This is a genomic window from Bacillus sp. MT(2024), assembly GCF_036362845.1.
Taxonomy (GTDB): domain Bacteria; phylum Bacillota; class Bacilli; order Bacillales; family Bacillaceae; genus Bacillus; species Bacillus velezensis.
In genome coordinates this window covers 1,954,865-2,416,237 of the sequence record NZ_CP143632.1, presented here as the reverse complement: position 1 = coordinate 2,416,237, position 461,373 = coordinate 1,954,865, and the positions used below count along the sequence as shown (strand labels likewise).

The following is a 461,373-nucleotide window of genomic DNA, read 5'->3' as shown; positions in this document are numbered from 1 at the left end:
ACGACGTCTTTGAAAGGATTTGTGAAAGATACGGCGTATGACAAAATCAGAACCGCCGATGCCGCCGGAAAATGGAAAGATGCTTTTAAAGGTGTCAGAGTTCCGCTTTTGTCAGATGTGCTGCGTTTTGCGGAACGTGCTGATTTTCTGATAAACATTGAGCTGAAAAACAGTGTATTCCGTTACGAAGGAATGGAAGAAGAAGTGATTAAAAAAGTCAGATATTACGGACTGGAAAAGCGCGTTATTTTTTCTTCATTTAATCATGAGAGTCTCGCGGTTTGCCACGCCCTGGCGCCTGAAATTGAACGGGCGGTGCTGACAATGGATGTGCTGTACCGGCCTGAACGGTATCTTGCCGCCATTCCCGCTTCGGGTTATCATCCGAAGCTCGGTACGCCTGCGGTCAGCGCTGAAGTGATCACACATCTTGCAAAACACCAAGCGGCGCTCCGTCCGTTCACTGTCAATCGTCCTGAGGATATGAAGCAGATGATGAAAGCGGGGATAGACGCAATTTTTACCGATTATCCAAAGCTGGCTGTTTCTATAAAAGAAGAATGCCGCAGCTGAGAAGACTGTTCAGACAGTCTTCTTTTTTTATGGGCGGGAAAAAGGCGGTGCACTCATAACTCGGTCAGCCGGTTCATATATTGTAACAGGGCGTTTTCTGTAAGCGTTATCTTTTATCTTATTGAAAGTGAGGCAAAATTGTGGGAAAAACGGTTATCGTCAGTGCGGCAAGAACGCCGTTCGGAAAATTCGGCGGTGCATTAAAAGAGGTAAAGGCAGCCGAGCTTGGCGGCATTGCCATAAAAGAAGCAATGAAGCGCGCCGCTATCAGTGAAAGCGAAGCGGAAGGAGCGGTGATAGGAATGGTCGTCCAGGCGGGTGCCGGGCAGATTCCGGCACGGCAGGCTGCAAGATATGCCGGGCTTCCATGGTCTGTTCCGGCTGAAACCATTAATAAGGTCTGTGCATCAGGGCTCAGGGCCGTTACTATCTGTGATCAAATGATCCGGGCGAAAGATGCGGACGTGCTGATTGCAGGCGGAATGGAAAGCATGAGCAACATTCCGTACGCCATTCCGGCCGGCCGCTGGGGTGTGAGGATGGGGGACGGGGTTTTTCAGGATTTAATGGTTCATGACGGGCTCACCTGTGCGTTCGACCAGGTGCATATGGCTGTCCACGGAAGCACTGCGGCCAAAAAGTACGGCATTTCCCGGGATGAACAGGATCATTACGCTCTTTTGAGCCAGAAACGCGCGGCTGAGGCGGCTGAGGCGGGCAAATTGCGTGAAGAAATTGTCCCCGTCACCTGGATCGGCAAAAAGGGCAAACAGCATATCGTTGAAGCGGATGAGGGGCTGCGTCCTGATACAAGCCTTGAGCAGCTCGCAGCGCTCAAGCCAATTTTTACAGCCGACGGAACGGTTACAGCCGGAAATGCTCCCGGTGTAAATGACGGGGCCGGAGCATTTGTGCTGATGTCAGAGGAAAAAGCAGCAAAGCAGCATGTCAGGCCGCTCGCAGCAATACTTGGCTTTGCGTCAGTCGGACTGGAAGCGTCCGAGCTGGCAAGCGCGCCGGGAGAGGCCATCAGCCGGCTCTTGAAAAAAACAGGACTGTCCGTTGACGATATTGATTTGTTTGAAGTAAATGAAGCATTTGCGTCCGTCGTGCTCGTGAGTGAAAAAATAGCCGGGTTCAGCCGGGAGAAAGTGAATGTAAACGGAGGGGCAATCGCGTTCGGCCACCCGATCGGCGCAAGCGGAGCGAGAATCATCATGAGTTTAATATACGAATTAAAGCGTCGCGGAGGAGGTTTAGGCATAGCGGCTATATGCAGCGGAGCGGCTCAAGGAGATGCCGTCCTGCTGGAGGTGTACTGATCAAAGGAGGGAGCGCCGGATGAAGATGAAAACAATCATGGTCGCAGGTGCCGGTCAGATGGGAGCAGGCATCGCTCAGACGGCTGCAGAAGCCGGGTTTGCCGTCAAGTTATACGATTGGGAGCCGGAAACGGTAACAAAAGGTCTTCACCGCATAAAGACAAACCTGGAGAAAGATCAGGCAAAAGGACGGAAGTCACAGCAGGAGACAGATGCCGTTTTCAGCCGTATTTCCCCGGCAGAGCTCACAGAAGCGGGAGATGCTGATTTTATCATTGAAGCCATTGCCGAAAACAAAAAAGCAAAAGCGGAATTGTTTGACACACTTGATAAAATCTGTCCCCCTCATGCCGTATTGGCAAGCAATACGTCTTCTCTTCCCATTACGGAGCTTGCCGCGGCCACAAAAAGGCCTGAAAAAGTAATCGGCATGCATTTTATGAATCCGGTTCCTGTCATGGAGCTTGTCGAAGTCATCAGAGGACTCGCCACATCGGAAGAAACGGCGGAAACAGTAAAGAAGCTTGCCGTCCGGATGAATAAAACCCCTGTCGAAGTCAATGACTTCCCGGGCTTTATATCTAATCGCATATTAATGCCGATGATTAACGAAGCCGTTTATTGCCTTTACGAAGGAGCAGCTTCAAAGGAAGCGATTGATGAGGTGATGAAGCTCGGCATGCGTCATCCGATGGGTCCTTTAACATTAGCTGACTTCATCGGGCTGGATACGTGCCTTTCCATTATGGAGGTTCTCTACGCGGGGCTCGGAGATCCGAAATACCGCCCATGCCCTCTGCTCAGAAAATATGTCAGCGCCGGCTGGCTCGGCAAAAAAAGCGGGCGCGGTTTTTATGAGTACGGCAGATGATGTAAAGATCATGAGGGGAGACGGCAGCCATGCATTTTACAGAAGAGCACATCATGATGAGAAAAATGGTGCGTGATTTTGCCCGCAAGGAAATCGCGCCGGTGGTTGAGCTCATGGAATCAACAGATGAATTTCCGGAGCGGCTGATTAAAAAAATGGGCGAAGCGGGATTGATGGGCATTCCCGTCCCGGAAGCTTACGGCGGGGCGGGTGCTGATACAACATCTTACATTTTAGCGATTCATGAAATATCAAAAGTCAGCGCGGCCGTCGGCGTCATTTTGTCCGTCCACACATCGGTAGGCACAATCCCGATTTTGCATTTCGGGACAGAAGCCCAAAAACAAACGTATATTCCGAAGCTGGCAGCGGGCGAATATATTGGGGCTTTTGCGCTTACTGAGCCTCAATCCGGATCTGATGCGGGAAGTCTGAAAACAACAGCCGTGCGACGAGGCGGTTCATATATTCTGAACGGTTCAAAAATCTTTATTACAAACGGCGGAGCGGCAGATCTGTATCTGACATTCGCCATAACCGATCCGGGTAAAGGGAGAAAGGGAATTTCAGCGTTTATCGTTGAAAAAAACACACCCGGTTTTTCTGTCGGAAAAAAAGAAAAAAAGCTCGGATTGTTAGGTTCCAATACTGTCGAATTGCAGTTTGACCAAGCGGAAATTCCGATTGAAAACCGGCTCGGCGAAGAGGGCGAGGGTTTTTCAATCGCCATGAAAAACCTTGACGTCGGACGGATCGGCATAGCGGCTCAGGCGCTCGGGATTATCGAAGCGGCGCTCGGCTGCTCGGTGGAGTACGCCAAAACCCGCAGCCAGTTCGGCAGACCCATCGCTTCGAATCAGGCCGTTTCATTTAAATTATCTGACATGGCAACGAATGCGGAAGCTGCCAAATTATTGGTCTATCATGCGGCTGACCTGTATCAGCGAGGGCTTCCGTGCGGAAAAGAAGCATCTATGGCGAAGCAATTCGCGTCCGATGCGGCGATGAAAGCGGCGGTGGAGGCTGTGCAGATTCACGGCGGCTACGGCTATATGAAAGAGTATCCCGCGGAGCGTTTATTTCGGGATGCGAAAGTCACGCAAATCTATGAAGGAACCAATGAGATTCAAAGGCTGATTATTTCTAAGTATCTTCTTCAATAAAAAGTGTGCAAAGGAGCGAAACCATGGAATCTTATTCTCCCGGTTTAGATGGCGTCATTGCGGTGGAAACGGGGATTTCTTTCCTGGATACACAGCAGGGCAGTATTTTAATCAAAGGCCACGATCTGATTGAGCTTTCTAAAACGGCCGGCTATATGGACATTGTTCATCTCTTATTGGAAGACAGACTTCCTGATGCGAAAGAGAAGAAGGCGCTTGAAGAAGACGTTCGGCGCGGCGGACACCTTCCCGAGGAAATCTTGCGTATATGCCGTCTGCTGCCCGAACGTACTCACCCGATGGACGGACTGAGGACAGGTTTGTCCGCGCTTGGAGGCTTTGATAAGGATATTGATAACCGCACCTCTTCTGTAAATCGGCACCGTGTCCGCGGGCTGATAGGCAAAATGCCCAATCTGACCGTCAACAGCTATCGAGTCATCAACGGACTGGAGCCTTTAGCGCCTGTCGGAACCTTATCGTATAGCGCAAACTTTTTATATATGATTACCGGAAAAACGCCGTCCTCCTTGGAAGAAGAAATATTCGACCGGTCGCTTCTTTTATACAGTGAGCATGAATTGCCGAACTCAACGTTTACGGCCCGTGTCATTGCTTCGACGCAATCGGATATTTACGGCGCTCTGACCGGAGCCGTCGCCTCGCTTAAGGGAAACCTTCACGGCGGAGCGAACGAAGCGGTTATGTACATGCTTGAGGAAGCGAAGGATACAGACGGGTTTACACAATTATTAACTCAAAAACTCGCAAACAAAGAAAAAATCATGGGCTTCGGCCACCGTGTCTACATGAAAAAAATGGACCCGAGGGCGCTCATGATGAAAGAAGCATTGAAAAAACTGTCTGATCTTTCAGGTGATTTCCGTCTTTATCATATGTGTGAAGCCGGAGAAACCGTCATGCGGGAGAAAAAAGGCCTTTATCCGAACTTAGATTACTACGCAGCGCCGGTCTATTACATGCTCGGCATCCCGATCCCGCTGTATACGCCTATATTTTTCAGCGCACGGACGGTCGGACTGTGCGCTCATGTCATTGAACAGCACAGCCGAAACCGGCTTTTCCGCCCGCGTGTCCGCTATACCGGAGCGCGCCTGTAAACAGATGAGAAAGGAAGATGAAAACATGACAGAACCCCGCCGAATGGACGCTGTAATCGAAGAGATTTCTGACTACGTGCTCCATCAGGAGATTGACAGTTCAGAAGCTTTCACTACGGCAGGACATGTGCTTCTTGATACGATAGGCTGCGGAATTTTGGCGCTCAGCTATCCCGAATGTACAAAGCTGCTCGGCCCGATTGTCCCGGGAACCTCCGTGCCCAACGGCAGCAGAGTCCCGGGCACGCCTTTTGTTTTAGACCCGGTCACAGCTGCCTTTAATATCGGCTGTATCAACAGGTGGCTCGATTATAATGATACGTGGCTTGCGGCCGAATGGGGGCATCCGTCTGACAATCTCGGAGGCATATTGGCTTGTGCGGATTATATATCCAGAGTGCGGATTTCAGAAGGGAAAGAACCGCTTACCGTGCGTGATGTGCTTTGCGCAATGATCAAAGCGCACGAAATTCAAGGAATTCTCGCTTTGGAAAACAGCTTAAACAGAGTCGGGCTTGACCATGTGCTGTTTGTGAAAGTGGCGACTGCGGCTGTTTGCGCACAAATGCTGGGCGGCTCAAGAGAGGAAATCAATAACGCCGTATCTCACGCTTGGATTGATAATTCAAGCCTCAGAACGTATCGTCATGCGCCGAACACCGGATCACGCAAATCATGGGCGGCCGGCGACGCGACGAGCAGAGGGGTATATTTGGCCCTTATGGCGCAAAAAGGTGAGATGGGGTACCCGACGGCTCTGACCGCATCTGGGTGGGGATTTCAAGACGTATTATTTAACCGGAAGGAAATGAAGCTTGCCCGCCCGCTTGGGTCCTATGTGATGGAGAATGTTCTGTTTAAAGTATCCTACCCGGCTGAATTCCACGCCCAGACAGCGGCGGAATGCGCGGTCCGGCTTCATCCGGAGGTGAAAGACCGCATCGAAGACATTGACAGGATCACGATTATGACCCATGAGTCGGCAATCCGGATTATCGATAAAAAAGGGCCGCTTCACAATCCGGCTGACCGGGATCACTGCCTCCAGTATATTACGGCAATCGGGCTGCTTTTCGGAGATATCACGGCGGATCATTATGAAGAGGAAACGGCGTCTGACCCGCGAATTGATACATTGCGGAGCAAAATGGAGGTGACGGAACACAAAGCGTACTCAATAGATTACTTAGACCCGAATAAGCGATCCATCTCAAATGCCGTACAGGTGCATTTTACAGACGGCACGGCTACGGGACGGATTGAATGTGAATATCCGCTCGGGCACCGATTCCGCAGAAAAGAAGCCGTTCCGAAGATTCTTGCCAAGTTTTCAGCAAACATCAGCACTCATTTTTCATTGAAGCAGCAGCGGAAAATCGAAGAGGCCTGTAAAGATAGCGGCCGAATGCAGAAGCTCAGCGTTAGTGAATTTATGGACTTATTTCTCATATAAAATAGGAGGGTGACAAACATGACGTGGATCGTCAGCAAGCAGTCGTCTCAAGAGGAGCTTGCAGAGCGGTTCCGTACGCTGATGGCAGCGCCGGATCTATTGCAGATTCCCGGCGCTCACGATGCGATGGCCGCTCTTATTGCCAAGAAAACAGGTTTTTCGGCTCTTTATTTATCAGGCGCGGCTTACACGGCGAGCAGAGGGCTGCCCGATTTAGGGATCATCACGTCGGCGGAAATGGCTGAACGGGTTAAAGATCTGGTCCGCTCGTCTGATCTGCCCGTCCTCGTCGATATTGACACGGGTTTCGGAGGCGTGCTGAATGCCGCCCGGACGGCGAAAGAAATGTATGAAGCGCGCGCGGCCGCCGTCCAAATGGAGGATCAGCGCCTGCCGAAAAAATGCGGACATCTGAATGGGAAGCAGCTCGTGCCGATTGAAGAAATGGCGCAAAAAATCCAAGCGGTCAAGCGGGCCGCGCCGACTCTTCTTGTTGTTGCGAGAACAGACGCCAGACAGCAGGAAGGGCTGGAGGGGGCACTAAAAAGGGCGTCCGCTTATATAAAAGCGGGTGCTGACGCTGTTTTTCCGGAAGCGCTCCAATCCGAAAGTGAATTCAGAGCGTTTTCCAAACAAATCAGTGTGCCGATTCTCGCAAATATGACTGAATTCGGACAAACGCCGTATTACAGTGCTGATGAATTTTCCGATATGGGCTGTCAGATGGTCATTTACCCGGTCACGTCACTCAGAACGGCGGCCAAGGCTTTTGAACGTATTTTCCGCCTTCTGAAAGAAGAAGGCTCTCAAAAAGAGGGGCTTTCGGATATGCAGACGAGAAAAGAATTATATGAAACGATCGCTTACGATGACTATGAAGAACTGGATCAATCCATTGCCAAAACGATACTGCCGGACGACTGAAAAAGCCCTTTTTTTGCAAGGGCTTTTTTTACAGCTTTTTTTTCCTGAACCGCGGGCTGACTTGATTGCGTTTCCGATCTCTGTACAGAATAAACCCGGCCAGAACATAAAGGCCGAACAAAAAAAACGCCAATCCGGCCCCCCCCTGAAGAAAAAGGGACGGAAACGGGGAAAACGCATGCCCGAATAATGCATCTCTCATCAGCTTAATGCCGAGCGCCGCGACAGCGCCGGGGAGGACCAGAATCAAAAGCGCAACAAGCCGGCTCATATTCAGAAAACCCCTTTACGATATGATTTCCTTTATTGTCCAATCGAAAAAATATTTTGTCAAGAGATCAAAACGTGGTAACATAGGGGTTGTGCAAATTATTGCAACGGGAAATACAGGTGTGCAAATTTTTTCATATAAAGGGGTATCGGGATGCAGAAGGTGCTGATTATAGGTGCTGGTAAAGGAGGCACGGCGCTCCTACAGATTTTGATGAAAACAAAACTGATCCGGATTATTGCGGTGGTTGATCAAGATCCGGAGGCGCAAGGGCTGCAAGAAGCCCGGAGATATGGAATTGCAACCTCATCAGATTGGAAACCCTACATAACTGAAGATATAGATATTATCATCCATACAACAGGCGATAAAGCGGTCATGGATGAGCTGCTCCATGAGAAAAAAGAACAAACCATCGTCATGCCGGGAAAATTGGCGTACATGGTGTTTCAGCTGATGGAGGAAAAACAGCAGCTTATCCAAATGCTGAAGTCGCAGACGTATAAGCATGACCGGATTTTCAATTCAACGCACGACGGCATGATTTTTATAGACGTCAACGAAACGATCATTTTATTTAATCAGATGGCAGAAAAAATGGTCGGCCGAAAACGGGAGGATGTCATCGGCCGCCAAATTAAAGATGTAGTGCCGAACACAAAGCTGCCGCGGATTCTGGAAACGAGAGAGCCGGAATATAACCAGAAGCAGCTTCTCGGAAAGCACCTGCAGATTGTCACGACAAGACTGCCGATCATTGATGAAGGCGGAAAACTTCTCGGCGCGTTATGCGTGTTTAAAGACATCACCGACGCAGTTGAACTGGCGGAAGAGGTCACGAACTTAAAACAAATCCGCACCATGCTTGAAGCGATTATTCAATCGTCAGACGAGGCCATTTCCGTCGTTGATGAAAACGGCATCGGAATGTTAATCAACAAAGCGTATACAAAAATGACCGGGCTGTCAGAAAGCGAAGTCATCGGAAAACCCGCTTCCACCGATATCTCAGAAGGGGAAAGCATGCACCTGAAAGTATTGGGGACAAGGCGGCCCGTGCGGGGTGTGAGGATGAAGGTCGGCCCCAATAAAAAGGATGTCATCGTAAATGTTGCCCCCGTTATTGTGGACGGTATTTTAAAAGGCAGCGTCGGCGTCATCCACGACGTGTCAGAAATTAAAACGCTGACTGCTGAGCTGAATCGGGCGCGCCAGATCATCCGCACGCTTGAAGCGAAATACACGTTTGATGACATTATCGGCACGAGTGAACAAATGCTGGTCGCCCTTGAACAGGCGAAGCTCGGGGCGAAAACGCCGGCGACGATTCTGCTGCGGGGAGAATCCGGCACAGGGAAAGAACTTTTCGCCCACGCCATCCATAATGAAAGCGACCGAAAATACAATAAATTCATCCGGGTCAATTGTGCGGCCCTGTCTGAATCCCTGCTTGAATCCGAGCTTTTCGGCTATGAGGAAGGCGCGTTTACGGGCGCGAGGCGCGGGGGCAAAAAAGGACTTTTTGAGGAAGCGAATAACGGCAGCATTTTCTTAGATGAAATCGGAGAGCTGACCCAAAGCACCCAGGCAAAGCTGCTCAGAGTTCTGCAGGAAAAAGAAATTATCAGAGTCGGCGGCGCTAAAGCGATTTCTGTCAATGTCAGAATTATCGCAGCGACAAACGTCAACATCGAAAAGGCCATGGCGGAAGGCGCGTTCCGTGAAGACCTGTATTACCGGATTAACCGCTATCCGATCTCAATCCCGCCGCTTCGGCAGCGCAAAGAAGATATTGAAGCGCTGAGCATTCGGCTCATTGAAAAAATCAATCAGGATTACGGCCGCAATGTAAAGGGGCTCACGCCGAACGCGCTGCGAGCTTTATCAGCCTACAGCTGGCCGGGAAACGTACGGGAGCTTGAAAATGTTCTCGGACGGGCAATGATATTTTTAGAGCCGCACATGGAACGGATCGAACAGCAGCATCTGCCTGTTTTCGAATCAGAGCTGAATGAAAAAAACGGCACCCAAAGTGATTTTCCGGATATAGAAGGGGAAAAGCTGTCTCAGGCTGTTGAAAAATTTGAAGCGCACGTCATTCAAAAAACGCTTGAAAAGCATAAATTCAACCGAACCAAAACGGCGAAAGCGCTTGGTGTCAGCATTCGGAATCTGTACTACAAAATGGACAAGTACGGCCTTGCAAATGACGGCATGCAATAAGTTGCAGAGAAAGCGCAAACAGCTGCATGTGTTCTTGAAAAAAGCCGGAATAAACCCTTTCGAATATTTGGCACGGAACTTGCATTGTTAAAAGCGGATTCGCACAAGAAAGGTGGTACAAAATGAAGCTGAAAGACCTAGTTGAAAAAGCCGCGGCAAAAAACGCAAAAACCATTGCAGTGGCCCACGCAGCAGATAAAGAAGTGATCCAGGCCGTCAAAATGGCGGCAGAACACTTGTCGGCACGATTTTTACTGACGGGTGACAGCGGAAAGCTGAAAGAGCTTCTGGCAAATGAGCCGAAGTTCAATGCTGACATCATCCACGCCGATTCACCCGAAGAATCTGCGGCAAAAGCAGTGCGCGCAGTGCGTGAACAAGAGGCGGACGTTTTAATGAAAGGGAATCTCCCGAGCTCAACTCTTCTGAAATCGGTTTTAAACCGCCAGGAAGGGCTTCGTTCAAAAAGGGTGTTATCACATGTAGCCGTTTTTGAGGTGCCGGACTATGACCGGCTGATGTATGTGACTGATTCAGCGCTGAACATTGCCCCGTCTCTTGAAGAGCTCGGGCATATTCTGCAAAATGCGGTTCATGTCGCACATTCTGTAGGGAACCCTATGCCGAAAGCCGCAGTCCTTGCCGCTATTGAAACGGTTAATCCGAAAATGGAGGCGACGCTGAACGCGGCTGCGATCGTCCAGATGTGCAATAGAGGACAGATTACCGGCTGCATTGCGGACGGACCGCTTGCTTTGGATAATGCCGTATCCCAAGCGGCTGCGCTGCAAAAAGGGATTTCCGGAAGCGTAGCGGGCCAGGCGGATATTCTCTTGGTTCCTTCAATCGAGGCCGGAAATATGCTTTATAAGTCAATGATTTATTTTGCGAAAGCAAATGTTGCTGCCGTCATCGCCGGTGCAAAAGCGCCGATCGCATTAACGAGCAGAGCGGATACCGCAGAAAATAAACTGTATTCAATTGCGCTTGCGATTTGCGCATCACAAGAACAGTAGGAGGAACGAACCTATGGAAATTTTCAAATATATGGAGACTTACGATTACGAACAATTGGTATTCTGCCAAGATGAACAATCCGGATTAAAAGCGATCATCGCGATTCATGATACGACGCTCGGCCCTGCACTCGGCGGAACAAGAATGTGGACATATGACAGTGAAGAAGCGGCGATTGAAGATGCACTGAGACTCGCAAAAGGCATGACTTATAAAAATGCGGCTGCCGGTTTAAACTTAGGCGGCGGGAAAACCGTTATTATCGGAGACCCGCGCAAAGATAAAAATGAAGAAATGTTCCGCGCGTTCGGCCGCTACATCCAAGGCTTAAACGGAAGGTATATTACGGCGGAAGACGTCGGCACCACCGTTGAAGATATGGACATTATTCATGATGAAACAGACTATGTAACCGGAATTTCTCCGGCATTCGGTTCATCAGGAAATCCGTCCCCGGTTACGGCGTACGGCGTCTACAAAGGGATGAAAGCCGCAGCGAAAGCGGCGTTTGGCACTGATTCACTGGAAGGTAAAACAATTGCCGTGCAAGGCGTGGGAAATGTGGCTTACAATCTATGCCGCCACCTTCACGAAGAAGGCGCTTCTTTAATCGTAACGGATATCAATAAAGAATCTGTTAAACGTGCCGTTGAGGACTTCGGCGCCCGCGCAGTTGATCCCGGCGACATTTACTCACAGGCGTGCGATATTTATGCCCCATGTGCTCTCGGCGCCGTCATTAACGATGACACGATTAAACAGCTGAAGGCGAAAGTCATTGCGGGAGCGGCCAATAACCAGCTGAAAGAAACACGTCACGGCGATACCATTCATGAAATGGGAATCGTGTACGCTCCGGATTATGTCATCAATGCAGGCGGCGTCATCAATGTGGCCGATGAGCTTTACGGCTACAATGCTGAGCGGGCTTTGAAAAAAGTTGAAGGCATCTATGCAAACATTGAGCGGGTGCTCGATATTTCCGCGCGTGACGGCATTCCGACATACTTAGCGGCCGACCGTCTGGCTGAGGAACGAATTGAACGCATGCGCCGTTCAAGAAGCCAGTTTCTGCAAAACGGCCAAAGTATATTAAGCAGACGATAGGAATTTGATCTGGAGGTATGAAAATGTTCGAAAAGGAAAAACGCATTCTCATTCTGAATCCAGGCTCAACATCAACGAAAATCGGTGTCTTTCACAATGAACGCTGTATCTTTGAAAAGACGCTGCGACATCCCGAAGAAGAGCTGAAAACATTTAACGGCATTATCGACCAGTACGAATTTCGAAAAATAAGCATTCTTGAGTCTTTGCACGAACAGGGCATCAACATTTCAAAGTTTGATGCCGTTTGTGCCAGGGGCGGCCTGCTCAGACCGATTGAGGGCGGCACATATGAAGTGAATGACGCCATGATCACTGATTTGAAAAACGGCTACAACGGCCAGCATGCTTCTAATCTGGGCGGAATTATTGCCAGGGAAATAGCTGACGGACTAAATATCCCCGCGTATATCGTCGATCCGGTCGTGGTGGATGAGATGACTCCGCTCGCTAAAGTATCAGGGATGCCTGAAATCAAGCGGAAAAGCATTTTTCATGCTTTGAACCAAAAAGCTGTTGCCCGTCAGGCGGCGGCGTCCCTCGGCAAACGGTATGAACAGATGAAGATGATCGTCACTCATATGGGCGGCGGCATCACAGTCGGTGTCCATGATTGCGGACGGGTGACGGATGTCAACAACGGGCTTCACGGAGAAGGGCCCTTCAGCCCGGAGCGCGCGGGAACCGTTCCTGCGGGTGATTTGGTGGAGATGTGTTTTTCCGGCAAGTATTCAAAAGCCGATATGATGAAAAAACTTGTCGGCACGGGCGGACTCTCCGGCTACCTGGGGACAACGGACGCGGTGAAGGTGGAAAAACGCATTCAGGCCGGAGATGAGCATGCGAGGCTCATTTATGACGCCATGGCTTATCAAGTAGCAAAAGAAATCGGGGCGGCAAGCGCCGTATTAAAAGGAAAAGTAGACATTATCGTCCTGACGGGCGGATTGGCGTACGGGAAAAGTTTCGTATCCGCCATCAGATCGTACATAGATTGGATTTCGGATGTACTGGTGTACCCGGGAGAAAATGAACTGCAATCTCTCGCGCAAGGCGCGCTTCGGGTTTTAGCCGGTGAGGAGCAGTCAAAGCAATATCAGATCGGCGAAGGAGTGAAAACAAATGGCGACTGAATATGATGTGGTCATTCTGGGCGGCGGGACGGGCGGTTATGTAGCCGCCATCAGAGCGGCCCAGCTCGGCTTAAAAACGGCCGTTGTAGAAAAAGAAAAGCTCGGCGGAACATGCCTGCATAAAGGATGTATCCCGAGTAAAGCGCTGTTAAGAAGCGCGGAAGTGTACCGAACCGCAAAGGAAGCGGCAGCATTCGGCATTGAAACGGAAGGTGTCTCCCTCCGTTTTGACAGCGTGCAAAAACGAAAGCAGGGAATCGTTGACCGTCTGGCCGGCGGTGTCGCCCACCTGATGAAAAAGGGGAAGATTGATGTATTCAACGGGTACGGACGTATGCTCGGCCCTTCCATCTTCTCACCTCTTCCCGGTACGGTTTCTGTCGAATACGCAAATGGTGAAGAAAACGACATGCTGATACCGAAACAATTGATTATCGCAACCGGTTCAAGGCCGAAAATGCTGCCGGGTTTAGAAGCAGACGGTACATATATTCTGACATCAGATGAAGCGCTTGAGCTTGAACGTCTGCCCCAATCCATGATGATCGTCGGCGGCGGTGTCATCGGAATTGAATGGGCATCCATGCTGAACGATTTCGGCGTCAATATCACTGTGATTGAATATGCGGACCGCATTTTGCCGACTGAAGACCGTGATATTTCAAGCGAGATGGAAAAACTGTTAACGAAAAAAGGAATTAAGATCGTAACGGGTGCGAAAGTGCTTCCGGATACATTGGAAAAAGCGGACGGCGTTTCAATTGCCGCTGAAAAGAATGGAAAAAAAGAAACGTATCACGCGGAACAAATGCTTGTTTCCATCGGCCGCCAGCCGAACATTGAAGGGATCGGCCTTGAAAACACGGATATTGAAGCGGAAAACGGTTCTATCATCGTGAACGAAGCCGGGCAGACGAAGGAATCGCACATTTATGCGATCGGTGATGTTGTCGGCGGTCTTCAGCTTGCACATGTGGCCTCCCGTGAAGGCATCATTGCCGTTGAGCATATGGCGGGTCTTAATCCGGCTCCGCTTGATGCAGCTCTTGTGCCGAAATGCATTTATTCAAATCCGGAAGCGGCGAGTGTCGGTCTGACAGAAGAGGAAGCAACCCGAAAAGGACATGAACTGAAGATCGGGAAGTTTCCGTTCATGGCAATCGGAAAGGCTCTTGTATACGGAGAAAGCGATGGCTTTGTGAAAATCGTCGCCGATCGGAATACAGATGATATTCTCGGTATTCATATGATCGGCCCGCACGTCACCGATATGATCTCTGAAGCGGGGCTTGCCAAGGTGCTCGACGCGACTCCTTGGGAAATCGGCCAGTCCATACATCCGCATCCGTCGCTTTCAGAAGCGATTGGAGAAGCTGCGTTAGCCGCAGACGGAAACGCGATTCATTTTTAAAAGGAAAGAAGGAGGGGTTTGAATGACTACAAACCGCCATCAAGCATTAGGGCTCTCTGACGAAGAAGCCGTTGAAATGTATAGAACCATGCTGTTAGCCAGAAAAATCGACGAAAGAATGTGGCTCTTAAACCGCTCGGGCAAAATTCCGTTCGTTGTTTCATGTCAAGGACAGGAAGCGGCTCAAGTAGGCGCGGCCTATGCTTTAAACCGTGATACCGACTATGTGCTTCCTTACTACAGAGATATGGGAGTTGTGCTTGCATTCGGTATGACTGCAAAGGACTTGATGATGTCCGGTTTTGCGAAAGCGGCTGACCCGAACTCAGGCGGAAGGCAGATGCCGGGCCACTTCGGGCAAAAGGAAAACAGAATCGTAACGGGCTCATCCCCTGTGACAACGCAGGTGCCTCATGCAGTCGGAATCGCGCTTGCGGGACGCATGGATAAAAAGGATATCGTCTCTTTCGTTACCTTTGGAGAAGGATCTTCCAACCAGGGGGATTTTCACGAAGGGGCAAACTTTGCCGCCGTGTATAAATTGCCGGTCATTTTCATGTGTGAAAACAATAAGTATGCTATTTCTGTTCCGTATGACAAACAGGTGGCGTGCGAAAATATTTCCGACCGGGCGGCAGGCTACGGCATGCCGGGAGTCACAGTTGACGGAAACGACCTGCTGGAAGTTTACCGGGCCGTGAAAGAAGCGCGCGAACGGGCATCTAAAGGCGAAGGTCCTACATTAATAGAAACGGTTTCCTACCGGTTGACGCCCCATTCCAGTGATGACGACGACAGCAGCTACAGAGAACGCGAAGAAGTAGAAGAAGCAAAGAAACAGGATCCGCTTCTTTTATACAAAGCATACTTGCAAGAAGCCGGGCTTCTAGGTGAAGAAGAAGAAAAGACCATGCTGGATGACATCATGGCTATCGTAAACGAAGCGACAGACGAAGCGGAGAAAGCGCCATACGCATCTCCTGAATCAACGCTTGATCACGTTTATGCGAAGTAGGGAGGAATACTTATGTCTGTAATGTCTTATATTGACAGTATTAATGCAGCAATGAAAGAAGAAATGGAAAGAGATCCGCGCGTATTTGTCCTCGGGGAAGATGTCGGGAGAAAAGGCGGCGTGTTTAAAGCCACGGCGGGTCTCTATGAACAGTTCGGAGAAGAGCGGGTGATGGATACGCCGCTTGCGGAATCAGCGATTGCCGGTGTCGGGATCGGCGCCGCGATGTACGGCATGCGCCCGATTGCCGAGATGCAGTTTGCCGATTTCATTCTGCCTGCGGTCAACCAAATCATTTCAGAAGCGGCCAAAATACGCTACCGTTCAAACAATGATTGGAGCTGTCCGATGGTCATCAGAGCGCCTTACGGCGGCGGCGTGCACGGCGCGTTGTATCATTCCCAATCTGTGGAGGCCATTTTTGCCAACCAGCCGGGTCTTAAAATTGTCATGCCTTCAACTCCTTATGACGCAAAAGGGCTGTTGAAAGCCGCAGTCCGTGACGAAGATCCGGTGCTGTTTTTCGAACATAAGAGGGCGTACCGTCTGATTAAAGGCGAAGTCCCTGCGGATGATTACGTCCTTCCGATCGGAAAGGCGGATGTAAAACGCGAAGGCAGCGACATTACTGTCATTACGTACGGATTATGCGTCCATTTCGCTCTGCAGGCTGCCGAGCGTCTTGAAAAAGACGGAATTTCCGCGCACGTATTAGATTTGCGTACGGTTTATCCGTTAGATAAAGAAGCCATCATTGAAGCTGCGTCTAAAACCGGAAAAGTATTGCTGATCACAGAAGATACGAAAGAAGGCGGTATTATGAGCGAGGTCGCCGCCATTATTTCTGAAAACTGCTTATTTGATTTAGACGCGCCGATCAAGCGGCTTGCAGGTCCTGATGTTCCGGCAATGCCTTATGCGCCGACAATGGAAAAATACTTCATGATGAATCCTGACAAAGCGGAAGCCGCGATGAGAGAATTAGCGGAGTTTTAAAGACGTAAGGAGGTTTTTGACATGGCGATTGAACAAATGGCTATGCCTCAGCTCGGAGAGAGCGTGACGGAAGGGACGATCAGTAAGTGGCTGGTATCCCCCGGTGATCAAGTGAATAAATATGACCCCATTGCGGAGGTCATGACGGATAAAGTGAATGCGGAGGTGCCGTCTTCTTTTACCGGTACGATTACAGAACTTGTAGGAGAAGAAGGCCAGACTCTTACAGTCGGCGAGATCATCTGCAAAATTGAAACGGAAGAAACGGAAACCGAAGAGGCGCCGAAGCGGGAAGAAGAGCAGAATACCCCTTCAGACACCGATGCAAACCGTCAAGGTAAAAATCAGTCAAATAAAGCGCGTTATTCACCGGCCGTGCTCAGATTAGCAGGAGAACACGGCATTCAGCTTGAAGAAGTTGAAGGAACGGGTGCAGGCGGAAGAATTACGCGAAAAGACATTCAAAAGATCATTGATTCGGGAATGCAGCAGAAGTCGGAAGCACCGGCGCCGGCTGCCGTTCAAACAACGCAACAAGCGCCGAAACAACAGCAAAAACAAGCGCCGGCACCAGCTCTGTCAGCCGGTGATATTGAAATTCCGGTTACAGGCGTCAGAAAAGCCATCGCCGCCAATATGCATAAAAGCAAAACAGAAATTCCGCACGCCTGGACGATGATGGAAGTCGACGTCACGAACATGACGGCGTACAGAAACAGCATAAAAGACTCATTTAAACAGAAAGAAGGCTTCAATTTAACATTTTTCGCTTTCTTTGTAAAAGCGGCGGCGCAGGCTCTCAAAGAGTTCCCGCAGATGAACAGCATGTGGGCGGGAGACAAAATCGTCCAAAAGAAAGACATCAACATCTCCATTGCCGTTGCCACGGAAGATTCGCTGTTTGTTCCGGTTATTAAGCATGCTGATGAAAAAACGATTAAAGGCATAGCCAGAGAAATAACGGACCTTGCGAAAAAAGTGAGAAACGGAAAACTTACCGCGGAAGATATGCAGGGCGGCACATTTACCGTCAATAACACGGGATCTTTCGGCTCAGTTCAATCTATGGGCATTATCAACCATCCGCAGGCGGCCATTCTTCAGGTAGAATCAATCGTCAAACGTCCGGTTGTCATGAATAACGGGATGATCGCAGTGCGTGATATGGTTAATCTTTGCCTGTCTTTAGATCACAGAGTGCTTGACGGGCTCGTATGCGGCCGATTCCTCGGACGCGTCAAAGAGATCTTAGAAAACATTGATGAACATACTTCCGTCTATTAAAAAAACTCCTTTTGCCCGGGCGGCAAAAGGAGCTTTTTTATTTTCATTGTGAGTCCTCGGGAACAAGCATAGTGAGATGATGTTTTTTCACTTCGATCGTACAAGGTGTTGTTCCGTATACCTCGCCATCTGTATCCGCGTCCATTTCACGTCCGGTTTCGATTTCAATCCTCGAGGCCTGAATATAGGACAGCTCCCCTTTGAAATCATCAAATGAACCCTGCTCCATCGTCATCAGCTCCCGCAACGCGGCAAGGCTTGTGTTGCGGCAGATTAACACATCGGCTAAGCCGTCCCGGAGGCTGGCATCAGGCAGGGGAACTCGGTTTGTCCCGATATAATGCCCGTTCATCACAAGCACCATTACGGCTTCGTCTTCTTTCACCTCGCCGTCAATCGTCAATTTGACAGGAAACGGGTTCGCGCTTGTCATCGTCCGCAAGGCGCTCGTGAAGTAGCTGATTTTACCGAGCCATGCTTTTTCAGTTTCATTGATATGGCTTGATGCTTCGGTGATCAATCCGATGCCCCAGAAGTTCAGAAAATAGCCGTCATCCGTTTTACAGACGTCAATCATCCGTTTATGTCCGGCCGCGAGCGCTTCAGCGGCCTTTTGAAGGTTTTGCGGGATGCCGAGCGCCCGTGAGAAATCGTTGCACGTTCCTCCCGGCAAAATGCCGACAGCGGGCCTGTGATCAAGTTTGCTGATGCTGTTGATGCATTGATGCACAGTGCCGTCTCCGCCTAAAATATATAAATGGTCAACTGAACTGTCGAGATTTTCACAATACTGACGGGCATCATCCTGATGTTTGGTCGGTTTAATCAAAAGTTCGTCAGCTGACTGGGCCAAAATGGGGACGACCGTGCCGAGCGTTTTATCAATCTGTTTTTGACCGGCGTTTCCGTTATAAATTAATACTGCTTTCCGTTGGCTCATACGACTGCTCCTTTATTTCAGACAATCTCTTTAACAAGTTTCCCGTTTTTAAAAGGTCATAAACTTACATCGGGTACATAAAAGGGACAAAAAACAATTGGATATGAGCGGTGTCATTTGCCGATAGGGAGGTTCCTTGCTATCATAAGAAGAGATGATCAAAAAGGAGAGGTCCCAGTTGAATATGGATTTTAATTTATTTATGAATGATGTCGTGCGTCAAGCCCGCCAGGAAATCACGGCCGCCGGGTATACAGAGCTGAAAACCGCTGAGGAAGTGGACGAAGCGCTTTCGAAAAAAGGAACGACACTCGTTATGGTCAACTCTGTGTGCGGATGCGCAGGCGGTATTGCACGGCCTGCCGCGTACCATTCCGTACATTACGATAAACGCCCGGATCAGCTTGTGACGGTATTTGCCGGACAGGATAAAGAAGCGACAGCCAAAGCGAGAGAATACTTTGAAGGCTATCCGCCGTCCTCTCCGTCATTTGCCATTTTAAAAGACGGGAAAATCATGAAAATGGTGGAACGCCATGAAATTGAAGGCCATGAGCCGATGGCCGTTGTCACAAAACTGCAGGAAGCATTTGAAGAATATTGTGAAGAAGTATAAGTGAAAGAAAAACCCCGGAGCCGAGCGCTTGCGGGGTTTTTTATATGGAAACTGTATAAATATAAATATTTATACACCGGCGTTCAGCTGTCACTAATCGGAAAAACAATGACTATAATAAACAGAGAAAGGAAAATATATTTTTCAAAAATAGTATTGCATCACAATTAAAAAGTGTTTAAAATACAAGTTAACGAATAAATATTCAAATTTAAGAGATCAGTAGATATGGGGGAAATGAATCATGAAGAAATGGCTGTTGGTATTAGCTGCCGCATGTATCACCTTTGCGCTGTCCGCCTGCGGATCAGGCAATTCAGGCTCAGAGGGCGGAAAGAACAAGCTGATTATGGGTACATCGGCTGACTATAAACCATTTGAATATAAAGACGGCGATCAGATCACCGGGTTTGACGTTGATCTGGCAAAAGCTCTGGGCAAAAAGACCGGCTATGACGTTGAGGTGCAGGACATGGACTTCAACAGCCTGATTACAGCCTTAAAGTCCAAGCAGGTAGATATGATTTTATCTGGAATGACACCTACGCCGGAACGGAAAAAGCAAGTTGATTTTTCTGATATTTATTATACTGCTAACAATATGATCGTTACGAAAAAGGGAAGCAGCATTAAATCCCTGAATGATCTGAAAGGCAAAACCGTCGGTGTTCAGCTCGGCTCCATTCAAGAGGAAAAAGGCAAGAAGCTCGCTTCGAAATACGGTTTTCAGCTCGAAGACCGCAACCGGATCTCAGACTTAACGGAAGAGATCAAATCCGGGCGTTTTGATGCCGCGATTATCGAAGACATCGTAGCACAAGGCTATTTCAGTTCAAATAACGATCTGCAGGGCTTTGCGTCAGCAGATGCGAAATCAGACGAATCGGGCTCCGCGATTGCGTTCCGCAAAGACAGTGATCTGACAGCGAAGTTTAACAAAGCGCTGAAAGAAATGGAGAAAAACGGAGAAATCGAAAAACTGAAGAAAAAATGGTTCACCAACGAGAAATAAAAGAAAGCTCAACTTTTCGTTGAGCTTTTTATCTTGAATAAAGACAAAGGAGATCACACGTATGAATTTGGATTTCTCAGCGACAATCCCCCAAATTCCTTTTATATTGGAAGGCCTTGCGGTCACATTAAAAATTGTGCTCGTTTCAGCGGTCATCGGTCTTGTATTAGGAATCGTGCTCAGCTTATTTAAAATCAGCATGATCAGTCCGCTGAAATGGATTGCGGATTTTTATACTTCGATATTCCGCGGCACGCCGCTCGTGCTGCAGCTGATGATCATCTATTTCGGAATGCCGCAGCTTCTCGGCTTTCAGATCGATCAATTTTGGGCGGCGGTCACCGCATTATCGCTCAATTCAGCCGCTTACGTCTCTGAAATTATCAGAGCGGGAATCAACGCAATTGACAAAGGACAAAAAGAGGCTGCCGTCGCTCTCGGCGTGCCGTACGGAAAAATGATGAAAGATCTGCTGCTGCCGCAGGCGTTTAAAAACATTTCTCCGGCTATTATTAACGAATTAATCACCTTGACGAAAGAATCGGCGATCGTCACGGTAATCGGTCTCGGAGACATTATGAGACGGGCCTACCAGTCCGGCGCCGCAACATACAACTATTTAGAACCTCTTATTGTGGCGGGCTTAATCTATTACGTGCTCGTTTTGATCTTAGCATTCATCGGAAAAGGCGTAGAAAGGAAGCTGAAAGCCAATGATTAAGGTCGATAACCTGTCAAAATCATTCGGGAAACATGAAGTACTGAAAAACATTTCAACACAGATCGAAGAAGGGGAAGTCGTCGCTGTCATCGGCCCTTCCGGTTCCGGCAAATCAACGTTTCTGCGCTGCTTAAATCTGCTGGAAACCCCGAGCGGCGGAACGATTGCCATTAAAGAAAACGAAATCACCGCAGCTAAAACGAATAAACTGAAAGTGCGGGAAAATATCGGCATGGTATTTCAGCATTTTCATCTGTTTCCTCATAAAACGGTGCTTGAAAATATCACATACGCGCCGGTCAGCGTGAAGAAAGAGTCTAAAAAGGAGGCGGAGGAAAAGGCGTGCGCTCTCCTTGAAAAAGTCGGACTGCTTGACAAACGGAACGACTATCCGAACCGTTTGTCAGGCGGACAGAAGCAGCGGGTCGCCATCGCGCGGGCGCTTGCCATGAATCCTGACATCATGCTGTTTGATGAACCGACCTCGGCTCTTGACCCGGAAATGGTCAAAGAAGTTCTTGAGGTGATGAAAGAGCTCGCGCAGACGGGCATGACAATGGTGATCGTCACGCACGAAATGGGATTTGCCAAAGAAGTCGCAGACCGCGTATTATTTATGGATGAAGGGACGATCGTGGAAGACGGTCAGCCGGAAGAATTTTTTCTTTCTCCGAAGTCAAAAAGAGCACAGGACTTTTTAGAAAAAATATTATAAAATATAACTGTAAGAAAAGAAGAAGAATGCTCTTCTTCTTTTTTTTGAGAAAGAAACAAACAGAATGGAGCAAGCAATGTTTAAAATCGGTTACCGGACACTAAAGACCGCACTTGGAACGGCGCTGGCCATTTATTTAGCCCAGCTGTTGCATCTGCAAAACTTCGCATCCGCAGGAATCATCACCATATTGTGCATCCAAATTACGCAAAAGCGGTCGCTTCAGGCCTCGTGGGCCCGATTTGCCGCCTGTTTATTGGCGATCGTCTTTTCATATGTCTTTTTCGGACTGATCGGCTATTACCCGTTTGCGATCGGAATATTGCTGGTGCTGTTCATTCCGACTACAGTCGTTTTAAAAATAAATGAAGGGATCGTCACCAGCTCAGTAATCATTCTTCATTTATATATGTCCGGCGGCATTACGATGGCGTTTATCTGGAATGAGTTCCAGCTGATCACCGTAGGTATCGGCGTCGCGCTGTTAATGAATCTGTATATGCCGAGCCTCGACAGAAAACTCGCAGCGTACAGGAAAAAAATCGAGGACAACTTTTCCGTCATCTTCGCCGAAATCGAACGGTATTTGTTAACTGGTGAGCAAGATTGGACGGGGAAGGAAATACCGGAGACGCATCAGATGATTCAAGAGGCGAAAAACCTCGCCTATCGGGACGTGCAGAATCATATTTTGCGCCATGAAAATCTCTACTATCATTATTTTAAGATGAGACAGAAACAATTTGAAATCATTGAACGGCTGCTGCCGAAGATTACCTCTATTTCAATAACGGTGGAGCAGGGAAAAATAATCGCCCATTTCATCCATGAATTAAGGGAAGCCATTCATCCCGGCAATACCGCTCATAAATTTTTAAAAAGACTTGCAGAAATGAGAACGGAATTTGAAGAAATGCCGCTCCCGGCAACGCGCGAGGAGTTTGAAGCGCGGGCGGCTTTGTTCCACCTCCTCGGTGAGATGGAACAATATCTCGTGATTAAAAGTTATTTCAAAGGCATCAAGCTGTAAAAAAACATATGGATCAATCGCATGAGTCCTCCTTTCATTGGTCATTCTAATGAAAAAAGGAGGGGAGCCCATGCGATTTTTTTTATTGTCAGCCGCCCTGCTGCTGTCTCCGCTTTGGCCGCTTGGCGCGAACCCTTTGCCGGGTGACCCTTATATTATCGTCAATAAAGCCACAAACGCGCTTGCTGTTGTGAAGGATAACCGAATAGAAGGCATTTATCAGGTAGCGACGGGAAAAACGGATGATTTGACGCCTGAAGGAGAATTTACGGTAACGGTCAAAGCCGTCAATCCGTATTACCGGAAGAAAAATGTAGAGGGAGGCGCGCCGGAAAACCCGCTCGGCGTCCGCTGGATCGGTTTTGATGCGAAAGGCACCGACGGCAGAATATACGGCATTCACGGAACAAACAGAGAAGAGCTGATCGGGGGGTTTGTATCAAACGGCTGCATCCGTATGAAAAACCGGGATGTCATCCGTATTTTCCGGATTATCCCTCCCGGAACGAAAGTATTGATTACAAAAGAAAACCGCTCATTCGAGGACATTGCAATAGAGCGGAAAGCCCTCATAAAAAAGCAGGAAACCCCCTTGCAATGAGGCGCCTGCTTTTTTACCGCAAATACATCATAATGCCTGAGAGGAGGGTTGAAAGTATAAATACGCCCAAAATGACGATGACGGCGCTTTTCATAAATTTTTGAGACATTGTTTCACTCCTTAAGATTACTGTCTACCATTTTAACGTGTTTTGCTTGTATGAACAAGCCATATCCTATGGCGGAAAGCAGGTGGCCGCGCTATGAAAAAACTTGATCATGTCGGCATTGCCGTCAGCTCTATTGAAGCCGCGAGAGGATTTTACGAACGGATGCTCGGGCTTACGTATATGGGAGACGAGCTGGTAAACGGCCAAAATGTGAGAGTTGCTTTTTTAGAAGCGGGAGGCACAAAGCTTGAGCTGATTGAGCCGCTGTCGGACGCGTCTCCCGTCAGCTCTTTTTTACAGAAAAGAGGCGAAGGGCTGCATCATTTGGCATTCCGCTGCGCCGATATGAAGGAAACGATCAAGGAGCTTGAATCATGCCGCATGACTTTGATCCATCATGAACCGCAAAACGGAGCGGGCGGGAAGAAGATCGCATTTCTCTCTCCAAAAGAGGCAAACGGCGTCCTGATTGAGCTTTGTGAAACAATTGAAAAAGGAGAAACTCAAGATGAGCATGAGTGATCATATCAGACACTTAAACGAAAGACGCTCCTTTTTAACAAACGGCGGCGGAGCGGAAAAAAATAAAAAACAGCACAAAAAAGGCAAGCTGACGGCAAGAGAAAGAATTGACTATCTATTGGACGAAGACAGTTTTTCAGAGCTGCAGCCGTTTGCCAAAAGCCGCACGCCCGGGTGCCAGAATGCTCCGGGAGACGGCGTTGTTACCGGATACGGCACAATTGACGGACGGCCCGTGTATTTGTTTGCCCATGACTTTACCGTACTCGGCGGGACGCTCGGCGAGACACATGCGGAAAAAATCGCGGCGGTAATGGATCTGGCGGCGAAAAACAAAACCCCGATCATCGGGCTGAACGACTCAGGTGGTGCGAGAATTCAAGAGGGTGTGGTATCATTAAATGGATACGGTCATATCTTTAGGCGCAACGTCCTTTACTCGGGAGTGATTCCGCAAATTTCTGTCATCCTTGGGCCGTGTGCCGGCGGTGCTGTTTATTCACCCGCTTTGACTGATTTTGTGATTATGGCGGAACATACGTCGCACATGTTTATTACAGGCCCGAAAGTCATTGAACAGGTGACGGGTGAACAGATTGACGCGGAAAGTTTAGGCGGTGCGGGAATACATAATGTGATAAGCGGAAATGCCCACTATTCTGCACGAACGGAAAAAGAGGCACTTTCCGCTGTGAAAACCCTGCTTTCTTATCTCCCGCACGGCGGACAGACGGCATTACCCGTTAAAAAGGAAGACGCCAGACCGTTATTAAACACCCTCGTTCCCGCGGACAGTTCGAAACCTTACGATGTGTTACAGGTAATAAAAGAGCTGGCGGATGACGGAACGTTTTTTGACATTCAGCCGTATTTTGCCAAAAACATTGCTGTCGGTTTTCTGAAACTCGGACGGCGTACAGTCGGTGTTGTCGCAAACCAGCCGAAACACTTGGCGGGGAGCCTCACGATTGATGCCGCTGACAAAGCGTCGAGATTCATCCGTTTTTGCGACGCGTTTCATATTCCGCTATTGACGATCGCTGATGTTCCGGGATTTCTTCCGGGCCTTCAGCAGGAACATGCGGGAATCATCCGTCACGGAGCAAAATTGCTGTATGCTTTTGCCGAAGCGGCGGTGCCGAAAGTGACGCTCATCATCAGAAAAGCTTACGGAGGCGCCTATGTCGCCATGAATTCGAAAGGGCTCGGGGCAGATCTTGTATTCGCCTGGCCCAATGCGGAAATCGCCGTGATGGGAGCGGAAGGCGCGGCGTCGATTTTATACAGCAGAGACATACAGGCTTCTGGCGACCCGGAAAAAACGAAGCGCGAAAAAAAAGCCATATACGAAAAGGAAAACGCCGGTCCGTATAAAGCGGCGGCCTGCGGAATGGTGGATGATATCATCCGGCCGGAAGACTCGAGGAAAAAATTGATTCAGGCATTTGACATGCTTGCGCATAAGGAAGAGGAAAGACCGAAAAAAAAGCACGGTAATATACCGCTTTAAACGGAGGGAACTGAAAATGGTAAACGAAAAACGTCTGCTTGAAGAATTTCTTGAACTCGTTCAAATTGATTCAGAGACAAAACATGAAGCGGAAATCAGCAAGGTGCTCAAACAAAAATTCACTGATTTAGGATTGAGCGTAAAAGAAGATGATACAAAAGAAGTGACGGGGCATGGAGCCGGCAACTTAATCTGTACGTTAAAGGGCACAAAAGATGCGGATACGATTTATTTCACATCGCACATGGACACGGTTGTTCCGGGCAAAGGCGTTAAGCCGATTGTGGAAGACGGCTATGTAAAATCCGACGGCACGACGATTCTCGGCGCTGATGATAAGACGGGTCTTGCCGCAATGTTTGAAGCCATTAAAGTGCTGAAAGAACAAAACATCGAGCACGGCACCATTGAATTCATTATCACGGCCGGAGAAGAATCGGGATTAGTCGGGGCAAAAGCAATGGATCGTTCAGACATTACCGCGAAATACGGTTTTGCGCTTGATTCAGACGGAAAAGTCGGCAACATTATTGTAGCCGCGCCGACACAAGCGAAAGTGAGAGCAACCATTTTCGGGAAAACGGCTCATGCGGGAGTGGAACCGGAAAAAGGCATCTCCGCGATTACCATCGCATCAAAAGCAATCTCTAAAATGCCGCTCGGCCGTATTGATAAAGAAACAACGGCTAATATCGGACGTTTCGAAGGCGGCACGCAAACCAATATCGTCTGCGACCAGGTTGATATTCTGGCTGAAGCGCGTTCATTAGTGCCTGAAAAAATGGAAGCGCAAGTGCAGAAAATGAAAGAAGCTTTCGAATCTGCTGCAGCTGAGATGGGAGGCCGCGCGGAAGTGGACATCGCGGTCATGTATCCGGGTTTCAAATATCAGGACGGCGATCAGGTTGTGGAAGTCGCGAAAAAAGCGGCGGCAAAAATCGGCCGTCCGAGCGAACTTCAGACAAGCGGCGGCGGAAGTGACGCAAACGTCATTGCCGGCCACGGCATTCCGACAGTCAACCTGTCAGTAGGCTATGAACAAATCCATACGAAAAATGAAAAAATGCCGATTGAAGAGCTCGTCAAAACGGCGGAAATGGTCGTTGCCATTATCGAAACAGCGGCCAACTAAAAACGAAGCACCCAGTTGATTGGGTGCTTTTTTCATTCTTCATGATAAGATAATTGGCGTAAAGCTTTGCAGATACAAGAAAAAAACCCTGCCGGATACGTTCCGGCAGGGTTTCAGTATTATGATTTGGCAGGCTCCGCCTGAGCCGCAGCCTGTTTCTTTTTATGATGCGTCTGCTGTAAAAGTACGTTCTGCACTGTCAAAAACAGTCCGCTTGTAAACCAGTAAAGCGGCAGCGCAGCCGGTACGTTAAGCGAAAAAACGGTCATCATGACAGGGAAAATAAAGACCATGATTTTTGCTGACTGCATCGCGGCCGGATTTTGAGCAGCCGGTGAATATTTCTCGTTTAATTTTTGGGAAATATAAGCCTGTAAGAAATACATGGCCCCCGCGCACAGTGATACAAGAATATCAGAATGCCCTAAGCTGAACCACAGAAATGAGTGTGAAGCAATTTCCGGCGTTGAGCGGATGGCGTAATAAAAACCGATCAAAATCGGGAATTGCACCAGCATCGGAAGACATCCCATTGCCATCGGATTCAGATTGTGCTCACGGTAAAGCTTCATCATTTCCATTTGCAGTTCTTTTTGTTTTTCCGCATCTTTCGTTTGTTTTATTTTAGCCTGGATGCTGTCGACCTGCGGTTTGATCACAGCCATTTTTTCCTGGAACGCCCGCTGTTTCTTAAATTGGTTCACAAACAAAGGCAATACAACGATCCGGACGATAATCGTCACCAGAATAATCGACAGTCCGTACTCACCGTGGAACAGGCCCGCCACCCCTTTTAAAAGTGCCGAAAACGGCTCGATCAGGTAATCGTGGAAAAAACCGATATTCCCGAGGCCTCCCGTCTGAGTCTGAGATGTCGCGGCAAAAGCCGAGCGGCCTGTGCACAGTACGATAAAAAACAATCCGAATGCAATCCATTTTTGATATGTTTTAGACAATTATGTCTCCTCCTTTTTATCTTCACTTGCCGTTATAAAAGGAGGAAGCTGACATCTTCATCATCATTCGCCGGTGAATTCATGCGGATGACTTTACGTATCCAAGTTGTAATGCGATGATATATAATAATAAGAAAGTCTGTTCGGTTCAGCTGAACGACTGCTTGATGTTCATCTATTCGTTTCGTTCTCCAATGCTCGCCTGCGCGGCGCTCACGCAAAAGAAAAGCGATGCCGATCGCGGTCAGAGCGGGAAGAATAATTGTGAAAAAATCGACTAAAAATAAAAAGTCATTCATTGACTCAAGAATCATTTTATCACATCCATTCAGCTCTTATTTTACTACATATATATAAGGTTGTCTATGTAAGGAAAGGAGGCGCCGGGAGTGGCCGGAAAAGGGAGAATTATATTTCATATCGATATGAACAGTTTTTATGCCTCTGTAGAAATGGCGTATGATCCGTCTTTAAGAGGAAAACCCATCGCCGTTGCCGGAAACGTGAAGGAACGGAAAGGAATCATCGTCACCTGCAGCTACGAAGCGAGAGCGCGGGGCGTAAAGACCACCATGCCGGTGTGGCGGGCAAAACGCCTCTGTCCGGAACTCATCGTCGTGCCTCCGAATTTTGACCGCTACCGGAGTTCGTCAAAAGAAATGTTCAGCATTCTGAGAGAGTATACGGATTTAGTCGAGCCTGTTTCTATTGATGAAGGATACATGGATATTACGGACACACCGCACAGACACAGGGCGTATGAGACAGCCGCAGACATTCAGGCGAGATTGCAAAAAGAGCTTTTGCTTCCGTCAAGCATCGGCATCGCCCCGAATAAATTTCTCGCTAAAATGGCGTCTGACATGAAAAAACCGCTCGGCATCACCATTTTAAGAAAAAGAGAGCTGCCGGACGTCTTATGGCCTCTTCCGATAGAAGAGATGCACGGTATAGGAACGAAAACTGCGGAAAAAATAAAAACGCTCGGCATCAAAACGATCGGTGATTTGGCAAAAGGAGATGAACATGCGCTGAAAACGCTTCTCGGCATAAACGGCCCGAGGCTGAAGGATAAAGCGAACGGCATCCATCCTGCAGAAGTCAATCCCGAGCGGATTTATGAATTTAAAAGCGTCGGCAACTCATCCACCCTGTCGCATGATTCGGCTGACTGGGATGAATTAACGGGCGTGTTTGACCGGCTCGCGCTGTCTGTGAGCGAACGGCTCCAGCGTAAGGAGGTCATGGCCTGCCGGCTGTTCATCATGATTCGGTATGCGGATTGGAAAACGGTCACAAGAAGCATGACCCTCAGCAATCCGGCTGATCAGAAAAAAGACATCATGGAAGCGGCGATGGAACTGTTTGACAAGCACTGGAACCAAAATCCGGTAAGGCTTCTCGGCATCACCGGGACGGAACTGGTTGAAAAACAGCAGGCGTATAAACAGCTTGATCTGTTTTCATTCAAGGAGGACGCAAAGGATGAGCCGATTTTTCAGATGATGAACGAGCTGAATGAAAAGTACGGCCAAAACCTGATCAGAAAAGGCGCCGTTATAAAAAAAGAAGAAAGCAAAACAAGGGGAACGAGCTTTAACAGAGACTTTTTTCAGGATGAAAAGAAAAGGTGAATAACTTGAAAAAAGGGGTTATGTATGATAATTTCTTTAGTATAAATATCATTTTATTTTAATTTAAATTTTAAAATGGTTAAACGTTTGAAGAAGGGACGTTAGAATATGTCAAAACAACAAATCGGAGTTATCGGTCTTGCGGTAATGGGTAAAAATCTGGCTCTTAACATCGAAAGCCGGGGATTTTCTGTGTCTGTATACAACAGATCAAGCAGCAAAACGGAAGAGTTTTTAGAAGAGGCAAAAGGCAAAAATGTTGTCGGCACATACAGCATTGAGGAGTTTGTCCAGTCTCTTGAAACACCCCGTAAAATTTTATTAATGGTTAAAGCGGGAACTGCAACGGATGCGACGATTCAATCTCTTCTTCCTCATCTGGAAAAAGACGATATTTTGATTGACGGCGGAAATACATACTATAAAGATACACAGCGCCGGAACAAAGAGCTTGCCGAAAGCGGCATTCACTTTATCGGAACGGGTGTATCAGGCGGTGAAGAGGGAGCGCTGAAAGGGCCTTCTATTATGCCGGGCGGCCAAAAGGAAGCGCACGAACTCGTAAAACCGATTTTAGAAGCCATTTCTGCTAAAGTGGACGGAGAAGCTTGTACGACATACATCGGCCCGGACGGAGCGGGGCACTATGTAAAAATGGTGCACAATGGTATCGAATACGGTGACATGCAGCTGATCTCTGAGTCATATTTCATTCTGAAACAGGTGCTCGGATTGTCTGCCGAAGAGCTTCACGAAGTATTCGCTGAGTGGAACAAAGGAGAGCTTGACAGCTATCTGATTGAAATCACGGCTGATATTTTCACTAAAAAAGATGAAGAAACGGGCAAACCGCTTGTTGACGTCATCCTTGATAAAGCTGGCCAAAAAGGAACGGGTAAATGGACAAGCCAAAGCGCTCTTGACTTAGGCGTGCCGCTTCCGATTATCACTGAATCTGTTTTTGCGCGTTTCATTTCCGCAATGAAAGAAGAGCGTGTGAAAGCAAGCGGCCTTCTGTCCGGACCAGACGTTAAGCCGGTCACTGAAAATAAAGAAGAGCTGATTGAAGCGGTCAGAAAAGCGCTCTTCATGAGTAAAATCTGTTCTTACGCACAAGGCTTCGCCCAAATGAAAGCCGCGTCTGAAGAATATAACTGGGATCTGAAATACGGTGAAATCGCGATGATCTTCCGCGGCGGCTGTATCATCCGCGCGGCGTTCCTGCAAAAGATCAAAGACGCATATGACCGTGAACCGGAGCTTGACAACCTGCTGTTAGACAGCTACTTCAAAAACATTGCAGAAAGCTACCAAGGCGCCCTTCGCCAAGTGATTTCACTTGCCGTAGCCCAAGGCGTGCCGGTACCTTCGTTCTCAAGCGCACTTGCGTATTACGACAGCTACCGTACGGCAGTGCTTCCTGCAAACTTGATTCAAGCGCAGCGTGATTACTTCGGCGCGCATACGTATGAACGCACAGATAAAGAAGGCATTTTCCATACTGAATGGATGAAGTAATGAAGAAGCCCCCGCATTGATTGCGGGGGCTTTTCCTGATATTAAAAACCGCGGGCCGTCATGAACGGCGCCGCGGTTTTTTAATTTTTTCTTATATATTCCACCAGTGGAGGCCGTCTTTTTCAAGAAGATCGTCCGAAGCTTTCGGTCCCATTGACCCGGCTTCATAATTCGGAGAAAGGGTTTTGTCGGCTGCCCACGTTTCGGAAATCGCATCGACGAAATTCCAGGAAAGCGCCACTTCGTCCCAATGGGCAAAGTTTGTCGCATCACCGAGCAGACAGTCATGGATTAATTTTTCATAGGCTTCCGGTGTGTTCATTTCATCACTGCAGTTGCTGCAGTAATCCAGCTTAATCGGCTGAGCATGAGCGGCTCCGCCTAATTTTTTAGCGTTCAGATATAGTGTGATGCCTTCATCCGGCTGAATATGGATGACAAGCAGGTTCGGATTTACATTCGTTTCATTGCCGTAATAAAGGTTCATCGGAATGTCTTTAAATTGAACGACGATTTTCGTTGATTTTTCTTTCATCCGTTTCCCTGTGCGGATATAAAACGGAACGCCGGCCCAGCGGAAGTTATCGATTAACAGCTTTCCGGACACGAATGTTTCCGTATTGGAATCCGGTGCTACATTTTGTTCATCTGTATAGCTCGGTACAGCGTTTCCGTCAATCTTTCCCGCTTGGTATTGTCCGCGGACGAAGAAGTCACTCACTTCGTTTGGAGCGACAGGGCGGAGAGCTCTCAGCACCTTCACTTTTTCGCTGCGGATTTCTTCCGTGTTCAGTTTAATCGGCGGTTCCATCGCCAAGAGAGCGACCATTTGTAAAATATGGTTTTGAACCATATCACGGAGTGCGCCTGATTTTTCATAATATCTCGCACGGTCTTCAACGCCGAGATCTTCACTTGACGTAATCTGGATGTTTGAGATGTAGCGGTTATTCCACAGCGGCTCAAACAGCGCATTCGCAAACCGGATGACTTCGATATTTTGAACCATTTGTTTGCCTAAGTAATGGTCGATCCGGTAAATTTGATCTTCCGTGAAAGCTTCGCGTATTTCTTTGTTAAGCTCTTTCGCACTCGGCAGATCATGGCCGAACGGTTTTTCAATGACGAGACGGGACCAGCCATTTGTCGCTGTGACACCTTCGTTTTTAAGTGATTTTGCGATCGTGCCGAAAAACTCAGGAGCCATCGCCAAGTAAAACATTCTGTTGTTCGGGATTTCATATGTATGTTCAAGCTGATCCAGCAGGACATTCAGCTCCTGATAGGAACCCGGATTCGTTACATCAAACGGATGGTAATAAAAATGAGATGTGAAATCGTCTATGTCTTTTTGCCCGGCAGAAGAAACAGACGTTTTAACCGTTTCCCGGAGGTCCTCGTTTGACCAAGGTCTTCTTCCAACACCTACAACTGCAAACTCTTCACCAATTTGACCATTTTTATATAAACGGTGAATGGATGGGTAAAGTTTTCGTTTTGCCAAATCCCCTGTGGCACCAAATATTACAATTACTGCTTTTGGTTTGTCGTTTGTTTTCACTTAGAGTACCTCACTTTATCTGAAGCATGGTTTAAAACCCCGCATATTTCCTTCATTTTAAATCTAAAATTCGTTGAAAGCAAACATTTCAGCCTGTTTTTTGCGGTTTGCGGAAAAAAATTAATCAGGCCGGAGAAGGCCCGGGTGAATTCACATTTTCAGTCTGATCCTGTATCCTTAGTAGTACAAAGATCTAGGAGGAAGCATTGTGGAATTATTATTTTTAGGGACGGGGGCCGGCATGCCGGCAAAGACGAGAAACGTAATGTCCGTCGCGCTGAAGCTTCTTGAAGAAAGGCGTTCCGTATGGCTGTTTGATTGCGGAGAAGCCACTCAGCATCAGATATTACATACAACAATCAAACCGAGGAAAATTGAAAAGATTTTCATCACCCACCTTCACGGCGACCATGTTTACGGTCTTCCGGGTCTGTTGGGGAGCCGTTCATTTCAGGGCGGTGAAGAAGAGCTGACGATTTACGGGCCAAAAGGCATTAAAGCCTTTATCGAAACAAGCCTGAACGTGACGGCGACTCATCTGACGTATCCTCTTACCGTACATGAAATCGAAGAGGGGACGGTTTTTGAAGATGAGCAATTCATTGTTACCGCAGCATCCGTCATTCACGGTGTGGAAGCGTTCGGCTACCGGGTTCAGGAAAAAGATATTCCCGGCGCATTGCAGGCCGGCAGATTGAAAGAAATGAATATCCCGCCCGGACCCGTCTATCAGAAACTCAAAAAAGGCGAAACGGTCACACTTGACGATGGCAGAATCATTAACGGGCAGGATTTTCTGGAATCCCCGAAAAAAGGGAGAATCGTCGCTTTTTCCGGGGATACGAGGGCATCAGAGCGGGTAACGGAGCTTGCGCGCAATGCGGATGTGCTTGTTCATGAAGCGACGTTTGCCAAGGAAGATGCAAAGCTCGCACATAATTATTATCACGCGACGACAGAACAGGCTGCGCAAACGGCAAAAAAAGCAGGCGCCAAACAGCTGATCTTAACTCATATCAGCGCAAGGTATCAGGGTGAATCGCCGATAGAGCGTCTCGAACATGAGGCGAAAGCGGTATTTGAGAACAGTAAGATCGCATTTGACTTCATGGAGGTCACTGTGGAGCGGTCTTAAAAAATAGACGCTTGACATTTTTTTCTGATGAGATATAATAAAACGTAATAATTACGATTTATATAAGGGGTGAAAATGATGCGTGTGAATGTTACATTGGCCTGTACAGAGACAGGGGACAGAAATTATATCACGACGAAGAACAAACGGACGAATCCGGACCGGTTAGAAATGAAAAAGTATTCACCCCGGTTGAAAAAGTATACTTTGCATCGTGAGACAAAATAGATCACGATAACAAAAGCCATTGTGCCGTTGCACAATGGCTTTTGTTTTATCAGTTTACCGCCTGATAGGCAGGAGCATTCATTTGCTGGCGCACCGCGCACCAAACATCATAAATGGCAAGGTGGACGATGTGCGGTTCATCGTGGTGAATGGCATGAGAACTGTTTTTGGCCTGAATCCATCCGCTTTGATAAGAGACATCAAGCATGCTTCTGTGCAGTTTCACCCATTGTTCATGAGCGTGCTTTAAGCGCTCATCCCGCTCTCCCGATGATAAAATCAACAGCGGCATATCGCCGAAATGAATCTGCTGATGCTTGATCTGCCTAAGGCTCGTTAAAAATTCCGCGTGTGATCCTTCCAATTTGAACTGTTTCAAATAGGCGGCCTTCATTTCTTCAGGAAGAAGCGGAAACACTTTCGTCTCCTGATCCTCAGAAACCGGATCAAGCAGCACCATCCCGAGAATATCCCGGCGGTTCCGGCTCGCCCAAAGTCTGCTGATAATCGTGCCGTATGAATGCGAGACGACAAGGTAAGGAGGCTTGACGCCGGCCTTCAGAAGAAGAGCGTTTAATTCCTGTACCATATGGTCCGCCGTCCTCTTGTTTCGGCTTCGTCCGCTTTTGCCGATTCCGGCTCTGTCATATGTGAAAACCCCAAATTCTTCATCTATGTCAGCGAGTAATGATGTCCATGTTTCAGAAGAAGTGCCGTAGCCGGCTTCAAAGACGATCGTCACTTCGCCGGCGCCTTTACGGTGTTTCGTATAAAACGGACACCCGTCAATCAGATATGTCCTTTCCATCCATGCTGCTTTCATTGGAGTCATCTCCTCTAATTGGTTCTATAGGGAAGACGGAGAAGCTTCGGCAATCGTTTCTCGAAAAATAAAAAAAGAGACAGCCGGATCGAAAAACTCCGGCTGTCTCTTCATCACCATGCTCTGTCGTATTGGACCGGTGACGGTATTTCAGTATTCAGCTGCTTCGCTGCACTCCTTGCAAAGTGCGGATCGCGCAGAAGTTCTCTCGCGACAAAAATAAGGTCAGCGCGGTTGTTTTGCAGAATTTCTTCCGCCATTGTTCCCGTCGTTATCAAACCGACGGCGCCTGTTGCAATTTCGGCCTGTTCACGGATTTTCTCCGCGAAGCTCACTTGGTAGCCGGGGAAGACGTTAATATCAGCTTGAACGAGTGCGCCTGAGCTGCAATCAATGAGGTCGACTCCCTGTTCTTTCATCCACTTCGCAAAACCGATATGATCCGCAATGTCCAGCCCTTTGTCTGTATAATCCGATGCAGAAATACGGACAAATAACGGGCCGTCCCAGACTTCCTTGACGGCTTCAATGGTCTCGCCTAAGAAGCGGTAGCGATTTTCATGTGAGCCTCCGTATTCGTCTGTACGGTGATTGGACAGAGGGGACAAAAATTCGTGCATTAAGTAGCCGTGTGCGGCATGAAGTTCAATAATGTCAAAGCCGGCTTCTTTCGCGCGCGCCGCTGCCTGTTTGAATTCCTGAATGGTTTCTTTAATTTGTTCTGTCGTCATTTCAGCCGGTGTTTTGGACTGCTCATCGAACGGAATAGCTGACGGAGCGTAAATGTCTCCCTCAAGCTCAGCTTTACGTCCGGCGTGCGCAAGCTGAATGCCGATTTTAGATCCTTGCGCTTTCACTTGTTCCGTCAGTTTGGCAAAACCTTCGATATGATCATCGCTCCAAATGCCCAAATCCTGATCGGAAATGCGCCCCTGAGGATTAACGGCTGTCGCTTCCACGATAATCAGGCCGACCTGTCCGATTGCACGCGATATGTAGTGCGCCATATGAAAAGGCTGCAGTTTTCCGTCCTTCTCATGTGAGGAATACATGCACATCGGTGCCATAACAATACGGTTTTTGATCGTTACATCTTTAACGCTCCATGGTGTGAATAATTTTCTCGCCATTTATTTCGCCTCCCGGAATGTTTTTAGACATTGATTATAACAACTCATGATCATTCAGTCATATAAACTGCTCACAACTGAACAGATCGTTCTTATTGTTCTGGACGGGCATTTTTTTATACACAGCGTGGCCGTATCTTCATAACAGGCATTTACAGCCGATCATATAGCAAATATAGATGAGAAACGCACCGATGACTGCGTGGCCTCCTTTGAACCAGTTTGTCAGGATGAAAATACTGCTGATGAAGATCACTGCGCCGAAGGCACCGAATATTCCGTTTTTTTGAGCGGCTCTGAAATCGTCGGGGCTCATATTTTTCAGCTGCAAGTGAATATTCAATAACGTCATGATCGGCAGCAGGGTGATAACGCCTGATAAAAATAAGTATTTCGACTTGCTTAAATACGCGGCGGCCACCATAACGGTGCCGCCGATAAAAAATTGAATGAGAAAACTCATGCTGAAACGCTCACCTTCTGTTTGTTATCAAGTATAATGATGGAGACATTGCCATTTTATTTTTGATTGATGTATAAGTAAACTAAATATAACTAATGCATTGGATAATAAAGAATGATATCTGGGAGATGAAGCCGGTTGGATTTAAAGAAGCATTTAGCCTTTATTAAAACGGTAGAAAGCGGCAGCCTGACCCAAGCCGCTGCCATATTGAATTACACACAGCCGAACATCAGCCAAATGATCAGTAAATTAGAGGAAGAGTACGGTTTTCCGCTTTTGATCAGACAGCGGCATGGAGTGAGGCCCACCGCAAATGGGTTGAAAGTGTTACATATTATGAAGGAAATTCAAAAAAACTATGAAAAACTGTCTCAAACCGTTGATAATATTAATGGGTTAGAAAGAGGGGAAGTCCGGCTCGGCACTGTTACGAGCGTGGCGGTAAAATGGCTGCCGAAAATTTTGAGGGAATTTAATGAGCTGTATCCTTCTATTAAGGTGCATTTGTTTGAAGGAAATTCTACTGAGCTGGAACAATGGCTGAAAGATGACCGGATTGATGCGGCGATCGGGACATCCCACAGCGAGAAGTGGCATTTTTACCCGTTGGCCGAGGACCCGATTGTAGCGGTGATGAGCCCGCAGCATGAATTGGCGCAATGTGAAACGGTTCCGTTACATGTCATGGAGTCCGTCAAATGTATCGTGCCTTATCCGGAGACACATTTTGATGTGCTGAAAGTGCTGAAGGAAGAAAAGATCACACCGCGGGTCGCTTATCAAATCAGAGGGGATGAAGCGATTATTGCAATGGTGCGGAACAATCTGGGGATCAGCATCTTGCCGCAGCTTTTGGTGAATGATTGTGATGTGCTCATCAAACGGTTCGACCGGTATGTCTCCAGGCAGCTCGGCATTTTGACAGCTCATGCAAGGGAGACGCAGACACCTTCTGTCCAGAAACTGATTCAATGCATACAAGAATGGGTTGCGGTCCATCAGGCTTCTGTCTGAAGAAGCCTGATATGCGTTTAAGCCGGTTCAGGATAATAGACCAGCATAAAATATGTCACCGGTTCATCCGAGGAATGAAAATAACTGTGCGGCACCGCCCGAAGTCAGCACATGGTTTTCGTCATGAAGCTAAACCGTCAATTCACCGCTCTTGATTAAAATGGATTCTTCCCCTAAATGTGATTGTCTCATAGGCGCAGCCCGGCTTCAGGTTAACTATGCCTTGAAAACAAAAAGTCTGACCGTGACGGTGGTGAGCGGGGTTATTTTGATGTCGGGCTTTCGTCTGTTTATATAAAAAGGGCATCAACGGCACATGCTGTTGATGCTTTTTTTGAAATGCTAGGGCTTGGAGAGCACTTCAATTCCGACGTTGACCATTTTGTCCAGTCCCATAAAAGACAGGCAGATTTTGGCGCGTCTTTTTCTTTTATCGATCTTTTTAATAATGCCTTCCATTCCTTTAAGAGGCCCTGAGGCAACGGTTACTTTTGAATTTTCAATATAGACTTTTGAATAATCTACAGTGTCTCCTTCTCCGATCAGCCTGATAATAGGGAGGATTTCCTCATCCTTAATTGTCGTGAAATAGGTTTTGCGCTCTTTGGAATAATATGCGCCGTTATTCACGATTCTGCATGAAATGGGGAGTTCTTTGATTTTATGAAATGTCCGCTCTGTCATCTTTGTTTTAAACAGAACATATCCCGGAAACATCTTTTTGAGTGCCTCGTATTTGATTCCGGCTTTTCGTTCTGTGACTTTTTTCTTGGGTATGATTGAGTAGAGAGCCTGCTCATCAAACTGCAGACGCAGAAATTTTTGAACTGCTTCTTCTTTTCCCGACTCTACAAAAAGTGCGTACCATTTCATGACTGGATCCTCCTTAGAATAATAAGAAATTATTATACAAAGAAAGTATTTAATGGATAGTATTTAAAGTGATTAAAAAATTTTCTAATTCGTCTTTTTTTTACATAATATATGAAAATGAAAAATAAGTATAGACCCAATTGACAGAGAGGTGATGAATTTTCTTTGACATGAAAAGGGTTCAGGGAATTATCTGACATTTATCCCGAAACAATTATGCCGACTGTCCACCGAACATAAAACTGTGGAATAAATGTCAGAAAATAACGAAATAAAGCCTTGACATTATTATCTATAAATTGATATTATTCTCTTTAAATAGCAACTATTTGTTAAATTTATTAAATTAAAGTAAAGCACCTATTAAATTTCAATCGCTGTTTCGGCACGTTGAAGAGGAAATAGGGATTATAAAAATGATTGCAGTGTATATATCTACATATACATGATAAGGGAGAAGTGTGCCGTCATGGCTGTTTTCGGGCATATTGGCACTGCAGCTTGTCATGCGAAACATTCTGTAAACAAGCAAGATGTCTTTATATAAATTATGTTAGAAAAGGAAAACACAATGCGTTTGCGATTTTTAAACCTGTGCTGAATCGCAAACGCGTTTGTGTTTTTATTTTTATGGCGGTGTTTACACCAGTCAATATATGAAATGAGCGAGACGTTTTTGCATTGAGAACCACATGTGATATTCAAATTGACGATGCGGAAAGGATGAGGATAAGATGCTTACGTTTGTGTTCCCGGGGCAGGGTTCTCAATTTAAAGGAATGGGAGCCGGGCTGTTTGATGAATTTCAAGATCTGACACGTCAGGCTGATGACATATTAGGCTACTCTATAGAAGAATTGTGTCTGGAGGATCCGAATCATCAGCTGGGGAAAACGCAATTTACCCAGCCGGCGTTATATACGGTAAGTGCACTCAGTTATTTAAAGAAGATTAAAGAGTCCGGCAGAGAGCCCGATTACGCCGCAGGGCACAGTTTAGGAGAATATAATGCGTTATTTGCGGCCGGCTGCTTTGATTTTAAGACCGGTTTGCAGCTTGTGAAAAAAAGAGGGGAGCTCATGAGCAAGGCAGCTCCCGGAGGCATGGCGGCGGTTTTGGGGTTTACGGCTGAACAAGTAAAAGAGGTTCTATCCGATTATCATCTGACCGGCATTGATATCGCTAACCACAATTCACCTTCGCAAATTGTGATCGCCGGAACGAAACAAGACATTGAAAAAGCGGGCCCCGTCTTTGAAAAAGCCGGCGTGAGAATGTATCTTCCTTTAAATGTGAGCGGCGCCTTCCATTCCCGCTATATGAAAGATGCTGAAAAAGAGTTCGCGGATTATTTAGAAGAAACGGCGTTTATGCCTCTTCGTTTTCCGGTGATTTCAAATCTTCATGCCGCACCTTATAAGAATGATGAAATCAAAACAAATCTGACTTTGCAAATGACCAATCAGGTAAAGTGGACGGACACGATACGCCGTCTGATAGGACTTGAAAATAATGAAATTGCAGAAGTCGGGCCCGGGGAAGTGCTGACAAAACTGACGCGGCAGATTAAAAAAGATGCCGTCCCATTACCTATGCCGAAAGAAGAGTCTGATACTGCTGATGTTAAAGCATCGGCAGCTCATTCACAAAAAACGGCGGGAATGAGATTAGGGAACGAAGATTTTAAAAAAGATTATAACATCCAATATGCTTACATGACGGGCTCCATGTACAGGGGAATTGCTTCGGAACAGATGGTCATTAAAGCGGCAAAAGCGGGAATGCTGGGCTTTTTCGGAACGGGCGGATTGAGTATCGAACGGATCGGGCAGGCCATCGGAACCATCCGGTCTGCACTGCGGCAAGGGGAAACATTCGGATTGAATCTTCTTCATCATATGATGTCACCTGACAAGGAAGTCAGAATGATAGATTTATATTTGAAAAACGGCATTCATCTTATTGAAGCATCGGCATTTATGGGCATAACCCCGGCTCTCGTGATATACAGGGCAAAGGGATTAAGCAGGAATCATGACGGGTCGGTGTCAGTTCAAAACAGAATCATCGCGAAAGTATCCCGGCCTGAAGTCGCTGAGGCCTTTCTGAATCCGGCTCCGGCTCATGTGCTGGAAAGACTTGTGTCTGACAATCGGCTGACAGCCGGGGAAGCGGCGCTTGCAAAAGAAATTCCGATGGCTGATGACATTTGCGTTGAAGCGGATTCAGGAGGGCATACCGACCAAGGGATTCCGTATACATTAATGCCTGCCATGATCAGACTCAGAGACCGCATGATGGAGAAGCACGGGTATGCGAAAAAAGTAAGAATCGGCGCAGCGGGCGGCATCGGCACTCCGGAAGCGGCTGCTGCCGCGTTTCTGCTCGGCGCCGAATTTATCGGAACCGGTTCTATTAATCAATGCACGGTCGAAGCCGGGACAAGTGATTCAGTGAAAGATCTGCTTCAGGAAGCGAACGTGCAGGATACGTCATACGCTCCCGCGGGAGATATGTTTGAAGCGGGGGCAAGGGTGCAGGTGCTGAAAAAAGGCCTGTTTTTCCCGGCAAGAGCCAATAAACTCTTTGACTTGTACAGACAATACAATTCTTTAGATGAAATAGATGAAAAAACGAAAACATTAATTGAAGATAAGTATTTCCAGCGCAGTTTTGAGGAAGTGTATGAGCAGTTGAAACGTGATAAATCTCCTGAACAGATCGCCAAAGCCGAACAGAATCCGAAACACAAAATGGCGATGGTATTTAAATGGTATTTTTCCCATACGACGAGACTCGCTCTGGAAGGAAAAAGCGAAAGTAAAATAGATTACCAAATTCATTGCGGCCCTGCACTCGGGGCGTTTAATCAATGGGTGAAAGGAACCCCGCTTGAAAATTGGAGAAACAGGCATGTCGACTTGATCGGCAAACAGCTCATGGAAGAAACAGCCGGCCTTCTTGCGCAAAGGCTGGTATCGATTACAGGCTGAGTATGACCAGACATTACATTTTTTCTGCGGAGGACTACCATGCTGATTGAAAATCATGAATTAACGATGAGCCATGTCGGGTTAGGGAATTTGAATGAGTACGCGCTGCTGCTGTTATTCGGCAACGCACACAGTCACCATTTAACGGACGGAACGGGATTCCGGCCTGATCAGATGGCCGATCACCAAGGGCTGATTTTGTATCCGGCTTATTTTATGACACATCTCAAAGTTCCTTCAGATAAGCCTCTTGATCAGTACCGATTATGGGACGAGGTTTCCGTCGGAGTCGATATCTCCCGGTTTGGAGAAACCATATTAGAATCTGATTATTTGTTCGGGCCGAAAGGAGCGGTCAGCTCTGATAAAAGCGAGTGGGACCGCGGACGGTTTCCTTCTATGAAAGCCAATAGTTTAATTGTCGTCGACGTCACGCAAACAGAAGGTTCGACCCGCAAAGTCTCAGCGCCGAAGGCTGAATGCATTGCGGAACTTTCTAAGCTAGCCAAGCCGCCTTACGCGCTGATGCGGTCAAAGAAAATCAGAACGGACGCTTTCGGTATGAAGCCGGGCAACCTCAAAACAGCGGACCCCGTTTCATATCGGGTTCCTGTTGATCAGGATGCTGCGCCGGGGCATGCCATGGTGTTTGCGAAATTCAGCAAGATAATGGATGCGGCGGAATTTGAATGGATGACGCGCCGGTCGAAGCCGGGTTTTCCGGTTTCAATCGCGCGGCATTTATTTTTGCTTGAAAGAGAGACGTATTATTACGGAAATTGTTTTGCAGATGAAGAGCTTGATATTTATATGACGGGACACATTGAAGAATGCGATCCCGACTTTCACGGTGAGTCCCTCGGTATGATCTCAGTGGCGAAAATCAGCTATCAGATTGAAGTCTATATGAAAAGAAATCATACATTGCTGGCCATTTCCAAGGTGGATAAGCTGCTGGCGGTGCCGACCTCTTCACAAGATCATATTCCGGATTATAAACGGGTCATCAGAAGTTTATAAAATAAAGAATGGAGCTGAAAGCAAATGGAACAAACCAAGGAAATGAAGCAGATCATCGCTCAAATCATTCAGGATATTCAAGAACAGCAGTCGTATCGGGCCGTCGAAGCGGGAGATGATGTGAGAGTCATAGAGGATCTGGGCTTCTCATCACTGGATATCGCTCAATTAGTCGCACAGATGGAGATGGAAACCGGAGTAGATCCTTTTTCCCAAGGAGAAACGATTTCCAGCATTACAACCGTCGGCAGCATTTGTGATATTTATCAAAAATATATGGACAGTGCTCAATCATGAAAACAGAAAGCAGGGGAGATATCAGCTGGGTGACTGATAAGCTTCGGGAAACGCAGGACAGTGAGTTTCTCATTTTTAAAGGGCAGACTTTTACGTATGATGATTTGCTGACACGGATCAGCTTTTTTCAGAAAGAACTTGAACAAAACGGAATACGTAAAGGAGAATGTGTGGCGCTTATCGGGGATTATTCCCCGAACGCCATTTTTTTGCTGATGGCGCTTTTGTTAAACCGAAATATCGTTGTCCCTCTCAGCAATGAATCAAGGGAAAAGCATCTCGATATGTTTGAAGACGCGAAAGTGAATCAAATCATTGAAATAAATGAAAATGACAGCTGGACGCTTCGTGAAGGTTCTGAAAGCGCCTCTCACCCTCTGCTTGATGACCTGCGAGAGAGAGGGGAGTCAGGCATTATTATTTTCACATCGGGAACCTCCGGCAAAAGCAAAGCATCCGTGTTAAGCGCCGGCCGGCTGCTTGAAAAATACAAAACGGCGAAGAGAAAACCGCTGCGTACGCTCATTTTTCTGAAATTGGATCATATAGGCGGCATTAATACGCTGTTTGCGATTCTGTTTAACGGGGGAACGATCGTCACATCAGACAGCAGAACGCCGGAGTCCGTTTATCAGGCGGTCGACAAACATGCTGTCCAAGTGCTCCCCGCCACCCCGACCTTTTTAAACATGCTGCTGATGTCCAAGGCGGATGCCGGCTATAACCTGTCTTCACTCCAGCTGATCACTTACGGCACAGAACCGATGCCCCAATCAACGCTGCGCGGCATTCACCGGCTGTTTCCGGATGTACGGCTGAAACAAACATACGGATTAACTGAATTGGGTATATTCTCAACGAAATCAAAAGACAGCCAATCCACTTGGATGAAAGTAGGCGGTGCCGGAACAGAGACCAAAATTACCGGAGGCACGCTTTGGGTCCGTTCTGAGTCGGCGATGCTCGGCTATTTAAACGCACCGTCACCTTTCGATGAAGACGGCTGGTACGACACCGGTGACCAGGTGGAAACAGACGGCGAATATATAAGAATTCTCGGAAGAAAGAGTGAAATCATTAATGTGGGAGGAGAGAAAGTGTTTCCGGCAGAGGTGGAAAGCGTCTTTCTGGAGATACCGAATGTCCGGGATGTTCTCATAACGGGCCGAAAAAATCCGATTACGGGCGAGATTGTTGCGGCAGAGGCCGTGCTTGAAAAAGAGGAAGATATCAAATCTTTCAGAAAGCGGGCCGTAGCTCATTGCAGACAGAAGCTGCAGCCATATCAGATACCGCAGATCATCTCTGTTACAGATCGGAAACTGTCTAATGACCGATTTAAAAAAATAAGAAACGTGTAAAACAGGAGGCAAATATGAATAACGGAAAAGTAGCGGTCGTCAGCGGAGGTAGCCGGGGGCTCGGAAAAGCGATTGTACAGGCGCTTTTGGATGAGAATTACAAAGTAGCCGCTTTCAGCCGCAGTGAATCTGATTTTATTAACACATTGAGAGAGAGTGAAAAGTACCGTGACCGCTTTTATTGGGAAGCGGCGGATGCGGCGGATGATGCCGCCATGAAACAGTTTGTTCTTCAAGTATACCGCAAGTTTTCCAGAATAGACGGCTTGGTCAATAACGCCGGTTTGAACCTTGATCAGCTGCTGCCCCTGACCAATGATGAAGACATTGATCGCATCCTCAATCTGAATATCGGTTCAGTCATCAAGCTGACCCGAAACGTTTCCCGGGTCATGCTGAAACAAAATTCCGGATCAATCGTTAACATAAGCTCCATTATCGGTTCAAGAGGATTTAAAGGCACTTCAGTCTACAGCGCATCCAAAGCGGCTCTTGACGGCTTGACGCGAAGCCTGGCCAGGGAGCTCGGGTCTAAAGGAATCCGTGTCAATTCACTTGCCCCCGGTTTTGTGGACACCGATATGACGAAAAATATGCCGGAAAAACAAAAATCGCAGATTATCAGAAGGACGCCGATGGGGCGTTTAGGCGAAACAGACGATATGACCGGACTCGTTCGTTTCCTGCTTTCTCCTGAATCGTCCTTTATGACCGGACAGACAATGGCGATAGACGGCGGATTAACTTGTTAAAGCACAGAAAAATTCTTTTGTACAAGGGATGGTATCCTCATGAAATGTATTAACGAATTTTTAAGAACGGTAATAGCGGAAAAGCTGGGTGCCGAGGTGACCGAAGCAGAAGATAAAACCGCTTTTTTTACTCTTGGCGTGACGTCTCTCATCAGTGAAGAAATCATGACCATATTGCATAAAGAATTTACCGGCCTTTCTGAAACGCTGCTGTTTGAATATCCGAACATTGAGAAATTGAGTGAGTTTTTAAGTACGCAGAAACGAAATCCCGAAAGCGTTCTTGAATTCAAAGAAACGGAGCCTGATACGGGAAGCCGGCAGGAAGAAGTGCTTCCTGTACAGGCGGCTGAAAAGGTGCCCGAACCGGGAACGGACAGGAGTTCTGATATTGCGGTTATCGGAATGAGCGGGATGTTTCCGAAAGCGGAAAACCAGCATGATTTTTGGGACAATTTAATGGAAAATAAAGATTGTGTCTCCGAAATCCCTGAGGACAGATGGGACAGCTCTTATTACTCGGAAGAGAAAACGGCAGAATACGCGTCATACAGTAAATGGGGAGGTTTTATTGATCGTCCGGATCGATTTGACCCGCTGTTTTTTTCTGTTTCCCCGTGGGAAGCTGATTTAATGGACCCTCAGCAAAAACTGTATGTCACGTGCTGCTGGGAAGCGATGGAGGATGCCGGTTACGGGAACCCGGCGGCGAGGCCGACGGATCAAATCGGTGTATTCGCCGGAGTGACCTGGAATGAATATTCATTAATTGCACACGAAGAAGGTTTCCTCAAAGATCAGTATAAAGGCCCCGGCTCCTTATATTGGGGCATTCCGAACCGGGTTTCTTATTTCCTTGATCTCCATGGACCGAGTATCGCTGTTGATACGGCGTGTTCTTCATCGCTTGTCGCCGTCCATCAGGCTTGTCAGGCCATTATGTCGGGCGACTGTGAAATGGCGCTGGCCGGAGGCGTCAACCTCAGCTTACATCCGCAAAAATACATGTTTTTAAGCCAATCGCATTTTCTGTCTTCTGAAGGAAAATGCCGCAGTTTCGGTGAAGGCGGAGACGGTTACGTGCCCGGTGAAGGCGCGGGAGCCGTTTTGTTAAAACCATTGAAAAAAGCGATTGCGGACAACGACCACATCTACGGTGTCATTAAGGGGTCCGCCACTAACCACGGCGGCAAAACGACCGGGTATACGGTGCCGAATCCGGAAGCGCACCGGGACCTGATTTTATCCGCTATAAACAGAGCCGCGGTAAGTCCGGCGGATATCAGCTACATTGAAGCTCACGGTACCGGCACGGCACTCGGCGATCCGATTGAGATACGCGGTCTGTCTATGGCATTTGAGAAACAGGCCGATGAGAAAAATGACTGCGGAATCGGCTCGGTGAAATCCAATATCGGACATTTGGAAGCGGCTGCAGGGATCGCCGGTTTAATCAAGGTGCTTTTAAGCATGAAACATGAAACGCTTCCCGCCAGTCTGCACGCCGAGGAACTGAACCGCAAGATTTCTTTTTCTGATTCGCCATTTTATGTCGTTCGAAACAACCGTCCGTGGCCGGCTGAAGGAGATAAACCGAGAATCGCCGCAATCAGTTCGTTCGGCGCAGGAGGCTCTAATGCCCATCTGATCGTAGGTGCTTATCAGCCAAAACGGCAAGCGGACGGGAATACTGAGCAACAACCGCATGCCGTCGTACTAAGCGCACATTCCGAACAGCAGCTGAAAGAATATGCCGGGAAATTGAGCTCCTTTCTTGCCCGATTGGAAAACTCGCCTTCTGCCGGCGGATACAGCCTGGAAAATATCGCTGCCACCCTATTGTCAGGCAGAGAGCCTTTCTCCTACCGGCTTGCTGTCATTGCGTCATCTCTTTCTGAGCTGAAACAGCGATTGGACGGCTTTGTCAGCGGCCACAGTGACGGCAGACATATTTACTTCGGAAAAGCGTCACCCGGGCGGCCGGACGTTTCAGGCCAATCCGTTTCAGATCCTGAAAAATTTGCCGCGCTGTGGGTCAAAGGCCTTCAAGGTTTCAAAAAGCCGGAGACGCCGTATCAGAAAGTTCCGCTTCCTACGTATCCGTTTTTAAAGGAAACGTCCTGGCTGACCGATCAAAAAAAGCGGTATACGAAAAAGCCCCAATCTATCAAAAGGCGTGAAGCGCTGCATCCGCTGCTTGATGAGAATGTTTCATCCGCCCGGAAAGGGACGTTTCAAAAGATATTTTCCAAGGATGAATATTTCTTTAAAGATCATTTAGTGAACGAAAAATATGTGCTCCCCGGAGTCTGTCATCTGGAAATGGCGGCATACGGCGCGGCATTGTGGGGAGAACGTCCGGCCGTCTCTCTCCAAAATGTGTGGTACATGGAGCCGATTGTGACAGGGACAGACCCAAGATCCGTCATGATAGAGTTTGAAGCGGAAAAAGAGCGTATAAGCTATGTCATTAAGGAAAAAGGAGCGACCGGCACTCTCTTTTCGCAAGGAGAAGTGATTTGTAAAGAAAAAGGAGCGCCTTTTGAGGCCCAGGTCTTTCAGCTCCCGGCGTTATTTTCGCAGAGAACGGAGCCGAAAGACATCTATCACTCGTTCTCTGCGGCGGGAATCGTGCAAAAGGACAGTTTTCAGGTCATCCGCGAATTTTCTTATACAGAAAGGAAAGCACTGGCCAAATTAACGCTCCCGTCACACTTGGAAGCCGATTTTAAACAGTACATCCTGCACCCGTCCTTAATGGATGGCGCTGTTCAAACTGCAATGGCGCATGTGCTGCAATTTCAAAAAGAGCCTGCGCTTATCGTACCGTTTTCCTTCGGAGAAATACAGCTGCTTAAACCGTTAGCGAAAACCGTATTTGTGCATGCGGAGGTAAAAGCCGCCTCCGTTCACCAATTTGATTTGCATATTTGTGATGAGCGCGGCGTGCTGCTGGCGGCAGTGAAAGATTTTATCATAAAAGAGGTGCAGGAAAGCGCCGGGTTTAACCAAAAAGCCGGCGTCACGCCGAAGAAAAGCCGTGAAAAGGAATTGCTTATGACACCGGTTTGGAACACCGTCACCATTCCGGAAACCGGCATGTCTTTCATGCGTGAAGAAAAAATAATCGTCATCGGGGGCGGGCCGGATTTTCAGCAGGCTTTGAAAGAGATGTATTCCGATGTCCGTTTTCCGGACATCACTTCTTTGGACAGCGCGGAACAAATGGCTGAAACACTGAAAGCGCAAGGCTCTTTTCAACACATGATATGGGCGGCGCCGGATCATCCCATTCCATCCGTTTATGATGCGGATACGGCCGACGGACAGGAGCACGGGGTCATGCAGCTTTTCCGGCTGGTAAAAGCGCTTCTGCTTCTGAATTTTGACACGGAACAACTATCATTGACAATCTGCACGTTTCAAGCACAGCCGATTCATGAACATGATGAGGTCAATCCGAGTCATGCAAGCATACACGGATTAGCGGGGTCGCTCGCAAAAGAATACAGCAATTGGAGCATCCGGCTTCTTGATTTGGAATCTCAAAGGGGAGACCGGCATCTTCCCGATGTTTTTTCTTTACCGGCGGACCCCGAGGGAAATCCGTGGGTCTTTCGTGCAGGTCAGTGGCACCGCCAGCAATTGGCCGTCTGCCGGCCTCATGCAGGTGAGCCTTCATTATACCGGCACGGCGGGGTTTATGTGATTATCGGCGGAGCAGGCGGAATAGGAGAAGTATGGACTGAATATATGATTCAGACCTATCAGGCGAAAATTGTCTGGATCGGGAGACGGAAAAAAGATACACAGATTGAAAGAAAGCTGAAAAGACTTGCGGCTTTAGGCCCCGCACCGCAATATTTCAGTGCGGATGCTGCGGATTATGATTCTCTCAAGCGGGCGTATGACACCATTGTGAAGGAATATGGAAAGGTGTGCGGAATCATTCATTCCGCCATCGTGTTATCAGACCGGAGTTTTGCCAATATGGAAGAGGACCAGTTCCGCGCTTCACTTTCTGCAAAAACTGATGTCAGCTTGCAGATTGCCAGGGTAGCTGAAGGGGAATCGCTGGATTTCTTGCTGTTTTTCTCTTCGATGATGTCGTTTCAAAAAGCGCCGGGACAGAGCAATTATGCCGCCGGGTGCACGTTTAAAGACGCTTTTGCTAAGCGGATCTCACAAAAAGCGCCGTATGCCGTAAAAGTTGTCAATTGGGGCTTTTGGGGAAGTGTCGGCGTTGTCGCTTCAGAGCAATACCGGAAACGGATGGAGCGGGACGGAATCGCTTCTATTGAGGCGCCCGAAGCGATGAAAACGCTGGAAGCCCTGCTTTCCGGACCTTATGACCAGCTGGCGCTGATCAAAACGACAGATCCGGTTTTTATGAAAGATGATCTGAAAGAACAAGTAACGGTTTATCCGGAAAAGATTCCTTCCGCACTCGGACAATTAGCGGTTAACATCACGCAGAATGACGAAGCTGAGCGGGTAAAAGCATCAAATGTCATGAGCTGCATGAGAGAGATGGAGTCCCTCATTGAAAAAATACTTGTATCAACCCTTTATGAGATGGGCGCAAGGCTTGATGAGACTTTGCCGTTATTTCAATCGGCTGCCGGCATAACGGAACAATACAGCAGATGGCTGAAAGAGAGCTTTGTCTTCCTGACTGAATTAGCGCTTGCTCCGGAAAAAACGGATTTAGGGGAGGCGTGGGAGGAATGGGAGCGGAAAAAAGAGACTTGGCTGCGCCAGAAAGACATGAGGGCGCATGTCAGATTGGCAGAAGAGACATTGCGTGTGCTTCCAGACATTTTAACCGGTAAGCTTCCGGCAACGGAAGTGATGTTCCCAGACTCCTCTTTCCGTCTTGTGGAAGGTATTTACCGCAATAATATCATTTCTGATTTTTTCAATGACAAGCTTGCTGACACATTGATTGCAGTTCTGCGGGAACGTCTGGAAAAAGACCCGCAGGCGAAAATCCGCATTTTAGAAATCGGAGCCGGAACGGGCGGGACGAGCGCCGCGGTCATGAGAAAATTGAAACCGTATGAAGCGCATATTGCCGAATATTGTTTCACGGATATTTCTAAAGCATTTCTTTTACATGCAGAAGACATATTCGGTCCGGAATATCCTTATGTCACTTATAAAATATTCAACGCTGAGCAGCCGGTATCAACAGAAGTGCCGGACATCGGCACGTATGACGCAGTGATCGCGACCAATGTGCTTCATGCGACAAAAAATATCCGCTCTACGCTGCGCCATGCGAAAGCAATGCTGCAAAAAAACGGCCAGCTGTTTATAAATGAGATCAACAGCCGCACCATATTCAACCATGTGACGTTCGGCCTTCTTGAAGGCTGGTGGCTGTATGAGGATCATGATTTACGGATTCCGGGCTGTCCGGGGGTTGAGCCGGCCGGCTGGGCGGAAGCGCTTTCACTTGAAGGGTTCGTCCATCCTCTGTTTCCGGCTGAAGCCGCACACGACTTAGGCCAGCAGATTATAGCGGCTGAAAGTGACGGAACGGTCAGGCTTGCCCTCCCGCAGGCGTCAGAAGAAAAACCGGAGCGCCGTCCGTATGACGCAGATGGTATTTCGGATGATACATTGCATTTCAGCTTGAGAGAAAAAAGCGTTGAACTGATGAAGAAGGTAATCGGTGAAGCGCTTAAAGTGCCGGCGCATCGTCTTTTATCCCATGAACCTTTAACCGCATACGGATTGGATTCCATACTGGTCGTCAGACTGACCAACGCGTTAAAAGACGTCTTCGGTTCTGTCAGCAGCACTTTGTTTTTTGAATATCAAACCATTGATGAGCTTGCTGATTACTTTCTGTCTTCCCGTAAAGAAGCGCTCGAGCGGCAATTCGGGAATGGACGGGCTCATTCCGAAAACGCCGGACGGATGCAGGCTCCCGCAGAAAGCGCCGCGCCGATTCCAAACGTAAGAGAACGGGGCATCACATATCTGACGGAATTAATAGGAAAAACGCTGAAAATTCCGAGCGGGAGAATGGATCCGTCGGTTTCCTTAACCGCATACGGTTTGGATTCTATTCTGGTCGTCAGGCTCACAAATGCTTTTCGTAACGTGTTTGACCAAATGACCAGCACCCTCTTTTTTGAATATCAGACGATAGAAGAAATCGCGGATTACCTGCTTCTTTCTCAGCGGGGAGCATTTATGAAAGCGATGGGTGTGCGTGAGGAGCAGCTGTCTGATCACACAGATAACCTGAATGTAATTCCTCAAAACAAGGAAGAAAGCAGGACAAACGGAGATCCCTATACCCAGGATATCGCTGTCATCGGTCTGTCAGGCCGGTATCCGGGCGCCGATCACGTTGATGAGCTGTGGGAAAATGTAAAAGCCGGCAGGCATTCTATTACAGAAGTGCCGAAAGATCGCTGGGACTGGAAAACGTTTTATAACGAGGAACGCGGAAAATGGGGGTCCATTTATTCAAAATGGGGCGGTTTCCTCGATGACATTGATAAATTTGATCCGCTGTTTTTCCGTATATCTCCCGCGGAAGCTGAAAGGATGGACCCACAGGAAAGGTTGTTTCTGCAGACTGCTTATTCAAGCATTGAAGATGCGGGGTACACCCCGGCCACGCTATGTGACAGCCGGAAAATCGGAGTCTTTGTCGGTGTGATGAACAGCAATTACCCGACAGTTCCCAGCGACTGGTCTATCGCAAACAGAGTATCGTTTTTGTTCAATTTTCAAGGGCCGAGTATGGCTGTGGATACAGCCTGCTCTTCTTCTTTAACAGCTGTCCATCTCGCTGCAGAAAGCCTGCGGAGCGGAATGAGTGAAACAGCGATTGCCGGCGGAGTCAATCTTATCGTTGATCCGGCTCACTATGAGCGGCTGTCCGCTTTTTCAATGCTGTCTCCCGGTGATAAATGCAAATCTTTCGGAGACAGGGCGGACGGTTTTGTTGACGGTGAAGGAGTAGGGGCGATTGTGTTAAAGCCGCTTGCTCAAGCGGAGAAAGACGGCGATCATATTTACGGCGTTATCAAAGGAAGCATGCTGAACGCAGCAGGCAGGACAAACGCTTATATGGTGCCGAATCCGAAAGCGCAGTTTGATCTGATCGCAGAGACATTGAAACGGACAGACATTCACCCGAGAACGGTCAGTTACTTGGAAGCCCACGGAACGGGCACTGCGCTCGGTGATCCGATTGAAATCGACGGGTTAACGAAAGCTTTTCGCCTGACAACAGAAGACCGGCAGTTTTGTTCCATCGGTTCAATTAAATCAAATATCGGACATTTAGAAAGCGCTGCCGGGATTGCGGGAATCACCAAACTGCTTCTCCAATTGAAACATAAGAGGATTGCCCCTTCATTGCATGCGGCGGAATTGAATCCGAATATTGAGTTTGAGCACACTCCGTTTTTCGTACAGCAAAAAGAAACGGAATGGAAACGACCTGTCTTGAATATCACGGGTGAAATGAAGGAATATCCGAGAATTGCCGGTATTTCCTCGTTTGGAGCAGGAGGTTCAAACGCGCATGTCATCATTCAGGAATATGTGCCGTCTGACAGCCTGAAACCAAGGGAAAACGCGTCTGTTTCTCCGCAAAAACCGGCTGTTATTATTTTATCAGCGCGAAATGAGCAGCAATTGAAAGAGCGCGCCCGCCAGCTTCTGGATGATGTCATAAGAAAAAAACGTTCTGACGGGGATTTGGCCAAAATCGCTTACACGCTTCAGGCGGGAAGAGAACCGATGGCTGAGCGGCTTGCATTTACGGCCGAGTCGATAGAAGAACTGAAAATGAAGCTTATGAGTTTCTCAAACGATCATATCGAACATGCTCATATCTGGCGGGGCAGGACAGCCAAACATCATTCATTGGCGGCTTCGCTCACTTCTGATGAAGATATGGCGCTTACCATAAATGCCTGGCTGAAAAAAGGGAAATACGGAAAGCTGCTTGACCTTTGGGTTAAAGGACTTGACGTCGATTGGTCAGCTCTTTATCAGCGCAACCCGGGCCGCATCAGTCTCCCGGCTTATCCTTTTGCCAAAGACCGATATTGGGTCACAAAAGCTGATGTGTCACTTGACAAAACAGGCTCAGCGCAAAGTGAGAAAGCAGCCAGACTTCACCCGCTGCTCCACGCGAATACATCGATCTTTACCGCCCAGCGCTTTACTTCTGTTTTTTCAGGGCGTGAACCGTTTTTTGCCGATCACATCGTCAATGGAAAACCGGTGCTTCCGGGCGCGGCTGCTTTAGAAATGGCCCGGGCCGCCGTTACGCTTGCCGCTGAGGACTTGCCGGGCGGGAAAGCGGGTGTCCGGCTCAAACAGATCGTTTGGCTTCGCCCGGTGACGGCGCTTTCTGAAGGCGTGACGCTTCATGTAAAGCTTCAGCCGGAAGAAAACGGAGACATCGCTTTTGAAGCGTATGCCGAAGGGGAAGAGCCGCTTGTCTTTTTCCAGGGAAAGGCCGTGCTCGAAGAGACGGAGCGTGCTCCGGTACTCGATGTGGAGGCGGTTCAGGCGCGCTGCGGCGGCCGGCGCATGTCAAAGGCTGAGTGCTATGAAGCATTCGACAGTCTCGGCATCACCTACGGACCGTCTCATCAGGCGATTGACGCCGTCTATGCAGGAAGCGGAGAAGTGCTCGCGAAGCTCACTCTTCCGCCGTCCGCCCGCGAAGAAAAGGAGCCGTTCATCCTGCATCCGAGCATGCTGGACGCCGCCCTTCAGGCTTCTATCGGTCTCGTGCTCTCAGACGGTTCCGCGTCCGGACGGCCGTTTCTGCCGTTTGCCCTCCGGGATATGCAGGTGTTTTCTGCGTGCCGGGAGACGATGTGGGCGGTGCTTTCCTCAGCGGACGGCGCCTATCATATTGAGCTGTGTGATGAAAACGGCGAGGTATGTGTCCGATTGACGGGGCTCACGGCCCGTTTTCTGGAAGAGGAAACGGAGGCAAAACCGCTCTTGCTTCAGCCAAAGTGGCAGGAATCACCACCGGGTGAAGGCGGCGGACAAGAAGAGTCTTTCAGATACGTGACGCTGTATGGCGGAATGAACGCTGAGGACATAAGCGGCGCCGTATGTGCGGCTGACGGGGAAGGTCTGATTGAAGACCGTTATGACGCCTGCGCGGCGGAGCTGTCAGCGATCGTCAAGCGTCTTATCAAAGAAAAACAGAAGGAAAAAACGCTGATCCAGCTTCTTGTCCCCGACAGGGGGGAAGACAATGTATTGGCGGGGCTGGCCGCTTTTCTGAAAACGGCTCACCTTGAACATCCGAAGCTGTACGGCCAAGTCATTCAAGCCGATCCGGACGAGTCAGCAACATCGCTTCTTGCCAAGCTGAAAGAAAACCGGGCGCACCCTGAACAAGCGGAAATCCGTTATGAAGCCGGCAAACGTTTCGTCAGAAACTGGCGTCACCTGCCTGCGACTCAAAGCGGCACCATTCCGTGGAAAGACGAAGGGGTCTACCTCCTCACCGGGGGAGCGGGCGGCATCGGCCTGATTTTCGCTGAAGAAATAGCCTCCCGCGTCAAAAATGCCATCCTCGTATTAACGGGGAGGGCGGAAGCGCTTGATGAAGAGCGCTCCGCCCGCTTACGGCGCTTGGAAGCGTCGGGTGCCCGCGTACTGTATAAACCGGTTGATGTGACAGACAGGGCGGCGGTCATCGCCCTCGTCCGCGGCATACAGGAGGAGCACGGAACACTCGACGGGATCATTCACGGCGCAGGCGTGATCGCCGACAATTACATTCTGAACCAGACAGAAAACGAACGGAAGACCGTCATGGCGCCGAAAGTGAAAGGGCTTATCAATCTTGATGAAGCAGCGAAAGATATGCGGCTGGACTTTTTCATTCTGTTTTCTTCCTTGGCGGGAGGCATGGGAAATCCGGGGCAGGCCGGTTATGCGGCAGCCAACGCATTTATGGACGTATATGCAGCCCGCCGAAACCGTCTCGTGCGGGACAACAAGCGGAGCGGGCAGACCCTGTCCGTCAACTGGCCGCTTTGGGAAGAAGGCGGTATGCGCGTGGACAAAGAGACCGAACGGCTGATGTACGAACAGACCGGAATGAAAGCCATGCGATCGGCTTCAGGCATCCAGGCGCTGTACGCCGCTTTTGCCTCCGGAGAACACCAGGTCATGGTGGCAGAAGGCGACGAGAAACGGATTCGAAAAAACCTGATGCCTGAAGCGTCAGAACCGTCCCATAGCATTCATGTGTCAAGGAAGACGCACGTCCATCTGCCAAATAAAGTACAAGCGGAACTCAAACATATGATATCAGGCATTCTGAAGGTGAAAGAAGAAGAAATAGATGCTGAATCAGAGATGAGAGATTATGGCTTTGATTCGGTTTCATTCACGCAGTTTGCAAATGAACTAAATAAAATGTATGGGCTTGAACTGACGCCGGCCGTGTTTTTTGAATACCCAACAGTCTTTAGTTTTGCCCAATACTTGCTGACGGAACATCCGGATACATTCGGCTCACAGGAAGAAACAGAAACGGAGAAACCGGTTGAGCATAAAAAAATGAAGACGGAGCCATTCTCGATTCCGTCCCGCCTTCCTAAAACAAAAACCGCAGCTGCACCTGAAGAGCCCGTGGCGATAATCGGAATCAGCTGTGCATTTCCAATGGCTGAAAATCCGGAAATGTTTTGGGAGAATTTAGCCGGAGAAAAGGACTGCATTTCTGAAATACCGCCGGGGCGCTGGGACTGGAGACAGTATTACGGAGACCCGCAGAAAGATAAAAATGCGAGCAATGTAAAGTGGGGCGGCTTCATTGATGAAACCGCTCAATTTGATCCATTATTTTTCGGTATTTCTCCGCATGAAGCCGAAATGATGGATCCTCAGCAAAGACTTTTAATGATGCATGTATGGAAAGCGATTGAAGATGCCGGCTGCTCTGCCAAAAGCCTGTCAGGTACAAATACAGGCATTTTTGCAGGCACGGCAAACAGCGGTTACGCCCAGGAAGCTTCAAAGTTCCATATAGAGATTGAGGGTTCTTCCGCCGCCGGGACGGTTCCGTCAATCGGTCCGAACCGCATGAGCTATTTTCTGAATATACATGGGCCGAGCGAACCGATTGAAACCGCCTGTTCAAGCTCATTGGTCGCTGTCCACCGTGCGGTCAGGGCAATTCAGGCCGGAGACTGCGGCATCGCGATTGCAGGAGGCGTCAATGCTATTGTGTCGCCGGATATGCATATCAGCTTTAATAAAGCAGGAATGCTCAGTGAAGATGGGCGCTGCAAAACATTTTCCGATCAAGCGGACGGCTATGTCAGAGCTGAAGGTGCCGGCATGATTGTTTTGAAAACATTATCCGATGCGGAACGTGACGGCGACCGTATTTATGCCGTTATCCGCGGAACGGCGGAAAATCATGGCGGAAGGGCGGCTTCCCTTACATCGCCGAATCCGAAAGCGCAGACAGAAGTCATGATAAAAGCGTATCAGCAAGCGAACATCGACCCCCGTACAGTGAGTTATATTGAAGCCCACGGCACGGGAACGGCGCTCGGAGATCCGATAGAAATCAACGGACTCAAAGCGGCTTTTGCAGCGCTTTATCAGAAAGCCGGAGTAACGGCACCCGATCAGCCTCATTGCGGCCTCGGTTCCGTCAAAACGAATATCGGCCACACAGAGCTTGCCGCCGGCATGGCCGGGCTTTTAAAAATTATTTTGCAGATGCAGCACAAAACGCTCGTTAAAAGTCTGCATTGTGAAACCGTTAATCCGTATATCAGCCTCGACGGCAGCCCGTTTTATTTCGTCCGCGACACTCAGCCGTGGAAAGCGGCGACTGATGATAGCGGAAATGAACTGCCGCGGAGAGCGGGTGTCAGCTCGTTCGGATTTGGCGGTGTCAATGCTCATGTCGTGCTCGAAGAATATGTTTCTCCTGTTGAAGAGAAACAATGGACGGCCGGTGAACTTCAGCCGTCCTTATTCATTCTCTCGGCAAAGACGGCGGAACAGCTGAAGGAACGTGCGGAACAGCTGCGCAGATATTTGGAAAAGTCACATTCAGCTGACGGAGCTCTTGCGGATATCGCTTATACGCTTCAGCTTGGCCGGGATGAAATGGAAGAGCGCCTTGCCGTCATTGCTGAAACAAAAGAAGAGCTTACGAACGCGCTGAATGATTTCCTCAGCGGCAAGGAGACGGGGCAGAATTTCTTTACAGGCCGGAACAAAGCGATGAAACAGCTGTTTACAGAGATGACGGACAACGCAGAAATGAGCGGGGCCGTAGATCAATGGATTGAAGCAGGAAAGTATGCAATGCTTGCAAAATTATGGGTGCAAGGCTTGCATGTCGATTGGAATAAATTGTATTCGGACGAAAGACCGAAAAAAGTCAGCCTGCCCGTCTATCCTTTTGCGAAAACACATTGCTGGATACCGCACAGTGCGCAGCATATAAGGCACCGGGAGACTTACGAGACTGATACGTCCCCGCTTGAGACTTATGAGCGCCTGCTTGATGAATTGGAGAAAAACGAAATAAGCATAGAAGCCGCTGTAAAAAGAACGATCTGTTTTTACAGGGATTAGCGTAATGGAGGAAACCATATGAAAGAGTTTCTGCACCGGGTTTTTTCTGACGTCAAAAATAAAAAAATGACAAAACAGGATGCGATCGGCATTTTGCGCGATTATGATATGCGGATGGGACTTCGCCAAGCGGCTTCCCTTCATCCGCTTGCTCAGCAGCATATTTCTGATGAAAGGGGACAGGGATTCTCGGCAGCTTTCAGCGGCCGGGAATTTTTTCTCGCTGATGTTTCTTTACAGCATAAAAAGCTTATGCCCGGAGAACTTCTTTTGGAAATGGCGAGAGCTGCGGCTGTTTTGACAGTAAAGGAGACTGCGGCTGTCCGGCTGACGCATATCGTGTGGTCAAAGCCCATTTTGACTGAGGCTGAGCCGTTCCATATCGAGATCAGGCTGATACCCGCAGAGGGTGAAGCCAAAAGGTTTGAGATTTATAATCCATTTTCTGCTGATTCCAGTCATTATGATGTGTACAGCCAAGGGACGATTCAGCCAGTTGATGCTGTGCCCGGCATGCTGGATATCAGCCGCTTGAAGGAAAACAGCGGTTCCCTGATGGATAAGCAGCAAATTGAAGCCATCACTCAGAACGATACCGTTCAATACAGTGAGCACATGAAAGGAATTGAGCGTATTTACGCCTCAGCAGGACGGATGCTGGCAGACATAACAATTCCATTGACAGACCAAAAAGAATCCGCCCGATTCGGCCTCCCACCCTGTGTGATGCAAAGTGTGACAGAGGCATGCGCGCTGCTTGGCGGCAAAGAATATAAAACGCTCGCCCCGGTTTCATTGGACGAGCTTTTGTTTTATGAATCTTGTCCTGACAAGGTATGGGCCGAGATACAAGAGAAGGCGGGGAGCTTTTATATTGATTTATGTGACGAAGAAGGAAAAATATGGGCTTCTCTGTCGGGGTTGAAGCTGCAGCCTGTCATCAAGACGGGCGCTTCCGGAAAAACCAATGCCGAACACCGCAGTGAACGTTTGTATGAACAAACGCTTCTTCAGCTCAAAACGCTTTTTGGCCTGACTGCAAAAATTGCTGTTTCCAACATAGATACTGAAGAGCCGCTGGAAACCTACGGAATAAACTCAGTCACTGTGACGAAATTAAACCGCGAATTGTCTCTGCTTTTCGGTGACCTTTCCAAAACGGTTTTTTACGAATATAAGACACTGGGCTCCCTGGCAGCTCACTTTGTCACGGATTATCCGAATGAATGCCGAAAATGGACAAATGATGATGAGCACCGTTCAGGCATATCAGAACAGGTTTTGGCAAATGAAGATTTTCCGGTGCTTCCGTCGTTTATCAAGCGAAAGAAACGGCCTGCTTTTTCCAATGAGAAACAGACAAAAGAAGGGATTGCGATTATCGGCGTCAGCGGACGTTATCCGCAAGCTGAAACACTTGAAGAGTACTGGGATAACTTAGCGGCCGGAAAAGACTGTGTGACCGAAATTCCCGAAGAGCGCTGGGAAAAGGACAAGTACTACAACCCTGATCCCGAAGCGGCCGTGAAAGCAGGGAAAAGTTACAGTAAGCGGGGCGGGTTTCTGAAAGATGCCGCTTTCTTTGATCCGCTGTTTTTTCAAATTTCACCCCGTGATGCTTTGAATATGGACCCGCAGGAGCGTCTCTTTATTGAAATGTGCTGGCAGGTGCTGGAGGATGCCGGTTATACGAAGGAACAGCTTGAGAATCTGTATAACGGCCGGGTCGGCGTTTTTGCTGGCATTACGAAAAACGGGTACGGAATGTACTGGAAAAACGGCGGCACCCTGCAGCCGAAAACGTCGTTCAGTTCAGCGGCCAACAGAGTTTCCTATTTTCTTAATCTGAAAGGGCCGAGCATGCCGGTCGACACGATGTGCTCGTCTTCGCTGACTGCAATTCATGAAGCGTGTGAAAACATCCTTCGCGGCGAATGTGACATGGCGATTGCCGGCGGTGTGAATGTGTATACGCATCCTTCGGCTTATGCGGAGCTCAGCGCCTATCGAATGCTTTCAAAAGACGGAACGTGCAAAAGTTTCGGTGAAGGCGGGGACGGATTTGTTCCCGGGGAAGGCGTCGGGGCCGTGCTGTTAAAGCCGCTGTCAAAAGCGATGGCTGATAAGGACCATATTTACGGGGTGATTCGCGGCACTCATATCAATCACGGCGGCAGAACAAACGGGTATACAGTGCCGAGTCCGAGCGCCCAGGCTGACGTGATTTCCGGCGCGCTTGAAAAATCAGGAATACATCCGCGGATGATCAGCTGTATTGAAGCCCACGGCACGGGCACTGAACTCGGAGATCCGATCGAAATTGACGGTTTGACCCGCGCATTTCAAACGAAAACGTCAGATAAAGGCTTTTGCGCCATCAGCTCAGTTAAATCCAATATCGGGCATTTGGAAGCCGCGGCAGGCATTGCCGGTGTAACAAAACTGCTGCTCCAGTTTCAAAAACGAAAGCTGGCCCCTTCATTACATTGCCGAAATTTGAATCCGAATATTGCATTTGACCGGACGCCGTTTGCGGTGCAGCGTGAATTGGCAGACTGGAAACGGCCGGTCATTGAGGAAAACGGAGCGCAGAAAGAGATTCCGAGAATCGCGGGAATCTCTTCTTTTGGCGCGGGCGGGGCAAATGCCCACATATTGATAGAAGAATATATTGAACCTGATAGGGAGATTTCTGAGCCATTCACAGATGAAGATCCCGCAGTCATTTTATTATCCGCCAAACAGGAGGCCAGCCTGAAGCAGCGGGCGCAGCAGCTTCTTCAAGCGGTCAGAAAAAATGACGTCACAGACCGCAGCCTCCGGGATGCGGCTTACACCCTTCAAACCGGAAGAGAAGCGATGGAAGAACGTGCGGCGTTTATCGTGACGTCGACAGAGCAGTTAGCGGAAAAACTGCAGCGTTTTATTGACGGCGGAACAGACGGCTGCTTCAGGGGAAAAAGCAAACAGTATAAAGATATTCTAGCCGTTTTTAAGGATGAAGATATGCAGGAAGCCGTCCGTAAATGGATGAAAAGAAAAAAATTCGCAAAGCTTCTGGAACTTTGGGTAAAAGGGCTGAAGATTGATTGGTCAGAGCTTTATAACGGCAGCCTGCCGCATCGCGTCAGCCTTCCCGGTTATCCATTTATAAAGGATCGTTATTGGCCGGACGATGCAGCGCCGGACAATGTTCGTGATGCTGAAACACATTCTGAAACATTTCGTGAATTCCGCTTTTTACAGAAAAGCTGGGCAGAAAGCAGCCGTGTTCCGGCTAAGGAAGTGCGGGGCGTCATCGGAATAGCCGCTGATCACCAGACAGGAAATTTGGCCGTTGAGCTGTCCCGTTATTTCCCCGAGTCTGAAATCATTGACGCTGCATCACCGGAAATATCCGGGGACGCGGCCCGGTTTGGCGGTCTGATTGATGTGACGGGGTGCGGGACGGAAATCAAGCATGATGACGGCTGGATTCATCGTCTGCAGTGTCTCATTGACAACAGAAACCGCGGCCGAAAGCTTCAGCTGCTTTGTGTGACAAAGGGGCTTGAACCTTTTGCAAATGAAACGATAAATCTTTCAGGTGCAAAAAAGGCCGGATTGTACCGGATGCTCCAAAGTGAGTATAAGGATATCCGCTCGCGGCATATGGATGCAGAACGGACTGCTGAAGATTCCGAGCTGGCAAACCAGATCGCAGAGGAGTTTTTTCGCGATTCTGCAGACATCGAAGTGTGTTACCGAAACGATGTGCGCTATCACGCGCGGTTAAAGGAAACAAACAGCTTAGCTGAAAAAGAATTTTCATTTCCGAAAGACCATGTGCTCTGGATCACCGGAGGGACCCGGGGACTCGGATATTTATTCGCCCGGCATTTTGCCGAACGTTACGGAGTCACGAAACTCGTGCTTACCGGAAAAGAAACAATGCCTCCGAAAGCGGAGTGGGATGATCATATCAAACGGAATTCCCCGTTTTCCGATAAAGTGAGAAGAATCAGAGAGCTCGAACAAAAAGGTGTCCGGACGGAAGTGCTGACTGTATCTTCCGGTCCTGAATATGAGCAGGCCGTCAGCCGGGTGAAAGAGAAGATGGGGCCGATAGGAGGCGTGATACACGCAGCGGGAGCCGTAGATCTCGATCATCCAGCCTTTATCCGCAAAACGAGAGAACAGATGATGCCCGTGCTTGAACCTAAAACAGACGGACTGGACCTTTTGTATCAAGCGCTGCACAAGGAGCCTCTCCGATTTTTTGCGCTGTTTTCTTCAGTGTCCGGCGTGATGCCGGAATTAGGAGCGGGACAAAGCGATTATGCCATGGCTAACGCCTATATGGATTATTTTGCGGCCGCAAAAGGTTTTCCGGTGCTGAGCATCCAATGGCCGAGCTGGAAAGAAACGGGTATGGGCGAATCAAAAAGCCGGGCCTATCTGAAAAGCGGTTTAAAGAGCATCACTGACAGAGAAGGGCTGAGTCTGTTTGATGCCGTTATGGCAGGCGATTGCGGATCTGTTATTATGCCGGCCGTCATTCACCCGGAAAAATGGGAGCCTGACCGTCTGATGCTTTCAACCGGTCTTACCGAAACAAAGCAGCATGTACAGGGTGAGACAGAAAGCGTAGAGGAGTGGCTGACGAGCATTTGCTGCCGGGAATTAAGACTGGAGCCGTCAAGATTTGAATCTGATACACCGTTTCAAGATTACGGAGCCGATTCCATCATGCTTGCCCAAGTGTCCAGAGCGATCGGAAAGAGGATCAAAGCTGACCTTGACCCGGCGGTGCTGTATGAATACCCTACGGTTGCTGCGCTGGCGGGATGGCTTGAAACAGCATATCCGGAAATCAAAGATGCCGTTTCAAAACCGGTTCAGCCTGTAATCCCGGACGTTCCCAAACAAACAGCAGCCGCTGTCATTCAGCCTTCTGGCGCTGCAGCGGCGCAAGACATCGCTGTTGTCGGAATGTCCTGCCGTTTTCCGGGAGCTGAATCAATTGAAGCTTATTGGAAGCTGCTGTCTGAAGGAACGTCGGCCATTCAAAGGGTGCCGAAAGAGCGCTGGAAAACGGAGAAGGCGGATTATGCGGGCCTTTTAAAAAATGTAACGCATTTTGACCCGGAGTTTTTCCTTATTCCCGAAGAAGACATCAAGGCAATGGATATCCAGTCCTTTCTTATATTAGAAGAGGCGCTTCATCTGTTCAGAGACAGCGGTTACTCTTTACAAGAAATGAAAGGCAGGTCAGCCGGTGTCTATTTAGGAGGACGCGGCGGCAGTATGCCTGACGAAAACCGTCTGAAGCATGCAAAAAATCCGATAGTCGCCGCCGGCCCGAATTACTTGGCGGCCAATCTTTCTCAGTTCTTTGATTTGAAGGGGCCGAGTCTCGTTTTGGATACGGCCTGTTCTTCAGCGCTTGTCGGTATGAATATGGCGATACAGGCGCTTTCTTGCGGTGAAATCGACTCAGCGGTGGTTGGGGGAGTCAGTCTGCTGGAATCCGGTCAAACCCACCGGATGTTCGAACTTCGCAATCTGTTAAGCGAAGAGCCTGCGTTTCATATTTTTGACCGCCGCACCGGAGGCATCGTATTGGGAGAAGGCGTCGGAATGGTGTATTTAAAAACAGCGGCCCAGGCTGTAAAAGACGGGGACCGGATTCATGCGGTCATTAAAGGCATTTCCGTAAACAATGACGGCAGAACCGCGGGGCCTGCCACACCGAATATACAGGCGCAGAAAGAAGTGATGGCCAAGGCGCTTGCCAAAAGCGGCAGAAAAGCGGAGGATATCAGCTACATTGAAGCAAACGGTTCAGGCTCTGAAGTAACCGACCTTTTGGAACTGAGGGCGATTGAAGCGGTGTACCGTATGCAAAACAGCGCGCCTTGCGAATTGGGGTCGATGAAGCCGAATATCGGACACCCGTTATGCGCTGAAGGGATTGCCGGATTCATTAAAACAGTGCTTATGCTTTCGCGCCGAATGCGTGTGCCTTTCCTTTCGGGCAAAGAGCCGATGACGCATTACGATCTGTCCGCCTCGCCGTTTTATTTTTCGCACGTTCTGCGTGAATGGACGGATTCACCGCGGATTGCCGCCGTCAGCAGCTTCGCTGACGGAGGGACGAATGCCCATGTCATAGTGGAAGCCTGGGAGCAAGAGGCGTACACCCCGGTTAGAAAGCCTTTGCCGAGACAGGAATTAAAACGCCGGCCCATCCGTCCGGACAAAGCTGAAAACCTGCATGAAAACGCACATAAGTCCCGCCCGAATACGTTTTGGAAACAAATGAAGACTTACTGATTGCGCTGAAAATTGAACGTCGATATGGAGGAAGTTCATATGCAAGAGCAGCTTCTTATTAACAATCAGCATCCCGTTCTGAAACATCATAAAGCCTATGGAAAGGAACTGCTGCCGGGTCTGGCTTATATTGACCTGATCTATCAGACTTTCAGAGAAAACGGTTTTTTTCATGCCGGCCTTGAACTCAGGCACTTATCGATTTTTCACCCTTTAGCTCCTGAACAGGGAGAAACAATCCTGCTTTCTGTTGACTGTACAGAGAACGGTGAAGGGCAATGGAAGGTAGAGGTGAAAGGGCAAAAACAAGGTGACGAAGCAGCAGAGACAAAGATATATGCCGCGGCGCAAATGCATTCCGTCAAGCCCGCCGGCTTCCAAGAGAGCGTCCGGATGGATGCCGTAAAACAAACGGCGGCAGAAATACCGCTTGAGGACATTTACGCGGAATGCAGGGATCAAGAACTGGTTCATTCAGGAATGATGAAAGGCTGCGGAAGCGTCTACCAGACTGAAAAAGAGATTTATATTGATCTGTCGGTGCAAAAGGATCAGCTGGAACATGCAGGAGAGGCGATGTTTCATCCCGCATTGATAGATGCGAGCAGCATCGGCTCCAATGTATATCTCGCTCCTTTGACGAGGGAGGAGGGGCAATTATTTCTGCCGCTGTTTTATGAATCGTTTTATTGCGCCGAATTGCTGCAGACGACATGTATCACCAAGATAAAAAAAGAATCCGTCACCCGTAAGAAAGATCTCGTTTACGTGACAATGGAGTTTTTCAATGAGGAAGGCAGAAAAGTCGGCGAACTGAAAAACTTCGCCAATAAACGGGTGAGGGACCCGGAACTGATCAATCAGAAACGGCAAAAGAAAGAACTTGACGGGCGGAATGCCGTCCCGGCTCCGCAAGCGGAACCGGCGCCTTCCGCTGGCCTTACTGAACAGTGCATCTTTTATTTAAAAGAATTGCTTGCCGCCCGATTGAACAAACCTGTGAAAGAGATCGACCCGGATATCGGCTACTATGAAATGGGGCTGGATTCTCCGGGGCTGTTGGACATGGTAAAGGAAATTGAACGAAAAATCGGAACGCAGCTTCTGCCGACGCTGTTATTTGAATACACGACAATCACGGAATTGGCGGGGTATTTGTGCGAACATTACGGAGCCGGCTTCGGCCATGCTCAAAGCGGGCATTCAAATGCTGAACCTTTGCACAGGGAAAAAAAGAGGACGACCCAAATCCGTGTGAAAAAATCGGCGTCAGCCGGAACGCAGAATGGAGATATTGCGATTGTCGGGATGGCGGGACGGTACCCCGGCGCCAAAAATCTTCGTGAATTCTGGACAAATTTAAAAAATGGAGAAAACAGCGTAACGGAAGTGCCTCGTTCCCGCTGGGATACGAGGAAATATGAGCATTTGCGATCGCCGTCCGGCAAGCCGATTTCCAAATGGGGCGGTTTTATAGACGATCCGGATTGTTTTGATGCGAAATTTTTCCGGATTTCTCCGCGGGAGGCAGAAGCTAAAGATCCGCAAGAACGATTGTTTTTAGAAACATGCTGGGAAACGATTGAGGATGCGGGCTACACCCCGGAAACAATCGTTCAGCCGAAAGGGCCGAATAAGAGAATGAACGTCGGTGTGTTTGCCGGGGTGATGCATATGGATTATTCTCTCGCCGGCGCTGAAGCTGCGGCCAAAGGGCTGGTCTTTCCTTATCCCTTGAGCTATGCGCCGATCGCAAACCGGGTTTCATATTTCTGCAATTTTCACGGGCCGAGCATGGCGGTTGACACGGTGTGTTCGTCATCTCTGACGGCCGTCCATATGGCGGCGGAAAGTCTGAGACGGGGTGAATGTGAAGCAGCTCTTGCCGGAGGCGTCAATTTATCATTGCACCCGACAAAATATATCACATACGGCTTGATGGATATGCATTCGAGTGACGGGCTGTGCCGAACGTTCGGCGAAGGCGGCACAGGCTATGTCTCAGCTGACGGCATCGGGGCCGTGCTGCTGAAGCCGCTTCACAAAGCCGAAGAAGATAAGGATCATATTTATGCGGTGATAAAAGGCAGCGCCGTCAATCACGTGGGAACCGTCAGCGGGATTACCGTGCCGAGCCCCGTGGCGCAGGGGGATATGATAGCTGAATGTCTTGAAAAGACGGGGATCGATCCCCGGACGATTTCTTATGTGGAAGCGCATGGAACCGGAACTTCTTTAGGAGATCCGATTGAAATACAAGGTCTTGTTAAAGCTTACCGCACGTTTACGGAGGATCGGCAATTTTGTGCGATCGGTTCCGTTAAATCGAATATCGGACATGCGGAATCAGCCGCCGGGATCAGCGGGCTTCATAAAACTGTTTTGCAGCTGTTTCACAAAACGCTTGTCCCTTCTTTGCACTCAGAGACGATTAATCCGTATCTCCGTTTAGAGGACTCGCCATTTTACGTGCAACAAAAAACCGAGTCATGGAAAAAGCCGGCGTATACAGAGAACGGCAGTGAACATTCCTGTCCGAGACGCGCAGGCATCAGTTCATTCGGGGCGACGGGTTCAAACGTTCATCTCATTTTAGAAGAGTACAGGCCCAAAAACCCCGGCATTACGGAGAATCAAGAGAGACCGTATATCGTGCCTCTGTCAGCGAAAAATCCGGAGCGGCTGAAGGAATACGCTGCCCGCCTGCTGATGTTTCTCAAAGACAAAGCGCTTGAAGGAAGCGGGCCGCTTCATGACAAAACAGATACAATGCAAAATCAGCTGGAAAATGCGCTGCGCGGTGCTCTGGCCGAAGTTCTGCATGTAGAGGCCGGCTCGGTAGATGGTGAACAGGATTGGAAGGAATTCGGCTTGGATGTCATGCAGCTGACACAGTTTTCTGAGCGGCTGACGGATCAATACGGGCTGGCAATAGACATGACTGATCTCATACAGCATACTTCCGTCCGGACTTTAGCAGAATGTCTGACAAACGATGAGAAACATAAGAATCTTCTTTCCGGTCTTTTCGGTCAGTCCGGCTTAGAGAAGCAGCCTGAAGAACCTTTTTCCCTGCGGTCACTGGCATATACGCTGCAAACGGGACGGCTGGCAATGGAAGAACGGCTTGTTTTTTTAGTGAACGATCAAGCGGACCTGATCAGGAAATTAACCGAATTTACAGAACGAAAACGGCAGATTGACGGCTGCTTTCAAGGGCGGTCTGATAGCGGAACGGAAATCAGGGGTTTCCTGAATGATGATCAGGATACGGAGGAGCTGATCCGAAAATGGACGGACAGCGGCACTTACAAAAAACTGGCGGAGCTGTGGTCAAAAGGATTTGAGATAGACTGGACGCGGCTGTATCAGGAGGAGAAGCCGCGCCGGATGAGTCTGCCGACGTATCCGTTTGCAAAGGACCGCTATTGGATACCGGAGCCCGATCATCCCGTCACTTCCGTAAATACAGAAAGCAGGCTTCACCCGCTGCTTCACCGCAATACTTCAGATTTGTTAGAACAAAAATTCAGCACGATACTGAACGGAGATGAATTCTTCTTAGCCGATCATATCGTCCGAAACAAGCGTGTTCTCCCCGGGGCGGCTTATCTTGAAATGGCGAGAGCCGCGGCTGAACTGGCTGCCGCGCCGTTAGCCGCTGAATACACGGCTAAAACCGGCATTTCGCTGCGGTATATCAGCTGGATACGCCAGGCCGTTCATAAAAAAGAGCCGCTGCGTATGACGACAGGTCTTTCCTTAGAGGATAACGGCAATGTTTCATTTCAAGTGTACAGCAATGAAAACGATTCAGACATTTATTGTGAAGGCAGTGCTGTGATTGAGCCGCTGTCTGAGGCGCCGGTTTTGCATATTGAACAGCTGAAAGCGCGATGCCGCAAAAAAGTGCTGTCAAAGGAAGACTGCTATGCGGCATTTGCAAAGGCGGAAATTGTATACGGACCTTCACATCAAGGAATTGATCACATTTATTGCGGGGAAAAAGAAGCCTTGGCTAGATTGGTGCTCCCTGCTTCCGTTTGTGATGAGGCCGAACAGTTTGTGCTCCATCCGAGTCTGATAGATTCCGCTTTTCAGGCGGCCATCGGCGTTATGAATGAAGATAAAGCGGGTTATCCGGAGCAGCCGTTAATGCCTTTTGAATTGCATGAACTGACCGTTTTTCATCCGTGCAGTCCAAACATGTGGGCGGCCGTATTTGTGACGCATGAAACACCGGCCGTGCGAAGAATGGACATTGATATATGTGATGAACGCGGCAATGTGTGTGTAAGAATAAAAGGATTTTCTGCCCGGATGGCCGAAAGTGCGCCGGCTGAAACGGATGACAAGCAATACGATCTGCCGGGTAACCTTACCGGAGCCGTCAAACTGATGCAGGTATGGGACGCGGAACCGATAGACAACCAAACCGGCTTCCCCATTTCTGAAGCAAAAGCTGTCATCATAGGCGGTACAGACGGGCAGGCGGACGCGGTTTTACGATTGTTTCCTAAAGCTGTGCGATTTGATAGCAGCCAAAGTGCTTCCGTTGAAGTGATATCCGATCGGCTCCGCCGTGTCGGTGAGATTCAGCATATGATCTGGTTTGCCCCTCAGCCGGCTGATTCTTACATCCATGATCAAAAAAGCGGGGTGCTGCAAATTTTCAGAGCGGCCAAAGCTCTTATCGGTCTCGGGTATGGAAAAGAGCAGCTCGGGATGACGGTGATTACGCACCAAGCACAGCCTATCACCCAATATGATGAGGTGCGTCCCGCTCATTCCAGTGTGCACGGTTTCGTCGGGTCTCTCGCAAAAGAACATCCGAGCTGGCACATCCGTCTGGTCGATCTTGAAGACGGGGGGGATTTCCCCGCAGAAGACATATTCAGCCTGCCCCGCGACCGTACGGGTAAAGCATGGGTGCGCAGACATCAGGAATGGCACCGGCCTCAATTGCTTCCGGTCCAAAGCGGGCCGTCTGAAAGTGTTCCTTACCGATATGGAGGCGTATATGTCATCATCGGCGGTGCGGGAGGCATCGGCGAGGTTTGGACAGATTATATGGTGAAGACGTATAAAGCCCGAGTCGTCTGGATCGGGAGGCGGCCGCTGGACAGCCGGATACGCCAAAAAATAGACCGGTACCGGCCATCAGGCCCCGCTCCCGAATATATAGCCGCAGATGCTTCTGATCTTCCATCGCTTCAGCGCGCCTATGAACAGATTAAAAACACATACGGCACCATCAGCGGCGTCGTTCATTCAGCGATGGTATTTGCGAATGAAAGCGTAAAAGATATGGAAGAATCACAGTTTCACGCCGGCCTTGCGGCGAAAGTGGATATTTCCGTCAACATTGCCGAAGTATTTGCGAAAGAGTCTTTGGACTTTATTCTCTTTTTCTCTTCGGTTATTTCATATATTAAGAATCCGAATCAAAGTCATTATGCGGCGGGGTGCGCATTTAAAGACGCATTTGCCCATGAGCTTTCCGGGCGGCTGTCATGCCCGGTCAAAGTGATGAACTGGGGGTATTGGGAGCGGGCTGACAATCACATTTCTGAAGAGTTTGACAGACTGAGTGCAATCGGTCTCGGACTGATCAGCCGGGCGGAAGGGATGCAGGCGCTGGAAACTCTGCTGACGCAGCCGATCTCCCGCATGGGGCTGATGAAGCTGACCAAGCCGATTCCGATCGAGGGAATGAACCCTCATGAATTTGTGACTATCTGATTGCCTGTCAAAATGACGGAGCAAATTTAATTTTCTTAGGAGGATAAGGTTTTGGGTAAGGGAGACAAACAAAAAGACCGTACACAGTTATCCTTAAGAACAGAAATAAGCAATCAAATGAAAGAATTGAATCGGCTTTTGCTGCAAGTGCTGCGGGTGACGCTGCGTTCAATGGGTCTGACCGGCGAAGCGCCGGCAGCTTCCTGTCTGCCTTTATATGAGCGCTGGCTGGAAGAAAGCATACGTCTTTTAGACAGCGATTTTAAAAGCGGTGAAACGGCCGCGGTGTGGGAAGAGTGGCATAAGAAGAAAAACGAATGGCTGAAAGATCCGGATATGAAAGCGCAGGCTCTGCTGGCGGATACCGTCATTCAAGCTTTGCCTGACATTTTAACAGGCAAAATAAAAGCCACTGACGTGATGTTTCCCGATTCTTCAATGGAGCTTGTTGAAGGAATCTATAAGCATAACATTCTCGCTGATTATTACAACGATGTGCTGGCAAATGAAGCGTGTATTTATGTGGAAAATGTAATTAAAAACAATCCTGAGGCAAACATCCGTCTGCTGGAGATCGGAGCGGGCACCGGCGGAACGAGCAGCACACTGTTTAAAAAGCTCCGCCCCTATCAAAACCATATTCAGGAATACTGTTATACCGACTTGTCAAAAGCTTTTTTAATGCATGCCGAAAAGGAATACGGCGCGGACAATCCGTATTTGACGTATCAGCTGTTTAATGTGGAGAAGCCTGCGGCGGGCCAGGGATTACATCTGAAAACCTACGATATCGCCATCGCCGCAAACGTGCTGCATGCTACCAAAAATATCCGGAAAACCTTACGGACCGCAAAAGCCGTATTGAAAAAAGACGGTTTGCTGCTCGTTAATGAACTGGGCGGGCATACGCCGTTTACACATGTTACATTCGGCTTATTAGAGGGCTGGTGGCTGTACGAAGATGAGGTGCTGCGGATTCCGGGGTGCCCCGGTCTTTATCCGGAAACATGGAAATCCGTTTTAATGGCTGAAGGCTTTCATTCCATTCAATTTCCGGCTGAAAACGAACGTCTGCACACCCAGCAGATTATCACAGCGAAAAGCAACGGAGTCATCAGGCAGAGCAGGGAAGCTTACACCGCGCAAAAGCGCCAATCAAACGTACCGCGAACATCCTCTGATCGTCAGCTCCCCATCAAACAAGCGGGAGAGGGGCTTTCGGAAAAGACAGCGGCTTTTCTGATAAGGGCTGCGGCAAAAGTATTAAAAATGCCGGCAGAAGAGATAAACCCGCTGGCTCCTCTGGATGAATACGGCATTGACTCTATTCTGATCGTTCAGCTGACGAATGAGCTGCGGGATCTCGTCCCTGATATCAGCAGCACGCTGTTTTTTGAATACCGGACGATAGAAGAGCTTGCCGCATACTTGGCTGAAACGAAGGAGCGCGAACTGCATGCGCGATTTTCAGAAGAACTCCCTCATACTGAAGCGGTATCATCCGGCTCTTTGCTTGAAAAAAGCACAGAGTATCTGAAACAGATCGTCAGCGTCATCTTAAAGATGCCGATTGAGGACGTTCAAGCCCATACGCCCCTTGAAGAATACGGAATCGATTCCATCTTAATCGTACAGCTGACCAACCGCGTGCGGGAAGACGTCCCTGATATCAGCAGCACATTGTTCTTCGAGTATCCGACAATCGGCGGATTAGCGGAATATCTCGTCAGCTCAAGACAGGAAGATATGGCTGGGATTTTCAAGACAAATAAAGAAGCCGAAAAGGTGCCGCACACTCTACAGAAAAAGCAAAGCCGCAAAAAAAGCGCCGGATTGACGAAGCGCCAAGCGGCATCTTTTTCTGAAAAAGCGCCGCCCGCTTCCGAACCGCCCTCAAAACACCTTGAAGTGGCCATTGTCGGTCTTGCCGGGAAGTATCCCGGAGCTGAAAATGTTAATGAGTTCTGGGAACGGTTAAAGACCGGTGAACACGGAATCACCGAAATTCCGAAAGACCGCTGGGATTGGCGGGACTACTATGATGAGACAAAAGGTAAGGAAGGCCGGATGTATACAAAGTGGGGCGGCTTTTTAACAGATATTGATAAATTTGATCCGCTGTTTTTTAAAATCTCCCCGAAAGAAGCGGAGCGCATGGACCCGCAGGAGAGACTGTTTCTGGAAACCGCTTATGCGGCCCTTGAGGATGCCGGATATACCCCTGATTCACTATGCGCCGGTAAAAAGGTTGGTGTCTTTGCAGGTGTCATGAACGGCAACTATCCGACAGGGGCCCACTACCACTTTATCCCGAACCGCGTATCCTATGTGTTTGATTTTCACGGTCCGAGCATCGCGGTCGATACCGCATGCTCCTCATCCTTAACCGCCATTCATCTCGCCGCAGAAAGCATCAGAACAGGTGCATCTGAATGCGCGATTGCCGGCGGCGTAAACCTGATTACAGATCCGGTTCATTATATCGGACTTTCTTCTATGAGAATGCTGTCGCCGTCAAACGCGTGCAAAGCGTTCGGTGATAAGGCTGACGGGTTTGTTGACGGAGAGGGCGTCGGCTGTATCGTGTTAAAGCCGTTGAAGAAGGCTGTTGAAGATCATGATCATATATACGGTGTCATTAAAGGAAGCGCTCTGAATGCCGGCGGCAAAACGAACGGGTTCACCGTTCCGAACCCGAATGCACAAGGGGAAGTGATCGCAGACGCGATGGAGAGGGCAGGGATTGATCCGAGAGCAATCAGCTATCTGGAAGCCCACGGCACCGGCACTTCCTTGGGAGACCCGATTGAAATCGCGGGGTTAACCAAGGCTTTCCGCCGCTATACGGATGCAAAGCAATTTTGTTCCATCGGTTCTGTTAAATCCAATATCGGACACCTGGAAAGTGCGGCGGGCATTGCTGCGGTCACCAAAATTCTTCTTCAGATGAAACACGGATATCTGGTGCCGTCGCTGCATTCAAAGCAGCTGAACCCGGAAATTGATTTTGAAACTTCTCCTTTTATCGTGCAGCAGGAAACGGCGGAATGGAGACGGCCGGTCATAGAAACTGAAGGAGTAACACGGGAATATCCGAGAATCGCGGGTACATCTTCTTTCGGAGCGGGCGGGGCAAATGCCCACCTGCTTATAGAAGAGTATGAACCGGCTGAAATGACTTCGGCGGACTCCGGCCGTCCGGCGCTTTTTGTTTTATCGGCAAAGGATAAAGACCGCTTGCGAGAGCAGGCTCTGTTGCTGTCGGATGCCGCCGGAAACGGAACAATTACAGATGCAAATCTGCTTGACGCGGCATTTACCCTTCAAGTCGGCAGAGTCCCGATGGAAGAACGGCTGGCGATGACAGCGGACTCTGTTTCTGAATTGGAACAGAAGCTGACTGCTTTTCTGAATAATGCCGGTTCCGTAAGCGGGGTGTTTACGGGCCGGAGTGATAGTGCTGTCACAGAAACGGAAGGCACAGTCAGTGATTGGATGGAAAAACGTCAATTTGGCAGTCTTTTGAATGCCTGGGTCCACGGGACGCCCGTCGATTGGGCATCTTTATATAAAGGCGCGCTGCCGCATCGTATCAGTCTGCCGTCTTATCCATTTGCAAAAGAAAGCTACTGGATGAAGCGGGAAGAACCAAAAACAGGAACAACTGAATATGTGCATCCTTTCCTGCATGAAAATACGTCAACCTTGGCGGAGCAAAGCTATCATACATCTTTTACAGGCCGGGAACACGTTTTTCAGGATGTGAGAGGGGAGCGGGTTCTGTCGGCAGCCGTTTATTTAGAAATGGCGCTTGCGGCTTATCATCATGCGACAGACAGCTCTGAAGAAAAAGAGATATGGATCCGAACGGCGGCATGGACTGATCCGATTACCGGCGGACATCACGGTGCGGGCGTCAATCTCTCCCTTCTGTCTGAAGACGAGGAAGGCATCCATTATGAAATATACAGTGATGAAGAGAAGTTGCATCATTATGGAATCATCGGTCAAGGGAACATACAGCCGTCCCGCATGCTTGATATTGCCTCCTTACAAAAAGACTGCCGCCCGCTGTCATTCGATTATGAAACAATAGGCACATCAGGTGTAACGATCATCAGTAAGGAGTTCCGCACCATTGAAAAGCTTTATGCGGGAGAAAATGCGATTTGGGCGAAGCTTGCTCTTACAGATGAAAGCGGCCGTAATCCGGGATATCATCTACCGCCGGAATTTCTGGACGCAGCTTTTCATGTCCTGGCAAAAACGGAGCCGTCAGTCCATATCGTGCCTGAAGCGGTTGAAGAACTGCGCGTCATGCGTCCGTGCTCATCCGGCATGTGGATGTATATGAATAAAAAGAATCAAACCGGCTGTGACATTCAATTTTGTGACGAAACCGGCATTGTATGCGCAGAAATCAAAGGGGTGAGAATGAGACAGCCGTCTCAGCAGGATCACGGGCAAGAGGAACACTCCGAGATGATGATATTTGAAGAAAGGTGGACGCAGCAGCCTCTGAAGAAATCCATTCATGAAGAGCTGAAAACGGTCATCTGTTTTCTTACGGGAGAAGCTGCCAGAAAACATGCTTATCGGTCTTTACAATCCCTTTATCCGGGAGCCGGCGTGTTTTTTATTTCACAGGGTGAGGAAACTCAAAAGCTTTCAAACACGCATTATCAAATTAAAATCACTGACGGACAAGCATATCAAGAAACGTTTCGGCATATTGAAACGGCTGCAGGCAAGGCGGATGCCGTTTTGTATGGATGGCCGCTTGAAGATGAAAAGGCCGTGAAAGACTATTCCATTCTGTATCATGTGATTCGCGCAGCGGCTTCTTTGCGTTCTAAACCGAGGCGAATCCTTCTTTCCGCTCAGTGCGGGACCGATACCGATATCAGTTACGCCGAGTCATGGATCGGGCTGGAACGGTCGCTGAAACTGATCCTGCCGGAGACGGATACGGCCGCGGTTTATTTTGGACAAAAAGGGCCGTTTGAAAAGCTGATCCGTAACGTATGTGAAGAGCTTCACAGCGAGTCGTTCCGCAGTGTCATGTACAGTGGGGAAATCCGTCACGTCATGGAAATGAAGCAGACGGATATTGCCCATGTCGAGAAGCGTGTGATAAAAAGCGGAAAAACGTACTTGATTACCGGCGGATGCGGAGGTTTAGGCTTATTATTCGCCGGATATTTTGCTGAAAAAGGACCGGTTACGCTCATTTTGACGGGGAGATCAGCGGCAGGCGGCCCGGTGATGAACAAGATAAAGAGATTGGAAGAATCAGGCGCCAAGGTGTTTTACGTGCAGGCGGATGCCGCAGATCAGGCTCAGATGGAGAAAGGTTTGCAAGAAGCGAAAGAGAAAGGATGCGGGCCGATTCACGGTGTCATTCACGCTGCAGGTCTTCAAGGCACTGAAAGCATTCTGGAGAAAGATCTGCAAACCTTTCAGCAAGTCTTATCGCCAAAAGCGGACGGCACAGCGGTGTTAGATCAGGTTCTGTCACGGGAGCCGCTTGACTTCTTCTGTTGTTTCTCTTCTTCTTCAGCGATTTTAGGAGACTTCGGTTCTTGTGACTACGCAATGGGGAACCGCTTCCAAATGGCTTTTGTCCGTCACCGGGATAAACTTGTGAGCCTCGGACTCAGAAGCGGCAAGTCACTTGCAATCAATTGGCCGCTTTGGAAAGAAGGGGGGATGCATGTCGGCACGGCGGAAAGCACCGATATGTATTTAAAATCAAGCGGACAGCGTTATTTATATACAAAGGAAGGACTCGAAGCTTTTGAAACATTGTTGGTCCAGCCGTCCAGCCAGTATCTCGTCCTGGCCGGTTTTCCGTCGAGGGCCAAACGCTTCCTGCAGATAGATCAAGGCAAACGGCCGAATTCGGGTTCTGTAAACAGGAACGTCCCGTTTTCAGGAAGGCGGAGTGAAATGAAAGGCTTTACACTGGAAGAATGCGTAAGCTGGGATGTGAAGGAACTGGCGGCGGGGCTTTTGAAAATAGACAAGAACAGACTGACGGACGCTGACAATCTGGCTGATTTCGGCTTTGATTCTATCAGTTTGGCGGAATTCGCCTCTTCTTTGTCCGCTCACTACGGAATTGAAGTGACACCGGCCCTGTTTTTCGGGCATTCTACACTGGAGAAGGTCGTCCGCTATTTTCTGACGGAACACAAGTCCGTCATGGAGCATGTCTATGAAGAAAAGAAACCTGAATCCGCAGATCAATCTGTCTCTGAAAAGGCAGGAACGGAAAAGAGAAAGAAGCAGAGGGGAAGAAATAAGCTGAACGCCGGAACCGAGGGCAGTCAGGCAGCTGATTCCATTGCCATTATCGGCATGAGCGGCCGATTTCCTCAGGCGCGCACGGCGGACGAGCTGTGGGACATTTTGTTTCAGGAAAAGGACGTTGTCGCACCGGTCGCAAAAAAAGGCTTCACAAGTTCAAAATGGAAACTCGGCGCTGTACCGGGGGCGGACGAATTCGACCCTTTATTTTTTGAAATATCGCCGAGGGAAGCTGAAACGATGGATCCGAAGCAGCGGCTTCTTCTTCAGGAAGCGTGGAGGGCCCTTGAGGACGCCGGCTACGGCGCCAGTCACATCAGGCAGCAGACGATCGGTATGTTTGTGGGTGCGGAAGAAGGAGATTATCACCTTTTAACACAGGACAAAGGCAATGTCACGTCTCATCATAACGGTATTTTGGCGGCGCGGCTGGCTTATCACTTGAATTTATCAGGTCCTGTGATGGCGATAAATACAGCATGTTCTTCGGGGCTCGTTTCTGTCCATCAGGCGGTATTAAGCCTGCAGAATAAAGAGTGCACAACAGCTGTTGCGGCCGGGGTGAATATCATGAATACCCCGGACTTTTTTGAAACGATAGATAAAGCCGGAATGCTGTCGGAAAACGGGAAATGCTTCGCGTTTGATAAAAGGGCTGACGGCATGGTTCCCGGGGAAGCTGCCGCGGCGGTTGTTCTGAAGCCGCTGAGAGAGGCGGAAGAAGATGGTGATCCGATTTACGGGGTGATTCGGGCGAGCGGCATCAATTATGATGGGAAAACAAACGGAATTACCGCTCCGAGCGGCGTCGCGCAGACCCGGCTGCTTACTTCCGTTTATGACCGGGGCCGTATCAACCCTGAAGATATCGAATATATCGTCACACACGGCACGGGGACAAAACTCGGTGATCCGGTGGAAATTAACGCGCTTTATGACGCATTTTCTGCCTATACAAACGAAGAAGCATTTTGCGCGCTCACATCAATTAAAACCAATATCGGCCACACGTTTGCCGCGTCAGGCATTGTCAGTTTGATCAGTCTTTTACAGGCATTCTCCCGTGAAATGATTCCCGCCAGTCTGCATTGCAGCGGGGAAAACCGCTATATCAACTGGGAGAAGAGTCCTTTTTATGTGAATAAAACGGGTAAACAGTGGCCTTCTCTGCCGGGTAAAAACCGAATGGGGGCAGTCAGCGCATTCGGGATGAGCGGAACAAACGCCCATGTCGTTATGGAAAGCTATAAGCGCAGCGCTTCACCTCATCCGGATGCCCCTGCTTATTTACTGACTTTATCAGCAAAAACAAAGGAGGCCCTTCAGGAAAAAATCGAAGATATGATCACTTGGGCGGAAAATGGCGGACTGAAAGAAAATGATCTAGCCCAGCTCAGCTATACATTGCTAAAAGGACGGCATCACTTTAACCATCGCGCCGCCATCGTGGTTCAAGATGCTGATGACGCAGTGTATGTATGGAAGCAGGCAAAGCTTAATGAACATCATCCTTATGTGTTTTCGGGAAAAGTACCGCAGCACTTTGCAGGCCGACAGCATATTCAGGAGCACATAATAGAAGTGCTCGGCAAGTGCAGCGCCTCATATTCTGACCATAGAAAATATCAGGAACTGTTATGCGTGCTGGCAGATTTTTATTGTCAAGGTTATGAAATCGAAGGGGACTTGCTTTATGGCGGACCTTTGCCGCGAATCGGCAATCTGCCGGGCTACCCGTTTGCCAGGCAGACGTATTGGGCGTCCGATTGTCTTCAGGGAGAGCTTGAAAGCCGGAATTCAGCTGAACGTGAAAAGCTTCACCCGCTGATCCATGCGAATACGTCGACCTTTACCGCCCAGCGCTTTACTTCTGTTTTTTCGGGGCATGAACCGTTTTTTGCTGATCATATCGTCAATGGAAAACCGGTGCTTCCGGGCGCGGCTGCTTTAGAAATGGCCCGGGCCGCCGTTACGCTTGCCGCTGAAGACTTGCCGGGCGGGAAAGCGGGTGTCCGGCTCAAACAGATCGTTTGGCTCCGTCCGGTGACGGTGCTTTCTGAGGGAGTGACGCTTCATGTAAAGCTTCAGCCGGAAGAAAACGGAGACATCGCTTTTGAAGCGTATGCCGAAGGGGAAGAGCCGCTTGTCTTTTTCCAGGGAAAGGCCGTGCTCGAAGAGACGGAGCGTGCTCCGGTACTCGATGTGGAGGCGGTTCAGGCGCGCTGCGGCGGCCGGCGCATGTCAAAGGCTGAGTGCTATGAAGCATTCGACAGTCTCGGCATCACCTACGGACCGTCTCATCAGGCGCTTGACGCCGTCTACGCCGGAAGCGGAGAAGTGCTCGCGAAGCTCACTCTTCCGCCGTCCGCCCGCGAAGAAAAGGAGCCGTTCATCCTGCATCCGAGCATGCTGGACGCCGCCCTTCAGGCTTCTATCGGTCTCGTGCTCTCAGACGGTTCCGCGTCCGGACGGCCGTTTCTGCCGTTTGCCCTCCGGGATATGCAGGTGTTTTCTGCGTGCCGGGAGACGATGTGGGCGATGCTTTCCTCAGCGGACGGCGCCTATCATATTGAGCTGTGTGATGAAAACGGCGAGGTATGTGTCCGATTGACGGGGCTCACCGCCCGTTTTCTGGAGGAGGAAACGGAGGGAAAACCGCTCTTGCTTCAGCCAAAGTGGCAGGAATCACCGCCGGATGAAGGCGGCGGACAAGAAGAGTCTTTCAGATACGTAACGCTGTATGGCGGAATGAACGCTGAAGACATAAGCGGCGCCGTATGTGCGGCTGACGGCGAAGATCCGATTGAAGACCGTTATGACGCCTGCACGGCGGAGCTGTCAGCGATCGTCAAGCGTCTTATCAAAGAAAAACAGAAGGAAAAAACGCTGATCCAGCTTCTTGTCCCCGACAGGGGGGAAGACAATGTATTGGCGGGGCTGGCCGCTTTTCTGAAAACGGCTCACCTTGAACATCCGAAGCTGTACGGCCAAGTCATCCAAGCCGATCCGGACGAGTCAGCATCAGCGCTTCTTGCCAAGCTGAAAGAAAACCGGGCGCATCCTGAACAAGCGGAAATCCGTTATGAAGGCGGCAAACGTTTCGTCAGAAACTGGCGTCACCTGCCGGCCTCTCAAAGCGGCGCCGTTCCGTGGAAAGACGAAGGGGTTTACCTCCTTACCGGGGGAGCGGGCGGCATCGGGCTGATTTTCGCTGAAGAAATAGCCTCCCGCGTCAAAAATGCCGTCCTCGTATTAACGGGGAGGGCGGAAGCGCTAGATGAAGAGCGCTCCGCCCGCTTACGGCGCTTGGAAGCGACGGGTGCCCGCGTACTGTATCAACCGGTTGATGTGACAGACAGGGCCGCGGTCATCGCCCTCGTCCGCGGCATACAGGAGGAGCACGGAACACTCGACGGGATCATTCACGGCGCCGGCGTGATCGCCGACAATTACATTCTGAACCAGACAGAAAACGAACGGAAGACTGTCATGGCGCCGAAAGTGAAAGGGCTTATCAATCTTGATGAAGCAGCGAAAGATGTGCGGCTGGACTTTTTCATCCTGTTTTCTTCCTTGGCGGGAGGCATGGGAAATCCGGGGCAGGCCGGTTATGCGGCAGCCAACGCATTTATGGATGTTTATGCAGCCCGCCGAAATCGTCTCGTGCGGGACAACAATCGGAGCGGGCAGACTCTGTCCGTCAACTGGCCGCTTTGGGAAGAAGGCGGTATGCGTGTGGACAAAGAGACAGAACGGCTGATGTATGAACAGACCGGAATGAAAGCCATGCGATCGGCATCAGGCATCCAGGCGCTTTATGCCGCTTTTGCCTCCGGAGCACACCAGGTCATGGTGGCAGAAGGCGACGAGAAACGGATTCGCAGCCATATTTTCGATCTGGGCGAAGAACAAAGCGCCGCCGGACAAGCTCCGGCAGAGACAGATGCAACAGATCTGAAAGATCGGGTTCAAGAGAAACTAAAGAGGCATGTATCAGATCTTTTAAAGGTAAGCATGAAAGATATTGAGGCTGACAGCGAACTGACGGAATACGGATTTGATTCGATCATCTTCACTGAATTTACAAATCTATTAAATCGGTCTTATCAGCTTGAGCTCAGCCCGACTATCTTCTTTGAATTTCCGACATTGCGCAAACTGAGCGGCCATTTGATATCTGAATGGAAAGAAGCATTCAGCGGCTTAGAAAGAGAGCGTTTAAAAACCGCTCCAAAAGCCGGAATAAGAAAAGCTGAAGCTCCGGCGGCCGTTCATGTCAAGTGGGAAACGCCCGTATCCGTAAAAGGAAAATCAGAAGAAAAAACCGAACCGATAGCCATTATCGGAATCAGCGGTATTTTTCCGCAAGCGAAAGACATAGATGAATTCTGGACACGTTTATCAAAAGGAGAGCATTGCATCACAGAAATTCCCCGGGATCGCTGGGATTGGCGCGAATATGACGGCGATCCGGCAGCGGCTGCAAATAAAACGTCAATTAAATGGGGCGGTTTTATAGATGGAATCGCCGGGTTTGACCCGCTGTTTTTCGGGATATCTCCGAAAGAAGCTGAAATGATGGATCCTCAGCAGCGCCTATTAATGATGTATGTGTGGAAAGCCATTGAAGACGCGGGGTACTCAGCAAAACGGATTGCCGGAACAAAAACCGGCATTTTCACCGGCACATTGGGAAGCGGATATCAAACCTTAATCAATAAGGCGGGTCTTCCTGTCGAGGGGTATACGATGACCGGAATCGTGCCGTCCGTCGGGCCGAACCGGATGAGTTATTTTCTTGATATCCACGGGCCGAGCGAGCCGGTAGAAACCGCTTGTTCAAGCTCTTTAGTCGCCATTCACCGCGCGGTAAAAGCCATTGAAACGGGAGATTGTGATATGGCGGTCGCAGGGGGCGTCAACACGATCGTCACGCCTGAAGGCCATATCGGTTTTCAAAAAGCAGGCATGCTCAGTGAAGACGGACGCTGCAAAACATTTTCTGATCAGGCTGACGGTTATGTCAGAGGAGAGGGTGCCGGCATGATTGTCTTGAAAAAGCTTTCAGAGGCTGAGCATGACAGGGATCACATCTACGGCCTCATCCGCGGTACAGCGGAAAATCACGGCGGACGCTCAGCGTCACTTACCGCGCCGAACCCGCAGGCTCAGACGGATGTGCTGAAAAGCGCTTATCAAAAAGCCGGTATTCACCCGTCAACGATCACTTATATAGAAGCGCACGGAACAGGTACGGCGCTCGGAGATCCGATTGAAATCAATGCATTGAAAAAAGCTTTCCAAACAGACGGGGCTCCGGGCGGATATTGCGGGATAGGCTCAGTGAAGACAAATATCGGACATTTGGAGCTCGCAGCAGGTATTGCGGGCGTTATCAAAGTATTGATGCAGCTGAAACATCGGACGCTCGCCAAAAGTCTGCATTGCGAGAACATCAATCCCCATATCAAATTGAAGGACAGCCCGTTTTACATTGTGACAGAAACAAAGGAGTGGGAAGCGCTGCGTGATGAAAACGGCCGGGTCCTTCCCCGCCGGGCGGGTGTAAGCTCATTCGGTTTCGGAGGTGTCAATGCGCATATCGTTATTGAAGAATACATGGACAAAAGTGAGACGGAACAGCCGGAAACCCGTGAGAAAGCGTCATCTCTTTTTGTTTTGTCGGCTAAAAATGAAGAGCGGCTGAAAGAAAGAGCGCGTCTCCTTCGGGATTTTATCCAAAACGGATCAACCCGCCATATCGATCTTGCAGATGTTGCATACACACTGCAGACCGGACGGGACGCAATGGAAGCGAGGCTGGGAATCATTGCAGGCTCCGCAGAGGAACTGACTGAAAAACTGAACGCGTTTCTGACGGAAAAAAACAGCGAAGATATCATCAGCGGGCGCAAAAAACGCGAGAATAACACGATCTCCATGTTCTCAGAAGATGAAGACGCTGCTGACCTCGTCAGCGCCTGGATTGAGAAAAAGAAATACAATAAAGTGTTGCGGCTCTGGGCAAACGGATTTGACACAGATTGGGAGCAGCTGTATACGGACAGTAAGCCGCGCCGCATCAGCCTGCCCTCCTATCCGTTCAGAGCCGACCGCTATTGGGTGCCGAAACGGGAGCAGCTGCCGCTTTCGAATCAAAAAACAGTAGTATTGCAGAAAACATGGGAGCCTTGCGAGGCAGTGTCTTCATCCGAGCCATTCAGCAAAATAGCGCTCATCGTTTCCGAGGATACAAAAGACCTTGCCGCCGAGGTGAAAAAACAGCTGAATGATGCTGACATTGTGCAGGAAAATCAGCTCATCTCTTTCTTACAGGATCCGAATGCGGCCATCTATTCCGGGTTTATTGACTTCACCGGCTGCGGCTCCCGGCAAAAGCGGCAGGACATCAGCTGGGTGGCATCGCTGCAGCAGCTGATTGAATACGGCCGCGGAAAAGAAAACATGAAAATGCTTTATCTTACAAAAGGCCTTGAATCCTTCAAAAATAAGGCGGCCGCTATGCATGGTATCGAGAAAGCGGGGCTTTATCGCATGCTGCGGCATGAATACAGCCATATTCTCACCTGTCACGCCGATATTGATCCTGAAGAGCCGCTGGAGCAGACAGCCGCTTTTATTAAACAAGAAATTGAATCAGACTTAACGGAGTCTGCTGTTTGCTACAGGGACGGCATGCGCTTCAGCTATGTTCTTCGGCAGACTGATCAGATTGAACCAGAAGCCGTGCAAACAGACCGGACTGTGTTTCCAAAAGACGCCGTTCTGATGATAACCGGAGGAACGCGCGGACTCGGCGCTTTATGCGCCAAGCATTTCGTTTCCGCATACGGTGTGAAGAAACTGCTTCTGACAGGCAGAAAGGAGCTGCCGCCGAAAACCGAGTGGGATCTTGAGCAAACAGACCCTGTCATTTCGGAAAAAATACAGTTAATCCGGCAACTGGAATCACAGGGCGTAAAAGTGTGCGTCTCAGCAGTTGATCTGACGGATAAGCAGGCCGTCGGACGGCTTATAAAAGAGGTAACCACAACGCTCGGACCTGTCGGAGGCATTTTGCATTGCGCGGGAATTGCGGACCGTGAAAACCCTGCTTTTCTCCGCAAATCCAAAGACAGTATCGCGCGGGTGCTCGCACCGAAAGCAGACGGCCTTCACAGTCTGTATGAGAGTGTAAAGGATGATGCGCCGGCATTTTTCGTCCTGTTTTCATCTGTCTCGGCAGCCGTCCCGATTCTTGCGGCGGGTCAGAGCGATTATGCGATGGCAAATTCTTATATGGACTATTTTGCAGAAAACAATGAGAGCGGCATCATGAGCATACAATGGCCGGCATGGGATGAGACGGGCATGAGCAGGGATACAAAAAGCGGGGTGTATCAGCAAACGGGATTGCTGCGGCACTCTGACGCGGAAGGTCTCAAGATGCTTGATTACATTTTAAGAGAAAGACCCGGAACCGTCGTGCTGCCGGCACAAGTGAAACATGATTGGGACATCAAAGCGCTTGAAAACGCCAAGCCAGCCGCCCATAAAGGAATGAGAACAGCTTCCAAACCTCCTGAAACAAAAAAACGGGTCCATAACCGGATTGATATTAAATCTTGGCTGAAGACGCTTTTGGCAAAAGAGCTGAGTATCGATGAAACGCATATGGATATCGATGTGCCTTTTCAGGAATACGGAATGGATTCTATCTTTCTGGCGCAAGTGCTGACAAAGATCGATCAAAAACTGCCGTCCGTTTCAATTGATCCGACTGTCCTTCTGGAACACCCTACCATAGAACAGCTCGCGGATTATTTAGCCGCACATTGTCTGGAAGCTTTTTCGGCAGATGCAGCGGTTCCCGCGGAGAAGATCCCTTTGCAGAAGACGCCGAAACAGAGCAAAAAAACGGCAGATAAGCCCGGGAAACGGGGAAAGGTTGCGATCATCGGCATGGCCTGTCATTTTCCGAAAGCGGGGGATATAAAAGAATTTTGGAAGAATCTCCGCAGCGGAACGGATGCGGTCACTGAAGTTCCGCCGGACAGATGGAACGCCGGGGAACACTATCAGCCGGGTGAATATCAAGAAGGAAAAAGCATCAGTAAATGGGGCGGTTTTATTCACGATATTGATCAATTTGACCCGGAGTATTTTAATATTTCAGAAACGCTGGCACCGATGATAGACCCGCTGCAAAGGCAGTGGCTCGAAGTGAGTGCGGAAGCTTTGGCCGATGCCGGTTATCAAAAAGAGGATCTCTGGGGCCGCCGTATCGGCGTTTTTGCCGGTGCAAGGGCAGGTGCGTTTCATCAGAAATTTCAATATTTGCAAAAAGACGCGATTATTGGTGCGGGGCAAAATTTTATTACCGCACATATGGCGCACATTTATAACTTTACAGGGCCCAACCTGGTCGTGGATACGGCCTGCTCCAGTTCGCTTACGGCAATTCATTTGGCCGTGCAGGCTATTCAAAATGGAGAAGCGGAGGCGGCCTTTGCGGGCGGGGTTGACATTTTGCTTGATGAAAAACCTTTTCTCACAATGAGCGCGGCGAGAATCTTATCGCCAAATGGCCGTTCAAAATCTTTCGATGCCGATGCGGACGGAACAGGAATCGGAGAGGGCTGCGGTGTGCTGATGCTGAAGCCGCTCGAAAAAGCGATAGAAGACGAAGATAAAATATACGGCGTTATTGACGGCTCTGCGATAAATAATGACGGCAGCACAATGGGGGTGACGACGCCGAATCCCCGGGCGCAGCAGGACTTGATTGAGCAGGCGGTTCAATCAGCGGAAATCGAGCCGGACACCATGACATACGTAGAGATGCACGGAACCGGTACTTTGATCGGCGACCCGATTGAATTAAAAGGATTAACCAATGTCTTGTCTGCTTATTCCGATGAAAAGCAATTTTGCGGTGTAGGGAGCGTCAAAAGCAATATCGGCCACTTGCTGAGTGCGGCGGGCGCGGCGGGAATCATCAAAGTTTTGCTGGCGATTGCCAATGAAGAACTCCCGCCGACTTTGCATTGCCATAAACCGAACCCCCGCTTTCAATTTCATGATTCGCCGCTTTATCCTGTGCTTGAGCTGAAGCGGTGGGACGGAAAAAAAGAGATACTCAGGGCCGGCGTCAGCGCGTTCGGTTTGGGCGGGAATAACGCCCATATCATTGTCAGCAACGAAGGAATTCCGAGAGAACGAAAAGCGACCATGGAACCGAAAGGCGGCCAGACAGTATACCGAAAACAGCGGTATTGGCCTGAAAAAGCACAGTTGTCCGAAGCGGAAGAAAATGAGGCGGGCACAGAAGCAATGTTTGAAATAAGCGAGGTGTGATAGATTGGCAGTTGCCACCGATCAAGTCAAAACGTTCCTGCAGAAAATCAGCCATTCGAATTATATCGTCCGGGATCATCGCGTTCATCAAATCCGCGTCCTCCCGGGCGTGACTTTAATAGATATGCTGTATCGGCTCGCCGCCGGGTATCTCGGTGAAAGGCCTATAGAATTAAGACAGATTATTTTTAAGCAGCCTGTTGTAACATCTGAAGAGTTTGATAAACACCTGTATGTCACCTTTACGCCGGCGAGTGACAGCTGGAAAGTTGAGATCACAAGCGAAAAAGCAAAAAACGGCACACCGCTTGGCGGAAAACGGGATGAGAATATGGAATGTCAGCTTTATTTGCAAAAAGACACGCCCCGGGCAAAAGAACTGAATATTGAAGCATTCATGAAAAACGCAAGCCGAAAATGGGACATGCATGACATTTACGGAATTGCAAGAAGAAGCCATATTGAGCATGGCGAGTTTATGAAAAATGAAGGGGCTGTTTATCAGCTTCAGGATAAAGAAGAATTAATGGAGCTCACTCTGAGTGATTTGGCTGAAGGATTCCGGGAGAAATTTAAGGCGCATCCGGCTTTTTTAGATGCGTCCACCCTTGCCGGCTCTTCCTTTGCATTGTCGGCCCAAAAGCAGAATGACACACCTTATATTCCTTTTATGATCAATCGTTTTTGCATACATCAGCCGTTTCCGAAAACGATTTACACTTATTCTGCGAAAAACAGCCGCACTGAAAGCGGCGCATCAGATAGCGAACCTGATTTTTATTCGGCCGATTTCACGATTTACGACAGGGCAGGGAACGTATTGGCCGAATGTGAGAAACTGACAGTAAAAAGGGTCAGACAAGCGAATATGATTACCCATCTGATAGACAAAGAGAAGCCGCCTCAGCAGAACAGAAGCGGCCGTGGAGAGCCCGAAAGTCCTGTGGCCGCAGAAGACGTGTCTGAACAGCAAACGCCGGAACAAAACATGGTGACTTACATAAAGTCGGAAATCGCCAGGCTGATCAATCGTCCGGCACAGGCTATTGATGTGCGGAAAGGCTTTTATGATATGGGGCTTGACTCGGCGCATTTGCTGAAGCTTGTAAAGATATTAGAGCAGACTTTTCAGCAGCAGTTTTATCCGACACTGCTTTTTGAATATTCATCTGTCCGCCGCCTTGCGGATTACCTTATCAATGAAGCGGGCTGTGTGCTGAAAGATTCGGCCGAAGAACGGCATACATCAGACGCTGACACTGCTGATGAGGTTCTGTTTTTTGAACCCGCCTGGAAAGATCATCCGCTGGAAACGGCGGTGCAGAACGGGCAAAAACACACCCGTCATCTCATTATCGCTGCCGATGCAGGAGCCCGTCTCACCGGTGAACTCGGCACATATTGCCCGGAAGCGGAAGTGATAGAACTGAAAAGGGAGCATGAGGTTGCAGATGAGCAGTTTGAAGCAGATGCCGAGCGCATATTTCGTATGCTCAAACGGGAACTGACAGACCATCCGAAAGAACATACATTGATTCAGCTTGTATGCGCCGTTGAGAATGGAGCGGCATTGTCTTCCGCTCTCGGGGCTATGCTGAAAACGGCCCATCTGGAAAATCCGGCTCTTCGCACTCAGGTGATCACCTTCTGTGACAAGAATGAGAGATTGCCAAGTGAGACGGCCGCAATCATTAGAACAGAAGCAGACTGCTCTCATGCAGGCTGCACAGACATTCGGTATAAAGACAATATGCGGCAGATCAGATTGTTCGAACGTATTGAGAAACCGGACGGACAGACACAGTCTCCTTGGAAACAAAACGGCGTATATGTCATTACAGGAGGCCTCGGCGGTCTTGGATTTCTGCTTGCCCGTCACCTTGCAGAAAAAGAAAAGGTGAAGCTCGCACTCATCGGCCGTTCGCCGGAACAGTCTGAGAAGATCAGCAGACTGAAAGCATTGGGAGCAGAAGTTCTTTATGTTCAAGCGGACATCGGCAGCAAAGCCGAAACAGAGCGGGCATTTGCTCAGATTACAGAAACTTTCGGCCGGCTGACGGGCATTTTTCATTGCGCCGGTGTTTTAAAAGATCAATTTATCATCCAAAAAGACAGTTCTGACTTGAAGCGGGTGTTCCTGCCGAAAATCAGCGGCCTGATTCATGCGGACGAAGCTTCACGGCATGAACCGCTTGAATTTTTCGCCGCATTTTCCTCATTCTCGGCGTTGACCGGAAATGCGGGCCAGACAGATTATGCCGCAGCGAACGCTTTTATGGATGAATATATGAAATATCGCGATTGCAAAGCGGAAAAAGGCGAACGGACCGGGGCTTCTATGACGATCAACTGGCCGCTTTGGGAAGATGGCGGCATGCAGGTTGACAGTTTGATGAAAGAGATCATGAATGATGCAACCGGCACCAGCCCGCTTCCGGCCGGGGAAGGGATGGCTTCACTAGAATATATGCTGCGTCTCGGCAAGCTGCAATCCGTTATTTTATACGGGAAGGAGCCCGCTGTAACTGAAAGCATGGCCCGATTGGTTCCGATGGCAGACAAGAACCGCTCTTCATTATCCCATGCAGCTGTCAAGAGAAGAAGCCGAAAACAAGAGAGACATACAGAAGAGCACGATATTGCCGTAATCGGATTGGCGGGAAGATATCCGCAGGCGGGAAGCATCGATGAATTTTACCAAAATCTGCGCTCAGGTAAAGACTGTATCACAACAATGCCGAAAGACAGATGGAAAGGTTATCCTTTCTCATATGAAGCAGATCAGTTCTACCGTTACGGAGGATTTTTAGATCGCATAGACAGCTTTGATCCGCTGTTTTTCAATCTGACTCCGCGCCAGGCTGAAATGATGGACCCGCAGGCGCGGCTGTTTTTAGAGACGGCTTGGGAAGCTTGTGAAGATGCCGGTTTTTATCAGGACAGAACGGCGCGCGGGCCATCTTCACAAAAAAGAAAACGCGTCGGGGTATTCGCAGGTGTGTTTTGGAGCCATTATGAGCTGTTCGGCGCTGAAATCACACAGCGGGGCACACTGCTGTCTATGGGCGTGACGCCTGCCTCTGTTCCGAATATCGTGTCTCACTGCCTGAACTTTACAGGGCCGTCAATGGCTGTTGATACGATGTGCTCTTCTTCGCTCACATCCATACATTTGGCATGTGAAAGCATTAAAAGGGGGGAGTGCGAATTCGCCATTGCCGGCGGTGTTAATGCGGTCACACATCCGCATAAATATGCGTTTTTGGCGAATGCCGGATTTCTGTCTTCAGAAGGCGTCTGCAAAAGCTTCGCCGACGGCGGTGACGGCTATGTGCCGGGAGAAGGCGTCGGCGCCGTGTTGCTGACAACCGTTCAAGAAGCGGAAAAGATGGGCTGTCCGATATATGGCGTCATAAAAGGCTCCGCTTTAAACCATGTCGGAAAAACATCCGGTTTGACCGTGCCTGATCCGGCATCACAGGCGGAAGTCATTACAGATTCCTTTCAGAGTGCCGGCATTGATCCGGAGACATTGAGTTATATTGAAGCTCACGGAACGGGTACGTCTCTGGGTGATCCGATTGAAATTGAAGGGCTGAGCCGCGCTTTCCGCAAATGGACAAACAAGAAGCGGTTTTGCGCCATCGGCTCTGCCAAATCAAATATCGGCCATTTAGAAGGAGCCGCCGGAATCGCCGGATTAACAAAGGTGCTTTTGCAGCTGAAGCATGGAGAAATCTTTCCGTCATTGCACGCGGACACGCTGAATCCCCATATTCCATTTCCGGATACGCCGTTTTATGTGGCGGACCGGCTGGAAGAATGGGAACGGCCGTCACATTCTGACCAGCCGAGAAGAGCGGGTTTAAGTTCTTTTGGCGCCAGCGGGAGCAATGCCCATTTTGTCATAGAAGAATATCTGCCGCCGCAGGCTGAAAAGAAATCGGTGAATATACGGGAAGACGAGCCGGTTCTGTTTCTGCTTTCGGCAAAAAATGAAGAACGGCTATTGGAATATGTCAAACGGTATGCCCGCTTTTTACGGGAAAAAGAAGTCAACCTTAAAGACCTGGCCTACACGCTTCAAGCTGGCAGAGAAGCGATGCCTGAACGGCTGGCATTGATCGTTACATCCGTTTGCGGCCTGCAAGCGAAACTGAAGGATGTACTTGAACGAAAAACGGAAATTGAAGGGTGTTTCCGCGGACGTGCTCAAGATGATATTTCAACAAGTGGAATGGCCGAACTTTTGAAAAACAAGCAATATTCCAGATTGCTCACTGAGTGGGCAAAAGGAGCCGCCGTTGACTGGAACCAGTTATACGAAGGAGAGAAGCCGAAACGGGTCAGCCTTCCTGTATATCCGTTCGCGAAGGAGCGGTATTGGGTGCCTGTGCCTGCGGATATCCGGAAACAGACAGACGAACCGGCGGAAAACCAAAAGATCATTCTTCAAAAAGACTGGAAGCAGCAAGATCCGGCGGAGTCTGAAGCCTTATCAGGAACAGTAATGATACTTGCAACTGATAAGACGAGCCGATTGGCCGATGCTCTATTTAAAGGAAACGGCCATATTGAAACGATCTGCATCATCCATCAGGCAAAAGACGGCGCCGATTATTACGCTGCCGCATCGGGGCGAAACCTTTACGGCAGAGTGCGGGAGTCTCTTCAAAACAAACAGATACTCGGGGTCGTCGACATAACCGCATATGATGCGGAATATGAACGGCGGGAAGAGATAGAACACGGAAAGCTTGCCTTTTTACAGCAGGCTCTTGAATCATTCCATCATAGCGGCGCTGTGTTCAGCCAAGTGACGCACCGCCTCCAGCCTTTCAAGGAAAGTAAACCTCTGATGCAAGGGGCGAAAACGGCGGGGCTGTACCGGATGCTGGGCGCTGAGTATGCCAACATTCATTCTTTTACGATAGATAGCGATTGTGCGATTGAGCATACAGAAGAATTAAGCAGACAGATTGAGACTGAATTTTTACAGCCGCGGGCCAAAAGCGGCAGTGAATGCTGCTACAGGCTGAATCGCCGTTATGTGCCGTTTCTGAAGCAGGGTACGAATGTGTCTGCGGCGCCTGAGCTTTCCTATTCGTCTGATGATGTGCTGTTAATAACGGGCGGATCGCGCGGGATCGGCGCAATTGCGGCGGATCATGCCGTTTCACGCGGATGCAGGAAACTGGTCATCATGGGGCGGGAGCCGCTTCCCGATTCCTCAGAGTGGGCAGACATGAAAAAGGACGGCATTCTCCCGGAAAAAGCCGAGCGGATGCAGAGGTTAGCCGAGCGGGGCGCGGAGATCTGTTATTACAGCGTTTCTCTTACGGATCAAAAGGGGCTCCGGAACATGACGGACAGCATCCGCGGCACGATGGGACCGATTACCGGCGTTTTTCATTGCGCAGGTGCAATGGGAGAACACCCCGCTTTTTATAACAAAACCGAAACTGAAATCGAAAGCGTTTGCACGCCGAAAGTAACTGGGCTTTGCGGTCTCTATGAAGCCGTTCAGAATGAGCCGCTGTCGTTTTTTATTTTGTTCTCATCCGTTTCGGGTCTGATTCCTTCGCTTGCTGCGGGGCAAAGTGACTACGCGATGGCTAATTCATTTATGGACTCTTTTGCAAATCATCAGGCAGGTAAAGGAAACGTGTTTGTTAAAGCCGTTCAATGGCCCGTCTGGAAAGAAACCGGCATGGCTGAAGGCCTGCCGGAAACACCTGCTTATCAAAAATCAGGACTTTCCAGGCTGTCTGCCGAAGACGGACTGAAGTTTTTAGATTACATCATATTAAACGGACAAAGCTGCGGAATTCCGTGTGTTCCCGAAGACAGTAAGGCTGATTTTGGTGATCTTCTGAAGGTGAAGAAAACTGAAGCGCCCATGAAAAAAAGCACTGCCGGTGACCAAAAGGTGAAGGATATGATTCGTCAATGGGTGCGCACCGTTTTCAGCGAAGAACTGAAAATGACGGATGAGCAGATAAAAGATGATATGCCGTTTGATGAATACGGGATTGACTCAATACTCTTTGCGGAATTGGTTCAATCATTGCAAAAACGGATCAGCATAAAGTTAACACCGTCCTTAATGCTTCAATATCAAACGATTACAGAAATGGTTGACTATTTCGCAGCGCATCATGAAACCGATTTTGTGACAAAAGAAAATGGTTTCGTTCAAGACATGGACGTCCAGCCTGATGTAACCGCCGCCGCTGAAGAGAGAACATCCATGAAGCCGAAAGCGGATACCGAAGACGATATTGCCGTCGTCGGCATGTCCTGCCGTTTTCCGGGGGCGGGCGGAACGGATGCTTTTTGGGAGCTGCTGATGAAAGGGAACACCGCCATCCGGCCTGTCCCCGCATCGCGCTGGCATGCAACAGCACATGCAAAGGATTATGCGGGGTGGATTGATGATATCGACATGTTTGATGCGGGCTTTTTCGGCATCTCTGAAAAAGACGCGGCAATTATGGACCCGCAGGCGCGGATCATATTAGAAGAAGCGGTTCATTCCGTTTATGATGCCGGGTACGGACAAAAGGATTTGTCGGGCCGGAAAGTCGGCGTATACATCGGCGGCAGGGCGCAGCCTTCAGCCGGTATGGAACATATCCTGCAGGCGCCTAATCCGATTTTGGGGGCGGGGCAAAACTATTTGGCGGCCAACATTTCACGATTTTTTAATGTCACAGGGCCGAGCCTTGTCGTGGATACAGCATGTTCCTCAGGGCTGATCGGGCTGTCCTTTGCAAAAGACGCCCTTTTGGCCGGAAGGATTGACGCGGCCTTAGTCGGTTCGGTGAGTCTGCTCTTATCTCCATCCGCGCACCGGTTATTCGGAGCGCGCCATATTTTAAATGAGAACGGTGTGTTTCATATATTCGACCGTGAATCAGCGGGAGAAGTGCTCGGAGAAGGAGCGGGGGCGGTTTTTATCAAGCGATTGAGCGATGCGGTGCGGGACGGAGACCGTATTTACGGCGTCATAAAAGCCGTCTCGGTAAACAATGACGGCCGGACGCTCGGTCCCGGTTCACCGAATATAAGGGCGCAGAGAGACGTCATTCAAACTGCGCTTAATATGGCGGAAAAGTCGCCCGAAGACATCGGATATATAGAAGTGAACGGAGGCGGTTCCCCAATCGTTGATTCGGTGGAAATCAAGGCGCTCTCAGATGTCTATCAGCTGAACCGGAAAACGCTTCTGCCCTGCCGGATCGGATCAGTGAAACCGAATGTAGGGCATTTGCTTCTGTCTTCAGGTCTTGCGGGCTTCATCCGATGTGTGCTGAGCGTCTATCATAAGCGGATTCCGCCTTTCTTATCAGCGCGTGAGCCATTTGAACATTATGACTTTGAAGCGTCGCGTATTCATTTTAATCGTGAACCCGTTGATTGGCATTCAGAGAAGAAACCCCGCGTCGCAGCTCAGAGTTCATTTCCTGACGGCGGGACAAATGCTCATATCCTCGTTGAAGAATACAGAGGTGAAAGGCAGCGGGAATATCACCGGGCGCCCCAGCCGCCGGAATTCAGAAAAAAACACTACCCGCTTTTGGGCGGCTGGAACAGCACGGAAAGTGAACCGGAAAAAACAAGTAATGAAAAAACGGACATTGCGGATCTTTTAAAGAAATATGAGAAAAAAGCAGAGACAAGCACTGCACCTGCAGACTCGTTTTGGCAGGTGACAACGTGACGTTTTTAAAAGGGGACTAACCATGAAAAAAACAGTGAATCTGCGCCTGACGGCAGAACATCCCATTATGAAAAACCATCTTGTTCACGGAGAATCTGTCATGCCCGGTCTGGCCTATATTGATATGCTGTATCAGCTGGCAAAGCAAAGCCTTGATCTTTCATTCCGTTCCATCTGTCTGAAACGGGTGACCATTTATCATCCTTTATCAGTGAAGCGGTCAGAGCGGCTTGATGTGAGTGTCATATTCAGTAAAGAAAAGGAGTTCTGGACTGCCTCGATTTGCGGGGCGGATTCCGGGACGGTTTTCTTATCAGCGGAGATGCATGAAGAAGTCTTCTCATCAGACAGGCGTCTTGACGCAGGGGAGAAAAAACAACAAGCCGCACTTCCATCAGTCTCCTTGCATACGGTTTACGAAGACGCGAGAAGCCGCGGACTGTCGCATGACGGGCTGATGAAGCCGGAGGGAGAGATCTATGCTTATGAAGAGGAATGTTTCCTTGATATTCGGCAGTCTGATTCATGCCGGGAAAATCTCCCCGGCGCGCTCTTTCACCCCGCGCTGATGGACGGTGCCGCTATGGCCTCCGGCGTATTGCAGACAGCTGCAGGCGCCGAGTTATTTTTACCGATTTATTATGAGTCGTTTATTGCCGCTGAGACCGTTACGGAGCGCTGTTACGCGGTGATTTCGAAAAAGTCCGGCACGCCTTCTGAAATGGTGAAAATGGATATTGACTTTTACAACCCCAGCGGCGTGCATATTGCTTCACTGCTCGGCCTGACAGCCAAAAAGGTGCGGACGGACCGGCAGCTGATACCAGGCGTTCAGCAGATGGAGGAAACCTTATACCGCATTTTCTCGACATACGTAGGCCGTCCTGTCACAAGAAATGATGCGCACACCGTGTTTTTTGAATTAGGTCTTGAATCGTCACAGCTTCTGGCCATTATTAAAGACATCGAAGGGGCGTTTGATCTGTGTCTGAATCCGACTCTTTTATTTGAGTGCAGCAGCATATCCGAACTGCTTGAAGACATAAAAACAAAAGGAACAGATGAATCTTCCGGCCTTGTCGCGGATGCAGCACCGGTCTCTGAAACGCAATCAGGCAGTCAGACATTTACTTTCTATGAACATGAAGCATTCCTTCAGGATCATCTGGTTTTCGGCAAACCGGCACTGATGGGTGTAGTGTATCCGTGTCTGGTGCTTGAAGCATCCGGAGCATCTCGTTCCGGCACGTATCCCGCCGAGCTGAAAGATATCCGCTTTACGGGCGGGCCCGTCACGCTGGAGCCGGGAGAGGCCGCACAGATTGACATTTCATTTGCGGCAGAAAAGAGTGCCGAACGCTTTACCGCAAGCTGGACTGTCTCCGGTAAAGAAAGCCGAAAGACATGTGCCGAAGGAGAAATAAGCAGATATACAGAGGCACCCATAAAAAAATCATATGACGTTGAACAAATAAAGTCGCATGCACAAAAGGTGGGGCCGGATGTCATTTCCCGTCTGTACGATTCGGTTGCCGACTTCACGATAGGCCCGATGCTGAAAACGGTAACGGCGGGATACAAAATGAGTGAGAGTTCCTTTTTATTGCAGCTGGACTTATCAGGAAAAAAAGAAAAAGGCGATCTGCATCACTTTGCATTTGACCCGCTTATATTGAATTCATGTTATATGTCGCTCGGTGAAGAAGAATTGCAGCTGAAAAAGCGGATTCACGTCCCGCTCATGATTGAGAGGCTGACGCTTTACGGACCTGTCATGTCTGATACCGTCTATGTGGTGAATACAATCAAACATAAAAAAGACGGGTTTCTCTCATTTGATGCCGCAATCCTCAGTCATACCGGGGAACAGCTGGCGGAATTGAAAAATGCGTCTGTGAAAGAAGTGCTTCAGCCAAATCGGCTTGAAAATGCGTCTTTTGCCCCGTCCGGGAATCAAAGCCGTCAGGAAACGAAAGGAAAACCGCTGGATATTGCCGTTGTCGGGATTTCCGGCAAGTATCCGCAGGCCGATGATATCGATGCGTTTTGGGATAATCTCAAACAAGGCAAGGATTGTATTACCGAAATTCCGAAAGACCGCTGGAAATGGGAACATTACTTTTCCGAGGACCGGACGGCGCCGGGAGCGATCTACAGCAAATGGGGCGGATTCATTGACGGGATCGCCGATTTTGATCCTGAGTTTTTTAAGATTTCCCCCCGGGAAGCGGAACACCTTGATCCCCAGGAGCGGCTGTTTTTAATGCATGCTTGGATGGCCATGGAGGATGCGGGATATACGAGGACATCACCTGAACTGGGCCGTCAGGTAGGCGTGTATGCCGGTGTCATGTATCAGGAATACCCGCTATTCGCGGCTGAAGCGGGAGTGAAAGGACGGCATATCGGGCTCCCCGGCGGGATTTCATCCATTGCTAACCGTGTCTCCTATTTTTGTGACTTTCAAGGGCCGAGCATTTCGGTCGATACGATGTGTTCGGGTTCGCTGACTTCATTGTACATGGCGTGCCGGGATCTGCGGGATCATCGGATTCGCGCGGCGCTTGCCGGCGGAGTGAATCTCACCGTTCATCCTAACAAGTACTTCATGCTGAGCCAGGGGCAGTTCATCTCATCTAAAGGACACTGCGGGAGTTTCGGCGCCGGGGGTGACGGCTATATTCCGGCAGAAGGGGTCGGGGTGCTGCTTCTTAAACGTTTAGAAGACGCCGTACAAGACGGAGATCGGATTTACGGCGTCATTAAAGGAGCTGCCATTAATCACGGCGGGAGAGCGAGCGGTTACACCGTACCGAACCCCAAGGCGCAAAGCGAAGTCATTTCTCAAGCTTTACAGGAAGCGGGGGTATCTCCGGGCCGGATCAGCTATGTGGAAGCGCACGGGACAGGGACGAAATTAGGCGATCCGATTGAAATCCGGGCTTTAACCGAGGCATTCGGTGATGTTTCTGAAACATGTCTTGTCGGGTCTGTCAAATCAAATATCGGACATGGGGAATCGGCAGCAGGCATCGCCGCTGTCACAAAAGTGCTGCTGCAGATGAAGCACAAACAAATCGCTCCATCTTTGCATGCGGATGTTTTAAATCCGAATATCCAATTTGACGAAGGTCCGTTTTCCGTCTGCCGGGAATTAACAGATTGGAAACGGATTGCAGCAGACGGAGAAGAACAGCCGCTCAGGGCGGGAATCAGCAGCTTTGGTGCGGGCGGTTCTAACGCGCATATCATTATTGAAGAATATGAGGCTCCTGTCAAACAAGCAATCAGCGGCCAAGAGCCGGCTGTCATTCTGCTGTCTGCAAAAAATGGAGAGCGTCTGACAGAATATGCGGAGCGCCTTCTTGCTTTTCTTCAAAAGAAGCATATTGATAAGCCGGACTTATTTGATGTCGCGTACACTTTACAAGCGGGGCGGGAAGCGATGGATGAGCGGCTGGCTTTCATTGCGGACTCCCTTAAGGAGCTGGAGGACAAGCTCAGATCGTACTTGGAAAATGAAAACGCACCGCATCTTTACAGGGGGCGGGCGAAGCGAAACCATGAGACAGTGGCTGTGTTTGAATCTGATGAAGATCTGCAGGAAGCCATGGTCAAATGGCTGAAAAAGAGAAAGTACGGTCATTTGCTGAAAATGTGGGTGCAGGGAGTCGATGTGGACTGGAACTTGTTATATTCGGGACAAAAACCCCGGAGAATCAGTCTTCCCGCCTATCCGTTTGCAAAGGTCAGATGCTGGATTCAAGATGAAGCCGAGGCGGTTTCAAAAAGGGATGACGGCAAAATGGTGATCCATCCGCTCCTTCATGAAAACACATCCGATCTTTGGGAGCTGAAATTCACCTCTGTTTTTACCGGACGGGAATTCTTTTTCACTGATCACACAGTCAATGGACAGAAGGTGCTCCCGGGAGCCGCCGTGATCGAAATGGCCAGAGCGGCCGTTGAGCGTGCCGCATACGCTGTGCCGGACGGACGTAAAGGAATGTATTTGAAAGATCTCATATGGATGAGGCCTGTCGTTCATAAAGGGACGGATGTAGAAGTCCATATCAGCCTTATCCTTAAGGAAAATGAAGACATTGAATTTACGATTTACAGCCTATCGGAAGAACCTGGGGGAGAACGGATTTTATACAGTAAAGGCACCGCGGTATCAGGAGAGATAGCAGCGGTTCCGTCTGTTCATTTAGAGGGCTGGCTGTCCGGCTGCAGCCAATCGGTTATGACGTCTGATGAGGTTTATCAGGCTTTCCGGCATGCGGGTATGATATACGGGCCGAGCCATCAAGGCATTGATCAGCTGATGATCGGAGAGAGGGGGGCTGCAGCCCGGCTGTCGCTGCCGGAAACGGCAGACAGTACCGCCGATCAGTTTGTCATCCATCCGAGCCTTCTGGATGCCGCGTTTCAGGCGTCACTGGGGGCCGGTTCAGATACTGCCGGAGACACTCCGATGCTGCCGTTTTCCCTGCGGCAGGCAGAAATATTTCAGCCGACTCAGAAAACGATGTGGGCGCTTGTCCGCAAACAGAGCGATCGGTCAGATAACGGAGCGCTGACGCTGGATATTGATTTATGTGATGAAAACGGCGCTGTTTGTATGAGATTGACGGGCTTCTCCTGCCGGGCTGTCCGGCAGACAAACCAAACCGAAAGCAAACGGCAGGAAGTTCAGACGGCGATGCTTGCCCCTGTTTGGGACAAAACTTTCTTTTCCCTGGAAGAAAATCGAGCGGTTGATCAGGAACAATTGCTGATCATCGGAAAGCCGGGAAATACCATAAAGGCCGCGGCAAAAATGTGGCCCCGCGCCCATCTGGCGGAGACGCCGGATCATTCAAGCGAGCAAACATTACGTGAATTGACAGCCGGTTATCAAGATATCCGCCATTTCTTATGGATTGCGCCGGATCGTTTCGCACCCGCATCCGCCAGTCAGGAAATGCTTGATGAGCAGGAGAATGGGGTGATTCAATGTTTCCGTTTCATCAAAGCGCTGCTGTCACTCGGGTATGGAAACCGAAACATCAGCTTTACGGCGGTCACCCGGCAGACACAGTCCGTGTATCCGGGTGATCTCCCGCAGCCTGAGCATGCAGGCGTACACGGTTTGATCGGTTCATTGGCAAAAGAATATCCGAACTGGGACATCAGGCTGATTGATGCAGAAGAAGGCAGTGATTCGTCTGAGATGAAAAACATCTGGCGCCTTCCTCCAGATCCGGACGGAAATGCTGCCGCGTACCGTAACGGAGCTTGGCACAAGCAAAAAACAGTCCGGGTGCTGACAAGTTCCGCTCCGCGTATGTCGTACAGAGAAGGCGGCGTTTATGCTGTCATCGGCGGAGCGGGCGGCATCGGAGAAGCATGGAGCAAATACATGATCACCCGTTACAAAGCACGGATGATATGGATCGGCAGGCGGCCGAAGGATCAGGAGATTCAGAGCAAAATAGACAGGCTGGCCCTATCAGGCCCCGCGCCGCATTATATACAGGCTGATGCTCAAGATGCCGCAGCGCTTAAAGCGGCCGTCCGTTCCGTAAGAGAGCGATACGGCAATATAACGGGAGTCATCCATTCCGCGATAACGCTTGCCGACAAAAGTATGGCGAATATGGATGAAGCTTCTTTCAGAAACGCTTTTTCAGCTAAGGTGAATACGAGCGTCCGAATGATCGAAGCTTTTAAGGGAGAACCGCTTGATTTTGTGCTGTTTTTCTCATCCGTTAATTCTTTCACAAAAAATGCCGGGCAAAGCAACTATGCGGCAGGGTGTACATTTCAAGACGCCTTTGCCCGCCATATCGCTTCCTTGCTTGATTGTGAAGTGAAAGTCATGAATTGGGGATATTGGGGCAGTCTGGGCGTTGTATCAGACCCGTCTTACAGAAAACGGATGGAGGCGTCAGGGATCGGTTCTATTGAACCCGATGAAGCAATGGAGGCGCTGGAAGTCTTACTATCAGAACCGTTCAGCCAAGCGGCATTCATCAAAGCTGCTCCGCACGGCTTAGCCGCACTGACGGATCAAGATGCAATATCGGTTGTATCCGGCCCGGAGCCTTCATTTATGGAAAGCGTCAAGCGGCAAAATCCGGATCGGAATGAACGGCTTGAGACTTTAAAACGAGAAATGGAGTTGCGCATATGAACAGCCTTCTTTGCAAACTGCTCTTTTATCAATTACAGTCAATCGGGTTTTTCAGCGAGCCTGTCACCACACCTGCAGCATCCATGCGGAGCGCCGGCGTGATCGGCACATACGGCAGATGGCTGGAAGAAAGCCTGAATCTATTAAAAGAAAACGGATATATCGCGTATGACGGATACACGATCACTCTTCTCGCGGATCAGCGCCCGGACGGCCGCACAGTCTGGAATGAGTGGAATGCCCATAAACGCCTGCTTCCCAAGGGGGAGCTTGCGCAAGCTGAATTGGCCGAGGCGACGATAAAAGCGATGCCTTCAATTTTAAAAGGAGAACGTCCGGCTACGGATATCGTATTTCCCGATTCATCAATGCGGCTCGTTGAAGGTGTTTATAAGCATAATCCCGTTGCGGATTATTTTAATGAAGTGTTAGCAGATTCCGCGGCCGCTTACCTGAAAGCCTACCTTACAGAACATCCCGATGCCCGTATCAGGCTGATAGAAGTAGGGGCCGGGACGGGCGGAACGAGCGCCATGCTGTTTACAAAACTGAAACCATTTGCAAAACAGATTGCGGAATATTGTTATACGGATGTTTCTAAAGCTTTTTTAATGCATGCCGAACAGGAATACGGACCTGATGTGCCGTATTTGACAACAGCCTTGTTTAATGCAGAGGAGCCTTGCGAATCACAAAATATCAAAACGGGTGTTTACGATATTGTCATCGCCGCCAATGTGCTTCACGCCACAAAAAATATCGGTTTGACGCTGCGCCGTCTGAAAGCGCTCCTGAAATACAACGGGATGATTTTGATAAACGAAATCAGCGATCGTTCTGTTTTTACCCATTTAACCTTCGGGCTGCTTGACGGCTGGTGGTCCTATGAGGATGCTGAGCTTCGGATTCCGGGAAGTCCCGGCCTATATCCAAAATCGTGGGAGCGTGTGCTGCATTCGGAAGGATACAGAGCGGTTTGTTTCCCTGCTGAAACGGCTCATGATTTAGGTCAGCAGATTATCGCAGCTGAGAGTGACGGACTCGTCCGGATGCAAGGGATCAGAGACGGCAGAAAGCCATACGCCGCCCCGGCCGAAGTTTTCCGAAAGCCCGCACAGCCTGTTTCCCGCAGCCGCGCGCCAGAGGAGCATCAAGCTGTTAAGGCTGATGGGGAATCGGTCGCTTCCCATGTCCGCTCTGTCATCAAAACAAGTATTGCCGATGTATTAAAAATGAAAGAAGAGGATATTCAGGAAGAACTGAATTTCTCTGAATACGGTATTGATTCCATTTTGGCCGTCAATGTGATTAACGAGATTAATAAGCGATTGAATCTTACACTGCAGACAACGATTTTATTTGATTACTATCATGTGAAACTGCTGACCGGTTATATCTCGGCAGAATATGAAACCATCATAGCCTCATCTCTGGAGACCGAAAGAGCGAAAATCCGCCCGGTGCTTCAGGAAGAATGGCCTAATGAAAAACCTTTGAAGACGGAAAGAAAGGAAAACGGTTATCAGAAACCGAAACAAGAACGTATGCCGCTTTCTTTCGCAAAGTCCGATGACTCGGGAATGTTCCGGGTTGTGATTGACCGTCCGGGCGGCATTGAAGATCTGATGATTGCCCGGAGTGAAGTGCCCGAGACAAAAGATGACGAAGTTCAAATAGCCGTCCGCGCCTTTTCTTTAAACTTCGGAGACTTGCTTTGTGTCAGAGGGCTGTATCCGACGATGCCGCCTTATCCGTTCACTCCGGGATTCGAAGCAAGCGGCGTCGTGATCAAGACGGGGAGGCATGTAACATCCGTCATTCCGGGTGATGAAGTGATTGTCGGCATGGGAGAGGAATTTGGCTCTCAGGCGAATCTCATCACATGTAAAGAACATCAAGTCTATCATAAACCGGCCCGGCTGACCTTTGAAGAAGCATGCGCTCTTCCTACCGTGGCGGTGACAATGATAGACGCCTTCCGGAAAGCCGGACTTAAAAAAGGCGAAAAAATATTAATTCAGACCGCGACGGGAGGAACGGGGCTGATCGCGGTGCAAATGGCCCGGCATATCGGCGCGGAAATATATGCAACGGCCGGATCACAGAAAAAAATTGAGTATCTGCATTCGCTCGGGATCCACAATACCATTTGCTATTTGGAAGAAGATTTTGAAACGGAAATCATGCGAATGACCGGCGGCCGTGGGGTGGATGTTGTCATTAATACCCTGGCCGGTGATGCCATGCAAAAAGGAATGAATTGCCTGGCGCCGGGCGGAAGATATATCGAAATTGCCATGACTGCGCTGAAATCCGCTAAATCAGTCGACTTGTCCGTCCTTCATAACAATCAATCGTTTCACAGCGTGGATTTGCGGAAGCTGTCTCTTCAAAATCCGGATCAGGTCAAGGACTATCAATTGGAACTGCAGCGGTTGGCGGAAGAGGGAGTCATTCAGCCTGTCATCTCAAAAATCTTTTCCTTTGAAGACATAAAAGAAGCGTATCACTGTCTGGATGACCGCGGAAATATCGGGAAAATCGTCATCAGCGTTTCTGAGCCGTATCAAATGACGTACCGCCCCGAACAAAAGGATCCGGCCGAAACGGTAAAATCAGCAGCTGTGTTACCTGAAAAAGAACCGATCGCGATTATCGGGATGAGCGGGCGGTTTGCTGAATCGGAGAATGTCCATGAGTTTTGGGAAAACTTAGCCGCCGGACGGGATCTGATTAAAAAAGCAGACAGATGGGATGTCTCTGACAGTCAATGCCAGTATGGCAGTTTTATAGAGGGCATTGAATGTTTTGATCCCGTTTTCTTTCATATATCGGGACGTGAAGCAACCTATATGGACCCGCAGCAGAGGCTGTTTCTGGAAGAATCATGGAAAGCGCTTGAAGATGCGGGATATGCGGGAGACTCGGTAAGAGGCCGGGAATGCGGCGTGTATGCCGGCTCCTGCGGCGGAGATTACCAGGCCATTTTTAAACAGCAGGGGCCCGCGCAGGCTTTTTGGGGCAATCACAATTCCGTTACTCCGGCAAGGATCGCCTATCACCTTAATTTACAAGGGCCGGCGATCACTGTTGATACAGCATGTTCCAGTTCGCTGACAGCCATTCATTTGGCATGTCAGGGGCTCTGGACGAAAGAAACCGAAATGGCGGTGGCGGGCGGGGTTTTCATTCAATCCACTCCCGCTTTTTATCAGTCGTCAAATAAGGCGAATATGCTGTCACCGACCGGGCGCTGCCATACGTTTGATCAAAGCGCGGACGGCTTCGTGCCGGGTGAAGGCGTGGGAGCGGTGGTGCTGAAACGTCTTAGCGACGCCGTCAGTGACGGAGATCATGTGTACGGCGTCATAAAAGGCTCTGCAATGAATCAGGACGGCGCTACAAACGGAATAACCGCTCCAAGCGCGCTTTCTCAAGAACGATTGGAACGGCATGTCTATGATACTTTTCACATTAATCCGGAAACCATTCAAATGGTGGAAGCTCACGGAACGGGCACTGCACTGGGCGACCCGATCGAATTCAGCGCCTTAACGCGCGCTTTCCGCCGCTATACGGATAAAAAAGGATATTGCGCCATCGGCTCTGTGAAAACCAATCTCGGACATGCCGCTGCGGCCGCGGGGATGGCCGGGCTGTTTAAAATCCTGCTGTCGCTGAAGCATCGGCAGATTCCGGCTTCCCTGCATTTTCATCAAGCCAATCAGCATATTCAATTTGCGGACAGCCCGTTTTTTGTGAATGAAAAGCTGATACCGTGGGAACGGAATTCGGATGCACCGCGCAGAGCCGCGATCAGTTCATTCGGATTCAGCGGAACAAATGCCCATCTTGTTATTGAAGAGGCGCCGCAAACCGTGCGCCGGTCACCGGCAAAACCGGCCTGCCTCATTCCTTTATCTGCGCGGACGGAGCGTCAGCTGGAAATTCAGGCAGAACGCCTGCTGGATTCACTCAGCAAGAACAAAGACAGCGATCTGGGAAATATAAGTTATACGCTCCTGCTCGGCAGAAAGCATCTGCATCACCGGTTTGCCTGTATCGTAAGCAGTGCGGACGAACTGAAGCGGGTATTATCGGAGTGGCTTGTAAAAAGAGAGCTTCCGGGTGTGTTTGTGTCCAATTTGAAGGACCAGAAGCCGGCAGACGAAGCCGGAATGAAAACATTCGGAATGGAATGCATTGAACAGTGCTGCTCGGCGGCTTCACCCGCACAGTACAGAGAAAGCCTGGCACATATCGCTGACCTTTTTTGCAGAGGATATGATCTTCCTTTCACACGGCTTTTTGACGGAGGGCAATATTATAAAACGCCGCTTCCTGCCTATCCGTTTTTAAAAGAAAGGTATTGGGCGGCTGATGTAAACAGTTCTTTACCAGGCCAAGCCATGAAAAAGTCTGAAACGCAAACCGTTCCCCCGTCTTCGCCGCAGCCTGAACATGAAGGTCTGATTTCTCTGAGTCCTTTAACTGAGATCGAAATGACAGCGTTTGAACCGGAGACATTGCAAAAACCGATCGTCTTACAGCCTTTGGATTGTACTGTTCCTGTCCAGCAGCCGGAAAACGCCGTTTCCGAAGACAATAGAACATTGCTTGAAGAATTGAGGATAAGCCTGGCAGATATTTTATTTTTGTCGCCGGAAGATATTGATGCTGATGAGCCTTTCATCGACATGGGGCTTGACTCCATTATCGGGGTTGAATGGATACAAACAGTAAATAAAACGTACCACATTGGGATTACTGCCAATAAGGTGTATGAACACCCGACGCTTGAGGAGCTTGCGGAATATATAGCGGGGCAAATAAAGAAACCCGAGTATGCTGAAGCGGAGGAAACAGCGGTACGTCCGCAAATCCCGGAAGCAGAAACTCCCCTTGCCGGCATCTCTGACGGCACTTTGCGCAAAGAGCTTAAAGAAAGTCTTGCGGACATCCTGTTTCTGAAGCCGGAAGATATTGATGAGCATGAGGCATTCATTGACATGGGGCTGGATTCTATTATCGGTGTGGAATGGGTTCAGTCTATTAATAAAACGTATCAAGCGTCTATTACGGCAAATCTGGTCTATGAATATCCGACAATCGCAAAATTAGCCGGGTATCTGACCGGTTCTGTCCAAAAAGACACTGAGGAAGTACATGAGGAACATACGAAACAAAACGATATATCAGAAGAGACAGATGATCAAGAACCGCCCGAACTGATCTGTCTTAACCCGGGGGGAAAGGGAAGACCGATTTTCTGGTTTCATTCCGCGCTGGGGGCAGTGGAGCTGTACCAGCCTGTTGCCGAACGGACCGGGCGTCCTTTTTACGGAATTCAGGCAAGAGGATGGATGACAGACCGGGAACCGATCCGCGGCATTAAAAACATGGCGGAATATTACGTTAAGCTCATACGTACCGTGCAGCCCCGGGGTCCTTACGATGTAGGCGGCTATTCATTAGGGGGCATGCTCGCTTATGAAGTCACCCGGCAATTGCAGCTGGCTGGAGAAACCGTTGAGTCAATCGTTATGCTCGACTCCTTTGACTCGGCGGGTGCGCGGGAAATAAACATTCCTGATGAATTATTTGATAAAAATATGATGCTGCAGACGGTGAACATGGCTTTATTTGCACCAATCTATCAACATCCGGAACGCATTTCTGAAACCTTGATTCATCGTGATGAACTAGATGCCGATCTTCATGAAGACATATTTTTAGAGCAATTAATAGCAAAAGCCAAACAGCGGGGGTTAACGAAGACGGACGCGTTGGTGAAAAATCTGATCTGGCAGAATATAAACGTTCAGGACGCTTACGAAATCACTGATTACGAACTCCTGCCGCTTCCTGATCCGAACGGGGTGACATGCTATTATTTCCGAAATAAAAACGGTATTTTCTTGGGTGAGCTTGATCCGTATTTTACGATCAGGGCCGATATTTTATCCGCTGATTTCGTCAACTACTGGAGCCAGTGGCAAGAGCATATGACAAACATCGCCATCATGGATGTGGCGGTATCCAACCATATGACGTTATTGGCTGAAGACAGCGCAGCCGAAACGATTTCTGAATTTTGCGGCGTTTTATATTCGGCAGACGGAATGACAGAACACAGCTTTCTGAAACTGCAGGTAAAGATACTGAACGTGCATGGTGAGATGCTGAAGCAGCCCGCCAAAATAAGACCGTAAATTCACATATCCGCCCGCCGGGTTTACTCGTAAGCTTTGGCGGGTCATTTCAAATCTTGGACACATCTTGGAGGAATGAAAATGACCAGTTTAACAAAAATCAGACAGCAGCAGCCGTACAAATGGTACCAAACGATGAGAGAAACCTCTCCCGTTCATTACAATGAAAAGGAAGATTGCTGGGAAATCTTCACCTATGATGAAGTGAAGCGGGTGATTTCTGACTACAGTCATTTTTCTTCCGATCATAAATACTTAAGTGCGGACAAGCAGGAAAAAATGATCCGGCATATTAACAAAGACAGCCTTTTGAAAATGGACCCGCCTGAACACACCGTCTTCAGAAAATTGGTCAATCAGCCGTTCATGCCGAAATCGGTTGAGTCTCTTGCACCGCGTATAGCCGCTATCGCTGATGACCTGCTTCAGGCCGTCCGTTCAAAAGGCAGGATGGACATTATTGAAGATTACGCATTTCCGCTTCCGATTATCGTGATCGCAGAGCTTTTAGGATTTCCTCCGAAAGACAGGGATATCTTTAAAAGCTGGGTCGACCAAAGCCAGAATGTAAAAGATGAAAAGAAAATGAATGAAGTGCAAAAGCAGATGATCGGATACTTCATGCAGTTTATTTTACAGCGGAGAAAACAGCCGCAAAATGATTTAATCAGCCATTTAATTTCAGCTGATTTAGACGGAGAGCCGCTGTCAGACAAGCAATTAATCGGTTTTTGCGGCTTGTTGATCGTCGCGGGGCACGTAACGACGGAAAATGTGATCGGAAATTCATTTCTCAGTCTCAAGGAGTTTCCGCATATTCTGCCCCGGCTGCTTGAAAATAAGGCGCTCCTTCCTGACTTTATTGAGGAAGTCATCCGCCTCAGACCTTCCATTCAGCGGGTAACCCGCTACACCGCGGTTGAGAGCGAGATTGGCGGAAAAACGATTCCGGCCGGAGAAAAAGTGTATGCGTGGATTGGATCGGCGAACAGAGATGAAAAGAAGTTTGAAAATGCCGATCAGATTGACTTGGGACGAAAGCCGAATCAGCATCTGTCATTCGGTCAGGGCAGCCATTATTGCTTAGGAGCGCCGCTGGCCCGGCTTGAAGCGAAAATCGCGCTTTCCCACTTTTTTGAACAGATGCCCGCATGGCGTTTTACTGAGGATCAAGAGCCGAATCTGGTTCCGAGCCCTGTATTTCACGGCGTTGACCGGCTGCTTGTTGAGTTTTGAACGAAAAAATAAAAGAGGCTTCACGGGAAGCCTCTTTACTCTGGGGGCTTGGAGAAATGAATGTAGGAATCGAAGCAATGAACGTGTTTGGCGGAACCGCGTATGTAGACGTCATGGAGCTTGCGGAACATCGGAACCTGGATAAAAAAAGGTTTGAGAACCTGCTGATGAAAGAAAAAGTGGTGGCGCTTCCGTTTGAAGATCCGATTACGTTCGCCGTAAATGCCGCAAAACCGATTATCGATTCTCTTTCAGAAGAGGAACGGAATCAGATTGAAATGGTGATCACCTGTACGGAATCCGGGATTGATTTTGGCAAATCCATCAGTACATATGTCCATGATTATTTGCAGCTGAAGCGGAATTGCCGGTTATTTGAGGTGAAACAGGCTTGCTATTCTTTAACGGCCGGGTTCCAAATGGGCGTGAATTTCATCTTGTCGCAAACATCGCCGGGAGCGAAAGCGCTCATCATCGGAACGGATATTTCCCGCTTTTTAGTGGCTGAAGGCGGTGACGCGTTGACGGAGGAATGGTCCTATGCCGAACCGAGTGCGGGGGCGGGGGCTGTCGCGCTTTTAGTCAGCAGCACCCCTCATGTCTTTTTGCTTGATCAAGGTGCAAGCGGGTATTACGGGTATGAAGTCATGGATACCTGCCGCCCGATTCCGGATAGTGAAGCGGGGGATGCTGATCTGTCGCTCATGTCTTATTTGGATTGCTGTGAAAATTCATTTCAGGAATACCGAAAGCGTGTGAGCGGGGCGGATTATAAGAATACATTTCAATACCTTTCTTTTCATACTCCGTTTGGCGGAATGGTAAAAGGAGCGCATCGGACGATGATGAGAAAATTGGCAAAGGCTAAGCCGCAGGACATTGAAGCGGATTTTCAGCAACGCGTGCTGCCTGGGATTCAATACTGTCAGCGCGTCGGCAACATCATGGGGGCCACCGTATTTTTATCTCTTGCCAGCACGATTGATAACGGCTCTTTTGAAACGCCGAAACGCGTCGGCTGTTTTTCATACGGTTCGGGCTGCTGCTCTGAATTTTACAGCGGTGTCGTTATGCCGCAAAGCCGTGCGCGGCAGAATCAATTTCAGATCAGCCGGCATTTGGATGAACGCGTCCGTTTATCGATGGCTGATTATGACCGGCTGCTCCAAGACAGCGGCATCGTAAAATTCGGCACAAGAAATGCCGCGCCCGCAGCAGACATCCCGAATGCGCATCAAGGAAAAACGCGATTAGTGCTGACTGAAATAAAAGAGTTTCACAGAAAGTATGAATGGACGACCTAGTATAAGAGCCGGAAAGGCTTGAGTATTTTTAAAGAAACGGAGAATAAACATGAATCCAATGATTGATGTACAGGAAACAGAACCGGGCATTGTGCAGGTCACAATGCAGGATACGGCCGGGAAAAACGGGCTGTCAGAAGAGTTTGTAAGAGAGCTGCACCGGGTATTCCAAGACATCAATGCCCATCCGTCCTATAAAACCGTTCTTCTGACGGGTTACGGAAATTATTTCTGCACGGGAGGAACGCAGGAGGGGCTTTTGACCATTCAGAGCGGAAAGCTCCAATTTACAGATTTAAAGCTTCACAGTCTTTTATTGGATTGCAGGATCCCTGTGATTTCCGTCATGCAGGGGCATGCGATCGGAGCCGGCTTTACGATCGGTCTGAGCTCGGATTTCGTGATTTTAAGCAGAGAGAGTTTTTATTCTTGTAATTATATGAAGTACGGATTTACACCAGGAATGGGCGCGACGTATATTGTGCCTGAAAAACTGGGAATTGTCCTCGGGGAAGAAATGCTGTTTACGGCCGCGAACTTCAGCGGCGCCGCTCTGGAAAAACGGGGTGTTCCGTTTGAAGTGCTGCCGAAAAAAGACGCCCTTCAAAGAGGCCGCGAATTGGCCCGGCTGCTGGCGGATAAACCGAGAGCCTCATTGGTTGCGCTGAAAACCAATGTGACCGCACGGATCAAAAGAGAGCTGACAAAAGCGGTTGAGGAAGAGGTAAACATGCACGAAGCCACATTCCATCTTCCTGAAGTAAAAGAGAGAATCAGCCGCTTATACGGCAGTTAAACAGAATGAAAAAGCATGGGATGCCCCATGCTTTATGACTGGTCCGTCTTTTGCAGAACGGAGCCTGCGAATTGTTCTTTAATTTCGGCGCTCCGGGCTGCGGTTTCTGCGATGCAGTGCATGATGGCTTCTTCAAAGCGGCGCTCGTCTAATGCGCGAAGGCCTGCTTCAGTCGTGCCGCCCGGGCTTGTGATTTCCTTACGCAGGCGTTCAGGCCGTTTGCTGCTTGTTCTGAGCATTTCCGTCGCCCCGGCCATGGTTTGTAAAATCAGCTCTTTTGCCGTTTCTTCCGGCAGGCCGGCTTGAAGGGCGGCCTTTTCCATCGCTTCCACATACCGGTACACATAGGCGGGACCGCTTCCGGCAATGGCTGTGACGGCATCAAGGTGTTTTTCTTCAAAGCGCGTCGCTTCTCCGATTGTTTCCAGAAGCTCTTTTGCCGTCCGGATTTCAGCTTCACTCGCCTCGGAGCTTGCGGAAAAACCGGTCGCCGATTGCTGAATGGCCGCGGATGTATTCGGCATCGCCCGGATGATGGTGAGCTTTCTGCCGAAATATTGCTGAATCGTGTGAATCGTCAGCCCTGCGATAACAGAAATCACAAGCTGATCTTTCACATATTCGCGAATGTTCTCAATGCTTTCTGCCGCATCTTTCGGTTTAAAGGCGAGAACGATAATGTCGGTATTGCTGAAAAACTCTTTTTTATCCCGGCACGGTTTCACTCCGTACGTTTTTTGGAGCTCTTCAAGCCGGCTGTCATTTGACCGGTTTGTCATATATATATGTCCGGGGGCTGTCATTCCGCTTTGCAGCAGTCCGTTCACCATTGCTTCCGCCATTGATCCGGCCCCGATAAAACCGATTTTCTTCATATAAATCCTCCTTCTTCTAAAACACAAAAAAACCTTCCCGTCAAAAAGGACGAAAAGGTTTCGCGGTACCACCTTACATTAGCACGAATCAGCCGTGCTCAGCTCAAATCCCGTAACGAGGGGATACGTTTAGGTTTTCCTAACCGCTCTGAGGGCAGGTTCTGTAAACAAGAGGGCCGCAATGTCTTTCAGCCGGGGACATTGCTCTCTGCTGCCGTTGTTTATATACTAGTTCCTCGTCATCGCGTTCCGTGTTTTCTAGTTTGTTGTTCATTATGCTATGCGAAAGAGCGGGATGTCAATCTTTTTTTCCGATATGCGGCAATAATGACACAGTGAAAAGAAAACGCTAAAATATGATTATTCAGGAATGAAAAGAACGAAGGAGCGTAAACATGGCAGCGAGAAAGATCATTCCGATACGTGTGCCGACTCCGTTTGCAGTCGGCGACGTTATCGTTTATTTAATAAAAGATGAAGCCTTAACCCTTATTGATTGCGGACCGAATACAAAGGAAGCGGCTGAATCGCTCTCATTTCAGCTTAAGGAACACGGCGTTTCTGCGGCGGATATAGAACAGGTGGTGCTCACTCATCATCACGCAGATCATTCAGGTCTGCTGCACCTTTTTTCCGATGATACGGAAGTGATCGGGCATCCGCTGAATGACAGGTACATTACTCAGGATCAGTCGTATATCGCCCGGCAGGAGGACTTTTTTCTGTCGCTTATGACTGAAATGGGCGTTCCCCTGACGCCTGAAGACATACATAAAACAGTTAAGCTGTCATACTTATTTTCAGCAAACCGTCCGTTAACGAAAACAGTGGGAGAAGGCGGAAAAATCGACGGGCTTAACGGCTGGACGGTGCTCGAAATCCCGGGTCATGCCGCTTCTCACATTGCGCTCTACCATGAAAAAAGCGGTGAAATGTTCAGCGGCGATCTGCTTTTGTCCAACAGCTCCACCAATCCGATTCTGGAAGCTCCGGAAAAGGGGGGCGTGCGCGCGGCCCCGATGCTCGACTACTTGAACTCAATGAAGCGGCTGTATGACGTAAACCCGTCCTTTTTATATCCGGGACACGGCGATCTGCTGACAGACGTAAAGCCTGCTTTTGACAGGCGGCTTGAAAAACAGAGAAATCGGTCGGAATATGTGCTGCGCCTGTTGTCAGAGGAAACGCTGACGGCTTTCCAGGTATGCCGGCGGCTGTTTCCGGCTGTGTACGAAAATGAATTATTTTTAACGATGTCAGAAACGATCGGCCATCTTGACGTACTGGCTGCAAAAGGGAAGGCCGAATCCTTTCAGTCGGGAAGCACTCTGATGTTTAAAGCTGTGAAGGGGTGAAGGAAATGGGCAGATTAACGGATAAGCGGATTTGGATCACCGGAGCATCCGGCGGACTCGGAGAACGGCTTGCATATTCCTGTGCGGCAGAAGGGGCTCATGTTTTTTTATCCGCCAGGCGGGAGGACCGCTTGCAGGAAGTGAAAAAAACGATTACCGCGCGCGGCGGACAGTGTGATGTCATTCCGTTTGACGTCCGGCATGCAGAAGAGGCTGAAAACGTAAGGCGTTTGATCGGTCATGTTGACGTATTAATCAACAACGCCGGCTTCGGCATTTTTGAAACGGCCGCTGATTCATCTTTGGAGGATATGAAGGCAATGTTTGAAGTCAACGTCTTCGGATTAATCGCCTGTACGAAGGCCTGTCTTCCGGTGATGCTTCATGCGAAAAGCGGCCATATTATCAATATCGCCTCACAGGCCGGCAAATTGGCGACGCCGAAATCAAGCCTTTATTCCGCAACGAAACACGCCGTTTTAGGGTATTCCAATGCGCTGCGGCTTGAACTGGCCGGTACGGGTGTAGCTGTGACAACGGTTAATCCCGGTCCGATCAAAACAGACTTCTTTACAATTGCAGATAAAGAGGGCGGTTATGTGAAAAGCGTCGGCAGATGGATGCTTGATGCCGACCATGTGGCAGAGCGTATTACATCCGTGATTCTGACGGATAAACGGGAAATGAATCTTCCGCGATGGATGAGCCTCGGGACGAAGCTGTATCAGCTTTTCCCTTCGTTTACAGAAAAACTGGCCGGCCGCGCATTAAAGAAAAAGTAACAAGGGGGAGAAAGGAATGTCCGACCGGGATATACACAAGGCATTGATGGCAGAGCCTTTAGTCAGGCAAATGGCGGAGGCGCGTGAAGTATTTTGGATCAACCCGCATAAAACCGATGATCCAGTAAAGAATGGCGCTGAATGGAAAAAGGAGATTGCCGAAGCGGAAGAAAGGCTGCGCCGGTTTGCGCCTTATATCGCGTCGGCTTTTCCGGAGACGGAAGCGGCGGGAGGCCTCATTGAGTCTCCGCTTGTCTTCATCAATGAAATGAAAAAGCGTCTGGAACAAAGCGCTGCTCAGGCTTTCCCCGGGCGTCTGCTTTTGAAATGCGACGACGAACTTCCGATTTCCGGTTCCATTAAAGCGCGCGGCGGGATTTACGAAGTGCTGAAGCATGCCGAAGACCTCGCGGTAAAAGCGGGAATGCTCTCAACAGACGATGATTACAGCATATTGACTGAAGAACGGTTTACCGCTTTTTTCTCAAAATACTCTATAGCCGTCGGTTCTACGGGCAATTTAGGTCTGAGTATCGGCATAATCGGCGCGAAGCTCGGCTTTTGTGTGACCGTTCATATGTCCAGTGACGCAAAGCAGTGGAAAAAGGAGCTGCTCCGGGAAAAGGGGGTTCGCGTCATCGAATATGAAGCAGACTACAGTCTGGCTGTCAAAGAGGGGCGCATGCAGGCGAAGCAGGACCCTTATTGTTATTTTATTGATGATGAGCATTCCCGGGATCTGTTTTTGGGGTATGCCGTTGCGGGAAGCCGTGTGAAAAAGCAGCTCGATCAAATGAACATAAAGCCTGGTGCAGATGAACCGCTTTTCGTTTATTTGCCGTGCGGGGTCGGAGGAGGCCCGGGCGGCGTCGCGCTTGCGCTAAAGCTGATCTATGGCGGGTATGTCCATATTTTTTTCGGTGAGCCGACGCATTCACCGTGTATGCTGTTAGGACTGTTTTCCGGCTTGCATGACGGAATCAGCGTGCAGGATATCGGCCTTGATAATCAAACAGCCGCCGACGGACTTGCGGTAGGAAGGCCGTCCGGACTGGCCGGCCCTCTGATGGAGCCTATACTCAGCGGCTGTTATACCGCTGAGGACGGCACGCTTTTTTCGCTGCTTTATCAATTAAGAGCGGCCGAGAATAAGAGCCTTGAACCCTCTGCACTTGCCGGTATGGCCGGAGCCGTCAAGTTCGTTCAGACCGAAGCCGGTAACCGTTATATAAAAGAGCGGGGGCTTGAGATGGAAAATGCCGTGCACCTTGTGTGGAGCACCGGCGGAAGCATGGTTCCCAAGGAGGAAATGGAAGAGTACAGCCGGATCGGTTCCTCATTTGTGAAAAAAATGGGCAGACAGTGAGGCGGTTTTCCGTTACAATCTTTGTAAGCGTTTGTTTTTTAATCGGAAAGCCATACAGAGAGATTGGTGTGAATTGTGAAAAGTAAAGAATTGAACTTACATACATTGTATACGCAGCACAGCCGCGAGTCGTGGGCCGGATTCGGCGGCCATCTTTCCATTGCCGTTTCAGAGGAAGAAGCCAAGGCCGTAGAGGGGCTGAATGACTACCTGTCGGTGGAAGAAGTAGAAACGATTTACATTCCGCTTGTGCGCCTGCTCCATCTTCATGTCACGTCTGCCGCAAGACGGAATCAGCATGTCAACGTGTTTCTGAAACATCCGCATTCAGCGAAAATCCCGTTTATCATCGGAATCGCGGGCAGCGTCGCCGTCGGCAAAAGCACGACGGCGAGAATTTTGCAAAAGCTTCTTTCCCGTCTGCCGGACAGGCCGAAGGTGAGCCTGGTGACAACCGACGGTTTCTTGTATCCGACGGCGGAATTAAAAAGGAAAAACCTTCTGTCCAGAAAGGGATTCCCGGAAAGTTACGATGTGAAAGCGCTGCTTGAGTTTCTGAACGATATAAAGTCAGGGAAAGAGAGAGTGGAGGCGCCGGTATACTCCCATCTTACCTATGACAGGGAAGAGGGCGCCGTCGAGGTTGTCGAAGGTGCGGATATCGTTATTATCGAAGGAATCAATGTCCTGCAGTCGCCGACCTTAGAGGACGACAGGGAAGATCCGCGGATTTTTGTATCGGATTTCTTTGATTTTTCGATCTATGTGGATGCCGAAGAAAGCCGGATTTTCACGTGGTATTTGGAGCGTTTCCGCCTCTTAAGAGAAACCGCTTTTCAGGATCCGGCTTCTTATTTTCATAAATTTAAGGATTTGTCTGATGCAGAAGCGGATACCATGGCCGCCTCCATTTGGGAGAGCGTCAACCGTCCGAATCTGTATGAAAATATCCTGCCGACAAAATTCAGATCGGATTTGATTTTGAGAAAAGGTGACGGCCATAAAGTTGAAGAGGTGCTGGTAAGGCGGGTGTGATATGAGGAGGAAGCGAATATTATGATGCATCATATTGAATTGTATGTATCTGACTTGAAAGCCTCCGCCCGGTTTTGGGGATGGTTTTTAGGTGAGCTCGGTTATAGGGAGTTTCAAAATTGGGACTCCGGCATCAGCTGGAAAAACGCAGGATTTTATGTTGTGCTTGTACAGACAGAGGAGCGTTTTTTAACACCGGAGTACCACAGATGCCGGGTCGGGCTGAACCATCTGGCTTTTCATGCTGCATCAAGAGAGCAGGTTGACGAGATGACGGAAAAGCTGCTTGCCAGAGGATGCCCCGTGCTTTACAGGGACCGCCATCCATATGCAGGCGGAAGCACGCATTACGCCGTATACACGGAGGACCCGGATCGGATAAAGGTGGAGCTGGCTGCGCCTGCCTCTGAATGAACTATAACTTCTCGTTTTTTTCTTCGCGCAGCGCGTCGAGTTTCTTTTCGATTCTGTCCAATTGTATGCGGCGCTTGTTCAAGCTTCTGAATACATATATCACGGCAAACAGGAAAACCGCGGCTGCGGCGAATGAAATCAATTGAAAAATGACATCACCGATGTTCATCTTTTTACCTCCGTGTGCGGCGGGCGCTTCTCTGAGCCCGCCATTTTTCATTTTAGTGTCTCTCTAGCCTTGTTTTTTTCTGAGTATGAACAGTCTCTGCATGTGGCTTATGACCACTTTTGCGGCCGCATATCCCGGAATGGCCAGCAGCATCCCGGCAATTCCTGAGAATTTGCCGGCGGCAAGCAGAAGAAAAATAATGGTCAGCGGGTGAATGTCCAGCTTCCGTCCCATAATTTGCGGGGAAATCAGCTGGCTTTCAAGCTGCTGGACAATGACGACGACCGTAATCACCAGCACCGCCTCGGTCGGTGAATCGAACAATCCGACAATGACTCCGGGAAATGTGCCGATCCAAGGCCCGATAAACGGAATCAGGTTTGTCACCATGGCGAACGCGCCCAGAACGAGCGGATAATCGAGCCCGATGATAAAATAGCCGATTGTGACGAGAACGCCGACACAGAAACTGACGAGCAGCTGTCCTTGTATGTATGAACTGAGAGCTTCATCCATGTCCCGAAGGATTTGTTTTCCTTCTTTTTGATGTTTTTCCGGAAGAAGCCGCAGCAGTCGCCGGGGGGCTTTATTTCCTTCTTTTAACATGTAATACAGCGCAAACGGAATAATGGCGGCGGTGATGGCGGCATTGGCAGCCGTATCGGCCAGGCTGCTGAGAGAATCAGCGATTGAACCGGAATAATTTGCGGCTTTGTCCGCTAATTTTTTAAAGGAATCCCCATGCTGAAGCTGGGAAAACCATTTGCTGTCCTGAAGATGCCCGATCCAATTTTCAGCTTTTGCGGAAAGCTCCGGAATATGATCTGTGAAGGCTGTAAACTGTTTTTGAACGGCAGGGCCCGCCGTATAAAGGAAGAGGACAAAAAGGCCGGCTGTTCCCGCATAAATCGTTAAAATCGCGATTCCTTCGGGCAGCTTTAATTTCGCATGCAGCAGTCTGACGAGCGGGCGGCACAAATAGTAGAGGACGCCCGATAATACAATAGGCGGAAACAAGGTTTTAACCGTAATCACAACAGGCTGGAACAAAAAGTCTATTAATGTTCCGAGATAAATGATGAGAAATAACAGAAGAACGGCATAGCCGATCCTGAAATAAGGCCCGATAGGCATATCCTGCACCACGCAATCTTTAAGGGTTTACTCTCGGACGTTTCCCTTATCGCCCGGTGCATAAACGTCCGTGTCAGGAAAACTGCCCCTGATTGGTGACGTAATCGTAGATAATATCTTCTACATGGGCATGGAGATCCTCATCGGGTTCTTCATTCCTTCTTTCTTCTAAAGCTTTTTTTAAACTCTGTTTTTCATAGGGGCTCAGCGGATCTGTCGACACATTCCGTCCATACTGTCGGAGGGCTTGTCCCAGCATTTTTTCTATAAATTGATCCATCATATATTCTCCTATTCTTGTCATTCATCTTTATTCTACTAAATATCATGTGATCCTCCCACTCTTCTATCATATTTTCTGTCAGGCCGGGGTAGGATTTTTATTCCAATTCAGCTGAGAGAATACGATGAAACGGCAGCGTTAACGCATCTTCATCGTTTAGGATTTTTAAACGCTTTTCGTCATGCATCACTTGTTTTACCCATCCCCAAAAGCGGCGGGGACCGTGTGCTGAAGCGTAGGTGACCGAGATGGCCCTATCTTCTTCAATCGACGCCGCAATGATGCGGTTCATGTCGTTCAGTTGCTCTTCGCTCAGTTCCGGAGGCCGGAATTCCCTTTCTTTTCGTTTTTTTGCAAGCAGCTGCTCCCGATGTTCGGGCAGCATCATCCGGCTTGATTCCCACATGACATTATACCCGGGTGTTAATTTGTTCGGATTCATGTATATCACCTCAAATTATTTGTAGTGCCCGCCGATTTTTTCAGCCCGGTGAAAGGCTTGGCCGGCCTCTGTCAGTGAAGCGGCATGGAGGAGCGACGCAGGGCCGTACCGCTCATGAATATCATCCAATACTTTGCCGAGACTGATCTTTTTTTCCTGAGCATCGAACAGGCTCAGCTGAACATAATCACAAGGCTCCAGCTGGGAAAGGGAGACGCCGGCGCTGCGGACGGGCTCACCGTTCCAATGCTCTTTGAAGAGCTTGACCGCCGCTTTAAAAATATCCATTCCGAAATTAGTCGGAGAGATCAGCTTTCTCTGTCTGTGAAAACCTGAAGGGAATTCAAAATCAGCGCCTCTGATGCTGACCGAAACCGTATGGCCGATGTATTGTTTGAAACGGGCGCGGCGGGCCACCTCTTCGCTTAACTCCAGCAGCACGACTTTAATATCCTCAAAGCGGCTGTAGTCTCTCGGGAGGGTCATGTTATGGCCGATCGCTTTTTGCCGGCTGTGCGTGTTGACGGTGACCGGAGAGGGATCGATGCCGCGGGCTGTCCGCTGAAGCAATTCGCCGTTAATGCCCCAGCGTTTTTTCAGCAATTCGGCGGGGTGCCCGGCAAGCCCGCCGATTGTGCTGATGCCCATCCGTCTTAAATGATGCTCCATCCGTTTTCCGATGCCGAATAATTTTCCGACCGGCAGCGGCCACAGATCCTGCCTGATATTTGACATATCCAATCTGTGAATGCCGGATGCGTTTTTTTTGGCAAAATGGTCGCAAGCCATTTTCGCGAGCGCCTTATTCGGCCCGATGCCGACACGGGCATAAATTCCGAATTCACGCATAATCGCTTGCTGAATGCTTTTGGCAATTGTAAAAGGATCACCGAACAGCCGCCTGCTTCCGGTCACGTCGAGAAACTGCTCATCGATGGAGTAGGGTTCTACAAGATCGGTATACCGTTCAAACAGTTCGGTAATCATGACGGATACATCAATATACCGCTGCATCCTCGGACGGACAATAACGGCATCGGGACATTTGGCCTGCGCTTCCCACAGCCGTTCGGCATTTTTTACGCCGTATCGTTTGGCGAGCGGACAAGCCGCAAGCACGACGCCGCTGCGTCTTTCGGGATCTCCCGAGACAATCACGGGCCGGCTTTTGAAATGAGGCGCTTCCGCTTTTTCCACAGACGCATAAAACGATTGCATATCAACAAGAAGAATATCAGCCATAAAAAAACCTCCGGGAACGTTTGTTCTGTTTTTCATTGTACCCGAACAATGATCACGTTTATACTGGTAAATCATTCCCCGGCTGGAAGACGTGCTGATTCGTTTGCTTGAAAAGAAATCATTTACAATTGCAAACAACCCACATATAATTTTTTATATTCCAATGAGAAGAGCTGACATTCATTTTGCCGGACGAAAAGGAGAGTCAATCGATAATGGATATTCGAACAATTACCTCTGAAGACTATGAAATGGTTACGTCTGTTTTGAATGAATGGTGGGGCGGCAGGCAGATGAAAGACAAACTGCCGCGCTTGTTTTTTGAACATTTTCAGGACACAAGCTTTATCACGTACGGGCCGGAGGGAATGACCGGTTTTTTAATCGGTTTTCAGTCACAATCAGACCCTGAGACAGCCTACATTCATTTTTCGGGTGTGCATCCGGATTTCAGAAAAATGCAAATTGGAAAACAGCTCTACGATCGATTTATGGAGACGGTGAAAAAAAGGGGCTGCACAAAAGTCAATTGCGTGACGGCGCCTGTCAATAAAGTATCAATCGCTTATCATACAAAATTGGGCTTTGAAGTTGAAAAAGGAACCAAAACCGTAAACGGAATCCCTGTTTTTGCGAATTATGACGGTCCGGGAGAAGACCGGATTCTGTTTGTGAAATATATGTAGAGGGGGATGTATATGGGTTTTTTAGCTGACACGCCCAAACCGCCCTATTATGCGGTCATTTTTTCATCAATAAAGGGAAAATATGATGAGGAATATGAGCATACGGCAGAGCGCATGATGAATTTGGCAGGCGGACAGCCGGGCTTTTTAGGCGCGGAAAGCGTTCGGGAGGAAAACGGCTGCGGCATCACGGTTTCCTACTGGGACAGCCTGGAAGCGATTAAAAGGTGGAAAGACCATACTGACCACCGGGCGGCAAAACAAAAAGGAAAAAGCGCCTGGTATGAAGCGTACGCGGTCCGCATTACGAAGACGGAGTCACAGCGGATGTTTGCGTCAAAAGGGGCGGAAGATTGATTACATTTTTACGGCATACACAAGAACAGACGGCGCGGGAAATTGCGGCGGTTCAACGCTGCTCTTATCAAAAAGAAGCCGAGCTGATCGGCTTTTTCGGCATTCCAGCCCTGCATGAAACACCCGATGACATACAGCGGTCACGGGAGACGTTTGCCGGTTTCAAGGAAAAAGATCGGCTTGCAGGCGTCATTTCGTATGAAAAAAAGGGATATGACCTTGTCATATGCAGGCTGACGGTGCACCCGTCCGGCTTTCGGAAAGGAATCGGACAGGCGCTTATTCAATTTGTGATAGATCAAAACCGGGACGCCCAAAAAATAGAGGCGGCTACCGCCAGTCAAAACGTTCCGGCAGTCTCTCTCTATTTAAAAACCGGGTTCATAGAAGCCGGACAGACAGAGACGCCGGAAGGGCTGACCCTCTCGTTTTTTCATCTTTATCCGAAGAGGAAAGCGGAAGTTGTTCCGTACAAGCCGGAATGGAAAGAGATGTTTGAAAGAGAGAAGGCGGACTTGATCCGAATCTTCGGCCCCGCTCTTCATTCTGTCAGCCATATCGGCAGCACCTCCATCCCGGGAATGGCCGCAAAACCCGTCATTGATATACTGGCGGAGGTCAAAGATATTTTGGACGCTGACCGATTCAGTCCGCAGCTGGAAGCACTCGGCTATGAGGCGAAAGGGGAAAACGGGATAGAGGGCCGGCGTTTCTTTCAAAAAGGCGGCAGCAAGCGCACACACCACGTCCACATATACGAAACAGGCCATCCGGATGTGAAGCGTCATCTGCTGTTCCGGGATTACCTCACTGCAAAGCCTGAAAAAGCGGCTCAATACATGGAACTGAAACGGCGGCTCGCTAAGGCATACCCGTACGATATGGCAAAGTATAGTGAAGGGAAAAATGACTGGATCAAGGCGGCTGAACAAGAGGCAAAGGACTGGGAGAGCGGGCTTCTGTAAAGAAAGCAGAAACAATGCATACAGCGGCTCCGGTATGCTACAATGGCGAAAATGAAAAACGGAGGATCATCTATGCAAATACATGTGACGGATGCGGCGAAACACACACTTCAGCAGGCGATGGACGCCAACCCGGGGAAAAAAGCGCAGCTCCGCTATGACGCAGAAGGCTGCGGGTGCGCGGTGAGCGGCGTGCCGACCATCTGGCTGGCGGACGAATTAACGGGACAATGCGAGGCCATTGAAACCAACGGACTTCCGCTTTACATCCAGACCTCACAAAAAGTGTTTTTTGACGAGGAAATGACAATCGATTACAATGAAAAGGCAAAAACGCTCGTCTTAAAAAGCCCGGCAGAGATGCTGAGCCCGAGAATGAGCATATTAGTAAAGCAGGGAGAAACGGAAAGTGAATCAAAAGCTGAAAGCCATTAAACAGACGGCACAGCATAAAACGTGGGTATCCTTTCTGAACAACAACCACCCGTACAGTCTGCTGCACTGGTCCATCGGAGGCGCTGAATCCGTTCAGAAGGATGTCTGGCTGCTTCAGGATGAGATGACCTTCAAAGCGCAGGAGTTTACGACAATCGACCTCGCCATTGACTGGATCGGAGAAAATATGGACGGGATTACCGACGTTTTATGACGGGAAAGCGAAAGAACCAGCATACGTTCTTTCGCTTTTTTACGTTTGCGTCATGGTATCTAAAAAGGTTTGAACGGCTTTGCGGTAGCTCTCCGGATTTTTGGTGTACGACATGGCATGCCCGCCCGATTCGGCCAGATAGAGCATCTTCGGGCCGCGTTTTCTGCGGTGCAGCAATTCGGAAGAAGCGGGAGGTATATAATCATCTTCCTTACTGTGAATAAACAGCACGGGCTGCCGGATTCGGCTGATAACCGATAAAGGCGATACATCACGGATACGGTATCCTTCTCTCATCCGCAAAAAGAAATCAGCCAAAGGCAGAAGCGGCCACGGAGGCAGCCGGAACTCTCGCTTCAGTCTGTAGGCGAGCTGATCGCGAAAGCTTGCGAACGGACAGTCCGCAATATAAAAATCAGCGCCGTTTTCATCCTGATGCCCGCCCGCGTATAATAAGGCCGTCACCGCTCCCATCGATTCCCCGTGGATGCCGATTTGACCGCCGTCTCCCGTTTTGTGTCTCACCCAATTCACGGCTTCTTCCAAATCATCTTTTTCAAAATAGCCGTAGCTCGTCGTTCTGCCGCCGCTTTTTCCGTGCCCGCGGTGGTCATATACGAGCACATTCCAGCCTAAATCTAAAAATAAATCCATGTATTTCAATGAATTGAACGAATTTACGGTAACGCCGTGACAAATAATCATGGTGTTTGCCGTATGATGCGGGGCGACGTAAAAGCCTTTGATCTCATACCCGTGGCGTGACAGGATGACGGCCTCTTCTTTTTCCATGGCCTGAAAGGAATCAAATCTATCATGCCCGTCGGCCGTTTCTTTTTTCATGATATCTTCATCCGTCTTTTTCTTCATAAACATAATCAGATTCGTAAAAGCGAATCCGGCAGCCAAAAAGACTGCGCAAGCCGAACCGAACACCGCCAGCCATTTTTTCACACAGGCACCCTCCTTTCATATGAAAAATCCTTCCTCCGGCTTTTCAGGACCGTGAACGTTGCCGGCCTCCGGCGCTCCGTGGTACACTTGCTTCACCATATTCAGATACGGGGGGCGTAATGATGAAAAAGCAGCTGCCTAAAGAAAAACACAGCTTAAAAGACGATCTGGGGGAAGATCTGAAGGCCAGGCTTTTGCAAATGAAAAGTGAGCTGAAGGAAGAAGACGAGAAAAAACAGGCGCAGCAAAAAGCGGAACAAATCAGAAAACGAAAAGAAAAAGAAAAAAATAAAAGCTTTGAAGAGCTGCTGAATGAAAGCAGTCTCGATTGGCACAAATATAAATAAACCGGCATCTGACAAGGTGCCGGTTTTATTGTTTAAGAACGATGGGCTTCGTATACGTCCCGTTTTGTATGGTATTGCAGAGCTTTGATTTCCTGGCTGCTTAAACGACGGGCCTCTGCAGCCGAACAGTTTTCTCTCAGCTGCTCAAGTGAGCTGGCTCCGGTGATGACAGAAGCGACGGCCGGCTGTGACAGTAAGTATTGAAGGGAAAGCTCCGTCATGCTCAAGTCAGGTGCGGCAGCGCTGATCGCTTTTTTAGTTTCTTCCAGTTCCGCAAAAGAATATGTTAAATAGCCGTTCTCTTTTACGCTTGCGGCTGCTTGATCAAGCGGTTTTTCCGTAAGAAGCCCTTTAGCGACAGGCCCTCTGGCGACGACGCTGATTCTGTTCTCCTCTAAAAGGGGAAGCCACTCCTCAGGACGCCGGTCCAGCAGGCTGTATTGCATCATAACGCTTGAGATATTTGATTTTTTTACATATTCTTTAATGACATTCGGACGAATCGAGGAAATGCCGTAATACCGGATGACACCTTCCTGTTTTAAGTCCTCAAACGCTTCGATCGTTTTGTCAATATGATCTTCCATCGTGCCGCCATGCAGCTGATAAAGGTCGATATAGTCCGTTTTCAGCCGGCGCAGACTGTTTTTGACCGCTTCTTTTATGTATCCTTTGGAGGCGTCCCAATGCCAGCCGTCTTTATCATCATTCCAGCGGTTTCCGGCTTTCGTGGCTAAAATGATGTCGTGCCTGCGGTTTTTGACGGCCTCCCCGACAATTTCCTCATTTCTGCCGAAATCATAAAGATCAGCGGTATCTAAATAATTGATTCCAAGCTCGATCGCTTCATCCAAAATAGACAGCGCTTCAGCTTTATCTGTGCCCAGCGACATACAGCCGAGCCCGATTTCGCTTATTTCTAAATCAGAATGTCCCAGTGTGCGTTTTCTCATCGTTTCGCTCCTTTTTATAGTCTTTTATTGACCGTAATATAAAGGCGCGAAGTTTTCAACTGTTAAGGCCCGGTGATCCAATCTCCGACATAGCGGAATGTCCGCCCGTATTCTTTCAGTTTAGCCCGCACTTCCCACGCCTTTCCGACCAATACGATACTTTTATCCTTCCGATACACCTTCAATCGAAAAGCACCTCCCTCTCATGCATGTATGATAAAATATATGAGGCATAATAGAGAGACAGAACGGGAGATGACATGATGAAACATTTAGAAGAAAAAACACTTGCGAAAAAAAAGCTGTATGACGGGAAAGTCATAGATCTTTACTTAGAGGATGTAGAGCTCCCGAACGGAAAAACAAGCAAGCGGGAAATCGTCAAACATCCGGGAGCGGTGGCCGTACTTGCGGTGACCGAGGAAGGAAAAATCATTTTGGTGAACCAGTTCAGAAAGCCGCTGGAACGGACAATCGTTGAAATTCCGGCCGGTAAGCTTGAAAAGGGAGAAGAGCCGGAACATACGGCGTTAAGAGAGCTCGAGGAAGAAACGGGATATACGGCGGAAACCTTGACGAAAATCACCGCTTTTTATACATCACCCGGGTTTGCTGATGAAATCGTGCATCTCTTTCTTGCGGAAGGGCTTTCGCCGCTGGAAGAAAAGCGCGAACTGGATGAGGATGAATTTGTCGAAGTCATGCAGGTCACGCTTGAAGAGGCCGTGAAGCTGATTGAATCCCGCAGGGTGTATGACGCAAAAACGGCGTACGCGATTCAGTATCTCCAGCTGAAAGAAGCGCTGAAGGAAAAATGATGAAAACCATCTATGCCGATCTGCATATTCATATCGGCCGCACCTATACGGGAAAACCGGTCAAAATCACCGGGGCCAAAACGTTGACGCTGCATCGGATTTTAGAAGAGGCCAGTGAGGGGAAGGGAATTGAACTATTGGGCATCATCGACTGCCATTCCCCGGAAGTCATAGAAGAAATCGAGCGCGGAATTGATGAAGGCAGATACCGTGAGCTGAAAGAAGGCGGCATCCGGTATCGGAATACGACGCTTCTATTGGGCAGTGAGCTTGAAATCTATGATCACACATGCCGCGGGCCGATTCACGTTCTCGTCTTTATGCCGTCTCTTGCCGAAATGAAGATGTTTTCTGAGTGGCTCGCAAAAAGGCTTAAAAATATCCATCTCAGTTCCCAGCGTATTTATGAAACCGGTTTGAATCTTCAAAGGAAAACAAAGGAATTGGGCGGGCTGTTTATTCCCGCCCATATGTTCACCCCGCATAAAAGCCTGTACGGAAAAGGGGTCATATCTTCTTTGACAGAAGTTTTCGACCCGGCGCTCATTGACGCGGCGGAACTCGGGTTAAGCTGTGACACCGACATGGCTTCGCGGGTAACGGAACTTGATCCGTATACATTTTTAACAAATTCTGATGCGCATTCCTTAGGAAAAATCGGCAGAGAATATAATGAAATGCTTCTTAAAGAAGCGAATTTCACGGAATTTTCGCTGGCTTTAAAAGGGAAGGACGGAAGAAAAATCACGGCGAATTACGGGCTGAACCCGAAGCTCGGGAAGTATTACCGGACGGCTTGCGACCGCTGCGGCGGCCCAGTGGAAAAAGGAGCTTCCGCCTGTCCGGAGTGCGGGGGGAAAACAATGACAAAAGGGGTCAGTGAACGGCTGGAGGAACTGAGCGGGCCGAAAAAAAGCCGCGTGCCGCGGCCGCCGTATATTCATCAAATCCCGCTGCAGTTCATTCCGGGGGTCGGGCCGAAAACGTTAGACAAACTGAAGCGGGCTTTCGGGACGGAGATGGCGATTCTTCATCAGGCGCAAGAAGAGGAATTGGCGCGTGTCGTCCAGCCTAAAATAGCGGCTGTCATTCATAAAGCGCGCACCGGGCAGCTCGTCCTTGAGGCCGGGGGCGGAGGGACGTACGGCAGAATCAAGCCGTAAAAGCCGGATTTTAGCGGAGCTCCTCCTGCACCTTCTTTTTCGTGCGGACAAACGCAATCAATTCGATGATTTCATCCTGATTCAGCGGCTGTCCGTCAACGGTCAGTGTGCCGCGGCCTTGTGCGGCGTTTGTTAATTCGATGGTCTGGGTAAACGGCTCCGCCTTTTTTTCAGTGCGCCCCAGTAAATCGTCGCACGTCGTGTCAAACAGATCGGCAAGCGTGCCCAGCGCCTCGAATGACGGACGCCGGTATCCTGATTCATACCCGGCGTACGTGCTTTTGGCGATGCCGAGACGGTCAGCCGTATATTGAAGAGACCAATTTTTCTTTTTTCTCAGTTCAGTTAAACGATCTAAATTCATATTCAAAACCGCTCCTTTTCACTTGAGCAAATTATATCATATCGATATGCAAAAGTGTACGCGAATTGAATAATAATCACTTGATTAATTTCAATCGTCTGTCTATAATTTGATTAAAAGTATGCGAAAAGCGAATGCTTAACACATCTTGAGAAATGGATGAAGAGGTGCAGGGTATGAAAAAATTATTGCTGTTAACAACCGGAGGAACAATCGCCTCAGTCGAAGGAGAAAACGGGCTTGCACCCGGGGTGAAAGCAGACGAATTGTTAACCTACGTATCAAAACTTGATAACGATTACACGATGGAAACCCATTCGTTAATGAACATCGACAGCACAAATATGCAGCCTGAATACTGGGCCGAAATCGCAAATGCTGTCAAAGAAAAATATGACGCATATGACGGGTTCGTCATTACGCACGGGACAGACACAATGGCGTATACATCAGCGGCACTGTCTTATATGCTTCAGCATGCTGATAAACCGATCGTCATTACGGGTTCGCAAATTCCGATTACATTTCAAAAAACCGATGCCAAAAAAAATATCACGGACGCGATCCGCTTCGCATGTGAAGGGGTGGGCGGCGTATACGTCGTATTTGACGGCAGAGTCATTCAAGGCACACGCGCCATTAAATTAAGAACGAAAAGCTATGATGCATTTGAGAGCATTAACTATCCGTATATCGCGTTTATTACCGAAAACGGAATTGAATACAACAAACAAGTGCACATGCCAAAAGACGATGCCTTTACGGTCAATACCTCACTTTGCACGGACGTGTGCCTGCTCAAGCTCCACCCGGGGCTGAAACCGGAAATGTTTGACGCATTAAAGGGCATGTACAAAGGGATCGTCATTGAAAGCTACGGCAGCGGCGGCGTGCCGTTTGAAGGAAGAGACATTCTCGCCAAAGTCAATGAAATGATTGAAAGCGGCATTGTCGTCGTCATTACGACACAATGTCTTGAAGAAGGAGAGGACATGAGCGTCTATGAAGTCGGCCGAAGAGTCAATCAAGATCTCATTATCCGCTCCAGAAATATGAACACGGAAGCCATCGTGCCGAAATTAATGTGGGCGCTCGGCCAGTCTCACAACTTGGCTGAAGTCAAAAACATTATGGAGACACCGATCGCAGACGACGTTGTACTGTAAAAACATGACTACCACAAAGAGAAAGTAGGGTTTTAGCATGACAAACGCGCAAAAAGAATATCGTCAGGAAAAAGATTTCCTCGGAGAAAAACAAATTGAAGCTGATGTGTATTACGGAATACAAACGCTGCGCGCGAAAGAAAACTTTCCGATTACCGGATACCGCATCCACGAAGAAATGATTAATGCGCTCGCCATCGTCAAAAAAGCGGCGGCGCTTGCCAATATGGATGTAAAACGGCTGTATGAAGGAATCGGAAATGCGATTGTCCAGGCCGCAGATGAAATTCTCGAGGGGAAATGGCATGACCAATTCATCGTCGATCCGATCCAAGGGGGAGCCGGAACGTCCATGAACATGAATGCCAACGAAGTAATCGGCAACAGGGCCCTTGAAATCATGGGCCATAAAAAAGGTGAATACATTCACCTCAGCCCGAACACACACGTCAACATGTCACAATCGACGAACGACGTGTTCCCGACGGCAATCCATATTTCCACCTTAAAACTTTTGGATAAGCTCCTTGATACGATGGCGCATATGCTGAGTGTCTTTAAGGATAAAGCGAAACAATTTGATTCTGTCATTAAAATGGGGCGCACACACCTTCAGGACGCTGTGCCGATCCGTCTCGGACAGGAATTTGAAGCATACAGCCGCGTGCTCGAGCGTGACATAAAGCGAATTAAACAATCCCGCCAGCATCTGTATGAAGTCAACATGGGGGCAACGGCCGTAGGTACGGGACTTAACGCCGATCCGCGCTACATAGAACAGGTTGTAAAGCACCTGGCTGACATCAGCGGACTGCCGCTTGTCGGCGCCGGCCATTTGGTTGACGCCACACAAAACACTGATGCGTATACGGAAGTTTCAGCCGCGTTGAAAGTATGCATGATGAACATGTCTAAAATCGCCAACGATCTGCGCTTAATGGCTTCAGGTCCGCGCGCGGGACTTGCGGAAATTTCACTGCCCGCCCGTCAGCCGGGATCATCCATTATGCCAGGGAAAGTCAACCCTGTAATGGCAGAGCTGATCAACCAAATCGCCTTCCAGGTCATCGGGAATGACAATACGATCTGCCTCGCTTCAGAAGCGGGCCAGCTGGAGCTTAACGTAATGGAGCCGGTACTCGTATTTAACCTGCTTCAATCCATCAGCATCATGAATAACGGGTTCCGTTCATTTACCGATCATTGTCTGGCGGGAATTGAAGCCAACGAAAAACGTCTGAAGCAATACGTGGAAAAGAGCGTCGGCGTCATTACAGCGGTCAATCCGCACCTCGGGTATGAAGCGGCTGCGCGAATTGCCCGTGAAGCCATCATGACGGGGCAATCTGTAAGAGATCTCTGCCTTCAAAATGATGTCCTGACAGAAGAAGAATTGGATATCATTTTGAATCCGTATGAAATGACAAAACCGGGGATTGCCGGAAAAGATCTATTAGAAAAATAAATTTTAAAGCAACAACAGCCGCCTTTTCACGTTTTTCAGTGAATAGGCGGTTGCCATACAAAGGGATGAGGCAGTATAGTATAATTTGTTATATCATTTGATGAAAGCGTTTTAGCTTTTTTCTTCTAGGGGGATTTTCTTGTGAAAGAGGTCAGATTGCCAAATTTATTGGAAATTATTATCTTATTATTCGGGTTTTTAGCACTTGTCTTATCGTTCACAGTGTTTTTAGACCTGCCGATCCAGCTAGCTCTATTAATATCCTGGTTTTTCGCTATTATTCTCGGAGTCAGGCTGGGATATTCATATAAAGACTTGCAGGATTCGATTGTCACCGGGATATCAAACGGTCTTGAAGCGGTGTTGATTCTTGTTTCGGTCGGTGCGCTCATCGGGACATGGATTGCCGGCGGCGTTGTGCCGACGTTAATTTATTATGGTTTAGAGTTTATTAATCCTCATATTTTCCTTCTGGCTACACTGGTTATCTGTTCCGTTATGTCCGTTGCGACCGGAACGTCGTGGGGAACCGTGGGAACCGCGGGGATCGCCATGATTGCCATCGGAGAGGGAATGGGTATACCGCTTCCGATCGTAGCGGGAGCCGTTTTGTCCGGCGCTTACTTCGGAGACAAGCTTTCACCGCTGTCTGACAGTACGGTGCTTGCCTCCACGCTTTCTAAGGTGGATGTGCTGTCGCACGTCAGAGCGATGATGTATCTGTCAATTCCGTCCTATATTATTACGGCCATTCTATTTACCGTAACGGGATTTATATACGGCGGAAAAAATATTGATCTCGACAAAGTGGAATTTTTAAAGTCTTCATTGCAGAAAACGTTTGATATTCATATATGGATGCTCATTCCGGCTGTTGTCGTCGTTGTCCTTCTGATTTTGAAAAAGCCGTCTATGCCCGTTATCGTCATCGGTGCTTTGCTTGGCGCAATCTGGGCTTCCGTCTTTCAGGGAATGAATTTTGCCAGTGCCATCGCGACTGCTTATAATGGTTTTTCTATTAAAACGGACGTCGAATTTTTAAACGGCCTGTTAAACCGCGGAGGCATTACCGGTATGCTGGATACGTTAGTCGTTATCCTGTTCGGTCTCGGTTTTGGAGGAATTCTTGAGAAGCTCGGCGTATTAAAAGTGATTGTCTCAACTTTTGAGAAAAAGCTGACCACACCGGGAAATGTGACGCTTTCGACATTGATCGTCGCCCTTTTAGGAAACATTTTCGGCTGTGCGATGTACGTGTCATTGATCCTGACGCCGAAAATCATGGAGAACAGTTATGATAAACTGAAACTTGACAGAAGAGTTTTATCCCGGAACGCAGAGGTGGGCGGAACGCTTACTTCAGGGATGGTGCCGTGGTCTGATAACGGCATCTATATGGCCGGCATTCTCGGCGTATCCACATTTTCATATCTGCCGTTCATGTGGCTCAGTTTTGTATCTATCGGACTGGCAATATTGTACGGATACACGGGGAAATTCATTTGGTACACGAAAGAAAAATCCTTGCAATCTCAAAAATTGGGTTAGGAGGTTCATTTCATGATTACAAAGCATATGATTCGGACGTTAATGATTGAAACGCCGACTGTTCCCGGAAATCTCGGAAAAGTGGCAACCGCCATCGGAGTGATGGGCGGAGATATCGGGGAAGTAGAAACCGTTAAAGTCGGCCCGAACTACACAATGCGCAACATCACGGTGCAGGCCGAAAATGAAGAGCAGCTGCAGGAAATCATTCAAGCCATTGAAGCTCTCGGTGAAGGCATCCGGCTTCATACAGTCTCAGATGAAGTGCTCTCTGCTCATGAAGGCGGCAAAATTCAAATGAAAAGCAAAATGCCGATCCGGACATTGGCTGAGCTTGGCCGTGTTTATACGCCGGGCGTCGCCGATGTGTGCCGACTGATTGAAAACGAGCCTGAAAAAGCGTCCATCTATACGACAATCAGCAATTCTGTCGCCATTGTCACCGACGGCACGGCGATTCTCGGCCTCGGCAATATCGGTTCTGTCGCGGGAATGCCTGTAATGGAAGGGAAAGCCGCGCTTTTTGACCAGCTGGCGGGTATCAGCGGAATTCCGATTTTGCTTGATACCTCTGATCCGCAAGAAATTATTCGCACGGTAAAACATATTTCTCCGGGGTTCAGCGGAATTCTGCTTGAAGATATCGGTTCGCCTCACTGCTTTGACATTGAAGACCGCCTGAAAGAAGAACTGGATATTCCGGTTATGCACGATGACCAGCACGGCACGGCGGTCGTCACGCTCGCCGCCGCCATTTCCGCTTGTAAAAGCGCCGGTCTTGATTTAAAAGAAGCGAAGGTCGGTCAGATCGGTCTAGGCGCGGCAGGCGTCGCCATCTGCCGCATGTTTATGGCATACGGAGTCAAAGCGGTCTGCGGAACGGACAAGTCTGAAGACGCAATGAACCGCCTCGCTCAGTACGGAGGTCAGCCGCTTGGAAGCATCAAAGATTTAATGGACACGTGTGACATTGTGATCAGCACCACCGGAGTTCCGGGTCTCATTAAAAAAGAGGATGTCAGAAAAGGACATGTCATTCTGGCCCTATCTAATCCGAAGCCGGAGATTGAACCGGAAGAGGCATTACAAGCCGGAGCCGCTTATGCAGCCGACGGCCGCTCGGTCAATAATGTTCTCGGCTTCCCGGGGATTTTCCGCGGCGCGCTGAACGCCAAAAGCAAGAAAATCGACCATGAAATGCTTGTGGCGGCCGCAGAAGCCATCGCCTCTTGCACAAAACACGGCGATCTCGTGCCTCAGCCTTTGGATGCGGACGTGCATCAGGCCGTATCAGCAGCCGTAGAACGGGCCGCGGCAGGAAAATAAACAACTCTTACAGTACCGGACATGTGCCGGTGCTGTTTTTTTATCATGAATAGGAAGCGGAATTCTTAGGCAGGCTAACAGATAGCAAAAGACGGAATAAAGAGGTGTCAATGTGGATTATTTTCCGCTGATCCATACAAATATTTGGGATGCTGTGATCGGCGTGCCGGTCGTCTTATGCGTTACACAGCTGATCAAAGTGTTCTGCCGGGTTCCGGGCATATTCGTTCCCACGATTGCCCTTGCTGCCGGAAATGTTGTGTCTATCGTTTTCGGTCACCATGAACACGTGTATGCGGGGATTTTTATGGGATTTTTTTACGGATACGCCGCCATGGGGAGCTATTCATCTGCCAAAACGTCTCTGCGCGCTTACCGGTCGAAACATGAGCCGTATTCATGAACACATCGGGATTTTTTTGTTATGATAAAGAAAAGGAAAAAAAAGGAGCGATTGGCACATGGCGAAGAGTAAAACGAAAAAAATGCGGGAGCATCTCAGAAGAAACGGGATGCGTGACGCAGTCTTGTCAAGGGGGACGGCGCCGTCTTTCAGCACCCATGAAAGAGTGACGAAAACCAAAAAAGACAGGCTTGAAAGAATAAAGCATAAAAAAAGGAACCCCTATGATCACCGGAGTGATGACGGGGGTTCTTTTTTTATGCCCGAATCTCGCGCCTTTCTATGATTTCTCTGTCATGTTTTCTCTTTTCTTTCATACAATCTACTAAATCAAGTCAATAGATTAGCGGGAGGAAAGCGGTATGAGAAAACAATCGTACAAAGAACTGTTTTTTCGCCATGTAAAGGATCATCTGTCACTTTATATATTTGTGTTCGTCTTGTTTTTGATGGGAGTCATTTTCGGGGCGATCATCGTCAACAGCATGACCATCACGCAGAAAGAAGATTTGTATTACTATTTAAGCAAGTTTTTCGGACAGCTGTCTGACGGAAAACATGCCGGCGCTTCAGAAATGTTTTGGCAGGCCGTCTTTCATGATGTAAAATATTTGGGGCTGATGTGGATTCTTGGTATTTCCGTGATCGGTCTTCCGGTTATTTTCATTATGGTGTTTTTAAAAGGAATCGTCGTCGGCTTCACGGTTGGTTTTTTAGTGAATCAAATGGGGATGAACGGGTTTTTCCTGTCATTTATTTCGGTTCTGCCGCAAAACATCGTTCTCATTCCGGCATATCTTATCATGGGGACATGCTCCATCGCTTTTTCACTGAAACTGATCCGGCAGCTGTTTGTCAAACGCAGCCTTCATGACGCGCCGATCCAATGGTTCGGACGTTACGCCTTCGTACTGATTCTCATCGTTTTCTTCTCGGTCATCGCTTCGCTGCTCGAAGCGTACGTGTCTCCGCTGTTTATGGAAAAGCTGTCTTCACGCATATTTTAGAATGATTATCACAAAATAATACTTTTATTTATCAGTTTATAATAATTATAGTTGGAACTCTGCGCGTATTTTGTTATAATGAGTCATGGAATGCGGCGTAGGAGGGAAAGACATGGAAAACCGTATTGATCGAATTAAAAAGCAGCTGCACTCGTCAAGTTACAAGCTTACGCCACAGCGGGAAGCAACGGTAAGAGTGCTGCTTGAAAACGAAGAAGACCATTTAAGCGCAGAAGATGTATACCTCCTCGTAAAAGAGAAATCTCCTGAAATTGGTCTCGCTACAGTATATCGTACATTAGAATTATTAACAGAATTAAAAGTCGTTGATAAAATTAACTTCGGGGACGGCGTATCCCGCTACGACCTTCGCAAAGAAGGCGCGGCTCACTTTCATCACCATTTGGTCTGCATGGAGTGCGGAGCCGTCGATGAAATTGAAGAAGATCTGCTTGAAGACGTTGAAGAAGTGATTGAACGTGATTGGAAATTTAAAATTAAAGATCATAGATTGACTTTTCACGGAATCTGCCACCGCTGCCGCGGGGATGAAACAGAGTAAAAGCCTATGAACCTTTTCTGCCAGGAAAGGGTTTTTTGCTGTTTTTATGTATAAAAGCCTTTGAAATTGGCATAAGGTGTACTAACAGCCGCCAAAGAAAGGGTCGATCGAAAGATGGGCAGATTCCTGAAAACAGCCGCGGATACGATCAAAGTGTTTATTCTGTTCACAGGTTTTACCGCGCTGTTCTATTATGCTATGATATGGGTGAATTCAGAGTATGAAAACTATCATCGGTACGATAAACCGGAAGGCTCCGCCGTCAAAGTGGCCAAAACGGAACATGAGGAGAAAGACGGCTGGTTCGGCCGATTGATCTTTTTTTACCAAAACGGGGAGTAGATCAAGAGTGAAGGATCAAATTAAGGATTTCATCCATTATGTGAGGGTTGAAAGAGGGCTGTCCCAAAATACGATGATGTCCTATGAGCGTGATCTGAAAAGTTATTCTCTCTTCTTAACTGAAACCCTTCAGATCACTTCATGGAATGATGTGACCCGTCTTCATATTATTCAATATTTAAAGCATATAAAGGACTCCGGGAAATCCGGCAAGACGTCTGCCAGGCATTTGGCGTCGATCCGGTCTTTTCATCAATTTCTGTTAAGGGAAAAAGCCGCGGATAAAGATCCTTCGGTACATATTGAAACACAAAAAACAGAGCGGACGCTTCCGAAAGTATTGGCGCTTCACGAAGTTGAGCGGTTATTGGACACGCCTAAGCTTGACAGCCCGTTCGGTCTCAGGGATAAAGCCATGCTTGAACTGCTGTACGCAACCGGCATCCGGGTCAGCGAGATGATCGAGCTGAAATTATCCGACGTCCATTTGACGATGGGATTCGTCCGCTGCTTCGGAAAAGGGCGGAAAGAGCGGATTGTGCCGATTGGTGAAGCCGCTTCCCATGCGATAGAAGCATACATTGAAAAAGCCAGAGGGAAATTATTAAAGAAAAACGTAACCGAAGCGCTTTTTCTGAATCATCACGGCAGGCAGATCAGCCGTCAGGGGTTCTGGAAAAACCTGAAAAAAATCGCCCTTGAAGCGGGGATTAAAAAAGAGCTGACACCGCATACGCTCCGGCACTCTTTTGCAACGCACCTGCTTGAAAACGGCGCGGATCTGCGCGCCGTGCAGGAGATGCTCGGACATGCCGATATTTCCACGACGCAAATTTATACGCATGTGACGAAAACAAGGCTGAAGGACGTGTACAAACAGTATCATCCGCGCGCTTAGGAGCCGCTGCCGGAGGGGCCGCGGCTTTTTTTGCCGGATTGGCGGAATACAGAGAAGGTTCTAATTATTTGAATCGGCATTGTCAACAAGAATGTAAACGGTTTATACTTGAGTTGTCTGACCTCTGTAAGCTACAATGGACAGATGGAAGAAAAGGAGGCTTTTATGATGTCTGAATACAAATATAACCGGGTATTTTTGATCGTAATGGATTCTGTCGGAATCGGTGAAGCGCCGGACGCTGCCGATTTTAATGATATAGGCGCAAATACGCTCGGACACATCGCAGAGCACATGAACGGCTTACATATGCCCCATATGGCGCAGCTCGGTCTCGGACTGATCGGAGACATTAAGGGCGTGGAAAAAACGGAGCACCCTCTTGCGTACTACGGAAAAATGCAGGAGGCGTCAAACGGGAAAGATACGATGACGGGGCACTGGGAGATTATGGGCCTCTACATTGAAAAACCGTTTAAAGTGTTCCCGGAAGGATTTCCGGATGAACTTCTTCGGGAACTTGAGCGGCGTTCAGGACGGAAAATCATCGGAAATAAGCCGGCTTCAGGCACGGCGATTCTGGACGAGCTCGGAAAAGAACATATGGAAACGGGTGCGCTGATCGTTTATACATCAGCAGATTCCGTGCTGCAGATTGCGGCTCACGAAGATGTCGTTCCGCTGGAAGAGCTGTACAGCATCTGTGAAACGGCCAGAGAACTGACGCTTGATCCGAAGTACATGGTCGGCCGGATTATCGCAAGACCGTTCGTCGGAGAACCGGGCAGCTTCAAACGCACGCCGAACCGTCATGATTATGCGCTCAAACCGTTCGGCCGCACGGTAATGAACGGAATGAAAGACAGCGGATTAGACGTCATTTCCATCGGCAAAATTTCTGATATTTATGACGGAGAAGGCATTACATCTTCCCGCCGCACGGTATCTAATATGGATGGCATGGACAAAGTGATTGAAACGCTCGGTGAAGAGTTTACGGGCCTGAGCTTTGCCAACCTCGTTGATTTTGACGCGCTGTACGGACACCGCCGCGATCCGGAAGGGTACGGAAAAGCGCTCGAGGAATTCGACGCGAGGCTTCCGGAAGTGTTTGAAAAAATGAAAGAAGACGATCTGCTGATCATCACTGCGGATCACGGCAATGATCCTGTCCATCACGGCACGGATCACACGCGGGAGTATGTGCCGCTTCTTGTTTACAGCAAAAAGCACAAACACACTGAACAGCTGCCGCTTGCGGATACATTTGCCGATATCGGCGCAACCATTGCGGATAATTTCAAAACGGAAAAGCCGGAATACGGAAAAAGCTTTTTATCAAGATTACAGTAGGGGGACTTTTTTTGAAACAAAAGATCGAACGTGCTGCTGCATTTATTAAAGAACACGTGAAAGAAACACCAAAGATCGGTCTGATTTTAGGGTCAGGGCTCGGCGTATTGGCCGATGAAATTGAAGGAGCTGTCAAGCTTACATATGAAACGATCCCTGATTTTCCGGTCTCAACGGTAGAAGGCCATGCCGGCCAGCTTGTGATGGGAACGCTTGAAGGCGTGCAGGTCATCGCGATGCAGGGCCGCTTTCATTACTATGAAGGCTACTCAATGGATCAGGTCACATTCCCAGTCCGCGTGATGAAAGCGCTCGGCGTTGAATCTCTCGTCGTGACGAATGCAGCCGGCGGTATCAACACTGAATTCCGCGCCGGCGATCTGATGATTATTACAGACCATATCAACTTTACAGGCACCAACCCGTTAATCGGGCCGAACGAAGCTGAATTCGGAGCGAGATTCCCGGACATGTCAGAAGCCTATGACAAAGAGCTGTCAAGCTTGGCTGAAAAAACGGCCGATGAGCTGGGCATTCCTGTTCAAAAAGGTGTGTATACAGCTGTTACGGGGCCGTCTTACGAAACGCCTGCTGAGGTTCGGTTTTTAAGAACGATGGGGTCTGACGCTGTCGGCATGTCGACCGTGCCGGAAGTCATCGTCGCCAACCACGCGGGGATGCGCGTGCTCGGCATCTCATGCATTTCCAACGCGGCGGCAGGTATTCTTGACCAGCCGTTATCCCATGAAGAAGTAATGGAAATGACGGAAAAAGTAAAAGGCGGCTTTTTGAAGCTTGTCAAAGCCGTAGTCGCACGATCTCAAAAATAAGTCAGCATAAGTCAGCTGTTTCTTCGGAAGCAGCTGTTTTTTTGTGCCCTCAACACGAAACATTTTCCAGATGAGGCGTATAAAACCACCGGATTTGGAAAAAATAAAAAGGATTATGAAATGGAGGGCTTTGGAGATGAAACGTCTTATATCCACTTTGTTGATTGGCATTTTATTAACGGCATCAGCACCGTCCGCTTTTGCAAAGCCGGACGGAAAACATACATCGGAGCTCGCTCATGAAGCCAAAAGCGCCGTGCTGATTGAACGCGATACGGGAAGCATTCTTTATAACAAGAACAGCCGGGAGCGTCTGGCGCCGGCAAGCATGACAAAAATCATGACCATGCTTTTAATCATGGAAGCGCTTGACAAAGGGAAAATAAAGATGAGCGATAAAGTCAGGACGAGTGAACACGCCGCGTCTATGGGCGGATCACAGATTTTCCTTGAACCCGGAGAAGAAATGACGGTAAAAGAAATGCTCAAAGGAATTGCGATAGCTTCCGGAAATGACGCATCTGTCGCAATGGCGGAGTATATCGCCGGTTCAGAAGAGGATTTCGTCAGCCGGATGAACAAAAAAGCAAAAGAATTGGGATTGAAAGATACCTCCTTCAAAAACCCGACGGGACTGCCTGAAAAAGACCATTACAGCTCTGCTTATGACATGGCGAAAATGGCGAAGGAATTATTAAAGTACGATAAAATCACTCAATTTACGGGAACGTATGAGGATTATTTAAGAGAAAATACAGACAAAAAGTTCTGGCTCGTCAATACAAACCGGCTGATCAAATTTTACCCGGGTGTAGACGGCGTGAAGACGGGCTTTACAGGCGAAGCGAAGTATTGTTTAACCGCTACCGCTAAAAAAGGAAATATGAGGGTCATCGCTGTCGTTTTCGGAGCCAGCACCCCGAAAGAAAGAAATGCCCAAGTGACCAAAATGCTTGATTACGCCTTCAGCCAGTTCAAAACACACCCGCTGTACAAACGGAATCAAATCGTCGGAACGGTAAAAGTGAAAAAAGGAAAACAGAAACTGATCAAGCTGACCACATCTGAGCCGATCTCTCTTCTGGCCAAAAAGGGAGAGAACATGGACAAAGTAAAAAAAGAAGTGAAAATCAACGGCAATGTAACGGCTCCGGTTAAAAAAGGAGAGGTGCTCGGCAGCCTCGTTCTGAAAAAAGACGGAAAGGTGCTCGTTGAAAGCCCGGTCACGGCAAAAGACGACATGGAAAAAGCGGGTTTTCTCACTTTTCTGAAGCGGACGATGGGAGATTGGACAAAATTTAAATAATCGTGGCGAACGGGCACTAGTTTTGTCATAGTGAAGGAATTGCTTTCCCAAAAATCGAAACACTCATTATCCGATCATATCAAGGAGGAATGAGCATGAGCCTTGGAATTGACTTTCATGTCAAAGAATCCGTGCTTTGTATTCGATTAACAGGTGAACTCGACCATCATACGGCAGAATCATTAAAACAAAGGGTTACTGAATCGCTGGAGGCTGACGGCATCCGTCACATTGTGCTGAACCTTGAAGATCTTACCTTCATGGACAGCTCCGGCCTCGGCGTGATTTTAGGGCGTTATAAACAAATTAAACAGCTCGGCGGAGAAATGGTCGTGTGCGCGATTTCGCCCGCGGTGAGACGCCTGTTTGACATGTCCGGCCTGTTTAAAATCATCAGGTTCGAACAATCGGAACAAAAAGCGCTTTTAACGTTGGGGGTGGCATCATGAAAAACGAGATGCATCTTGAATTTTCAGCCCTCAGTCAGAACGAATCGTTTGCGCGCGTAACAGTTGCTTCTTTTATCGCGCAGCTCGACCCGACGATGGATGAGCTGACGGAAATCAAGACCGTCGTATCAGAAGCGGTAACAAACGCAATCATCCACGGCTATGAAGAAAACTGCGACGGAAAGGTGTACATCTCCGTTACGCTGGAGGATCATGTCGTCTATTTGACCATACGTGACGAAGGCCTCGGGATCACGGATCTTGAGGAAGCGCGCCAGCCGCTCTTTACGACAAAACCCGAGCTTGAGCGCTCCGGTATGGGCTTTACCATTATGGAAAACTTCATGGATGATGTCACGATTGATTCTTCGCCGGAGATGGGAACGACGATACGCTTAACAAAACACCTATCAAAAAGCAAAGCGCTTTGTAATTAAGGAGATTTGTTATGGATGTGGAGGTTAAGAAAAACAGCAAAAACGCGCAGCTCAAGGACCATGAAGTCAAAGAATTAATCAAAAAGAGCCAAGAGGGCGACCAGCAGGCAAGAGACCTCCTCATAGAAAAAAACATGCGTCTTGTGTGGTCCGTCGTTCAAAGGTTTTTAAACAGAGGCTATGAGCCGGACGATCTGTTTCAGATCGGCTGTATCGGATTATTAAAATCCGTTGATAAATTCGATTTGTCCTATGATGTCCGTTTTTCAACTTATGCCGTGCCGATGATTATCGGAGAAATCCAGCGCTTCATCCGCGATGACGGAACCGTCAAAGTATCAAGATCTTTAAAAGAGCTCGGCAATAAAATACGCCGGGCGAAAGATGAACTGTCAAAAACATACGGAAGAGTGCCGACCGTCCAGGAAATTGCGGATCATTTAGAAATTGATGCGGAGGATGTGGTGCTTGCGCAGGAAGCGGTGCGGGCGCCTTCATCCATTCATGAGACCGTGTATGAAAATGACGGAGACCCGATCACCCTGCTTGATCAGATCGCTGATCATTCAGAAGAGAAGTGGTTTGACAAAATCGCCCTCAAGGAAGCGATCAGTGATTTGGAAGAACGGGAAAAACTCATTGTCTATCTGAGATATTATAAAGATCAGACACAGTCGGAAGTAGCCGAACGGCTCGGGATTTCCCAAGTTCAGGTATCGAGGCTGGAGAAAAAAATATTAAAGCAGATTAAAGTGCAGATGGATCATACGGAAAGCTGACCTTTTACGGGCCGGCTTTTTTTATTTGTGCATCGGTGGTAATTTATGGTCTTTTGCCGCTGATGAATGAGAACAAAAGTGAACCACATACTACATATATAACCACCCGAAAGATGGTGATGCAAGTGGAAAGACGAATATTTCTCAGACTTCGCCACCGCGTGAAGGCTCATACCGGAGATATCATCACAGTCGGCGACGCCGCGCAGATTGCGGGACAGCAAAAGCTGAAAAAAAAACTGTCGGCACTGCCGCTGTATAAGGTCACGAAAAAAGACAAAAATATCGTCGTGCTGGACATCATAAAAGTGCTGAAAACCATTCATACCGCTTTTCCCGCGCTTGATGTACAGACCGTCGGCGGCGCTGAAACGATAGTGGAAATCCATTACCAGAAAAAGCAGCTGTCAGCCGTTTTATTCGTCGGTGTCTGGCTCCTGCTTTTTATCGGTTCATGTCTTGCCATTATGAATTTTCATGAAGATGTCAGTATGAGAGAAGTTCATATCGCCTTATATGAAATCATAACGGGCGAACGGAATGAATACCCGTATCTGCTTCAGATTCCATACAGCATCGGCCTCGGTCTCGGAATGATCGTCTTTTTTAATCACATCTTCAAAAAACGCCTGAATGAAGAGCCAAGCCCGCTGGAAGTCGAAATGTTTAATTATCAGCTTGATCTCGATCATTATGTTGCAATGCACGAAAATGAAGAGACGATGAAAGATCTGCATGATCGTTAGCATTCTTTTCGTTATATTTGTCGGGCTTGGCGGAGGGCTGACCGTGGGCGCGGGCTTTGTGGCTTTTTTAACCGTTATGGGAATCGTCCCCCGCCTTATGCAGCTGACAAAGACAATGCGCTTTGTACAGGCCTACGAAGGAGCTGTTATTTCAGGAGCTGTGTTCGGCGGCTGGGAAACCTTAAATATGAATCATTTTTTTTTATCTGAATGGCTGGCCGTTCCGGTCGGGCTTTTGGCCGGCATGTTTATCGGCATGCTGGCCGCAGCGCTTACAGAAGTGCTGAATGTGCTTCCCATTCTTGCCAAACGGATCGGCTTCGGCAGCAAAATCATCATATTGCTGATGGCCATTGTGTTCGGCAAAATAGCCGGCTCTTTATTTCATTGGCTGTATTTTATCCATCATTCATAAGGAGGAACCGACGTGACAAACTTAAAAGAAAATTACAAAACAAAAGTGAAAGACTATCAGCCGAAACCGCCATATGTTTGGAATTGCGTCAAAGCCTTTCTGATCGGCGGTTTGATCTGTCTGATCGGGCAGGCTCTTCAAGACTTTTACATCCACTTTTTTAATTTTAATGAAAAAACAGCGGGCAACCCGACGGCCGCCACTCTTATTTTAATTTCCGCTCTTTTGACCGGATTCGGCATTTATGACAGACTCGGGCAGTTTGCCGGAGCGGGTTCAGCCGTGCCGGTGACGGGTTTTGCAAACAGTATGACAAGCGCGGCTCTGGAACACAGAAGTGAAGGACTCGTGCTCGGAGTAGCGACAAACATGTTTAAATTGGCGGGAAACGTCATTGTATTCGGCGTCGTGGCAGCCTATATCGTAGGCCTGATACGGTTTGCTTGTGAAAAACTGTTTTCGTAGGAGGAGAAAAAATGAAATTAACCGGAAAGCAAACCTGGGTGTTTGAAAACCCGTTATTTGTAAATGCGGCGGGGACGGCAGCCGGACCGAAAGAAAAAGACGGCCCGCTCGGTTCGCTGTTTGATAAGACATACGATGAAATGCATTGCAATCAGAAAAACTGGGAAATGGCGGAACGTCAGTTAATGGAAGATGCCATCAACTCAGCTTTGCAAAAACAGAATTTGAAAAAGAGCGATATTGATTTGTTACTCGCGGGGGATCTTTTAAATCAAAATGTGACCGCCAACTACGTCGCCAGACATCTGAAAATTCCGTTCCTCTGTCTGTTCGGCGCCTGTTCGACATCAATGGAAACGATTGCCGTCGCATCCGCGCTCATTGACGGCGGTTTTGCGAACCGGGCGATCGCAGCCACGAGCAGCCATAACGCGACGGCAGAACGGCAATTCCGTAATCCGACGGAGTATGGCGGGCAAAAACCGGATACCGCCACTTCGACGGTCACGGGGGGCGGGGCGGTCATCATCAGCCAAAACCCTTCTGATATCAAGATTACAAGCGCAACAGTGGGAAAAGTAAGCGACCTCGGAATAACAGATCCGTTCGATATGGGATCCGCCATGGCGCCAGCTGCCGCCGACACAATCAAACAGCACCTGCAGGACTTAAACCGCACGGCGGATGATTATGATCTGATTTTAACGGGAGACCTTTCAGGCGTCGGCTCGCCGATCGTGAAAGATTTGCTCAAAGAAGAAGGCTATCCCGTCGGAACGAAACACGATGACTGCGGTCTTCTCATCTATACGCCGGACCAGCAGGTGTTTGCGGGCGGAAGCGGCTGCGCCTGCTCCGCGCTTGTTACGTACACACATATTTTTAATCAATTAAAAGCAGGGGCTCTGAACAGGGTGCTCGTTGTCGCGACAGGTGCGCTTTTAAGTCCGACAATGATCCAGCAGAAGGAAACCATTCCGACCATCGCGCACGGTGTGGTATTTGAGCGGGCGGGAGGTGCATCATAAATGGAATATCTGTTGGCTTTTGTTTGCGGGGGAATCATATGCATTATCGGTCAGCTGCTGCTTGACATTTTTAAACTGACACCCGCCCATGTGATGACAACTTTTGTCGTCATCGGCGCCTTGTTGGATGGGTTCGGAATATATGACAAATTTATCGAATTTGCAGGTGCGGGCGCGACGGTTCCCATCGTCAGCTTCGGTCACAGCTTATTGCACGGCGCCATGCATCAAGCTCACGAGCATGGATTTATCGGGATCGCCATGGGGATTTTTGAACTTACTTCCGCCGGTATATCTTCAGCGATTTTATTCGCATTTCTTGTAGCCATTATTTTTAAACCGAAAGGATAATGCCTGATGACGAAACGGAAGGTCATTCTTGTGACAGACGGGGACGTATACGCCGCCAAAACAATTGAATATGCCGCGGAAAAAGCAGGCGGACGGTGTATTTCCCAATCAAAGGGCAATCCGTCAACCAGAAGCGGCCCCGAACTTGTTCAGCTGATTAAAGCCGCGCCGAATGACCCGGTGTTTGTCATGTTTGACGATTCAGGCCTGCAAGGGGAAGGGCCGGGCGAAACGGCGCTGAAATATGTCGCCTCACATCAGGACATTGAAGTGCTGGGGGTGATTGCGGTCGCTTCTAAGACCCATCAGGCTGAATGGACGAAAGTCGATGTCTCCATTGACCGTGATGGAGAAGTGACGGAGTATGGCGTCGATAAAACCGGAATGAGAGAAATGGACGAGCACAGAATGAACGGAGATACGGTGTATTGTCTGGATAAATTGGACGTTCCCCTCATTGTGGGCATCGGCGACATAGGAAAGATGGGGAGAAAAGATGACATATCCAAAGGCTCGCCGATTACGATGAAGGCGGTCGAATTCATTTTAGAAAGGAGCGAAAGCCATGCCGGAAAAACCGGAAAATATGATCAAGGTATACCGGGATCCTAGAAAAAATGAACAATTTTTTAAAGACCGCGTCGGTATGGGAACGAGCTATGATGTCGGCGTCCGCAAAGTTCGAGTATTAGACCGGGAAGTCCAGATTTACTTTGTCAACGGATTAACCGATACTTTGTTTATCATTCATTTAATGGAACAGCTCGTCGACGTTAATAATTATGATGAGAATGCGGATGAAGCGATTGACGTTGTTGAAAACAGGCTTGTCAATCAGCAGGTTCAAAAAGTCAAAACGCTCGACGAAGCAACAGATCAAGTGCTTTCCGGACTTGTGGCCGTTATCGTTGAAGACGCGGGCTTCGCCTTTATCGTTGACGTCAGAAGTTACCCCGGACGCACACCGGAAGAACCGGATACGGAAAAGGTCGTCCGCGGGGCAAGAGACGGTTTTATCGAAAATATCGTTATTAATACAGCATTGATCAGAAGACGAATCAGGGACGAAAGGCTCCGCGTCAAAATTACGAAAGTCGGCGAGCGCTCTAAGACCGATCTTGCCATTGTGTATATAGAAGACATCGCAGATCCGGACCTTGTCAGCATCGTCGAAAACGAAGTGAATGCGATTGACATTGACGGATTGACGATGTCTGATAAAACGGTGGAAGAATTCATCGTCAAACAGGGCTACAACCCGTTTCCGATGGTCAGATACACGGAGCGGCCGGATGTGGCCGCCAATCACATTTTGGAAGGGCACGTCATCATTGTCGTTGATACGTCACCGAGCGTGATCATAACGCCGACAACGATTTTTCACCATGTTCAGCATGCGGAAGAATACAGGCAGGCGCCTTCAGTGGGAACATTTTTAAGATGGATCAGGTTCTTCGGTATTATCGCTTCAACGGTTCTGCTTCCGATCTGGTTCCTCTTTGTTCTTGAACCGTCTCTTCTGCCTGAAAGATTGGATTTTATCGGTTTAAATAAAAATACGCATATCCCGATCATTCTGCAAATCTTTTTGGCCGATTTGGGGATTGAGTTTCTCAGGATGGCCGCGATCCATACGCCGACCGCTTTATCCACCGCCATGGGTCTGATTGCGGCGGTGCTGATCGGTCAAATCGCCATAGCGGTGGGGCTGTTTTCAGCAGAAGTGATTCTGTACGTATCGATCGCCGCCATCGGATCATTTACCACGCCGAGCTATGAGCTCAGCCTCGCCAATAAAATGATACGCCTCATCTTAATGGTGCTCGTGGCCATTTTCCAAGTGAAAGGCTTTGTGATAGGCTTTACATTGCTGCTGATCATAATGGCGAATATCCGCTCGTTTCATACGCCGTATTTATGGCCGTTTTTACCGTTTAACGGCAAGGCGCTGTGGCAGGTGCTCGTCCGGACGACAGTGCCGGGAGCGAAAGTCAGACCGAGCATTGTTCACCCGAAAGACCGTCAAAGACAGCCAAGCGGTTCATAATCGCATTGAAACCGACAGAAGATTATGATATTGTATGTCTTAACTTATACGGGACTTGTATAAGGACAGCTCAAAAGAAGCTGTCCTTTTCACCCATAGGCGGATCAGAAAGAGGGAATGAGCATTGTTCTTACATGGCACAAGCAGACAAAACAAACTAGGTCATTTGGAAATCGGAGGTGTGGACGCGCTGTATTTAGCGGAGCATTACGGCACGCCTCTTTATGTTTACGATGTGGCTTTAATACGTGAGCGCGCTAAAAGCTTTAAACAGGCATTCATTGACGCGGATTTAAAGGCGCAGGTCGCGTACGCGAGCAAGGCGTTTTCTTCCGTTGCGATGATACAGCTCGCTGAGCAGGAGGGGCTCTCATTGGACGTTGTATCCGGCGGAGAGCTGTTCACGGCGGTTGCGGCTGGTTTTCCGGCTGACAGGATTCATTTTCACGGCAACAACAAAAGCAAAGAAGAGTTGAAAATGGCGCTCGATCATCAAATCGGCTGCATCGTCGTTGATAATTTTTATGAAATATCCTTACTCGCGGAACTGTGCCGCAAATCAGGGCGCACAATGGATGTGCTTCTCCGGATCACTCCGGGGGTAGAGGCCCATACGCATGATTATATTACAACGGGGCAGGAAGATTCCAAATTCGGTTTTGATCTGCATAACGGGCAAATAGAAAAGGCGATTGAACAAGTATTGCAGTCAGACCATATCCGCCTTCTCGGCGTTCACTGCCACATCGGATCGCAAATTTTTGATACGGCGGGCTTTGTGCTGGCCGCAGAAAAAATCTTCGCAAAACTGAATGAATGGAGAGAATCATTCGGCTTTGTCTCTGAAGTGCTGAATTTAGGGGGCGGCTTCGGCATCCGCTACACGGAAGAGGATGAACCCCTTCATCCCGCCGTTTATGTGGAAAAAATTATCGAAGCGGTAAAAGAAAACGCAGCGCGGCACGCTTTTGACATTCCGGAGATCTGGATTGAACCGGGACGCTCGCTCGTCGGAGACGCCGGAACGACGCTTTATACCATCGGTTCGCAAAAAGAAGTGCCCGGCACCCGTAAATATGCAGCGGTTGACGGGGGCATGAGCGATAATATCCGTCCTGCGCTGTATCAGGCGAAATATGAAGCCGTATCGGCAAACAGAATCGGAGAACATCACGACAAAACGGTATCCATCGCGGGTAAGTGCTGTGAAAGCGGGGATATGCTCATTTGGGATATAGACCTTCCGGAAGTGAAAGAAGGCGATCTTCTCGCCGTTTTCTGCACGGGAGCGTACGGATACAGCATGGCTAACAACTACAACCGCATTCCGCGTCCCGCCGTCGTTTTTGTGGAAGACGGCGAAGCGCATCTTGTCATTAGAAGAGAAACTTATGAAGACATTGTAAAACTGGATCTGCCGTTTAAGACGGGGGTCAAACAATAAATAAAAAAGAGACCGGAACAATGGCGTCCGGTCTCTTTTTGCGTTCAGCTGTCAGAACTTGATCCGCTGTCTCCTGTAAATACAGACACGATCGCATTCCAAATCGAAGCGAAGAAATCAATAACTTTTTGAACAAAGCTTTTGCCTTCATCGGATTGAATGAACTTCGTGATTTTGTCTTTTGCCTTATCGAGCTGGCTGCCGACTTGGCCCCAATCAATCTTTGCATTTTTCATTTTATTAAACAATGAAACGAGCTGGTCTTTTTGAGCGTCAGTCAGTGTAATATTAAGGTTTGAAGCCGCATCATCGACCTTTTTCTCGATTCCTTCTTTTGTATCGGGCACACCGTTTTTCGCGAAATCATCTTTAATGTTTGCGATAAGCGCGGAGGCGTTTTTATCCCCGATTTTATCCCCGAGATTTGAAGTGGTGACAAGCTCTTGGTTGGCGACCTGTTTTACATCTTCTGAAATTGCTTTGTCTGATGAGACTTCATATGCCTTGATGATTCCCGTTAATGCTGCGGTGCCTGATACCTCAAACGGCGCCGTCACGTATACTTTCGCATCTTTCACTCCTGCTGTCATCAGGGCGTTTAAGTACATTTCATCCGTAATGGAATCGATATTATGGGTCTTAACGTCAAGCCCGGACCCTTTCTTTGCCACCGTAATGGATGACGAAGAGATGGCTCTTGTGCCGATTTGGGCGTTCGATATATATTTTCCCAGATATTCATGTTCTTCTTTATTTGTGACCGTCACTTTTGTCGCGTTATCAGGGACATTTAATTCGTCAAGCACTTTCTGACGGTTTTCGTTTGACAGATCCGCCCCCAGTGTGACGATGACATCTCCGACTGCGGCATCGGCCAGGCTGATTTTCGGTATTGTGCACAATACAACGGCCGCCGCCAGCAATCCAATCCACATTTTTTTCAAAGCGGTTAACCTCCTTCTTTTCACAAATGCCGTTTTGAAGCGGTTTGTGAGGACCTGCGTGAAGCAGTTCCGATACATAGACGGCTGTGAAGCTGTTCTGGTTTCATTTTCTTTCTGCGGAAGCGGGGAGATTCGTTTTCCGGCTGAAGGTGTGGTATAATAGCCGCGAAAAGAAGAGCAGAGGCCTCTTCCTTCAAAAGAATATCAAAAAGAAAGCCGGCTTACAATTGAAATTCATATTGAAGAAGGCTTTGACAAAAAACAATACGGAAGTAGGAATGAGAATGAAAACTGGTTACATCGAAATGGAAAACGGCAGCAGAATCGAATTTGAACTTTATCCGAATGAAGCGCCTAATACAGTCGCTAACTTTGAAAATTTGGCGAATACGGGCTTTTATGACGGCGTTATTTTCCACCGCGTGATTCCGGGCTTTGTCAGCCAAGGCGGAGATCCGACTGGGACAGGCATGGGCGGAAGCGGAAAAACGATCAAATGTGAAACAGAAGGCAATCCGCATAAACACGAAGCCGGTTCTTTATCAATGGCGCATGCCGGTAAAGACACGGGTTCAAGCCAATTCTTCATCGTACATGAGCCGCAGCCGCATTTAAACGGCGTTCATACTGTATTCGGAAAAGTGACAAGCGGTTTAGAGCATGCGAAAAACATGTCTAACGGAGACAAAATGAAAGAAATCCGTGTAGAAGGATAATGACAGAAAACCCGCCTTTTTCAGGCGGGTTTTTTATGTACATGAAAATTCTCATGTGTAAATCATGAAAAAATACATATATGAACATCGGTGATCATTCTGGTATAGTGAAAAAGACCGATTACAACAATGAAAAGAGGTAGAAACGTTGGTTCAATTGGCAACCGTTTTATTTGTCATTATCATTCTCGCACTTATGATTTGGTTCAGGGTGAAAAAGGGAAACAGGCCGATTAAAGGCGGCGGCTTCGGCATCATTCTCCCGCTTTTGATTATCGCCGTCATTTTCACATTCAGTATCAGCCAGCTCATGAATATCCCGGGAAAGCCGTTTCATTTTCCCGCTCTTTGGGAGCTCGCCATCGCCGGACTGTTAGGCGCGGTATTCGGTGTCATCATGCTGTCGCAAACCGCCTATGAAATCCGGGAAGACGGCTTTGTCTACTCCAAGCGGAATAAAAACTTTAAATATGTCATTATCGCGATTATTGCGATCCGTATCGCGCTCAGCCAATATTTCAAAAACATTGACGCGGCGGAATTCGCCGTTTTAACGATGGAGCTTGCTTTTGTGTATTTATGTATTTGGCGGATCGGAAGCTTCGTGAAATACCGTAAAATCAGCAGATCCGGCTTATAAAATGAAAAAAATGGATGGGGTGCGGGGCTTATTTGCCCTCTGTGCAGGGATTCATGGTAAAATAAAAACGACCATGGCTAATGGGAGGAAATCACTTGAAATCAGAAAAAGAAAAAACTTCTAAAAAAAGCGCCGTACTTGATTGGGCGAAAGCCATTATCATCGCTGTCGTTCTGGCACTGCTCATCCGAAACTTTTTATTTGCCCCTTATCTCGTTGATGGAAGATCAATGGATCCGACGCTGCATGACCGCGAGAGAATCTTTGTCAATATGACGGTCAAATACATAAGCGACTTCAAACGCGGCCAGATCGTCGTGCTGAACGGAGAAAATGAGCACTATGTCAAACGGATTATCGGACTTCCCGGCGACACGGTGCAAATGAAAAACGATCAGCTGTATATCAACGGCAAAAAAGTGTCCGAACCGTATTTAGCGGCAAACAAGAACAAGGCGAAGCAAGACGGCTATGACCGGCTGACAGAAGACTTCGGCCCGGTGAAAGTGCCGGACGACAAATATTTCGTCATGGGTGATAACCGCAGAGAATCTATGGACAGCCGCAACGGCCTCGGTCTTTTTACGAAAAAACAAATAGCGGGCACATCAAAATTCGTCTTCTTCCCGTTTAACGAAATTCGCAAGACGAAATAAACCGTACAGGCAGTTTTCTTCATGAGAAAACTGCTTTTTTTATATAAATTTATCTCTCCACCCTCAAAAACAGAACATAAATTCGTATATCTATTTAATAGATAGAAAGTTTTACAGATACATGAAACATCTTCCCTTTATGAAACGTTATATGAATAACTCACGCAGGGAAGAACGGTTTTCTATTCATGAAAAAAAGGAATATGACATAGTAATGAATAGATTGATACGGGCTGGAGGTAGAAAAATGGGAAGAATTAAAACAAAAGCAGCCATTTTACTTGTACTGCTGCTGTTATTAGCGGGCGGTTATATGGTCATAAACGATATTGAACTGAAAGACGTGCCGACTGCAATCGGACAAACCCTGTCCCAGGAAAAAGAAGAATATACAGTCAAAACATATAAAATTACGAAAATCGAAGGAACTGAGTATCACGGTACGGCAGCGAACGGCACAAAAATTATTTTTAACGGCGACAAGCTGAAACAGGATCTCTCCGATGTGAAAAAAGGTGATAAGATTAAAGCGTACTTCAGCAAATCAAACCGGATTGACGGCTTATTGAAGGTCGTCAAAGTGAACGAATAAATAAAGACGCCTTTTATGGGAAAAGGGCGCTTTTTATTTTTCTGAATAATGAGGTGCAAATTCATTGCGCCTGCCGCAAAGGATGTTATAATAGCGGATAAGGACAAAAAAATATTGATTGTATCCTTCGGGGCTGGGTGAAAATCCCGACCGGCGGTAATAAGGCGCTTTGCGCTTTACAGCCCGTGACCCGTATGCATCTGTATACGGTGGATTCAGTGAAAAGCTGAAGCCGACAGTGAAAGTCTGGATGGGAGAAGGATGAGAGAAGCTATGCAAAAAATAAACTTGCTGTATAGTCTTATTTCCTATGGATTAAAACTGGCAAAGCCCCGAACTGTGTAAACATTCGGGGCTTTTTTGACGCCAAATTGCGTGGAAGAAGGGAGGGATAACGATGGATGAATATTATATGAATACGGCAATAGAACTTGCCAGACGCGGTGAAGGACAGACACAGTCCAATCCTCTTGTCGGCGCTGTCGTCGTCAAAAACGGACAGATCGTCGGAATGGGCGCCCATTTGCAATACGGAGAAGCGCATGCCGAGGTTCACGCGATTAATATGGCCGGCAGACACGCAAAAGGCGCCGATTTGTATGTGACGCTGGAGCCTTGCAGCCATTACGGAAAAACACCGCCATGCGCCGAACTGATAATAAAGTCGGGGATAAAAAGGGTGTTCATTGCTGTGAAAGATCCGAATCCGCTTGTAGCCGGAAAAGGCATCGGAATGCTGGCAGCAGCGGGCATCGAAGTGAAAACCGGACTTCTCAGGCAGCAGGCAGAAGAGCTGAATAAAATGTTTCTTCACTTCATGCGGACCGGACTTCCGTATGTCACCTTGAAAGCGGCCGCGAGCCTTGACGGGAAAACAGCGACTGAAACAGGTGACAGCAAATGGATTACATCAGAGGCGGCAAGGCTTGATGCCCAGCAATACAGGAAATCGCATCAAAGCATTCTTGTCGGAGCAGGCACAGTCAAAGCCGATAATCCGAGCCTGACCTGCAGGCTTCCTGATGCGGTGAAGCAGCCGGTCAGAGTGATTCTCGATACAAAGCTGACCATTCCTGAAACGGCAAATGTGCTCACTGACGGCGCTGCGCCGACATGGATATTTACGGCCAAAGGTGCAGACGTGCAAAAGAAAGACCGGCTGACCGCACTCGGAATAAAAGTTTTTCCGCTGGAAACAGACCGCATTCACATCCCTGAGGTGCTCAGTATTCTCGCTGAAAACGGCATAATGTCCGTTTATGTGGAAGGCGGAGCATCCGTACACGGAAGTTTTGTCAAGGAAGGCTGTTTCCAAGAGCTTCATTTCTATTTCGCCCCTAAATTAATCGGAGGAACGCTTGCTCCCAGCTTGATCTCCGGTGAAGGTTTTCAATCAATGAAAGATGTCCCCCATTTACAATTCACACAAATCACCCAAATCGGGCCGGATATAAAACTGACGGCCATACCTAAAGATGGAAAGGATGGTGACGATGTTTACAGGAATCGTTGAAGAAACAGGCACGATCCAAGCAATCAAAAAGACAGGCCTTTCCATGGCATTAACCATCGCCGCTTCAAAAGTGACAAGTGATGTGAAGCTTGGCGACAGCATTGCGGTAAACGGCATCTGCCTGACCGTAACCGGATTTTCTGACAATCAATTTACGGTTGATGTCATGCCGGAAACAGTGAAAGCCACTTCGCTGAACGGCTTGTCAAAAGGCAGTAAAGTAAACCTGGAAAGAGCGATGTCCGCCAACGGACGGTTCGGCGGCCACTTTGTATCAGGGCATGTGGACGGAACGGCGGAAATTACGCGGATCGAGAAAAAAAGCAACGCGGTCTATTACGATTTAAAACTTTCGCCGGAATTGACAAAAACGCTCGTATTGAAAGGTTCAATTACGGTAGACGGCGTGAGCCTGACGATTTTCGGTCTATCAGACGAAAGCGTGACGGTATCCATCATTCCGCATACCATCTCAGAAACGATTTTTCAGACGAAAACAGTCGGATCAACCGTAAATATTGAGTGTGACATGATCGGCAAATACTTATACCGCTTTTTGCACAAAACAGAACAAACGAAAAGCAATCAAACTATCACGGAAGCCTTTTTAAGCGAGAACGGCTTTTAGAAAGGAAGATCGATATGTTTCATCCGATAGAAGAGGCGTTAGAGGCGCTGAAAAAAGGTGAAGTCATCATTGTTGTCGATGATGAAGACAGAGAAAACGAAGGAGATTTCGTAGCGCTGGCTGAGCATGCCACGCCTGAAGTGGTGAATTTTATGGCGACCCATGGGAGAGGCCTGATCTGCACGCCGCTGTCTGAAGACATCGCCGGCCGGCTGGATCTTCACCCGATGGTCGATCATAATACGGACTCACATGAGACCGCCTTTACGGTCAGTATTGACCACAGGCTGACAAAAACGGGCATCAGCGCTCAAGAACGTTCTTTTACCATTCAGGCGCTGTTGAACGAGGAATCTGTGTCTGACGATTTTCAGCGTCCGGGCCACATTTTCCCCTTAATCGCAAAAAAAGGAGGCGTCCTGAAGCGGGCGGGCCATACGGAAGCAGCCGTTGACCTTGCAAAAGCCTGCGGATCTCAGGGAGCGGGCGTCATTTGTGAAATTATGAATGAAGACGGCACAATGGCCAGAGTGCCGGAGTTAGCCGAAATCGCCGAACGCCACCAGCTGAAAATGATTACGATAAAAGACTTAATAGAGTACCGTTACAACATTACGACACTTGTGAACAGAGAAGTTGATATTACGCTGCCGACTGACTTCGGCACGTTTAGAGTTTACGGATATACAAACGAGGTTGACGGAAAAGAACATCTCGCCTTTGTCATGGGGGATGTCCCGTTTAACAGCGAACCCGTTCTTGTCAGAGTGCACTCAGAATGCCTGACGGGCGATGTGTTTGCATCCCATCGCTGTGATTGCGGACCTCAGCTTCATGCCGCGCTTGCGCAAATTGCTGAAGAAGGCCGCGGCGTTCTATTGTATTTGCGCCAGGAAGGCAGAGGAATCGGTTTAATCAATAAGCTGAAGGCGTACCGATTGCAGGAACAAGGGTACGACACGGTTGAAGCGAACGAAGCGCTCGGCTTTCTGCCTGATCTGCGCAACTACGGCATCGGCGCCCAGATTCTCCGCGACTTAGGGGTTCAGCATATGAAACTTTTAACCAATAACCCCCGGAAAATCGCCGGCCTCGAAGGATACGGTCTCAGCATTTCAGAACGGGTGCCGCTTCAAATGGAAGCGAGTGAGCATAACAAACAGTATTTACAGACCAAAATGAAAAAACTTGGACATCTGCTCCATTTCTAAAAACAAATCTCACAAAAAAGGATGGATAACATATGAATATCATACAAGGAAACCTAGTAGGAACAGGACTTAAAATCGGAATCGTCGTCGGCAGATTTAATGAATTTATAACGAGCAAGCTGTTAAGCGGAGCGGAAGACACGCTGCTTCGCCACGGTGTAGAATCAAACGACATTGACGTCGCTTGGGTGCCGGGAGCGTTTGAAATCCCGTTTGCGGCAAAGAAAATGGCGGAAACGAAAAAATACGATGCCGTCATTACGCTCGGCACGGTTATCAGAGGAGCGACAACGCATTACGACTATGTCTGCAATGAAGCGGCAAAAGGCATCGCCCAGGCGGGAACGGCGACGGGCGTCCCGGTTATCTTCGGCATCGTGACGACTGAAACCATTGAGCAGGCCATCGAACGAGCCGGAACAAAAGCCGGAAATAAGGGAGCGGATTGCGCAGTATCTGCCATTGAAATGGCAAATTTAAACCGCTCATTTGAATAATTTGTTGAAAAGCGTTTAAAACCGCGGCGAAAATGATATAATGTGAGAAAACGGATCGCCTTATGTATCCGTTTGATAGGACATGAATGGACATTTTGGATATAGAGGGGTTTTTATGTTAATTCGTTATAAAAAATCGTTTGAAAAGATTGCGATGGGTCTTCTGTCATTTATGCCGAATGAAAAAGATCTCAAGCAGCTTCAGCAGACAATAAAGGACTATGAAACGGATACTGGCCGCCAGCTCTTTCTTTGGAAAGAGGATGAAGATATCGTCGGAGCGATCGGAGTCGAAAAAAAGGACTCAGAGGTTGAAATCCGGCATATCAGCGTGAATCCTTCTCACCGCCATCAAGGAATCGGAAAGCAAATGATGGACGCCTTAAAACGTCTGTTCAAAACGGAGGCACTCGTTCCGAATGAATTAACGCAAAGCTTTTTTGAACGCTGTCAACATCAAAAAGATCAGGATATCTCATATAATAACTGACAAATGCTCCCGGAATCTTCACGGTTTCGGGAGCTGTTTTGATATAGAAAAAGCAGGGCTGACCGTCAGCCTCTGCTTTTTTTTCTTCTCTCCATTTCCCGTTCGCGTTCCTTAATGACATCCGTCCTGTCCCGCAGGCGGTGTTTATGAATAAGAAAGGTATCTGATACGCCGTCTTGCCCCCATGTATAACCCTTTTGGCGGCATTCGGCAAGACATGCTTCTTTCAGGGCTTCATCTGTAATCGGAAGCATAACACTTCTGTAAGGCAGGCCCGCTTCTATATCGTCTGACAGCGTTTCTATCAGCTCAATCAGCTTCGGATGGCTGAGCCCGAGAGAACAGACCGCCTGCTTTTCAGACCGCAGAATACGTAAGCTGTTGGCAATCAGCCGTTTCGCCCCGGCTTCATTTCCCCTGCGCTGGTGATACAGAGCGACGGCAAGCTGAATCAGGCCGACCCAATGAATGCTCCGCTTTTCAGCCGGGCTTTCTTTCCAATGTTCCTCTAACAGTTCATGACACTCAAAATAATCTCTTGATGCGTGAAATTCGGCCAAAAAGCCGATATAAGCTTTAGGATACAAGCCGCTTCCTCCTTTTATGCTAAAACCAGTGTACCACAGCGCTATGAAAAGGAAAAAAGAGCGGCTTGGTGTCTGAAGCCTGAGGAACTAGCAGATGTAAGATGCCCCTACGACAACGAGCAAAATAAACAGAACGACAATTAATGCAAAACCTCCGCCGAAACAAGCTCCGCTCATGTGAAATCAGCCTCCCTTTGTTTCAAGTTTACACGGCTATCATATGTGCATCCGCCTTTAAAGGTATAGGCGTATATCTTCTTTTTCAGTATTTTCTAAATAACGGAGGACGTGTATAAAAGTATTGGACGAGAGCATTTCGGTGGATTATACTAAAGGGTAGCCAGTTTTTCCGGCAATGAGAGTGATACTGAAAATGGTGAGATAATGGTAGAATATCAAGTGAAAATTGATACGTTTGAAGGCCCATTGGACCTGCTGCTTCATCTGATTAACCGTCTTGAAATCGACATATATGACATACCCGTGGCAACCATTACTGAACAATATTTATTATATGTACATACAATGCAAGAGCTTGAACTTGATGTCGCCAGTGAATATCTGGTCATGGCGGCGACGCTTCTCAGCATTAAAAGCAGAATGCTGCTTCCGAAACAAGAGGAAGAGCTGTTTGAAGACGAAATGCTTGAAGAAGAAGACCCTCGGGACGAGCTGATTGAAAAGCTGATTGAGTATAGAAAGTATAAAACCGCTGCGAAGGATTTAAAAGAGCGGGAAGAAGAAAGACAAAAGTCATTTACAAAGCCGCCGAGTGATTTAAGTGAGTATGCAAAAGAAATCAAACAGACCGAGCAGAAACTGTCGGTGACCGTTTATGACATGATCGGCGCGTTTCAAAAGGTGCTTCAGCGTAAAAAAATCACGCGGCCGAAAGAAACGACCATTACAAGACAGGAAATACCGATTGAAGACAGAATGAAAGAAATCGTAAAAAGTTTAAAAACGGCGGGGAGAAGAATAAACTTCACGGAGCTTTTTCCTTCTCGGCAAAGGGACCATCTCGTCGTGACGTTTTTAGCAGTCCTGGAACTGATGAAAAATCAGCAGATTATCATTGAACAGGAAGAAAACTTTTCAGATATATACATTACGGGGAGTGAATCCATTCATGGCGTTTGATATCGTGAATTGGAAAGCGATTGTGGAAGCCCTGCTGTATGCGGCGGGTGATGAAGGACTGACCAAAAAGCAATTGGTGACGGTGCTTGAAATAGAAGAAGCGGAACTGGCCGGAATCATGGAAGAAGTGGCCGCTCAGTACAAGGAAGACGACAGAGGCATCGAGCTTACCGAATATGCGGATACGTATATGCTTGGAACGAAAAAAGAATTCGTGCCTTATTTGAAAAAACTAATCGAAGTGCCGTCAAAAGGGCTGTCACAGGCTTCTTTGGAAGTGCTGGCGATCGTTTCGTACAAGCAGCCGATCACACGGGCGGAAATTGAAGATATCCGGGGCGTGAAGTCTGAGCGGATTCTGCACAGCCTCGTGTCAAAAGCGCTGCTGTGTGAGGTGGGCCGCGCCGACGGTCCCGGCCGGGCGATTTTATACGGCACGACACCGGTATTTCTTGAACAATTCGGCTTAAAGACATTGGAGGAGCTCCCGCCGCTTCCTGAAAATGCGGAGGAAGACGTTCTCCAGGAGGAAGCCGATTTATTCTTTGAAAACTTCAACCAAACTTTTGAGGATATTAAATAATAATCGTTTTTCATCATACGATAGTAGGGAAAGGCCATTGATGAATGACGCAAATGACGACGTACAAGAGAGGAAGGAAACGGACGGAAATGGGAAATTCGATTGTGAGGGCCCATACTGAAGAAACTGGTGAATTTTTAGCCGAGGTTGTCACGATGGTCAGCAGCTATTTAAATCATACAACATTGCCGGAGATGCGGGCTCAAGGAGAGGCGGATGAGGCATACTGCCGCGACGTGCTCAGTGTGCTGAGGAGGATGACCGTCTTTTGCGAAGGCGCCCAGGAAGCCTGCCGGCGGCTCTTAATGCAGGAGCCGTTTCATGAGGTGAGAGCGGAAAAAACGCTGTATAAAGTGTATCATCAGTGCGTGGAAGAGTTTTTCATGCCGAAAAAGGATACATGGTACGAAAACAGCCGCGCCGCTTATACAGGCCAAAGCGCGATTGAATTCTACCAGCAAGTGCCGGATTCGCTGCGGAGCCTTCTGCTTTCGCTCAGCAGTGAATTTCTGCGGATGCGGGAAGAATTGGCGCAATATGAAGCATCAGGCTCAAATATGGCATCAGTCAGATAAAAACTCTTCCTTTTGGGAGAGTTTTTTTATGTGAAAGTGATGCAATTGGTATTCATAAGTCATGGACAGGCGCATAAACTTGTACAAACCCACAACAAGGACGTGAGCATTCATGCGCTTTCTCAAAAAAGCTGCCGTATTTCTTTTGACTTTTGTTATTCTTTTTTCCATTACAGACGGCAATACGGCACATGCCCAAATACATGTCAGCGCAAAAAGCGCGATTATTATCGACGGAGCATCTGGCAGGGTGTTATTCGCCAAGGATGAACATCATAAGCGGCGGATTGCAAGCATTACGAAAATCATGACGGCGGTGCTGGCGATTGAATCAGGGAAGATGGAAGAGACCGTGACGGTTTCCCCGAATGCCGTAAAAACGGAAGGCTCAGCCATTTATCTTCAGCCGGGACAAAAAGTAAAGCTGAAAGATCTCGTTTACGGGCTTATGCTGAGATCAGGAAATGACGCCGCTGCGGCAATAGCGGAATATGTCGGCGGAAGCCTTGACGGTTTTGTATTTATGATGAACAAAAAAGCCGAGCAAATCGGGATGGAAAATACAAAATTTCAAAATCCGCACGGGCTGGACGACCATGAAAATTTATATTCAACGGCGTATGACATGGCGCTTTTGACTAAATACGCGATGAAAATCAAGGAATACCGGACCGTTTCAGGCACAAAAGTGTATAAGGCGGAAACGATGGACCGGGTATGGAAAAATAAAAACAAGCTTCTGACTGGGCTCTACCGTTACAGCACAGGCGGAAAAACGGGTTACACAAAAATCGCGAAACGGACGCTCGTTTCGACGGCTTCAAAAGACGGAACGGATCTCATCGCGGTCACCATAAATGATCCGGATGACTGGGATGACCATATGAATATGTTTAATTATGTCTTTGAGCACTATAAAACCTATGTCGTCGCTAAAAAAGGCGGCATCCCGAAGCTGAAAAAGACGTTTTACGGAAAACACGCTTTTATTGCCCGGGATGTCAAATATTTATTAAAAGAGGATGAAATCGACGATGTAAAAATCCGCACAACCTTAATAAAACCGAAAAAAGCCTGGAAAAAGGACGCCTCTCTCATTCCTGATGTCGTCGGCCGGATGACTGTTATGCATGATGGGAAAGTGATCGCCAAGATTCCCGTCTATTATGAAAACGAGCGCCATAAAAAACCGAAAAAGCATTTCATTGAGACGTTTACGAGCCTGTTTATGAGCGCGGCGGGCGGTTCGTCATGGTCAATTTAATCTGGGTATGTCTGACGGTAATCGGACTTGTCTTTGCGATGTTTAACGGTACCTTGCAGGATGTGAATGAAGCTGTTTTTAAAGGAGCGAAAGAAGCGGTTACGATCTCGTTCGGATTAATGAGCGTCCTCGTCTTCTGGCTCGGCCTGATGAAAATAGCCGAGCAGTCCGGCCTTTTGGATATATTCAGCAGAATGTGCCGCCCGTTTATCTCTAAGCTGTTTCCCGATATTCCCCCTGATCATCCGGCGATGGGATACATCTTATCAAATCTCATGGCAAACTTTTTCGGACTGGGAAATGCGGCGACACCGCTCGGTATTAAAGCCATGGAGCAGATGAAAAAGCTGAATGGAGGTAAGTCTGAGGCCAGCCGTTCCATGATTACCTTTTTGGCGGTAAATACTTCGAGTATTACATTGATACCGACAACCGTCATTGCCGTGCGCATGGCTTATTCGGCGAAATCACCGACCGATATCGTCGGGCCGACCATCTTAGCGACTTTAATTTCGGGGATCGGCGCGATTTTCATTGACCGCTACTTCTGGTACCGCCGCAAAAGAAAAGGGAGGTAAGCGAATGGAAATGGTGAATTGGCTGTCTTTAGCCATGATTCCGATTATTATCGCCGGTATATTGATATACGGCACGATCAAAAAAGTGCCGACGTATGAATCATTCGTTGAAGGCGGAAAAGAAGGAATTGAGATTGCGTTTTCCATCATTCCGTATTTGGTCGGGATGCTGGTGGCGATTACCGTATTCCGGGCCTCAGGCGCGCTGGATTTTGTCATGGGGCTGTGCAAGCCTTTCTTTACAGCGCTCGGCATTCCCGCAGAAGTCGTGCCGCTTGCTCTGATCCGCCCGATTTCGGGGACGGCGGCGCTCGGCATGACGACAGATCTGATCGCCGTGTACGGGCCTGATTCATTTATCGGCAGACTGGCCTCGGTCATGCAGGGATCGACTGACACGACGCTGTATGTCCTGACGGTGTATTTCGGGGCGGTCGGCATCAAAAAAATGGGGGATGCTTTAAAGGTTGGTCTTCTTGCTGATCTGATCGGGGTGGTTGCATCAATCATCATAGTTACGTTATTATTTGGAAGCGCCTGAAATCAGGCGCTTTTTATATATCAGAATAACTCTCCTTGAAAAAGCTTGTTTGTTCAAGGGGAAAAAAGTAAGATTATACTTGAGGTGAACGACATGGAAAGACTGCAAAAAGTTATTGCTCATGCCGGCGTGGCATCACGCAGAAAGGCAGAAGAGCTGATAAAAGAAGGAAAAGTAAAGGTGAATGGAAAAGTAATAACAGAGCTCGGCGTAAAAGTGACCGGTTCTGATCAGATTGAAGTAAACGGATTAAAGGTGGAGCGGGAAGAACCCGTGTACTTTCTGCTTTATAAACCGAGAGGAGTGATCTCAGCAGCTGATGACGACAAAGGGCGGAAAGTGGTGACCGACTTTTTCAAAGAAGTGCCGCAGCGCATTTATCCGATCGGCAGGCTTGATTATGATACGAGCGGACTTTTATTGCTGACAAATGACGGCGAGTTTGCCAACAAACTCATGCATCCGAAATACGAAATTGATAAGACATACGTCGCCAAAGTGAAGGGGATTCCTTCCAAGGAACTTCTGAGAAAGCTTGAGCGCGGCATTCAGCTTGAAGAAGGCAAGACAGCGCCGGCCAGAGCGAAAATGCTTTCCCTGGACAAAAGAAAGCAGACGAGCATTATTCAGCTGACGATTCATGAAGGCCGAAACAGACAGGTCCGCCGCATGTTTGAGGCGATCGGTCATGACGTGCTGAAACTCAAACGTGAAGAATACGCATTTTTAGATTTAAGAGGTCTGCGCACAGGAGACGCAAGAGAATTGACGCCGCATGAGGTGAAAAGGCTGCGGGCTTTAGCTGAACACGGTAAAAACGCTTTCTAATTTTCACATAACCTTCAAAAATTACAAAACGTGTAGATGATATAATTGAATGGATTTGCAGACAGGGGAGGGGAGCAGTGTACAATGAACAAAAAACGGCGGCGTTTATTCATTCGGACCGGCATCCTTCTCATCTTACTCTGCGCGCTCGGATATACCATCTATAATGCCGTTTACACAAACGGAGAGCGTATATCTGAGGGGTCCAAAGCCCCGAATTTCGCGCTGAAAGATACAGAGGGCAGACTCATAGAACTGAGTCAGTTAAAAGGGAAAGGTGTTTTTCTGAATTTCTGGGGAACGTGGTGTGAGCCGTGCAAGCAGGAATTTCCCTACATGGAGAATCAATACAAGCATTTTAAAGACCTCGGTGTCGAGGTGGTTGCGGTAAATGTCGGCGAATCAAAAATTGCAGTACATAATTTTATGAAAACATACGGCGTCAATTTCCCGGTTGCGCTCGATACTGACCGGCAAGTGCTGGACGCGTACGGCGTATCACCTATTCCGACGACATTTTTGATCAATCCCGACGGAAAAGTCGTGAAAGTGGTGACCGGCACGATGACAGAACGCATGGTTCATGACTATATGAATTTAATTAAGCCGGAGGCGTCTTCATGAAAAAGGTCAAATGTGAATGCGGGCACGTGAATCCAGCCGGGACGGTTTTGTGCGAGTCGTGCGGGAAGCCGCTTGATGAACAAAAATCACCGCTTGCCGATATGCGGTACGACGGCAGCGCAAGGCGTTCGCAAACATATAACAAAACAATCGTAGATAAGGTATGGAACTTCTTTTCTTCCGTAAAAGTCGGAATATGGCTGATCGTCATTACTCTGGCGGCGTCTGCTTTCGGCACGGTTTTTCCGCAGGAAGCTTATCTGCCGCCGGGTGCCCAGCCGGATACATATTATGAACAGCAGTACGGCATAATCGGCCAACTGTATTATTTGCTGGGGTTTCATCACCTGTACGGCTCATGGTGGTATATGCTCCTGATCGCATCCATTGGCATATCACTGGTCATCTGCAGCCTGGATCGGGTGATTCCTTTGTACAGGGCGCTGAAAAATCAAGGAGTACGGCGGAATCCGGTCTTTTTGAAGAGGCAGCGTCTATACAGCCGGACAGAAACCGAGCTGAGCGGGGATGCGGCTGATGGCCTCAGAACACGATTGAAAAAAAAGCATTATAGAGTGCGAGAACAAGAGGGAAGCATCCTGGCGGAAAAAGGCCGTTTTTCAAGGTGGGGGCCCTACGTTAATCATATCGGCCTGATCATTTTTCTGATCGGAGCCATGCTGAGATTTGTACCCGGTATGTATGTCGATGAAACGCTCTGGGTCCGTGAAGGCGAAACCGCCCAGATCCCCGGTACTGACGGCAAATATTACTTAAAAAACAACCGGTTCACGATGCAGACATATAACAAAGACACTGAGAAAAAAGTATTCGCCGACGCCATTGACAGAGCCGGAAACGGCAAAGTCGCCAAATCCTTCACTACGGACGCGGTTCTGTACAAGAGGGAAGGCGACATTGTATTCGGTGAAAAGCCGAAGCTTAAAAGAGTCAAAGAAAACAATATCCGCGTCAATGAACCGCTGCGCTTTGACTCCTATTCTGTGTATCAGGTGGACTATAAAGAAAACCAGCTCGATCAGATGGTATTTCAGCTGATCGACCAAAAAACAAAACAGTCATTCGGCAAACTGAAGATCAATCTTCTTGATCCCGACACGGACTACGATCTTGGTAACGGTTACAAAGTGCAGATCGCCAGTTATCTTCCTGATTTTTATTTTAACAAAGACGGAGAACCGAGCACGAAGACGAAGGTTCCTAACAATCCGGCTTTTGTCTTTAAAATCACGGCTCCCGACAAGCCGAAAGGGGAGAAAAGTTTTGTTGCGATTCAGCAGACTGTTGAAGGTTCCGAAAGTAACAAGTACAAATTAAAATTCGACCATGTGGAAACGAAAAACATTACAGGACTCACCGTCAGAAAAGACTTAACCTTATGGGTGCTTGCCGTCGGCGGCGCGATCTTTATGATCGGCGTCATTCAAGGGATGTACTGGCAGCACAGAAGGATCTGGATCAAAACAGGTGATCATGAAGTGCTTGTGGCGGGACATACGAACAAAAACTGGTTCGGTCTGAAAAAGGATATCGAATTTGTTCTTAGCGGGACCGGGATTCAAGAGCCGGCCGATCAAAAAGAATTGGCCAAAAATCAGGCCTAGTGAAAAAGGAGTGGTGTCATGGCGGAGCTGAGCGCAAATTTTCTTTATGCTGCCTTTTTGATTTATTTAATTGCCGTCCCGGTTTTCGGCGGCGCCATCCGGGGAACAAAAGGTGCGAAGGACGGTAAGGGCCGCTGGTCGGCTATCGGAATCACGTTAACCATTTTCGGATTTCTTTGTCATCTCGGCTACTTCATTGCGAGATGGTCGGCAAGCGGACATGCGCCTGTCAGCAATATGTTTGAATTTACGACGTCATTCGGCATGATGCTTGTTCTCGCTTTTATTATTATTTACTTTATTTACAGACTGCCTTCATTAGGCATGTTCACATTGTCTATCGCGCTTTTGCTTATCGCATATGCAAGCATGTTTCCGACAGACATCACGCCGCTTATTCCGTCACTGCAGAGCAATTGGCTGTACATTCACGTCACGACTGCGGCGCTCGGGCAGGCGATTCTTGCGATCAGTTTTGTAGCCGGCGTCATTTTCCTGTTAAAACATGTCGACCAATCCAGACCGGGCAAAAAAACGTTTTGGCTTGAAGTCATCATGTTTATACTCGTGACGACCGTGGCATTTATCGCCGTCACGTCGGCATTCCGGCTGGCGGATTACAAAGCAGAATTTAATTGGGTGGATAAAAAAGAGGCTAAAAGCGTGATGATATATGATATGCCTGCGCTTGTCGGTCCGCATGACGGAGAACTGCTTACGGAAGGCGCAATGAAGCCGCTTATTGAGCTTCCGGCCATTTTTTCGGGCAGAAAGGTCAATACGGTGATCTGGTCGTTTGGCGCAGGTCTCGTTTTATACGGGGCGCTCAGGCTGATATTCAGAAAGAGAATCAGCGCTCTTATAAGCCCGCTCGTCAAAAATGTGAATCTGGACTTGGTCGATGAAGTCGGCTACCGCGCTGTTTCCATCGGTTTTCCGGTATTCACACTCGGCGCGCTTGTGTTTGCGATGATTTGGGCGCAGCTTGCATGGACGCGTTTTTGGGGCTGGGACCCGAAGGAAGTATGGGCGCTGATCACCTTTTTATTTTACGCAGCGTATTTGCACTTGCGGCTGTCAAGAGGCTGGCATGGCGAAAAGTCCGCGTGGCTTGCCGTCATCGGCTTCGCCATTATTATGTTTAACTTAATTTTTGTGAATCTTGTGCTTGCCGGACTTCATTCGTACGCATAGATGCAAAAAGCCGATACAGTTCTCAAGCTGCCGCACAGTTTGTTAAAATGAAAGTAACAGAAGGAAAGCAGGGGGAAAACGATGGATCAAACAAATGAAACTAAAATATTAGTAGTAGATGATGAAGCCAGAATTCGACGCCTTTTAAGAATGTACCTTGAACGGGAAAACTATGTGATTGAAGAAGCGGAAAACGGAGACGAGGCCATTAAAATGGGGCTGGCATCAGATTATGATCTGGTGCTCTTGGATTTAATGATGCCGGGAACGGACGGAATAGAAGTATGCCGGCAGCTCAGAGAAAAAAAAGCGACCCCGATTATCATGCTGACGGCAAAAGGGGAAGAAGCCAACCGCGTCCAGGGATTTGAAGCGGGTACGGACGATTATATCGTCAAGCCTTTCAGCCCGAGAGAAGTGGTGCTTCGGGTAAAGGCGCTTTTAAGAAGGGCTTCCCAAACATCTTATCTGACAGCCAATACCCCGACAAAAAATGTGCTCGTCTTCTCGCATCTATCCATTGATCACGATGCTCACAGGGTGACTGCGGACGGCACGGAGGTGAGCCTGACGCCGAAGGAATATGAACTGCTGTACTTCCTGGCGAAAACACCGGACAAAGTGTACGACAGGGAAAAGCTTTTAAAAGAAGTGTGGCAGTATGAATTTTTCGGAGACCTCAGAACGGTGGACACTCATGTCAAACGGCTCCGTGAAAAATTAAACAAAGTGTCTCCGGGAGCGGCAAAAAAAATCGTCACCGTCTGGGGAGTCGGATACAAATTTGAGGTAGGCGCTGAATGAAGTTTTGGAAAAGCGTAGTAGGAAAGCTTTGGTTTACCATTCTTTCACTCGTGTTAATTGTTTTATTTATTTTAACGGTGCTGCTTCTGGAATTTATAGAAAATTACCACGTTGAAGAAGCGGAAAAAGATTTAACGCAGCTTGCCGATAAAATCGCGGTCATAATAGAAAATCATGAAGACCAGCCGCTTGCCAGATCCATCACGTGGGAACTGGCGGACAATTTAACGAGCATCGCGATCATTCAGGATGATAAGCATGTCTGGTATTCGCCCAATGACGATAATCATTTATCCTCTATTACATTAGAGCAGATTAAACATGACCGGGATCTGCACAAGGCGCTGACAGACCGCAATAAAGTAAGCAAACGCGCGGTCCCCAAAAATGCCGGTTCGGATAACGAACGGCTGATCGTCGGAGTGCCCTATGAAAAAGACGGCAAAAAAGGCATGGTCTTTTTATCCCAATCGCTGCTTGCCGTCAAAGATACGACGAAACATACGACACGGTATATTTTTCTTGCGGCGGGCATTGCCATCGTCTTGACAACGTTTTTCGCGTTCTTTTTATCCAGCAGGGTGACATATCCCCTTCGGAAAATGCGGGAAGGCGCCCAAGACTTGGCGAAAGGAAAGTTTGATACAAAAATTCCGATTCTGACTCAAGATGAAATCGGGGAACTGGCCATTGCCTTTAATCAGATGGGACGGCAGCTCAATTTCCATATTAACGCGCTGAATCAGGAAAAAGAACAGCTGTCCAATATTTTAAGCAGTATGGCAGACGGGGTCATCACCATTAATATCGACGGCACCATTTTGGTGACCAACCCGCCGGCCGAACGTTTTCTGCAGGCATGGTATTATGAGCAGAACATGAACATTAAAGAAGGAGACAACCTTCCCCCTGAAGCAAAAGAGCTGTTTCAAAATGCAGTGAACACGGAAAAAGAGCAAATGATTGAAATGACGCTTCAAGGAAGGTCATGGGTTTTATTGATGTCGCCTCTTTATGCGGAATCACACGTCCGCGGCGCCGTGGCCGTGCTCCGTGATATGACCGAAGAGCGCAGGCTGGATAAATTGCGTGAAGACTTCATTGCCAATGTCAGCCATGAGCTCAGAACCCCGATTTCTATGCTGCAGGGATACAGTGAAGCGATAGTGGACGACATTGCAAGCACCGAAGAGGAGAAAAAAGAAATCGCGCAGATCATTTATGATGAATCTCTTCGCATGGGCCGGCTCGTCAATGATTTACTGGATTTGGCCAGAATGGAATCCGGACATACGGGTCTGCGCTATGAAACGGTAAACCTGCATGAATTTCTGGAGAAGATCTCCCGCAAATTTTCCGGTGTAGCGAAGGAAAAAGGCGTTTCGCTCACAGAGGACATCTCGGTGTCTCAGCCGGAGTGTGTCTTTGACGAAGACAAAATGGAACAGGTGTTTACCAACCTTATAGATAATGCGCTGCGCCATACGGAGTCAGGCGGAAACGTTCATATCGCGGCTCATACCGTAAAAGACGGACTGAAAATCGATATCAAAGATTCCGGCTCGGGAATACCGGAAGAGGATCTGCCTTTTATTTTTGAACGTTTTTATAAAGCGGACAAAGCAAGAACAAGAGGCAGGGCGGGGACCGGACTCGGGCTCGCCATCGTAAAAAATATCGTGGAAGCCCACGGCGGCTCAATTGCGGTTCACAGCAGCATCGACAAAGGGACGACGTTTACATTTTATATTCCGACAAAAGCGCAGGATGACGTCTGAAATTGACGAACAATCTTGTTCCATACGAAACACCCGCAGAACATGCGGGTGTTTTTTGTTTTTTTCTCCTTTAAAAATTTAAGAATATGTTAATATAAATTCCCTTCCAAATTCCAGTTTCTCGTAATATAGTTGTAATGTAACTTTTCAACGCATTTTTACGACAAAAAAGTGAACGGAGGGGTTTCCCATGGAAGAAACCTTTCAGATATTATACGATGCATACCATCAAGATTTATATCAATTTTTATTTTATATGGTAAAAGATAAGTCGCAGGCTGAAGATTTGACGCAGGAAGTGTATATCCGCGTCTTGAATTCCTATCATACATTTGAAGGAAGAAGCAGTGAAAAAACATGGCTGTTGTCCATCGCACGCCATGTGGCGATTGACTGGTTCCGCAAGCAGCAGACGATCAGACAGCGTATTATGGGTACGTTTGATTGGGATACACAAGATGTCAGAGATCAGCATTTGCTTCCGGACGAACTCGCCGTACAGCATGAAAATGTCCGGGAAATTTATACCGCGCTTGATCATTGCACCATTGATCAAAGAGCTGTTATTATCTTGAGATTTATTCAGGGATATTCCATTCAGGAAACAGCCGCCGCTCTCCGCTTCTCGGAAAGCAAAGTCAAAACGACCCAACACAGAGGGCTCAAAATACTTCGGAAACAGATGGAGCTTTTGAGGGAGGAGCTAATGGATGATGAAGTCATATTGGAACGAAGAAAGAGTAGAGGAGTTGTTAAGACAACTTCCGGCGGTTAGAGATCATCGTTCACCCGAGGCCATTTACCGGAATATTGAAACGGGTAAACCGTACAGGAAAAAACCGGCCCGAAGCTGGATCGGCCCCGCCGCAGCCGGCATCTGCGCATTGTGCATCGCTCTGATTATTTCTCCTCACCTGATGACAAACAAATCTGCCGGTGATCTTACAGCTGACAGCGGTCAAGCTGAAAAAGCCAGTCAGTCAGCTGCTGTCAAGCCGGATCAGAAGACGTTTGTCGTTTCTAACGAAAACAAAAACAATTACATTACTTTGGCGTTTGCCGATTCAGATACATCCGCCGTCATTCCGGTCAGTTTTGAAAAAAAGAAGCCTGACGAATCGGTTTTAGAGGCATTATCTGATGCAGAAAACTTAGAAGTGCCCGAATCTTTCCTCTCTGTGCCGAACCTTTTGGACGGTGTGCAGGTAACGGCGGATAAGAAGGATTTGCTTGTGCAGGTAAACGGACGTCTTTCTATCGAATCAGCTGCCGATTCTGATTTATTGAAAAAGATGCTGAAAGAGACTTTGACATGGAGTCCTTACGAGCGGATTAAATTGAAAAAGGTTCAAAACGGAGCCGGACAGGATTTTTATAAATCTTACGGCATTTCCGCTGAGATGTCCGTACATAAACAGACAAACCGGGCGTATTTTTCTTACAGCGACAGTCTGGGACAAGAGTATCTCATCCCGTCTGAACAAACCTATTATTCAGTATATCAGGCTATTGACGGGATGAAGACAACAGACGGAGGCTCACAGACCGCGAGCATTATAGAAGCAGATGCGATTGCATCGGTATCGGAAAGGGAAGACGGCGAGCAGCTGCGGATCCAATTGTCCGAAAAACATAAAGTTGAAGATTCGCTGGAAGGCATTTTAATGATCGAAGGGCTTTTGTTAACCGCGAAGGAATTCGGTTATTCTGAGGTGCTGTTCACACATGCGCACGCAAAGAAAATCGGTAATTATGATGTGACAAAACCGATTGCTGTGCCTGCCGCGCCTAATCCGCTTCCGACCCATTAAACGTAAAAAAACCCAAAACATATGAATGTTTTGGGTTTTCTGTTGGTTACGGAAGGTCAATCAGTTTAACGGAAACAATATCCTGAACCGAAGTCAGCTCATTGACGACTTTATCATCTAAATGTTTATCAAAAGAAAGCATCATAATGGCTTCTCCGCCTTTTTCTTTACGGCCCACCTGCATGGTAGCGATATTGATATCGTTATCGCCGAGGATGCGTCCGACGCGTCCGATTACACCAGTCGTATCCTGGTGCTGGATATAAACGAGGTGGCCGGCAGGATTTAAGTCAATATTAAAGCCGTTCAGTTCAACGATTCGTTCACCGAAGTGAGGGATATACGTAGCCGTTAACGTAAATGTGCTCCGGTCTCCGGTTACTTTTACGCTGATGCAGTTATCATATCCTGATTCATTGGAGGAAATCTTCTCGCTGAAGCTGATACCGCGTTCTTTTGCTACACCGCCGGCGTTTACTTCATTAACCGTTGAGTCTACACGCGGTTTTAAGAAACCGGACAGCAGGCTTTTTGTAATAAATGATGTTTCAAGTTTGGCGATGGTGCCTTCATATTGAATCGCAACATCTTTGACGGGTTCCTTCATACATTGTGACACGAGGCTTCCGATTTTATCGGCAATTTGGTGATAAGGCTGGATTTTTTTGAATTCATCTTTTGTCATCGCAGGCAGGTTGATCGCTGACATGACAGGCAGACCTTTTGCAAACTGCAGCACTTCTTCAGAAACCTGTGCCGCGACATTCAGCTGTGCTTCTTTCGTTGAAGCGCCTAAGTGAGGTGTGGCGATCACCAGCGGATGGTCGGGAAGCTTTGATTCAACTGGCGGTTCCACTTCAAACACGTCAAGGGCAGCGCCCGCGACATGGCCGCTTTCCAGCGCTTCCAAAAGCGCCGATTCATCAATAATGCCGCCTCTTGCGCAGTTGATAAGACGGACGCCTTTTTTCGTTTTGGCAATGGTTTCTCTGTTAAGCAATCCTTTTGTTTCCTTTGTTAAAGGCGTGTGGACGGTAATGATATCCGCGCTTTCAAGCACTTCTTCGAATGTCCGGCTGTTTACGCCGATTTTGCCGGCTCTCTCTTCGGTTAAGAAAGGATCGAATACATGAACCGTCATACCGAACGCTCTGGCGCGCTGGGCAATCTCGCTTCCGATCCGGCCCAGACCGACAATGCCTAAAGTCTTTCCGTAGAGCTCCGCCCCGACAAATGCCGTCCGGTTCCATTCTCTTGATTTTACTGAGATATTGGCTTGCGGGATGTGTCTCATTAATGAAGAAATCATCGCGAATGTGTGCTCTGCCGTTGAAATGGTATTTCCATTCGGCGCGTTTATCACGATAACTCCATGTTTTGTGGCCTCATCAATGTCGATGTTGTCTACGCCGACACCGGCTCTGCCGACGATTTTTAAAGAAGTCATCTTTTTAAACAATTCTTCGGTTACTTTTGTGGCACTGCGGACTAACAGGGCATCAAAGGTATGTAATTCATCTTCTGCATCCGCGACGTTTTTTTGAACAATTTCTATAAAGTCTGATTCCATCAGCGGCTTTAAGCCGTCATTGCTCATCTTATCTGAGACCAAAACTCGAAACATTGTTAGATTTCCTCCTAGTTTAGCTGACTAAATATCTGATAATTTATCATATTCTTAATAGAGTGTCAATGTGTATTGACGCAGTAAAGGAGAAAAGGAAGCCGATAATTCAGTTAAAATGGGCTTCATCAATATTTTATATAAAATTGAGCAGTTCTCTATACAATTACAATTTGATCATATATAATGTGAATAAATTCATAAGATCAATCTTCGGGGCAGGGTGAAATTCCCTACCGGCGGTGATGAGCATCACGCTCTAAGCCCGCGAGCTGCTTCGGCGGCAGGATCCGGTGAGATTCCGGAGCCGACAGTATAGTCTGGATGGGAGAAGATGGAGGTTCAGCAGACGTTTTGATGCTTATATCAAACGTTTCTTTGCCAAGCCTTAGTAAGCTCCCGCTTTTTAACAAAAGCGGTTTTTTTATTGGGGCGCAAAAGAACCTTTCCACTTTTCGAGAGATTTGATCGAAAAGGAGAGAGCATTGTGAAAGTAAAAAAATTAGTTGTCATCAGTATGCTTAGCAGTATTGCGTTTGTGCTTATGCTGTTAAATTTCCCGTTTCCGGGGCTGCCGGATTACTTGAAAATTGATTTCAGTGACGTTCCTGCAATTATCGCCATTTTGGTTTACGGGCCTGCGGCGGGGATTGCGGTTGAAGCGATTAAAAATATTCTGCAGTATATCATTCAAGGAAGCATGGCCGGCGTGCCTGTCGGGCAGGCAGCCAATTTTATCGCGGGAACGCTGTTTATTCTGCCGACGGCGTTTATGTTTAAAAAGCTCAATTCTGCAAAAGGGCTTGCAGTGAGCCTGCTGGCCGGAACCGCGGCGATGACCGTGCTGATGAGTATTTTGAACTATATTCTTATCCTGCCCGCGTATACTTGGTTTTTACATTCACCGGCATTGTCAAACAGCCAGTTGAAAACGGCGGTTGTCGCAGGAATTCTGCCGTTTAACATTGTAAAAGGCATTATCATCACCATCGTCTTTACGTTCATCTTTACGAAGCTGAAACCTTGGATTGAACAAAAACGCAGCATCCAAACACAATAAAGGCTTAAAGCGTCCGCTCTGTGAAGAACAGCCGGACGCTTTTTTTGTTTGTGGTGATCGGCAAAAAAATAAGACTCCGGCCGATAACAGCCGGAGTCTTATTCAGGACGAAAAAGCTCCTCTCACTGGGAGGGCTTTTTTATTCGTATTTCAGCGGGTCGCCTTCGAACGGTTCATCCGCAACTTTGATTGAATCAGTAGGGCATCCTTCAAATGCGTCAATCATATCTTCTTCCAGAACTTCCGGAACTTCGACGACACCTTTATTTTCGTCAAGCGTAACGAACGCAATGCCTTCATCATCATAATCATAAATGTCTGGTGCCGCAGCTCCGCAGGCGCCGCATGCAATACACGTATCTTTATCTACAATTGTGTACTTTGCCATGAATAAAACCTCCCAGATTGTTCGTGTTGGAACAAATGGTTTACCTTATATATTTTTAAATATAACACCTATTCCTCTTACTTATTGTAATGATGTTAGTGTCAAATTTCAACAGAAAAATGATTGAGAATGCTTATCACATAAGGGATTCTCTTTAGCACTTCCCCCTAAAAGATGACTTTAAACGTCAAATTTATATGAAAATCTGTTAAAATAAAAAGAACCAAAAAACGAAACTTGTCACAAAAGAAATGTAGGTGTGTTTAGATTGGCGATAAACTACTTTGATACCGTGGTTCTCGACTGTCTGGACAAAATAGACGGCGAACGGACTCCGAGTGCTGTGTTTCATTTATTAAAAGGAAAAAAGTCGTCTCAAACCATTCAGGATGCCGGCTTATTTCAGATCGCTAAATATTTCGGCATGGCTTCACAGTGTGAACGCGGCGATATTGCTGCTTCTTTGCATAAACTCACCGAGAACTCATACATTACAGCCGGAAAAGAAGAGGGAACGTGGAAAGTGACTGCGCGCGGCGTTCAAAGGCTTGAACTGGCGTTTGCCGAGCGGCCTTGGCCGAAGCACTGCCACGGCGCGAATTATCAAACGCCTGCCGTCACTCTGTGGAGGCGGCTTTCCCTGCTCATTCAAGTCCTGTCAAACAAAGAGCATCAATGCAGTCAATATATCCCGGTTACCAACGATGTGCAGACGCTGAGATGGGTCAAACGGTTCATGCGGAAAAACAGAGATGCTAAAGAGCTTTCCATCCAAATGCATGACGCGCTGTTTCAGCTTCTGCAAGGCGTAAGTGAACGGCAGGCGCTTATTTTTGTCTATTCTTTAACTTCATTCAACAGAATCGGCAAAACGAATAAGCAGCTCGCTCTCCAGCTGAACGAAGATGAATGGTATGTGTCCGTCCAGTTTTGGGGAGCGGTACATTATGTTATTCAATCGCTTCCGCAATGTGCATATCCCGCTCTGCGCGATCTGTTGTCCGATCTGCAGGCGGAAAGCGCGCTGACACAGTCTGCCAGAAAAACCTTTGAGCTGTTGGAAAAAGGGTTTCCGATTGAACGGATCGCCGCGGTCAGAAATTTAAAAACCGCCACAATCGAAGACCATATCGTAGAAATATCATTGCATCAGCCTGCATTTTTTATAGAACAGTATCTTTCTGAAGAGGAACAGCGTATGATAACGGCATTTGCAAAACAGCATCAAACAAATAAAATTAAACGGATTCGCGAAGGAATGCAGATGCGCTTCAGCTATTTCCAGATCAGGCTGGCGCTGGCAAAGACGGTGAATCAGCATGACTGAGCTGCATAAAGCTTTATCCAGGTATTTTGGTTTGCATTCCTTTAAAAAAGGGCAGGAAGAGATTATGACTAGCGTGCTCCAAAAAAAGGATACGATCGCCATGCTTCCGACCGGCGGAGGGAAATCATTATGCTATCAGCTCCCGGGTTACATGATGGACGGGCTGGTGCTGATTATTTCACCGCTTCTTTCATTAATGGAAGATCAGGTGCAGCAGCTGAAAGCAAAAGGAGAAAAGCGGGTTGCGGCATTAAACAGCATGCTGAATTCCGCAGAGCGGCATTTTATTCTCAGCAACATCAGCCGGTATAAATTTCTCTATATGTCTCCTGAAGCCCTTTCTTCACCTTATGTACTGAACCGTTTGAAAAACGTTCCGGTCAGTTTATTTGTTATTGATGAAGCTCATTGCATATCGGAATGGGGACATGATTTCAGGCCTGATTATTCGAAGCTCGGGCCTTTCAGACAGGCACTCGGAAAGCCGCCTGTATTGGCGCTGACTGCAACAGCGACAAAAGAAACGCTCAGAGACGTGACGGATGTGCTCGGACTTGAGCATGCGGTGCGTCATCTTTATTCAGTCAACCGGCCGAATATTCTCCTGGCGGCAGAACATTTGGCTGATAATGCCGAAAAAATAAGCAGGCTCACGGAGCTTGCCGAAAAGCTTGAAGGCCCCGGTATCATATATTGTCCGACCAGAAAATGGGCGGAAGAGCTTGCGGCTGAGCTGAATGAAAAAACGGGAAAGCGGACGGATTATTATCACGGCGGTATGGATACAGGGGACAGAATCTTGATCCAGCAGCAATTTATCCATAACCAGCTTGATTGCATCTGCTGTACCAATGCGTTCGGCATGGGTGTGGATAAGTCAGATATCCGCTTTGTCATTCACTTTTATCCTCCCCAAACGGCTGAGGCCTTTATGCAGGAAATCGGCAGAGCGGGACGCGACGGCAGCCCGAGTGTCAGTATTTTGCTGAGGGCGCCCGGCGATACCGAGCTTCAGCAGCAGATTATTCAGACAGAAAGCCTGTCTGATTATGATCTGGAAGGCATTTTGGCCGTCATACGGGATGCCGGTACGGATGATGAGCGAAAGCTTCGGGACGTTCTGATCAATAAAGGCGTCCAGGAAACACAGGCGCGAACGGCCGTCCACCTGTATCTGCAAGGAAAAACCACAAAAGAGCAGCTGCAGGAAGAACTGACATACCGCGTGGAAAAGAAGCTGCGTAAAATGAACCGTTTTTCGGCGTTATTAGAGCGGAAAGAATGTATAAGAAAAGCGCTGCTGTCTTATTTTGATGAATCGTATGAGCCTGAAGGCCAAACCGGACAATGCTGCAGCAGCTGCGGACTTGATCTGGCTCCGTACGAGCAAAAAGGAGAACGGAAAAACATGGAACGGTTTGAAGATTGGAAGCTGGAATTAGGCCGGATTTTCGGTTCAGAGTCTGCGGGTGAGTTCAGCTGAGACGGCAAAGCGAATTGATCCAGCAGCTCTCAGACCGGGAGATTGTGATACAGCTGTATGCCACCCAATTGCTCATATTGGCGGTTTCAGCTGTTATCGGCTTTTTCTTTTTCACCGACATTCACGATTTTTTAAAGCTGTGGCATATACGTGACGATAATATCATATGGTACGGTGTAACTCTTGCCGTCCTTGTCATTTTTGCCGATCTGGCGGTGATGAAGTGGTGTCCTTCGCATTTATATGATGACGGCGGCATTAATGTATTGCTTTTTAAGAACAGGCCGGTTCTGCACATTTTGTTTTTGACGCTTCTCATTTCGTTCAGCGAAGAGATTTTGTTCAGAGGCGTTCTGCAGACACATATCGGCTTATGGGCCGCCAGCTTCATTTTTACCGTGCTTCATTTCAGATACTTGGCGAAGTGGCTTCTGTTTATGATGGTTGCGGGCATCAGTCTTTTGCTGGGGCTTATCTATGAATGGACCGGCAATTTATTCGTTCCGGTTACAGCGCATTTTATTATTGATGCGGTATTTGCCTGTCAGATCCGTTTTCAATATGTTAGGAGGGGTTTGCATGACGGAAATGTCAAGAGTTGAAAGAAGAAAAGCTCAGCTGCGTGCCGAGCAGCAGGTTGCCGCGGCCGCGGATGAACAAATTGAATATCTTGAAGACAGCCTCCCGACAAGACAATCTGTAAAAGAGGAGCGTAAAAAAAAGGAAGAGCAGGTGAAGGAAAAAACCAAAACAAAAACGCCGCTGTTCACTTTTCTGACCGTCCTGTTCATTATCGTAACAATCGGTGTCTTTTTCGGTCTTCTTTATATGACGAACAGCAGCAGATTTGACCCGAAGGACTATGAAGATGTCTTCATTGACCACAGTGAAAGCGCGCCTGCCGTTATTCCGAAAGGCGCTCAGAAAGAAACGTCAGAAACCGCTCTTTTAGAACAACCGAAAAAAAAGTCTGACGACAAAGATAAGAAAGAAGCGGCTGCATCTGAAAAAACAAAAGAAAAACCAAGTGAAAAAACACCTGAAAAAACGGAAACGTCCTCAGAAAAACAAGTAAAGCCGACAGACACCGAATACGCGGAGACAAAACAGCAGTCTCCGCCGGCTGTCCGTGAAAAAGCGGCTCCGGCTGCCGCAAGTGATCAAGCCGGGACTGTCCCGAAAAAAGTGCGGACCGTACAGCATACTGTACAGCCGAAAGAAACGCTTTACCGCATTTCAATGAAATATTATAAAAGCCGGGCGGGCGAAGAAAAAATCCGCAGCTACAACGGATTAAACGGAAACGACGTGTACACCGGCCAGGTTCTGAACATTCCGCTGTCTGATTAAAATAAATGCATGTTTTCACCGCGTTTTTCATATAGTGTACCAATGAAAACGGACAAGGTGTGAAGCGCATGGATTCTTTATGGAAGCAATTAGACCGATTTGCTGACGGACCGACGAAACAAATGCTTCAGGCGCTGGTGAAACGGAAATTAAAATACGAAAATTATGCCGCACAGTGCCGAAGATGGCAGTGGGCGTCCCTCGTTTGTTTTTCCCTGATGTGCATACTGCTGATGTTTAAAAGCTTTAACGCCCCCCAAGCCTCTCCGCAGCTGATCCTGCAGGAAATATTAGGCCATACGGTTTATTTGTGCTGGATTATGGCTTCCGCTTTTGCGTATTGCACTTCTTATTATTTTAAAAAAAAGGAAGAAAAAGCTGAGGGTGAATTTCATAAACTGAGATGTGAAATTATCCAAAAAAGCACGGATTTATGGCCCCAGCCTGAAAAATGGAGGGCGAGAGAATCTGTTTTTCACTTGATGAAACATCGGTATGATATCAATCTTTATTTTGAAAGCAAATAAAATGAGGCGTTTTCCGGAAAGGATAGAAACGTCTTTTTTTGTTTGTCCGTCTAATGTAAGACAATGACAGAATGGAGAGTGCGTTTATGAAGCTAACAGCGGGAATTCTCGGCTCATTGGCGGGAGCGGCTGCGGTTATGGCGGCCGTCATGTACAAAACGGCAAACGGCAGCCATCTGAAAACACATACATTTACGCTTGATAAAATGAAAGGGATGAAGCCGCTCACCATCTTCTTTATATCTGACGTGCACCGCCGTTTAATTGATGAAAAGCTTCTCCGCGAAGCGGCAGTTTATAAGCCGGATGCCGTTTTGCTCGGCGGTGATTTGGCGGAGGGCGGAGTTCCTTACGCCAGAATTGAAGAAAACATCAAACGTCTGACGGCTCTCGCGCCTGTTATTTATGTGTGGGGAAATAATGATTACGAGGTCAGCCAGCAAAAATTGCTCTCACTTTTACGGGTTTACAAAGTGATTCCGCTGAGAAATGAATCGGTTCAGTTTGCTTATAAAGGGGAAACCGTTACGATCTGCGGGGTGGATGATATCAGGATGATGATGGATGATTACGAATCTGCAATCAGATATACGGATGCTGACAAAGTAAACCTCCTGCTTTGCCATAATCCTGACATCCATGAGCAGATGAGGGAGTCAGACGGGATTGACGCTGTGTTCAGCGGCCATACGCATGGCGGCCAAATCCGTTTCGGCCGGTTCGGGCCGTATGAATTGGGCGGGACGGGAACGGTAAAAAAAGCGCATTACCTGATCAGCAACGGCTACGGAACGACAAAAGTTCCGCTGAGGCTCGGGGCGAAGCCGGAGACGCATATGATTACGCTGTGCGGACCGGATGAGCCGTTTTCCTGAAACAAACCCGGCCGCGGTGATAAAAAACGGCATTCTGCTTGTCTTCCCGCTGTACACGGTGTAAACTGATAACAAATTAAGAACCTATGACTCATTTATTCATATACTGTGTTATATGATTTGTGTGCAAGAAGAGGCAGGAGGGAACATTATGCGGCTTGAGCGTCTGAACTATAATAAGATTAAAATCTTTTTAACCCTCGACGATCTGACTGATCGGGGACTGACAAAAGAAGACCTCTGGAAGGACTCGTTTAAAGTCCACCAGTTATTTAAAGATATGATGAATGAAGCAAATACAGAGCTCGGCTTTGAAGCGAATGGTCCGATCGCGGTGGAAGTATATTCTCTTCAGGCACAAGGTATGGTTGTGATTGTAACGAAAAATCATGACGCGGACGCAGAAGATGACGAATATGACGATGATTATATCGAGATGCAGGTCAAACTTGACGAAAGCCCGGATATTATTTATCAGTTCCATTCGTTTGAAGATATCATTCAGCTTGCCGGAAGCCTTCACCGAATCGGGATTACCGGCGGCACCGTCTACCACTATGAGAACCAATACTATGTAAGCCTTGAAGACCTCGGCTCCCGTTCCGCCGAAGGTGTCATCGCGGTGCTGGCTGAATACGGACACCCGGCGACGATTACGATTTACAGGCTCCATGAGTACGGAAAACTCATCATGGACGGCAATGCTGTGGAGACCATCCAGAAACATTTTTCATAAAAAAGATTTGAAGCGGCAGCTGTTTTCAGCGGCCGTCTTTTTTTAAGCGAAATAATGGAAAAATCATTGTCTTTCTTCTATGCACGGAGATATTGAAGGTGTATACTAGTCACTGAAAGGGAGCATGAGAGAAACAGAAGATTTTAGGAGGTTAACTCAAATGGCAGCCGATCGATTCACCGGTCATAATGAAGAAGACAAACATGATGTATTAAAATCAACCCAAACCGTAATACATAAAGCTCTGGAAAAATTGGGGTATCCAGAAGAAGTGTATGAACTGCTGAAAGAGCCGCTCAGATTATTAACGGTTAAAATTCCTGTTCGGATGGATGACGGGTCTGTGAAAATATTTACAGGCTATCGTGCGCAGCACAATGATTCCGTAGGTCCGACAAAAGGCGGCATTCGTTTTCACCCGAATGTAACTGAAAAAGAGGTGAAAGCACTTTCCATCTGGATGAGTTTAAAATGCGGAATTATTGATCTTCCTTATGGCGGTGGTAAAGGCGGAATTGTTTGTGATCCGAGAAATATGTCATTCAGAGAGCTTGAAAGGCTGAGCAGGGGATATGTAAGAGCAATCAGTCAGATTGTCGGACCGACTAAAGACGTCCCGGCACCTGACGTATTTACAAACTCACAGATTATGGCTTGGATGATGGATGAATATTCAAGAATTGATGAATTTAACTCACCCGGCTTTATTACGGGAAAACCGCTTGTACTCGGCGGATCCCACGGCAGGGAATCAGCGACGGCAAAAGGCGTCACCATCTGCATAAAAGAAGCGGCCAAGAAAAAAGGTCTCGATATTCAGAACGCGCGCGTCGTCGTACAAGGTTTCGGAAATGCGGGCAGCTATCTGGCTAAGTTTATGCATGACGCCGGCGCGAAAGTTGTCGGAATTTCTGACGCGTACGGAGGCCTTTACGATCCGGACGGTCTTGATATTGATTATCTGCTTGACCGCAGAGACAGCTTCGGAACGGTGACGAAGCTTTTCAATGACACCATTACGAATCAGGATCTGCTTGAGCTGGACTGTGATATACTTGTCCCGGCGGCGATCGAAAACCAAATTACAGAAGAAAACGCTGACCGCATCAAAGCGAAAATTGTGGTAGAAGCGGCAAACGGACCGACGACACTGGAAGGAACGAAAATCCTGACAGATAAAGGAACGCTGCTGGTTCCCGATGTTCTGGCGAGCGCCGGCGGTGTAACGGTTTCTTATTTCGAATGGGTTCAAAACAACCAGGGCTTCTACTGGAGTGAAGAAGAAGTCGAGGAAAAACTGGAAAATATGATGATAAAATCGTTTAATAATATTTATGAAATGTCCCAAAACCGCCGGATTGACATGAGGCTTGCGGCTTACATGGTCGGCGTGCGGAAAATGGCTGAGGCTTCGCGTTTCAGAGGCTGGATATAAACCAATCGTTTGCATAAACAAAAAAAATCTCCTATGATAATATAGGAGATTTTTTATATGAGTGGAAACTTATGATGGAAATGCCAATCGCAGGAGTTGAAGGACATGACAGAAGAAAAAGCAATTATAATAGGCGGAGGTCCTTGCGGATTATCGGCGGCTATACATCTGAAGCAAATTGGCGTGAACGCGCTTGTGATCGAAAAAGGGAATGTCGTAAACAGCATTTATAACTATCCGACCCACCAAACTTTTTTCAGTTCAAGTGAAAAATTGGAGATCGGCGATGTTGCCTTTATTACGGAAAACAGAAAACCGGTCCGAATACAGGCTCTCTCTTATTACAGAGAGGTTGTCAGAAGAAAAGAGCTGCGCGTAAACGCCTTTGAAACGGTGGAGCGCGTAACGAAACAGGAAGACGGCCGTTTTCTTGTAGAAACGTCAAAAGACCGCTACCTCACTCCGTTTTGTATCATTGCGACAGGATATTATGATCATCCGAATTATATGAACATACCGGGTGAAGGGCTTCCTAAGGTATTTCATTACTTTAAAGAAGGCCATCCTTATTTTGATAAAGATGTTGCTGTGATCGGCGGGAAAAACTCAAGTGTGGACGCGGCTTTGGAACTCGTGAAGTCCGGTGCGCGCGTCACGGTGCTCTACAGAGGACATGAGTACTCCCCGAGCATCAAGCCGTGGATTCTGCCTGAGTTTGAGGCCCTTGTCAGAAACGGCACAATCCGAATGGAATTCGGCGCTTGTCTTGAAGAAGTGACGGAAGATGAAATCATTTTCCGCTCCGGCCGAAATGAGACGGTCCGGCTGAAAAACGATTTTGTATTTGCCATGACGGGATACCATCCCGATCACGGTTTCCTCGAAAAAATCGGTGTGCGGATTGATGCGGAATCAGGCCGGCCGTTTTTCCGGGAAGAAACGATGGAAACAAATGTTGACGGTGTTTTTATCGCCGGAGTCATTGCGGCTGGAAATAACGCCAATGAAATTTTTATCGAGAACGGCCGTTTTCACGGCGGCTTGATCGCAAATGAAATATCAAAACGGCTGGGTGCAGAGAGCATATGATCATTCATATGCTCTTTTTTAAAAAAATTGAAAGATGTAAAAATATAAACAACATGGTACCATAGATATAGGAATATAAAGGAAAGAGGTTGCCTGATGTTTGCAATCATCTCTGCAGGAATTGCTCCCGGCATTGCGCTGTTAAGCTATTTTTATTTAAAAGATCAGTATGACAATGAACCCGCACATATGGTGCTGAGGTCTTTTTTTCTCGGGGTTGTCCTTGTGTTTCCGACCATGTTTATCCAATATGTTCTTGAAAAAGAGCATGTGGGGGGAGGAAGCTTTTTCGTTTCGTTTTTGTCTTCGGGATTTTTGGAAGAATCGGTGAAATGGTTCGTTCTGATGATCAGTGTGTACCCGCATGCTCATTTTGATGAGCATTATGACGGAATCGTTTACGGGGCCAGTGTGTCTTTAGGCTTTGCCACGCTTGAAAATATTCTGTATTTATTCGGCCACGGCGTTGAGCATGCTTTTATAAGGGCGCTTCTGCCGGTCTCCTGCCATGCGCTGATCGGAGTGATTATGGGATTTTATCTCGGAAAAGCCCGCTTTTCGCAGAAAAAAGCCCGTGTCAAATGGCTTGTGATTTCGCTGGCCGTGCCTTCATGTCTGCACGGTTCGTACGATTTTATTCTTACCGCCCTCAATCATTGGGTATATTATATGCTGCCGTTTATGCTGTTTTTATGGTGGTTCGGGCTGCGAAAGGCAAAAAAAGCACGCTCCGTCAATATGATCCAAGTGTGAAGAAACCGCGCATCGCGTGCGGTTTCTTTTTTTATGCCTTGATGAGGGATAAGAAGGAAACGGTGTATAAAAATATCCGCGTGACAGACAATACGGGTACACTTTAAATTTTGCAGTAGGAGGCTTGAAGAGATGAAGTGCAAAGGAGCCTTTATGGCATGTCTCATTCTATTTTCTTTCGCCGCCGCTTTCTTCGATCATCATGAAACGGTTCATGCGTTTTCAAATCAAGTGATTCAAAGAGGCGCGACGGGTGATGATGTTATAGAATTGCAGGCCCGTCTTCAATATAACGGATTTTATAACGGGAAAATCGATGGTGTTTACGGCTGGACCACATACTGGGCCGTGAGAAATTTTCAGGAGAAATTCGGCATGAAGCCGGTTGACGGCCTCGTCGGGGCGAAAACCAAACAGGTGCTGATTTCAAAATCAAAATATTACCGTGAATATGTAATGGAGCAGATCCAAAAAGGGAATACGTTCACTCATTATGGCAACGTCCCATTGGAAAACCAAACAAAACCGAGAGCCGGAGCGCAGAAGCCGGCGGGAACGAATAAGCCTGCTCAAAAGCCGCAAAACAATACAGGCGGTCAGTCAAATCAAAAGCAAAATACGACAGCGGCTAATATGCCTGGCGGTTTCTCAAACAACGACATCAATCTTCTGGCGCAGGCTGTGTACGGGGAAGCGCGCGGTGAGCCGTTTGAAGGACAGGTTGCCATTGCCGCGGTTATTTTAAACCGTATTAAAAGCCCGTTATTTCCGAATACGGTGGCCGGCGTCATTTTCGAACCGCTCGCGTTTACCGCCGTTGCCGACGGCCAAATATACATGCAGCCGAATGAAAGAGCAAAAGAAGCGGTTCTTGATGCGATTAACGGATGGGACCCTTCTGAAAACGCGCTTTATTATTTCAATCCTGATACGGCGACAAGCAAATGGATTTGGGGACGTCCGCAGATTAAAAGAATCGGAAAGCACATTTTCTGTGAGTAAAAGTACGCAAAATGAGGTGTTAACATGATTAGAGGAATCATTATCGCTGTTCTCGGTGTCGCGATCGCCGCAACCGGATACTGGGGATATAAAGAGCATCAGGAAAAAGATGCGGTCCTTCTGCACGCGGAAAATAATTATCAGAGGGCTTTTCATGAACTGACGTACCATGTTGATCAGCTTCACGACAAAATCGGGACGACGCTTGCGATGAACAGTAAAAAATCTCTGTCTCCGGCGCTCATTGATGTATGGAGAATTACATCTGAAGCGCATAACAATGTGAGCCAGCTGCCCCTGACTCTCATGCCTTTTAATAAGACGGAGGAGTTTTTATCCAATATAGGAGATTTCAGCTATAAAACATCCGTCCGGGATTTAGACCAAAAACCGCTTGATAAGAAAGAATATACAACACTGAACAGCCTGTACAAACAGGCGGAGAACATTCAAAACCAGCTTCGCAGCGTTCAGCATCTCGTCATGAGCAAAAATTTACGGTGGATGGATGTTGAAATGGCGCTCGCCTCTGACAAAAAACAAAGCGATAATACGATCGTCGACAGCTTTAAAACAGTCGAAAAAAATGTAGGCGCTTTTTCTGAAGGCAGCATCAGCCCCACATTTACGGGAGCAAATACAGAACGAAAAGGTTTTACGCATCTGAAAGGAAAACAAATTACGGAAAAAGAAGCGGTAAAAATCGCACAACGGTTTGCGCCTGATCATAATTATTCCATTAAAGTGGTCAAAAGCGGCCGGAAGACGAATCGGGATGTATACAGTATCCGCATGAATGACGCGGATCACAAATCTTTTATCTATATGGATATTACCCAAAAAGGGGGACATCCTGTCTATTTGATTCAAAAACGGGCCGTGAAGAAACAAAAGATCAGCCTCAATGAAGCATCTAACCGGGCTGTCGTGTTTTTAAAGAAAAACGGATATGAAACAAAAGGCCTCGAAATTGATGAAAGCGCGCAATATAATAACATCGGCGTCTTTTCTTTTATTCCCGTGGAGAAAAACGTCCGCATTTATCCGGAAGCCATCCGAATGAAAGTGGCGCTGGATGATGGTGAAGTCGTCGGTTTTTCCGCGCGTGATTACCTGGCGGCGCACCGCACGAGAACGATTCCGGCTCCCGCTTTGTCAGCTGATGAAGCGAAAGCGAAGCTGAATAAAAATGTTGAAGTGCGGGAGACCCGGCAGGCGCTGATCATGAATGAACTCGGTCAGGAAGTGCTTTGCTACGAAATGCTCGGGACGATCGGGAAAGACACGTATCAAATGTTCATTAATGCGGACGATGGAAAAGAGGAAAAAATAGAAAAATTAAAAAGTGCAGAGCCTATATATAAAGACCTGTAAAAATAAAGGAGGAAAGGACTAAAAGTCTTTTCCTTTTTTTCATTACATGCTTTAATAAAAGCATAAATAATGAAAGAGTGAAGGCCATGATAGCTGTCGGAGATTATATTTGGATTGAATACATAGAGAACAATGAGCCCAAAAAAGCGAGGAGTAAAGCAGTAAGCGTTGAAAACGGCGAACTCCACATCTCATATCCCGTCGATCTGGATTCGGGACGGACGGTCTTTTTGCATAAAGGATTGGAAATAACAGCGGAATTTATGGGGAATGGCCAAGTACCGTATCAATTTAAAAGCATAATCAAAGGAAAGAAAAAAGAACCCATCCCGATGATCGGATTGGACATCCCCCCTCAGGAGGAAATGAAGCGGATTCAAAGACGCCGATACGTCCGTGCAGACGCAGTATTGGATGTATCCGTCAAAATGGAAGCGAAAAAAACCGCTTTCCAAACGGTTTCCTCTAATATCAGCGCCGGCGGAATCGCTGTTGTGATGCCTGAGCATATTTCCGCGGAACCAGGTGAAAAGCTGTATGTCTCATTTTCTCTTCCCGGCAAGGAAAATGAGGCGGATATAACGGCCGAGGCTCTTACCCAGCGGATTTTTTATGATGAAAAGGCGGATAAACAAAAAATGACGCTTGAATTTACAGAAATCGGCCCCGCAGCGCAGCAGCTTTTACTCCAATATTGTATGCGCGCGCAGCTGCAGCAGAGAAGAAACAGTCTGTCGGAATAAACAGCAGCGCACTTTTCCATACTAATCCTAATGGAGGTGCGCGTGTATGAAAACATTTGAACGTCTGCTGGTCAAATTGGTCTGCATTCAGCTTATAATTTTGGGCGCGGTGCAGTTTTTGCTTCATTATCAGCCTATTGAACCTTATATTTCGAAAGCTGTGAAATATGAGGGAGTTGATAAAATGGAGAAAAAAGAATGGATTGAAACGGTAAAGCGGTAAATCAGCTCAATTTTTTCGCCCCTTTTCCGGCAGTTCATGATACAATCCATAGAGGAGTAAAGAGCAAGGAGAGAGATTATGGACAAGAAATTATCAATTGCGATCGACGGGCCGGCCGCTGCCGGAAAAAGCACCGTTGCTAAAATAGTGGCTGAGAAAAAATCATATGTGTACATTGATACAGGGGCGATGTATCGTGCCATTACATATACGGCGCTCAAGCAGAATGCCGATTTAACCGATGAAGCCGCGCTTACAGAGCTTTTGAAGCGTACGGAAATTGAGCTTGTATCCGCTCTGGAAGGACAAATCGTTCTCGTAAACGGAGAAGATGTGACAGAAGAAATCCGAAAAGACGAAGTCAGCAACCAAGTATCCATCGCCGCCAAGCATAAAGGCGTCAGAGAAGAAATGGTCAAAAGACAGCAGCAGCTCGGACAAAAAGGCGGTGTCGTCATGGACGGCCGCGATATCGGTACTCACGTGCTGCCTGATGCCGAAGTGAAAATTTTTCTGCTCGCGTCCGTAGAGGAAAGAGCGAAGCGCCGATATGAAGAGAATAAGAAAAAAGGATATGACGTGAATTACGAGACGCTCATTGAAGAAATTTCCAGACGCGACAAACTCGATTCAGAGAGGGAAGTTTCCCCGCTGCGCAAAGCGGAAGACGCGATTGAAATCGATACGACGTCACTCAGCATTGCCGAAGTCGCAGGAAAAATTCTGGAGATCGTCGAACAGAAATCACGTTAACTTCGGGCGGAGCGCTTCTTAATTTTTTTCAAAAGACAAGATGTTATTGCTTGACAAACCAGTCCTTTTATTAGAAGTTAATACTAATAAAACTTTTTATTGATCATTCAAAATCTTTTTTGGATGATTCTTTAATACATATTCGGCTGAAAAGCGGACATTCACATGTTCAGCTTTCAAACCGTATTAATTAAGCTGTGTAGGTTTGGACCAAGGAGGTTATTCAAATGACAGAGGAAATGAATCAAATTGATGTTCAAGTGCCAGAGGTTGGAGATGTAGTAAAAGGGATTGTGACAAAGGTAGAGGACAAGCATGTAGATGTCGAAATTGTCAATGTCAAACAGTCCGGAATCATTCCAATCAGTGAATTATCAAGTCTTCATGTAGAGAAAGCATCGGATGTCGTAAAAGTTGACGACGAGCTTGACCTGAAAGTAACAAAAGTGGAAGACGATGCTTTGATTTTATCTAAACGTGCCGTTGATGCTGACCGCGCTTGGGAAGACCTTGAAAAAAAATTCGACACAAAAGAAGTGTTTGAAGCTGAAGTGAAAGATGTGGTGAAAGGCGGTCTCGTCGTTGATATCGGCGTTCGCGGCTTCATTCCCGCATCACTTGTCGAAGCTCATTTCGTCGAGGATTTCACTGACTATAAAGGGAAAACCCTCTCTCTTATCGTCGTTGAACTCGATCGTGATAAAAACCGGGTGATTCTGTCACACCGGGCTGTAGTGGAAAAAGAACAGACAGCCAAAAAGCATGATTTTCTCCAAACGCTTGAAGTTGGAAGCGTGCTTGAAGGAAAAGTGCAGCGTCTGACTGATTTCGGCGCATTTGTCGACATCGGCGGAATTGACGGGCTTGTTCATATTTCGCAGCTGTCTCATTCACACGTCGAAAAACCGTCTGACGTGGTGGAAGAAGGTCAGGACGTAAAAGTGAAAGTGCTGTCCGTAGACCGCGATAACGAGCGTATTTCTTTATCTATTAAAGAAACGCTGCCGGGACCTTGGAGCCAGATCGGCGAAAAGGTAAAACAGGGAGATGTGCTTGAAGGAAAAGTGCAGCGCCTTGTAAGCTTCGGCGCCTTCGTTGAAATTCTTCCGGGCGTGGAAGGACTTGTGCACATTTCGCAAATTTCCAATAAACATATCGGAACGCCGCATGAAGTGCTTGAAGAAGGACAGACTGTTAAAGTGAAAGTGCTTGACGTGAACGAAAGCGAAGAGCGCATTTCCTTAAGCATGCGTGAGCTTGAAGAAGCGCCGAAAGCCGATCAGGAGGACTTCCGTCAATACCAGGCGAAAGAAGAGCCGAGCACCGGCTTCCAGCTTGGCGATTTAATCGGAGACAAGCTAAATAAATTAAAATAAATTGGTGATAAAACGTGACACGAGCAGAACGAAAAAGAGAACATATAAATCATGCGCTGTCTACCGGCCAAAACCGGGAAACGGGGCTTGATGATATTACGTTTGTTCATGTCAGCCTACCGAACCTAGCATTGGAAAAAGTGGATACATCAACGAAAATCGGCGGACTCACAAGCAGTTCGCCGATTTTTATCAATGCGATGACAGGCGGCGGCGGACAGCTTACATACGAAATTAACAGATCGCTGGCAAGAGCCGCGCGCAAAGCCGGCATGCCGCTGGCTGTCGGTTCACAAATGTCGGCTTTAAAAGATCCCTCCGAACGGTATTCTTACGAGATCGTCAGAAAAGAGAATCCGGACGGGCTGATATTTGCCAATTTAGGCAGCGAGGCGGATGCCGAGCAGGCAAAAAGGGCAATTGATATGATTCAAGCGGATGCCCTTCAGATTCATTTAAATGTGATTCAGGAGATCGTCATGCCGGAGGGAGACAGAAGCTTTACCGGCGCTCTCGGCCGTATTGAGCGGATTGCGGCGGAAGCGGGAGTTCCCGTTTTTGTCAAAGAAGTCGGCTTCGGAATGAGCAGGGAGTCGGCACGGCAGTTATTTGATGCCGGTGCGGCAGCAGTTGATGCCGGCGGATACGGCGGTACAAATTTCTCTAAGATTGAAAATATGCGCAGAGAGAAGGCGCTTCAATTTTTTAATACATGGGGAATTTCCACTGCCGCAAGCTTAGCGGAAATCCACTCGCTCTCCGCTGATCAATCAATTATCGCATCCGGCGGGCTGCAAAGTGCCCTGGATGTCGCCAAATCGATTGCCCTCGGCGCTTCTGGCGCGGGAATGGCAGGCACTTTCCTGAAAGCTCTCACCTCCAAAGGAGAAGAGGGGCTGTTTGACGAGATGACGGCGCTTTTACAAGAGCTGAAAATGATTATGACCGCCCTCGGATGCCAATCGGTTGCCCAATTGCAAAAGGCGCCTTTGGTCATAAAAGGTGACACACATCACTGGCTTTCTGAACGGGGAATTGACACGTCCCGTTTCAGCAGACGTTAAAAGGCATGCGAACACGCATGCCTTTTTCTGTTTTTTACGATTTTCTTTTTCGGAATTCACCGTTTTGTTCAAGGCTTGTCGCTCCTTTATGGTGAATCGAATCATCGCGATCAGATTCCACCCGGCGGGAGGCTTTCAGTTTTTTCTCCTGTCTGTCTTTTCCCATCCTTATCCGCTCCTTTCAGGCATAATTGGTTTAAAAAATGCGTTCCCGCTCCATACTGGTCAGAGGAGGAGCGATTATGGAACCGTTTTATTATTACTGGTCAATGTGGTTTTTATGGATACTTGCGACTTTTATTTTTGCCAAAACAAAAAGCCGGTTTTACGTATCAGTCTTTATTTTGACTAATATGATGGCAAGCATACATCAGATAACGGCTTATTTTACGCTGAACGCGGCATATGTCATGTTTTTTGCTGCGGCATTTGTATATGCGGGAAGCCTCGGCATGCATAAACGGCTCCGTCATATTGTGATTCATCTGACGGCGTCTGCGGCATACGGCTTTATTTTTCTTTTTGCATTATATGACCCTGTTTGGTTTATCATAAAACCTGAATGGGCGGCGGTTATACTGCTTACCGTTATTACGCTTTCTGTTGAGGGGCGGTTCCCTGAGAGGCTTTGTCTTTTTGTTCTCGGCATGTGCCAGGGGGAGTTATTGTATGCTGCGGTCATCCGCAACATTGCGGGTGCAGCAGCCGTCGGTGATTATAAATGGCTTTCAGGCTGTTCGGCGGGAGTGATTCTTCTCGTCGGGCTGACTACATATGAACAGCTTGCGGCGCGCATCAGCCAAAAAAGCAAAAAGCAGGGCAAAGGAGCGACAAAAATGTCTTGAAAACAGACGGAGACTGTTACATGAATGCGAAACATTTTGAAGAATACATTGTGATCTCAGTGAAAACTGATATAATAAATGAGTTAAGCCCTTCTGTTTGAAGGGTTCTTTTCATAGCGAAGATGATTTTTAATAACCGGTTGAACAATTTTTTGTGAAAATGTAAGCGGCTGGATTGAAAGGAAGGGTACTATGGGTAAACCTGTCGTAGCCATTGTCGGAAGACCGAATGTGGGAAAATCCACAATCTTTAACCGGATTGCGGGTGAAAGAATTTCAATAGTAGAAGATACCCCCGGAGTGACGCGGGACCGGATATACAGTTCGGCGGAATGGCTGAATTATGATTTTAACCTGATTGATACGGGCGGAATTGATATCGGAGACGAACCGTTTCTGACACAGATCCGCCAGCAGGCTGAAATCGCCATGGACGAGGCTGATGTGATCATCTTTATGGTGAACGGCCGCGAAGGTGTGACGTCTGCGGATGAAGAAGTGGCAAAAATACTGTACCGGACGAAAAAACCGGTCGTATTAGCCGTTAATAAATTAGATAATACCGAAATGAGAGCGAACATCTATGACTTTTATGCGCTCGGCTTTGGAGAACCGTATCCGATTTCGGGCACACACGGTTTAGGATTGGGAGATTTGCTCGATGCTTGTGCCGAGCATTTTAAAAACATTCCGGAGACGAAGTACAGTGATGATGTCGTTCAATTCTGCCTGATCGGCCGCCCGAATGTCGGAAAATCATCCCTTGTCAATGCGATGCTCGGCGAAGAGCGGGTTATCGTGAGCAACGTAGCCGGAACGACTAGAGACGCTGTAGATACGGCGTTCACTTACAATCAGCAGGAATTCGTAATCGTTGACACGGCGGGAATGAGAAAAAAGGGTAAAGTATATGAAACAACAGAAAAATACAGTGTGCTGCGGGCGTTAAAAGCCATTGACCGCTCAGACGTCGTCGGCGTTGTGCTGAATGCAGAAGAAGGCATCCTGGAGCAGGACAAGCGGATCGCCGGATACGCCCATGAAGCCGGGAAAGCCGTCGTCATTATCGTAAACAAATGGGATGCCGTTGATAAGGACGAGCGCACGATGAAAGAATTTGAACAGAATATTCGGGAGCATTTCCAATTTCTCGATTATGCGCCGGTGCTGTTTATGTCGGCACTGACGACAAAGCGGATTCATACACTCATGCCTGCGATTATTAAAGCGAGTGAAAACCACTCTCTCCGCGTGCAGACAAATGTCTTAAATGATGTCATCATGGATGCGGTCGCCATGAATCCGACTCCGACGCACAACGGCTCCCGTCTGAAAATTTATTATGCGACTCAAGTCGCTGTTAAGCCGCCGAGCTTCGTTGTTTTTGTCAACGATCCGGAACTGATGCATTTTTCTTATGAACGCTTTTTAGAAAACCGAATCCGGGACGCTTTCGGATTTGAAGGTACGCCAATTAAAATATTTGCAAGAGCAAGAAAATAAAAAGGTGTGATACAGAGATGAAAAAAGTGGCAATGCTTGGAGCGGGAAGCTGGGGCACTGCACTTTCTTTAGTGCTGGCTGATAACGGACACCAAGTCATGATGTGGGGACACCGTGCCGAATTGATCGATCAAATCAACGAACTGCATGAAAACAAAGATTACCTGCCGGGGGTGGAGCTATCAAGTTCTATCATCGGGACAGCCGATTTAAGCGAGGCTTTAAAAGGAGCTGACTTCATCATTGTGGCAGTTCCGACAAAAGCCATTCGGGAAGTGCTGAAAAAGGCTCTGCCGTACATCCCGAAACAATCGATTTTTGTTCATGTCAGCAAGGGAATTGAGCCGGATTCGCTTCTCCGCATTTCAGAATTAATGGAAGAGGAGCTGCCTGAGGAGTACAGAAAAGACATCGTCGTGCTTTCAGGGCCGAGCCACGCTGAGGAAGTCGGATTAAGACACCCGACGACTGTTACATCATCTTCAAAAAATATCAAGGCTGCAGAAGCGGTTCAGGATTTATTCATGAACCAGCATTTCCGCGTCTATACAAATCCGGATATGATCGGTGTTGAAATAGGGGGAGCGTTAAAGAATATCATTGCTCTTGCAGCGGGGATTACAGATGGATTGGGATACGGAGATAATGCAAAAGCGGCCTTAATCACCCGAGGTCTTGCTGAAATCGCCAGACTCGGCACAAAGATGGGCGGAAATCCGCTCACCTTTTCCGGCCTGACCGGCGTAGGCGATTTAATCGTGACGTGTACAAGCGTTCATTCCCGAAACTGGCGCGCCGGCAACCTGCTCGGCAAAGGATACAAGCTGGAAGCTGTCCTGGATAAGATGGGGATGGTTGTTGAAGGCGTGCGGACGACGAAAGCTGCGTATCAGCTGTCTCAAAAATATCAGGTGAAAATGCCGATCACAGAAGCGCTTCACCAAGTATTATTTAACGGGCAGAAGGTAGAAACGGCCGTAGAATCCTTAATGGCCAGAGTGAAAACCCATGAGATGGAAGACTTGGTCAACACATTCGAAAACCGGGTGAAGTGACAATAACATGCCGTCAGCATATTCTGAAGTGACGAAAGTCCAAAACGCAGAACTCTCCGGCTGAAATCGCTTAAAACATTTGCTGATTTAGGCAGAAGAGGATGCAGACGTACGCATCTAAGCATACTATAGCATCGAAGTCCAAGAGAGTGTATCTCAGACGTACAGGTGAATATAGTCAACTTGACTGAAGCAAAGTCCCCCTCTTTGCTTCAGTTTTTTTGTTTTTTCAATAGATGGAAAACCTGTTGATCTTTTCAACATTTGTATATTAAAATGAAATATAACGCTTACAATGATGGGACGGGGGGCACGAACGTGAGTGTGGCATTGATGAAAATGTGGTTTGCGCTTGGTGCTATGGGATTAATGTTTGTTGCGGTCGCCTCTATTTATGTCAGCAGGTACAAAGTGAAAAACAAACTGATAAAAGCAGCGGTTTCTTCACTCGCTTATGCCTGCATGGTCATCTCGGGATTGATCGTGTTAATGGTCGTTTTCAGCGGGCCTGTCAATGAATAAAGCAAAAAGGGGGCGCGGAATGCATAAGTTAAAAATGGCCGTCATAACGGCAATGGCGGTGCTTCTGCTGTCCGGCTGTCTGTACCCTGAAGCGAAAAAAACTGAAAATAAAGTATCTTACAAACATCAGCTTCAGCAGGTGCAAGCGGCAGTGGATGAATTTAAAAAGGTGAACGGCGGACTTCTGCCGATTCAGACAAAAGATATGAAAACACCGCTCTATCAAAAATATCCGATAGATTTTAAGCGGCTCGCGCCCAGATACATAGAGGAGCCGCCGGCCTCAGCTTATGAAAGCGGAGGAATGTACCAATACGTGCTTGTCGATGTGGAAAATAAGCCGACCGTCAAGCTGGTCGATCTCCAAATGGCGGAAGCAATCCGCGACATGAAGCTGCGTGTCAAAATGTATCAGGAAAAGCATACATATCCTCCCTATGAGGACGCCGTTTCAAAAGGGCTGTTCACTTTAAATGAAAAAAAGCTCGGCATGAAAGACTCTCCTTCAGTCAAAAGTCCGGTTTCAGGCACGTCTCTGCCGCTTTTAATCGGCGCTGACGGAGAAATCTATGCCGACTATCGCGTCGATCTCGCCCGCTGCCTGAAGGAAAACAAAAAGAAAATCAAACCGGGCGCGGAAATTCAGGATATTTTATGGAAAGAGACTCCTTTCGTCCCGGCCTTTTCAGTCACATACACCGTAAATGAAAAACAGGAACCCGTTTTTTTAGAAAGTCAAACGAAACAGGAATGAACCTTTTTCCCGCGCATACAAATAGGGAGAAAGGTTTTTTTGATTTTGATAGAAAAGACTGCCTGAAAATTTTCTAAAGATGTCATATTGAAATAGGACAACGTCATACACATATAGTGTCCTGTATTTGATTGGAGAATGGTGAATGAAAAATGATAAGGATAGGAAGTCCGGGAGGGGATCACTTGGAAAAGGTCGATATTTTCAAGGATATCGCTGAACGAACAGGAGGCGATATATACTTAGGAGTCGTTGGCGCTGTCCGTACAGGGAAATCTACATTCATTAAAAAATTTATGGAGCTTGTGGTGCTCCCGAATATCAGCAATGAGGCCGACCGAGCGCGGGCGCAGGATGAGCTTCCGCAAAGCGCAGCAGGAAAAACGATAATGACCACAGAACCAAAATTTGTCCCGAATCAAGCCATGTCCGTTCATGTCGCGGAAGGGCTTGATGTCAACATCCGTCTTGTGGATTGTGTAGGATATACGGTTCCCGGGGCGAAGGGATATGAGGATGAAAACGGTCCGAGAATGATCAATACACCTTGGTACGAAGAACCGATTCCCTTTCATGAGGCTGCGGAAATCGGTACGAGAAAAGTCATCCAGGAACACTCCACAATCGGGGTCGTCATTACGACAGACGGCTCAATCGGCGATATTGCGCGGGGCGATTACGTGGAAGCGGAAGAAAGAGTCATCGACGAGCTGAAGGAAGTCGGCAAACCGTTTATTATGGTCATCAACTCGGTAAAACCGTACCACCCGGAAACAGAAGCGCTCAGAGCTGAATTAAGCGCGAAATATGATATTCCTGTCCTCGCCATGAGTGTTGAAAGCATGCGGGAAACAGATGTGTTAAGCGTCCTCAGAGAAGCGCTTTACGAGTTCCCTGTGCTGGAAGTCAATGTCAACCTTCCGAGCTGGGTCATGGTGCTGAAAGAAAATCATTGGCTCAGAGAGAGCTACCAGGAATCAGTGAAAGAAACCGTAAAAGATATTAAACGCCTGCGCGATGTCGACCGGGTTGTCGGCCACTTCAGTGAATTTGAATTTATTGAAAGCGCCGGATTGGCCGGAATTGAACTTGGCCAGGGTGTGGCAGAAATTGATTTGTATGCGCCGGATCATTTATATGACCAGATTTTAAAAGAAGTGGTCGGCGTTGAAATCCGCGGGAAAGACCACCTGCTTGAATTAATGCAGGACTTCGCCCACGCGAAAAAAGAATATGATCAGGTATCAGATGCGCTGAAAATGGTGAAACAGACCGGCTACGGCATTGCCGCCCCGGCCTTAACCGATATGAGCCTTGATGAACCGGAAATTATCAGGCAGGGATCAAGGTTCGGAGTAAGGCTGAAAGCGGTCGCTCCGTCCATTCATATGATCAAAGTGGATGTGGAAAGTGAATTCGCACCGATCATCGGGACAGAAAAACAAAGTGAAGAGCTTGTCCGCTACTTAATGCAGGACTTTGAAGATGATCCGCTTTCTATCTGGAATTCCGATATTTTCGGCAGATCATTGAGCTCTATCGTAAGAGAAGGAATCTCCGCAAAACTGTCACTCATGCCGGAAAATGCGAGATACAAACTGAAAGAAACGCTTGAGAGAATTATTAACGAAGGCTCAGGCGGCCTGATCGCCATTATTTTGTAAGCTGAAGGACCTCTTCCTGAAACGGGGGGTCTTTTTTTATTCTTTTTAGATACTGGAAATCAATCAAGGATTAGGAGGAAAAAAGCAAAAAAAGGAATATTTGTTCGGTAAAACACGTGAAAACCTTGACGAGCAAGGGATTGAGGCTTTAAAATGCTTGATATGGCTTTTTATATGTGTTACTCTACATACAGAAAATCTTCACTTTGTTGGACAAACATTCCTCAAAGTGTCTGTTTTCTTATGAAAAGCCGTTTACTTGTCTGTTCTTCCCTGCTTTGATTTTTTATCAGACAGGTTTAGAATCAGGCTGAACTGTGAAGAAATGATAATAAACTGCTGATTTGATACCCTTTTGGGAGGAGGTGAAAGGCATGAACAAGACAGAACTAATCAATGCGGTTGCTGAAGCAAGCGAATTGTCTAAAAAAGACGCTACAAAAGCAGTTGATTCTGTTTTTGATACGATTTTAGATGCACTTAAAAACGGTGATAAAATCCAACTGATCGGTTTCGGTAACTTTGAGGTGCGCGAGCGTTCTGCACGTAAAGGACGTAACCCGCAAACAGGTGAAGAAATCGAAATCCCTGCAAGCAAAGTACCTGCTTTCAAACCAGGTAAAGCTCTTAAAGACGCTGTTGCAGGAAAATAATTGTGAATATAGATCGTGTATGCATCTGATACATACACTTTGTTTCTTCACAGAAAAGCCCCTTGATAAAGGGGCTTTTCATATTTAAGCAGCCCCGGTCACCGGGCAGGACTTTCGTTTTGCTTTTGGCGCGGCAAATGTGCTAGAATCGAAATTAAATGTATTCAATGGTGGAGGACACAGACAATGAAAGAAGTTAATAAAGAACAGATTGAACAGGCGGTTCGCCAGATTTTAGAGGCGATTGGAGAAGATCCGGACCGGGAAGGGCTTTTAGATACGCCGAAACGCGTGGCAAAAATGTACGCGGAAGTATTCTCGGGATTAAATGAAGACCCGAAAGAACACTTTAAAACCGTTTTCGGAGAAGACCATGAGGAGCTTGTTCTTGTAAAAGATATCGCGTTTCATTCCATGTGTGAACATCACCTTGTTCCTTTTTACGGAAAAGCGCATATTGCCTACATTCCGCGCGGCGGCAAAGTGACGGGCCTGAGTAAATTGGCGCGGGCGGTGGAAGCCGTCTCAAAACGCCCGCAGCTGCAGGAGCGCATTACTTCAACGATTGCAGAAAGCATCGTAGAGACCTTAGATCCCCACGGCGTCATGGTTGTCGTCGAAGCTGAGCATATGTGCATGACGATGAGGGGCGTAAGAAAGCCGGGCGCAAAAACAGTGACTTCCGCTGTAAGAGGTATTTTTAAAGATGACGCAGCGGCGCGTTCCGAAGTGTTAGAACATATTAAACGTGCGGATTAATAATGATAGAGGGTGCAGATATGAATTCAAAGCATTCAAGTGATTTTGTCGTCATTAAAGCGGTTGAGGACGGCGTGAACGTCATCGGTTTAACGAGAGGAACGGATACGAAATTTCACCATTCCGAAAAACTGGACAAAGGCGAAGTGATTATCGCTCAGTTTACTGAGCATACCTCTGCCATCAAAGTGAGAGGCAACGCCCTCATCCAGACCGCTTACGGAGAAATGAACAGCGAAAAAAAATAAGCCGGCTGTTTCCCGCTTTTGCCAAATGCCCGCAAACGGCGGGAGAATACAGCCAATTTCTTTTTTTTATGCTATAATGATACCTGCGTATAATAATGACGAGTAAATCTCATACATATTAGAATAAATGTGAATTTGGGGACAAGGGTGATATTTTTGCAAGACATCTACGGAACTTTAGCGAATCTAAATACGAAATTAAAACAAAAGCTGTCTCATCCTTATTTAGCGAAACATATTTCCGCGCCTAAAATCGATGAGGATAAGCTTCTTCTTTTTCACGCTTTGTTTGAAGAGGCGGACATTAAGAACAACGACAGAGAAAATTACATAGTAACTGCGATGCTTGTCCAAAGCGCCCTTGATACCCACGATGAAGTGACAACAGCCAGAGCGTTAAAGCGAGACGAAAATAAAAACCGGCAGCTCACCGTGCTTGCCGGCGACTATTTCAGCGGACTGTATTATTCGCTTTTATCTGAAATGAAGGATATCTATATGATTCGGACGCTCGCTACGGCAATTAAAGAAATCAATGAGCATAAAATCCGTCTGTACGATCGGTCTGTCAATGACTTGAATCAATTGATCGAAAGCATGGCGATTGTGGAAGCGGCCCTGTTTCACAGAGTGTCAGACCACTTTAATCTTCCGCGCTGGAAAGAGCTGGCGAGTGATTTTTTTGTATATAAGCGGCTGATGAACGGCAATGCTATATTTCTCGATGTCATCGGCAATATTGTAAAGTCAGGGAAATCAAAGGCTGACATAATGGAAGATAGCTTCCGAAAGGCAAAGCAAAGCATTGAAACGCTGCTGCCGCTCAATTCACCAATCCAAAACCTAATGCTGAACCGGCTTAAGGCGATCAGCCAGGACAAAACATATCATCAGAAAGTGGAAGAAGGGTAATCAACATGCAGGAGTCAAAAGAACAGCGCGTACACGGCGTGTTTGAAAAAATCTATAAAAATTATGACCAAATGAACTCTGTTATCAGTTTTCAGCAGCATAAAAAATGGCGCGATAAAACGATGCAGATCATGAATGTAAAAGAAGGCGCAAAAGCGCTTGATGTCTGCTGCGGAACGGCTGACTGGACGATTGCCCTCGCAGAAGCAGCCGGAAAAAGCGGCGAAATCAAAGGACTGGATTTCAGCAAAAATATGCTGAGCATCGGCGAGAAAAAAGTGAAAGAGGGCGGTTACAGCCAAATTGAGCTTTTGCACGGAAATGCGATGGAGCTTCCTTTCGCTGATGATTCTTTTGATTTTGTCACCATCGGCTTCGGGCTGCGGAACGTTCCCGACTATCTGACCGTGCTGAAAGAAATGCGGCGGGTCGTCAAACCGGGCGGGCAGGTCGTATGTCTGGAAACATCCCAGCCGGAAATGTTCGGATTCAGACAGGCATATTTTCTATATTTTAAATACATCATGCCTTTCTTCGGAAAAATGTTTGCGAAGAGCTATAAAGAATATTCTTGGCTTCAAGAATCGGCAAGAGAATTTCCCGGTATGAAAGAACTTGCGCGTCTGTTTGAAGAAGCGGGCCTGACGAATGTCAAATACCATTCGTTTACCGGCGGAGTGGCCGCTACGCATATCGGTTGGAAATGATGAATATACAGATGTTTGGGTGAATGATATGAAATTTAAAATGGCCTATTCTTTTTTAAATGACGATATTGATGTGATCGAAAGGGAGCTTGAGCAAACGGTGCGGTCAGACTATCCCTTGCTGAGTGAAGCCGGGCTCCATCTGCTCCAGGCGGGAGGCAAGCGGATCCGCCCTGTTTTCGTATTGCTTTCCGGCATGTTCGGCGACTATGACATTAATAAAATAAAATATGTTGCGGTGACGCTGGAAATGATTCATATGGCGTCCCTCGTGCATGACGACGTCATTGATGACGCCGAGCTGCGGAGGGGAAAGCCGACCATCAAAGCCAAGTGGGACAACCGTATCGCCATGTATACCGGTGATTATATGCTTGCGGGCTCACTTGAGATGATGACGAGATTGGATGAGCCGAAAGCCCACCGGATCCTGTCCAAAACCATCGTAGAAGTATGCCTCGGAGAAATTGAACAGATCAGAGATAAATACAATATGGAACAAAACCTCAGAACCTATTTGCGCCGCATCAAACGGAAAACGGCTCTTCTCATTGCCGTCAGCTGCCAGCTCGGCGCCATCGCTTCGGGAGCTGATGAGAAGATTCACAAAGCATTATATTGGTTCGGCTATTACGTGGGCATGTCCTACCAGATTATTGACGACATTCTTGATTTCACTTCAACGGAAGAGGAACTGGGAAAACCGGTCGGAGGGGATCTGCTGCAAGGAAATGTCACTCTGCCCGTTTTGTACGCGCTCCGTCAGCCTGAATTGAAAAATCAGCTGAAATTAATTAACAGTGAAACAACACAGGAGCAGCTCGCCCCCATTATTGAAAATATTAAACGCACAGACGCGATTGAAAAATCAATGGCCGTCAGTGACAGGTACTTAAAAAAAGCGTTTGAAAAACTGAATACACTGCCGAGAGGACGGGCGCGCTCATCATTGGCCGCCATCGCCAAATATATCGGCAAACGGAAATTTTAAATTCCTTTTACGAACAAGATGTGAACATTCTCCGCCCTGGATTGATTAATTGTCAGAAAGATGTTACGATTTCGGTGTGCAACTTGAAAGCCTATACATAATGATGGGGTGGAGAATCTTATGGAAAAAACTTTTATCATGGTAAAACCGGACGGCGTACAGCGCCAGCTGATCGGAGAGATTTTATCCAGATTTGAGCGTAAGGGCTTACAATTGGCAGGAGCCAAGCTAATGCAAGTTTCAGAACAGATGGCTGAAAACCATTATGCTGAACATAAAGGGAAGCCGTTTTTCGGCGAGCTTGTGGAATTCATTACATCAGGACCCGTATTTGCAATGGTATGGGAAGGGGAAAATGTAGTAGAGATCACAAGACAGCTGATCGGAAAAACGAACCCGAAAGATGCACTGCCGGGCACGATCCGCGGTGACTACGGCATGTTTGTCGGCAAAAATATCATTCACGGTTCAGACTCCTTAGAAAGCGCTGAGCGGGAAATTGACATTTTCTTCAAACAGGAAGAGCTTGTACCGTATCAAAAATTAATGGCCGACTGGGTGTACTAAGCCGTCAGCCTTTCTTTTTCTCTTGTTATGAAAAGGTTTACATATTTTAAAAAAGACAGAGGCTGCGCTGCCCTGTCTTTTCATTTCTCACAAATCAGCCTGCGGGCTGATTTTTTTATTGAAATCGTACAAATTAGAAAGAAAACAGGCTATACTAGGACAAAAGACAGCGAGATTGGGAGAGAAGCAATGGAGCCTTACGAAATTTTTATCACCAAGTGGAAACAAATAACCGGCGTTGATTTATCTTTATACAAAGAAGCACAGATGAAAAGGCGGCTGACGTCCCTTTATGAAAAAAAGGGATTCAAAGATTTTCAGGAATTTGCCGCCGCTTTGGAGAAAGACAAGCTTTTATTAAATGAAACATTGGACAGGATGACGATCAATGTTTCTGAATTTTACCGAAATTATAAACGGTGGGAAGTTCTTGAAACCTCAATTCTTCCGTTAATAAAGCATAACAAACCGTTAAAAATATGGAGTGCGGCCTGTTCAACGGGGGAGGAACCCTATACTTTGGCCATGATTCTCAATCAGCAGACGGGGCTGGCCGGATTTGATATATTGGCGACAGATATTGATGAAAAGGCGCTTGGCAAAGCCAAGCGGGGCATCTATCAGGAACGCTCGCTGCAAGAGGTGCCGGCTTCCGTGAAAAGCCGTTATTTCACCAAGCGGGCTGACAACAGTTATCAAGTAAAACAAGAGATTCAAAAAAACATCCGGTTTAAGCGGCACAACCTGCTCGCCGACAGCTATGAACAGGATTTTGATCTGATCGTCTGCCGCAACGTCTTTATTTATTTTACTGAAAAAGCAAAAGAAGAACTGTATGTGAAAATGGCGGGCAGTCTGAAAAAGAACGGAATTCTGTTTGTCGGAAGCACAGAGCAGATTTTCAGCCCGGAAAAATTCGGCCTTGAGAGCACTGATACATTTTTTTATCAAAAAAGATAGAAGACATTTAATGAAAACTTGTGGTATAGTTTTACTTAAAAGCGTTAATGCGATGAAGGGAGAAGAAAGAAATGAGATACTTAACAGCCGGAGAATCACACGGTCCGCAGCTGACGACAATTATAGAAGGTGTGCCTGCGGGGCTTTATATAACTGAAGAAGATATTAATTTTGAGCTTGCCAGACGTCAAAAAGGGCACGGCCGCGGACGCCGTATGCAGATTGAAACGGACAGAGCGAAGATCACAAGCGGCGTGCGGCATGCCCGGACACTCGGTTCACCCATCGCGCTCGTTGTAGAAAATAAAGATTGGACTCACTGGACAAAAATCATGGGCGCCGCACCGATTACAGAAGAAGAAGAAAGTGAAATGAAACGCCAGATTTCAAGACCGAGACCGGGACACGCAGATTTGAACGGTGCTATTAAGTATAATCACCGCGATATGAGAAATGTGTTAGAACGATCTTCCGCGCGTGAGACAACGGTTCGCGTGGCTGCCGGAGCCGTCGCTAAAAAGATTTTAGCGGAGCTTGGCATTAAAGTCGCCGGACATGTCCTGCAAATCGGCAGCGTAAAAGCAGAGAAAACCGATTACACATCCATTGAGGATCTCAAACGGGTAACGGAAGAATCACCGGTCAGATGCTACGATGAAGAAGCAGGCCGTCAAATGATGGCAGCCATTGATGAAGCGAAGGCAAACGGTGACTCGATCGGCGGAATCGTTGAAGTGATCGTCGAAGGTATGCCGGTCGGTGTCGGAAGCTATGTCCACTATGACCGTAAGCTGGACAGCAAGCTCGCTGCTGCCGTTCTGTCGATTAACGCGTTTAAAGGCGTAGAGTTCGGCATCGGTTTTGAAGCGGCCGGCAAAAACGGCAGTGAAGTTCATGATGAAATCGTATGGGATGAAGAGAAAGGCTATACACGCGCCACAAACAGGCTCGGAGGATTAGAAGGCGGTATGACGACGGGAATGCCGATTGTCGTCCGCGGCGTTATGAAACCGATCCCTACTTTGTATAAGCCGCTGAAAAGCGTCGACATTGAAACGAAAGAACCGTTTACAGCGAGCATTGAACGTTCAGACAGCTGTGCGGTTCCGGCAGCAAGCGTAGTGGCTGAAGCAGCAGTGGCCTGGGAAATCGCAAATGCCGTCGTAGAACAATTCGGGCTTGACCAGATCGACCGCATTAAAGAAAATGTTGAAAACATGAAAAAACTATCGAGGGAATTCTGATGAAAGAGCTTGAGGTTCGGACAGCTTCCTCCGCATATCCCGTGTATATCGGTGAAGGCATAAGGAAACAGGCCGCTTCCCTTTTGTCTTCACTGAACAGGCCGCTGACAAAGATCCTTCTCGTCATCGATGCTGAAGTTGACCGGCTTTACGGCGATGAGATGTTCCGGCTTTTAAGCGAAACATGGCTCGTGAAAAAAGTAATCGTTCCAAGCGGAGAAGAAGCGAAGTCTCTAAAAGAGTATGAACGGATTCAAACGGAAGCGATCGCTTTCCATATGGACCGCTCCTCATGTATGATCGCCTTCGGAGGCGGCGTGACGGGTGATTTGGCCGGCTTTTGCGCAGCAACATTTATGCGAGGAATTGATTTCATTCAAATGCCGACGACACTGCTTGCCCATGACAGCGCGGTCGGCGGCAAGGTGGCCGTCAACCATAAACTCGGAAAGAACTTAATCGGCGCGTTTTATCAGCCGAAAGCGGTGATTTACGATACGGAGCTTCTGAAAACCCTGCCGGAACAAGAGCTGAGATCGGGCATGGCTGAAGTGATCAAACACGCGTTTATCGCCGATCATGCTTTTTTAGAAAAACTTCTCACGTTTGACACGTTGCAAGGACTGACAAGCGCTGAGCTGAATGAAATGATTTATAAAGGAATTTCAATCAAATCGGCCGTCGTGCGTGAGGACGAAAAGGAAGAGGGGATAAGAGCTTTTCTGAATTTCGGCCATACGCTCGGCCATGCCGTTGAGGCGGAATACGGCTACGGCCGGATTACACATGGAGATGCGGTCGCCCTCGGCATGCAGTTTGCCCTTTACGTGAGTGAACAGGTTGCGGGTTGCAAGATGAACAGGAAAGAACTCACACAATGGCTGATTGGGCTCGGCTACCCGGGAAGCATCAGACAAGATATTGAAACGACGGTTCTCTCCGCCCGGATGATGAATGATAAAAAAACACGCGGAGGCATGACACAGTTCATCGTGTTAAAGGAATTAGGCGAAGCGCGGGACTGCATGCTTTCAAAAGATGAGCTCGAAAATTTGCTGAACAAATGGCGAATGGAGGAAACAGCATGATGATACGCGGCATTCGCGGAGCAACAACGGTGGAACAAGACACCGAACAAGAAATTTTAGAAAAAACACAGCAGCTGCTTGAAAAAATCATTGAACAAAATGGATGCAAGCCGGAAGACGTTGTGCAGATCCTGTTATCCGCCACGCCTGATATCCATTCCGTATTTCCGGCAAAAGCGGTCCGCCGCCTTTCCGGGTGGCAGTACGTCCCGGTGACGTGCATGCAGGAAATGGATGTCACCGGCGCTCTGCAAAAGTGTATCCGTGTCCTGATGACGGTTCAGACGGATACGCCTCAGGATGAAATCAAGCATGTCTATTTAGAAAAAGCCGTTGTGTTAAGGCCGGATTTATCATTGACAAAAAATACTGACATGTAATACGATAAACAAAGCTTAGAAATACACAAGAGTGTGTATAGAGCTGGTAAGTAAGATATTGAACAGTTGAGTTTAGAATAGGGTAGCAGAGAATGAGTTTAGCTGAGCTGAGATAAACACGTTTTTATTCTGCCCAAAAGAAGCCTTTCTTTTGGGTTTATTTCTTATACGCAAGACTCCTCTCACTCTTCATCTCATTCTCCTTACCGTAAGGAGGAGAATCATGAATTTACAATCGGATGTTTCTTTATTTTTAAAGGACAGTCTGACACACCGCACCATTCCAATCGCAGAGACTTTTACGGTCGACACGATCACACCCATTCAGATGGTTGAAAAACTGGACAGAAACATTACGTATCTTTTAGAAAGCAAGGATGAGTCGTCAAGCTGGTCGAGATACTCTTTTATCGGCCTTGATCCTTTTATCACGATTAAGGAGAGTCATAACACATTCACTGCCGCTGATCCAAACGGGCATACGCTGTTTGAAGCCGGAGAATTAAAAGCCGTGCTTGATTGGATGAATGAAAGCTTCCGCATTAAAACACCCGAGCTTGATATCCCGTTTTCGGGAGGGGCCGTCGGTTATCTGAGCTATGACATGATTCCTTTGATTGAGCCTTCCGTGCCGAGCCACGCGAAAGAAACAGATTTCGAAAAATGCATGCTGTTTGTCTGCCGGAAAATCATCGCGTACGATCACGAAACGAAACAAGTGCATTTCATTCAATATGCGGCGCTTAACGGCCGGGAGACGGAGGAAGAAAAGCGGGCCGTTTTTAAAGAAAATTGCGCGGAGCTTCGTAAGCTTATCGGTATTTTGACAGAACCGAAAGATATGAAAGAGCCGTTTTTTTCTAAAGAAACATTTGAAACGCCAAGTTTTGCCGATGTGACATCCAATTATACGAAAGAAGAGTTTATGGCCGGCGTCGATAAACTGAAAGAATATATAAAAGCCGGAGACATTTTTCAAGGGGTGCTTTCGCAAAAGTTTGACATTCCGGTATCCAGACATTCATTTGAGCTGTACAGGGTGCTCCGCATCATCAATCCTTCACCTTATATGTACTATATCAAACTGCCTGACAGAGACATTGTCGGGAGTTCGCCTGAACGTCTGATCCGCGTGCATGACAGGCACTTGGAAATTCATCCGATTGCCGGAACGAGAAGAAGGGGCGCCGGAAAAGAAGAGGACGAACGCCTGAAAAAAGAGCTGATGAATGACGAAAAAGAGAAAGCTGAACATTATATGCTCGTCGATCTTGCGCGCAATGACATCGGCAGAGTTGCGGAGTACGGTTCCGTAGCCGTTCCGGAATTCACAAAGGTCGTTTCTTTTTCACATGTGATGCACATCATCTCTGTTGTAACCGGCCGTTTAAAACAGGGCGTCCATCCGGTTGATGCGCTGATGTCGGCATTCCCGGCAGGAACACTCTCGGGCGCTCCGAAAATCCGCGCGATGCAGCTTTTAAATGAATTAGAACCGACTTCCAGAGAAACCTACGGCGGATGTATTGCTTATATCGGATTTGACGGGTCAATTGATTCGTGTATCACCATCCGCACCATGAGTATCAAAAACGGTACGGCGTCGGTGCAGGCGGGCGCGGGAATAGTCGCTGATTCGGTCCCGGAAGCCGAATATGAAGAGAGCTGCAACAAAGCGGGGGCGCTTTTAAAAACGATTCAAATCGCAGAAGACATCTTTTCTGGCGGGGAGGAGAAGACGGATGAACAAATTTCTGCAATCGTGCGTTAATGGCCGCACGCTGAAAACCGGAGAAGCCGAAAAGCTGATGGAGATGATGATGAACGGGGACATGTCGCAGTCTGAGATCGGCGGGATTTTATCGGTATTAGCCCACCGGGGTGAAACGGCGGAGGAGCTTGCCGGATTTGTAAAAGTGATGCGGGCGCGGGCACAGACGGCGGGTGGCTTGGCGGATGTCGTTGATACGTGCGGAACAGGCGGCGACGGGATTTCTACGTTTAACATATCCACGGCAGCGGCGATTACAGCTTCTGCCGCCGGAGCTAAAGTTGCCAAGCACGGAAATCGCTCCGTTTCGTCTAAAAGCGGCAGCGCGGATGTGCTGGAAAAGCTGGGGGTTTCCATTCAAGCCACTCCAGAAAGCGTCAAACGCAGCATTGAAATGAAACAAATGGGTTTTTTGTTTGCGCCGCTGTTTCATTCGTCAATGAAGCACGTCGCCGCCGCAAGAAAAGAGCTTGGCTTCCGAACCGTATTTAATCTGCTGGGCCCGCTCAGCAACCCGCTGCAGGTGAAGCGGCAGGTGATCGGCGTCTATTCATTTGATAAAGCGCGCCTGATGGCAAGCGCTTTGGAACAATTTGATGTCAGACACGTCATGCTTGTGTCGGCGCGTGACGGATTAGATGAACTGTCCATCACAGCACCGACCGATATCATTGAACTGAAAAACGGTGAACGTCTGGAATATTCCGTTTCACCTGAACAATTCGGTTTTGCAGAAGGTTCATTGAAGGATATTCAAGTGAATTCATCGGAAGAAAGCGCGCTCCTCATTCAGAATATTTTTGCAAATAAAGCTCCGTTATCCGCTCTGCATATTACCGCCTTAAATGCGGGCGCGGCCATTTATACGGCAGGTCTTGCAAACGATCTGAAAGAAGGAACGAAAACCGCCTTAGAAGCGATTCAAAACGGAGATGCCAAAAAGCAGCTCGAACGTCTGAAACAGAAAGAGGAAGAAATGTATGCTTGACCAAATCATTCAGCAGAAAAAAGAAGAAATCAAATCCATCTTGCTGCCGGAAACCTGTCAAATTGAACGGAGATCCTTTAAAGAAGCGCTCCTGAACCCGAACCGTTTTATCGGGCTGATTGCCGAAGTGAAAAAAGCTTCGCCGTCTAAAGGATTGATTAAAGAGCATTTTGTTCCGGAAACGATTGCGGCGGATTATGAAGCGGCTAAAGCCGACGCCCTTTCGGTTCTCACGGATACCCGTTTTTTTCAGGGGAGAAATCAATTTCTGACAGATGTTAAACAAACCGTGTCTCTTCCCGTGCTGAGAAAAGATTTTATTATTGATTCCCTTCAGGTGGAGGAATCGTTCAGGATCGGCGCCGATGCCATTTTGCTGATCGGGGAAGCGCTGGAACCTTCAGAGCTTTATGAGCTTTATCTGGAAGCCCGCGAGAAGGGCATGGACGTTCTCGTTGAAGTCCATGGTGAAACTGTGCTTGAACGGATTTTACAAGTGTTTCAGCCGGACATTCTCGGCATAAACAACCGGGACTTAAAAACGTTCCGTACTTCTGTTTCGCAAACGGAAAAAATAGCGCAGCTTGTGCCGGACGGCTGCCTGCTGGTCAGCGAAAGCGGCATCGGTTCTTTGGCTGACCTGCAATTCGTCAACAAGCACGGGGCGCAGGCTGTATTGGTCGGAGAATCCTTAATGAGAGAGGATTCGCAGCAAAAGGCGATCCGCGGACTGTTCGGGGAGTGACGATATGAAAAAGCCTGAGTTAAAGTACTGCGGAATACGATCGAAGCGTGATTATGAACTTGCGGCAGCTTCAGAAGCGGATTATCTGGGATTTATTTTTGCCCCAAGCAAACGGAGAGTAACGCCGGATGAGGTCCGGAAATGGAAAGAGCAGGTCCGGACAGACAAGAAACATGTCGGAGTATTTGTAAATGAAACGATAGAAAACATCGGGCAAATCGCCTCTGATCTGGCACTTGACGTCATCCAGCTTCACGGTGATGAATCGCCTGAGGATGCCCTCCGTCTCCGTCCGCTTGTGAGCTCGGAAATATGGAAAGCGCTCCATCACGGGGAAGGGACGCTCCGTCAGATGGCTCAATTTGCACCTGCTGTCGACGGCTATGTCATTGATTCTTCAGTGACAGGAATGAGAGGTGGGACGGGAATCGCGTTTTCATGGGCCCGTGTCCCCTTGTACCGAAAGCAGGCTCAAAATGCAAGCAAGCGCTGTTTTATTGCGGGCGGTGTTAATCCTGAGACGATTACCGGCTTACTGAGATCGCGTCCGTGCGGTATAGATCTTGCCAGCGGAATTGAAAAAAACGGACACAAGGATCAAACACTGATCCGGCTTTTAGAAGAAAGGATGAACCACTATGTATCCATATCCAAATGAAATCGGAAGATACGGCGAATTCGGCGGCAAATTTGTCCCTGAAACATTGATGCGGCCCCTTGAGGAAATCGAAACGGCTTTCACAGAATTAAAGAATGATCCCGTTTTTCATGCCGAATATAAAAAACTATTGTTTGATTACTCCGGAAGACCGACTGCATTAACGTTCGCAGACAGGGTGTCAGAGTATTTGGGAGGGGCGAAAATCTATCTGAAAAGAGAAGATTTAAACCATACCGGCTCTCATAAAATTAACAACGCGTTAGGCCAGATTCTGCTTGCTAAAAAGATGGGCAAAACGAAAATCATCGCCGAAACCGGTGCGGGACAGCACGGTGTGGCTGCCGCGACAGCCGCCGCAAAATTCGGTTTTAAATGTACGGTTTTTATGGGTGAAGAAGACGTTGCGCGCCAGTCGCTGAACGTATTCCGGATGAAACTGCTCGGCGCGGAAGTGGTGCCGGTCACAAGCGGCAACGGCACGCTGAAAGATGCGACGAATGAGGCAATCAGGTATTGGGTCCAGCATTGTGAAGATCATTTCTATCTTATCGGTTCTGTAGTGGGTCCGCACCCGTATCCGTATATCGTTCGCGAATTTCAGAAAATCATCGGCGAGGAAGCGAAAGAACAGCTCCGCCGAGTTGAAGGAACGCTCCCGGATAAGGTTGTTGCATGTGTCGGCGGCGGAAGCAATGCGATGGGCATATTTCAGGCCTTTTTAGAAGAAGACATTGAGCTGATCGGCGCCGAGGCGGCCGGAAAAGGAATTGATACGCCGCTGCATGCGGCAACGATCGCAAAAGGGACGCTCGGGGTGATTCACGGATCAATGACCTATTTAATACAAGATAAATACGGGCAGATTATCGAACCGTATTCCATTTCAGCAGGCCTTGATTACCCGGGGATCGGCCCTGAGCACGCCTATCTGCACAAAAGCGGCCGTGTAACGTACGAAAGCGTGACAGACGATGAAGCGATTGCCGCGTTACGTCTGCTTTCTGAAACAGAAGGTATTCTTCCGGCTATTGAATCTGCCCACGCCCTGGCAAAAGCGTTCGAAATGGCAAAGGACATGGATAAAGACAAAATCATTCTCGTCAGTTTGTCGGGAAGAGGAGATAAAGACGTTCATACGCTGATGAATGTTTTGGAAAACGGGGTGGAGACACATGTTTAATCTGCGAGATTCTGAAAAATTGTTTATCCCTTTTATCACAGCGGGCGATCCGCTTCCTGACATTTCTGTTGAACTGGCAATATCATTACAGAATGCAGGCGCTTCTGCCCTTGAAATCGGCGTTCCTTACACAGATCCGCTTGCGGACGGACCCGTCATACAACGGGCTTCAAAACGGGCTCTGGAAAACGGAATGAATATCGTAAAAGCCATTGAACTTGGCGGCAAAATGAAAAAAAACGGCGTTCATATTCCAATTATCCTCTTTACGTATTATAATCCTGTGTTACAATTAGAAAAAGAATACTTTTTCGCTTTACTGCGGGAAAACGACATAGACGGCTTGCTTGTACCCGACCTTCCATTAGAGGAAAGCGCCCTTTTGCAAATGACATGCAAAAAGGAGAACATCGCTTATATCTCACTGGTTGCGCCGACAAGTGAAGACCGTTTGAAAATAATTACTGAACAGGCCTGCGGCTTTGTGTATTGTGTATCCTCTTTAGGAGTGACGGGCGTACGCAGCGAATTCGATCCTTCTGTATACTCTTTCATCCGTAAGGTGAAAGAATTCAGCTCTGTTCCGGTGGCGGTCGGTTTTGGCATTTCAAACCGCAAACAGGTTGACGGGATGAATGAAATATCTGACGGTGTCGTTGTCGGCAGCGCGCTTGTCAAAAAAGTTGAAGAGCTTAAAACAAAGCTTGTGAACCCCGGCACAAGAGCTGATGCGCTTCTTGAATTTGAAGAATACGCAAAGACGTTCGGACGACTGTACAGTGTAAAATGAGGTGACTGGATTTGCAGATTAAAGAACAGCTGCGGCAGCTGAAACCGTATCAGCCGGGCAAACCAATAGAAGAAGTGAAAATGGAATACGGGCTTGAAAAAGTAGTAAAACTCGCTTCTAACGAAAATCCGTTCGGCTGTTCACAGGCCGCAAAAGATGCGCTGCATCGGGAGATTGAGCAGCTTGCGCTGTATCCCGACGGTTACAGTGCCGCTTTGAGAACGCGGCTCAGTGAGCATCTGCAGGTCAGTGAATCTTCGATCATTTTCGGCAACGGCTCTGATGAGCTAGTGCAGATTATCTGCCGTTCTTTATTAAATGATCAGGCAAACACGATTACCGCCGCCCCGACTTTCCCGCAATACAGACACAATGCGGTGATTGAAGGCGCTGAGGTGCGCGAGGTGCCGCTCCGCAGTGACGGCGCTCATGATTTGGACCGGATGCTGGAAGCAATTGACGGCGAGACGAAAGTCATATGGGTATGCAACCCCAATAATCCGACGGGGACATATACTTCTGAGCAAGAGCTAATTGCCTTTTTAAACAGAGTTCCCGAGCATATACTCGTTGTCCTTGATGAAGCGTACTACGAGTATGTTACGGCGGAAGATTACCCAGAAAGCATTCCGCTTTTAAAGCAATATCCGAATGTCATGATCCTCCGCACCTTCTCTAAAGCGTACGGACTTGCCGCGCTGCGCGTCGGATACGGCATTGCGGACGAAGCGCTGATCCGCCAGATTGAACCGGCGAGAGAGCCGTTCAATACGAGCAGAATCGGTCAGGCTTCGGCACTGGCAGCGCTTGACGACCAGACATTTATCCAGGAATGCGTCGAGAAAAATAAAGCCGGCCTTAAGCAGTATTATGATTTTGCGGAAACTCACGGATTAACTTGTTATCCTTCACAAACCAACTTTGTGCTCATTGATTTTAACCGTCCGGCGGATGAACTGTTCCAAGCCCTGTTGGAAAAAGGATATATCGTCCGCTCAGGACAGGCGCTCGGATTTCCGACAGCGTTAAGGATTACGGTCGGTACGAAAGAGCAGAATGAGGAAATTCTCACAATTTTAGCTGAAATATTATAAGAGGTGATCAAGCATCACCTCTTTGCTCTATTAAAATAGATGAAAAAGGAAATGAGTGAAATGAAGGATACTATATTGCTTGCGGGGATCGGGCTGATCGGCGGATCGATCGCATTGGCCATCAAAAAGGAGCATCCGCATAAACGGATTATCGGTGTGGATATTTCGGAAGAACAGCTCACTGCCGCGCTGAAGCTCGGAATTATTGACGAGCGGGCCGGCTCATTGACGGAAGGGGCGCAGCAAGCGTCTGTTGTCATTATCGCCACGCCTGTCGCCCAAACGCTGAAAATGCTCGATATGCTGGCCGCATCAGACATCACCCATGAACTCCTGATTACGGATGTGGGCAGCACGAAACAGAAAGTCGTCAGCTACGCCGACAAAGTGCTTCCGGCTCACTATCAATTTGTCGGCGGCCATCCGATGGCGGGATCTCATAAATCCGGGGCCGCTGCGGCGAAAGAATTTTTATTCGAAAATGCGTTTTACATTTTAACACCCGGAAAATCAACTTCTAAAGAGTCAGTAACGCATCTGAAGGAACTCTTGAAAGCGGCAAACGCCCACTTTGTGGAGATGACTCCCGAGGAGCATGACGGCGTAACGAGCGTTATCAGCCATTTCCCTCATATCGTTGCTGCAAGCCTCGTCCATCAGGCTCATCATTCTGAAGAAGATTATCCGTTTTTGAAGCGTTTCGCAGCCGGCGGTTTTCGGGACATCACCAGAATCGCCTCAAGCAGTCCGGCGATGTGGAGAGACATACTTCTTCATAACAAAGATAAACTGCTTGACCGCTTCAAAGAATGGAAACGGGAGATTGACACGATCGAATCTTATGTAGAAAATGAAGATGCGGACAGCCTGTTCGGATATTTTAAAAAAGCGAAAGATTATCGCGACGGCCTGCCGCTCCGTCAAAAAGGAGCGATCCCGTCCTTTTATGACCTTTATGTCGATGTTCCCGATCATCCGGGGGTCATTTCGGAAATTACGGCGATACTGGCAGAAGAAAAAATCAGTATCACCAACATCCGCATTATCGAAACAAGAGAAGATATTAACGGAATTCTCAGAATCAGTTTCCAGACTGATGATGACCGGAAGCGCGCGGAAACCTGCATTCAATCCCGCGCCAAATATGACACATTTTACGCTGACTGAGGTGGAAAACATTGAAAAGAGAAAAAGTGACGTCTTTAAACGGTGAAATTCATATTCCGGGGGATAAATCCATCTCCCACCGTTCTGTTATGTTCGGAGCGCTTGCGGAAGGAACGACAACGGTAAAAAACTTTTTGCCCGGAGCCGATTGTCTGAGCACCATTGCCTGCTTCAGAAAAATGGGTGTCTCCATTGAACAAAACGGAAGTGATGTAACGATATACGGAAAGGGCATTGACGCACTTTGTGAGCCTGACAGCCTTCTTGATGTCGGAAATTCCGGCACGACCATCCGCCTGATGCTCGGCATTTTAGCCGGACGCCCATTTCACAGTACGGTAGCGGGTGACGAAAGTATTGCAAAGCGCCCGATGAAGAGGGTGACGGAGCCTTTAAAACAGATGGGAGCCGCGATTGACGGAAGAGCGGACGGAGGGTTTACGCCTTTATCCGTAAGAGGCGGACAATTGAAAGGCATAGATTACGTCTCCCCTGTTGCAAGCGCGCAGATCAAATCTGCCGTGCTGCTTGCCGGATTGCAGGCTGAAGGGACGACGACCGTCACTGAGCCTCATAAATCAAGAGACCATACGGAACGGATGCTGAACGCTTTTGGCGCCGAGCTTGCGGAAACGGAGACGAGCGCTTCCGTAACGGGCGGTCAGAAGCTTCGGGGAGCCGATATTTTCGTGCCCGGCGATATTTCTTCAGCGGCCTTTTTCCTCGCGGCAGGCGCTGTCGTTCCCGGAAGCCGGATTGTGCTGAAAAACGTCGGCCTGAACCCGACACGCACGGGAATGATTGATGTCTTAAAGCAAATGGGGGCTTTACTTGAAGTGATTCCTTCAGAAGCGGACAGCGCGGAGCCTTACGGAGACTTGGTTATTGAAACCTCAGCTCTGAAAGCGGCAGAAATCGGCGGAGAAATCATTCCCCGTTTAATTGACGAGATCCCGATTATCGCCCTTTTGGCAACGCAGGCTGAAGGCACAACTGTCATTAAAGACGCTGCGGAGCTGAAGGTGAAGGAAACGAACCGGATCGACACCGTCGTATCAGAGCTCCGGAAAATCGGCGCAGACATTGAACCGACTGAAGACGGCATGAAAATACACGGCAAAAAAACGCTTGCGGGCGGAGCCGATGTGTCAAGCCACGGCGACCACCGCATCGGCATGATGCTCGGTATCGCTTCATGCCTGACAGAAGAGCCGATCGACATCCGTGATACAGAGGCGATCCATGTCTCATATCCGACATTTTTTGAGCATTTAGATCAATTAGCCAAAAAAGCCTGAAGACTGTTCTTCGGGCTTTTTTCTTCATGTGTCATAAAATCTTGGGCTTTGACATAGCTTGTCTTAAACAGAAAAATAACAGAAAGGGGGAATGCGTTTTCGTTACAGAAACAGCCGGAACAAATTGCGCTGTTTGCGTATAAAGATGCCGTCCCCTTTTTTGCCGTTTTCCTCTTAACCATTTTCTGATAAACTATAATGCCGGGTGAAGCATCTTATTTGCGGGCAGGCCCTGTCTGAATTATGATAAGAATAACCCGAATAAAAACCCTTTTCATTTGGTTGATGAGGTATAGGAAAAGAAAGGACCGGTCTGATTTGAATACATTGATTCAAGAAGCCATAAAATTAGTTGAAGCAGGTGAAACCGAAAAGGGACTCAAAGCGCTTTCAAAAGCTGAAACAGAGCTTCATGACGAAGACAAAGCCATTGCAGCCCAGCTCTACTATGAATGGGGAAACGCCGAAAAAGCGTTAGCGCTGATCAGTGATCTGCATGACCTTTATCCGGATGAGTCTGAGCTGACGAATTTTTACGCCGAATTGTTAATAGATATTGATGAAGAAGAAAAAGCTCTTGAGGTGCTGGAGACGATTTCTCCGGAAGATCCGTCTTACGCGGAAAGCCTTCTTTTAATGGCTGATCTGTATCAGATGCAGGGCTTATTTGAAGTAAGTGAGCAAAAGCTGTTACAGGCGAAAGCGATGTTACAAGATGAACCAGTTATTGATTTCGCTCTGGGGGAATTATACTTCACTCAGGGATCATACGCAAAAGCCGTTCCTTACTATGAAGAGACGGCAAAAGAACGGCACGAAATCGGCGGCGTAAATGTTCATCAGAGGCTGGCTGAGTCATTGAGCGCGGCGGGTGAATTTGAGGAAGCGATTTCATGGTATGAAAAAGCGGCGGCAGAACATACAGAACCGAATACGATTTTCGGGTACGGGTTCACAGCCTATCAGGCGGGAATGGTCAAAACAGCCATCAAGCAGCTGTCTGATTTAAAAGGGCTTGATCCTTCCTATTCATCGCTTTATATGCCGCTTGCAAAAAGCTACGAGGCAGAAGGCATGTATGAAGATGCATTAAAAACCGCTAAAGAAGGTATTACTTACGATGAATACAATAAAGAGCTTTTTCTCTATGCGGCGAAAATGGCGTTAAAGCTCGGCAGCGAAGAGGAAGGCAAAAAGCTTCTTCAGGAAGCGCTGGCGCTCGATCCGGGTTACGTGGAAGCGCTCCATACGCTTTTAGCCGTCTATCATAAAGAAGAAAGCTTTGAAGAGATTATTGATCTGATTCAGGAGGTCCGCGGCTACGGGGAAGAAGATCCGAAATACAATTGGTATTTGGCGGGGGCCTATACAGGCTTGGAGCAATACGCTGAAGCGAAAAAAAGCTTCGAAGCTGCGTATCTCCATTATCAGGATGATCGGGATTTCTTATATGAATACGCTCACTTCTTATTGGAAGAGGGTCTCCAGAAAGAAGCGCTGCCGCTTTTAAAACAAGTGCTTTCAATGGATGGAACAAACGAAGAGCTTGAAGAAACAATCTTACGGATAGAGGATGAATTTTTAAGATAAGCAGGATTTTGGACCATGCTTGCTGAATGTATAAGTGATGTCAGATTATACGATCGATAGAGGAGGGAATTACATGCAGACCCCTGTTTCTGTCAATGAAAAAAAGGATTTTATCCGTTGGTTTTTAAATCATTATCAGCTTAAACGCCGGGAGTGCGTCTGGATTTTAAATTATTTAATGAGTCATGATTCATTAATGGAAAAAGTCCATTTTGTAGAACAAGCCGAATTTTGCCCGAGAGGCATTATCATGTCTACTCATTGCGTTGATGAGGTGCCGTTTAGGTTTTACAAAGAAAATGTCATGACTACGGACGCGGAAAAATCTTTTCACGACATCCGGTTAAATAAACAGCAGGATTTATTTATCCAGCTGAATTTCCGTTCGGCCTACAGCTCACCGGAATATGCCGCTGTTCTTGAATCAAATCCGCATCTGCCGAAAGACCTGTTTGAAAATAAACAGGATCAGGGGATGGCTGAAAAAATATTAGAACATGCCATTTCCACTTTCCAGCGGGAAAAGCTGCTTAAAGATATCGACGAGGCGCTGGACCGCCACGACAAAGAAACATTTGAAAAGCTTTCCCGCCAATTGAATCAGCTCACATAAATGACAGCCTTGCAGAATATGCAAGGCTTGTTGCGTAAAGAGGAGGAACGAGACATGAGATGGAGGGCCGCTGATGCCGATTCCTATTTACAATCTGCGGATTACATTGATACCGCTGTCATTCCATTAATTTCCATAACGTCTTCAGGAGGCTTAAAAGAGGCCGTTGAACAGGGGGAAAGCACCCAATTGCTTTCTGAAGAGCTTGAGCGCCAATTGAAGGGACGGGTATATTTATTCCCCTCTTATACATATGTTGATATAGACCAATCACAAATCGCCCTGCTTCAAAAACTCAAAGAAGAGGTGATGACCAACTTCCGGCACGCCTTGTTCCTGACGGCAGACGAAAAATGGAAGGATTCTGAAATAGGGTCTGATGTCATATACATACCTGCCGTTCCGTTTGAACATATGAAAGACTCTTTAAAGAGAAAAATTGCGGATGACAAGTGCGGAGAAATTTTGAACGTTTTGTTACAGAAGTGGAACAATTCTTAAAAACTCCAGGTATCCTGCAAAACACCCGTTTTGCCTCTGTTGACCTTGCTGAAAGATTCATATATTATGAGGGTGTCAAATCTCAGAATTATTTTCTATTTTAGTTAATTTTTGGTCAATCTTTAGGGGGGGAAGAGATGGGCGGAAAACAAGATATATCAAGAAGACAATTTTTAAACTATGCGCTCACCGGCGTGGGGGGATTTATGGCCGCCAGTGCGCTTATGCCTATGGTCCGTTTTGCGCTGGATCCGGTATTAAAACCGACGGGAGATCAAAAAATGGTGCAGGTTGTCAGTGTGGATGAGCTGACGAAGGAGCCGAAGCGGTTTGACTTTAAAATTCATCAAGTCGACGCCTGGTACGAATCGGAAGAATCCAGATCAGCCTGGGTTTACAAGCATGGGGATGAAATTATAGCGCTTTCTCCGATCTGCAAGCATTTGGGCTGCACCGTAAACTGGAACAATGATCCTAAAAATCCGAACAAATTCTTTTGTCCCTGCCATTACGGTCTGTATGAAAAAGACGGCACGAACGTTCCGGGCACGCCGCCGCTCGCGCCTCTTGACCGTTATGAGCAAAAAGTAAAGGACGGCTTTTTGTATCTTGGAAAAGCAAAGCCTAGGGGGGAAGGGTGACATGCTGAATAAAATTTATGACTGGGTGGATGAACGTCTCGATATTACGCCGATGTGGCGGGATATCGCCGACCATGAAGTGCCGGAACATGTAAATCCCGCTCACCATTTCTCGGCTTTTGTCTATTGTTTCGGCGGTTTGACGTTTTTTGTAACCGTTATCCAAGTGCTCTCCGGGATGTTTTTAACGATGTATTATGTGCCGGATATAAAAAACGCGTGGGAATCTGTGTATTATTTGCAGAATGAAGTCGCTTTCGGGCAGATTGTAAGGGGTATGCACCATTGGGGCGCAAGTTTAGTCATCGTGATGATGTTTTTACATACGCTGCGGGTTTTCTTTCAGGGAGCTTATAAAAAGCCTCGGGAATTGAACTGGATCGTCGGTGTTCTGATCTTTTTTGTGATGCTCGGTCTCGGTTTTACAGGGTATCTGCTTCCGTGGGATATGAAGGCGCTGTTTGCGACAAAGGTAGGTCTTCAGATTGCGGAGGCGACGCCATTGATCGGAGCGCAGGTGAAAACTCTTCTTGCCGGCCACCACGATATTGTCGGCGCTCAAACGCTGACGAGATTTTTTGCGATTCACGTATTTTTTCTCCCTGCCGCTTTGTTTGCGCTCATGGGCGCCCACTTTGTCATGATCCGCAAGCAGGGAATTTCAGGACCGCTTTAATACAAATCTGATATAAAAGGGAGGGGATGACATGCACCGGGGGAAAGGAATGAAGTTTGTAGGAGATTCAAGGATACCGGCTGAAAAAAAACCGAATATACCGAAAGACTATTCAGAGTATCCTGGAAAGACAGAGGCGTTTTGGCCGAACTTCCTGCTGAAAGAATGGATGGTCGGAGCCGTTTTCCTCGTCGGATTTCTCGTTTTAACGATTGTGCACGAGCCGCCTTTGGAACGGGTGGCGGACCCGACGGATACAGGGTATATTCCGCTGCCGGATTGGTATTTTCTATTTTTATACCAGCTTTTAAAATATGAATATGCCGCAGGGAGCTACACCGTTATCGGGGCGATGATTATACCGGGGCTTGCCTTCGGGTCGCTGCTTTTGGCTCCGTTTCTCGACAGGGGGTCTGAAAGAAGGCCGTGGAAGCGTCCGGTTGCCGTCGGGATGATGCTTTTGGCGCTTTGCGCTACGGTCTTTTTAACGTGGCAGTCAGTCGCGACACATGACTGGGCGAAGGCGGAGGAGCAAGGGAAAATTAAAAAAGAAGCCGCCATTGATACTGAATCAGACGGTTATAAGGTATTTAAAGAACAAGGCTGTATTTCCTGTCACGGGGATAATCTTCAAGGGGGAGGCGCCGGTCCGTCCCTGGTCGATAACGGGCTGAGCCCGGAAGAAATTAAAAAAATCGCCGTCAAAGGGAAAGGGCAGATGCCAGCCGGTATTTTTAAAGGGAATGACAAACAGCTTGATCAGCTGGCGAAGTTCATTTCTGAAACGACAGCGAAATAACGTATTGTGAAGTAGACAACAGCAGGATATACTTTTATGAAAAGAGCTGACCGGATGTCAGCTTTTTTTGCATGATACATACTTTTTACGGACTGAGAGTTGATGGTATGAGGTGGATTTCTTATCTTTTAGGGTTGCGCGGCATGCTTCTGCTTGTTCTTGCCGTTAATTTTATCGGTACGGTGTACGGCTATTATTGGTATGTGCCGCAGCTTTTGGACACGCCGTTCCGATTTCTGATATTTGTGCCTGACAGCCCGACGGCGACGTTTTTCTTCCTGTTTGTGCTTCTGGCATTTCTCATGGGAAGAAACGCGCCGCTGTTTGAAGCGCTGGCTCTTGTAACCCTTGTAAAATACGGGCTGTGGGCGGTCGGAATGAATGTCTTTGTGCTGGTCAAAATGGGGCAGATGCCTTGGGAAGGGTACATGCTGATTGCTTCACATTTTGCCATGGCCGTTCAAGGCGTTTTATACAGCCCGTATTTTCGGTTCCGGTTATGGCATCTTGCCGCTGCCGCTGTTTGGACGCTTCATAATGACGTCATTGATTATCTTTTCGGCATGATGCCCCGCTACTCAATGCTCAATGACTATATGCAAGAGATCGGCTATGCTACATTCTGGCTGAGCATATTTTCACTCGGCCTTGCATACTATTTGGTGATTTCTAAAAGACGGATAAAGCTTGACTTACACTGATAGAATCTTGGTCTAACCTTGTCCCGCTCCTCATATTCTGTAAAGAGAAGGAGTGGGAGGGACCTCTATGAAACGAAAGCTGACGATCTGTCTTTTACTTGCTCTTATGTGTTTCATCACAACTGCCAAAGCTGAAGATGAGGGCGGTCTCAAGGAACTGAACGACCTTTCGGATACCGTTTTCCAAATGACGCGGCATTCGCAGTATGATGAGGCTCTGCAAGTGCTTGGCTACTTTAAGAAAAAAATGACACACGTAAACTCACTGAGCGGCGCCGAAGTCAGGCAGGTGACTCTGGGTTTCAATGATTTAGTGCGCGTCCTGAAACAGGCAGACGCCTCAGATACCGAAAAAATCCGGGCAGCCGCCCAGTTCAGGTTGGTAATGGATGCGATGGAAGACCACTCCGATCCGCTGTGGGGTTCGCTTGAACGACCGATTATGGCGACATTCAGCGCCTTAAAAGAAGATGTCAGCAGAAACGGAAGTGGAAATTTCAATGAAAAGTGGAATGAATTTATATCATTATATGATTTAATTTATCCCAGCCTGACAATGGATGTGTCGGCCGGCCAGCTTGATACGGTGGCGAAACATATCGAGGTGATTGAGCAGGAAGGGTTTCAGCAGATGACAAAAGGAACAAAGCTTGAGCGTCTGACGCTCCTGCAGCAGGATTTAAAGCGGGTTTTTGACAAGGTGGAGCGGGATGACGCTGACCCTTCGCTGCTCTGGGTCATTCTGACAACAGGCGGTATCATTATTACTGCGCTGACATATGTCGGCTACCGAAAATACAGAGCGGAAAAAAAGAAAGAGAAAAAGCGTGAGTATCCTAAGTCTAAATAAACACAAATTGCTGTAAAGGAGCTAAGCCAGTGAAAAAACTCATCCAGCAATTGGCTTCAAAACACCTCCCGCAGCCGATCAGAGGCAGAAAAGGGGCGACTGACGAAGGACCGCGAAACCTCGCGCGTGACTTCCAGAATCCTGACATGCTCGTTCCGCCTTCAACGGATTCAGGAACGGTTCAAAACTTGAAATTCTCATTTTCTGATACGCATATGAGGCTTGAAGACGGCGGATGGTCCAGAGAGGTGACGGTCAGGGAACTGCCGGTATCCAAAAACATCGCGGCGGTGAACATGAGACTGAAACCGGGAGCTGTGCGGGAGCTTCATTGGCATAAAGAAGCCGAATGGGGATATGTGATTAACGGAGGAGTACGTTTAACTGCGGTCGATCAAAATGGGCGGAATTTTATTGATAACGTAAGTGAAGGGGACCTGTGGTATTTTCCTTCCGGCATTCCTCATTCCATTCAAGGATTAGAGCAGGGAAGTGAGTTTTTGCTCGTCTTTGATGACGGCTCTTTTTCAGAAAACAGCACCTTTTCAGTAACGGACTGGTTTGCCCATACCCCGCGCAGCGTGCTGGAGGCGAACTTCGGTGTTCCGGGTTATGAGCTGGCTTACATTCACAAGAAAGAGCGTTACATGTTCCAGCTGGAACCGCCTCCCCCTATTGAGCGGGCAGCAGTTTCTTCCCCGGAAGGCCCCGTTTTGGAGCCGTTCAGCTACAAGCTTTCCCGGCAGGAGCCTCTTGTTACCGGCGGGGGAAGAGTAAAGATTGTCGATTCAAAAACGTTTAAGGTGTCAAAAACGATTGCCGCAGCTCTTGTGGAGGTCGAACCCGGAGGCATGAGAGAATTGCATTGGCATCCCAATACGGACGAGTGGCAGTATTATCTTTCAGGAGAAGCGAAAATGACGGTGTTTGCGGCGGAGGGAAGAGCGCGGACATTTAACTATCAAGCGGGTGACGTAGGATATGTTCCTTTTGCAATGGGACATTATGTTCAGAATACCGGTGACACCGTGCTTCGCTTTCTGGAAATCTTCAAAAGCGACCGTTTCGAAGACGTCTCCTTAAATCAATGGCTGGCACTGACGCCGCAGCGCTTCGTCGAGCAGACGCTCAATGTCAGTCCGGCATTCGCCCGCCGATTGAAAAAGAAAAAATCACCGGTTGTCAAATGGAAAGACGAACAGTAAAGGCGGCAAAAGCCGCCTTTTTATTATCGTCTGATCGGATTTTTATTTTCATCAAGCGTAAATCCTTCGCCGAGCACATCATGGACGTCGCTTACTGCAACAAAGGCGTGCGGGTCAACGGAAGTGATGACGCTTTTCAAAAGCACAATTTCGTTTTTCGGAACGACGCAGTAAAGAACGTCCCTGTCTTCTTTTGTATATGATCCCTGTCCTTTTAAAACGGTGACGCCGCGCTCCATCTCTTCAATGATTTTTTGCTGGATCAAATCGTTTTTCGAAGAAATAATCGTTGCCCCTTTTGCGGCATAGCCGCCTTCCTGTATAAAATCAATCAATCTCGCAGCGACAAAAACGGCTACAAGCGTGTACATCGCTTCCTTGTAAGAAAGATACGTAAACAAAGAAAGCAGAATGACACAGGCGTCAAAGGCAAACATCGTCCGGCCCATCGGGATTCCGAAAAATTTGTTGATCAGCCTGGCGATGATATCGACCCCGCCCGTCGTGCCGCCGTATTTAAAAATAATGCCGAGACCCGCGCCGATAAAAACACCGGCGAACAAGGCGGCCAGCGCTAAATCATGCGACAGCGGCATATGAATTTCGTAGCGCTGAAAAACACTCAGAAAAACGGAAAGAGAGACGGTGCCGATCAGGGTATAGACAAACATCGTCCGGCCGAGCATACGCCAGCCGATGAAAAAGATAGGAATGTTTAATACCAGGTTGGAAATAGAAGGGCTGATGTGGAATAACGCATATAAAAGCAGCGTAATGCCGGTAAATCCGCCTTCCGCCAAATTGTTCTGCATATTAAAGTGAACCAGTCCGAATGAAAAAACAGCGGCGCCGATTAAAATAAAGCAAATGTTTTTGATTCTGATTTCTCCAAGCATTGCATCAAACCCCTTTTCCTTCCATAAGATTGCGTAAATATTATAGTGGATACAAAAGAAAACAGCAAACTGCCGTTTTTAACATTTGTCAAATGTACTTGAATTAGCTAACATGGAAGAGATGACAGGAGGTATTCGCACAGTGAGTGACAAAACGATGAAAGACTTACAAGCTGAGGTCGATGAATATATCGGCCAATTCAAAGAAGGCTATTTCAGCCCGCTTGCCATGATGGCCCGTCTCACGGAAGAACTGGGCGAACTTGCAAGAGAAGTCAACCATTATTATGGGGAAAAGCCGAAGAAAACGACGGAAAATGAGAAAAGCATGGAAGAGGAAATGGGCGATGTGCTGTTCGTTCTGATCTGCCTCGCCAACTCCCTTGATATTTCATTGGAGGAAGCTCATAACCGCGTCATGCATAAATTTAATACACGTGATAAAGACCGCTGGACTAGAAAAGAAGAAGGAAAGTAGGAGAAACCATGTCAAATGAAACCATTAAAGTCGTCATTGCCGGACCGAGAGGCAGAATGGGCCAGGAGGCCGTAAAACTTGCCGTCCGCACGCCTCATTTTGAGCTTGTCGGCGCCATTGACCATACATACGATCAGCAAACATTGCGGGAAGTGATGTCAGCTGATTCAGACGCTCTTATTTATACGGATATCCGCGCATGTTTCCAAGAAACAAAACCGGATGTACTGATCGATTTGACAACGCCTGAAATCGGCAAAAAACATACGAAAGCCGCTCTTGAACACGGCGTCCGCCCCGTTGTGGGAACGACCGGATTTTCTGAAGCGGATTTAGAGGAGCTTCAAGCTTTGACTGAAGAAAAAGGAATCGGCGCTATCATCGCTCCGAATTTTGCATTGGGCGCGGTGCTGATGATGAAGTTCTCACAAATGGCCGCCAACTATTTTGAAGATGTAGAAATCATTGAGCTTCATCATGATCAAAAGCTGGATGCCCCGAGCGGAACGGCGCTGAAAACAGCGGAAATGATTTCAAGCGTCCGTACAGAAAAGCAGCAGGGCCATCCTGATGAAAAAGAAATTCTGCCGGGCGCCCGCGGTGCTGAATTAAACGGCATCCGCCTTCACAGCGTGCGTCTGCCGGGCCTTATCGCCCATCAGGAAGTCATGTTCGGCATGGACGGCCAGACACTGAAACTGCGCCATGACTCCTATAACCGGGCTTCCTTTATGTCAGGAGTGAAGCTGTCAGTGGAGCAAGTGATGAAAATCGACCAGCTTGTATACGGACTCGAAAATATTATCGACTGAATCGGCAAGGGGGAGAACATCAAATGAAAATTGCTTTGATTGCTCACGATAAAAAAAAGCAGGATATGGTTCAGTTTACGACCGCATATAAAGATATATTGAGCCATCATGAGTTATACGCGACGGGTACGACAGGCTTAAAAATCCAGGAAGCGACCGGATTGTCCGTTGAACGTTTTCAATCCGGCCCGCTCGGCGGAGATCAGCAAATCGGCGCATTGATTGCGGCAAATGCCCTGGATCTCGTCATTTTTCTGCGCGATCCGTTAACTGCGCAGCCTCACGAACCGGATGTCTCGGCGCTGATCCGGCTGTGTGACGTATACGCGATCCCGCTCGCCACAAATATGGGAACAGCTGAAATACTCGTCCGGACGCTGGACGGCGGGGCATTTGATTTCCGCAATCTTGTGCGCGGAGGAGAGCCGAATGTCTGAACACGTTGATATCCTGGCGTTCGGCGCCCATAGTGATGATGTCGAGATCGGTATGGGCGGCACGATCGCAAAATTTACGGCTCAAGGGAAAACCGCGGTGATATGCGATTTGACCGAGGCCGAACTATCATCTAACGGAACGGTAGGGATAAGAAAAGAAGAAGCGGCAGAGGCGGCACGAATTCTCGGCGTAAAAGAGAGAATCCAGCTTACGCTTCCCGACCGCGGGCTTTTGAAAAGTGAGGACGGCATCCGCCGGATTGTCAGTGTCATCAGAGCCTGCCGGCCGAAAACCGTTTTCATGCCTTATCCGAAAGACCGCCATCCTGACCACGGCAATGCGGCGGCTTTGGTCGAAGAGGCGGTGTTCTCGGCGGGAATTCATAAATACAGAGATCATCAGGAACTGCCGGCTCATAAGGCTCAGCGCGTATACTATTATATGATCAACGGGTTTCACCGTCCGGACTTTGTAATCGACATAACGGAAACCATCGATCTGAAAAAAGAAAGCCTGCACGCCTATCAAAGCCAGTTTATTCCTACGGCGCAGTCAGTGAACACACCGCTGACCAACGGTTATATCGAAATGGTGGAAGCGCGGGAAAGACTGTATGGCAAAGAAGCCGGGACGGGGTATGCTGAAGGCTTCTTTTCAAAACAGCTTCCCGTTTTGAATGATGATGTTTTTGGGGGCGGACAATGAGACCATTAAAAATAGGGATTACATGCTACCCGAGTGTCGGAGGCTCGGGTATTATTGCGACGGAACTCGGCAAGCTGCTTGCGGAAAAAGGGCACCAGGTTCATTTCATCACATCAAGCATCCCGTTCAGATTAAATACATATCATCCGAATATTCATTTTCATGAGGTGGAAGTCAACCAATACGCGGTATTTAAATATCCGCCTTATGACCTTACGCTGGCGAGCAAAATCGCCGAGGTGGCCGCGAGGGAAAATCTTGATATCATTCACGCGCATTATGCGCTGCCGCATGCGGTATGCGCTTATCTCGCCAAGCAGATGCTCAAGCGTGACATCGGCATCGTGACGACGCTTCACGGTACGGACATCACCGTTTTAGGATATGATCCGTCATTAAAAGATTTAATCCGTTTTGCCATCGAAGCGTCCGACAGAGTGACGGCGGTATCAACCGCGCTTGCCGGAGAAACATATGACTTAATTAAGCCGGATAAAAAAATTGAGACCATCTACAACTTTATTGATGAACGTGTTTATCTTAAGAAAAATACAGAGAGTATAAAAGAGAAACATGGTATTTTGCCGGATGAAAAGGTCGTCATCCATGTTTCGAACTTCAGAAAAGTAAAACGTGTTAAAGATGTCATCCGCGTTTTCCGTAATATCGCAGCCAACACAAAGGCGAAGCTCCTGCTTGTCGGTGACGGACCGGAAAAGTGCGTCGCTTGGCAGCTTGTCGAAAAATACGGACTGCAGGATCAAGTGCTGCTCCTCGGAAATCAGGACAGGGTGGAAGAGCTGTATTCCATCAGCGATCTTAAGCTCCTTCTGTCTGAAAAAGAAAGTTTCGGACTCGTCCTCCTTGAGGCGATGGCCTGCGGCGTGCCGTGTATCGGAACAAATATCGGCGGCATCCCCGAAGTGATTAAAGATCAAGTAAGCGGTTTTCTGGTGGAAGTCGGCGATATTCAGGCGGCATCTGAAAAGGCGCTTGCTGTTTTAGAAGATAAACAGCTCAGCAAACGATTGACTGATCATGCGCTGAAAATGGTGGAGACCGCCTTTTCTTCGCAAAGAATCGTCAGTCAGTATGAACGGATTTATGACGAATTGGCAGGACCGGAGTGATCTTATGGAACAGGAATTTGTCAAAGCCCTCCCCATCCTTCATCATCTGATGAAGGCGGGCCATCAGGCGTACTTTGTCGGGGGAGCCGTCAGAGACAGCTATATGAAACGAAAAATAGGTGATGTGGACATCGCAACCAGCGCTTTGCCGAATGAGGTGGAGCGCCTCTTTAAGCGGACTGTCGATGTAGGAAAAGAGCACGGCACCGTCATCGTCCTGTGGGAAGATGAAACCTATGAAGTCACCACTTTTCGTGCCGAATCAGAATATAAGGACTACCGGCGCCCTGAAGCTGTGCGGTTCATTACTTCTTTATCAGAAGACTTAAAGCGGAGAGACTTAACGATTAATGCGATGGCGATGTCTGCCGAAGGAGAGCTGCTTGATTATTTCGGAGGCGCACATGATATCGGACAAAAGCTGATCCGTACGGTAGGTAACCCTGAAGACCGTTTTCGGGAAGACGCTCTGCGGATGATGAGAGCCGTCCGCTTTATGAGTCAGCTCGGCTTTCTGTTAGAAAAAGATACAAGAGAGGCCGTCATAAAAGACAGGGAGCTTATGGCACATGTATCAGTAGAACGAAAGACCGTCGAGTTTGAAAAGCTGATGCAGGGCGCTTTCTCACAAGAAGCGATTCAAACGATGGTGCAGACAGGTCTGATACAAGAGCTGCCCGGCCTTTCCGGTTATGAGCAGCAAATGCTTGAAGCAAGCGGCTTTCCGTTTTCTTCTTTAGATGCACGCGAAGAACGCTGGGCAGCGCTGTTATTGTTTCTCGGTCTTTGTCCGAAAAGTGCCGAGGCGTTTTTAAAACAATGGAAACTGCCGGGAAAAGTCATAAAAAAAGCGGTGCAGATCATAAGCGTTTATCCGGCGCAGCTGGAAGCAGAAGCGATGTACCGGGCGGGAGAGGTTCTGTTTTCAGCCGTTAAAATCGGGATGCTGAAACAGCATAAGACGATTGATGAACAAAAGCTGAAAGAGGTTCAGAGCCTGTATGAGCAGCTGCCGATCAAAAGCCTTCGAGACCTCGACATTTCAGGAGCTGATCTGATGGAGCTCAGAAACCGCCGCGCGGGTAAATGGGTGGCCGAAGAACTTCGCCGGATTGAAGAAGCGGTATTGGCAGGGAAGCTTCCTAACCGAAAACATGACATAAAGGAGTGGCTCGCATCATGGGATCAACATTAAGAACCCGATTAATTGATTTATTTTCTGAGGCGGGTGACGGCTTTATCTCCGGGCAGAAAATAAGTGACGCGCTCGGCTGCTCGAGAACCGCCGTTTGGAAACATATAGAGGAGCTCCGCAAAGAGGGGTATGAGGTTGAGGCGGTCAGACGAAAAGGGTACAGGCTCATTAAAAAACCGGGGAAACTCAGTGAATCCGAAATCCGTTTCGGACTGAAAACAGAAGTTTTGGGCAAACAGCTTCATTACCGGGACGTCCTGCCGTCCACCCAAAAAACCGCTCATGAACTTGCCAATGACGGCGCGCCGGAAGGGACCCTCGTAGTCGCCGATAAACAAACGGCAGGCAGAGGAAGAATGGCCAGAGTATGGCATTCACAGGAGGGAAACGGGATTTGGATGAGCCTCATTCTGAGACCCGACGTTCCTTTGCAAAAAACGCCGCAGCTCACCCTGTTATCCGCCGTTGCGGTCGTACAGGCCATCGAGGCTTTTACAGGTGTACAGGCCGCCATTAAATGGCCGAATGATTTAATGGTTCACGGCAAAAAAGCCGTCGGGATTTTAACTGAGCTGCAGGCGGAAGAAGACCGTGTCCGTTCGGTTATTCTCGGGATCGGCATCAACGTGAACCAGCAGGAAATCGATTTTCCCGGCGAGCTTCAGGACATTGCGACGAGCCTGAGCATGGAAGCCGGCGAAAAAATTGACAGAGCGGGTCTGATACAAGAGATTCTGCTGACTTTTGAAAAACGCTATCAGGATTACTTGAACCACGGCTTTACACCGATCAAGCTGCTATGGGAAAGCTATGCGGTCGGACTGGGGAACGAGCTCAGAGCGAGAACGCTGCAAGGAACGTTTTACGGGAAAGCGCTCGGAATTGATGATGAGGGAGTTCTTCTTTTGGAAACGAGAGACGGTATAAAGAAGATCTATTCTGCCGATATTGAGCTCAATTAATCTTAGTTGGTACAAGCCTCGTGAATTTGGTATACTTCCTATGGGCAGTATCATAATGAACTGCACCTGATCAGCAGAACAGAGATTACGAAAAGTCTGCCTTGATCCAAAAAAGGACTGGGACAGAGGGATGACATTCGCCGAACGTTAAACAAGTGGGAATCCTTCTTATTTTACAGAAGGCTTTTTTGCTTGCGAAGAATTGGCGGCTCATCTCCTCACCGTTTAGAGGAGGAGAAACAGAATGAAAACAAAACTGGATTTCATGAAAATGAAGGAAAACGGAGAGCCGATCGTGATGCTGACCGCTTACGATTATCCGCAGGCAAAGCTTGCGGAACAGGCGGGAGTCGACATGATTTTAGTCGGGGATTCGCTCGGAATGGTCGTGCTCGGACTCGATTCAACCGTCGGCGTAACGGTCAGTGATATGATTCACCATACAAAAGCGGTAAAACGCGGTGCGAAAAATACGTTTATCGTAACTGACATGCCGTTTATGTCTTACCACCTTTCAAAAGAGGATACATTGAAAAACGCCGCGGCCATTATTCAGGAAAGCGGCGCGGACGCGTTAAAGCTGGAAGGCGGAGACGGCGTTTTCGAATCCATCCGCGCGCTGACTCTCGGCGGAATTCCCGTCGTCAGCCATTTAGGCCTCACACCGCAGTCTGTCGGCGTATTAGGCGGATATAAAGTGCAGGGAAAAGATGAGCAAAGCGCGAAAAAGCTCATTGAAGACAGCATCAAATGCGAGCAGGCGGGAGCGATGATGCTCGTGCTTGAATGTGTGCCTGCTGAACTGACTGCTAAAATAATAGAAGAAGTATCCATTCCCGTCATCGGAATCGGAGCCGGTTCAAAAGCGGACGGCCAAGTCCTTGTCTATCATGACGTCGTCGGCCACGGCGTGGACAGAACACCGAAGTTCGTGAAGCAATACGCCAAAATCGACGGCACGATTGAGTCGGCCCTCAGCGATTATGTCCGTGATGTGAAAGAACGGGTTTTCCCGGAAGAAAAGCATTCCTTTCAGATAAACCAAACTGTGCTGCAAGGCTTGTACGGAGGAAAGTAAGCGATGAAACAACTGACAGAAACTCAACAGCTGAAAGAATTAATTGCACAATACCGCTCAGAAGGCCGGACGATCGGATTCGTCCCGACAATGGGTTTTCTTCATGAAGGACACCTGACGCTGGTTGAAAAAGCAAACAAAGAAAACGATATTGTCGTGATGAGCATCTTTGTCAATCCGACTCAATTCGGACCGGGCGAGGATTACGAAGCATATCCGCGAGATTTAAAGCGCGATGCCCGGCTTGCAGAACAGGCGGGAGCAGATGTTTTGTTTACGCCGTCTCCAAGTGACATGTATAAAGGCGAGCAAAATGTTGCCGTGCAAGTGAAAAGGAGAACTGACGTGTTGTGCGGTGCCTCCCGCGTCGGCCATTTTGACGGAGTGGCCACTGTGCTGACGAAGTTTTTCAATCTCGTTAAACCGACCCGCGCCTACTTCGGCCTGAAAGATGCCCAGCAGGCAGCGGTTGTGGACGGATTGATTGAGGATTTCTTTATGGATATCGAATTGGTTGCAGTGGACACGGTCAGAGAAGAAGACGGACTTGCCAAAAGCTCTCGCAACGTCTATCTGACTGAGCAGGAACGCAAAGAAGCGCCGATGATCTATAAAGCATTGCAGCAAGGTGCTGAACTGGTCAGAGACGGTGAAAGAAATCCGGAAACCGTTATAAAAACCGTCACCGATATCATCGAAAACACAAGCGGCGTCATTGATTATGCCGAACTGTACGCTTATCCGGAGCTGACTCCGCTTAAAACATTAAACGGCAAGGTCATTCTGGCCTGCGCCGTCCAATTTTCTAAAGCAAGACTGATTGATAATATCATTATTGATATTGATGAATGGGAGAGATCATAATATGTACCGCACTATGATGGCCGGAAAACTGCACCGCGCTACCGTGACGGAAGCCAATTTAAACTATGTCGGCAGCATAACGATTGATGAAGATCTTTTAGATGCCGTCGGAATGCTCGCTAATGAAAAAGTTCAGATTGTGAATAATAATAACGGGGCGAGACTTGAAACGTATATTATTCCCGGTAAGCGGGGGAGCGGCGTCATCTGTTTAAACGGAGCTGCCGCCCGTCTCGTCCAAGAAGGAGATAAAGTCATTATTATTTCTTATCAAATGATGTCTGATCAGGAAGCAAAAAGCCATCAGCCGAAGGTGGCCGTTCTGGATGATCAGAATAAAATCGAGCAGATGCTGGGTCAGGAACCGGCACACACGATTTTGTAAAAGAGCCCCCTTCATGGGGGTTTTCTTTTAAGATTTAGGGGCAAAAGCTGTTTTTCCGCTCCATTTCTCAACAAAACGTGTTACACTTTTCTCGTATGCAAGAATTGAGGTGTCCATTTTAATGAACAAACAACGGTTCGTTGTCATAGATGTCGAAACAACAGGAAATTCGCCGAAAAAGGGCGATAAAATCATTCAAATCGCAGCGGTTGTCATTGAAAATGGACAAATAACTGAGCGGTTTTCAAAATATATCAATCCGAATCAGGCCATCCCGCCGTTTATTGAACAGCTGACCGGAATTTCGTCCGGAATGGTTGAAAATGAACTGCCGTTTGAAGCGGTCGCAGAGGAGATTTTTCATCTGCTTGACGGCGCGTATTTTGTTGCCCACAATATTCATTTCGACCTCGGATTTGTCCGGCATGAACTGAGCGAAGCGGGCTATGAGCTGCCGGATTGTGAAGTGCTTGATACGGTTGAGCTTTCGCGTATTGTTTTCCCGGGGTTTGAAGGATATAAGCTCGGTGAGTTGTGCGCAGAGCTGAATATTGTTCATGACCGCCCTCACCGCGCAGACAGCGATGCGGAGGTTACGGGTCTGGTCTTTTTAGACATTTTACATAAACTGAAACATTTGCCTTTACCGACGTTAAAGCAGCTTAGAAGGCTTTCACAGCATTTTATCAGCGATTTGACGCTGCTTTTGGATTCTTTTATACATGAAAGCAGGCCGGCGGAAGAAAAGAGCTGCATTCCATACGCCTCTTTTTCAATTAAAGAGCCCGATCACATTCCGGTTTCCCGTCCGGTGAATGCGGCCATTGACCTTGAAAAGTGGAACGAAGAAAAAGAACAGATCTTGTCCGGCATCATCCCCCGCTATGAAAAGAGGAAAGGGCAGCTTTCGATGATGGATGAAGTGCTTGGCGCCTTCCGCAATCGGGAGCATGCGCTGATTGAAGCGGCGCCCGGCATCGGAAAAACGATCGGTTATCTCGTTCCGGCTGTTTTATTTGCCAAAGCGGAACAAACTCCCGTCATTATCAGCACATACTCTACTCTTTTGCAGCAGCAGATCATGTCTAAAGATCTTCCGCTTTTGGAGCGTATGTTTCCTTGGCCGGTCAAAGCCGCTATTTTAAAAGGGAAATCACATTATCTGTGCCTGCCTAAGTTTGAACATATTCTGCATGAGGAAGATGACAACTATGATGCCGTTTTGACGAAAGCGCAGCTTCTCGTCTGGCTGACGGAGACTGAAACGGGCGACGCCGCTGAACTGAATCTTCCATCAGGCGGCAGATTGCTGTGGGAGCGCATGGCTTACGATGAGAATTCTTTTATGAAAAAAGGGAAGGACTCGGCTGCCGGGTTTTATGAACGGGCTAAAGAAAAAGCGCAGGCCGCAGATCTGATTATCACAAACCATGCTTTGCTGTTTTCAGATCAAAGCAGTGAAACGAAAAAACTGCCTGCAAGCGGAACGGTCATCATTGATGAAGCGCATCATTTCGAACGCGCCGCCAGCGAGCACCTGGGGAAGAGAGCTTCATACATCGGACTGCACACAAAGCTCAGCCGAATCGGGACCTTAAAGGAACACGGACTGTTAAAGCGGATGAGAAAACTGTTTTATACGTATGAACTGCCGGCGGAAAGTTTTTTTGACGCCGATGAGTGGATGAAACATATTCAATCGGAAAGCGACGCATTTTTCAGTTCAGTGCATTCTTTTGTCAAACGAAGAAAACCTAAAGACGATCTGAACCGTCTCGTCTATAGTCTCAATCATAAAAGCCAGGATAAAGGGTTTCACATGATAACGGACGGAGCGGAGCGGCTTTGTGCGATGCTGGATCAGCTGCTTGACATGTTTTCCGTACAGGAGAAACTGTTACATCAAAAGCTTGATCAGATGAAAAGCGGAGCGGCTTTTTTAGCGGGCGAATATGTAAAGTGTATCAGGGGGCTGAAAGAATATCGCGATACGTTCAGCAGGCTGCTGTTTGAAAATGATGAGAAAGAAGCCGTTTGGGTTGAAATTGATGCGAAGGGCGCAAAAAATGCCGTCAGCATCTATGCGCAGCCTTTGGAGCCCGGTGAAATGCTGGCAGACCAGTTTTTCGCCCGCAAAAAAAGCGTTGTGCTCACATCAGCGACCTTAATGGTGGAGCAGTCTTTTCAATTTATGATTGAAAGGCTCGGACTTGCGGATTTTTATCCGCGCACCAAAAGCATCCCGTCTCCTTTTTCTTACGATGATCAGATGAATGTCATCATTCCGAAAGAGATGAAATCCGTTAAATATGACGGGGAGCGGGAAGTCATTGAGCATATTGCCAAGTATGCAGAAATCATGTCAAAGGGAAAACAGCCGAAGATCCTTGTCCTGTTTACCTCTCATGATATGCTGAAAAAAGTGTATCAGGAACTGAAACTTAGTATGGAGATCTCAGGCATTCAGCTTCTCGCCCAAGGTATTTCAGGCGGGAGTCCCGGTAAATTAATGAAAACCTTTAAAACGGCAAGCCGGGCGATTTTGCTCGGGACGAATCATTTCTGGGAAGGCGTTGATTTTCCGGGGGATGAATTGTCAACCGTCATGATCGCAAGACTTCCTTTCAGGGCGCCTGATAATCCGCTTCACGCCGCAAAATGCGAATTTGCCAAGAAGCAGGGGAAAAATCCGTTTCAGACGATTTCCCTGCCTGAGGCCGTGTTAACGTTCAGACAGGGGATCGGGCGCCTGCTCCGTACGGCGGGAGACAAGGGAACGATCGTTCTTTTAGATCAGCGTGTAAAGACGGCGGGATACGGACGGCTGTTTCTTGAAGCGCTCCCGACTTCATCCCTTTTGGAGCTGACGGATGCCGAGCTCGGGGCTTATGTCAGCCAAACGGAATAAAAGCCGCATAAACGCGGCTTTCGTGGTGTGGGATGAGGAATTGTTTTTATAGTAAAAGCGGGTTCATGCCGCCTTGTGATTTTATTATGCCGCGGGCGCATCCCGTTATGACTAACAAAATTTGTTCGACCGATGGAGGGTATAAAAATGGAAAGCAAAATTGAAATTCTGTCAACGATTAATGTGGAGCATTCAGATGATTTATATAAAATCGTCGATACATTAAACCGGACTTTGAAACGGGACAACCTGATGTTCGGCCTTGCGCTCGACGAAGAAAATCAAAATGAAGCGGTCTTCACCATTTATCGCACATAGGTGAAAAAGATGAGAAAAAAAGCATTAATATTTACAGCCGTATTTGGTATTATTTTTTTAGCAGTTCTTTTATTTTCGGCCAGCATTTTTAAATCTGCAATGGCTCAAAAAGAAGAAGGCCACGAAACAGCTGCCGCAGCCGCTAAAGAAAAAACGAATCTGACAGATGCTGAGAAAGTGGAGACCTTTGTCGGCAAACAGAAATATTATGTTGTTACCGGAACGGATAAACATGGAAAAGATATGTATGTATGGGTTCCGGCCGACAAAAAAGCAAAAATTCTCTCGAAAAAAGCCAGTGACGGCATTTCAAGCGGCAAGGCTGCCAAGATCGTTCGGGACGAAGGGCTTGTTTCCAAGCTGAATGGCGTTCACCCGGCGAGAGAAAACAATGTTCCGTTATGGGAAGTGACCTATATCAACAAAAGCGGACAGTATAGCTTTAGCTATGTGGACTTTACAAGCGGCAAGATTCTCAAAAACATTACACCGTGAGACGTATTAGGGGGAGTTCAAGTTGAAATTGGCAAAAAGAGTATCCGCATTAACACCGTCTGCAACACTTGCAATTACCGCAAAAGCGAAAGAGCTGAAAGCGGAAGGCCATGATGTCATCGGCCTCGGAGCAGGAGAACCGGATTTTAATACGCCTCAGCACATTATAGATGCCGCGGTGCGTTCCATGAATGAAGGCCATACGAAATATACGCCTTCAGGCGGTCTGCCGGCCTTGAAAGACAGTATCGCAAAAAAATTCAAAAACGATCAGGGGATTGAATATAAGCCGTCAGAAATCATTGTCTGCACCGGAGCGAAACACGCTCTGTATACATTATTTCAGGTCATTCTCGATGAAGGGGACGAAGTGATTATACCGACTCCTTACTGGGTCAGCTATCCTGAGCAGGTGAAACTGGCAGGGGGGCGTCCCGTCTATGCAGAAGGGCTGGAATCCAATCAGTTTAAAATTTCACCGGAGCAGCTGAAGCAGGCTATCACCGAGAAAACAAAAGCGCTCATTATCAATTCACCGAGCAACCCGACAGGTGTTATGTATACGAAGGAAGAGCTTGCGGAACTAGGAAAAGTGTGTCTGGAGCATGGCATTCTGATCGTTTCTGACGAGATTTATGAGAAGCTTACATACGGAGGAAAAAAACACGTCTCAATCGCACAGCTTTCAGATGAATTGAAAGAGCAGACGATCATCATTAACGGTGTTTCGAAATCTCACAGCATGACGGGCTGGAGGATCGGCTATGCAGCGGGTTCGGAGACGATTATTAAAGCGATGACGAGCCTTGCGAGCCACAGCACCTCAAATCCGACGTCCATCGCTCAATACGGCGCCATTGCGGCCTATAACGGGCCGGCTGAGCCGCTGGAAGAGATGAGACAGGCATTTGAGCACAGACTGAATACCATTTACGCTCAGCTTAGTGAGATTCCCGGATTCACCTGTGTCAAACCTGAAGGAGCGTTTTACTTGTTCCCTAACGCCAAAGCGGCCGCAGAAAACTGCGGATTCAAAGATGTCGATGAATACGTCAAGGCGCTTCTGGAAGAAGAAAAAGTCGCCATCGTGCCGGGCTCGGGTTTCGGTTCACCGGACAACGTCCGCTTATCTTACGCAACGTCACTCGATCTTTTAGAAGAAGCGGTCAAGAGAATCCGCCGCTTTACGGAAAAACACAGCTGATTCTGAAAAAGCGGCTTTTAAAGCCGCTTTTCACTTGCATTGACCCCGTTAGAGTAGAACGGGTATAATAAAGTGATGAAAAAAGAGATTCAGGCAGATTCCTGAATGTCTTTCTTGTTCTGGAGGGAAAGAGTTTGAAAACAACAATCAACCAAGTGTATAAACACACAGGCGAGGAAGTAACGATTGGAGCTTGGGTCGCTAATAAACGCTCAAGCGGTAAAATCGCATTTTTACAGCTGAGAGACGGTACCGGCTTCATTCAGGGAGTTGTCGTCAAAGCTGAAGTAGAAGAAGACATCTTCCAAATTGCGAAATCAGTGACGCAGGAAACGTCACTTTATGTAAAAGGAATTGTGAAAGAGGACGAGCGTTCACCGCTTGGCTATGAGCTTGCTGTTACATCCATTGAAGTCATTCACGAAGCGACTGATTATCCGATTACGCCTAAAGAGCACGGTACGGAATTCTTAATGGATCACAGACATTTATGGCTCCGTTCGAAACGCCAGCATGCAATTATGAAAATCCGCAACGAAATCATCCGTGCGACTTATGAATTTTTCAACAAAGAAGGCTTCGTGAAAGTTGATCCGCCGATTTTGACGGGAAGCGCTCCCGAAGGCACGACTGAGCTGTTCGCGACGAAATATTTTGATGAAGACGCCTTCTTGTCTCAAAGCGGCCAGCTGTATATGGAAGCAGCTGCAATGGCGCTCGGAAAAGTATTCTCTTTCGGACCGACGTTCAGAGCGGAAAAATCGAAAACGAAACGCCATCTCATCGAATTCTGGATGATTGAGCCTGAAATGGCATTTGTTGAATTTGAAGAAAACCTTGAAGTTCAGGAGAATTATGTTGCATACATCGTACAAAGTGTGCTGGAACATTGTAAGATCGAGCTGAACACATTAGGAAGAGACACATCGAAGCTTGAACAAATCAAAGCGCCATTCCCGCGCATTACGTACGATAAAGCGATCGAATTCCTGAAAGAAAAAGGCTTTGACGATATTGAGTGGGGAGATGACTTCGGTGCGCCGCATGAAACAGCGATCGCAGAAAGCTATGACAAACCGGTGTTTATCACTCATTACCCGACGTCATTAAAACCGTTCTATATGCAGCCTGCCAAAGATCGTGACGATGTCGTGTTATGTGCCGACTTAATCGCTCCGGAAGGCTACGGGGAAATCATCGGCGGTTCAGAACGCGTTCATGATATGGATTTATTGGAAGAAAGATTAAAAGAACACGGTCTGGATTCAGATGCTTACAAATGGTATGCTGAACTCAGACAATACGGTTCTGTTCCGCACTCCGGCTTCGGCCTCGGACTTGAGCGGACAGTGGCTTGGATCAGCGGAGCGCCTCACGTGCGTGAAACGATTCCGTTCCCGAGACTTCTGAACCGTCTGTATCCGTAATAGTTATGAAAAACGAAGTCTCCTGCAAGGGAGACTTTTTCTAAGTAAAGGGGAAAGCTCCCGGAGATAACCTTTTACAGTAAGAGGTGTAAGGATGAAAAAACAGCAATTTATAGATATGCAGGAACTCGGCATTTCAAGCATTCCCAACCTGCTGCTGACACATTACCGGCAGCTCGGGCTGAATGAAACCGAATTGATCCTGCTTTTGAAGATTAAAATGCATTTGGAAAAGGGCTCTTATTTTCCGACGCCGTTTGAACTTCAATCAGGCATGTCCATCTCTGCTGAAGAATGTACAAGCTGCCTGAGAATGTTTATTCAAAAAGGTTTTCTGTTTATTGAAGAATGTGAAGACCATAACGGCATAAAGTTTGAAAAATATTCTCTGCAGCCGTTATGGGCGAAGCTGTATGATTACATGCAGCATTCTCAAAATGAAACGCAGGAAAGAACGTCAGAAAGAGAACAAAAAAGCCTGTATACCATCTTTGAAGAAGAGTTCGGAAGACCGCTGTCGCCGCTTGAATGCGAGACGCTGGCCATATGGCAGGATCAGGATCAGCATGATGCGATTATGATTAAACACGCCTTAAAAGAAGCCGTTTTATCGGGGAAACTCAGTTTTCGCTATATTGACCGGATTTTATTTGAATGGAAAAAGAACGGCTTCAAAACGGTTGAGCAGGCGAAGGCGCACAGCCAAAAATTCCGGCGTGTTCAAACGAAACAAAATGATCCGCAAAAAGAGTATACGAGGCAGGTGCCTTTTTACAATTGGCTGGAACAATAACATGAGAAGGGGAGAAACGTGTTAAATTTAAAGCAGATTGAATATTGTCTTGAAAAAATCGGCGATATGTTTCCGCACGCAGAATGTGAACTTGTCCATTCAAATCCTTTCGAATTGGTTGTGGCAGTCGCATTATCCGCGCAATGTACGGACGCTCTCGTCAACAGAGTGACAAAAACGCTATTTCAAAAATATAAACGGCCCGAAGATTATCTTGCCGTATCGCTGGAAGAACTCCAGCAGGATATTAAATCAATCGGTCTGTACCGTAATAAAGCCAAAAATATTCAAAAGCTGAGCAAAATGATCATCGAAGAGTACGGCGGAGAAGTGCCGAAAGACCGGGATGAGCTTGTGAAGCTGCCGGGTGTCGGACGGAAAACGGCAAATGTGGTCGTGTCTGTTGCTTTCGGCGTACCTGCGATCGCAGTGGACACTCATGTGGAGCGGGTCTCTAAACGGCTCGGCATCTGCCGCTGGAAGGACTCTGTTTTGGAAGTAGAGAAAACATTAATGAAAAAAGTGCCGAAAGAGGATTGGTCTGTTACGCATCACAGGTTAATATTTTTCGGCCGGTATCATTGTAAAGCGCAATCTCCCCGCTGTGCGGAATGTCCTTTGCTTCCGCTATGCAGAGAAGGGCAGAAGCGTGACAAAAAAGGGCTGGTGAAACGGTGACGGCGATTGACATTCTGGCAGACTATGAAACATACCTGCGCAGCCTTACGGACTTGGAAAGCTTCGAGATCAAAGCGGCGCTGCGCCGCCATCCGCTGTATATGGATTTCAGCGGTCAGCCAACAGTGCAGCCATGGAGGGAAAGGGGCGAATATGTCCCGTTTCTGTTTCAGATTTGGAATGAAACGAAAGAAACGCTGCTTCCCGTTTTTCAAACAAGAAAATCGAGATGTGATCAAAATGACATGCTGAAGGGAATTGCCTGTCTGATTGCCGCTTTTCATTGGACGGCAGGGGAGCGGGTCACATCACTCGACTGGACTGTGCTTGAAACAAAGCATTTTCCCGCGGAACCGATCAATTGGGCGGAGCGAATGGCGTTTATTTTAACAAAACCGACTCAATATCACTCGTTTATTCAGCTTGATGAATTGATGACGGAGATGAAGAAACAATATCATAAATATGAAGCCATGAACAAATGTTAAAAACCTCCTTTTCTTATAAGGAGGTTTTTTTGTATGAAAAAAATCCTTCACCTGTTTGAGGTGAAGGATTTCGTCCGCTAATGAGCGGGATTTGACTGGATGGTTGACGAATTGGACTGCCCGTTGATATTTGAAGATGAGTCTTGGTTTTTGTCCGTTTGACCGCTGTCAGGTTTATTTGAGCCGTCTGAACCGGAATCGGAATCATTATCAGAGCCGTTATCTTGCTGTCCGTTGTTATCGGTCCCGTTGCCGGGCTGATTCTGATTGTTGTTATCTGTTTGATCCTTATCGGATTGATCCTGATTTTTATCCGGGTCATCAGTTGGTGTTTGATCCGATCCGTCAGACGTATCTGTCTGATTGTCATCTTTGTTTGAATCATCGGTTTGCGTCTTGTCCTTATCTTTATCTTCATCAGTCTTCTGTTCATCGTCAGTCGCTTTATCTTTATCCGCATCGTCTTCTTCATCTTTCGGGACTTTGAAAGATGCTGATGCCGTATCGCTTTTTCCGTCATCATTTTCCGCTGTCACCTGGAAGCTGTATGTGGAGCCTGGCGTGACATCTGAGACGACGGCTTCTTTTGCCGAACTGTTTTGAATGTCACTGTAGCTTCCGCCGTCAACGGATTGTTTGACATTGAATGTTGCATCACCGTCATAATTCCAGCTTAAGGTTAATGATTTTTTATCTTTGTCGTATTTCACTTGCAATCCTGTCGGTTTATCGGCTTTTTCTTTCGTGTACGTTTTAGAAACGGCAGTTGGCTGCGTTCCTTTCACGAAGTACTCCGTCACTTTTTTATCATCCGGCGTATTCGGTCCGGCTAAAGCGGCAGGATTCGAGCCTTTCTCAACTGTTTCTTTTACGACGCTGTCAGGCTGCTTGAAGCTTCCTTTACCGTCATCAACGTATGAGATCAGCTTTTGGAAAATCCGTTTTGCGACTTGCTGGTCTGCAGAGGACAGTGATTTCTTGCCTGCTTTGTTGCCAGATTCTACACCAGTCCAAACCGCCGCTGTATATTGAGGGGTGTATCCGACAAACCAGGAGTCCGGAACTCCGCCTGGAGCAATGTTATATTTTTGAATATCACCTTTAGTAAAGTTTGTCGTACCCGTTTTACCGGCAACTTCTACGTTCGGCACCTGAGCCAGCTTACCTGTTCCTGTTTGAACCGCTGATTTGAGCATATCTGTAATCATAAACGCTGTGTAGTCGCTCATAGCACTTTTCGGTTTCGGTGTTAAATCAAGCTTAGTGCCGTCATTAAATTCAATCGATGTGACCGCGTGCGGTTCATTGTACGTACCGTTATTTCCGAAAGCGCTGTAGGCGCCCGCCATTGTCATAGGGGAAACCCCCGGATTATCAGCTCCAAAACCGCCGATCGAATAAGATTCCGTTACACTATCCTTGTTTAATCCCAATCCTAAGTCATTTGCGAAGTCGACGGCATTATCTTTCCCTGCTGCTTGGTATGCTTTTAAAGCAGGAATATTACGTGAATCCGCGAGGGCTTCTCGCATTGATATCATATTTCTGTATTTATTGTCCCAATCATGTATCGGAGTGCCGTCAGAGTACGTGTAAGCCGAATCGTCAATCTGCTCATACGTCGACCATTTTTTATTTTCAATGACAGGCCCGTAATCAAGAATCGGTTTAATCGTCGAACCTGGCTGGCGTTGAGTATCTGTCGCGTAGTTAAACCCGCCTGCAGTTCTATTCCGTCCCGGTCCGATGGCGCGGATTTCTCCGTTTGTCGTATCAAGGAGGGTAACGCCGCCCTGCATGCCTTCGGTAAAGCCGGCCGTGTCTCCGTTCATCAATTGATCAAGATAATCTTGTGCTTTCGTATCAAGAGTCGTGTAAATTTTCAGTCCGTCAGTTGAAATATTGACGTCTTTCTTTTCTTTTGTCTCAATTTCTTTCATAACTTCTTCGACAAAAGCGCTGTATTTATTTGTGTCCTTTTTATCGTATTCCTTTTGGCTGACGACGCCTTCATCTTTCATGGACACTTTCTTCGCTTTTTGGTATTCAGAATTTGAAATGAATCCTTGTTTTTCCATTAAGCTGAGAACGATGTTTCGGCGTTTTTCGGAAGCCTTCGGGTTTTTAACCGGGTTATATCCGGTCGGGCTTTGCGGCATTCCGGCAAGCGTCGCCGCCTGTTCAACCGTAAGTTTGCTTAAGTCTTTTACGCCGAAGAATTCTTCAGCCGCTTTTCCGACGCCGTAGGCGCGCGGTGAGAAATAAATTCTGTTTAAATACATTTCTAAGATTTCATCTTTAGAATAATGGCGCTCCAGCTGCAGGGAAAGCCACACTTCCTGTGCTTTCCGTTTAATCGTTTTCTGATGGGTTAAAAGCGAGTTTTTCACAACCTGCTGGGTGATTGTGCTTCCTCCCTCTGAACCGAACCCATCCGTAAAGTTGGCGACCAAAGCGCCTCCGATCCGAATCGGGTCTATACCGTGGTGCTTATAAAAACGGGCGTCTTCAGTTGCGATAAATGCTTCTTTCACAACATCGGGTATATCCTTAATCGGGACGTAGGTTCGTTTTCACCGCCCACTTCCGCGATTTCTTTTCCGTTTTATCGTAAATCGTTGAAGAGTAAGGCGTTTTCAGCTTGGCTTCATCCAAAGACGGCGCGCCGGAAACCAAAACGGCAAATGCCGCGGCTCCGCCGACTATGCCAAGGACAAACAGAATAACCAAGGACAGCACAATCTTTTTGAATAAACCGCCTTTACGCTGTTTCTTGCCTTTTTTCGGTGAAGAGGGCTTAGTGCTTTTCGTCTGCCTTGCCTTACGGCGTTCTTCACGGCTCGTAAATTGATCTGACATAACATCTCAACCTTTCGTTTATCAACCTTTCGCTCAGTCTACTGTTCCTGCGAAAAATAAAGCTGTTCAATAATACTAATATAATCAATTCTCGGTGAGTATCCAAGGGAAATCGGAAAGGAAGCATCTTCTAATTCGTCTTTGCGAATTGATTTTCTGCCGTTCTTCTCCTTTCTCTCCCAAAAGACAAACAGCTTGTCGGCTTCGAGGAAATAAACCTTTCCGAAAGCGGATATAATAACAAAACAAATGCCGTCTTGCCTGACCACCTGCTTCATATGCTCAATCTGATGATCATGAAAATTCTGCAGGGGAAATGCCGTTTTGTTTTTTGTTTCTTTTGCCTCGAAATCAATGTAGCGTCCTTTATAAATGCCGTTGTAGTCAGTTGTTGAAGACTGTTTAAAATAAGCTTCCTTAATGACTGCGGCGCTTCTTTTCGGATAGTGGACGTTTACAATCTGGACGGGTGTCGGCTTTTTGTGAATGACAGCAATTTGGTTAGCCAGATAATACTTATTCGTTTCATTCAGGTCGTCTTCGAGGGTCATGCCGCGATTACTGTATGAATGAGACCGTTTCTGGCTGTTTTGGGATGAAACCGTTTTGTTCGGCTGAAAAGTTTTTCCATTCGGGTACCGAATCACTTTTTCCATCCTCCTTATCAAACTAATAGTGACGGAAGTGAATGAACGTGCATAAACGACAGACCGTAACCGCCATTCTTCGCCTGATCGAAAAAGAGACGAAAATAAAAAATGCCGATAATATTTCCCGGACGAATGCCTATAAAGCATATTATGACCGCCATCCTGAGATCAAGTGGCCGCTTTTGGCATCCTTTGTGTCCCGCAATGCGGGCTGGTCGATGACTGATTTAAGAGGCGTCCTTTATCAGGAGGGCCTTGACAGCAGTCAGAAAAACTGGTTTTTCCTTTCGTATGAAAGGGCGAATTGGCTGATTTTTTCTGATGCCTATCCTCAGCTTCTGGTCTACCAGTGGTCAAAACAAATCGGCGAACCTCTTTTCCGTCATCTTCCTCATTTCCGCGTCTCGGCTTTTATGCAGGAAGAATGGTTCCGCTTTTGGCGTGACGGAGATACGGAACGGCTCATGTATGCTCTTATTATAAATGAACAAAACACTATCCAAGCACCTATTATACAAAATCCTTCGTTTAAAAAGAATGTTTTTGGCACGATTCCTTTTTATTTAAGTGATTGGTTTCACTTTAATACGGTGATATTCCCTTCATTTGACGGACATTTATACGGAATTTCCGTCAAACGGTTTTCAAAAACCGAAGAGAGAATTACGCTCGGAAAACAGCTGGCCCGCCTTCTGTTCAGCCCTGATCTTCACGCTTCTTTTTACCGTTTTCTTGATACCGTTCCTCATACCGGTTCACGCTTTGATATGGAGAAAATGATCGGCATCAAAAAAAGAACATCACCCATGCTGAGGACAACCTATCCCATTGTTGCCCACTCATTAGACGGCGAAAGGGCGGATTGGTTTCAAAAAAGGTTAAGAAAAGGGGCTTTCTTACAGGAGAAAATGCCGAAACAGCTTGAACTGACGGACTGGTACTTCCAGAAAAGACGGGAGCTCCATGCGCTCTTCGCGGTTAAAGAGTGGCTGAAGAAATGAAAAAGCCCGAAACCGTTCGATGGGGTTTCGGGCTGCTGGTGTGTTACGTGGAAGGGCGGTTTGGGCCGCCTAATTTTTTATCAAGCGTATCAGTTGTTTTTGCTTCGGTTTTTTGCTGTTTACCTGCATTTTTCGGTCTCGTTTTCATACGGCACCTCCTCAACTGTATCGTTTGCATTAACGTGCCGGTTCATACAAAGTTTGCGGCACTTTTTTGTCGAAAGGCACGCCTTTTAGGATAATCTCTGTTTGTTTGCCGAACTGCTTCTAGTTTTGTCATGTGCAGAGGAGAGCGGTATGAAAACGAGAATTATATTTGAAAGAGACGCAAGTGATAAAAGGGAGGAACATGAATGTCTGTTTACACGAGCAAGGCTGATATTCTCCGTCTGCTTTCTGATATTGAAATCCGGATTTCTGCTGCTGAAAAGACGCTTACTCAAGCAGTCAGATCCTGTCAGGCGGAAGCAGAAGAAATCAGGCAGGAGAAACTTTCCCGTCTTGAGGAAGAGGCGCGGGAGCTTCATGTTTGTATTGATGACCTGTTTTTGACTGACCGGCGTAAAAAGGATTTGCCGAGAGCCTGTCGGATAAGCTGATTTTGTGCAAAAACTTTGGTACCATATGTACTGAGGTGAGTCCGTTTGCAGACACAGTCGTTATTGGAGCTGACAGAACAAATGATAGAGGCGGTTCTGGAAGCCGAAAAAAGGTATCAGGATGGAAAAGAGTCAGGCCGTTCATATGATTTTTTTGAGACGATTAAACCCGATGTTGAAAAAAGAGACCGGCTTTGCGCGCTTTGGACAGGAGCAGCGCTTGCGTTTATTCAGGAAAACCGTCCGAAATACGTTCATCATGCACAAATTCAGGCCGTTACAGAAAATTTCGGGGAGCTGATGCTCCAATCATATGTTCATCATATTCATAAAAAAAGATACAGGGATTTAACTGAATCTGTTTTATATACGCTTCGTATATTAAGGGATGAAATTGAAAAAGAAGGCAGCTGAAAACGGCTGCCTTCTTTTATATAAAGGGGTCGGGTATGTTATTCATACGCCGGGTTTTCTGCTCCACTTGCTTCGAGAACCTTCATACTGTTTCGAAATTCGGTTGCGGTGAGATGGCCTTGAATATAGAGAAATTTTGCAAAGTCCATCAGTTTATCAGCACAATCTGTTTCATATTTTTTCACTTCAGCAAAACGCTTTCTTAAGTATGATACGTTCATAATGGTGCATCCCCTCTCATGTATGTTGAGATTATGTTAACATAACGATTCGACTTTTTTCTGTTTTTAAAAAATTAAGACTTTCGACAGCATTTGACAAAGATCAGAATCACCGAAAGCACATAACCAAGGCGGAATTCATACATATATAGTAGAAACTTAGTGAGAGACAAGGGGAATGTCATATGCAATGGAGAGCGACCATATCAAAATATGTACCAGCGACCGGCGGGATATTTCTACCCGACAGATACAGCTATTACAGCCGCCGTATCCGCGACAGATACAGCCATTGCAGCCGCCATATCATCAGCAAGGGCAGTACCCGCAGCAATTTTATCCGAATCAGGAATACGGTCATATGCAGCCGCCGTATGCTCCCGCTCCTCCTCAGGCAGGCATGCCCGGGGGTCAGCCGGAGTTTGTGAATCCTTACCCCGTTCCCAGACCGAATCAGCAGCAGTCTTCCCAATTCTCAGGCATACTCTCCCAGTTTAAAAAAACGAACGGACAGTTTGACTTTAATAAAATGATGGATACAACGGGGCAGATGGTAAGCGCCGTAAATCAGGTCGGATCGCTGGTGAAAGGCTTCACCAGTATCTTCAAATAAAAAGCATGAATGATATTCATCATTCATGCTTATTTTTTTGGGAAAAAGAGGGTAAGCGTCTGTTCATTCCAGGATGTTTCCATATCTTCTTCATTTACCTTATACGGGAGGACAACGGTTCTTGTCATGCTTGAAGACACATGGGATGAATGAGCCTGTTTATGATCGTAGCGGATTGTAACGTGAAGGTAGCACCCTTTCGTTTCCACCAGCATATCCCCGTCACGGAACGTCTCGGGAACGCCGATATCAACCGCGAGGCCCGTCGGCTCTTCTCTGACGTCAATCGTCACTTGCGCTTCAGTAAAAGCCGAATTGACAAGGTGCTGAAAACCCTGCATCAATTCTGCGAACGGACCTGAGTGAAAAAATTGGTCCATCGCATGGCTGATGATGTCCTCATTTCTTTGCGGATCAAGTTTATCGTTTTGTGATTGATCCATATGACCACCGCCTTTTTACAAACAGACTATGCGATGTTATGCCGTATGGTTAAGAATTGAAGGAAAAAAGAAAGTATGGTTAAATAGTGGAGAATAAACTGGTAACGGATTCACATTTAGGAAGGGGAGCACAACACATTGCTGAAAAAATTATTCGGATTGGGAGACAGCCGGAAAAAGCCGGCCGAGGAAGTGATTTTTTCTCCGGCTGACGGAGCGGTGATGGATTTGGCTTCAGTGCCGGATCCCGTATTTTCACAAAAAATGATGGGGGACGGGATCGCCGTCGAGCCTGCAAACGGAGACATTGTTTCACCGGTTGAGGGAGAAGTGATTCAGCTGTTCCATACAAAACATGCTGTCGGCATCCGCACCCTTTCCGGAGCGGAACTTTTGATACATGTCGGTTTGGATACCGTCAATATGAACGGCGAAGGCTTTGAAGCGCATGTAAAAGAAGGAGACAAAGTGAAAACAGGCGATCTGCTTTTAACGTGCCGGCTGGATTTAATAAAAGAAAAGCAAGCGACACCGTCATCCCTATGGTGATTATGAATGGCGATGCCGCAGAACCTTTGCAATTTGCAGGCGCAAATGAAGCGAAAAAAGGACAAACAGAGCTTTTTACGATAAAAATGAAGTAGGCAGGGGCTGATTCCCTGCTTTTTTTCTTGTGCAGGATTTTCATCTAGCCAGGCAAACAAATATTCGGTAAACTGTACCTCATAAAGAGGTGTGAACGATGAGGAAAAAATCACTGAGCGAACTGATTCAGGAATTAAAAAATCATGAAAATATTGTGCATTGGCATGAAGAGGAACCGCGGGAGGCGAAAACCATGCCGATGCCGGAGCAAGTAGATCCGAACATTCGGGCTGCTCTCGAAAAGAGGGGGATCGAGCGGCTTTTTACACATCAATACTCCGCTTTTCAGACGGTTCAAAATGGAGAAAGCATTGTCGCCGTCACACCGACGGCCTCCGGAAAAACACTGTGCTATAATCTTCCGGTTCTTCAGTCTATCGCGGAAGATGCCTCAAGCCGCGCGCTTTATTTATTTCCGACAAAGGCGCTCGCGCAGGATCAAAAAAGCGAGCTGAATGAAATCATAGACGAGACGGGTATGGACATTAAAAGCTTCACCTATGACGGAGATACGTCTCCGGCCATCAGGCAGAAAGTCAGAAAGGCAGGGCATATTGTGATCACAAATCCCGATATGCTTCATTCAGCCATTCTTCCCCACCATACAAAATGGGTGAGTCTGTTTGAAAACCTGAAATATATCGTCATTGATGAATTACATACGTACCGCGGCGTATTCGGCAGCCATGTGGCGAACGTCATCCGCCGTTTAATGAGAATCTGCGCTTTTTACGGAAGCACGCCGTCATTTATCTGTACATCCGCCACAATCGCCAATCCGAGGGAGTTGGCGGAGCAGCTGACGGGGAAATCTGTGCGCCTGATTGACGACAACGGTGCCCCGGCAGGAAGAAAGCACTTTGCTTTTTACAATCCTCCGATTGTAAATAAACCGCTGCATATTCGAAAAAGCGCCACCGTGGAAGTGAACGAACTTGCCAAAACTTTTTTAAAAAATAAGATCCAGACGATTGTTTTTGCCAGAAGCCGTGTCCGGGTTGAAATTATTTTAAGCCACATTCAGGAGATCGTAAAAAAAGAAATCGGCTCGAAGTCTGTCAGAGGCTATCGCGGCGGTTATCTTCCGAAAGAAAGAAGAGAAATAGAGCGGGGGTTAAGAGACGGCAGCATTCTCGGCGTTGTCAGCACAAACGCGCTGGAGCTCGGCGTTGATATCGGCCAGCTTCAGGTCTGCGTGATGACGGGGTACCCGGGCAGTGTCGCGAGCGCATGGCAGCAGGCGGGCCGGGCCGGACGGCGGCAGGGAGAGGCGCTTATCGTGATGGTGGCGAACTCTGATCCGATTGACCAATATATTGTGCGCCATCCTGATTATTTCTTTAAACGCTCGCCTGAATCTGCACGGATTAATCCCGATAATCTCATTATATTGGTCGATCACCTGAAATGCGCCGCGTATGAGCTGCCTTTCAGAGCCGATGAAACATTCGGAGAAAATGATGCGAGAGACATTCTCGAGTATTTAGAGGAAGAAGGGGTGCTTCACGAAAACCGCGAACGCTATCACTGGGCGAGCGAATCTTTTCCCGCCTCCAACATCAGTCTCCGTTCGGCGTCACAGGAAAACGTGGTCATCGTTGACCGGTCAGAGACGGCTGATGTAAAAATCATCGGAGAAATGGACCGCTTCAGCGCGATGACGCTGCTTCATGATGAAGCGATTTATCTTCATGAAGGGGTGCAGTATCAGGTTGAAAAGCTTGATTGGGATCATAAAAAAGCGTACGTGCGAAAGGTCGATGTCGAATATTATACAGATGCCAATTTAGCGGTGCAGCTGAAAGTGCTGGACATTGACAGAACGGACAGCAGAAAGAAAACGGCCTTACATTTCGGCGACGTCACCGTGAACGCACTTCCGACAATATTTAAAAAAATTAAAATGACGACATTTGAAAATATAGGATCAGGACCGATTCATCTTCCTGAAGAGGAACTGCATACCAGTGCAGCCTGGCTTGAATTAAAAGAAACGGATTCGGAGATCGGCGAAAAAACGCTTGAACAGCTGCTTTTAGGCATTGCCCACGTCCTGCAGCATATCGTGCCTGTATACGTCATGTGCGACCGAAATGACGTGCATGTCGTGCCGCAAATCAAAGCCGCACATACGGGACTTCCGACAATCTTTCTGTATGATCATTATCCGGGCGGAATCGGACTTGCCGATGAAGTATATAAGCGATTTGATGAAATCAATGAAGGGGCTGAGCGCCTGATCAGACAATGTCCATGTCAAGACGGATGTCCTTCCTGCATCGGCTCCGAAATAGAAGGAATAGATGCAAAGAAAGCGATACTCAAGCTCTTGAATTACGTGTAAAAGAAAAGGGGGACGAAAGATGTCCTTGAAAAATAAATTAAAGCGGATGAAAAACCACCTGAATGTGCCCGAAGCTGAAAAAAAGCCGGCAGCTTCACAACTTTCGATCCCGGATATTCAAGTCCCGTTTAGAGAAGAATGGGAGGCATTCGGAGTGAAGCCTTTCTTTTTTGAAGATGAATACTGTCTTATCCGCGAAACCGTCTATCCGCTTTCGCAGCGCCACGGACGGTACAGCTTCAGTGAACTTGATGACGTCATGGCATTATGGAATAAAGGCGGTTTGACACATACTTTATCAGCAGAAGGATACGAAAAAAGCCAGCTGTTCTTCTTTGATACTGAAACGACCGGCCTCGGCGGCGGGGCAGGCAATATGATCTTTTTGCTCGGCCATGCAAGAGTGTATGAAGACCGTGTCGCGGTTAAACAGCATCTGCTCCCTAAACCGGGAAACGAGACGGCTCTTTACAAAAGCTTTTTAAGTGAGGTTGACATTACGTCCCTTGTTACGTATAACGGAAAAGCCTTTGACTGGCCGCAGGTAAAAACCAGGCATACATTGCTGCGGGACAGGCTTCCGAAACTTCCTGACTTCGGGCACTTTGATCTTCTGCACGGGGCGAGACGGCTTTGGAAACATAAGTTAGAGCGTGTATCGCTTTCGGCGGTTGAAAATGAAGAGCTTGCTTTTAAAAGGGACGAAGACACCCCTGGTTATTTGGCGCCGATGCTGTATTTTCAATTTTTAAAGGCGGAGGACCCGGCTCTTTTAAAGGGAGTGCTCTCGCATAATGAACAAGATGTGCTTTCCCTCATCGCTCTTTACATCCATATGTCAAAAAAGATTTTTGCATCTTCTGATCAGACGTCAGAACGTCAGGAAGCATACGCCATGGCGAAATGGTTTATCGCTCATAAAGAAACCGATCGCGCCGTTTCGCAGCTGGAAGCGCTGCAAGGCAAAGACTTTGAAGATTCGGATCGGGCCCTTTTTGACTTAGCGATGCTTTATAAAAAACAAAACCGCAGGCAAGACGCCGTGCCCCTTTGGGAGAAACTGACGGGCTCTGATCTTCACACATGCAGACACCAATCAGCGGTTGAGCTGGCGATCTATTTTGAGCATCATGCAAAAGATTACAAAAAAGCTCTGCAGGCCGCACAGCAGGCAGCAGAAGACGGGGAAATATCGGAAAAAGAAGCCGAGAAGCTCCATGTAAGAATTGCCCGGCTCAAGAGGAAATATTCCTCTTAAAATATTGCCCGGGAAAGCGCAAAAGCCGAGCTGTTTCGCCAAAAATATTTTTTTCTGAATCCGCATCGATTTTGTTGTAGAATGGTGCCGCATCTTGTAAAATAGCGTTAGTTATTTATAGGGGAGAGTTGGTATGTATAAAGGTGTTTTTTACTTGTTCTTTGTCGTGGTTTTTTTGATTGCGTTTGTATTTTCGAATTTTAAAGACAGTTTGCTGACGCACTTTTAAATTGGGTGATTGAATTAGAACATGCACCCTCTTTTCTTCATAACCTAACAGTGTAATAAAAGTTAATGGAGAGGGGATTTAGCATGTTTCATCATCATTGTTGCAGACCAAACGTGATGCCGCCGATTGTCCATCCGACTCATTGCTGTGAACACCATTGCTTTTCTAACACGGTTGTGCCGCATATTCATCCGCAACATACAACTAACGTAAATCACCACAACTTTGAGCACGTTCATTACTATCCGCACACTTTTTCAAATGTTGACCCGACAACTCACCAGCATTTTCAGTGCGGAAGCCCTTGCTGCGATCATTAGTATTGAACGCTTAAGCAAGATCGGTTAGGATATCAGCAAATCAAAATGGGGCCCGATGGGGAGCCCCATTTTTTAAGCAGGTGATCAATTGAAAGTATTAGCCGTAACGGGGTACAAGCCGTTTGAACTCGGGATTTTTAAACGGGATGACCGGGCGCTTGTTTATATAAAAAAGGCGATAGAAACCAGACTCAGAAGCTTTATTGACGAAGGCTTGGAATGGATTCTCATATCCGGACAGCTGGGGACTGAGCTTTGGGCGGCAGAAACGGCGTATGATCTCAGAGAAGAGTATCCGGAATTAAAGGTTGCCGTTATCACGCCTTTCTACGGCCAGGAGGAAAAGTGGAAGGAGCCGAATAAAGAAATGTATGAAGCGGTGCTTGCTCAGGCAGATTATGAGGAGAGCCTGACGCATCGGCCGTACGAAAGTCCTCTCCAATTCCGGCAGAAAAACGCGTTCTTTATTGAAAAGTCAGATGCGCTTTTGCTTTTATATGATCCGGAGGTGGAAGGGTCGCCGAAATATATGCTGCAGCAGGCAGAAAAACGCCGTGAAACCGACGGATATCCGATTTATTCGATTACGATGGATGATCTCCGTGCCGCCGTTGAAGAAGAAGATTTCTTTACATAACACGTCAGAGAATATTTGACAACGGGACGTGTTTCTGAATAAAATATAACATGATGATTCACGATATGAGGTGAAAAAGATGCTTGCTGATAAAGTAAAGCTTTCTGCGAAAGACATTTTGGAAAAAGAATTTAAAACAGGCGTTAGAGGTTACAGACAAGAAGACGTTGACAAATTTTTAGATATGATTATTAAGGATTATGAAACCTTTCATCAAGAAATTGAAGAACTGCAGCAGGAAAATCTGCAGCTGAAAAAACAGCTTGAAGAAGCAAGCAAAAAACAGCCGGTGCAGTCCAATACGACCAACTTTGACATTCTGAAAAGGCTGTCCAACCTTGAGAAACATGTATTCGGCAGCAAACTTTATGACGAATAAGGCAGATGCACTTGTCAAATGAGACAAGTTGCTTTATAATGAACAAGTGTTCTTAACGTTCGGGTAATCGCTGCAGATCTTTGAATCTGTAGAGGAAAGTCCATGCTCGCACGGTGCTGAGATGCCCGTAGTGTTCGTGCCTAGCGAAGAAATAAGCTAGGGCAGCCTTCATAGGCTGACGGCAGGAAAAAAGCCTACGTCTCCGGATATGGCTGAGTATCCTTGAAAGTGCCACAGTGACGAAGTCTCATCAGAAATGGTGAGAGTGGAACGCGGTAAACCCCTCGAGCGAGAAACCCAAATTTTGGTAGGGGAACCTTCTTGAAGGAACTGAACAGATAGAAGGACAGAATACTTTCTGTAGATAGATGATTGCCGCCTGAGTACGAGGTGATGAGCCGATTGCAGTACGACGGAACAAAACATGGCTTACAGAACGTTAAACATTATTGATATGACAAATTAGAGCTCTCCTTTAAAGGGGAGCTTTTATCTTGAATGAAACGAAAGCTTAAAAGAGACAGGGTGATACGATGAAGAAGTACACACTAATAGCGACGGCGCCGATGGGAATTGAAGCGATCGTCGCCAAAGAAGTGCGTGATTTAGGTTATGAATGCAAAGTAGACAACGGAAAAGTCATTTTTGAAGGAGATGCGCTTGCGATCTGCCGCGCTAACTTATGGCTGCGGACGGCTGACCGCATTAAAGTACAGGTCGCCGAGTTTCAGGCAAAAACGTTTGATGAGCTGTTTGAAAAAACAAAAGCGATTGACTGGCGCGCGTACATTCCCGAAAACGCAAAGTTCCCCGTTATCGGAAAGTCCGTGAAATCAGTGCTTGCCAGTGTGCCCGACTGCCAGCGGATCGTCAAAAAGGCGATAGCGGAAAAGCTGAAACTTCAATCAGGAAAACAAAATGAATGGATTGAAGAAACGGGACCCGAGTATAAGGTGGAGATTTCCCTTTTAAAAGATAAAGCGGTGCTTACGCTGGATTCATCAGGAACAGGCCTTCACAAACGGGGATACAGGGTTGATCAGGGCGGAGCTCCGATTAAAGAAACGCTCGCTGCCGCGTTAATTCTGTTAACCAACTGGACGCCTGACCGTCCGTTCGTCGATCCGTTCTGCGGTTCCGGCACGATCGCCATCGAAGCCGCTTTAATCGGGCAAAACATTGCTCCGGGTTTTAACCGTGATTTTGCTTCAGAAGGCTGGGAATGGATCGGAAAAGAACTGTGGGACAAGGCGCGCCTTGAAGTGGAAGAAAAGGCGAACTATGATCAGCCGCGCAGATTTTTGCCAGTGACGTGGATCACCGGATGGTAAACATCGCCAAAGAAAACGCAGAAGAAGCGGGACTTGGGGACCTGATCGAATGCAAGCAGATGCGAGTGCAGGATTTTACGACGAAACTCGAATTCGGCGTTATCGTCGGAAACCCTCCGTACGGCGAACGGCTCGGCGAAAAAAAGGAAGTCGAGCAGATGTATAAAGAAATGGGCCGGGCATTTGAATCTCTTGATACATGGTCTGTCTACATGTTAACGTCAAATGAACAATTTGAAGAGGTCTACGGAAGAAAAGCAACAAAAAAACGGAAGCTCTTTAACGGTTTTATCAAAACGGATTATTATCAGTACTGGGCTAAAGTGCGGCCGCAGCGGAAAAAGCCGCAACAAAGAGAAGACGCCTGAAACAGCGTCTTCTCCGGCATCTTTACGTTTTATTCTGCCATTACCAGCGGTGCGCTTTTGCGTTGCTCCGTAAAATAATGTTGGTCTGGGACATTTCGGTGTGGCCGTTCACCTGCGATTTAGAGCGTTTCGGCCGCGTCCAATTGTGATGAAACAATTCAGAATGCTGATCTAATCGATCTTTATAACTCATGTAACCATCACTCCCGGATAGAATAATTTTGTGAAGATGGATATTCGATCGAATATCTGTTGTAGTTTGTGCAGGTCAGGTGCGGATCATTCAGGATGGCATGTATAGAAAGTGAAGCATCGGCATAGAATGATGATTATTTCTATTTGAGAGGTGATCTTATTTTATGCTGAACAGCGAGCACTTCAGTAAAATACAAAAGGCGTTAGACGCAACTGCTTTCCGGCTGGAGGAAGCCGGAGCGGAGTTCGGTCCTTCCGCCATGACACACGCACAGGAAGAACTTGAAAATGCGGTAAAACATACACATTCAACAGACCATCCGTTCCTATGTACACATATCATTAACCGGAAATGAGTAATGACAAAAACTTGGCGTGGCCAAGTTTTTTTGTTGTATTGAAAAGGGTTAAATGATATTATAGATGGTCTGAATGCCGAATAGTTAGGGGTTGGAGTTGGGTGACAACATCACGTTTGCCTTTTGCTTTAACAAAAGAAAAGAATTTTTACGAAGAATTGAACAATTGGATTGGTGACGTGTTTTACGATATCCTTCCCGAGAAAGGCTTTGACCTTCGGGATGAGCAGGTATTTATGGCGTTTCAGCTTGAACGGGCTTTTAAAGAGAAAAAGGTCATGTTCGCTGAGGCAGGAGTCGGTACGGGGAAAACGCTGGTGTATCTGCTGTTTGCCATCAGCTATGCAAGATATACGGGTAAACCGGCCATTATCGCATGCGCCGATGAAACGTTAATAGAACAGCTTGTCAAAAAAGAAGGCGACATTTCCAAGCTGACAGAACATTTGGATCTGCAGATTGATACACGGCTGTCCAAATCCCATGAGCAGTATCTGTGTCTGAAAAAGCTTGAGAAAACGATGCAGCGTTCTGATGATGAAAAGTGGCTGGATCTTTATGAGTCGCTGCCTTCATTCGTACACGAATCACAAGCGATGCAGCGCTTTTATCCGTACGGCGACCGCAAACAGTACGCTGATTTGACAAATGAAGAGTGGGCAGGCGTCAGCTATGATTCCTTCAAGATTGTTTAACATGTGATATGAGACATAGATGCGGTTTAACACTTTCAAGAGATCATTACAGAAAATCAACGGATCTGATTGTTTGCTCCCATGATTTCTACATGGAGCATGTATGGACGGAAGAATCACGCAAAAGGGAAGGGCAGCTGCCGCTTTTGCCGGATCACAGCGCCGTCGTGTTTGATGAAGGACATCTGCTGGAATTCGCCGCGCAAAAAGCGTTAACGTATCGTGTGAAGCAGTCGACGCTTGAGCTGTTTTTAGAGCGTCTGCTTCAAAATGACATCAGAGAGGAATTCGCCGAACTGATTGAAGATGCCCTTGCCGCAAACGATGAGTTTTCTATGTGCTGTCAGAGGAATCGAAGGAAATCGCCGGCTCTCACCGATTGGACATCCAAAACGACCAGCGTGTTAAGCGTGCGGCTGACGAACTGTGCCGTCTGCTCGATAAAATCGGCGAGGCGCTCGTATTTGAATCGGAAATGTATACGATCGATAAGTACGAGCTGTCAGTCGTAGAAGAATACGTCGAACAAATGGCATATTCGCTGTCGCTGTATCAAAAGGATGCCATCAGCTGGCTTGAAACGCGGGATACAGACTCAACGTTTGTCGTTATGCCGAGAACTGTAGCCGAAGTTTTGGGAGAAAAGGTCTTTTCTAAAAAGATTCCTTATATCTTCTCATCGGCCACTCTTTCTGAGGGCGGTTCATTTGATTATATCGCTGACAGTCTCGGAATCCGTGATCCTTTATCATTTACCGTTGAATCTCCGTACGATTACGAGGAGCAAATGTCTGTTGCGCTTCACGGTGACATGACGTCTGAGCAGAAAACAGCCGAAACGATTGAAACCATTAAGGAGAATGAAGGACGCACTCTCGTTCTTTTCCCTTCCTTTGAAGACATGAAGGAATTTAAAGAACAGGCTGCCGCGTGGGAGCTGCCGTATCCGATTTACTACGAAGGTGACGAGGAGATCAGCAGTCTGGTCGAAAAATTCCAGCGGGATGAAGAATCCGTGCTTTGTTCCGTCCACTTATGGGAAGGTCTTGACATTCCCGGTGACTCGCTCGGAATGTGACCATTTGGGCATTGCCGTATCCGCCTCATGATCCTGTGTTTACCGCAAAGCGAAACGGAGCGAAAAAAGATCCGTTTGAGGAAGTTGATCTGCCGTACATGCTTTTGAGAGTCCGGCAGGGAATCGGCCGCCTCATCCGTTCTAATCAGGACAGCGGAACCATATCCATTTATGCGGGCGGAGAAAGTGAACGGGTCCTGGCCGAAGTCAAAAAGGTCTTGCCTGTTACACCGAAAATCATATAAAAACAAAAGCTGCAGGAATCTTATCCTGCGGCTTTTTTAAATCCGGGAAGTTGACTTTATTACGGCGTTCCATTAGCCTGTAATTGATAGTGAAAAGGGGGAACGGATATGGATTTACATACATATGAAAAGAGTTTTTTGATCTGTTAAAAAGAGTATCCCACTATGAAGAAGCCATTGCGCTCATGCATTGGGACTCAAGAACGGGAGCCCCGAAAAAAGGTTCTGATGACCGGGCGGAAAGCATCGGGCAGCTGTCGGCTGACGTTTTTCAAATCCAGACATCCGACCGGATGAAAGAGCTGATTGACATCCTTCTCGCGCATGCAGAAGAGCTCTCTGAAGATACAGTGAAAGCTGCGGAACTTGCAAAAAAAGATTATGATCATAATAAAAAAATACCTGAAGATGAGTATAGAGAATATGTCATTTTGACATCGAAAGCGGAAACGGCTTGGGAGGAGGCAAGGGCAGCCTCTGATTTCTCTATGTTTGCTCCGTACCTTGAGAAGCTGATTGATTTTAATAAGCGGTTTATTTCGTATTGGGGCTATGAAGATCATTCATACAACGCATTGCTCGATATTTTCGAACCGGGCGTTACGGTAAAGGTGCTGGATCAGCTGTTTTCTGAATTGAAGGAAGCGATCATTCCGCTTGTCAAAAAAGTGACGGCATCCGGAAATAAACCGGACACTTCCTTTATAACGAAAACGTTTCCGAAAGAAAAACAAAGAGATCTCTCCTTGTATTTCTTAAAAGAACTTGGGTATGAGTTTGACGGCGGCCGTCTGGACGAAACGGTTCATCCGTTTATGACGACGATCAACCGCGGCGATGTGCGGGTGACGACCAGATATGACGAAAACGATTTCCGCACGGCGATTTTCGGAACGATTCATGAATGCGGGCATGCGATTTACGAGCAGAATATTGACGAAGCTCTGAGCGGAACGAACTTATCTGACGGTGCATCCATGGGAATTCATGAATCCCAATCGTTATTTTATGAAAACTTTATCGGCAGAAATCAACAATTCTGGACCGCCTATTATGAAAAAATGATTGAGGCTTCACCTGATCAATTTCAAAATGTAAAAAGAGAGGATTTTGTACGCGCCGTAAACGAGGCGAAACCGTCCTTTATCCGAATTGAAGCCGATGAGCTGACATATCCGCTTCATATTATTATCCGTTATGAAATTGAAAAAGCGATTTTCAGCAATGAAGTGACAGTGGAAGAACTGCCGGCATTGTGGAATCAAAAATATCATGATTATTTAGGCATTACGCCGCCATCTGACGCAAAAGGCATTTTGCAGGACGTACATTGGGCGGGCGGCGATTTCGGCTATTTCCCTTCCTATGCGCTCGGATATATGTATGCGGCACAGCTGAAGCATACCATGCTTGAGGATCTGCCTGAATTTGATCAATTAATAGAACGGGGCGACTTTGAGCCGATCAAACAATGGCTGACAGAAAAGGTTCATCAGCACGGAAGACGCAAAATGCCGCTTGATATCATAAAAGATGCAACGGGAGAAGAATTGAACGTTCAATATCTCATTGAGTATCTCGTCGGCAAATATTCAAATTTATATTTATAAACGAAACGCCCGGCATACACCGGGCGTTTTTCTAAAAATTCTAAAAAGACGAATAATCGAAAACTAATTCTTTGTAAAAGTTCGGGAATATTCAAATTTCACTATGCAAAAGAAGTGTATCTTGTTATAATTTGATTAATATCATACGAACACTCATATAATCGCGTGGATATGGCACGCAAGTTTCTACCGGTCACCGTAAATGTCCGACTATGAGTGAGCAATGGGACGGCTTTTATTCGGCCGTTACGTGTAGATCATTCGGCATTGCTTGCTCTTTTTTTGGAGAGCGGGCAATGCTTTTTTTATTTTTTATAAGCGGAGGTAATCATTGTGGAAGCATTAAAACGAAAAATAGCAGAAGACGGAATCGTTCTTTCTGATCAAGTGCTGAAAGTGGATTCTTTTTTAAACCATCAAATTGATCCGGTTCTCATGCAGCAGATCGGCCGGGAATTTGCGAGCCGTTTTGAAAAAGACGAGATAACCAAAATCGTCACAATTGAATCTTCGGGCATTGCCCCTGCGGTAATGGCCGGCCTTGAACTCGGCGTTCCCGTCATCTTTGCGAGAAAAAGGAAGTCTCTCACGTTAACGGATGATCTGCTGACGGCGTCCGTCTATTCTTTCACGAAAAAAACAGAAAGTCAGATTGCAATCTCCGGAAATCATCTCTCGAAAGAAGACCGCGTGTTAATCATTGACGACTTTTTAGCGAACGGACAGGCGGCAGAGGGGCTTTTGTCCATCGTAAAACAAGCAGGCGCAGCAGTTTGCGGGATCGGAATCGTCATTGAAAAGTCATTTCAGCCGGGAAGAGACGAGCTGGTGAAAAAAGGATGCCGGGTCGAATCACTGGCGAGAATTCAATCGCTTGAAGACGGAAAAGTGACATTTGTACAGGAGGTCCGTTCATGAAAAACGGCTATGCCAAAACACTTTCCCTCGGTATCCAGCATGTGCTTGCCATGTATGCCGGCGCCGTTGTTGTTCCTTTAATTGTAGGAGCGGCATTGGGACTGAACGCAGAACAGCTGACATATCTCGTATCAATTGACATTTTTATGTGCGGGGCGGCTACGCTGCTTCAAGTATGGAGGAATAAATTTTTCGGCATCGGCTTGCCTGTTGTGCTTGGCTGTACGTTCACCGCGGTAGCGCCGATTATTTCCATCGGTAAGGAGTACGGGATTTCAGCCATTTACGGAAGCATTTTGGCATCGGGTCTGCTTGTCATTCTGCTGTCATTTTTCTTCGGCAAGCTCGTATCCTTTTTTCCGCCTGTCGTAACCGGATCTGTCGTGACGATTATCGGGATGACCTTAATGCCGGTCGCGATGAATCATATTGCCGGCGGGGAAGGCAGCAAGGATTTCGGTGATCCGGCTAACCTTGCCCTCGGATTTACGGTGCTTGTCATCATCGTGCTGCTTTATCGGTTTACAAAAGGATTTTTGAAATCCATTTCGATTTTAATCGGCATTGTCATCGGGACGGCCATCGCTTATTTCATGGGAAAAGTGCAATTTGACAATGTGGCGAATGCTGACGCAATTCAAATGATTAAACCGTTTTATTTCGGGACGCCGACATTTCATGCGGCACCGATTATTACGATGTCCATCGTTGCCATTGTCAGCCTTGTTGAGTCAACCGGCGTCTATTTCGCTCTCGGTGATCTGACAAATCGGCGCCTGTCTGAACGTGATTTAGCAAAAGGCTACCGCGCGGAAGGTCTGGCGGTATTCATCAGCGGCATTTTCAATGCTTTTCCGTATACGGCCTATTCCCAAAACGTCGGCCTCGTGCAGCTGACGGGGATTAAGAAAAACGCGGTCATCGGTGTCACGGGCGCACTTTTAATGCTCTTCGGCCTTTTTCCGAAAATCGCAGCCTTCACGACCATCATCCCGTCTTCAGTACTGGGCGGCGCGATGGTGGCCATGTTCGGCATGGTCATTTCCTACGGCATTAAAATGCTCAGTCAAATTGACTTTAAAAAGCAGGAAAATCTTCTGATCGTCGCGTGTTCGGTCGGATTGGGACTCGGTGTAACCGTAGTTCCCGATATGTTTAAGCACCTGCCGTCTTACTTAAATCTTTTGACCACAAACGGAATCGTCGCCGGAAGCTTTACCGCCGTGCTTTTGAATATTATTTATAATATGATTCCTAAAGCGAAAAAAACCCTTGATGTGACAAGGGTTCAAGAGGGGTAATCACCCGTTTTTCTTTAAAATAACATCTTATTTTATCCAGATCGAGGATGCTTCCGAAAGTTGCTGAACTTTTTGCGAGGCATTCTCTTTTTTTTATTAGTTTCATTGTTTGAAAAAAAAACAAATTGAGTGATGCGGCATCCGTCTTATCTCATCGAAAACCGTCCCGAACTATATGTACGTGAACATATGACCAAATGTAAGAGAAAAAAGGAGAATGGAGGGATTATATCGTAAACGAATATCATTGTTCGGACGGTGATGACTCGAAACTTGGTTTAGACATGCAATGAAATGCCTGATGCCGAAGTGCAACTGCAGAATGGGCGCTGAGGGGGAGTGTCTTGTGCACCGATCCTTACAAAAGAGAGTAAAAGAAGGGAAAGCCCCTTCTTCTAATTAATCCATCCTTCAAAAGTTGCGCGATAGAACCCTTCGATTATCTCTACTTTCTTAAGGTAATAAGTAACACCATTTTTAACAGTTGTATTTGGGATATCCCATCTATGAAGGTAATCCATTGTAAAAGAATCTTTGGTCGCTTGTGTCGAAAATTTTGTTTGAGTTGAGTCGCTATTTGTATTGCCAGGGCTGGATGCAAAAGCAGGGGCAGCGGAAACGAGTAAAGTGAGAGACAAGGCAGAACCAGTTAAAACTTTTTTTAATTTCATTTTAAACACTCCTTTGTTTTTAATACACTTGTATTATTACATGAAATACAAAAATAACCAAGGGGTTTTTTGTTAATATTTTGTGAGCGTAGCGTGAATTTTGTTAGGGGAGTGGATGGCAAAAGGGATACTGATAAGTATATAGAGAAAAGAGTTGATTATTGCTGGCCTCTGGTGAACTGCGACCTTTGAGTGAGTGTTTGCTTTAGCTATTCCAGCGCTTTTCCAACGGGAAAGGTGTGATATGAAATTTAAAACTGAAACAATTGTACAAAAGTAAAAACTTTATTTAAAATGTTATAAATACTAATTTTCAATATAGGAGGTTATCTGGTGGCAGAAAAAAAAAGCTTTAATCATTGTGGATGTACAAATAGCTTTCGATGATAAAAATTGGGGAGAACGAAATAACGTAAAAGCGGAAGAAAACATTAGTAAAATACTGAAATTATGGAGAGAAAAAGGATGGACAGTCATATACATACAACATATTTCTGATAAACCTGGTTCTTTATTTTATCCAAAAAATGAGGGGGTTGCTATAAAGGAAATCGTTAAACCTATGGATAAAGAAGTCATTATAACCAAGAAAGTAAACAGCAGCTTTATCGGGACTAATCTAGAAGAGATTTTAAAATCAAATGATATAACAACTGTCGTAATAACTGGTTTGACTACGCCCCATTGTGTTTCAACAACTACAAGAATGAGCGGTAATTTAGGATTTGATACCTACCTGATTTCAGATGCAACGGCAGCCTTCGGGATGAGAGACCAAAATGATACATATTATGATGCAGAGACTATTCACAATATATCTCTGGCTACATTGCATGATGAATTTGCCACAATATTAACGACTGATCAATTAATCAATGATTTTATAAAAACAAACTGATTAACATTATGGCTAAGGCCGGCGGTGGGTATAGGCGGCTGAAAAGCATATTCAGGCGCATACAAGGACCTCGTCGGAAAAAAGGCATCTGCTTCAGATGCTTTTTTGTTTCTTATAAACCGATTTCGGTAAAAAATGATCGGCGGTTAACGGTCTGGATCCGGCTTCGGTTTTGAATAACAAAAGGTTTTACTAATCAGCGAATTATTCAAGATTTTTTGGCTTGTGCTGAGTCTGATGTCTTTTGATTTCCTCAAATAGATTGGCTTGACCCTCTGTTTGAGATGGAGACTCATTGTTAAGGAATTTTGGATCGATCACATTTTTAAGATCTTTGATGGTTAAAGGCTTACAGTCATCTTTTAATTCGTAGCCTAATTGTCCATTAGCTTCTAAAGTGGCATATTTAATTGTGTTTATTTTTGAAATGCCAAGAAGCCTTAGACGCATTTCGAGTTGATCTGCTGTCAGTCTCAGCTTCTTTAAGTTTTCTATATTGAGTTGGCCGTCTTCTATATCGAATTTAGATTTTCGGGTTAAAAAATTCAATCCAGTTTACTTTTACTTGAAACCATTCCATCAAAATTAAAGCACTAAAAGGATAGACGCAGTGATTAATGTTTTCAATAAACTAGTTTCTAAAATGGGATGAACGATCGATTGAAATCATCACCATTGTCTGTGCGATGGTCATTTGTGCAATGGATTTTCTCCCTGAAATTCTCAGTAAAATCATTCCGAATGCAATTATAATTAATTCTTCCCAAGCAAATCTCATGTTATCACCCTGGATGGTGTTTTATCAAAAATAAAAGAGCAAGTAAGAGGTTTCTTAACGTTAGCTGGGGAACTCAGGCGTCGATAAAATGTTCCGGATTGATAGAGTTGAGACTCGGCTTTTGGATAGACACGCGGGAGAGAATTTTAGATTATGTGTTTTTGCGTCTAAAAGCAGAAACGTACGACTGATAATGATCATCGGATGTAATAAAATTACGCACCTAGGTGCTATATGTTGATCAATTATAAAATGGAGTGAAACTAAAAAAGGGGCAAAGCCCCCTTATATTAGCAGCTTTTTAGTTGTTACTTAAGACAATCATTCCGCCGTCATGAAAAATCAGCTTTTGTAGACGGCTGTCCAAGTGCCATCAGCACCATGGAAGGTGATGTTGTCTAAATAATAGGTGATTCCATTCTGGTAAATTGAAGTAGGATAATCAGGGCCAGAACCATTAAGTATGAACGTCGCCAAAGCAGATACTTCCTTCGTTTTGCTTTCTGCAGAAGGTGTATCAGCAGGACCTGCGGCAAAAGCAGGGGCGGCAGAACAGAGTAAAGCAAGTGATAGGGCTGAGCCGGCTAAAGCTTTTTTCATTTTCATTGCAAACACTCCTTTTCTTTTTTTAATACAATTGTATTATTACATATTATGTTAAACATGTACATGCCTATCTTTGTTAATTTTTTGTGAACAAACAGATAATCTATTTAAACGCAGAGATGTAATAAGTATGATGATGAAGCAATTATCATCTATAAAAATAAGAACAGGAAGTGGCTGATTTTCTCGAAAATCATCTGCTCTTGCGAAATGAGGAGTTACATGACATTTACGGAACGGGCGGTAGCCATTATCAAACAGATTCCTGAAGGAAAAGTGATGACGTACGGTCAAATTGCCGGTCTTGCGGGAAGTCCGCGGGGAGCGAGGCAGGTTGTGCGGATTCTTCACTCCATGAGTAAAAAGCATCGTCTTCCTTGGCACAGGGTCATCAATGCAAAGGGTGAAATCGGATTAAGAGATGAAGAGATGTTTTCTGTACAGAAGCTGTCTCTTGAAGCTGAGGGGGTAGCGGTCACGTCAGACGGACGGATCGATCTCAATTTATACGTCCATGATCCGAATATGTAAAAAACCTGCCGTATATATCGGCAGGTTTTTCAGTTATATGCTGCGAGCCGGCCAGAAAGGTTTTGCCGGATATAAGGCCATTCCTCCCGAAGGATGGAGTAGTAGGCGGTATCTCTGAGGCCGCCGTCGACAGCCGGAATATGCGCGCGGCGGATTCCTTCAAATTGGGCACCGATCCGCAAAATCGCAGTTCGTGAGCGCTGGTTGCGAACATCGGTTTTCAGCGTCACCCTGACAGCTTGCCACGCGTCAAACGCATGGGTCAGCAACAGAAGTTTACATTCCGTATTGACACCGGTCCGCTGTACGGCAGAGGCATACCATGTGCTGCCGATCTCACACACTTCCGGGGCTGCGTCCGCCGGCCGCGTAAACACTTCCGCATCCATAAACCGCGTGCTTCCGACGATTCGCTCTGTTTCAAGACTCCGTACTGCAAATGGCAATGCAAGTCCTTTTTCATAATCGGAAAGCGCACGTTCAATATAACGCTTTGTTTCTTCGATTCCGTCAGGAACATGGGTGTAAGCGTAAGTCGCCCTATTTTCTGAAGCAGCTTCACAAAGTGCCTGAGTGTGATCAATCGTCATCGGCTCTAACTGAACGAGTGACCCTTTAAGAATGACGGGCTTCAGCATTCTTATCACAACCTTTTTTTATGAATGGATCAAGTATAGTCGAACGGTTTATCATTCAAAAGGGCCAATTTTAAATTAAAATGGCATGTCAGTGAAATCCTCGATTCAAACTTATGCATACATTCAGGAAAAAAGCGGAAACCTTTATGTGAAGAGGTGATGGGCATGGCATATGTGTTATCGGTCGGAACGAGCATTCCGGAATATCATGTCTCGCAAGAAACGGCGGCAGATTTTGCGAGAGGGATGTTTGCCGATTCATTTAAGGATATTGACCGGCTGTTAAAAGCCTTTCAAAACGGCGAAATTGAATCAAGGCAGTTTGTCCGGCCGATTGAATGGTATAAAACGGCGCGGGGTTTTTCAGAAAAGAACCGGCTGTATACGGAAGAAACCGTTAAGCACAGTGCAGATGCGGCACTTGATTGTTTAACAAACCCGGATTGTTTAACAAATCCCTTCCCATGTGAAAAAGTGGATGCGATCTTTTTTATTTCCAGCACCGGGCTTTCGACACCCAGCATTGAAGCGAAAGTGATGAATCAGCTGCCGTTTTCTGCGAAAACAAAACGGATACCGATCTGGGGCTTAGGATGCGCGGGCGGAGCGGCCGGCCTGTCCAGGGCGTACGAATACTGCCGCGCATATCCTGAAACATACGTGCTTGTCATCGCGGCTGAACTCTGCGCTTAACGTTTCAGCCGAACGACAAGTCAAAAAGCAACTTAATCGGAACTTCCCTGTTTGCGGACGGAATTGCCGCAGTACTAATCGGAGGGGAAAAGGCGAACCGAAACGACGTCAAACAGCCGCTTCTTCCGCGGATATTTGCCACTCAATCGGTGATGATGCCGGATGCGGAAGATGTGATGGGCTGGGAATTCACCGACAGCGGTTTTCAAGTCATTTTTTCAAGAGATATTCCCACCCTGGTTTCACAGTGGCTGAAGGACAATGTTGATGAATTTTTATTAGAATATGGTGTCGGTCCTCACGACATTAAAACCTTTCTTGCCCATCCAGGCGGGAAAAAGGTCATTGACGCCTATTTAACGAGTCTTTCAATGGACACCGGTCAGCTTCAGGCATCTCGGAAGGTGCTGCAAAAACACGGCAACATGTCTTCCGCAACTATTTTTCACGTGATAAAAGAACAGTTGCTCCGCGGCCGGCAGAAAGAAAACGAAAAAGGGCTGATCGGCGCTCTCGGGCCGGGATTTTCGTCTGAGCTTTTGCTGTTCAGCTGGGAAAAGGGGGCTTCTTAATGTTTTGGCTGTTTATCATGCTGCTTGCGGCCCAGCGGATTGCGGAGATGATCGTGGCCCGTCGCAATGAACAGAAGGTGAAAAAGCAAGGCGCAGTCGAATACGGAGAAGGACATTATCCCTTTCTCGTCCTGATGCACGTGCTCTTCTTTGTCTCTCTTACAGCTGAGGTGGCGGCGTTTCAAAAAACGCTTTCTCCAAGGTGGGCCGCCATTATATGTATTATTTTATTTGTACAGGGGATCAGGTATTGGGCTCTATTATCATTAGGGCGGTATTGGAATACGAAAATTCTTGTCGTGCCGGATGCGGAGCTTGTCAGAAAGGGGCCGTACAGGTGGATGAAACACCCGAACTACATGGTCGTCATCTTAGAATTTATTTTTCTGCCGCTGTTATACGGAGCGTATTGGACACTATTTCTCTTTTCGATTCTCAATGCCTGCATGCTCACTGTGAGGATTCGCGCCGAAGAGAAAGCGCTAGAAGAAAACACCGCAAAATAGAGATTGAAAATCATTCTCACTCATGATAAGATGTAAATATGAAAATGATTCTCATTCAAGGTGGTGCCGAAAATGACAATGTTATTTTTATTTGCAGCCGTTTGTACATACAGTGTTTTAATTGGTTTCGTATTGAAAAAAGTTTCGAATAAATCGATGTCTTCTTAAACATCTGCGGTTTTTAATGCCGCGGGTGTTTTTTTTATCAGCTGCCGATATCGGCGGCTTTTTTACGTTTCCTGAAGAAAAGTGGGCCATTCTTGTGTAAAATGGGGGAGAGGTTTTTTTCAGAGCTTTCTAAAAATGAAAACGTCATTTGATGCGACAGACACAAAGGGGTAAAGACACATGACAGAAGAAGAACGCCATAACAGGGAGATTTTCAGCAGAACGGGTGCCTTATACGCACAATTTTTAGATCATCAGGATGAAAAACGGGCCGATCAGCTCGCAGCCATTATGAAAAAAGCGGCTGATGAAGAGGTTTATATCGCGTTTACCGGGCATTATTCGGCCGGAAAGTCCTCTTTATTAAACACATTGCTCGGTGAAGACATACTGCCGACAAGCCCGATTCCCACAAGCGCCAACCTCGTTGTCATCCGCCACGGTGAAGATAAAGTCGTGCTTCATACGACGGACGGGGCTTATGCAGAAATTAAAGGAAGTTACGATAAAAACAAGTGCAGAATTCTGTAAAGACGGTGAGCAAATTGAAACGGTGGAAGTCTATGCCGGCTTTAAGGAGTCAGAGCCTTATGCGGCCTACATTGACACACCGGGAATTGATTCGACGGACGAAGCGCATTTTTTATCGGCGGCTTCGGTTCTCCATCAGGCTGACGCTTTATTTTACGTCGTTCATTATAATCACGTTCATTCAGAAGAAAATATGCTATTTCTCAGCTCCATCAAAGACCGTATTCCGAATTTGTTTCTGATCGTCAACCAAATTGACAGGCATGATGAAACCGAAACGAAGTTTGAAGAGTACCGCAGGCAGGTGGAAGATATGCTTGAAGGCGCGGGAATACCGAAAGAATCGCTTTTCTTTACGTCTGTCACTGAGCCTGACCATCCTTTAAACGGCATGGAACAGCTGAAAAAACATCTGCAGAAGCTGAAACAGCAGGCAAAATCAAATTTATGGTCCTTAACGGAGAGAAAAGTCGCACACTTAGTCAAAGAGCATACAGAGATGCTCGTAAAAGAAGATAAAAACGGCAGCGGAGAGCAGTTTGACAAACAAGAAGCACTTGTCCGTTCTGTTGAAGATGAGCTTAAAAAAGCCGTTCAACAGGCTGAAACAGCAGAGAAAGACATCAGAAAAGACGTGCAGAACATATTGCAGAACGCTAATCTGACACCTTTTGAGATGAGGGAGCTTGCATCTGCTTATATTGAATCACAGCAGCCCTCATTTAAAACCGGATTATTCTTTTCAAAAGCGAAAACGGCTCAGGAGAAGAGAGAAGGCATGCTGAATTTTTGCCGATATTAAAAAGAACGGAAGGGGAAGCGGATTGGCATATTATCGACACATTTACGAAAGCGGCCAAGCGGTATGAAGCGGATTCGGACGAACTGATCAAGAAAATCCAGGCGTACCGCACACCGCTTTCTGATGATATCACCGCTCAGGCCATTAAGCAGGGAGCGGCCTTTTCATCTGAATACGTATTAACTTATACGAAAGACCTCGCTGAGATGATCAGAAGGGAAGCCAAAAGACAAACAGCGGAACTCATTGAGGAGCTGACCGCTTATATTCAGGCAAAAAACGGACCGCTCATTGAGAACTTGAAAAACCGGCTCGAAAAAGAAAAGAAGATAAGGGATGAGCTCGCGCAATCGGCAAAAGAAGAACGCAATGCCTTGGAAAAAGCAGCCCGAGTCCGCGCTTTGTGGGAAGAAGAATTGACCTGTGATACGGGAAGCGGCGACTGGTATACGCGAAAAAAACGTCTTGCAAACGCGCCCGTCCAAAAGAGAAACCAAAAGAGACTGTACAGTATGAAGTAAACAAGCCCGAAAAAAATGCGATGAAGGAACTCCCTATAAAAGAGCAGACTGATCGGTTCTATGAGCTTGCCGGGATTCTTGAATCCTCGAGCATATTAGGAAAACAGGCAGAAGCCTTTCGAAGCAGGATTGAGCGGCTTGAAAACCGCCAGTTTACCTTGGCGTTATTCGGCGGATTCAGTTCCGGTAAATCATCATTTGCAAATGCGCTTGTCGGTGAATACGTGCTTCCGTCATCACCGACGCCCGCAACGGCTACGATCAACAAAATAACGAAACCGCAAGCCGGCAAACCGCATAAATCTGCGGAGATCGTTTTTAAGACGGAGGAGGATCTGGACGCTGAAATGCTTCAGCTGACTGAGCTGAAAGACGCTGATGTAAAGGGGCGTTCACTGAAAGAGAGATGGAATTATGCCATTAAAAGGAAAAGTTCCGGATGAACTTATCCCGGTGATTCGGACGATGCTGCAGGCGTTTGATACGTATGAAGAACAGATCCGTCAAAGGCAGACACTGACGGTGCCGGTTGAAGATTTAAAACCGTATGCAGCGGAAGAAAAAACGGCCTGCTGCGTAAAAGAAGTCACCGTGTATTATGATTCGCCTCTCACGCAAAAAGGCATCACCATTGTTGATACGCCGGGAGCAAGCAGTATAAACAAGCGCCATACGGAACTTGCCTTTCAATATATAAAAGATGCTGACGCGTTCTTTTATATGACGTACTATCAGCATTCTTTTTCAAAAGGAGACAGGTCTTTTCTGAAGAAACTCGGCCTCGTCAAAGAATCATTCGGCATGGACAAAATGTTTTTTGTCATTAACGCCGCCGATCTGGCCAAAACCGAAAGCGAGCTGGAAACCGTCAAAGACTATGTCCGCTCAGAACTCTCAAAAGAGGGAATTAACCGGCCGAAATTATATCATGTCTCAAGTAAAGAAGAGCTTGCGGGTAAAAAAGCAGCTTTTTATAACAGGTTCTCTGATGTAAGAACCGGACTTGAGCACTTTATTGAGGAAGATGTAATGAGGGCCAGCTGCGCCCAGCTGAAAACAGAGGCGGACAAATTGTGCGATATGGTGGAACAGCTTCACGAATCTCTTCACCAGTCGGCAGAAGAAAAAGAGAAAAAGAAACAGCGTCTGGAGTCTTCCTATGAAAAAGCTCTCGCTGACATTTCAAAGCGCCGTACGTCTGAGGTCATCATTCGAAAAGTGATGAAAGATACGGAAGAGCAGCTCTATCATATTAAACATCGCCTGACGTTTTATGCGAATGATATGCTGAAAACCGCCTTCCATCCGGGTCTTCAAAACGGTGATTGGAAACAAAATATATCAGCGGCGCTGAATGAAGCGCTCAAGGAATTCCGTTTTGAATATATTCAAGAGCTGAAAACGCTCGATATCCGGATGACCGGTTTTATTGAGCGCCATATGACTGAGGAATGGATGGAAAACTGTCAGAAGAAGCTTATGGAAGACGGAGATTTCTCTATTTATGTGAGCGCCGAAAACGAATTTGCCGTTCAGCTGAAAGAGGTCGCTCCGGTCATTGACGTCTCGGCATTCACACATCACATAAAAGAAGTTAAATCGCCGAAGCAGTTTTTGAACAGAACGGAAAAGAGCGTTTGTGGAAGGGCTCAGGCTCAGCCTGCAAAAGTGACAGAAAAGTGGCTTGAGCAGGAGAAAGAAAGCCTTTCAGAGCGATATACTGAGCAGGTGCGCCGTCTGCAAGAAGACATGGCGGATAAAAGCCTGTCCCAGATCCGCGAGCGGGACACTTATTACAAGGTCTTGCGGAAAATACGAGTGCAAGGGAAATTGAACACCTTTACGAGGCCGAAAAAGCATGGAAAAAGAAAGATGAAATGCTAAAAATTTAAAAATCCGGTTGGCGGGCAGATAACAGTCGTGGTAGACTAAAATGAAAAAAGCGAGATGAAACCTTTTATGTCAGAAGTCCATAAAGCAATTTCAGCACATTCCGCAAAACAGCATCAGCACGTCAAAACATTTGTACAGCTTGACTATGAGCGTGAACAGGCCATTGAAGAAGCCATTGTAAAATGCAGACAGAATGAACCGTTCACGACAGATGCCATTAATGGCATCACCGCAAAAATGAACCAGCTGGCGAAAAAGGGCATCGTGCCGCAAAGACGATTCGTAAGTGAAGAGATGGTGAAAGAATTCGTCAGCAGACAGTAATGGATGAACCTGCCGCGTGTGTCATCAGCGCTTGCTGTACATACTATCCGTATCTTCTCTAAAGGGGGATATGACCATGGGCAGAACAAAACTGGGAAACAGAAATGCTCAGCAGAATAACAATGCCAAAAAGAAAAACGGTTTCGGACAGAAATTTGATTCCTATGCCGGCCGTGAAGCTGAAAAGCTGATGGAAAGCAATAAAAGACACGGTGAGTAACGTGAGGGCAGCATCTTCCAAATGGGGGGATGCTGTTTTTTTACCGCCTTCTTTGGTAAAATAGGAACATTGAATAAAAAAAGGAGTTTCGATATATGAATAACAAATTACTGCTCGTTGACGGCATGGCGCTTTTGTTCCGCTCGTTTTTCGCGACGGCCGTTCATCGCAATTTTATGATAAATGAAAACGGAATCCCGACAAACGGCGTCAACGGTTTTTTAAAGCATCTCATTACGGCGGTTGATACGTTTCAGCCCACACATGTTGTCTGCTGCTGGGATATGGGAAGCAAAACGTACCGCAATGATTTGTTTCAAGATTATAAGGCCAACAGAAGCGAACCGCCGCTTGAGCTGATTCCGCAATTTGAGTTAGCGAAAGAAGCAGCGCGAGAGCTCGGGTTTTTAAACATCGGTATAAAAGGCTATGAGGCGGATGACTGTATCGGTACGCTTTCTGCCCTATTTGCCGGGGAAGCGGAAATTACGATTGTAACGGGCGATAAAGATCTGCTTCAATTGCTGAATGAACAAGTTCAAGTAGCGCTGCTGCAAAAGGGTATCGGCAATTATAAGGTATATACAGATGAGATATTCAGAGAAGAAACGGGAGTTCCGCCAAAAGCGCTGATTGACATTAAGGCGCTGATGGGAGACACGAGCGATAACTATCCCGGCGTTAAAGGGATCGGGGAAAAAACGGCGTACAAGCTGATCCGTGAATACGAAAACATAGAACGGTTATTAGAAAGCCTCGCTCTCTTGCCGAAGGGCCAGCAAACGAAAATTCAGCAAAGCTTGAAAGAATTGGAGCTGTCAAGGCAGCTTGCTGAAATACATTGCGAGGTGCCGTTAGTCTGTACGCTTGAAGAAGCACTTTTTTCATTGAAGATGGAGGAAGCATCCTTAATGCTCAGACGCCATCAGATAAAAGGAATTGAAAGAATGCTCGAAAAGCTGAACGCCAGAGAGATCAGCTGATCCCTCTAGCGTTTTGTATTGCTTTTTTTTGCGTTGTTTTCAAGGGCTGATTTCGGGTCTTTATGCGCATTTCCTTCCATATTTCCCTGAGGATTCACGCCCCCGGTCAGCCGGCCTTTATTTTCTTTTCTCACAGCTGTTCACCTCATTTGTAGGATGAACAGTGAGACGCAATTTCATTCCGGTTATTTATTCAGCCGAATCGCTTTTTTTGCGAGCTGATCGGCTGTTTGGTTTTGTCTGCCGGGAATCCACTTAATGAAAAACAATGGAAATCCGGCCTTTAAGCGGATGATTTCGTCAACAAACGGCTGGAAAGCCTTGTTTTTAACCGCTTCAAGTTCCGCGGCCCGCTCCACGATATCTGAATCCGTCCGGAATGACACGGACTCAAATCGGCGGGCGGCACACAGCTTCATTCCTTCAATTAAAGCGAGAAATTCAGCTTCCTGATTTGAATGGTCGCCGATCGGAATTGAGAAAGATTCTGTTTTCCCGTCATGTTTAATAAAAATACCGATACCGGACGGGCCCGGGTTTCCGGCGCTTGCACCGTCCACGTAAATTTCAGCGGGCATCATCCGTCACTCTCCCTTCGGTGTCATTCGTTTTGCCGCATACGCATAAGGGACAGAAATGAGTGATACCGCAAATTTAATCAGATAAGTCGAAATAAAGATGCTGAACCAGACGCCCGCGGAATAAACGCCGAGAAAGGCCACGGCAGTGAAGATAAATGTATCCAGCAGCTGGCTGAGGGCCGTGCTTCCGCTGTTTCTGAGCCAGAGAAGCCTGTCTGAAGGAAAGATTCTCCGAATGGCTGAATATACATAAACATCTATCGTTTGGCTGAAAATAAAAGCCAAGAGGCTTCCGAGCGCAACACGCGGCAGAAAACCGAAAATCGTCTCAAGGGCAGGCTGTGCGATATCTGACGCAGCCGGTTTATATAAAAGAGCCCCCTGCATGGCGCATGTCAAAGCGAGCAGAGTGGAAAAGCCGAGCCAGACGGCTTTGCGCGCTTCCCGGGGACCGTATTTTTCGTTCAGCACATCCGTTGCGAAGAAAACGGTGCCGTACATGATATTTCCCAGTGTTGCCGTGAGCCCGAACAGCTCAACTGTTTTGACAACCTGCAAGTTGGCGCACACCGTGGCGAAACCGATCCATACGAATAGGCCCGTTTTGCCAAATCCTTTATAAAACAGAAGAACAATGATAAAATGAATGACCGCAAATAAGATCCATAACACATCGTTAAACAAAACCTGCTGACTTCCTTTCAATTTGAGAATGGTTTGATTATAGCACACGCCCGTCAACTAATGAATGGTAAGGTGATTTCAATGAATCTTAAGCCGTATATCGAAATAGAAGCAAAAGGAACAGGCCCTGTCGCGTTTTTTTCCGAAGATTGGATGACCGTTCCGAAAGCGCGCATGCTTGCAAGAGAAGTCAGCCGCTTTCCTTATATAAAAGACATTTATTTTGAGGATGAAAAAGGCGCGAGCTGGACGCTTAAAGAATTAGAAAAGCTTACTGAAGAACTTGCGTACGAACCTGACGACATTACAGTATATTTCGACGGCGGCTTTGACAAAACAAGCGGACGCGCAGGACTCGGAATTGTCGTGTATTATTCTCTCGGCGGCAAGCGGCATCGCATACGGAAAAACAAAAGCTTAACGCTTCAGACGAACAATGAGGCGGAATATGCCGCTTTGTACGAAGCGCTTAAGGAAGTGCAGGAACTTGGCGCAAGCAGAAATTCAATCACGATAAGAGGGGATTCCCTCGTCGTTTTGCATCAGCTTGACGGCAGCTGGCCGTGTTATGATGAAACGCAAAACGAATGGCTGGATAAAATTGAAGCGCTGCTCGAATCCTTAAAGCTGACACCGACATATGAAGCCGTAAACCGAAAGGAAAATCAAGAAGCGGATGACCTTGCCAGAAAAATTCTCTCGGACCGGCAAATTGAAAGCCGCATAACATTAGAAGGTAACGGAGATGACTGATATTGGATAAAAAAAGCATTTATAAAGAATTGACAGAGCTTCAGGATGAATATTGCAAAGACTGTTTCGTAAAAAAGCATTTCCGCAAAGAGTTTGGAAAAACGCACGCTCATTCTTTCTGCATCAACCAATGCACGGTGGGGGAGAAGCTGAAAGCCTACGGCAAGGTGCTGACAAATCAATAAAAATAAAACCGCGACTTCTGCGGTTTTATTTTCGAATTCATCAAGCTGATGCTGGCAATCGTCGAGAAGCATTCGCGCTTTTGCAGAAAATCCTGGTCGAGAGCTTGCAGTTCACTGGATTGTGACATCGTTCTGGCATCCTGAATCGCTTGGTAAGCAGATTCCACCAAAGTTGAATTTTGGCCCCGGGTAGCCGCTCCCGTTGTTTTCTGGGCAGTTTCCACTGCTAATTCAAGCTGGCGTTTATCCGTCAGTCCGTTTGGAAAAAATTCAGAGTCCATTAAAAAACACCTCCGCAAATAGTTTGGAGATTTTTTTTAGAAATATGTACGGAAAATAGAAAAAAATATAGAAAATAAGCCGATATAACTATTGAACCTGATTAATTAGGGCTTTTTTACTATTATTCAGGGTATCTTGGGAGAGAAGGGAAAAACCAGCCGTGAATGATAATGATTTAAAAACAATCCTTCAGCAGACATTTAAAGAAATATACGGTGATTTGGGAAGTTTGGCGGAAATGGCAAAAAGGAATGCCGTCAAAGGAGAAGCAAATTGAAGAAATCGAGCAGCGCTGTAAGCAGAATCTTGTCGCAATTGAGATTCAGACGGCAATCAAATAGGAGAGGCATACGCCTCTCCTCTATTTGTCATCTGATCAACATGTATTGAGTTTAGAGTTTTACAACATTAGAAGCTTGAGGTCCACGATTACCTTCGACAATTTCAAAAGAAACTTCTTGTCCTTCTTCTAATGATTTGTATCCTTCTCCTTCGATAGCAGTGAAGTGAACAAATACGTCGTCTCCGCCTTCAACTTCGATGAAGCCGAATCCTTTTTCGTTATTGAACCATTTTACTTTACCGTTTTGCATATTGCTTAATTCCTCCTAGTACTGTAGCACCTTCGTGCTAAAAAAAATTTTGTCATCATCCAACCGTACGTATGTAAACGTTGTTAAATGATGGTTCAACTATACACCATATGGGAGCGGGCGTCAAGCGGCCGCTCCCTATTTTTTATCTTTATTTTTCCAGTAACAAAGCTTAACCGGAAAAAAACAAAAAGCACACGAATCGTTCGTGTGCTTTTCTTTTACGATAATGCCATATCCGCCTTCCCGGCCATCATTTCAGATTCTTTTATAATGTCCTGCAAAATGACTTCAGAAGAATTGGGGAGGTGAAGGCTTTTAATATTGTCCTTCATCCGGTTCAGCTTCTCCTCATCCGCAAGAAGGGAGGTGACAGACTCTAAAATTTCTTCGTGGCGGTTGACCACGACAGCCGCACCGCGATCTTCAAAGAAAATGGCGTTTTCTTTTTCCTGTCCGGGAACCGGTTTGTACAAAATAACGGGTACTCCGATCGCCGTCGCTTCCGTCAGTGTGATGCCGCCTGGTTTTGTGATCATGCAGTCCGTAATACGGAACAGCTCGTCAATTCTTTCTACATAGCCCAGCACTTTCAGCCGGTCGGCATTGTCACCTTCCAAGCTGCTGAGGGATTCTTTCAGCGAGCTGTTTTTGCCGCATACCACCACAACCTGCACCTGATCGTCATGAACGAGATTTTCGCACAGTTCTTTTACGTTTTTCAGCACACCATGCGCTCCAGCCATAATAAGAAGAACTTTTTTGTCGGGAGAGAGATTGTATTTTTTATAAATCGGCTCTTTCGGCATCGATTCCTCGAATTGAGGCCTGATGGGAATGCCCGTGATCTTTACGTTGTTCGGGTGAGTGCCGATTTCAATCAGTTTTTCCTTCACGTAATCTGTGGCGACATAATATTTATCAACATTTTCATGAACCCAGATTTTGTGAAGGCAGAAATCGGTCATAACGTTGAACGTCGGGATCACTTTTCCGGTTCTCCGTCTGTATTCCGGTACGACAATCATCGGAAATGTATTGATAATAATGTCCGGCTTATGCTCTTCGACGAGCTGGCCTAAACGTTTATTTCCATTTTAAAATAAATATTGAATTTGCGTTTATTATAGATTTTGTCAACTCCGTAATAAAACAAACGATAAAACTGTTTCCCGATTGAGAAGCTTTTTAAATAAAGGTATTGAGTAACCTCTGAAACAATCGGATTTGACTCTTGATACAAATTGGAAACCGTCACATCTAAGCCGAGACGCAGACATTGTTCGTAGAGCGTTTTGGCCACTTGAACATGCCGTTTCCGTAATTTGCAGTCAAAATTAATACTTTTTTATTGGTATTCAAGTAAATTCACCTCAATGTAATCAACAACAAGCAAGCTTCATGCATCGTAAGGAGTTATTGTCTATAGATAAACATAACACAAGTGCATCATTTTATAATAAGCGCGGCAACATATTTAAACTAAATTTAATTGATATGTTCCATTATTTTAAAGTTTTGTTATACGCATACTGAATCAAGAGTATTTTATCATATTTTTGTCACCGTATCACTCAAAACAAAAATTAATCCCATTCATACGGGGTTTCTTGATATACGTAATAATTCAGCCAATTCATAAACAATAACGTTGCATGAGCTTTCCAGCGGTTAACAGGTTCTTTCCCGCCGGGCGCAAAATAGTGCTTAGGAGCTTCTACGTTTGAAAGATTTCTCTCTATGTCTCTCTCATACTCCTGAAGCAGCGTATCGGTATCATATTCCGGATGACCCGTTAAGAAAATCTGTTTTTCGTCTTTTGAAACGATTAAACAGACCCCCGCTTCCTCTGAAACGCTGAGCACATCCAGATCCGAAGCCGATTGCAGCTGCTCCGTATTAATATCTGTATGCCGTGAGTGGGGCACATAGTATAGCTCGTCAAATCCTCTTACCAATCTCTCATGTTTTTTAAGAACGGTATGCTCAAACACACCGAAGATTTTTTTCGGCAGCTCCACTTTCTCAATGCCGTAATGATAGTATAAACCGGCTTGAGCGCCCCAGCAGATATGGAGTGTTGAAGTGACGTTCGTTTTGCTCCATTCCATGATTTCCTTCAATTCTTCCCAGTAAGAAACATCTTCAAACGGCAGGTGCTCAATCGGAGCCCCGGTAATAATCATTCCGTCAAACCGTTTGTGGCGGATGCTGGAAAAATCCGTATAAAATTCATCCAGATCTGCCTTGCCGTATTTTTGGAGTATGTGTGCTCGGAATTAAGAACGTAAAGTGAACTTGTAAAGGTGAATTCCCAAGCATCCTGAGGAGCTGGGTTTCCGTTTGGATTTTTTTCGGCATCAGATTTAAAATCACGATCTTCTGCGGCCGGATATCCTGATGAAAAGCCCGGCTTTCATCCATTACAAAGATGTGTTCACTTTCAAGCACCTGCTTAGCGGGCAGGTGATTTGGTATATTAATAGGCAACATGCCACCTCCGTTATTCCCCGTTAATTTTCTTCATTATAGAAATTTTTAAGCCATTTTTCAATCCATCCCGGCGCAATAAACCGCATTTAACGCATAATGACAGGGATAAAAGCGGTAAATGGACATAAATTCGGAGCGGCTCTTTATTATGACGGGTAAAGAGCCGTTTGGTTCCTCGAAAAATACGTTTTCCGTTAAGTGGAAGGAAAAAGCGGTTACCGTTTGTTTTGCAGTGTAAAACAGGTAAAATAAATGAAGAATGTAAAAAGGAGGGCCGCAGATGACAATTTACGATATAAACGTACGGACCATAACAGGCGAAGACATGACGCTATCGGCTTATAGAGGCAAGGTGATGATCATTGTGAATACAGCAAGCAAATGCGGGTTTACATCCCAGCTCAAGCAGCTTCAGGAGCTCTATGATACATATCGGGAGGAAGGTCTTGAAATATTGGGATTTCCCTGCAACCAATTCATGAACCAAGAACCTGGAAACGAAGCGGAAATTCAAGAGTTCTGTGTGAAAAACTACGGAGTCACATTCCCGATGTTTGCGAAAGTTGATGTCAATGGAGCAGACGCTCATCCTCTCTTCACATATCTGACGGAGCAGGCGAAGGGGATGCTCGGCACAAAAGCGGTCAAATGGAATTTCACTAAGTTTATCGTGGACCGAAACGGTGAAGTCACCGGGCGTTTTCACCGAACGTCAACCCAAAAGAGCTTGAAGATACGGTGCAGAGGCTTTTGGCCCAATAAGAGGTGATACGGTGAACGAAAAAGAGCAGCTGGAAAGCGCCAGGAATTGGGTCAGAGAAAAGCTTATCAATGAACGTACAGGCCATGACTGGCTTCATATTTCCCGGGTCGCAGCACTTTCTGTTTATATGGCAAAAGAAGAAGGCGCCGACTTATTTATCACTGAGACGGCCGCGCTGGTTCATGATCTGATTGACGCCAAGCTCGAAAAAGCGAAAGGCTGACGGCAGGCGAAGTGACGGCTGGCTGCTTTCAACATTGCGGCTGGCTCCATTGAGGAGATCGCGGATATCATCACGAGAATGTCATTCAGACACAGGGAACTGCTGATAAAGCGGCCGCTTTCATTGGAGGAAAGTTGTTCAGGATGCAGACATGCTTGATGCGATCGGCGCGGCGGGCATCGGCAGGGCTTTATGTTTGCCGGCGCGAAGGGTCACCCGATGTACGGAACTCAAACAAGTGTGCTGGCCCATATAGAGGATAAATTAATCAAGCTTAAAGGCTTAATGAATACAAAAGCGGGAGCCGGTTTAGCAGAGGAGCGGCATCAATTTCTTTGCAGTTCGCCGCCCGTATCAAAAAGAGGCCGGCATCGGCAAAAGCTAAGCGGCGCAATAGAACGCTTGTGCCGACTATGTTAGAATAAGTGTCAGATTGCGCATAGGAGGACCAATATGAAGATTAAATCAATAGAACCGACGCCGAGTCCGAACACGATGAAAGTGATTTTGACTGAAGAGCTTCCGGCGGGGAAAAGCAACAATTACAAGCCCGATCAGGCAGATGATGCTCCGGCCGTCGTACGTGATATTTTAAACATTGAAGGAGTAAAGGGCGTTTATCACGTTGCCGATTTCCTGGCTGTGGAGAGAAACGCCCGTTTTGACTGGAAGGACATTCTGCCTCAGGTCCGTTCCGCTTTCGGAATGGAACATACGGAGCAGTCTGAGAGCCGTTCTGAACAGGAATCGTTCGGTGAAGTGAAGGTTTTCGTACAAATGTTCAGCGGAATCGATGCAGGTCAAATTGACGGACGGCGAACGTGAAGAGCGCTTCGGCCTTCCGGAACGTTTCCAAGAAGCCATCTTAAAGCTGCGTTCCGAAGCTTCAAATGTTGTATTTGAGCGGGCTTGGAAAGAACAAGGCGTGCGCTTCGGGGATTTTACCGAAATCGGACACGATGTCACAGAAGAGCTTCAGGCCGCCTACAGTGATGAGCGGCTCAAACGCCTGACAGAAGCAGCCGTACAGCAAAAGGGTGAGGCCAAACCGGCAGTGCAGCGGAAAGCTTATAAAGTGACTTTGGAAATGCTCGATGATGAAGACTGGAAACAGCGCTATGCCCATCTTGAGCAAATGGATCCGGATGAAGACGATTTACCAGTATTGGAAAAGGCGCTGCATGATCCGAAGACTTCGATCAGAAGACAAGCCGTCGTTTATTTGGGAATGATCGAAAAGCCGTCTGTGCTTCCGCTGTTATACAAAGCGCTTGAAGACAAAACGGTGACGGTCAGAAGGACGGCGGGTGACTGTCTGTCGGATCTCGGCGATGCGAGCGCCATCCCGGCAATGATAAAATCGCTCAGTGACTCAAGCAAGCTCGTGCGCTGGCGCGCGGCCATGTTTTTATATGAAGTCGGCGATGAAAGCGCGCTGGAAGCATTAAAAGCGGCGGAAGACGATCCGGAATTCGAAGTCAGCCTGCAAGTCAAAATGGCGATTGAACGGATTGAGCACGGAGAAGAGGCGAAAGGTTCAGTCTGGAAACAGATGACTGAAAGCAGAAAAAGAACAGTTATAACAAAGGTGCGCCATGCACCTTTTTTTTGAATTCACTTTTTATAAAAATTATTTAGAATATTGTTGAAAAATGATTCAAAACTCTATATAGTAAGTACAATATTAATTGTTGGAGGGTTTTTATCGAAATACAGAAAGAATAGAAAAGCGAGACAGGGCAAAGACACTGTAAACAGGTAATTTGCAGAACGCGCCCTAGAATAAACTGAAAATTTTAAAAATAATGCACAGTCTAAAAACAGTAGGGGGATCACCATGGCAGAATTACGCAGCAACATGATCACACAGGGAATTGACAGAGCGCCGCACCGCAGCCTTCTTCGCGCTGCCGGCGTAAAAGAAGAAGACTTCGGCAAGCCGTTTATCGCGGTCTGTAATTCATACATCGATATCGTTCCCGGGCATGTTCACCTGCAGGAATTTGGAAAAATCGTAAAAGAAGCAATCAGGGAAGCGGGCGGTGTGCCTTTTGAATTTAATACGATCGGAGTAGATGACGGAATCGCGATGGGGCATATCGGCATGAGATATTCGCTGCCGAGCCGTGAAATCATTGCCGATTCAGTTGAAACGGTCGTCTCGGCGCACTGGTTTGACGGAATGGTCTGCATTCCGAACTGCGACAAAATTACGCCGGGAATGCTGATGGCGGCTATGCGGATTAATATTCCGACCATTTTTGTCAGCGGGGGGCCGATGGCAGCCGGCCGTACAAGCGATGGCCGCAAAATTTCGCTTTCTTCAGTATTTGAAGGCGTCGGCGCATATCAAGCCGGGAAAATCGGTGAAAGCGACCTGCAGGAGCTGGAACAGTTCGGCTGTCCGACGTGCGGATCTTGTTCAGGCATGTTTACGGCAAACTCCATGAACTGTCTGTCTGAAGCGCTCGGTCTGGCGCTTCCGGGAAACGGAACAATTCTGGCAACTTCACCGGAGAGAAGAGAGTTTGTGAGAAAATCAGCGGCCCAATTGATGGAGACCATCAAAAGACATTAAGCCGCGTGATATTGTCACCGAAAAGCGATTGACAACGCCTTTGCGTTAGACATGGCTCTCGGCGGATCAACCAACACAGTGCTGCATACGCTTGCGCTTGCCAATGAAGCTGGGGTTGAGTACTCTTTAGAACGCATTAACGAAGTGGCTGAACGAGTGCCTCACTTATCGAAATTGGCGCCGGCCTCGGACGTCTTCATTGAAGATCTGCACGAAGCGGGCGGAGTCTCGGCGGCCCTTAATGAATTGGCGAAAAAAGAAGGGGCGCTTCATCTTGACGCGCTGACTGTAACAGGCCGCACACTCGGAGAAACAATTGCGGGTCATGAAGTAAAGGATTATGACGTGATTCATCCGCTTGACAATCCGTTTACCGAAAAAGGCGGTTTGGCCGTCCTGTTTGGGAATCTGGCTCCGGACGGCGCCATTATCAAAACAGGCGGCGTACAGGACGGGATTACAAGACATGAAGGTCCCGCTGTCGTCTTTGATTCTCAGGATGCCGCGCTTGAAGGCATTATAAACCGCAAAGTAAAAGAAGGAGATGTTGTCATTATCCGTTATGAAGGGCCAAAAGGCGGACCGGGCATGCCGGAGATGCTTGCTCCGACGTCTCAGATTGTCGGAATGGGGCTTGGCCCGAAAGTGGCGCTTATTACAGACGGCCGTTTTTCAGGAGCGTCCCGGGGTCTTTCAATCGGGCACGTATCACCTGAAGCGGCTGAAGGCGGCCCGCTCGCATTCGTAGAAAACGGCGACCATGTCATCGTTGACATAGAAAAACGGATTTTGGACGTACAAGTGCCTGAAGAAGAATGGGAAAAACGCAAGGCCGAATGGAAAGGCTTCGAGCCGAAAGTAAAAACAGGATATCTAGCCCGGTATTCCAAACTCGTAACAAGCGCCAATACAGGCGGAATCATGAAAATATAAAACAGAGGCCTGAACAATTGAATTCCGGCCCCCTCTATAGTATCCTTGACTTCATATAAGGATTTTAGAGGGGGCTTTTTTATGTCAATGGCTTATGAAGAATATATGCGCCAGCTGGTCGTGCCGATGCGCCGTGAGCTGACGGGTGCGGGTTTTCAGGAATTAACGACTGCTGAAGAAGTAGAAAGCTTTATGGAACAGGCAGAGGGCACGACATTGGTCGTTGTTAACTCCGTGTGCGGCTGTGCTGCCGGTCTCGCCCGTCCGGCTGCGACTCAGGCTGTTTTACAGCATGAAAAAGCGCCTGATCATACGGTTACCGTATTTGCCGGTCAAGATAAAGACGCAACTGCAAAAATGCGTGAATATTTTACGGGGCAGGAACCTTCCTCGCCATCAATGGCGCTGTTAAAAGGGAAAGAGGTCGTTCATTTTATTCCCCGCCACGAAATCGAAGGGCATGACATGGAGGAAATTATGAAAAATCTGACGGATGCCTTTGATGCGCACTGCTGAAATGCCCGAATTCCGGGCATTTTCTTTTTGGAGAAAAAGATGATCACAACGAGTTACAGACCAAGCGAATACACGATACAAACAGCGCAGTCACTCAGTGTCAGGCTGGGTGACACTTACTGCAGCCGCAATAAACAGCCGATTGAAAAAATGCTGGAACGAGCCGCTAGCGATCTTTTAGTCATCGGAAAGGAACGGTTCGAACTTTACACGAAGCAAGGTGAGAAGTTCTTTTTCACCCGAATACAGCGATGTTCCGCGCAAAGCGGTTTTGAGAGGAAGCCGAGCCGTTGTTAAAAGCACCGGATTACGCGAGGGGATTCCTTTTAGATTGTACACTCGGCCTGGCATCCGATGCGATTTTGGCAAGCCTGGCAGTCGGAAAAAGCGGACAAGTCATCGGCCTGGAGAAAACAAGCTTGTCTCATTGCTTGTAGAAACAGGACTTCAAACGTGGAAACCGGAATGGAGCCGCTCAAACCGCCATGAAACGCATTCAGGTTAAACATGCTGACTGCGCCGATTATTTGCGGAGCTTCCTGATTCATCGGTAGATGTCATTTATTTTGACCCGATGTTTCACGAACCTGTTGAAACGTCAGACGGCATTGCACCGCTCCGCGCGCTGGCAGAAGAGGGTTTTAACGAAGAGTGCATCACGCAAGCCGTCCGGGCGGCGAAAAAATGCGTAGTGCTTAAAGACCATTGGAAAAGCCCGCGGTTTGAACGATACGGCTTCAAGGTGCTGAAAAGAAAGACGGCGCTTTTCCACTTCGGTGTCATCCATGTAAGCTCATGATATCATGGGCTTCTTTTTCGTTAATCAGTGATTTCCATAACGACAAAATAAAGCGGCGAGAAGTGATACAGTCGCAAATAAAGCGTTAATCATCTCATCCCCTCCTTTTTCTCCTTCTTATTGTAAGCGGTTTATCCGCTCGGTCACAGTTACCAATTTCCCATATTGCATGATAATACGCTGCCGGGCATGACGCCGCGCTTTAATCTATGCTAAAATAAAGGAAAAGAGGACAATAAAACAGAGGGGAACAATCTATCATGAAATTGTGGATGAAAAAGACCCTTGTGGTTCTGTTTACCATTGTAACGTTCGGACTCGTGTCTCCTCCGGCTGCTTTGATGACAGACAAGCCTTCAGGACAGTCGAGCAGTCTTGAGCAGAATGATTACACCGCTTTTTATGATGAACACGCCCTGCCGGGAGAAGCGAAGGCAGGGCGGGAGCCTGAATTACTGTTTCAATCGTATCAGCAGCAGCTTCTCGGTGATGCTGAAAATCAATCATTTTAAAATTCGGCAAAAATCTCTCCGGTCATTGAAGATGATTACAGAAGTGAAATTCTGCCGAAAATCGAAGATGTGATCACAGGACATTTAGCCAAGTTTCAAGATGATGAAGCGTATCAGGATGTGGTTATTTCCAGTAAACCGTCGGCCGGAAAAACCGAAAAAATTTTTCATGTGTATAACAGGCTGACAGGTGAAGATCTTTTAAGGTTCCACGTCCGCCGGGATCATCCTCCGCAAGACGGCTACTGGTTTAATTTTCATTACCATACCGCTGAAGACGGATTTCAATCACATCATGAGCTCGGCAGCATTTACTGGGACCGCAATACGCCGCCTGACTGGATGAGCGTGTAATAGCGAGAAGAATTAAAAAAATCATTTCTGAGAAATTTTGCAGAAATGATTTTTATTGTGTTACTACTAAAAGACTACTTTAAAAGGATGAAAAAATGAAACAATATAAAGATTTGTGCCGTCATGTGTTAGAAAACGGAGACCGTACGGGAACGGGTACGATCAGCACGTTCGGCTACCAAATGCGGTTTAACCTTCAGGAAGGTTTCCCGATGCTTACGACGAAAAAGCTCCATTTTAAATCCATCGCGCATGAGCTGCTTTGGTTTTTAAAAGGAGATACGAATGTCCGCTACCTTCAGGAAAACGGAGTCCGTATCTGGAACGAATGGGCGGATGAAAACGGAGAACTCGGACCGGTTTACGGCTCTCAATGGCGTTCGTGGCGCGGAGCGACGGCGAGACCATTGATCAAATCTCCGGCTGATTCATGACATCAAGACAAACCCGAATTCCAGACGTTTAATCGTCAGCGCCTGGAATGTCGGAGAAATTGATCGTATGGCGCTTCCGCCTTGCCACTGCCTGTTTCAGTTTTATGTCGCGGATGGAAAACTGTCGTGTCAGCTTTATCAGCGCTCAGCGGATGTCTTTCTCGGCGTGCCGTTTAATATTGCGTCTTATGCGCTTTTAACAATGATGATCGCGCATGTGACGGGGCTTGAACCGGGTGAGTTTGTTCATACATTCGGAGACGTCCACATTTACCAAAACCATGTGGAGCAGGTGAATTTGCAGCTGACAAGGGATGTCCGTCCGCTGCCGAAACTGCGGTTTGCGCGAAATGTTGATTCTATTTTTGATTTTACGTTTGAAGACTTTATCATTGAGGATTATGACCCGCATCCGCACATAAAAGGAGCTGTCAGCGTATGATTTCGTTTATTTTTGCGATGGATGAGAACCGGCTGATCGGAAAAGATAACGATCTGCCTTGGCACCTTCCCGATGATCTCGCGTATTTCAAAAAAGTGACGACGGGCCACACCATTGTAATGGGGCGGAAAACGTTTGAATCAATCGGACGCCCGCTTCCGAACCGGCGTAACATCGTTGTAACCTCACGGGACGAATCTTCATTCCCGGGCTGTATTGCCGCCCACTCGGCTGAGGAAGTGCTCAAGCTGATCCCGGCGGATGAAGAATGCTTTGTAATCGGCGGCGCCCAGCTGTACAGTGCGCTCTTTCCTTATGCGGACAGACTCTACATGACAAAAATTCACCATGTCTTTGAAGGAGACCGTTTTTTTCCGGAATTTAATGAAGCTGAATGGGAATTGACCTCCCGCAAACAGGGTAAAAATGAAAAAATCCTTACGATTATGAGTACCTTGTATACGAGAAAAGAATTAAGCAGGGGACAAGAATTGATTCGTTACGGCGCCTTGTGATGTACGTTGTATTTATGTTCATGAAAAATATTCAGGAATATATCAATCAAAAGCTTGACCCGCGGCTTTCTTTTCAAAAACAGATGAGGCTGGTGTATGAGCGGCCGAAAGCCTTTATGAGAGGCTGTATTGACGTCTCGGGATCGACAATCGGCATTCATCATGATCAGCCGATCCCGGACGGCCCCGTATTGTATGTGCATCCCAAATTGCGCCCGGCTGATCTTCTCTGCTCGCGGGACATCTTGAAGAGCCGGCTGGTTTTATCGCTGGCGAGAGCTTTCGGATGCCGTTTCTCGAAATTGGCTGCGTCTGATGGGTGTCATTTGTGGCGGAGACAGCCGGGATGCAGTGCTTCAGGAGGCGGAAGTCCGTCTGCAAAAAGGGCAAAGTCTGATTCTGTCCGAAGACGGCAAAATCAATCCGGAGGAACTGGCCCTTCGTTTCGATCTCCCGATTGTGCCCGTCAGCACTTCGGGAACAGACCGGCTGCTGCGGGGCAGATTACTGAAACGGCTGAAACCGGCTGACATTGAATTACATATAAAGCCCGCTTATTATCCGGCCGGTCAGAAACGGCTCCGTGCATAAAAAAAGCACAGTCTCTATACGAGAGGCTGTGCTTTTTATCAGAATAAAGGAACTTTGACGCAATAAAACAAAATACAGAAAAACATCGAGGCGCCGCCGCCTAAAACAAAACTGTGCCAAATGGCGTGATGATACGGAACCTTTCTCCAAATATAAAATTGTGCCGGCGGAATACAATAAGCCGCCGAAAAGAAGAAGGCCGAAACCGGGGCCTGACAGCGAAGCGTACAGCGGTTTAATGGCGATGATGATCAGCCAGCCCATCATTAAATAGACAAGCGTTGAAAAAATGATAAACCGCTTCACGAAAAGATTTTAAACACGATGCCTCCGATGGCAAGCGACCAAACAATAATTAAAGGGTCAGACCGAGCGCTTCTAAGGGTCCTAATAAAATGGCGTATATGTTCCGGCTATTAATACGTATATCGCGGAATGATCCACAATCTCAAGAATGTCTTTCGTTTTTTTATGCTGGATGCTGTGCAAAAGAGTCGAGCTGAGATACAGCAGGAGCATTGAAGCGCCGAAGATTGAAAAGCTGACGATGTCTGTCGGCGAGCCGTATTTCACCGCGAAGATAATGAGAAAAATAAGCGCCGGAATCGACAGCAATACACCGATTCCGTGTGTGACGGCATTTGCGATTTCTTCTTTTATTGTGAACAATCAAATGTCCTCCTTTTTAAAGGATTTGTTTTTGCAGTGACTGCAAAAAGGTCAACCCTTCTAATGTGATTTTTGTTCCTGCGCGTCCCCGGCCTTTTGTCACATAGTTCATCTTTTCTAAGTAATCAAGCCTATTTCTGACTTGCTGGGGCGTTAATGTCATTGTGCTGTTTTCGCTTAATTCGGATATGCTCCGTCTGCTGGCGGGTTCGCCCTTTGTATTTAAGTCTTTAATTGCTTCCAAAATAAACAAAAACTCTTCTTTCTCCATCAATGTCAGCCGTTTTCTTTTTCTTAGCGGTTTCGCTTTCTGGCTGTTTTTGATATACGGCGGGACATGCTCGGGATAAATCGTCTTGCCGGATGCCGCCGCCATATAGTGCGCCGCATTTTGAAGTTCTCTGATGTTGCCGTTAAAGGTGTGCCGCTCAAACAGCGGATAAACGGACGGATCGATATGAATATGCTGTTCCGAGGCTGTCAGCATATCTTTAGAAGCGGTATATCGCTCTTTCGTTCAGATAAAGCAGGAGCGGAAGGCATAACACGTGAAGCCTGTAAAATAAATCTATGCTGAACGTGTTTTCCGCGCCGGTATCGCCAAGATTCGCCGTCTCGCTTGCAATGATGCGGGCGGAAAGCCCGGCGTCCAGCTCGGAAAGAAGGCGGGCCTGTACCGAGAGCGGCATGTCTCCGATTTCATATAAGAATAATGTTCCGCGGCGGGCTCTGTTTAATGCACCTTCAGCGCCGAACAGTTCATATTCGAGCCGATCTTCGCTTTGGTCGCAGTGAACGGTAATAAATAGTTCGCTGTTTCTGCGGGATTTATGATGGATCGCTCTGGCCATTTGTTTTTCCGGTTCCGACTTCACCTGTTATGAAGACTGGCAAATCAGATAAGGCAAATTGCGAGGCCAATCGTTTCGCTTCTGAAAAGGTGTGATGTTCGCCGGCTAGCTGATAAAAAGGATCAGTTTGTTCAATTACACTCATGAATTGGCTCCTTTTGGTTCTAATTGGTTTAAGTATAACACGTTTATGCGATCGAAAATATCTTTTTCTCTTGTATCGGTTCATTTATTTTTATTTACAAAATTAAAATAATTATCTTATTGTTCGAATATTCATGTTATAATGGCATATTAAATAGGGATTTAAATAAGAAAGGACTCTGTAAATGAAACCGTTGCTTAAAGAAGACTCTCTCATCCAGGTAAAAGACATTTTAAAGCGCACCAAAACGTAAAGGACGTTGTGATACATACGCCTTTGCAGAGGAATGACAGACTTTCTGAGAGGTATTGCAATATCTATTTGAAAAGAGACCTGCAGGTGGTCAGATCATTTAAGCTCAGAGGGGCTTATAATAAAATGAGGCAGCTCTCAAAAGAGCAGACTGAAAACGGAATTGTATGCGCAAGTGCGGGAAACCATGCGCAGGGGGTTGCGTTTTCATGCAAACACCTCGGCATTCACGGCAAGATTTTTATGCCGTCAACTACACCGAGACAGAAAGTATCCCAAGTGGAGCTGTTCGGAAAAGAATTTGTTGAAATCATATTGACGGGTGACACTTTCGATGATGCGTATAAGAGTTCTGCGGAATGCTGTGAAAACCGCACGTTTATTCATCCGTTTGACGATCCCGATGTCATGGCCGGACAGGGAACGGCTGCCATCGAAATTTTAAATGACATTGATGTTGAACCGCATTTTCTTTTTGCAGGCGTAGGGGGAGGGGGACTCCTGTCCGGGCTCGGCACGTACATGAAAAACATCTCGCCGGATACAAAAATCATAGCGGTAGAGCCGAAGGGCGCAGCCTCCTATTTTGAATCGAAAAAAGCCGGACAAGTGGTTGAACTTGAGAAAATTGATAAATTTGTCGATGGGGCGGCCGTAAAAAAAATCGGCGCTGAAACCTTTCAAACGCTCGAAACCATCGTCGATGACGTTTTGCTTGTCGGAAGGAAAAGTGTGCGACGATTCTTGAATTATATAATCAATGCGCTATCGTGGCTGAACCGGCGGGTGCATTGTCCGTGTCAGCACTTGATCTGTACAAAGAAGAGATTAAAGGGAAAAACGTCATCTGCATGGTCAGCGGAGGGAATAATGACATCGGCAGAATGCAGGAGATGAAGGAGCGCTCCATGATTTACGAGGGGCATTATTTTATCGTTAATTTCCGCAAAGGGCGGAGCTTCGCGAATACCTTGATGAGGTGCTCGGTCCTGATGATGACATCACCCGGTTTGAATACACGAAAAAAATAACAAAAGCGGCCCGCATTGGTCGGCATTGAGCTTAAGCATCGGGAAGATTACGGCGCGCTCATTGCCCGGATGAATCAAAAGGATTTCATTACGTAGAGGTGAATAAAGATCAGGATCTGTTCCACCTGTTAATCTGACTTTTAGAGAACGGCCGCAAAATGACAGACACGCTTTCTCAGATTGTATAATAAAAAAGAAAACAATCGAAAAAGAAGGATTGATATCTTGTTACTCAAAAGCCTAGAGTTCAAACGACAGGACGGGATTCAGGTAAAAGTGACAGAAATACCGGTTGTCACGGAAGGTGAACAATATTTTTTTCAAATTCATCAGCACCTTGAGCTTTATTTGAGAGAGGTTTTTGCTTCACAAAGTGTGAGAACAGTGTATTCATTCCGACAATATGTCAAGCGCCGTATGAAGTGGAAAGATTATGAGGCCGTTTTCAGCCAAGAGATTTTAAAACATAACGCATAACGGTGCACATTCCTTAGCGCCTTCCTTTTAAGGGAGGGTGCGGAATTTTATGATGAATGCTGTAAGCGTTTTATCTATGGGGAATGGAAATGAAAAAAATGAAAAGCTTCATGCTTTTGTTTTGTTCTGCTCTTGTGCGCCTGCGGGGGGAAAACGATAAAAGACCCGCTGAACTATCAGATTGAGCCGTTTTCATATCAGAACCAAGACGGGAAAACAGTGTCACTGAAAAGCCTGAAGGGGCATGTCTGGATTGCCGATTTTATGTTTACAAACTGTAATACAGTCTGTCCGCCGATGACGGCCCACATGACCGAACTGCAAAAAAAACTGAAGGCTGAGAACCTGGACGTGCGGATTGTGTCATTCAGTGTAGATCCTGAAAATGATACGCCGAAACAGCTGAAAGCCTTTGCTTCCAATATCCGCTTTCGCTTCGCAACTGGGATTTTCTGACCGGTTACAGCCAAAAGGACATTGAAGATTTTGCGCTGAACAGCTTTAAAGCAATCGTCAAAAGCCGGAGGGACCAGGTCATACATCAAACTTCTTTTTTTAGTCGGACCTGACGGCAAGGTGCTTAAAGATTATGACGGCGTGCAGAAGGTTCCGTATGATGATATCCTGTCAGATGTCAAAGCGGCTGAGGAGCTCAAGTAAACTGGCAGATTAGACATTTTCAAAACTGAAAAACATGTTACACTTTCCACTAGTAGACGGGAAGAGCAACCAGATTGAAGCTGCGAATGTTCTCATTGATCGCCGGACTGGCTTTGCTTTTATCAGCTTGTTCTGTCCAGCGCACCGGTTCTGACGCTGAAGAACCGAAAACGAAAGATCATATTGTCATAGTTGCGGTCGGTGATTCATTGACTGAAGGAGTAGGAGATCCTGACGGTTCAGGATACGTCGGCAGGGCGCGGAGTCTTAAGAAAAGGGACATGTGAAAACGGTAGATATTAAAATTATGCGGTGCAGGGCGACAAAACGTCGGACCTGCTGGAAAAGATAATAAAAAGTGCAGAAATCATTAAAGAGCGCCGACTATATCTTTTTACCATCGGCGGCAATGACTTAATGAAGGTGCTCCGCCAGAATATGATGCGACTGACGGTTCAGCCGTTCAAAAGGAAGAAAACCTTTTGAAAAACGGTTCAAGGCGATCGTTTCAAAAATCCGCAAATATAATGAAAACGCAGAGCTGGTGTATGTCAGCATGTATAATCCGTTCACGTTTACGCTGCCTGAATTAAAATTAATGGGGTTGTGACGGATTGGAACAAGATCGCCGCAAAAGAGCTGGAAAAAGATCCTCACGCCAGCGCGGTGAATGTTGAAGACTTGTTCAGTCAAAAGCGGCGACAGACGGATTTCAAAGGATGATGATTTTCATCCGAACGCAAAAGGGTATGCACTCATCGCCGACCGATTATACGGCATCATAGAAACAAGGGTTACCAGCAGAATAGGGTGAAATGATGAAAAATGGAAATCGCTGTTTTTGTTCTTCTCGCACTCAATGTGATTGCCGCCGCGGTAATTGTGACATTATTGGTTATGCCGGGAGAACAGGCGAAAATACAAGATCAGACAAAAGTGAGTACGGCTTTCATATCACAAGCTCCAAAGAATCACTTGCCAGGTTTGTGAATTCGTACTTAAAAGAGAAGGCATCGAATCAGCTTGACTACAAAGTGGACATCAATAACGATGTGCACGTGGCAGGTAAAATCAAAGCATTCTCAACCTCCATTAACGCGGTCGTCACATTTGAACCGTCCGTACAGGAGAACGGAGATGTGGTTTTGAAAGTGACGAAGTTTTCATTAGGTGAATTAAGCCTGCCGATCAGCTTTGTGCTGAATTATATGGACAGCTTTTATGAACTCCCGTCATTTGTGCACGTTCATTCCGGGGATAAAAGCATCGAGATCCGTCTGTCAGAAATGCCTTTAGACAACGGCATGTATGTAAAAGCGGATAAAATCAATCTCGACACGGATGAAATTGAATTTTCCTATTATCATCCGAAACAATAAGTTTTCATAAAAAAAACACAGATCCTTTCAGGGATTTGTGTTTTTCGTGTCAACGTTTTTGTCTAGCTTGCTGAACAGTTTGATTAACGTTGCAAGCTCTTCATCAGAGTAGCAGTCAAACCGTTTAAAAAAGTATTCTGTTTTTTTCTGGTTGAAATGATCGACAATTTTCTCCCCGGCTTCCGTAATATGGATTCTGATAATTCGCCTGTCCTCTTTAGAACGGATGCGGGTGATCCATTCCTTTTCTACTAAAGCATCGGTCACTGCGGTAATGTGGCTTGCGGAGACCTCAAGAATGGGGCAAATTCCGTTACTTTTTGGCCCTTGTTCACTGAGAATCCGCAAAATGGTGAATTCGTTCCTGGACAGCTCTTTATCTAGAATTTCATTAACTTCATTTCTGATTTGTTTAAACACTTTTCGAAGCAAAGCTTCCATATCATACATCATTTGTGTCCTTACTTTCAAATCATGAACCTCCAATATGTAGTCAGCGTGGCATTCGTTCAGCTTCCCTGAAAGCAGAATTATTTTTATTCTGTTTATACATGCTATAATATAATAATACCATATGAACAAAGGAGGCACCCGTATGTCAGAAAAAATCGCCACATTTGCAGGCGGCTGTTTTGGTGCATGGTGAAGCCGTTTGACGAACAGCCCGGATTGAAAAGGTGGTGTCCGGCTATAGGAGGTCATACTGAGAATCCGACTTACGAAGAAGTGTGCAGTGAAACGACCGGACACAGAAAGCCGTTCAAATCACATTTCAACCTGACATTTATCCGTATGAAAAGCTTGTCGAGCTGTTTTGGCGCAGATCGACCCGACTGATGCAGGCGGCCAGTTTGCAGACCGCGGAAGTTCATATCGGGCGGCGATATATTACCATAATGATGAACAAAACAAAATCCTCAAAAACAGCTTGAAGAAAGCGGCATATTTAAAAAGCCGATCGTCACAGACATTTTAAAGGCTGAGCCTTTTGAAGCGGAAGGCTATCATCAGCACTTTTATAAGAAAATCCTGATCACTACGGGCGCTACCGTGTAGGTTCCGGACGTCAAGGCTTTCTGGATGAGCATTGGAGGGACAGATAAGATGGCTTTTAATAAAGAAGAAAAAATCAAATCATTAAACCGCATGCAATATGAAGTCACGCAAAATAACGGAACGGAGCCGCCGTTTCAAAATGAATTCTGGGATCACAAAGAAGAGGGGCTGTATGTTGATATCGTATCAGGAAAGCCCTTGTTTACATCTCTGGATAAATTCGATTCTCATTGCGGCTGGCCCAGTTTTACAAAACCGATTGAGGAAGAAGAGGTTGACGAAAAACTGGACACAAGCCACGGAATGATCCGGACGGAAGTGAGAAGCAAAACAGCGGACTCCCACTTAGGCCACGTATTTAATGACGGCCCGGGGCCAAGCGGTCTCCGTTATTGCATTAACTCTGCGGCACTCCGGTTTATTCCGAAAGACAAGCTGAAGGAAGAGGGCTATGAAGCCTGCCTGCATTTATTTGAAAATAGAGCTCAGCAATGAGGCCTGCCTATCAGACAGGCCTTTTTTCTATGTTTTTTTTTCTTCATGTAATCGTTCAATAATCTTTACGATTGTGTCTTTTGTGATGAGCGGCGCCTGATCGGATTGATATCTGGGGAGATTGACCTTCCGAAATTCCGGATGTTTGGCGGGGTCCGGCAATATCGCGTAGATTGCCCCATTCATATAAAGATTCCGTCTCATGAGGAGAGGTCAGTTCTTCATGAAGCTTCTCACCGGGACGTTTTCCCACTTCAACAGCGGCTGGCTGCGGCAGTCCGTGCCGGAACGCATATTCTTCAAACCCGTGAAGCAGTTCTTCAAGCCTCAGGGACTCCATTTTAAAATAAACGTTTCTCCGCCCTTTGTAATCGCCGCAGATTGGGGTGAGCGTTGCGGCGTCATCGATCGACATAAAAACCTCGTCATGTTTTATCCGTAATGGTGAGCGGACCGCCTGCCATCAACTGCTCAAATAAAATAGGAATAACGGAACCGCGTGAACCGAGCACATTGCCGAAGCGGACCGAACAAAACACCGTACCGCGGTTTTGAACATGATGATTCGCCTGATGAAACAGCTTCTCGGACAACAGCTTCGTAGCTCCCATTGTGTTTACCGGGGAAACGGCTTTATCGGTTTTTTAAGATATTTACTGCATTTTGAGGAACTATCAGTGGCGGTGAGATCGAAAGCGAAAAATTAAACCTCAGGATAGGGGTGATTTCAAACTGAGCCGGAATTGGCCCTTTTCTTTTTTGTGTCATCGTAACGATAACATCTTTGAAGACCATTCTTAATAGTGAGTTCTTTTTCTCTGTGCTTGTTTCAATGTGATATTGATCAATTATCTTATTTATGTTGTTTCTGACTGTATTACTGTCTATTTCTGATTGCGCTTCTTGAGTTCCATTGAGTTCATGCTTGGCAATCTGGAGTTCTTTAAATTCTTCATCTAAAACAGCTTTTCTTTTCAAAAAAAGTTCATCAGTGTAAATGCCGCTTTCATATTTCTCGAAGATAAAATTCTCTTTGTTTTTTAACTCTTGTTCTTTTTGTGAAAGATGTTCAGACATTTGCTTCTTTGTTTTCATATTACTATTTACGTCTTCGTATTTAGAAATCATCGAAATGATATGTTTTGTTAAAGTCTTATTATCTAAGTTGCTTAAAAAGAAGAGGTAATCCAGAATGGCATTTTCAACATCGTTATATCTCACATAAGTGCATTTATTCTTTTGCAAGTGAGTGATTTAACGTGATACACACTCCGTGCCGTTTTTTGTTTTCTCGCGTTCGCCTAGTTTCGTATTTAGATAATGGTTCACCGCACTTAGAAACAAGTGCATACGCCTGCCAATTCACTAATTCCAATGCGTTTTATTAGGCGACAGGGAACTTTGTTTGCAATTTTCTCTTGTGATTGTTGAAATTGTTCTTGATCTATTATAGGGGCGTGTGCATCTGATACTACAATTTGTTCCTTTTCAGGTCTAATTGTTCGTTTACCGTCTTTTGTTTTCCCTAACCTTATATTTAACAGTTCCGATATACGCTTCGTTTTGCAGAATTGCTTTAATTGTGTATTGATTCCAGCGCTTTTTCCTGATGGAGTCGGTATTTGTAATTTTGTTAAGTGAGAAGCAATCGCTGTATAACTAACTTCTTTTCCATTCAACCCATTTAAAAAGATGTTAAAGATGAATTGAACGACTTTTGCTTCTTCTTCGACTGGGACTAGTTTGGATGTTTTTTTTTTTACCGGTATCCATAAGGCGCTAGTCCGAAATCCATTTCCTTGTGCCGCATATGTGTATTTAGCGCCTGTCATACGCTCTCTGGTCATTTCAAATTCTTCTCTGGCCATAAACAATTCAAAACGAATCTGACGCATGTCTGCAGGATTTCGAGGGTCATAAACTTTATATGGTGTAATGATAATCAATCGCTTGCTTTGAAGAAGGTTAACAATTTGTCCCGCATCACTGTAGCTCCATGGCTGAGTCTTGTTATTTCTTTAACAGCAATTGCCTGGTACTTGCCTTCCTCGAGGTCTTTAAGACATTCTTTAAAACAGGGCGACCCTCAATGCTTTCTCCAGATCCGATTTCCATTTTCAATTCATAGGGATTTCAATCGACTTCAGTATTTTATTCATGAGTTCATTTTGTTCTGTTAGCGTATCTTCGCCTGTTCTTTTTTCCGCTCCATATCCTGACGAGAGCGTCTAAGATAACCAAAATATTTGTAATGTTGTAAGAATGAACGATGTTTTTAACTCCAAAAAATCAGCACCTCCTCTTTATTGTATTTACTGTAAAAACAAAAGTATTCGTACAATATTCTGTCTGACATTGAATACGAAAATAACGTAATATATTGTAAGGATTGTATTGTTTGAATCTTGATCTATTCTAACGGATATATAGATTAAAAACATCTAATACTGTCTCAAAAACAGTCTTTTTTGTGTAGTAAATATATCTTAAATTGTGGATGAATATTTGATCACCGCAGTGATTTTTGAACGGTTTCAAACGTAGGACTGACTTCATTTTAGGTACAATGTTCGGAAAGTCCACGGTAAACAAGATTATTAAAAACACAAACAAAATTTGTAAGGTTCTCGAAGATATAACCGAGCTCCTAAAGAGGTTCTTGCTATGGCAAGAAAACAAATTCCACCAGCTATTAAAGGTGCAGTTGGCGCAGGAGTTGCTGAAACAATTGGCATGGCGGTAGAATATCATCCTTCGCTATTATCTTGTTCTTTAAATACTAAAATTAAAGGTGATACCATGACTGGAAATCGTTTTGTAGACTGGTGTAACGAAAATAACCTAAATTCTGAAGACGAAACTTTTCTCGTCCAGTTGTCAGGTGCATTTTGTAATTATGAAAATGATAAAGCGAAAGAAATGAGTAAGCAATTATTCATTACCCGATATGGTGAAGAGCTTGGAATTAGCTCCATTAAAGGAGATAATCGATCAGAATATGAAGAAATTATTCGTATGAAAAGAATAATTACAAGCAGAACGAAATTAATATAGATGAACTCGCAGGCATTATTTGAGACAGAGATGATGTTATCTTTAAAAGAAAAGTTTTGATAAAATCTAATTGATGTATCATAGGGGTTTAATCAGCCACTATAGACTACAGAGTCCTTCACACGCTCTGTGGTTTTTTGAATGTATCCAATAAAAAAGAAGCCTCAGAGGACTTCTAAAATTATCAATTCTTCTCACATGCAAAGTTGTCATTATCGCGATCCATCTTAGATGTATAAGCAGGGTGAGTGCTTGGTACGCCATGCGGGTATTTCTTTCTCAGCTCTGTGCAGTTAAAGTGTTCTGTTCCTCCAGCAGAAGGGAGGCTTGTGCAGAGTTAGAAGCTGTGATGCTGAACTGCTTGAATTTGAATTGCTAGGGTTCGATTTATGTGTCTCGGATTGGTGTGTTAACTGACTTTTGAGCCGGCTTAGATACACTTACTGATTTCTTCGGTTTCGTTGCGCGACCATTAAATCCTTTATCAGTCACATACCCATTCTTACTCCAAATCTTCAAGTCTTTATCTTTCATTGCTCATCTTTCTTATACGTGTCTAAATACTTCGTGTTTGGCTCATATACATAAGCTACTCGTGCTAATCCTTCTTTAAGCAGTGTTTCTTGTACTGATTTGCCATCTGCATAAACGTAAGCCAGCATTCTGCCATACTTGTCTGTACGATCTCCTTTATCAAACTCAGTTGAAGTTTTCCCTTGTTAACCAGCTGTTTGTTTCTTGCTGAAGCCTCCTCACCATATGGTTGTACGCAAGAGTTTGGCTTCTTAGTTTTAGGCGTGTCAACAAGTAAATAACGAGACTTCGCCTTTATACTTTAATCGTATTCCCATCAACTGTTCTGTTAAGTGTTACATCGACCAGCCTTTTCTTTTGTCAGACGCCTTTTTATCCGACGAATCCTTCTTTGAAGCATTTTCGGCTTTTTCATTGTTGTCATTAGTACTTTTGTCATTTGATTGAGTGTCTGCCTTTGTCTCTTTTACATCCTTTTCTTCTTCTTTGCGTTGTTTTAGCTTTGTCTGAATCTGTTTTATCTGAAGAATCAGAATCAGACCCGCACGCGACCAAAGAAAGCTTAAAGATAATGCGCAGATACCTAATAACCATTTCTTCAATGTAATTTCTGTCTCTATATCGGACAAACCTTCCTAATTATAAATATAAAACCAAAGATTGTAAATTCCGTTTTGGCATTTTAAGACACTCAAATACAGTTTTGAGGTAAAATTTAGTGGTCCTAAACATTAGAGGAGGAATTTATATGGAAGAAGGAAGTTAATTCACATGACTCTTAATGGAATAAAGGATGCTGTTTCTAAATACGGAACTTTCCTATGTTCCAACATGGGGGCATGTCATGGAAGACGCGCTTTTCAATTCAGAGATCCGGCCAGTCCTCAAGAAATTAATAGTTTAGAAAAGATGTTAGGGTAACTTTGCCTAATGATTATAAAGAGTTCCTATTCAATCACAATGGATTGGAAATGTTTAATGGTATTGAGCTTCTTAGCACAGAAGGGATAATTGAATTTAATGAAGTTCAAGACTTCCTAAAGGCTATGTCCTAATTGGATACCACTATGATGGCAGGTATGTTATTGACACAAACAAATCAAATAAGGATTAGAGTATATGTTGTATCTAGATTCAATTGATGACATTGAAGATACGGTATATTTAGACTCTAACTTTGAGGTATGGTTTGACATGTTAGTGTCTTCAAATGGAACAAAATACTGGGAGTAAAATCCAAAGATTCAAGAGTATTATAAATATATTTCAAAATAGAAAGTTTAGATAAGATCAGTGGAAAGGAGCCAGATATGAAAGTATTTGAAGCAGCCTCGTTCATTTCAGCGGCGGAAAAGCGGGCGAAAGAATACGATCAGATTAGAGAACAATTTATCAATCTCAGGAAAGCCTATCAGGGAATGGCTGACTTAGATGACAGTGAGTTTTCAGGCAAAGGCGCTGACAACATTAAAGCTTTTTTCCAAGATCACGCTAGTGTCACAGACAGCTGGCTTGATTTGATCGATATGAAGATTGCTTTTCTTAACAGTATTTCAGGAAAAGTAGCTGATGCCGGATTGACCGATTCGTTTGTGGAAGAGTCATTTTTAGAACATGAGCTGATTCATGCGAAGAATAAATCAAAAGCCATCATGCAGGAGCAACGGAATGAAATGAGAGATATTCTTAATGAGATAAGCGATATTGTTCATCTTGATGTTTTCTCGACAGAGGATGTCGATCAACAGCTGGATTCAGCAGATAAGAAACGGGACAATACCATACACAAGCTCGGAAAGCTCGATCATGATCTAACGAAAGAATACGCAGAAACCGAGGCAAATGAACATTTCATTCAAGCTGATTTTCAACAGCTTCAAAATGCCACAGGCAAAGGAAAAAACGCCACTCCGCTTCACTATAACGCCAAGGCGTACAGAGAAAGTGACATACATAAGAAAAAAGGCGAGATTGCAAGACATTCGGATGCTTATTTGACGATTAAAAAGGAAGAAGAGCGAAAAAAATCAAGGATCTGAAGAAAAAGCTGGCTGATGGTGTAACTGATCCGGATGAATATTTGGAAATTGCGAAGAAGATCGGCTATGAAAGCCTTGAACCTTCCCAGCAGCAATATGTCATTCAGCTTGAACAAGCAAAACAGCTGGAAGAAGCCGGAGAAGTGACTTGGGATATATTAAAAGGAGCCGGCGTTGGTTTATATGATGTCGGGAGAAGACACGGTAACCGGTTTGTGGACTGATCAGCAAGCCTGATGAAGTTGTTGAAGGTATCATAGGGGCAGTTGCTCATCCAATTAACACGTATAATGCTATTTCAACAGCTATTGAGGAATCGTATCAAAAAGATATGGTAAATGGAGATGCGTATTCCCGATCAAGATGGGTGACATATGCGATAGGTACAGTAGTTACCTCTGTGGTAGGCACAAAGGGAGCCGGTTCTCTTACAAAAGCAGATGTAGCTGGAAAAGTCATGTCAGGCAAGCTCAAAGGTGAAAGATGTCTGGCTGATTTATTGCCTTTTGGAAGTTGTTCTGGAGGAGTTCCTTATAATGTAGTTAATAGTGAAAATTTAAAGGATCGTCTGCTTAGATTAATTGAATCAGCAAATCCTAGAACGGTTTTACCAAGGAATAAAGGTCAGTGGGAAGGTACACCTGGTGATGGGAAATGGTATTCCGACATACCTGAAGTAAAAGCAGCAACTAAGGGAGAACCGATTACTTTTAAAGATGGACGTCCTGATTTTACTCCATGGACTGTTGCAAACATTAAGTTTAAGCCTGGTGAATTAAATGGAACGAAAAAAGATTTTAGGCTTGTTTATAAAAAAATTAAAGAGATCAAGGGTTTTAAATCTCAAGCGCAGGCGAAAAAATGGCTGTCACAACAGGGACTTACCCCGCACCATTTGGATAGTATCACAATACAACTAGTGCCTAGTGTGATTAATAACAAAATACCTCATATTGGAGGAGCTTCTGATTTAAGGGGGGTATTAGCATGAGTTTCAATAAAATTGAACAAAAGTTAAAAGAATTTACGATAGATGTTGAAAAAGATTCCAACATTAATACTAATGAGCAGCTCAAAGAAATTGAAAGAATTATAGGCAATCAATTACCTTCCGACTATAAGGATTTTTGAAGGAATATGGAGGCTGTTATTTAGATAGTAAAAACAACAAATGAAGTTGAGTATGACGTTTGCTACAAACCCATAGAAAAGACCCTTGGATGGGCAAGGAAGATGATACACAATTATTAGAGAACTTCTATGGTTTAGCTAACGATCATAACAGTCTTCAAGAAGCGATCAATACCTATTCTGATTGCTTTCCTAGGAATATTATTCTATAGCAAGCTCAGCAGGTGGTAATGAAATATGCATGGACATCGACAATGAGAAGGTTTTGTTCTGGGATCATGAATTAAGTCACCCTGAAAAAGACTTTTTCCTAATTGCCAACTCTTTTGAAGAGTTTATTCTAAGTTTAGTAGATGAACCAATTGAATCTGATGAACAAGGGAGTGATGTGGAAATTGAGATTTTAGACAATGACTTTGGAAAATTGCTCTTTGGTAAGGACAATTAGCTTTTATTTTTAGGAAAAGTATTGCAAATTAAGCTCTCAAGAGAGCTTTTATTTTCGATAAAACTAATTATAAAAGGGAGAGAGGTTATGGATTCGTACCAAATAAAGAAATTAAAACCCGAATACAATAAATGTAATAATATTTGGGACATGGAAAAGAAAAAGAAAATGGCTAAGGTGTTTTATGACGAATTAGTAAGCGGAAACAGAATTACTTTTACTCAGTGAATGACGAGTTTATAGGAGAAGGATCGTTAGTTTTCAAAACAATGACCCAGATTATACCATTCCCGATAAACGCGTTTATCTATCTCGTATGATTGTTAAAGAAGGATATCGAAATTGTGGGATAGGTGGTATTATTGTTGATTATTTGATTGATTATGCCAAACAACTTGGATATGAGGAAATAACACTCGGTGTAGATACAGATAACTTAAACGCAAGGCATCTATATGAAAAGAAGGGTTTTACAACCGTATTATTTCTTGGTGAAGATGAATATGGTGAATATGTAAAACTCTAAAAGTATTAAAATAAAATTCCGAGAATTATGGTGAATGTATGAGAGGTTACTTTCACAAACGATAGACGGTATCTTATGCTAATCTAATTAGAGTCGTTATTTAAGAGGCGTATTAGCATTTATCCTCTCAAAACCAGCCTGTAATGAAATAAGATACTGTTAGTTGTTAAGTGATAGTTTTCATTTTTGTGTTTTTGTGGTATTGTTGAAATAAAAAGGATGAGACAATGAAAAAGAAATTAATTGGAGTCTTGATTATTGTTTGTTCTGTGCTCATGTATAGCATAGGTTCACATCCTCTTAAAAATCAAAGATCCACTGAGGAAGTATTACAAAGTGCATGGGATGAATTTGGCTTATTTAGCTATGGGATTGGAGAAACAGACCCAGTCATATCAATTGGTATGGTTAAAACAAAAAGTGAAGAAGAATTACGGCGCTATTTAAACGACAATTTATCTGAGGAAGCCAAAGAAGAATATAAAGTTGAGATCCTTAAAAAGGATATTAATGTTTTAGAAAGACAGCATGAAAAGTATTTGGAAAGTAATAAAGCATATTAATACATTGAAGATGCTTATCGACTCAAATAAAATAATGGTTTATCCATAAACAAAGTTTTGCAAATCATTTCAATGGTTTCATTTAATGTGCTATAATCAAACTGTAAATTACAGAATGGTTACAGTGTATTTTTTAATTAGAAATGCATAAAATAAAAGACTAGGGTGCTACCAACACCCTCGCACTGTACAAAAGCTGCCCATCAAGGGCTTGCTCGATGTTGTTCATGATAGACCTAACCCTTCAGGTTTCCAGGCTCAAGGGGTCTATTTTTATTTATATACGTCAACAGGGCGATTATAAATGACCAAAATGCAAGCATTAACATTAATGCCTGGAATGTTGACATAAGCATCGCCCCTTTCGTAGGGGATGAGCAAGACTCCCTTGAGTGAGCAAACTTTCAGAATTAGATTCTTTTTGAATTTAAGTTAAATATCTCGCTGGAATTACCGATAAATAACATGTGAAATAATACAAGGAGGTTGTGGAATTGAAAAAGTACTTAGTTTAGTAACAATTGTACTTCTTGCTGTGACAACGATGTTTTCTATAAACACATCAAAAGCAGAAGCAGTTGAAGCAACACCGCTTTACAGTCTTCAGATTCTTTCTGTCACATCGGATGGAAACGACTTTGTATGGGAGCCTATTACAAGACAAGCCAAATGCAACAAATGTTTTGAAAGGTGACAAGCGCATATTAAAGTTCGCTTTATGGGCTATACAAATTCGACCGTCATTAAAGCAAAGGATGGGAGAAATTTGTTATACAAAGGTGAAGCGAACATATACAAATATGACCCTATACTTGGACAAAACAAAGTTGTGATGGGATGGGACAAATATATTGAAATTCAATGAACGAACTTCCTTCAAATGAGATTCAAGTTGAAGGACTTGGGAAAAACATGAAAATCATTTACAGCAACGTTGTAAAATTCGAGAGGATGAATGTTATGGAAGGTCTAAATAACTCTTACAATATCACGAAAGATCCGAAATTTTTAGCGTTTTGCAGTTTAGCGACAGAAGGTGCAGGAATTAGTTCGAATCAGCAATGTTCAATTGGTTTTAATGAATTCAAAGCGCTGGAGAATGGCAAAGTAGTTGATAATAAAACCTTAAAAGCAGTTCGAATTAAATCACCAGTTTGATTACTGGAAGTCCAGAATAACTGGGGACGAGCTGTAACTGAAACTGATAATCAAGTGCTGGATATCATCAAACAAGCATACAATCTTGGAATGGTGACGAGAGATAATATGCTTTTGAGAAATCAAGCCATTAACGCGTATAAAACATCTATTTAATTTAAAATTAAAGCCCCTATTCAGGAAGGGGCTTTTGCTTTTCACAACTCATTCTTTATGTTTAATCTAAAACCATAAAGTCCTGCACTGTTTTCTTTTAGGCAAATCAAATTCATTAAATTTCTTTTAGTACGGATATCAAAAATCCCCATATAGCCGCCAATGCCTTTTTGTTTTCCTCTTGTGAAATCACAAAAGTTTTGATCTTTAAACTTTGCATTCATATACGGAAATTTTAAATCAATTTTCAAAAGAAAAATCTTTATCGTACTCAAGTAAGCAGGCGTATCCGGATTTGTTAATATATGCAACGTAAAATTTACCGCTTTTTTTGTCGTAATACACAGCGTCCGCTTGTTCGAGATCATCAGGATATTTTATGAATTTTGATTTCCATGATCCTTTTTCGATTACAGTTAGTTCATGTTCTGAGCTAGCCACAACATATTTTTCAGAGTGATCAAATACATCTCCATAGGAAGCTAATCCAATCGTTTTAATAATCTCTTCTGTTTTTCTATCAATGACGTACAAAGACATTCCTTGAATGACGTAAATATACTTATCGTTATCATCGCTTCCTCCCATGGTTACGAGGGTAGGCAAAGTCAGGCTATATTTTTTATTGAACTTTTTATCATTTACTTTCAGTTCATTTCCATTGGTGTCGACATTATAGGCTTTTACGGAAATATCTTCTCCTTGATACCAAAAAGCAAATGGATTGGATAATTTTTGTTCTTTAATGGTGTTGTTTTTTAATGTGTAATAATATGGTTCATGTTCAGCTAACAAGACGATATCGTCTGAAGAGGGGGTTTTTTCTGGATATATGGTATATCCGGTACCTTAAAGTATCGTTTATTGAATTTTTCTCCTTGGGATGTGGATATGAGTACGCTTTTCTTGATGAGTGGATTTGAATAGATAAAAAAGATTTTATCCTCGGTTGGATTAATTTTAGAAGTACTTACAGAGTGTTCACCTTTATTTATAAAGAATGCATTGATCAACAATATAACTATTGCACCAATTAGAACTCCTGAAATCCCATATAAAACATAAGACTTTTTCATATAACACTCCTTATCTTTTATATAAAATAAAAAGACACTTGCAGAATAAATCTGCAAAGTAAATGATTAGGAGCAGACAGTTTTTGATGAGCGGTCAATATCTGCAGGTGTGACAAGTGCGCCTCCATTACTGTCTAGGTCGGTTCCTTTTGTGTTTTTGTATGATTGCCACACAAGATTAGAGCAATACTATTTATTTGTGCTTTTTTGGTTGCAGCTATGAATAAGGCTTACCTGTTTTACTATGAAGGACAGCATTGCATAGAGTTCTACAGGTGAACACAGATCATAAAAAAACACCCCCTATGCGGGAGTGCCAAAACATTTATGCGGTTTGCCCTCGGCGTTCCGCTGAGAAGTCATTATGGTGATCAAGCGCGATATGGATACTGGCTGTGTGGCCTCTTCGGGCTTCTTTAAAAACTTTGTGGCCGTCAAGAAGATAATGTCCAACAAGCCCAAGTAAGATAACCAAAAAGATAAAAGCCGATGCAAATTTAAATTTCATAAAGACAATCCCCTCTCTGAATTTGTTTTCGGGCATAAAGCACTTTCTCATAAAAGGCTGTAGCTACTTTATGGTCTTCATTTACATTATAATACATTGCTGCATCAGTCGCTAGGTCTTCCACATCTGAAAGCATAGCTTTTGATTCTAAGTAATCTAAGATTTTAAAAAGTCGTTCTTTGTCATTCTCAACGAATAAACCCATAAGAAAATCAAACATTTTTCCTAATACGTCATCGTTCAACTCCTTTGACAGCATAAGACCTTGTTCACAAACCTGTTTTCCATCAACCGTGTTGAATAATTTAAAGTGCGTTTTTGCCAACATTAGAAGTATGTCAAGCAGTCGGCTAGAATTGTGAAGAGAATTACTTTGATAAATTGAGACGCCTTCTTTAAAATACTCCAATGCCTTCTCCATATGTCCTGTTGTAAATGAGCATAAACCGAGATTGTACAAAGAAGAACCTATTAACCGCGGCATATCAATTTCTTGTGCTTGTTTTAATGCATTCATGAAATGCGGTATTGCTTTTTCTGGATACTCCATGTCTAAATAATTCAGACCGATGACGAATGAACATTGGATTACTCTTATTGAGTATGTCTCGTGTGCTTTGTAGGTTTCTATTGCTTGAACAATATGATGCATAGACATGTGGGTTTGCTTCATGTGATAGTACACTTCAGCAACTTTATAGTGAAATTCAGCTCGCTCTATTTCATCGGGGACAATAGATATCTTCTTTTCAGCTCGGTTGTAAAAACTTATTGCTTTAAGATATTCGTACTGTTCAAATTCATACATCCCATGAAAAAAGTTAAAATAATATTCAAGAATTCCTTTTAGATCGCTTTGTTTACTTTCGATCTCTTCTGATAAGTCTGAAATTTTAGGTCGTTCTTCATTCATGGTTTTTGGTTCAAGGTAATCAAGCATTAATTGATGTCGAAAACACATGAGCGAGTAGTACAACAATAAATCTTGATCTTCTTCCATATGCTCTATTTCTTGTTCAACTTCACCCTTTAGAATTTCTGCATCTGCAACACTGAATAATCTTATATATTTGTACCATTCATTGATTTTTAAGCCAACCTTTGAAGAAGAGATCAATTGCTCCAAAAAAATCAACCTCCTAGTATTTCGTCTGATTATGTAATATTTTATCATAATGTAATATGTTGGGAAGGGTGTTTTTTCTTAATTTCTCAATTCGGTGTGGAATGCGATAGAACCCCCCTCGTTAGAGAAGGGTACATGATCAGTTTGCTGTTGCGTTCAGTGAGGCAAGCCACTCATCTAATGTTCCGCTTGTTGAACGGCTAATTCATATGCTGATTTTCCATCTTCACCGGCAGCGTTAGTAGCTCCAGTACTGCCTTTTTAATGAAGCTAACCATTCAAAAGTGATGAATATTCAAGGCGGGAGTAAGGGAAATTAACAAAAAAATGTGAGGGAATTTAGATGAAACGATTTATCTTGGTTATACCTTTATTGGCTGCTGTTATTGTCTCTCCAACTCAAATGAAAGCAAGTCCAATGCCTTGTAGTGCAGTACTCGAACCGGTGAATCAAAAATTGAAAAATGCGAAGGGTGCGGCCCTAATCTATAAAGTGCAGTTATACCCGCCAAGTGCTGCGAGAACGAATATGAGTATTCTTGCTGTCCACCTTCCTCAGCCATCTTCTTATGGAAGCTACGACGGTTATGAAGGATTTGCCTCCAAAACAGGGGAGATCAGTTGGCGATTTAAACTATATCCGACTCCCGAGAAAGAGAGCCCTAATTGGGCTGGAAGGATTGATTCCATATCGGCTGAAATGACAAATGTTAAAGTGCAAGTACGCCTTTCAAATTCTAAGACGCAAAAGTTGGGGCCGAGTGTATTAACAAACAATATTCAATCTTGCTATTAGAAATGTAGAGCTCTTATCAAAGAGAGCAGTGCGCTTGATCTTTTGTAAATTGTAAAAAAAGGTAATTGTTTGAGAAATTCTGGTAAAAAATGATGGAGAGTCTGTTAAGATGGAATGCCTGAAGTCAATTCATCATTTGACAGAAGAGAGCCGGCAAAAGTCGATATTGCGTTTGATTTTGTACATAGAAAGACGGCATAAAAAGAAGTGGTTAGCTAAAAAAAGGCAAAGAGTCAACGCTCTTTACCATCAGGTGTTTTCCTTAAGCGGTCTGCAATATGCTTAATTAAACTCAGCGCAGCAGTCACTAATGCAATAACTAAAACAATTTCAAGTAAGAGGATAAACCCAAAATTCAAACCGTGCCTTTCAAAGTAATCCTCAGTAAAAAAGAGCAATTGATAAATTCCAAGCATCAGCACAACAAAGGAAGCGCCTATAATAGCGAGAGACTTTTTAGAGAACTCCTTAGTATGGTTAAAATTATAAACCAATAAGAACAAAAATAGACAAGCCATGGCGATCTTATGAGTCAATGAATCACTTGCTGAAAACCCTTGCACAAGTAAGGAGATAATTAATCCGGTCATTCCGATTATTTTATTCATGATTTCACCTTCATTGGATAAGTATGATCTGGTGTCAGCTTACCAATTAAAGGTGATATTCTCAACATAATGCAGTTTAAAGTTAACTTAAAATCGTAATTTTAAGAACAAATTTAGAGTGGATCATGACATGCTGTTTATTATGCTGTAAACAAACGCAACAATAAATAATGGATAAGAGATAACAGCAATTAGTTTTGAAGATTTGCTCTTTTTTTCAAATGTGTATATTAGTGCAAATCCTAAAAAGAATATTGTGACAAACCAAGAAGAATAGGACGGGTACAATGCAATAAGTAAGACAATAAGAGTGGATAACGCAAAAGAAGATTCAAGTGTTATTTTCTGATCGTTTTTCAAATAAACCGCCTCCTTACACGTATTCCCCCATATAAAAACACTTAAACATTATATTAAGTCAGCATGATTAAATGATAAACATTTTACGTCAAGAACAAGATAAAGCAATCCGGCATTTCAAGGACAAGCTGGACATGTCTGAAAAACTGTACATATCCTTAGCTAATTTAACCTGCTTAGAGATAAGCAAAATGATTACGCGGAAAGGCTGTATAGACTTATAAGTCAGACCTTACCTAAACTTAGATCGCTTAAAGAAGGTGATGTGGTTGATCAGCCAATTGAATATTTCATGATGCAATTGTGCGATTCTATAATGGTGAAGACCTCACCGTGTTCCATAAGACTACGGGGAAGTTGTTAAAATCCTTAAAATGAGGCGTTCTAGTCTGTCATTTCCTAAAACAGTGTTTTACTCTTGTTACAAATATGCAAGAAGGGCGGTTTGAACTTGTATAGAGTGTTTATAATGCTGTTAATTTTGTTATGTATAACATTAGGGTGTCAAAACCAACATAGCAAACATTTTATGGAGGCTGAGCAAACTATGGTCGGCTATGTCATTTTAAAAGGAGAGAATCAAGCAATTCTCATACCTAATGAAAAAGCTGATGTTAAAGACTATGAAAATCTTAGTGAAAAAGAGATTATTAAAAAGTATAGATCGGATATAGTTTTACTGGGACTTAGTCAGCTTAACAATAAAGATGACTTGAGCAAAGGACAAAAAATTCGTATTTGGTATAAAAAATTAAATGAATCTTCACCGCTAAAAACAAATATCTCAAAGTTTGAAAGGATTTAGTACGTATTCTTTAATTCTCAGAAATACCGCTATAAAACTGAAGCGGCATATTGAACCGAAATAATGTCTTCAAACCTCACGTCATTCTTCATTCGCGGTGGCTTATTCCTGCCCCGGGATTTATTTGACGATTGTTGACTCAGGTGCAGAGAAGGCATATGTCAAGAACACATTTTGAATGACTGGGCACCTTGAATAAAGCCAGCATTCCCATATTCACATGCGAAGAGATCGGTACTGAACGCTGGATCATACATTTGAACAAGCTTGCGAGGCTTTGATAAAGAAAGAACAGTCAAGAGACGAACCATTACATACATATAATACTCCTGTGAAAGCGGGGGTGTAGTTTTGGAACCTTACCAACGTTATGAGGAATTGAAGAAGAAAACAATAAAGGTTGTCCATAAAGATAATTACAGTATCCGCTATATAGAACAGGATGAAGCGAGTAATGACTTAGATGAATTTTATAAACAATTTGCTCAGCATTTATTGGAGGCTGCTTTGGAAAGGAGTGCAGAGTAAGCTTCTTTTTTTGATTTGTTTGTGGTAAGTATCTTAATAAACGGCTTTATCGGTACTGATATTAATCACATGCGTCACTTCTTGCAGCAAAGCGGCTTCTGCGACATTTTGTCCGCCGATAAGGTTGGTTTGAATGGCTTCAAAGGGATTATCCTCACATGTCGGAACCTGCTTCAGCGCAGCTGTGTGAAAGACAATATCAACACCTTTCATCACTTGGTTGACTCTTCTGTAGTCACGAACATCGCCGAGCACAAACGACAGTCTTTGTTCATCCGCGTATTTTTGTTTCATCACATATTGTTTACTGTCATCTTTGCTGAACACAATGACTTCTTTAGGGGTTAAGAGCAAAAGGCGTTTTACTATTTGGCTTCCGATTGATCCTGTTCCGCCTGTGACGAGAACAGTTTTATCGTGAAAAAACGGTTGTAGCTCTACTGCTTGCTGTTTAGGCATGGCTTATCCTCCAACTCTCGTTTCTCTACCATGCATCATATGTTGAACAATTTCAGCGAGTTAATGAAAGAAACCAATAAATCAAAAATTAGAGAAAAACATTAATCTGATGCGCTTTCATATCGCGTTACCCGATTAATAGAATAGAAATCACAAATAAAACATTGTACTAAATATTCATTTCAAATATTTGTCCACGTCAATTTTTTCTCTCCATAAATTCTCACATGCGGACAATCTTCACAAAAACTTAACACTGAACTTCCTGTATGTATTTTACAATTAAAGTGCACGTTCATAAAAGGAGGATGGAAAATGAATCATTCAAAAACACTTTTGTTAACCGCGGCAGCCGGATTGATGCTCACATGCGGTGCGGTTTCTTCCCAGGCCAAATATAAGCTGTCTGATCCTTATCATTTTACCGTGAATGCGGCGGCGGAAACGGAGCCGGTTGATACAGCCGGTGATGCAGCTGATGATCCTGCGATTTGGCTGGACCCCAAGAATCCTCAGAACAGCAAATTGATCACAACCAATAAAAAATCAGGCTTAGTCGTGTACAGCCTAGAGGGAAAGATGCTTCATTCCTATCATACCGGGAAGCTGAACAATGTTGATATCCGCTATGATTTTCCGTTGAACGGAAAAAAAGTCGATATTGCGGCGGCATCCAATCGGTCTGAAGGAAAGAATACCATTGAGATTTACGCCATTGACGGGAAAAACGGCACATTACAAAGCATTACGGATCCAGACCGCCCGATTGCATCAGCAATTGATGAAGTATACGGTTTCAGCTTGTACCACAGTCAAAAAACAGGAAAATATTACGCGATGGTGACAGGGAAAGAAGGCGAATTTGAACAATACGAATTAAATGCGGATAAAAATGGATACATATCCGGCAAAAAGGTAAGGGCGTTTAAAATGAATTCTCAGACAGAAGGAATGGCAGCAGACGATGAATACGGCAGTCTTTATATCGCAGAAGAAGATGAGGCCATCTGGAAGTTCAGTGCTGAGCCGGACGGCGGCAGTAACGGAACGGTTATCGATCGTGCCGACGGCAGGCATTTAACCCCTGATATTGAAGGACTGACGATTTACTACGCTGCTGACGGGAAAGGTTATCTGCTTGCCTCAAGCCAGGGTAACAGCAGCTACGCGATTTATGAAAGACAGGGACAGAACAAATATGTTGCGGACTTTCAGATAACAGACGGGCCTGAAACAGACGGCACAAGCGATACAGACGGAATTGACGTTCTGGGTTTCGGGCTGGGGCCTGAGTATCCGTTCGGCCTTTTTGTCGCACAGGACGGAGAGAATATAGATCACGGCCAAAAGGCCAATCAAAATTTTAAAATGGTGCCATGGGAAAGAATCGCTGATAAAATCGGCTTTCATCCGCAGGTCAATAAACAGGTTGACCCGAGAAAACTGACTGACAGAAGCGGAAAATAAACATGAAAAAAGCAGCTTATCCAAGCTGCTTTTTGATGTGAAGAGCGTTTCATGAGAAAGTCTTGGAACGGATAGCCGTAAGCACAGCCGGCAGCCGGTCATACGTGTACGCCGGTACTGTCTCTTGATAATTAAGCGCCGCGATTTGTTTACGTTCACCCGGGTTTGTCATATAAAAATGGATCTTATCCGCAAAATCCGCAAACCCGCTGTAAGAAACAAATGATGAAAACGGGGGCGCGGGAGAAAGGTCTGTCAGCTGAAAGGCCTGACAAGCCGCAATGTCTAAGCTTCTCGTATTTAAACTGGTATTTTCGATGCCGCGTCCGTTCTGATTGAGCGCAAACCGATAAGAACGGTGAGGGTTTAAGACCACGTCTGCGCTGTTGTAATATAATGCGGCGTGTTCGGGTTCAATCCATTCATCCATTACGAGCACATTTTGCTGCCTGGCGATTTTTTTAGGCAGATGTCTGCGCCATCCCTTCCCGATAATACGAAGCGTATACGGAAGCTTCGCCGCTGCTTTCACCAGTTCAACGCGGTTCGGATACGGGTATCCGATCAGAAGCAGATTTGTGTGAAGAGAGGCTTCAGCAGGTTGTTTCTTAAAAAGCCGCTGATTAACGGGGATCGGGACATAATATACGTGCTGTAAGCCCATTTGCCGGTAAGCATCAAGCGCGTTTTGTTCTATCGTTAAAACGGCATCGGCAAGCGGGGCGATTGTCATGCTCACATCGAAATAAAAAGGATCCTCCGTCATCCATAGATAAACGGGAATCTGTTCTGTCTTCAGCCATTGAAGCCATTCAGACGGAATACGGTCTCCCGTCATCATCAGACTGATGTCTGGTTTGAATGCCCGTATACTGCGGATGGTATCTTCCTCAAACTCAGAAACAGAAAAAAAGCGGACGGAAGACTGTAAAAAGCCTTCCTCGATCCAGCGGTCAAAATACGTGTATATGCCTTTATATCCTGAACGGATATATAAAACGTTCATATGCTGTTACGAAGTGAACGTGACACTTTCAACTTTGTCGACGTCAAGCAATGTTGTAGCAGAGCCTGCCGGTGTAACGGAATTTTCCTGCGTAACAAAAACGATTCCGTGAATTTCGTCAAAGGAAACAAATTGAACCGGGCCGATCATGTCTCCTGAATCCATCACAATGCTGATGACAGTGCCGGGCTGAATTCTTGCAAAAATCCATCTCGCCGCTAATGAAATACCGCTTCCCAATACTGATTGTGCGCTGAGACTGTCTTTCGCCGCTGCTTCATCTACTTTTGCATCAATTGCCGATTCCAATAATTCTTTTACGCTGTTTTTCACGTTATCTCCTCCATCTGTGCCGCCAGATAAAGCGCTGTTGTCAAATACAGGGGCTAAAAGAGTTTTCAATAAGTTCTTTTTAAGCTCCAAACGATCCTCGCTCATGCGGACATACACCTCCTTTAACAATTTCAACCTCACGTTTATTCATATTCCTGATTGAAGAGATTGGTATAAGTCGAATGCCGTTTTGCTTGTGTTTTTTTCAATATTTAATCAAACAGCTGAATTTTCGAATCAGGCTTTGTTTGCCTATGCGGATTGTAAGAGAATGACATACGTTGTATAGATTAAAAAATGAAGGAGAGGAATATTTTGGATTCAGGAGAAACTGTAAAACACGGGGGTTTTGAGGAGGAATTTCAGCTCGTACTGCTTCTTCTTCTTTTGTTATCTCATCAGCCGTCCGGAGATCATTCAGATTTGCGGCGTCAGCTTATAATGGCAAAAGAGCTTGGGGTTCCTGTACCGCGCGTCAATCTGATTAACGGCAGCACACTGCAGAACGTAATTGTCAAAGAAGTGCTGTCAGATTTGGCCGTTTTTCAAAATCCGCTCAATAATACGAGATCAAACGTCGCGATTTCAAGCATCGTCAGCTGGGGTGCTTTTTAATAACGGATATCAGGCTCTGTCTCTTTCGGAGCCGTTTTTTACGTTTTACAGAAGGGGTGATGGGATGGAAAAGAAGATCTCAATTATCTTAACGAGTTACAACAAACCGGATCTTGTGAAACAGGCGATTGAAAGTGTTTTGCATCAGACCTACAGCAATTGGGAGCTGTTTGTGATGGATGATCATTCAAATGAAGAAACCTCGGCTGCCATCAGTACGTATATAAAAGATCATCGCATATATTATGACAACAGTTTTATCAATCCGGCCGAACGGCTGAAGTCGACCCGGTATGCCGTTTTGATTAATGATGCGCTTTCACGGGCCGAAGGCGAATACATCACTTATTTGACAGACGACACCGTATTTCATCCGAATAGGCTCAGCCGCATGGCGGAAGCGCTTAATCAATGCAGCGAGTTTGATGCCGTCTATTCCAGCCAGAAGGTGATACATGTAAACGGGCGCGGAACAGAACAATTCCACTTCTATCGTTTCGCTGAAGAGGTGCTTGATCAGGCCGCTTTTCTCGTTGATCACTGTTCAGTGATGCACCGGAGATCATTGCTTGAGCGTGTGAAAGAGAAGTTCGGCAGCTTTTGGGACGAAGATGTTATCCATTGGAATCACGGAGACTCTGTTTTTTGGAGCAGGCTCAACACATTTACATCATTTCTGCCGATAAAAGAAGTGTTGGATACGACCTATAAAACACCCCACTCATTTCAGAACACGTATCAATCGCTTCCGTCTGTCCTGATCGACGGATCCTTTGTAAAGGGGACGGATCAGAAAGTATATCAGCTTGACCGAAATAAAAGGAAGCCTGTAAACGAGCGCTGGCATACGTTATATGAAGGCCGAACCGTCGTCATTCCGGATCCGTTTTTATTTCAATATGAGGAAGAGGACTCCGCCAGTATTCCGAATTTTCAGCTCGTCAGGGATCAGTTTCATGTTTATTTTATAGAAGACGGGGAGAAAAGGCTGGTTGATCATAGCGCATTTCGCTTTTACCGATTTAAACGGCATGACATTCCGGCTTTAGAACGGGCCGAAATACAATCGCTTCCGGACGGTCCGCCGATCAGCCGGGGGGCATCGGGCTGTATTCAACATCTGCCCGGGAGAATGCTGTTTCGCATTGAACGGAAATTTTATGTTTATTTGAGAGGGGTTCTCCATCCGATCAGTCATGATGTAGCGAAACGCTTTTTTGCGAATCAGAAGGCGATACCCATTTCCTTTCAGAAAATTAAACAATTACCAATTGGAATGCCGTTCTATCCGGTGTACGATGAAATTATAAGAAATCTCAATATAACAAAAGGTTGAGAGATGCAGTCGGATGTGTAAGGAAAAGGAGAGCTTTTATGACCGATCAATTTGATAAAACCGAGAAGCAGTATATAGAGCTTACTTCCGGCATTCAGAGGTTCGAGCATTTCAGTGTATATACGGACCCTTTTTTGCCGCAGATTTTTTCGCATAACTTTGTTCAGCTGCACCGTACATTTCCGTTAGACAAACTGCTGCCGTTTTTTTCGTCCGTTCCGGGCATGCTTCAAGCCAATTATATTCATGTGAAAGCGTCTCCGGAGCACGCATTTCCGCTTCTTCTGAAACAAACTCTGGTAAAGCAGGGCTGCGTAGTGGAAGATGAGCTGTTTTTTGCAAGGAAACTGGCAAATGGGGACCTGCAGGCAGGACACCCGCTCACTGCTTGGGGGACGGAAAAAAGCCTCGCCGACGGGTCGTCTATTATGAACATCTATGATGCCCTTTACATTGGCGAGGCGGCGGCCGAACAAAAGCTTGAGCGGAAATATCCTTTGTATAAGGACGGAACGGTTATGCTTGTCGTGTGCTACAGCGACGCCTCGCAAACGATTCCGATCGGCTGCGGAGAGCTTTTCATCAACAAAGCAGATAAAACCGCAAAAATAGAAGAAGTCGCAATTCTGGATCAATTCCAACGAAAAGGCTACGGATCGATATTGATGAATGAGCTGATGGCGGCGGCAAAGCTGAACGGCATGGAAACCGTATACCTTGTGACGTCCGGGATGGACGGTGTAAACCGCTTTTATGAAAAACTCGGTTTCAAAAGATTTCGGCGCGTGCATACAATTTTTCATTATTTTCTTACATAGTTGGGCATTCGCATAAACCAATTGGGAGTTGGCCCGCATACAATGCCGTATATCGTAAGAAGAAAGGATGAATTGCGTATGTACGGATACGGATATGGCTACGGTTGCGGCAGTTTTGGCTATGGTTACGGGCACGGCGGCTGCGGAGGCGGAACCAGCACTTTTGTGCTGATCGTTGTATTGTTTATTTTATTAATCATCGTCGGTGCGGCTTTTATTTGTTAGACTGAAAAAAATCCTATTATGAAAATCAGCCTGCAGAGAACATCACTTTCTGCAGGCTTTTTGTTATTTCCATGCTGAAAAATCAGCTTGAAAAACATTTTAATACATATTACCTTTCTGGAGAAGGGGGAGAAAATGTGAACATAACGATTGAAGAATTACCCGAATCCAGAATTGCTTATTTCCGAAACGTCGGAGAGTATGGCGGAAACTGATGGAGCCATTTAAAAACTGGGCGCAATTGAATGGCCTGCTTGATCATTCTGTCATTTTAGGAATTCCGCAAGATCATCCGAATCGTACTCCTAAAGAGAAATGCCGCTATGATGTTTGTCTTGTTACCAATCAAGACCATGTGCCTGAACCAGCCCGGATCGGTACATTTTCCGGAGGGAAGTACGCTGTTTTCTTGCTTGATCATACAAAAGAGGCAGTCAGCGGATTTTGGAACACTGTTTTTTCTGAGATCGAAAAAAATAATTTATCAATCAGAGAACAGCCCATTATCGAAAGGTATACTTTACAAAAGGTGAATCATCATTTGTGTGAAATATTGATTCCCATACAGTAAAGAAGACGGGAATTTTCCGCCTTCTGCTTATACAGATTCAGATCAAAAATGATGTGATGATGAGCTGAGCAGATAAATAGCAGAACCGAAGAAAGAATAAAATCAACAGTAGTAATAGAATTTCCAGAACGCTCTTCAGGCTGTCGGGACATCTCCGGCAGCCTGTTTTACAGAAAGGTATTTTCTGCAAAAAACTTTTTGAAGGAAAGAATGCGGTTATTCATCTGTTCATACAATGAAGCAAATGGGTTTTCGAGGTGGAAAGATATGGGGAGCTATTTAATCAAACCGGAGCTTGACGCAAATTATCCGTCAGTCAGTCATGGAAAGGGATCATATGTGTATGATCAGGAGGGGAACAAGTATCTTGACGGAGCATCGGGGGCGGTCACTTGCAATATCGGTCACGGCACGGAGGATATTATACAAGCTTTAAAAGAGCAGCTTGACTCCGTTTCGTTTGTGTATCGCTCGCAATTCACCAGTACTCCGGCAGAAGAACTGGCTTTATTTCTGGCCGATCATCTGCCGGGCGGGCTGAATTGGTCATTTTTTGTAAACAGCGGCTCAGAGGCAGTCGAAACAGCGATGAAAATAGCCGTTCAATATTGGCAGGAAAAAGGGCAATATCAAAAATCCGTCTTTCTATCAAGATGGGGCAGTTACCACGGCATTACTTTGGGAGCGCTTTCATTATCGGGGTTCTACGAACGGAGATACCGCTTCACCCAGCTGCTTGAACGGTTTCCGGCCGTTTCAGCGCCTAATATGTATCGTTCAGAGCTGCAGGGAGAGGAATTTGTGAAAGCTGCGGCGGCTGAACTGGAAACGGCTGTTCAGCGGATCGGTTCCTCATTTATCGCGGGTTTTGTCGCAGAGCCGATTGTCGGAGCAGCCGGGGCGGCCATCACTCCGCCGGCAGGTTATTATGAAGCGCTTGAGGTTGTCTGCCGCAGGCACGGTATTTTGTTTATTGCGGATGAAGTCATGACGGGGCTCGGGAGAACAGGGCGGATGCTTGCTTCTGAGCATTGGGGGATCGCCCCTGATATCGCGGTGCTCGGAAAAGGGTTAGGCGCCGGTTACGCTCCGATTGCGGCAGCTGTTGCGTCTGATGACATCATTGAAACGATCAAGCGGGGCTCCGGGGTCATTATGAGCGGACATACGTACAGTGCCAACCCATACTGTGCAAGAGCGGCGCTTGAAGTGCTTCGCTATGTCAAGAAACACGAGCTGCTTCGGCAGTCAGAGGAAAAAGGCGTAATGCTGAAGCGGAAATTAGAAGAAATCAAAGACCGCAGCGGGGTGATCGGGGATGTCCGCGGTAAAGGCCTCCTGATCGGGGTTGAATTCGTTAAGGATAAAACGACGAAGGACGTTTTTTCGAAAAAACAGGCCTTCACCGAAAAAATCATTAAAGCGGCAAAAAAACGGGGCCTGCTTATTTACCCTGCAAAGCCCGGTATTGACAGCGGAGAAGGAGACGCCGTCATTATCGCCCCGCCGTTCACGATTTCATATGCGGAGCTGGATGAGCTGTCAGATCTATTTTCCCAGTCCGCAGAAGAAGCTGAAAAAATGATGAAGAAGGATTGAGCTGATATGTCTATTTTTCATAAAAAAATCGATATTCATGAAGCAATTGCCGATGTCAAGGACGAATCTGTCATCATGTTCGGCGGTTTTGGAGGAGTGGGTTCACCTCCGTCATTAATCGAAGCGATTTTGGAAAGCGGCGTTAAAGAATTGACCGTCATCTGCAATGATGCCGGATTTCCGGAAATCGGTATCGGCCCGCTTATCGTTCATAAGCGGGTAAAAAGGCTGATCGCTTCCCATATCGGCTCAAATCCTGTCGCAGGCAGACAAATGACTGACGGAGCGCTTGAGGTGGAATTTTCGCCGCAAGGGACGCTTGCTGAACGGATTCGCGCAGGCGGAGCGGGGCTAGGCGGTATTTTAACTGATATCGGCATTGATAACGCAACCGTTTGTGAAAACAAAGAAACCGTAACGATTGACGGAAAGTCCTATTTAGTTGAAAAAGCGCTGACGGCTGATTTCGCTTTTGTGTCGGCACATATTGCTGATGAATTCGGAAATCTGACGTTTGACAAAACGGCGCGCAACATGAACCCTCTGATGGCTGCTGCGGCCGAAAGAACATTTGCTGAGGCGGCAGAGATTGTGCCTGCCGGGGAACTTGACAGCGAGCATATTGTAACGCCGGGCGTTTTCGTGGAGGGTGTCGTGCAAAGTGAAGGAGTGAAGTGGAGATGGGCTTGGGAATAGCGGAAAGAGAGAGTATCGCAAGGCGGGCCGCCAGTGAAATTACCTCAGGTATGATTGTCAACCTGGGGATCGGCATTCCTTCTTTAGTGCCGAACTTTCTGCCGGCCGGCATGGAGGTAATGCTGCAGGCGGAAAACGGCGTCCTCGGGATCGGCGGTAGTCCGGAGCGCGGAGAGGAGGATGAGCTTTTATGCAATGCGGCCGGATTTCCTGTTAGTACAGTTAAGGGTGCTTCCTATTTTGATTCAGCTCTGTCTTTTGCCATGATCAGAAAAGGGCTGATAGATATTACCATTTTAGGCGCGCTCCAAGTCAGCAGGACAGGTGATCTCGCCAATTGGCTCGTGCCGGGGAAAAAGGTGCCCGGAATGGGCGGGGCGATGGAGCTTGCCCAAGGCGCGAAAAAAGTGGTTGTCGTCATGAGCCACACCGATCAGAAAGGCCGGCCGAAGCTGGTCGAAAGCTGTTCATTGCCGCTTACAGCAGCGGGCTGTGCAGATCTCATCATTACAGAGAAAGCTGTCATCAGCATAGATTATGGGGCTTTTGTTCTTGAGGAACTGCTGAATGGCACGACCATAGACGATGTCATTCAAACAACGGATGCCGAAATCAGATTGGGAGAATGTTTTCTTAAAAGGGGGTCTGTCCATGGATCAATTAGAAAAGAAAGTCACTGAGTGGGCGGAAGAAAACACAGCAAAAGCGGTAAGCCTGCTGAAACGGCTGATCGGGGAAAAAAGCACGTTCGGCCATGAATTTAACGCACAGGCAGTCGTTTTAGAAAAACTGAGACAGTTTGACATGGATATTGATGTCTGGGAGCCGAGTGTCAAACAGTTGAAAGAGCATCCTTATTTTGTATCGGAACGCGAAGACTTCCATGAAAGCCCGAATATCACAGCCGTAAAGAAAGGGGCCGGGGGCGGAAGATCACTGATACTGAACGGACATATTGATGTTGTCCCGGAAGGAAATCCCGCCGCATGGACGTATGAACCGTTTACCGCTGTTGAAAAGGACGGCAAAGTTTACGGACGCGGTTCAACGGATATGAAAGGCGGCAATACAGCCCTCTTGTTTGCGTTAGAAGCGCTTGAAGCCTGCGGGATTACGTTAAAAGGAGATGTTCTGTTTCAAAGTGTCGTAGATGAAGAGTGCGGCGGCGCGGGAACACTGGCGGCTGTTATGAGGGGCTACAAGGCTGACGGGGCGCTTATTCCCGAACCGACTAATTTAAAGCTGTTTGTTAAGCAGCAAGGGTCTATGTGGTTCCGCATTACGGTAAGAGGATTGTCCGCACACGGCGGCACCCGCTATGAAGGGGTGAGCGCCATTGAAAAAAGCCTGCATGTCATCACAGCCCTTAAAGAGCTTGAACACGTCCGCAACGCCCGTATCACAGACCCGCTTTATCGGGACGTTCCGATTCCGGTTCCCATTAATATCGGCACCGTCCAAGGGGGAACGTGGCCATCATCGGTAGCTGACCGTGTGGTGATAGAAGGCAGGTGCGGAATAGCGCCGGATGAAACGCCCGAAGCAGTAAAAGAAGAGCTGGCAAGCTGGCTGAAAGATTTGGAGTACCGGGATGAATGGTTTAAACACCACCCCGCGGAAATAGAATGGTTTGGAGCTCAGTGGCTTCCGAATGATCTCCCGGATGAGCATCCGCTGATTTCCGCTCTGGAATCTTCTTTTGAGAAAATGAAAGGGGCAAAACCGGTTCGTGAAGCGTCCCCGTGGGGAACGGACGGAGGGCTTTTGCAGCACGCGGGACAGACACCGGTCATCGTCTTCGGTCCGGGAGAAGTCAAGGCGGCGCATCAGGCGAATGAATACATTGAAGTCCGGGCGTTAATCGATGCCGTCAAAATCATTTCTCTTTTTATCATGGAATGGTGCGGGGTGGCAGATGGGGGTGACGGAGCTGATAAAGGAACTGAGGGCTGAAAGCGGAGCGGCCGAGATTGATGCAGACCGTTTCAATGAGCGGATCAGGGTCATTCGTTATGACGGACAGATCACGGCGCTTATACCGGCCGTTTTGGCAGAAGCAAAGCAAGAAGGAGCCCAAAAGGTGATTTTCTTTGCCAAGCGCGGCGATGAGCCGGAATTTGTCAAGCATCTTTTTATTGTTGAGGGTGTCATAGACGGGTATTACAACGGGCATGAGGCTGTTGTGATGGTGCGCTATTTATCAGAGGAACGGAGACGGTCAGATTCATATGTATCAGAAGATTCGACTGTTGACTGTTTATATGAGACACCGCGGCGGGGACTGACTCAAACAGAAAGCACGCTGATGTTCAGAAAAGCGGACGAAGATGATGCAGACTGCTTATCGCACTTATATAAACATGTTTTTCTTACCTATCCGACTCCTGTCTTTAATCCCCTTTATATTAAAAAAACAATGAAAGAAAACACCATCTATTATGCCGCATTCGATCAGGATCGTCTCATTGGGGCGGCAAGCGCAGATATCAATCCGGTATTGGGGCACGCTGAAATGACCGATTGCGCGGTTCTGTCAGGTTACAGGGGGAACTTCGTAACGGCACACTTGTTTAAAGCGTTGGAGCAGGAACTCGCTGGCCGGGGAATCATTCATCTTTTTTCCTTGGCCCGTGCAGCGTCTTACGGGATGAATGCCGTTTTGTATCATGCGGGATACGGCTACAGAGGCAGGCTTGTGAACAACTGCCGCATTTCAGAAGGGCTCGAAAATATGAATATATGGTGCAAGACTTTACGTTTGGCCATTCATAAGGAGGAATTCGTTTGACAAACCAATGGTTTCAGCCGAAGCGTCATTGGAAGGAGATTGAATTGTGGAAAGATGTGCCGGAAGACAAGTGGAATGATTGGCTGTGGCAGCTCACCCATACTGTAAGAACCGTCGATGACCTGAAAAAAGTCATTCATTTGACCGAAGAGGAAGAAGAAGGCGTCAGGATGTCTGTAAAAACCATTCCCCTGAACATTACGCCTTATTATGCTTCTTTAATGGATCCCGATAACCCGAGATGTCCGATCCGCATGCAGTCCGTGCCGCTGTCAGAAGAAATGCACAAAACGAAATATGACCTTGAAGATCCGCTGTTTGAAGATGAAGATTCACCGGTTCCCGGTCTTACGCACCGCTATCCCGACCGCGTTCTTTTTCTGGTGACAAATCAATGCTCGATGTATTGCCGATACTGCACCAGAAGGCGTTTTTCCGGACAGATCGGAATGGGGGTGCCGAAAAAACAGCTCGATGCGGCAATCGCTTACATCCGGGAAACGCCGGAAATCCGTGACTGCCTGATTTCCGGCGGAGACGGGCTTTTAATCAACGATCAGATTCTGGAATATATTTTGAAAAACCTGCGTGACATTCCCCACCTTGAAATTATCAGGATCGGAACGAGAGCGCCCGTCGTATTTCCGCAGCGGATAACGGATAACCTTTGTCAGATTTTGAAAAAATATCATCCGGTCTGGCTGAACACTCATTTTAATACGAGCATCGAACTGACGGAAGAATCGGTTGCGGCGTGTGAAAAGCTCGTTAACGCAGGTGTTCCGGTCGGTAACCAGGCCGTTATTTTAGCAGGCATTAACGATTCGGTACCGATTATGAAAAAACTCATGCATGATTTAGTGAAAATCCGCGTGCGGCCGTATTATATTTATCAATGTGATTTGTCAGAGGGAATCGGCCATTTCAGAGCGCCTGTGTCAAAAGGGCTGGAAATCATTGAAGGACTGAGAGGCCACACAACGGGCTTTGCCGTGCCGACCTTTGTCGTCGACGCCCCTGGCGGAGGCGGTAAAATCGCCCTGCAGCCGAACTACTTGCTCTCCCAAAGTCCGGAGAAAGTAGTGATCAGAAACTTCGAAGGGGTGATTACATCTTATCCCGAGCCGGAAAACTATATCCCGAATCAAGCCGACGACTATTTTGAATCTGTTTTTCCGGGAACAATGGCCAAACGCGAGCCGGTCGGACTGAGCGCCATTTTCGCGGACAAAGAGGTTTCGTTCACACCGGAAAATGTATCGAGAATCGACAGGAGGAAAACGTTTACATCAAACCCTGATCATGAAACGCTGAAAGACCGCAGGGAAAAGAGAGATGAATTGAAAGAAAAGAAATTTATTGCACAGCAAAAGAAAGAGCAAAAAGCAGGATCGGAAGTCGGAGGTGAGTCGCCGTGAAGCCATGCGAGTGGTGCGGCAATCAGAAGGCGTCAGCTTGTCAGGCGGCTGTGTACTGGGAGCTTCCTGACGGTACGAGAGCCATAGAAATTACAGAAACACCCGCATTCGCCTGTTCCTCCTGCGGCATGACGTATCAGGAGGAAGCGGTCATAGCGGAAATCGAAAATCAGCTTTTTTTAGTCAATGCAAAAAAATTACCGGAAACACTCACATATCAAGAGCTGATGGGGACAGAACGGATCTTGAAACGGAATTATTTTGACTTCTCCTAGTCTTCTTTTGTTGTAATTTCACACTTGAATTGTATAATAGTACAACAAAAGACAGTCATCAGGAGGGGAAACCCATGAAATCCTTTTATCACTATTTGATGAAATACAGGCATCCCAAACCGCAGGACGCAATCAGCCGGTTTGCGAATCAGGCATACGAAGATCACGGCTTTCCGAAAACGTCAAGCGATTATCACGAGCTCAGTTCTTATTTAGAACTGAGCGCCGACTATTTAGAAACGATGGCGACATTTGATGAAGCTTGGGAAAAATATGAGACCGAGGTGCATCACGCCTGACGAAAAACCGCACATTGTGCGGTTTTTTTCTGTTGAAATCACTCGCTTATGAGGTGCCGTATGATCAAATCCCGAAATGCCGTCCGTTTTGATCAGCACGTAAACAAATCTTCCTGACGGCACGGATCATAAGGCAATAGAATGTATAGCTGCAGAGTTCACCGGATCAGGCCTGCTGCCGGCGGGTTCCCGTGTAAGGAGCCTCTTTTCACGGAGAAATCATCAAACATTTAAATGAAGTGAGAGGAATCAAATGATCTATGGTGAGGCACTGACGTTTGGACGGAAAAGGGAATTTTATGTGACAAGGTTGAAGCGGATTGAAGTTGTGGCTTCATTGAAAGCCGAAACGAGTTTGGTTCTTCATGATAAACAAGCCATTGCAGATATGCAGCCGGAATTGGATCTCCATACATCTTCGATGATGTGTTTCACGGCAAATTTTGAACATCACGGCGGTGAGATTGTCAACATGCCTTCGGGCCGGGTATTTATCTTTGCGTCATGGAGAAATAAACAAAAACTCATTCAAAACAGGCGCTTTTTGTCTCGTCATTGTTACTGCTCATTCGCTCGAGAGCGCAATGCCATCAGACGCTTCTGTTACGGTAAGTGAAAAAACGCACAAGCATGTTGGGGTTTTTGCCATTTTGAACAGGTGCAGAAATAGATATTTCCTGTGGTTTTCATGCCCATGCGAAATGATGGCGGCCGGCATACGATAGCGTATGACAGTCCGCGGCAAGGGGGAGACAGCATGAAGCCAGATAAACCGAAATTTCAAGTGGGAGACATCGTGGTCGTCGTGATGTACGGAACCGTCGGCACCATTACGAAGGTTCATCAAATTGATAAACATTATCTTTATGAAGTCAATCATAATGAAGTGCTTTATTTTGAATCGTCCATCCAGCTTTATAAAGATTATGAGGGCGTGATCGTCGATATGGAAAAATTAGATATTGAATATGAATTTCTGATCGGCGATGTCGTATATGTAAAGGACTACGGAAAGGAATTATTCCGAGTTATCGGTCACAGAACTGAAATTTGGAGATATTTAGAGGATGGCTGGGAGGATATTATTTATGAGCTTACTCGGCTGAAAGACGGAGAGTGGCTTGAAACGGAGGAAGAGGATCTCACGCTGGTTCTGAGAAAATATGAAATGGATCAGTTTGTGCATCAGCTGCTGTTTGTCCACTATGTTGGGGAAGCATCTCATGAGATCGGCGAGGATACCGTCGCGTCTGCTCTTCTTCAGTTTGAAGGCGATGCTGATGATCCCGATGCCCTGCATGTGCTGGCGGTATCGATTGTAGATGAGCTGCTTGATATTTATAACGATTATAAGATTCTTTATCATTTGTTCGGTGACGAAGAATATAAAGATATGATGAATTTTGTGCTGGAAAGCCTGCGGGAGCATTTCAGCTAGCCGGCAAAAAAACGGACGGTGACATATAAAAACCAGGGCAGACAGCCGGCAAAGATGACAAACGACATTCCTTTCAGCACTTTTTCCAATACGATATCAAATCCATCTCCGTCCAATAAAGCCATCATTTTCGTCATCATCTTTTCTCCCTCCGGGGCTTGTTTTTTAAAAGTATATGAGCGGACAAAACGTTTAGAACTTTCGGGTATAATTTGAACGGTTTTTTCATAAAACATAAAAAAGGAGGCGGTGTTTGCATGAAAGAAATAGATCTTGTGATTGACACAGAAGAAATAGCTGATTATTTTTACAGTCAGCTTGCTATGCGCGGGTACATACCGAGTGAAGAGGAAATCTTCGAAATAGCCGACATCACCTTTGATTATTTATTAGAAAAATGTATGATAGACGAAGAGCTTGATGAAGACTGAAACTGCGGAACCGAAGTGAAAAAGCTTCGGTTTTTTCAATCAGCTCGGGAGAATGAAACATGGGGGGAAAACGTTGTACAAGCCAGCAAGTCTTTTCGCATTGTTTATTCTGCTCGCAGCAGCGATCCGGATAGAAGCCGTCCGGGCTTTTGATGAGCGTGTGATAGAAGCGGCTGTCAGGATCAGGTCTGTCTGGCTGAATGAATTGATGTTATGGATAACGGAGCTCGGCACGACCGCGGTGCTTTTGCCGCTTCTTCTTTTGACAGGCGCAGCTCTGTATATGTACAAAAAAACGCCGGATGTTGTTTTTTTGCCGCTTCTCTTTCTCATTGAACGGATTGTAAACATAAAAATAAAAGAATTGATTGAAAGAGCCAGACCCGCTTTTGAACCGCTCGTCCATGAAACCTCATATAGTTTTCCGAGCGGCCACTCCATGAATTCGGCAGTGATGTATCCCGTCATCGCTTACTTTTTGATCAAGCATGTTCCGTTTTTCACGAAAAGAAAGAGGGCCGTCACCGTCTTTACCGGAGTTCTCGTCATTCTGATCGGATTCAGCAGAATTTATTTGGGCGCGCATTTTCCGACGGATGTCCTTGCCGGATTCAGTCTCGGACTTTGCCTCGTTTCGCTTTTTGCGCTCTTTGACGAAAAGTATCATCCGTTTCGACAAAAATAGAGACAGGAAAAATGAGAAAAAACGCTAATACTATTAAGAAATAAGAGGGAGGGATCTTGATGCTGTTATCGCTGCCCGTGTTTAAAAAAAAGACTTGTGCCTATGATGTGACGATTTTTCAAACACCCCGCTACGGCGAGAAAAAGGGATACAGGGTCGTCTATCGGACAGAGCTGGCCGCTGACAATCATCAAGACGCACTGGAAAGGGCATTTTCTGTTTTTAATGTGCCTGATACGGTCCCAAACGACTATCAAGCCAGATTCATAGCGACCGGAGACGTCATACTCATAGACGAAGGAAGAAAAGGAAAGACCTATTACAGGCTTAACCCTGCGGGATGGAGCAAAATTAACCGGCTGCTCGTCCAGCCGAGGTAAGACGGGGCCGGCTGAAGATTCAGCCGGCTTCCGTATTGTCTGGGAAAGACAGTGTTAAGGCTTCCGTTTAGCGGCGGAATGCTCTTTTCCATGCGCTTCATCAGCTGCAATGACGTCTGAAACGGGCACGTGATTGTTCTTTTTCTGGCCGGTCACCCGGTTGCGCTGTTTTTTGCCCATTATGTTCACTCCTTTTTCTTTAGGCTGTCATCCCGCATATTCTGCCCAAGATCGCCCTGATCATGCTGATGATTGTCTCTTACCGTTATTCAGTGTACAATGGGTGGGAGTTTGAATAGGCAGGAGGAAAAGGAAATGAGTGTACATATAAACGCAGAAAAAGGCCAAATTGCGGATACAGTGCTTTTGCCGGGAGATCCGCTCCGAGCGAAATTTATTGCGGAAACGTATCTTGAAAATGTGGAATGCTATAATGAAGTCAGAGGAATGTACGGATTTACGGGTACATATAACGGCAAAAAAGTATCAGTCCAAGGCACCGGCATGGGTGTTCCGTCTATCTCTATTTATGTGAATGAACTGATTCAAAGCTATGATGTTCAAAACTTAATCAGAGTCGGCTCATGCGGAGCCATCCGTAATGACGTGAAGGTGCGTGACGTGATTTTGGCGATGACGTCTTCAACGGATTCACAGATGAACCGTGTCGCCTTCGGCAGTGTAGATTATGCTCCTTGCGCAGACTTCGAACTGCTTCATAAAGCGTACCAGGAAGCGCAAAAAAACAATCTTCCCGTAGCGGTCGGAAGCGTATTCACCGCCGATCAGTTTTACAATGAAGACTCCCAAATCGAAAAGCTTGCCAGATACGGCGTCCTCGGCGTAGAGATGGAAACGACTGCTTTATATACGCTTGCCGCTAAATACGGCAAAAAAGCGCTGTCTATCCTGACTGTAAGCGATCACGTATTAACGGGAGAAGAAACAACGGCAGAAGAGCGTCAAACGACTTTTCATGATATGATTAAACTGGCGCTGCATACTGTATCGTAAACTTGAGATGAGGGTCCTGCTGATTAAAGCAGCCCTCTTCTTTATGCATCGCCCTGATTCAAAAAAAGAAAGGTAAGGGTAAAATGAAGAAATCCACTAAATGGTTCTCGCTCGCTGCCGCTCTCAGCGTAACCGCAATCGTGGGCACCGGCTGCAGCATTTCAGGCGGCGACAGCCATAAGGACACAAAAACAGCAGCTGAAACAAAACAATCAGATGACACATCAAGCAAAAAAACAACGAAGACAGAAAACAGCGATTTTGTATTGGAGAGCAAATATTTTAATGATATTAAAGAAGTGAACGGGCTTGAGACCATTCAAAACCCGACAAATACACTTGCGCTCGTGAATAAGACATATACGCTGCCGGGAGATTATAAACCGAATGATCTCGTGATCCCGAAAGTCGAATTTTCTTTTACTGAGAAGATCGAGAAACGATATATCCGCAAACCTGCCGCCGATGCTTTGGCGGAACTATTCAGCGCCGGGAAAAAAGAAGGTTATGACCTGGTTGCTGTTTCAGGATACCGCTCTTATGACAGACAGAAAGTTATTTTCGATAATGAAGTCAGTCTGAAAGGTGAAAAAAAGGCGAAAGAAGCCGTCGCATATCCGGGGCAAAGCGAACACCAGACGGGGCTTGCCATGGACATCTCCAGCAAAAGCAACGGATATGAGCTGAATGAAGCGTTCGGAAACACGGCGGACGGCAAATGGGTGAAAGACCATGCGTATGAATACGGCTTTATCATCCGCTATCCTAAAGGCAAAGAAAATGTTACAAAGTATGAGTATGAACCATGGCATTTACGCTATGTAGGCAAAAAAGCGGCAAAAGCCATCCATGACCATCAATTAACGCTTGAAGAATATTTTAATGAAGTAAAGAAAGTGTAATGAGAAGAAGCCCGCTTGAAAAATAGAAAGCGGGCTTTCTTTATTACCAGAAGAGCAGACCTCCAAGCGCAAATCCGGTAATGAAACCAAGGCCGATACCGTAGGCTGCTCCCCAGCCTCCCCAGCCTCCTCCCCAATAACCGAATCCGTACCCTCTGTGACGGCCGTCGACAGGGGTGATATACACTTTGCTGTTAGTCACCCGTACGATTCTTCCGACGTGGACTCTGCCGTTTCGTTCTGTAATCCGTGCTACTTTTCCTTGGTGCTGCCGGCAAAGATGATAATAGTTTTGCATCTTTTCTCCTCCTATCCAACCTATCTTTCTATGTCAGCTTATGATAGAGTGCGGTAAAAAGGTTGGACGAAAACAGGAGGACAATTGCCGTTTTACTTGTAAGCGACAAAAGCGCAGTGTCCCATATATTCACGGTACGTCTGCATAAGCTCGTAATGAGCCGTCAGCGTATCGTAGTGAACCGGCTGAATAACGGGCGATAAATCCATTTCTGTAGTCGGCTCCTGCGCATTGTTTTCACAGACAGCGGGAATGAAATCCGCTTTCTGAAAGCCTTGCTGAAGCAATCTCTGTTTCCATGCGGTTTCATCCTGCAATACGGTAAAACCGTAGAAGTCTTTTATCTGCGTGATGGCGTTTTCCGGCATGGGCTTTTGTAAAGCAGCTTCAATGCCGATCAGCATGCCCCCGGGTTTAAGGACCCGCAGGATTTCAGACAGCGATGAATCAAGATTTGAAAAGGTGAGAACTGATTCGGAAAGAACGGCGGAAAATTGATTTTCAGCAAACGGAAGCCGCTCAAGCTCCGCCAAATAGCCCGGAATGGTTAAGCCTTCAGCGGCAAATCGTTTTGCTGCTTTTTCAAGCATAAGGGGATCCTTATCCACACAGGTGACGGGATACAGCAGGTGGCCGAGATAAGCGGCCGTCTGTCCCGTTCCGCAGCCGGCGTCAAGAATCGGTTCGTCAGGAGGAGGAGCCGCTTTTGTGAGAACGGCTTTGGAAAAAGCGAGCCCGCCCGGGTGAGCCCCTCCGACTCCGAATAAGGACAGCATTTCTAAATATTTGCTCAAAGGCCGAATCCTCCTTTTTTCCTCAGCATATGTTGAGAGAAAAGCATAGGTTTGGGTAAACGGGAAAGAAGGGCGCCTCACGTTTGAAGTTGACGAATGAGCGTTCGTCTATGATAATAATGTAAGAATAAAAAGGTGGTGTTTTCTTGAAGCGGCAATTTAAACTGTTTTTTATTATATTGATCACTGCGGTCGCAGCCTCGGCGCTTACGCTGTTTATCACGGGCAATACGACCATTTTCGGACAAGGCTCGGCTGCTTTGACGAACAGCAAATTTGAGAAATTCAATAAAGCCTATGAGCAGATTAAAAGTGATTACTATCAAAAAACAGATGACAGCAAATTAATAGACGGAGCGATAAAAGGCATGATCAGTTCCCTGGATGATCCGTATTCTTCTTATATGGATCCTCAGGAAGGAAAGTCGTTTGAAGAAACAATTTCCGCTTCGTTTGAAGGCATCGGCGCACAAGTGGAAGAAAAGGACGGCAGCATCCTGATCGTATCGCCGATTAAAGGGTCACCCGCGGCAAAAGCGGGGGTTAAACCGAATGACCAGATCTTGAAGGTCAACGGCAAAAGCGTTAAAGGCCTTAATGTAAACGAAGCCGTCGCATTAATCCGCGGCAAAAAGGGAACAAACGTCAAGCTTGTGCTGCACAGAGCGGGTGTCGGCGATCTGAACCTGTCGATCAAACGTGACACCATCCCGGTTGAAACGGTGTATTCTGAAATGAAAAAAGGAGACATCGGCGAAATCCAAATCACATCCTTCTCCGAATCGACGGCAAAAGAGCTGAATTCAGCCATTGACAGCCTCGAAAAACAAGGAGCGAAAGGATACATTCTCGATTTAAGGGGCAACCCGGGCGGCCTGATGGATGAAGCCATCAAAATGAGCAATATGTTTATCGATAAAGGGAAAAATATCATGCAGGTCGAATACAAAGACGGCACGAAAGAAGTCATGAAAGCGACGAAAGAGCGCAAAGTGACAAAACCGACAGTCGTCCTCGTCAATGACGGCACCGCGAGCGCCGCGGAAATCATGTCGGCTGCGCTGCATGAATCATCCGGAATTCCGCTGATCGGCGAGAAAACGTTCGGAAAAGGAACCGTGCAGACGGCAAAAGATTACAGCGACGGTTCTACCGTTAAACTGACAATCGCAAAATGGCTGACAGCGGACGGAGAGTGGATTCATAAAAAAGGAATCAAACCGCAATATCAGGTTAAGCTTCCTGAATATGCGAACCTGCCGTATTTAGATGCGAAAAAAACATACAAATACGGGGATTCCGGAACGACCGTCACCAATGCGCAAAAAATGCTGAAAGCGCTGGGGTACAGCGTGAATGTAAACGGCACATATGATAAAGCATTTGAACAAGCAGTCAAACAATTCCAAGCAAAAGAGAAACTGAAACAAACAGGCATTTTAACAGGGGACACAACGGCAAAATTGATGACGGATCTGCAAAAACAGCTTGCGGACAACGATACACAAATGAAAAAAGCCGTTGAAACATTAAATAAGAATATGAAATAGTAAAAAACACCCGATGCGTCGCTCGCGCATGGGGTGTTTTTTGTTTGCGAAAAGCCCGCCTTATGTCGTTTCCTGTTCAAAAAGGTGGCTGTTCGCCTGAATGAAAAACTGTGATTGCTCATAGTGATAGGTGACTTTTGAGAAGTCAAACGGCTGGCCGTTGGTTAAATGAAAAATCGTTTCAACGCAAAGCTTAGGCGCTCCTGTAAACAGACCTAAGTACTCCGCTTCTTCCTCATTTAACATCCCCGCGTACAGATATAAATCTGAAAAACCGCGCTTTAACCCGAGACCTTCTCTAATATAATCAAATATTGATTCTGCCACGATCTCTTTATTCAAATACGTAATAATCGATTTGTTGTAAAATGACTCTTCGATACACAATGTCAGCCCGTCAATATATCGGATTCGCTTGACATAATACACGTCGCCGTCAGGCGGCATATTCAGATTTTGGGCAGCCTCAGGCGTGGGTTTTCTCACTTCCAGCGCTAATAATTTGGAAGTGACATTAAAATCTTCAAGTGATTCTTTAAATCCCTGATTAGAAAGCAGGCTGATATACCCTTTTCTTTTATTCCGTCTGACAAAAATGCCGCTTCCCCTCACTTGAAACACAATCCCCTTTTTTTCTAATAAATCTAAGGACTTGGTGATCGTGCTTTTGCTCACGTTAAACCGGGTCATTAAGGTTTGAAGCACAGGCAGTTTATCCCCTTGCTGCAGCTGATGTTCTTCTATGTATTTTTCAATATCTAACGCGATTTGCTGGTATTTTAACATATACATTCCTCATTCATTTATTGTCCCGCTTCTTTCAGAATTATAGCATAATCGTTTTTAAAAGCCATTTCGTAAATTAACTATAATTGTTTATGTATTGATAAATTATACCGGTACAATTATAATGTAAACGTATAATATGGAAATGAAGGCAGGAATTCTTCTACACTTGTGAAGCGGATGGTTGAAGCTGCTGCAGTGCATTTATTCGGCATGCAAGCGGCAGTCAAATAAAGGAGGATATACACGATGGGGACATTGCCAAAAGATTTTTTATGGGGAGGCGCTCTGGCCGCCCACCAATTTGAAGGGGGATGGAATAAAGGCGGCAAGGGGCCGAGTGTAGTGGACGTCATGACGGCAGGCGCGCATGGTGTGCCCCGGAAAATAACAGATACAATTGAAGAGCGGGAATTTTATCCGAATCATGAAGCGATCGATTTTTATCATCGTTATAAAGAGGACATCGCATTATTCAGCGAGTTGGGCCTGAAATGTTTAAGAACGTCCATCGGCTGGAGCAGAATTTTTCCTAAAGGTGATGAAGCCGAGCCCAATGAGGAAGGATTGGCTTTTTACGACCGGGTGTTTGATGAATTGCTGAAACATGGGATTGAACCGGTAATCACGCTGTCACATTTTGAGATGCCGCTGCATTTGGCGAGGGAATACGGCGGTTTCAGAAACAGAAAAACAGTCGGATTTTTTGTGAAATTCGCTGAAGTGTGTTTTGAACGCTATAAACATAAGGTGAAGTATTGGATGACGTTTAACGAAATCAATAATAAGATGGATGTGAATAATCCGATCTTTTTATGGACGAACTCGGGCGTCGCCGTTAAAGAAAACGAAAACGCAAAAGAAGTCATGTATCAGGCCGGCCATCACGAACTGCTGGCAAGCGCATTGGCTGTTTCGAAGGGAAGAGAAATCAATCCCGAGTTCAGGATCGGCGCGATGGTATCACATGTCCCGATTTACCCATACTCATCTCACCCCGATGATGTGATGCTGGCTGAAGAAACGATGAGACAGCGCTTTTTCTTCCCGGACGTCCAGGTTCGCGGATATTATCCAAGCTATGCGTTAAAAGAATTTGAAAGAGAAGGCTATCAGATACACTTTGAAGACGGTGATGAAGAGATTTTGAAAAATGGCCGAGTGGACTACCTCGGATTCAGCTATTACATGTCCACTACCGTAAAAAGTGACGTGATAAACGATAATACCGGGGATGTCGTAAACGGAGGATTGCCAAACGGCGTGGAAAATCCTTATATTACAGCGAGTGATTGGGGCTGGGCGATTGACCCGACCGGTTTACGGTACACATTAAACCGCTTATACGACCGCTACCAGATTCCATTATTTATCGTGGAAAACGGATTCGGCGCCATTGACACATTAGAAGAGGACGGTTCAATTCATGACGCTTCAAGAATTGAATATTTATCGTCACATATAAAAGCTTTGGAAAAAGCAGTCACATATGATGGCGTGGATGTAATGGGCTATACCCCATGGGGAATTATTGATATCGTGTCATTTACAACCGGAGAAATGAAAAAACGCTACGGCATGATTTATGTTGATCGGGATAATGAAGGCAACGGTTCAATGAAGCGGCTTAAGAAAGACTCATTTGAATGGTATAAAAAAGTGATTGAATCAAACGGCGCATATGTATCCTAAAGGTGTAAAAAGGGAAGGCTTCACCGTTGTGTGAAGCCGGCTCTTTATCAGTGGTTTTGAAAGCGTATTCATTTAAGCGGGAAGGAGGTGACTGTCCGGCTTTTCATTTAGAATCGCTTATAAAAATAAGGAAAGGGATGGTGGTTCATGTTTTTTAAAAAAAGTCTGCACATGACCCTGGTTTTTCTTATGTTTTTCTTTTTTATATCAAGCAGCATGCAAACCGAAGTGTATGCTGCTGATCGGAAGGCTTCAGACAAAAACAAAGTAAGGGTGTGGTTCAGTTCTGAAAAAGATCCGGCTTCCCGTACGTGGTATGACGGGCCGCTGGAAGTGAAATACGCCTTAGACGAACAAACACCGCTTACATGGACAAAAAAGAAGGCTTCTGACTCCGCCGCCGTGTATATTGATCCGTCGCGCCGCTATCAAAGTGTGTTGGGCGTAGGATCGTCCCTGGAAGAATCCACAATCCATAATTTATCAAAAATGACACCCGCAAAAAGAAAAGAAGTGCTGAAAAAATTGGTTGATCCCAAAGATGGTATCGGCATGGACGTTATGCGCATAACGATCGGGACATCTGATTTTACGGCACAGGAATTTTATACGTATGACGATATGCCTGAAGGCCAAACAGATCCTAAGCTCCGTCATTTCTCGATCCAAAAGGATATTGATTTACACATTACAGCAACCATCAAGGAAGCGCTGGCGATAAATCCGGAACTGAAAATCATCGCCTCACCGTGGAGCCCGCCGGCTTGGATGAAAACGAATGAAAACCTCAAGCGGGGAAAGCTGAAAGATAAATATATCGGCGCACTGGCCGTTTACTTCCGCAAATTTATTGAGGCGTACGAAAAGCAGGGAATTCCGATTTATGCGATGACCCTTCAAAATGAACCATTGCTGGAAATCGACTATCCGAGCATGTACATGCCACCGTCTCAGCAGCGCAAACTGGCGATAGCCGTGAAAAAAGAATTGAAAAAACACATAATTGACACGAAAATTTGGATTTATGATCACAATGCGAGCGGGGCGTGGAACTATATTCCGCCGATTTTAGATGATAAAAAAGGAAACCGGGCGGCAGACGGCATCGCTTTTCACGATTATGACGGTGACCTTTCTGTCATGTCGGAAATCGGAAAGAGATATCCTGATCAATCTATTCACTTAACGGAGCGGTCTGTCTGGGGGACGGCAGGGGCGGATCGGATCGCACAGTATTTCCGCAACGGCGCGTCGAGCTACAATGCGTGGGTGACGATGCTCGACAGTCAAATTAAGACGCATCATTGGATAGGCACCCCAGACCCGACGCTGTTTATTCAGGATGCTAAAAACCCTGACCGCTATTGGAATATCCCGATCTTTCATATGACAGGCAACTTTTCAAAATTTATCGACCGGGGAGCAAAGCGGATAGAAAGTAATTACGGCTCCAAAAACACAGTCTCGAATGTATCGTTCCTTAATCCTGATCAATCCATTGTGACAGTCGTAATCAACCAGACATCTTCAGAACAAAAATTCCATGTCGTTTCAGAAAATCGGCAGTTTGAAGCCGTCATCCCGGCAAAAACCGTCGCCACCTACAAATGGCAGCACAAAAAGTAAAAAACCGGCACATTTACGTGCCGGCTTCTTTCTGTTAAGCGCCTTTTTGGTTCAGTTTATCAGAGGGCGCTTTATTGAATAAACCGTCTTTGACGGCGTTTGAAGACGCTTTTTTTACAAAAAACGGGTTAAGGATAATAACGGCTGCCATGTTAGCGGTCAAACCCCAAAACCCTTCATATATACCGTGGGCGGATTGGGTGATATTTACCGTAAATGTCACGAGAAGACCGACGAGAAGACCGATAATTGTCGCTTCTTTCGTTTGATTCTTCCAAAACAGACTGACGGCGATAGCCGGAAAGATCTGAACCATGCCGGAAACACCGAGAAGCTGAAGGGTAACGAGCGCAGTCGGGAACAGCATGCCGAATAAAAGCGCGAGCCCGATGACGACAAATACCATTGAACGGGTGATCAACGTCAGCTTGCTTGGTGACACATTCGGGTGAATCAAATCCCGATATAAGTTATTCGCAAATAAGTTTGATGCTCCGATGGCCATGATAGAGCAGGGAATCAATGACGCAAGGGCGATCGTGGAGTAAGCAAAGCCCTGCGCGACTCCGCCGTAAGACGTTTGAATCAGCTTCAATAAAGCGAGCCGCGGATTGGTATCTTCCGGCAGGACAAGAAACGCGATAAAGCCGAGAAAAATAACAAGAATCAAAACAATATTATAAAGCGGCAGAAACATGCTGTTTTTGCGGACGGCATCTGCGCTTTTTGCCGTAAATACGCCGGTTGCCGCATGCGCCCACATAAAGAGCGCCAGCGCAGATACGATGGAAGCTGTGATAAACCAAGGAATTCCTTTCGGCCCCGAGTCCGGAATCGTCAGCATTTGCGGCGCTTTTTCAGCCAAAGTGTGAATCATCGGCGTCCAGCCGTGAAAATGGATCAGCGGGAGTGAGACGACCATAAACAGCATAATCACCCACACCAGAATGTCTTTAATAATCGCCGTAAACGTCGGCCCTTTAATTCCGCTGAAAAAAGTATACAGCGCTACAAGAATAAAGGAGATGATGACGACCATATTAACATTAATGACTCCCGTTCCGGCCACCTGAAGCGTATCTTGAATCCCGCTCAGCTGGAGACAAATATAAGGAATGAGCATAAGAACGCCGACAATGGCGACAAGGCTGGCCAAAAGCTTACTGTCAAAACGCTCACGGGCATAATCGGCAAGCGTCGTTAATTTGTGAATTTTTGCCACTTTCCACAGCTTCGGCAGAAAGAAATAAGCGATAAAATACGCCAAAACAGAATACGGGATTGCAAAAAAAGCAACGCTTCCCCCTGTGTAGGCTGTGCTTGTTAAGCCTAAAAACGTATAAGCCGTATAGAGATCCGCGCCGACTAAAAACCAGACGAGGAGCCCCCCGAACCGTCTGCCGCCGACAGACCATTCCTCAACAGAAGTACGTGATGATTTGTCTCTTCCGGCTATAAAGCCGATACAGACAACGGTTAAAACGATGACGGCTGTAATGATCAATGCTGTTATATTTGCGGGCATCAGTCCAGTCCTCCTTGTTTCTTCTGCAGCCTATAAATAAGAAACGAACATAATGGAGTGACTGCGATCCATAAAAGCAGCCAGAAATGAAAAAAAGGCAGCCCAATAATGATCGGATGAACCCGATTAGCGACTGACAGCAGGGCCAGCTGGCTGAAAGGAATTAAGATGAGAACGAAAATTAGTGCTTTTCTGACCATTTACTTTCCTCCTGAAACTTGATAATGCTCCTTATCATAGCAGGTGTCAGATAAGATCACAAGATATTTTTCAGAAAAAAAAGAATTCTATTACTTTTTTAACTGAAACACTTTAGTTGCATCTTCATTCATATTAAATTAGAATAGTTAATATCTCGAACTCAAGATATTTAGGAGTGAATACATTGAATACACAAGGATTGCACCATGTTACCGCATTTGCAAAAGATCCTGCTGAAAATCTTCGGTTTTATACTGAAGTGCTGGGTTTGCGGCTCGTTAAAAAAACCGTTAATTTTGACGACCCGGCCACTTATCACTTTTATTTCGGCAACCAAAACGGAGAGCCGGGCACGATCATTACATTTTTTCCTTTTCAGGGAAGCCGCCCGGGAACCGTGGGAAAAGGGCAGGCCGGAAGAATTTATTTTTCCGTGCCGAAAGGAGCACTCGCGTTTTGGAAGCGCCGGCTTGAAGAAAACGGCTTGTCTGTAAAAGAACAGATCATGCTGTCTGAACAAGTCCTTCTCTTTAATGATACAGAAGACCTGCCGCTTGCCATAATGGAAGATGAAAGAAGCGGACAGAGTGAATGGACTCCTTCGGGCATTACTGAAAAAGAAGCGATCACAGGCATGAGAGGTGTTCTTCTGTACTCGTACCGTCCTGAAGCAACCATTCAATTTCTCATAGAACGCTTCGGTTATTCAAAGACAGGAGAAGAAAATCAGATTGTCAGGCTGCAATCGGAGGCACGGATCGGACATATTATAGATGTTGACCTTGCGCCGAAAGAAGCAGGTGCCGGCGGTTACGGGACAGTTCATCATGTCGCTTTCCGCACGAGCGAAAAAGAGCAGGCGGAGTGGAAGGACATTCTTGCTGATTCTCATCATGCTTCATCTGACATTCTTGACAGGTCTTACTTTACTTCAATCTATTTCAGAGAAAGCGGCGGCATTTTATTTGAAATGGCAACCGATGAACCGGGCTTTATGACGGATGAATCCTTTGAAAATCTCGGAACAGAGCTGAAGCTTCCGGAATGGCTGGAAGAGCATCGCAGTCAGATTACAGCTGTTCTGCCCAAAATGGAGAAAGGAGAATGATGATGAAACATGTGTTTGAACAGGGAACGTCAGAAAATGTTCTGCTGCTTTTGCACGGAACGGGAGGAAATGAACATGATCTTCTGTCGCTCGGACGTTTTATCGATCCGAACGCAAGTCTGCTAGGGGTCAGAGGATCAGTGTCGGAAAACGGCATGCCCCGTTTTTTTAAGCGGCTGAAAGAAGGCGTATTTGACGAGAAAGATTTAATTGAACGGACGGAAGAATTAAAGAATTTTATTGATGAAGCGGCGCAAATGTACGGGTTCTGCAGAGAAAACGTGATTGCTGCCGGCTATTCAAACGGCGCCAATATTGCAGCAAGTCTTTTGTTTCATTATAAAGATGTACTGAAAGGAGCGGTTCTGCATCATCCGATGGTGCCGATACGCGGAGTGAAGCTGCCTGATATGGAAGGGCTGCCTGTGTTTATCGGTGCGGGAAAACGCGATCCCCTATGTACAAAAGAAGAATCGGAGGAGCTTTATCAGTATCTGAAAGATGCTCATGCATCCGTTGCTCTTGAATGGCAGGAGGGCGGTCATCAGCTCACACAGCAGGAAGCCGAGCAGGCACGAGCCTGGTACAGTGAGCGATTCCTATAAAAAACCCTTAGTCTGCTTAAGCGGACTAAGGGTTTCTTTTATCTTACAGCCAAGTTGACACTTTAGATACAGGCAGCCGGTTGCTTTTATGCGCCGGCTTAACGGCTTTCCCGATTGAAATCAGCATGACGGGCACGAAACGCTCGCTCACGTCGAATTCTTTAACGAATTGCTCTTTATTGAATCCGCCGATCGCGCAAGTGTCGTAGCCTTTTGCTTTAGCGGCAAGCATCAGCTGCATCGCTGCTAAAGAAGCGTTTAAAAATGCTGAATCACGGGCAAACTGATCATTTTGGTATGCACCGTTAATCTGGCCTAAAAGCGTTTGTTTAATCTCTTCTGTGATATTGCCTTGCTCAGCCAGTTCAGCATAAACTTCTTCACCATTTTCATTTGCTTTTAAATCGCCTAATACGGCAATAACTGCTGATGAATCAATAATCTGTTTTTGATTAAAAGCAACCGGAAGCAGGGCAGCTTTTGCTTCATCACTGTGAAAGACTTGAAAATGCCAATGCTGAAGGTTCCAGGCGGAAGGCGCTTGCGTTGTGATTTCAAGGAGTTCTGTCAATTCCTCTTTTGTAATGACCGCGTCTTTATCGTATTCTTTAACAGATGCGCGTTCCTTTAAAACGTCTAATACGGATGTCATCATGTTTCCTCCTTCGGATAAACGTGTTATCATAATAGAAAAGTTAGAAGCTTACTAAATGTAACTCGAAAACTAATTTTAATGGATCACAAAAAACTTGTCAATTCATAGATGAAGGGATGAACTCACGTGGGATATACAATGTGTCCTAAAATGGAATCCGCTTTTTCTCTTTTGGGAAAGCGCTGGAACGGCCTCATTATCCATGTACTGATGGACGGGCCGAAACGATTTAAAGATATGACCGAAACGATACCGACAATCAGCCAAAAAATGCTCGCGGAGCGGCTCAAAGAGCTGGAACAAAATGAAATCGTCGAGCGTCAGGTGCTGCCTGAAACACCTGTCAAAGTCATTTATAAACTGACTGATAAAGGCATGGCCCTGCAAGCCGTTTTTCAGGAAATGCAAAAATGGGCAGACAGTTTTTGCGAGCCCGGGGGGTCTGCGAACGACACATGTGATGAATAATAAAGGCTGCCCAAGGCAGCCTTTTCTTAATGATAATGTTTAATCGTCATAAAAACCATTAATATCAAAATTGTTCAGATTGAGGTTCAAGCCTTTTGATTGCTTTAATAAAGCATCGAATGTAAGGAAATGATCATTTTTACATTCCGCCGGAACATCGTTTGGAGAAAATAGTTCCATTCCTCCCTCAATCCACTGTTTCCGGTATAACTGAAATGCCGCTTCAATTAAATGATCAGGCGTTACAATAAACCCTAAGCTTACGTCATGGTCCTCACTGTAGCCGAATTCAAACCCGCAGCAAGGGCAGATATCAAATGTTTTTTGATATTCGCCGTTATAAACGGGATTTGTCTCTAATCCTTTAAATCCGCATATCAAACAAGGATACAACTCACTAACCAACATACATCCCTCTTTTATTCAGTTTGCAATCATTCAGAACAAGCGGGGAGGCCTTTTACAGTTTCCCGGTTAAAAACTGAGCCTCACCAAGCCCGAAGCTCCAATCGGCGTTCCCGTTTTCTGTAATGGAAATCATGACGTCCTCGGGTGATATGCCGCATTCTGTTTTAAGCTGATCAGCCATCAGTTGATATAACGTTTCTTTCTGATGTTCGGTGCGCGCTTTGCTGACAATGCTAATGATGACAAGATCTTTGCTTCTTTTGAAACCGAGCCCGGTATCTTCAATGATAAGCTCATGAGGCCGATGCTGGTGAACGATCTGATAACGGTCCGTTACTGGGACGTCAAAAGCTTTAACCATGGCGTAATGGGCGGTATCCAGTAATTTTTTTAATGCTGCGTCATCCCGGCCTTCAATAACGTCAAAACGAAGTAATGGCATATTTTATTCCCCCTGATGGTTTTATAATGTCGCAACTTGTAAAAAAAGTATAACAGTTAATCAAAATATAATCAAATTATAACCAAAATGTTTACATCTTAATGCAATATCAGAGAGAGGCACAAGTTGTTACAACCGCCCAATCAATTCCCTCATTTTATGAATACGCTTAAGAATAGGCAGACATAAAGGAGGAAAAACATGTACCCTCGTCATGCATTGTATCGCGGGAATTTCGGTCCTGCCGGATTTCCGGCGAGAAGTCCTTTTTTGTTCGGCGCTCCTTTATTCGGCGGATTTTTAGGCGGTCTTCTCGGAGGCGTGATTGCCACAGGTTTTACAAGACCCCGTTATCCGTACGGGTTTGCCGGTTACGGATACGGAGGCGTCCCATACGGCGGTTTCGGGCCGGGAGCCGGCGGTTATCCGCCATTTTATTAAGAAAAAACGGCCTGCATCGCGCGGGCCGTTTTTTTATCTTAAAATCTCCACTTCCGATAGATTGTAGTCTTCCTGTTTTGAAAACATAACTTCAATCATCCCGTCTTTATAGACTGCTTTTGTTCCTTTCCGTTTGACGAGGCTCGGAAGTACGATTTCTTTTTTTCCTTCTCCCAGGCTGCTGTTCTCTACAACGAGGCTGTGTGACGTATGCTTAATCCTGATACGGTCGAGTTCCTCTTGTTCGGCGGGAATTTTCGCAAAAACATGATCGGATGTTTCAAACAGGTCAATTTCCGGCTTGGGCGGTTCCGCTTCGACCGGATCGGTCTTTTTGGACATCGGGTCGCGAAAAGGGAACTGTCCGGCATAACCGGCGCCGAATACGCTTTCCATCACTCGGTTGACATATGTCTCGACATCTTTCGGATCAGCATTTTTAAACGTTTCTTTAGAGAACTGATTTTGGAAGGGAAAATATCTGTTCCAATCAAACACGGCATCTCACCCTTTCTTAACGGACAACATAGTATATGCCCGCCGGAAGCTTCCCGTGATATAATATAATCTGTTTACAGAAAGGAAGGGGAAGGCCGTGCAAGGGAATAACGTAAGAAAAGGAATCATTTATACCGCTTGTTCTTTCGTCATGTGGGGGCTGTTTCCGGTCTATTGGAAACTTCTTGAACAAATACCCGCATTGGACATTTTAGCTCACCGGATTTTATGGTCATTTGTTTTCATGTGTGTGCTTTTAACTGTGCTTAAGAAGTGGAAAACCGGATGGCGTGAACTGCGTCTTTTGAAATCGGAAGGGGGCCTGCTGGCGCTTTTTTTCGCTTCCGTTTTAATTTCCGTTAATTGGTTTGTGTACATATGGGCCGTCAATCACGGCTTTTTGCTTGAAGCAAGTCTCGGGTACTACATTAATCCGCTCGTTTCCGTTCTTTTGGGCATCCTATTCTTAAAAGAAAAGCTTAACAAGATGCAAACAGCAGCCGTTTCTATTGCCGGGGCGGCCGTGCTCATATCTGCGTTTCAATATGGCGCGGTTCCTTATATCGCATTGCTGCTTGCATTCAGCTTCGGTCTGTACGGCTTATGTAAAAAAAGAACCCGCATGTCCAGCACGATCGGACTGACGCTGGAGACGCTTTTGATTACCCCGGCTGCACTTATTTATTTAGGATTTACAGCTGACGGGAGCACTTTTGGCTCCTTGGGGGCAGGAACATGGGCGCTCCTATTTTTCGCAGGCGTATTTACGGCCCTGCCGCTGTTATTGTTTGCAGAGGGGGCAAAGCGTCTGCCGCTGTATCAAGTCGGCATTTTGCAATATATAGCGCCGACCATTACCCTTATGCTCGGCGTGTTTGTGTATCATGAACCGTTTTCCGGGCAAAAAGCGTTTACCTTCATTTGTATATGGGCAGCATTGCTTTTGTTTACCTTTTCACAGATAAAATGGAAGCGGCCGATAAAAAGCCGCTAAGCCTTTCGCTTTCCAGCGATAGCTTAAATTATGTATAATCATTACGAGTATGTAAAGGAGCTGTACAATGGGCACTGATAAAGACATAGCAAAAGCCTATCAGGCACTGTGGAATAACCGCACTCTCCCGGCTTCAACCCTTGAAGAAGCGGAGAAGGCGATTGATCTTGAACTGCTTGATCAAAGAACACATCCGAGGCTCCGGAAGTCACCCGAGGAAAAGTTTGCTTTGGCGGTGCAGCGAATTGTAGATTCCCGGCTGCGGCCGATTGAGAAATATGAATTGGTTGAACTACATACGAAGCGTTTGCAATTTTTAAAAGAAGAAAGAGGGGAGCAGCTATGAAAGCGATCATTAAAGAAGATGTGCAAACTTCTTTAGAGCGATATGCCGATCGTCCTGTATATATCCATTTGGAAACAACGACCGGTTCTTATTCAGCGCATCTGAATGAGAAAAATATGACGGTTGTAGCCTATATACGCAATGCAAAAGTGACGTACCATCAGGCGAAAATCAAAGGAAACGGCCCGTACCGCGTCGGTTTGAAAACAGAAGAGGGCTGGATTTACGCAGAAGGTTTGACTGAGTATACAGTAGATGAAGAAGACCGTTTGTTAATGGCGGGGCATCTGCCGGGCGGAAAATTGGCGATTTCGCTTCAAATCAGCGAAAAGCCGTTTACAGTTTAAAGAAAAGGGTGAAAATCATGAAAGAACATGTACTCGTCATCCTGCCTCACCCTGATGATGAATCATACGGAGTGGCAGGACTGATTGCTTTACACAGACAAAAAGATATTCCCGTTACGTATGCATGCGCAACGCTTGGCGAAATGGGCCGGAACATGGGAGATCCCTTTTTCGCGAACCGTGAAACACTGCCGCTGTTAAGAAAGCAAGAGCTGATTGACGCATGCAAAGCAATGGACATTACTGACCTGAGAATGCTCGGGCTTCGTGATAAAACACTTGAATTTGAAGATGACGAGTGGCTCGCGGATATGATGGAAGAGATTATCGACGATGTAAAACCGAGTCTGATTGTTACATTCTATCCGGAGCACGGCGTCCATCCGGATCATGATGCATGCGGCGAAGCGGTCATCAGAGCGCTTTACAGAAAGAAAAAAGAGGACCGCCCGCGCACGCTTTGCATGGCAATCACCCGCAACAGGGAGGAAGCCGTCGGCAAGCCTGATGTCATTCTTGATATTAAAGAGGTTGCCGATATTAAAATGAATGCCTTAAAAGCGCACCGCACCCAAACGGAAGGCATGCTGAGAGAGCTGGAAGAAAAAATTAAAAATAACGAGCCGGTTCTTCAGACATGGTTTGAAGAAGAAGTGTATTGGACATATCCGTGGAAAGACTGATAAAAAAAGGGATAAGGCTGAAATGCCTTATCCCTTTTTTTGTGTCAGATCGGAAGCGATCGCTTCCGCAAGCGAAGACCGTATTGATAAATTTGAAAAACTCAGTCCGAGCTGTACCGCGGTTTGTGCGATTTCAGGACGGATTCCGGATAATGTCGCTTTCACGCCGAGCATTCCGAGTGATTCAATTAAGGTGAATAGCTGTTGGGCAACCATCGTATCAACCATGGCTACGCCTGATAAATCAATGTACAGCTGCGTGATGCGCTTCTCTGAACACTGGTGCAGCGTATTCTCCAAAATCATTTTGGCTCTTGCCGTGTCAATATCCCCGATCAGAGGCAGCAGTCCGACATTGTCAAAAAGCACAATGACCGGCGAGCTCAGCTCGGTAATCAATTCTTTTTGCGCTTCAAGCTGAATGTTTGTGTTTTTATACATTTCCTCTATGAAAATATGAATGACCACATCAAACGATTTAATCAGCGTATGGAATATATCTTCGGCATCTTCTTCTGTCACGGTGTCTGAATGAAGTCTGGTAAACTGCTTTACATGGCCGACATACAAATCACGAACTCTGATAAACTCGCGAATGATGTAATGGATGGGAGTTTTTAAATGTTCTTTATCCCGTGCGGCTTCAAACGCCCACTTTTCCAATGCCGCTGTATATACTTCCTTCTCTTCAGAAAAAATCCGATTGAGTTGATAATTAAACGCCAGATTTTGTTTTTTCAGATTTGTGAGAACAGCCGGGTCAGTAGAAGCATAAACAGAATCAGGATCCGTATCATGAAGGGTATCAAACCATGTCTGACTGATGTCCTCCGCCCGTTCGGTTAAATAATCGTACAGCAGTTTATGTTTTGGCATTGCTGCTCCTCCTTTATAAAATCATCATTTTTTTCACATAACGCTTTTGCAGCTTCATCAGTCTGAAGAATAAACCGACAGCTCCTGCGGCAAGTCCTGCAATTAACCCGATCCAGTAGCCGTATGCCCCGAGGCTCGTGTAAGTGCCGACTGCGTAACCGAGCGGAAGCCCGATAATCCAATACGAAACAAAAGCCGCACCGAGTGTATAGTTGACATCCTTATATCCTCTCAGGGCGCCTTGTATCGGAGCTGCTACGGCATCAGAAAGCTGGAAAAACAGCGCATAGATTAAAAAGTGCTGCGTCAACAAGAGCACCTCCGGATCTGATGTATACATTCCGGCGATTTGCGGCCTGAACAGTAAAATGAAAGCCGCCGTGCATAAAGAAAAACAAAGGGCCATCACAATGCCGATATAGCTGTATGACCGGGCATCCCTGTAGCGCTTTGCGCCTGCTTCAAAGCCGACTAAAATCGTCATGGCCATAGATACGCTGAGCGGCAGCATATACAAGAGGGAAGCAAAATTCATTGCCGCCTGGTGGGCTGCAATTGTCACCGTCCGGAAATGGCTCATTAGAAGTGTGACAGCCGCAAAAATGCTCGTTTCAAAAAATACCGCAAAACCGATAGGCAAACCGATTTTCAAAAGTTTTCTGCATTCAGACGGAGAAAAACGGTACAGTTTCCGAAATACAGAGTACCCGGCAAACGGCTCAAATCTGAAGACGATAAAAAAGCTGATGGCGCAAATACACCAGTAAGTCAGGGCGGAAGCGAGCCCCGCACCGACTCCGCCCAATGCCGGCATGTTGAATTGCCCGAAAATAAATACATAATTTAAAACAAAATTAATAGGCAATGAGCAAAGCGTAATAAGCATCGTGACTCGCGTTTTGCCGAGTGCGTCAATGAACGAGCGCAAAACGGCGTACACAAACAAAGGAAAAATACCGAGGGATAAAAAGCCTAAAAAGTGTTTGGCGATCGTCCGGACACGAGGTTCCAGGCCCAAATGTCCCAAGATCATATCAACGGTGAAAAAGCCGATCAGGATAACCGCCGCACTGAGAATGGCCGCTACATAAACGGCCTGGATGACGGAAAACGGCACTTCCTTTTGTCTGCCGGCTCCAAACAGCTGCGAAACAACGGGCGTAACGGCCATTAATATTCCTGCAAGGCCCGTATACACCGGCGTCCACAGGCTTGAACCGATTGCAACACCGGCTAAATCGGCGGCGCTCACTTTCCCTGACATCACCGTATCCAAAAAGGTGATCAGGGAAAGGCCCGCCTGTGTAATTAAAATCGGAATGAAGATATGTAACAGCTGTCTGACCTTTTGGCCGATCGTGTTCGTTTCTCTCAAGTTAGGTTCCCCGTTTCTTTATTTTAACGAGAGAAATTATAACATTTTATGTATAAAAAGCAATGAAAGCCGGCCTACTCTTTTTTGTCCGGTTTCGGCTTTTTAAACATCTTGGCATAAATGAATGAAAGTGAAATGACCCCTAAAAAGGTGCAGATATATTGCATCAGCCGTGCGAATTCCATATGATGTGCGCCTCCTTTCATGATTATGGTGTACACAGCGGCGCATATCCATGCGCGCGATGCAGAAAATAAGGGAAAGGAGATGATGTGACATGCGCCACACTCAAATGACGGAAAGCGCGTTTACCGCTGCCGTTCAAACGTATTTGAAACAAATTACGGAGGATGCCGGAATGATACTGCGGACATTGGATGAAAAAGACCAATGCCTTCTTTGCGAATTAGATGAACTGGGACATACGTTTCAGGAAATGCAGGCTGTCGCTTCGTCGTTTTACCTGCAGTCATATATCGAACATTTTACGCCTTCCTATACAGAGCTGGCGAGGGCCGTGCAGCATCTGGCGGAAGAAAAGCACGGAGCGCTGATTGTGATTGAACGTGCAGATCCGCTGGACGGAATGATACAAAAAGGGACCAGCCTGCATGCCGAGATCAGTTCAGCTTTAATTGAGAGTATTTTTTATCCCGGCAATCCGCTTCATGACGGAGCCGTATTGGTCAGAGAAAACCGGGTTGTATCAGCAGCCAATGTGCTTCCGCTCACAACAAAACATGTCGATCTCAAATACGGGACGCGCCACAGGGCCGCGATGGGACTTTCGGCCGTGACTGATGCACTCGTGCTCGTTGTTTCAGAAGAAACGGGAAAAATGTCTTTTGCTAAAGACGGCGGACTGTATCCGCTTGTTTCACCGCGGGCGCTTCATGCGAAATAATAAGAAAATGGGAATATTGTACCCATTTAATATTAATAAGGTGAACATCTTTACCTTTTTCTGTATTGGTGTTATCGTTTAAATATACATAAAATTTAAAAGAATAGGGAGTGGAAAGATGGCAAATGTATTGATGATCGGCTTTCCGGGAGAAGGCCATATCAATCCGTCTTTAGGCGTCGTAAAAGAACTGAAGGCAAAAGGGGAACATGTCGTATATTACGGCGTGAAGGAATATGAGCACAAAATCGCGTCAAGCGGAGCGGAATTCCGTGAATATGAAGATTTCCGAAAAGATGAATTCGGAAAAAACGCAACGGGTGATGAACAGCGGGATGCTACCGAGTTTTTACTGTTAATGATTGAGACTTCCAAAAAAGCTGCACTCCGTATTCTTGAGGAAGTAAAAGATGAGTCCTATGACTACATCCTGTATGATCATCATTTTCTGGCAGGAAGGCTTGTGAGAAATAAGCTGAAACTGCCGGCATATTCACTTTGCACGACATTTGCAATGAATGAAGCATTTATTAAAGAAGTGTTTTCAAATACAAACCTTGTATCAGAGGAATCATCTCATTATCCGGCTTATACCGAAGCGGTCAGCCGGCTCAATGAAGAATTCAGCGCAGACATTAAAACGCCGTATGATATTTTCTCAAATGACGGCAGAAAAACCATCGTATTTACTTCAAGAGCGTTTCAGCCGAAAGAAGAAGAGTTTGGCGATTCTTATCTCTTTGTCGGTCCGTCCATAACTGAAAGGCCGGCGGCTCAAGATTTCCCGTTTGACCAGCTTGAAGGAGAAAAAGTCCTGTTTATTTCAATGGGCACGATTTTTAACAATCAGAAGGAATTGTTTAATAAATGCTTAAAAGCGGTCAGAAACTTTAACGGAAAAGCCGTCATGTCAATCGGCAAACATCTTGATCCGGCGGAGCTTGATGAAATTCCTGAGAATGTTATTGTAAAGCCTTATGTTCCGCAGCTTGAGATCCTGAAGAGAGCGGACTTATTTATCACTCACGGCGGAATGAACAGTACGAGCGAAGGGCTTTACTACAAAACTCCGATGATCGTCATTCCGATGGGCGCAGATCAGTTCGCCGTCGGAAGCCAAGTGGAAAACACGGGCGCGGGCAAGATGTTTAAAAAAGAAGATGTAACAGCGGAACTGCTCACTGAAGCAATAAAAGAATTGAGCGAAAATCCTGAATATCAGACAAAAGCTTCTGAAATCGGAGAATCCCTGAAAGCGGCCGGCGGAGCACAGCGTGCAGCGGAATTGATAGCAGAAGACGTGAAAACTGCCGAGACCCGGGTTCTGTAATCAGCCGTCACCCGCTTCCTTTAAAGGAAGCGGGCTTTTTTTGATTGTTTTTCGGGAGGATTTTTCACGCCGTAAAGAGAATTGTATGAAAAACAGACAAGAAAGGTGGAATGTCGCGGAAAAAAGCCATGTTATGAAAATGATTCCAAAGTCTTTTGTGAAATGTTCTCAATTTATGTAAAATGTGTGGCATTGGTGATGATCTAAGACCAAATGAATCGGAATTAATGTCGACTTCTGAATGAATCCTGCATAACAGGCGGCGTCCAAAGAAAAGGGACGTCCCTTTCAGCAATGATAAATAGGAGGTTTTTCGTTATATGAAGAAAAAAATCGCAGCAGGACTGGCTGTATCTGCAGTAATGACTTCAACCTTCGCCGTGCATCCCGCTGAAGCAAAAACCATTCAAGTAAAAAGCGGCGACTCTCTTTGGAAGCTTTCCCGAAAATATCATACAAGTATTTCAGCCCTGCAGGCGGAAAATAAACTGAAATCAACGATACTCCATCCAGGACAGCGGCTGCACATTCCCGACGGCAGCGGCACACATAAAACGGGGCAAAAGGGAAAACCAAGCACGGGTGCCTACACAGTTACATACGGAGACTCATTATGGGTGATCGCAAAAAAATACCGAATGAGCGTTTCTGAATTGAGAAGCCTGAACCGTTTGAGTTCAGATGTCATCTATCCGGGCCAAAAACTGAAAATTAAAGGGTCTGCCGGCGGCACGGACGGAGGCGGCAGACAGACAAAGCCTGATAAAGGCGCATCAGGGACTTACACTGTGAAGCCGGGTGACTCGCTGTGGAAAATCGCCAATCAAACCGGCATCACCATCGCCGAACTGAAAAAGCTGAATCAATTAACATCAGACATGCTGTATCCGAATCAAGTATTAAAGATCAAAGGTTCTTCACATAACGGAAACAGCGGCACAACACCGCCATCTCATTCAAACCCTTCTGAGAAGCCATCCACTTACAAAGTAAAAGCAGGCGATTCCCTCTGGAAAATTGCTAATCGGTTCGGTATCACCGCTCAGCTCATCAGAGACAAAAATAAACTGACAACTGATGTGCTTCAAATCGGACAGGTTCTGGTGATTAACGGAACGGGAAAAACAGAAGATCCTGTGCGTCAGCCGGATAACAAACCGGAAAAGCCAAACAAGCCAAATACTCCCGAACCTCCGGTGACAGGGTCAAAGATTGACAGAATGATAGGCGAGGCGAAAAAACATGTCGGCGTGCCTTACCGCTGGGGAGGCAATACGCCTGCGGGCTTCGATTGCAGCGGTTACATCTATTACCTTTTAAATAAGGTAAGCTCTGTTTCCCGTCTGAGCACGGCCGGATATTGGAATACGATGAAACATATCAGCCAGCCGTCAGCAGGCGACTTTGTCTTCTTTACGACATATAAAGCGGGCCCTTCTCATATGGGAATGTATTTAGGCGGAGGAGACTTTATTCACGCAAGCTCCTCCGGGGTTGAAATTTCAAACTTAAGCAATCCATATTGGAAAAAAGCTTATTTAGGAGCGCGCAGTTATTTTTAAAAAAAAGCCTTTCGGGGCTTTTTTTGTTTATCATTTTCACGTTTTGACAAGACTGATGGGTAAAAAAATAAGGGGGAGGAAGCATGAATCGTCTCTTGCTTTTTCTCATGCTCGCATCAATTACGCTTTGCGGCTGCGGGGGGAGACCCGCTCCTGTTCCGCCCAAAAAACATGGGGAAAGCCGCGCATTGGAAGCATCTGCATACCGTGAGCATGCCGGACTCATCAATCAAAACGGAAAAACGATCGGATATATCGAAGTGAGGGAATCTGATGATGAAGGGTCAGACATTCATATATCAGCGGGACATCTGCCACCCGGCGCTTCTCTCGGATTTCATATTTATGAAAAAGGGACATGTCAGGCACCTGATTTCGAATCAGCCGGCGGTCCGTTCAACCCTTTGAACAAAGAACACGGCTTCAACAATCCGATGGGTCATCACGCCGGGGATCTCCCCAATCTTGAAGTGGGGGCTGACGGTAAAGTGGATGTCATTATGAACGCGCCGCAAACTTCATTAAAAGAAGGGAGCAGACTCAGCCTGCTCGACCGGGACGGAAGCGCGTTCGTCATTCATGAACATACGGACGATTATTTAACAAACCCGAGCGGAAATTCCGGAGCCAGAATCGCCTGCGCTCCCCTGACAAAAAGCGCCCGCAGGGAATGAGCCCTTTTGTATTGAGTATACAAGGGCTTTTTTAGTATACTCGGTTATGGAATACAAATGGAAAGGAAACATCACCTATGACTTCAGAATTACAGCACCTATCACTTCCGGAAGATATACAAAACAAACTGCAGGCTTATCAAAATCATCCCGTTTCCCAAGAATTCCGGGATTTAATCGGATCATCAGGCTATGAGGCCGAAGATAAAGCGATTGTATTCGATGCCGTCATCGCTTTGACAATGGGAAAAAATATCTTATTAAAAGGACCGACGGGTTCGGGGAAAACAAAATTGGCGGAAACGCTTTCGAACTATTTTCATAAACCGATGCACAGCGTCAACTGCTCCGTAGACCTCGATGCAGAAGCGCTTGTCGGCTATAAAACGATTGAAAATGAACAGGGGCAGGCGACAATTGAATTCGTTCCCGGACCTGTAACAACCGCAATGAACGAGGGACATTTTTTATACATTGACGAAATCAATATGGCAAAGCCTGAAACCCTTCCGATTCTTAACGGCGTGCTTGATTACAGAAAAATGATGACAAATCCCTTTACAGGAGAAGTGATTAAGGCAAGCGAAGGATTCGGTGTTATCGCCGCGATTAATGAAGGCTACGTCGGCACCGTTCCGCTGAACGAAGCACTTAAAAACCGTTTTGTCATCATTGATGTTCCGTATATTAAAGGAAGCCTCCTGAAGCAGGTGCTGACCTCTCAGTCTGTCTTAAAAGATGAGAAATTAATTGAGCGCTTTATGACGTTGTCTTCTGATTTAATCGCACAAGCGCATAACGGACAAGTGTCAGAAGAAGCGGCGTCCATCAGGGCTCTCATTGATACGTGCGACTTGGCTGCGTACATCCCGCCGAAACGGGCGATTGAAAGAGGCATCGTGGAAAAACTTGACGATGACAGGGAAAAAGCCGCTGTCAGAAATATTGCAGAAACGCTGTTCGAATGAGGGATATACAATGAAGTTTATCAAATTTAACGACAGCACGATTGATTCGTTTTTGTTCATGATGCTGACTGATCTGGCCAAAACACTGACCAGAAGCAGTGAAGTTGAAGTGGAATACGGCGTGCAGTCTTACTACAATCCCTTTGAAAAGAAAATTTACATGAGCCACTTTTGGAAAGACCGATCAGCCGGGGATATGGAAGCCGGCCTGAAAAGCGATGTCTATTTGCGCGCTGTCGGAACACGCAGCAGCTCATTTCGGGTATTTGCGGGGTTTTTAAATGACGTTCACCGGCACTTCACCCGCCAAAGCTTTGCCAAGCAGCTGTTTATGCTGCTCGAGGATATCAGAATTGAAGAGCAGATCAAAAAAGAACGGCCGGGAACGAAACGTGTTTTTCAGAAGCGGAGGGAGATGTACAGGAAATATTTCACGACGCAGCTGACATTGAATTTAGAACGGAGCATTTTCACCGACGCTTTGTATTGCGCGATGTTTGTCAAGCTGACGGCTGAGTCTCCGCTTGAAGGCATTCCTTCCATGCATGAAAATATTGATATGATGATACCGTATATTGAACGTCAGCTCATCCGGGTGTATGAGGCGGATTCTACGGAACAAATCGCAACAATAACGGAAGACCTCATGGAAGGCCTTGATGAAGTGCTTGAGAAAGATATGCTGAACACATACTTTTTTCTGCCGGAACTTGATTACGAAAAAGCGGCTGAAGAGCCTTTATTCGAAAGCGTAAAAAAAGCGCCTTCGTTAAGTGACGATCTCACGCTCCCTGAGTCTTCCGACGGAGATGAAGAAATCCTTGAAGAGAAAATGAATACGTGGCACCGGGAAACCGAAGCGCCGTCAAAAAGCTTCCTTCAATTTGATATTGAGCACGGCGCGAAATCAGATCTTGGGAAAGACGCAGCCAGAGAAGGCGATGACGGTGACCAGGCGCTCGGCTCCGTTCAAGGTTCCGCACGTCAGACGAAAAGAGAGGATTACTCCAAACTGGAAGCGCTTGAATCCATTCAGGATGAACATGAGGGCGCCGGGCTGGCTGACGGAAAAGAAAACAAATTTGCCTTCCCGGTTTATCAAACGCCTCATAAAGCGTCTCCTGAAGAGGAGCAGTCTTATAAAGAACAGGCAAAAACGATAGAATCATATCAAAAACGCCTGAAGCAGATGATACAAAAAACACTTGAGCACAAAAAAACACTCCCGCGGACCGACCTTCACGCAGGCCGGCTGAATCGCAAACTGATCCGCTATTTTACGGAACGGAACCCGCGCCTTTTCTATAAAAAGCAGGACCCGTCTTCAGACATTGACGCCGTTTTTACATTGCTTGTCGATTGTTCGGCCAGCATGTTTGACAAAATGGATGAAACAAAAAGAGGGATCGTTCTTTTTCATGAAGCCTTGAAATCAGTGTCCGTCCCTCACCAAATCGTCGGATTTTGGGAGGATACAAACGAAGCAACCGAAACGAGCCAGCCGAATTTCTTCAATACCGTCATTCCGTTTGAAGAGTCGCTGCTGCAGGCTGCGGGTCCGCTGATCATGCAGCTTGCGCCTGAAGAAGATAACAGAGACGGATACGCCATCAGACAAATGACGAAACAGCTGATGCGGCGGAGTGAGGCGCAAAAATTTTTAATCGTGTTTTCAGACGGAGAGCCGGCAGCATTCGGATACGAACAAAACGGCATCGTCGATACGAGCGAGGCTGTCATCGAAGCGAGAAAAAAAGGGATAGAAGTCATAAATGTTTTTCTGTCCAATACTGCGATAGAAGAATCCCAGATGAAAACCATTCAGGATATGTACGGAAAGTACAGTATTTTTGTTCCGGATGTCGATCAGCTGCCCGATGTGCTGTATCCGCTCTTGAAAAAACTGCTTCATAAAAGCATAGGATAGGCTTTTTCCTATGCTTTTTCGCTTTTTATTTTAAAATGATTTAATTTTTTCGGTATTGATCTGTTTTTTTTACTATTTTGTGAACAATCAAGGTAGAATCCAAACGCAATCAGTGGTAAAATATCCTTGGAAGCGTTTTTATTACATAATTTTGGGCACAGCGTTCAAAAGTTATTTCAAGATAGTGAATTGATCACTTGATTATCTAGGTTGGGGGTAATATTCAAATGTTTCAAAATAATATGAAACAAAGAATGAATTGGGAAGATTTTTACGGACCGAACCTCGGCTACGCACTGGAGCTGTACGACCAATATGCTGAAGATCCAGACAGCATTGATCCGGATCTGAAAGACATGTTTGACGAACTAGGCGCTCCGCCAAGCCAAATAAAAGAGGCATCGGAAACAAAGGAACAGGGACGCGTCACCGCAGATCTGATTCAAAAGATCGCAGCAGCAGTTAAACTTGCAGAAGATATTCGAACCTATGGCCATCTGAACGCTTCCGTCAATCCGCTCAGAAAGGATCCGAAAAAGAGCGAGCTCTTTCCGTTATCCGAGTACGGGCTTACAGAAGAAGAAATGAAAGCAATACCCGCGTCTGTCATCTGTAAAGACGCACCTGCCAATATAACAAACGGCTTAGAAGCCATCCAGCATTTACGCAATACCTATAAAAGAACCATCTCTTTCGAGTTTGACCATGTGCATGATTTCGAAGAGCGCGCATGGATTACAAAAATGGTCGAGTCCGGAGAACTGTTCCGGAAAAATTCACTGGAAAAACTGTCAGCCGTTTTAGAAAGACTGACGGAAGTAGAAGGATTTGAACAATTTTTACACCGGACATTCGTCGGTCAGAAGCGTTTCTCAATTGAGGGATTAGACGCGCTTGTGCCGGTTCTTGACGACATTATCGCCCAGTCTGTGAAAGCGGGCACAACCAATGTCAATATCGGGATGGCGCACAGAGGCCGTTTAAATGTGCTTGCGCATGTGCTCGGCAAACCGTATGAAATTATTTTCTCAGAATTCCAGCACGCGCCGAATAAAGACCTTGTGCCATCTGAAGGATCGACCGGCATCAGCTACGGCTGGACGGGCGATGTCAAATATCACCTCGGTGCAGACAGACAGCTTCAGGATGCTGAAACCAAAAGCGCGCGGATTACGCTTGCAAATAACCCGAGCCACTTGGAATTCATCAATCCGATTGTTGAAGGAAGCACGCGGGCGGCACAGGAAACAAGAACGCAAAAGGGGTACCCGGTTCAAGATGAAACAAAATCGCTCGCCATTTTAATTCACGGTGACGCAGCGTTCCCGGGAGAAGGCATTGTCGCCGAGACGCTGAACTTAAGCTCTCTGAAAGGCTATCAGGTCGGCGGGGCTATTCATATCATCGCCAATAATATGATCGGCTTTACCACTGAAAGCGATGAATCACGATCAACGAAATATGCCAGTGATTTGGCGAAGGGCTATGAAATTCCGATCGTTCATGTCAACGCGGATGATCCGGAAGCATGCTTGTCAGCCGTTAAATTTGCGGTTGAATACCGGAAGCGGTTCAATAAAGATTTCTTAATCGATTTGATCGGGTACAGACGATACGGCCACAATGAAATGGATGAGCCTTCAACGACACAGCCGATGCTGTATGATGCCGTCAGAAAACACCCGACTGTCAAGCGGATCTTTGCGGAAAAACTCGTAAGTGAAGGACTGATCAGCGAGGAAAAAGCGCAAAACATCGAAATGGCAGTGACAAAACGAATTGAAGACGCCTATAAAAAGGTGCCCGCCAAAAAAGAAGACGCCGTACGGGAAATTGAATTGCCGGAGCCGGTGTCCAACGGTTTTCCAGACGTTGACACAGCCATTGATTTTGATGTTCTCCGCAAGCTGAACGGCGAACTTATCAACTGGCCGGAATCCTTTAACGTGTTCGGCAAGCTGAAAAGAATCCTGGAAAGACGTGCAAAAGCGTTTGATGATGACCGTAAAGTTGAATGGTCATTGGCTGAATCGCTTGCGTTTGCTTCCATTTTGAAAGACGGCACGCCGATCCGGCTGACCGGGCAGGATTCAGAGCGCGGAACGTTCGCTCAAAGAAACCTTGTGCTGCATGACAGCGAAACAGGAGAAGAATTTGTTGCTCTCCATCACTTAGACGACTGCGCTTCTTCATTTACGGTGCATAACAGCCCGCTCTCTGAAGGATCGGTTCTCGGCTTTGAATATGGATACAACGTGTATTCGCCTGAAACGCTTGTGTTGTGGGAGGCGCAGTACGGGGACTTTGCCAATGCGGCTCAAGTCTATTTTGATCAATTCATATCTGCAGGACGGGCAAAATGGGGACAAAAATCAGGGCTGGTCATGCTGCTGCCTCACGGTTACGAAGGGCAGGGCCCTGAACACTCCAGCGGCCGCGTCGAGCGGTTCCTGCAGCTGGCGGCGGAAAACAACTGGACAGTGGCCAACCTGACAAGTGCGGCTCAGTATTTCCACATTTTAAGAAGACAAGCGAAAATGCTGCTTCGTGAGGAAATCCGTCCGCTTGTGATCATGACGCCGAAGAGCCTGCTGCGCAACCCGAATACGGTATCTGAAGTGCAGGAACTGAGCGAAAGCCGATTCAAGCCTGTCTATGAGCAGTCCGGTCTTTCCCATGCTTACGAAAAAGTGACTCGCGTCGTATTATCAAGCGGAAAAGTGTCAATTGATATCAGCGATCACTTCAACAAAATGGAAGGCGATAAGGATTGGCTCCATATTGCCAGAATCGAACAGCTGTATCCGTTCCCGGCAAAAGATACGAAGGAGCTTTTCGCCAAACTGCCGAACCTGCAAGAGATCGTTTGGGTTCAGGAAGAGCCGCAGAACATGGGGGCATGGAGTTATATAAGCCCGTATCTGACGGAAATTGCGCCAAAAGGAGTAAATGTCCTATACATCGGCCGAAGAAGACGATCCAGTCCCGCAGAAGGAGATCCGACAGTCCACAAAAAAGAACAGGAACGCATTGTATCTGATAGCTTGACTCGCAAAAACTAAGGGGGAAATGTAAAAATGGCGGAAATTAAGGTACCTGAATTAGCAGAATCAATCTCAGAAGGAACGATAGCCCAATGGTTAAAGCAGCCCGGTGATTATGTAGAACAGGGTGAGTACTTGCTTGAACTGGAGACGGACAAAGTAAATGTTGAATTGACAGCAGAAGAATCGGGTGTTCTAAAAGAGGTATTGAAAGATTCGGGTGATACCGTCCAAGTAGGAGAAATTATCGGTACCATTACAGAAGGCGCTGGCGAAAGTTCTGCACCCGCCCCTTCAGAAAGTGCTCAAGCCAATGAACAAACGAAAGAGGAAGCAAAAGCTGAACCTGCTGCACAAGAAGTCAGCCAGGAAGCACAATCAGAAGCGAAATCCAGAACGGTAGCGTCTCCGGCTGCACGCAAGCTGGCAAGGGAAAAAGGAATTGATCTATCACAAATTCCGACGGGGGACCCGCTTGGCCGCGTGCGCAAACAAGATGTGGAAGCTTATGAAAAACCGGCTTCAAAACCTGCGGCACAGCCGAAACAGCAGGCTCAAAAAACACAGCAAAGCTTTGACAAACCTGTCGAAGTGCAAAAAATGTCCCGCCGCAGACAGACGATCGCGAAACGATTGGTTGAAGTGCAGCAGACTTCTGCGATGCTGACTACATTTAACGAAGTTGACATGACGGCCGTTATGAATCTAAGAAAACGCCGTAAAGACCAATTCCTTGAGCAAAACGATGTAAAACTCGGTTTCATGTCGTTCTTTACAAAAGCCGTCGTGGCTGCTTTGAAAAAATTCCCGCTCCTTAACGCTGAAATTCAAGGCGATGAGCTGATCGTGAAAAAATTCTATGACATCGGTATCGCTGTCGCGGCTGAAGAAGGGCTTGTCGTCCCAGTCGTGCGTGACGCTGACCGCCTGACGTTTGCCGGCATTGAAAGAGAGATCGGCGAACTTGCGAAGAAAGCGCGAAACAATAAATTAACATTAGGTGAGCTGCAAGGAGGCTCCTTCACGATCACAAACGGAGGTACATTCGGATCGCTTATGTCAACACCGATCCTAAACAGCCCTCAGGTTGGGATCTTAGGCATGCACAAAATTCAGCTGCGCCCAGTAGCAATTGATGCGGAGCGCTCTGAAAACCGTCCGATGATGTACATCGCTTTATCATATGATCACAGAATTGTAGATGGTAAAGAAGCGGTCGGGTTCCTTGTCACCATTAAAAACCTGCTTGAAGATCCGGAACAGCTGCTGCTGGAAGGATAATTTGAGACAGACAAAAAGTACACTGCCCTTACAAGCAGTGTACTTTTTTTATTGAGCGAAGGGGAGAATTTATATGAAAAGCTGTTATCCGCTTGAGATCGAATTTGAATATAATGAAGAATTGCATTCAATCACTCCGGTTCTTCTGCAAGACGAACATGACACGATATTAATAGACTGCGGATATCCCGGTTTTACAAACCATCTTCAACATGCTGCTGCCCGGCATGGAATGTCGCTTCATTCATTGACAAAAATCATTGTAACGCATCACGATATAGATCATATCGGCTCACTCGCTGCATTACACCGTTTGCACCCGGATATCAGCGTGACAGTACATGAGCGTGAAGCGCCGTATATTGACGGCTCTAAAAAATCTTTACGGCTTGAGCAGGCTGAATCAACGTTTAGTTCATTGCCAGAGGATGCAAAGCCTTATGCAAAACAGTTCATCCGCTCGCTTCAATCAGTCGAATCGGCTCCAGTTCACCGGACAGTTACTGACGGTGAGCTGCTGCCTTGGTGCGGAGGCATTCGGATTGTAGCCACGCCGGGTCATACACCCGGCCATATCAGTCTTTATCTGCCTGCCGAAAAAACAATGGTCACAGGTGATGCGGTCGTCATTGAAGACGGAAAGCTGAACCTTGCTAATCCTGGCTATACGTTACATATGGATGATGCGGTCCGTTCTGTGCAGCGGCTGCTCGATTACGATATCCGCCAATTGATTTGTTATCATGGAGGTTTATTTCAGGGGGATGTAAAAAAAGCGCTTTTGCGCCTGTTTCGTGATCTGCAGAATAAACAAGGATAGGAGCTGCAGCAGCCTATCCTTGTTCAGTTATGAAAACGGAATCTTTGCCGTTTCTTCTTCGGCGCTGTTTTTCTCTTTTTTCTTAGACCAGTAGGTGGCAAGAACAGACCCCGACAGATTGTGCCATATGCTGAAAATTGCGCTCGGCACGGCTGACAAAGGGGAGAAATGCGCTGTCGCAAGTGCTGCGCCCAGTCCGGAATTTTGCATCCCGACTTCTATCGCAATCGCTTTTTGTGAAGCATAATCCATTCTGAACAGCTTTGCAGTCAGGAATCCTAACAAATATCCGATTCCGTTATGTAAGATGACGACAGACACAATCAGCAGTCCGGATTGAAGCAGATGCTCACGATTTACACTGACGACAGAGGATACAATCCCTACGATGCCGATTACCGATACGAGAGGAAGCGCGTGCACGGCTTGTCCGACCTGTTTTTTGAAGAACAGCTTCACAATCACCCCGAGGACGATCGGCAAAAGCACGGCTTGCATAATGGAAACAAACAGTGAACCGAAAGAAACGGGAAGCCACTCTTTCGCAAACAGCATAATAAGTGCCGGCGTTACAATAGGAGCAAGCAATGTTGAGATCGTGGTGACCGCAACAGAAAGTGCCGTATTGCCTTTCGCCAAAAACGTCATGACATTTGATGCCGTACCGCCCGGACAGCATCCGACCAGAATGACGCCCGCGGCGATTTCTGCGGGGAGGCGGAGCCCGATTGATAAACAGAAAGCCGTAAGCGGCATAATCGTAAACTGTGCAGCGACTCCGATCACGACATGCCAAGGCTTTCTGATTAATTCTTTAAAATCGTCTGTTTGAAGAGTAAGCCCCATCCCAAACATAATAATACCAAGGAAAATCGTCATATAAGAACTGATCCAAGTAAACAAATCAGGGCAGGCGAATCCCAAACCGGCAAAGACGATAACCCACAAGCCAAAGGTTTGGCCAGCAAACCCGCTTATTTTTTTCAGCCATTCCATAAACACAGCTCCTTTATATCCAATCAATCAGTCAGAAAATATGACTGACTTTTCTGTACTCCATTATAAATAATATTCTGAATAATTCAATATTAAATATAAGTTTTCGATAAAATTATTATGTAAACTAATATCTTCTTGACTATTCAGACATATATTCTTACAATTGATTTTTATACTGAAATGAATTGGGAGTGCTGAAGTGAAAGAAGCTAATCAATGGTCATCTAAGCTGGGATTTATTTTAGCTACGGCCGGCTCTGCAATCGGGCTCGGCGCAATATGGAAGTTCCCTTACGTAGCGGGAACCAGCGGAGGCGGCGCTTTTCTGCTTGTTTTTATTTTATTTACTGTTTTAATCGGACTGCCGCTTTTGCTTGCTGAATTTATTATCGGCAGAAAAACACAAAAAAACGCCGTTGAATCCTATAAGGCGCTGGCGCCGGGGAAAAAGTGGCACTGGATCGGATATCTCGGAATCATTACGTGTTTTATTCTATTATCCTTCTACAGCGTAGTGGGGGGATGGATATTAATCTACATTATAAAAGGCTTTACAGGCGGTTTATCGCTTTCTTCGGGATTTGATACGTTATTTATCGATACCATTTCCAACCCTTATGCAGCGGTTTTCGGTCAGCTGCTGTTTATCGTGCTGACGATTTTAGTTGTGGCAAAAGGGGTGAGCAGCGGCATCGAAAAGGTAAGCCAGGTGCTGATGCCGGCTCTGTTTATTCTGTTTATTCTTTTAATGATCCGTTCCGTTACGCTGCATGATGCAGCGAAAGGATTAAAATTCTTCTTCATGCCTGATTTTGGCGCGATGGATGCCAATACCATTTTATATGCGATGGGTCAATCATTTTTCTCGTTAAGCGTCGGAGTGTCCGTAATGGTTACATACAGCGCATATTTAGAAAAAGAAGAAAATATTGTTCAATCCGCCGTATCGGTGACGGTATTAAATGTCCTTGTTGCCGTGATGGCAGGAGTGGCGATTTTTCCGGCGGTATTTGCATTCGGCCTCAAGCCGGATCAAGGTCCGCAGCTTTTATTTAACGTGCTGCCGACAGTCTTTAACCAAATGCCGTTGGGCATCGTGTTTTTACTCGCCTTTTTGCTGCTGTTTTTATTTGCGACGCTGACATCGGCTTTTTCAATGCTTGAAATTTTAGTTGCTGTTTTGTCAAAAGGCGATTCGGCAAAACGGAAGCGGTATGCATGGATCGGGGGACTTGCTATATTTATTGTCGGGGTCCCTTCGGCGCTGTCGTACGGAATTTTGAGTGATGTTTCTATTTTTCACCGCAGTATTTTTGACGCTGCTGATTTTCTGGTCAGCAATGTCTTAATGCCGTTGGGCGCGCTTTTAATTGCCGTTTTCGTACCGCTGAAAATTCCGAAACAGGCGCTGTTTGACGAACTGAAAAGCGGTTCCGGTATAAAACGAAAATGGTTTGCAGTCTGGCTCCTATTAATCCGTTATGTGGCTCCTGTAGCCATTATTATCGTTTTTCTGCACGTGCTTGGTATTTTTTAGACCAAAAGAAGCAGGCCCCCGTTCAAGACGGGGGCTTTTTTAATAAAGCGGCCATATCACGCGGTGCGCTTGTTCGAACCGTTTCTCCGCCTCCCGCCAATCAACGACATTCCACCATTGATCCACGTAAGCCGCACGGTCGTTTTTATATTGTAAATAATAAGCGTGTTCCCACACATCCAGCGGAAGCAAAGGAATGACGTCCCACTGGCTGTAGAGCTGATGCTTCTCAGCGGCCAAAATCTCCAGCCGCCCGGCGCGCGGCGCCCAGACTAGGATAGCCCAGCCGACTCCTTCGACTTTTTTCGCCGCTTGAGAAAATTGCTCTTTAAAAGCAGAATAGCTTCCGAATGACACATCAATCATTTGAAAGAGCGCACCCGTCGGCCGTCTTTTTCCGTTTGGATTCATGGAAAACCAGAAAATACTGTGCAAATAATGGCCGGCACCGTGAAACGCCAATTGCCGGTCCCAATGCGCCACTAAGTCGTACTGTTTCGTTTGTCTCGCTTTTTTGAGCTCCAGTTCTGCTTTATTCAGACCGTCAACATAGATCTGATGGTGTTTTGTATGGTGGAGTTTCATAATCTCTCTTGAAATATATGGTTCCAGTGCGGAATAACTGTATGGCAGTTTAGGGAGGACATGCTTGCCGATCGGCACATAGGCTCTGCGCTCATCCGGCTCATCCGGTTCGGTAATGTCCCGGTAAAGTGCTGATGCCTGTTCGTACCATTCCGCCTCCGTTAATCCATCATCCTGAAGGGTGTGAAAAATCCGGTCGATTTGTGCCGCGAAGCGATCGAACCGACCTTGCTGTATGACTTGTTCCTTCAAGGTTTCACACCAATTCAGCATTTCGGTTTGATAAGCGTGCCGTTTCATTTTTCTTCCTCCTTTTCACTCACTTTCATAAAAGTGCTGAGCGCAAGCAAAGAAAACACATACGGGTAGCTGTGATACCTGATGTAAAACTGTTTCGGCAGGCCGATTCCGGTCGGATAGCTGAAAGCGTCTCCTTCGTAATGCCGGTTTTCAATAAGAAAAGATATGCCTTTTGTGACGGCTTGATGATGAGGTTTTTCGTATTGCAGCAAAGCTTCGGCCGCCCAAGCCGTCTGTACAAGCGTCCCGTAAGAAAGCGGAACATAGGTTTTGACTTCTGCGCTTTTACAGGATTCTCCCCAGCTTCCGTCCTCGTTTTGAATGGACTTCAGCCAGCGGATCGCTTTTTTCACGGCCGGGTGGTTTTGGCTCATGCCGCAAGCCTTCATCCCTGTCAGCGCTGCCCATGTGCCGTAAATATAGCAGACACCCCATCTGCCGTACCACGATCCGTCCTCTTCTTGATGGCGGATCAGCCATTGGACGGCCTTTTCAATCTGAGGGTGATCAGGAGAAAGCCCCGCTTCTCCTAAACAGTGCAGCACCCGTCCGGTTAAGTCGCTTGTTGAAGGATCGATGGCAGCTTCCTCAGCCGATTCCAGCGGCAGCAGGCGGACCAGCGGATGATTGACATTTTTCTCAAAAGCAGAGAAGCCGCCGTCACTGTTTTGCATGGACAAAAGCCAGCTCAGTCCGCGTTCCCATGAGGCGGGATAACGTTTTCGCGGAATAGCTTTGAGCACTGCGGCTGTGTCATCACAATCAGGATTATTTGTATTAATGTTTGAAAAACCCCATCCTCCCGGTTCAGCATGCGGGTTGTGAACGGCCCAATCAGCGACTTTCGTCTGCTGCCGTTCACGCAGAAACCGGGCGGCGCCGGTTATCATTTGATCGTTATCTGAGATGCCGCTTTTCATAAGCGCATAGCTGAGAAGCGCCGTATCCCAAACGGTCGACGTTGAGTTTTCCAGGTACGGTATATCGCCGCAAGACGTGAGCAAAGCTTTCGTGCCGGCAAGCGCTTTTCTGATAACGGGGGAGTGGCGCGATACACCGAGAGCGAGCAGGCCGTACACCATAAAAATAGTGGCACTCGCATAGCTGTATAATGTGCCGTCTTCTTCAATCCGGTCAAGCATATACGTTTTGGCCGTACGCAGACCGAGCTGGTGAAAAGCGGCAGGAATCTGCAAAAGCCGCTTCCAGTGCGCGAAAAGAGAAGAGAGATCTCTGTTCTCATCCTGATCGGAACGAAGCCATGTAAACGGATTTTTAGTCATGTGCCGATCTAAATGCGCGAGAGACGGAACGTTGGGATTTTTCAGCGAAAATCTTTTGTTAAGCGTCACGGCCATCGGTACAAAATGAATACGAGCGTATGTACTAAACTGGTAAAAATGCAGCGGGAAGGATGGGGGAATGACTAAGAAAGATAATGGCAGATGCAGCGCGGGCCATGGATATAGGCCGTTTGCCGCAAGCATCCACTTTGTCATGAAGTGTACGTTGCGCAAGCCGCCATTTGAGATGATAAAGCGTTCGGCCTGAATCATATGCGCCTCAGAACGGCTATATAAACCGGAAGCCAGCAATCCGGCATAGCCCTGTACAGTAGCGGTCACATTTCCTTTCCGGTCATCAGGATAGTTGGCAAAAGTTCCGTCCGGGCGCTGTTTAGCGCGAATGCCTTCTGCAAGATCAGCGATCAGTTCTTTATCATTGTCTCCAAGAGAAGTGAGAAGGAGGATCAGAAAGGCGTTTGTCAAAATCGGTCCTTCAAAACAAAATGACCATGAGCCGTCCGCATTTTGCGTTTCTCTTAATAGGGAGATGGTTTTCTTTTGGCGGCTTCTGACGTTTTCATGAATTGTGCTCACACTCGCTCAACTCCTTCAGAAGCATATATATTCATATGTAAAAGACGGCATGACAAAAGAAAGAAACTGCTGACAGGCAGCAGTTTCTTGTTGGATCAATCTTCCAGGTTGATCCAGACGCTTTTCACTTCTGTATAATTATTCAGCGCGTAAGAGCCCATTTCCCGCCCGAGGCCGGATTGCTTATAGCCGCCGAAAGGAGATGCCGCATCGAAAACATTGTAGCAGTTGACCCAAACGGTGCCGGCTTGGAGACGGTCAGCAATGTAATGGGCGTTTTTCACATTTTCAGTCCAAAGTCCGGCTGCAAGGCCGTATTCCGAGCGGTTCGCCCGCTCAATGACTTCATCAACCGTATCATACGGAATGGCGGCTAAGACCGGGCCGAAAATTTCTTCTTTTGCGATGGTCATGCTGTCATCCACATCCGCAAATACAGTCGGGGAGACAAAATACCCTTCTTCAAACGGGCAGCTGCCGCCCGCGACAGCTTTGGCTCCTTCCGCTTTTCCTTTTTCAATATATGAAAGCACGCGCTCATGCTGTTCCTGGCTGACGAGCGGTCCGATTTGTGTATCTTGGTGAAGGCCGGCGCCTTGCTGAAGCGATTTCGCATATGAAACCATTTCGCTGACGACCTCATCATATTTGTCTTTGTGAATGAAGACACGGGAGCCCGCGCAGCATACCTGCCCCTGATTAAACATGACCCCGTTTAAAGCGCCGGGAATGGCTTTCTTCAAATTGGCGTCAGGCAAAATGATGTTAGGTGACTTTCCGCCAAGCTCCAGTGTCACGCGTTTAATTTTTTTTGCGGCTTTTTCCATGATTTTTTTGCCGATTTCTGTAGAACCGGTAAAAGCGAGTTTATCGACATCGTCATGGTTGGTCAGCGCTTCCCCGGCCGTCTCGCCGAACCCTGGGACAATATTGATGACGCCGTCAGGGAAGCCCGCCTGATCTATTAATTCCGCTAAATAGAGGGCGGTCAGCGGTGTCTGCTCCGCCGGTTTTAAAACGATTGTGCAGCCTGTGGCAAGGGCGGCGCCCATTTTCCACATCGCCATAAGGAGCGGGAAGTTCCAAGGGATGATCTGCCCCACGACGCCGACAGGCTCATGGCGGGTGTAATTAAAATATGAGCCGGCGACCGGAATTGTTTGTCCGGTTATCTTTGTAGACCACCCGGCATAATAACGCATATGCTCAATTGCGAGCGGGATATCCCCATTTGTTGTTTCATTAATCGGTTTTCCGTTATCAAGTGTTTCAAGCTGCGCGAGTTCCGTTTTGTGCTCTTCCATTAAATCGGCAAGCTTATACATCAGCCTGCTTCTGGAAGCGGCCGGCATAGTGCGCCATTCGCCGTGATCAAAGGCTTTGCGTGCCGCTTTCACTGCACTGTCAATGTCTTCTGTCTGTGCCTCGTAAAGCGTCATCAGCGTTTCTCCGGTTGCCGGATTCGGTGTGACAAATGTTGATCCTGAAGCGCTCGGAACAAATTTTCCGTCAATATAAAGTTTCTTCGTACCCTGTAAAAATGTTTCCAGCCTTTTTGTGATCTGCATCGTTAAAGAACTCATTCGTAACAAACCTCCCGAAATTTTTTTATGGTCTGTTTTGAGCATCTTGATGTCCGCGCAAAGTAAGCGCATACAGTCATTCTATAATAACACCCCCGGTAAAATCAATCGATAACCGTTATTGCAATTCACAAGAAAAAACGGCTACAATAAGCTTATCGATAAAGAAAAGGAGTTTTATAAATGATTCATAATAATTGGCAGACAAAAGAAAGCGTCAAAAAGGTCAAATGCGTACATACAGATGCGAAAAAATACATTGTCAAAAATGTGTTGACGCCGGGTAAAGAGTATGAAGTCAAAAATGAAACAGAAGAATTCATTTTTGTTGCAGACAATACAAACAAAGTCGGAGGCTTCTACAAAGAGTATTTTGAAGAAGTTTAAAGCTGAATGAATCCATTTTGCCTGAGCCATACTAAAAAAGACTACATATAAAGGGTGGCTGCAAAATGAAAAAAACAGAGCAAGACAAACAAAATAAAACATCAGATCAGCTTCAGCAAGTGCAACCTGAAGAAGGCACCGACACGACGATGGAACAAATATCAGATACCTATAAAGAAGGAACAATTGAAGATACGGATCGTTGATGTTTTGTTGAAACCGCGGCATTGGAGAAGCCGCGGTTTTTTATGGGGAAAATAAAAAACTGACTTTTCGAAAAAAATACTGTTTTCTTGAAACCTTTTCTTCCGTTGAACCGTATTACTTCATAACAGCGGCACCTTTCGCGAAGGGCTTTTTTGATGAACGTTCTAAAAATGTAATCTGTTCGTAATGGTTTAAATGCCGTCTATGTCGTATTCTTATATAGGGATAAAGAACTTATTTTTTTATGATTGTAATAAAACAATAGTATAGAAGCAGAAAGTGGGGTTCTTCATTGGGAATTTTTTCTGTCAGCAGATCAACCGACACAAAAAAGCTGGAGGCTTTGCTCGTTGAGGGAGAACGGATCGAAACGATTTATAAACTGCGGGTTGACCAAATATGCTTTACGAATAAACGAGTGATTTTCTTTGATAATAAAATGTTCTCCAAAAAGAAAGTGCGCGTATTTCTTCCATATAAAACAATTGAAAGCTTCGCCATTCAAGAAGCGGGGATGTTTGATCCCGATACCGGGCTTGTATTAATGACACGGGGAAAAACTTTCGAATTGGAATTTGCAAAAGAAACGGACTTGACTGAGGTTCAAGCCATCTTAACAAAATACTTATGCAGTTAAATATCACATAAAAGCCATCCGAATGCATGCGGATGGCCTTTTTATTATATAATGCTTGTTTTTCCGGAGTTCGAATCAATGAGATCCGGATCAGCGATAGAACTGATGGGGATATAAATCGGCGCCAAATCACCATTTTCTTCACCGAATCCGTAGTTGATCTTATTGGATAAAAAATAATCGATCTGCTGATACGGCCCGATCGTAATGGAAGAACCGCGGTCGACCGCATTTACTTTAAAGCCTCCTACATTTACCAAAACCGGCGAAAACATCATAATGGGCCTCCTTTTCCGGCAGGGATCTTATCGCATGCAGACTCAAAGGTTGATGGAGAATCAATTTGATCCCGGTCATCCACTTTGCCGTTCGTGCCGATGAAGCCGCTTGCATCTCCGAAGTTCTGTCCGTATCCCTGATTCTTTTTATCAGAATTCTGCCATTCCGCCAGTAAATTTTGTCCGACATTCACCGCTGAAGCATTTTCAAAGGAATTAATTTTCAACATGAAAATATTAATATTGATATATGGAGTTGGTTGAACCACAGGCAAACCTCCTTTAATACAGGTGTATGCCGGCTGTTATGACCGTATGCTTAGACAGGGGGCGATAAAAATGGATTTCGATAAGATGAAGCAATGGATGGAAATGGCGCAAAACATGTCCGGCGGCGACTTTTGGAAAAACGTTTTTGATGATGAACAACTGAAATCATTTCAAAACGGCCATTCTCATTTTCCCTTTCAACAGGGAGATGGGCAAATGAGAAGAAATGAGGATGCTTTTCCTCTTATAGATATTGTGGAAACCCATGATGAGCTCCAATTTTTGCTGTATCTGCCCGGCTACCGGAAACAAGATGTTCAGCTGTTGTCCTACGGAGAATATATTGTCGTAAAAGGCACGAGAAAATCCTTTTTCAATGAACAGGATTTTAAACAGAAGACCGGAAAATACGGCGATTTTGAAAAAAAACTCGATCTTCCGCATTCCGCTCAAGGTACGAAGGGAATGCAGGCGGTATTCAAAGACGGGATTTTATATATATCGATTGCTAAACATCTGGGGGATGCAAGCCAGATCATTATCGAAGGCTGATCTTGTTCGCTGTGCCATCTATCAGATCTGAATCATCGATACTCATGATAGGGATGACGGCAACGGTGCAATCACCGTTTTGTTCACCGTACCCTTCATTTCTTTTATTGGCTGCTGTGTTTCTCACCATAACGGAAGAGCCGGTGTTAAAAGCCGCTCCGCCGCTGATTCCGTTCATTTTTATATACTCAAAGTTGATAACGGATGGAAAAAACATCATGATTCGCCTCCTTTTTGTATATCATGTTTATATATTCGCAATGCGGGACGCATAGAACTTTCCAAGAGTGACGGGGAAAGAAGTGATTTTCTTTGAAAAAAATAATGAAAGAGATTTTCAAAAAAGTGTGTGAAGAAGAATTAGACCGGCTTAAGAAAGTGGAACAACAGCTTGATGACCTTCAGGATAAGTGTCATTTTGAGCCGCAAACGGTTGAAGGGGAAAAAACATATGTCCATATTGAGCACGTCAAAGTGGACAAGGTTGAATACAATATTGATTTTGAACAGCTGAGTATAGAAGAGCTGAGCGGTATGCTGAATATCGGCGCCACTTACCATACACCGGCGCACAGGCTCAAACAAGCCTGCGCTGAAGAAAGTCGGGACAACCCGCAAAATGATGCTGCGAAAGAAAAAAGACAGACAAAGCAGCAGACACCCAATGTCACCATCAGGGGGAGAAAGCATTGACCCCCATTGTTTCATCCTCCTTTTTCGAGGGTATGTATTAACAGATGCAGCGAAGAATACAGACGAAAAAGGAGATGATGAATATGTCATTATCAAAAGAACAGCAGGACAGCCTTTATCATAAATTAATCGATTTAAAGGAAAGTCTTCAGGGAGAATCAAAAGAAAATCATTCAATGAGCGAAGACACAGGAGAATTGTCGAACGGAGTAGATAATCACTTAGCGGATCACGGAAGCATTTATTTGGACAGGGTCACGAATCAGACGCTGGACGGTGTCGATCAGAATCTTTTAGATGAGGTGAACGCCGCGCTTGAACGAATGGATAAAGGAACATACGGGATTTGTGAGAAAACGGGAAAAGAAATTCCTTATGAAAGACTTGAAGCCGTTCCGTACGCCAGAATGACCGTCGAAGCGCAGCGAGAAACAGAAGGGGATGTGAAAACAGACGCTCCGTCATATGAAAGGGAATTTCACGAGCAGGTGAAAGACCTCTCAAATAAAGAAACCGTTGATCAAAAAAGCTCACAAACTTACGAAATCCTGGATCGCGAGCAGGATTCACAATAATAGCAGCAGGTACATTCATATGTACCTGTTTTTTTATTCCATAAAAAATCTCAGAATCGAAATAAAATCATTGACTTTATATAAAAAAGAAAGTAACATACTATTTGTAAGTAAATATTAAAAGATTACCGGGAGGAATTTAGAATGTCTCAAGTATTATTTGTAAAATCAAGTGACCGTACGGCTGAAGAAGGCGTGTCCGTAAAATTATACGAAGCGTTTCTGGCTGCTTATAAAGAAAACAATCCGAATGATGAAGTGATCGAACTTGATCTTCATAAAGAAAACCTTCCTTACCTCGGAAGAGATATGATTAACGGAACATTCAAAGCTTCAAAAGGAATTGAAATGACAGACGAAGAGAAAAAACAAGCGTCAACTGCTGACATTTACTTAAATCAATTCGTCAAAGCTGACAAAGTCGTGTTTGCATTCCCGCTTTGGAACTTCACAGTGCCTGCTGTGCTTCATACTTATGTTGATTACCTGTCTCGCGCAGGGGTTACTTTCACATACACGCCTGAAGGCCCTAAAGGTCTGATGGGAGATAAAAAAGTAGCGCTCTTAAACGCACGCGGCGGCGTATATTCTGAAGGACCGATGGCATCTCTTGAAATGTCATTAAACTTCATGAAAACCGTTCTCGGTTTCTGGGGTGTCCAAGATCTTCACACTGTTGTCGTTGAAGGCCATAATGCTGCACCGGATAACGCTCAAGCGATCATTGAAAAAGGACTGCAAGAAGCGAAAGATCTGGCTGCAAAATTCTAATTGCCATAACTCTTGCGCCCCTACAGGGTGTGAGAGTTTTTTCTATTATAGAAGAAACTGGCGGAAGCTTTCGATCTGATCTTATATTGATATATTGATATTTTGTCGAAAAAACAATTTTTATGTAGAATAAAGCATTTTTTACAAAGAAAAAAGGTTTTCTGTAAAAGAATTAACCCTCTTGCCAAAATACGACTGATGGTGTAGGATATAAGAGAAGCTACATTGTTCGTATTGTTAATTAAGTTTTAACCTTTAAGCTGTAATAGGGAGTTTTATATCGAAGCCGGAATGTCATGCCTCCGTTGCAGAGGACGACAGGAACGCTTCTGCAAACACCCACTTTGAGGAGTGGTGGTTTAAAACTTTCTTACTTGCGTACGGCATACGTAGCGAAAGCCATTTCCCTTGCGGAGATGGCTTTTTATTTTGAATTGCCCTTGAGCAGCGTACTTTATCAGTATGATAAAATGAAAGAATCAAAGACAAAGTGAGGTTTTACAACATATGCTGGATAAAGCCCAATCCCTTCTGGCGCATTATTTTGGCTACGACAGTCTTCGCGCGGGCCAAAAGCAGGCGATACAATCAGTTGCAGAGGAGAGAAAAAACACGGTCTGCATTATGCCGACGGGGGGCGGAAAATCAATCTGCTATCAGATTCCCGCACTGCTGTTTGAAGGAACCACAATCGTTATTTCCCCTCTTATTTCCTTAATGAAAGATCAAGTCGACGCGCTTGAAGAAGCGGGTATCGCGGCAGCTTATATTAACAGCACCCAGACAAGCCGTGACATTCATGAGCGCCTGACCGGTTTGAAACAAGGGGTTTACCGGCTCTTTTACATCACACCGGAGCGTTTGACTTCTTCAGAATTCATTCATATCCTGCAGAATATTACGGTTCCTCTTGTCGCCATTGACGAAGCTCACTGTATATCGCAATGGGGACATGATTTCAGGCCGAGTTACCGGAATATCGAAATCCTTTTTAATGAATTAAAAGAACCGCCCGTCATCATCGCATTAACGGCGACGGCTACGCCTGAGGTTCATGATGACATCTGCAAGCAGCTTCATATTAAGAAAGAACAAACTGTATATACCGGTTTTGCCAGAGAGAATTTAACGTTTAAAGTAGTAAAGGGCGAAAACAAAGACCGGTTTATCGAGCGGTACCTCGAAAAAAATAAACACGAAGCCGGCATTATATATACAGCGACAAGAAAAGAAACCGACCGTTTATATGAGAAATTAAAACGCAGCGGCATCAATGCCGGCCGTTATCACGGCGGATTGGCGGATGATGACAGAAAAGACCAGCAGGAGCGTTTTCTTAACGATCAGATACAAGTGATGGTAGCTACGTCCGCTTTCGGAATGGGAATCGATAAGAGCAACATCAGGTTTGTTTTACACGCGCAGATCCCGAAAGATATGGAGAGCTATTACCAGGAAGCCGGACGGGCCGGGCGCGACGGCCTTAACAGCGAGTGTGTGCTCTTGTTTTCGCCGCAGGATATTATGGTGCAGCGTTTTTTAATAGACCAATCGGCCGCCGGAGAAGAAAAACAAAAGCAGGATCTCAAAAAACTGAGACAGATGGTGGATTACTGTCATACGGAAGATTGCCTGCAGCGGTTTATTCTGAAGTATTTCGGCGAGAATGAGGCGGAAGCTTGCGAAGCATGCGGCAATTGCACTGATACAAGGACCGCCCATGACGTCACAAAAGAAGCGCAGATGGTATTGTCATGCATCATCAGAATGAATGAGCGCTTCGGAAAAACGATGGTGGCGCAGGTGCTTAGCGGGTCTAAAAATAAAAAAGTGCTGGAAAACGGCTTCAGCAGTCTGTCCACTTACGGCATTATGAAGCATCAATCCGCAGCGGAAATCAGTGATTTTATCGAATTCCTTATTTCAGATGAATATATCAGAATGGCGGACGGCACATTTCCGACGCTTATGGTCACCCAAAAAGGCAGGGACGTTCTGCTTGGAAAAAGCGCAGTCGCGAGAAAAGAAGCCTTACAGGCCGCCGCAGTTACCGAAAATGACGAATTATTTGAGCTTCTCCGGCGTCTCCGCAAAGAGATTGCAGCTGAACAGGGTGTGCCTCCATTTGTCGTGTTCTCAGATCAGACGTTAAAAGAAATGTCGGCGAAACTTCCGAAAACAGATCAGGATCTTCTTTCCGTAAAAGGGGTCGGGGAACAAAAAAGATTGAAATACGGAGCGGTTTTTTTAGAAGAAATCCGAAATTATGTAAGAGAAACAGAGTGAAAAAAAGTTTTTTTAGAAATTTGCACATTGTGTTTTTCATTGGCGCCGGAAAAATCAGAAGCTTGAAAACCCTTGCTGTATCAAGGTTTCAGCAAGACTTACCAAGCGAGAGAAATGTTTCATGTAAAGGAACTGTAATCTAATTCAAATCGTTTTGTTATTGAACTGACATTTTCATATGTTACGATATCACCTGTTAGCCGCCAATAAAAAGCTAACAAGGGAGGATTTACTTATGAAGAAGACGATTATGTCCTTTGTCGCAGTTGCAGCAATTTCAACAACTGCATTTGGAGCTCACGCTTCTGCTAAAGAAATCACGGTGCAAAAGGGTGACACGCTCTGGGGGATCTCGCAAAAAAACGGAGTGAACCTAAAGGACTTAAAAGAATGGAATCAGTTATCTTCTGATTTAATTATTGAAGGAGAGAAACTGACTATTTCTTCAGTAGAAACAACCACATCTGGGCAGTACACAGTGAAGCAGGGCGACAGCCTCTGGAAAATTGCTCAGAAATTCGGAACATCAGTCGGCAATCTGAAAAGCTTGAATAACTTGCAATCAGATATAATTTACGCAGGCACAACGTTAAATGTGAAAGGTCAGGCTCAGGCTGCACAGCCGGCTCAAGAAGCCAGCCAGCCGCAAACTGAACAAAAACCAGCTGCTGAGACAGAACAGCCGAAACAAGAAGCTGTCAAAAACGAGCAGCCTAAACAAGAACCTGTTCAAGAACAACAACAACCTAAACAAGAAGCGAAGGCTGTCGAAGCAAAACAGCAGCCTGTTCAATCAAATACAAACCAACAAGAGCCTAAAAAGCAGCTGACAATGACTGCAACTGCTTACTCTGCTAACGACGGCGGCATTTCCGGTGTAACGGCAACCGGTGTTGACTTAAACAAAAACCCTGATGCAAAAGTCATCGCGGTAGACCCTAGTGTCATTCCGCTTGGCTCTAAGGTTTATGTTGAAGGTTACGGAGTGGCAACAGCAGCAGATACAGGCGGCGCAATTAAAGGAAATAAAATTGACGTATTTGTTGCAAAGAAAAGTGACGCTAACAACTGGGGCGTCAGAACAGTAAATGTTAAAGTATTAGACTAGTTTCATATAGAGATGAAGAACACAAGGCGAAATGCTTTGTGTTCTTTTTTTCTTCCCTTTTTTGACTGTATATAATCGTTATATGCGGAAAAAGAAAAAGCGTTTCTCTAATATAATAAGGAATGGATGTGAAAACGGAATCTGAAGGGATGTATGAATCTGATGGAGCCGGAATTTATATGTTTATGGAATGCCTTCACAGAATCACCGGTGTTTCAAGCAGGTATATGCACCGCTTTCGTCATTGTGCTCGTTATCGGACTGTCTATGCCTGCTGTCAGGCTGTTTCAGGCGCTTGACAGAGGGAGAGGAAGGCCAGCCGTTATTGAAAAGGTGAGACGTACTGGCGTGATGAAGAATGGAAGGCACGAGCTTGTACTTATTTTAAACGTAAAAAACCAAGACGGAACGCATGATAAACGTGAACTGACACACGCCGTATATAATGAAGAGATCAGCCGTTTTTATGAAGGAGCTTCCGTATGGGTGACGGCAGCGGCTGGCGGACGAATTATGATCGCTCCGCGCACGCCGCGGCATAAGGCGTCAAAATAAAAAGACGGGGCGGTTTTCCCGTCTTTATGTATTAATGTCGATCGATCCATATCCGTCCGCCTTCTGAGCCGGCTTCTATCCTGCATGTTCCTCCGATCGGGAATGTCATCAAAGGGGAGGTATGGCCGAAATCAGCATTTGCGATAACAGGCATGGATGACAGTTCTTCTTTTGTACGGATGACGGCACGCAGAGCCTCCTCAGACACATTTGAAGCATGCTGGAAACGTCCGATGACAATTCCCTTCACGGCTGAAAAAGCGGGAAGATGGATGAGTGACTGCAAATCCCGGTCAAACATATGAATGTCCGACATATAATCATCTTCTATAAACAGAATCACTTGTTCCATCTCCGGAAAGTATTCCGTGCCCTGCAGAAGATTCAGCGTGCATAGATTTCCTCCGATCAGTGTTCCTTCCGCATATCCGGATTGAATAACGAGCGGTCCCGGATTCCGATAAAAACGTCTGTCCTCCTGGTTCAAATACCATTTATCATCACTCCACTCGGATGAAGGTTTTACCTCATACGGGTTGTCAGAAGCACAGCAGGCCAAGAAAGAGTCAATCGTATAGTCCAGCCCTTTTTTCATGGCAAATGAAGAAAAATGGGGACCGGAATATGTAATAAGGCTGGTTTTTTGATATATGGCATGGCCGAGGGCGGTAATATCTGAATAGCCGCAAAGGATTTTCGGATGCCGCTTGATGTTTTCATAATCAAGATAGCGGAGCAGCTGATTTGATTGGAATCCGCCGAGTGTCGTCAAAATCGCTTTGATGTCAGGATCAGCGAAAGCTTCGTGCAGATCCCGTACACGCGATTCAATCGATGATGAATGAAATTCATTTATTTCTTTTGCATTCTCTGAAAAAGAGACACAAAAGCCCAGCTCCTCCAATTTTGTCTTCGCGGCATTTATATTTTCATCTGACATAGCGGACATGCTTGTGGCCGGAGACACAATACGAATGCCGTCGCCTTTTTTCAATTTTTCCGGATACAAAAAAACCCTCCTTAAATGGTTTAATCTATTACACCATATTAACGAGGGTTTATCTATCATTTTTTACAGGTCGACCCATTTAATGCCGCCTGATTGCGTATCATTGTCAATCCAGACATCAAATTGATGTTTTTCATAAAAATGAACGAGCCGGTCGACATGATCCCAATCACGCTTAGCGATGTCGCCCGTCACTTTCGGGATATTCTGCTCTCTGGCGATATGTTTTAAAAATTTCATGCAGATCGAGCCGTAGCCGTGGTTCGGTGGGCCTTTAATATCCCCGATATGAATGGCATTGTCATAATAAGAAGCGATCAGTGAAAAACAGCCTCTTCCCCGGTAGGCTGATTCACAATCAGTCAGCATAATCTTACATGTTTGGCCATCATCAATCGAGGAAACAATGATCCAATCGTCATTGTTCGATTGATCAATACCAAGCACTCGCGCGTCTTTTGATACATCTATCAGATTTTCCCGCATTCTGAAAATCTGAAATTCAAGTTTATGAAGCTCTTTTTCCAGCTCTTTCTGATCTCTTTCTTCTGCAGTAAACAAAATCATACTCCTTTCACAGTGTAAAAGTCTTAGTCAAACACAAGTATCCATTGTAGTAAATGATGTCTTGGTTTGTAAATGGGTTTTGCAAAAACTTTTTTAGAAAAGTCTGCCGTTTATATGTGGATTGACGTTTTTAAGGCGGTACGGATAGGGAAAGGAACAGTGAGCAGCGGAAAAAGGAGGAATCTATAATGGCAATTGATTCACTCATCGGCAAATTGAAGTACGTAATGACGGAATCTCCTGATAAAATGCTTTCCTTATATGTAAATACGGATGTGAGAAATCCGGATCAGCAGGGGGGAGAGTGGAAAATCGCCTTGAAAACCGGTTTTCGGAGATTAAAAGAGTATCTGTCTGTAAGTGATCCGGAAGAAGAAAAATCTCTCGTCCGCATCATGGAACGTGTCTATCAATATATCGATGGGCTTGGTAAAGAGATGCCGCGAAGTCTCGTATTTTTTGCATCGGGAGAAGGCGGCATCTGGGAGACGATTGAATTGCAGGTGCCTGTCGAAACACGATTTTATTGGGAAGAAACGGCTGTCCTTGATCAATTAGAACTTCTCCGTGAACAATTTCCGAGCACGGCTTTTATTCTCACCCAGCAGAATGAAGTGAAGATCATAGAAACCGTACTCGGAAAAATTGAAGGGGTGGAGCATTATCAATACGACGTCATCAATGAATCGTGGAAACCGCAGGATGTAAGCGGAAGCTCCGCATCGATGGAGGAAGACGCCGCCAAAGCCCATGTCGAAGAAAACCAAAACAGGCTGTATAAACGATTGGCTTCAAACCTAGATCAAAAGGCCGCTTCACACCAATGGGAGCGTCTCGTAATCGCAGGGGACAAAGAAACAGCCGATATTCTCGATCAGCATATGAATAAACCGATAGATCGGATCATTCCAAAAAATCTGTTGAATGAAAACGAACATAAAGTGATAGAAGAACTGTTGAAGGAAGCATAATATGACGAAAGGCCGGGTCTCAAACACCCGGTCTTTTTAGGGCTTAAGTTTGTCTAATTTCTGACGAAGCGGACGAAACCGTTGACATCAAAGCTGAATTCTCATACCATTTGGATAGTCAGTAAAATTGAGAGAGGTCATAAGATGAATCAGACAGAAAACAAACCTAAAAGTTATACCGGTATCGTGCTGACATTGACCGTTTTGATCAACGGGTTAATTGCGGTGCTGTTTTTTATGCCGAAATCGGGACAGGTCAGCATTGCCAATATTCATATTCTGCCGATGTTAAATGCTATTTTTAACAGCTTTACTTTTATCTTTTTGCTGGCAGCGCTCTTTATGATTAAGCAAAAAAATATTCAAGCGCATAAACGCTTTATTTTGGCGGCGTTTACGACGACTCTGCTGTTTTTGATCTGCTATGTCGTGTACCACTCGATAGCTGAGAATACTTTATTCGGCGGCCACGGCATCATTCGGGGGATTTATTTCTTTATTTTGATTACGCACATCTGTCTTTCCGCCGTTATCGTGCCGCTTGCGCTGTTTACGCTGATCAGAGGATTCAGCATGCAAGTGGAGCGCCACAAAAAAATCGCGAGATGGACGATGCCGCTCTGGCTGTATGTCAGTCTGACGGGTGTCATTGTATACTTAATGATCTCACCGTATTATTAAAAAAAGCCGTGCTCTGCGCGGCTTTTTTCTATTGATGGAAAAAGGCGCCTCAGCAGGGCGCCTTTTACTCTTCAAGCGTTTCAAGTGTTGTTACATTTAAGGATTGTTCAACGGTTTTTGTTTTTGCTTTTACTTTTTCTGCGTACGTGTAATCACCATAGCAGTAGGGATAACGGAAATTGTCTTTGTTCCCTCCGCAAGTGTAAAGTTTCGGATTCTTTTTGACCTGCTGCTCGGAGTATTGTTTTGCCAGTTCCTCAGTATGCGATCCTCCATGTTCAGCCACAAAATCAATATAGCCGGCTCCCATGTTGTAGCTTTGTATAATCGTATCCAAGTCTACGCCTTTTTTCTTGCCTGTTTGGTACATGAGAGTGAATTGTTTGATTCCCTGTTTGATACTGGTTTGAGGGTTTTTAATCTCATTTCGCTTTAAACCCAGAGATTCTGAAGACTGCATGGGATCATTTCCTCTTCCTTTTGACTCCTGATATATCATGCCGAGTACAAGCGATGTATATTTGGTGAGTCCTTTTTCATCCAGCTCGTCTTCAACAAGCGGTTTGTAATCTGTCAGCCGTTCAAGCACGATCGGTTTGACATCAAACGGAAGACTTTTGAGCCATTCATTATTTGAAAATAACAGAATGAGGAAGAAGGAAACCATGACAAAAACACATATCATCATAAGACCCGCGGCAGCGAAACAGCCTTTTTTCTTTTTCTCCACTGTGTTTCACCCTCAATTTCAGGAGCATTATGACTTTTTCATTATGACACAGATGAATGCGCGAAACCAAGCGGAAACCCGTATTTGAAACATAAATTTAAAATAACGGTTCTTTTGTCAGGCGCAGGATGTACCTGCATCAATTGACATTTGGTATAATTGGGCTACTTGAGAAAAAAAGGGTGAGGTATATGACTGAATTTCACGAATCCGGAAACACGAATGACCCCGCTGTCGATTTAGATGAGGAAACTTTATTTTTGGTTGCCCAGACTTTTAAGGCGCTGTCTGATCCGACCAGAATCAGAATTCTCCATTTGCTGTCACAGGGTGAACATGCGGTAAATGATATCGCAGAAAAGCTGAATTTGCTGCAGTCTACCGTTTCTCATCAGCTGCGTTTTCTTAAAAATCTGCGCCTCGTCAAATCACGCAGAGAAGGAACATCCATCTATTATTCACCTGAGGATGAACATGTGTTAGATGTGCTTCAGCAAATGATTCACCATACGCGGCACGATTAAAAAACATCCCTGCTTTTTAGACAGGGATGTCAGCCGTACTGACTGTTATTGGTTTGGTCTCTGCTCGTTTTTAAAACATAAAAAGAGAAGCCGCTGTAATAAACTGCGATGAAATAAAAGATACTGATGGTCAGCGGATCGGCCCCGACCGTTTGGCTGTATGCCTCCGGATGGGTAAAGTCCGCTGTGACCCGGTATATTTCAATAACGCGATAAACAAATCTCGATAGGAATAACGTTAATAGAATAAGTTCAATCCACAGGTGAGTGCGAAAATACATTTTTCCGCGGCGTTCTTCAAAAGAAATGTTCCGTTTGGCAAACAGGACCAGAAGCCAGCCGCAAAAAGTGCCGAATATAAGATACCCGTATAAAGCCGGGTGTGTGATGCTGAAAAACGCCAGAGCGGCGGCCAGCAATGAAAATAAAATCATTCTTGTGTAAAGCCAGCGGGGTTTCAAAGGCTGAAAGCCGACGGACCGTTTCACCTTTTTATACAGAAAAAAGGCAATCATTAAGACAGGGCAGATGCTTTGAAGTGTGATATGCATGGTGTGGAACTCCCCCTCCGTTGAGTAGTGTATGCTTATCCGGCTGGTTTTAGTAGTCTGATTTATTCGCAGGCTGAAAGCATCTTTTATCACATTATGCACGTTTCTTTTTTTGGCATAAGAGAATCGCCCGCGCCTTTCTCAGGATTTAAACAGAAAACTCTTGAAAAACTAACAGTATTAGTTATAATAAAACTAATGATATTAGTTTTAGGGGGATGTTGATGAGAATCTTACAATACGGAAGGGTTTGGCAGCTGACTTTTTTTCCAGCGCTTTTCCCGGTGAATTGTTATTTGGTTGAAGAAGAAGAAGGAGTAACCCTGATTGACGCCGGACTGCCTAACAGTCATAAAGGAATCAAACAAGCATTGCGGCAGGTTGGGAAGCCGCTGAATGACATATTACTCACCCACGCGCACGGGGATCACATCGGTTCGCTTGACTCATTAGCTGCGGATTTTCCGGATGCTTCCGTCTGTATTTCTGAGCGGGATTCTTTCTTGCTGAAAGGTGACACTTCATTATTTGAGCATGAAGCACAAACGCCGATAAAGGGGGGAGTGCCGAAAAATGTTCAGACCGAACCTGATCGCCTGCTGAAAGGCGGCGAGCGGATCGGATCTTTACTTGTTATTCCCGCTCCCGGTCATACGCCGGGAAGCCTCGCTTTTAAAGATATGAGAAATGATATGCTGATCGTCGGAGATGCCTTTCAAGTACGGGGCGGCCTTGCTGTTTCAGGGAAGCTGAAATGGAAATTTCCGTTTCCGGCTTTTGCTACGTGGAATAAAGAAGAAGCTGTAAAAACAGCAAGAACGCTTATCGCTCATCAACCAAGCAGTCTGGCCGCCGGACATGGAAATGTTCTCTGCAATCCCGTTGAAATGATGGCTGAGGCTGCTGAGGAAGCCGAACGAAGCCTGCCGGGAGGCCGATCATAATGTCACCGAGAGTCGGAATGAGCCTTGACATGATATTGAGAGCCGCAGCAGGCATCGCTGACGAAAAAGGGCTGAACGAAGTGACGCTTGCGGCTGTTGCAAAGTCCTTAAACGTAAAACCGCCTTCCCTTTACAATTTTGTCAATGGCCTTCAAGGAATTAAAACAGAGCTGGCTGTCTCCGGTTTAACTATGTTATATGAAAAAATGGCGGCCTCTTTAGAAGGACTGACGGGTGAAACTGCTCTGCTCGCTCTTGCCGATGCCTATATCAATTTCGCCGAAGCCAATCCCGGATTATATGACGCAACATTTCAAAAGATAAAAGACGGCCGGATTGAGAATCTGTCAAGCCTGCTTGTAGAGCTTGTTGTCAAGCAGCTGACAGCTAACGGTTATGCACAGTCTGACACTGCGATTCATGCTGCGAGAGGACTGAGGAGCCTTCTTCACGGATTTGCCGTGTTGAGAAAACAGAGTGCATTTGAATTAACCGAATCAATTAAGGAAAGCCGGAAGTTTGCAGTTGTTGCTTTCCTAAGAGGTTTACAGGGTAGGTAACAATAATATTATTATGTAAACTAAATAAAAAAACGCATCAGTAAAAGGAGGGACAAATGGATTCATTACAACATATCATTTGTGAGCGGCGCACCTATTCACATATTTTTGATTCTCATGCACACACATACTGCCAAATGCTCTTTCCGCTCGAAGGACAGCTGGACTTGGAGACAGAAAGACGTGAAATCAGATTAAAACCTGATCAAATGCTGTATATTCCGCCCGGGCATGAACATCGGTTCCGTTCTTTGGAGCGAAACGAATGTCTCGTTCTCGACATACCGGCATATTTTTTCAAAGGTTCATTTGATCCCGGCGTTCTGAATAAGCTTGATTCTTTTTGGACATCGATTCGGTTTCTGCTGACAGAAGAGACTAAGCAGCAGTCGGCTCATTCATTGAGTCTGCTTGCAGAATATATTGCTGAAAAGATACAAGAAAACCGTACGAATGATTCAATTGCGTATATCCGCCGAAATCTCTCAAAGACTTTTTCAATTAAAGAGCTTGCCGCAATGGAACATTACCACCCGGCGTATTATTCCGACTGGTTTAAAAAGCAGACGGGGAAAAGCCCGCAAGCTTATATTGCTGAGCTCCGTATGAAGAAAGCGGAACAAATGCTTATTGAAACAAAATGCCGGCTGACAGACATCAGTCAGGAGGTCGGCTTTCAAAATTTGTCTTCCTTTACCAGATGGTTTGTCAGACATAAGGGAATAACGCCGCGCGTCTTCCGAAACACCTTTCAATCTGATAAATAATCCTGAAAATCAGTTAAATAAACTGCGTCTTTTTTTGGTATCATGATTGTAAAAAAGGAGTTTTTGATATGGCAGTCATCGAAGATTTTATCAAGCTCGATCTCAGAATAGGAACGGTCGTAAAAGCGGAAGTATTCCCGGAAGCAAAGGTGCCGGCCATTAAGATGACAATAGATTTCGGCGAAGAGATCGGCATGAAACAATCAAGCGCCCAGATTACAAAACGGTACGAACCGGGTGATCTGACGGGCAGGCAGGTTACCGCTATTGTCAACTTTCCGCCGCGGCGGATCGCCGGATTTAAGTCAGAAGTTCTCGTTCTCGGCGGCATCCCGGAAAAAGGAGATGTTGTCCTGCTTACGCCAGAGCAGTCAGTACCGAACGGAACGAAAATCGGATAATAAAAAAAGACGTTTGCAGAAGCAAACGTCTTTTGCGTATTGAGGCGATACACCACACGCCACATTCGTGTGTGCCGCAAGGGCATGTGCATCGGCTTACACAATTCAGCTCATCGCTATAAGAATATAGCATGGCGGGTGTGGAAATGCAAGAGATTTTTTAATATATGTTATATCTGGCTTTGTTTTGCCGATCCCCGATTCCTTCGTGTAAGGTTTCGTTTGAAATTTTATGATCTTGAATAAAGCAGTTCGACAAATGCAAGAGGGAATTTGAGCAAGTTGTGACCGAAGTGTGACCTGGAATTAAAATCCGGGTCTTTTTGTGTAAAAGATGCATGCGAAGAGACCATATAGGCATTAAATGTTATTACTGATGTCTTCATTTATCTTTTGGCTAAGTTTCTGAACCTTCTCTTTAACATTTGAAACAGCTCTTTTTTGAATTTCATCAAAGTTCTCCTGAATATAGTCCATGACACTTCTTATTATAACTTCACTTTCAAAATTGAATATCTCATTTATTTCTGACTGTTCTTCATCTGTCAGGTGATGGTATTGAAGTTGTTTAGCATTTACTTCAGCAGCTGCATCAATCCTAACTTAGTTGTTCTGGCTGTACAATTTCATATTCACCTTCTGCATACTTTTGCTCCGCATAATGGTCTCCCCATTGACAGAGCTCCTGCAAGATAGGTTTAAGAGATTCTCCAAGTTCAGTGGATGAATATTCAACCTTCGGCGGTACTTGGTTATACATCTTTCTGCTCACAAGTCCACTGGCTTCAAGCTCTCTAAGTGTTTGAATCAGCATTTTCTGAGTTATATTTGGGATAATGCGCTTTAATTCACTCGTTCTCTTTGGTCCATTCATTAAAAAGTATAATACAAGGCCTTTCCATTTTCCGCCAATCACTTCCTTTGTCACTTCAAACCCACAGCTGAATTTTTTCATGTCTCAAGCTCTCCATTCCACATTTATTACTTTTTAGTTACTATATCACAAAAAAGTGGGTACTTCCGATAATGTGCTTACTGAAGGATACTATTACTTGTAAGTTGTTCTTCAAGTACTTAAAGGTACTAGACATAAAATAATATTAATTCTAAAGGAGTGTTAAGTATGGGTGAATTTGAAGGTAAAGTAGCGCTTGTAACGGGTGGAACAAGTGGGATTGGTCTTGCTGCAGCACAAAAATTTGTAAACGAAGGTGCATATGTTTATATCACGGGACGTAGACAAAACGAACTTGATAAAGCTGTTAACCAAATTGGCAAGAACGTAACCGGTGTTCAAGGTGATATTTCTAAGCTTGAAGACTTAGACAAACTATATGACATGATAAAGCAGGAAAAAGGTAAGTTGGACATCCTTTTTGCTAATGCAGGCATCGGCAGCTTCCTTCCATTAGGTGAAATTACTGAAGAGCAGGTTGATAGAACGTTCGGCATTAACGTGAAAGGAACCATTTTTACTGTTCAAAAAGCGCTATCACTATTCCCGGACAAAGTAGGTTCTATTATTGTAACGGGCTCTACTGCTGGATCAATTGGCAACCCAGCGTTTAGTGTATATGGAGCATCTAAAGCAGCATTAAGAGCACTGGTTCGCAACTGGATTCTTGACCTAAAAGGTACTGAAATCCGTGTAAATGTGGTTAGTCCAGGAGTGATTCTTACACCTGCATACGATGAGCTTTTTGGTGATGCACTTGAAGGAGCAATGGAATATACCAGAAATACTGTTCCAGCTGGAAAAGTTGGGACACCTGAAGAAGTAGCTAACGCTGTATCTTTCCTTGCTTCAGACGAAAGCAGTTACTTGACGGGTATTGAATTGTTCGTAGATGGCGGGCTAGCACAGGTATAATTTCACTGCGCAGAGGTTACAAATCTTCCCCAAAAAAGGTTAATGGGGATTTACTTGAAGAAGCCGTATAAAAAAGTCGTTTTCCTTAAAGGACAGGGAATTCGACTTTTTTATGTTTGAATTTGATTAACGTTGTAAATTCGCATTTTCCTGGGGCTGCCACTAAATGACCTGTAAAAAAGATTACTTTGTGAATAAATGTACTTAAAGTAAGGGGCGTTAGTTGAAGAACAAACAACAGCGTTGTTGTAGTAAATGAGGTCATTTGTTGTACAAAAAAAGGATAGTTGAATACAGGCATTTTCACCCTGTTCATCTATTCTCTCTTTTTGTTTATAAAATGTGTGACTTTTTATTTGGTTACTTAATTATTAATAATATTAAACATTTTCTTGACTTTTAATAAAAAACAATATCCCTGTCCTTGTATTCTAATACTTTTGAAAATATTTAAAGGAATCCTTATGTCCTGAATAAGCAAAAATGCTGCATACATAATCACCTGTGCTTGTACCAAGGTAATACTCTTTATCGGGTCTATTAGGGTGGTCACAAGGTGGATTCCCTTTACATACAACGATGGAAAGCCTAAAAAGCGTTTCAAAATCTTCACAGCTATGACAATACCGGTTTGTGTTGAACTTGTTGCGAAGGATCAAAAAGGTGCTATTGAAGAGTTAGTAGAAACAGGAGAAATGGGTGTTAATTTCCCTCATATCATTGGATATGGGGGAGGTAAAATAGTTATTCCAACTGTCACAAACAATGTGTTTTACATAGGTGAAGAAGCAACTGTAGTAGAAGTAGAAGACGATGAATAAGACAGATTTACATAACGAGCAGTTCTGTCAGGTTGTATTTGGGGGATTGATCGTAGTTGTACCAGCTTTAAGCATATTGTGCATAGCGTGGTTTGGGTGATTAGGAAGAGTGTCACCAGCACGCTCCTAATCTATAGCAAGTACTATGTCATTCCATTGTATTTAAACGTTAGCAAATAATCAATATTAAAGGGGGGGATGTTTTATAAGAAAAACTCATTTAAAGGTGCAGAGAAGGGCAACTTTGGCGGGTCATACCTCCTCTGCATGTGTCGTATCACTGCACACTTCACCCTGAAGTGTTAGATCGGATTATTATCAAGGGGTTAGCGTTTTGCGAGCCCCTTAAAACTGAATACAGTCAGTCTACACTCCTGAATTAAGGTGTTGTCTTTAGTGATGCCTTTTTTGAAGGATCAGGCTGCCGTGGAATGCGCTAACACACGTAAAACTTGACAGGGTAGTGACTAGGCCGATGCAAATAAACGAGGATAGGATGCCTTCTGTGTTTCCCTATTTACACATGCATCTGAAAGGCGAAAGCTGCCATTAAGTGCTGACGAAGGAAGTCTGATTGAAAAGGACAATGAGAAGAGAAGAAAACTTGGATTCGTTTATGGATGGGCCAAGAAATAAATACGGATCAAAAAGCGATCTTACGAGCTGTTTCTTATACACCTGGAGGCACAGCATTACATAGAGTAGGATTGACAGGTGGGCATAAAAGTTGATGTCTTAATTACTTGAATTGATAGTATACTAAAATATCTTTTAAGGAAAAATGAGCTGTAACAAAAAAATTCCACAAAATGACTTTACAAATATCGGATATTAGACTATTATATTATTGAATAATCTGATTATTTAATATATTAATGAAGGAGGGGTAATAATGGAGGAAATTCAAAATGTTTCTCAAGTTGAATTGGAAGAAACTTGCTATGATTGGGAAATGAATTAGGAAATATGAAGGGGTAACAAACTTAAGAGTTACCCCTTCATTTAAAAAGGGGTGATGAGATTGTCTCTTTTAAATAAACAATATGAAATGTTCAGATGTGCAATAGATAAAACATATTTCCAGAAGTATAAAGAGCATAATGAATTTGACTGGGTGAATTTTGATTATTTTAGAAAGTTACATTACAGTAAGCGAACAATTAGATTTAACCACGTCTTTCCGCAAACAAAAAAAGAAATAGAAAATTGGGATTTGCTGGTGAATGATTTCTGCGAAAAAAATATATACAGGGGACAAAGGCTTGAAAAAGACATAAGAAGTTTCTTGAAATTTCTTTCGGAGAAACATGGAGATGGAAGCTTTATTTTTCAACTAGCTAGACATGAATTTAATATATATAAAGTGGCCGCTGGAAATGAAAATGGTGTCTTAGATCAATTTAACTACCCGATTACTGAGATAAAAGATCGACGTGATAAAAAATCTGAAAAACGTGATTATTTATATTTGAAAGAAAAAAGGAATGTTAGGGTATTCAAAATTCAACATTTCGTGTCTAAGTGGATAAAAATATACACAGCAGTTCAATGTGTCGAAAAATCATGGGAATTAATACATAAACATTTAAACACTGATGAAAAAGAACAGTTAAATTCTGCAATAAAAAGTTTCAAAAACTTAAGTTTATTAGATATATGGAAGCGAGAGCATGCCAGTGATTAAATCCAACAATATTAAAAATAGAATTGTGATAGCGGGTGCTATTGATAGCTTAGGTGCTTCTATTGTATGGACTGGTTTGCCACTATATGCATATTCGATTACTGGTTCTTTTTTATATACCTCGTCATTATTCTTCACTACAGCTATAGCTCGTATAATTGCAACCTTTTTAGGAGGTTACTTGGCTGACGTATCCTCGAGCAAAAAAATAATGATAAGGTGTCTATCTATAAATTGGATTTGCTATTTATTTTTATTTTCGGGATTATTCCTTAAATTCACCTGGATTATATTTCCGGTGATGTTGATATCACAAGGTTTAAGTACGATTTCAAATATGAATCAAAACCTATGGTTTAATTCACTTTGCTCCAAAGAGACATTAGCTTCAGAAATCAGTGGAAGAAATTCTTGGTTTTTGGTTAGCAAGACTGCAGGATTTTCTCTAGGTCCTCTTATTTATAATTATCTTAATACATATTCTTTATTAATCAATTTGGTTACTATAATTTTCGCCTTATCTTTAATTTCCAGTATAAAAAACAAAGGTTATGTCAGTGTAGCAAGGAAAAAAGATAACATTTTTAACTCTTTTAAAGAAGTATACAGGAATCAATTGTTGAAAAGATTAAATATAATCGAAATATTGAATGGATTAACCTTTCCGGTTTTAACAAGTTTATCAATATATATTCTTCAAAAGAATTTAGACGCATCTTCTATTACTATTTCATCGTTTTGGTTTATTGGGGGCGTAGGGGCTGTTATAGCTAATATAGCTTTATCAAGATTAAAACTGTTTAAATTGAAATACGTCTATTTGTTCGTAATTAGTTTTAGTCTTATTATAGGTGGGTTAATGCTAATGACAATAGCGAATGTTCCCTTAGTTTATTTAATCGGATTTTCTTTATTCACACTTGGTACACCTATTATAAACAACCTACTAAGATCAAAGGTTTTTATTCACGCTCCAAAAGATATGAAAGGTAAAATAACATCTGTTATAACCTCTTCGTCAGATCTAGGCACTGTATTAGCTTTATCAATTTCATGGATTATTGTTGAAGAATTTGGTGCGATTTCTTTTATGTTCTTTGTCATTGGAACTAGTGTATTTAGAATATGTTTATTCTTCTTTACTCTTCATAAAGTGGAGAGCAGTATGGAAGTGAGGGGATAATGCTTGCTTATTTGTAAAGGTGTCGGCTTGAGTTTTCGCCAAACATTTTTTGACGAATTGGATATAATAAAAAAAGATGTTGATTTCTTAGAGATAATATCAGAAAGATACTTCACTGAAAAGAATACAGAAGAACTTAAGGTTCTTGCTAAACAATTTCCATTAATTCCACATGGACTATCTCTTTCCATAGGTACTTATGAAAGGCTACCTAAAAAGAAGGAAAAGCAGATTTCTAATTTGTTGACAGAATTAAAGACAGATAGTTATACGGATCATTTAGCATTAAGTAGTGTAAAGGATATTGAGTTACTTGATTTTTTTCCGGCTATGTATAAGGATGAAACTTTAGAATTCTTAAAAAATAAACACAAACAATTAAAAGAAAATAGTTTGAATAATTTATATTTGGAGAATATAACATACACCTTCAATTGGCATAACAATGATTACACAGAGTTGGATTTTTGGTGCAAGGTTTTAAATGAAACAGAAATAGGAATGCTATTAGATGTATCAAACCTATATATAAATAGCGTCAATCATAAATATGATCCGTATGCTTTTTTTGACAGACTCCCCAAAGATAAAATAAATTATTTGCATGTTGCGGGATTTATTAGCAATATGTACGGATTTTTAGTTGATTCACACTCTGAACCTGTTGACTCTGAAGTATGGAAACTTGCTGAATATATAATTAAAAAAGCACCAGTGCAAGGCGTTATCCTAGAAAGGGACCTGAATTGTAATAATTATCATGATGTACAAAATGATATAAAAATTATTAAGTCATTATTTGAAAAAAACGCTCCCCTTCTCCTTTGAGATGTAGGAGCGTTTAACTGTTAAATTGCTTTTAACGAAACGAGCACTCATCTAATGTTCCGGGGAAACCTTGTTGAACGGCTAATTCATATGCTTCCATCTTTATCGGCAGCACCAGTAGCCCCTTAGCTCCAGTACTGCCTTTTTCACCTTTTAATGAAGCTAACCATTCCTCTACAGTTCCTGACAAACCATTGTCTACTGCAATATTATAAGCAGACTTCCCAGTGACAATTGAGACATTAACCATTGGATTGAAGAAACTCATTTATGCGCCCCCAAAAAGTTATATGTTATTCCTGACTCAGAAATCTTGAAGCTTGTGATAGGTGAATCATGAGCGTCCATTTGAAAACCTTGCCCAGCTCTTAAATAGATAGGAATTCCACCGTTGATTGATACATGACATTCCTGATCATTCGAAAAGCTGAATTTATAGAAAGAATATTTAATCGTCCAAGCTACTGGTGGGGAAGGGATCACTTCATGGTTAGATTCTGACTTCTCAAGCATTGGACTCCCGATATATCCAGATCCTATTTGCATGACCAACAATCATTCCTTTCTTAATTAAAAATGAAAAAAAGGGGAGGTGAACTCCCCAAGTTATTTTGGTTCTGTGTATTCCATTGCTTGATCGCTGTCTGAGATACCTGTAGTGGTTGGATCCACTACAATTCCCATGGCAGTTAAAAATAAAAATGTCAGCAGTGCATTAAATTTCTCAGTGAGGTCATCACGAAACACAGAAATATCGTATTCAAAGCTCTGGTGTCTCAATCATAAAATAGGTCAGAAATCTGCAAAGAATTATGCAGGTATTGAATGGGATTGGGAGAAAATAAAATCTTCCTTTGCTGAGTCGAATGGTTGGCAAGTTTGGAAAGCTAAAAGTTAAAAATTTTAAACAGAAGGAGAGAATCACAGATGGATAAATACAAAATTAATAGATCAAAAGGGTACCCCATCTTAGGCGGTTGTCTCCCTAAGATAGATATCACTGCTGAATATTATGTGATTGCGTATGCCAAAGTTTCCGGAGACAACCCGATAATTTCAAGGTGTGATGGCAAATTAATGGCTTAAAATTAAGATAAAACAGCAGTTTAATTAGATTTTCAAAACGATTCTTTATCATCGCAAAGAAAAAATGTAAAATCCACCTATAGGCATGAGTTGTCAATGATATTGAGGCGTCCTTGGGGGGAGAAATTTGAAAAATAAACTTGAAAAATTGCTTCTTGAAAAGGGTGTATGTGAATTTCATATTAAGGAAATGAAGGACACCAAAAATATAAGTGAGTATCCATATGAATTGTATTATGATGAAGTCGGAAACAGCGAAAAACTATATCGGGATGTCCCATTAAAAAAAATTAAGAGTTTAGGATTCAGGGGAACCAGTGGTGTGTCTTGGTTTGATCACGCGTGTTATAACGGTACAGATAATATTGACATTGGCCGATGTGAAAAAGCTTTTGAATACTTAAAAAAACAAAGTCTAGAAGAATTTCACACTTATTATCAACACTCACCAGTGAAATTGGTTCATTATGAAGATGATGACTTTTATGCTGTTTACGGTGATGGAACACACCGTACAATTTGGGCCAAGATAACAGAAGCTCCAACAATTTATGCTCAGGTAACTAGAGCAAGAAAGAATCCTTCCTTATATAAATCATACTTAAGATTTAAAGAATTAGAATCACAGATTAATAGGTATTTTAAGGAGAATGACCTTAGCTGGGAAGTTAAAAAAAGTCAATACTATTCAGAAATCCTTTACAAAGGTATGCCAGTAGCACTCTATTCTATAGATCCGCCTTACTCATTTAAGCGATCTTCCTACAGTCTGAATGATCAAAAGTTGGATACATGGAGTAAGGAATTAAATGAATTTATGAATGAGTTTCAAGAAAGTTTACGCTATAGGAAAATCTTTTGCAATGTTATGAAGGTTACGCCCGGAAAATTAGAGCACAAACTTTTTTCTTTTATTGAAAAGATAAGTGAAAGTTGGTCTGCAGCTAATGGAAAAGCAAGAATTATAAAACAAGGATTCGATATGTATTGTATCGATAAACAAATCATTTAAGTTACTTTAAAATATGTACAACAGTATGAGGGATGACGAAGAAACTAAAGGAGAAGTGATGAAAAAGTTAATAATTTTATGTTTGGGTATTATCGGGATATTTCTTATAGTTCAGTGTAGTAAATTTAACAACAATACAGAAGTTTATGTGGATACTCAATTAGAGGGAAATCACGATGATGAAAATGAAAGAAAAATTATGACAATGATTCAAGTCAAGAAAGTGAAGCGCTTAATGACAAATATTTAAGCCGAGAAGAGAATAAGGAATATGACATTTACGCATATGATTTAACAACTAGGGAAATTCAATCACGTAATGGACAAGACGAATATGTTTATAGAGGCAACGTGATCTCTAGTAGTCAAGCCGAAAGCTATGGTTATCACACAACACCAATTACTAAGGAAGTAGCTAAATCAATTAAATTTTGGAGGAACGATGTAGATTTTGTTCCTAAAAAGGGTGAGATTGTTCTGGTTAAATTTCCTAAGGGTAATTATAAAACCTATATTGATATAGAGCTTATGTATAAGCCAACTGGAGATTGGAATTGGTGAACAAAACATCAACGGGAATCGGGCTGCCTACATAAGAACAACCCTTGCAGTTAGCTCGCAATCCTTGTTTTGACTGGTTTGTTTTTCTTGATATTACGTAATTTAAGAGCGGGCTTTTCCACTATTCTGTACGAAAGAAATGCGGATGCAGCAGTAACAGCGATTAGGGCTATGATCAGCGGGTAATCAGACAATGCTTTATTAATTCCGGTGTATAGGAAGATGTTGATGATCACCATGTGCCATATGAAAATCCCCATACTGATATCGTTTAACCGGTTTAGCTGCCGCAATATCTTCGGCCCATTGTAACCGAACCAGACAATTGCATAACTCAAAGGCACGAACCATGAAAAGCTCCATAATGTGCTGTTTATTGAGCTCAGATGTAAAGGGTCAATTTTACAGAATAAAAATAAAGTAACAGACGATAAAAATAAAACAAGGTGCTGCGGTGACTTACTCCATGCCTTAGCCCAGAAGATACCTAAAGTGAAATAAAACATCTGCGGTAGGAAAGAATGTAAGTACAGGTTGCCGAAAACACTGCCAGGGGCGAACTTTAAAATTATGAAAGAGACTAACACACTGAAAGCGGAAACAGCAAAAGAGCAAAGAATCATTTTTGGGAATCCAAAACGTTTATAAAACCAATAAATTGCGGGCAACACCAGGTAAAAGCTAATCTGAACAGGAACTGCCCAAAGTGAATCGTTAAGGCGACCTGTGCCAATGTGATGAAATATGTCAGGGAGTATTGAGGGTATAGCACAAGATTGCTTAGAAGCCATATTCCAGTACTCATCGTAGCCATTAGTCTCAAAGTCTTTATATTCCATTAAATTCCACCACGCAAATTTAACACTACTATAATACCAGACGATATATATAAGGAGGGTTTTAATTTGATTGGAATAGCATATTTCTTAATACTCTGGCTTGGTGTTGGCTTTTCTAACGGGATTTAAGGCCTTATTTGTTGATCAGGTATATGATGAAGAGTTTAAGCAGAAAGTGATTGATTCATTTTCACCAGGTATGGAGCAGAATATGATTGAACTATTCTTTAAGAATAAAATAAATATCATGGTGTTTTACATATTAATTGGATTGCTGCCACTGGCCATAAAAATTGTTGGTCTGCTGAAAAGGGGTTAGCTATGCCGGTTATCGATACCTTTTTTGTTATTTAATTTGAAAATGATGATTACTTCAAGTCATTTAAATTAGAAGGCAGTGGTTATATAGTATCTAAGGGGTACATGACGCTTACAATGTCAGAAGCTTTAGTGATCTCAAACGAGCTACATACAGAGTTTAAAGCCACTTCTGCCATAAGACAAATTGAAGTTATTACTAGATGAGGAGTGTTCAGGTGTACTGGATTGAATGGGCTGCAATCCTTGAAGACTTTTATCAGCAGCGATTTGAGTATTTGAATGGAAGAGACACTAACCAGATATAAGGAGATGGAAGATGGGAAAAATAATCAAATAATGATAGAGTAAGGAGAAGGGGAAATTAACCAACCAAAAGTGAGGGGTATATAATGGGGTTTAAATTTAGAAAAAGTGTCAAAATTGCTCCAGGAGTTAAACTGAACATTAACTCAAAAAGTGTCGGCATCAGTGCCGGTGTTAAAGGGGCACGTATATCAACAAACACTAAAGGTAGAACCACAACCACTGTTGGAATTCCAGGTACGGGTATTTCTTATAGAAATACCGTGGATTCTAAAAGGTCTAAAAATAAAACAATATCTTCAGATCAGACAAGAGTTCAAGCTACTTCATTCCCAAACCCTATTCAGGAAGTCTATAGTTCCTTGAGCAAAAAATATAAAAAGCCATCGAAAGATCTTCAAAAAATATTTAGTCATGCCGCCAATCGAATAAATCAAGATCAAATAGTGACTTTCGTTAGAGGGAATCTAAATGGTTTCATGGGAAATGCCGGCGTTCTTTTTGCAATGCCAGATAGGTTATTGCATTATGGTGATAAATATGCAAAGTACGAGATTGTGGAATTTGATTATAATCTAATTGATCATGTAAAAGTTAAAAGTGGGCTAACGGGTTATAAACTAATCTTTGATTATGCCGGGAAAGAAATTTCAGTTTCAACAATTGATGAAGGAAGCATTGACGAAATTTTCGCATATCTTCAAGAAAAGATAGCAGAGCAATCAAATCAAAATATGAATGATGTGTCTTTTTCAAGCTCAAATATCCCTGAACAAATTAGACAATTTGCTGAGCTTAGGGATCAAGGAATAATAACCGAAGAAGAGTTCGCGAAAAAAAAAGAGCAACTGCTTGATATTAACTAATGAATATTTAAGTGAGCTTAGATTTTAAAGTAAAGTAGGTATATATTCAATGGATGAAATAAAACAAATAGGCTACCAAGATTTTTTTGATGTAATAAAAAACGAAAATTTGATGTGGGCTCATTAAAAGAGTTTGTCAATTCTTTATACGGTGAAACAAATTTTCTTGATTATAAGGAGACGATAATTGAAGAGTTTAAATTAGCAAAGCTTCTCCTTGCAAAGGCGAATTCAGGTGGAGGAATGATTGTTTTTGGCATTGAAGATAAAGAATATAAGCCAGTTGGGCTACAATTAGATGACAACTTTGATAAAACAGTTTTTGAGAAGAAACTGAGGAATTATATACCAGATGAGCTTAAGTTCTTCTCACAACTGTTAAAATACTCCGACGAAGATGTTTACGGTGATTTGAGAGGAAAAGCTTTTTTGATTGTATATATTCCAAAGCAATTGAGATACATTCCATTCTTAACAAAGAAAGAAACAACAGGAATCAAAGTAAACAGAATTTATGTAAGAAGAAACACGTCTGTTGAAGAGGCAAACAGCCATGAAATAGAGGAAATGGTCAAAAAACGAGTTCATAGTACGTATCACGATCTTTCATCGTTAACTTTGGATGAGCATATAGAACAATTGAGATGTTTATATGGGAATATTAATAAATATAACAACAAAAGTTATGCTTTTACATCTCTCGCACAAACATTTACAGCACAGCTTTATACTAATCGAAAAAATCCACATTATCCGGCTGAATCTTTTGATAAGTTTATAGCAACAATGATTGATAAAAAGAAAAGAAGAATTGAAGGTATTTTGGAAGTAGCAGAGCGATTTAATTTTGGGGGAAATTAGCACAAAAAATTAAGGAGATAAGAGAGTAGGTATTCTGTCTCCTTTGGCTTAATCTGATCGATATGAAGATTGCGTTTCTTAACAGTATTTCAGGAAAAGTAGCTGATGCCGGATTAGCCGATTCGTTTGTGGAAGAGTCATTTTTAGACTACGTGCTGATTCATGCGAAGAGTAAATACAAGCTATCATGCAGGAGCAGCGCAATGAAATAAAAGGTATCCTTGATGAAATCAGCGATATCATTCATCTTGATGTTTTCTCTACAGAGGATGTCGATAAAAAGCTGGATTCAGCAGACAAAAAACGGCTTCTTCGCAATCTCCAAGTATTCATCCGGATCAGTTACTCCATCAGCGAGCTTTTTCTTCAAATCCTTGATTTCCCGCTCTTTCGCTTCTTTCTTTTTAATCGTCAAATAAGCATCTGAATGTCTTGCAATCTCTCCTTTTTTCTTATATATGTCGCTTTCCCTGTACGCCTTGGCGTTATAGTGAAGTGGTGTTGCGTTTTTCCCTTTTCCCGCGAGTATGAGAATCTTGAACCTTCCCAGTAGCAATATGTGATCCAGCTTGAACAAGCAAAACAGATGGAAGAAGCCGGAGAAGTAACTTGGGATATATTAAAAGGAGCCGGCGTCGGCGTCGGCTTTTATGATGTCGGGAAAGACACGGTAACTGGTCTATGGGACTTCATAACCGATCTGGGGGAAACGCTGTCAGCACTGGAAAACGCAGTACTTCATCCAGTTAAAACATATGATGCTGTTTCAGCAGCAATCGAGGAATCGTATCAAAAAGATATGGTAAATGGAGATGCGTATTCCAGATCAAGATGAGTGACATATGCGGTCGGTTCAGTGGCTGTTGCTGTTGTTGGAACAAAAGGCGCAGGAGCCGTTAACAAAGCTGATGCGGTGGGGAAGGTCATAAACAAGGCAGGACATGCAGGAAAGAAAATTAAAGACGTTAAACTTCCAGATCTGCTTCCTTATAACTCTAAGTATGATCTTGCTCTGGCCGATAACGTACCATACAATGTGGTTGACAGCCAAAACCTTAAAAATGAACTTTTGACCAATGCAAAGAAAATCCCGGATGGAACGAGAAAACCGTTTGCTGGTCAAGAAATAAACCTTCCTTGGTTAAATAAAGAAAAGTATGGTCCCTTTGAGGTTAAGGGCAAGGTAAAAGCAAAGGGAAAAGTTAAAGATATAAGCCGCAGAGTGTATACTATGAAAGATATTGATATGAACCAAAAAACAGAATTTGGCGTAACAAATCTTGAGCTTATGAAAAACGGTAATGCTCCTTATGCAAAAGATAGCACACAGATTAATTTACATCACTTAATTCAAGAATAACCTGGCCCAATGCTTGAAATCCCAAACAGTTTACATACAAAATATAGTGATGTTATTCATAAGCTTAAGACTGTTGGTGAAAGTTTTGAAATGATAAGGTTTTAAAAGCACAATATGAAAGCTTTCGAAAGAGATATTGGAAAGTGGAGAGCGAAACAATTTGAGAATGAGAATTGAGGTTTTTAAATTAAATGATTTATTCGAAGGTTGAAAACTTTATTAATGAAAACAAGCAAAATGCTATATTCACAGAAGGTGCAAGCCATGAAAACATAACTCGCATTGAAGAAATCCTCCAATGCGAACTTCCTATTAGCTATAAATGGTTCTTGAAAAATACGTGCTGGTGGTTTGTTCGGGGTTTTAGTTTTAGGCTATAACTTCGATCATGCGTCAGTTGCAGATAAAACTAAAGTATATAAACAACATTATGGACTTGCTGATGGTCTTGTTGTCATAGAAGATGTTGATTTCTTTGCTTACTGCCTAGATACTAATAAAATGAAAGACGGTGAATGCCTTGTAGTTGAATGGGATAGGATAATTGGCTATCAAGATATCACTGCAGAAAGCTTTATCGAATTTTTTTATAATAAGATTCAGGAAGCGAAAGAAAACTGGGAAGAAGATAAAGACTGGGACGATTAATAAAAGAAAGCTCTCTTTTAGAGAGCTTTTTTCAGATTTTCAATTTTTAACAGGCTTTATAATGAGCAAACAGGCATTACTCAAAATACTCGCCGCGCCTATCCAAAGCAGCCATTGTGTTGCGGTCAGCCATGAGGCAGTTAGGATAAAGAGTCCAATGGCAATTGATATATAATTGCCGGCTCGGTCCAGTTTACGGTTGCAATGAATTTTATATTTAGTATGAGAAATAAATTGATCAATTTTATCTTTCAGCTCATAGCATTTTTCCTTCATCTTATCCTCTGTTTCTTTTACTTTTCGATAAAGCATATTATTCATCGTCTGCACTCCCATATCTCCGTTTTGAAAATTCAGCCATGATTTTTTCTTCATAGTCATCTGAGATGAATCGTGCCTGGCCTTCAACTTTCAAATGTGCTTTTTCTTCAAAACCATCCTGTTCTTCACCATCAAAACGATAAAGTTTTTGCAATAGCCTCCAGAATGTTTCAACTTCTTCAGTTGTGAACTCATGAAACATATCCGCTAAAAAATAGGTGGATCTTTCTGAACAGGAAATTAACGCTTTTTTTCCTTCAGGGGTAATCTCAATATTGATTGCACGTTTATCCAGTTTGCTTGGCACCGTGTGAACATATCCTTTGTTCGCGAGGCTTGAAATTAATTTGTTAGCGGTTTGTTTTGTTGTGCCCAGCTTTTTAGCGATATTCATAAGTGTGGTATCTTCCGTCGGTAAATGGGCAATAGCAATAAGAGTCATGTGCTGTCGGGAAGTCAACATTTCTAAGTATTCGTCCCCCCGAGTCTGCACCTTATTGACAACCGAAAATAATGATGCGTAACTTTGTTGCATAAAATGCAGTTCCTTCATTAGTAATTTAATATCCATAAATTATCTCCCAACTAAATTGTCACCATGTTGACAATTACAATATACATCACAAAGGGAAATAAGTCAACATGGTGACTAATAGGGACGGGTACGGCTGTTTTCAAAAATGTTACAGGCAGTCGGAGTGTTTACAAAAGGGGAAATAAGTATAATAAATGCGAAAAGGGCATTAATTCAAAGTGAGAAGGTGTTTGACATGCAGAAAGTGAACTGGTCAGAACGGTATGAATGGTTCAATAAACAAGATGAAAAAGACGGGCGTTTAATGGCGCTCCTTCGTCATGAGCTTACATATGAGGAAGTCATACGGATATATAAGAAAGGGTTTTATTTGAAATCTAAAGAAGGGGATGTTTCGTTACGTAAGAACGATATCTGTCGTATGTTTGGGGTTGAAGAGAGGCAGGGCGGCAAATCTTAATGAACGGGAAGAGAAAAACTCTTCCCGCTTTTCACAGCAGCTGTTATTCTTTTTCCAGCATGGAAGTCAGCCATTCTCTTAATGCCGTCTTCTGCACATACCGCTTTCCGTTTCTCGTGATATGCGGAATGTCATATATCCAAACCTCCAATAAACGTTATCATTTTTTATACGGTGAAGCCGGCCGAAGGATTCAGCCTTCAGCAAAACCGCCGGGCGTTTATTGCGGACGGTTTTGATTGCTGAGCTTTTCCACCTGCACCTTTCCGGAGAAGAAAACAGCGCCTCCGCCCATATCCGCCAGCCGATCGGGCGTGAGTGAATTGACGAGCTGTTTTTTATCATCCATATCGGCCCAAAGACCTTGGCTCACCGCAACGCCGGGAAGCACCTGTTCGCCGACCGAAACAGTCAATTCGCACTCTCCGCGGTGATTCCAAACTCTAACGGTTTCTCCGTCTTCTATGTTCCGGCGTACAGCATCTTCTGTATGAATAAAAAGTTTTGGCGCTTTTTCCAGTTTTACGTGTTTTTCGTTATTTGAAAATGTCGAATTTAAAAAATTATGATTCGGTCCCGGGACAAATAAAAGCGGAAAATCGTCATCGCTCTCAAGAGGGATGTGTGTCGGCAGCGCCGGATAACCGTCCTGTTTCATCTTTTCCGAATATAATTCAATTCTTCCGCTCGGTGTCTTGAGCTTTCCCGGAAAAAGCGGTTTTTTCCGTTTGGCTTTCATGAAGGAATGGCGTGAGAGCGCTTCGTAATCAATATCCTCGATATACGGATTGTCGGGAAAGTCCAGCGCCTGTCTGATCAATTCTTCATCGGAATCCTGAAGCTCCTGCTCGGTAAATCCCATTGCTCCGGCAAGCAGACGGAACACTTCCGTATTCGATTTGCTGTCCCCGTAGGGTTCGATCACCGGTTTTTGCAGCTGAATAAAATGATGCCAGTAAGACGTGTAAAAATCCGTGTTTTCAAAAGCGGATGAAGCAGGGAGCACGATATCCGCATATTTGGCGGTTTCCGTTAAAAACAGATCGTGAACGACTGTAAATAAATCCTCCCGCAGCAGGCCTTTTCTGACTTTATTCGCTTCCGGCGCAACCACTGCGGGATTCGTACCGTAAATAAACAGGGAGCGCACGGGCGGTTTTGTTTCTAAAAGAACGCTTCCGAGCCTGTTCATATTAAATGATCGCGGCTTCCTGCCGTAAAGCAGATCAGGCCGCTGGAGCGCTTGTCTGTTATAGTTTAATACCGCGCTGTTGTGCTTGATTGCGCCTCCTCCGGTGTTGAGCCACTGTCCTGTAACAGCCGGAAGGCAGGAGACGGTGCGGACGATCATTCCGCCATTGTCATGGTGCTGAATGCCGTTTCCAATCCTGATAAGGGAAGGGGAGGTTTCCCCGTACATTCTCGCAAGGCGTCTGATATCGTCGGCTTTAACGCCTGTAATAGCAGAAACCGTTTCCGGATCATAGTGTTTAACATGCGCTTTTAATTCTTCACTGCCTTCGGTGTATTCTGTGAGAAATGCTTCATCGTGAAGGTTTTCGTCGAATAAGACATGCATGATACCGAGGGCGAGTGCGGCATCTGTGCCGGGACGAATGGGAATAAACCAATCGGCAAGCCGGCCGGTTTGGTTCTTATGTACATCGATAACGACAATTTTAGCCCCTTTTTTCCGGGCTTTTTGAGCAATCATGATTTGGTGCATATTCGTGCTGACGGCATTGATCCCCCAAAAAATAAAGAGCTTTGCATGTATGGTCTCCTCCGGATCAGTACCCGCTCCTTCACCCATTGTATAGTTATAGCCTTCAGATCCGGCTTTGCTGCAGATCGTCCGTTCGAGATGACTCGCTCCGAGACGATGGAAAAAACGGCGGTCCATTCCCTCTGCCGCCAGTTTTCCCATATTGCCGTAAAAGCTGTACGGAAGAATGCTTTCCGCTCCTTCTTCGGCAATAAGCTCTTTCCAGCGCGAACTGATCGTATTGATTGCTTCCTCCCAGGAAATAGGCGCAAACGCGGCTTCACCTTTTTTACCGATCCGTTTTAACGGAACGGTTACGCGCTTCTCATCATAAATACGCTCAGCCATGTGTCTGACTTTGTTGCAAATATTCCCTGATGTGACCGGGTGATCGGGGTCTCCCTGAATGTTAACGATTTTTCCGTCTTTTTTTGTCACAAGCAAGCCGCATTGATCGGGACAGTCTAGTGAGCACACCGACTTAAAGACCCCGTTCGGCTGTGTTGCAGCAGAATTCATAGCCCATTTCTCCTCTTTGTTTATATTGTAAGCATTATAACATTTCAAAATCGAACGTCAATTCAGAAAAAAGTGTTGACATTACGGAAAGACTTTTCTATGATGAGTTTATTCTTTTAAACAGCCTGACAATTTCATCATTTTATTTTCTATCCAGAGAGGTGGAGGGACTGGCCCTATGAAACCTCGGCAACATTTATTGTGCCAATTCCAGCAAGCGTATGCTTGAAAGATAGGAAAGAATGGTCTATACATATTTGTGCGCTTCAAGCGTATAAAGACGGTATATGAATCTCTTTCCTTCTTTGAGGAAAGAGATTTTTTTATGAAAAAATTTATGTGAAAAGGATGTTTTGCACCATGACGGTTTTAATTACCGCGCCATATCACGACGAGGGGCTGAAGGAGCTGACTGAGCTGTTCGGCCGGACTGTGCACCGGCCGTGGAAGAAGCACGGCCGGGCCTATCGGGAAGATGAATTAATCCGAATGATTCAAGAGACAAACGCGTCGGGGCTTATTACCGAACTTGATGAGGTGTCTGAGCGTGTTATTGACATATTGCCGGATTCCGCTTTTATCGGTGTCTGCAGAGGGATGCCGTCTAATGTGGATATTGCGGCGGCGACTAAAAGAAAAATCCCCGTTTTCTTTACACCGGCCCGCAATGCCCAGGCCGTTGCTGAAATGTTTATCGGAAATGTGATTTCATTTTTGCGTCATACGTATTCTTCCCATCAGTGGCTGAAGGACGGAAAGTGGAATGGTGATTATTTGCAGGCTTACGTCAAATTCAGAGGAAATGAGCTGACGGGGAAAACAGTCGGCCTTATCGGTTTCGGAGCTGTCGGACAGAGAATCGCCCGGCTATTGGCCGCTTTTGATTGCAAGGTGCTTTACTATGATCCATTTGTCCGTCATGAAAACCGGGAGTATGAAAAAACGACGATTGAACGGGTATTTTCTGAAAGTGATATTGTTTCCGTTCACTTGCCGCGCACAGAAGAAACCATCGGCCTTATCGGCGCCCGGCACTTTCAATTGATGAAACAGGAAGCTGTTTTTGTCAATACGTCAAGAGCGGCGGTTACAGACAGGGAAGAGCTGCTGCGGGTGCTGAAAGAACGGCGGATTAAGGGAGCGATCCTTGACGTGTTTTATCATGAACCGCCTGAATCTTCTGATTATGATTTGATCTCTTTGCCGAATGTGTTCGCGACTCCCCATTTAGCGGGCGCAACATTTGAAGTGGAAGATCATCATGTGAAGATTTTAAATGAAGCGCTTTTCAAATGGAAACAAGATCAAACCTGCTCAATACGTGAACTTTATAACAAAAGAGAACTTGAAACGGAAGGAGGAGGCTGTAATGGCTGAACAAAAAGGCTACCTTGTATTTGACATCGGGACGGGGAATGCGCGAGTTGCGGTCGTGACTGCCGGCGGCGAAGTGACCGCGCTTGAAAGGGAAGACATTGAATATGTGACGGATCCGCTTTATCCGGACGGACGATATTTCTCACCGGAAGGGTTATGGACGCAAATCAGCGCTATGGCAAGAAAGGCTATTGCCAAGAGCCCTCATATTACATTGATCGGAATCACCTCAACAAGCCAGAGGCAGGGAATCGTTCTGATCAATAAAGATAAAAAGGCATTTCTCGGTCTGCCCAACATTGATAACAGAGGGCGTGAATGGGAAGGCGGGATTGAGGCAGAAGAAGAAGTGCATCAGCAAACCGGACGTCTTCCGAGCGCTTTATTTTCCGCCATGAAACTTGTCGGATTAAAAGCCAGACAGCCGTCTTTATGGAAAGAAGTGAAGTACATCACAAGCATCAGTGACTGGGTGACATTTGAGCTGAGCGGAATTTTAAGCTATGAACCGTCACAGGCTGCTGAAACACTGCTGTTTGACGTAAGGAAAAAGGCGTGGTCAGAGAAATTATGCAACATCTTCGGTGTGCCTTCTGCCATTCTTCCTTCACTCGTCCGATCTGGGACGGTTGTCGGAATGTTAACGTTTAAGAAAGCGGCGGTGCTCGGTCTTTCTGAAAGAGTGCCTGTGATTGCAGGCGGGGGAGACACACAGCTTGCCATCAAAAGTGCAGATGCAAAGCCGGGAGATATCGTCATCGTATCCGGCACAACGACGCCGATTACAAAGATAACAGCGGAGACCGGAACCGAAAGTTTAGAGAATGCATGGCTGAATTGCCATACAGAAGAAGGTCAATGGCTTCTTGAAACGAATCCGGGTGTAACAGGACTCAATTATCAAAAATTAAAATCCATTTTTTATCCGAATGAATCCTACAGCGTCATGGAACGGGAAATCGCAAGTCTGCCGAAACATGATCATGCCTGTATTTCTGCGTTAGGCTCCTATTTATCGCCTGAGAAAAACGCACTGGCAAAAGGCGGATTTATATTTGACGCTCCGCTGTCCCAAAACTTAAGCAGAGCCCATTTTGTTAAAGCCGCACTGCTGGAAATCGCTTTTTCAATCAAATGGAACTATGAGGCGTTAACAGAGGTGGCTTCCTTTTCACAAGATTATGTGAAGGTGTGCGGCGGCGGTTTCCAAAGCGATGCTTTGACGCAGTTTCTTGCTAACCTTCTTCAAAAGAAAATCTATAAGAGAGAGGGGTTCAGCCAGGCATCCGCAATGGGAGCGGTGATGATTTGCAACGAAGCTCTCGGTGTGAAAGCAGAGCTTTCGACCCGCACAAAGATAATTGAGCCGGAAGCGGATCAGACGGATCTCTTCCTATATGAAGAATGGAAACATACGCAAAAATTATTTACTCATTTTCAGCCGGCGGTGAAAGCCTGACTTGGGGATGAGATGACAACATGAAAGATTGCTGAGGAGGAACAAAAATGCTTAATAAAATAGGAATTCCAAAACAGCTCGCCTGGGGATTTTTAGGGGTCGTGCTGTTTATGATGGGGGACGGCCTTGAACAAGGCTGGCTCAGCCCGTTTTTAGTTGAAAACGGCTTGACGGTACAGCAATCAGCATCCTTGTTTACGGTTTACGGTATTTCTCTTGCTGTGGCGTCGTGGTTTTCAGGGGTCTGCCTCGAAGCCTTCGGCGCAAAGCGGACGATGTTTATGGGGCTGTTGTTTTACGTCATCGGAACAGCCGCGTTTATCGCATACGGATTTGAGAATCTTAATTTGCCGGTGATGTATGTCACGTATTTTATTAAAGGGCTGGGTTACCCGCTGTTTGCCTATTCATTTTTGACATGGGTGATTTACCGGTCGCCGAAAAACAGGCTCAGTACGGCGGTCGGCTGGTTCTGGATTGCATATTGCTGCGGGATGTTTGTATTCGGTGCTTGGTATTCAAGCTGGGCCATCAAATCCTTCGGCTATTTGAATACGCTGTGGAGTTCAATTTTCTGGGTATGCCTCGGCGCGTTTTTTGCTTTGATTTTAAATAGGGACCGCTTTGAAAAGAAAAAGGCAGATAAGCGGGAAAAGGCGCAGGAATTAATGAAGGGAATCACCATCCTTGCTGAAAATCCGCGCGTGCTCTCTGGGGGGATCATTCGGATCATTAACAGCATCGGAACATACGGATTTCCGGTATTCCTCCCGATGCATATGGCGCAGCACGGCATTTCTACAAATGTATGGCTTCAAATTTGGGGAACGATCTTTCTCGGAAATATCGTTTTTAACTTAATATTCGGCGCAGTCGGCGATGCCTTCGGCTGGAAAAAGACCGTCATGTGGTTCGGAGGAGTGGGCTGCGGCATTTTTACTCTTTTATTATATTATGCTCCTGTTGTATCACATGGGAACTTGCTTTTGGTCAGCATTGTCGGTTTTATATGGGGAGGGCTCCTCGCCGGGTTCGTTCCGATCGGGGCTATCGTGCCGACGGCGGCCGGCAGCAATAAAGGTGCTGCCATGTCTGTGTTAAATCTGGCTGCGGGCCTGTCGGCATTTGTCGGTCCCGCGCTTGCCTGGGCGTTCATCGGGCTTGTCGGCGCACAAGGCGTTGTATGGATTTTCGCAGCGCTCTATTTCGTAAGTGCAATCTTGACAAATCAAATCAAAATACCTGAAGAGAAAACGGCAAAACACAATAAAGCATTGCCTGAATACGCTTCTTAACAGCAGCGCCCCGAAAATTCGGGGCGTTTTTTTACAGCATCTGAAGAAACCCGGCAAACCGCTGAATTTGTTCACGTAACGATTGTTGGTTTTCGTGAAATTGCTTGAAACGATGTCCGTTTGCTCCGGACGGATGCGGGAAGCCTTCCAGAATGACCGCATGGCCCATTCTGCCGTTCTTCTTCAGCATGCGGCAGGCCGATTCTGCTGCTTTACCGAGAGGGATAAGCAGAATGTCCTTTTTCATCATTTCTATTTCATCCGGAAAACATGTCAGCGCGTAACGGCTGAGAAGAGCTGATCTGCTGATTGCCGGCCGATGTCCAGTATAGTTTTTCTGTTTATAAAAAACAGGGTGTTTAATAACGGATGTCGTATGAAGCAGCTCCCGTTTTGAATCAAATAACCGGGATGAATCCTCAACGTGAAGCGCGGCCGGCAGACCGCATTCATTAAGCATTTCGATGATGTGCTGCCTCATGGAACCGGAAAGTCCGGCCGCTTTTTTTGTCTCATATGCTATCACCTCAAGAGATTCGCCGTTTTTTAAAAGCTGTGCCGCTTTTTTGTAAGCCCGCTGCATCTGAAAAAAACCGGGTGTAATTCCGGAGATGACAACCGCAGCATGTGGGTTGATATACTCATTATGAGGCGAATAATACATATCCAGATCTCCGTCCTTGGCTAAATGGAACTCCGGAGTCAGCAAATCCGATTTTGTAAATCCTCCCGAAGATGATAATGCTTTAAGCTGCTGCAAAAAATGCGCAAGCCGCTCACGATCGCAAATCATGTTATGCCTCCTTGAATCCGCCAGTTTCTCTTAGTGTCATCAAAAACGTCGGATGACATGCAGGCTCATAAACCGCTTTTACCGGCGTTCCAGAGCATTTTCAGGACGTGAGGCGTTCCTTTAACTTCGGCTGCCGTCGTTTGCACGGCTGTTTTTTTAGTAAGAAAGTCTTCCTGCAGTTCTTTCTGCTTTTGTGATAACAAACGGGTTTCTGTTTTGATTTCTTCAACGGACGTCTGCATAGACGCTGTCGCGGCGTTAATCTTCTTTATATCAGGCGCTGTGTTTCTTTTAAAATGCACGGCGGATACGGCTGCATAAATTAACGCGGCAGCCGCAACGGCAGCACTGATATACAAAATGATGATCATCTGCTTTTCACTCCTTTTTTTCAGTTGATACCCTTTACGGATCGTGTTGAATCATTTTATTTGCTAATTGTTTTTTTTCTGCTTATAATGTGAAATCGTACATAAGGACATTCAGAAAGGGTGAAAGACATGGAAAGCTTACAAAACAAAACGGCTCTAATCACGGGTGCGGGCAGAGGAATCGGCCGCGCCGCCGCTATCGCTTTAGCCAAAGAAGGAGTCAATATCGGTTTAATCGGCCGTACAGAAGCAAATGTCGAAAAGGTTGCGGAAGAAGTGAAAGCCCTTGGTGTAAAGGCATCATTCGCTGCTGCCGATGTAAAAAACCAAAAAGAGGTTGAACAAGCCGTCTCCTCTATTAAAGAAGAACTCGGTGAGGTTGACATCCTGATTAACAATGCCGGAATCAGCAAATTCGGCGGATTTTTGGATCTTACGCCTGAAGAGTGGGAAGACATCATTCAAGTTAATGTAATGGGTGTATACCACGTGACACGCGCCGTTCTTCCTGAAATGATTGAGAGAAAATCAGGAGATATCATTAATATTTCTTCTACGGCGGGCCAAAGAGGCGCCGCGGCGACAAGTGCGTACAGCGCTTCTAAATTTGCCGTTCTCGGTCTGACCGAATCTCTCATGCAGGAAGTCAGAAAACACAATATCCGTGTCAGCGCAATGACTCCGAGTACGGTTGCAAGCGACATGTCTATTGAATTAAATCTGACAGACGGCAATCCGGAAAAAGTCATGCAGCCTGAGGATCTTGCAGAATATATGGTTGCTCAATTGAAATTACATCCGCGCATTTTCATCAAAACGGCCGGTTTGTGGTCAACTAATCCTTAAACAAAAGGGGACCTGTCTTTGTGACGGGTCTTTTCTTTTTTTGATTTCGCAACCCGATTAAATAGGCATAAAGATCCGTTTTTGCAGAAAAAAGAGTGAAAAAGAAACCGATATCAGCTATAATTAAACTAAATAAACTATGTACCAAATGTTCACTAAGATTATTTTTCCCGCCTCCAAAAAACAAATCAATACAAACCAAACTGTCCGAACAATAAAAGGGAAAACGGGATATAAAGAGAATATTTAGTACATGGAATAATTTGTTAGAAGGAAGGGTGTGCACATATTGAAAGAAGAAAAAAGAAGTTCAACCGGTTTTTTAGTGAAACAAAGAGCCTTTTTAAAGCTTTACATGATTACAATGACAGAGCAGGAACGGCTTTACGGGCTGAAGCTTCTCGAGGTGCTGCGTTCGGAATTTAAACCCATCGGTTTTAAGCCGAATCATACCGAGGTGTACCGTTCACTTCACGAACTTTTGGATGACGGGATTTTAAAGCAAGTAAAAGTGAAAAAGGAGGGAGCCAAACTCCAGGAAGTCGTTCTCTATCAATTTAAAGACTATGAAGCAGCGAAGCTTTACAAAAAACAGCTGAAGACAGAGCTTGACCGCTGCAAAAAGCTGATAGAAAAAGCCATTTCAGATAATTTTTAAATCCGGCCGGAACGCATCCGGCCTCCCGGGCTCTAAAGGTTTGTTCTGTGATTCATTATACATAATAACAGGCTCGGAACAATACATATCAATAAAACCTTCAAACTTGACATCGACTCCTGAAGTGGTAACATAAAAAACGTGTGAAAAATACGAACAAAATACGAACAAGGGAGATGTTACCGATCTTAGATCAAAAGAAAGTTGCTTTTATCGGAGCAGGATCAATGGCTGAAGGAATGATATCAGGCATGGTCCGCGCAAAAAAAATTCCCAACCAAAACATCTGCGTGACAAACCGCCGCAATACAGAGCGACTCGCTGAATTGGAACATCAATACGGAATTCAAGGCATTGCTTTTGACAGCATGAAAACCGAAGACATTGATGTCTTTATTTTAGCCATGAAACCGAAGGATGCTGAAATCGCTCTTGCTACGCTGAAACGGCGTATCCAACCTCATCAAATCATCCTGTCTGTTCTGGCAGGCATAACAACCTCATTTATACAACAATCATTACATGACCGTCAGCCAGTTGTAAGAGTGATGCCGAACACATCCAGCATGATCGGCGAATCGGCAACAGCTGCGGCTTTCGGAGACCATGTCTCTTACGGCTCAGCAAAAACCGCGGTATCCCTTTTGGAATGCCTCGGGGAAGTGTACGTGATCAAGGAAGATCAGATGGACATTTTCACCGGCATCGCAGGCAGCGGACCGGCGTACTTCTATTATTTAATGGAGTTTATTGAAAAAGCAGGTGAAGAAGCCGGCTTAGACAAACGGCTGTCCCGCAAAATCGGCGCGCAAACGTTATTGGGCGCTGCTAAAATGCTGATGGAAACGGGTGAAAAACCGGATGTGCTTCGGGAAAACATCACCTCTCCAAACGGCACGACGGAAGCCGGCCTCGATGCGCTCAGGTCAGAAGGCGGCGGAGAAGCCATTGCCAAAGCCATTAAACATGCGACCGAACGTTCTATTGAGATCAGCAAAACAATTGAAAAAACGGCAGCACTATAATCGTTAAGAAACAGGAGTGATACAGTGACGTCTCGGACGAAGATCAAAAGAGTCGCGGTGAAAATCGGAAGCAGCTCACTGACGAGCCTGCACGGGGAAATCAGCAGAAGAAAGCTGGAAGCATTGGTGGATCAAATCGCACAGCTGAAAGACAGCGGCTATGAAGTGATTTTAATATCTTCCGGCGCAGTGGCGGCAGGTTATCGGAAGCTCGGGTTTATTCAGAAACCGGAAGGCCTCCCTGAAAAACAGGCTTCTGCTTCCATCGGGCAGGGATTATTAATGGAAGCTTATTCAAAGCTGTTTTTAGCGCACGGTTATGTCGCGTCACAAATATTAATTACAAGAAGCGACTTTTCCGATGAATACCGCTACCATAATGTGCGCAATACGATGAACGTCCTTTTGGAACGAGGCATTATTCCGATTATTAATGAAAATGACACGGTCACAGTCAATCGGCTGAAATTCGGAGATAACGATACACTCGCAGCGAAGGTGGCAGGTTTAATTGATGCCGACATGCTTGTGATTTTATCAGACATTGACGGTTTATATGATGATAATCCGCGCAGCAACCCGAAAGCGAAAAGAATCAGACATGTAAGTGACATCACTCCGGAAATAGAAGCAAGCGCGGGAGATGCCGGGAGTGAAATGGGAACCGGCGGAATGCGTTCGAAACTGGATGCTTTTAAAATTGTGATGGCCTCCGGTATTAAAGGCTTTCTCGGGCAGGCTAACATTCCGGACATTCTGCTTCAAGCGGTAGATGAGGCGGCTGAAGGAACTTATTTTGAAGCGGAAGGAACCCTGCCGTTAAACCACAAAGAACAATGGCTTGCATTTAATTCCGGCCCCGAAGGCGAAATTGTGATGGAAAAGAAAAGCAGCCGCGATGTCGCGAACGGAAATATGGAGCTGTCACCGCAGGATATCGAGCAGATTAAAGGCAGATTCAGCAGCGGAGCGGTTGTCAGGCTGCTTGATCAGCAGGGAGAAGAGCTCGGACTCGGCATCGTCAACTATTCCTCAGCCCAGCTGAAGACTTTTAAAGAAACGCCGCATAAACAGACCGATCAATCAGTCATTGATCCGGAAGCGTTTGTCTGCCACGTTGAACTATCCATTCCGATCGGCTGAGAAAGATCTATAAAAATATGAAAAAGCCCGAGGCTTCGTTTTGAAGCTCGGGTTTATTTTTTATTGATATTGTTCAAGTTTGGAGAAAAATTGAATGACAAAATGATAGAAATCATTTGCAGACGGAGCCAGTTCTCTTCCTTTTGGTTTAATAATGCCTACGGTGCGCTTCACTTGAGGAAATTCAATCGGAATTTTGACCGTGAACCGGGGTGTGGTTTCTGCAAAGGTGCTTTCAGGTAATAAAGTAACTCCCATCCCCGCGGAGACTAATCCTTTAATGGCATCTAAATCCTCGCCTTCCGTCGATACAAGCGGCGCAAAGCCGGCCTGTCTGCAAGCGTCAATCGCCATGTTTCGGAGAATAAACCCTTCGGGAAATAAAACGAATTGGTCGCCGCGCAGATCAATTAAATGAATATTTTTCTGTTTGGCAAGCGGATGATGCAGCGGAACAAGCGCGTAAATCTTTTCCGTGAATAAGATATTGCCTGTTATGTCGGGGAATTCCGTGGGAACGGGGCCGAGCAGCGCAGCATCTATATCTCTGTTTCTTACCGCTTCGATTAAAAACTTATAAGAACCCTGGCGGAGCAAAAACTCAACGTTCGGGTATTCCTCTTTAAATGCCGAAATCACAGTCGGCAAAAGCTGGCTTGCAAGGCTCGTCGGAAATCCTATTTTGACGGTTCCGCGATTCGGATCAAGATATTCATCAATTTGTTCCTTCGCATAATCAATTGCTTTCATCGCCGTTTTAACATGTTCTAAAAATTGTTTGCCGATCGGCGTTAATTTAATATTTCTGCCTTCCCGTTCAAATAAAGTGACTTTCAGCTCTTCTTCAAGATTTGCAATCTGCCGGCTGATGGCGGATTGTGCGACATGCAGATGATCAGCCGCTTCTGACACATGTTCCCGTTCTGCTACCTCCATAAAATACCGAAGCTGGCGTAATTCCATTGCGTTCACACCCATCTATCTCATTTTGAGATGTATTTGATCTAAATTATATATTGTTTATATTGTTTTGAAAACTTACAATTAATTTAAAGTTGTCAGATTTTATGACCGATAATTAACGGAAACTGATCGGGGGAGAGGAATTATGACTTACAATCAAATGCCGAAAGCACAAGGTCTCTACCGTCCGGAATTTGAGCACGATGCATGCGGAATCGGCTTGTATGCCCATTTAAAAGGGAAACCTTCACATGACATTGTCAAAAAAGGACTGAAGATGCTTTGCCAGCTGGATCACAGAGGAGGACAGGGCAGTGATCCGAATACGGGTGACGGCGCCGGCCTGATGGTTCAGATCCCTGATGCTTTTTTTAAGAAAGAGTGCGGAGAAATGAAGCTGCCGGAAAAAGGCCGTTACGGGGTAGGAATGGTCTTTTTCTCGCAAAATGAAGAGGAAAGAAAAAAGATCGAAAAACAGGTGAATGCATTCATTGAGCAGGAAGGACAGATTGTTCTCGGCTGGAGAACCGTCCCTGTAAATGTCGGAAAAATCGGAACAGTGGCACAAAGCACTTGCCCGTATGTGCGTCAAGTATTTATCGGAGCCGCAAACGATTTGAAAGACAGCCTTGCTTTTGAACGCAAACTGTATGTCATCCGGAAGCAGGCGGAAAATTGGGGCGTTCAAGAACAGCTTGATTTTTACTTCGCAAGCTTGTCAAGCCAGACTATTGTTTATAAAGGGTTGTTAACGCCTGAGCAGGTTGACGCTTTTTATTTGGATTTGCAGGATGAAACCTTCGTATCTGCATTTTCACTCGTGCATTCAAGATTCAGCACAAATACCTTTCCTACTTGGGAACGTGCCCATCCGAACCGCTATCTGATTCATAACGGAGAAATCAATACGCTTCGGGGCAACATCAATTGGATGAGAGCGAGGGAGCAGCAGTTCGTTTCAGAAAGCTTCGGAGACGATCTTCACAAAGTGCTGCCGATTTTAAATGCTGAGGGCAGTGACTCATCCATTCTTGATAATGCGTTTGAATTTTTCGTGATGGCGGGGCGGAAACCGGCACATACGGCAATGATGCTGATTCCGGAACCATGGACGGAAAACACTCACATGTCTAAAGCGAAACGGGCTTTTTATGAATATCACAGCTCTTTAATGGAGCCGTGGGACGGGCCGACCGCCATTTCGTTTACGGACGGAAAACAGATCGGCGCCATCCTTGACCGTAACGGCCTGCGTCCGGCACGTTACTATGTGACAAAAGATGACCATATTATTTTCTCATCTGAGGTCGGCGTTATTGAAGTGGAGCAGGAGAACATTCTTCATAAAAAACGTCTGGAGCCCGGAAAAATGCTGCTCATTGACTTAGAGGAAGGCCGGATTATTTCAGATGAAGAAGTAAAAACAGAAATCGCCAATGAATTCCCGTATCAAAAATGGCTTGAAGAAGAATTGGTTCAAGTGAATCCTGACCCGGAAATCCGGGAAGAGGAACAATTCGATGATCTTCTCGTCCGTCAAAAAGCGTTCGGATATACGTATGAAGATATTCAGAAGTATTTAATTCCTGTTATTAAAGAAGGCAAGGACCCGCTCGGCTCTATGGGAAATGATTCGCCGCTCGCCGTTTTATCCGATCGCGCCCAATCACTGTTTCATTACTTTAAACAGCTGTTTGCGCAAGTCACAAACCCGCCGATTGACGCGATCCGCGAGCAGCTTGTGACCTCTACGGTGACATGGCTTGGAGCTGAAGGCGATCTGCTGCATCCGAGTGAAAGAAATGCACGCCGCATAAAATTGTATACTCCTGTATTATCAAACGAACAGTTTTATGCGCTGAAAACACTTGTGCACCCTGACATTAAGAGCCAGAACATCCGCACGCTGTTTTCCGATGACCTGGAAAAAGGCCTGAAGGATTTGTTTCAGCAAGCGGAAAAAGCGATCAAGGAAGGCGTATCTCTGTTAATTTTATCTGACAGGGCAATGAGTAGGGAATTGACGCCGATTCCGCCGCTTTTGGCCGTCAGTGCGCTGCATCAGCATTTGATCCGTCAAGGCCTGCGAACAAAAGCAAGCATTATCGTTGAATCCGGGGAAGCGCGTGAAGTTCATCACTTTGCGGCTCTCATCGGGTATGGTGCCGATGCTGTCAATCCGTATTTGACTTATGCTACGTATAAGCAGGAAATCGATGAAGGCCGGCTTGATATTCCGTATGAAGAAGCTGTCAGCAAATACGGAAAGAGCGTAACAGAAGGCGTCGTGAAAGTGATGTCAAAAATGGGGATTTCAACTGTGCAAAGTTACAGGGGCGCCCAAATTTTTGAAGCGGTCGGCATCGGTGAAGACGTTATCGCCAAATACTTTACCGGTACTGCATCTCAGCTTGGCGGAATCGATATTGAGACGATTGCGCAAGAAGCGAAACAGCGCCACCAAGCGGCGTACAAGGATGATTACAGCCAAACTCTTGATCCGGGAAGTGAATTCCAATGGCGGAACGGGGGAGAGCACCACGCTTTCAACCCGAAAACCATCCATACGCTGCAATGGGCCTGCCGAAAAAATGATTACAGCCTGTTTAAGCAGTATTCTCAAGCAGCGGATGAAGAACGAATCGGATTTTTACGCAATCTGTTCGCCTTCAAAGAAGACCGCAAGCCTTTAAAATTAGAGGAAGTTGAATCAGCTGCGTCCATCGTGAAACGTTTTAAAACAGGAGCGATGTCGTTCGGTTCATTAAGCAAGGAAGCCCATGAGGCTTTAGCGATAGCGATGAACAGGCTTGGCGGAAAAAGCAACAGCGGAGAAGGCGGCGAGGATCCGAAACGTTTCGTTCCGGATGAAAATGGCGACGACAGAAGAAGTGCGATTAAACAGATCGCTTCCGGCCGTTTCGGCGTAAAGAGCCATTATCTCGTCAATGCGGATGAATTGCAGATCAAAATGGCGCAAGGGGCGAAGCCGGGAGAAGGCGGTCAGCTTCCGGGGAACAAAGTATATCCTTGGGTCGCGGATGTCCGCGGTTCTACACCAGGTGTAGGGCTGATCTCACCGCCTCCTCACCATGATATTTATTCAATTGAAGATTTGGCGCAGCTGATCCATGATTTAAAAAATGCAAATCGAAGCGCGCGAATCAGCGTCAAGCTCGTGTCAAAAGCCGGTGTCGGCACGATTGCGGCCGGTGTGGCAAAAGGCACTGCGGATGTCATCGTCATCAGCGGCTACGATGGCGGAACGGGCGCATCGCCGAAAACGAGTATTAAACATACGGGTCTTCCGTGGGAGCTTGGTCTTGCAGAAGCTCACCAAACGCTGATGCTGAACGGCTTACGGGATCGCGTAGTATTGGAAACGGACGGTAAGCTGATGACAGGCCGAGATGTCGTGATGGCCGCCTTGCTCGGTGCGGAGGAATTCGGCTTTGCTACAGCGCCGCTTGTCGTTCTCGGCTGCGTCATGATGCGCGCCTGCCATTTAGATACATGTCCTGTAGGTGTCGCGACGCAAAATCCGGAGCTCCGCAAAAAATTCATGGGCGATCCTGACCATATCGTAAATTACATGCTGTTTGTCGCAGAAGAAGTGCGTGAATATATGGCGCAGTTAGGCTTTAAGACGCTTGATGAAATGATCGGACGGACAGACGTTCTTCATGTCAGTGAACGTGCGAAAGCGCATTGGAAAGCGGGACAGCTTGATTTATCCACACTGCTGTACCAGCCTGAAGGCATACGCACTTTCCGTACGGCGCAAAACCATAAAATCGACGAGTCGCTTGATATGACGGTTATTCTTCCGGCGGTGCAGGCTGCAATTGAAGCCGGTCAGGAAGCGGAAGCTGAAATCAAGATCAATAATACAAATCGCGTAGCCGGAACCGTGACGGGAAGTGAAATTTCTAAACGCTACGGAGCGGAAGGCCTGCCGGATGATACGATCAGACTTCATTTTACCGGATCAGCCGGACAGAGTTTCGGAGCATTTGTCCCTAAAGGGATGACGCTTCATTTGAACGGGGATTCAAATGACTACGTAGGCAAAGGGCTTTCAGGCGGAAAAATCATCGTGAAAGCGCCTGATGCCTTCAATTGTGAAACACACGATAACGTTATTATCGGGAACGTCGCATTTTACGGAGCAACAAGCGGGGAAGCGTACATTAACGGGCGCGCCGGTGAACGTTTTGCAGTCCGTAACAGCGGAGTCAATGTCGTTGTAGAAGGTATCGGAGACCACGGCTGTGAATACATGACAGGCGGCCGGGTTGTCGTCCTCGGCGAAGTCGGCAAAAACTTCGGGGCGGGAATGTCAGGCGGTATCGCATACGTCCTGAGTGAAGATGCCAAAGCATTTAAACGCAAATGCAACATGGAAATGATTTCATTTGAAAAGCTGACGGATGAGGCGGAGATCAAAGAAGTGCAAGAAATGGTCAAACGGCATGCGGCGCTGACAAACAGCAAAAAAGCCGCAGATCTCCTGGACAATTGGGAAAAAGCCGCAGAAACCTTTATCAAAATCATTCCGAAAAACTATAAACAAATGCTCCTCAGCATCGAAGAACAAAAAGCGGCGGGTTTATCAGAAGAAGACGCAATTATGTATGCTTTTGAAGCCAATACAAAGGTCCTCCAAACGCCTGCTAAAGATCAAAAACAAGCGGTAGTACAGTAAGAAAGGGGAGAGGAACATGGGGAAACCAACTGGATTCATGGAAGAAAAACGAGAAAAACCGGCTGAGCGGGACCCTCTCACTCGCTTAAAGGATTGGAAAGAGTATTCGGCTCCATTTTCAGATGAAGCGTCAAAGCGGCAGGGGGCGCGGTGTATGGATTGCAGCACACCGTTTTGCCAAATCGGCGCTGATATCAACGGTTTTACCTCCGGCTGCCCGATTTATAATCTGATACCGGAGTGGAATGACCTCGTCTATCGGGGGCGCTGGAAAGAAGCCTTGGAGCGCCTTCTGAAAACGAATAACTTTCCTGAATTCACAGGGCGGGTCTGTCCCGCTCCTTGTGAAGGATCTTGTACGCTGGCCATTTCAGATCCGGCTGTTTCAATTAAAAACATCGAGCGGACGATCATTGACAAAGGTTTTGAAAATGGATGGATTCAGCCGAGAATTCCAGCGAAACGAACAGGTAAAAAAGTCGCTGTCGTCGGTTCAGGCCCGGCAGGTCTGGCAAGCGCTGATCAGCTGAATCAAGCCGGTCATTCCGTAACGGTCTATGAGCGTGCCGACAGAGCCGGCGGCCTGCTGATGTACGGCATTCCGAGCATGAAGCTTGAGAAAAATGTCGTCGAACGCCGTATTAAGCTTTTGACGCAGGAAGGTATAGATTTTGTGACAAATACCGAAATCGGCGTCGACATAACGGCAGATGAGCTGAAAGAACAATTTGATGCCGTCATTTTGTGCACAGGCGCCCAAAAGCAGCGCAATCTGCTGATTGAAGGCCGGGAAGCAAAAGGCGTCCATTATGCGATGGACTATTTAACACTGGCGACGAAAAGCTATTTAGATTCCAACTTCAAAGACAAACAATTTATAGACGCTAAAGGGAAAGATGTCATCGTGATCGGCGGAGGAGACACAGGAGCTGACTGCGTGGCAACCGCGCTGCGTCAAAAAGCGCGCAGCGTGCACCAGTTCGGGAAACATCCTAAACTTCCTCAGACGCGCACGAACGACAATATGTGGCCTGAACAGCCGCACGTCTTTACCCTTGAATACGCCTATGAAGAAGCGCAGGCAAAGTTCGGCAAAGACCCGAGAGAATATTCAATTCAGACGACAAAAATGGTGGCCGATAAGCAGGGCCGCTTACAAGAGATCCACACCATCCAAATGGAAAAAGTCAGAAACGAATTCGGAAAGTATGAATTTCATGAACTGCCCGGTACAGAAAAAGTCTGGCCTGCTCAGCTGGTGTTCATCGCCATCGGTTTTGAAGGAACAGAACAGCCATTATTGAAACAGTTCGGTGTCGATTCGGCAAATCATAAAATTCAGGCGGCATATGGGGATTATAAAACGAATGTTGACGGTGTTTTCGCCGCAGGGGATGCGAGAAGGGGCCAAAGCCTGATTGTATGGGCGATTAATGAAGGCCGGGAAGCAGCGCGCGAAGTCGACAGTTATTTAATGGGGAGCACTGTTTTACCGTAAATAAAGGGGTTTATTTATAAAACCGGCTGGGATCAGCCGGTTTTTCGTATTGAAATGAAACCTCCTTCTTCTGTATTGGTCATATAAGAATAATGTGGAAATAGAAGATAAATATGGAATTTTGTTTATCAGAGTGGAGAGGTTGTTTTCTTCCGGAGACTGAGACGATTTGCAAGCCTTGAGCTGTCGATCACGGTGCTGCTGACGGCGGAAGTCATCGCCGCCGTTTATTATGACGCCTTAAAAAACGTGACGGGCTCTGTGTGTCTGCAGTCGATTTGCGGGCAGATTTTAATCGATGAAGAACAACATTTTGAATTTCAAGCGGAAACGCTAATAAACAAATAAGGAAACGGACGGGTCCGCTCCTTTTTTTAGACATCTACACGAAAGCCGATATTGCCGAACTGCCGTCCTTCCCGCATCCTGTTAAAAGCGGCAGCTGCTTCACCGAGAGGGTACATGCGGTCGATAATGGGACGGATGCCGCAGCGGTTTATCAATTCCAGCATATCCGCGAATTCCTCATTGCTTCCCATTGATGTACCGAGAATATGAATCTGCGGAAAAAACAGCGAGCGAATGGGAAATCCGAGCTGATCGCCTGAACTGGCGCCGAATGTTACGATCCGGCCATTCGGTTTAATAATGTCAAGATAGTGTTGAAATAAGGCGGGGCCTACACCGTCAAGTATGATATCTGCTTTTTCACCATTCAGCGCCTCATTCCAGTCACCGTAGCTGTCAATCGCCCGGTCTGCACCGTATGACAGTGCGGTTTGTTTTTTGTTTTCACTGCGGGAGGTGACGCTGACTGTCGCTCCGATAGCTTTTGCCATTAATAAGGCGTATGTTGCCACGCCGCTTCCGATGCCCGGAAGGATAAGGTGTTCGCCTTTTTTTAATTGTCCTTTTGTAAATAAGGCGCGATAAGCGGTTAATGCTGATAACGGCAGGACGCCCGCTTCCTCCCAAGTCAGGTGTTCGGGTTTTAAAACGGCATTTTCCGCAGGAACGAGGACATAAGGTGAAAATGTTCCGTCGCTCGGACCGCCTAAAATATCAGGGACGGCTGGTACGTCCTCAACAGTCTTCCAATTCAGCACCGGGTTGATGATGACTTCTGCATTCAGTAAATGAGACCGGACGCCGTGTCCTATTTCGGTTACGATTCCCGCGCCGTCTGAACCGAGAATAAATTCATGGTTTCCGGTTTCGTGTTTTTTTATTAAAAACAAATCACGATGGTTTAATCCGGCTGTTTTCAGCTTTATTTTTACTTCGCCGTTCCCCGGCCTTTTGTCAGGTGCCTGCCTGAAATCAAAGCCATTTTCGTGTATGATAAGGGCATTCATCATTCTTCTCTCCTTTATGATTGATGAGAAAAATTTTACAGGCTGTATCAGCTGCAGTAAATAAATGAAAATTGATAGCCGGCTATCAATAAAAATCATAGCAAGAAGGTGCCCTTACATGGAAAGCGGAGACTTAAAGATTTTTCAGGCTGTCGCCCGCAAAGGAAGTATTTCAAAGGCGGCAGAAAGCCTGCATTATGTTCAATCAAATGTGACAAACCGGATTCAGCAGCTGGAACGGCAATTGCAAACACAGCTTTTTTACCGCACAAATCGGGGAATGACGCTGACGCCAGCAGGTGAAAACTTATTAAAAGACGCAGACAGAATCCTTCAATTGCTGCATGAGGCGCAAAAAACGGCGCAAGAGGCAGGCGATCCGAACGGCCCGCTTCGAATCGGTTCTCTTGAAACGGCGGCAGCCGTCCATCTCCCTCAATTTTTCACGGAGTATTGCAGCCGCTACCCGAAAGTACAGCTGTCGCTGTCAACCGGTGATACACATACCTTAGTGCAGCGCGTTCTACACTATGAGCTGGACGGCGCTTTTGTTTACGGACCGGTCGAATATGAAGATCTTGAGCAAGTCGCTGTATTTCAAGAAGAATTGGTCTTGGTTTCAAATAAGCGGGAAGGCAGTTTGCAAGACTTGCTGCGAGAGCCGATTCTGTATTTTGCCGCGGGCTGTTCGCACCGCCGCAAAATAAAAAACATACTGAAAGAAGAGGCAGTGCCCGCACATAAAATCATTGAATTCGGTACGTTGGAAGCCATTATTGGGGCGGTGCAGGCGGGGATGGGGGTCTCCTTTCTGCCTGCATCAGCCGTCCGTTATTTTCAAAACAGGAAAAATCTTTTTCTTCATGAGCTTCCTGAACATTTTCGGAATATGAATATATCATTCATCTACCGGAGTGATTTATTTATGACATCGGCGTTTGGAGAACTGCTGAATAGATTAAAAACATTATCGAACGGAAAATGAGAAAACAGGACAGCTGTGTACGCCAATTTTTTTTTTCGTTCCGGTTTTTCTTAAAAAACTTTCTTTTTCGGGAAATTTATGTATAATAAAAGAAAGTTTTTCGTATAAAGGAATCTGCAATGATAAGGACATGAGACATTTTAACCGGCCATACAGAGAGGGGGGGCGCGGCTGAGACCTTCCCGGCACGAAGAATGAGCTTACCGCCTTTTGAGCTGTATCGGTGAACGAGAGCAAGCCGATACCGTATAGCCGCGTTACGGCAAAAATGAGCCGTCACTTAAAGTGACGGGAATTTGGGTGGAACTGCGGGTCTGACACACACTCGTCCCTTGCTTTGGGATGAGTGTGTTTTTTATTTTATTAAAAATAAAGGAGAGATTAGACCGTGAAGAAGCCACACATTGTGATTACTTTTCCTGACGGGGAACAAAAAAAATACCGGAAAGGCGTTACGTTAGAAGAGATCGCCCAATCAATCAGTCCGAGTCTGAAAAAGGCGTCTGCCGCCGGAAAGATAAACGGATCGTTATATGACCTTAGAAGAAGCATTCATAAGGATGCGGCGATTGAACTGTGCAGTTTTCAGTCTGAAGCGGGACTGGAAGTGATGAGACACACAGCAGCACACGTATTGGCGCAAGCGGTAAAACGTCTGTATCCGAAGGTTTGTTTAGGGATCGGACCCGTTATTGACAATGGCTTTTATTATGATTTTGATATGGATGAAACGATTACAGAAAAAGAATTGGCCGTCATTGAAAAAGAGATGAACCGAATCATTTCGGAAAATCCGGAAATTATCAGAGAAGAAATCTCCAGAGAAGAGGCAGAGCAGCTGTTTGCTCATGAACCGCTGAAGCTTGAGCTCTTAGCAGGTATTCCGCAGACTGATACAATCAGTATATACCGCCAGAGCGAATTCATTGATTTATGCCGCGGTCCGCACTTGGCGTCTGCCGGACAGATAAAAGCTTTTTCGCTCACTCATGTATCGGGGGCTTATTGGCGCGGCGACAGCAATCAAAAAATGCTCCAGCGCATCTATGGGAAAGCATTTTCCTCAGAAAAGGAGCTGAACAGACATTTTCAGCTGTTGAAAGAGGCGGAGATGAGAAATCATCGGAAATTGGGAGCGGAATTACAACTTTTTATGTTTTCGGAAGAGGCGCCGGGTATGCCTTTTTATCTGCCGAACGGTCAGTTTATCCGAAACACGCTTGAATCATTTCTGCGTTCAAAGCAGGATGCCTATCAGTATCAGGAAGTGCGCACCCCTATGATGATGAACCAGCGTCTTTGGGAGCAATCCGGCCACTGGGATCATTATAAAGAGAATATGTATTTCTCAGAAGCCGATCATCAGCGCTTCGCGTTAAAGCCGATGAACTGTCCCGGCCACATGCTCATTTTTAAAGAAAAGCTTCGTTCTTATCGTGATCTTCCGATTCGGATGGCTGAGTTCGGTCAGGTGCACCGTCACGAATTCAGCGGGGCGCTTAATGGCCTGCTCCGCGTCAGATCTTTTTGCCAGGATGACGCACACATTTTTGTAACGCAGGATCAAATCGAGAGTGAAATTGCTTCGGCGCTGCAGCTGATTCACGAGGTGTACACCGCATTTGGTTTTTCCTATGATATTGAGCTGTCAACAAGACCTGAAGATTACATGGGAAGCGAAAACTTGTGGGACAGGGCTGAGAGCGCATTAGAAAAAGTATTAAAAGAACAGGGATACCGTTTTCGGTTTAATCGGGGAGATGGCGCATTTTACGGACCGAAAATTGATATTCATATAAAAGATGCGCTGAACCGGAGCCATCAATGCGCCACTGTCCAGCTGGATTTTCAAATGCCGGAGAAATTTGATTTAACATATATCGATGAAAAAAACCAAAAAGTCCGTCCTGTTGTCATTCACCGGGCAGTATTCGGTTCTCTCGACAGATTTCTCGGAATCATTACAGAACATTTCGCAGGAGCGTTCCCTTTATGGCTTGCACCGGTACAGGCGAAAATCATCCCAGTCTCAAACACCGCACACCGGGACTGCGCAGAACAGGTGCACCTGCAAATGAAGAAAGCGGGTATCCGGGCTGAGCTCGATCAGCGTGATGAAAAACTCGGCTATAAAATCAGAGAAGCACAAATGAAAAAAATACCGTATATTGCGGTTGTGGGAGATCAAGAGTGCCGCCATCATTCTGTACATGTAAGGCAATACGGGCGGGAAAACACATTTGAAGAGAATGTGAGTGATTTTATTTCCCGGATCATAAGAGAGACAAAACAAAAAATAGAGTTTCAAGAAAAATAACATTGACATATCGCAAAATCACGATATAATAAAGCGTATGAAACCTATTGATGTTTTTAAAGCGTTGTCTAATGAGTCACGGCTTGAGATTTTACAATGGCTGAAAGAGCCGGACCGTCACTTCGCACCGCATGATGGCATTGATATGAATGAGATCGGAGTATGTGTCAGCCAGATCACCGATAAGCTTCAGATGACACAGTCAACGGCGTCTCAATATCTTTCCATCCTTCAGCGGGCAGGCCTTATCCAAACAAAACGGATTGGCAAATACACCTATTATAAAAGAGATGAAGATGCGATAAAGGCGATGGCCGATTATTTTCAGCGCGAAATGTAGGGCTGAATCCTTTAGAAGAGGGATTCAGTTTCTTTTTCCGACTACACATCGACATATTGCGATTTGTTTCTGTTTGTTCAATTCTTTATATCGATATATCACAATATATCTTTATATAAATCATCAATGAAGGAGTGTGTCAGGTGCAAAATACCTGGAAGATTTACATTTTGGCAATTATCAGCTTTTTAGTGGGGACGTCTGAATATGTGATATCCGGGATGCTTGATAAAATTGCAGGTTCCTTGGGAGTTACTGTGGCAGCAGCAGGGCAGCTGATTACGATTTTTTCACTTGTTTATGCAATCGGAACGCCTGTCATGATGGCCCTTACAGCAAAACTGGACAGAAGGAAGCTCATGATCTATGCTCTTGGATTGTTTGTAATCGGAAATATCATTTCATTTCTTGTACAGGGATACGGCTTATTTGCGGCAGCCCGGGTGATCATGGCGCTTGGAGCAGGAACTGTGGTGGTCACCGCGCTTACGATCGCAGCAAAAATCGCTCCCCCGGGAAAACAGGCAAGTTCTCTCGCAACCGTCATTATGGGGTTTACGGCGGCGCTCATTATCGGTGTTCCGATCGGAAGAACCGTGTCTGAAGCTTTCGGCTGGAAGGTGGTTTTCGCCGGAATTGCGGCAATCGGAATCATTGCTATGCTTATTATACGTTTCGCGTTGCCTGAGATAAAAGGAGATAAACCGGTGCCGCTCATTCAGCAATTTTCTCTTTTGAAGAAACGAAAGGTGGCTGTCGGGCTTGCCATTACGTTTTTTTGGCTCGGAGGCTATTCGGTTGCGTATACGTACCTTTCTCCGTATTTACTGAACGTCACTCATATCGGCAGCGGAATACTGAGTACATTGCTGCTTATTTTCGGTGTTGCAAGTCTTGCCGGTTCTAAAGCAGGCGGTTTCAGCGCAGACAAATGGGGGGCGCGTATGACATTAACCGGCGGAATGGCGCTTCATGCTATCATGCTCATGTTATTGCCGTTTGTCACACATTCTGCTTTCGGAGCGGCGGCAGTGCTTATTTTTTGGTCCTTCGCCGCCTGGTCATCAGGACCTGCTCAGCAGTATCATTTGGCAACGATGGAGCCTGAATCATCGGGTGTATTACTTGGCCTCAACCAGTCCGTGATGCAGCTGGCTATGGCGGCCGGGGCGGGCATCGGGGGCCTTGTTGTCACTCATCTGTCTCTTGCGTCAGTGACATGGATCGGATCAGCGGGTGTTGTCATCGCGATGTGCAGCGTGCTTTCACTTGCCTCGTTAACATCTGAAAAACCCTCATCTGAATACAGTGCAGAATAAACAAAAGCCTCATTTCTCAGCTTGAGAAACGAGGCTTTTTGTCTAGTTATTTTTTATATTGTTTCAAGTTTACGCCGATTGCGGCTCCGTTTCGGCTTGAGTCGGCAACTCCGGTGAAGGTGCCGTTTTCACGGTCGATCAGGATGCTTTGCACATTACCGATATCAACAGGGCTGCTGCCGAATTTATGCCCCATTTCGTTCAGTTTTGTGCGGGCTTCTTCCGGCACTCCTTTTTCATATCGATAGGATGTCATGCTGTTTGTGTAAATTCTCGGCTCTTCGACCGCCGCTTTCAGATCCATGCCGTACTCAACTTTGTTCAGGATCGTTTGCAGGACGGAAGAAATAATCGTTGCTCCGCCGGGAGAGCCGACAGTCAGGACAGGTTCGTTATTTTTGAATAAAATAGTCGGAGTCATGCTGCTGAGCGGACGTTTATTCGGCTGCACTTCATTTGCGCCGCCAGGCACCGCATCGAAGTCTGTTAACTCATTATTCAACACAACGCCGTATCCGGGAACCATAATGCCGGAACCGAACAGCTGTTCAATCGTTGTCGTATAAGATACGACATTGCCGAAGCGGTCGGTTACCGTGAAGTGAGTCGTTTGGCCTTCTTGTTTGTCAGTCGGCTGCTTCACTTGTTTATAGTTTGCAGAACCTTCCTGATAGGCCCAAGGGTCGCCGGCTTTCGGTTTTTTATTGACTTTATCAATATCTATCAGCTGTCTGCGGGCATTGATATAATCTGGATTCAAGAGGCCTTTGAGAGGGACGTTGACGAATTCTGGATCCCCGGCAAATGCGGCGCGGTCAGCATAAGCCAAATGCATCGTTTCTGCGAGAAGCTGATATTTTTGCCAAGAACGGATATCATATTGAGAAAGCTTAAAATCATCCAGGAGGTTCAGCATTTGCAACAGGAAAACACCGCCCGAGCTTGGAGGAGGAGCAGTTGCGATATGATAGCCCTGGTAATCTCCCCAGATCGGTTCGTCAATCGTCACATTGAAGTTTTTAATATCTTTTTCTGTCATTGAGCCGCCGAATTCCTGCACTGTTTCCGCAAGCTTTTTGGAGAATGCACCGTCATAGAATGCTTTTGTGCCTTTGTACTTAATAGCTGTAAATGTTTTGGCTAAGTCTTTTTGGATGAGTGTGTCTCCTTCTTTCAGAGGTTCTCCGTCCGGAAGAAACACGTCTTTTGCAGCGGTGTGTGATAATTTGTCTTTATAATCTGAGATGGCATCAGCTAAAACCGAATCGATCGGAAAGCCTTTTGAGGCAAGTTTAATGGAAGGGGTGATGAGTTGTTTCATGGAGCGTGTGCCCCATTTGTCGAGCGCTTTTTCAAGTCCTTTTAATGTTCCCGGAACACCGACTGCAGTCCCTTTAGTAACGCGTTCGGAGAAAGGGATGGCTTTGCCGTTCTCGTCAAGGAACATATCCGGTGTTGCGCCTGCCGGTGCGCGTTCCCGGCTGTCGATAATGGTGGTGTCTTTCGTCTTCGCATCATAAACCATCATAAATCCGCCGCCGCCGATTCCCGACATCATAGGTTCAGTTACGTTTAATGCGAATTGAATGGCGACCGCGGCGTCAACTGCATTGCCGCCTTTTTTCAGCACGTCGGCACCGATTTGTGAAGCGAGAGGATGGGCGGTGGCAACCATGCCGTCTTTGCCGACATCTACCTGTTTGTAGTCGTCATAGGAAAACGGGTGTTTCTTAGCCTGAGCGTGATAAGGGATGCTTCCGGCCGCGAGCAAAGTACTGAGCAGAACGATAAAACAGAGATTCATAAACTTTTTCTTTTTCATAGTCTGCCTCCTTTGTTTTCCGCTTACAATTATAGAGTAAGTAAAATGTGCTGTTTTCACAAGTGACAAACGGAATAGTCCGGTGTGCAAAAAGTTGGGGTTTCTGTGTGAATGTAATCAGTCTCAAATAGGCTAAATGGGAAACCGGACTGAAAAAGCTGTAAAACAAGCATAAAGACAAAAAATAAGCTACAATAAACAAAACAGAATTCACTCACATGACATATGAAAGGAACGTGAGCCATGTATTTAACGATCAAAGAGACAGCTGAGTTTACCAGTCTTCCTGAAGAATATGTGCACAATCTTGTTTTGACGAATAAAATAAGGGCCGTACATGACGGACAGCAATATTTAATCAACAAGGAACAATTTCAAACCCATCTCGAACAGCTGGAAAAATATAAGGAAATGATTCAAGAGTTTTTAAATGAGCCGCTTCCTGAAGACATTGATGTAAAAGATGAAGACTAGGACACAATTTCATATTGTGTCTTTTTTTTCATTTTTTTTCGGTTGCTCACAAAAAAACGAATGCTCAGATTTTGTTTTAAGGGCATTGTTTTTCTTTTTTAATACCGTGAGTCTCTATTGATTTAAAAGCCCGCCACCGGGTCGAAAATGATGTTTTTGAAGACTTCGATGAAACTGCAGCCTTATTCCCCTTATGTAACACTATGTATATTATGTTACATAAGCCCCTTTATCCTTTATCATTCAACAGGTTTCGGCTATAATAGTAACATAATGCTCAATATGTTACTTTACCAATTATAAGGGGTTTTTTGATGCATATCGTACAGCCGATCCGAAGTTTGGAGAAGATCCAGGAAGTCAAACAGTATTTAATGAAGAAAAGTGATCGTGATTATTTTTTATTTATTTTCGGCATGAACAGCGCACTGCGGATTTCTGATGTTCTGCCGCTTCGCGTGAGGGATGTAAGGAACAAAGACCATGTGTGGGCAACCGAAAGCAAAACGAGAAAGAAAAGAAAAATTCTGATACTGGAGTCTTTAAAGGCCGACATATACGCTTATACAAAAGACATGAAAGAGGATGACTATTTGTTTAAATCGAAACGGACGAATAAGCCTATTTCCCGGATTCAGGCATACAGAATATTAAAGGAAGCGGCAGCCGCTTGCGGATTGGAGGAAATCGGGACGCATACGCTTAGAAAGACGTTCGGGTATCATTTTTATCAGAGGACAAAAGACATTGCTGAACTGCAGAGGATTTTGAATCATTCTTCTCCGTCTATTACAATGCGTTATATCGGAATAGATGAAGATACGACGAGAGCCGCCTATAAAGTTTTCGGAGGGCTGTAGGCTTGAAAAAAACGGCCGCCAGCGTTACTATAATAGAAGCAGGCTCTAGTAGCACAGCGGATAGTGCAGCAGTTTCCTAAACTGCAGGTCGGGAGTTCGAATCTCTCCTAGAGCGTTTTCGGCATAAGATAGAGGCAGATTAATAATGTCGGTAGAACAGAAAAACCCTTGTGCAACAAGGGTTTTTGTCGTTTTTGTAAGCTTTTTATTTTTGTGAGAACCCGCTGAAAAACGATGCGATTTTATTTTTATTTGCACATTTTTTGCACATTTCTATACGGGTGTTTTCACGTCAGGCATTTTTTCAAATAAATCAAGGGTGTTTTGGGTATCTTCTTCACGTAGTTCTTTAATTACATGTGAATAATAATTATGCGTGGTATCTATCTTGGCATGTCCTAAACGCTCTGAGACATAATAAATTGAAATCCTCTTATAGAGTAACACGCTGGCATGTGTATGTCTTAACCCGTGTATCGAAATTGGTTCTATTTCCAAGTCCGTCAATGTCTTTTTCAATATTTTGTTGACAAATTCGTTAGTAATAACTTTTCTAGAACTGCGAGGACTATAAAAGACAAGATTATGTATGTTTTCAGGCATTTCGGATAACAACTTTTTGAATAAATCCATTGTATTAGAATCCATTTTAATGGTCCTATTTGAAGACGCATTTTTTGTCGTAGCAAAACCCGTTCCTTTTTTATAATCCCAGGTTTTGTTGATTGTAATCTCATTTAATTCAAAGTTGAAATCCTCGAGTGTTAATCCCAACATTTCAGAAAATCGCATTCCTGAAGTGAGGGCCAGTATTAATAAATAATATCCGATAGACTGATCCTTGCGCACATATAATTCATTTAAAAGCTTTTGACTTTCAACATAATTCAAGTGTTTGTCTTCCGGACGTTTTGATTCCACGCTTCCAATCAATTTTGCTTTCCTGGTAAAATCAAACTGAATAATCCCTTCTTCAATTGCCTCTTGCACACAAGCTCTAATGTGCGTATTTATTTTTCTAACAGTTTCTTTTGCGTGTTCAGATCCAAACTTATTTAAAAACTCTTGATATTCTCGTTTAGTGATGTCATTGATATATCTTCCTGCAAAATTCTCTGAAATTTCTCTAAGTGTAATATAGTAACCTTCACGAGTGATGGCACCAATATCAGCTCTATAAACATTTACCCAACTTTTAAAGTATTCATCAAAGAGGACTTTTTTTGTGCCCGGCGTTTTATATTTCCTCAATTTATCTTCAACCTCTGCGGCTGCCACTTGAGCTTCCTTCTTAGTTTTAAATCCGCCTTTCCTGATGGGCTTGGGTTTAGCGCTAACGCAATACTGCCACGTTTTACCGCGTTTTAGGAAACTAGCCATTTCATTCACTCCTATAGGGGGAACTTTAATTCTCCAATAATAGGATAGCACTATCTTAATTTATTTAAAAGATTGTTTCAAATAAGGCTTTTCGCTTAGTTAACAATTGTAAAATAAGGTATAATAAGTATTGAGAGGAATAAATTATAACGTAAAAAATCAAAAAATTCTAAATCTTGTCGCCATCGTTCGACAAAATTTTCTTTGTGATTATGTTAAATTTGAGGTGAAAAGGTGATCATATGGAATCAGTAGCAACTAGAGATATAAGGATTCATATAAAAGAATTGATAAAGTCATCCAATGAAAAGCAGAATATGATTGCTGCAAAAATTGGGATAAGTGAAGGTTATTTAAGTAAGTTTCTCAGTGGGAAAGAGATAAACTTTTGGATGGTTCGAGAGATCATAAGGTATCTTGACCCGGATAATGAAACTGAATTGATAAAGCAATATTGTTTAAACGGAGTTAAGAAGAAGAATTATCCTGCAGCATTAGAATATTGCTACACTAAGCAATTATATTCTGTTATAGAGACATTGATAAGCGCCCAGATTGAAAGGGATGGCAAATACGATCTATGGTCCAATATTTATAGATTTATTCTTAATTCAAGATTCTCTTTTGGGAATATTGAGTATACCGAAGGATTAAAGAAGTTTAGTCCTTCTTGTAACGAAATGAGAACGTTGTTGAGCATACTAGAAATGTATGGGTACTTTTATAATGGCAGGTATGAGATAACTCTATACCACATTCGATCCATTCGAAGTCTTATTGAAAATCTATCAGATCCGTTTTTGAAAATCGCATTTACTGCTCGCATAGAAGAAGTCTTAGTCAATATATATTTAAAACAAAACAATGACGTTAATAAGGCGAGAGAGGCGGCTTTCTCTCTCCTCGAAAAAGATCTCAGTATTAATCTGAACATGACAGCTTTATACATATTGGCATTGTCCTATATGAATGAGTCATACTGCCATTCTTATAGATACTATTTGAAGTGTTTGAACCTACTTGCAAATTTCCCTGACCGAATTGAGGAAATGGTTCAAAATAAAGAAGAGATAGCCATATTGCAATATTATTGGAACAAAGAAATTTCAAAGGAGTTCCAAGTGACTGAATTCGCAAAGGCACTAGGAAGGTCTGAACCATTAACCTCTTTTTATTCTGATCCTTTTTATAAAAAATACGCTCTCCTTTTTGACGGAAAAAGAGAAGAAAATGCTGAAAAATTATTACTCTCTCTTTATTATTTTTCGCAACAACAAGATCAGTTTAGAGCAACCATTCCCAAAATTAACTTGATAAAATTAGGATTTAATTTTAATATTTAGTAATGGGGGGTGTTGCAGATGAGAAAAATGTCATTGACTTTAGTTTTAGCGTTCGGTATATTGACTACTGCTTTTGTTGGTGTTTCATTAAACCATTCAGTAGCAGGTGGAAGCTTCCAAACGACTGAGATAAGAGTAGGCATGTAGTATATCTGACTCCCGAAAAGTATATAAAACAACAAAAAGACGCTGCCGTGACTGGCAACGTCTTTCGTACTTTTCGGGGATATTTCCTGTTTTCCGGAAAAACGAAAATAGGAAATTCCTGAAAAAGTATTTATTTTAAAATTGTTATTAAATATAATAGGAACAAACGTTCTATTTTGAGAGGGGAAACACATCATGCATATTACATTCGAGAACATCATCGGGAATCTAAAAAAGGAAATTGAAAAGGAGAAAAATGTGGACACAAAAAAACTTAAAGTTGGTTAATTTAAATCTTTCAAATGTCGTTCTTTTAATTCCCTTAATTCCTTTAAATAATTTATAACCATTTGCAATTCTTCTTCTGTTATCTTACTTCCGTTATCGTGGACAATGTTTAGCTTCTTGAGATCATCTATTGTTATACTCTTCTGTGAAAGAAGCTGCTTCTCTGGTTCTGAATACTTTTCTAGGCTCTCTTCATCAAAAAACAAGTATGATTTGTGAACGCCTAAATAGTCAGCGATTTTTTCTATTACTTGTATTGATGGCTGTTGTAAGTTTCTTTCTATTCTTGAAAGGTAGCTGTGTGTAATTCCCACAGCTTCGGCAACTTCATCTAATGTTTTTTTCTTTTCCTTACGAATACGCCGAATCGCTTCTCCCATTTTCATATTTCCCATAATAACACCTGCTCTTTTGAAAAATTAACCTTATTCCTCATAGGTAATTATATCATATCGTGTACCTCACGAGAAAATTCTTTTAAAAAGCACTTGTGTAAAAAAATTCGCTATGTTAAGATCGAATTGTTCCTTTCAGGTACAAAAAAGGATGTGTTAAACCAAATGTTCGATATGAAAGAGTTTGGACGTCTGCTCCAAAAAATCCGAAAAAAGCGGAAAATGTCTCAAATCGAATTCGCTCAATTCTTAGGGTACACAGCTTCATACATCTCAAGAGTTGAGAGAGGGAAAGCGAATCTTTCTATGCAGGCGATTGAAAAGGTCACGAAGAAACTTAATATTAAGGTCCGATTTTTTTTTGAGTAATAATGGTACTGACAGGAACAAAATGAAAGTGAGTAAAATTTTAAAAAGACATGAGAGGAGAAACTTATGGAACAACTTCTTGATGTTAGCCTGTCAATTCCGATCCCTGCTGACAAAATTCTGATCAGCAAGGTGGAACTCCAGGAACTAAGAGAACAATCGTTATCCGGGGTCTATTGGAACATGAAAGACCTTGAGAAAAAGACAGCACGTAAAAGCGAGTGGATCAAAGAAAACATTTTATACCCAAGTCGGTTCCGCAAATTTTTAGATTCGGCAAACGGGGGTTTTGTATTTTACCCGCAAGCTAAAGGGCAAAACTGGAGCTTTCAAGCTTCTAAAATGGCTGCCTTTTTAGATAAGCACTTTGCTGAGATTTTCAACAAATAACCGAAAGGAGAATACATGTGTTTTTAGAAAGCCACGTTTGGCTGCATAATCAAATTCACGTAATTATAAGCGAGTCTGTTAATACTCACGAAAAAGCAATTGCCGAACTAAAAGCTCAAGGCGGCACCTGCCTGTCTGATCAATGTCAGCAGAACACCCTCAGCTCTGTAATTGTCAACGGCAAACGGTCTGTATGGCCTTTGACCAAGTCAAAAGGGGGTGAGTTGGATGGGCGAAATTAAATTTGTAAAGCTCAGTACTCAGATGTTTGATGATGAAAAAATCAAACTTATTGAACAGATGCCTGAAGCTGACACATTGTTAATTATATGGGTGAAATTACTCGCTCAAGCTGGTAAGACCAACGCCTCCGGTTACATCTTTCTTAGTGAAAATGTTCCGTATACTGACGAAATGCTCGCAGCTATTTTCTCGCGGCCGTTGGGGGTTGTAAGAATGGCCTTGGATACATTTAGACGGTTCGGAATGATTGAGATTAACGATCAGAATTATATCAGTATTTGCAATTGGGAAAAACATCAAAACGTAGATGCAATGGATAAAATCAGGGAGGATACACGCAAAAGAGTTGCTAAATACCGGGAAAAGCAAAGGGCTTTGCAGCTTTCACAACCAAGTAACGTTACCTGTAACGTTACAGTAACGCAAGGTAACGAACAAGAAGAAGAAAGAAGAAAGAAGAAAGAAGAATTAAAAGATATATTGTCGGGTAAACCCGACGACGCATCTTCTTCCAAAAACGAAAAGGACGAGATTCCTTACAAACTGATCATTGATTTGCTGAACAAAGTAGCGGGCAAACGATACCGACCTACTACACCAAAAACAAAAAAAGACATCAAGGCACGCTGGAACGAAGGTTTTCGCTTTGAAGATTTTAAACATGTCATTCTAGTAAAAACTGAGGAATGGCTCAATGACCCTGCTATGAATAGATTTTTGCGCCCTGAAACATTGTTCGGTACAAAATTTGAATCTTACCTAAATCAAAAAGGAGGATCAGCGAATGAAGGATTTTACAAAGGAACAAGCGGCCGCAGTCCAGGGCGAAATATCTCGGAGGATGACATTCCATACTGATGAGCACGGCAATCCTGTTTACTGCGATAAACACACCCGGATTATCGGTGGAGAAGAAAAGCCGTATCCAGTTCAGCTCATTAAACTTCGGGATGGCTCTGCAAAGTGTCCCATGTGCGAACGGGAACAGCGCAATAAGGAGATTGAGCATGAAACCGAGGAATGGCGCCGCCAGATGGATCAAAAGGTTTTATCTATGTATTCACTAATCGCTGATCCCACACTCAAAGCAGCGACGTTCTCGACATTCCAAAGTTATAACCATGAAGACGAGCGGAACAAGCGCCGGATGATGGAGCTTGTTAAGCAAGTGAAGGCGGGAGCCGTCATGAATGTCTTCTTAACGGGTGAATCTAACGCAGGAAAAAGCCATCTCGCTATGTCAGCCATTAAAGAGCTGAACAAGAGGGACGCAGAAGGATACGCTAAATCAGCGTTGTTTGTAAACAGTGACGCCCTTATGAGGCGAATAAAGAACTCATTCAAGGACAGCTCTGAAAGGCTTACCGAAGCTTTTGCGATCGAACTGCTGACAAGGGTTGATTATCTTGTCATTGACGATCTCGGGGCCGAGGTGGGCGACACAGACAACGAAAACAGGGCGGCAAATGATTTTATTCATCGCGTATGGTACGGCGTCTCTACAGGGCGGCAAGGCAAATTCACGATCGTTACAACTAATCTATCCGGCGTGGCTCTGACTAAACTTTATGACAAGAAAGTCGTAAGCCGGCTCACGGCACACTTGGAAACAGTCAAATTCGAAGAGAAGCAGAAGGAAAGAAAAGGCCGTACTCGCCCGCCCTGTCCTTTTAAGGAGGTGAAAACAGTTGATACAGGCAATCATGCCCGGCGTGCTGCAGATCGTCCCTGAACGCAAATTAACGGATGACCAGCGCAAAAAAGAAATAGACGAGCTTATCAAGATTCTTGATCAAAAAATAGCAGACTATCAGAACTTTAGGGGGGATGCAGTGTGAAACACGGGAAGCGCCCGACGCGCGCACAGAAAAATGTCATTAAGGCAAACGGCTTAAACCCGATTAACTGGCTTGTAACCAAAAATCTGCAGCACGAACACCGTCTTATTATCGTCCATCGGCATACAGGAACGGTCCGGAGGTGTTGGGCATGAGTCAGGCGGTCAATGCTGAACGGTTCGAACTGGCTTTAGAAAATATGAATTATGAGTGGTCAATGGTCCAGCTAAAAAAGGTCGTTCAATATTGGCATGATGGAAAATCCATTCTTGATATGTCGGAATTATTAAACAGGGATTCGGATGAAATCATTTTGTTGGTCATGGACTTTGCACGAAAAAACATCCTGCCCGCCCGTAAGAACGGTTTACGCGCTAACAAAAGAATAAGAATATCTGAGAAAACAATGAAAGATAAAATGTATCGACTGCGCTATTTGTTTGAAGAAAGCCCGGTGTATATCCCTTTTCAGGAACTAAACTTCATGTTTTATGACAGCGAAATTAGACGTTTCCGGGAGCTATGGGCGGCAAATGAGTCATATCTCAACATAGCAAAAGAGCTGAGACGGAATGAAGACGAAACATTATTTCTTATCATCGACCAAGCAAAAAAAGACCTCATAGAGCCTCGGGAATCCGGCTTGCTCGGAAAGGAAGCGTCAGAAGATGAACGCAACAAACAAAAGCTTCCATTTTGAAAAAGCAACCGTCCAGCAACTTATGGTCATCGTGCGTTATGAAGACTGCGCCCCGGAGGTACGGAACGCGGCCTTACAAATGCTGATTATGAAGGGAGTGGCAGACGTTGGGACAGGCAGAACGAAAGCATTTAATTGAATGGCTTTTGCTTATCGGCTCTTTTGGCAGAGATTTTCTAAACTGCAAATCAGACGAAGAGCTTGAGCGCTTATATAATCGCGAAATCAAAGGCTTGAACGAAGAATAGGAGGACAGCACCATGACAGAAAACAAAAACTTGCGTCGACACGGCGAAGTTACAACGCGGGTGATGAACGAAGAGGAACGCATGGAGTATATAAAAAAACACCCAATCATTCCGACGGAAAAACCAAAAGCTGGTATGCAGCTCTTCCCGTCAAAATATTGGATGTAAGGACGGCCGCTAAAGCAACCGCCACCGTATGAAAAATAAAAACTAGACACTTTTATTATACCATACGGAGGCTTTGAACATGCAGCCAAAACATATATCACTCAATCAAAATACAAGTGTTTCTCAATTTATTGAGCCGGGGAAGGTGTCTGTCATCGTGTTAGATGGCAACCAAAACGCCGCGTATGTCGTTGAGGCACCCGAACACGGTAAAACAATCATTCAAACAGTAAAAGGCGGCCTGGCTCGTTGTGATTACGAGATCGGCCATAAATTCAATTAGCAGGGGTTTTCCCCTGCGGGGGAGGAACGGAAAATGTATCAAAACCAAATCGCCCGCAAGTGTGAGCGCTGCAGAAAAATATATTACTCAGCTCATTGGGTTGTATGCAAAACATGTCTTTTCGATCGGGAGGCCCGGGCATGAAAGAATTCAAAATCAATTTGTCAAAAGGTGAAGTTTTATATACCGGCTCTTACATTTGCACCCTTTCAAAAACGCCGGCCAGTACACCCGAGCAGATTTCTTTAGAAGCAGCAGCCGAAAAGCTCGCGGAAGAGGTAATCATGCAGCAGGCTATGAATCGGGAGCACCAGCGCCAGCAGGATATTGCGGCCAATCAATTCCGGCAGGCACAGAAAGAAATTAAGTTGCTACAGGCGGAGAACAAGCGTTATAGAAACGCTTTAGAATTTTACGCTAGTGAAACAACGTATACAAAAGAATTTGAAGACTGTCCGCCCGCTATTGATATGGATTGGGGAGCCGTTGCGAAAATAGCATTGGAGGGGGATGCGGAGTGATGCCATTACAAATAGAACTGCAACGGAACGTGAAAGCCACGAAGGACGAAGCAATGACCGTCGAGCAGGCGGCCGAGCTTTTAAAGGTTCATCCGGATTACATCCCGACGCTTGTCGCTCGGTCTGACGATCTAAAAATGATCGGCGATACTATTATCGCAAAACGGGATAAAACAAATATCTGGCTGGTTGGGGGATGCGTGGGACTCTTCTTCCTGGCTGTCACTGTCCTGCCGGGAATGTTGGGGATGACGGGATGAAAAGCATTGAGTTATTTGCGGGCATTGGGGGGATCGCTCTAGCAGCTGAATGGGCTGGCATTGAGACGGTAGCATTCTGCGAGCGTGACCCTTATTGCCAGAAGGTTTTAAACAAAAATTTCCCAGGTGTTCCTATCTACGATGATGTTCACGCTTTGAACAGACAACTTTTAGAGGAAAAAGGAGTGATTGAGCCAGGTGGAACAATTGACATTCTTTCCGGAGGATATCCCTGCCAGGGTGAAAGTGTTATCGGTAAGAGAAAAGGAAAGCGGGACGATAGATGGCTATGGCCTGAAATGTTTCGGCTCACAAAAGAACTGCACCCAGATTGGGTTGTTGGAGAAAATGTTGCTGGACACATCACAATGGGCTTGGACACAGTCCTATCCGACTTGGAAAGTGAAGATTACCAAACAAGGGTATTCGTATTACCGGCTGTCAGTGTTGGCGCACCGCATCAAAGATACAGGACATTTGTTGTTGCCAACTCCGGCCGCAAGTCAGAATCACAAGCCTATCAGAGCTTTAGCACCTTCGGAAGCGGACGGAACACACGGGGTAATCTTGCCCGGGGGATTGGGCCATCTGTTTCCCAATCTTACTGGGAAATACATCAATCCCCAGTTGTTGGAGTGGATGATGGGTTTCCCAATCGGGTGGACCGAAGTATAGCATTGGGAAACGCGGTAGTGCCTCAGCAGATTTTTCCTATTTTTTATGGTATAAATTATATATCCAAAAAAATAGAGAAGTTGGGTGAACTTCATGAAAAATCCAAAGTGGAATAGAGATGAACTTATATTGGCTCTTGATCTTTATTTCAAATTGCCGGCGTCGAAGATTTCCTCAACAAATGACGAAATTATAAAACTTAGTAAGATATTAAACCAGTTATCGTCAAGTGATAAACAAAAAGAGGAAACTTTCCGTAATCCTAACGGTGTAAGTATGAAACTCAATAATTTTAAAAGACTAGACCCTGACGCACCAGGCTCAGGGCTAGTTAGGGGTGGGAAATTAGAAAAAGTCATATGGGAAGAGTTCTCTGCAAATAGATCTATGCTGGAGGTAGTTGCATCTAAAATTAGACAGGCTGTAAAAGTCGGAGCTTTCGCGGCTCTAGGAGAGGCAAGTGAAGAAGATGAATTATTTCCTGAAGGAAAAGTGCTTTTTAGATTACATAGGTATAGGGAGAGAAATTGTAAGGTTGTCAAAGCATTAAAAAAGAAAGCAATGGAAAAAAATGAGCTAAGGTGTTCTATTTGCAGTTTTGATTTTTATCATACATATGGAGAATTAGGTAGGGGATTCATCGAATGTCATCATACTGTTCCAATTTCAGATTATCAGTTTGAAGGTAGCAAAACCAATATGTCAGACTTAATATTAGTATGTTCAAATTGTCATAGAATGTTGCATAGAAAAAGGCCGTGGATAAATAAGAATGAAATCAGAAACATCCTAACTATTTGACTATTTGTGAAATAGGTTATATTCTTTTTTTGAAACATTTACAATTCATGGTAAGAGGTGTTGTATGAATAATTTATTAAATGGCGGAAAAACAGAGACTCATTTTTTGAATTTACTAACAGCTGAAATTGGATTAAAAGCTGCCGAAAAAGTTGTAAGCCACGCAAGAGAAATTATGAAACATGCTCCTGAGGTTGGGGCAAATAAAACAGATAATAAATTATGTTTACTTTATGGATTAATCCAAAGTGGTAAAACTAATATTATTAATATGACGATTGCTGTGGCTAAAGATAACGCGTATAAATTGTTTGTGATTTTAACAGACAGGAATAAGTCACTCCAAAACCAAACATTTGAGAGGGCTGATTCAGCTTTAAAAGGTCCTTTAGTCAGAAATATAGCTGATTTAGATGAGCATAATAATTTCATTGAGATGGTATTAAAGAATGATGGTATTGTTTTGATATGTAAAAAAGATCCAACTGATTTAGAGAAATTAAAAAAATTTTTAACTGATAGAGATGATTTAGCAAATACACCAACCTTAATTATAGATGATGAGGCTGACGCAGTTGGCTTGGATACAAAGCAAAGAATGGAAGGAGAATCGCCCAGTACTATTAACAGCCAATTAAGAGAGGTTAGGCAACTAGTTGGTACTCATATGTACCTCCAAGTTACGGCAACGCCGCAAGCCATTATACTACAAGATAAAGAAAGTGATGGATTTCATCCTGAGTTTATTGAGGTAGTTGAAGCTGGCAGTGGATATACAGGAATCCATCAATTCTTCAAAGAAAATAAGAAAAGACACATTCGCTCTGTTGATTTGCAAGAAATAACTAAATTGCGTGATTTAAATAATGAAAATTTAGAATTTCCAGAAGGGTTACTTAATTCATTAGTAACTTTTGTATTAGGTGTTGCAATTAAGCTGCAGGACAAATCAGAGAAACCAGAGGATCAGAAGTTTTCTTTTATGTGTCATATTAGTCAATTGAAAGATATTCATAATAAGATTAAATCTTTAGTCAATGTTTTTATTAAGGATTTATATATTGCTTTAAAGGACAAAGATAATATTGAGAATAGAGATAAATTTTTAGGGTTGTTAAGTAAGGCATACGCTGATTTACAAAGTACGCTTCCTGATATCCCAGAATTCCCAATATTGTTAAGCACATTAAACGATTATATTAATAGCTATGAAGTGTTTGTGCTTAATACCTCTAAAAACTCAAATACAGAAATAAAATTAACGAAAAAATTCAATTTTATAATTGGTGGGAATAAACTAGGTAGAGGTATAACAATTCCACGTCTTCTTGTTACTTATTATGGAAGGTTAACTGGTAATCCACAAGTTGATACATTAATGCAACATGCAAGAATGTGTGGTTATCGTTCAAGAGATTTAGATATTACACGGGTTTATATCCCAGACGATATAGCTGATTTATTTGAGACAATTTGTGATCATGATGCTATTCAACGAGATATTATTAAAAACCATGGTCAAGATTCTAGTTCTACGCTTTATTTGGATAACAAAGGTATTAATCCGACTAGGCCTCCGGTTATTCCAAAAACTGTTGGGGCATATAAAGCTGGTCAGAGTATTTCTCCGAAAATACCTGAATATCGTAAAAGTAAATCAGAGAAGGTTACAAAATACTTAGATGAAAAAATTAAAAGTCTAAATAAGGAAAAACAGATAATTAGCTATGAAATCGATGAGATGTTAGACGTTATAAATAGATTGCCAATTAAAGTTAATGGGAAATGGAATAAACAAGTGATAAGTCAGTATCTCAAGTGGTTTAAAGAGAGTAAATCGAATACTGGACAGTTAATTTATGCACTAGATTTAGAGTTGGGTTTGTCAAAAACTAGGGGATACAGAGAAATCGCTTCAGTTTTAAATCCTTCTTTACAAGACTTGGTTAATTCTACAGATACAGATAAACCAGTCTTAGTTCTAGTAAGAAACAAAGTGTTTTTAAGTGATAAAGGAAATCAGGGCAGAGAATGGGACGGCTCAGATTTCTGGGTTCCATTATTTAAGTTTCCTTCCAATAAAATAAACGTCCTTTTTAATTACGAAAGTTTTTAAAAAGCCAAGATGTCTAAGACGGAAAGCCTGCGGACACTGATCATTGCACGGAATCACTGTGCTCTGATTGGTGTCCGTTTTTTATTTGACGAAGGGCCGGCATGAAAGCAAAGAAAAGCGACACGCTGAACGTTGGTTTTAAAAGAAAAACATCAATCGTCACGCAAAAGTATTGAAAAAAAGCCGCAGAAGCTTACTGAGAGAGATTTAGAGAACCTCATGGGCCGGTAAACAGGCCTACATTTAAAAGAGTTCGTGGCAGAGCTTTTAGCAACAATAATAACGGGAGGGGATTTTAATGAATCAAATGACACTGAATATACCTCAAATTGACGAAGAAGCAACAAGAATGAAAGCAGAAAAGCTGCTCGAACAATATCGCATATACTTGCTACAAGTGCCGGAAGATTTTTTGCCGAAAGTGACCGCAACATATAGCCTTGTCCCTCCCAGCTTTTCGAATGAATTTCATTCCTCCACCGAAGACGCAGCATTAAAACGCATGGATTGGGAGATTGAAAGGGACCGGTTTTTAAAAAGAATACAAAGAGCGGTTAACCGGCTTTCTCAAAAAGAGCGGCAAATTCTTGTCATGCTCTACATGCAGAATGAAGAGATGTATGATTATGAAGTCTATGGAGAAATGAGAATCAGCCAGCGCAGTTACTACCGGACGAAAGCAAAAGCGTTTTACCGGTTAGCCTTTGCCCTTCGCGTGGAAGTCTATAAGGATGGGGGCGCGCCGGAATGAATTTTGTTCAACCGATAAGGGACCCGGAATGCATTTTCTATATCAAGCGGTTTTTAAAAGAACAGAGTGAGCGGAATCACATGCTATTTGTTACCGGGATAAACTCAGGGCTTCGGATATCAGATATACTGGAACTGAGGGTAAGGGACGCCAAACGGCCGTATTTCAATCTTGTAGAGAAGAAAACCAAAAAGAAAAAGAGAATTGACATGACGCCGGCTCTTCAAAGGGAATTAAAAGCATATATTGAGGGGAAAGAAGATCATGAATATCTTTTCAAAAGCCGCGAAGGGATCAACAAGCCCATTTCCCGGTCGATGGCCTATAAGATTTTAAGGGCTGCCGCTGAGCATGTCGGTTTGGATGATATAGGCACGCACACGTTGAGAAAAACATTCGGATACCATTTTTATAGACAAACAAAAGATGTTGCCATGTTGCAGGAGATTTTCAACCACTCTGACCAGCGGACAACCCTTCGATACATTGGAATTAACCAGGATGCCATGAACAACGCCATGAAGAAATTTAAAATATAAGTAGGCTCATCTCATAAACAAGATGAGTCTTTTTTCTGCATATTTCTATTGATTCCCTTCAAAAAGCATACGTGGAATTCATTTTAAGGATATTGCTTGAAAACAAGGGTGGCAAGGGCTGACGGCACTCCGGGCAGTTGCACAGTATATAACATAAGGGTAATCCGTGGATTTTGTGGATAACCCCAGTTATAAATAAGTATGGATATCCCCATAAATAAAGAATCTGCCTATATTATGGTTAATTGATGAATAAAAAAAGCCGGTTAAATACCGGCTAAAAACAGATTAAACACAAAACACATCCAAATCCATGTTCCATACCAAGTCTAACTTCAACTCTTCCCCATGGTCCTTTTCCTTCTCCGAACATAATCTGTTTCTCTGCACTTCCTTCTTCGGGAAAATATTCGTTTTTATTATTGACCACATGTGCATGGAACCCACCTTCCGGAAGGGAAATTCCAGTTTCTCTTTCTATAATTCCTGTTGGATCTTTGACAAATTGATCAAAAAGTTCCTGATTATTTTTAATTTCGTCTGCTAACTCAAAAATTGGAGTTAAATCATTCTTTTCAAAAAAACTGTGCATTATTCCAACAGATTCTTTTATTTCATTCAGAGTTTTTTGTAGTTCTTGCGAGTTTGGTTTGTCCATAATAAACACTCCTCTTTAAATTTAATACAAAATAAATTTTAACCATATATGTAAATGATATACAAAACATATTTTTGTTTTGGCACAAACTCGGCAGAATAACGGCACACCATTTTGTTTTAGATAAGGTATTATGGTAATAGGTAATAAACAGGCAGGCGCTTTCCCAATCGGGAAGGCGCTTTTTATATTCTCTGTAAACTGCGTCCGGTAAATCTCAGGATAGACAATCGGCGGGTTAACGGCTTGAGTGCGGGGGCAGTTTAGAAAGAATATATAGGGGGTGGTAATCCTGCCGCTGAAAAGATGTAACGCGCCTGCCTGCCGCAGCTATGTGGATTGGGCAGAACGTTATTGTGAGAAGCACAAGGGCTATGCTGACAAGCAGTATAACAAAGATGTGAGATACACAAGGGAGAATAACAAGCGCTATTCCTATTACCATTCGAGAGAGTGGAAGCTCCTTCGAGAACAGAAGCTTAGAGAAAGTAACTATCATTGTGCTGTCTGTGCCTCACAGGGACGTTTAAACAAGTCTAATCGGTTAGTAGTCCACCATAAGCATAGAGAGCTTAGAGACGTCATAAACGATCTTCAAGCTCGCACCGATTTGGATAATCTTGAGGTGCTTTGTCAGTATCATCATAATCAGGTCACGTTTGGGAAAGAAACAGGGCCAGGAGATTAGTTTTTCCGCAAAGTCCCCCCGTCAATTTACCGGGTGGGCTTTTTCATCTTCCTGTACATCGGCGCCCCGTTAACTTTGTAAAAAATGTTGAAATGAAATTTTGATTTTTACTTTTTCGGCCTTGTTTTTGATCTTTCATCTGGGTGGCCGAATCCTTGGCAGGTATGGGACGATCTTCATTTTCTTAATTTGCCGAATTCGCTCAAATTTATAGTTCGCATTTTGGACGAAAGGTGGTGGTTTTGATTGGCGAGACGAAAGCAATTGACGGAAACGTTAAAAGGGCAAATTACTAACGAAGAGCGGGAAGAGCGTCTGCAGCAGGAAGAAAAATTAAAAGATTTTTCGCCTCTGCAAGAAAACCCACCATACTGGCTGTCCACGATGGCTAAAAATGAGTGGAGGCGAATCTACCCGCATATTATTAAAATGCCAATCTCTGAACTGGATTCGACGTTACTAGCCATTTATTGCAACAGCTACGCTCAATATAGAATGGCTCTCAAAGACATAATGACAGACGGACAAACCATTATTGAAATTAATAGTAAAGGGTTTGAAGTAAAGAAGAAAAATCCGTCCGTTGATATTATGAACAGTATGTCAAAGGAAATTCGCGGGATTGCGGGCCAGCTCGGTCTATCTCTGGATTCACGTCTACGAATTGTAGGGCTTGACGGGGATGACGATGAGGAGGACCTATTAGGTGCCATGATGAACGATGACGACTGAGAGAATTGATCCAGGCACGCTTTACGCGAAAAAGGTTGTCAGCGGAGAAATAACGGCATGCAAAAAAGTAATAAAAGCCTGTCAGCGTCACCTTAGAGATTTAGAAAGAGCGGCTGACCCGTCTTTTGAGTATGAATACAGACCTGAAAAGGCAAAAAAGGTCATCAAGTTTCTTGAAATACTGCCAGACATATCAACGGGGAAGCCCACAAAACTGGCCCTATTTCAAAAATTCATTGTATACATGCTTTACGCTTGGAGAAATAAGGAGACAGGTTTTCGCCGTTTCACAAAAGCCTATATAAGCATGGCGAGGAAGGGCGGAAAATCAGTACTTGTAGCGGGTCTTTCGTTGTACGAATTGATTTACGGGGAGGCCCCGAGGTTTGACAGGCAAATTTATGCGACAGCTAACTCAAGAGGCCAAGCAAAAACTGTCTTTAAAATGATTTCCATGCAATTGAAAAAGATAAGAAGCCAGTCAAAGGCAATTAGAAAATGGACAAAGATCATACAAAATGAAATCCGGTACCTGAAAGATGACTGCGTCATTATGCCTTTATCAAGGGATACTGATAACCTGGATAGTTTGAACGTTCTGATTGGAATTCTCGACGAGTACCACACAGCGTCCAACACAAAAATGATGGAGGTTCTGGAGTCTTCACAAGGTCAGCAGGACCAGGGTCTTATCTTAATCATTAGTACAGCCGGCTTTAAGTTGAATGGCCCCATGTATTCGCAGGAATACCCTTATGTTGACGATATTCTAAGTGGCCGTAAGGAAAACGAAAACTATTTTGCAATTGTCTATGAACAAGATGACGAAGAAGAAATTTACGACGAAAGCACTTGGATAAAAAGCAATCCTTTACTTGAGGTCGAGGGCATTCAAAAGAAACTTCTGACCAATCTGCGCAAAAAACTAAAAGAGGCTCTCGATAAAGATGATTTAAACGGCACACTCGTAAAGAACTTTAATATATGGCAGTCTGCTTCCTCTGAAAGCTTTATCAACGGGAACGATTGGAAAAAGCGCGGTGTGGACGATGCACCGGACATTACAGGAAAGCCAGTCTACATAGGGATTGACTTATCACGAACAGATGATTTATCTGCCCTCAGTTTCATTTATCCGTTAGAGGATGAGAATGAGACATTTTATGTGGACAGTCATTCATTTGTTGGAACCAAAGGTGGACTGGATAATAAAATTGAACGTGACAAACTGGACTATCGCACTCTTGCGAAAGCTGGGTATTGTACCATAACCGATAAGAAATCAGGGATCATTAATCTGCAGCAAGTTGTGGAATATATGATCAATCATATTAAAGAATTTGATTTACAAGTAAAGGGGATTTTCTTTGACCCTTACAATATCTCTTTAGTCTTAAATGAGATTGAGAAATATGGCTATGAAGATGTGCTGATTGAAGTTCGTCAAGGTCCTCGCACATTATCTGAACCAACAAAAGATTTTCGTTTGAATGTATTCGACGGGAAAATCATACACAGTAAGAATCCATTGCTTGATACGGCGATGCACAATGCAATGCTGAAAAAAGTGAATGATACGATTCAAATTGACAAAGCGCTGAACAGGGAAAAGATTGACCCTGCAGCGGCGATGATGAACGCACACACGGGCGCAATGTATCATTACAAACAAGAGGAATTTGACTGGAACACATATTACGAAAGCGAAGAATTCACCCTTTAAGGAAGGAGGGAGCACCATGAAATTAGGAAAAATAATTAAATTTTTATTGGGAGTATGCCAGTTTATTAGAATGAACCTGCATACTCTTTTCTTTTTGATCGGGCTGTTTGTAATCGACTATGGAATTTTCCTTTTCCACCCGATCGCCGGGCTTATTGTGGCCGGTCTTTTTCTTGTTCTGATTGCCTTCTTACTCAATCCGAGAGAAGAGGGAGGGAGGTGATTGAGTGGCGTTCTTTCGATCATTAGATAAACAAAGCCAGGGAGCGCGGGAGTTTAATGAAATTATTGTCGGCTTGGACGGCCTGTCTTACGTGTCAGCAAGTGCAATTAAAAACAGCGATGTGTTCACAGCAGTGCATACCCTTTCCTCTGATATTGCAGCGTCGCCAATTATGGTTAAACATAACGGTGTCGAAGAAAAGGATTCTGATCTGTTCAGGCTGCTGAATGAAAAACCCAATGATTATTATTCGGGGTACTTTTTCAAATTCATACTTGTAGCCAATGCACTATTGAACGGCCAATCGTACGCTGAAATCATCCGGGACAAAGAGGGGGCACCCTTGGAGCTTATCCATATGCTGAACAGTGAAGTCTATGCCGAGCAGCTTCCAAACCGAAATGAAATCCTATACCGGTATTATCCTTCTGGCGGTAAAGAGAGAGTATTGAAGCCTGAAAATGTGCTGCATATTAAATTTTTCAGCTTGGACGGTATTACGGGGATGGGTCCTCTTTCCAGTCTTAAGCGTGAGATTGAAAGCCAGGAGTTTGGAAAACGCCTTGTTACTGACTTTTTTAGAAGAAGCGTCAACTTGAGTGGGATTGTCAATTTGAAAAAAGGGCATTTGTCTCCTGAAGCAAAGGATAAAATTCGTAATGAATTTGAAAAAGCAAACTCAGGGGGGCGAAATCAGCAAAGAATTGCTGTTCTTAGTGAAAATGAGGAGTTTAAGCAATTAGAAATTAATACAAAAGTGCTTGAAATCGTTAATAATTACACGCATTCAACAAAGCAGATCGCCAAAGCGTTTGGTTTGCCTGCCCATAAGCTGGGGATTGAACAAGTCAACACATCGCTTGAACAAGCTAACCTGGATTATCTGACAAATACATTATCAAACTATTTCACGGCCATTGCTTCAGAACTGAATTTCAAAATGCTGCCGTATCCATTAAACTTGCAGCTGAAATTTCAATTCGATACGCGGCGGTTTAGGGAAACGGACGCAAAAACAAAGCGAGAAAACGTCATTGCTTTACTGCAGAATGGCATATACTCGCAAAATGATGCCCTGGCTGAATACGGCATAGCGGCGATTCCAAACGGGGATAAGCGTTTCATGAGTTTGAATTACGTTGACGTTGAAATCATGGACGAGATTCAGAAAGCGAAGGCAAAGAGCCTGCCGATCTCGTCAGCAGGTGAAGGAGGTGAGGGGAATGTCTAAGGAAGTGGAAATCAGAACGTCGCAGGAAGGGGCATTAAAAGCCCATTCAAGCGATGATGGGCCGAAGGTAATTAGCGGGTATGCACTCAAGTTTGGAACCCGCAGTCATAACCTGGGTGGATTCATTGAAATGATTGATAAACGGGCTCTTGACCAAACAGATATGAGCGATGTACGGGCTTTAATTGACCATGATCCATCTAAGATTCTCGGCCGCACGTCTGCCGGCACGCTTAAGCTTGAGGTCGATGACATCGGCCTAAGATTTGATGTCACTTTACCGAATACTCAGTACGCCACGGATTTATACGAAAATCTACGTGTCGGCAATATCTCAAACTGTTCTTTCGGCTTTTTGCTTGGGAAAAACGGTGACAGCTTTACCCGTGACCAAGAAACGGGGCTGCCGTTACGAAGCCTGAGAAACATTTCAAAGCTGACAGATGTATCAGTGGTTACGTATCCAGCTTATGAAGACACCGATGTGACGATTGCTCAACGGAACTTAAAGCAGTATGAACAAAGAAGCCGGAATCCGGAAAAAGAAAAGCTGCTGTTACAGCTGGATTTAATAAAAATGGGATTGTAAAAGCACTCGAAATTCGGGTGCTTATTTTATTTGAAAAGGAGAAAACACATGTTATCTGAAAAAATTAAGGAATTGAGATCACAGATTACTCAAAAACAAACGGCGGTTAATACAAAAATCACAGAAGCACAGAAGCGAGCGGAAGAAGACAAGCTGGACGAAGCTACAGCTTTGAAAGGTGAAATTTCCACTTTGAAAGAAGAGCTCGACGCTCTCAAGAAAAAGCTTGCGGAATATGAAGAGATTGCCGGAATGAATCCGGAAGAACCTGCACCGGCTGGCGGTAAAGAAGAGGACGACGAGGAAAAAAGATCAATGTCTGGCGGCGGTCTCCACACAATCATCAAACGGGGGAGGAAAGAAGAGGTAAGAGCTTTTGAAGAATTTCTCCGATCAAAAGGGGAAAAGCGTGACGGCTTAAAATCAAACGGAGTTGAGGCAATTATCCCGATTGATGTGATCACCAAACCCCAGCAAGAGCCTGAAAATGTTGTCGATTTGGCGGCCATTGTAAATAACGTAAATGTGACAACGGCGTCCGGCACGTATCCCGTTCTTGCTAATGCTGAGACAGGCCTTGTATCTGTCGCTGAACTGGAAAAAAATCCGGAATTAGCAAAGCCGAAGTTTAATAAAGTGGCTTGGGCGGTAGAGACTTACCGCGGTCAACTGCCAATTTCTCAGGAGGCTATTGACGATTCAGGGGTAGACCTTTCCGCGATTGTGGCCAACCATCTGCAGCAGGTAAAACGGATTACGAAAAATACAAAAGTGGCCGAAGTCTTGCGCTCTTTCCCGGCTAAAACGGTAAAGGGAACAGATGACATTAAACACATTCTGAACGTCGATCTGATGCAGGCGTATAGCCGGGACATTGTCGCTACTTCTTCCGCATTTCAATTCCTGGATACCCTGAAGGATAAAAACGGGCAGTACATTTTACGGCAAGATATTTCCACAGAAACGGGGAAAGTGTTGCTGGGTAGCAAGGTCAATGTTGTGGACGATACTGTTTTAGGTGAAAAATCAGGCGATGCGGTTATGTTTATCGGCGATTTGAAAAAAGCTGCGTTCTTTGCGAACCGTGTAGATGCCACGGCCAAGTGGGTGGAAAATGAAGTTTATGGACAAGTTCTCTCGCTTGCTGTTCGTTTCGACGTCAAAAAAGCTGATAAAAAAGCCGGCTATTTTGTGACCATTGATACGGGCGCGGAGCAGCCAGACGATACAAGTAAAGATTTAGGGAAATAAAATAATAATAGAAAAGGATGATCGAACATGGCAGAGTTTTTAAATGAAAGTAACGGAGCGAAAACATCAGCAAGGGACAACGGTTCAGGGGAGCCAATCACAGATGTTTCTATCGCGGATAACAGCGAAAAAAATCCTCTCTATGTAAAAGGTCTTCAAGGTGAACCCGGCCCTCAAGGGAAACAAGGTCCTCAAGGTGAACCAGGCGAACCAGGTCCACAAGGTGAAAAAGGCGAACCAGGCGAACCAGGTCCACAAGGCGAAAAAGGCGACCCGGGCGAACCAGGCCCAAAAGGTGAAAAAGGCGACCCGGCAGTTATTGAACCGGGCAGCATTGTAAATGAAATGCTCGGTGAAAAATCAGTTCGAAGCAAGAATGTTGGCACAGGCAGTATCATGCTGGAGCATCTGAACAGCGAGGTCAAAGACATCTTAACCGGCCTGCAAAAACAAATTGATGAATTGAAAGAAACACCAACAGAATAATGACGTGAAGGGGCGCTCCGGCGCTCCTTTTTGTATGTAAGGAGTGATGGAATGACGCTCGAAGAAATAAAGCACGCATTGCGAATAGATCATAATTTTGACGATGACTGGATTATGGAGTTGAAAGGGTCGGCAGAAGATTATATCAAGGATGCTGTCACACTTTCGCCCAACAGGGATGCATTTTTTGAAAACAATCCCAGGTTTAACATGGCCGTCAAGTTCCTTGTGGGCGCCTGGTATGAGCAGCGGGTGTCCTCAATGGACAAAGCGCTACAAGAAATACCGTTCGGCGTAACAAACATTATCCAACAATTCAGAGGAGCTTATACAGATGCAGTTTAGCCGACTCAACACCCGCATCACTTTTGTGACTCGAAAGAATCAGAAGGACCCAGAAAGCCGAGAAAACATTGTGGTGAATGACCCCTTATTTTCTTGCTGGGCGGAGATCAGAGATCAGAAATTAAGGGAGAAGCTTTCAACAGCCGGCACCTTTTTAGAAAACAGCATTACATTCATCATTCGCTATCAGCAGGTTAAGACAATTACGAACAGCATGCACATCCTGCATGATGAAACCCTTTACGAGATCAAAGACATTCTCCCAAACTCTCAGGATAAAGACCTGATAAATGTTCTTGCGGAGAAGGTGAGCTGATGGCCCGAGAAGATGACGGAATAAAAAACATAGAAAAAGAGCTGAACAAACTGGCTCGAAAAAATGTTCGTGCTGCTAAGTCGGCGGTCAGTGCAGGAGCGCAAATATACGCTGCTGGATTAGAAAAAAATACACCCCGGGGCCGAGGCGATCAGGACCCTCACAAAACGCACATGAAGGACAATGTGGTTTATTTGAAGCCAAGAGAAGACGGAGAAATCTATTCAAATGTGGGATACGGAAAGGAAACAGCGGCAAGGCTGCACTTTTCAAACTTCGGGACAATCAAACAGCGACCTCAGCACTTTGTGGAGAGGACGGTAAATGAGTACACGGCCGCGGTGCTGCAGAAAGTGCAGGAAGTTTATAGAAGGGAGCTGGGAATATGATGCTACCAATTCAGGAAGTTGAAATGATTCTGAGTGAAAATGAAGTCCTTTCTTCCTTTGTGGACCCCGGCCGTATATTTTTGGTCTTTGTCCCAGAAGCCGATCAGGATACAGAAAAGGCCCCTATGATTCGAATAAATGAGCTTGAGAGCCACAGAAAAGATTATGCCGATGACGCGGCATTGACATTTGAGGTTGATATTCAAATAGATTTATGGACGAAAACGCTCAAGGAAGCGCAGCAGATTCAGCCCATCATTGATGAGCTTATGGCAAAAAACGACTACCAACAATATGCCTCTGCATTTGATCGGGACCCGGATATTGCACTTTACCGATATGCCCGGCGATACAGAGCAACAAAAAAGATTAACATACAAATATGAAATGAAAAGGTGATATGAATGGCGCGAACAGGTTTAGACGGGATTCAGTACGGCGTACTTGATCAAAATGAAAAAGCAGAAGACAGGAAGAAAATGCCGGGAGCCATTGAAGCAAAACTGGACGTTTCTTCAGAACTGACGCCTCTCTATGCGGATGATGGTATATACGCGGTGAAGAGCTCAGGAGTAAGTGAAACAAAATTAGAATTAAATTTGGCAGATTTGACAACTGAAATGAAGAGAACACTTTTAGGTGTTAAAGTTGTTTCCGGCATTGAATTATATCATAAGGATTTGGAACCGCCTTATGTTTGCATCACTTGGCGGCAAAAACATCATGAAAAAGGATACGTGTATTATGCTCTGTTAAAAGGTAAATTCGGTATACCTTCTGCAGAAGGTAAGACAAAAGAAGATAAAGTGGATTTTCAAACGGATACCATCGAAGGGCAGTTCTTACCACGGAAAGAGGATGGCCTTGTATTCCTGGTCGGGTATGACCAAAATGAAGGATTTTCACTTGACAAGTTTTATAAGCTGGCCTACGAATTGGAGCACCCAGAAGAAGAGGATCAAACAGAAGAAGAGGATCAGACAGTAGAATTAGGAAAATAACAGGCAGCCCGGCGCGGCTGCTTTTGTCTTTTAAAAAATAAAAAGGTGGTTTTCTATATGATTAAAGCGGTATTGAAAGATTATGCAAATGCTGAAATTGGCGAAAACGGGGAAATTGTCTCCGTTCCTGAAAAAACATTCATTCAGCCGATTGTTACATCGCGGTTTACTTACAGAGCATTGGAGATTCATGCACTGGCAACGGATGAGGATTCGAAAATGACAGAGTATGAGGTAATGACCGACATGATGGCCCTTGTCACGGATATGTTTAAAGAGCAATTTACCTTTGATGATATTTTGGACGGAGTTTCCTCTGAGGATTTAGGAGACTGGCTCCGGGATATTGTTTCCCAAGCCATGACAAAAGATAAAAAAAAGGCGCAATTGAAAAAGAAGGCCGTGGCGGCTCAAAAGTAACGGGCAAGCCCATGAGCTACCGGGATTACTTTAACAAAATGAAAGAAATGTACATTGATTTGATGAAAAATGGGTACAAACTTCATGAAATAGATGAAATGGATATAAACCGTTTCTTCGCTCTTGTCGATCATCAGCATGAGGAAGAAAACAAGCTGGTGCCGGCGTATAAGATTTTTGGAGTGACTTTGTAAAAGGGTATCTGATCAGATGCTCTTTTTGTTATGTCAATTTCTAAAGAAAGGAGGTAAAAGGTGGCTACAGAAGGCAGACCGATAGGGAATTTAGTCATTAATACGACGCTGAATGACGCAGGGGTAAACAAAGGGATTACCGGCCTAAGAAACAATCTAAAGGTTGCCCGCACTGCGACAAAAGCGACCGTTCAGGAATTCAAAGCGATGGGCGACGAATTGACGGCCAGCAAGAAAAAAGTTGAAGGCTTGTCAAATGAGCTTTCTATTCAAGAAAAGATCGTCAACGAATACCGTAAGTCATATGAGAAACAGGTGGAGAAATACGGCGACGGCTCTGAACAGGCGCAGAAATACGCCCAGCGGCTTAATACTCAGATTCAATCTTATCATTCTTTACAGGGCTCTCTTCGGCGCGCGCAAGTGCAATACGAGCAACTTGAGCAGGCACAGCGGGAAGCAGGGAAAAGCGCTGATTCCTTATCAGACAGCCAGAAGGATATTGGAGAGGCAACCGAGACAGCAAAAGGCAAGGTCGGGAAATTCTCTTCTTTTATTGAAGTCGGCCTGGTCGGGGCACTGACTGCAGGAGTGGCAGCCGTAACCGGATTAACAGTAGCGGTCGGAGCGATGGGCACCAAAATGGCACTTGACGCACAGAAAAGCCAAGGGGAATTCCGGGCGCAATTAGGACTGACAAAGAACGAAGCCAAAGCGCTGACACAAACAGCCTCAAGCATCTGGAAAGACGGTTTCGGCGAAAATATGGATGTGGTCAAAGACGCCCTGAAACAGGTCCGTCAGAATATCAGGGGGCTCAGCGAAAAGGATTTAAAGGATGTAACCAAAGGGGCTATTACTCTTTCAGAAACCTTTGATGCGGATGTAAATGAAGTCACGCGAGCCGGCAACAATATCATGAAAGGTTTTGGCGTTGAGAGCCAAAAGGCTTTTGATTTGATGACGTACGGCGCCCAAAAGGGCTTAAACTTTTCAAATGAAATGTTTGACAACCTGAGCGAGTACGCGCCCTTATTCGGCAAAATGGGTTTTTCTGCGGAAGAATACTTCCAGCTCTTAACAAAGGGCAGCCAAGCAGGGGTTTATAATCTCGACTATATTAATGATGTCATGAAAGAATTTCAGATCAGAGTGAAAGACGGCTCCGATTCGACATCCGGAGCGATGGCGCAGCTTTCCGGCAGCACTCAAAAAGTGTGGAGCCAATTCCTAAAAGGAAAAGGGACGGTTAAAGACGTTTCTAACGCGGTTTTGGGTGAGCTGAAAGGGATGAAAAACCAGGTCAAGGCGAATAATATCGGGGTTGCTTTGTACGGCACGAAATGGGAAGACCTTGAAGCTGACGCGATGTATGCCCTCGGCGGCATCAATGGAAAGATTGGCGATGTGAACGGGAAAACGAAAGAGGCGGGAAAAGCGCTCCAAGATAACTTCGGGGCACGGCTGAAAAAGATAGGTCGTTCCGCCTTATCTGCTCTTCTTCCGATCGGCAACGGCCTTTTAGATGTACTGGAGCCGGCCATGTCCGGACTGGAATCAGGTATGAAGGGCCTGCAGCCGGTCATGAACAGCATTTCTAGCGCAGGCGGCCATTTGAAAACAGTATTTACCGGGATTATGGATATTTTCAACGGTGATACGTCCAAGGGCGCTGACAAGCTTATGGACTTTTTCCCGGTCTTAACAGTTCAATCTATCATTGACGGCATTAACAGTATCAAGACAGCTTTTTCAGGGTTTAAACAGCAGGCGCAGCCCATCATATCCAACATGAAGGCAAGTTTTGACGCCATGAAGCCAACCTTTTCGGCTCTCGGCGCTATTGCATCCCAAGTTTTTGGAACTCTTGGTCCTCTGGTCAAACAGGCACTGGGCGGCGTGATGTCTTTCATTGGCCAACTCACTGGGCAGTGGAAGTCTTTCTGGCAGCAAAACGGTTCCGTTATTACTCAAGCCCTTCAAAATGTGTGGTCGATTGTCCAATTTGTCATGCCGGCCATACTTGCGATCATAGGTTCTGTGTGGGGGAACATAAAGGGCGTCATCACTGGCGCGATATCAATTATCCAGGGCGTTATCCTTGTTTTTTCTGGATTATTGACTGGGAACTTTTCAAAAATGTGGGAAGGGGTTAAGAAAATATTTTCTGGCGCCATTAAAGTGGTCTGGAATGCAATTCAACTTTCGTTTTTTGGGAAAATTCTCGGAGGAGCCAAGGCTCTCGGTGCTGGCTTAAAAGGTATTTTTCCAAAAATGTGGGGCTGGATTAAAAGCTTATTTAAAGACGGAGCTTCAAAGGCCGGAGGAATGTTTTCTTTCATGAAAGACAAAGCCCTAAAGCTTGTAAGTGATATGAAATCAGGTATCACTAAAAAGTTTTGGGACATCGTGGATGCTGCCAAGGCCCTGCCGAAAAAAATGGGCGACGGAATAAAGAGCATGGGCGGCAAAGCCATGGACGGAATCAAAGCCTTTGGAAACAGAACTCTCAGGGGTTTTGGGCGGATTATAAACGGCTTTACACAAGGCGGCATTAACTGGATTCTTGGAAAGATCGGTGTTGATACGAAAATACCAAAATGGGATGTTCCCCAATATGCCAATGGAACAGGTGGGCACCCAGGCGGTCCGGCTATCCTGGGAGATGGTAAGGGGAGAAATGCAGGGCCAGAAGCATTCTTTACACCGTCCGGACACATGGGGATAAGCCCAGCTACAGACACGCTCATGAACTTACCAAAAGGGACTCAGGTCTTATCAGCGCTTGATACAAAAGCATTTATGTCCGGCGTTCCTGCTTACGCAAACGGAACAAAGAAAAAGAAAAAACAAGGCATATTGTCAACGGTTTGGAACGGCGCCAAGGCGGCCGCCAGTAAAGTGAAAGACCTGGCGCTTGATGTGTTCAGCTATATCAGTAACCCGTCAAAGCTCATTAACAAGGTTATTGAGAAACTTGGCTTGAAGATGCCTAATTTTGCGGGCTTTGCCGGGGATTTTGTCAAAGGGTCATTTAAATTTGTCAAAAACAAGTTTGTTGATTTTATTAAAGACAAGATGGGCGATGCTAGCAACTTCGGTGAAGGCGGGACGGCTGCCGTTAAAAAGTGGGTTGCCCAGGCGCTAAAAATCAAAGGGCTCGGCTCAGAGTTCGCAGGAGCTCTTGAAGCAATAGCGATGAAAGAATCAGGCGGGAATCCGAACGTCGTAAATAGATGGGATTCAAACTGGAAAGCCGGCCATCCGTCTCAAGGTTTAATGCAGTTCATTCCCAGCACCTTCAATGCTCACAAGGAAAAAGGCTATGGGAATATCAAAAATCCTGTCCATCAGATTTTAGCGTCAATCAATTACCTCAACAGCAGATATGGGGGCATTTTAAACCATCCCGGGCTAAAATCCATGAGGCGTGGCGGCCGTTATGTGGGTTATGACAAAGGCGGTCTGATTACAAGCGACCATACGGCTGAGGTCCATAAAGGGGAAATGCTACTGCCGTTGCGGCAATTCAGAAGAAGCCAGGCGCATAAGGTATTAAGCCAGGCCAGCGCAATGGTCGGATACAACCCTGCGCCTCAGCAGACGATTGTTCAAAATGATAATGCTGAGGAAATAAAGCTGCTGAAAGAACAGAACGAAACGCTCAACACGAAGCTGGATGCCATGATTACATTGTTAACGCGTCTTGTAGCAAAGGATAATAATAACTATATGGACGGTCGAAAAGTGGACCAAGTGTCAGCTGATCGGTATGCTCGGGCGGCATTTCATAATGGATTGAGGTAAATGGAGTGAGGTAAATGGAGTTATATATAGATTATGACAATGGGTTGGGGGAGCAAAGCTTATCTGATTTGCTTCCCTATTTTAAATTGGTGAGCTTTTTACCCGAGTCGCCAAACATTGAACGGGAAACGGCCAAGGTCCACAGAATAAACGGTGTTGTCTTGCCGCAGCATCCCAGGGACGTTACGTATAAAGAGCGTGATATTAAGGTTGAAATCCATATCGACTCAATAATTGCTGAAAATTTCTATCAGTATCGGCATGAACTGTATGCGGCTCTTGTGAAGCCGTTCCCTTATTATATTTCCACTGACCTGCTGCCTAATCGACGTTTTAAGGTTACATGTGACGGCAATTTCAGTGTGCCGAAAGAAAAGGAAAAGAACTTCAACACGTTCGAGGTTCCTTTCTTAAATGTAAATGGTGTCGCGGAATCGAAAACCACGTCTTTGACGGCTCAAAATTTCAGCGGCGAGCATTGGAGCCCGGGCATGAATATCCAGGAGGTGGACAGCCTCCAATATTCATTTGCCAATCAAAAGACATTCAGCGTATACAATACGGGCGGCGTTATGATCAATCCTATGGAGCATGATTATAACGTCTATTTGTATGCTGCTGGGAAAAACGTCTCCATTGTCAACCACACTAATGGCGAAAAGCTCACCATTGAAGAAACGTTGAAGAAGTCGCAGAAGGTTTCGTTTATCAAGCAATACACTGTCATTGATAAAAAGACGCTCAAAACCTCCGGGCGGCTTCCGGGGCTTGAGATCGGTTGGAATGAGTTCGAAATACAGAATACAAGTAATTTTAAGATCACATTTGACACAAGATTTTACTATCCATAAGGCGGGGGAAAGATGGCGAACGCAGATTTTATAAATGAGATCGCAGCAGATGCACAACGAATTTATAAGAAATACAATATTCTTGCCTCTCTAATCATCGCGCAAGGGTGTCTGGAAAGTGCCTGGGGGAGTAGTGGACTGGCTCAAGAGGGAAAGAACCTTTTCGGGATTAAGGGCACGTATAACGGAAAGTATGTCCTGATGTGGACAACGGAGTATGACAACAGCGGCTCCCCAACCCGAGTTAAGGCGAAATTCAGGAAATATCCTTCTTGGTATGAGTCACTGCAAGATTTAGCCAAGATTTATATAAACGGCACTAGCTGGAATCCCAACCTGTATAAAGCAGTCATTGGGGAGACGGATTATAAAAAGGCAACCGCGGCTGTTCAGAAAGCGGGTTACGCGACGGACCCCAATTACGCAACAAAGCTAAACAGCATCATTTTAACGTATAAGCTAACTCAATACGATAATATAGACGGCTTACCAGATGAGCCGGATAACCCGGACAATCCTGACCCGGAGCCGAGCCCTTCTTTCCCTAGTAAAGAGTATGCAGGGAAGGACGTTACGCTCAACAAAAAGCTACCAGCAGATGTCTATTTCCCACAATTGCATGTGTCTTCAAAAGACGGGGAGCAGGTAGTAGAAATAACGGGCGTGTCAGTCGATCTGACAGACGATAGGACAGGGAAGAAGTCTTTTACCTTTACGATAGGGAGAACGCCAGATAACGGCATAGAATTCGATTTGCTGACTACTGATAACATTCTTTATCTTGATGAAAAAAAGTTCCGTCACCAAAAATATTACATTACAGATGTGGAACTCGATCAACAAAATGGGGTGTTAACAAAGACAGTAAGTGCAAGTCATGTCTTTTCCGTTCTGCTGGTCAATAATCGGGTGGATGATTCAGTCACAAAGAAATTAACGATTAAAGAGGCTTTTGATATCGCTCTTAAAGGGACTGATTTTCAATACATCTTTGAAACGCCTGAAAGTGAGTTCCCAAGCGCGGAACAGGAGGGCTTGGGGGATAAAAATTCCACCGAGTTGGTGGATGAAATCATAGAGGATTACGGGCCAGAGCTTGACGTAGATAATTACAAAATTCATGTCTATAAAAAAATGGGGTCCCGTATCAACTTTACCCTGGACTCACGCTATAATATGCCGGGCATTAAGATTAAGACTAATTCTCAAAACAGCACCACGCGGGCATGGGGGTATGGGGCGTTAAAAAAGGGCAGCAGTGCTGATGACAAAAACCCGAAATATGAGTTTGAGCCCATCTTATACATTCATCCTGATGAAGAGAAGTTCCTGCTTGATGGAAAGCCACGCTGGGCCGAGCCCATAAAGGACGAGCGGTATAAAAAATCCAACCGCATGGTTTCGGCTTTAAAAAAGCATGTGAACCCGTATCCGGAAATGACCGTTGAGGCGAATTTCCAATACATTTATGAGCCGAAGCTTTTAGACATTCAGCAGGACTTCTGGAAAGGTGACACCATCCACGTGATAGCGGACACCGCCGAGGGCATCACCTATGAGGATGACGTTCGGGTACTGTCTATCAAATATGATCCTCTTAACCCGTACGGAAGCCCTGAACTCACGTTTGCGAATTTCAGAAAAGACATCCAGGACATAGCAGTCAGCCAAGCGAAGCAAATACGAGATCAAAAAAGATATATGGATGCATTATACAAGACGCTCATTTGAGGCGTCTTTTTATTATGGAGGGAGTGAGTGACATGGTTCAACTCATTAAAGATTACAACACGACGCGCAACTCAACATATTCGGCCCAACTGCGGAGCGATATGCAAAATATTGAAAATGTATTAAATAAAGTGGATGACGACATGAAGCGCCATCGGACAGGGGGTGCCGTTCATGATTCTTCACAGGTTACACATGACGGGTACACCGTCGAAAACCGTTTGAAAAATCTGTTTGCGCGCTTTGCTAACCTTGTGCTGAATCACGACGGCAAAGATGTAAAAGAAGTCGTGGATTCCCGTGTAACGACAGATGGGGAAATTGCCGCAACATTGAAAGACAGGCTCGATAGGGAATTCAGCAAGCTCGACAGGAAAATTAAACGCGTTGTAAACGTTGATGACTTCGGGGCTGACCCAACCGGAAAAACAGACAGCACGGAAGCATTTAAGAGGGCATTCGGGACGGGGAAGGTGCAGGTTGTTATGTCAGCTGGCATTTACGTCGTGAAAGGCTTGAAAATCCCTTCCTGGGTTCGTCTGGTCGGCCAGGGAATCGGCGTTACATTCTTGATTTTGAATGATGAGACACCGGCCTCAGAATGGGTCATCACGAATGCGGACTATGAAAAAGGGAATCGAAATATACACCTCGAAGGGTTTTCAACCGACTGGAACAGAGAACGGCAGGGAGGTTTAAGGGCGACAGGCGGACAGCATTCCACATGTGTCGCCTTTGCAAATTCAAAGTTCATTTGGATTAAAAATATAGAAAACATGAACCCGGCACTTCACGGCATTGATATAACAGCGCCAACCTATGACCATCTGCCGGATACCAAGTATACAAAAGACGGCTGCAAATATGTTTGGATTGATGGCTGCGTTAACTCAGGGTATGGGGATGACGGGATAACAACCCATTACAGTGAATATATTTTCATCTCAAACTGCCATTGCACAAACCCGACAGGCCTCGCACATGCCGCGGGAAAGGCTAATTCTAACGGTATTGAGATTGACGACGGTTCTAAACATGTGTGGTTGCTCAACAACTACACAGAAGGGAATATCCGAGGCGTTGAAGTTAAGGCGCATACTGAGTGGCCGGCTTCTCAGAATGTTCATATTCTCGGCCACGTTTCATATCGGGACGTGCGGGCCTATGATCTGCGGCATATCGGCCACCATAAAGCCGAAGACCCGGAGAGCACCACAGCATATGACGTGACGCTGACAGACTGTACCGCAATAGAGCCGGTCTTCAACGATCTATATGAAGGGATAAGCCCGCGGGCTTTGGTTGTGTCTGCTTATAAAAACGTTCAGATTGTCAATTTTACCGCGATCGGAGACCCTGACTATGATTATAAAAACGGCCCGATGGTTGCGTTTCAGTATCGCAGCAGGTACATCACAGTTAATGGGATTAAAATGAGAGGGTTCAGAAAGGCTTCGCACGACATCCGAGTAATCGGGGGACCGCAAAAATCCGATTATGTTAAAATCTCAAACTTTGACATTCTTGACTCTGCTCCTGTAGGCATTGGTCTGGGCGGCGGTGTGTATCATACGAATCTCATAAATGGAACCCTGATCGGGAAAAACGGCTCCGCCGGGATTGAATCCCCGAACAATCAGACAACCATTGTAGGTGTGGAAACGGCCGGTTATAAGGTGTCCGCAAGATTGGCCGGCAGAGAATACAGTACTATCCCGACAAGAGTAAAAGGCGGATTTATGGGCGGCACTACTTCCGGATCAGCTCTGCATGAAGCAAGCGCCATTTTGGGAGGCACAGGCGACAACGTCGCTAAAGGTCCCGCCAACGTCCTGCTGGGTGTCAGGGGCGGTTCCACGACCGAGGGCTCGCGTCAAGCGTTAATAGCCGTCAATAACTGCCACACAAAAGGTGACGGCAACTCAAGGGCTATTCTTGCATCTCAGGGGGTTATCAACGATAACGGATACAGTGTCAGGGGCGGTTATGGGACAGGAAGCGCCTCAACAAAAAATACGAGATGGGAACTTGATTCGTCAGGCGGCCATATTCGCGGCACAGGGCGAGTGGAGAGCGTCTCAGATTTTAAAGACTTCGCTGAGTATTTTGAGTCTGCTGACGGTAAGAAGATTGATTCTAGTTATCTCGTTGCGCTAGAAGGCGAAAAGATTCGAAAAGCGGAAAAAGGGGACAAGATTCTCGGGGTTGTTTCCGAAACTGCCGGCCTGGTGCTCGGCGGTGCTGCGTTCTATTGGAACGATCAGTACGTAAGAAACGAATTCGGGGGCACAGTTTACGAAACAGTTTTCCACGGCGGCGAGGAAATCCGCATCCCTAAACTTAATCCCGACTACGACCCCTCTCTCGAATATGTGCCGCGTGACTCTCGTGACGAATGGCATGTCATCGGCCTGATCGGCCAAGTCTTTGCCAGGATTGACGAAACAGTGAACGTAGGGGACAGCGTATCAGCAATTGGCGGCATCGCGACTAAAGCAGAAAGCGGAGGCTATGGAACTGTTATGAGAATCAAGTCCCCGTATGATGCGGAAAAAGGATACGGTGTAGCTCAAATGATCGTTACGCCGCAGCACTAAGGAGGAAAAGGAATGTACAAAACGGGGGGCATCGCATTTGATATTAATGCGAACCGGACAAACGGGCGAACCACGAACATCCAATTCATGACGCAGGACACGGGCAGCGCGAAGCTGTCTTTTTCTTTCGCAAAGGATGGCACGCCGTTGCCTCTGTCTGCCGTAGACGCGAAAATTGTTCTATTGTATGCTGATGGATCATTTTACAAAAAGAGCCTTACCATCACTGATAAGATGAACGGGAAGGCGGAATATGTGCTTTCAGATGAAGAGCTTAAGCATTACGGGACCGTTAAAGCTGAAATTAAACTATATTATACAAACGGGCAGGCGCTGGCGACTTCATTTTTTACCTTCTCTATCGCCAAAACGTTAGAAGGTCAGAACATCATTCCGACAGCTGACTATTACATTGACGATTTTGAAACGCTGAAAGACGGGATAAAACACCTTGTCGAAGAGATCAGCCAGACTGTCGAGGAATTGAGAAAGAAATTTGCTGACCTGGAAGCCATTGAAACGAAAGAGGGCGCGCAGGAGAAGGCGGATGCAGCAGAGAGAAACGCCAGGGCCTACACAGCTAAACATGTGAACGATCAAGAAAAGCATGTTTCTACAGCTGATCGAGAGGCTTGGAATGCCAAGGAAACCCCTTCCGGCGCTCAGGATAAAGTAAACGCGCACGCAGATAATGAAGACATCCACGTCACCAAGTCTTTCAAAGATAAATTGGTAGAACTATCACAGCAGTTCACAACAGCTTTTAAAGATAAACTGGATGAATTATTACGCCAGTTCACAGCCCATAACTACAACCAAGAACGGCACATCTCTGCAGCTGAACGGAAGACATGGAATGGGGATGCCACATATGCCAACATTATGCTGAAGAACGGAGCCGCCGCAGGGACCCGAACGCCTATATACGCAAAATGGGGGCCCCTTATCTTATTAAGAGGGCATGTTAGAACTGAACCAGAAATCATATTCGGCTCCATCCCCGCGGAATACGCACCGGCTGGCGGAGGCGTTTATACAGTTCCGTTGAGTGGGACAGGCGGCACGGCCAATTTAATCATTTATGATAATGGGGATTTAAAAATAAAATACCCGGACCCGGCTGACTCAAGTAAGATGGGCGGAGGCTACTATCTGGATGTGGTCGTGGGCTTTCAGAAAGGAGGGACAGCATGATTCAGGTTTATGAATACGATGAAAATTTCATTTTGACTAAACCCGTTCCGGTTGAGCCTGATGAAGAAGGAAACTACACAATCCCTGAGAATTGTACAACCGTCCAGCCTCCGTCTTTCATAAAGGCGATGTATCATCCCGCTGAGAAGACATGGACGGAGGCGGCCACCCAGGAAGAGAAAAAAGCCCTGGAAGAGCAAATTGAAAGCGGACGGGTTCCTTCTCCCATCGATGAATTGAAAACTCAAAATGCGGCCATTACAACGCAGCTTGCGGAAGCGCAGAGCTTGGCCGAATCACAAGCGCAAATGATTGCCAATCTGTATCTAATGCTGGCGGAGGGAGGGAAAGGGGTATGATGGATTGGTTTACAAGCGTTAAAACCATCTACGGATGGGGGCCGCAGTATTACAGTAATGCAGACGTGGCCCGTTTTGTTGAATGGGGGAGAATTACAGAAGATCAATACAAACAAATAACCGGCTTAACCTATCCGATGACAAAACAACCTGTCAGTGTGGATTTAGGCAACGTCGCAAACTGATCGACACCCCAGCGGTGTTTTTTATTTTGCCTCGAAGGAGGTGATTAACAAATGGAGGGAATATACGTGTGGATGAATTTTGAAAGCTTACAGATCGCAAGAACATATCTTTTTGGGGAGGTGAAATATCTTGATTTAATGCTGGTGCTGAACATCATTGACATCATTACCGGTGTGATAAAAGCATGGAAATTCAAGGAGCTTCGCAGCCGGAGCGCCTGGTTCGGCTATGTCCGTAAAATGCTCAGTTTCCTTGTGGTTATCGTGGCAAATGCTATTGATACGATTATGGATCTGAACGGCGTCCTGACCTTTGCGACCGTTCTTTTTTATATAGCAAATGAGGGCCTGTCCATCACGGAAAACTTGGCGCAGATCGGCGTTAAAATCCCGGCCGCCATCACTGACCGGCTTCACGTAATTGAAAGCGACAACGATCAGAAAACAGAAAAAGAGGACAAAGCTGCTGAGTAAATCCAGCGGCTTTTTTATTACTCAAAAGGAGACGATGAAACATGGTGAAAATCACTAAAGACTTTATTCCAGTGGGGCACAATAACAGACCGGGATACGCAATGAACCCGGCATACATCACAGTTCATAACACGGCAAATACGGCACAAGGGGCAAGCGCAGCCATGCACGCCCGTTATGAGAAAAATCCGGAAACACCCACCAGCTGGCACTTTACAGTAGACGACAAAGAGATTTATCAACACCTTCCATTAAATGAGAACGGCTGGCACGCTGGTGACGGAAACGGCACCGGGAACCGGAAATCTATCGGCATTGAAATTTGCGAGAATAGCGATGGGGATTTTGAGAAAGCCGTGGCGAATGCTCAATGGCTAATCAAAAAGCTTATGAAGGAGCAGGGCATTTCCCTTGCAAACGTGGTCCCTCACCAACACTGGTCCGGCAAGTATTGTCCGCGCAAGCTGCTTGATCGATGGGACTCCTTTAAAGCAGGTATCAGCGGCGCCCCGTCTAAAACGGTAAATTCTCCTGTTGATAAAACAAAAGAATCTTATATTAAAAATACAGTTGTTGCTGACAGCCTTAATGTGAGAACTCAACGTAATGCCAACTCGTCTATTGTGCTTGCTCTTCCTAAAGGTTCGACTGTCCAATATAAAAAAGGATCGACCCAAAATGGTTGGGGTTACATTAAATATACCAATTCTAAAGGAGCCACATACAGCGGTTACGTTAACGTAAGATATATCAAGAGCGATGCAGAGTTAGGGAAAACCCCTTCAAAATCTGCTCCTGCTAAACCTTCAAACAAGACTAGCGGGGGTATTAAGTCTGTAGGCAAAATTAAAATTGTTGGTGTTAAAAGTGCAGCCATTATTATGGACAAACCAGACCGTAAAAACGCCAAGAATGTGGATACAATTGGCCTCGGCAAGACAATTAACATCTCAGGTTCTGTTAAAGGTTCAAACAACTCTAAAGGTTATTGGGAAGTCATCCATGGCGGCAAACGGCGGTATGTGTCTGGACAATATGGAAAAATGGTTTAAGTAAGTTGTCCCTTGTCAAAGGGGAAAAAAGCCCCTCTGCTCATGAGGGGCTTTTTTTAATTGCTGCGCGAACCGATAACGGCCCTTCCCGCCAATTCAATTAATACGTAAACCACGAAGAAAATGACGAGCCAGCTAAAAAAATCAGCCCACACATTTTTTAAGTTCAATACTCCGACATTGTCTAATCCCGTTTGTATAAACATAGAAATCACAGTTGCAATCAATACATAAAGAAACCACAGTTTCATTTAATCACTCCCAGATGTCATCCTATGAATTTGCAAACATATTTCGTGACACTGTTATAGTTTTTCCATCTCTTACAGAACTCATATCCGCCCATATCCAATAACTTTTTAGCCGCCCACCCAAGGCCGGCCATTGCCAATACTCTTGCGGCCCATGCAATAATCGGTAAAATTTGCGGTTGGTTCTTCCCGTCCTTTACTGCAGCCATCTGCTGATCATGAATGTCTTTCGCTTGAGCTGGCGAAAGGGATTCAAGGTAATTCTTCATTTGGACAGCGTCACTTAAAGTAACACCCGCTGAGATAGCTTTATCAACATCAAAAGAATATCTGTTATTCTCGGTGTCATAGTTTGATGCTTCATAAAGGGCGATAGCAAGACGTTCAGCTTCTCTTTTGTCTTGGTACTTATCCTGCTGTGCAGCTTGAGCCGGCGGCGTTCCGAAAACAGACGCAAAGCCCAAAGCTAAAACCAATGCAAAGACAATAGACAACCTTTTTTTGAAGTTCCCTAATACATTGTTCATTCAGTTTCCCCCTTCATGGAATCATACTTATAACAATTCGAGCGTAACACGCTAATTTTTCTATTTCCATAAAATTACCAAAAACAGTTAAGAAGTTGTATGAAAGGCTTTTGAAAGGAGAGTCTTTAGTTTCAGGGGTCCCAATAGGAATGTTATATCTGTCCCAGAAAGAGGAAATGAAAACACACAAAAAGCCCTGTGTAATCAGTAGGGCTTTTGAAGAAGACTTTATTTAAACAAATTTCTCATCATTTTATTGGTTGCTTTTCCTACAGCGCGGCGGGCTATCCTTTTGCCGAGCGTACCGTTTTTGGTTGCTTGAACATCCCCGAGAATACGCGCAATCTTGTACAATAAACCTCTTGTTTTGTTAATGTTCATGATTATCTTCTTTTATCCTCCCACTCTTACTTCCCGCCCGGCATTCATTCCGACTGGTGGATCACATTTTAGATTCAACATTTTCACCCCTTCTTTTAAACCCATATACTTGTATTCAATTATATCTGACGATTCCTTTTCTTGCTAATCGGAATTACACAAACAAAAACATTTAAAATATTTTTACACAAATTTTGCACAAGGATTCTCGAAAAACCTTATTTACCAACGTTCATAGAGGTATATTATACGTCCTCCTAGAGCGTTTTTTGTATAAGATAGGCGCAGATTAATAATGTCGGCAAAACAAAAAACCCCTTGTTATACAAGGGGTTTTTGAGTTTAATATTTTGCAAGAACCTGGTGGAAATGATGTGAAAAAAGCCCGCTGTAAGCAAGCGGGCTTTTTCTTATATGACAGCATCAAATTGATTGACTTTCCAAACGTTGTTTTCTTTTACGAATGTTACATCGCGTTTTGCTGACGGAGAACCGTCAAGAGTCGGTACAGTGAAGCGGTATGTTTGAACGCTTCCTTTTTTAGAAAGAAGAGTCATTTTTGCTTTTTTCCAATTCAGGAGGTTATCTCCGTCGCCGACCGGAACAGCCAATTTGCCGTCTTTTACAGTGAAGTGGTAATCTTTGAGCCCTTTGTCAATCGCTTGCTTTGTAAAAGCGGGTGTCAGATATTTTACGGCTTTCGCTTTTGTTCCGAGGTCTTTGCACATAAATACGTATTGAAGATTTTGATATTCAAACGGTTCAGATGTGCAGTTTGCGTTTGATTTAAGCGCACCGCCGCTCATCGTGTTCCAAAAATGTTCTCTCGCTGACAGGGCCAGTTGAAGTGCTTGTTTTTGTGTAAGGTCATTAGATGCATTTTTTGCGGTCGCCGCAGTGCCCAATGACAGAATCAATGTAATAGTAGTGAGGAATAATAGCCATTTTTTCATGATATAATCTCTCCTTCAATCAATCTTTTTCTCTTATGTTACAAATGTTACAATAATTACGGTAAGATTACAATACCTTTTCAGAAATATTTTCCGGACTTTTTATTTTTATGGTTTATTTCCATGTAAGACGTGAGAAAAAGATAAAGAGTTTCATTGAACAAAAGGTTTTTACAAGCTGTCTGCTGAATAATAAAATGGAAGAAAATCAAAAAAGGAGTCCTACATATGGAAGTACAAGATCATTTAGAAACAGCGGAAGGCCGCGGCCAGTCTGTCTGGCGATCGATGTCACTGTTTTTAGTGCCGCTGCTTTTAAGCAATGTATTGCAATCTGTCGGCCAATTGGTCGGAATGGTATTTGTCGGAAGGTGGCTCGGAGTTGATGCGCTTGCCGCCGTATCGTCTTTTTTTCCGCTGTTTTTTCTGCTGATCTCCTTTACGATCGGAATCGGTTCGGGAAGTTCCATTCTGATCGGGCAAGCTTACGGCGCGAAAAACGAAGAGAGGATGAAGGCGATTGTCGGCACTACACTGACTTTTACCTTTATGCTCGGTGTTGTTCTGGCAGTTGTCGGCAGTGTGTTTACACTTGATATTCTGCGGCTGATGGGAACGCCGGAAAACGTAATAGATGTCAGTGTCCGATATGCGCGCATTTTGTTTTGCGCAATGCCGCTGATGTTTTTATATTTTGCGTATACGACATTTTTACGCGGAACGGGAGATTCAAAGACTCCGTTTTATACGTTAATCGTCAGTACAGTCATAAACATCGGTCTCTTGCCCTTATTGATTCTCGGGCTTTTCGGACTTCCGAAGTTCGGCATTTACGGTTCGGCGTATGCAACCGTGATTTCAAACATCGTGACATTTATCGTACTCATGGTTTATTTGCGGAAAAGGAAACATCCATTGGCATTTGACCGGACTGCGCTCCGTTCTCTTAAAATGGACAAAAAGCTGCTCGCGCTTTTACTCCGTCTCGGTATTCCGTCAAGCATCAATATGATACTCGTATCACTTTCTGAAATTGCGGTCATTTCATTTGTCAATCATTACGGATCAAACGCGACGGCTGCTTATGGGGTCGTCAACCAAGTGGCGAGTTATGTGCAGATGCCGGCGGTAAGCCTCGGTATCGCCGTTTCAATTTTTGCCGCCCAATCCATTGGCGCCAATCAATTCGGCCGGCTGAAGCAGGTCATCAAAGTCGGGATCGGCCTGAATTATTTGATCGGCGGGGTTTTGATTGTGCTGATTTACACCTTCTCCCGGCAGATACTGGCTTTGTTTTTAACCGATCAGGATACACTCCACATTGCCCGCAATCTGATTATGATTACCCTTTGGAGCTATCTGATTTTCGGTCACGCTCAGATTGTTTCAGCAACAATGCGGGCGAGCGGTACGGTGTTATGGCCGACGATTATCAGCATTTTTACGATTTGGGGAATTGAAGTGCCTGTGGCCTTTATTCTTTCTCATTATACGAATCTCGGCATTCTCGGCATTTGGGTCGGTTATCCGGCGGCTTTTGTCGTCAGCCTGCTGCTGCAATACGGATATTACCGGTTTGTATGGAAGAAAAAACAGATTACCCGGCTGATTGAATAAGGTTTTACCGCACATCGCTCAATTCATACGGGCGATGTTTTTTTAGAGAAGGAAAATGAGTTTAGAAAATGGAATTCCTATACATGCTAGAAAACAAGGAAAGGGCAGGTGCTTATGACGATTGAACATACGACTTATTTAGGAGTTTCAGCCATAAAAGCGGAGACTGATCAGGCTGAATGCATCATTGTGCCGGAGTGGGGATCAAATGTCATATCGCTTCGGGATAAAAGAACCGGTATGCGGCTTCTGAGAGAACCGGAAACTGCGGAGGAATTCCTCAAAAAACCCATGCTGTACGGCATTCCCGTTTTATTCCCGCCGAACCGGATTACGGACGGGACGTTTCGTTTTGACGGGCGCGCGTATCAATTCGAGATAAACGAAGAGGATAAACATAATCATATTCACGGCTTTCTTCACAATCAGCATTGGAAAGCGGCGGCAGCGAGAGAAGAGGGGGATGGAATGACAGTCGAAACAGAAATTGATCTTTCAAAGATTCCCCGTGTTCATAAACAATTTCCGCACGATGTCATTGTCCGGATGACCTATACATTAAAAGACAATGTGTTTACGCAGCGGGCGCTGATTATGAATAAGGGAACGGAGGCTTTTCCTTGGGGGCTAGGCTATCATTCCACATTTGTTTTCAATGAAGAGCGATCCCGTCTATTTTTGACGGCTGACCGCATGTGGGAATTAAATGAACGTTTCGTACCGACAGGCCGTTTATTGGATGTGCCTGATAAAGAAGCGTTCCGTCACGGGATGTCTTTGAAAAATAAACAGTTTGACGATGTTTTTCTTTCTTCCGGACGGAATGGCGGCAATAACGAAGCTGTTATTTATCATCCGAATGAGAAATTATCCGTTTTGTATCAAGCGGACACGTCTTTCAAGCATTGGGTGGTATATAACGGCGACGGAAAGCAGGGGTTTGTCAGTCTTGAGCCTTATACTTCCGTTACAGATGCTTTTAATCTGAATCAGCCTGCATCACTGACAGGGCTTCAGATTCTGAAACCGGGCGAAGAAGCGGCTGCGTCATCCAGGATCACCATTTTGCATGACGAAGAATAGGAAAGAGGCGGGATAACATTGAAAACATATGTGAAACGCTTGTGCGCGGTGATTCTGCTTTTGATCATTGCCGAAGTTCCTTATATTGATGATGCGGCTAAGGCGGCTGAACAAAAAAATACTTTGCAAAAAGAGCTGGAACACATTCTGGATGAAGAACCCGCTTTAAAGGGAGCTTCAGCGGGCGTCAGTGTCCGGTCAGCAAAAACAGGGGAGGTGCTGTTCGGCAGCCGGGAAGATATGCGGCTGAGGCCTGCATCATTGATGAAACTGCTGACGGCATCTGCGGCGCTTTCCGTTCTCGGAGAAGATTACACCTTTAAGACAGAAGTACGGGCAGACGGCGCCGTGAAAGGAAAACAGCTGCGCGGAAACCTTTATCTCAGGGGAAAAGGCGATCCGACCCTATTGGCTTCTGATTTTGAGAAGATGGCTAAACAAGTCAAAGCCAGAGGCATCCATTTCATTAAAGGAGATCTGGTCGGGGATGATTCGTGGTATGACGATACCAGGTATTCAGTTGATCTTCCGTGGAGTGATGAAGGCCAATATTATGGCGCGCAAGTATCAGCTCTTACCGCTTCCCCAAATGAAGATTATGATACCGGAACGGTGATTGCTGAAATCACCCCGGCGAAACAGCCCGGTAAAAAGCCGCGCATTTCGATTTCTCCCCATACGGACGTCGTTCGTGTGAAAAATGAAGTGAAAACCGTCGCTTCTGATGAAAAGAAAGAATTGACGGTTGAACGGGAGCACGGTGGCAATGTGATTACGATAAAGGGAACCATACCTGCCGGCTCGTCAAAGGCAAGAGAATGGGCGGCAGTGTGGGATCCGTCGTCCTATGCTTTAGATTTATGGAAACAAGCGCTTACTAAACAGGGTATAACTGTAAAAGGGAAAATCAGAACAGGGCGAATGCCGCACCGCACCCAGCTTGTCACATCACGGACATCCATGCCTCTTTCAGAATTATTGATCCCGTTTATGAAACTGAGCAACAACGGGCACGCCGAAATTCTGATCAAGGAAATGGGAAAAGTGAAAAAAGGGGAGGGCAGCTGGGAAAAGGGCTTGGACGTGATGAAATCGGAGCTCAAATCGTTCGGGCTGAATCCG

At 45.8% G+C, this 461,373-nt stretch carries 433 protein-coding genes, 1 tRNA gene, 2 other RNA genes, 43 pseudogenes and 4 riboswitches (2 of these 483 only partly in view); of the genes and pseudogenes, 373 read left to right on the top strand and 106 right to left on the bottom strand.

Features of this window, described 5'->3' with window-relative positions:
* The 7 genes from VP472_RS11635 to prpB form a co-directional block, all read left to right on the top strand.
* Positions 1 to 573: the 3' portion of a glycerophosphodiester phosphodiesterase gene (locus tag VP472_RS11635; protein ID WP_094247796.1), read on the top strand. The gene continues 165 nt to the left of window position 1, outside the view; the window shows 573 of its 738 coding nt (coding positions 166-738); its start codon lies beyond the left edge, outside the window; the stop codon is at positions 571 to 573.
* A 140-nt stretch (positions 574 to 713) separates the two neighbouring features.
* Positions 714 to 1,895 (top strand): acetyl-CoA C-acetyltransferase, encoded by a 1,182-nt coding sequence (locus VP472_RS11630; RefSeq protein ID WP_094247797.1) that lies wholly within the window; start codon positions 714 to 716, stop codon positions 1,893 to 1,895.
* Between the two features lie 19 nt (positions 1,896 to 1,914).
* On the top strand, positions 1,915 to 2,766 hold the full coding sequence (locus VP472_RS11625; protein ID WP_071391637.1) for a 3-hydroxybutyryl-CoA dehydrogenase: 852 nt from the start codon (positions 1,915 to 1,917) through the stop codon (positions 2,764 to 2,766).
* Positions 2,767 to 2,795: 29 nt separating this feature from the next.
* Positions 2,796 to 3,929: an acyl-CoA dehydrogenase gene (locus tag VP472_RS11620; protein ID WP_060674592.1), complete on the top strand. Its 1,134-nt coding sequence runs from the start codon at positions 2,796 to 2,798 to the stop codon at positions 3,927 to 3,929.
* Positions 3,930 to 3,952: 23 nt separating this feature from the next.
* Positions 3,953 to 5,050, top strand: a complete 1,098-nt coding sequence (mmgD, locus tag VP472_RS11615; protein ID WP_003153198.1) for a citrate synthase — start codon at positions 3,953 to 3,955, stop codon at positions 5,048 to 5,050.
* A 25-nt stretch (positions 5,051 to 5,075) separates the two neighbouring features.
* The gene (locus tag VP472_RS11610; protein WP_162008366.1) at positions 5,076 to 6,503 is read left to right on the top strand and encodes a bifunctional 2-methylcitrate dehydratase/aconitate hydratase; all 1,428 of its coding nucleotides are present in this window, start codon (positions 5,076 to 5,078) and stop codon (positions 6,501 to 6,503) included.
* An 18-nt stretch (positions 6,504 to 6,521) separates the two neighbouring features.
* Positions 6,522 to 7,427 carry a methylisocitrate lyase gene (gene prpB, locus VP472_RS11605; protein ID WP_003153200.1) on the top strand — a complete coding sequence of 302 codons (906 nt, stop codon included), beginning with the start codon at positions 6,522 to 6,524 and terminating at the stop codon, positions 7,425 to 7,427.
* A 28-nt stretch (positions 7,428 to 7,455) separates the two neighbouring features.
* Here prpB and VP472_RS11600 read toward each other — a convergent pair whose 3' ends face one another.
* Positions 7,456 to 7,698 (bottom strand): DUF2627 domain-containing protein, encoded by a 243-nt coding sequence (locus tag VP472_RS11600; RefSeq protein WP_146277149.1) that lies wholly within the window; start codon positions 7,696 to 7,698, stop codon positions 7,456 to 7,458.
* Between the two features lie 153 nt (positions 7,699 to 7,851).
* On the opposite strand from VP472_RS11600, the gene VP472_RS11595 reads away from it, so the two are divergent.
* The 8 genes from VP472_RS11595 to VP472_RS11560 all read left to right on the top strand — a co-directional run bounded on the left by VP472_RS11595 (position 7,852) and on the right by VP472_RS11560 (position 17,884).
* Entirely contained in the window at positions 7,852 to 9,921 is a 2,070-nt protein-coding gene (locus VP472_RS11595) for a sigma-54 interaction domain-containing protein (RefSeq protein ID WP_025649862.1), read from the top strand.
* Positions 9,922 to 10,043: 122 nt separating this feature from the next.
* On the top strand, positions 10,044 to 10,937 hold the full coding sequence (gene yqiS / locus VP472_RS11590) for a phosphate butyryltransferase (RefSeq protein ID WP_025649863.1): 894 nt from the start codon (positions 10,044 to 10,046) through the stop codon (positions 10,935 to 10,937).
* 13 nt (positions 10,938 to 10,950) lie between these two features.
* The gene (gene bcd / locus VP472_RS11585) at positions 10,951 to 12,045 is read left to right on the top strand and encodes a branched-chain amino acid dehydrogenase (protein WP_003153209.1); all 1,095 of its coding nucleotides are present in this window, start codon (positions 10,951 to 10,953) and stop codon (positions 12,043 to 12,045) included.
* A 17-nt stretch (positions 12,046 to 12,062) separates the two neighbouring features.
* Positions 12,063 to 13,178 carry a butyrate kinase gene (gene buk, locus VP472_RS11580; RefSeq protein WP_094247799.1) on the top strand — a complete coding sequence of 372 codons (1,116 nt, stop codon included), beginning with the start codon at positions 12,063 to 12,065 and terminating at the stop codon, positions 13,176 to 13,178.
* Positions 13,168 to 14,589 carry a dihydrolipoyl dehydrogenase gene (lpdA, locus tag VP472_RS11575; RefSeq protein ID WP_070082090.1) on the top strand — a complete coding sequence of 474 codons (1,422 nt, stop codon included), beginning with the start codon at positions 13,168 to 13,170 and terminating at the stop codon, positions 14,587 to 14,589. Before buk ends, lpdA begins: the two co-directional genes overlap by 11 nt.
* 22 nt (positions 14,590 to 14,611) lie before the next feature.
* Entirely contained in the window at positions 14,612 to 15,604 is a 993-nt protein-coding gene (locus VP472_RS11570; RefSeq protein WP_070082089.1) for a thiamine pyrophosphate-dependent dehydrogenase E1 component subunit alpha, read from the top strand.
* 12 nt (positions 15,605 to 15,616) lie between these two features.
* On the top strand, positions 15,617 to 16,600 hold the full coding sequence (gene bfmBAB, locus VP472_RS11565; protein WP_003153216.1) for a 3-methyl-2-oxobutanoate dehydrogenase subunit beta: 984 nt from the start codon (positions 15,617 to 15,619) through the stop codon (positions 16,598 to 16,600).
* A gap of 21 nt (positions 16,601 to 16,621) precedes the next feature.
* The gene (locus VP472_RS11560) at positions 16,622 to 17,884 is read left to right on the top strand and encodes a dihydrolipoamide acetyltransferase family protein (RefSeq protein ID WP_146277147.1); all 1,263 of its coding nucleotides are present in this window, start codon (positions 16,622 to 16,624) and stop codon (positions 17,882 to 17,884) included.
* A gap of 43 nt (positions 17,885 to 17,927) precedes the next feature.
* Here VP472_RS11560 and VP472_RS11555 read toward each other — a convergent pair whose 3' ends face one another.
* Positions 17,928 to 18,824, bottom strand: a complete 897-nt coding sequence (locus tag VP472_RS11555; protein ID WP_014418333.1) for a YegS/Rv2252/BmrU family lipid kinase — start codon at positions 18,822 to 18,824, stop codon at positions 17,928 to 17,930.
* A gap of 178 nt (positions 18,825 to 19,002) precedes the next feature.
* Here VP472_RS11555 and brxB point away from each other — a divergent pair, with 178 nt between their 5' ends.
* From brxB to VP472_RS11525, 6 genes are all read left to right on the top strand, one after another.
* Positions 19,003 to 19,440, top strand: a complete 438-nt coding sequence (brxB, locus tag VP472_RS11550; RefSeq protein WP_003153223.1) for a bacilliredoxin BrxB — start codon at positions 19,003 to 19,005, stop codon at positions 19,438 to 19,440.
* A 244-nt stretch (positions 19,441 to 19,684) separates the two neighbouring features.
* Entirely contained in the window at positions 19,685 to 20,452 is a 768-nt protein-coding gene (locus tag VP472_RS11545) for an arginine ABC transporter substrate-binding protein ArtP (protein ID WP_003153224.1), read from the top strand.
* 61 nt (positions 20,453 to 20,513) lie between these two features.
* Positions 20,514 to 21,173, top strand: a complete 660-nt coding sequence (locus VP472_RS11540; RefSeq protein WP_069473495.1) for an arginine ABC transporter permease ArtQ — start codon at positions 20,514 to 20,516, stop codon at positions 21,171 to 21,173.
* Positions 21,166 to 21,888: an arginine ABC transporter ATP-binding protein ArtM gene (locus tag VP472_RS11535; RefSeq protein ID WP_003153229.1), complete on the top strand. Its 723-nt coding sequence runs from the start codon at positions 21,166 to 21,168 to the stop codon at positions 21,886 to 21,888. Before VP472_RS11540 ends, VP472_RS11535 begins: the two co-directional genes overlap by 8 nt.
* A 76-nt stretch (positions 21,889 to 21,964) precedes the next feature.
* Positions 21,965 to 22,918 (top strand): aromatic acid exporter family protein, encoded by a 954-nt coding sequence (locus VP472_RS11530; RefSeq protein WP_003153231.1) that lies wholly within the window; start codon positions 21,965 to 21,967, stop codon positions 22,916 to 22,918.
* Positions 22,919 to 22,988: 70 nt separating this feature from the next.
* Positions 22,989 to 23,519 carry a L,D-transpeptidase gene (locus VP472_RS11525; RefSeq protein ID WP_003153233.1) on the top strand — a complete coding sequence of 177 codons (531 nt, stop codon included), beginning with the start codon at positions 22,989 to 22,991 and terminating at the stop codon, positions 23,517 to 23,519.
* A 13-nt stretch (positions 23,520 to 23,532) separates the two neighbouring features.
* On the opposite strand, the gene prli42 is transcribed toward VP472_RS11525, so the two are convergent.
* Positions 23,533 to 23,628, bottom strand: coding sequence for a stressosome-associated protein Prli42 (prli42, locus tag VP472_RS11520; RefSeq protein WP_007408390.1), 96 nt, complete (start codon positions 23,626 to 23,628; stop codon positions 23,533 to 23,535).
* Between the two features lie 93 nt (positions 23,629 to 23,721).
* Here prli42 and mce point away from each other — a divergent pair, with 93 nt between their 5' ends.
* The 3 genes from mce to VP472_RS11505 are packed head-to-tail and all read left to right on the top strand — an operon-like array spanning position 23,722 to position 26,792.
* Positions 23,722 to 24,150, top strand: coding sequence for a methylmalonyl-CoA epimerase (mce, locus tag VP472_RS11515; RefSeq protein ID WP_069473494.1), 429 nt, complete (start codon positions 23,722 to 23,724; stop codon positions 24,148 to 24,150).
* The gene (locus VP472_RS11510) at positions 24,137 to 25,660 is read left to right on the top strand and encodes an acyl-CoA carboxylase subunit beta (protein WP_373364972.1); all 1,524 of its coding nucleotides are present in this window, start codon (positions 24,137 to 24,139) and stop codon (positions 25,658 to 25,660) included. Before mce ends, VP472_RS11510 begins: the two co-directional genes overlap by 14 nt.
* Positions 25,661 to 25,676: 16 nt before the next feature.
* The gene (locus VP472_RS11505; RefSeq protein WP_003153237.1) at positions 25,677 to 26,792 is read left to right on the top strand and encodes a tripeptidase T; all 1,116 of its coding nucleotides are present in this window, start codon (positions 25,677 to 25,679) and stop codon (positions 26,790 to 26,792) included.
* A 119-nt stretch (positions 26,793 to 26,911) separates the two neighbouring features.
* On the opposite strand, the gene VP472_RS11500 is transcribed toward VP472_RS11505, so the two are convergent.
* Positions 26,912 to 27,748: a membrane protein insertase YidC gene (locus tag VP472_RS11500; protein WP_070082081.1), complete on the bottom strand. Its 837-nt coding sequence runs from the start codon at positions 27,746 to 27,748 to the stop codon at positions 26,912 to 26,914.
* Between the two features lie 32 nt (positions 27,749 to 27,780).
* The gene (locus tag VP472_RS11495) at positions 27,781 to 28,062 is read right to left on the bottom strand and encodes a hypothetical protein (RefSeq protein WP_003153239.1); all 282 of its coding nucleotides are present in this window, start codon (positions 28,060 to 28,062) and stop codon (positions 27,781 to 27,783) included.
* Positions 28,063 to 28,137: 75 nt separating this feature from the next.
* On the opposite strand from VP472_RS11495, the gene VP472_RS11490 reads away from it, so the two are divergent.
* A complete protein-coding gene (locus VP472_RS11490) occupies positions 28,138 to 29,382 on the top strand; it encodes a DNA polymerase IV (RefSeq protein ID WP_003153240.1) in 1,245 nt (414 codons plus the stop codon).
* A 108-nt stretch (positions 29,383 to 29,490) separates the two neighbouring features.
* A complete protein-coding gene (gene gndA / locus VP472_RS11485; RefSeq protein ID WP_003153241.1) occupies positions 29,491 to 30,900 on the top strand; it encodes an NADP-dependent phosphogluconate dehydrogenase in 1,410 nt (469 codons plus the stop codon).
* A gap of 91 nt (positions 30,901 to 30,991) precedes the next feature.
* Here gndA and zwf read toward each other — a convergent pair whose 3' ends face one another.
* A complete protein-coding gene (gene zwf, locus VP472_RS11480; protein ID WP_053573216.1) occupies positions 30,992 to 32,461 on the bottom strand; it encodes a glucose-6-phosphate dehydrogenase in 1,470 nt (489 codons plus the stop codon).
* 208 nt (positions 32,462 to 32,669) lie between these two features.
* Here zwf and rnz point away from each other — a divergent pair, with 208 nt between their 5' ends.
* Together rnz and rpmG are read left to right on the top strand one after the other, a co-directional pair.
* Positions 32,670 to 33,596: a ribonuclease Z gene (rnz, locus tag VP472_RS11475; RefSeq protein WP_146277145.1), complete on the top strand. Its 927-nt coding sequence runs from the start codon at positions 32,670 to 32,672 to the stop codon at positions 33,594 to 33,596.
* A 78-nt stretch (positions 33,597 to 33,674) separates the two neighbouring features.
* On the top strand, positions 33,675 to 33,824 hold the full coding sequence (rpmG, locus tag VP472_RS11470; protein WP_003153246.1) for a 50S ribosomal protein L33: 150 nt from the start codon (positions 33,675 to 33,677) through the stop codon (positions 33,822 to 33,824).
* Positions 33,825 to 33,873: 49 nt separating this feature from the next.
* On the opposite strand, the gene VP472_RS11465 is transcribed toward rpmG, so the two are convergent.
* The 3 genes from VP472_RS11465 to VP472_RS11455 all read right to left on the bottom strand — a co-directional run bounded on the left by VP472_RS11465 (position 33,874) and on the right by VP472_RS11455 (position 36,240).
* Positions 33,874 to 34,647, bottom strand: a complete 774-nt coding sequence (locus tag VP472_RS11465) for an alpha/beta fold hydrolase (RefSeq protein WP_102422723.1) — start codon at positions 34,645 to 34,647, stop codon at positions 33,874 to 33,876.
* A 113-nt stretch (positions 34,648 to 34,760) separates the two neighbouring features.
* On the bottom strand, positions 34,761 to 35,777 hold the full coding sequence (namA, locus tag VP472_RS11460) for an NADPH dehydrogenase NamA (protein ID WP_102422724.1): 1,017 nt from the start codon (positions 35,775 to 35,777) through the stop codon (positions 34,761 to 34,763).
* 139 nt (positions 35,778 to 35,916) lie between these two features.
* Positions 35,917 to 36,240: a GlpM family protein gene (locus tag VP472_RS11455; RefSeq protein ID WP_015240166.1), complete on the bottom strand. Its 324-nt coding sequence runs from the start codon at positions 36,238 to 36,240 to the stop codon at positions 35,917 to 35,919.
* 138 nt (positions 36,241 to 36,378) lie between these two features.
* Between VP472_RS11455 and VP472_RS11450 the strand changes: the two genes are divergently transcribed.
* The gene (locus VP472_RS11450; protein ID WP_102422725.1) at positions 36,379 to 37,257 is read left to right on the top strand and encodes a LysR family transcriptional regulator; all 879 of its coding nucleotides are present in this window, start codon (positions 36,379 to 36,381) and stop codon (positions 37,255 to 37,257) included.
* Positions 37,258 to 37,599: 342 nt separating this feature from the next.
* Here the strand turns inward: VP472_RS11450 and loaP are convergent, their stop codons facing one another.
* Positions 37,600 to 38,130, bottom strand: a complete 531-nt coding sequence (gene loaP / locus VP472_RS11445; RefSeq protein ID WP_003153257.1) for an antiterminator LoaP — start codon at positions 38,128 to 38,130, stop codon at positions 37,600 to 37,602.
* A gap of 734 nt (positions 38,131 to 38,864) precedes the next feature.
* On the opposite strand from loaP, the gene fabD reads away from it, so the two are divergent.
* From fabD to VP472_RS11370, 15 genes are all read left to right on the top strand, one after another.
* Positions 38,865 to 41,123 carry an ACP S-malonyltransferase gene (fabD, locus tag VP472_RS11440; RefSeq protein WP_146277143.1) on the top strand — a complete coding sequence of 753 codons (2,259 nt, stop codon included), beginning with the start codon at positions 38,865 to 38,867 and terminating at the stop codon, positions 41,121 to 41,123.
* Positions 41,124 to 41,162: 39 nt separating this feature from the next.
* On the top strand, positions 41,163 to 42,143 hold the full coding sequence (locus VP472_RS11435) for an LnmK family bifunctional acyltransferase/decarboxylase (RefSeq protein WP_014418317.1): 981 nt from the start codon (positions 41,163 to 41,165) through the stop codon (positions 42,141 to 42,143).
* Between the two features lie 24 nt (positions 42,144 to 42,167).
* Positions 42,168 to 42,440 (top strand): acyl carrier protein, encoded by a 273-nt coding sequence (locus VP472_RS11430; RefSeq protein WP_003153264.1) that lies wholly within the window; start codon positions 42,168 to 42,170, stop codon positions 42,438 to 42,440.
* Positions 42,437 to 43,801, top strand: coding sequence for a long-chain fatty acid--CoA ligase (locus tag VP472_RS11425; protein ID WP_077722568.1), 1,365 nt, complete (start codon positions 42,437 to 42,439; stop codon positions 43,799 to 43,801). Before VP472_RS11430 ends, VP472_RS11425 begins: the two co-directional genes overlap by 4 nt.
* A gap of 14 nt (positions 43,802 to 43,815) precedes the next feature.
* Positions 43,816 to 44,553, top strand: coding sequence for an SDR family oxidoreductase (locus VP472_RS11420; protein WP_003153268.1), 738 nt, complete (start codon positions 43,816 to 43,818; stop codon positions 44,551 to 44,553).
* Between the two features lie 39 nt (positions 44,554 to 44,592).
* Positions 44,593 to 57,171: a type I polyketide synthase gene (locus tag VP472_RS11415; protein ID WP_153986674.1), complete on the top strand. Its 12,579-nt coding sequence runs from the start codon at positions 44,593 to 44,595 to the stop codon at positions 57,169 to 57,171.
* Between the two features lie 18 nt (positions 57,172 to 57,189).
* Positions 57,190 to 63,486: a type I polyketide synthase gene (locus tag VP472_RS11410; RefSeq protein WP_146277141.1), complete on the top strand. Its 6,297-nt coding sequence runs from the start codon at positions 57,190 to 57,192 to the stop codon at positions 63,484 to 63,486.
* 39 nt (positions 63,487 to 63,525) lie between these two features.
* Positions 63,526 to 69,228, top strand: coding sequence for a type I polyketide synthase (locus tag VP472_RS11405; RefSeq protein WP_153986673.1), 5,703 nt, complete (start codon positions 63,526 to 63,528; stop codon positions 69,226 to 69,228).
* Positions 69,229 to 69,279: 51 nt separating this feature from the next.
* Entirely contained in the window at positions 69,280 to 84,894 is a 15,615-nt protein-coding gene (locus tag VP472_RS11400; protein ID WP_153986672.1) for an SDR family NAD(P)-dependent oxidoreductase, read from the top strand.
* A gap of 4 nt (positions 84,895 to 84,898) precedes the next feature.
* A complete protein-coding gene (locus tag VP472_RS11395; protein ID WP_146277137.1) occupies positions 84,899 to 92,617 on the top strand; it encodes an SDR family NAD(P)-dependent oxidoreductase in 7,719 nt (2,572 codons plus the stop codon).
* 22 nt (positions 92,618 to 92,639) lie between these two features.
* Complete coding sequence (locus VP472_RS11390; RefSeq protein WP_153986671.1) at positions 92,640 to 98,795, top strand: type I polyketide synthase; 6,156 nt, start codon at positions 92,640 to 92,642, stop codon at positions 98,793 to 98,795.
* On the top strand, positions 98,792 to 105,007 hold the full coding sequence (locus VP472_RS11385) for a beta-ketoacyl synthase N-terminal-like domain-containing protein (RefSeq protein WP_146277133.1): 6,216 nt from the start codon (positions 98,792 to 98,794) through the stop codon (positions 105,005 to 105,007). Before VP472_RS11390 ends, VP472_RS11385 begins: the two co-directional genes overlap by 4 nt.
* An 81-nt stretch (positions 105,008 to 105,088) precedes the next feature.
* Positions 105,089 to 106,243 (top strand): cytochrome P450, encoded by a 1,155-nt coding sequence (locus tag VP472_RS11380; protein WP_003153276.1) that lies wholly within the window; start codon positions 105,089 to 105,091, stop codon positions 106,241 to 106,243.
* 56 nt (positions 106,244 to 106,299) lie between these two features.
* Positions 106,300 to 107,547, top strand: a complete 1,248-nt coding sequence (locus tag VP472_RS11375) for a hydroxymethylglutaryl-CoA synthase family protein (protein ID WP_070082069.1) — start codon at positions 106,300 to 106,302, stop codon at positions 107,545 to 107,547.
* A 49-nt stretch (positions 107,548 to 107,596) separates the two neighbouring features.
* Positions 107,597 to 108,343, top strand: a complete 747-nt coding sequence (locus VP472_RS11370) for a polyketide synthase (protein WP_014305356.1) — start codon at positions 107,597 to 107,599, stop codon at positions 108,341 to 108,343.
* A 32-nt stretch (positions 108,344 to 108,375) separates the two neighbouring features.
* Here the strand turns inward: VP472_RS11370 and proC (VP472_RS11365) are convergent, their stop codons facing one another.
* Positions 108,376 to 109,218, bottom strand: a complete 843-nt coding sequence (gene proC / locus VP472_RS11365; RefSeq protein ID WP_146277131.1) for a pyrroline-5-carboxylate reductase — start codon at positions 109,216 to 109,218, stop codon at positions 108,376 to 108,378.
* 395 nt (positions 109,219 to 109,613) lie between these two features.
* Between proC (VP472_RS11365) and VP472_RS11360 the strand changes: the two genes are divergently transcribed.
* From VP472_RS11360 to VP472_RS11340, 5 genes are all read left to right on the top strand, one after another.
* Positions 109,614 to 110,573, top strand: a complete 960-nt coding sequence (locus tag VP472_RS11360; RefSeq protein ID WP_070082067.1) for an MBL fold metallo-hydrolase — start codon at positions 109,614 to 109,616, stop codon at positions 110,571 to 110,573.
* A 5-nt stretch (positions 110,574 to 110,578) separates the two neighbouring features.
* Positions 110,579 to 111,355, top strand: a complete 777-nt coding sequence (locus VP472_RS11355) for an SDR family NAD(P)-dependent oxidoreductase (protein ID WP_025852789.1) — start codon at positions 110,579 to 110,581, stop codon at positions 111,353 to 111,355.
* A 16-nt stretch (positions 111,356 to 111,371) separates the two neighbouring features.
* A complete protein-coding gene (gene dsdA, locus VP472_RS11350; protein ID WP_153986670.1) occupies positions 111,372 to 112,721 on the top strand; it encodes a D-serine ammonia-lyase in 1,350 nt (449 codons plus the stop codon).
* A gap of 75 nt (positions 112,722 to 112,796) precedes the next feature.
* The gene (gene coaA, locus VP472_RS11345; protein ID WP_003153290.1) at positions 112,797 to 113,756 is read left to right on the top strand and encodes a type I pantothenate kinase; all 960 of its coding nucleotides are present in this window, start codon (positions 112,797 to 112,799) and stop codon (positions 113,754 to 113,756) included.
* 24 nt (positions 113,757 to 113,780) lie between these two features.
* Entirely contained in the window at positions 113,781 to 114,170 is a 390-nt protein-coding gene (locus VP472_RS11340; protein WP_025852786.1) for a VOC family protein, read from the top strand.
* Between the two features lies 1 nt (position 114,171).
* Here VP472_RS11340 and VP472_RS11335 read toward each other — a convergent pair whose 3' ends face one another.
* From VP472_RS11335 to VP472_RS11315, 5 genes are all read right to left on the bottom strand, one after another.
* On the bottom strand, positions 114,172 to 114,339 hold the full coding sequence (locus VP472_RS11335; protein ID WP_146277127.1) for a DUF4083 family protein: 168 nt from the start codon (positions 114,337 to 114,339) through the stop codon (positions 114,172 to 114,174).
* Between the two features lie 63 nt (positions 114,340 to 114,402).
* Positions 114,403 to 115,473 carry an AI-2E family transporter gene (locus VP472_RS11330; protein ID WP_146277125.1) on the bottom strand — a complete coding sequence of 357 codons (1,071 nt, stop codon included), beginning with the start codon at positions 115,471 to 115,473 and terminating at the stop codon, positions 114,403 to 114,405.
* Between the two features lie 73 nt (positions 115,474 to 115,546).
* A complete protein-coding gene (locus VP472_RS11325) occupies positions 115,547 to 115,753 on the bottom strand; it encodes a YqzH family protein (RefSeq protein WP_003153294.1) in 207 nt (68 codons plus the stop codon).
* A 100-nt stretch (positions 115,754 to 115,853) separates the two neighbouring features.
* The gene (locus VP472_RS11320; RefSeq protein ID WP_146277123.1) at positions 115,854 to 116,198 is read right to left on the bottom strand and encodes a YolD-like family protein; all 345 of its coding nucleotides are present in this window, start codon (positions 116,196 to 116,198) and stop codon (positions 115,854 to 115,856) included.
* 15 nt (positions 116,199 to 116,213) lie between these two features.
* Positions 116,214 to 117,440 carry a DNA polymerase IV gene (locus tag VP472_RS11315; RefSeq protein ID WP_044802115.1) on the bottom strand — a complete coding sequence of 409 codons (1,227 nt, stop codon included), beginning with the start codon at positions 117,438 to 117,440 and terminating at the stop codon, positions 116,214 to 116,216.
* Positions 117,441 to 117,655: 215 nt separating this feature from the next.
* On the opposite strand from VP472_RS11315, the gene VP472_RS11310 reads away from it, so the two are divergent.
* The 5 genes from VP472_RS11310 (at position 117,656) to VP472_RS11290 (ending at position 120,097) form a co-directional block, all read left to right on the top strand.
* Positions 117,656 to 118,126, top strand: coding sequence for a GNAT family N-acetyltransferase (locus VP472_RS11310; RefSeq protein WP_003153297.1), 471 nt, complete (start codon positions 117,656 to 117,658; stop codon positions 118,124 to 118,126).
* A gap of 12 nt (positions 118,127 to 118,138) precedes the next feature.
* Positions 118,139 to 118,483 carry an antibiotic biosynthesis monooxygenase family protein gene (locus VP472_RS11305; protein ID WP_003153298.1) on the top strand — a complete coding sequence of 115 codons (345 nt, stop codon included), beginning with the start codon at positions 118,139 to 118,141 and terminating at the stop codon, positions 118,481 to 118,483.
* Positions 118,480 to 119,448, top strand: a complete 969-nt coding sequence (locus tag VP472_RS11300; protein WP_094247817.1) for a bifunctional GNAT family N-acetyltransferase/GrpB family protein — start codon at positions 118,480 to 118,482, stop codon at positions 119,446 to 119,448. Before VP472_RS11305 ends, VP472_RS11300 begins: the two co-directional genes overlap by 4 nt.
* A 72-nt stretch (positions 119,449 to 119,520) precedes the next feature.
* Complete coding sequence (locus VP472_RS11295; RefSeq protein ID WP_014305346.1) at positions 119,521 to 119,883, top strand: iron-sulfur cluster biosynthesis family protein; 363 nt, start codon at positions 119,521 to 119,523, stop codon at positions 119,881 to 119,883.
* Positions 119,858 to 120,097, top strand: a complete 240-nt coding sequence (locus VP472_RS11290; protein ID WP_003153307.1) for a DUF2552 family protein — start codon at positions 119,858 to 119,860, stop codon at positions 120,095 to 120,097. Before VP472_RS11295 ends, VP472_RS11290 begins: the two co-directional genes overlap by 26 nt.
* A 39-nt stretch (positions 120,098 to 120,136) precedes the next feature.
* Here VP472_RS11290 and VP472_RS11285 read toward each other — a convergent pair whose 3' ends face one another.
* Positions 120,137 to 121,051 (bottom strand): alpha/beta hydrolase, encoded by a 915-nt coding sequence (locus tag VP472_RS11285; protein WP_025649815.1) that lies wholly within the window; start codon positions 121,049 to 121,051, stop codon positions 120,137 to 120,139.
* 122 nt (positions 121,052 to 121,173) lie between these two features.
* On the opposite strand from VP472_RS11285, the gene VP472_RS11280 reads away from it, so the two are divergent.
* Positions 121,174 to 121,398 (top strand): YqkE family protein, encoded by a 225-nt coding sequence (locus VP472_RS11280; RefSeq protein ID WP_070082061.1) that lies wholly within the window; start codon positions 121,174 to 121,176, stop codon positions 121,396 to 121,398.
* Positions 121,399 to 121,430: 32 nt separating this feature from the next.
* Here the strand turns inward: VP472_RS11280 and VP472_RS11275 are convergent, their stop codons facing one another.
* Together VP472_RS11275 and mciZ are read right to left on the bottom strand one after the other, a co-directional pair.
* Positions 121,431 to 122,351 carry an aldo/keto reductase gene (locus tag VP472_RS11275; RefSeq protein WP_146277121.1) on the bottom strand — a complete coding sequence of 307 codons (921 nt, stop codon included), beginning with the start codon at positions 122,349 to 122,351 and terminating at the stop codon, positions 121,431 to 121,433.
* Between the two features lie 62 nt (positions 122,352 to 122,413).
* Entirely contained in the window at positions 122,414 to 122,536 is a 123-nt protein-coding gene (gene mciZ, locus VP472_RS11270) for a Z-ring formation inhibitor MciZ (RefSeq protein ID WP_003153315.1), read from the bottom strand.
* A 78-nt stretch (positions 122,537 to 122,614) separates the two neighbouring features.
* On the opposite strand from mciZ, the gene VP472_RS11265 reads away from it, so the two are divergent.
* Both VP472_RS11265 and VP472_RS11260 read left to right on the top strand, forming a co-directional pair.
* Positions 122,615 to 123,169: an NUDIX hydrolase gene (locus VP472_RS11265; RefSeq protein ID WP_003153317.1), complete on the top strand. Its 555-nt coding sequence runs from the start codon at positions 122,615 to 122,617 to the stop codon at positions 123,167 to 123,169.
* On the top strand, positions 123,169 to 124,332 hold the full coding sequence (locus VP472_RS11260; RefSeq protein WP_017418076.1) for a TIGR00375 family protein: 1,164 nt from the start codon (positions 123,169 to 123,171) through the stop codon (positions 124,330 to 124,332). The genes VP472_RS11265 and VP472_RS11260 overlap by 1 nt, the downstream gene beginning before the upstream one ends.
* Before the next feature lie 10 nt (positions 124,333 to 124,342).
* Here the strand turns inward: VP472_RS11260 and VP472_RS11255 are convergent, their stop codons facing one another.
* Positions 124,343 to 124,696: a helix-turn-helix domain-containing protein gene (locus VP472_RS11255; protein ID WP_003153320.1), complete on the bottom strand. Its 354-nt coding sequence runs from the start codon at positions 124,694 to 124,696 to the stop codon at positions 124,343 to 124,345.
* Positions 124,697 to 124,872: 176 nt separating this feature from the next.
* Between VP472_RS11255 and VP472_RS11250 the strand changes: the two genes are divergently transcribed.
* The 24 genes from VP472_RS11250 to lysA all read left to right on the top strand — a co-directional run bounded on the left by VP472_RS11250 (position 124,873) and on the right by lysA (position 145,063).
* A complete protein-coding gene (locus VP472_RS11250; RefSeq protein WP_003153321.1) occupies positions 124,873 to 125,862 on the top strand; it encodes a type I asparaginase in 990 nt (329 codons plus the stop codon).
* 37 nt (positions 125,863 to 125,899) lie between these two features.
* Entirely contained in the window at positions 125,900 to 127,327 is a 1,428-nt protein-coding gene (gene aspA, locus VP472_RS11245; protein WP_003153322.1) for an aspartate ammonia-lyase, read from the top strand.
* A gap of 141 nt (positions 127,328 to 127,468) precedes the next feature.
* A complete protein-coding gene (gene nhaC, locus VP472_RS11240) occupies positions 127,469 to 128,875 on the top strand; it encodes a Na+/H+ antiporter NhaC (RefSeq protein WP_045208087.1) in 1,407 nt (468 codons plus the stop codon).
* Between the two features lie 12 nt (positions 128,876 to 128,887).
* Complete coding sequence (locus tag VP472_RS11235) at positions 128,888 to 130,201, top strand: NAD-dependent malic enzyme (protein WP_146277119.1); 1,314 nt, start codon at positions 128,888 to 128,890, stop codon at positions 130,199 to 130,201.
* A gap of 112 nt (positions 130,202 to 130,313) precedes the next feature.
* Complete coding sequence (locus VP472_RS11230; RefSeq protein WP_003153325.1) at positions 130,314 to 130,604, top strand: hypothetical protein; 291 nt, start codon at positions 130,314 to 130,316, stop codon at positions 130,602 to 130,604.
* A 58-nt stretch (positions 130,605 to 130,662) separates the two neighbouring features.
* Positions 130,663 to 130,890, top strand: coding sequence for a hypothetical protein (locus VP472_RS11225; protein WP_003153326.1), 228 nt, complete (start codon positions 130,663 to 130,665; stop codon positions 130,888 to 130,890).
* Between the two features lie 76 nt (positions 130,891 to 130,966).
* Entirely contained in the window at positions 130,967 to 131,611 is a 645-nt protein-coding gene (gene spoIIM / locus VP472_RS11220) for a stage II sporulation protein M (RefSeq protein WP_007409404.1), read from the top strand.
* 112 nt (positions 131,612 to 131,723) lie between these two features.
* Positions 131,724 to 132,173: a ferric iron uptake transcriptional regulator gene (fur, locus tag VP472_RS11215; protein ID WP_003153330.1), complete on the top strand. Its 450-nt coding sequence runs from the start codon at positions 131,724 to 131,726 to the stop codon at positions 132,171 to 132,173.
* A gap of 114 nt (positions 132,174 to 132,287) precedes the next feature.
* Entirely contained in the window at positions 132,288 to 132,515 is a 228-nt protein-coding gene (locus tag VP472_RS11210) for a YqzK family protein (protein ID WP_003153331.1), read from the top strand.
* Positions 132,516 to 132,522: 7 nt separating this feature from the next.
* Positions 132,523 to 133,413: a site-specific tyrosine recombinase XerD gene (gene xerD, locus VP472_RS11205; protein ID WP_012117897.1), complete on the top strand. Its 891-nt coding sequence runs from the start codon at positions 132,523 to 132,525 to the stop codon at positions 133,411 to 133,413.
* Positions 133,414 to 133,581: 168 nt separating this feature from the next.
* Complete coding sequence (gene deoB, locus VP472_RS11200; protein ID WP_146277117.1) at positions 133,582 to 134,766, top strand: phosphopentomutase; 1,185 nt, start codon at positions 133,582 to 133,584, stop codon at positions 134,764 to 134,766.
* A gap of 11 nt (positions 134,767 to 134,777) precedes the next feature.
* Positions 134,778 to 135,596, top strand: a complete 819-nt coding sequence (locus VP472_RS11195; protein WP_003153340.1) for a purine-nucleoside phosphorylase — start codon at positions 134,778 to 134,780, stop codon at positions 135,594 to 135,596.
* Positions 135,597 to 135,732: 136 nt separating this feature from the next.
* Positions 135,733 to 136,902: a D-alanyl-D-alanine carboxypeptidase family protein gene (locus tag VP472_RS11190; protein WP_003153342.1), complete on the top strand. Its 1,170-nt coding sequence runs from the start codon at positions 135,733 to 135,735 to the stop codon at positions 136,900 to 136,902.
* A 95-nt stretch (positions 136,903 to 136,997) separates the two neighbouring features.
* The gene (gene spoIIAA / locus VP472_RS11185) at positions 136,998 to 137,351 is read left to right on the top strand and encodes an anti-sigma F factor antagonist (protein WP_065180567.1); all 354 of its coding nucleotides are present in this window, start codon (positions 136,998 to 137,000) and stop codon (positions 137,349 to 137,351) included.
* Positions 137,348 to 137,788 (top strand): anti-sigma F factor, encoded by a 441-nt coding sequence (gene spoIIAB, locus VP472_RS11180; protein ID WP_003153347.1) that lies wholly within the window; start codon positions 137,348 to 137,350, stop codon positions 137,786 to 137,788. The genes spoIIAA and spoIIAB overlap by 4 nt, the downstream gene beginning before the upstream one ends.
* Before the next feature lie 11 nt (positions 137,789 to 137,799).
* Positions 137,800 to 138,567 carry an RNA polymerase sporulation sigma factor SigF gene (sigF, locus tag VP472_RS11175; protein WP_003153348.1) on the top strand — a complete coding sequence of 256 codons (768 nt, stop codon included), beginning with the start codon at positions 137,800 to 137,802 and terminating at the stop codon, positions 138,565 to 138,567.
* 125 nt (positions 138,568 to 138,692) lie between these two features.
* A complete protein-coding gene (locus VP472_RS11170) occupies positions 138,693 to 139,313 on the top strand; it encodes a stage V sporulation protein AA (protein ID WP_003153349.1) in 621 nt (206 codons plus the stop codon).
* Positions 139,303 to 139,728: a stage V sporulation protein AB gene (locus VP472_RS11165; RefSeq protein ID WP_003153350.1), complete on the top strand. Its 426-nt coding sequence runs from the start codon at positions 139,303 to 139,305 to the stop codon at positions 139,726 to 139,728. The genes VP472_RS11170 and VP472_RS11165 overlap by 11 nt, the downstream gene beginning before the upstream one ends.
* A gap of 12 nt (positions 139,729 to 139,740) precedes the next feature.
* Positions 139,741 to 140,193, top strand: a complete 453-nt coding sequence (gene spoVAC, locus VP472_RS11160; protein WP_003153353.1) for a stage V sporulation protein AC — start codon at positions 139,741 to 139,743, stop codon at positions 140,191 to 140,193.
* 11 nt (positions 140,194 to 140,204) lie between these two features.
* On the top strand, positions 140,205 to 141,221 hold the full coding sequence (gene spoVAD / locus VP472_RS11155; RefSeq protein WP_146277115.1) for a stage V sporulation protein AD: 1,017 nt from the start codon (positions 140,205 to 140,207) through the stop codon (positions 141,219 to 141,221).
* The gene (gene spoVAE, locus VP472_RS11150; RefSeq protein WP_003153356.1) at positions 141,222 to 141,572 is read left to right on the top strand and encodes a stage V sporulation protein AE; all 351 of its coding nucleotides are present in this window, start codon (positions 141,222 to 141,224) and stop codon (positions 141,570 to 141,572) included. It begins immediately after the preceding gene.
* 3 nt (positions 141,573 to 141,575) lie between these two features.
* On the top strand, positions 141,576 to 142,184 hold the full coding sequence (locus tag VP472_RS11145; RefSeq protein ID WP_102422741.1) for a stage V sporulation protein SpoVABEA: 609 nt from the start codon (positions 141,576 to 141,578) through the stop codon (positions 142,182 to 142,184).
* Complete coding sequence (locus VP472_RS11140) at positions 142,138 to 143,619, top strand: spore germination protein (RefSeq protein WP_003153360.1); 1,482 nt, start codon at positions 142,138 to 142,140, stop codon at positions 143,617 to 143,619. The genes VP472_RS11145 and VP472_RS11140 overlap by 47 nt, the downstream gene beginning before the upstream one ends.
* Before the next feature lie 124 nt (positions 143,620 to 143,743).
* Positions 143,744 to 145,063, top strand: coding sequence for a diaminopimelate decarboxylase (lysA, locus tag VP472_RS11135; protein ID WP_065180565.1), 1,320 nt, complete (start codon positions 143,744 to 143,746; stop codon positions 145,061 to 145,063).
* A gap of 44 nt (positions 145,064 to 145,107) precedes the next feature.
* Here lysA and VP472_RS11130 read toward each other — a convergent pair whose 3' ends face one another.
* Positions 145,108 to 146,007 carry a DUF1002 domain-containing protein gene (locus VP472_RS11130; protein ID WP_003153362.1) on the bottom strand — a complete coding sequence of 300 codons (900 nt, stop codon included), beginning with the start codon at positions 146,005 to 146,007 and terminating at the stop codon, positions 145,108 to 145,110.
* Positions 146,008 to 146,291: 284 nt separating this feature from the next.
* On the opposite strand from VP472_RS11130, the gene VP472_RS11125 reads away from it, so the two are divergent.
* From VP472_RS11125 to ribT, 9 genes are all read left to right on the top strand, one after another.
* Entirely contained in the window at positions 146,292 to 146,723 is a 432-nt protein-coding gene (locus VP472_RS11125) for a peptidylprolyl isomerase (RefSeq protein WP_003153363.1), read from the top strand.
* 148 nt (positions 146,724 to 146,871) lie between these two features.
* Complete coding sequence (locus VP472_RS11120; RefSeq protein WP_070082052.1) at positions 146,872 to 147,363, top strand: CcdC protein domain-containing protein; 492 nt, start codon at positions 146,872 to 146,874, stop codon at positions 147,361 to 147,363.
* Positions 147,364 to 147,443: 80 nt separating this feature from the next.
* Complete coding sequence (lepB, locus tag VP472_RS11115) at positions 147,444 to 148,019, top strand: signal peptidase I (protein ID WP_101562239.1); 576 nt, start codon at positions 147,444 to 147,446, stop codon at positions 148,017 to 148,019.
* A 247-nt stretch (positions 148,020 to 148,266) separates the two neighbouring features.
* Positions 148,267 to 148,611 (top strand): hypothetical protein, encoded by a 345-nt coding sequence (locus tag VP472_RS11110; protein WP_003153366.1) that lies wholly within the window; start codon positions 148,267 to 148,269, stop codon positions 148,609 to 148,611.
* Positions 148,612 to 148,730: 119 nt separating this feature from the next.
* A riboswitch (FMN riboswitch) is annotated at positions 148,731 to 148,877 on the top strand.
* Between the two features lie 131 nt (positions 148,878 to 149,008).
* On the top strand, positions 149,009 to 150,124 hold the full coding sequence (gene ribD, locus VP472_RS11105; RefSeq protein ID WP_071391670.1) for a bifunctional diaminohydroxyphosphoribosylaminopyrimidine deaminase/5-amino-6-(5-phosphoribosylamino)uracil reductase RibD: 1,116 nt from the start codon (positions 149,009 to 149,011) through the stop codon (positions 150,122 to 150,124).
* A complete protein-coding gene (gene ribE, locus VP472_RS11100) occupies positions 150,105 to 150,752 on the top strand; it encodes a riboflavin synthase (protein WP_007409425.1) in 648 nt (215 codons plus the stop codon). The genes ribD and ribE overlap by 20 nt, the downstream gene beginning before the upstream one ends.
* A 14-nt stretch (positions 150,753 to 150,766) precedes the next feature.
* Positions 150,767 to 151,963 (top strand): bifunctional 3,4-dihydroxy-2-butanone-4-phosphate synthase/GTP cyclohydrolase II, encoded by a 1,197-nt coding sequence (locus VP472_RS11095; protein WP_003153371.1) that lies wholly within the window; start codon positions 150,767 to 150,769, stop codon positions 151,961 to 151,963.
* Positions 151,964 to 151,995: 32 nt separating this feature from the next.
* The gene (gene ribH / locus VP472_RS11090) at positions 151,996 to 152,460 is read left to right on the top strand and encodes a 6,7-dimethyl-8-ribityllumazine synthase (RefSeq protein ID WP_003153372.1); all 465 of its coding nucleotides are present in this window, start codon (positions 151,996 to 151,998) and stop codon (positions 152,458 to 152,460) included.
* 115 nt (positions 152,461 to 152,575) lie between these two features.
* On the top strand, positions 152,576 to 152,950 hold the full coding sequence (gene ribT / locus VP472_RS11085) for a GNAT family N-acetyltransferase RibT (protein ID WP_003153373.1): 375 nt from the start codon (positions 152,576 to 152,578) through the stop codon (positions 152,948 to 152,950).
* 65 nt (positions 152,951 to 153,015) lie between these two features.
* Here the strand turns inward: ribT and VP472_RS11080 are convergent, their stop codons facing one another.
* Both VP472_RS11080 and VP472_RS11075 read right to left on the bottom strand, forming a co-directional pair.
* On the bottom strand, positions 153,016 to 153,537 hold the full coding sequence (locus tag VP472_RS11080; RefSeq protein ID WP_077722539.1) for a DUF309 domain-containing protein: 522 nt from the start codon (positions 153,535 to 153,537) through the stop codon (positions 153,016 to 153,018).
* 87 nt (positions 153,538 to 153,624) lie between these two features.
* Positions 153,625 to 153,714, bottom strand: a complete 90-nt coding sequence (locus tag VP472_RS11075) for a YjcZ family sporulation protein (RefSeq protein WP_003153376.1) — start codon at positions 153,712 to 153,714, stop codon at positions 153,625 to 153,627.
* A 207-nt stretch (positions 153,715 to 153,921) separates the two neighbouring features.
* On the opposite strand from VP472_RS11075, the gene VP472_RS11070 reads away from it, so the two are divergent.
* The 14 genes from VP472_RS11070 to VP472_RS11005 all read left to right on the top strand — a co-directional run bounded on the left by VP472_RS11070 (position 153,922) and on the right by VP472_RS11005 (position 166,882).
* Positions 153,922 to 154,677 carry a segregation/condensation protein A gene (locus tag VP472_RS11070; protein ID WP_003153377.1) on the top strand — a complete coding sequence of 252 codons (756 nt, stop codon included), beginning with the start codon at positions 153,922 to 153,924 and terminating at the stop codon, positions 154,675 to 154,677.
* Positions 154,667 to 155,260, top strand: a complete 594-nt coding sequence (gene scpB / locus VP472_RS11065) for an SMC-Scp complex subunit ScpB (RefSeq protein WP_003153378.1) — start codon at positions 154,667 to 154,669, stop codon at positions 155,258 to 155,260. Before VP472_RS11070 ends, scpB begins: the two co-directional genes overlap by 11 nt.
* An 89-nt stretch (positions 155,261 to 155,349) precedes the next feature.
* A complete protein-coding gene (locus VP472_RS11060; protein ID WP_003153380.1) occupies positions 155,350 to 155,835 on the top strand; it encodes a DUF3907 family protein in 486 nt (161 codons plus the stop codon).
* A 112-nt stretch (positions 155,836 to 155,947) separates the two neighbouring features.
* On the top strand, positions 155,948 to 157,099 hold the full coding sequence (locus tag VP472_RS11055; RefSeq protein WP_003153383.1) for a D-alanyl-D-alanine carboxypeptidase family protein: 1,152 nt from the start codon (positions 155,948 to 155,950) through the stop codon (positions 157,097 to 157,099).
* Positions 157,087 to 157,677, top strand: coding sequence for a nucleoside recognition domain-containing protein (locus VP472_RS11050; RefSeq protein WP_003153385.1), 591 nt, complete (start codon positions 157,087 to 157,089; stop codon positions 157,675 to 157,677). Before VP472_RS11055 ends, VP472_RS11050 begins: the two co-directional genes overlap by 13 nt.
* Before the next feature lie 4 nt (positions 157,678 to 157,681).
* Positions 157,682 to 158,218, top strand: a complete 537-nt coding sequence (spmB, locus tag VP472_RS11045) for a spore maturation protein SpmB (RefSeq protein ID WP_003153387.1) — start codon at positions 157,682 to 157,684, stop codon at positions 158,216 to 158,218.
* A 93-nt stretch (positions 158,219 to 158,311) separates the two neighbouring features.
* The gene (gene rluB, locus VP472_RS11040) at positions 158,312 to 159,046 is read left to right on the top strand and encodes a 23S rRNA pseudouridine(2605) synthase RluB (protein WP_015388055.1); all 735 of its coding nucleotides are present in this window, start codon (positions 158,312 to 158,314) and stop codon (positions 159,044 to 159,046) included.
* Positions 159,047 to 159,130: 84 nt separating this feature from the next.
* The gene (gene resA / locus VP472_RS11035) at positions 159,131 to 159,670 is read left to right on the top strand and encodes a thiol-disulfide oxidoreductase ResA (RefSeq protein ID WP_003153391.1); all 540 of its coding nucleotides are present in this window, start codon (positions 159,131 to 159,133) and stop codon (positions 159,668 to 159,670) included.
* Positions 159,667 to 161,295, top strand: coding sequence for a cytochrome c biogenesis protein ResB (gene resB, locus VP472_RS11030; protein WP_146277110.1), 1,629 nt, complete (start codon positions 159,667 to 159,669; stop codon positions 161,293 to 161,295). Before resA ends, resB begins: the two co-directional genes overlap by 4 nt.
* An 18-nt stretch (positions 161,296 to 161,313) precedes the next feature.
* The gene (ccsB, locus tag VP472_RS11025; RefSeq protein WP_003153395.1) at positions 161,314 to 162,489 is read left to right on the top strand and encodes a c-type cytochrome biogenesis protein CcsB; all 1,176 of its coding nucleotides are present in this window, start codon (positions 161,314 to 161,316) and stop codon (positions 162,487 to 162,489) included.
* A gap of 81 nt (positions 162,490 to 162,570) precedes the next feature.
* The gene (gene resD / locus VP472_RS11020; RefSeq protein WP_003153397.1) at positions 162,571 to 163,293 is read left to right on the top strand and encodes a DNA-binding response regulator ResD; all 723 of its coding nucleotides are present in this window, start codon (positions 162,571 to 162,573) and stop codon (positions 163,291 to 163,293) included.
* Positions 163,290 to 165,071 carry an ATP-binding protein gene (locus VP472_RS11015; protein WP_003153398.1) on the top strand — a complete coding sequence of 594 codons (1,782 nt, stop codon included), beginning with the start codon at positions 163,290 to 163,292 and terminating at the stop codon, positions 165,069 to 165,071. Before resD ends, VP472_RS11015 begins: the two co-directional genes overlap by 4 nt.
* A gap of 190 nt (positions 165,072 to 165,261) precedes the next feature.
* Entirely contained in the window at positions 165,262 to 165,846 is a 585-nt protein-coding gene (gene sigX / locus VP472_RS11010) for an RNA polymerase sigma factor SigX (protein ID WP_003153399.1), read from the top strand.
* Positions 165,821 to 166,882 carry a sugar dehydratase gene (locus tag VP472_RS11005; RefSeq protein WP_146277488.1) on the top strand — a complete coding sequence of 354 codons (1,062 nt, stop codon included), beginning with the start codon at positions 165,821 to 165,823 and terminating at the stop codon, positions 166,880 to 166,882. The genes sigX and VP472_RS11005 overlap by 26 nt, the downstream gene beginning before the upstream one ends.
* A 46-nt stretch (positions 166,883 to 166,928) precedes the next feature.
* Here VP472_RS11005 and serA read toward each other — a convergent pair whose 3' ends face one another.
* Positions 166,929 to 168,506, bottom strand: coding sequence for a phosphoglycerate dehydrogenase (serA, locus tag VP472_RS11000; RefSeq protein WP_069013358.1), 1,578 nt, complete (start codon positions 168,504 to 168,506; stop codon positions 166,929 to 166,931).
* 205 nt (positions 168,507 to 168,711) lie between these two features.
* Positions 168,712 to 168,846: riboswitch (FMN riboswitch) on the top strand.
* A 147-nt stretch (positions 168,847 to 168,993) separates the two neighbouring features.
* Between serA and VP472_RS10995 the strand changes: the two genes are divergently transcribed.
* The gene (locus tag VP472_RS10995; RefSeq protein ID WP_003153402.1) at positions 168,994 to 169,566 is read left to right on the top strand and encodes a riboflavin transporter FmnP; all 573 of its coding nucleotides are present in this window, start codon (positions 168,994 to 168,996) and stop codon (positions 169,564 to 169,566) included.
* 139 nt (positions 169,567 to 169,705) lie between these two features.
* On the opposite strand, the gene VP472_RS10990 is transcribed toward VP472_RS10995, so the two are convergent.
* Positions 169,706 to 169,954: a ferredoxin gene (locus VP472_RS10990; protein WP_003153403.1), complete on the bottom strand. Its 249-nt coding sequence runs from the start codon at positions 169,952 to 169,954 to the stop codon at positions 169,706 to 169,708.
* A 268-nt stretch (positions 169,955 to 170,222) separates the two neighbouring features.
* Here VP472_RS10990 and VP472_RS10985 point away from each other — a divergent pair, with 268 nt between their 5' ends.
* From VP472_RS10985 to fni, 17 genes are all read left to right on the top strand, one after another.
* Positions 170,223 to 171,281, top strand: coding sequence for a YpbB family protein (locus tag VP472_RS10985; RefSeq protein ID WP_146277108.1), 1,059 nt, complete (start codon positions 170,223 to 170,225; stop codon positions 171,279 to 171,281).
* A complete protein-coding gene (locus tag VP472_RS10980) occupies positions 171,274 to 172,764 on the top strand; it encodes a RecQ family ATP-dependent DNA helicase (RefSeq protein WP_003153405.1) in 1,491 nt (496 codons plus the stop codon). The genes VP472_RS10985 and VP472_RS10980 overlap by 8 nt, the downstream gene beginning before the upstream one ends.
* 14 nt (positions 172,765 to 172,778) lie before the next feature.
* A complete protein-coding gene (locus VP472_RS10975; RefSeq protein WP_014305323.1) occupies positions 172,779 to 173,366 on the top strand; it encodes a CPBP family intramembrane glutamic endopeptidase in 588 nt (195 codons plus the stop codon).
* Positions 173,344 to 174,114 (top strand): LysM peptidoglycan-binding domain-containing protein, encoded by a 771-nt coding sequence (locus tag VP472_RS10970; RefSeq protein WP_015388058.1) that lies wholly within the window; start codon positions 173,344 to 173,346, stop codon positions 174,112 to 174,114. Before VP472_RS10975 ends, VP472_RS10970 begins: the two co-directional genes overlap by 23 nt.
* 68 nt (positions 174,115 to 174,182) lie before the next feature.
* Positions 174,183 to 174,641: a YpbF family protein gene (locus VP472_RS10965; RefSeq protein WP_007409443.1), complete on the top strand. Its 459-nt coding sequence runs from the start codon at positions 174,183 to 174,185 to the stop codon at positions 174,639 to 174,641.
* Positions 174,642 to 174,727: 86 nt separating this feature from the next.
* Positions 174,728 to 175,516 carry a metallophosphoesterase gene (locus VP472_RS10960; protein WP_101562237.1) on the top strand — a complete coding sequence of 263 codons (789 nt, stop codon included), beginning with the start codon at positions 174,728 to 174,730 and terminating at the stop codon, positions 175,514 to 175,516.
* Between the two features lie 151 nt (positions 175,517 to 175,667).
* Positions 175,668 to 176,252 carry a genetic competence negative regulator gene (locus VP472_RS10955; protein WP_003153412.1) on the top strand — a complete coding sequence of 195 codons (585 nt, stop codon included), beginning with the start codon at positions 175,668 to 175,670 and terminating at the stop codon, positions 176,250 to 176,252.
* 160 nt (positions 176,253 to 176,412) lie between these two features.
* Positions 176,413 to 177,687, top strand: coding sequence for an NAD-specific glutamate dehydrogenase (gene gudB / locus VP472_RS10950; RefSeq protein WP_039254676.1), 1,275 nt, complete (start codon positions 176,413 to 176,415; stop codon positions 177,685 to 177,687).
* A 105-nt stretch (positions 177,688 to 177,792) separates the two neighbouring features.
* The gene (locus VP472_RS10945; RefSeq protein ID WP_012117874.1) at positions 177,793 to 178,776 is read left to right on the top strand and encodes a YpdA family putative bacillithiol disulfide reductase; all 984 of its coding nucleotides are present in this window, start codon (positions 177,793 to 177,795) and stop codon (positions 178,774 to 178,776) included.
* Positions 178,777 to 178,872: 96 nt separating this feature from the next.
* Positions 178,873 to 179,529 carry a glutamic-type intramembrane protease PrsW gene (gene prsW / locus VP472_RS10940; RefSeq protein WP_146277106.1) on the top strand — a complete coding sequence of 219 codons (657 nt, stop codon included), beginning with the start codon at positions 178,873 to 178,875 and terminating at the stop codon, positions 179,527 to 179,529.
* A 132-nt stretch (positions 179,530 to 179,661) separates the two neighbouring features.
* Positions 179,662 to 180,531, top strand: coding sequence for a spore cortex-lytic enzyme (gene sleB, locus VP472_RS10935; RefSeq protein ID WP_015388061.1), 870 nt, complete (start codon positions 179,662 to 179,664; stop codon positions 180,529 to 180,531).
* Between the two features lie 24 nt (positions 180,532 to 180,555).
* The gene (gene ypeB, locus VP472_RS10930) at positions 180,556 to 181,905 is read left to right on the top strand and encodes a germination protein YpeB (protein WP_058906151.1); all 1,350 of its coding nucleotides are present in this window, start codon (positions 180,556 to 180,558) and stop codon (positions 181,903 to 181,905) included.
* Positions 181,906 to 181,991: 86 nt separating this feature from the next.
* Positions 181,992 to 182,648 carry a flagellar brake protein gene (locus VP472_RS10925; RefSeq protein ID WP_015388063.1) on the top strand — a complete coding sequence of 219 codons (657 nt, stop codon included), beginning with the start codon at positions 181,992 to 181,994 and terminating at the stop codon, positions 182,646 to 182,648.
* A 46-nt stretch (positions 182,649 to 182,694) separates the two neighbouring features.
* On the top strand, positions 182,695 to 182,871 hold the full coding sequence (locus tag VP472_RS10920) for a YpfB family protein (RefSeq protein WP_003153420.1): 177 nt from the start codon (positions 182,695 to 182,697) through the stop codon (positions 182,869 to 182,871).
* Between the two features lie 78 nt (positions 182,872 to 182,949).
* Complete coding sequence (gene cmk / locus VP472_RS10915; protein WP_146277102.1) at positions 182,950 to 183,624, top strand: (d)CMP kinase; 675 nt, start codon at positions 182,950 to 182,952, stop codon at positions 183,622 to 183,624.
* Between the two features lie 227 nt (positions 183,625 to 183,851).
* Positions 183,852 to 185,000 (top strand): 30S ribosomal protein S1, encoded by a 1,149-nt coding sequence (rpsA, locus tag VP472_RS10910; protein ID WP_003153426.1) that lies wholly within the window; start codon positions 183,852 to 183,854, stop codon positions 184,998 to 185,000.
* Positions 185,001 to 185,014: 14 nt separating this feature from the next.
* The gene (gene fni / locus VP472_RS10905; RefSeq protein ID WP_146277100.1) at positions 185,015 to 186,064 is read left to right on the top strand and encodes a type 2 isopentenyl-diphosphate Delta-isomerase; all 1,050 of its coding nucleotides are present in this window, start codon (positions 185,015 to 185,017) and stop codon (positions 186,062 to 186,064) included.
* A gap of 34 nt (positions 186,065 to 186,098) precedes the next feature.
* Here fni and VP472_RS10900 read toward each other — a convergent pair whose 3' ends face one another.
* A complete protein-coding gene (locus VP472_RS10900; RefSeq protein WP_003153429.1) occupies positions 186,099 to 186,230 on the bottom strand; it encodes a YpzI family protein in 132 nt (43 codons plus the stop codon).
* A 76-nt stretch (positions 186,231 to 186,306) separates the two neighbouring features.
* On the opposite strand from VP472_RS10900, the gene VP472_RS10895 reads away from it, so the two are divergent.
* The 35 genes from VP472_RS10895 to VP472_RS10725 all read left to right on the top strand — a co-directional run bounded on the left by VP472_RS10895 (position 186,307) and on the right by VP472_RS10725 (position 218,186).
* Positions 186,307 to 186,909 (top strand): YphA family membrane protein, encoded by a 603-nt coding sequence (locus VP472_RS10895; RefSeq protein ID WP_017418044.1) that lies wholly within the window; start codon positions 186,307 to 186,309, stop codon positions 186,907 to 186,909.
* A gap of 192 nt (positions 186,910 to 187,101) precedes the next feature.
* The gene (gene der, locus VP472_RS10890; protein ID WP_003153433.1) at positions 187,102 to 188,412 is read left to right on the top strand and encodes a ribosome biogenesis GTPase Der; all 1,311 of its coding nucleotides are present in this window, start codon (positions 187,102 to 187,104) and stop codon (positions 188,410 to 188,412) included.
* A 17-nt stretch (positions 188,413 to 188,429) separates the two neighbouring features.
* Complete coding sequence (locus tag VP472_RS10885) at positions 188,430 to 189,467, top strand: NAD(P)H-dependent glycerol-3-phosphate dehydrogenase (RefSeq protein WP_003153434.1); 1,038 nt, start codon at positions 188,430 to 188,432, stop codon at positions 189,465 to 189,467.
* 318 nt (positions 189,468 to 189,785) lie between these two features.
* Positions 189,786 to 189,989: a DUF2768 domain-containing protein gene (locus tag VP472_RS10880; protein WP_003153435.1), complete on the top strand. Its 204-nt coding sequence runs from the start codon at positions 189,786 to 189,788 to the stop codon at positions 189,987 to 189,989.
* 19 nt (positions 189,990 to 190,008) lie between these two features.
* Positions 190,009 to 190,743: a hypothetical protein gene (locus tag VP472_RS10875; RefSeq protein ID WP_146277098.1), complete on the top strand. Its 735-nt coding sequence runs from the start codon at positions 190,009 to 190,011 to the stop codon at positions 190,741 to 190,743.
* A gap of 185 nt (positions 190,744 to 190,928) precedes the next feature.
* A complete protein-coding gene (gene spoIVA / locus VP472_RS10870) occupies positions 190,929 to 192,407 on the top strand; it encodes a stage IV sporulation protein A (RefSeq protein WP_003153438.1) in 1,479 nt (492 codons plus the stop codon).
* Between the two features lie 374 nt (positions 192,408 to 192,781).
* Positions 192,782 to 193,060 carry a non-specific DNA-binding protein Hbs gene (gene hbs / locus VP472_RS10865; protein ID WP_003153447.1) on the top strand — a complete coding sequence of 93 codons (279 nt, stop codon included), beginning with the start codon at positions 192,782 to 192,784 and terminating at the stop codon, positions 193,058 to 193,060.
* Between the two features lie 186 nt (positions 193,061 to 193,246).
* The gene (gene folE, locus VP472_RS10860; RefSeq protein ID WP_003153448.1) at positions 193,247 to 193,819 is read left to right on the top strand and encodes a GTP cyclohydrolase I FolE; all 573 of its coding nucleotides are present in this window, start codon (positions 193,247 to 193,249) and stop codon (positions 193,817 to 193,819) included.
* A gap of 20 nt (positions 193,820 to 193,839) precedes the next feature.
* Positions 193,840 to 194,067 (top strand): trp RNA-binding attenuation protein MtrB, encoded by a 228-nt coding sequence (gene mtrB, locus VP472_RS10855; RefSeq protein WP_003153449.1) that lies wholly within the window; start codon positions 193,840 to 193,842, stop codon positions 194,065 to 194,067.
* A 156-nt stretch (positions 194,068 to 194,223) separates the two neighbouring features.
* Positions 194,224 to 194,979: a heptaprenyl diphosphate synthase component 1 gene (gene hepS, locus VP472_RS10850; RefSeq protein ID WP_007409455.1), complete on the top strand. Its 756-nt coding sequence runs from the start codon at positions 194,224 to 194,226 to the stop codon at positions 194,977 to 194,979.
* A 5-nt stretch (positions 194,980 to 194,984) separates the two neighbouring features.
* Positions 194,985 to 195,686 (top strand): demethylmenaquinone methyltransferase, encoded by a 702-nt coding sequence (gene menG, locus VP472_RS10845; protein ID WP_003153453.1) that lies wholly within the window; start codon positions 194,985 to 194,987, stop codon positions 195,684 to 195,686.
* 28 nt (positions 195,687 to 195,714) lie between these two features.
* Positions 195,715 to 196,677 (top strand): heptaprenyl diphosphate synthase component II, encoded by a 963-nt coding sequence (gene hepT, locus VP472_RS10840; RefSeq protein ID WP_003153454.1) that lies wholly within the window; start codon positions 195,715 to 195,717, stop codon positions 196,675 to 196,677.
* Between the two features lie 120 nt (positions 196,678 to 196,797).
* Entirely contained in the window at positions 196,798 to 197,244 is a 447-nt protein-coding gene (gene ndk, locus VP472_RS10835; RefSeq protein WP_003153455.1) for a nucleoside-diphosphate kinase, read from the top strand.
* A gap of 189 nt (positions 197,245 to 197,433) precedes the next feature.
* The gene (locus tag VP472_RS10830; protein ID WP_146277096.1) at positions 197,434 to 198,204 is read left to right on the top strand and encodes a protein-glutamate O-methyltransferase; all 771 of its coding nucleotides are present in this window, start codon (positions 197,434 to 197,436) and stop codon (positions 198,202 to 198,204) included.
* 71 nt (positions 198,205 to 198,275) lie between these two features.
* Complete coding sequence (gene aroC / locus VP472_RS10825) at positions 198,276 to 199,448, top strand: chorismate synthase (protein WP_003153459.1); 1,173 nt, start codon at positions 198,276 to 198,278, stop codon at positions 199,446 to 199,448.
* Positions 199,448 to 200,536 carry a 3-dehydroquinate synthase gene (gene aroB, locus VP472_RS10820; RefSeq protein ID WP_146277094.1) on the top strand — a complete coding sequence of 363 codons (1,089 nt, stop codon included), beginning with the start codon at positions 199,448 to 199,450 and terminating at the stop codon, positions 200,534 to 200,536. Before aroC ends, aroB begins: the two co-directional genes overlap by 1 nt.
* Positions 200,533 to 200,916 (top strand): chorismate mutase, encoded by a 384-nt coding sequence (aroH, locus tag VP472_RS10815; RefSeq protein ID WP_003153463.1) that lies wholly within the window; start codon positions 200,533 to 200,535, stop codon positions 200,914 to 200,916. Before aroB ends, aroH begins: the two co-directional genes overlap by 4 nt.
* A 223-nt stretch (positions 200,917 to 201,139) precedes the next feature.
* Positions 201,140 to 202,687 carry an anthranilate synthase component I gene (gene trpE / locus VP472_RS10810; RefSeq protein WP_146277092.1) on the top strand — a complete coding sequence of 516 codons (1,548 nt, stop codon included), beginning with the start codon at positions 201,140 to 201,142 and terminating at the stop codon, positions 202,685 to 202,687.
* Complete coding sequence (trpD, locus tag VP472_RS10805) at positions 202,659 to 203,675, top strand: anthranilate phosphoribosyltransferase (RefSeq protein WP_146277090.1); 1,017 nt, start codon at positions 202,659 to 202,661, stop codon at positions 203,673 to 203,675. Before trpE ends, trpD begins: the two co-directional genes overlap by 29 nt.
* Entirely contained in the window at positions 203,668 to 204,420 is a 753-nt protein-coding gene (trpC, locus tag VP472_RS10800; RefSeq protein WP_146277088.1) for an indole-3-glycerol phosphate synthase TrpC, read from the top strand. The genes trpD and trpC overlap by 8 nt, the downstream gene beginning before the upstream one ends.
* 4 nt (positions 204,421 to 204,424) lie before the next feature.
* Entirely contained in the window at positions 204,425 to 205,078 is a 654-nt protein-coding gene (locus tag VP472_RS10795; RefSeq protein ID WP_146277086.1) for a phosphoribosylanthranilate isomerase, read from the top strand.
* On the top strand, positions 205,059 to 206,261 hold the full coding sequence (trpB, locus tag VP472_RS10790; RefSeq protein WP_070082033.1) for a tryptophan synthase subunit beta: 1,203 nt from the start codon (positions 205,059 to 205,061) through the stop codon (positions 206,259 to 206,261). Before VP472_RS10795 ends, trpB begins: the two co-directional genes overlap by 20 nt.
* Positions 206,254 to 207,051, top strand: a complete 798-nt coding sequence (gene trpA, locus VP472_RS10785) for a tryptophan synthase subunit alpha (RefSeq protein WP_007612229.1) — start codon at positions 206,254 to 206,256, stop codon at positions 207,049 to 207,051. The genes trpB and trpA overlap by 8 nt, the downstream gene beginning before the upstream one ends.
* Before the next feature lie 11 nt (positions 207,052 to 207,062).
* Complete coding sequence (gene hisC, locus VP472_RS10780; RefSeq protein WP_071391694.1) at positions 207,063 to 208,145, top strand: histidinol-phosphate transaminase; 1,083 nt, start codon at positions 207,063 to 207,065, stop codon at positions 208,143 to 208,145.
* Positions 208,146 to 208,196: 51 nt separating this feature from the next.
* Positions 208,197 to 209,312 (top strand): prephenate dehydrogenase, encoded by a 1,116-nt coding sequence (locus VP472_RS10775; protein ID WP_071392574.1) that lies wholly within the window; start codon positions 208,197 to 208,199, stop codon positions 209,310 to 209,312.
* A gap of 11 nt (positions 209,313 to 209,323) precedes the next feature.
* The gene (gene aroA / locus VP472_RS10770; protein WP_146277084.1) at positions 209,324 to 210,610 is read left to right on the top strand and encodes a 3-phosphoshikimate 1-carboxyvinyltransferase; all 1,287 of its coding nucleotides are present in this window, start codon (positions 209,324 to 209,326) and stop codon (positions 210,608 to 210,610) included.
* Positions 210,611 to 210,928: 318 nt separating this feature from the next.
* A complete protein-coding gene (locus VP472_RS10765) occupies positions 210,929 to 212,200 on the top strand; it encodes a tetratricopeptide repeat protein (RefSeq protein WP_017418032.1) in 1,272 nt (423 codons plus the stop codon).
* Between the two features lie 73 nt (positions 212,201 to 212,273).
* A complete protein-coding gene (locus tag VP472_RS10760) occupies positions 212,274 to 212,813 on the top strand; it encodes a ReoY family proteolytic degradation factor (RefSeq protein WP_003153482.1) in 540 nt (179 codons plus the stop codon).
* Between the two features lie 54 nt (positions 212,814 to 212,867).
* Positions 212,868 to 213,314, top strand: coding sequence for a YpiF family protein (locus VP472_RS10755; RefSeq protein WP_146277082.1), 447 nt, complete (start codon positions 212,868 to 212,870; stop codon positions 213,312 to 213,314).
* 137 nt (positions 213,315 to 213,451) lie between these two features.
* Positions 213,452 to 213,955, top strand: coding sequence for a Rieske (2Fe-2S) protein (locus VP472_RS10750; protein ID WP_003153484.1), 504 nt, complete (start codon positions 213,452 to 213,454; stop codon positions 213,953 to 213,955).
* Position 213,956: 1 nt separating this feature from the next.
* Positions 213,957 to 214,631, top strand: coding sequence for a menaquinol-cytochrome c reductase cytochrome b subunit (gene qcrB, locus VP472_RS10745; protein ID WP_003153485.1), 675 nt, complete (start codon positions 213,957 to 213,959; stop codon positions 214,629 to 214,631).
* 31 nt (positions 214,632 to 214,662) lie between these two features.
* Complete coding sequence (locus tag VP472_RS10740; protein WP_003153486.1) at positions 214,663 to 215,430, top strand: menaquinol-cytochrome c reductase cytochrome b/c subunit; 768 nt, start codon at positions 214,663 to 214,665, stop codon at positions 215,428 to 215,430.
* A 107-nt stretch (positions 215,431 to 215,537) separates the two neighbouring features.
* On the top strand, positions 215,538 to 216,131 hold the full coding sequence (locus VP472_RS10735; protein ID WP_192897768.1) for a lipoprotein heptaprenylglyceryl N-acetyltransferase LhaT: 594 nt from the start codon (positions 215,538 to 215,540) through the stop codon (positions 216,129 to 216,131).
* A gap of 67 nt (positions 216,132 to 216,198) precedes the next feature.
* Positions 216,199 to 216,981, top strand: coding sequence for a sporulation protein YpjB (gene ypjB, locus VP472_RS10730; RefSeq protein WP_052586201.1), 783 nt, complete (start codon positions 216,199 to 216,201; stop codon positions 216,979 to 216,981).
* Between the two features lie 29 nt (positions 216,982 to 217,010).
* Positions 217,011 to 218,186 carry an oxalate decarboxylase family bicupin gene (locus tag VP472_RS10725; RefSeq protein WP_146277076.1) on the top strand — a complete coding sequence of 392 codons (1,176 nt, stop codon included), beginning with the start codon at positions 217,011 to 217,013 and terminating at the stop codon, positions 218,184 to 218,186.
* A gap of 23 nt (positions 218,187 to 218,209) precedes the next feature.
* On the opposite strand, the gene VP472_RS10720 is transcribed toward VP472_RS10725, so the two are convergent.
* Positions 218,210 to 219,082 (bottom strand): YitT family protein, encoded by an 873-nt coding sequence (locus VP472_RS10720; protein WP_003153493.1) that lies wholly within the window; start codon positions 219,080 to 219,082, stop codon positions 218,210 to 218,212.
* Between the two features lie 142 nt (positions 219,083 to 219,224).
* Here VP472_RS10720 and VP472_RS10715 point away from each other — a divergent pair, with 142 nt between their 5' ends.
* The 18 genes from VP472_RS10715 to VP472_RS10630 all read left to right on the top strand — a co-directional run bounded on the left by VP472_RS10715 (position 219,225) and on the right by VP472_RS10630 (position 235,440).
* A complete protein-coding gene (locus VP472_RS10715; protein ID WP_003153495.1) occupies positions 219,225 to 219,560 on the top strand; it encodes a nucleotide pyrophosphohydrolase in 336 nt (111 codons plus the stop codon).
* An 8-nt stretch (positions 219,561 to 219,568) separates the two neighbouring features.
* A complete protein-coding gene (dapB, locus tag VP472_RS10710) occupies positions 219,569 to 220,372 on the top strand; it encodes a 4-hydroxy-tetrahydrodipicolinate reductase (RefSeq protein WP_003153497.1) in 804 nt (267 codons plus the stop codon).
* 23 nt (positions 220,373 to 220,395) lie between these two features.
* Positions 220,396 to 220,809 (top strand): methylglyoxal synthase, encoded by a 414-nt coding sequence (gene mgsA, locus VP472_RS10705; protein WP_003153499.1) that lies wholly within the window; start codon positions 220,396 to 220,398, stop codon positions 220,807 to 220,809.
* Complete coding sequence (gene bshB1 / locus VP472_RS10700; protein WP_003153501.1) at positions 220,802 to 221,515, top strand: bacillithiol biosynthesis deacetylase BshB1; 714 nt, start codon at positions 220,802 to 220,804, stop codon at positions 221,513 to 221,515. The genes mgsA and bshB1 overlap by 8 nt, the downstream gene beginning before the upstream one ends.
* On the top strand, positions 221,512 to 222,645 hold the full coding sequence (gene bshA, locus VP472_RS10695) for an N-acetyl-alpha-D-glucosaminyl L-malate synthase BshA (protein WP_020955989.1): 1,134 nt from the start codon (positions 221,512 to 221,514) through the stop codon (positions 222,643 to 222,645). The genes bshB1 and bshA overlap by 4 nt, the downstream gene beginning before the upstream one ends.
* A gap of 4 nt (positions 222,646 to 222,649) precedes the next feature.
* Positions 222,650 to 223,840, top strand: a complete 1,191-nt coding sequence (locus VP472_RS10690; protein ID WP_146277074.1) for a CCA tRNA nucleotidyltransferase — start codon at positions 222,650 to 222,652, stop codon at positions 223,838 to 223,840.
* Positions 223,825 to 224,802, top strand: coding sequence for a biotin--[acetyl-CoA-carboxylase] ligase (locus tag VP472_RS10685; RefSeq protein WP_146277072.1), 978 nt, complete (start codon positions 223,825 to 223,827; stop codon positions 224,800 to 224,802). The genes VP472_RS10690 and VP472_RS10685 overlap by 16 nt, the downstream gene beginning before the upstream one ends.
* Before the next feature lie 244 nt (positions 224,803 to 225,046).
* Positions 225,047 to 225,880 (top strand): 3-methyl-2-oxobutanoate hydroxymethyltransferase, encoded by an 834-nt coding sequence (gene panB, locus VP472_RS10680; protein WP_070082024.1) that lies wholly within the window; start codon positions 225,047 to 225,049, stop codon positions 225,878 to 225,880.
* A gap of 3 nt (positions 225,881 to 225,883) precedes the next feature.
* Entirely contained in the window at positions 225,884 to 226,744 is an 861-nt protein-coding gene (gene panC, locus VP472_RS10675; protein WP_003153508.1) for a pantoate--beta-alanine ligase, read from the top strand.
* A 1-nt stretch (position 226,745) separates the two neighbouring features.
* Positions 226,746 to 227,129 (top strand): aspartate 1-decarboxylase, encoded by a 384-nt coding sequence (panD, locus tag VP472_RS10670; RefSeq protein WP_003153510.1) that lies wholly within the window; start codon positions 226,746 to 226,748, stop codon positions 227,127 to 227,129.
* A gap of 121 nt (positions 227,130 to 227,250) precedes the next feature.
* A complete protein-coding gene (gene dinG / locus VP472_RS10665) occupies positions 227,251 to 230,037 on the top strand; it encodes an ATP-dependent DNA helicase DinG (RefSeq protein ID WP_043867238.1) in 2,787 nt (928 codons plus the stop codon).
* Between the two features lie 147 nt (positions 230,038 to 230,184).
* Positions 230,185 to 230,355: a YpmA family protein gene (locus VP472_RS10660; RefSeq protein ID WP_003153512.1), complete on the top strand. Its 171-nt coding sequence runs from the start codon at positions 230,185 to 230,187 to the stop codon at positions 230,353 to 230,355.
* A 9-nt stretch (positions 230,356 to 230,364) separates the two neighbouring features.
* The gene (tseB, locus tag VP472_RS10655; protein WP_014305291.1) at positions 230,365 to 230,850 is read left to right on the top strand and encodes a cell wall elongation/penicillin-binding protein regulator TseB; all 486 of its coding nucleotides are present in this window, start codon (positions 230,365 to 230,367) and stop codon (positions 230,848 to 230,850) included.
* A gap of 22 nt (positions 230,851 to 230,872) precedes the next feature.
* The gene (locus tag VP472_RS10650) at positions 230,873 to 232,054 is read left to right on the top strand and encodes a pyridoxal phosphate-dependent aminotransferase (protein ID WP_025852661.1); all 1,182 of its coding nucleotides are present in this window, start codon (positions 230,873 to 230,875) and stop codon (positions 232,052 to 232,054) included.
* A 134-nt stretch (positions 232,055 to 232,188) separates the two neighbouring features.
* Positions 232,189 to 233,481 (top strand): asparagine--tRNA ligase, encoded by a 1,293-nt coding sequence (gene asnS / locus VP472_RS10645; RefSeq protein ID WP_003153515.1) that lies wholly within the window; start codon positions 232,189 to 232,191, stop codon positions 233,479 to 233,481.
* 94 nt (positions 233,482 to 233,575) lie between these two features.
* Positions 233,576 to 234,274, top strand: coding sequence for a DNA replication protein DnaD (gene dnaD, locus VP472_RS10640; RefSeq protein ID WP_070082021.1), 699 nt, complete (start codon positions 233,576 to 233,578; stop codon positions 234,272 to 234,274).
* Positions 234,275 to 234,292: 18 nt separating this feature from the next.
* On the top strand, positions 234,293 to 234,952 hold the full coding sequence (nth, locus tag VP472_RS10635) for an endonuclease III (protein ID WP_003153517.1): 660 nt from the start codon (positions 234,293 to 234,295) through the stop codon (positions 234,950 to 234,952).
* Positions 234,949 to 235,440, top strand: coding sequence for a YpoC family protein (locus tag VP472_RS10630; RefSeq protein ID WP_070082019.1), 492 nt, complete (start codon positions 234,949 to 234,951; stop codon positions 235,438 to 235,440). The genes nth and VP472_RS10630 overlap by 4 nt, the downstream gene beginning before the upstream one ends.
* 77 nt (positions 235,441 to 235,517) lie before the next feature.
* Here the strand turns inward: VP472_RS10630 and VP472_RS10625 are convergent.
* Positions 235,518 to 238,299, bottom strand: a pseudogene (locus tag VP472_RS10625) (PBP1A family penicillin-binding protein).
* 38 nt (positions 238,300 to 238,337) lie between these two features.
* Positions 238,338 to 238,946, bottom strand: a complete 609-nt coding sequence (gene recU, locus VP472_RS10620; RefSeq protein ID WP_003153521.1) for a Holliday junction resolvase RecU — start codon at positions 238,944 to 238,946, stop codon at positions 238,338 to 238,340.
* Positions 238,947 to 238,987: 41 nt separating this feature from the next.
* Here recU and VP472_RS10615 point away from each other — a divergent pair, with 41 nt between their 5' ends.
* Entirely contained in the window at positions 238,988 to 239,950 is a 963-nt protein-coding gene (locus VP472_RS10615) for a DUF2515 domain-containing protein (RefSeq protein WP_032861546.1), read from the top strand.
* A 43-nt stretch (positions 239,951 to 239,993) separates the two neighbouring features.
* Here VP472_RS10615 and sspM read toward each other — a convergent pair whose 3' ends face one another.
* Positions 239,994 to 240,098, bottom strand: coding sequence for an acid-soluble spore protein SspM (gene sspM, locus VP472_RS10610; RefSeq protein ID WP_003153525.1), 105 nt, complete (start codon positions 240,096 to 240,098; stop codon positions 239,994 to 239,996).
* Between the two features lie 205 nt (positions 240,099 to 240,303).
* Between sspM and VP472_RS10605 the strand changes: the two genes are divergently transcribed.
* Together VP472_RS10605 and VP472_RS10600 are read left to right on the top strand one after the other, a co-directional pair.
* The gene (locus VP472_RS10605) at positions 240,304 to 240,549 is read left to right on the top strand and encodes a DUF5446 family protein (RefSeq protein ID WP_039063257.1); all 246 of its coding nucleotides are present in this window, start codon (positions 240,304 to 240,306) and stop codon (positions 240,547 to 240,549) included.
* A 45-nt stretch (positions 240,550 to 240,594) separates the two neighbouring features.
* Positions 240,595 to 240,963: a YppE family protein gene (locus VP472_RS10600; RefSeq protein WP_070082017.1), complete on the top strand. Its 369-nt coding sequence runs from the start codon at positions 240,595 to 240,597 to the stop codon at positions 240,961 to 240,963.
* Between the two features lie 38 nt (positions 240,964 to 241,001).
* Here VP472_RS10600 and VP472_RS10595 read toward each other — a convergent pair whose 3' ends face one another.
* Positions 241,002 to 241,184 carry a YppF family protein gene (locus tag VP472_RS10595; protein WP_003153532.1) on the bottom strand — a complete coding sequence of 61 codons (183 nt, stop codon included), beginning with the start codon at positions 241,182 to 241,184 and terminating at the stop codon, positions 241,002 to 241,004.
* A 185-nt stretch (positions 241,185 to 241,369) separates the two neighbouring features.
* Here VP472_RS10595 and VP472_RS10590 point away from each other — a divergent pair.
* Positions 241,370 to 241,797 (top strand): annotated as a pseudogene (locus VP472_RS10590) (YppG family protein).
* Positions 241,798 to 241,826: 29 nt separating this feature from the next.
* On the opposite strand, the gene VP472_RS10585 reads toward VP472_RS10590, so the two are convergent.
* Positions 241,827 to 242,240, bottom strand: a complete 414-nt coding sequence (locus tag VP472_RS10585) for an Hsp20/alpha crystallin family protein (protein ID WP_070082015.1) — start codon at positions 242,238 to 242,240, stop codon at positions 241,827 to 241,829.
* A 138-nt stretch (positions 242,241 to 242,378) separates the two neighbouring features.
* On the opposite strand from VP472_RS10585, the pseudogene VP472_RS10580 reads away from it, so the two are divergent.
* From VP472_RS10580 to VP472_RS10540, 9 genes and pseudogenes are all read left to right on the top strand, one after another.
* Positions 242,379 to 242,884 (top strand): annotated as a pseudogene (locus VP472_RS10580) (PTS sugar transporter subunit IIA).
* Between the two features lie 98 nt (positions 242,885 to 242,982).
* A complete protein-coding gene (locus VP472_RS10575) occupies positions 242,983 to 245,229 on the top strand; it encodes a DEAD/DEAH box helicase (protein ID WP_146277066.1) in 2,247 nt (748 codons plus the stop codon).
* 19 nt (positions 245,230 to 245,248) lie between these two features.
* The gene (locus tag VP472_RS10570; protein ID WP_070082013.1) at positions 245,249 to 246,487 is read left to right on the top strand and encodes a ribonuclease H-like domain-containing protein; all 1,239 of its coding nucleotides are present in this window, start codon (positions 245,249 to 245,251) and stop codon (positions 246,485 to 246,487) included.
* Between the two features lie 121 nt (positions 246,488 to 246,608).
* Positions 246,609 to 246,716: pseudogene (locus VP472_RS10565) on the top strand (hypothetical protein); the annotation flags it as partial.
* An 83-nt stretch (positions 246,717 to 246,799) separates the two neighbouring features.
* On the top strand, positions 246,800 to 247,036 hold the full coding sequence (gene cotD / locus VP472_RS10560) for a spore coat protein CotD (RefSeq protein WP_003153539.1): 237 nt from the start codon (positions 246,800 to 246,802) through the stop codon (positions 247,034 to 247,036).
* Positions 247,037 to 247,124: 88 nt separating this feature from the next.
* A complete protein-coding gene (locus VP472_RS10555) occupies positions 247,125 to 247,673 on the top strand; it encodes an SLOG family protein (protein ID WP_070082012.1) in 549 nt (182 codons plus the stop codon).
* A 79-nt stretch (positions 247,674 to 247,752) separates the two neighbouring features.
* Positions 247,753 to 248,052 (top strand): cell division regulator GpsB, encoded by a 300-nt coding sequence (gpsB, locus tag VP472_RS10550; RefSeq protein ID WP_003153541.1) that lies wholly within the window; start codon positions 247,753 to 247,755, stop codon positions 248,050 to 248,052.
* A gap of 55 nt (positions 248,053 to 248,107) precedes the next feature.
* Positions 248,108 to 248,489, top strand: an RNA gene (gene rnpB / locus VP472_RS10545) — RNase P RNA component class B.
* A 96-nt stretch (positions 248,490 to 248,585) separates the two neighbouring features.
* Positions 248,586 to 249,751: pseudogene (locus VP472_RS10540) on the top strand (THUMP domain-containing class I SAM-dependent RNA methyltransferase).
* Between the two features lie 40 nt (positions 249,752 to 249,791).
* Here VP472_RS10540 and VP472_RS10535 read toward each other — a convergent pair.
* On the bottom strand, positions 249,792 to 249,944 hold the full coding sequence (locus tag VP472_RS10535; protein ID WP_003153548.1) for a YpzG family protein: 153 nt from the start codon (positions 249,942 to 249,944) through the stop codon (positions 249,792 to 249,794).
* Positions 249,945 to 250,110: 166 nt separating this feature from the next.
* Between VP472_RS10535 and VP472_RS10530 the strand changes: the two genes are divergently transcribed.
* The 5 genes and pseudogenes from VP472_RS10530 to pbuX all read left to right on the top strand — a co-directional run bounded on the left by VP472_RS10530 (position 250,111) and on the right by pbuX (position 256,152).
* Entirely contained in the window at positions 250,111 to 250,302 is a 192-nt protein-coding gene (locus VP472_RS10530) for a hypothetical protein (RefSeq protein ID WP_003153550.1), read from the top strand.
* Positions 250,303 to 250,406: 104 nt separating this feature from the next.
* Positions 250,407 to 252,323 (top strand): annotated as a pseudogene (locus VP472_RS10525) (ATP-dependent DNA helicase).
* Between the two features lie 108 nt (positions 252,324 to 252,431).
* Positions 252,432 to 253,933: pseudogene (locus VP472_RS10520) on the top strand (carboxypeptidase M32).
* 133 nt (positions 253,934 to 254,066) lie between these two features.
* Positions 254,067 to 254,166, top strand: a riboswitch (purine riboswitch).
* A 100-nt stretch (positions 254,167 to 254,266) separates the two neighbouring features.
* Entirely contained in the window at positions 254,267 to 254,851 is a 585-nt protein-coding gene (gene xpt, locus VP472_RS10515) for a xanthine phosphoribosyltransferase (RefSeq protein WP_070082008.1), read from the top strand.
* Positions 254,848 to 256,152 carry a xanthine permease PbuX gene (gene pbuX, locus VP472_RS10510; RefSeq protein WP_007612149.1) on the top strand — a complete coding sequence of 435 codons (1,305 nt, stop codon included), beginning with the start codon at positions 254,848 to 254,850 and terminating at the stop codon, positions 256,150 to 256,152. The genes xpt and pbuX overlap by 4 nt, the downstream gene beginning before the upstream one ends.
* A gap of 395 nt (positions 256,153 to 256,547) precedes the next feature.
* Here the strand turns inward: pbuX and VP472_RS10505 are convergent, their stop codons facing one another.
* On the bottom strand, positions 256,548 to 256,823 hold the full coding sequence (locus VP472_RS10505; RefSeq protein ID WP_070082007.1) for a hypothetical protein: 276 nt from the start codon (positions 256,821 to 256,823) through the stop codon (positions 256,548 to 256,550).
* Between the two features lie 328 nt (positions 256,824 to 257,151).
* On the opposite strand from VP472_RS10505, the gene VP472_RS10500 reads away from it, so the two are divergent.
* On the top strand, positions 257,152 to 257,721 hold the full coding sequence (locus VP472_RS10500) for a cysteine hydrolase family protein (protein WP_330731221.1): 570 nt from the start codon (positions 257,152 to 257,154) through the stop codon (positions 257,719 to 257,721).
* Positions 257,722 to 257,925: 204 nt separating this feature from the next.
* Here the strand turns inward: VP472_RS10500 and VP472_RS10495 are convergent.
* Both VP472_RS10495 and VP472_RS10490 read right to left on the bottom strand, forming a co-directional pair.
* Positions 257,926 to 258,499 (bottom strand): annotated as a pseudogene (locus VP472_RS10495) (DUF421 domain-containing protein).
* A gap of 342 nt (positions 258,500 to 258,841) precedes the next feature.
* Positions 258,842 to 259,105, bottom strand: coding sequence for a hypothetical protein (locus VP472_RS10490; protein WP_031378986.1), 264 nt, complete (start codon positions 259,103 to 259,105; stop codon positions 258,842 to 258,844).
* A 222-nt stretch (positions 259,106 to 259,327) separates the two neighbouring features.
* Between VP472_RS10490 and VP472_RS10485 the strand changes: the two genes are divergently transcribed.
* Positions 259,328 to 259,636 (top strand): MGMT family protein, encoded by a 309-nt coding sequence (locus VP472_RS10485; protein ID WP_014305272.1) that lies wholly within the window; start codon positions 259,328 to 259,330, stop codon positions 259,634 to 259,636.
* Between the two features lie 29 nt (positions 259,637 to 259,665).
* On the opposite strand, the gene VP472_RS10480 is transcribed toward VP472_RS10485, so the two are convergent.
* Entirely contained in the window at positions 259,666 to 260,274 is a 609-nt protein-coding gene (locus VP472_RS10480; RefSeq protein WP_014305271.1) for a GNAT family N-acetyltransferase, read from the bottom strand.
* A 165-nt stretch (positions 260,275 to 260,439) separates the two neighbouring features.
* Between VP472_RS10480 and VP472_RS10475 the strand changes: the two are divergent.
* The 7 genes and pseudogenes from VP472_RS10475 (at position 260,440) to VP472_RS10445 (ending at position 267,487) form a co-directional block, all read left to right on the top strand.
* A pseudogene (locus VP472_RS10475) lies at positions 260,440 to 261,539 on the top strand (type III polyketide synthase).
* On the top strand, positions 261,539 to 262,045 hold the full coding sequence (locus VP472_RS10470) for an isoprenylcysteine carboxyl methyltransferase family protein (protein ID WP_031378989.1): 507 nt from the start codon (positions 261,539 to 261,541) through the stop codon (positions 262,043 to 262,045). Before VP472_RS10475 ends, VP472_RS10470 begins: the two are co-directional and overlap by 1 nt.
* 72 nt (positions 262,046 to 262,117) lie before the next feature.
* Entirely contained in the window at positions 262,118 to 262,213 is a 96-nt protein-coding gene (fbpC, locus tag VP472_RS10465; protein ID WP_025284905.1) for a Fur-regulated basic protein FbpC, read from the top strand.
* A 180-nt stretch (positions 262,214 to 262,393) separates the two neighbouring features.
* Positions 262,394 to 265,959 (top strand): annotated as a pseudogene (locus tag VP472_RS10460) (dynamin family protein).
* Positions 265,960 to 266,026: 67 nt separating this feature from the next.
* Positions 266,027 to 266,284 carry a YpbS family protein gene (locus tag VP472_RS10455; protein ID WP_031378990.1) on the top strand — a complete coding sequence of 86 codons (258 nt, stop codon included), beginning with the start codon at positions 266,027 to 266,029 and terminating at the stop codon, positions 266,282 to 266,284.
* A gap of 76 nt (positions 266,285 to 266,360) precedes the next feature.
* Positions 266,361 to 266,504 carry a hypothetical protein gene (locus VP472_RS10450; protein WP_017418007.1) on the top strand — a complete coding sequence of 48 codons (144 nt, stop codon included), beginning with the start codon at positions 266,361 to 266,363 and terminating at the stop codon, positions 266,502 to 266,504.
* A 95-nt stretch (positions 266,505 to 266,599) separates the two neighbouring features.
* Positions 266,600 to 267,487 (top strand): 5'-3' exonuclease, encoded by an 888-nt coding sequence (locus tag VP472_RS10445; protein ID WP_146277056.1) that lies wholly within the window; start codon positions 266,600 to 266,602, stop codon positions 267,485 to 267,487.
* A 5-nt stretch (positions 267,488 to 267,492) separates the two neighbouring features.
* On the opposite strand, the gene sspL is transcribed toward VP472_RS10445, so the two are convergent.
* The 3 genes from sspL to VP472_RS10430 are packed head-to-tail and all read right to left on the bottom strand — an operon-like array spanning position 267,493 to position 268,752.
* Positions 267,493 to 267,621 (bottom strand): small, acid-soluble spore protein L, encoded by a 129-nt coding sequence (gene sspL / locus VP472_RS10440; protein WP_003153575.1) that lies wholly within the window; start codon positions 267,619 to 267,621, stop codon positions 267,493 to 267,495.
* Between the two features lie 51 nt (positions 267,622 to 267,672).
* The gene (locus VP472_RS10435) at positions 267,673 to 268,065 is read right to left on the bottom strand and encodes a reverse transcriptase-like protein (protein WP_077723166.1); all 393 of its coding nucleotides are present in this window, start codon (positions 268,063 to 268,065) and stop codon (positions 267,673 to 267,675) included.
* 6 nt (positions 268,066 to 268,071) lie between these two features.
* On the bottom strand, positions 268,072 to 268,752 hold the full coding sequence (locus tag VP472_RS10430) for a queuosine precursor transporter (protein ID WP_077722490.1): 681 nt from the start codon (positions 268,750 to 268,752) through the stop codon (positions 268,072 to 268,074).
* 81 nt (positions 268,753 to 268,833) lie between these two features.
* Here VP472_RS10430 and VP472_RS10425 point away from each other — a divergent pair, with 81 nt between their 5' ends.
* Together VP472_RS10425 and VP472_RS10420 are read left to right on the top strand one after the other, a co-directional pair.
* Positions 268,834 to 269,505 (top strand): ribonuclease H family protein, encoded by a 672-nt coding sequence (locus VP472_RS10425; protein ID WP_077722489.1) that lies wholly within the window; start codon positions 268,834 to 268,836, stop codon positions 269,503 to 269,505.
* Between the two features lie 2 nt (positions 269,506 to 269,507).
* Complete coding sequence (locus VP472_RS10420; RefSeq protein WP_003153581.1) at positions 269,508 to 269,690, top strand: zinc-finger domain-containing protein; 183 nt, start codon at positions 269,508 to 269,510, stop codon at positions 269,688 to 269,690.
* 30 nt (positions 269,691 to 269,720) lie between these two features.
* On the opposite strand, the pseudogene VP472_RS10415 reads toward VP472_RS10420, so the two are convergent.
* Positions 269,721 to 269,971 (bottom strand): annotated as a pseudogene (locus VP472_RS10415) (DUF2564 family protein); the annotation flags it as partial.
* 161 nt (positions 269,972 to 270,132) lie between these two features.
* On the opposite strand from VP472_RS10415, the pseudogene VP472_RS10410 reads away from it, so the two are divergent.
* Positions 270,133 to 270,313 (top strand): annotated as a pseudogene (locus VP472_RS10410) (hypothetical protein).
* A 51-nt stretch (positions 270,314 to 270,364) separates the two neighbouring features.
* Here the strand turns inward: VP472_RS10410 and cspD are convergent.
* The 4 genes and pseudogenes from cspD to metA form a co-directional block, all read right to left on the bottom strand.
* Positions 270,365 to 270,565: a cold-shock protein CspD gene (cspD, locus tag VP472_RS10405; protein ID WP_003153604.1), complete on the bottom strand. Its 201-nt coding sequence runs from the start codon at positions 270,563 to 270,565 to the stop codon at positions 270,365 to 270,367.
* 15 nt (positions 270,566 to 270,580) lie between these two features.
* Positions 270,581 to 270,692 (bottom strand): annotated as a pseudogene (locus VP472_RS10400) (hypothetical protein); the annotation flags it as partial.
* Between the two features lie 94 nt (positions 270,693 to 270,786).
* Positions 270,787 to 271,927 (bottom strand): annotated as a pseudogene (locus tag VP472_RS10395) (diglucosyl diacylglycerol synthase).
* Positions 271,928 to 272,151: 224 nt separating this feature from the next.
* A pseudogene (gene metA, locus VP472_RS10390) lies at positions 272,152 to 273,055 on the bottom strand (homoserine O-acetyltransferase MetA).
* A gap of 283 nt (positions 273,056 to 273,338) precedes the next feature.
* Here metA and VP472_RS10385 point away from each other — a divergent pair.
* The 11 genes and pseudogenes from VP472_RS10385 to VP472_RS10340 all read left to right on the top strand — a co-directional run bounded on the left by VP472_RS10385 (position 273,339) and on the right by VP472_RS10340 (position 281,718).
* Positions 273,339 to 273,820: pseudogene (locus VP472_RS10385) on the top strand (glutathione peroxidase).
* Positions 273,821 to 273,831: 11 nt separating this feature from the next.
* Positions 273,832 to 274,464 (top strand): annotated as a pseudogene (locus VP472_RS10380) (HD domain-containing protein).
* 33 nt (positions 274,465 to 274,497) lie between these two features.
* Positions 274,498 to 275,656 (top strand): annotated as a pseudogene (locus tag VP472_RS10375) (conserved virulence factor C family protein).
* A 225-nt stretch (positions 275,657 to 275,881) separates the two neighbouring features.
* Positions 275,882 to 276,922, top strand: a pseudogene (gene ilvD, locus VP472_RS20130) (dihydroxy-acid dehydratase); the annotation flags it as partial.
* Between the two features lie 45 nt (positions 276,923 to 276,967).
* The gene (locus VP472_RS20125; RefSeq protein WP_442879430.1) at positions 276,968 to 277,555 is read left to right on the top strand and encodes a hypothetical protein; all 588 of its coding nucleotides are present in this window, start codon (positions 276,968 to 276,970) and stop codon (positions 277,553 to 277,555) included.
* Positions 277,556 to 277,636: 81 nt separating this feature from the next.
* Positions 277,637 to 278,071: a BrxA/BrxB family bacilliredoxin gene (locus VP472_RS10365; protein WP_003153619.1), complete on the top strand. Its 435-nt coding sequence runs from the start codon at positions 277,637 to 277,639 to the stop codon at positions 278,069 to 278,071.
* A gap of 39 nt (positions 278,072 to 278,110) precedes the next feature.
* A pseudogene (locus tag VP472_RS10360) lies at positions 278,111 to 278,870 on the top strand (class I SAM-dependent methyltransferase).
* Positions 278,871 to 279,130: 260 nt separating this feature from the next.
* Positions 279,131 to 279,736 (top strand): annotated as a pseudogene (locus tag VP472_RS10355) (YpjP family protein).
* A gap of 95 nt (positions 279,737 to 279,831) precedes the next feature.
* Positions 279,832 to 280,612, top strand: a pseudogene (locus VP472_RS10350) (thymidylate synthase).
* Positions 280,609 to 281,084: pseudogene (locus tag VP472_RS10345) on the top strand (dihydrofolate reductase); the annotation flags it as partial. The pseudogenes VP472_RS10350 and VP472_RS10345, both read left to right, overlap by 4 nt.
* 19 nt (positions 281,085 to 281,103) lie before the next feature.
* Positions 281,104 to 281,718, top strand: a pseudogene (locus tag VP472_RS10340) (lysophospholipid acyltransferase family protein).
* Positions 281,719 to 281,756: 38 nt separating this feature from the next.
* Here VP472_RS10340 and trhA read toward each other — a convergent pair.
* Positions 281,757 to 282,387: pseudogene (gene trhA / locus VP472_RS10335) on the bottom strand (PAQR family membrane homeostasis protein TrhA).
* Between the two features lie 16 nt (positions 282,388 to 282,403).
* Positions 282,404 to 283,383 (bottom strand): annotated as a pseudogene (locus tag VP472_RS10330) (sigma 54-interacting transcriptional regulator).
* 184 nt (positions 283,384 to 283,567) lie between these two features.
* On the opposite strand from VP472_RS10330, the pseudogene ilvA reads away from it, so the two are divergent.
* From ilvA to VP472_RS10305, 5 genes and pseudogenes are all read left to right on the top strand, one after another.
* Positions 283,568 to 284,803: pseudogene (gene ilvA, locus VP472_RS10325) on the top strand (threonine ammonia-lyase IlvA).
* An 88-nt stretch (positions 284,804 to 284,891) separates the two neighbouring features.
* Positions 284,892 to 285,143, top strand: coding sequence for a DUF2535 family protein (locus VP472_RS10320; protein ID WP_048367428.1), 252 nt, complete (start codon positions 284,892 to 284,894; stop codon positions 285,141 to 285,143).
* Positions 285,144 to 285,269: 126 nt separating this feature from the next.
* Positions 285,270 to 285,803, top strand: a pseudogene (locus VP472_RS10315) (SCO family protein).
* A gap of 74 nt (positions 285,804 to 285,877) precedes the next feature.
* Positions 285,878 to 286,612 (top strand): annotated as a pseudogene (locus tag VP472_RS10310) (SGNH/GDSL hydrolase family protein).
* 26 nt (positions 286,613 to 286,638) lie between these two features.
* Positions 286,639 to 287,182, top strand: a pseudogene (locus VP472_RS10305) (YpmS family protein).
* Positions 287,183 to 287,209: 27 nt separating this feature from the next.
* Here the strand turns inward: VP472_RS10305 and VP472_RS10300 are convergent.
* A complete protein-coding gene (locus VP472_RS10300; protein WP_330731099.1) occupies positions 287,210 to 287,653 on the bottom strand; it encodes a MarR family winged helix-turn-helix transcriptional regulator in 444 nt (147 codons plus the stop codon).
* 168 nt (positions 287,654 to 287,821) lie between these two features.
* Here VP472_RS10300 and msrA point away from each other — a divergent pair.
* Positions 287,822 to 288,238, top strand: a pseudogene (gene msrA, locus VP472_RS10295) (peptide-methionine (S)-S-oxide reductase MsrA).
* A 48-nt stretch (positions 288,239 to 288,286) separates the two neighbouring features.
* Positions 288,287 to 288,733 carry a peptide-methionine (R)-S-oxide reductase MsrB gene (msrB, locus tag VP472_RS10290; protein WP_330731098.1) on the top strand — a complete coding sequence of 149 codons (447 nt, stop codon included), beginning with the start codon at positions 288,287 to 288,289 and terminating at the stop codon, positions 288,731 to 288,733.
* A gap of 55 nt (positions 288,734 to 288,788) precedes the next feature.
* Here msrB and VP472_RS10285 read toward each other — a convergent pair whose 3' ends face one another.
* The 4 genes from VP472_RS10285 to VP472_RS20115 form a co-directional block, all read right to left on the bottom strand.
* A complete protein-coding gene (locus VP472_RS10285; RefSeq protein ID WP_330731097.1) occupies positions 288,789 to 289,148 on the bottom strand; it encodes a polysaccharide biosynthesis protein in 360 nt (119 codons plus the stop codon).
* A 10-nt stretch (positions 289,149 to 289,158) separates the two neighbouring features.
* Entirely contained in the window at positions 289,159 to 289,326 is a 168-nt protein-coding gene (locus VP472_RS10280; protein WP_330731096.1) for a polysaccharide biosynthesis protein, read from the bottom strand.
* Positions 289,327 to 289,366: 40 nt separating this feature from the next.
* Positions 289,367 to 289,954 (bottom strand): hypothetical protein, encoded by a 588-nt coding sequence (locus VP472_RS20120; protein WP_442879391.1) that lies wholly within the window; start codon positions 289,952 to 289,954, stop codon positions 289,367 to 289,369.
* Between the two features lie 113 nt (positions 289,955 to 290,067).
* Complete coding sequence (locus VP472_RS20115) at positions 290,068 to 290,679, bottom strand: recombinase family protein (RefSeq protein WP_442879390.1); 612 nt, start codon at positions 290,677 to 290,679, stop codon at positions 290,068 to 290,070.
* A gap of 718 nt (positions 290,680 to 291,397) precedes the next feature.
* On the opposite strand from VP472_RS20115, the gene VP472_RS10270 reads away from it, so the two are divergent.
* Entirely contained in the window at positions 291,398 to 291,787 is a 390-nt protein-coding gene (locus VP472_RS10270; RefSeq protein WP_330731095.1) for a hypothetical protein, read from the top strand.
* 184 nt (positions 291,788 to 291,971) lie between these two features.
* On the opposite strand, the pseudogene VP472_RS20110 reads toward VP472_RS10270, so the two are convergent.
* Positions 291,972 to 292,923, bottom strand: a pseudogene (locus VP472_RS20110) (thermonuclease family protein).
* Positions 292,924 to 293,165: 242 nt separating this feature from the next.
* On the opposite strand from VP472_RS20110, the pseudogene VP472_RS10250 reads away from it, so the two are divergent.
* The 5 genes and pseudogenes from VP472_RS10250 (at position 293,166) to VP472_RS10230 (ending at position 297,028) form a co-directional block, all read left to right on the top strand.
* A pseudogene (locus VP472_RS10250) lies at positions 293,166 to 293,554 on the top strand (SMI1/KNR4 family protein).
* Between the two features lie 77 nt (positions 293,555 to 293,631).
* Positions 293,632 to 295,351: pseudogene (locus VP472_RS10245) on the top strand (T7SS effector LXG polymorphic toxin).
* Positions 295,348 to 295,939: pseudogene (locus VP472_RS10240) on the top strand (SMI1/KNR4 family protein). Before VP472_RS10245 ends, VP472_RS10240 begins: the two co-directional pseudogenes overlap by 4 nt.
* Before the next feature lie 316 nt (positions 295,940 to 296,255).
* Complete coding sequence (locus VP472_RS10235) at positions 296,256 to 296,465, top strand: GNAT family N-acetyltransferase (RefSeq protein WP_330731093.1); 210 nt, start codon at positions 296,256 to 296,258, stop codon at positions 296,463 to 296,465.
* Between the two features lie 227 nt (positions 296,466 to 296,692).
* On the top strand, positions 296,693 to 297,028 hold the full coding sequence (locus VP472_RS10230; protein ID WP_146277044.1) for a YolC/YozM family protein: 336 nt from the start codon (positions 296,693 to 296,695) through the stop codon (positions 297,026 to 297,028).
* Between the two features lie 236 nt (positions 297,029 to 297,264).
* Here VP472_RS10230 and VP472_RS10225 read toward each other — a convergent pair whose 3' ends face one another.
* Positions 297,265 to 297,384: a putative holin-like toxin gene (locus VP472_RS10225; RefSeq protein WP_330731092.1), complete on the bottom strand. Its 120-nt coding sequence runs from the start codon at positions 297,382 to 297,384 to the stop codon at positions 297,265 to 297,267.
* Positions 297,385 to 297,746: 362 nt separating this feature from the next.
* Here VP472_RS10225 and VP472_RS10220 point away from each other — a divergent pair, with 362 nt between their 5' ends.
* Positions 297,747 to 297,893: a hypothetical protein gene (locus VP472_RS10220; RefSeq protein WP_330731091.1), complete on the top strand. Its 147-nt coding sequence runs from the start codon at positions 297,747 to 297,749 to the stop codon at positions 297,891 to 297,893.
* Between the two features lie 95 nt (positions 297,894 to 297,988).
* Positions 297,989 to 298,342: pseudogene (locus VP472_RS20105) on the top strand (hypothetical protein).
* 41 nt (positions 298,343 to 298,383) lie between these two features.
* Here VP472_RS20105 and VP472_RS10210 read toward each other — a convergent pair.
* From VP472_RS10210 to VP472_RS10195, 4 genes are all read right to left on the bottom strand, one after another.
* The gene (locus tag VP472_RS10210; protein WP_330731089.1) at positions 298,384 to 298,593 is read right to left on the bottom strand and encodes a hypothetical protein; all 210 of its coding nucleotides are present in this window, start codon (positions 298,591 to 298,593) and stop codon (positions 298,384 to 298,386) included.
* Positions 298,583 to 299,137: a YncE family protein gene (locus VP472_RS10205; protein WP_330731088.1), complete on the bottom strand. Its 555-nt coding sequence runs from the start codon at positions 299,135 to 299,137 to the stop codon at positions 298,583 to 298,585. Before VP472_RS10205 ends, VP472_RS10210 begins: the two co-directional genes overlap by 11 nt.
* A 606-nt stretch (positions 299,138 to 299,743) precedes the next feature.
* Entirely contained in the window at positions 299,744 to 299,926 is a 183-nt protein-coding gene (locus VP472_RS10200; RefSeq protein WP_003153655.1) for a hypothetical protein, read from the bottom strand.
* Entirely contained in the window at positions 299,916 to 301,052 is a 1,137-nt protein-coding gene (locus VP472_RS10195; protein ID WP_003153656.1) for a Rap family tetratricopeptide repeat protein, read from the bottom strand. The genes VP472_RS10200 and VP472_RS10195 overlap by 11 nt, the downstream gene beginning before the upstream one ends.
* Positions 301,053 to 301,395: 343 nt before the next feature.
* Here VP472_RS10195 and VP472_RS10190 point away from each other — a divergent pair, with 343 nt between their 5' ends.
* On the top strand, positions 301,396 to 301,848 hold the full coding sequence (locus tag VP472_RS10190) for a YoqH family protein (protein WP_003153657.1): 453 nt from the start codon (positions 301,396 to 301,398) through the stop codon (positions 301,846 to 301,848).
* A gap of 138 nt (positions 301,849 to 301,986) precedes the next feature.
* Positions 301,987 to 302,065: pseudogene (locus VP472_RS20100) on the top strand (hypothetical protein); the annotation flags it as partial.
* Positions 302,066 to 302,081: 16 nt separating this feature from the next.
* On the opposite strand, the gene VP472_RS10185 reads toward VP472_RS20100, so the two are convergent.
* Both VP472_RS10185 and VP472_RS10180 read right to left on the bottom strand, forming a co-directional pair.
* Entirely contained in the window at positions 302,082 to 302,456 is a 375-nt protein-coding gene (locus VP472_RS10185; RefSeq protein WP_048367415.1) for a YoqO family protein, read from the bottom strand.
* 123 nt (positions 302,457 to 302,579) lie between these two features.
* Positions 302,580 to 302,816: a hypothetical protein gene (locus VP472_RS10180; RefSeq protein ID WP_063636671.1), complete on the bottom strand. Its 237-nt coding sequence runs from the start codon at positions 302,814 to 302,816 to the stop codon at positions 302,580 to 302,582.
* Between the two features lie 529 nt (positions 302,817 to 303,345).
* On the opposite strand from VP472_RS10180, the gene VP472_RS10175 reads away from it, so the two are divergent.
* Together VP472_RS10175 and sprB are read left to right on the top strand one after the other, a co-directional pair.
* Positions 303,346 to 303,621, top strand: coding sequence for a DUF3221 domain-containing protein (locus VP472_RS10175; protein ID WP_225979761.1), 276 nt, complete (start codon positions 303,346 to 303,348; stop codon positions 303,619 to 303,621).
* A 351-nt stretch (positions 303,622 to 303,972) separates the two neighbouring features.
* A complete protein-coding gene (gene sprB / locus VP472_RS10170; protein WP_003153662.1) occupies positions 303,973 to 304,149 on the top strand; it encodes a recombination directionality factor SprB in 177 nt (58 codons plus the stop codon).
* 33 nt (positions 304,150 to 304,182) lie between these two features.
* On the opposite strand, the gene VP472_RS10165 is transcribed toward sprB, so the two are convergent.
* Complete coding sequence (locus VP472_RS10165; protein ID WP_003153663.1) at positions 304,183 to 304,608, bottom strand: SDR family NAD(P)-dependent oxidoreductase; 426 nt, start codon at positions 304,606 to 304,608, stop codon at positions 304,183 to 304,185.
* 315 nt (positions 304,609 to 304,923) lie between these two features.
* Here VP472_RS10165 and phyC point away from each other — a divergent pair, with 315 nt between their 5' ends.
* Positions 304,924 to 306,075: a 3-phytase gene (phyC, locus tag VP472_RS10160; RefSeq protein ID WP_003153664.1), complete on the top strand. Its 1,152-nt coding sequence runs from the start codon at positions 304,924 to 304,926 to the stop codon at positions 306,073 to 306,075.
* Positions 306,076 to 306,124: 49 nt separating this feature from the next.
* On the opposite strand, the gene VP472_RS10155 is transcribed toward phyC, so the two are convergent.
* Entirely contained in the window at positions 306,125 to 307,081 is a 957-nt protein-coding gene (locus VP472_RS10155) for a CgeB family protein (protein ID WP_063095002.1), read from the bottom strand.
* Between the two features lie 6 nt (positions 307,082 to 307,087).
* Positions 307,088 to 307,519 (bottom strand): hypothetical protein, encoded by a 432-nt coding sequence (locus VP472_RS10150; protein ID WP_003153666.1) that lies wholly within the window; start codon positions 307,517 to 307,519, stop codon positions 307,088 to 307,090.
* 210 nt (positions 307,520 to 307,729) lie between these two features.
* On the opposite strand from VP472_RS10150, the gene cgeC reads away from it, so the two are divergent.
* From cgeC to VP472_RS10075, 15 genes and pseudogenes are all read left to right on the top strand, one after another.
* Positions 307,730 to 308,029 (top strand): spore maturation protein CgeC, encoded by a 300-nt coding sequence (gene cgeC, locus VP472_RS10145; protein WP_079891442.1) that lies wholly within the window; start codon positions 307,730 to 307,732, stop codon positions 308,027 to 308,029.
* 64 nt (positions 308,030 to 308,093) lie between these two features.
* The gene (locus VP472_RS10140; RefSeq protein ID WP_146277038.1) at positions 308,094 to 309,365 is read left to right on the top strand and encodes a glycosyltransferase family 2 protein; all 1,272 of its coding nucleotides are present in this window, start codon (positions 308,094 to 308,096) and stop codon (positions 309,363 to 309,365) included.
* A gap of 38 nt (positions 309,366 to 309,403) precedes the next feature.
* On the top strand, positions 309,404 to 310,183 hold the full coding sequence (locus tag VP472_RS10135) for a GNAT family N-acetyltransferase (RefSeq protein ID WP_063636667.1): 780 nt from the start codon (positions 309,404 to 309,406) through the stop codon (positions 310,181 to 310,183).
* Between the two features lie 78 nt (positions 310,184 to 310,261).
* Positions 310,262 to 310,408 carry a YjcZ family sporulation protein gene (locus tag VP472_RS10130; protein ID WP_014418145.1) on the top strand — a complete coding sequence of 49 codons (147 nt, stop codon included), beginning with the start codon at positions 310,262 to 310,264 and terminating at the stop codon, positions 310,406 to 310,408.
* A 137-nt stretch (positions 310,409 to 310,545) separates the two neighbouring features.
* Positions 310,546 to 310,979: pseudogene (locus tag VP472_RS10125) on the top strand (AraC family transcriptional regulator).
* A 267-nt stretch (positions 310,980 to 311,246) separates the two neighbouring features.
* On the top strand, positions 311,247 to 312,578 hold the full coding sequence (locus tag VP472_RS10120) for an aspartate aminotransferase family protein (protein WP_094247863.1): 1,332 nt from the start codon (positions 311,247 to 311,249) through the stop codon (positions 312,576 to 312,578).
* Between the two features lie 6 nt (positions 312,579 to 312,584).
* Positions 312,585 to 313,274 carry a CoA transferase subunit A gene (locus tag VP472_RS10115; RefSeq protein ID WP_003153673.1) on the top strand — a complete coding sequence of 230 codons (690 nt, stop codon included), beginning with the start codon at positions 312,585 to 312,587 and terminating at the stop codon, positions 313,272 to 313,274.
* Positions 313,259 to 313,954 (top strand): 3-oxoacid CoA-transferase subunit B, encoded by a 696-nt coding sequence (locus tag VP472_RS10110; protein WP_146277034.1) that lies wholly within the window; start codon positions 313,259 to 313,261, stop codon positions 313,952 to 313,954. Before VP472_RS10115 ends, VP472_RS10110 begins: the two co-directional genes overlap by 16 nt.
* Positions 313,926 to 315,227, top strand: a complete 1,302-nt coding sequence (locus VP472_RS10105; RefSeq protein ID WP_003153675.1) for a peptidase — start codon at positions 313,926 to 313,928, stop codon at positions 315,225 to 315,227. The genes VP472_RS10110 and VP472_RS10105 overlap by 29 nt, the downstream gene beginning before the upstream one ends.
* Complete coding sequence (ablB, locus tag VP472_RS10100) at positions 315,190 to 316,062, top strand: putative beta-lysine N-acetyltransferase (protein ID WP_153986746.1); 873 nt, start codon at positions 315,190 to 315,192, stop codon at positions 316,060 to 316,062. Before VP472_RS10105 ends, ablB begins: the two co-directional genes overlap by 38 nt.
* A complete protein-coding gene (gene ablA / locus VP472_RS10095; protein ID WP_101562175.1) occupies positions 316,059 to 317,480 on the top strand; it encodes a lysine 2,3-aminomutase in 1,422 nt (473 codons plus the stop codon). Before ablB ends, ablA begins: the two co-directional genes overlap by 4 nt.
* A complete protein-coding gene (locus VP472_RS10090) occupies positions 317,477 to 317,755 on the top strand; it encodes a YokU family protein (RefSeq protein ID WP_053573288.1) in 279 nt (92 codons plus the stop codon). Before ablA ends, VP472_RS10090 begins: the two co-directional genes overlap by 4 nt.
* A gap of 74 nt (positions 317,756 to 317,829) precedes the next feature.
* Positions 317,830 to 318,054, top strand: a complete 225-nt coding sequence (locus tag VP472_RS10085) for a YozE family protein (RefSeq protein WP_003153684.1) — start codon at positions 317,830 to 317,832, stop codon at positions 318,052 to 318,054.
* A 328-nt stretch (positions 318,055 to 318,382) separates the two neighbouring features.
* Positions 318,383 to 318,670 carry a VOC family protein gene (locus VP472_RS10080; RefSeq protein WP_227005762.1) on the top strand — a complete coding sequence of 96 codons (288 nt, stop codon included), beginning with the start codon at positions 318,383 to 318,385 and terminating at the stop codon, positions 318,668 to 318,670.
* Positions 318,671 to 318,811: 141 nt separating this feature from the next.
* Positions 318,812 to 319,492, top strand: coding sequence for a hypothetical protein (locus VP472_RS10075; RefSeq protein WP_003153690.1), 681 nt, complete (start codon positions 318,812 to 318,814; stop codon positions 319,490 to 319,492).
* On the opposite strand, the gene VP472_RS10070 is transcribed toward VP472_RS10075, so the two are convergent.
* A complete protein-coding gene (locus VP472_RS10070; RefSeq protein WP_012117771.1) occupies positions 319,489 to 319,632 on the bottom strand; it encodes a hypothetical protein in 144 nt (47 codons plus the stop codon). The genes VP472_RS10075 and VP472_RS10070 overlap by 4 nt on opposite strands.
* A 117-nt stretch (positions 319,633 to 319,749) precedes the next feature.
* Between VP472_RS10070 and VP472_RS10065 the strand changes: the two genes are divergently transcribed.
* From VP472_RS10065 to VP472_RS10055, 3 genes are all read left to right on the top strand, one after another.
* Positions 319,750 to 319,923 carry a YozD family protein gene (locus tag VP472_RS10065; protein ID WP_003153696.1) on the top strand — a complete coding sequence of 58 codons (174 nt, stop codon included), beginning with the start codon at positions 319,750 to 319,752 and terminating at the stop codon, positions 319,921 to 319,923.
* Positions 319,924 to 319,996: 73 nt separating this feature from the next.
* Positions 319,997 to 320,608, top strand: coding sequence for a phosphatase PAP2 family protein (locus VP472_RS10060; RefSeq protein ID WP_146277032.1), 612 nt, complete (start codon positions 319,997 to 319,999; stop codon positions 320,606 to 320,608).
* A 59-nt stretch (positions 320,609 to 320,667) separates the two neighbouring features.
* Positions 320,668 to 320,988, top strand: a complete 321-nt coding sequence (locus VP472_RS10055; RefSeq protein ID WP_003153700.1) for a YodL domain-containing protein — start codon at positions 320,668 to 320,670, stop codon at positions 320,986 to 320,988.
* Positions 320,989 to 321,042: 54 nt separating this feature from the next.
* Here the strand turns inward: VP472_RS10055 and VP472_RS10050 are convergent, their stop codons facing one another.
* Positions 321,043 to 321,168, bottom strand: a complete 126-nt coding sequence (locus VP472_RS10050; protein WP_003153701.1) for a hypothetical protein — start codon at positions 321,166 to 321,168, stop codon at positions 321,043 to 321,045.
* A gap of 135 nt (positions 321,169 to 321,303) precedes the next feature.
* On the opposite strand from VP472_RS10050, the gene deoD reads away from it, so the two are divergent.
* Together deoD and VP472_RS10040 are read left to right on the top strand one after the other, a co-directional pair.
* A complete protein-coding gene (deoD, locus tag VP472_RS10045; protein WP_003153702.1) occupies positions 321,304 to 322,002 on the top strand; it encodes a purine-nucleoside phosphorylase in 699 nt (232 codons plus the stop codon).
* An 83-nt stretch (positions 322,003 to 322,085) separates the two neighbouring features.
* Positions 322,086 to 322,904, top strand: a complete 819-nt coding sequence (locus VP472_RS10040; RefSeq protein WP_003153703.1) for a M15 family metallopeptidase — start codon at positions 322,086 to 322,088, stop codon at positions 322,902 to 322,904.
* A gap of 43 nt (positions 322,905 to 322,947) precedes the next feature.
* Here VP472_RS10040 and VP472_RS10035 read toward each other — a convergent pair whose 3' ends face one another.
* Together VP472_RS10035 and VP472_RS10030 are read right to left on the bottom strand one after the other, a co-directional pair.
* Positions 322,948 to 323,202: a hypothetical protein gene (locus VP472_RS10035; RefSeq protein ID WP_146277030.1), complete on the bottom strand. Its 255-nt coding sequence runs from the start codon at positions 323,200 to 323,202 to the stop codon at positions 322,948 to 322,950.
* A gap of 92 nt (positions 323,203 to 323,294) precedes the next feature.
* The gene (locus VP472_RS10030) at positions 323,295 to 323,996 is read right to left on the bottom strand and encodes a class I SAM-dependent methyltransferase (RefSeq protein ID WP_146277028.1); all 702 of its coding nucleotides are present in this window, start codon (positions 323,994 to 323,996) and stop codon (positions 323,295 to 323,297) included.
* Positions 323,997 to 324,142: 146 nt separating this feature from the next.
* Here VP472_RS10030 and ctpA point away from each other — a divergent pair, with 146 nt between their 5' ends.
* On the top strand, positions 324,143 to 325,546 hold the full coding sequence (gene ctpA, locus VP472_RS10025; RefSeq protein ID WP_153986669.1) for a carboxy-terminal processing protease CtpA: 1,404 nt from the start codon (positions 324,143 to 324,145) through the stop codon (positions 325,544 to 325,546).
* Positions 325,547 to 325,606: 60 nt separating this feature from the next.
* On the opposite strand, the gene VP472_RS10020 is transcribed toward ctpA, so the two are convergent.
* A complete protein-coding gene (locus VP472_RS10020; protein ID WP_071391727.1) occupies positions 325,607 to 326,332 on the bottom strand; it encodes a GntR family transcriptional regulator in 726 nt (241 codons plus the stop codon).
* Positions 326,333 to 326,581: 249 nt separating this feature from the next.
* Here VP472_RS10020 and bglA point away from each other — a divergent pair, with 249 nt between their 5' ends.
* Together bglA and VP472_RS10010 are read left to right on the top strand one after the other, a co-directional pair.
* Positions 326,582 to 328,024: a 6-phospho-beta-glucosidase BglA gene (gene bglA / locus VP472_RS10015; RefSeq protein ID WP_077722468.1), complete on the top strand. Its 1,443-nt coding sequence runs from the start codon at positions 326,582 to 326,584 to the stop codon at positions 328,022 to 328,024.
* 147 nt (positions 328,025 to 328,171) lie between these two features.
* Positions 328,172 to 329,650 (top strand): glycoside hydrolase family 30 protein, encoded by a 1,479-nt coding sequence (locus VP472_RS10010; protein ID WP_077722467.1) that lies wholly within the window; start codon positions 328,172 to 328,174, stop codon positions 329,648 to 329,650.
* Positions 329,651 to 329,684: 34 nt separating this feature from the next.
* On the opposite strand, the gene VP472_RS10005 is transcribed toward VP472_RS10010, so the two are convergent.
* Positions 329,685 to 331,175, bottom strand: coding sequence for a sodium:solute symporter family protein (locus tag VP472_RS10005; protein ID WP_039063228.1), 1,491 nt, complete (start codon positions 331,173 to 331,175; stop codon positions 329,685 to 329,687).
* The gene (locus tag VP472_RS10000) at positions 331,175 to 331,375 is read right to left on the bottom strand and encodes a DUF3311 domain-containing protein (protein ID WP_003153716.1); all 201 of its coding nucleotides are present in this window, start codon (positions 331,373 to 331,375) and stop codon (positions 331,175 to 331,177) included. The genes VP472_RS10005 and VP472_RS10000 overlap by 1 nt, the downstream gene beginning before the upstream one ends.
* A 185-nt stretch (positions 331,376 to 331,560) precedes the next feature.
* Between VP472_RS10000 and VP472_RS09995 the strand changes: the two genes are divergently transcribed.
* Together VP472_RS09995 and VP472_RS09990 are read left to right on the top strand one after the other, a co-directional pair.
* Positions 331,561 to 332,484: a ring-cleaving dioxygenase gene (locus VP472_RS09995; protein ID WP_146277022.1), complete on the top strand. Its 924-nt coding sequence runs from the start codon at positions 331,561 to 331,563 to the stop codon at positions 332,482 to 332,484.
* A gap of 2 nt (positions 332,485 to 332,486) precedes the next feature.
* Positions 332,487 to 333,089, top strand: a complete 603-nt coding sequence (locus VP472_RS09990) for an alpha/beta hydrolase (RefSeq protein ID WP_146277478.1) — start codon at positions 332,487 to 332,489, stop codon at positions 333,087 to 333,089.
* Positions 333,090 to 333,132: 43 nt separating this feature from the next.
* On the opposite strand, the gene VP472_RS09985 is transcribed toward VP472_RS09990, so the two are convergent.
* Complete coding sequence (locus VP472_RS09985) at positions 333,133 to 333,741, bottom strand: nitroreductase family protein (RefSeq protein WP_031379019.1); 609 nt, start codon at positions 333,739 to 333,741, stop codon at positions 333,133 to 333,135.
* A 129-nt stretch (positions 333,742 to 333,870) separates the two neighbouring features.
* On the opposite strand from VP472_RS09985, the gene VP472_RS09980 reads away from it, so the two are divergent.
* A complete protein-coding gene (locus tag VP472_RS09980; RefSeq protein ID WP_003153729.1) occupies positions 333,871 to 334,212 on the top strand; it encodes a transcriptional regulator YodB in 342 nt (113 codons plus the stop codon).
* Positions 334,213 to 334,251: 39 nt separating this feature from the next.
* Here VP472_RS09980 and VP472_RS09975 read toward each other — a convergent pair whose 3' ends face one another.
* Together VP472_RS09975 and VP472_RS09970 are read right to left on the bottom strand one after the other, a co-directional pair.
* On the bottom strand, positions 334,252 to 334,620 hold the full coding sequence (locus VP472_RS09975; protein WP_070081976.1) for a hypothetical protein: 369 nt from the start codon (positions 334,618 to 334,620) through the stop codon (positions 334,252 to 334,254).
* Between the two features lie 52 nt (positions 334,621 to 334,672).
* A complete protein-coding gene (locus VP472_RS09970) occupies positions 334,673 to 335,062 on the bottom strand; it encodes a tautomerase family protein (RefSeq protein ID WP_003153733.1) in 390 nt (129 codons plus the stop codon).
* A 201-nt stretch (positions 335,063 to 335,263) separates the two neighbouring features.
* Between VP472_RS09970 and VP472_RS09965 the strand changes: the two genes are divergently transcribed.
* Positions 335,264 to 335,503 carry a hypothetical protein gene (locus VP472_RS09965; protein WP_003153736.1) on the top strand — a complete coding sequence of 80 codons (240 nt, stop codon included), beginning with the start codon at positions 335,264 to 335,266 and terminating at the stop codon, positions 335,501 to 335,503.
* 33 nt (positions 335,504 to 335,536) lie between these two features.
* Here VP472_RS09965 and VP472_RS09960 read toward each other — a convergent pair whose 3' ends face one another.
* Positions 335,537 to 336,001, bottom strand: coding sequence for a hypothetical protein (locus VP472_RS09960; RefSeq protein WP_014305207.1), 465 nt, complete (start codon positions 335,999 to 336,001; stop codon positions 335,537 to 335,539).
* 97 nt (positions 336,002 to 336,098) lie between these two features.
* Between VP472_RS09960 and rarD the strand changes: the two genes are divergently transcribed.
* The 4 genes from rarD to bshB2 all read left to right on the top strand — a co-directional run bounded on the left by rarD (position 336,099) and on the right by bshB2 (position 338,371).
* Positions 336,099 to 336,995, top strand: coding sequence for an EamA family transporter RarD (gene rarD / locus VP472_RS09955; protein ID WP_094246838.1), 897 nt, complete (start codon positions 336,099 to 336,101; stop codon positions 336,993 to 336,995).
* Positions 336,996 to 337,062: 67 nt separating this feature from the next.
* Positions 337,063 to 337,341, top strand: a complete 279-nt coding sequence (locus VP472_RS09950; protein WP_003153742.1) for a hypothetical protein — start codon at positions 337,063 to 337,065, stop codon at positions 337,339 to 337,341.
* Positions 337,338 to 337,688: a YojF family protein gene (locus VP472_RS09945; protein ID WP_003153743.1), complete on the top strand. Its 351-nt coding sequence runs from the start codon at positions 337,338 to 337,340 to the stop codon at positions 337,686 to 337,688. Before VP472_RS09950 ends, VP472_RS09945 begins: the two co-directional genes overlap by 4 nt.
* A gap of 17 nt (positions 337,689 to 337,705) precedes the next feature.
* Complete coding sequence (bshB2, locus tag VP472_RS09940) at positions 337,706 to 338,371, top strand: bacillithiol biosynthesis deacetylase BshB2 (RefSeq protein WP_031379023.1); 666 nt, start codon at positions 337,706 to 337,708, stop codon at positions 338,369 to 338,371.
* 27 nt (positions 338,372 to 338,398) lie between these two features.
* On the opposite strand, the gene VP472_RS09935 is transcribed toward bshB2, so the two are convergent.
* Both VP472_RS09935 and VP472_RS09930 read right to left on the bottom strand, forming a co-directional pair.
* On the bottom strand, positions 338,399 to 339,247 hold the full coding sequence (locus tag VP472_RS09935) for an STAS domain-containing protein (RefSeq protein WP_070081972.1): 849 nt from the start codon (positions 339,245 to 339,247) through the stop codon (positions 338,399 to 338,401).
* 13 nt (positions 339,248 to 339,260) lie between these two features.
* Positions 339,261 to 340,622 carry an MATE family efflux transporter gene (locus VP472_RS09930; protein WP_146277020.1) on the bottom strand — a complete coding sequence of 454 codons (1,362 nt, stop codon included), beginning with the start codon at positions 340,620 to 340,622 and terminating at the stop codon, positions 339,261 to 339,263.
* 277 nt (positions 340,623 to 340,899) lie between these two features.
* On the opposite strand from VP472_RS09930, the gene cdaS reads away from it, so the two are divergent.
* The 9 genes from cdaS (at position 340,900) to VP472_RS09885 (ending at position 353,132) form a co-directional block, all read left to right on the top strand.
* Positions 340,900 to 341,526 carry a sporulation-specific diadenylate cyclase CdaS gene (gene cdaS, locus VP472_RS09925; RefSeq protein WP_025852338.1) on the top strand — a complete coding sequence of 209 codons (627 nt, stop codon included), beginning with the start codon at positions 340,900 to 340,902 and terminating at the stop codon, positions 341,524 to 341,526.
* Positions 341,527 to 341,644: 118 nt separating this feature from the next.
* Complete coding sequence (locus tag VP472_RS09920) at positions 341,645 to 342,856, top strand: macrolide family glycosyltransferase (protein WP_146277018.1); 1,212 nt, start codon at positions 341,645 to 341,647, stop codon at positions 342,854 to 342,856.
* 320 nt (positions 342,857 to 343,176) lie between these two features.
* Positions 343,177 to 344,418 (top strand): C40 family peptidase, encoded by a 1,242-nt coding sequence (locus VP472_RS09915; RefSeq protein WP_077722459.1) that lies wholly within the window; start codon positions 343,177 to 343,179, stop codon positions 344,416 to 344,418.
* 83 nt (positions 344,419 to 344,501) lie between these two features.
* Positions 344,502 to 345,092, top strand: a complete 591-nt coding sequence (locus tag VP472_RS09910) for a superoxide dismutase family protein (RefSeq protein ID WP_057080768.1) — start codon at positions 344,502 to 344,504, stop codon at positions 345,090 to 345,092.
* 77 nt (positions 345,093 to 345,169) lie between these two features.
* Positions 345,170 to 346,060 (top strand): AAA family ATPase, encoded by an 891-nt coding sequence (locus VP472_RS09905; RefSeq protein WP_003153758.1) that lies wholly within the window; start codon positions 345,170 to 345,172, stop codon positions 346,058 to 346,060.
* 10 nt (positions 346,061 to 346,070) lie between these two features.
* Complete coding sequence (locus VP472_RS09900) at positions 346,071 to 347,987, top strand: vWA domain-containing protein (protein ID WP_052586095.1); 1,917 nt, start codon at positions 346,071 to 346,073, stop codon at positions 347,985 to 347,987.
* 227 nt (positions 347,988 to 348,214) lie between these two features.
* Positions 348,215 to 351,049, top strand: coding sequence for a 2-oxoglutarate dehydrogenase E1 component (gene sucA / locus VP472_RS09895; RefSeq protein ID WP_146277016.1), 2,835 nt, complete (start codon positions 348,215 to 348,217; stop codon positions 351,047 to 351,049).
* 15 nt (positions 351,050 to 351,064) lie between these two features.
* A complete protein-coding gene (odhB, locus tag VP472_RS09890) occupies positions 351,065 to 352,312 on the top strand; it encodes a 2-oxoglutarate dehydrogenase complex dihydrolipoyllysine-residue succinyltransferase (protein WP_064107643.1) in 1,248 nt (415 codons plus the stop codon).
* Between the two features lie 73 nt (positions 352,313 to 352,385).
* The gene (locus VP472_RS09885) at positions 352,386 to 353,132 is read left to right on the top strand and encodes an MBL fold metallo-hydrolase (RefSeq protein ID WP_064107644.1); all 747 of its coding nucleotides are present in this window, start codon (positions 352,386 to 352,388) and stop codon (positions 353,130 to 353,132) included.
* Between the two features lie 27 nt (positions 353,133 to 353,159).
* Here the strand turns inward: VP472_RS09885 and VP472_RS09880 are convergent, their stop codons facing one another.
* A complete protein-coding gene (locus VP472_RS09880) occupies positions 353,160 to 354,128 on the bottom strand; it encodes a bile acid:sodium symporter family transporter (protein WP_146277014.1) in 969 nt (322 codons plus the stop codon).
* A 202-nt stretch (positions 354,129 to 354,330) separates the two neighbouring features.
* On the opposite strand from VP472_RS09880, the gene VP472_RS09875 reads away from it, so the two are divergent.
* Positions 354,331 to 355,668: a sodium-dependent transporter gene (locus tag VP472_RS09875; protein ID WP_146277012.1), complete on the top strand. Its 1,338-nt coding sequence runs from the start codon at positions 354,331 to 354,333 to the stop codon at positions 355,666 to 355,668.
* A gap of 39 nt (positions 355,669 to 355,707) precedes the next feature.
* Here the strand turns inward: VP472_RS09875 and VP472_RS09870 are convergent, their stop codons facing one another.
* From VP472_RS09870 to VP472_RS09860, 3 genes are all read right to left on the bottom strand, one after another.
* The gene (locus VP472_RS09870; protein ID WP_146277010.1) at positions 355,708 to 356,553 is read right to left on the bottom strand and encodes a superoxide dismutase; all 846 of its coding nucleotides are present in this window, start codon (positions 356,551 to 356,553) and stop codon (positions 355,708 to 355,710) included.
* Positions 356,550 to 358,433, bottom strand: a complete 1,884-nt coding sequence (locus VP472_RS09865; protein ID WP_146277008.1) for a terpene cyclase/mutase family protein — start codon at positions 358,431 to 358,433, stop codon at positions 356,550 to 356,552. Before VP472_RS09865 ends, VP472_RS09870 begins: the two co-directional genes overlap by 4 nt.
* Positions 358,434 to 358,528: 95 nt before the next feature.
* On the bottom strand, positions 358,529 to 360,016 hold the full coding sequence (locus VP472_RS09860; protein WP_003153776.1) for an aldehyde dehydrogenase family protein: 1,488 nt from the start codon (positions 360,014 to 360,016) through the stop codon (positions 358,529 to 358,531).
* A 183-nt stretch (positions 360,017 to 360,199) separates the two neighbouring features.
* Here VP472_RS09860 and VP472_RS09855 point away from each other — a divergent pair, with 183 nt between their 5' ends.
* The 3 genes from VP472_RS09855 (at position 360,200) to VP472_RS09845 (ending at position 361,247) form a co-directional block, all read left to right on the top strand.
* A complete protein-coding gene (locus VP472_RS09855) occupies positions 360,200 to 360,403 on the top strand; it encodes a DUF6501 family protein (protein ID WP_003153779.1) in 204 nt (67 codons plus the stop codon).
* A gap of 65 nt (positions 360,404 to 360,468) precedes the next feature.
* Positions 360,469 to 360,609, top strand: coding sequence for a DUF4025 domain-containing protein (locus tag VP472_RS09850; RefSeq protein ID WP_003153781.1), 141 nt, complete (start codon positions 360,469 to 360,471; stop codon positions 360,607 to 360,609).
* Positions 360,610 to 360,902: 293 nt separating this feature from the next.
* Complete coding sequence (locus VP472_RS09845; RefSeq protein ID WP_003153783.1) at positions 360,903 to 361,247, top strand: PH domain-containing protein; 345 nt, start codon at positions 360,903 to 360,905, stop codon at positions 361,245 to 361,247.
* Positions 361,248 to 361,291: 44 nt separating this feature from the next.
* On the opposite strand, the gene VP472_RS09840 is transcribed toward VP472_RS09845, so the two are convergent.
* Both VP472_RS09840 and VP472_RS09835 read right to left on the bottom strand, forming a co-directional pair.
* Positions 361,292 to 361,525 carry a hypothetical protein gene (locus VP472_RS09840; protein ID WP_003153785.1) on the bottom strand — a complete coding sequence of 78 codons (234 nt, stop codon included), beginning with the start codon at positions 361,523 to 361,525 and terminating at the stop codon, positions 361,292 to 361,294.
* Entirely contained in the window at positions 361,522 to 361,794 is a 273-nt protein-coding gene (locus tag VP472_RS09835) for a hypothetical protein (protein ID WP_003153786.1), read from the bottom strand. The genes VP472_RS09840 and VP472_RS09835 overlap by 4 nt, the downstream gene beginning before the upstream one ends.
* Before the next feature lie 70 nt (positions 361,795 to 361,864).
* Between VP472_RS09835 and VP472_RS09830 the strand changes: the two genes are divergently transcribed.
* On the top strand, positions 361,865 to 362,347 hold the full coding sequence (locus VP472_RS09830) for an Hsp20/alpha crystallin family protein (RefSeq protein ID WP_003153787.1): 483 nt from the start codon (positions 361,865 to 361,867) through the stop codon (positions 362,345 to 362,347).
* On the opposite strand, the gene VP472_RS09825 is transcribed toward VP472_RS09830, so the two are convergent.
* A complete protein-coding gene (locus tag VP472_RS09825; protein WP_060562870.1) occupies positions 362,334 to 362,567 on the bottom strand; it encodes a hypothetical protein in 234 nt (77 codons plus the stop codon). The two genes, VP472_RS09830 and VP472_RS09825, sit on opposite strands and share 14 nt — an antisense overlap.
* A gap of 92 nt (positions 362,568 to 362,659) precedes the next feature.
* Between VP472_RS09825 and gerPC the strand changes: the two genes are divergently transcribed.
* From gerPC to VP472_RS09790, 7 genes are all read left to right on the top strand, one after another.
* A complete protein-coding gene (gene gerPC, locus VP472_RS09820) occupies positions 362,660 to 363,040 on the top strand; it encodes a spore germination protein GerPC (protein WP_146277006.1) in 381 nt (126 codons plus the stop codon).
* Positions 363,041 to 363,123: 83 nt separating this feature from the next.
* Positions 363,124 to 363,615: a TraR/DksA family transcriptional regulator gene (locus tag VP472_RS09815; protein ID WP_003153790.1), complete on the top strand. Its 492-nt coding sequence runs from the start codon at positions 363,124 to 363,126 to the stop codon at positions 363,613 to 363,615.
* A 144-nt stretch (positions 363,616 to 363,759) separates the two neighbouring features.
* Positions 363,760 to 364,386 (top strand): FMN-dependent NADH-azoreductase, encoded by a 627-nt coding sequence (locus VP472_RS09810; protein ID WP_003153791.1) that lies wholly within the window; start codon positions 363,760 to 363,762, stop codon positions 364,384 to 364,386.
* A 214-nt stretch (positions 364,387 to 364,600) separates the two neighbouring features.
* A non-coding RNA gene (gene ssrS, locus VP472_RS09805) (6S RNA) lies at positions 364,601 to 364,786 on the top strand.
* A gap of 107 nt (positions 364,787 to 364,893) precedes the next feature.
* Complete coding sequence (recQ, locus tag VP472_RS09800) at positions 364,894 to 366,672, top strand: DNA helicase RecQ (protein ID WP_146277004.1); 1,779 nt, start codon at positions 364,894 to 364,896, stop codon at positions 366,670 to 366,672.
* 235 nt (positions 366,673 to 366,907) lie between these two features.
* A complete protein-coding gene (locus VP472_RS09795; protein ID WP_003153795.1) occupies positions 366,908 to 367,780 on the top strand; it encodes a 3D domain-containing protein in 873 nt (290 codons plus the stop codon).
* 162 nt (positions 367,781 to 367,942) lie between these two features.
* On the top strand, positions 367,943 to 368,335 hold the full coding sequence (locus VP472_RS09790) for a hypothetical protein (protein ID WP_146277476.1): 393 nt from the start codon (positions 367,943 to 367,945) through the stop codon (positions 368,333 to 368,335).
* A 31-nt stretch (positions 368,336 to 368,366) separates the two neighbouring features.
* On the opposite strand, the gene VP472_RS09785 is transcribed toward VP472_RS09790, so the two are convergent.
* Positions 368,367 to 369,344 (bottom strand): S66 family peptidase, encoded by a 978-nt coding sequence (locus VP472_RS09785; protein WP_146277002.1) that lies wholly within the window; start codon positions 369,342 to 369,344, stop codon positions 368,367 to 368,369.
* 63 nt (positions 369,345 to 369,407) lie between these two features.
* Positions 369,408 to 369,911 (bottom strand): N-acetyltransferase, encoded by a 504-nt coding sequence (locus VP472_RS09780; RefSeq protein WP_014305189.1) that lies wholly within the window; start codon positions 369,909 to 369,911, stop codon positions 369,408 to 369,410.
* Between the two features lie 188 nt (positions 369,912 to 370,099).
* On the opposite strand from VP472_RS09780, the gene VP472_RS09775 reads away from it, so the two are divergent.
* Positions 370,100 to 370,882: a VLRF1 family aeRF1-type release factor gene (locus VP472_RS09775; protein ID WP_146277000.1), complete on the top strand. Its 783-nt coding sequence runs from the start codon at positions 370,100 to 370,102 to the stop codon at positions 370,880 to 370,882.
* A gap of 144 nt (positions 370,883 to 371,026) precedes the next feature.
* Positions 371,027 to 371,563, top strand: a complete 537-nt coding sequence (locus VP472_RS09770) for a DUF420 domain-containing protein (protein ID WP_003153801.1) — start codon at positions 371,027 to 371,029, stop codon at positions 371,561 to 371,563.
* A gap of 64 nt (positions 371,564 to 371,627) precedes the next feature.
* Here the strand turns inward: VP472_RS09770 and VP472_RS09765 are convergent, their stop codons facing one another.
* Positions 371,628 to 372,293 (bottom strand): lysozyme family protein, encoded by a 666-nt coding sequence (locus VP472_RS09765; RefSeq protein ID WP_003153802.1) that lies wholly within the window; start codon positions 372,291 to 372,293, stop codon positions 371,628 to 371,630.
* 191 nt (positions 372,294 to 372,484) lie between these two features.
* On the opposite strand from VP472_RS09765, the gene czrA reads away from it, so the two are divergent.
* Positions 372,485 to 372,817 (top strand): Zn(II)-responsive metalloregulatory transcriptional repressor CzrA, encoded by a 333-nt coding sequence (gene czrA, locus VP472_RS09760; RefSeq protein ID WP_007407993.1) that lies wholly within the window; start codon positions 372,485 to 372,487, stop codon positions 372,815 to 372,817.
* Between the two features lie 29 nt (positions 372,818 to 372,846).
* On the opposite strand, the gene VP472_RS09755 is transcribed toward czrA, so the two are convergent.
* Positions 372,847 to 373,368, bottom strand: a complete 522-nt coding sequence (locus VP472_RS09755) for a CcdC protein domain-containing protein (RefSeq protein ID WP_094246852.1) — start codon at positions 373,366 to 373,368, stop codon at positions 372,847 to 372,849.
* Positions 373,369 to 373,592: 224 nt separating this feature from the next.
* On the opposite strand from VP472_RS09755, the gene VP472_RS09750 reads away from it, so the two are divergent.
* The 4 genes from VP472_RS09750 (at position 373,593) to csaA (ending at position 376,040) form a co-directional block, all read left to right on the top strand.
* On the top strand, positions 373,593 to 374,312 hold the full coding sequence (locus VP472_RS09750; protein ID WP_146276998.1) for an MBL fold metallo-hydrolase: 720 nt from the start codon (positions 373,593 to 373,595) through the stop codon (positions 374,310 to 374,312).
* Positions 374,312 to 374,872: a TetR/AcrR family transcriptional regulator gene (locus VP472_RS09745; RefSeq protein WP_146276996.1), complete on the top strand. Its 561-nt coding sequence runs from the start codon at positions 374,312 to 374,314 to the stop codon at positions 374,870 to 374,872. Before VP472_RS09750 ends, VP472_RS09745 begins: the two co-directional genes overlap by 1 nt.
* 56 nt (positions 374,873 to 374,928) lie before the next feature.
* A complete protein-coding gene (locus tag VP472_RS09740; protein WP_003153808.1) occupies positions 374,929 to 375,639 on the top strand; it encodes an AraC family transcriptional regulator in 711 nt (236 codons plus the stop codon).
* A gap of 68 nt (positions 375,640 to 375,707) precedes the next feature.
* Positions 375,708 to 376,040, top strand: a complete 333-nt coding sequence (gene csaA, locus VP472_RS09735) for a chaperone CsaA (RefSeq protein WP_003153809.1) — start codon at positions 375,708 to 375,710, stop codon at positions 376,038 to 376,040.
* A gap of 598 nt (positions 376,041 to 376,638) precedes the next feature.
* Here csaA and VP472_RS09730 read toward each other — a convergent pair.
* Positions 376,639 to 376,995 (bottom strand): winged helix-turn-helix transcriptional regulator, encoded by a 357-nt coding sequence (locus tag VP472_RS09730; protein ID WP_079005157.1) that lies wholly within the window; start codon positions 376,993 to 376,995, stop codon positions 376,639 to 376,641.
* 168 nt (positions 376,996 to 377,163) lie between these two features.
* On the opposite strand from VP472_RS09730, the gene VP472_RS09725 reads away from it, so the two are divergent.
* The 6 genes and pseudogenes from VP472_RS09725 to VP472_RS09700 all read left to right on the top strand — a co-directional run bounded on the left by VP472_RS09725 (position 377,164) and on the right by VP472_RS09700 (position 382,426).
* On the top strand, positions 377,164 to 377,910 hold the full coding sequence (locus tag VP472_RS09725) for an SDR family NAD(P)-dependent oxidoreductase (RefSeq protein ID WP_058906109.1): 747 nt from the start codon (positions 377,164 to 377,166) through the stop codon (positions 377,908 to 377,910).
* A 545-nt stretch (positions 377,911 to 378,455) separates the two neighbouring features.
* Positions 378,456 to 378,731, top strand: coding sequence for a hypothetical protein (locus tag VP472_RS09720; protein ID WP_225979758.1), 276 nt, complete (start codon positions 378,456 to 378,458; stop codon positions 378,729 to 378,731).
* Positions 378,732 to 379,298: 567 nt separating this feature from the next.
* A pseudogene (locus tag VP472_RS09715) lies at positions 379,299 to 379,462 on the top strand (DNA polymerase); the annotation flags it as partial.
* A gap of 284 nt (positions 379,463 to 379,746) precedes the next feature.
* The gene (locus tag VP472_RS09710) at positions 379,747 to 380,415 is read left to right on the top strand and encodes a hypothetical protein (protein WP_225979757.1); all 669 of its coding nucleotides are present in this window, start codon (positions 379,747 to 379,749) and stop codon (positions 380,413 to 380,415) included.
* Positions 380,402 to 381,598 carry an MFS transporter gene (locus VP472_RS09705; RefSeq protein ID WP_225979756.1) on the top strand — a complete coding sequence of 399 codons (1,197 nt, stop codon included), beginning with the start codon at positions 380,402 to 380,404 and terminating at the stop codon, positions 381,596 to 381,598. Before VP472_RS09710 ends, VP472_RS09705 begins: the two co-directional genes overlap by 14 nt.
* A 3-nt stretch (positions 381,599 to 381,601) precedes the next feature.
* Positions 381,602 to 382,426, top strand: coding sequence for an MbnB/TglH/ChrH family RiPP precursor modification enzyme (locus VP472_RS09700; RefSeq protein WP_058906105.1), 825 nt, complete (start codon positions 381,602 to 381,604; stop codon positions 382,424 to 382,426).
* Between the two features lie 31 nt (positions 382,427 to 382,457).
* On the opposite strand, the gene VP472_RS09695 is transcribed toward VP472_RS09700, so the two are convergent.
* Together VP472_RS09695 and VP472_RS09690 are read right to left on the bottom strand one after the other, a co-directional pair.
* Positions 382,458 to 382,694: a hypothetical protein gene (locus VP472_RS09695; protein ID WP_058906104.1), complete on the bottom strand. Its 237-nt coding sequence runs from the start codon at positions 382,692 to 382,694 to the stop codon at positions 382,458 to 382,460.
* A 338-nt stretch (positions 382,695 to 383,032) separates the two neighbouring features.
* Entirely contained in the window at positions 383,033 to 383,206 is a 174-nt protein-coding gene (locus tag VP472_RS09690; protein WP_107994353.1) for a phage holin, read from the bottom strand.
* A gap of 147 nt (positions 383,207 to 383,353) precedes the next feature.
* Between VP472_RS09690 and VP472_RS09685 the strand changes: the two genes are divergently transcribed.
* The 3 genes from VP472_RS09685 (at position 383,354) to VP472_RS09675 (ending at position 384,774) form a co-directional block, all read left to right on the top strand.
* Positions 383,354 to 383,512, top strand: coding sequence for a hypothetical protein (locus VP472_RS09685; protein ID WP_153986668.1), 159 nt, complete (start codon positions 383,354 to 383,356; stop codon positions 383,510 to 383,512).
* Between the two features lie 127 nt (positions 383,513 to 383,639).
* On the top strand, positions 383,640 to 384,524 hold the full coding sequence (locus VP472_RS09680) for a hypothetical protein (RefSeq protein ID WP_146276990.1): 885 nt from the start codon (positions 383,640 to 383,642) through the stop codon (positions 384,522 to 384,524).
* Between the two features lie 58 nt (positions 384,525 to 384,582).
* Positions 384,583 to 384,774 carry a hypothetical protein gene (locus VP472_RS09675; protein ID WP_246879740.1) on the top strand — a complete coding sequence of 64 codons (192 nt, stop codon included), beginning with the start codon at positions 384,583 to 384,585 and terminating at the stop codon, positions 384,772 to 384,774.
* Between the two features lie 361 nt (positions 384,775 to 385,135).
* Here the strand turns inward: VP472_RS09675 and VP472_RS09670 are convergent, their stop codons facing one another.
* Positions 385,136 to 385,924: an acyltransferase family protein gene (locus tag VP472_RS09670; RefSeq protein ID WP_225979755.1), complete on the bottom strand. Its 789-nt coding sequence runs from the start codon at positions 385,922 to 385,924 to the stop codon at positions 385,136 to 385,138.
* 66 nt (positions 385,925 to 385,990) lie between these two features.
* Between VP472_RS09670 and VP472_RS09665 the strand changes: the two are divergent.
* From VP472_RS09665 to VP472_RS09635, 6 genes and pseudogenes are all read left to right on the top strand, one after another.
* Positions 385,991 to 386,243: pseudogene (locus tag VP472_RS09665) on the top strand (hypothetical protein).
* Positions 386,244 to 386,466: 223 nt separating this feature from the next.
* Positions 386,467 to 386,540 (top strand): annotated as a pseudogene (locus VP472_RS20095) (hypothetical protein); the annotation flags it as partial.
* A gap of 94 nt (positions 386,541 to 386,634) precedes the next feature.
* Complete coding sequence (locus tag VP472_RS09660) at positions 386,635 to 387,414, top strand: DUF4236 domain-containing protein (protein ID WP_058906100.1); 780 nt, start codon at positions 386,635 to 386,637, stop codon at positions 387,412 to 387,414.
* Positions 387,415 to 387,528: 114 nt separating this feature from the next.
* Entirely contained in the window at positions 387,529 to 388,275 is a 747-nt protein-coding gene (locus VP472_RS09655; RefSeq protein WP_146276988.1) for an ATP-binding protein, read from the top strand.
* A gap of 71 nt (positions 388,276 to 388,346) precedes the next feature.
* Positions 388,347 to 389,812 (top strand): annotated as a pseudogene (locus tag VP472_RS09640) (HNH/ENDO VII family nuclease); the annotation flags it as partial.
* Between the two features lie 14 nt (positions 389,813 to 389,826).
* Positions 389,827 to 390,283, top strand: a pseudogene (locus tag VP472_RS09635) (SMI1/KNR4 family protein).
* A gap of 39 nt (positions 390,284 to 390,322) precedes the next feature.
* Here the strand turns inward: VP472_RS09635 and VP472_RS09630 are convergent.
* Both VP472_RS09630 and VP472_RS09625 read right to left on the bottom strand, forming a co-directional pair.
* Positions 390,323 to 390,604, bottom strand: a complete 282-nt coding sequence (locus tag VP472_RS09630) for a hypothetical protein (RefSeq protein WP_061581688.1) — start codon at positions 390,602 to 390,604, stop codon at positions 390,323 to 390,325.
* A complete protein-coding gene (locus VP472_RS09625) occupies positions 390,597 to 391,175 on the bottom strand; it encodes a MarR family winged helix-turn-helix transcriptional regulator (protein WP_146276986.1) in 579 nt (192 codons plus the stop codon). The genes VP472_RS09630 and VP472_RS09625 overlap by 8 nt, the downstream gene beginning before the upstream one ends.
* A 199-nt stretch (positions 391,176 to 391,374) precedes the next feature.
* On the opposite strand from VP472_RS09625, the gene VP472_RS09620 reads away from it, so the two are divergent.
* Positions 391,375 to 391,599 (top strand): hypothetical protein, encoded by a 225-nt coding sequence (locus VP472_RS09620; RefSeq protein ID WP_094247880.1) that lies wholly within the window; start codon positions 391,375 to 391,377, stop codon positions 391,597 to 391,599.
* Between the two features lie 220 nt (positions 391,600 to 391,819).
* Here VP472_RS09620 and VP472_RS09615 read toward each other — a convergent pair whose 3' ends face one another.
* Positions 391,820 to 393,883 carry a molybdopterin oxidoreductase family protein gene (locus tag VP472_RS09615; RefSeq protein ID WP_146276984.1) on the bottom strand — a complete coding sequence of 688 codons (2,064 nt, stop codon included), beginning with the start codon at positions 393,881 to 393,883 and terminating at the stop codon, positions 391,820 to 391,822.
* A 146-nt stretch (positions 393,884 to 394,029) separates the two neighbouring features.
* Positions 394,030 to 394,122: riboswitch (SAM riboswitch) on the top strand.
* Positions 394,123 to 394,243: 121 nt separating this feature from the next.
* Here VP472_RS09615 and VP472_RS09610 point away from each other — a divergent pair.
* Genes VP472_RS09610 through VP472_RS09600 form a run of 3 tightly spaced genes read left to right on the top strand, consistent with a single transcriptional unit; the run spans position 394,244 to position 398,014 of the window.
* Positions 394,244 to 395,260 (top strand): 2-hydroxyacid dehydrogenase, encoded by a 1,017-nt coding sequence (locus tag VP472_RS09610; RefSeq protein ID WP_094247881.1) that lies wholly within the window; start codon positions 394,244 to 394,246, stop codon positions 395,258 to 395,260.
* Entirely contained in the window at positions 395,253 to 396,719 is a 1,467-nt protein-coding gene (locus tag VP472_RS09605; protein ID WP_146276982.1) for an FGGY-family carbohydrate kinase, read from the top strand. The genes VP472_RS09610 and VP472_RS09605 overlap by 8 nt, the downstream gene beginning before the upstream one ends.
* 47 nt (positions 396,720 to 396,766) lie before the next feature.
* Positions 396,767 to 398,014 (top strand): RbtT/DalT/CsbX family MFS transporter, encoded by a 1,248-nt coding sequence (locus tag VP472_RS09600; protein ID WP_146276980.1) that lies wholly within the window; start codon positions 396,767 to 396,769, stop codon positions 398,012 to 398,014.
* 31 nt (positions 398,015 to 398,045) lie between these two features.
* Here VP472_RS09600 and VP472_RS09595 read toward each other — a convergent pair whose 3' ends face one another.
* Complete coding sequence (locus tag VP472_RS09595; protein WP_146276978.1) at positions 398,046 to 398,807, bottom strand: hypothetical protein; 762 nt, start codon at positions 398,805 to 398,807, stop codon at positions 398,046 to 398,048.
* 65 nt (positions 398,808 to 398,872) lie between these two features.
* Entirely contained in the window at positions 398,873 to 399,178 is a 306-nt protein-coding gene (locus tag VP472_RS09590) for a DUF948 domain-containing protein (protein ID WP_003153826.1), read from the bottom strand.
* Positions 399,179 to 399,307: 129 nt separating this feature from the next.
* Here VP472_RS09590 and VP472_RS09585 point away from each other — a divergent pair, with 129 nt between their 5' ends.
* The 4 genes from VP472_RS09585 to proB all read left to right on the top strand — a co-directional run bounded on the left by VP472_RS09585 (position 399,308) and on the right by proB (position 402,850).
* Positions 399,308 to 400,024: a 3-ketoacyl-ACP reductase gene (locus tag VP472_RS09585; RefSeq protein WP_015417604.1), complete on the top strand. Its 717-nt coding sequence runs from the start codon at positions 399,308 to 399,310 to the stop codon at positions 400,022 to 400,024.
* A 289-nt stretch (positions 400,025 to 400,313) separates the two neighbouring features.
* A complete protein-coding gene (gene rtp, locus VP472_RS09580) occupies positions 400,314 to 400,682 on the top strand; it encodes a replication termination protein (RefSeq protein ID WP_003153833.1) in 369 nt (122 codons plus the stop codon).
* A 176-nt stretch (positions 400,683 to 400,858) separates the two neighbouring features.
* The gene (gene proC / locus VP472_RS09575; RefSeq protein ID WP_014418088.1) at positions 400,859 to 401,707 is read left to right on the top strand and encodes a pyrroline-5-carboxylate reductase; all 849 of its coding nucleotides are present in this window, start codon (positions 400,859 to 400,861) and stop codon (positions 401,705 to 401,707) included.
* A gap of 24 nt (positions 401,708 to 401,731) precedes the next feature.
* Entirely contained in the window at positions 401,732 to 402,850 is a 1,119-nt protein-coding gene (gene proB / locus VP472_RS09570) for a glutamate 5-kinase (RefSeq protein ID WP_146276976.1), read from the top strand.
* Positions 402,851 to 402,910: 60 nt separating this feature from the next.
* Here the strand turns inward: proB and VP472_RS09565 are convergent, their stop codons facing one another.
* Positions 402,911 to 403,813, bottom strand: a complete 903-nt coding sequence (locus tag VP472_RS09565; protein ID WP_003153836.1) for a glutamate biosynthesis transcriptional regulator GltC — start codon at positions 403,811 to 403,813, stop codon at positions 402,911 to 402,913.
* A gap of 145 nt (positions 403,814 to 403,958) precedes the next feature.
* Here VP472_RS09565 and gltB point away from each other — a divergent pair, with 145 nt between their 5' ends.
* The 3 genes from gltB to VP472_RS09550 all read left to right on the top strand — a co-directional run bounded on the left by gltB (position 403,959) and on the right by VP472_RS09550 (position 410,364).
* On the top strand, positions 403,959 to 408,518 hold the full coding sequence (gene gltB / locus VP472_RS09560; RefSeq protein ID WP_146276974.1) for a glutamate synthase large subunit: 4,560 nt from the start codon (positions 403,959 to 403,961) through the stop codon (positions 408,516 to 408,518).
* A gap of 16 nt (positions 408,519 to 408,534) precedes the next feature.
* Positions 408,535 to 410,016 (top strand): glutamate synthase small subunit, encoded by a 1,482-nt coding sequence (gene gltD, locus VP472_RS09555; protein ID WP_146276972.1) that lies wholly within the window; start codon positions 408,535 to 408,537, stop codon positions 410,014 to 410,016.
* Between the two features lie 195 nt (positions 410,017 to 410,211).
* On the top strand, positions 410,212 to 410,364 hold the full coding sequence (locus VP472_RS09550) for a hypothetical protein (protein WP_153986667.1): 153 nt from the start codon (positions 410,212 to 410,214) through the stop codon (positions 410,362 to 410,364).
* A 26-nt stretch (positions 410,365 to 410,390) separates the two neighbouring features.
* Here VP472_RS09550 and VP472_RS09545 read toward each other — a convergent pair whose 3' ends face one another.
* Complete coding sequence (locus tag VP472_RS09545) at positions 410,391 to 411,371, bottom strand: zinc-binding dehydrogenase (protein WP_146277474.1); 981 nt, start codon at positions 411,369 to 411,371, stop codon at positions 410,391 to 410,393.
* Positions 411,372 to 411,489: 118 nt separating this feature from the next.
* Between VP472_RS09545 and VP472_RS09540 the strand changes: the two genes are divergently transcribed.
* The 4 genes from VP472_RS09540 to VP472_RS09525 all read left to right on the top strand — a co-directional run bounded on the left by VP472_RS09540 (position 411,490) and on the right by VP472_RS09525 (position 416,332).
* Entirely contained in the window at positions 411,490 to 412,356 is an 867-nt protein-coding gene (locus VP472_RS09540) for a LysR family transcriptional regulator (RefSeq protein ID WP_146276970.1), read from the top strand.
* 388 nt (positions 412,357 to 412,744) lie between these two features.
* Complete coding sequence (thrS, locus tag VP472_RS09535; RefSeq protein ID WP_146276968.1) at positions 412,745 to 414,673, top strand: threonine--tRNA ligase; 1,929 nt, start codon at positions 412,745 to 412,747, stop codon at positions 414,671 to 414,673.
* Between the two features lie 37 nt (positions 414,674 to 414,710).
* Positions 414,711 to 415,013 carry an ArsR/SmtB family transcription factor gene (locus VP472_RS09530; protein ID WP_003153841.1) on the top strand — a complete coding sequence of 101 codons (303 nt, stop codon included), beginning with the start codon at positions 414,711 to 414,713 and terminating at the stop codon, positions 415,011 to 415,013.
* Positions 415,014 to 415,156: 143 nt separating this feature from the next.
* A complete protein-coding gene (locus VP472_RS09525; RefSeq protein WP_058906088.1) occupies positions 415,157 to 416,332 on the top strand; it encodes an MFS transporter in 1,176 nt (391 codons plus the stop codon).
* Positions 416,333 to 416,378: 46 nt separating this feature from the next.
* Here VP472_RS09525 and ggt read toward each other — a convergent pair whose 3' ends face one another.
* The gene (gene ggt / locus VP472_RS09520) at positions 416,379 to 418,154 is read right to left on the bottom strand and encodes a gamma-glutamyltransferase (protein WP_077722426.1); all 1,776 of its coding nucleotides are present in this window, start codon (positions 418,152 to 418,154) and stop codon (positions 416,379 to 416,381) included.
* Positions 418,155 to 418,397: 243 nt separating this feature from the next.
* Here ggt and VP472_RS09515 point away from each other — a divergent pair, with 243 nt between their 5' ends.
* The 3 genes from VP472_RS09515 to VP472_RS09505 all read left to right on the top strand — a co-directional run bounded on the left by VP472_RS09515 (position 418,398) and on the right by VP472_RS09505 (position 419,603).
* The gene (locus VP472_RS09515) at positions 418,398 to 418,628 is read left to right on the top strand and encodes an excisionase family DNA-binding protein (RefSeq protein ID WP_003153848.1); all 231 of its coding nucleotides are present in this window, start codon (positions 418,398 to 418,400) and stop codon (positions 418,626 to 418,628) included.
* Between the two features lie 314 nt (positions 418,629 to 418,942).
* The gene (locus VP472_RS09510; RefSeq protein ID WP_003153850.1) at positions 418,943 to 419,488 is read left to right on the top strand and encodes a site-specific integrase; all 546 of its coding nucleotides are present in this window, start codon (positions 418,943 to 418,945) and stop codon (positions 419,486 to 419,488) included.
* A 42-nt stretch (positions 419,489 to 419,530) separates the two neighbouring features.
* Positions 419,531 to 419,603 (top strand) — tRNA-Arg (locus VP472_RS09505).
* A gap of 158 nt (positions 419,604 to 419,761) precedes the next feature.
* Here VP472_RS09505 and VP472_RS09500 read toward each other — a convergent pair.
* A complete protein-coding gene (locus tag VP472_RS09500; protein WP_146276965.1) occupies positions 419,762 to 420,868 on the bottom strand; it encodes a tyrosine-type recombinase/integrase in 1,107 nt (368 codons plus the stop codon).
* Between the two features lie 242 nt (positions 420,869 to 421,110).
* Here VP472_RS09500 and VP472_RS09495 point away from each other — a divergent pair, with 242 nt between their 5' ends.
* A complete protein-coding gene (locus tag VP472_RS09495) occupies positions 421,111 to 422,211 on the top strand; it encodes an AimR family lysis-lysogeny pheromone receptor (protein WP_146276963.1) in 1,101 nt (366 codons plus the stop codon).
* A 431-nt stretch (positions 422,212 to 422,642) separates the two neighbouring features.
* Here VP472_RS09495 and VP472_RS09490 read toward each other — a convergent pair whose 3' ends face one another.
* Positions 422,643 to 423,041, bottom strand: coding sequence for a helix-turn-helix domain-containing protein (locus VP472_RS09490; protein ID WP_014305167.1), 399 nt, complete (start codon positions 423,039 to 423,041; stop codon positions 422,643 to 422,645).
* 165 nt (positions 423,042 to 423,206) lie between these two features.
* On the opposite strand from VP472_RS09490, the gene VP472_RS09485 reads away from it, so the two are divergent.
* The 18 genes from VP472_RS09485 to VP472_RS09405 all read left to right on the top strand — a co-directional run bounded on the left by VP472_RS09485 (position 423,207) and on the right by VP472_RS09405 (position 432,943).
* The gene (locus VP472_RS09485) at positions 423,207 to 423,410 is read left to right on the top strand and encodes a helix-turn-helix domain-containing protein (RefSeq protein ID WP_041482367.1); all 204 of its coding nucleotides are present in this window, start codon (positions 423,207 to 423,209) and stop codon (positions 423,408 to 423,410) included.
* Positions 423,411 to 423,476: 66 nt separating this feature from the next.
* Positions 423,477 to 423,800 (top strand): DUF771 domain-containing protein, encoded by a 324-nt coding sequence (locus VP472_RS09480; protein ID WP_014305165.1) that lies wholly within the window; start codon positions 423,477 to 423,479, stop codon positions 423,798 to 423,800.
* A 17-nt stretch (positions 423,801 to 423,817) separates the two neighbouring features.
* Positions 423,818 to 424,042 (top strand): hypothetical protein, encoded by a 225-nt coding sequence (locus tag VP472_RS09475; protein ID WP_061521140.1) that lies wholly within the window; start codon positions 423,818 to 423,820, stop codon positions 424,040 to 424,042.
* Complete coding sequence (locus VP472_RS09470) at positions 424,029 to 424,901, top strand: phage replisome organizer N-terminal domain-containing protein (protein WP_146276961.1); 873 nt, start codon at positions 424,029 to 424,031, stop codon at positions 424,899 to 424,901. The genes VP472_RS09475 and VP472_RS09470 overlap by 14 nt, the downstream gene beginning before the upstream one ends.
* On the top strand, positions 424,885 to 425,775 hold the full coding sequence (locus VP472_RS09465; protein WP_404799129.1) for an ATP-binding protein: 891 nt from the start codon (positions 424,885 to 424,887) through the stop codon (positions 425,773 to 425,775). The genes VP472_RS09470 and VP472_RS09465 overlap by 17 nt, the downstream gene beginning before the upstream one ends.
* A complete protein-coding gene (locus tag VP472_RS09460; protein ID WP_017417259.1) occupies positions 425,732 to 425,881 on the top strand; it encodes a hypothetical protein in 150 nt (49 codons plus the stop codon). Before VP472_RS09465 ends, VP472_RS09460 begins: the two co-directional genes overlap by 44 nt.
* The gene (locus tag VP472_RS20090; protein WP_165409695.1) at positions 425,878 to 426,036 is read left to right on the top strand and encodes a DUF6906 family protein; all 159 of its coding nucleotides are present in this window, start codon (positions 425,878 to 425,880) and stop codon (positions 426,034 to 426,036) included. Before VP472_RS09460 ends, VP472_RS20090 begins: the two co-directional genes overlap by 4 nt.
* Positions 426,033 to 426,581, top strand: coding sequence for a hypothetical protein (locus VP472_RS09455; protein ID WP_070081944.1), 549 nt, complete (start codon positions 426,033 to 426,035; stop codon positions 426,579 to 426,581). Before VP472_RS20090 ends, VP472_RS09455 begins: the two co-directional genes overlap by 4 nt.
* Positions 426,582 to 426,688: 107 nt before the next feature.
* A complete protein-coding gene (locus VP472_RS09450) occupies positions 426,689 to 426,829 on the top strand; it encodes a BH0509 family protein (protein WP_146276959.1) in 141 nt (46 codons plus the stop codon).
* A gap of 12 nt (positions 426,830 to 426,841) precedes the next feature.
* Positions 426,842 to 426,997 (top strand): hypothetical protein, encoded by a 156-nt coding sequence (locus VP472_RS09445; RefSeq protein ID WP_165409696.1) that lies wholly within the window; start codon positions 426,842 to 426,844, stop codon positions 426,995 to 426,997.
* 79 nt (positions 426,998 to 427,076) lie between these two features.
* Positions 427,077 to 427,280, top strand: coding sequence for an XtrA/YqaO family protein (locus tag VP472_RS09440; protein ID WP_024085436.1), 204 nt, complete (start codon positions 427,077 to 427,079; stop codon positions 427,278 to 427,280).
* 140 nt (positions 427,281 to 427,420) lie between these two features.
* Entirely contained in the window at positions 427,421 to 427,801 is a 381-nt protein-coding gene (locus VP472_RS09435; protein WP_146276957.1) for a hypothetical protein, read from the top strand.
* Positions 427,798 to 428,061, top strand: coding sequence for a hypothetical protein (locus tag VP472_RS09430; RefSeq protein WP_146276955.1), 264 nt, complete (start codon positions 427,798 to 427,800; stop codon positions 428,059 to 428,061). The genes VP472_RS09435 and VP472_RS09430 overlap by 4 nt, the downstream gene beginning before the upstream one ends.
* On the top strand, positions 428,058 to 428,852 hold the full coding sequence (locus VP472_RS09425; RefSeq protein WP_146276952.1) for a DNA cytosine methyltransferase: 795 nt from the start codon (positions 428,058 to 428,060) through the stop codon (positions 428,850 to 428,852). Before VP472_RS09430 ends, VP472_RS09425 begins: the two co-directional genes overlap by 4 nt.
* Positions 428,830 to 429,537 (top strand): HNH endonuclease, encoded by a 708-nt coding sequence (locus VP472_RS09420; protein ID WP_046341297.1) that lies wholly within the window; start codon positions 428,830 to 428,832, stop codon positions 429,535 to 429,537. The genes VP472_RS09425 and VP472_RS09420 overlap by 23 nt, the downstream gene beginning before the upstream one ends.
* Positions 429,538 to 429,601: 64 nt before the next feature.
* Entirely contained in the window at positions 429,602 to 431,653 is a 2,052-nt protein-coding gene (locus VP472_RS09415; RefSeq protein WP_146276950.1) for a Z1 domain-containing protein, read from the top strand.
* A gap of 298 nt (positions 431,654 to 431,951) precedes the next feature.
* The gene (locus VP472_RS09410) at positions 431,952 to 432,404 is read left to right on the top strand and encodes an ArpU family phage packaging/lysis transcriptional regulator (RefSeq protein ID WP_146276948.1); all 453 of its coding nucleotides are present in this window, start codon (positions 431,952 to 431,954) and stop codon (positions 432,402 to 432,404) included.
* On the top strand, positions 432,401 to 432,943 hold the full coding sequence (locus tag VP472_RS09405; protein ID WP_146276946.1) for a tyrosine-type recombinase/integrase: 543 nt from the start codon (positions 432,401 to 432,403) through the stop codon (positions 432,941 to 432,943). The genes VP472_RS09410 and VP472_RS09405 overlap by 4 nt, the downstream gene beginning before the upstream one ends.
* A 277-nt stretch (positions 432,944 to 433,220) precedes the next feature.
* Here VP472_RS09405 and VP472_RS09400 read toward each other — a convergent pair whose 3' ends face one another.
* Positions 433,221 to 433,601, bottom strand: coding sequence for a hypothetical protein (locus VP472_RS09400; RefSeq protein ID WP_146276944.1), 381 nt, complete (start codon positions 433,599 to 433,601; stop codon positions 433,221 to 433,223).
* A 934-nt stretch (positions 433,602 to 434,535) separates the two neighbouring features.
* Here VP472_RS09400 and VP472_RS09395 point away from each other — a divergent pair.
* From VP472_RS09395 to VP472_RS09285, 23 genes are all read left to right on the top strand, one after another.
* Positions 434,536 to 435,021, top strand: a complete 486-nt coding sequence (locus VP472_RS09395) for a phage terminase small subunit P27 family (RefSeq protein ID WP_013353510.1) — start codon at positions 434,536 to 434,538, stop codon at positions 435,019 to 435,021.
* Positions 435,011 to 436,744 carry a terminase large subunit gene (locus VP472_RS09390; RefSeq protein WP_146276942.1) on the top strand — a complete coding sequence of 578 codons (1,734 nt, stop codon included), beginning with the start codon at positions 435,011 to 435,013 and terminating at the stop codon, positions 436,742 to 436,744. The genes VP472_RS09395 and VP472_RS09390 overlap by 11 nt, the downstream gene beginning before the upstream one ends.
* Positions 436,745 to 436,760: 16 nt before the next feature.
* The gene (locus tag VP472_RS09385; protein ID WP_146276940.1) at positions 436,761 to 436,967 is read left to right on the top strand and encodes a hypothetical protein; all 207 of its coding nucleotides are present in this window, start codon (positions 436,761 to 436,763) and stop codon (positions 436,965 to 436,967) included.
* A 91-nt stretch (positions 436,968 to 437,058) separates the two neighbouring features.
* Positions 437,059 to 438,198: a phage portal protein gene (locus VP472_RS09380; protein ID WP_330731208.1), complete on the top strand. Its 1,140-nt coding sequence runs from the start codon at positions 437,059 to 437,061 to the stop codon at positions 438,196 to 438,198.
* Complete coding sequence (locus VP472_RS09375; RefSeq protein WP_047936177.1) at positions 438,191 to 438,787, top strand: HK97 family phage prohead protease; 597 nt, start codon at positions 438,191 to 438,193, stop codon at positions 438,785 to 438,787. The genes VP472_RS09380 and VP472_RS09375 overlap by 8 nt, the downstream gene beginning before the upstream one ends.
* A gap of 48 nt (positions 438,788 to 438,835) precedes the next feature.
* Entirely contained in the window at positions 438,836 to 440,038 is a 1,203-nt protein-coding gene (locus VP472_RS09370; protein ID WP_210552522.1) for a phage major capsid protein, read from the top strand.
* Between the two features lie 27 nt (positions 440,039 to 440,065).
* On the top strand, positions 440,066 to 440,524 hold the full coding sequence (locus VP472_RS09365) for a collagen-like triple helix repeat-containing protein (RefSeq protein ID WP_146276934.1): 459 nt from the start codon (positions 440,066 to 440,068) through the stop codon (positions 440,522 to 440,524).
* Positions 440,525 to 440,575: 51 nt separating this feature from the next.
* A complete protein-coding gene (locus tag VP472_RS09360) occupies positions 440,576 to 440,869 on the top strand; it encodes a head-tail connector protein (RefSeq protein ID WP_014472232.1) in 294 nt (97 codons plus the stop codon).
* Complete coding sequence (locus VP472_RS09355) at positions 440,859 to 441,185, top strand: phage head closure protein (RefSeq protein ID WP_146276932.1); 327 nt, start codon at positions 440,859 to 440,861, stop codon at positions 441,183 to 441,185. The genes VP472_RS09360 and VP472_RS09355 overlap by 11 nt, the downstream gene beginning before the upstream one ends.
* Positions 441,185 to 441,574 carry an HK97-gp10 family putative phage morphogenesis protein gene (locus tag VP472_RS09350; protein WP_061861533.1) on the top strand — a complete coding sequence of 130 codons (390 nt, stop codon included), beginning with the start codon at positions 441,185 to 441,187 and terminating at the stop codon, positions 441,572 to 441,574. The genes VP472_RS09355 and VP472_RS09350 overlap by 1 nt, the downstream gene beginning before the upstream one ends.
* Complete coding sequence (locus VP472_RS09345) at positions 441,571 to 441,960, top strand: DUF3168 domain-containing protein (protein WP_146276930.1); 390 nt, start codon at positions 441,571 to 441,573, stop codon at positions 441,958 to 441,960. Before VP472_RS09350 ends, VP472_RS09345 begins: the two co-directional genes overlap by 4 nt.
* 18 nt (positions 441,961 to 441,978) lie before the next feature.
* On the top strand, positions 441,979 to 442,575 hold the full coding sequence (locus VP472_RS09340; RefSeq protein ID WP_146276928.1) for a major tail protein: 597 nt from the start codon (positions 441,979 to 441,981) through the stop codon (positions 442,573 to 442,575).
* A 57-nt stretch (positions 442,576 to 442,632) separates the two neighbouring features.
* On the top strand, positions 442,633 to 442,995 hold the full coding sequence (gene gpG, locus VP472_RS09335; protein ID WP_146276926.1) for a phage tail assembly chaperone G: 363 nt from the start codon (positions 442,633 to 442,635) through the stop codon (positions 442,993 to 442,995).
* An 11-nt stretch (positions 442,996 to 443,006) separates the two neighbouring features.
* Complete coding sequence (locus tag VP472_RS09330; protein ID WP_061861531.1) at positions 443,007 to 443,189, top strand: hypothetical protein; 183 nt, start codon at positions 443,007 to 443,009, stop codon at positions 443,187 to 443,189.
* Between the two features lie 60 nt (positions 443,190 to 443,249).
* On the top strand, positions 443,250 to 446,996 hold the full coding sequence (locus VP472_RS09325) for a phage tail tape measure protein (RefSeq protein ID WP_146276924.1): 3,747 nt from the start codon (positions 443,250 to 443,252) through the stop codon (positions 446,994 to 446,996).
* Between the two features lie 14 nt (positions 446,997 to 447,010).
* Positions 447,011 to 447,847: a phage tail family protein gene (locus VP472_RS09320; RefSeq protein ID WP_210552523.1), complete on the top strand. Its 837-nt coding sequence runs from the start codon at positions 447,011 to 447,013 to the stop codon at positions 447,845 to 447,847.
* A 12-nt stretch (positions 447,848 to 447,859) separates the two neighbouring features.
* Positions 447,860 to 449,578, top strand: coding sequence for a phage tail spike protein (locus VP472_RS09315; RefSeq protein WP_146276920.1), 1,719 nt, complete (start codon positions 447,860 to 447,862; stop codon positions 449,576 to 449,578).
* Positions 449,579 to 449,610: 32 nt separating this feature from the next.
* A complete protein-coding gene (locus VP472_RS09310; protein WP_146276918.1) occupies positions 449,611 to 452,175 on the top strand; it encodes a peptidase G2 autoproteolytic cleavage domain-containing protein in 2,565 nt (854 codons plus the stop codon).
* A gap of 12 nt (positions 452,176 to 452,187) precedes the next feature.
* A complete protein-coding gene (locus tag VP472_RS09305; RefSeq protein WP_146276916.1) occupies positions 452,188 to 453,369 on the top strand; it encodes a phage baseplate upper protein in 1,182 nt (393 codons plus the stop codon).
* Complete coding sequence (locus VP472_RS09300) at positions 453,366 to 453,728, top strand: hypothetical protein (RefSeq protein WP_146276914.1); 363 nt, start codon at positions 453,366 to 453,368, stop codon at positions 453,726 to 453,728. Before VP472_RS09305 ends, VP472_RS09300 begins: the two co-directional genes overlap by 4 nt.
* Positions 453,725 to 453,913 (top strand): XkdX family protein, encoded by a 189-nt coding sequence (locus tag VP472_RS09295; RefSeq protein WP_064115584.1) that lies wholly within the window; start codon positions 453,725 to 453,727, stop codon positions 453,911 to 453,913. The genes VP472_RS09300 and VP472_RS09295 overlap by 4 nt, the downstream gene beginning before the upstream one ends.
* Positions 453,914 to 453,964: 51 nt before the next feature.
* Entirely contained in the window at positions 453,965 to 454,387 is a 423-nt protein-coding gene (locus VP472_RS09290) for a phage holin family protein (protein ID WP_146276912.1), read from the top strand.
* A 41-nt stretch (positions 454,388 to 454,428) separates the two neighbouring features.
* The gene (locus tag VP472_RS09285) at positions 454,429 to 455,439 is read left to right on the top strand and encodes an N-acetylmuramoyl-L-alanine amidase (protein ID WP_146276910.1); all 1,011 of its coding nucleotides are present in this window, start codon (positions 454,429 to 454,431) and stop codon (positions 455,437 to 455,439) included.
* Positions 455,440 to 455,495: 56 nt separating this feature from the next.
* On the opposite strand, the gene VP472_RS09280 is transcribed toward VP472_RS09285, so the two are convergent.
* From VP472_RS09280 to VP472_RS09265, 4 genes are all read right to left on the bottom strand, one after another.
* Positions 455,496 to 455,690: a hypothetical protein gene (locus tag VP472_RS09280; protein WP_063095592.1), complete on the bottom strand. Its 195-nt coding sequence runs from the start codon at positions 455,688 to 455,690 to the stop codon at positions 455,496 to 455,498.
* Positions 455,691 to 455,707: 17 nt separating this feature from the next.
* The gene (locus tag VP472_RS09275) at positions 455,708 to 456,217 is read right to left on the bottom strand and encodes a hypothetical protein (RefSeq protein ID WP_146276908.1); all 510 of its coding nucleotides are present in this window, start codon (positions 456,215 to 456,217) and stop codon (positions 455,708 to 455,710) included.
* 228 nt (positions 456,218 to 456,445) lie between these two features.
* Positions 456,446 to 456,598 (bottom strand): hypothetical protein, encoded by a 153-nt coding sequence (locus VP472_RS09270; RefSeq protein ID WP_192897766.1) that lies wholly within the window; start codon positions 456,596 to 456,598, stop codon positions 456,446 to 456,448.
* A gap of 410 nt (positions 456,599 to 457,008) precedes the next feature.
* On the bottom strand, positions 457,009 to 457,551 hold the full coding sequence (locus VP472_RS09265; protein WP_015417595.1) for an IseA DL-endopeptidase inhibitor family protein: 543 nt from the start codon (positions 457,549 to 457,551) through the stop codon (positions 457,009 to 457,011).
* Between the two features lie 228 nt (positions 457,552 to 457,779).
* Between VP472_RS09265 and VP472_RS09260 the strand changes: the two genes are divergently transcribed.
* From VP472_RS09260 to dacB, 3 genes are all read left to right on the top strand, one after another.
* Positions 457,780 to 459,168, top strand: coding sequence for an MATE family efflux transporter (locus tag VP472_RS09260; protein ID WP_146276906.1), 1,389 nt, complete (start codon positions 457,780 to 457,782; stop codon positions 459,166 to 459,168).
* A 114-nt stretch (positions 459,169 to 459,282) separates the two neighbouring features.
* Positions 459,283 to 460,251 (top strand): aldose 1-epimerase, encoded by a 969-nt coding sequence (locus tag VP472_RS09255; RefSeq protein ID WP_044053602.1) that lies wholly within the window; start codon positions 459,283 to 459,285, stop codon positions 460,249 to 460,251.
* Between the two features lie 18 nt (positions 460,252 to 460,269).
* Positions 460,270 to 461,373, top strand: partial view of a D-alanyl-D-alanine carboxypeptidase/D-alanyl-D-alanine endopeptidase gene (dacB, locus tag VP472_RS09250; protein ID WP_146276904.1) — the 5' portion only. Its footprint extends 372 nt past the window's final position; the window shows 1,104 of its 1,476 coding nt (coding positions 1-1,104); its start codon is at positions 460,270 to 460,272; its stop codon lies off the right edge, out of view.

Excerpts from the sequence above, each read along its gene's own strand:
- trpA (WP_007612229.1), top strand. The coding sequence starts at position 206,254 with ATGTTTAATCTGCGAGATTCTGAAAAATTGTTTATCCCTTTTATCACA.
- trpE (WP_146277092.1), top strand. The coding sequence starts at position 201,140 with ATGAATTTACAATCGGATGTTTCTTTATTTTTAAAGGACAGTCTGACA.
- serA (WP_069013358.1), bottom strand. The coding sequence starts at position 168,506 with ATGTTTCGAGTTTTGGTCTCAGATAAGATGAGCAATGACGGCTTAAAG.
- VP472_RS10130 (WP_014418145.1), top strand. The coding sequence starts at position 310,262 with ATGTACGGATACGGATATGGCTACGGTTGCGGCAGTTTTGGCTATGGT.
- VP472_RS10490 (WP_031378986.1), bottom strand. The coding sequence starts at position 259,105 with ATGAAAATGAAAAAAGCTTTAGCCGGCTCAGCCCTATCACTTGCTTTA.
- VP472_RS09630 (WP_061581688.1), bottom strand. The coding sequence starts at position 390,604 with ATGAATAATATGCTTTATCGAAAAGTAAAAGAAACAGAGGATAAGATG.
- folE (WP_003153448.1), top strand. The coding sequence starts at position 193,247 with ATGAAAGAAGTTAATAAAGAACAGATTGAACAGGCGGTTCGCCAGATT.
- VP472_RS10485 (WP_014305272.1), top strand. The coding sequence starts at position 259,328 with ATGACATTTACGGAACGGGCGGTAGCCATTATCAAACAGATTCCTGAA.
- VP472_RS09620 (WP_094247880.1), top strand. The coding sequence starts at position 391,375 with ATGCAGAAAGTGAACTGGTCAGAACGGTATGAATGGTTCAATAAACAA.
- VP472_RS10980 (WP_003153405.1), top strand. The coding sequence starts at position 171,274 with ATGACTGAGCTGCATAAAGCTTTATCCAGGTATTTTGGTTTGCATTCC.
- VP472_RS09730 (WP_079005157.1), bottom strand. The coding sequence starts at position 376,995 with ATGAAAAAATTCAGCTGTGGGTTTGAAGTGACAAAGGAAGTGATTGGC.
- VP472_RS10445 (WP_146277056.1), top strand. The coding sequence starts at position 266,600 with ATGAATAACAAATTACTGCTCGTTGACGGCATGGCGCTTTTGTTCCGC.
- ccsB (WP_003153395.1), top strand. The coding sequence starts at position 161,314 with ATGGCGGAGCTGAGCGCAAATTTTCTTTATGCTGCCTTTTTGATTTAT.
- menG (WP_003153453.1), top strand. The coding sequence starts at position 194,985 with ATGCAGGAGTCAAAAGAACAGCGCGTACACGGCGTGTTTGAAAAAATC.
- VP472_RS09365 (WP_146276934.1), top strand. The coding sequence starts at position 440,066 with ATGGCAGAGTTTTTAAATGAAAGTAACGGAGCGAAAACATCAGCAAGG.
- VP472_RS11415 (WP_153986674.1), top strand. The coding sequence starts at position 44,593 with ATGAAATGTATTAACGAATTTTTAAGAACGGTAATAGCGGAAAAGCTG.
- VP472_RS11075 (WP_003153376.1), bottom strand. The coding sequence starts at position 153,714 with ATGAGCGGAGCTTGTTTCGGCGGAGGTTTTGCATTAATTGTCGTTCTG.
- bcd (WP_003153209.1), top strand. The coding sequence starts at position 10,951 with ATGGAAATTTTCAAATATATGGAGACTTACGATTACGAACAATTGGTA.
- VP472_RS10875 (WP_146277098.1), top strand. The coding sequence starts at position 190,009 with ATGCATAAGTTAAAAATGGCCGTCATAACGGCAATGGCGGTGCTTCTG.
- gpsB (WP_003153541.1), top strand. The coding sequence starts at position 247,753 with ATGCTTGCTGATAAAGTAAAGCTTTCTGCGAAAGACATTTTGGAAAAA.
- VP472_RS09295 (WP_064115584.1), top strand. The coding sequence starts at position 453,725 with ATGATGGATTGGTTTACAAGCGTTAAAACCATCTACGGATGGGGGCCG.
- dinG (WP_043867238.1), top strand. The coding sequence starts at position 227,251 with ATGAACAAACAACGGTTCGTTGTCATAGATGTCGAAACAACAGGAAAT.
- pbuX (WP_007612149.1), top strand. The coding sequence starts at position 254,848 with ATGAAAAACGGCTATGCCAAAACACTTTCCCTCGGTATCCAGCATGTG.
- VP472_RS10225 (WP_330731092.1), bottom strand. The coding sequence starts at position 297,384 with ATGCTTATGTCAACATTCCAGGCATTAATGTTAATGCTTGCATTTTGG.
- fabD (WP_146277143.1), top strand. The coding sequence starts at position 38,865 with ATGCTTACGTTTGTGTTCCCGGGGCAGGGTTCTCAATTTAAAGGAATG.
- VP472_RS11535 (WP_003153229.1), top strand. The coding sequence starts at position 21,166 with ATGATTAAGGTCGATAACCTGTCAAAATCATTCGGGAAACATGAAGTA.
- VP472_RS11370 (WP_014305356.1), top strand. The coding sequence starts at position 107,597 with ATGAATCCAATGATTGATGTACAGGAAACAGAACCGGGCATTGTGCAG.
- VP472_RS11625 (WP_071391637.1), top strand. The coding sequence starts at position 1,915 with ATGAAGATGAAAACAATCATGGTCGCAGGTGCCGGTCAGATGGGAGCA.
- VP472_RS10450 (WP_017418007.1), top strand. The coding sequence starts at position 266,361 with ATGGGCAGAACAAAACTGGGAAACAGAAATGCTCAGCAGAATAACAAT.
- VP472_RS11545 (WP_003153224.1), top strand. The coding sequence starts at position 19,685 with ATGAAGAAATGGCTGTTGGTATTAGCTGCCGCATGTATCACCTTTGCG.
- deoD (WP_003153702.1), top strand. The coding sequence starts at position 321,304 with ATGAGTGTACATATAAACGCAGAAAAAGGCCAAATTGCGGATACAGTG.
- VP472_RS09975 (WP_070081976.1), bottom strand. The coding sequence starts at position 334,620 with ATGTTGGTTAGTGAGTTGTATCCTTGTTTGATATGCGGATTTAAAGGA.
- gudB (WP_039254676.1), top strand. The coding sequence starts at position 176,413 with ATGGCAGCCGATCGATTCACCGGTCATAATGAAGAAGACAAACATGAT.
- VP472_RS10895 (WP_017418044.1), top strand. The coding sequence starts at position 186,307 with ATGGAACCGTTTTATTATTACTGGTCAATGTGGTTTTTATGGATACTT.
- VP472_RS11330 (WP_146277125.1), bottom strand. The coding sequence starts at position 115,473 with ATGCCTATCGGGCCTTATTTCAGGATCGGCTATGCCGTTCTTCTGTTA.
- VP472_RS09515 (WP_003153848.1), top strand. The coding sequence starts at position 418,398 with ATGTATTTAACGATCAAAGAGACAGCTGAGTTTACCAGTCTTCCTGAA.
- VP472_RS10740 (WP_003153486.1), top strand. The coding sequence starts at position 214,663 with ATGCACCGGGGGAAAGGAATGAAGTTTGTAGGAGATTCAAGGATACCG.
- VP472_RS10055 (WP_003153700.1), top strand. The coding sequence starts at position 320,668 with ATGCTGTTATCGCTGCCCGTGTTTAAAAAAAAGACTTGTGCCTATGAT.
- VP472_RS09985 (WP_031379019.1), bottom strand. The coding sequence starts at position 333,741 with ATGACATCCGTATTAGACGTTTTAAAGGAACGCGCATCTGTTAAAGAA.
- VP472_RS09755 (WP_094246852.1), bottom strand. The coding sequence starts at position 373,368 with ATGCATATCACACTTCAAAGCATCTGCCCTGTCTTAATGATTGCCTTT.
- spmB (WP_003153387.1), top strand. The coding sequence starts at position 157,682 with ATGGAAATGGTGAATTGGCTGTCTTTAGCCATGATTCCGATTATTATC.
- VP472_RS11190 (WP_003153342.1), top strand. The coding sequence starts at position 135,733 with ATGAAACGTCTTATATCCACTTTGTTGATTGGCATTTTATTAACGGCA.
- VP472_RS11435 (WP_014418317.1), top strand. The coding sequence starts at position 41,163 with ATGCTGATTGAAAATCATGAATTAACGATGAGCCATGTCGGGTTAGGG.
- VP472_RS09725 (WP_058906109.1), top strand. The coding sequence starts at position 377,164 with ATGGGTGAATTTGAAGGTAAAGTAGCGCTTGTAACGGGTGGAACAAGT.
- namA (WP_102422724.1), bottom strand. The coding sequence starts at position 35,777 with ATGGCGAGAAAATTATTCACACCATGGAGCGTTAAAGATGTAACGATC.
- VP472_RS10900 (WP_003153429.1), bottom strand. The coding sequence starts at position 186,230 with ATGGGAAAAGACAGACAGGAGAAAAAACTGAAAGCCTCCCGCCGGGTG.
- VP472_RS09935 (WP_070081972.1), bottom strand. The coding sequence starts at position 339,247 with ATGCCAAAACATAAACTGCTGTACGATTATTTAACCGAACGGGCGGAG.
- VP472_RS09465 (WP_404799129.1), top strand. The coding sequence starts at position 424,885 with ATGACATTCCATACTGATGAGCACGGCAATCCTGTTTACTGCGATAAA.
- VP472_RS10085 (WP_003153684.1), top strand. The coding sequence starts at position 317,830 with ATGAAATCCTTTTATCACTATTTGATGAAATACAGGCATCCCAAACCG.
- VP472_RS10605 (WP_039063257.1), top strand. The coding sequence starts at position 240,304 with ATGTCTGTTTACACGAGCAAGGCTGATATTCTCCGTCTGCTTTCTGAT.
- VP472_RS10105 (WP_003153675.1), top strand. The coding sequence starts at position 313,926 with ATGGATCAATTAGAAAAGAAAGTCACTGAGTGGGCGGAAGAAAACACA.
- gltD (WP_146276972.1), top strand. The coding sequence starts at position 408,535 with ATGGGGAAACCAACTGGATTCATGGAAGAAAAACGAGAAAAACCGGCT.
- dapB (WP_003153497.1), top strand. The coding sequence starts at position 219,569 with ATGTCAAATGAAACCATTAAAGTCGTCATTGCCGGACCGAGAGGCAGA.
- VP472_RS09495 (WP_146276963.1), top strand. The coding sequence starts at position 421,111 with ATGGAATCAGTAGCAACTAGAGATATAAGGATTCATATAAAAGAATTG.
- VP472_RS09920 (WP_146277018.1), top strand. The coding sequence starts at position 341,645 with ATGGCAAATGTATTGATGATCGGCTTTCCGGGAGAAGGCCATATCAAT.
- VP472_RS10530 (WP_003153550.1), top strand. The coding sequence starts at position 250,111 with ATGCTGAACAGCGAGCACTTCAGTAAAATACAAAAGGCGTTAGACGCA.
- aroC (WP_003153459.1), top strand. The coding sequence starts at position 198,276 with ATGAGATACTTAACAGCCGGAGAATCACACGGTCCGCAGCTGACGACA.
- VP472_RS09855 (WP_003153779.1), top strand. The coding sequence starts at position 360,200 with ATGATTCATAATAATTGGCAGACAAAAGAAAGCGTCAAAAAGGTCAAA.
- loaP (WP_003153257.1), bottom strand. The coding sequence starts at position 38,130 with ATGAAATGGTACGCACTTTTTGTAGAGTCGGGAAAAGAAGAAGCAGTT.
- VP472_RS10040 (WP_003153703.1), top strand. The coding sequence starts at position 322,086 with ATGAAGAAATCCACTAAATGGTTCTCGCTCGCTGCCGCTCTCAGCGTA.
- VP472_RS10735 (WP_192897768.1), top strand. The coding sequence starts at position 215,538 with ATGAGGTGGATTTCTTATCTTTTAGGGTTGCGCGGCATGCTTCTGCTT.
- VP472_RS10965 (WP_007409443.1), top strand. The coding sequence starts at position 174,183 with ATGGATTCTTTATGGAAGCAATTAGACCGATTTGCTGACGGACCGACG.
- deoB (WP_146277117.1), top strand. The coding sequence starts at position 133,582 with ATGTCTGAATACAAATATAACCGGGTATTTTTGATCGTAATGGATTCT.
- VP472_RS09500 (WP_146276965.1), bottom strand. The coding sequence starts at position 420,868 with ATGGCTAGTTTCCTAAAACGCGGTAAAACGTGGCAGTATTGCGTTAGC.
- spoIIAB (WP_003153347.1), top strand. The coding sequence starts at position 137,348 with ATGAAAAACGAGATGCATCTTGAATTTTCAGCCCTCAGTCAGAACGAA.
- VP472_RS11510 (WP_373364972.1), top strand. The coding sequence starts at position 24,137 with ATGAGCATGAGTGATCATATCAGACACTTAAACGAAAGACGCTCCTTT.
- sspM (WP_003153525.1), bottom strand. The coding sequence starts at position 240,098 with ATGAAAACGAGACCGAAAAATGCAGGTAAACAGCAAAAAACCGAAGCA.
- VP472_RS11465 (WP_102422723.1), bottom strand. The coding sequence starts at position 34,647 with ATGAAAGCAGCATGGATGGAAAGGACATATCTGATTGACGGGTGTCCG.
- bfmBAB (WP_003153216.1), top strand. The coding sequence starts at position 15,617 with ATGTCTGTAATGTCTTATATTGACAGTATTAATGCAGCAATGAAAGAA.
- VP472_RS09685 (WP_153986668.1), top strand. The coding sequence starts at position 383,354 with ATGGATAAATACAAAATTAATAGATCAAAAGGGTACCCCATCTTAGGC.
- VP472_RS09740 (WP_003153808.1), top strand. The coding sequence starts at position 374,929 with ATGGATTCATTACAACATATCATTTGTGAGCGGCGCACCTATTCACAT.
- VP472_RS09530 (WP_003153841.1), top strand. The coding sequence starts at position 414,711 with ATGAAACCTATTGATGTTTTTAAAGCGTTGTCTAATGAGTCACGGCTT.
- spoIIM (WP_007409404.1), top strand. The coding sequence starts at position 130,967 with ATGAGAAAACAATCGTACAAAGAACTGTTTTTTCGCCATGTAAAGGAT.
- VP472_RS09270 (WP_192897766.1), bottom strand. The coding sequence starts at position 456,598 with ATGAACATTAACAAAACAAGAGGTTTATTGTACAAGATTGCGCGTATT.
- fbpC (WP_025284905.1), top strand. The coding sequence starts at position 262,118 with ATGACAATGTTATTTTTATTTGCAGCCGTTTGTACATACAGTGTTTTA.
- rpsA (WP_003153426.1), top strand. The coding sequence starts at position 183,852 with ATGACAGAGGAAATGAATCAAATTGATGTTCAAGTGCCAGAGGTTGGA.
- rluB (WP_015388055.1), top strand. The coding sequence starts at position 158,312 with ATGGAAAGACTGCAAAAAGTTATTGCTCATGCCGGCGTGGCATCACGC.
- VP472_RS11425 (WP_077722568.1), top strand. The coding sequence starts at position 42,437 with ATGAAAACAGAAAGCAGGGGAGATATCAGCTGGGTGACTGATAAGCTT.
- yqiS (WP_025649863.1), top strand. The coding sequence starts at position 10,044 with ATGAAGCTGAAAGACCTAGTTGAAAAAGCCGCGGCAAAAAACGCAAAA.
- sleB (WP_015388061.1), top strand. The coding sequence starts at position 179,662 with ATGAAGTGCAAAGGAGCCTTTATGGCATGTCTCATTCTATTTTCTTTC.
- VP472_RS09600 (WP_146276980.1), top strand. The coding sequence starts at position 396,767 with ATGCTTAATAAAATAGGAATTCCAAAACAGCTCGCCTGGGGATTTTTA.
- VP472_RS09350 (WP_061861533.1), top strand. The coding sequence starts at position 441,185 with ATGGCCCGAGAAGATGACGGAATAAAAAACATAGAAAAAGAGCTGAAC.
- VP472_RS09705 (WP_225979756.1), top strand. The coding sequence starts at position 380,402 with ATGCCAGTGATTAAATCCAACAATATTAAAAATAGAATTGTGATAGCG.
- resB (WP_146277110.1), top strand. The coding sequence starts at position 159,667 with ATGAAAAAGGTCAAATGTGAATGCGGGCACGTGAATCCAGCCGGGACG.
- VP472_RS11430 (WP_003153264.1), top strand. The coding sequence starts at position 42,168 with ATGGAACAAACCAAGGAAATGAAGCAGATCATCGCTCAAATCATTCAG.
- aspA (WP_003153322.1), top strand. The coding sequence starts at position 125,900 with ATGACAAACGCGCAAAAAGAATATCGTCAGGAAAAAGATTTCCTCGGA.
- VP472_RS09775 (WP_146277000.1), top strand. The coding sequence starts at position 370,100 with ATGGCAATTGATTCACTCATCGGCAAATTGAAGTACGTAATGACGGAA.
- VP472_RS11405 (WP_153986673.1), top strand. The coding sequence starts at position 63,526 with ATGCAAGAGCAGCTTCTTATTAACAATCAGCATCCCGTTCTGAAACAT.
- czrA (WP_007407993.1), top strand. The coding sequence starts at position 372,485 with ATGACTGAATTTCACGAATCCGGAAACACGAATGACCCCGCTGTCGAT.
- VP472_RS10150 (WP_003153666.1), bottom strand. The coding sequence starts at position 307,519 with ATGAGCGAGGATCGTTTGGAGCTTAAAAAGAACTTATTGAAAACTCTT.
- VP472_RS11540 (WP_069473495.1), top strand. The coding sequence starts at position 20,514 with ATGAATTTGGATTTCTCAGCGACAATCCCCCAAATTCCTTTTATATTG.
- VP472_RS11570 (WP_070082089.1), top strand. The coding sequence starts at position 14,612 with ATGACTACAAACCGCCATCAAGCATTAGGGCTCTCTGACGAAGAAGCC.
- cmk (WP_146277102.1), top strand. The coding sequence starts at position 182,950 with ATGGACAAGAAATTATCAATTGCGATCGACGGGCCGGCCGCTGCCGGA.
- VP472_RS10070 (WP_012117771.1), bottom strand. The coding sequence starts at position 319,632 with ATGATGACGAAAATGATGGCTTTATTGGACGGAGATGGATTTGATATC.
- prli42 (WP_007408390.1), bottom strand. The coding sequence starts at position 23,628 with ATGTCTCAAAAATTTATGAAAAGCGCCGTCATCGTCATTTTGGGCGTA.
- tseB (WP_014305291.1), top strand. The coding sequence starts at position 230,365 with ATGAGAAAAAAAGCATTAATATTTACAGCCGTATTTGGTATTATTTTT.
- VP472_RS10955 (WP_003153412.1), top strand. The coding sequence starts at position 175,668 with ATGCGGCTTGAGCGTCTGAACTATAATAAGATTAAAATCTTTTTAACC.
- VP472_RS10185 (WP_048367415.1), bottom strand. The coding sequence starts at position 302,456 with ATGAATAAAATAATCGGAATGACCGGATTAATTATCTCCTTACTTGTG.
- VP472_RS09510 (WP_003153850.1), top strand. The coding sequence starts at position 418,943 with ATGCATATCGTACAGCCGATCCGAAGTTTGGAGAAGATCCAGGAAGTC.
- VP472_RS09455 (WP_070081944.1), top strand. The coding sequence starts at position 426,033 with ATGAGTCAGGCGGTCAATGCTGAACGGTTCGAACTGGCTTTAGAAAAT.
- VP472_RS10960 (WP_101562237.1), top strand. The coding sequence starts at position 174,728 with ATGAAGCTAACAGCGGGAATTCTCGGCTCATTGGCGGGAGCGGCTGCG.
- VP472_RS09375 (WP_047936177.1), top strand. The coding sequence starts at position 438,191 with ATGTCTAAGGAAGTGGAAATCAGAACGTCGCAGGAAGGGGCATTAAAA.
- VP472_RS10235 (WP_330731093.1), top strand. The coding sequence starts at position 296,256 with ATGATTGTTAAAGAAGGATATCGAAATTGTGGGATAGGTGGTATTATT.
- VP472_RS10535 (WP_003153548.1), bottom strand. The coding sequence starts at position 249,944 with ATGAGTTATAAAGATCGATTAGATCAGCATTCTGAATTGTTTCATCAC.
- recQ (WP_146277004.1), top strand. The coding sequence starts at position 364,894 with ATGCTGGATAAAGCCCAATCCCTTCTGGCGCATTATTTTGGCTACGAC.
- VP472_RS11165 (WP_003153350.1), top strand. The coding sequence starts at position 139,303 with ATGATCGTTAGCATTCTTTTCGTTATATTTGTCGGGCTTGGCGGAGGG.
- VP472_RS11110 (WP_003153366.1), top strand. The coding sequence starts at position 148,267 with ATGGGAAGAATTAAAACAAAAGCAGCCATTTTACTTGTACTGCTGCTG.
- VP472_RS11280 (WP_070082061.1), top strand. The coding sequence starts at position 121,174 with ATGAAAAAGCAGCTGCCTAAAGAAAAACACAGCTTAAAAGACGATCTG.
- cspD (WP_003153604.1), bottom strand. The coding sequence starts at position 270,565 with ATGCAAAACGGTAAAGTAAAATGGTTCAATAACGAAAAAGGATTCGGC.
- VP472_RS09950 (WP_003153742.1), top strand. The coding sequence starts at position 337,063 with ATGGGCACTGATAAAGACATAGCAAAAGCCTATCAGGCACTGTGGAAT.
- VP472_RS09330 (WP_061861531.1), top strand. The coding sequence starts at position 443,007 with ATGAGCTACCGGGATTACTTTAACAAAATGAAAGAAATGTACATTGAT.
- VP472_RS09745 (WP_146276996.1), top strand. The coding sequence starts at position 374,312 with ATGTCACCGAGAGTCGGAATGAGCCTTGACATGATATTGAGAGCCGCA.
- VP472_RS09770 (WP_003153801.1), top strand. The coding sequence starts at position 371,027 with ATGAATCAGACAGAAAACAAACCTAAAAGTTATACCGGTATCGTGCTG.
- VP472_RS11015 (WP_003153398.1), top strand. The coding sequence starts at position 163,290 with ATGAAGTTTTGGAAAAGCGTAGTAGGAAAGCTTTGGTTTACCATTCTT.
- VP472_RS10720 (WP_003153493.1), bottom strand. The coding sequence starts at position 219,082 with ATGCTTGGAGAAATCAGAATCAAAAACATTTGCTTTATTTTAATCGGC.
- VP472_RS11385 (WP_146277133.1), top strand. The coding sequence starts at position 98,792 with ATGAACAGCCTTCTTTGCAAACTGCTCTTTTATCAATTACAGTCAATC.
- VP472_RS11355 (WP_025852789.1), top strand. The coding sequence starts at position 110,579 with ATGGGCAGATTAACGGATAAGCGGATTTGGATCACCGGAGCATCCGGC.
- VP472_RS11095 (WP_003153371.1), top strand. The coding sequence starts at position 150,767 with ATGTTTCATCCGATAGAAGAGGCGTTAGAGGCGCTGAAAAAAGGTGAA.
- VP472_RS10190 (WP_003153657.1), top strand. The coding sequence starts at position 301,396 with ATGAAACGATTTATCTTGGTTATACCTTTATTGGCTGCTGTTATTGTC.
- VP472_RS09565 (WP_003153836.1), bottom strand. The coding sequence starts at position 403,813 with ATGGAATTACGCCAGCTTCGGTATTTTATGGAGGTAGCAGAACGGGAA.
- VP472_RS09610 (WP_094247881.1), top strand. The coding sequence starts at position 394,244 with ATGACGGTTTTAATTACCGCGCCATATCACGACGAGGGGCTGAAGGAG.
- VP472_RS11560 (WP_146277147.1), top strand. The coding sequence starts at position 16,622 with ATGGCGATTGAACAAATGGCTATGCCTCAGCTCGGAGAGAGCGTGACG.
- VP472_RS10285 (WP_330731097.1), bottom strand. The coding sequence starts at position 289,148 with ATGTCGATCGATGACGCCGCAACGCTCACCCCAATCTGCGGCGATTAC.
- VP472_RS11620 (WP_060674592.1), top strand. The coding sequence starts at position 2,796 with ATGCATTTTACAGAAGAGCACATCATGATGAGAAAAATGGTGCGTGAT.
- VP472_RS10970 (WP_015388058.1), top strand. The coding sequence starts at position 173,344 with ATGACGGAAATGTCAAGAGTTGAAAGAAGAAAAGCTCAGCTGCGTGCC.
- VP472_RS11295 (WP_014305346.1), top strand. The coding sequence starts at position 119,521 with ATGCAAATACATGTGACGGATGCGGCGAAACACACACTTCAGCAGGCG.
- VP472_RS10570 (WP_070082013.1), top strand. The coding sequence starts at position 245,249 with ATGTCCTTGAAAAATAAATTAAAGCGGATGAAAAACCACCTGAATGTG.
- VP472_RS09420 (WP_046341297.1), top strand. The coding sequence starts at position 428,830 with ATGAAAAATCCAAAGTGGAATAGAGATGAACTTATATTGGCTCTTGAT.
- rpmG (WP_003153246.1), top strand. The coding sequence starts at position 33,675 with ATGCGTGTGAATGTTACATTGGCCTGTACAGAGACAGGGGACAGAAAT.
- bglA (WP_077722468.1), top strand. The coding sequence starts at position 326,582 with ATGGGGACATTGCCAAAAGATTTTTTATGGGGAGGCGCTCTGGCCGCC.
- VP472_RS11235 (WP_146277119.1), top strand. The coding sequence starts at position 128,888 with ATGATTACAAAGCATATGATTCGGACGTTAATGATTGAAACGCCGACT.
- VP472_RS10690 (WP_146277074.1), top strand. The coding sequence starts at position 222,650 with ATGGAACAGGAATTTGTCAAAGCCCTCCCCATCCTTCATCATCTGATG.
- dsdA (WP_153986670.1), top strand. The coding sequence starts at position 111,372 with ATGTCCGACCGGGATATACACAAGGCATTGATGGCAGAGCCTTTAGTC.
- spoVAD (WP_146277115.1), top strand. The coding sequence starts at position 140,205 with ATGAAATTAACCGGAAAGCAAACCTGGGTGTTTGAAAACCCGTTATTT.
- VP472_RS10990 (WP_003153403.1), bottom strand. The coding sequence starts at position 169,954 with ATGGCAAAGTACACAATTGTAGATAAAGATACGTGTATTGCATGCGGC.
- mce (WP_069473494.1), top strand. The coding sequence starts at position 23,722 with ATGAAAAAACTTGATCATGTCGGCATTGCCGTCAGCTCTATTGAAGCC.
- spoVAE (WP_003153356.1), top strand. The coding sequence starts at position 141,222 with ATGGAATATCTGTTGGCTTTTGTTTGCGGGGGAATCATATGCATTATC.
- resD (WP_003153397.1), top strand. The coding sequence starts at position 162,571 with ATGGATCAAACAAATGAAACTAAAATATTAGTAGTAGATGATGAAGCC.
- VP472_RS10065 (WP_003153696.1), top strand. The coding sequence starts at position 319,750 with ATGAAAGAAATAGATCTTGTGATTGACACAGAAGAAATAGCTGATTAT.
- VP472_RS09385 (WP_146276940.1), top strand. The coding sequence starts at position 436,761 with ATGAAATTAGGAAAAATAATTAAATTTTTATTGGGAGTATGCCAGTTT.
- hepT (WP_003153454.1), top strand. The coding sequence starts at position 195,715 with ATGAAATTTAAAATGGCCTATTCTTTTTTAAATGACGATATTGATGTG.
- VP472_RS11375 (WP_070082069.1), top strand. The coding sequence starts at position 106,300 with ATGAATGTAGGAATCGAAGCAATGAACGTGTTTGGCGGAACCGCGTAT.
- VP472_RS10155 (WP_063095002.1), bottom strand. The coding sequence starts at position 307,081 with ATGAACGTTTTATATATCCGTTCAGGATATAAAGGCATATACACGTAT.
- VP472_RS10660 (WP_003153512.1), top strand. The coding sequence starts at position 230,185 with ATGGAAAGCAAAATTGAAATTCTGTCAACGATTAATGTGGAGCATTCA.
- VP472_RS10425 (WP_077722489.1), top strand. The coding sequence starts at position 268,834 with ATGAATCTTAAGCCGTATATCGAAATAGAAGCAAAAGGAACAGGCCCT.
- VP472_RS11255 (WP_003153320.1), bottom strand. The coding sequence starts at position 124,696 with ATGAATTTAGATCGTTTAACTGAACTGAGAAAAAAGAAAAATTGGTCT.
- bshA (WP_020955989.1), top strand. The coding sequence starts at position 221,512 with ATGAGACCATTAAAAATAGGGATTACATGCTACCCGAGTGTCGGAGGC.
- VP472_RS09345 (WP_146276930.1), top strand. The coding sequence starts at position 441,571 with ATGATGCTACCAATTCAGGAAGTTGAAATGATTCTGAGTGAAAATGAA.
- csaA (WP_003153809.1), top strand. The coding sequence starts at position 375,708 with ATGGCAGTCATCGAAGATTTTATCAAGCTCGATCTCAGAATAGGAACG.
- VP472_RS11325 (WP_003153294.1), bottom strand. The coding sequence starts at position 115,753 with ATGGATCAATTTATAGAAAAAATGCTGGGACAAGCCCTCCGACAGTAT.
- msrB (WP_330731098.1), top strand. The coding sequence starts at position 288,287 with ATGGCTTTTAATAAAGAAGAAAAAATCAAATCATTAAACCGCATGCAA.
- VP472_RS09540 (WP_146276970.1), top strand. The coding sequence starts at position 411,490 with ATGGAAAGCGGAGACTTAAAGATTTTTCAGGCTGTCGCCCGCAAAGGA.
- VP472_RS09275 (WP_146276908.1), bottom strand. The coding sequence starts at position 456,217 with ATGAACAATGTATTAGGGAACTTCAAAAAAAGGTTGTCTATTGTCTTT.
- VP472_RS10480 (WP_014305271.1), bottom strand. The coding sequence starts at position 260,274 with ATGCTGAAGCCCGTCATTCTTAAAGGGTCACTCGTTCAGTTAGAGCCG.
- VP472_RS09305 (WP_146276916.1), top strand. The coding sequence starts at position 452,188 with ATGTACAAAACGGGGGGCATCGCATTTGATATTAATGCGAACCGGACA.
- VP472_RS10075 (WP_003153690.1), top strand. The coding sequence starts at position 318,812 with ATGAAGCCAGATAAACCGAAATTTCAAGTGGGAGACATCGTGGTCGTC.
- VP472_RS09260 (WP_146276906.1), top strand. The coding sequence starts at position 457,780 with ATGGAAGTACAAGATCATTTAGAAACAGCGGAAGGCCGCGGCCAGTCT.
- VP472_RS11305 (WP_003153298.1), top strand. The coding sequence starts at position 118,139 with ATGGGTTTTTTAGCTGACACGCCCAAACCGCCCTATTATGCGGTCATT.
- bshB1 (WP_003153501.1), top strand. The coding sequence starts at position 220,802 with ATGTCTGAACACGTTGATATCCTGGCGTTCGGCGCCCATAGTGATGAT.
- VP472_RS09585 (WP_015417604.1), top strand. The coding sequence starts at position 399,308 with ATGGAAAGCTTACAAAACAAAACGGCTCTAATCACGGGTGCGGGCAGA.
- VP472_RS11410 (WP_146277141.1), top strand. The coding sequence starts at position 57,190 with ATGAAAGAGTTTCTGCACCGGGTTTTTTCTGACGTCAAAAATAAAAAA.
- VP472_RS11595 (WP_025649862.1), top strand. The coding sequence starts at position 7,852 with ATGCAGAAGGTGCTGATTATAGGTGCTGGTAAAGGAGGCACGGCGCTC.
- VP472_RS11050 (WP_003153385.1), top strand. The coding sequence starts at position 157,087 with ATGGTCAATTTAATCTGGGTATGTCTGACGGTAATCGGACTTGTCTTT.
- VP472_RS11140 (WP_003153360.1), top strand. The coding sequence starts at position 142,138 with ATGCCGGAAAAACCGGAAAATATGATCAAGGTATACCGGGATCCTAGA.
- VP472_RS10505 (WP_070082007.1), bottom strand. The coding sequence starts at position 256,823 with ATGAAATTAAAAAAAGTTTTAACTGGTTCTGCCTTGTCTCTCACTTTA.
- lpdA (WP_070082090.1), top strand. The coding sequence starts at position 13,168 with ATGGCGACTGAATATGATGTGGTCATTCTGGGCGGCGGGACGGGCGGT.
- VP472_RS10020 (WP_071391727.1), bottom strand. The coding sequence starts at position 326,332 with ATGTTAAAATACCAGCAAATCGCGTTAGATATTGAAAAATACATAGAA.
- ggt (WP_077722426.1), bottom strand. The coding sequence starts at position 418,154 with ATGAAAAAGAAAAAGTTTATGAATCTCTGTTTTATCGTTCTGCTCAGT.
- gpG (WP_146276926.1), top strand. The coding sequence starts at position 442,633 with ATGATTAAAGCGGTATTGAAAGATTATGCAAATGCTGAAATTGGCGAA.
- VP472_RS09485 (WP_041482367.1), top strand. The coding sequence starts at position 423,207 with ATGTTCGATATGAAAGAGTTTGGACGTCTGCTCCAAAAAATCCGAAAA.
- VP472_RS09440 (WP_024085436.1), top strand. The coding sequence starts at position 427,077 with ATGCAGCCAAAACATATATCACTCAATCAAAATACAAGTGTTTCTCAA.
- prsW (WP_146277106.1), top strand. The coding sequence starts at position 178,873 with ATGTTTGCAATCATCTCTGCAGGAATTGCTCCCGGCATTGCGCTGTTA.
- VP472_RS09675 (WP_246879740.1), top strand. The coding sequence starts at position 384,583 with ATGAAAAAGTTAATAATTTTATGTTTGGGTATTATCGGGATATTTCTT.
- VP472_RS09400 (WP_146276944.1), bottom strand. The coding sequence starts at position 433,601 with ATGGACAAACCAAACTCGCAAGAACTACAAAAAACTCTGAATGAAATA.
- VP472_RS09880 (WP_146277014.1), bottom strand. The coding sequence starts at position 354,128 with ATGGAATGGCTGAAAAAAATAAGCGGGTTTGCTGGCCAAACCTTTGGC.
- mgsA (WP_003153499.1), top strand. The coding sequence starts at position 220,396 with ATGAAAATTGCTTTGATTGCTCACGATAAAAAAAAGCAGGATATGGTT.
- VP472_RS10165 (WP_003153663.1), bottom strand. The coding sequence starts at position 304,608 with ATGCCTAAACAGCAAGCAGTAGAGCTACAACCGTTTTTTCACGATAAA.
- phyC (WP_003153664.1), top strand. The coding sequence starts at position 304,924 with ATGAATCATTCAAAAACACTTTTGTTAACCGCGGCAGCCGGATTGATG.
- VP472_RS09840 (WP_003153785.1), bottom strand. The coding sequence starts at position 361,525 with ATGATGTTTTCGCCGGTTTTGGTAAATGTAGGAGGCTTTAAAGTAAAT.
- VP472_RS09790 (WP_146277476.1), top strand. The coding sequence starts at position 367,943 with ATGGAGCCGGAATTTATATGTTTATGGAATGCCTTCACAGAATCACCG.
- VP472_RS09265 (WP_015417595.1), bottom strand. The coding sequence starts at position 457,551 with ATGAAAAAATGGCTATTATTCCTCACTACTATTACATTGATTCTGTCA.
- VP472_RS10755 (WP_146277082.1), top strand. The coding sequence starts at position 212,868 with ATGAGATGGAGGGCCGCTGATGCCGATTCCTATTTACAATCTGCGGAT.
- scpB (WP_003153378.1), top strand. The coding sequence starts at position 154,667 with ATGGCGTTTGATATCGTGAATTGGAAAGCGATTGTGGAAGCCCTGCTG.
- VP472_RS11360 (WP_070082067.1), top strand. The coding sequence starts at position 109,614 with ATGGCAGCGAGAAAGATCATTCCGATACGTGTGCCGACTCCGTTTGCA.
- VP472_RS09815 (WP_003153790.1), top strand. The coding sequence starts at position 363,124 with ATGTCATTATCAAAAGAACAGCAGGACAGCCTTTATCATAAATTAATC.
- VP472_RS10585 (WP_070082015.1), bottom strand. The coding sequence starts at position 242,240 with ATGGATCAATCACAAAACGATAAACTTGATCCGCAAAGAAATGAGGAC.
- ribE (WP_007409425.1), top strand. The coding sequence starts at position 150,105 with ATGTTTACAGGAATCGTTGAAGAAACAGGCACGATCCAAGCAATCAAA.
- trpB (WP_070082033.1), top strand. The coding sequence starts at position 205,059 with ATGTATCCATATCCAAATGAAATCGGAAGATACGGCGAATTCGGCGGC.
- VP472_RS09915 (WP_077722459.1), top strand. The coding sequence starts at position 343,177 with ATGAAGAAAAAAATCGCAGCAGGACTGGCTGTATCTGCAGTAATGACT.
- VP472_RS10140 (WP_146277038.1), top strand. The coding sequence starts at position 308,094 with ATGGAAAAGAAGATCTCAATTATCTTAACGAGTTACAACAAACCGGAT.
- VP472_RS09355 (WP_146276932.1), top strand. The coding sequence starts at position 440,859 with ATGCAGTTTAGCCGACTCAACACCCGCATCACTTTTGTGACTCGAAAG.
- VP472_RS11505 (WP_003153237.1), top strand. The coding sequence starts at position 25,677 with ATGGTAAACGAAAAACGTCTGCTTGAAGAATTTCTTGAACTCGTTCAA.
- VP472_RS11275 (WP_146277121.1), bottom strand. The coding sequence starts at position 122,351 with ATGAGAAAACGCACACTGGGACATTCTGATTTAGAAATAAGCGAAATC.
- VP472_RS11265 (WP_003153317.1), top strand. The coding sequence starts at position 122,615 with ATGAAACATTTAGAAGAAAAAACACTTGCGAAAAAAAAGCTGTATGAC.
- VP472_RS10775 (WP_071392574.1), top strand. The coding sequence starts at position 208,197 with ATGAGTGAAATGAAGGATACTATATTGCTTGCGGGGATCGGGCTGATC.
- VP472_RS09310 (WP_146276918.1), top strand. The coding sequence starts at position 449,611 with ATGGTTCAACTCATTAAAGATTACAACACGACGCGCAACTCAACATAT.
- resA (WP_003153391.1), top strand. The coding sequence starts at position 159,131 with ATGAACAAAAAACGGCGGCGTTTATTCATTCGGACCGGCATCCTTCTC.
- VP472_RS09885 (WP_064107644.1), top strand. The coding sequence starts at position 352,386 with ATGAAAAGCTGTTATCCGCTTGAGATCGAATTTGAATATAATGAAGAA.
- VP472_RS09670 (WP_225979755.1), bottom strand. The coding sequence starts at position 385,924 with ATGGAATATAAAGACTTTGAGACTAATGGCTACGATGAGTACTGGAAT.
- VP472_RS09280 (WP_063095592.1), bottom strand. The coding sequence starts at position 455,690 with ATGAAACTGTGGTTTCTTTATGTATTGATTGCAACTGTGATTTCTATG.
- VP472_RS10270 (WP_330731095.1), top strand. The coding sequence starts at position 291,398 with ATGGCAAGAAAACAAATTCCACCAGCTATTAAAGGTGCAGTTGGCGCA.
- gndA (WP_003153241.1), top strand. The coding sequence starts at position 29,491 with ATGTCAAAACAACAAATCGGAGTTATCGGTCTTGCGGTAATGGGTAAA.
- VP472_RS11070 (WP_003153377.1), top strand. The coding sequence starts at position 153,922 with ATGGTAGAATATCAAGTGAAAATTGATACGTTTGAAGGCCCATTGGAC.
- VP472_RS09900 (WP_052586095.1), top strand. The coding sequence starts at position 346,071 with ATGAAGTTTATCAAATTTAACGACAGCACGATTGATTCGTTTTTGTTC.
- sigX (WP_003153399.1), top strand. The coding sequence starts at position 165,262 with ATGGAAGAAACCTTTCAGATATTATACGATGCATACCATCAAGATTTA.
- ribD (WP_071391670.1), top strand. The coding sequence starts at position 149,009 with ATGGATGAATATTATATGAATACGGCAATAGAACTTGCCAGACGCGGT.
- cotD (WP_003153539.1), top strand. The coding sequence starts at position 246,800 with ATGTTTCATCATCATTGTTGCAGACCAAACGTGATGCCGCCGATTGTC.
- VP472_RS10885 (WP_003153434.1), top strand. The coding sequence starts at position 188,430 with ATGAAAAAAGTGGCAATGCTTGGAGCGGGAAGCTGGGGCACTGCACTT.
- VP472_RS09285 (WP_146276910.1), top strand. The coding sequence starts at position 454,429 with ATGGTGAAAATCACTAAAGACTTTATTCCAGTGGGGCACAATAACAGA.
- VP472_RS09410 (WP_146276948.1), top strand. The coding sequence starts at position 431,952 with ATGAATCAAATGACACTGAATATACCTCAAATTGACGAAGAAGCAACA.
- VP472_RS09360 (WP_014472232.1), top strand. The coding sequence starts at position 440,576 with ATGACGCTCGAAGAAATAAAGCACGCATTGCGAATAGATCATAATTTT.
- VP472_RS11455 (WP_015240166.1), bottom strand. The coding sequence starts at position 36,240 with ATGAGTTTTCTCATTCAATTTTTTATCGGCGGCACCGTTATGGTGGCC.
- trpD (WP_146277090.1), top strand. The coding sequence starts at position 202,659 with ATGAACAAATTTCTGCAATCGTGCGTTAATGGCCGCACGCTGAAAACC.
- VP472_RS10925 (WP_015388063.1), top strand. The coding sequence starts at position 181,992 with ATGATAGCTGTCGGAGATTATATTTGGATTGAATACATAGAGAACAAT.
- ypjB (WP_052586201.1), top strand. The coding sequence starts at position 216,199 with ATGAAACGAAAGCTGACGATCTGTCTTTTACTTGCTCTTATGTGTTTC.
- VP472_RS11600 (WP_146277149.1), bottom strand. The coding sequence starts at position 7,698 with ATGAGCCGGCTTGTTGCGCTTTTGATTCTGGTCCTCCCCGGCGCTGTC.
- VP472_RS10470 (WP_031378989.1), top strand. The coding sequence starts at position 261,539 with ATGTTTTGGCTGTTTATCATGCTGCTTGCGGCCCAGCGGATTGCGGAG.
- buk (WP_094247799.1), top strand. The coding sequence starts at position 12,063 with ATGAAAATGTTCGAAAAGGAAAAACGCATTCTCATTCTGAATCCAGGC.
- VP472_RS10945 (WP_012117874.1), top strand. The coding sequence starts at position 177,793 with ATGACAGAAGAAAAAGCAATTATAATAGGCGGAGGTCCTTGCGGATTA.
- VP472_RS11225 (WP_003153326.1), top strand. The coding sequence starts at position 130,663 with ATGGCGAAGAGTAAAACGAAAAAAATGCGGGAGCATCTCAGAAGAAAC.
- ypeB (WP_058906151.1), top strand. The coding sequence starts at position 180,556 with ATGATTAGAGGAATCATTATCGCTGTTCTCGGTGTCGCGATCGCCGCA.
- VP472_RS10455 (WP_031378990.1), top strand. The coding sequence starts at position 266,027 with ATGTCAGAAGTCCATAAAGCAATTTCAGCACATTCCGCAAAACAGCAT.
- qcrB (WP_003153485.1), top strand. The coding sequence starts at position 213,957 with ATGCTGAATAAAATTTATGACTGGGTGGATGAACGTCTCGATATTACG.
- VP472_RS09695 (WP_058906104.1), bottom strand. The coding sequence starts at position 382,694 with ATGAGTTTCTTCAATCCAATGGTTAATGTCTCAATTGTCACTGGGAAG.
- VP472_RS09370 (WP_210552522.1), top strand. The coding sequence starts at position 438,836 with ATGTTATCTGAAAAAATTAAGGAATTGAGATCACAGATTACTCAAAAA.
- mmgD (WP_003153198.1), top strand. The coding sequence starts at position 3,953 with ATGGAATCTTATTCTCCCGGTTTAGATGGCGTCATTGCGGTGGAAACG.
- hbs (WP_003153447.1), top strand. The coding sequence starts at position 192,782 with ATGAACAAGACAGAACTAATCAATGCGGTTGCTGAAGCAAGCGAATTG.
- VP472_RS10010 (WP_077722467.1), top strand. The coding sequence starts at position 328,172 with ATGTTTTTTAAAAAAAGTCTGCACATGACCCTGGTTTTTCTTATGTTT.
- VP472_RS09590 (WP_003153826.1), bottom strand. The coding sequence starts at position 399,178 with ATGATCATCATTTTGTATATCAGTGCTGCCGTTGCGGCTGCCGCGTTA.
- VP472_RS10920 (WP_003153420.1), top strand. The coding sequence starts at position 182,695 with ATGAAAACATTTGAACGTCTGCTGGTCAAATTGGTCTGCATTCAGCTT.
- VP472_RS10575 (WP_146277066.1), top strand. The coding sequence starts at position 242,983 with ATGAGGAAAAAATCACTGAGCGAACTGATTCAGGAATTAAAAAATCAT.
- VP472_RS11315 (WP_044802115.1), bottom strand. The coding sequence starts at position 117,440 with ATGGCTGATATTCTTCTTGTTGATATGCAATCGTTTTATGCGTCTGTG.
- VP472_RS09605 (WP_146276982.1), top strand. The coding sequence starts at position 395,253 with ATGGCTGAACAAAAAGGCTACCTTGTATTTGACATCGGGACGGGGAAT.
- VP472_RS10110 (WP_146277034.1), top strand. The coding sequence starts at position 313,259 with ATGGGCTTGGGAATAGCGGAAAGAGAGAGTATCGCAAGGCGGGCCGCC.
- VP472_RS10435 (WP_077723166.1), bottom strand. The coding sequence starts at position 268,065 with ATGCCCGCTGAAATTTACGTGGACGGTGCAAGCGCCGGAAACCCGGGC.
- VP472_RS09490 (WP_014305167.1), bottom strand. The coding sequence starts at position 423,041 with ATGGGAAATATGAAAATGGGAGAAGCGATTCGGCGTATTCGTAAGGAA.
- sucA (WP_146277016.1), top strand. The coding sequence starts at position 348,215 with ATGTTTCAAAATAATATGAAACAAAGAATGAATTGGGAAGATTTTTAC.
- odhB (WP_064107643.1), top strand. The coding sequence starts at position 351,065 with ATGGCGGAAATTAAGGTACCTGAATTAGCAGAATCAATCTCAGAAGGA.
- VP472_RS09595 (WP_146276978.1), bottom strand. The coding sequence starts at position 398,807 with ATGATTTGCGATCGTGAGCGGCTTGCGCATTTTTTGCAGCAGCTTAAA.
- VP472_RS10120 (WP_094247863.1), top strand. The coding sequence starts at position 311,247 with ATGGGGAGCTATTTAATCAAACCGGAGCTTGACGCAAATTATCCGTCA.
- VP472_RS11380 (WP_003153276.1), top strand. The coding sequence starts at position 105,089 with ATGACCAGTTTAACAAAAATCAGACAGCAGCAGCCGTACAAATGGTAC.
- VP472_RS10595 (WP_003153532.1), bottom strand. The coding sequence starts at position 241,184 with ATGAACGTATCATACTTAAGAAAGCGTTTTGCTGAAGTGAAAAAATAT.
- bshB2 (WP_031379023.1), top strand. The coding sequence starts at position 337,706 with ATGAAAGAACATGTACTCGTCATCCTGCCTCACCCTGATGATGAATCA.
- VP472_RS09750 (WP_146276998.1), top strand. The coding sequence starts at position 373,593 with ATGAGAATCTTACAATACGGAAGGGTTTGGCAGCTGACTTTTTTTCCA.
- panD (WP_003153510.1), top strand. The coding sequence starts at position 226,746 with ATGTACCGCACTATGATGGCCGGAAAACTGCACCGCGCTACCGTGACG.
- VP472_RS09970 (WP_003153733.1), bottom strand. The coding sequence starts at position 335,062 with ATGCCATTACTTCGTTTTGACGTTATTGAAGGCCGGGATGACGCAGCA.
- ndk (WP_003153455.1), top strand. The coding sequence starts at position 196,798 with ATGGAAAAAACTTTTATCATGGTAAAACCGGACGGCGTACAGCGCCAG.
- VP472_RS11555 (WP_014418333.1), bottom strand. The coding sequence starts at position 18,824 with ATGAGCCAACGGAAAGCAGTATTAATTTATAACGGAAACGCCGGTCAA.
- VP472_RS09710 (WP_225979757.1), top strand. The coding sequence starts at position 379,747 with ATGAGATTGTCTCTTTTAAATAAACAATATGAAATGTTCAGATGTGCA.
- VP472_RS10230 (WP_146277044.1), top strand. The coding sequence starts at position 296,693 with ATGAAAAAGAAATTAATTGGAGTCTTGATTATTGTTTGTTCTGTGCTC.
- VP472_RS10000 (WP_003153716.1), bottom strand. The coding sequence starts at position 331,375 with ATGGTCAGAAAAGCACTAATTTTCGTTCTCATCTTAATTCCTTTCAGC.
- VP472_RS09545 (WP_146277474.1), bottom strand. The coding sequence starts at position 411,371 with ATGAATGCCCTTATCATACACGAAAATGGCTTTGATTTCAGGCAGGCA.
- VP472_RS09870 (WP_146277010.1), bottom strand. The coding sequence starts at position 356,553 with ATGAAACGGCACGCTTATCAAACCGAAATGCTGAATTGGTGTGAAACC.
- VP472_RS10750 (WP_003153484.1), top strand. The coding sequence starts at position 213,452 with ATGGGCGGAAAACAAGATATATCAAGAAGACAATTTTTAAACTATGCG.
- VP472_RS09445 (WP_165409696.1), top strand. The coding sequence starts at position 426,842 with ATGACAGAAAACAAAAACTTGCGTCGACACGGCGAAGTTACAACGCGG.
- VP472_RS09415 (WP_146276950.1), top strand. The coding sequence starts at position 429,602 with ATGAATAATTTATTAAATGGCGGAAAAACAGAGACTCATTTTTTGAAT.
- VP472_RS09435 (WP_146276957.1), top strand. The coding sequence starts at position 427,421 with ATGAAAGAATTCAAAATCAATTTGTCAAAAGGTGAAGTTTTATATACC.
- VP472_RS10135 (WP_063636667.1), top strand. The coding sequence starts at position 309,404 with ATGACCGATCAATTTGATAAAACCGAGAAGCAGTATATAGAGCTTACT.
- VP472_RS10115 (WP_003153673.1), top strand. The coding sequence starts at position 312,585 with ATGTCTATTTTTCATAAAAAAATCGATATTCATGAAGCAATTGCCGAT.
- VP472_RS09860 (WP_003153776.1), bottom strand. The coding sequence starts at position 360,016 with ATGAGTTCTTTAACGATGCAGATCACAAAAAGGCTGGAAACATTTTTA.
- aroB (WP_146277094.1), top strand. The coding sequence starts at position 199,448 with ATGAAAGAGCTTGAGGTTCGGACAGCTTCCTCCGCATATCCCGTGTAT.
- VP472_RS10220 (WP_330731091.1), top strand. The coding sequence starts at position 297,747 with ATGGGCTATACAAATTCGACCGTCATTAAAGCAAAGGATGGGAGAAAT.
- VP472_RS09625 (WP_146276986.1), bottom strand. The coding sequence starts at position 391,175 with ATGGATATTAAATTACTAATGAAGGAACTGCATTTTATGCAACAAAGT.
- prpB (WP_003153200.1), top strand. The coding sequence starts at position 6,522 with ATGACGTGGATCGTCAGCAAGCAGTCGTCTCAAGAGGAGCTTGCAGAG.
- VP472_RS09850 (WP_003153781.1), top strand. The coding sequence starts at position 360,469 with ATGAAAAAAACAGAGCAAGACAAACAAAATAAAACATCAGATCAGCTT.
- VP472_RS09905 (WP_003153758.1), top strand. The coding sequence starts at position 345,170 with ATGACTTCAGAATTACAGCACCTATCACTTCCGGAAGATATACAAAAC.
- VP472_RS11310 (WP_003153297.1), top strand. The coding sequence starts at position 117,656 with ATGGATATTCGAACAATTACCTCTGAAGACTATGAAATGGTTACGTCT.
- lepB (WP_101562239.1), top strand. The coding sequence starts at position 147,444 with ATGGGAGGAAATCACTTGAAATCAGAAAAAGAAAAAACTTCTAAAAAA.
- proC (WP_014418088.1), top strand. The coding sequence starts at position 400,859 with ATGTTACCGATCTTAGATCAAAAGAAAGTTGCTTTTATCGGAGCAGGA.
- VP472_RS09340 (WP_146276928.1), top strand. The coding sequence starts at position 441,979 with ATGGCGCGAACAGGTTTAGACGGGATTCAGTACGGCGTACTTGATCAA.
- VP472_RS09910 (WP_057080768.1), top strand. The coding sequence starts at position 344,502 with ATGAATCGTCTCTTGCTTTTTCTCATGCTCGCATCAATTACGCTTTGC.
- VP472_RS09825 (WP_060562870.1), bottom strand. The coding sequence starts at position 362,567 with ATGATGTTTTTTCCATCCGTTATCAACTTTGAGTATATAAAAATGAAC.
- VP472_RS09390 (WP_146276942.1), top strand. The coding sequence starts at position 435,011 with ATGACGACTGAGAGAATTGATCCAGGCACGCTTTACGCGAAAAAGGTT.
- VP472_RS09830 (WP_003153787.1), top strand. The coding sequence starts at position 361,865 with ATGGATTTCGATAAGATGAAGCAATGGATGGAAATGGCGCAAAACATG.
- der (WP_003153433.1), top strand. The coding sequence starts at position 187,102 with ATGGGTAAACCTGTCGTAGCCATTGTCGGAAGACCGAATGTGGGAAAA.
- gltB (WP_146276974.1), top strand. The coding sequence starts at position 403,959 with ATGACTTACAATCAAATGCCGAAAGCACAAGGTCTCTACCGTCCGGAA.
- ribT (WP_003153373.1), top strand. The coding sequence starts at position 152,576 with ATGTTAATTCGTTATAAAAAATCGTTTGAAAAGATTGCGATGGGTCTT.
- VP472_RS09405 (WP_146276946.1), top strand. The coding sequence starts at position 432,401 with ATGAATTTTGTTCAACCGATAAGGGACCCGGAATGCATTTTCTATATC.
- VP472_RS11340 (WP_025852786.1), top strand. The coding sequence starts at position 113,781 with ATGCATCATATTGAATTGTATGTATCTGACTTGAAAGCCTCCGCCCGG.
- VP472_RS10365 (WP_003153619.1), top strand. The coding sequence starts at position 277,637 with ATGTCAATGGCTTATGAAGAATATATGCGCCAGCTGGTCGTGCCGATG.
- aroH (WP_003153463.1), top strand. The coding sequence starts at position 200,533 with ATGATGATACGCGGCATTCGCGGAGCAACAACGGTGGAACAAGACACC.
- VP472_RS09615 (WP_146276984.1), bottom strand. The coding sequence starts at position 393,883 with ATGAATTCTGCTGCAACACAGCCGAACGGGGTCTTTAAGTCGGTGTGC.
- VP472_RS10615 (WP_032861546.1), top strand. The coding sequence starts at position 238,988 with ATGAACGTGCATAAACGACAGACCGTAACCGCCATTCTTCGCCTGATC.
- VP472_RS11250 (WP_003153321.1), top strand. The coding sequence starts at position 124,873 with ATGAAAAAATTATTGCTGTTAACAACCGGAGGAACAATCGCCTCAGTC.
- VP472_RS09315 (WP_146276920.1), top strand. The coding sequence starts at position 447,860 with ATGGCGAACGCAGATTTTATAAATGAGATCGCAGCAGATGCACAACGA.
- VP472_RS09255 (WP_044053602.1), top strand. The coding sequence starts at position 459,283 with ATGACGATTGAACATACGACTTATTTAGGAGTTTCAGCCATAAAAGCG.
- VP472_RS11390 (WP_153986671.1), top strand. The coding sequence starts at position 92,640 with ATGAAAAAAACAGTGAATCTGCGCCTGACGGCAGAACATCCCATTATG.
- VP472_RS09965 (WP_003153736.1), top strand. The coding sequence starts at position 335,264 with ATGTACCCTCGTCATGCATTGTATCGCGGGAATTTCGGTCCTGCCGGA.
- panB (WP_070082024.1), top strand. The coding sequence starts at position 225,047 with ATGAAAACAAAACTGGATTTCATGAAAATGAAGGAAAACGGAGAGCCG.
- VP472_RS09780 (WP_014305189.1), bottom strand. The coding sequence starts at position 369,911 with ATGATTTTGTTTACTGCAGAAGAAAGAGATCAGAAAGAGCTGGAAAAA.
- VP472_RS11060 (WP_003153380.1), top strand. The coding sequence starts at position 155,350 with ATGGGAAATTCGATTGTGAGGGCCCATACTGAAGAAACTGGTGAATTT.
- proC (WP_146277131.1), bottom strand. The coding sequence starts at position 109,218 with ATGAAGAAAATCGGTTTTATCGGGGCCGGATCAATGGCGGAAGCAATG.
- VP472_RS11530 (WP_003153231.1), top strand. The coding sequence starts at position 21,965 with ATGTTTAAAATCGGTTACCGGACACTAAAGACCGCACTTGGAACGGCG.
- ablB (WP_153986746.1), top strand. The coding sequence starts at position 315,190 with ATGGGGGTGACGGAGCTGATAAAGGAACTGAGGGCTGAAAGCGGAGCG.
- VP472_RS10795 (WP_146277086.1), top strand. The coding sequence starts at position 204,425 with ATGAAAAAGCCTGAGTTAAAGTACTGCGGAATACGATCGAAGCGTGAT.
- sigF (WP_003153348.1), top strand. The coding sequence starts at position 137,800 with ATGGATGTGGAGGTTAAGAAAAACAGCAAAAACGCGCAGCTCAAGGAC.
- VP472_RS09300 (WP_146276914.1), top strand. The coding sequence starts at position 453,366 with ATGATTCAGGTTTATGAATACGATGAAAATTTCATTTTGACTAAACCC.
- VP472_RS11335 (WP_146277127.1), bottom strand. The coding sequence starts at position 114,339 with ATGAACATCGGTGATGTCATTTTTCAATTGATTTCATTCGCCGCAGCC.
- mtrB (WP_003153449.1), top strand. The coding sequence starts at position 193,840 with ATGAATTCAAAGCATTCAAGTGATTTTGTCGTCATTAAAGCGGTTGAG.
- panC (WP_003153508.1), top strand. The coding sequence starts at position 225,884 with ATGAAACAACTGACAGAAACTCAACAGCTGAAAGAATTAATTGCACAA.
- VP472_RS09795 (WP_003153795.1), top strand. The coding sequence starts at position 366,908 with ATGAAGAAGACGATTATGTCCTTTGTCGCAGTTGCAGCAATTTCAACA.
- VP472_RS09990 (WP_146277478.1), top strand. The coding sequence starts at position 332,487 with ATGAAACATGTGTTTGAACAGGGAACGTCAGAAAATGTTCTGCTGCTT.
- VP472_RS11260 (WP_017418076.1), top strand. The coding sequence starts at position 123,169 with ATGAAAACCATCTATGCCGATCTGCATATTCATATCGGCCGCACCTAT.
- VP472_RS10200 (WP_003153655.1), bottom strand. The coding sequence starts at position 299,926 with ATGAAATTTAAATTTGCATCGGCTTTTATCTTTTTGGTTATCTTACTT.
- VP472_RS09320 (WP_210552523.1), top strand. The coding sequence starts at position 447,011 with ATGGAGTTATATATAGATTATGACAATGGGTTGGGGGAGCAAAGCTTA.
- cdaS (WP_025852338.1), top strand. The coding sequence starts at position 340,900 with ATGCGCCACACTCAAATGACGGAAAGCGCGTTTACCGCTGCCGTTCAA.
- VP472_RS11055 (WP_003153383.1), top strand. The coding sequence starts at position 155,948 with ATGCGCTTTCTCAAAAAAGCTGCCGTATTTCTTTTGACTTTTGTTATT.
- trpC (WP_146277088.1), top strand. The coding sequence starts at position 203,668 with ATGCTTGACCAAATCATTCAGCAGAAAAAAGAAGAAATCAAATCCATC.
- VP472_RS11495 (WP_003153239.1), bottom strand. The coding sequence starts at position 28,062 with ATGATTCTTGAGTCAATGAATGACTTTTTATTTTTAGTCGATTTTTTC.
- VP472_RS10050 (WP_003153701.1), bottom strand. The coding sequence starts at position 321,168 with ATGGGCAAAAAACAGCGCAACCGGGTGACCGGCCAGAAAAAGAACAAT.
- VP472_RS10830 (WP_146277096.1), top strand. The coding sequence starts at position 197,434 with ATGGAGCCTTACGAAATTTTTATCACCAAGTGGAAACAAATAACCGGC.
- VP472_RS11420 (WP_003153268.1), top strand. The coding sequence starts at position 43,816 with ATGAATAACGGAAAAGTAGCGGTCGTCAGCGGAGGTAGCCGGGGGCTC.
- VP472_RS09810 (WP_003153791.1), top strand. The coding sequence starts at position 363,760 with ATGTCTCAAGTATTATTTGTAAAATCAAGTGACCGTACGGCTGAAGAA.
- VP472_RS09470 (WP_146276961.1), top strand. The coding sequence starts at position 424,029 with ATGGGCGAAATTAAATTTGTAAAGCTCAGTACTCAGATGTTTGATGAT.
- fur (WP_003153330.1), top strand. The coding sequence starts at position 131,724 with ATGGAAAACCGTATTGATCGAATTAAAAAGCAGCTGCACTCGTCAAGT.
- VP472_RS09425 (WP_146276952.1), top strand. The coding sequence starts at position 428,058 with ATGAAAAGCATTGAGTTATTTGCGGGCATTGGGGGGATCGCTCTAGCA.
- spoIIAA (WP_065180567.1), top strand. The coding sequence starts at position 136,998 with ATGAGCCTTGGAATTGACTTTCATGTCAAAGAATCCGTGCTTTGTATT.
- ribH (WP_003153372.1), top strand. The coding sequence starts at position 151,996 with ATGAATATCATACAAGGAAACCTAGTAGGAACAGGACTTAAAATCGGA.
- VP472_RS11320 (WP_146277123.1), bottom strand. The coding sequence starts at position 116,198 with ATGAATCCGAACAAATTAACACCCGGGTATAATGTCATGTGGGAATCA.
- VP472_RS11125 (WP_003153363.1), top strand. The coding sequence starts at position 146,292 with ATGAAAACTGGTTACATCGAAATGGAAAACGGCAGCAGAATCGAATTT.
- VP472_RS10005 (WP_039063228.1), bottom strand. The coding sequence starts at position 331,175 with ATGCCCGCAAATATAACAGCATTGATCATTACAGCCGTCATCGTTTTA.
- VP472_RS10760 (WP_003153482.1), top strand. The coding sequence starts at position 212,274 with ATGCAGACCCCTGTTTCTGTCAATGAAAAAAAGGATTTTATCCGTTGG.
- VP472_RS11610 (WP_162008366.1), top strand. The coding sequence starts at position 5,076 with ATGACAGAACCCCGCCGAATGGACGCTGTAATCGAAGAGATTTCTGAC.
- VP472_RS10175 (WP_225979761.1), top strand. The coding sequence starts at position 303,346 with ATGGAGGCTGAGCAAACTATGGTCGGCTATGTCATTTTAAAAGGAGAG.
- VP472_RS10035 (WP_146277030.1), bottom strand. The coding sequence starts at position 323,202 with ATGCAAAACTATTATCATCTTTGCCGGCAGCACCAAGGAAAAGTAGCA.
- VP472_RS10685 (WP_146277072.1), top strand. The coding sequence starts at position 223,825 with ATGGGATCAACATTAAGAACCCGATTAATTGATTTATTTTCTGAGGCG.
- VP472_RS09660 (WP_058906100.1), top strand. The coding sequence starts at position 386,635 with ATGGGGTTTAAATTTAGAAAAAGTGTCAAAATTGCTCCAGGAGTTAAA.
- VP472_RS09945 (WP_003153743.1), top strand. The coding sequence starts at position 337,338 with ATGAAAGCGATCATTAAAGAAGATGTGCAAACTTCTTTAGAGCGATAT.
- VP472_RS11525 (WP_003153233.1), top strand. The coding sequence starts at position 22,989 with ATGCGATTTTTTTTATTGTCAGCCGCCCTGCTGCTGTCTCCGCTTTGG.
- dnaD (WP_070082021.1), top strand. The coding sequence starts at position 233,576 with ATGAAAAAACAGCAATTTATAGATATGCAGGAACTCGGCATTTCAAGC.
- VP472_RS11210 (WP_003153331.1), top strand. The coding sequence starts at position 132,288 with ATGGGCAGATTCCTGAAAACAGCCGCGGATACGATCAAAGTGTTTATT.
- VP472_RS09480 (WP_014305165.1), top strand. The coding sequence starts at position 423,477 with ATGGAACAACTTCTTGATGTTAGCCTGTCAATTCCGATCCCTGCTGAC.
- VP472_RS09290 (WP_146276912.1), top strand. The coding sequence starts at position 453,965 with ATGGAGGGAATATACGTGTGGATGAATTTTGAAAGCTTACAGATCGCA.